This window comes from Candidatus Uabimicrobium helgolandensis (assembly GCF_041508025.1).
Classification (GTDB): domain Bacteria; phylum Planctomycetota; class Uabimicrobiia; order Uabimicrobiales; family Uabimicrobiaceae; genus Uabimicrobium; species Uabimicrobium helgolandensis.
The window spans coordinates 7,337,501-7,798,873 of the sequence record NZ_CP165719.1; the positions used below are offsets into that span (position 1 = coordinate 7,337,501).

General features: G+C 34.9%; 323 protein-coding genes, 1 tRNA gene, 1 rRNA gene and 5 pseudogenes (2 of these 330 only partly in view). 140 read left to right on the forward strand and 190 right to left on the reverse strand.

Going from position 1 to position 461,373, the window contains the following annotated elements; all coding sequences use genetic code 11:
• The 4 genes from UABHE_RS27150 to UABHE_RS27165 form a co-directional block, all read right to left on the reverse strand.
• Positions 1–661 (reverse strand): 16S ribosomal RNA (locus tag UABHE_RS27150) (it extends 897 nt beyond the left edge of the window).
• 462 nt (positions 662–1,123) lie between these two features.
• A complete protein-coding gene (locus tag UABHE_RS27155; protein ID WP_372366448.1) occupies positions 1,124–1,951 on the reverse strand; it encodes a cyclopropane-fatty-acyl-phospholipid synthase family protein in 828 nt (275 codons plus the stop codon).
• Complete coding sequence (locus UABHE_RS27160; protein ID WP_372366449.1) at positions 1,941–2,780, reverse strand: phosphatase PAP2 family protein; 840 nt, start codon at positions 2,778–2,780, stop codon at positions 1,941–1,943. The genes UABHE_RS27155 and UABHE_RS27160 overlap by 11 nt, the downstream gene beginning before the upstream one ends.
• Positions 2,777–4,174 carry a DEAD/DEAH box helicase gene (locus tag UABHE_RS27165; protein ID WP_372366450.1) on the reverse strand — a complete coding sequence of 466 codons (1,398 nt, stop codon included), beginning with the start codon at positions 4,172–4,174 and terminating at the stop codon, positions 2,777–2,779. The genes UABHE_RS27160 and UABHE_RS27165 overlap by 4 nt, the downstream gene beginning before the upstream one ends.
• Before the next feature lie 398 nt (positions 4,175–4,572).
• Between UABHE_RS27165 and metF the strand changes: the two genes are divergently transcribed.
• The gene (gene metF, locus UABHE_RS27170) at positions 4,573–5,532 is read left to right on the forward strand and encodes a methylenetetrahydrofolate reductase [NAD(P)H] (RefSeq protein WP_372366451.1); all 960 of its coding nucleotides are present in this window, start codon (positions 4,573–4,575) and stop codon (positions 5,530–5,532) included.
• 125 nt (positions 5,533–5,657) lie between these two features.
• Here the strand turns inward: metF and msrB are convergent, their stop codons facing one another.
• The 9 genes from msrB to UABHE_RS27215 form a co-directional block, all read right to left on the reverse strand.
• The gene (gene msrB / locus UABHE_RS27175) at positions 5,658–6,227 is read right to left on the reverse strand and encodes a peptide-methionine (R)-S-oxide reductase MsrB (protein WP_372366452.1); all 570 of its coding nucleotides are present in this window, start codon (positions 6,225–6,227) and stop codon (positions 5,658–5,660) included.
• An 82-nt stretch (positions 6,228–6,309) separates the two neighbouring features.
• Positions 6,310–7,416, reverse strand: a complete 1,107-nt coding sequence (locus UABHE_RS27180; protein ID WP_372366453.1) for a serine/threonine protein kinase — start codon at positions 7,414–7,416, stop codon at positions 6,310–6,312.
• A gap of 181 nt (positions 7,417–7,597) precedes the next feature.
• A complete protein-coding gene (locus UABHE_RS27185) occupies positions 7,598–8,146 on the reverse strand; it encodes a hypothetical protein (RefSeq protein WP_372366454.1) in 549 nt (182 codons plus the stop codon).
• 23 nt (positions 8,147–8,169) lie between these two features.
• The gene (gene menD, locus UABHE_RS27190) at positions 8,170–9,918 is read right to left on the reverse strand and encodes a 2-succinyl-5-enolpyruvyl-6-hydroxy-3-cyclohexene-1-carboxylic-acid synthase (protein ID WP_372366455.1); all 1,749 of its coding nucleotides are present in this window, start codon (positions 9,916–9,918) and stop codon (positions 8,170–8,172) included.
• Positions 9,915–11,288: an isochorismate synthase MenF gene (locus UABHE_RS27195; protein WP_372366456.1), complete on the reverse strand. Its 1,374-nt coding sequence runs from the start codon at positions 11,286–11,288 to the stop codon at positions 9,915–9,917. Before UABHE_RS27195 ends, menD begins: the two co-directional genes overlap by 4 nt.
• A 60-nt stretch (positions 11,289–11,348) precedes the next feature.
• Positions 11,349–12,209 carry a 3-deoxy-7-phosphoheptulonate synthase gene (gene aroF / locus UABHE_RS27200; protein ID WP_372366457.1) on the reverse strand — a complete coding sequence of 287 codons (861 nt, stop codon included), beginning with the start codon at positions 12,207–12,209 and terminating at the stop codon, positions 11,349–11,351.
• 1 nt (position 12,210) lies between these two features.
• Positions 12,211–12,762: a GbsR/MarR family transcriptional regulator gene (locus UABHE_RS27205; protein WP_372366459.1), complete on the reverse strand. Its 552-nt coding sequence runs from the start codon at positions 12,760–12,762 to the stop codon at positions 12,211–12,213.
• Between the two features lie 313 nt (positions 12,763–13,075).
• A complete protein-coding gene (locus UABHE_RS27210) occupies positions 13,076–14,098 on the reverse strand; it encodes a polyprenyl synthetase family protein (RefSeq protein WP_372366461.1) in 1,023 nt (340 codons plus the stop codon).
• Between the two features lie 139 nt (positions 14,099–14,237).
• Positions 14,238–15,806, reverse strand: coding sequence for an FAD-dependent oxidoreductase (locus UABHE_RS27215; protein WP_372366462.1), 1,569 nt, complete (start codon positions 15,804–15,806; stop codon positions 14,238–14,240).
• 395 nt (positions 15,807–16,201) lie between these two features.
• Between UABHE_RS27215 and UABHE_RS27220 the strand changes: the two genes are divergently transcribed.
• Positions 16,202–16,501 (forward strand): ATP-dependent Clp protease adaptor ClpS, encoded by a 300-nt coding sequence (locus tag UABHE_RS27220; protein WP_372366463.1) that lies wholly within the window; start codon positions 16,202–16,204, stop codon positions 16,499–16,501.
• A 91-nt stretch (positions 16,502–16,592) separates the two neighbouring features.
• On the opposite strand, the gene UABHE_RS27225 is transcribed toward UABHE_RS27220, so the two are convergent.
• From UABHE_RS27225 to UABHE_RS27255, 7 genes are all read right to left on the reverse strand, one after another.
• The gene (locus UABHE_RS27225) at positions 16,593–16,988 is read right to left on the reverse strand and encodes a DUF2203 family protein (protein ID WP_372366464.1); all 396 of its coding nucleotides are present in this window, start codon (positions 16,986–16,988) and stop codon (positions 16,593–16,595) included.
• 74 nt (positions 16,989–17,062) lie between these two features.
• Complete coding sequence (locus UABHE_RS27230; protein ID WP_372366465.1) at positions 17,063–17,914, reverse strand: nucleoside phosphorylase; 852 nt, start codon at positions 17,912–17,914, stop codon at positions 17,063–17,065.
• Positions 17,915–17,966: 52 nt separating this feature from the next.
• Positions 17,967–18,653: a deoxyribose-phosphate aldolase gene (gene deoC / locus UABHE_RS27235; protein ID WP_372371687.1), complete on the reverse strand. Its 687-nt coding sequence runs from the start codon at positions 18,651–18,653 to the stop codon at positions 17,967–17,969.
• 214 nt (positions 18,654–18,867) lie between these two features.
• A complete protein-coding gene (locus UABHE_RS27240; protein ID WP_372366466.1) occupies positions 18,868–19,170 on the reverse strand; it encodes a EutN/CcmL family microcompartment protein in 303 nt (100 codons plus the stop codon).
• Positions 19,167–19,451, reverse strand: coding sequence for a EutN/CcmL family microcompartment protein (locus UABHE_RS27245; RefSeq protein WP_372366467.1), 285 nt, complete (start codon positions 19,449–19,451; stop codon positions 19,167–19,169). The genes UABHE_RS27240 and UABHE_RS27245 overlap by 4 nt, the downstream gene beginning before the upstream one ends.
• A gap of 2 nt (positions 19,452–19,453) precedes the next feature.
• A complete protein-coding gene (rpiB, locus tag UABHE_RS27250) occupies positions 19,454–20,161 on the reverse strand; it encodes a ribose 5-phosphate isomerase B (protein ID WP_372366469.1) in 708 nt (235 codons plus the stop codon).
• Positions 20,162–20,168: 7 nt separating this feature from the next.
• Positions 20,169–20,513, reverse strand: a complete 345-nt coding sequence (locus tag UABHE_RS27255; protein WP_372366470.1) for a EutN/CcmL family microcompartment protein — start codon at positions 20,511–20,513, stop codon at positions 20,169–20,171.
• Positions 20,514–21,034: 521 nt separating this feature from the next.
• Here UABHE_RS27255 and UABHE_RS27260 point away from each other — a divergent pair.
• The 3 genes from UABHE_RS27260 to UABHE_RS27270 all read left to right on the forward strand — a co-directional run bounded on the left by UABHE_RS27260 (position 21,035) and on the right by UABHE_RS27270 (position 24,861).
• Positions 21,035–22,297 carry a M14 family metallopeptidase gene (locus UABHE_RS27260; protein WP_372366471.1) on the forward strand — a complete coding sequence of 421 codons (1,263 nt, stop codon included), beginning with the start codon at positions 21,035–21,037 and terminating at the stop codon, positions 22,295–22,297.
• A gap of 186 nt (positions 22,298–22,483) precedes the next feature.
• A complete protein-coding gene (locus UABHE_RS27265; RefSeq protein ID WP_372366473.1) occupies positions 22,484–23,446 on the forward strand; it encodes an ABC transporter permease in 963 nt (320 codons plus the stop codon).
• Between the two features lie 47 nt (positions 23,447–23,493).
• Complete coding sequence (locus tag UABHE_RS27270) at positions 23,494–24,861, forward strand: hypothetical protein (protein ID WP_372366474.1); 1,368 nt, start codon at positions 23,494–23,496, stop codon at positions 24,859–24,861.
• Positions 24,862–24,909: 48 nt separating this feature from the next.
• Here the strand turns inward: UABHE_RS27270 and UABHE_RS27275 are convergent, their stop codons facing one another.
• The 4 genes from UABHE_RS27275 to UABHE_RS27290 all read right to left on the reverse strand — a co-directional run bounded on the left by UABHE_RS27275 (position 24,910) and on the right by UABHE_RS27290 (position 30,687).
• Positions 24,910–26,994: a sodium-translocating pyrophosphatase gene (locus tag UABHE_RS27275; protein ID WP_372366475.1), complete on the reverse strand. Its 2,085-nt coding sequence runs from the start codon at positions 26,992–26,994 to the stop codon at positions 24,910–24,912.
• A 409-nt stretch (positions 26,995–27,403) separates the two neighbouring features.
• Complete coding sequence (locus UABHE_RS27280) at positions 27,404–28,336, reverse strand: CvpA family protein (RefSeq protein ID WP_372366476.1); 933 nt, start codon at positions 28,334–28,336, stop codon at positions 27,404–27,406.
• A 10-nt stretch (positions 28,337–28,346) separates the two neighbouring features.
• Positions 28,347–29,639 (reverse strand): GIY-YIG nuclease family protein, encoded by a 1,293-nt coding sequence (locus UABHE_RS27285; RefSeq protein WP_372366477.1) that lies wholly within the window; start codon positions 29,637–29,639, stop codon positions 28,347–28,349.
• A 10-nt stretch (positions 29,640–29,649) separates the two neighbouring features.
• Positions 29,650–30,687, reverse strand: a complete 1,038-nt coding sequence (locus UABHE_RS27290; RefSeq protein WP_372366478.1) for a branched-chain amino acid aminotransferase — start codon at positions 30,685–30,687, stop codon at positions 29,650–29,652.
• 217 nt (positions 30,688–30,904) lie between these two features.
• Between UABHE_RS27290 and UABHE_RS27295 the strand changes: the two genes are divergently transcribed.
• The gene (locus UABHE_RS27295; protein WP_372366479.1) at positions 30,905–31,735 is read left to right on the forward strand and encodes a hypothetical protein; all 831 of its coding nucleotides are present in this window, start codon (positions 30,905–30,907) and stop codon (positions 31,733–31,735) included.
• Positions 31,722–32,081, forward strand: coding sequence for a PilZ domain-containing protein (locus UABHE_RS27300; RefSeq protein ID WP_372366481.1), 360 nt, complete (start codon positions 31,722–31,724; stop codon positions 32,079–32,081). Before UABHE_RS27295 ends, UABHE_RS27300 begins: the two co-directional genes overlap by 14 nt.
• A gap of 26 nt (positions 32,082–32,107) precedes the next feature.
• On the opposite strand, the gene UABHE_RS27305 is transcribed toward UABHE_RS27300, so the two are convergent.
• Positions 32,108–32,932, reverse strand: coding sequence for a bifunctional transcriptional activator/DNA repair enzyme AdaA (locus tag UABHE_RS27305; protein WP_372366482.1), 825 nt, complete (start codon positions 32,930–32,932; stop codon positions 32,108–32,110).
• 134 nt (positions 32,933–33,066) lie between these two features.
• On the opposite strand from UABHE_RS27305, the gene UABHE_RS27310 reads away from it, so the two are divergent.
• Positions 33,067–36,090 carry a hypothetical protein gene (locus tag UABHE_RS27310; RefSeq protein WP_372366483.1) on the forward strand — a complete coding sequence of 1,008 codons (3,024 nt, stop codon included), beginning with the start codon at positions 33,067–33,069 and terminating at the stop codon, positions 36,088–36,090.
• A 560-nt stretch (positions 36,091–36,650) separates the two neighbouring features.
• On the opposite strand, the gene UABHE_RS27315 is transcribed toward UABHE_RS27310, so the two are convergent.
• The 5 genes from UABHE_RS27315 to UABHE_RS27335 form a co-directional block, all read right to left on the reverse strand.
• Positions 36,651–40,847: a protein kinase gene (locus UABHE_RS27315; RefSeq protein WP_372366484.1), complete on the reverse strand. Its 4,197-nt coding sequence runs from the start codon at positions 40,845–40,847 to the stop codon at positions 36,651–36,653.
• Positions 40,848–40,965: 118 nt separating this feature from the next.
• Positions 40,966–41,883, reverse strand: a complete 918-nt coding sequence (locus UABHE_RS27320; protein ID WP_372366486.1) for a WD40/YVTN/BNR-like repeat-containing protein — start codon at positions 41,881–41,883, stop codon at positions 40,966–40,968.
• A 107-nt stretch (positions 41,884–41,990) separates the two neighbouring features.
• Positions 41,991–43,304, reverse strand: coding sequence for an RNA polymerase sigma factor (locus tag UABHE_RS27325; RefSeq protein ID WP_372366487.1), 1,314 nt, complete (start codon positions 43,302–43,304; stop codon positions 41,991–41,993).
• A 179-nt stretch (positions 43,305–43,483) separates the two neighbouring features.
• Positions 43,484–44,395, reverse strand: coding sequence for a signal recognition particle-docking protein FtsY (gene ftsY, locus UABHE_RS27330; RefSeq protein ID WP_372366488.1), 912 nt, complete (start codon positions 44,393–44,395; stop codon positions 43,484–43,486).
• 23 nt (positions 44,396–44,418) lie between these two features.
• The gene (locus tag UABHE_RS27335) at positions 44,419–45,564 is read right to left on the reverse strand and encodes a leucine-rich repeat domain-containing protein (protein ID WP_372366489.1); all 1,146 of its coding nucleotides are present in this window, start codon (positions 45,562–45,564) and stop codon (positions 44,419–44,421) included.
• Between the two features lie 588 nt (positions 45,565–46,152).
• Here UABHE_RS27335 and UABHE_RS27340 point away from each other — a divergent pair.
• The 11 genes from UABHE_RS27340 to UABHE_RS27390 all read left to right on the forward strand — a co-directional run bounded on the left by UABHE_RS27340 (position 46,153) and on the right by UABHE_RS27390 (position 65,106).
• On the forward strand, positions 46,153–47,307 hold the full coding sequence (locus UABHE_RS27340) for a peptidylprolyl isomerase (RefSeq protein ID WP_372366490.1): 1,155 nt from the start codon (positions 46,153–46,155) through the stop codon (positions 47,305–47,307).
• 1,908 nt (positions 47,308–49,215) lie between these two features.
• Positions 49,216–50,370 carry a peptidylprolyl isomerase gene (locus UABHE_RS27345; RefSeq protein WP_372366491.1) on the forward strand — a complete coding sequence of 385 codons (1,155 nt, stop codon included), beginning with the start codon at positions 49,216–49,218 and terminating at the stop codon, positions 50,368–50,370.
• Positions 50,371–50,379: 9 nt separating this feature from the next.
• Positions 50,380–51,753 (forward strand): exodeoxyribonuclease VII large subunit, encoded by a 1,374-nt coding sequence (gene xseA, locus UABHE_RS27350; protein WP_372366492.1) that lies wholly within the window; start codon positions 50,380–50,382, stop codon positions 51,751–51,753.
• A gap of 6 nt (positions 51,754–51,759) precedes the next feature.
• On the forward strand, positions 51,760–54,423 hold the full coding sequence (gene polA, locus UABHE_RS27355) for a DNA polymerase I (RefSeq protein ID WP_372366493.1): 2,664 nt from the start codon (positions 51,760–51,762) through the stop codon (positions 54,421–54,423).
• A 5-nt stretch (positions 54,424–54,428) separates the two neighbouring features.
• A complete protein-coding gene (locus tag UABHE_RS27360; protein WP_372366494.1) occupies positions 54,429–56,771 on the forward strand; it encodes a serine/threonine-protein kinase in 2,343 nt (780 codons plus the stop codon).
• Positions 56,772–56,780: 9 nt separating this feature from the next.
• Positions 56,781–58,166: a protein kinase gene (locus tag UABHE_RS27365; protein WP_372366495.1), complete on the forward strand. Its 1,386-nt coding sequence runs from the start codon at positions 56,781–56,783 to the stop codon at positions 58,164–58,166.
• Positions 58,167–58,640: 474 nt separating this feature from the next.
• Positions 58,641–60,041 (forward strand): hypothetical protein, encoded by a 1,401-nt coding sequence (locus tag UABHE_RS27370; RefSeq protein ID WP_372366496.1) that lies wholly within the window; start codon positions 58,641–58,643, stop codon positions 60,039–60,041.
• 106 nt (positions 60,042–60,147) lie between these two features.
• Positions 60,148–60,654 (forward strand): protein kinase, encoded by a 507-nt coding sequence (locus UABHE_RS27375; protein ID WP_372366497.1) that lies wholly within the window; start codon positions 60,148–60,150, stop codon positions 60,652–60,654.
• A 26-nt stretch (positions 60,655–60,680) separates the two neighbouring features.
• The gene (locus UABHE_RS27380) at positions 60,681–61,136 is read left to right on the forward strand and encodes a hypothetical protein (protein ID WP_372366498.1); all 456 of its coding nucleotides are present in this window, start codon (positions 60,681–60,683) and stop codon (positions 61,134–61,136) included.
• A 147-nt stretch (positions 61,137–61,283) separates the two neighbouring features.
• A complete protein-coding gene (locus UABHE_RS27385; protein ID WP_372366499.1) occupies positions 61,284–61,778 on the forward strand; it encodes a hypothetical protein in 495 nt (164 codons plus the stop codon).
• Positions 61,779–62,058: 280 nt separating this feature from the next.
• Positions 62,059–65,106, forward strand: coding sequence for a HEAT repeat domain-containing protein (locus UABHE_RS27390; RefSeq protein ID WP_372366500.1), 3,048 nt, complete (start codon positions 62,059–62,061; stop codon positions 65,104–65,106).
• A 692-nt stretch (positions 65,107–65,798) separates the two neighbouring features.
• On the opposite strand, the gene UABHE_RS27395 is transcribed toward UABHE_RS27390, so the two are convergent.
• Both UABHE_RS27395 and UABHE_RS27400 read right to left on the reverse strand, forming a co-directional pair.
• A complete protein-coding gene (locus tag UABHE_RS27395) occupies positions 65,799–67,262 on the reverse strand; it encodes a glycogen synthase (RefSeq protein ID WP_372366501.1) in 1,464 nt (487 codons plus the stop codon).
• 14 nt (positions 67,263–67,276) lie between these two features.
• Positions 67,277–69,652 (reverse strand): SUMF1/EgtB/PvdO family nonheme iron enzyme, encoded by a 2,376-nt coding sequence (locus UABHE_RS27400; RefSeq protein WP_372366502.1) that lies wholly within the window; start codon positions 69,650–69,652, stop codon positions 67,277–67,279.
• A 283-nt stretch (positions 69,653–69,935) separates the two neighbouring features.
• Between UABHE_RS27400 and UABHE_RS27405 the strand changes: the two genes are divergently transcribed.
• Positions 69,936–71,051, forward strand: coding sequence for an aminotransferase class I/II-fold pyridoxal phosphate-dependent enzyme (locus tag UABHE_RS27405; protein ID WP_372366503.1), 1,116 nt, complete (start codon positions 69,936–69,938; stop codon positions 71,049–71,051).
• A 243-nt stretch (positions 71,052–71,294) separates the two neighbouring features.
• Here the strand turns inward: UABHE_RS27405 and UABHE_RS27410 are convergent, their stop codons facing one another.
• From UABHE_RS27410 to UABHE_RS27425, 4 genes are all read right to left on the reverse strand, one after another.
• On the reverse strand, positions 71,295–72,128 hold the full coding sequence (locus UABHE_RS27410; RefSeq protein WP_372366504.1) for a hypothetical protein: 834 nt from the start codon (positions 72,126–72,128) through the stop codon (positions 71,295–71,297).
• A 303-nt stretch (positions 72,129–72,431) separates the two neighbouring features.
• Entirely contained in the window at positions 72,432–73,799 is a 1,368-nt protein-coding gene (locus UABHE_RS27415) for an HlyD family secretion protein (RefSeq protein ID WP_372366505.1), read from the reverse strand.
• 119 nt (positions 73,800–73,918) lie between these two features.
• Positions 73,919–76,057, reverse strand: a complete 2,139-nt coding sequence (locus tag UABHE_RS27420; RefSeq protein ID WP_372366506.1) for a peptidase domain-containing ABC transporter — start codon at positions 76,055–76,057, stop codon at positions 73,919–73,921.
• Positions 76,054–77,559, reverse strand: a complete 1,506-nt coding sequence (locus UABHE_RS27425; protein WP_372366507.1) for a TolC family protein — start codon at positions 77,557–77,559, stop codon at positions 76,054–76,056. The genes UABHE_RS27420 and UABHE_RS27425 overlap by 4 nt, the downstream gene beginning before the upstream one ends.
• A gap of 318 nt (positions 77,560–77,877) precedes the next feature.
• On the opposite strand from UABHE_RS27425, the gene UABHE_RS27430 reads away from it, so the two are divergent.
• The 6 genes from UABHE_RS27430 to UABHE_RS27455 all read left to right on the forward strand — a co-directional run bounded on the left by UABHE_RS27430 (position 77,878) and on the right by UABHE_RS27455 (position 88,689).
• On the forward strand, positions 77,878–78,396 hold the full coding sequence (locus UABHE_RS27430; protein WP_372366508.1) for a hypothetical protein: 519 nt from the start codon (positions 77,878–77,880) through the stop codon (positions 78,394–78,396).
• 42 nt (positions 78,397–78,438) lie between these two features.
• A complete protein-coding gene (locus UABHE_RS27435) occupies positions 78,439–78,876 on the forward strand; it encodes a PaaI family thioesterase (RefSeq protein WP_372366509.1) in 438 nt (145 codons plus the stop codon).
• 401 nt (positions 78,877–79,277) lie between these two features.
• On the forward strand, positions 79,278–81,377 hold the full coding sequence (locus UABHE_RS27440) for a tetratricopeptide repeat protein (RefSeq protein ID WP_372366510.1): 2,100 nt from the start codon (positions 79,278–79,280) through the stop codon (positions 81,375–81,377).
• Positions 81,378–81,533: 156 nt separating this feature from the next.
• Entirely contained in the window at positions 81,534–83,630 is a 2,097-nt protein-coding gene (locus tag UABHE_RS27445; RefSeq protein ID WP_372366511.1) for a serine/threonine-protein kinase, read from the forward strand.
• A gap of 6 nt (positions 83,631–83,636) precedes the next feature.
• Positions 83,637–84,599 carry a fatty acid desaturase gene (locus UABHE_RS27450; protein ID WP_372366512.1) on the forward strand — a complete coding sequence of 321 codons (963 nt, stop codon included), beginning with the start codon at positions 83,637–83,639 and terminating at the stop codon, positions 84,597–84,599.
• On the forward strand, positions 84,592–88,689 hold the full coding sequence (locus UABHE_RS27455; protein WP_372366513.1) for an aminotransferase class III-fold pyridoxal phosphate-dependent enzyme: 4,098 nt from the start codon (positions 84,592–84,594) through the stop codon (positions 88,687–88,689). The genes UABHE_RS27450 and UABHE_RS27455 overlap by 8 nt, the downstream gene beginning before the upstream one ends.
• Positions 88,690–89,172: 483 nt before the next feature.
• Here the strand turns inward: UABHE_RS27455 and UABHE_RS27460 are convergent, their stop codons facing one another.
• The 3 genes from UABHE_RS27460 to UABHE_RS27470 form a co-directional block, all read right to left on the reverse strand.
• The gene (locus UABHE_RS27460; RefSeq protein ID WP_372366514.1) at positions 89,173–90,333 is read right to left on the reverse strand and encodes a hypothetical protein; all 1,161 of its coding nucleotides are present in this window, start codon (positions 90,331–90,333) and stop codon (positions 89,173–89,175) included.
• A 481-nt stretch (positions 90,334–90,814) separates the two neighbouring features.
• On the reverse strand, positions 90,815–92,008 hold the full coding sequence (locus UABHE_RS27465; RefSeq protein ID WP_372366515.1) for an MFS transporter: 1,194 nt from the start codon (positions 92,006–92,008) through the stop codon (positions 90,815–90,817).
• Between the two features lie 102 nt (positions 92,009–92,110).
• Positions 92,111–92,851 (reverse strand): methyltransferase domain-containing protein, encoded by a 741-nt coding sequence (locus UABHE_RS27470; protein WP_372366516.1) that lies wholly within the window; start codon positions 92,849–92,851, stop codon positions 92,111–92,113.
• A 195-nt stretch (positions 92,852–93,046) separates the two neighbouring features.
• Here UABHE_RS27470 and UABHE_RS27475 point away from each other — a divergent pair, with 195 nt between their 5' ends.
• The 5 genes from UABHE_RS27475 to UABHE_RS27495 all read left to right on the forward strand — a co-directional run bounded on the left by UABHE_RS27475 (position 93,047) and on the right by UABHE_RS27495 (position 107,802).
• Entirely contained in the window at positions 93,047–94,405 is a 1,359-nt protein-coding gene (locus UABHE_RS27475) for a 3' terminal RNA ribose 2'-O-methyltransferase Hen1 (protein ID WP_372366517.1), read from the forward strand.
• Positions 94,396–96,942, forward strand: coding sequence for a polynucleotide kinase-phosphatase (locus tag UABHE_RS27480; protein ID WP_372366518.1), 2,547 nt, complete (start codon positions 94,396–94,398; stop codon positions 96,940–96,942). Before UABHE_RS27475 ends, UABHE_RS27480 begins: the two co-directional genes overlap by 10 nt.
• Before the next feature lie 48 nt (positions 96,943–96,990).
• Entirely contained in the window at positions 96,991–97,275 is a 285-nt protein-coding gene (locus UABHE_RS27485) for a chorismate mutase (RefSeq protein ID WP_372366519.1), read from the forward strand.
• A 50-nt stretch (positions 97,276–97,325) separates the two neighbouring features.
• Positions 97,326–97,532, forward strand: coding sequence for an MbtH family protein (locus tag UABHE_RS27490; RefSeq protein ID WP_372366520.1), 207 nt, complete (start codon positions 97,326–97,328; stop codon positions 97,530–97,532).
• A 94-nt stretch (positions 97,533–97,626) separates the two neighbouring features.
• The gene (locus UABHE_RS27495) at positions 97,627–107,802 is read left to right on the forward strand and encodes an amino acid adenylation domain-containing protein (RefSeq protein WP_372366521.1); all 10,176 of its coding nucleotides are present in this window, start codon (positions 97,627–97,629) and stop codon (positions 107,800–107,802) included.
• A gap of 25 nt (positions 107,803–107,827) precedes the next feature.
• Here the strand turns inward: UABHE_RS27495 and UABHE_RS27500 are convergent, their stop codons facing one another.
• Entirely contained in the window at positions 107,828–109,048 is a 1,221-nt protein-coding gene (locus UABHE_RS27500; protein ID WP_372366522.1) for a cytochrome P450, read from the reverse strand.
• Between the two features lie 401 nt (positions 109,049–109,449).
• Here UABHE_RS27500 and UABHE_RS27505 point away from each other — a divergent pair, with 401 nt between their 5' ends.
• Positions 109,450–116,535 (forward strand): SDR family NAD(P)-dependent oxidoreductase, encoded by a 7,086-nt coding sequence (locus UABHE_RS27505; RefSeq protein ID WP_372366523.1) that lies wholly within the window; start codon positions 109,450–109,452, stop codon positions 116,533–116,535.
• Positions 116,536–116,614: 79 nt separating this feature from the next.
• On the opposite strand, the gene hslO is transcribed toward UABHE_RS27505, so the two are convergent.
• Positions 116,615–117,487 (reverse strand): Hsp33 family molecular chaperone HslO, encoded by an 873-nt coding sequence (gene hslO / locus UABHE_RS27510; protein ID WP_372366524.1) that lies wholly within the window; start codon positions 117,485–117,487, stop codon positions 116,615–116,617.
• Between the two features lie 10 nt (positions 117,488–117,497).
• Positions 117,498–118,274, reverse strand: coding sequence for a polysaccharide pyruvyl transferase family protein (locus tag UABHE_RS27515; RefSeq protein ID WP_372366525.1), 777 nt, complete (start codon positions 118,272–118,274; stop codon positions 117,498–117,500).
• 367 nt (positions 118,275–118,641) lie between these two features.
• Between UABHE_RS27515 and UABHE_RS27520 the strand changes: the two genes are divergently transcribed.
• A complete protein-coding gene (locus UABHE_RS27520; RefSeq protein WP_372366526.1) occupies positions 118,642–120,861 on the forward strand; it encodes an alpha-amylase family glycosyl hydrolase in 2,220 nt (739 codons plus the stop codon).
• A gap of 117 nt (positions 120,862–120,978) precedes the next feature.
• Here the strand turns inward: UABHE_RS27520 and UABHE_RS27525 are convergent, their stop codons facing one another.
• The 5 genes from UABHE_RS27525 to UABHE_RS27545 all read right to left on the reverse strand — a co-directional run bounded on the left by UABHE_RS27525 (position 120,979) and on the right by UABHE_RS27545 (position 124,775).
• Positions 120,979–121,851 (reverse strand): hypothetical protein, encoded by an 873-nt coding sequence (locus tag UABHE_RS27525; RefSeq protein WP_372366527.1) that lies wholly within the window; start codon positions 121,849–121,851, stop codon positions 120,979–120,981.
• A complete protein-coding gene (locus UABHE_RS27530; RefSeq protein ID WP_372366528.1) occupies positions 121,848–122,567 on the reverse strand; it encodes a hypothetical protein in 720 nt (239 codons plus the stop codon). The genes UABHE_RS27525 and UABHE_RS27530 overlap by 4 nt, the downstream gene beginning before the upstream one ends.
• A gap of 10 nt (positions 122,568–122,577) precedes the next feature.
• Entirely contained in the window at positions 122,578–123,336 is a 759-nt protein-coding gene (locus UABHE_RS27535) for a putative DNA-binding domain-containing protein (RefSeq protein WP_372366529.1), read from the reverse strand.
• Positions 123,337–124,194, reverse strand: coding sequence for a DUF692 domain-containing protein (locus UABHE_RS27540; RefSeq protein WP_372366530.1), 858 nt, complete (start codon positions 124,192–124,194; stop codon positions 123,337–123,339). It abuts the gene before it with no gap.
• Positions 124,195–124,475: 281 nt separating this feature from the next.
• Entirely contained in the window at positions 124,476–124,775 is a 300-nt protein-coding gene (locus UABHE_RS27545) for a hypothetical protein (RefSeq protein WP_372366531.1), read from the reverse strand.
• Between the two features lie 163 nt (positions 124,776–124,938).
• On the opposite strand from UABHE_RS27545, the gene UABHE_RS27550 reads away from it, so the two are divergent.
• Complete coding sequence (locus UABHE_RS27550; protein WP_372366532.1) at positions 124,939–125,355, forward strand: secondary thiamine-phosphate synthase enzyme YjbQ; 417 nt, start codon at positions 124,939–124,941, stop codon at positions 125,353–125,355.
• A 266-nt stretch (positions 125,356–125,621) separates the two neighbouring features.
• On the opposite strand, the gene UABHE_RS27555 is transcribed toward UABHE_RS27550, so the two are convergent.
• From UABHE_RS27555 to UABHE_RS27565, 3 genes are read right to left on the reverse strand one after another with little or no spacing between them, the layout of a single operon-like run.
• Entirely contained in the window at positions 125,622–128,711 is a 3,090-nt protein-coding gene (locus UABHE_RS27555) for an efflux RND transporter permease subunit (RefSeq protein WP_372366533.1), read from the reverse strand.
• A complete protein-coding gene (locus tag UABHE_RS27560; protein ID WP_372366534.1) occupies positions 128,708–130,081 on the reverse strand; it encodes an efflux RND transporter periplasmic adaptor subunit in 1,374 nt (457 codons plus the stop codon). The genes UABHE_RS27555 and UABHE_RS27560 overlap by 4 nt, the downstream gene beginning before the upstream one ends.
• Positions 130,082–130,096: 15 nt before the next feature.
• Complete coding sequence (locus UABHE_RS27565; protein WP_372366535.1) at positions 130,097–131,173, reverse strand: phosphotransferase; 1,077 nt, start codon at positions 131,171–131,173, stop codon at positions 130,097–130,099.
• Between the two features lie 252 nt (positions 131,174–131,425).
• Between UABHE_RS27565 and UABHE_RS27570 the strand changes: the two genes are divergently transcribed.
• Positions 131,426–132,544 carry a hypothetical protein gene (locus UABHE_RS27570; protein ID WP_372366536.1) on the forward strand — a complete coding sequence of 373 codons (1,119 nt, stop codon included), beginning with the start codon at positions 131,426–131,428 and terminating at the stop codon, positions 132,542–132,544.
• Positions 132,545–132,591: 47 nt separating this feature from the next.
• Here UABHE_RS27570 and metH read toward each other — a convergent pair whose 3' ends face one another.
• From metH to UABHE_RS27605, 7 genes are all read right to left on the reverse strand, one after another.
• Entirely contained in the window at positions 132,592–136,260 is a 3,669-nt protein-coding gene (metH, locus tag UABHE_RS27575) for a methionine synthase (protein ID WP_372366537.1), read from the reverse strand.
• Between the two features lie 571 nt (positions 136,261–136,831).
• On the reverse strand, positions 136,832–137,914 hold the full coding sequence (gene recA, locus UABHE_RS27580; RefSeq protein WP_372371688.1) for a recombinase RecA: 1,083 nt from the start codon (positions 137,912–137,914) through the stop codon (positions 136,832–136,834).
• 243 nt (positions 137,915–138,157) lie between these two features.
• Positions 138,158–138,538 carry a response regulator gene (locus UABHE_RS27585; protein WP_372366538.1) on the reverse strand — a complete coding sequence of 127 codons (381 nt, stop codon included), beginning with the start codon at positions 138,536–138,538 and terminating at the stop codon, positions 138,158–138,160.
• Entirely contained in the window at positions 138,538–138,852 is a 315-nt protein-coding gene (locus UABHE_RS27590; RefSeq protein WP_372371689.1) for a YraN family protein, read from the reverse strand. Before UABHE_RS27590 ends, UABHE_RS27585 begins: the two co-directional genes overlap by 1 nt.
• Before the next feature lie 167 nt (positions 138,853–139,019).
• Positions 139,020–139,439 carry a 50S ribosomal protein L19 gene (rplS, locus tag UABHE_RS27595; protein WP_372366539.1) on the reverse strand — a complete coding sequence of 140 codons (420 nt, stop codon included), beginning with the start codon at positions 139,437–139,439 and terminating at the stop codon, positions 139,020–139,022.
• Positions 139,426–140,163 (reverse strand): tRNA (guanosine(37)-N1)-methyltransferase TrmD, encoded by a 738-nt coding sequence (gene trmD, locus UABHE_RS27600; protein ID WP_372366541.1) that lies wholly within the window; start codon positions 140,161–140,163, stop codon positions 139,426–139,428. The genes rplS and trmD overlap by 14 nt, the downstream gene beginning before the upstream one ends.
• A gap of 184 nt (positions 140,164–140,347) precedes the next feature.
• Positions 140,348–141,643, reverse strand: a complete 1,296-nt coding sequence (locus UABHE_RS27605) for a TMEM143 family protein (protein ID WP_372366542.1) — start codon at positions 141,641–141,643, stop codon at positions 140,348–140,350.
• 674 nt (positions 141,644–142,317) lie between these two features.
• Here UABHE_RS27605 and UABHE_RS27610 point away from each other — a divergent pair.
• The 6 genes from UABHE_RS27610 (at position 142,318) to UABHE_RS27635 (ending at position 151,239) form a co-directional block, all read left to right on the forward strand.
• Positions 142,318–143,487, forward strand: a complete 1,170-nt coding sequence (locus tag UABHE_RS27610; protein WP_372366543.1) for a M24 family metallopeptidase — start codon at positions 142,318–142,320, stop codon at positions 143,485–143,487.
• A 140-nt stretch (positions 143,488–143,627) separates the two neighbouring features.
• A complete protein-coding gene (locus tag UABHE_RS27615; RefSeq protein WP_372366544.1) occupies positions 143,628–145,220 on the forward strand; it encodes a leucine-rich repeat domain-containing protein in 1,593 nt (530 codons plus the stop codon).
• A 4-nt stretch (positions 145,221–145,224) separates the two neighbouring features.
• The gene (locus tag UABHE_RS27620) at positions 145,225–148,140 is read left to right on the forward strand and encodes a PAS domain S-box protein (protein WP_372366545.1); all 2,916 of its coding nucleotides are present in this window, start codon (positions 145,225–145,227) and stop codon (positions 148,138–148,140) included.
• Between the two features lie 172 nt (positions 148,141–148,312).
• The gene (locus UABHE_RS27625; RefSeq protein ID WP_372366546.1) at positions 148,313–149,128 is read left to right on the forward strand and encodes a class I SAM-dependent methyltransferase; all 816 of its coding nucleotides are present in this window, start codon (positions 148,313–148,315) and stop codon (positions 149,126–149,128) included.
• Positions 149,129–149,286: 158 nt separating this feature from the next.
• Positions 149,287–149,883 (forward strand): TetR/AcrR family transcriptional regulator, encoded by a 597-nt coding sequence (locus tag UABHE_RS27630; RefSeq protein ID WP_372366547.1) that lies wholly within the window; start codon positions 149,287–149,289, stop codon positions 149,881–149,883.
• Between the two features lie 93 nt (positions 149,884–149,976).
• The gene (locus tag UABHE_RS27635; protein ID WP_372366548.1) at positions 149,977–151,239 is read left to right on the forward strand and encodes a hydroxymethylglutaryl-CoA reductase, degradative; all 1,263 of its coding nucleotides are present in this window, start codon (positions 149,977–149,979) and stop codon (positions 151,237–151,239) included.
• Between the two features lie 329 nt (positions 151,240–151,568).
• Here the strand turns inward: UABHE_RS27635 and UABHE_RS27640 are convergent, their stop codons facing one another.
• The 7 genes and pseudogenes from UABHE_RS27640 to rpsR all read right to left on the reverse strand — a co-directional run bounded on the left by UABHE_RS27640 (position 151,569) and on the right by rpsR (position 157,540).
• The gene (locus UABHE_RS27640; protein WP_372366549.1) at positions 151,569–152,354 is read right to left on the reverse strand and encodes a SagB/ThcOx family dehydrogenase; all 786 of its coding nucleotides are present in this window, start codon (positions 152,352–152,354) and stop codon (positions 151,569–151,571) included.
• Positions 152,333–153,579: pseudogene (locus UABHE_RS27645) on the reverse strand (YcaO-like family protein). Before UABHE_RS27645 ends, UABHE_RS27640 begins: the two are co-directional and overlap by 22 nt.
• Positions 153,558–154,268 (reverse strand): hypothetical protein, encoded by a 711-nt coding sequence (locus UABHE_RS27650; protein ID WP_372366550.1) that lies wholly within the window; start codon positions 154,266–154,268, stop codon positions 153,558–153,560. Before UABHE_RS27650 ends, UABHE_RS27645 begins: the two are co-directional and overlap by 22 nt.
• 139 nt (positions 154,269–154,407) lie before the next feature.
• The gene (locus tag UABHE_RS27655; protein WP_372366551.1) at positions 154,408–154,725 is read right to left on the reverse strand and encodes a hypothetical protein; all 318 of its coding nucleotides are present in this window, start codon (positions 154,723–154,725) and stop codon (positions 154,408–154,410) included.
• Positions 154,726–154,735: 10 nt separating this feature from the next.
• Entirely contained in the window at positions 154,736–155,380 is a 645-nt protein-coding gene (locus tag UABHE_RS27660) for an SRPBCC family protein (protein ID WP_372366552.1), read from the reverse strand.
• A 116-nt stretch (positions 155,381–155,496) separates the two neighbouring features.
• On the reverse strand, positions 155,497–156,699 hold the full coding sequence (locus UABHE_RS27665; protein ID WP_372366553.1) for a hypothetical protein: 1,203 nt from the start codon (positions 156,697–156,699) through the stop codon (positions 155,497–155,499).
• A gap of 616 nt (positions 156,700–157,315) precedes the next feature.
• A complete protein-coding gene (gene rpsR, locus UABHE_RS27670) occupies positions 157,316–157,540 on the reverse strand; it encodes a 30S ribosomal protein S18 (protein WP_151968157.1) in 225 nt (74 codons plus the stop codon).
• Positions 157,541–157,839: 299 nt separating this feature from the next.
• Between rpsR and UABHE_RS27675 the strand changes: the two genes are divergently transcribed.
• Complete coding sequence (locus UABHE_RS27675) at positions 157,840–159,165, forward strand: lyase family protein (RefSeq protein WP_372366554.1); 1,326 nt, start codon at positions 157,840–157,842, stop codon at positions 159,163–159,165.
• 36 nt (positions 159,166–159,201) lie between these two features.
• Entirely contained in the window at positions 159,202–160,023 is an 822-nt protein-coding gene (locus UABHE_RS27680) for an ion transporter (protein ID WP_372366555.1), read from the forward strand.
• A gap of 75 nt (positions 160,024–160,098) precedes the next feature.
• On the opposite strand, the gene UABHE_RS27685 is transcribed toward UABHE_RS27680, so the two are convergent.
• Together UABHE_RS27685 and UABHE_RS27690 are read right to left on the reverse strand one after the other, a co-directional pair.
• Positions 160,099–161,778: a DUF2330 domain-containing protein gene (locus UABHE_RS27685; RefSeq protein WP_372366557.1), complete on the reverse strand. Its 1,680-nt coding sequence runs from the start codon at positions 161,776–161,778 to the stop codon at positions 160,099–160,101.
• A 149-nt stretch (positions 161,779–161,927) separates the two neighbouring features.
• Positions 161,928–162,494, reverse strand: a complete 567-nt coding sequence (locus UABHE_RS27690; RefSeq protein WP_372366559.1) for a hypothetical protein — start codon at positions 162,492–162,494, stop codon at positions 161,928–161,930.
• Between the two features lie 248 nt (positions 162,495–162,742).
• Between UABHE_RS27690 and UABHE_RS27695 the strand changes: the two genes are divergently transcribed.
• The 4 genes from UABHE_RS27695 to UABHE_RS27710 all read left to right on the forward strand — a co-directional run bounded on the left by UABHE_RS27695 (position 162,743) and on the right by UABHE_RS27710 (position 166,476).
• Positions 162,743–163,072 carry a nucleotide pyrophosphohydrolase gene (locus UABHE_RS27695; RefSeq protein WP_372366560.1) on the forward strand — a complete coding sequence of 110 codons (330 nt, stop codon included), beginning with the start codon at positions 162,743–162,745 and terminating at the stop codon, positions 163,070–163,072.
• Positions 163,073–163,193: 121 nt separating this feature from the next.
• The gene (locus UABHE_RS27700; protein ID WP_372366561.1) at positions 163,194–164,039 is read left to right on the forward strand and encodes a hypothetical protein; all 846 of its coding nucleotides are present in this window, start codon (positions 163,194–163,196) and stop codon (positions 164,037–164,039) included.
• Positions 164,040–164,442: 403 nt separating this feature from the next.
• On the forward strand, positions 164,443–165,867 hold the full coding sequence (locus UABHE_RS27705) for a M14 family zinc carboxypeptidase (protein ID WP_372366562.1): 1,425 nt from the start codon (positions 164,443–164,445) through the stop codon (positions 165,865–165,867).
• A gap of 165 nt (positions 165,868–166,032) precedes the next feature.
• Complete coding sequence (locus UABHE_RS27710; RefSeq protein ID WP_372366563.1) at positions 166,033–166,476, forward strand: nuclear transport factor 2 family protein; 444 nt, start codon at positions 166,033–166,035, stop codon at positions 166,474–166,476.
• A gap of 6 nt (positions 166,477–166,482) precedes the next feature.
• On the opposite strand, the gene UABHE_RS27715 is transcribed toward UABHE_RS27710, so the two are convergent.
• Positions 166,483–167,169: an endonuclease V gene (locus tag UABHE_RS27715; protein WP_372366564.1), complete on the reverse strand. Its 687-nt coding sequence runs from the start codon at positions 167,167–167,169 to the stop codon at positions 166,483–166,485.
• A 134-nt stretch (positions 167,170–167,303) separates the two neighbouring features.
• Here UABHE_RS27715 and UABHE_RS27720 point away from each other — a divergent pair, with 134 nt between their 5' ends.
• Both UABHE_RS27720 and UABHE_RS27725 read left to right on the forward strand, forming a co-directional pair.
• Entirely contained in the window at positions 167,304–168,146 is an 843-nt protein-coding gene (locus UABHE_RS27720) for a peroxiredoxin family protein (protein ID WP_372366565.1), read from the forward strand.
• 416 nt (positions 168,147–168,562) lie between these two features.
• Positions 168,563–171,538 (forward strand): hypothetical protein, encoded by a 2,976-nt coding sequence (locus UABHE_RS27725; RefSeq protein ID WP_372366567.1) that lies wholly within the window; start codon positions 168,563–168,565, stop codon positions 171,536–171,538.
• Here UABHE_RS27725 and UABHE_RS27730 read toward each other — a convergent pair.
• Complete coding sequence (locus tag UABHE_RS27730) at positions 171,518–173,638, reverse strand: rhomboid family intramembrane serine protease (protein ID WP_372366568.1); 2,121 nt, start codon at positions 173,636–173,638, stop codon at positions 171,518–171,520. The genes UABHE_RS27725 and UABHE_RS27730 overlap by 21 nt on opposite strands.
• A gap of 170 nt (positions 173,639–173,808) precedes the next feature.
• Here UABHE_RS27730 and UABHE_RS27735 point away from each other — a divergent pair, with 170 nt between their 5' ends.
• From UABHE_RS27735 to UABHE_RS27760, 6 genes are all read left to right on the forward strand, one after another.
• Positions 173,809–174,933 carry a DUF3103 family protein gene (locus UABHE_RS27735; RefSeq protein WP_372366570.1) on the forward strand — a complete coding sequence of 375 codons (1,125 nt, stop codon included), beginning with the start codon at positions 173,809–173,811 and terminating at the stop codon, positions 174,931–174,933.
• A 70-nt stretch (positions 174,934–175,003) separates the two neighbouring features.
• Positions 175,004–175,507 (forward strand): MotA/TolQ/ExbB proton channel family protein, encoded by a 504-nt coding sequence (locus UABHE_RS27740; RefSeq protein WP_372366571.1) that lies wholly within the window; start codon positions 175,004–175,006, stop codon positions 175,505–175,507.
• Positions 175,494–175,961 carry a biopolymer transporter ExbD gene (locus tag UABHE_RS27745; RefSeq protein WP_372366572.1) on the forward strand — a complete coding sequence of 156 codons (468 nt, stop codon included), beginning with the start codon at positions 175,494–175,496 and terminating at the stop codon, positions 175,959–175,961. The genes UABHE_RS27740 and UABHE_RS27745 overlap by 14 nt, the downstream gene beginning before the upstream one ends.
• Before the next feature lie 12 nt (positions 175,962–175,973).
• Entirely contained in the window at positions 175,974–176,459 is a 486-nt protein-coding gene (locus UABHE_RS27750; RefSeq protein WP_372366573.1) for a hypothetical protein, read from the forward strand.
• On the forward strand, positions 176,456–178,012 hold the full coding sequence (locus UABHE_RS27755; protein WP_372366574.1) for a right-handed parallel beta-helix repeat-containing protein: 1,557 nt from the start codon (positions 176,456–176,458) through the stop codon (positions 178,010–178,012). Before UABHE_RS27750 ends, UABHE_RS27755 begins: the two co-directional genes overlap by 4 nt.
• Positions 178,013–178,048: 36 nt before the next feature.
• A complete protein-coding gene (locus tag UABHE_RS27760; protein ID WP_372366575.1) occupies positions 178,049–179,035 on the forward strand; it encodes an NAD-dependent epimerase/dehydratase family protein in 987 nt (328 codons plus the stop codon).
• Between the two features lie 180 nt (positions 179,036–179,215).
• Here UABHE_RS27760 and rfbB read toward each other — a convergent pair whose 3' ends face one another.
• Positions 179,216–180,211 carry a dTDP-glucose 4,6-dehydratase gene (rfbB, locus tag UABHE_RS27765; RefSeq protein ID WP_372366576.1) on the reverse strand — a complete coding sequence of 332 codons (996 nt, stop codon included), beginning with the start codon at positions 180,209–180,211 and terminating at the stop codon, positions 179,216–179,218.
• Positions 180,192–181,073, reverse strand: coding sequence for a glucose-1-phosphate thymidylyltransferase RfbA (gene rfbA, locus UABHE_RS27770; protein ID WP_372366577.1), 882 nt, complete (start codon positions 181,071–181,073; stop codon positions 180,192–180,194). Before rfbA ends, rfbB begins: the two co-directional genes overlap by 20 nt.
• Before the next feature lie 87 nt (positions 181,074–181,160).
• Between rfbA and UABHE_RS27775 the strand changes: the two genes are divergently transcribed.
• Complete coding sequence (locus UABHE_RS27775; protein WP_372366578.1) at positions 181,161–181,478, forward strand: TRL-like family protein; 318 nt, start codon at positions 181,161–181,163, stop codon at positions 181,476–181,478.
• 232 nt (positions 181,479–181,710) lie between these two features.
• On the opposite strand, the gene UABHE_RS27780 is transcribed toward UABHE_RS27775, so the two are convergent.
• Together UABHE_RS27780 and UABHE_RS27785 are read right to left on the reverse strand one after the other, a co-directional pair.
• The gene (locus tag UABHE_RS27780) at positions 181,711–183,012 is read right to left on the reverse strand and encodes an esterase/lipase family protein (protein ID WP_372366579.1); all 1,302 of its coding nucleotides are present in this window, start codon (positions 183,010–183,012) and stop codon (positions 181,711–181,713) included.
• Entirely contained in the window at positions 183,009–183,479 is a 471-nt protein-coding gene (locus UABHE_RS27785) for a polyhydroxyalkanoate synthesis regulator DNA-binding domain-containing protein (RefSeq protein ID WP_372366580.1), read from the reverse strand. Before UABHE_RS27785 ends, UABHE_RS27780 begins: the two co-directional genes overlap by 4 nt.
• 164 nt (positions 183,480–183,643) lie before the next feature.
• Between UABHE_RS27785 and UABHE_RS27790 the strand changes: the two genes are divergently transcribed.
• The 4 genes from UABHE_RS27790 (at position 183,644) to UABHE_RS27805 (ending at position 188,936) form a co-directional block, all read left to right on the forward strand.
• Positions 183,644–184,063, forward strand: coding sequence for a hypothetical protein (locus UABHE_RS27790; RefSeq protein WP_372366581.1), 420 nt, complete (start codon positions 183,644–183,646; stop codon positions 184,061–184,063).
• 446 nt (positions 184,064–184,509) lie between these two features.
• Positions 184,510–186,117 (forward strand): alpha/beta fold hydrolase, encoded by a 1,608-nt coding sequence (locus UABHE_RS27795; RefSeq protein WP_372366582.1) that lies wholly within the window; start codon positions 184,510–184,512, stop codon positions 186,115–186,117.
• A 256-nt stretch (positions 186,118–186,373) separates the two neighbouring features.
• Positions 186,374–187,138 carry a beta-ketoacyl-ACP reductase gene (locus tag UABHE_RS27800; protein WP_372366584.1) on the forward strand — a complete coding sequence of 255 codons (765 nt, stop codon included), beginning with the start codon at positions 186,374–186,376 and terminating at the stop codon, positions 187,136–187,138.
• A gap of 1 nt (position 187,139) precedes the next feature.
• The gene (locus UABHE_RS27805; protein ID WP_372366585.1) at positions 187,140–188,936 is read left to right on the forward strand and encodes a long-chain fatty acid--CoA ligase; all 1,797 of its coding nucleotides are present in this window, start codon (positions 187,140–187,142) and stop codon (positions 188,934–188,936) included.
• Here the strand turns inward: UABHE_RS27805 and UABHE_RS27810 are convergent.
• Both UABHE_RS27810 and UABHE_RS27815 read right to left on the reverse strand, forming a co-directional pair.
• Entirely contained in the window at positions 188,933–190,015 is a 1,083-nt protein-coding gene (locus UABHE_RS27810) for a hypothetical protein (RefSeq protein WP_372366586.1), read from the reverse strand. The two genes, UABHE_RS27805 and UABHE_RS27810, sit on opposite strands and share 4 nt — an antisense overlap.
• Before the next feature lie 22 nt (positions 190,016–190,037).
• Positions 190,038–190,370, reverse strand: coding sequence for a type II toxin-antitoxin system PemK/MazF family toxin (locus tag UABHE_RS27815; RefSeq protein ID WP_372366587.1), 333 nt, complete (start codon positions 190,368–190,370; stop codon positions 190,038–190,040).
• A gap of 752 nt (positions 190,371–191,122) precedes the next feature.
• Here UABHE_RS27815 and UABHE_RS27820 point away from each other — a divergent pair.
• Positions 191,123–193,987, forward strand: a complete 2,865-nt coding sequence (locus UABHE_RS27820; protein WP_372366588.1) for a DUF4157 domain-containing protein — start codon at positions 191,123–191,125, stop codon at positions 193,985–193,987.
• Positions 193,988–194,035: 48 nt separating this feature from the next.
• On the opposite strand, the gene UABHE_RS27825 is transcribed toward UABHE_RS27820, so the two are convergent.
• Positions 194,036–195,397: a hypothetical protein gene (locus tag UABHE_RS27825; RefSeq protein ID WP_372366589.1), complete on the reverse strand. Its 1,362-nt coding sequence runs from the start codon at positions 195,395–195,397 to the stop codon at positions 194,036–194,038.
• 40 nt (positions 195,398–195,437) lie between these two features.
• A complete protein-coding gene (locus tag UABHE_RS27830; RefSeq protein ID WP_372366590.1) occupies positions 195,438–196,409 on the reverse strand; it encodes a tRNA dihydrouridine synthase in 972 nt (323 codons plus the stop codon).
• 399 nt (positions 196,410–196,808) lie between these two features.
• On the opposite strand from UABHE_RS27830, the gene UABHE_RS27835 reads away from it, so the two are divergent.
• The 4 genes from UABHE_RS27835 (at position 196,809) to UABHE_RS27850 (ending at position 203,843) form a co-directional block, all read left to right on the forward strand.
• A complete protein-coding gene (locus UABHE_RS27835; RefSeq protein ID WP_372366591.1) occupies positions 196,809–197,129 on the forward strand; it encodes a hypothetical protein in 321 nt (106 codons plus the stop codon).
• Positions 197,130–197,196: 67 nt separating this feature from the next.
• Positions 197,197–201,300, forward strand: a complete 4,104-nt coding sequence (locus UABHE_RS27840; protein ID WP_372366592.1) for a tetratricopeptide repeat protein — start codon at positions 197,197–197,199, stop codon at positions 201,298–201,300.
• Position 201,301: 1 nt separating this feature from the next.
• Entirely contained in the window at positions 201,302–203,524 is a 2,223-nt protein-coding gene (locus UABHE_RS27845) for a GumC family protein (protein ID WP_372366593.1), read from the forward strand.
• A gap of 1 nt (position 203,525) precedes the next feature.
• Positions 203,526–203,843 carry a hypothetical protein gene (locus tag UABHE_RS27850; protein ID WP_372366594.1) on the forward strand — a complete coding sequence of 106 codons (318 nt, stop codon included), beginning with the start codon at positions 203,526–203,528 and terminating at the stop codon, positions 203,841–203,843.
• Positions 203,844–203,855: 12 nt separating this feature from the next.
• Here UABHE_RS27850 and UABHE_RS27855 read toward each other — a convergent pair whose 3' ends face one another.
• The 8 genes from UABHE_RS27855 to UABHE_RS27890 all read right to left on the reverse strand — a co-directional run bounded on the left by UABHE_RS27855 (position 203,856) and on the right by UABHE_RS27890 (position 212,347).
• The gene (locus UABHE_RS27855) at positions 203,856–205,010 is read right to left on the reverse strand and encodes a GNAT family N-acetyltransferase (protein WP_372366595.1); all 1,155 of its coding nucleotides are present in this window, start codon (positions 205,008–205,010) and stop codon (positions 203,856–203,858) included.
• 2 nt (positions 205,011–205,012) lie between these two features.
• Positions 205,013–206,605 (reverse strand): hypothetical protein, encoded by a 1,593-nt coding sequence (locus UABHE_RS27860; protein WP_372366596.1) that lies wholly within the window; start codon positions 206,603–206,605, stop codon positions 205,013–205,015.
• A 12-nt stretch (positions 206,606–206,617) separates the two neighbouring features.
• A complete protein-coding gene (locus UABHE_RS27865; protein ID WP_372366597.1) occupies positions 206,618–207,004 on the reverse strand; it encodes a biopolymer transporter ExbD in 387 nt (128 codons plus the stop codon).
• Positions 207,005–207,032: 28 nt separating this feature from the next.
• Positions 207,033–207,764, reverse strand: a complete 732-nt coding sequence (locus UABHE_RS27870) for a MotA/TolQ/ExbB proton channel family protein (protein WP_372366598.1) — start codon at positions 207,762–207,764, stop codon at positions 207,033–207,035.
• 271 nt (positions 207,765–208,035) lie between these two features.
• The gene (locus tag UABHE_RS27875; RefSeq protein WP_372366599.1) at positions 208,036–208,860 is read right to left on the reverse strand and encodes a hypothetical protein; all 825 of its coding nucleotides are present in this window, start codon (positions 208,858–208,860) and stop codon (positions 208,036–208,038) included.
• Entirely contained in the window at positions 208,860–209,957 is a 1,098-nt protein-coding gene (locus tag UABHE_RS27880; RefSeq protein WP_372366600.1) for a hypothetical protein, read from the reverse strand. Before UABHE_RS27880 ends, UABHE_RS27875 begins: the two co-directional genes overlap by 1 nt.
• Positions 209,958–210,163: 206 nt before the next feature.
• Complete coding sequence (locus UABHE_RS27885; RefSeq protein ID WP_372366601.1) at positions 210,164–210,994, reverse strand: tetratricopeptide repeat protein; 831 nt, start codon at positions 210,992–210,994, stop codon at positions 210,164–210,166.
• Positions 210,995–211,618: 624 nt separating this feature from the next.
• Positions 211,619–212,347 carry a TrmH family RNA methyltransferase gene (locus tag UABHE_RS27890; RefSeq protein WP_372366602.1) on the reverse strand — a complete coding sequence of 243 codons (729 nt, stop codon included), beginning with the start codon at positions 212,345–212,347 and terminating at the stop codon, positions 211,619–211,621.
• A 430-nt stretch (positions 212,348–212,777) separates the two neighbouring features.
• Between UABHE_RS27890 and UABHE_RS27895 the strand changes: the two genes are divergently transcribed.
• From UABHE_RS27895 to UABHE_RS27915, 5 genes are all read left to right on the forward strand, one after another.
• A complete protein-coding gene (locus tag UABHE_RS27895; RefSeq protein WP_372366603.1) occupies positions 212,778–213,137 on the forward strand; it encodes a hypothetical protein in 360 nt (119 codons plus the stop codon).
• Between the two features lie 41 nt (positions 213,138–213,178).
• A complete protein-coding gene (locus UABHE_RS27900) occupies positions 213,179–213,598 on the forward strand; it encodes a hypothetical protein (protein ID WP_372366604.1) in 420 nt (139 codons plus the stop codon).
• 353 nt (positions 213,599–213,951) lie between these two features.
• The gene (locus UABHE_RS27905; protein WP_372366605.1) at positions 213,952–215,877 is read left to right on the forward strand and encodes a CBS domain-containing protein; all 1,926 of its coding nucleotides are present in this window, start codon (positions 213,952–213,954) and stop codon (positions 215,875–215,877) included.
• 6 nt (positions 215,878–215,883) lie between these two features.
• On the forward strand, positions 215,884–216,822 hold the full coding sequence (locus UABHE_RS27910; protein WP_372366606.1) for a succinylglutamate desuccinylase/aspartoacylase family protein: 939 nt from the start codon (positions 215,884–215,886) through the stop codon (positions 216,820–216,822).
• Between the two features lie 108 nt (positions 216,823–216,930).
• Positions 216,931–217,929 carry an FHA domain-containing protein gene (locus tag UABHE_RS27915; protein ID WP_372366607.1) on the forward strand — a complete coding sequence of 333 codons (999 nt, stop codon included), beginning with the start codon at positions 216,931–216,933 and terminating at the stop codon, positions 217,927–217,929.
• A gap of 1 nt (position 217,930) precedes the next feature.
• Here UABHE_RS27915 and UABHE_RS27920 read toward each other — a convergent pair whose 3' ends face one another.
• The 12 genes from UABHE_RS27920 to UABHE_RS27975 all read right to left on the reverse strand — a co-directional run bounded on the left by UABHE_RS27920 (position 217,931) and on the right by UABHE_RS27975 (position 232,510).
• A complete protein-coding gene (locus UABHE_RS27920; protein WP_372366608.1) occupies positions 217,931–218,506 on the reverse strand; it encodes a hypothetical protein in 576 nt (191 codons plus the stop codon).
• A 496-nt stretch (positions 218,507–219,002) separates the two neighbouring features.
• A complete protein-coding gene (metK, locus tag UABHE_RS27925) occupies positions 219,003–220,151 on the reverse strand; it encodes a methionine adenosyltransferase (RefSeq protein WP_372366609.1) in 1,149 nt (382 codons plus the stop codon).
• 13 nt (positions 220,152–220,164) lie between these two features.
• Positions 220,165–221,433 carry a 3-deoxy-D-manno-octulosonic acid transferase gene (locus UABHE_RS27930; protein WP_372366610.1) on the reverse strand — a complete coding sequence of 423 codons (1,269 nt, stop codon included), beginning with the start codon at positions 221,431–221,433 and terminating at the stop codon, positions 220,165–220,167.
• 6 nt (positions 221,434–221,439) lie between these two features.
• Entirely contained in the window at positions 221,440–223,584 is a 2,145-nt protein-coding gene (locus tag UABHE_RS27935) for a hypothetical protein (RefSeq protein WP_372366611.1), read from the reverse strand.
• A gap of 416 nt (positions 223,585–224,000) precedes the next feature.
• Positions 224,001–225,497 (reverse strand): hypothetical protein, encoded by a 1,497-nt coding sequence (locus UABHE_RS27940; protein WP_372366612.1) that lies wholly within the window; start codon positions 225,495–225,497, stop codon positions 224,001–224,003.
• Between the two features lie 51 nt (positions 225,498–225,548).
• Positions 225,549–226,343 (reverse strand): hypothetical protein, encoded by a 795-nt coding sequence (locus UABHE_RS27945; RefSeq protein ID WP_372366613.1) that lies wholly within the window; start codon positions 226,341–226,343, stop codon positions 225,549–225,551.
• 232 nt (positions 226,344–226,575) lie between these two features.
• Positions 226,576–226,941, reverse strand: coding sequence for a 50S ribosomal protein L20 (gene rplT / locus UABHE_RS27950; protein ID WP_372366614.1), 366 nt, complete (start codon positions 226,939–226,941; stop codon positions 226,576–226,578).
• A 12-nt stretch (positions 226,942–226,953) separates the two neighbouring features.
• Positions 226,954–227,148, reverse strand: coding sequence for a 50S ribosomal protein L35 (gene rpmI / locus UABHE_RS27955; RefSeq protein ID WP_372366615.1), 195 nt, complete (start codon positions 227,146–227,148; stop codon positions 226,954–226,956).
• Between the two features lie 69 nt (positions 227,149–227,217).
• Positions 227,218–227,715, reverse strand: coding sequence for a translation initiation factor IF-3 (gene infC, locus UABHE_RS27960; protein ID WP_372371690.1), 498 nt, complete (start codon positions 227,713–227,715; stop codon positions 227,218–227,220).
• Positions 227,716–227,889: 174 nt separating this feature from the next.
• Positions 227,890–228,051 carry a hypothetical protein gene (locus tag UABHE_RS27965; protein ID WP_372366616.1) on the reverse strand — a complete coding sequence of 54 codons (162 nt, stop codon included), beginning with the start codon at positions 228,049–228,051 and terminating at the stop codon, positions 227,890–227,892.
• A 273-nt stretch (positions 228,052–228,324) separates the two neighbouring features.
• The gene (locus UABHE_RS27970) at positions 228,325–230,790 is read right to left on the reverse strand and encodes a DUF3182 family protein (protein ID WP_372366618.1); all 2,466 of its coding nucleotides are present in this window, start codon (positions 230,788–230,790) and stop codon (positions 228,325–228,327) included.
• Positions 230,791–230,806: 16 nt separating this feature from the next.
• Positions 230,807–232,510: an acyl-CoA carboxylase subunit beta gene (locus UABHE_RS27975; RefSeq protein WP_372366619.1), complete on the reverse strand. Its 1,704-nt coding sequence runs from the start codon at positions 232,508–232,510 to the stop codon at positions 230,807–230,809.
• A 511-nt stretch (positions 232,511–233,021) separates the two neighbouring features.
• On the opposite strand from UABHE_RS27975, the gene UABHE_RS27980 reads away from it, so the two are divergent.
• The 8 genes from UABHE_RS27980 (at position 233,022) to UABHE_RS28015 (ending at position 242,265) form a co-directional block, all read left to right on the forward strand.
• Positions 233,022–233,720 carry an MORN repeat-containing protein gene (locus UABHE_RS27980; RefSeq protein WP_372366620.1) on the forward strand — a complete coding sequence of 233 codons (699 nt, stop codon included), beginning with the start codon at positions 233,022–233,024 and terminating at the stop codon, positions 233,718–233,720.
• Positions 233,686–234,456: a selenium cofactor biosynthesis protein YqeC gene (gene yqeC / locus UABHE_RS27985; RefSeq protein WP_372366621.1), complete on the forward strand. Its 771-nt coding sequence runs from the start codon at positions 233,686–233,688 to the stop codon at positions 234,454–234,456. Before UABHE_RS27980 ends, yqeC begins: the two co-directional genes overlap by 35 nt.
• Complete coding sequence (serC, locus tag UABHE_RS27990) at positions 234,440–235,513, forward strand: 3-phosphoserine/phosphohydroxythreonine transaminase (protein WP_372366622.1); 1,074 nt, start codon at positions 234,440–234,442, stop codon at positions 235,511–235,513. The genes yqeC and serC overlap by 17 nt, the downstream gene beginning before the upstream one ends.
• A gap of 13 nt (positions 235,514–235,526) precedes the next feature.
• The gene (locus UABHE_RS27995) at positions 235,527–236,582 is read left to right on the forward strand and encodes an ABC transporter ATP-binding protein (RefSeq protein WP_372366623.1); all 1,056 of its coding nucleotides are present in this window, start codon (positions 235,527–235,529) and stop codon (positions 236,580–236,582) included.
• A gap of 51 nt (positions 236,583–236,633) precedes the next feature.
• Positions 236,634–237,932, forward strand: a complete 1,299-nt coding sequence (locus UABHE_RS28000; protein WP_372366624.1) for a hypothetical protein — start codon at positions 236,634–236,636, stop codon at positions 237,930–237,932.
• Between the two features lie 278 nt (positions 237,933–238,210).
• Positions 238,211–240,580 carry a protein kinase gene (locus UABHE_RS28005; RefSeq protein WP_372366625.1) on the forward strand — a complete coding sequence of 790 codons (2,370 nt, stop codon included), beginning with the start codon at positions 238,211–238,213 and terminating at the stop codon, positions 240,578–240,580.
• Between the two features lie 11 nt (positions 240,581–240,591).
• Positions 240,592–241,788, forward strand: a complete 1,197-nt coding sequence (locus UABHE_RS28010) for a serine/threonine-protein kinase (protein WP_372366626.1) — start codon at positions 240,592–240,594, stop codon at positions 241,786–241,788.
• 51 nt (positions 241,789–241,839) lie between these two features.
• On the forward strand, positions 241,840–242,265 hold the full coding sequence (locus tag UABHE_RS28015) for a hypothetical protein (protein ID WP_372366627.1): 426 nt from the start codon (positions 241,840–241,842) through the stop codon (positions 242,263–242,265).
• Positions 242,266–242,503: 238 nt separating this feature from the next.
• Here the strand turns inward: UABHE_RS28015 and UABHE_RS28020 are convergent, their stop codons facing one another.
• The 4 genes from UABHE_RS28020 to UABHE_RS28035 form a co-directional block, all read right to left on the reverse strand.
• The gene (locus tag UABHE_RS28020) at positions 242,504–244,537 is read right to left on the reverse strand and encodes a hypothetical protein (protein ID WP_372366628.1); all 2,034 of its coding nucleotides are present in this window, start codon (positions 244,535–244,537) and stop codon (positions 242,504–242,506) included.
• Between the two features lie 135 nt (positions 244,538–244,672).
• Entirely contained in the window at positions 244,673–246,085 is a 1,413-nt protein-coding gene (locus tag UABHE_RS28025) for a hypothetical protein (protein ID WP_372366629.1), read from the reverse strand.
• A gap of 2 nt (positions 246,086–246,087) precedes the next feature.
• Entirely contained in the window at positions 246,088–247,419 is a 1,332-nt protein-coding gene (locus UABHE_RS28030) for a hypothetical protein (RefSeq protein WP_372366630.1), read from the reverse strand.
• A gap of 403 nt (positions 247,420–247,822) precedes the next feature.
• On the reverse strand, positions 247,823–248,509 hold the full coding sequence (locus tag UABHE_RS28035; RefSeq protein WP_372366631.1) for a metal-dependent hydrolase: 687 nt from the start codon (positions 248,507–248,509) through the stop codon (positions 247,823–247,825).
• A gap of 216 nt (positions 248,510–248,725) precedes the next feature.
• On the opposite strand from UABHE_RS28035, the gene UABHE_RS28040 reads away from it, so the two are divergent.
• The 4 genes from UABHE_RS28040 to UABHE_RS28055 all read left to right on the forward strand — a co-directional run bounded on the left by UABHE_RS28040 (position 248,726) and on the right by UABHE_RS28055 (position 252,642).
• The gene (locus tag UABHE_RS28040; protein WP_372366632.1) at positions 248,726–249,604 is read left to right on the forward strand and encodes a 2-oxo acid dehydrogenase subunit E2; all 879 of its coding nucleotides are present in this window, start codon (positions 248,726–248,728) and stop codon (positions 249,602–249,604) included.
• Positions 249,601–250,542: a hypothetical protein gene (locus UABHE_RS28045; RefSeq protein WP_372366633.1), complete on the forward strand. Its 942-nt coding sequence runs from the start codon at positions 249,601–249,603 to the stop codon at positions 250,540–250,542. Before UABHE_RS28040 ends, UABHE_RS28045 begins: the two co-directional genes overlap by 4 nt.
• Complete coding sequence (locus UABHE_RS28050) at positions 250,539–251,294, forward strand: exodeoxyribonuclease III (RefSeq protein ID WP_372366634.1); 756 nt, start codon at positions 250,539–250,541, stop codon at positions 251,292–251,294. The genes UABHE_RS28045 and UABHE_RS28050 overlap by 4 nt, the downstream gene beginning before the upstream one ends.
• Positions 251,295–251,409: 115 nt before the next feature.
• Entirely contained in the window at positions 251,410–252,642 is a 1,233-nt protein-coding gene (locus UABHE_RS28055) for a WGR domain-containing protein (RefSeq protein ID WP_372366635.1), read from the forward strand.
• Between the two features lie 81 nt (positions 252,643–252,723).
• Here the strand turns inward: UABHE_RS28055 and UABHE_RS28060 are convergent, their stop codons facing one another.
• The 5 genes from UABHE_RS28060 to UABHE_RS28080 all read right to left on the reverse strand — a co-directional run bounded on the left by UABHE_RS28060 (position 252,724) and on the right by UABHE_RS28080 (position 258,328).
• Positions 252,724–253,062, reverse strand: coding sequence for a DUF971 domain-containing protein (locus UABHE_RS28060; protein WP_372366636.1), 339 nt, complete (start codon positions 253,060–253,062; stop codon positions 252,724–252,726).
• Positions 253,063–253,073: 11 nt separating this feature from the next.
• Complete coding sequence (locus UABHE_RS28065; RefSeq protein ID WP_372366637.1) at positions 253,074–254,141, reverse strand: Mrp/NBP35 family ATP-binding protein; 1,068 nt, start codon at positions 254,139–254,141, stop codon at positions 253,074–253,076.
• A 1-nt stretch (position 254,142) separates the two neighbouring features.
• The gene (locus UABHE_RS28070) at positions 254,143–255,390 is read right to left on the reverse strand and encodes a beta-ketoacyl synthase N-terminal-like domain-containing protein (RefSeq protein WP_372366638.1); all 1,248 of its coding nucleotides are present in this window, start codon (positions 255,388–255,390) and stop codon (positions 254,143–254,145) included.
• A gap of 13 nt (positions 255,391–255,403) precedes the next feature.
• On the reverse strand, positions 255,404–256,717 hold the full coding sequence (locus UABHE_RS28075; RefSeq protein ID WP_372366639.1) for a 3-hydroxyacyl-CoA dehydrogenase family protein: 1,314 nt from the start codon (positions 256,715–256,717) through the stop codon (positions 255,404–255,406).
• Positions 256,718–256,918: 201 nt separating this feature from the next.
• Positions 256,919–258,328, reverse strand: coding sequence for a protein kinase (locus tag UABHE_RS28080; protein WP_372366640.1), 1,410 nt, complete (start codon positions 258,326–258,328; stop codon positions 256,919–256,921).
• Between the two features lie 206 nt (positions 258,329–258,534).
• Between UABHE_RS28080 and UABHE_RS28085 the strand changes: the two genes are divergently transcribed.
• A tRNA-Ile gene (locus UABHE_RS28085) sits at positions 258,535–258,607 on the forward strand.
• On the opposite strand, the gene UABHE_RS28090 is transcribed toward UABHE_RS28085, so the two are convergent.
• The 5 genes from UABHE_RS28090 to UABHE_RS28110 all read right to left on the reverse strand — a co-directional run bounded on the left by UABHE_RS28090 (position 258,589) and on the right by UABHE_RS28110 (position 263,802).
• Entirely contained in the window at positions 258,589–258,810 is a 222-nt protein-coding gene (locus tag UABHE_RS28090; protein ID WP_372366641.1) for a twin-arginine translocase TatA/TatE family subunit, read from the reverse strand. The genes UABHE_RS28085 and UABHE_RS28090 overlap by 19 nt on opposite strands.
• A gap of 97 nt (positions 258,811–258,907) precedes the next feature.
• Positions 258,908–260,263 (reverse strand): hypothetical protein, encoded by a 1,356-nt coding sequence (locus UABHE_RS28095; protein WP_372366642.1) that lies wholly within the window; start codon positions 260,261–260,263, stop codon positions 258,908–258,910.
• Positions 260,264–260,404: 141 nt separating this feature from the next.
• Positions 260,405–261,637: a cation:proton antiporter gene (locus tag UABHE_RS28100; protein ID WP_372366643.1), complete on the reverse strand. Its 1,233-nt coding sequence runs from the start codon at positions 261,635–261,637 to the stop codon at positions 260,405–260,407.
• Positions 261,638–261,661: 24 nt separating this feature from the next.
• Complete coding sequence (locus tag UABHE_RS28105) at positions 261,662–262,513, reverse strand: PIG-L deacetylase family protein (RefSeq protein WP_372366644.1); 852 nt, start codon at positions 262,511–262,513, stop codon at positions 261,662–261,664.
• A gap of 5 nt (positions 262,514–262,518) precedes the next feature.
• Positions 262,519–263,802, reverse strand: a complete 1,284-nt coding sequence (locus tag UABHE_RS28110; RefSeq protein WP_372366645.1) for a hypothetical protein — start codon at positions 263,800–263,802, stop codon at positions 262,519–262,521.
• Positions 263,803–263,930: 128 nt separating this feature from the next.
• Between UABHE_RS28110 and UABHE_RS28115 the strand changes: the two genes are divergently transcribed.
• From UABHE_RS28115 to UABHE_RS28170, 12 genes are all read left to right on the forward strand, one after another.
• A complete protein-coding gene (locus UABHE_RS28115) occupies positions 263,931–264,542 on the forward strand; it encodes an isoprenylcysteine carboxylmethyltransferase family protein (RefSeq protein WP_372366646.1) in 612 nt (203 codons plus the stop codon).
• A 17-nt stretch (positions 264,543–264,559) separates the two neighbouring features.
• A complete protein-coding gene (locus UABHE_RS28120) occupies positions 264,560–266,704 on the forward strand; it encodes a GreA/GreB family elongation factor (RefSeq protein ID WP_372366647.1) in 2,145 nt (714 codons plus the stop codon).
• A gap of 8 nt (positions 266,705–266,712) precedes the next feature.
• Complete coding sequence (pncB, locus tag UABHE_RS28125) at positions 266,713–268,287, forward strand: nicotinate phosphoribosyltransferase (protein WP_372366648.1); 1,575 nt, start codon at positions 266,713–266,715, stop codon at positions 268,285–268,287.
• 93 nt (positions 268,288–268,380) lie between these two features.
• A complete protein-coding gene (locus tag UABHE_RS28130) occupies positions 268,381–269,433 on the forward strand; it encodes a general secretion pathway protein GspK (protein ID WP_372366649.1) in 1,053 nt (350 codons plus the stop codon).
• Positions 269,434–269,442: 9 nt separating this feature from the next.
• Positions 269,443–270,225 (forward strand): triose-phosphate isomerase, encoded by a 783-nt coding sequence (tpiA, locus tag UABHE_RS28135; protein WP_372366650.1) that lies wholly within the window; start codon positions 269,443–269,445, stop codon positions 270,223–270,225.
• A gap of 289 nt (positions 270,226–270,514) precedes the next feature.
• Positions 270,515–270,847, forward strand: coding sequence for a preprotein translocase subunit SecG (gene secG / locus UABHE_RS28140; RefSeq protein WP_372366651.1), 333 nt, complete (start codon positions 270,515–270,517; stop codon positions 270,845–270,847).
• Positions 270,848–271,173: 326 nt separating this feature from the next.
• Positions 271,174–272,046, forward strand: a complete 873-nt coding sequence (locus UABHE_RS28145) for a YicC/YloC family endoribonuclease (protein ID WP_372366652.1) — start codon at positions 271,174–271,176, stop codon at positions 272,044–272,046.
• A gap of 7 nt (positions 272,047–272,053) precedes the next feature.
• A complete protein-coding gene (gene gmk, locus UABHE_RS28150; protein WP_372366653.1) occupies positions 272,054–272,620 on the forward strand; it encodes a guanylate kinase in 567 nt (188 codons plus the stop codon).
• Between the two features lie 58 nt (positions 272,621–272,678).
• On the forward strand, positions 272,679–272,972 hold the full coding sequence (locus UABHE_RS28155) for a DNA-directed RNA polymerase subunit omega (protein WP_372366654.1): 294 nt from the start codon (positions 272,679–272,681) through the stop codon (positions 272,970–272,972).
• Between the two features lie 188 nt (positions 272,973–273,160).
• Positions 273,161–274,816, forward strand: coding sequence for a PP2C family protein-serine/threonine phosphatase (locus tag UABHE_RS28160; RefSeq protein WP_372366655.1), 1,656 nt, complete (start codon positions 273,161–273,163; stop codon positions 274,814–274,816).
• A gap of 282 nt (positions 274,817–275,098) precedes the next feature.
• The gene (locus UABHE_RS28165) at positions 275,099–275,461 is read left to right on the forward strand and encodes an STAS domain-containing protein (RefSeq protein WP_372366656.1); all 363 of its coding nucleotides are present in this window, start codon (positions 275,099–275,101) and stop codon (positions 275,459–275,461) included.
• A gap of 83 nt (positions 275,462–275,544) precedes the next feature.
• Complete coding sequence (locus tag UABHE_RS28170) at positions 275,545–276,378, forward strand: glycosyltransferase family 2 protein (protein WP_372366657.1); 834 nt, start codon at positions 275,545–275,547, stop codon at positions 276,376–276,378.
• 240 nt (positions 276,379–276,618) lie between these two features.
• Here UABHE_RS28170 and queG read toward each other — a convergent pair whose 3' ends face one another.
• The 5 genes from queG to rsgA form a co-directional block, all read right to left on the reverse strand.
• On the reverse strand, positions 276,619–277,563 hold the full coding sequence (queG, locus tag UABHE_RS28175; protein ID WP_372366659.1) for a tRNA epoxyqueuosine(34) reductase QueG: 945 nt from the start codon (positions 277,561–277,563) through the stop codon (positions 276,619–276,621).
• A 1-nt stretch (position 277,564) separates the two neighbouring features.
• On the reverse strand, positions 277,565–278,407 hold the full coding sequence (locus tag UABHE_RS28180; RefSeq protein WP_372371691.1) for a protein kinase: 843 nt from the start codon (positions 278,405–278,407) through the stop codon (positions 277,565–277,567).
• A 115-nt stretch (positions 278,408–278,522) separates the two neighbouring features.
• Complete coding sequence (locus UABHE_RS28185) at positions 278,523–281,363, reverse strand: valine--tRNA ligase (RefSeq protein ID WP_372366660.1); 2,841 nt, start codon at positions 281,361–281,363, stop codon at positions 278,523–278,525.
• Positions 281,364–281,538: 175 nt separating this feature from the next.
• On the reverse strand, positions 281,539–282,816 hold the full coding sequence (aroA, locus tag UABHE_RS28190; protein WP_372366661.1) for a 3-phosphoshikimate 1-carboxyvinyltransferase: 1,278 nt from the start codon (positions 282,814–282,816) through the stop codon (positions 281,539–281,541).
• A gap of 2 nt (positions 282,817–282,818) precedes the next feature.
• Positions 282,819–283,796: a ribosome small subunit-dependent GTPase A gene (gene rsgA, locus UABHE_RS28195; protein ID WP_372366662.1), complete on the reverse strand. Its 978-nt coding sequence runs from the start codon at positions 283,794–283,796 to the stop codon at positions 282,819–282,821.
• 173 nt (positions 283,797–283,969) lie between these two features.
• Between rsgA and UABHE_RS28200 the strand changes: the two genes are divergently transcribed.
• Together UABHE_RS28200 and UABHE_RS28205 are read left to right on the forward strand one after the other, a co-directional pair.
• The gene (locus tag UABHE_RS28200; protein ID WP_372366663.1) at positions 283,970–284,332 is read left to right on the forward strand and encodes a hypothetical protein; all 363 of its coding nucleotides are present in this window, start codon (positions 283,970–283,972) and stop codon (positions 284,330–284,332) included.
• 1,746 nt (positions 284,333–286,078) lie between these two features.
• On the forward strand, positions 286,079–287,551 hold the full coding sequence (locus UABHE_RS28205) for an alanine/glycine:cation symporter family protein (protein ID WP_372371692.1): 1,473 nt from the start codon (positions 286,079–286,081) through the stop codon (positions 287,549–287,551).
• Positions 287,552–287,594: 43 nt separating this feature from the next.
• Here the strand turns inward: UABHE_RS28205 and UABHE_RS28210 are convergent, their stop codons facing one another.
• The gene (locus UABHE_RS28210) at positions 287,595–289,277 is read right to left on the reverse strand and encodes an ABC1 kinase family protein (RefSeq protein WP_372366664.1); all 1,683 of its coding nucleotides are present in this window, start codon (positions 289,275–289,277) and stop codon (positions 287,595–287,597) included.
• Positions 289,278–289,829: 552 nt separating this feature from the next.
• Here UABHE_RS28210 and UABHE_RS28215 point away from each other — a divergent pair.
• Entirely contained in the window at positions 289,830–291,665 is a 1,836-nt protein-coding gene (locus UABHE_RS28215) for a mucoidy inhibitor MuiA family protein (RefSeq protein ID WP_372366665.1), read from the forward strand.
• Between the two features lie 28 nt (positions 291,666–291,693).
• Positions 291,694–292,497 carry a hypothetical protein gene (locus tag UABHE_RS28220; protein ID WP_372366666.1) on the forward strand — a complete coding sequence of 268 codons (804 nt, stop codon included), beginning with the start codon at positions 291,694–291,696 and terminating at the stop codon, positions 292,495–292,497.
• A gap of 64 nt (positions 292,498–292,561) precedes the next feature.
• Here the strand turns inward: UABHE_RS28220 and UABHE_RS28225 are convergent, their stop codons facing one another.
• Complete coding sequence (locus tag UABHE_RS28225; RefSeq protein WP_372366667.1) at positions 292,562–293,140, reverse strand: hypothetical protein; 579 nt, start codon at positions 293,138–293,140, stop codon at positions 292,562–292,564.
• A gap of 244 nt (positions 293,141–293,384) precedes the next feature.
• On the opposite strand from UABHE_RS28225, the gene UABHE_RS28230 reads away from it, so the two are divergent.
• The 3 genes from UABHE_RS28230 (at position 293,385) to UABHE_RS28240 (ending at position 296,077) form a co-directional block, all read left to right on the forward strand.
• A complete protein-coding gene (locus UABHE_RS28230; RefSeq protein ID WP_372366668.1) occupies positions 293,385–294,623 on the forward strand; it encodes a hypothetical protein in 1,239 nt (412 codons plus the stop codon).
• A gap of 298 nt (positions 294,624–294,921) precedes the next feature.
• Positions 294,922–295,161, forward strand: coding sequence for a hypothetical protein (locus UABHE_RS28235; RefSeq protein ID WP_372366669.1), 240 nt, complete (start codon positions 294,922–294,924; stop codon positions 295,159–295,161).
• A 52-nt stretch (positions 295,162–295,213) separates the two neighbouring features.
• Entirely contained in the window at positions 295,214–296,077 is an 864-nt protein-coding gene (locus UABHE_RS28240) for a formylglycine-generating enzyme family protein (protein ID WP_372366670.1), read from the forward strand.
• 278 nt (positions 296,078–296,355) lie between these two features.
• Here UABHE_RS28240 and UABHE_RS28245 read toward each other — a convergent pair whose 3' ends face one another.
• The 9 genes and pseudogenes from UABHE_RS28245 to UABHE_RS28285 form a co-directional block, all read right to left on the reverse strand.
• Entirely contained in the window at positions 296,356–296,667 is a 312-nt protein-coding gene (locus tag UABHE_RS28245; RefSeq protein ID WP_372366671.1) for a group II intron maturase-specific domain-containing protein, read from the reverse strand.
• 364 nt (positions 296,668–297,031) lie between these two features.
• Positions 297,032–297,163, reverse strand: a complete 132-nt coding sequence (locus UABHE_RS28250) for a type II secretion system protein GspG (RefSeq protein ID WP_372366672.1) — start codon at positions 297,161–297,163, stop codon at positions 297,032–297,034.
• Positions 297,115–297,405 carry a hypothetical protein gene (locus UABHE_RS28255; protein ID WP_372371722.1) on the reverse strand — a complete coding sequence of 97 codons (291 nt, stop codon included), beginning with the start codon at positions 297,403–297,405 and terminating at the stop codon, positions 297,115–297,117. The genes UABHE_RS28250 and UABHE_RS28255 overlap by 49 nt, the downstream gene beginning before the upstream one ends.
• The gene (locus tag UABHE_RS28260; RefSeq protein WP_372366673.1) at positions 297,402–297,677 is read right to left on the reverse strand and encodes a hypothetical protein; all 276 of its coding nucleotides are present in this window, start codon (positions 297,675–297,677) and stop codon (positions 297,402–297,404) included. Before UABHE_RS28260 ends, UABHE_RS28255 begins: the two co-directional genes overlap by 4 nt.
• A 160-nt stretch (positions 297,678–297,837) precedes the next feature.
• Positions 297,838–304,488 (reverse strand): HEAT repeat domain-containing protein, encoded by a 6,651-nt coding sequence (locus UABHE_RS28265; RefSeq protein ID WP_372366674.1) that lies wholly within the window; start codon positions 304,486–304,488, stop codon positions 297,838–297,840.
• Between the two features lie 405 nt (positions 304,489–304,893).
• Entirely contained in the window at positions 304,894–305,265 is a 372-nt protein-coding gene (locus UABHE_RS28270) for a hypothetical protein (RefSeq protein ID WP_372366675.1), read from the reverse strand.
• Positions 305,266–305,458: 193 nt separating this feature from the next.
• Positions 305,459–305,728 carry a hypothetical protein gene (locus UABHE_RS28275; protein ID WP_372366677.1) on the reverse strand — a complete coding sequence of 90 codons (270 nt, stop codon included), beginning with the start codon at positions 305,726–305,728 and terminating at the stop codon, positions 305,459–305,461.
• A 252-nt stretch (positions 305,729–305,980) separates the two neighbouring features.
• Positions 305,981–307,996 carry a hypothetical protein gene (locus tag UABHE_RS28280; protein WP_372366678.1) on the reverse strand — a complete coding sequence of 672 codons (2,016 nt, stop codon included), beginning with the start codon at positions 307,994–307,996 and terminating at the stop codon, positions 305,981–305,983.
• Positions 307,997–308,137: 141 nt separating this feature from the next.
• Positions 308,138–308,377 (reverse strand): annotated as a pseudogene (locus tag UABHE_RS28285) (leucine-rich repeat domain-containing protein); the annotation flags it as partial.
• A gap of 233 nt (positions 308,378–308,610) precedes the next feature.
• Here UABHE_RS28285 and UABHE_RS28290 point away from each other — a divergent pair.
• Positions 308,611–309,507 carry a hypothetical protein gene (locus UABHE_RS28290; protein ID WP_372366679.1) on the forward strand — a complete coding sequence of 299 codons (897 nt, stop codon included), beginning with the start codon at positions 308,611–308,613 and terminating at the stop codon, positions 309,505–309,507.
• Between the two features lie 570 nt (positions 309,508–310,077).
• On the opposite strand, the gene UABHE_RS28295 is transcribed toward UABHE_RS28290, so the two are convergent.
• Together UABHE_RS28295 and UABHE_RS28300 are read right to left on the reverse strand one after the other, a co-directional pair.
• Positions 310,078–310,671, reverse strand: coding sequence for a GNAT family N-acetyltransferase (locus UABHE_RS28295; RefSeq protein ID WP_372366680.1), 594 nt, complete (start codon positions 310,669–310,671; stop codon positions 310,078–310,080).
• A 544-nt stretch (positions 310,672–311,215) separates the two neighbouring features.
• On the reverse strand, positions 311,216–311,929 hold the full coding sequence (locus tag UABHE_RS28300; protein WP_372366681.1) for a hypothetical protein: 714 nt from the start codon (positions 311,927–311,929) through the stop codon (positions 311,216–311,218).
• Between the two features lie 525 nt (positions 311,930–312,454).
• Between UABHE_RS28300 and UABHE_RS28305 the strand changes: the two genes are divergently transcribed.
• The gene (locus tag UABHE_RS28305; RefSeq protein WP_372366682.1) at positions 312,455–313,048 is read left to right on the forward strand and encodes a sigma-70 family RNA polymerase sigma factor; all 594 of its coding nucleotides are present in this window, start codon (positions 312,455–312,457) and stop codon (positions 313,046–313,048) included.
• A gap of 640 nt (positions 313,049–313,688) precedes the next feature.
• On the forward strand, positions 313,689–315,638 hold the full coding sequence (locus tag UABHE_RS28310; RefSeq protein ID WP_372366683.1) for a protein kinase: 1,950 nt from the start codon (positions 313,689–313,691) through the stop codon (positions 315,636–315,638).
• 55 nt (positions 315,639–315,693) lie between these two features.
• Here the strand turns inward: UABHE_RS28310 and UABHE_RS28315 are convergent, their stop codons facing one another.
• On the reverse strand, positions 315,694–318,942 hold the full coding sequence (locus UABHE_RS28315; RefSeq protein WP_372366684.1) for a WD40 repeat domain-containing serine/threonine protein kinase: 3,249 nt from the start codon (positions 318,940–318,942) through the stop codon (positions 315,694–315,696).
• A 73-nt stretch (positions 318,943–319,015) separates the two neighbouring features.
• Complete coding sequence (locus tag UABHE_RS28320) at positions 319,016–322,093, reverse strand: NB-ARC domain-containing protein (protein ID WP_372366685.1); 3,078 nt, start codon at positions 322,091–322,093, stop codon at positions 319,016–319,018.
• Positions 322,094–322,481: 388 nt separating this feature from the next.
• Here UABHE_RS28320 and UABHE_RS28325 point away from each other — a divergent pair, with 388 nt between their 5' ends.
• The 5 genes from UABHE_RS28325 to UABHE_RS28345 all read left to right on the forward strand — a co-directional run bounded on the left by UABHE_RS28325 (position 322,482) and on the right by UABHE_RS28345 (position 326,907).
• Positions 322,482–323,090, forward strand: coding sequence for a sulfotransferase family protein (locus UABHE_RS28325; protein WP_372366686.1), 609 nt, complete (start codon positions 322,482–322,484; stop codon positions 323,088–323,090).
• A 114-nt stretch (positions 323,091–323,204) separates the two neighbouring features.
• Positions 323,205–323,393: a hypothetical protein gene (locus UABHE_RS28330; RefSeq protein ID WP_372366687.1), complete on the forward strand. Its 189-nt coding sequence runs from the start codon at positions 323,205–323,207 to the stop codon at positions 323,391–323,393.
• Between the two features lie 241 nt (positions 323,394–323,634).
• A complete protein-coding gene (locus UABHE_RS28335; RefSeq protein WP_372366688.1) occupies positions 323,635–324,336 on the forward strand; it encodes a hypothetical protein in 702 nt (233 codons plus the stop codon).
• Between the two features lie 20 nt (positions 324,337–324,356).
• Positions 324,357–325,094 (forward strand): metallophosphoesterase, encoded by a 738-nt coding sequence (locus UABHE_RS28340; protein ID WP_372366689.1) that lies wholly within the window; start codon positions 324,357–324,359, stop codon positions 325,092–325,094.
• A gap of 529 nt (positions 325,095–325,623) precedes the next feature.
• The gene (locus UABHE_RS28345) at positions 325,624–326,907 is read left to right on the forward strand and encodes a leucine-rich repeat domain-containing protein (protein WP_372366690.1); all 1,284 of its coding nucleotides are present in this window, start codon (positions 325,624–325,626) and stop codon (positions 326,905–326,907) included.
• A gap of 547 nt (positions 326,908–327,454) precedes the next feature.
• On the opposite strand, the gene UABHE_RS28350 is transcribed toward UABHE_RS28345, so the two are convergent.
• Both UABHE_RS28350 and UABHE_RS28355 read right to left on the reverse strand, forming a co-directional pair.
• Positions 327,455–329,812 carry a response regulator gene (locus UABHE_RS28350; protein ID WP_372366691.1) on the reverse strand — a complete coding sequence of 786 codons (2,358 nt, stop codon included), beginning with the start codon at positions 329,810–329,812 and terminating at the stop codon, positions 327,455–327,457.
• Positions 329,813–330,291: 479 nt separating this feature from the next.
• Entirely contained in the window at positions 330,292–330,816 is a 525-nt protein-coding gene (locus tag UABHE_RS28355) for a DNA-deoxyinosine glycosylase (RefSeq protein ID WP_372366692.1), read from the reverse strand.
• A gap of 166 nt (positions 330,817–330,982) precedes the next feature.
• On the opposite strand from UABHE_RS28355, the gene hflX reads away from it, so the two are divergent.
• Positions 330,983–332,269 carry a GTPase HflX gene (hflX, locus tag UABHE_RS28360; protein WP_372366693.1) on the forward strand — a complete coding sequence of 429 codons (1,287 nt, stop codon included), beginning with the start codon at positions 330,983–330,985 and terminating at the stop codon, positions 332,267–332,269.
• 116 nt (positions 332,270–332,385) lie between these two features.
• On the opposite strand, the gene UABHE_RS28365 is transcribed toward hflX, so the two are convergent.
• The 9 genes from UABHE_RS28365 to UABHE_RS28405 all read right to left on the reverse strand — a co-directional run bounded on the left by UABHE_RS28365 (position 332,386) and on the right by UABHE_RS28405 (position 343,861).
• Positions 332,386–333,234, reverse strand: a complete 849-nt coding sequence (locus UABHE_RS28365; protein ID WP_372366694.1) for a metal ABC transporter permease — start codon at positions 333,232–333,234, stop codon at positions 332,386–332,388.
• Complete coding sequence (locus UABHE_RS28370) at positions 333,227–333,952, reverse strand: metal ABC transporter ATP-binding protein (RefSeq protein ID WP_372366696.1); 726 nt, start codon at positions 333,950–333,952, stop codon at positions 333,227–333,229. The genes UABHE_RS28365 and UABHE_RS28370 overlap by 8 nt, the downstream gene beginning before the upstream one ends.
• A 2-nt stretch (positions 333,953–333,954) precedes the next feature.
• Positions 333,955–334,872, reverse strand: coding sequence for a metal ABC transporter solute-binding protein, Zn/Mn family (locus tag UABHE_RS28375; RefSeq protein ID WP_372366697.1), 918 nt, complete (start codon positions 334,870–334,872; stop codon positions 333,955–333,957).
• Positions 334,873–334,980: 108 nt separating this feature from the next.
• Positions 334,981–335,682, reverse strand: coding sequence for a tetratricopeptide repeat protein (locus UABHE_RS28380; RefSeq protein WP_372366698.1), 702 nt, complete (start codon positions 335,680–335,682; stop codon positions 334,981–334,983).
• A 98-nt stretch (positions 335,683–335,780) separates the two neighbouring features.
• Positions 335,781–337,361: a phosphoenolpyruvate carboxykinase (ATP) gene (gene pckA / locus UABHE_RS28385; RefSeq protein WP_372366699.1), complete on the reverse strand. Its 1,581-nt coding sequence runs from the start codon at positions 337,359–337,361 to the stop codon at positions 335,781–335,783.
• Positions 337,362–337,434: 73 nt separating this feature from the next.
• A complete protein-coding gene (locus UABHE_RS28390; protein ID WP_372366700.1) occupies positions 337,435–338,634 on the reverse strand; it encodes an McrC family protein in 1,200 nt (399 codons plus the stop codon).
• A complete protein-coding gene (locus UABHE_RS28395; RefSeq protein ID WP_372366701.1) occupies positions 338,610–340,019 on the reverse strand; it encodes an McrB family protein in 1,410 nt (469 codons plus the stop codon). The genes UABHE_RS28390 and UABHE_RS28395 overlap by 25 nt, the downstream gene beginning before the upstream one ends.
• A gap of 8 nt (positions 340,020–340,027) precedes the next feature.
• A complete protein-coding gene (locus UABHE_RS28400; protein ID WP_372366702.1) occupies positions 340,028–341,440 on the reverse strand; it encodes a TM2 domain-containing protein in 1,413 nt (470 codons plus the stop codon).
• A 153-nt stretch (positions 341,441–341,593) separates the two neighbouring features.
• The gene (locus UABHE_RS28405) at positions 341,594–343,861 is read right to left on the reverse strand and encodes a neutral/alkaline non-lysosomal ceramidase N-terminal domain-containing protein (protein ID WP_372366704.1); all 2,268 of its coding nucleotides are present in this window, start codon (positions 343,859–343,861) and stop codon (positions 341,594–341,596) included.
• A gap of 579 nt (positions 343,862–344,440) precedes the next feature.
• Here UABHE_RS28405 and UABHE_RS28410 point away from each other — a divergent pair.
• The 6 genes from UABHE_RS28410 to UABHE_RS28435 all read left to right on the forward strand — a co-directional run bounded on the left by UABHE_RS28410 (position 344,441) and on the right by UABHE_RS28435 (position 353,011).
• Positions 344,441–344,965: a hypothetical protein gene (locus UABHE_RS28410; RefSeq protein WP_372366705.1), complete on the forward strand. Its 525-nt coding sequence runs from the start codon at positions 344,441–344,443 to the stop codon at positions 344,963–344,965.
• Positions 344,966–345,016: 51 nt separating this feature from the next.
• Positions 345,017–346,339, forward strand: a complete 1,323-nt coding sequence (locus tag UABHE_RS28415; protein WP_372366706.1) for a S8 family serine peptidase — start codon at positions 345,017–345,019, stop codon at positions 346,337–346,339.
• A gap of 406 nt (positions 346,340–346,745) precedes the next feature.
• Positions 346,746–347,822, forward strand: coding sequence for a WD40/YVTN/BNR-like repeat-containing protein (locus UABHE_RS28420; protein ID WP_372366708.1), 1,077 nt, complete (start codon positions 346,746–346,748; stop codon positions 347,820–347,822).
• A 508-nt stretch (positions 347,823–348,330) separates the two neighbouring features.
• On the forward strand, positions 348,331–348,900 hold the full coding sequence (locus UABHE_RS28425) for a YceI family protein (RefSeq protein WP_372366709.1): 570 nt from the start codon (positions 348,331–348,333) through the stop codon (positions 348,898–348,900).
• Positions 348,901–348,903: 3 nt separating this feature from the next.
• A complete protein-coding gene (locus UABHE_RS28430; RefSeq protein ID WP_372366710.1) occupies positions 348,904–349,785 on the forward strand; it encodes a hypothetical protein in 882 nt (293 codons plus the stop codon).
• Positions 349,786–349,987: 202 nt separating this feature from the next.
• A complete protein-coding gene (locus UABHE_RS28435; protein ID WP_372366711.1) occupies positions 349,988–353,011 on the forward strand; it encodes a tetratricopeptide repeat protein in 3,024 nt (1,007 codons plus the stop codon).
• Between the two features lie 350 nt (positions 353,012–353,361).
• Here the strand turns inward: UABHE_RS28435 and UABHE_RS28440 are convergent, their stop codons facing one another.
• The 3 genes from UABHE_RS28440 to UABHE_RS28450 are packed head-to-tail and all read right to left on the reverse strand — an operon-like array spanning position 353,362 to position 355,930.
• Positions 353,362–354,168 (reverse strand): endonuclease/exonuclease/phosphatase family protein, encoded by an 807-nt coding sequence (locus tag UABHE_RS28440; protein ID WP_372366712.1) that lies wholly within the window; start codon positions 354,166–354,168, stop codon positions 353,362–353,364.
• Positions 354,165–355,001 (reverse strand): ABC transporter permease, encoded by an 837-nt coding sequence (locus UABHE_RS28445; protein ID WP_372366714.1) that lies wholly within the window; start codon positions 354,999–355,001, stop codon positions 354,165–354,167. Before UABHE_RS28445 ends, UABHE_RS28440 begins: the two co-directional genes overlap by 4 nt.
• A complete protein-coding gene (locus UABHE_RS28450; RefSeq protein ID WP_372366715.1) occupies positions 354,998–355,930 on the reverse strand; it encodes an ABC transporter ATP-binding protein in 933 nt (310 codons plus the stop codon). Before UABHE_RS28450 ends, UABHE_RS28445 begins: the two co-directional genes overlap by 4 nt.
• A gap of 103 nt (positions 355,931–356,033) precedes the next feature.
• Here UABHE_RS28450 and UABHE_RS28455 point away from each other — a divergent pair, with 103 nt between their 5' ends.
• Positions 356,034–357,827, forward strand: a complete 1,794-nt coding sequence (locus tag UABHE_RS28455; RefSeq protein ID WP_372366716.1) for a M14 family metallopeptidase — start codon at positions 356,034–356,036, stop codon at positions 357,825–357,827.
• Positions 357,828–358,000: 173 nt separating this feature from the next.
• Here UABHE_RS28455 and UABHE_RS28460 read toward each other — a convergent pair whose 3' ends face one another.
• The 3 genes from UABHE_RS28460 to UABHE_RS28470 form a co-directional block, all read right to left on the reverse strand.
• The gene (locus UABHE_RS28460) at positions 358,001–359,581 is read right to left on the reverse strand and encodes an FMN-binding glutamate synthase family protein (protein WP_372366717.1); all 1,581 of its coding nucleotides are present in this window, start codon (positions 359,579–359,581) and stop codon (positions 358,001–358,003) included.
• Positions 359,582–359,905: 324 nt separating this feature from the next.
• The gene (locus UABHE_RS28465) at positions 359,906–360,508 is read right to left on the reverse strand and encodes a hypothetical protein (RefSeq protein ID WP_372366718.1); all 603 of its coding nucleotides are present in this window, start codon (positions 360,506–360,508) and stop codon (positions 359,906–359,908) included.
• A gap of 219 nt (positions 360,509–360,727) precedes the next feature.
• Complete coding sequence (locus tag UABHE_RS28470) at positions 360,728–361,078, reverse strand: hypothetical protein (RefSeq protein WP_372366719.1); 351 nt, start codon at positions 361,076–361,078, stop codon at positions 360,728–360,730.
• A gap of 437 nt (positions 361,079–361,515) precedes the next feature.
• Here UABHE_RS28470 and UABHE_RS28475 point away from each other — a divergent pair.
• Positions 361,516–362,071: pseudogene (locus UABHE_RS28475) on the forward strand (IS5 family transposase); the annotation flags it as partial.
• A 67-nt stretch (positions 362,072–362,138) separates the two neighbouring features.
• Here UABHE_RS28475 and UABHE_RS28480 read toward each other — a convergent pair.
• Positions 362,139–362,996 (reverse strand): helix-turn-helix domain-containing protein, encoded by an 858-nt coding sequence (locus tag UABHE_RS28480; protein WP_372366720.1) that lies wholly within the window; start codon positions 362,994–362,996, stop codon positions 362,139–362,141.
• Positions 362,997–363,323: 327 nt separating this feature from the next.
• Between UABHE_RS28480 and UABHE_RS28485 the strand changes: the two genes are divergently transcribed.
• Positions 363,324–364,910, forward strand: coding sequence for an FG-GAP repeat domain-containing protein (locus tag UABHE_RS28485; protein ID WP_372366721.1), 1,587 nt, complete (start codon positions 363,324–363,326; stop codon positions 364,908–364,910).
• Positions 364,911–364,954: 44 nt separating this feature from the next.
• Here the strand turns inward: UABHE_RS28485 and UABHE_RS28490 are convergent, their stop codons facing one another.
• The 3 genes from UABHE_RS28490 to UABHE_RS28500 all read right to left on the reverse strand — a co-directional run bounded on the left by UABHE_RS28490 (position 364,955) and on the right by UABHE_RS28500 (position 366,847).
• Positions 364,955–365,689: a glutathione S-transferase family protein gene (locus tag UABHE_RS28490; RefSeq protein WP_372366722.1), complete on the reverse strand. Its 735-nt coding sequence runs from the start codon at positions 365,687–365,689 to the stop codon at positions 364,955–364,957.
• Positions 365,690–365,964: 275 nt separating this feature from the next.
• Positions 365,965–366,450 (reverse strand): hypothetical protein, encoded by a 486-nt coding sequence (locus tag UABHE_RS28495; protein ID WP_372366723.1) that lies wholly within the window; start codon positions 366,448–366,450, stop codon positions 365,965–365,967.
• Positions 366,451–366,574: 124 nt separating this feature from the next.
• Positions 366,575–366,847, reverse strand: a complete 273-nt coding sequence (locus UABHE_RS28500; protein WP_372366724.1) for a hypothetical protein — start codon at positions 366,845–366,847, stop codon at positions 366,575–366,577.
• Between the two features lie 177 nt (positions 366,848–367,024).
• Here UABHE_RS28500 and UABHE_RS28505 point away from each other — a divergent pair, with 177 nt between their 5' ends.
• Complete coding sequence (locus UABHE_RS28505) at positions 367,025–367,285, forward strand: hypothetical protein (RefSeq protein ID WP_372366725.1); 261 nt, start codon at positions 367,025–367,027, stop codon at positions 367,283–367,285.
• 110 nt (positions 367,286–367,395) lie between these two features.
• On the opposite strand, the gene UABHE_RS28510 is transcribed toward UABHE_RS28505, so the two are convergent.
• On the reverse strand, positions 367,396–368,166 hold the full coding sequence (locus tag UABHE_RS28510) for a metallophosphoesterase (protein ID WP_372366726.1): 771 nt from the start codon (positions 368,164–368,166) through the stop codon (positions 367,396–367,398).
• 268 nt (positions 368,167–368,434) lie between these two features.
• On the opposite strand from UABHE_RS28510, the gene UABHE_RS28515 reads away from it, so the two are divergent.
• Together UABHE_RS28515 and UABHE_RS28520 are read left to right on the forward strand one after the other, a co-directional pair.
• Positions 368,435–369,865 carry a sigma 54-interacting transcriptional regulator gene (locus tag UABHE_RS28515; RefSeq protein ID WP_372366728.1) on the forward strand — a complete coding sequence of 477 codons (1,431 nt, stop codon included), beginning with the start codon at positions 368,435–368,437 and terminating at the stop codon, positions 369,863–369,865.
• A gap of 21 nt (positions 369,866–369,886) precedes the next feature.
• Positions 369,887–371,065 carry a protein kinase gene (locus UABHE_RS28520; protein ID WP_372366729.1) on the forward strand — a complete coding sequence of 393 codons (1,179 nt, stop codon included), beginning with the start codon at positions 369,887–369,889 and terminating at the stop codon, positions 371,063–371,065.
• A 64-nt stretch (positions 371,066–371,129) separates the two neighbouring features.
• On the opposite strand, the gene UABHE_RS28525 is transcribed toward UABHE_RS28520, so the two are convergent.
• The 15 genes from UABHE_RS28525 to UABHE_RS28595 form a co-directional block, all read right to left on the reverse strand.
• Complete coding sequence (locus UABHE_RS28525) at positions 371,130–372,371, reverse strand: acetyl-CoA carboxylase biotin carboxylase subunit family protein (RefSeq protein WP_372366730.1); 1,242 nt, start codon at positions 372,369–372,371, stop codon at positions 371,130–371,132.
• 319 nt (positions 372,372–372,690) lie between these two features.
• Positions 372,691–373,281, reverse strand: a complete 591-nt coding sequence (locus UABHE_RS28530; RefSeq protein WP_372366732.1) for a hypothetical protein — start codon at positions 373,279–373,281, stop codon at positions 372,691–372,693.
• Positions 373,282–373,308: 27 nt separating this feature from the next.
• Positions 373,309–375,231: a homoaconitase gene (gene lysF, locus UABHE_RS28535; RefSeq protein ID WP_372366734.1), complete on the reverse strand. Its 1,923-nt coding sequence runs from the start codon at positions 375,229–375,231 to the stop codon at positions 373,309–373,311.
• Positions 375,232–375,242: 11 nt separating this feature from the next.
• Positions 375,243–377,441 (reverse strand): DUF4388 domain-containing protein, encoded by a 2,199-nt coding sequence (locus UABHE_RS28540; RefSeq protein WP_372366735.1) that lies wholly within the window; start codon positions 377,439–377,441, stop codon positions 375,243–375,245.
• Positions 377,442–377,597: 156 nt separating this feature from the next.
• Entirely contained in the window at positions 377,598–385,964 is an 8,367-nt protein-coding gene (locus tag UABHE_RS28545) for a tetratricopeptide repeat protein (RefSeq protein ID WP_372366736.1), read from the reverse strand.
• 18 nt (positions 385,965–385,982) lie between these two features.
• Positions 385,983–386,675: a bifunctional demethylmenaquinone methyltransferase/2-methoxy-6-polyprenyl-1,4-benzoquinol methylase UbiE gene (gene ubiE / locus UABHE_RS28550; RefSeq protein ID WP_372366737.1), complete on the reverse strand. Its 693-nt coding sequence runs from the start codon at positions 386,673–386,675 to the stop codon at positions 385,983–385,985.
• Positions 386,676–386,711: 36 nt separating this feature from the next.
• Positions 386,712–388,292 (reverse strand): efflux RND transporter periplasmic adaptor subunit, encoded by a 1,581-nt coding sequence (locus UABHE_RS28555; protein ID WP_372366738.1) that lies wholly within the window; start codon positions 388,290–388,292, stop codon positions 386,712–386,714.
• Between the two features lie 321 nt (positions 388,293–388,613).
• Positions 388,614–389,933 carry a sister chromatid cohesion protein PDS5 gene (locus UABHE_RS28560; RefSeq protein WP_372366739.1) on the reverse strand — a complete coding sequence of 440 codons (1,320 nt, stop codon included), beginning with the start codon at positions 389,931–389,933 and terminating at the stop codon, positions 388,614–388,616.
• Between the two features lie 381 nt (positions 389,934–390,314).
• A complete protein-coding gene (locus UABHE_RS28565) occupies positions 390,315–393,146 on the reverse strand; it encodes a M16 family metallopeptidase (protein ID WP_372366740.1) in 2,832 nt (943 codons plus the stop codon).
• 11 nt (positions 393,147–393,157) lie between these two features.
• The gene (locus UABHE_RS28570) at positions 393,158–394,612 is read right to left on the reverse strand and encodes a Na+/H+ antiporter NhaC family protein (protein WP_372366741.1); all 1,455 of its coding nucleotides are present in this window, start codon (positions 394,610–394,612) and stop codon (positions 393,158–393,160) included.
• Between the two features lie 276 nt (positions 394,613–394,888).
• Positions 394,889–396,073 (reverse strand): isocitrate/isopropylmalate dehydrogenase family protein, encoded by a 1,185-nt coding sequence (locus UABHE_RS28575; RefSeq protein ID WP_372366742.1) that lies wholly within the window; start codon positions 396,071–396,073, stop codon positions 394,889–394,891.
• Between the two features lie 41 nt (positions 396,074–396,114).
• The gene (locus tag UABHE_RS28580) at positions 396,115–398,013 is read right to left on the reverse strand and encodes a tetratricopeptide repeat protein (RefSeq protein ID WP_372366743.1); all 1,899 of its coding nucleotides are present in this window, start codon (positions 398,011–398,013) and stop codon (positions 396,115–396,117) included.
• A gap of 8 nt (positions 398,014–398,021) precedes the next feature.
• Positions 398,022–400,262 carry a serine/threonine protein kinase gene (locus tag UABHE_RS28585; protein WP_372366744.1) on the reverse strand — a complete coding sequence of 747 codons (2,241 nt, stop codon included), beginning with the start codon at positions 400,260–400,262 and terminating at the stop codon, positions 398,022–398,024.
• Between the two features lie 35 nt (positions 400,263–400,297).
• Positions 400,298–401,131, reverse strand: coding sequence for a hypothetical protein (locus tag UABHE_RS28590; protein ID WP_372366745.1), 834 nt, complete (start codon positions 401,129–401,131; stop codon positions 400,298–400,300).
• Positions 401,132–401,203: 72 nt separating this feature from the next.
• A complete protein-coding gene (locus UABHE_RS28595; protein ID WP_372366746.1) occupies positions 401,204–402,679 on the reverse strand; it encodes a sigma 54-interacting transcriptional regulator in 1,476 nt (491 codons plus the stop codon).
• 434 nt (positions 402,680–403,113) lie between these two features.
• Between UABHE_RS28595 and UABHE_RS28600 the strand changes: the two are divergent.
• Positions 403,114–404,070: pseudogene (locus tag UABHE_RS28600) on the forward strand (cytochrome-c peroxidase); the annotation flags it as partial.
• A gap of 47 nt (positions 404,071–404,117) precedes the next feature.
• Here UABHE_RS28600 and UABHE_RS28605 read toward each other — a convergent pair.
• Complete coding sequence (locus UABHE_RS28605; RefSeq protein WP_372366747.1) at positions 404,118–405,398, reverse strand: citrate synthase; 1,281 nt, start codon at positions 405,396–405,398, stop codon at positions 404,118–404,120.
• A gap of 499 nt (positions 405,399–405,897) precedes the next feature.
• Between UABHE_RS28605 and UABHE_RS28610 the strand changes: the two genes are divergently transcribed.
• Positions 405,898–407,496 carry a phospholipase D-like domain-containing protein gene (locus tag UABHE_RS28610; protein ID WP_372366748.1) on the forward strand — a complete coding sequence of 533 codons (1,599 nt, stop codon included), beginning with the start codon at positions 405,898–405,900 and terminating at the stop codon, positions 407,494–407,496.
• A gap of 125 nt (positions 407,497–407,621) precedes the next feature.
• On the opposite strand, the gene UABHE_RS28615 is transcribed toward UABHE_RS28610, so the two are convergent.
• The 6 genes from UABHE_RS28615 to UABHE_RS28640 all read right to left on the reverse strand — a co-directional run bounded on the left by UABHE_RS28615 (position 407,622) and on the right by UABHE_RS28640 (position 415,575).
• A complete protein-coding gene (locus UABHE_RS28615; protein ID WP_372366749.1) occupies positions 407,622–410,582 on the reverse strand; it encodes a HEAT repeat domain-containing protein in 2,961 nt (986 codons plus the stop codon).
• 131 nt (positions 410,583–410,713) lie between these two features.
• Entirely contained in the window at positions 410,714–411,535 is an 822-nt protein-coding gene (locus tag UABHE_RS28620; RefSeq protein WP_372366750.1) for an IS982 family transposase, read from the reverse strand.
• 122 nt (positions 411,536–411,657) lie between these two features.
• Entirely contained in the window at positions 411,658–411,852 is a 195-nt protein-coding gene (locus tag UABHE_RS28625) for a four helix bundle protein (protein WP_372371558.1), read from the reverse strand.
• A gap of 1 nt (position 411,853) precedes the next feature.
• Complete coding sequence (locus tag UABHE_RS28630) at positions 411,854–412,000, reverse strand: hypothetical protein (protein ID WP_372366751.1); 147 nt, start codon at positions 411,998–412,000, stop codon at positions 411,854–411,856.
• Positions 412,001–412,253: 253 nt separating this feature from the next.
• On the reverse strand, positions 412,254–413,636 hold the full coding sequence (locus UABHE_RS28635) for a serine/threonine-protein kinase (protein WP_372366752.1): 1,383 nt from the start codon (positions 413,634–413,636) through the stop codon (positions 412,254–412,256).
• Positions 413,623–415,575, reverse strand: coding sequence for a protein kinase (locus tag UABHE_RS28640; RefSeq protein ID WP_372366753.1), 1,953 nt, complete (start codon positions 415,573–415,575; stop codon positions 413,623–413,625). Before UABHE_RS28640 ends, UABHE_RS28635 begins: the two co-directional genes overlap by 14 nt.
• Positions 415,576–416,087: 512 nt before the next feature.
• On the opposite strand from UABHE_RS28640, the gene UABHE_RS28645 reads away from it, so the two are divergent.
• Both UABHE_RS28645 and UABHE_RS28650 read left to right on the forward strand, forming a co-directional pair.
• The gene (locus UABHE_RS28645; RefSeq protein ID WP_372366755.1) at positions 416,088–417,890 is read left to right on the forward strand and encodes a hypothetical protein; all 1,803 of its coding nucleotides are present in this window, start codon (positions 416,088–416,090) and stop codon (positions 417,888–417,890) included.
• Entirely contained in the window at positions 417,887–419,674 is a 1,788-nt protein-coding gene (locus UABHE_RS28650; protein ID WP_372366756.1) for a hypothetical protein, read from the forward strand. Before UABHE_RS28645 ends, UABHE_RS28650 begins: the two co-directional genes overlap by 4 nt.
• 79 nt (positions 419,675–419,753) lie before the next feature.
• On the opposite strand, the gene UABHE_RS28655 is transcribed toward UABHE_RS28650, so the two are convergent.
• Positions 419,754–423,980, reverse strand: a complete 4,227-nt coding sequence (locus UABHE_RS28655; protein ID WP_372366757.1) for a HEAT repeat domain-containing protein — start codon at positions 423,978–423,980, stop codon at positions 419,754–419,756.
• Positions 423,981–424,644: 664 nt separating this feature from the next.
• On the opposite strand from UABHE_RS28655, the gene UABHE_RS28660 reads away from it, so the two are divergent.
• The 10 genes from UABHE_RS28660 to UABHE_RS28705 all read left to right on the forward strand — a co-directional run bounded on the left by UABHE_RS28660 (position 424,645) and on the right by UABHE_RS28705 (position 435,972).
• Positions 424,645–425,535, forward strand: coding sequence for an SMP-30/gluconolactonase/LRE family protein (locus UABHE_RS28660; protein WP_372366758.1), 891 nt, complete (start codon positions 424,645–424,647; stop codon positions 425,533–425,535).
• Between the two features lie 148 nt (positions 425,536–425,683).
• On the forward strand, positions 425,684–427,318 hold the full coding sequence (locus UABHE_RS28665; protein ID WP_372366759.1) for a hypothetical protein: 1,635 nt from the start codon (positions 425,684–425,686) through the stop codon (positions 427,316–427,318).
• Positions 427,319–427,430: 112 nt separating this feature from the next.
• The gene (locus UABHE_RS28670) at positions 427,431–430,952 is read left to right on the forward strand and encodes a protein kinase (protein ID WP_372366760.1); all 3,522 of its coding nucleotides are present in this window, start codon (positions 427,431–427,433) and stop codon (positions 430,950–430,952) included.
• An 18-nt stretch (positions 430,953–430,970) separates the two neighbouring features.
• Positions 430,971–431,447 (forward strand): macro domain-containing protein, encoded by a 477-nt coding sequence (locus tag UABHE_RS28675; RefSeq protein ID WP_372366761.1) that lies wholly within the window; start codon positions 430,971–430,973, stop codon positions 431,445–431,447.
• 8 nt (positions 431,448–431,455) lie between these two features.
• Positions 431,456–431,854, forward strand: coding sequence for a hypothetical protein (locus tag UABHE_RS28680; RefSeq protein ID WP_372366762.1), 399 nt, complete (start codon positions 431,456–431,458; stop codon positions 431,852–431,854).
• A 374-nt stretch (positions 431,855–432,228) separates the two neighbouring features.
• Positions 432,229–432,681, forward strand: a complete 453-nt coding sequence (locus UABHE_RS28685) for an SRPBCC domain-containing protein (protein WP_372366763.1) — start codon at positions 432,229–432,231, stop codon at positions 432,679–432,681.
• A 182-nt stretch (positions 432,682–432,863) separates the two neighbouring features.
• Complete coding sequence (locus tag UABHE_RS28690) at positions 432,864–433,403, forward strand: hypothetical protein (RefSeq protein WP_372366765.1); 540 nt, start codon at positions 432,864–432,866, stop codon at positions 433,401–433,403.
• Between the two features lie 255 nt (positions 433,404–433,658).
• A complete protein-coding gene (locus UABHE_RS28695; protein ID WP_372366766.1) occupies positions 433,659–434,264 on the forward strand; it encodes an IS607 family transposase in 606 nt (201 codons plus the stop codon).
• Entirely contained in the window at positions 434,194–435,780 is a 1,587-nt protein-coding gene (locus UABHE_RS28700) for a zinc ribbon domain-containing protein (protein WP_372366767.1), read from the forward strand. The genes UABHE_RS28695 and UABHE_RS28700 overlap by 71 nt, the downstream gene beginning before the upstream one ends.
• 36 nt (positions 435,781–435,816) lie before the next feature.
• Positions 435,817–435,972, forward strand: a complete 156-nt coding sequence (locus tag UABHE_RS28705) for a hypothetical protein (protein WP_372366768.1) — start codon at positions 435,817–435,819, stop codon at positions 435,970–435,972.
• 332 nt (positions 435,973–436,304) lie between these two features.
• Here the strand turns inward: UABHE_RS28705 and UABHE_RS28710 are convergent, their stop codons facing one another.
• The 5 genes from UABHE_RS28710 to UABHE_RS28730 form a co-directional block, all read right to left on the reverse strand.
• On the reverse strand, positions 436,305–436,958 hold the full coding sequence (locus UABHE_RS28710; RefSeq protein ID WP_372366769.1) for a hypothetical protein: 654 nt from the start codon (positions 436,956–436,958) through the stop codon (positions 436,305–436,307).
• 51 nt (positions 436,959–437,009) lie between these two features.
• Positions 437,010–438,182, reverse strand: a complete 1,173-nt coding sequence (locus tag UABHE_RS28715; protein ID WP_372366770.1) for an oxygenase MpaB family protein — start codon at positions 438,180–438,182, stop codon at positions 437,010–437,012.
• Between the two features lie 446 nt (positions 438,183–438,628).
• Positions 438,629–443,170 carry an AAA family ATPase gene (locus UABHE_RS28720; protein ID WP_372366771.1) on the reverse strand — a complete coding sequence of 1,514 codons (4,542 nt, stop codon included), beginning with the start codon at positions 443,168–443,170 and terminating at the stop codon, positions 438,629–438,631.
• Between the two features lie 178 nt (positions 443,171–443,348).
• The gene (locus UABHE_RS28725; protein ID WP_372366772.1) at positions 443,349–443,885 is read right to left on the reverse strand and encodes an RNA polymerase sigma factor; all 537 of its coding nucleotides are present in this window, start codon (positions 443,883–443,885) and stop codon (positions 443,349–443,351) included.
• Positions 443,886–443,963: 78 nt separating this feature from the next.
• Positions 443,964–444,737: a hypothetical protein gene (locus UABHE_RS28730; RefSeq protein ID WP_372366773.1), complete on the reverse strand. Its 774-nt coding sequence runs from the start codon at positions 444,735–444,737 to the stop codon at positions 443,964–443,966.
• 410 nt (positions 444,738–445,147) lie between these two features.
• On the opposite strand from UABHE_RS28730, the gene UABHE_RS28735 reads away from it, so the two are divergent.
• Positions 445,148–445,543: a response regulator gene (locus UABHE_RS28735; protein WP_372366774.1), complete on the forward strand. Its 396-nt coding sequence runs from the start codon at positions 445,148–445,150 to the stop codon at positions 445,541–445,543.
• A 13-nt stretch (positions 445,544–445,556) separates the two neighbouring features.
• On the opposite strand, the gene UABHE_RS28740 is transcribed toward UABHE_RS28735, so the two are convergent.
• From UABHE_RS28740 to UABHE_RS28770, 7 genes are all read right to left on the reverse strand, one after another.
• A complete protein-coding gene (locus UABHE_RS28740) occupies positions 445,557–447,833 on the reverse strand; it encodes a serine/threonine-protein kinase (RefSeq protein ID WP_372366775.1) in 2,277 nt (758 codons plus the stop codon).
• 65 nt (positions 447,834–447,898) lie between these two features.
• A complete protein-coding gene (locus UABHE_RS28745) occupies positions 447,899–449,938 on the reverse strand; it encodes an FAD-dependent oxidoreductase (RefSeq protein ID WP_372366776.1) in 2,040 nt (679 codons plus the stop codon).
• On the reverse strand, positions 449,938–450,573 hold the full coding sequence (locus tag UABHE_RS28750) for a class I SAM-dependent methyltransferase (protein ID WP_372366777.1): 636 nt from the start codon (positions 450,571–450,573) through the stop codon (positions 449,938–449,940). The genes UABHE_RS28745 and UABHE_RS28750 overlap by 1 nt, the downstream gene beginning before the upstream one ends.
• Positions 450,574–450,809: 236 nt before the next feature.
• A complete protein-coding gene (locus tag UABHE_RS28755; protein ID WP_372366778.1) occupies positions 450,810–451,592 on the reverse strand; it encodes an ABC transporter permease in 783 nt (260 codons plus the stop codon).
• The gene (locus UABHE_RS28760) at positions 451,582–452,352 is read right to left on the reverse strand and encodes an ABC transporter ATP-binding protein (RefSeq protein ID WP_372366781.1); all 771 of its coding nucleotides are present in this window, start codon (positions 452,350–452,352) and stop codon (positions 451,582–451,584) included. The genes UABHE_RS28755 and UABHE_RS28760 overlap by 11 nt, the downstream gene beginning before the upstream one ends.
• Positions 452,353–452,387: 35 nt before the next feature.
• Positions 452,388–454,559: a Tex family protein gene (locus tag UABHE_RS28765; protein WP_372366783.1), complete on the reverse strand. Its 2,172-nt coding sequence runs from the start codon at positions 454,557–454,559 to the stop codon at positions 452,388–452,390.
• A 12-nt stretch (positions 454,560–454,571) separates the two neighbouring features.
• Positions 454,572–455,630 carry a prolyl oligopeptidase family serine peptidase gene (locus UABHE_RS28770; protein ID WP_372366785.1) on the reverse strand — a complete coding sequence of 353 codons (1,059 nt, stop codon included), beginning with the start codon at positions 455,628–455,630 and terminating at the stop codon, positions 454,572–454,574.
• 72 nt (positions 455,631–455,702) lie between these two features.
• Here UABHE_RS28770 and UABHE_RS28775 point away from each other — a divergent pair, with 72 nt between their 5' ends.
• Both UABHE_RS28775 and UABHE_RS28780 read left to right on the forward strand, forming a co-directional pair.
• Positions 455,703–456,551, forward strand: a complete 849-nt coding sequence (locus UABHE_RS28775; protein WP_372366787.1) for an MBL fold metallo-hydrolase — start codon at positions 455,703–455,705, stop codon at positions 456,549–456,551.
• A 9-nt stretch (positions 456,552–456,560) separates the two neighbouring features.
• On the forward strand, positions 456,561–457,280 hold the full coding sequence (locus tag UABHE_RS28780; protein WP_372366789.1) for a hypothetical protein: 720 nt from the start codon (positions 456,561–456,563) through the stop codon (positions 457,278–457,280).
• Positions 457,281–457,546: 266 nt separating this feature from the next.
• Here the strand turns inward: UABHE_RS28780 and UABHE_RS28785 are convergent, their stop codons facing one another.
• The 3 genes and pseudogenes from UABHE_RS28785 to UABHE_RS28795 form a co-directional block, all read right to left on the reverse strand.
• Positions 457,547–458,779 (reverse strand): ATP/GTP-binding protein, encoded by a 1,233-nt coding sequence (locus UABHE_RS28785; RefSeq protein WP_372366791.1) that lies wholly within the window; start codon positions 458,777–458,779, stop codon positions 457,547–457,549.
• A 965-nt stretch (positions 458,780–459,744) separates the two neighbouring features.
• A pseudogene (locus UABHE_RS28790) lies at positions 459,745–459,910 on the reverse strand (IS1 family transposase); the annotation flags it as partial.
• A gap of 26 nt (positions 459,911–459,936) precedes the next feature.
• Positions 459,937–461,373, reverse strand: the 3' portion of a protein-coding gene (locus UABHE_RS28795; protein ID WP_372366792.1) for a hypothetical protein. Its footprint extends 1,119 nt past the window's final position; the window shows 1,437 of its 2,556 coding nt (coding positions 1,120–2,556); its start codon lies off the right edge, out of view; its stop codon occupies positions 459,937–459,939.

The following is a 461,373-nucleotide window of genomic DNA, read 5'->3' on the forward strand; positions in this document are numbered from 1 at the left end:
AAGAAACACAGTTTTGAACGCTATTCCATGGGTAAGCCATGGGATTTCACATTCAACTTATGCCTCCGCCTACGTGCTCTTTAAGCCCAGTGATTCCGAACAACGGTTGCCATCTCCGTATTACCGCGGCTGCTGGCACGGAGTTAGCCATGACTTCATTTTGTGCCTTTTTCAATTACAGATAGTATTATTATCTGCACCTTACTAACACATGTTAGGAGTTTACAACCCGAAGGCCTTATTCCTCCACGCGGCGTCGCTGGGTCAGACTTGCGTCCATTGCCCAATATTCCTTCCTGCTGCCTCCCGTAGGAGTCGGGCCCGTGTCTCAGTGCCCGTGTGACCGTCCACCCTCTCAGGCCGGCTATCCATCAATGCCTTGGTAGGCTTTTACCCCACCAACTAGCTAATAGAATACAAACCCCTCTCTAAGCATGAGGCCCGAAGGTCCCCCACCTTTAATTACAACAACATGCATCGCTGTAACCTTATGCGGTATTAGCAGTCCTTTCGAACTGTTATCCCCCTCTTAGAGGTAGGTCATTTATACGTTACTCACCCTTTCGCCGCTCTCCATTCCCGAAGGAACTTCTCGCTCGACTTGCATGGAATAAGCACGCCGCCACCGTTCGTTCTGAGCCAGGATCAAACCCTTCAAATAAAAAGTTTCTCCTGTTTTGTTCTTCTCACAAAGTTCTTAAACTTAATGAGCTCACACACTCGTTCTTTCTCTTTCCCTTTTTTTCAAAGATCTAAAATCTCAATAAAACCAAATTTTTTTTCTTTGCCTTTATTGAGATCAACAACTTGTTCAAAGTCGTTTTTTTCGTTTCGTGCTCGACAAGTATATCACTTATCTTTTGTTTGTCAACTTCTTTTTAAAATCTTTTTCAAAGTTTCTTAAAAGTGCTGAACAAACTTGGTTCCTCTTTTTAAACAACCAGTTTTTTTTGGTTGCCCTTTCGTTCAAGGAGAAGGGATTATAGCACGGCTTCTTCAACAGTCAATGTCTTTTCTTTTTTTTTCTTCATCTTTTATTCGGTAAAAAACATAAAGTATTGTAAAAAAGTAGCTTACGTTTTAAAAAAATATTAAATTACTTACTAAGAAAACCTTTATAACATCATTTTTTCGTTATCTTTACAACATTATAACGTATAAAATCGTTAAGTAAACAATGGCGTAGAGCATTACCACCGACTAAACTTCGAAAATAATAGTCAGGATAAAACCTTAAGAGCAAACAACAAACACGAATTATATAGTCTCTAACTCTGTTCAACTCTAAATACGAAGTTAAATCAACAACATCTTCCACTACTAAACCAAAACGTGCCGCTTCTTTTTGTAAATAGTCAACAGTACAAATACCAGGTGCATACCAGTTCCTCTTAAAGATTTCGACATAACGGTTATTTGCCGCTTTATCATTTGCAAGAAAATCGTCGATGATAATACAAGTACTATCTTGTTTAGTGCAAAAAGCTATTTGTTCTATTAATTTTTGAGGTGAATGGCTATGAACAAACGATTCAATAGCAAAAACAAGATCTACTTTTGGTATTGAAGGTGGGACTAAATGGTAATCACCTAATGCGATATTGACATTACTTATTTGTAAACGTTCTTTTAACAAAAGTGAAAGTTCTTGCTGCTTGTCACTATTTGTCAAACCATACAAATCTATGTTAGGAAAACGTTTTGCTAAAAAAAACAACGACCCTCCGACTCCACATCCTAAATCAAGGACAGCCATTCTTTTATCATTGCCTACATTCAACAACTGCTCATAAATATATTCATTTTGATATAAAATAGCGCTGCTACGATCACTTATTCCTGGAAACCATACTGCACGATGTATAGCAAAATCTTTTTTCCCATGTCCCCAGCGCAAGAATTTAGAAGTGTTATTATTGTAGTAGTTAGCAATGTCTTTTTCAAAGTTCATAAGAGCTCCAACCATGACGTTTCTCAAACCAAAGCTTCAATAACAAAAACAAAATTATTCCAGCAATAAGATCAATGGCATAGTGGTAACGAAGATACAAAGTAGAAAACAAAATTCCAAAAGCAAACGGTAACATAAAATTAAACCGAAAGCGATGACAATGATAGTCATAATCCAACAGCACAAGTAAAACCATGGTATGCAAACTGGGAAAAACATCGTACCCTGGCGAAGCGTTTTCTATAAAGGAGCTAATCAACTGCGAAATAACCCCACCATTTATTTCAAAAGAATACAAATGAGTATAGGCATATCGCGGTCCAACTGCTGGAACCAAAATATATATAACAAAACCCAAAAAAAATGCATTAAAGAGGTAATGTGCTGCTAATTGCGCTTTGTTTAATTGCACAAATAAACAATGAGTAAGAAAAACGGCTAAATAAATATCATACAACACATATAATAAATTATTAATATCTGTTAACCACACGGAGTGAAACTGCTCCATATATATAGAAAGAGTTTTACCAAACAAAAATTCATCGCAACGCAACAAATAATGATCTTTTAATGCAATTGAAAACAAATCAACAATTTTATGTATAGACTGATATATATAAAATATGAACACAAATCCCAGTGCCAAACGCAATTTCGCTAAGAATTTGTTTTCTCGGTGACGTACAAGCCAAAAAAGAGATGCTATATATATAGTAGTGAATATCCCTAACTCTAGAGCAAAGTAACTCCTCAAAAACAAACCATAGCAGCTACTAATCAAACCTAAGACAATAAAAGCATACTCATATTTAAAAGTCTTTATCATAACTCTATTTCCAAAGCGTTACCTAACTCAACTCCCATAGTTTTATATGCTGACAAGCGACTTTTAAAAGAACTACGTAAGACCCCTAATTCATCTATGTAGTCAAAAATTTTAGGCTGGACTTTTCCTTCACAAGTACGTAAAATTCGTCCTAAATATTGAATAACACGTCCAGAAAATTTAACAGGTGTTGCTAAAAACAATGAACTAAGACTTTTACAATCAAACCCCTCTCCAACCAAACGACCACTAGCAACTAAAATATCAATTCGCTGTTCATCTAAATCGCGAACTATTTTTTTGCGAACGGATGATTTCGTGTCCCCTGTTAGAAGTTCTACCGACATACCACTTTTAGAAACAAGAATTTCATGTAGTGTTTCACAGTGATTTTTTCGATCAGAGAGAACTAGACAAATTCCTCTTCTTTGTTGAGCCTCTTCTATTACATCATCCACAATAAGTTCATTGCGCGCACGATTATTTACAAGTTCTTGTAGTAAAGCTTGATATTCACTAGAACCGTTAATTTCAGAGTAAAAATTTGTTTCACGTACTACTAGAGAAGCGACCATAATCTTGTTGTGTTTTTGCAATTCTTGGGGAGAAATACTGTAAACACTGTCTCCCATGTAAAAATAGATCACTTTGGTAAGTTTATCTCGACGATATGCAGTAGCACTCAACCCTAACATGTAACGACTATCAAAATGTTTAATCGCTTCTGTAAAAGTTCGACTTGGTACACGATGACACTCATCGACAATTAAATGTCCTATTTTATCAGCTAGTTCATCTACACATTTGTATAAAGAATTAACAATTGCAATTGTTAGTGGTTTTCCAATTACGCGATTACCATCACCAACTAAGCCAATTTCACTTTCCTTCATACCTAAGAATTCTACCGCTCGATCGCGCCACTGATACAAGAGCTCTTTAGTGTGACAAATAACAAGAGCAGGTTGTTTTCGTGCAGCAATCACTGCCAAAGCCATAACAGTCTTTCCGCTTCCCGTCGGACTATTTAGTACTCCAAATCTACGAGCAACAATACTTTCAACGGCTTTTTGTTGAAATGTATAAAGTTCTCGACAGAAATTTACATCAATTTCAGGAAGCAATCGCGTTTCTTCAGCAACATTATACTTCACTTCATGCATTCGTAATATTCCCAATGCTTGTGCAGAAAAACCTCGAGGGACAAAAATCTTATTTTTTTTCTTTTTAAAAAAGCTCAGTGTAGGTGAAATATTATATGTAGAACGATGCTGTCTCTCTGCAAGTACATACTCTGGATTAGTAAAAGTGAGTCTTTTTTTCAAATACGCTTCTGCTTCTTCCGGCAATTTTCCTTTAATTATCAGTTCGTTGTTCACCATTATATTAATCATAGGTCCGTTTTATCCTTATGGTAAAATATGCTCTAAAGGTACCAGTATCTTAGCAGTCCGACAAAAATAAAATAGCTAGGACGTCAACACAGCCTAACCAAATCCCAATAATTATCCATTTTATTAAACTAAAACTCAGTTTTACTGCAAGTGAAAATACACAATTTAGAGTACAAAAATATCGAGATTTATCATCTTATGGTAAAATTTCATCCTCATTTCAAAATCCAAATGGCCGCTCCAAAGTAATTGGCCTGTAATTTAAAGCTATAAAGCAATTTGCAAACACACACTAATATGGTAAAATAATAATTGACTTGACTGGTCACTTATTATTTTTTTAGGTGCAATTAAAACACAAACAGATCAATTCTTATAACTCAGATTAGATATTACAAATGAAAATAACAGATCATATAAAAAATGCGCAAGGTCTTCCGCTTTTCTCCTTTGAATTGCTACCACCAGTAAAAGGCGATGGTATAGGAAGTATTTTTAAGTTAATAGACGAACTAATGCCCTTTAATCCAGCTTTTGTCGATGTGACCTACCACAGGCAAGATTACACTTACGTCGAATCTTCCGATGGGAAAATAGAGAAACGTCCCTATCGTAAACGACCAGGAACTGTGGGGATTTCAGCTGCGATTATAAACCGTTACCAGGTAGATGTTGTACCTCATATGGTTTGCGGAGGCTTTACAAAACAAGTTACTGAAGACGCCCTAATAGATCTTCACTTTTTAGGTATCCATAATATTCTTGCTCTGCAAGGTGATAAACTATCACATGATAAAGAATTTATTGGAGAAAAAAATGGGCACAAGTATGCATCAGATTTACTAGAACAGATTATAGATATGAATAGTGAAAAGTACATTGATCCAGATTTAGTTGTAAAAGATGCAACTAATTTTTGCGTAGGAGTAGCTGGTTATCCAGAAAAGCACTACCAAGCAGCAAATATGGAAACAGATATGCATTACTTAAAGAAGAAAATCGATATGGGTGCTGAATTTGTTATAACACAAATGTTTTTCGATAACAAAAAGTACTTCAGTTTCGTCGAAAAATGTAGAGAAATGGGTATTAATGTGCCTATTATACCAGGAATTAAGCCTATCACTTCTATCAAGCAACTACAAATACTCCCAAGTACTTTCTACATAGATATTCCTGTTGAACTAACAAATCAATTGCAAGAAGCTCGGACAGGAAAAGAGGTGCGAAAAATAGGCAGAGAGTGGTGCACAAAACAATGTCAAGAATTAATAGAATACGGAGTTCCTTCACTTCATTTTTACACGATGGGAAAAATAAATCCCGTAAAGCAAATTGCCGCAGAACTTTTTAGTTAGCGTCATTTTCCGTGAACCTCTAGATGATATTATAAAAATGTCCTTACCAAAACATATCTAAAATTTTTAGTAAGGACATTTTTAGGTTGTACTATGTGAAAGTAAGAGCCAGTAACCTAAGTTGCTTATTTTTTAGAAGGCTCCATTTCTTCTACTTTCGCTTCTTTTTTTTCTACCTTAGCCTCTGTTTTTTTAGGCAATTGACTTACACCTTTTTGTAATTTTAATGAGATGGAGTTAATACAATATCTCATACCAGTCGGTCGTGGTCCATCGTTAAAAACGTGCCCAAGATGAGAATCACAAACATTACAAACCACTTCAACGCGAGTCATACCAAGAGAACGATCCTCTATTTCGCCAACATTTTTATCAACAATAGGTTGCCAAAAACTAGGCCAACCAGTACCTGATTTATATTTAGTCTCAGACGAAAATAATGGTGTGCTACAAGCAGCACATTGATAAATTCCTTTTTCTTTAGAATTCCAATACCCTTTGTAACGACTCTCGGTACCTTTTTCGCGTAATACATAATACTGATCTTTTGTTAAAATTTCTTTCCATTCTTTTTCTGTCTTGGTAATTTTTTTTACATCTGGATTATTTTTCTTTTTCTTATTATTAGCTGCTTGACTATTGCTGTGACTGCATGCTACAAAAAAAGCGAACATTAATATAATAATTCTCGACATTTAAGTCTCCTGTATATTCAATTTATGATTTTATTTAGGTACGTCGACATTTAGTCGTATAACTTGACCAAAACATACAAACTTAAATAAATTTCTCTAAGTCCCCAGCTAAGTCAACAGCTTTAAAATAACGTAGCTCTTTATTTTTAGCTATCGCTTTCAAGCATATATTTGAAATCTCTTGTGGTATTTTTGGGTTTATTATATTTGGCGCAACAGCTTCTTCGCTTACAATTTGGCGTAATAATTCATATGTTGATTTTGATTGAAAAGGAATTGTACTTGTTAACAGCGTGTATAAAATAATACCAAGCGCATATATATCAACGCGATGATCTATTTCAGATATTTTTCCCAATGCCTGTTCTGGCGGCATATGTGTAATTGTGCCCATGATCATTCCTGTTGCTGTCAACCTTTGACCATCATCAATCATTTTACTCAGTCCAAAATCCATAATTTTAGGCTCGCCGTTTTCTTGAATGATAATGTTATCAGGTTTTAAATCGCGGTGAATAATATTCTCTTCATGAGCATAATCAATAGCATAACAACATTGGACAAACATCTTAAGTATCTCACGACGAGTAAATTGATTCCCTTGCAAAATTTCCGTAAGTAAAATTCCGCGGACATACTCCATAGTAAAATAATATTGATCTTGAATTGCACCTAAATCATAAATCTCAACTATATTAGGATGAATTAACCGAGCAGTAAGTTTTGCTTCTCGTAGAAATCGAGTTCTTCCTTCAGCAGTAGGTTGCCTTGCTACTAACATTTTTAAAGCCACTTCTTTTTGAAGATGCTTATCAAAAACAGCATACACTCGACCCATTGCTCCAGAACCAAGAAAAGATTTTTTTTGATATCTGTCGTTAATGACAAGAGGAAGATTTTTACTAGAAACATCTTTCGAGTCATCCTTAAGTAAACTAAAAGTGTGTTCGCATTTTCGGCAAGTTATTTCACGCCCATAAATTTCTTCTTTTTCGATAATCTTAACGGCTTCATTACAGTTAGAACAATAAAAAGTGAGTACTTTTGGTGGATCACACAAATTATCAGAGCTTAAAAGAAAAACATTGTTACACCGAGAGCATTTGAGAGATTTACCTATCGGATCTACATTTTTTTGTACATTAGATAAGCGCGAACAGTAAGTGCATTGAAAAGTTAATAGCTCCAAAGATATTCTCCATACTTCATTTTATATCGGGCATCTCTACATTTAGATTTCTATTTACAATATTATTTTAGGAGTGGCTAAGTCCTTTGAAAAATAAATTTGCGTTATGCAAGGAGAAAGTCCCAACAAGATCTCTTGGGTAACTAAATGATAGATCATAAATCTCGGCGCGCCCTCTACTCTAGTTTACAATCAACTGATATGCAATTTCGGATGACGATGTTCGCACTCCAATAAAACATTCATTCTTTAACTTTATCGCACCTTCTTTGATACAATAATCAAAATACTCTACTCCTTGTAGATCATCTAAAACAGGTAAAATATCTTTGATTTTCTTGAATTCTCCTGCGCGAAAAAAGCCCAAATTATCCATGTTTTCTGCATCTATTAATTCATTGGCATTTTGGTCTTTTATAGCGAGGTTATTTATAGCAACGCCTGTTTTCATACTCAAAAGGGCATCAAGAGAACTTGCAACAATCGAATCTTTAGAACTAAAATCATAAACATTCGCATTATAAAGAATATTTTTGTTTCGCGAAGTTGAAAACAAATACAAACCTTTGTTTTCAGGATGTACAGCGATAAAGCAGTTGAAACGCGAAACCTCACTCGCAGCCAAGACTAAATCGTTTTCTTTTTTTCGTCCGATGAGAAAATAATCTTTATCCGAGCAAACACTATACGATTTACTAGATCCCTTAACTTCTTTTAAATACGCTGTCATATTTTCAATCCGTACTATAGTTACTAGGACACATCAACGCACCCTATAAGTCGATTTAATTCTTTTTGTATTTGTGTATTATAATCACGTTGCGTGTGAATTTCAATGAGGCATGTTTTTTTTTGCTGAATACAAGAGCGATAAATTTTAGTAAAATGCGTTTGATTCCGTGGCTGAAAATAACAAATAGAAAACATTTTAGCAACATTTTCAAAAGTAAATGAATGCGGTGTTACAAAATAATCTTCAAAAATATCTATAAAATTAGCAATCGGTAGCTTTTCAAAAATACTTCCTCCTTGGTTATTAAGAAGCACCACGCAAACAGGAAACTCAGTGTTTTTTAGTAAGGAAAGAGAATTTAAATCGTGGATAAGAGAGATATCCCCAAGAACAACGGTAACTGCTCCTTTTAATCCTTGGGCCATTCCAATTGCAGTGGCTAAGTTCCCATCAATACCGCTTGCACCGCGATTACTGGCCACAAAAATATTTTTATCCCCATAAGAATACATATCAAAATAACGAATAGCTAAACTATTGCCAATAAATAATCCTTTAGTCCCAATATTTAACATCTGAGCAATCGAAAAAACGGTACTTAATTCATTAAGGGAATCATTATTGGTAAGCAAGTCTCTTTGAATTCTTTGTACTTGTTGTTGATTGTTAAGTAAATCTTTTTTGAAATTTTCTTCTATATTAAATGGTATTTGATCTAACATCAAGCGACAAAATACTCCACAATTACTCTGTACGTGATGAGTAACCGCATGAAAAGGATCATAGCGTCTACTACTGCTTTTTACTACAATATAAGTTTCCGGTTTGCATTCACCAATAAACTGCAAGATACGCTTCGATACAATCTGTTCACCAAGATGAAGGATACAATCGGGTTCGTATTGCCTCCACTGTTCTTTTTGCAAAAGCATATTATCAAAATGTAAGAGAAAATTAGGATGCGGCTTAAACCGAAAGCCAGAACAAATATCAGGAACAACAGGCCAACCACACTTGTGCAAAAACTCTGCAATGAATAATATATCCTCGTTATTATTTAACCTTCCAACAATAATAATTCCGCGTTGTGCTTGCGAGAGACTCTTGGCAATATCAGAAATGTCTAAAGGACATTTCTTTGATTGTGTATAAAAAGTATAAGGTGCATTGTTGTTTGTCCAACGTTCAGGAAGAGCAGTATTATGATCAGATAAATTTTCAGGTATAGGGGCTAAAGGTTCGCGTAACATACAGTTAATATGTATAACTCCGGGAGAGTTAACTGCCTGATAGATTCCTTGATCAACTGTTGTTAGAAGATACGGTAGCGGAATTTTTTCTGTTGAGCACGGAAGATTTACCTGCCAAGAGCAATATTTTCCGTACATGTTTGGTTGGATGATAGTTTGATTTGCTCCCGTGTCTAAAAGTTCAGGAGGACGATCTGCTGATAAAACAATGAGTGGTATACCGTCAGTTGAAGCCTCTACAATTGCAGGCAAATAATTTGCAACTGCCGTTCCAGAAGTGCAAACAAGTACTGCAGGTTTTCCTGTTGCGCGAGCATAACCAAGGGCATAAAAAGCTGCTGCTCGTTCGTCATAGAAAATTTTTTTCTGGGCTTTTTCTGCACGAGCAATAGCGCAAGTAATAGGAGAAGAACGCGATCCTGGAGATATGCAGAATTGAGTTACTTTATTGCGTATGCATTCCTCAACAATAAGGCTCATCCAAAAAACATTCATATTTTCGTATTGTATGTTCATCATAATGGTGACTCTTTACCAAAAATACAATCAAAATTCCTCATCTTATCTTCAATTTCATTCCATTCTTTTTCAACAGACGAACTTTCAACTATCCCAGCTCCTGCAAAAAGATGTAGTATATTATTCTGTACTAAGCACGAACGTATTGCTACAGCAAATTCAGCGCTATCCTTTCCCAACCAACCAATAGGACCTGCAAACCAACCGCGATCAAAACTTTCTAGCTTTGCAATCAGGTCTATATTCTTTTCTTTAGGTAATCCACAAACAGCTGCAGTAGGGTGTAAAAGAGATAAGACATCACTATCGCGAATATCTTTCTTCAAGATTCCTTCGAAAGATGTATACAAATGCTGTAAGTTTTTTAATTTAAGTAATCGAGGAGATTCAACATTAATATATTTTTTACAAATATCATTAAAAACACGTTGAATATTTTCTACCACTAATCGGTGTTCCTTGACATCTTTACTACTTGAAAGCAAATCTTTTCCTAATTCGCTATCTTCTTCTAACGTTTTACCTCGAATTCTAGTTCCAGCAACCGCTTCACTATAAATACGATTATGAAAGCGCTGATATAAGCGTTCAGGAGTAGCTCCCACAAAAGCACAGTCTTTTTCCCATTGTATGTAAAAATTATATGTATTTTCTTGGGTATTGACAAAATGTTGCAATAAACAAAACCCATCTACACAAGAAGAAAAAACAAATGTACTTCGCCTCGCTAGTACTATTTTTTCTATCTCATTTGCACAAAATTGTTTTTGTACATCTTCGAATTGCTCTTTCCATTCATCAAAACTAGGTGAATTCACACGCTCGTTGTACAAGCCCTCAAAATCATACGTTGGCGATAGAAAAAATTCAACGCGTTCAAGTTCATTGACAATGATTTCAAACAATTCAGAATTAGTAGTTCCTTTTTTAAGCAGAATATTGGTAACAAAAAATACTTTATCTTCTCTTCTACAAATTTCAAATTGCGGAATAAAAAACGTAATATTCGCAAAACTTCTCCACAAAGCATCGCAAGTAGAACTATTATCAAAGCGCATGCCACCGTAAAACCGCATACCATTTGGCAATAAATTCAAATGTTTATCAAAATCATCAAAACAATCACTTTTGAAAATTCGAGCTGCACCAACTCCTGCAATAACGAATGTTTTGTCGCGGTTTTCCCAATATATTTTTTCGTCATAGTTTTGAATGCGCAACCAAGAAACAACATCAATATCTTCTATTTCTACTTCTAAACGACTATTTTGGATGCTTTCTTGGGTAAAAAAACTTTGCAACTGACGTAACATCATTTTTTTTACATAAGACATATCATTCAATTCACGAAGATTTTTTGCAACTCTCACAATTTATATTCCTAGAACTAAAATAAATGAATTCTTTCAGCAGTGTTCTAGAGCCAAGCTCTAAATAGTACGATTAACAGCATGTGCGATACTACCAATTTCTTCAACTAGTTTGCGAAATTCTTGCGGTGTAATACTTTGATCTCCGTCTGATAAAGCTTCTTCTGGAGACGCATGTACTTCTATAAGCAAGCCATCAGCTCCAGCAGCAACTGCTCCTCGTGATACCGCTAAAACGTATTTTGAATTTCCTGTTCCATGGCTAGGATCAGCTAATATAGGAAGATGAGTCTTTTCTCTTAGTACAGGAATAGCATTAATATCAAAAGTATTTCGCGTGGCATTTTCAAAAGTTCTTATACCTCGTTCACAAAGAATAACATTTGGATTTCCTTGCGACAGCACATACTCTGAAGCTAACAAAAACTCTTGAATAGTACTACTCATACCTCTTTTTAGAAGTACAGGGAGCTTACTTTTTCCTACAGATTTCAATAAAACAAAGTTTTGCATGTTACGCGAGCCAATTTGTAAGACATCAACATATTGTTCAAACAAAGGCACTAGATGAGGATCCATAATCTCAGTTACAATAGCAAGACCCGTTTTTTCTCTTACCTCTGCAAGCCACTCCAGCGCTTTTTCGCCGTGTCCTTGAAAACTATATGGAGAGGTTCTTGGTTTATAAGCTCCACCTCTAAGAGCTGTTACTCCCATTTCTTTAAGTTCGTAAGCAATATCAATCATTTGCTGCTTACTCTCTACCGAACAAGGTCCAGCTAAAAACAACACTTTTTCGCTTCCTAAAACCTTTGATCCTAGAGAAATAGTTGTTTGTTGATTATCACTTTTTCGGCTATATAAATAGGGAGATTGTGCCGTTGTTTTTTCGACATTATCTTGTGTTTCATAATTGTTCATTTTAATCTCGTTTAGCTTGCTCTTCTAGTGTATGTTTGAATTCTTCTACTTTTTCTAAAAAAAATAACATATCAAAATTGTCCGCTTTTAGAAACATATTTAACATTTCTCTAAATAAAAAAGACAAACGGCAAAGATGTTCCAAACGTTGCAAGGAATTCTCAGAGAAATCTACAGTGCTTTTTGCTTCTGCATTCGCATTTTCAAGTTGTTCACATATGTGTGAAATAACTCCTGTTTCTCTCTGATTAACAACGTGCGTTATCATTTGTAGTAAATTAGTCTCTGCAACAAAATGCCAGGCAGTATTATCATCTATTCGTAATCGATGAACTACCTTCCATGTCTCTAGTTCTCGAACAATCATAGAGACAGCTCCCTTAGAAAGTCTCAAATGTTCTTGTATCTCTATAGCTGAAAAAGGGCGATTTTTTATATACAACAAACACCAAACGCGACCATGATTGCGTTTAAAACCCCAAAATTCGATTGCGCCTCCAATCGCATCTGTCGCTGTTTTTTCCCAAGAAGCTATTTTATTTACAGAAGTCATACTACTTTCCTGTTTTGTGTGCCCGTTTTCTGAAACTACATAACTAAATAAAAACATTGGGTGTAAATTATTAATATTCAATAAATTAGATACCAATATTATTTATTTTCATTCGCCAAAAAAATGTAGTTTTACTCGAATAAAACAATTGTTATTACAATTGACCACTGGTTCTCTGAAACTAAAAATAGCAAAGATGTAAACTCCTCGACTATAAGCAGCTAAGGATCATTGCTCTGTAAGACATACTATTACCTTTTTACAAAGAAATTTTAGTTTTACCATAGTTAACAACAACTAGTTATTTCAGACCTTACTTTACACTACCAAGCAGTAATTTTGTCCAATTTACTATTTCCATTGTCCCTTGAGCATCTTGATATGGTCCAAGTGCATCAATCGCTTGTTTAATTTCTAACTCCAATGCCTCAATCGTAATATCAGCAACACCAGTACGAAGCACCGCTTCTCCAAGACGAGTAACTTCATCTTGCGAAAGCTCAGCACTTTTCCAACTTTGAGAAATTTCTTGGTGTAAGTCGCTATTTATACTTGCCGCTTTTAAAATAGGAAAACTAGGATTAAAGTTACGGATATCAGAAAATCTTTCTTTACCAGGATCACTTCCTTGTAGATCTCTCAAATCATCAGCCATTTGAAAAGCAATGCCTAAGTGTTTACCACATTTTTCAAACCGCGCTGCAATTTCCTCATCACCCACATAAAACCCTACCGCTTGCCCACACCACGAAAACAATTTAGCTGTTTTTCCTTCAGCAATGAAGTACCATCCATCTAACTTAAAATCTAGACACCCTCTAGCCTGAACTTCTAACATTGCCGCTCGTGTCATAGCATCCACAACTCTTACAGCAGTCCGGTGAATATTTGGAGTGTACTTATTCAAGAGGATAAATCCCAAAGACAAAACAAGGTCCCCAGCTAGCACAGCCACTTTGTTTCCCCATTTGCAATTCACTGTTTCCAACCCACGACGCAAACTACTTTCATCCACAACATCGTCGTGCAGTAAACTAGCAGCATGAATCATTTCTGCAGCCACAGATATATCAAGCAATTCAAGTGGGGAAATTTCCATTGCCTCTCCGTAAAGAGAAACTAAACGAGGACGTATTCTTTTTGCACCTTTTGCAAGGCATAAATGACGCGCAGCTTCTATTAGTACTTCTGGTTTTTCACATCCCGTAGGAAGCTCTTCTCCTAAAACGCGCGCAATTTTTTCTTCAACAGCACTCATAAACATACCTTGCGAAAAATTAGTTTGGTATGCTGGCGCTTCATTTTTTGTTGCGTCTTTATCCATATGAGTAGACATATCTCATCCTGAAAGCAATATTATCATTTAGCTACAATTATTTACTATCCACACACAAGTTCAAGAAGTTCAAAACCTCTTGAACTTACACTAGTTAGATTAATCTAAATTAACCAAAATTTCAATCAAAAAAGAAAATTTATTCGGTATTTGAGAAATATTCATCCCATTTTTCAGTAAAAAGCTCATCAAATAACAACTGAGCAACACTATATATCCCTTGATGATTAATTAAATTTTCTTTATTTATTACCATAGCTAAATTAGTACGTCGTCGTAAAAAATCACTAAGCTTAGTGATCATCTCATACTTTTTTACGAACTCTATTTCACAACGGTAGAAACCTATTTCTGGGATTAACAACTCCTGAGAAACATCACCTAAATTTTCTAACAACTCGAAAGCATCTTCATCAAAAAATCTCCACCAACGTTCGGCATGTTTCTGTGGAAGTTGCAAGGTATTTGCTCGATCAAGAAACTCAATGCGACGCTGTTGCGAGGATTCACCATACCAACAAGGTTTAGAACAACCAAAATCAATACCTAATTTTTTTACATGCTCGCAAATTTCATCTCCAACATTTACACAATCAGTAAGTTTTCCTCCAAAAATACTGATAAAACAATCGCTTACCTCAACAACATGCTTGCGAGATAGTTTAAGCCAATCTGCATTTTCATTTGAATTTTTCACCACTAAAGGTCGAACTCCACATCGCTCGGAAATAATATCTTTGTATGTAAGTGGTTCTTCCAAACTCAATAAAGAATTTATATTACTAAGTACAAAATCACGATCTTCTTGCGTCACTTTGGTTTTGGGATTATCAACACGTGTATCTGTCGTACCAATACACGACTTATCCCCCATTGGAACTACAAAAAACATTCTTCCGTCATCGGCAAAAAAAGTTAATACTTTTTCTTCAAATGTAATACGCTTTACAATTAAGTGAATACCTTTAGAAAAAATATGTTGATGAACAGTATTTTGTTTGCTTTTCTCATTATAAACGTCCACATAAGGTCCACACGCATTAATAATAATTTTGGAACGCGCAACAACAGATCGACCGCTTTCTAAATCAATTACTGATGTTGCCCATCCGTTTGTATCTCTAACTGATTCTTTTGCTTGTACATAATTGGCACAAACAGCACCTGCACGCATAGCACTACGCATAAAATTGAAAACAAACCTCGAGTCATTATCTACTAAGTAAGCATCAGAATACTCTATACCACCACTACATTTCTCCGTATTTATCATTGGCTGATGATTTTCAACAAATTTTCTATTAAAAATTTTTGGCTTTTTTGTAAATCCATTACCTATCACCCAGTAAAGCCATGTCCCTAAATAAAGAAAAAAACGTGGAAGGCGTGTATTGTGATTGTGAATAGTAAAAAAACGAATTTCTTTTACTGAAGAAGGAAAACTTCGGCATAATTTATTACGCGACAAACACAGTTTACGCACCAGTGAAAACTCAAATCCTTCTAAATATTTGATGCCTCCCCATACTAAATTAGAACTTGATTGGCTCGTTTCACTTGCAAAATCAGCTTGATCTATCAAAGCTACTTTTATACCCTTATTCGCTAATGCTGCTACACAAGAAGCTCCGTTAATCCCGCCTCCAATAACAAGAACATCGAAAAAATCTCGCTGTAATTTATCAATATTTGTATTTCTTAAAGACATATGATAATTCTTCTGTAAAATAGTATGAGAATACCCAGGTTGTTATACCAATTTGGGCGTCGACACTTATTTCATTACAAATCTAGGGCGTGTCATCATTCAAAATATTGTGTGTTTTTTCGAGCCCGAGCCCGTTTGCGAAACTTTCACTAACAATTTATCAAAGAAGCAAAGTTTCTTTTTCCATCGCAAAAAACTAGTATTGAACCAATAAATCACTTTCTGTCGCCCTCAAAAAGTTTTCGGGCGCGGGCTCGCAAACGGGCTCGGGCTCAATACTACTGGCGTATCATTAAATGAATCCGTTATATTTTTATCTGTATTGAATGATGACACGCCCTAGTTATTATTTTTATTCGCTACCAACAAGTGCACATATTTATAGGAACAACGAAATGGAAGAAATCAATTTACAAACAAAAATACAAACAAAACTGCAAAAACCACCAATGTACATGGTGCTATTTCACAATGATGATTATACAACAATGGAATTTGTTATTTTTGTTTTAATGGCTATTTTTCAAAAATCATTGTTAGAAGCAACAAGTATAATGATGGAGGTACATACAAAAGGAATCGCTCTTGTTGGAATATATACCTTCGAAATTGCGCAAACCTCTGTCGCTAAAGTTGAAGATCTAGCAGAACAGAATGATTACCCTTTCCTAGTTACTGTAGAAGAAACTACATAGTAAAAGGTACAAAGTTGCTCTTTGATTTTATAAAAATGGTCGCTAGATAGAAGCGTTTACTTCCTTGGAAAACCAAGGAAGTATAGATTATCTATTTAATGGAAGGCGTCTTTAATTTTTGAACGTTAAACTCAATTTTCTTAATTGCACTTGGTAAAAAATTCAAATTCTTTTTACTTATTTCTCGCCAATAATAAATATCTTCTTCTCCCAATTGCCAATATAATTCGGCAATATCTGATTTACCTTTCCAGTAAAAAGCAATCAAACCTCCTTTTTCACTTTTAACATGACATCCAACCGAACGTAGTTCTTCGCGACACACCTGCATTTGGCGTTTTATACGAAGGTATCTATCTGTTTTCTTATCTGTTGTACCTAAAAGCTGCTGGTGTAAACTTACCAAATCACTTGTAATACTCTTAATATACGGTAGGGCATTTTTAACTTCTTCTAAAGTAAAGATCTTGGGAGTTTTTCTTTTCATATTTTTGCCGAGTTTTTCTCGCTCCTAGTGTCCTATTATTAGAGCATGTCGACACGCTCTACTTTTAGCAACTATTAGTTCAACCACGGATACCACTTGTCATTGTTTTTTTCTTTGCGAATTTGATCTGTTTTACTAAGCTCAACTAAAGCGCCTAAACCTGCCATAATGCAATTCATCTCTGCCGATTCTTTTTGTTCAGGAGAAATAAAAGAGTTCTTGGTGCGATTTGCGTATGCAGCGCAAACTGTTCCAGCTCGTGCTCCACCAAGATGAGACAAGGTTAATAATACGCTTGTTTCCATTTCGAAATTTTTTACTCGCAATTTTGCTAATTCATCTAATAGATGAGGTTTACGAGGAGGAAACCCAGGTACATGCCGCCCCTGTCCACCATAAAACCCAGGTGAGCAAGCTGTGAGTCCCGTATGATAACGGAATTCTTGCTCTGCACACACTTTTTGCAAAGCCCAAATAGTATCAAAATGTGCCAAAGCAGGATAACCTTCAGGTACAAAATAAGTAGATACATTTTCCAAACGAACTGATCCAGTTGTAACAACCAAATCTCCAAGCTCAATATCTTCTTGTAGAGTACCACAACTTCCAACTCTTATTATAACAGGGTTTTCAATACATTGTAAAATCTCAATTACCGCGATTTCCATGTTACCACACCCAATACCTGTTCCCATAACAGTAACAGGCATTTCTTTATATTTTCCGGTAAAAGAAATGTACTCTCTATTTTGTCTTGTCAAGTCTACCTGATCAAAAAGTTGCGATACACGTTTTGCTCGCGCTGGATCACCACATAACATTATATATGGAGCTACTTCTCCTGGAGCCAAATTCACATGATACTGACGCCCAGACTCTGTTTTTACAATTTCAGCAGATTGTATTTGCCCTTTTTCGTTTTCCACACTTAATCTCTTTCTAGTTCACAGTTTAAAATGTTACTGTCGATAGGTTGCTCTAGTAACCACTTCCAGAAGCTTTAGTGCTATCATCTACAATTTTTACGCTCGCAGAAGCACCTATACGACTAGCTCCCATGCGTATCATCAAGCGTGCAGCTTGTTGATCACGCACTCCTCCGGAAGCCTTTACCCCCATCGAATCACCTACGACTCGACGCATCAATGCTATATCTGAAGCCGTTGCTCCGCCTTTGGAAAATCCAGTGGAAGTCTTTACAAAATCAGCTCCAGCTTTCTTGGCAAGTTCACACGCTTTTATTTTTTGATCGTCATTTAATAAGGCAGTTTCGATAATTACTTTGACCGTTGTTTTTTGAGAAACCGCTTTAACTACACTACGAATATCCTCTTCAACATAATCATAACCACCTGACTTCAGAGCTCCGATATGAATCACCATATCAATTTCATGCGCACCTTCTTTTTCAGCTAACTGCGCTTCATAAGCCTTTACAGAACTAGATGTAGATCCCAATGGAAAGCCAATAACAGTGCATACCATTACATTAGTTCCAACTAATAAATCAGTTGCTAACCCAACATACGAAGGCTGAATACAAACACTAGCAAAATTATATTGCCGCGCTTCATCGCATATTTTTTTTATTTCTTCAGGAGTAGCCTCTGGTTTTAGTAAAGTATGATCTATATAACGAGCTAAATTCCGTCCAACATCAGCAATACCTAAACCAGCTCCTACGCGCGCAGCGCCCACATTGATAAGATTCTGAACTTCTTCTGGTTTTTGCGAAGCACAATGAAATTCGCCAGCGCACCCACCGCATTTTTCTCCGATGGGACATTTAGTGTTTAGTGATTGAACAACTTCTTCCGTAATCACTTTAATTAACTCTTGTGTATCCAAGTGAACGCTTCCTAACTAATTTTATAATTCGCTATGAAATAGGCCAAGAACTTTGTAAAACGGTTTCATCGACATCAATATCATCTACAACTCCCACAATAAATGCTTGAAGAGGAAGCTTTTTATTATTAAATGCTAGTCTCGCTGAACCACCTTCTTTAACAACAATGACAATATCATCTTCTCCTGCATCAACGCGATCAAATGCAACAAGACTCGTACCAATTGCCTGTTGTTCTGTATTTATAGGCTGAACAAGTAATAAACGATTATTTTCTAATTGCTTATTTTTATGTGTGGCAACAACATTTCCCACAACTTTACATAAAATCACGATGTTGTATCCTTGACATAAGTACTCTCAACTATTCCAATCACAGCAGCATCTATAGGAACCATATCACGATGAAAAGGGATAACAGCTTCATAAGCAGTGATGTACAGAACTGTTTCTCCTGGGCCCGCACCTACAGTATCAACAACAGTAATGGGTTGTCCAATACGTTTACTTGTTGCTCCACAAATAGGTTGCATTAACTGCATCTTTGCATCTTCAAGACCAGGATATTTTTGTGTTCCCCATATAGTTCCAATAATAATTCCCATTTGCGGCATATCTAGCCCCTCAAGTATTTCTTTTCTGTCGCCATAATCTTATCAACACGACGCTGATGGCGTCCACCAGCAAAAGGTGTTTCTAACCAGGTTTTTACCATTTCAATAGCAAGACCTTCACCTATAACACGTGCCCCAAGACTCAAGACATTTGCGTTATTGTGCTCTTTTGAGTTTTTAATTTCAAATAAATTATGGCAATGTGCTGCTCTTATTCCTGGAACTTTATTTGCCGTTATAGCACTGCCAATTCCTGCACCATCAATAACAATGCCATTTGCACAGCTTTTTTGCGAAATCATTTTAGCTACTGCATATGCAAAATCGGGATAATCTACAGAATCTGCTGAATGCGTTCCTACATCACATACTTCATATCCCCACTTTCGCAACTCACTCACTAGTAGTTTCTTGAGAATAAGACCACCATGATCACAACCAATTGCTATGCATTTTGGGTTTTGTGGAGATGAATCAAGAGTCTGGCTTCCTGTTACTACGCGAAGTTCAACGTTATTTGCTTCTGCTAAATCGCGCGCCAGCGTAGTGATCACGGCGTTGTTTGTTACCGATATATATTTTGTTTTTGCATCCAGAGAACGTATATGTTGTTCATTCACAAAATCAAGTGGTTCATTATCTTCATGCGAATCCATATGAACAAGAAGTTTCTCTTTTACAAGCTGTTCTATTTTTAAACGATCTACCATAAGATTATTATGTCTCCGCTAATCGATTTAATTTTTCAGAGACCTCTTGCTCGCGACCTTGGTATTCTCTCATCAAGTTTTCAATTGTATCATAATTTAAATTTTCTACAATCGCCATAATCACAGCATCCACAGGCTTATTGTGTGTTTCCTGTGTTTGTCTTGCCGAACTTCCTTGGGCCACAAGAACAAGCTCTCCGACACCAGCTGATACAGTATCAACAGCGATAACAAAATTAGATAAAGGTTTTAACTCTAAATCTACTGCGCGAACAATTAACAAACGTAGACCTTCTAATTTTTCATCTTTTTGAGTCGCCCATACTGTCCCAATAACTCTTCCTAGGAGCATATTTTTTACCTCTGTTGAAATCAAAATTTTTTAGACATTATTAAGAACATTTATTTGTGATGTGTTGATATTTAGATTGTTGTATAAATATCAACACCCACAGACAACATCCCCTACAAAATGCTATCATTTTTCACCATTTATTGCAAGAATTTTATCCATGTATTGCAGCTCATTCACATTCATTGTAGCTTCATACGCTAACATCTTTACTTTTCAATTATTCAACCACACGATATACTTCCTACAGACCTGTCGTTATTTAAAATAATGCTTGCTGCACAAAACAGAAACGCAATTCTTCCCTAGAGCATGTCGAGATTTACCTTCCAAATAATTTCCTTCATTACTTTGAAAAATAACTCACATTATATAAAAACCTAAATGTCAACACATTTGAGATATGAAAAAGTATTTCACAAAATTTTTTTTTTGTGTATAATTTTACATAGGGTTTGGTTCTACAGCCAAATAATTATAAATTTACTCCGGTTTACGGAGAATCCGATGGAGGTCAATAGATGTTTCGTAATACATGTATTGTACTAATAACTCTTCTTGCTGTTTGTGTTTCAACAACCGCAGAAGAAACCAAGTACTCATTGGTTGAAATTAAAATAGATAAAAACAATGCCAATAGTATACATCAATTAGGTCTAGCGACTGATTGTTGTGGACGCACAGAAACTCGTGATGGCGAAGTAACTTTTCAAGTTCCAGTAAGCCAAGAAGAATTAAAAATGCTAAAGCAACAACGCTCTTCTTTCAAAGTAATTATTGATGACATGAGCAAGCATTATCAAAACAAATTCAAATCACTAACTCGTAAAGATATTGCAGATTCTCAGCCACGAAACACTAAGTGGAAACTTGGTTCTATGGCTGGTGCATATACACCACAAGAGTATTTGAATACACTTGATTACATTTTTAATGAATTCAAAAGCACTGGTCTTATTGCTGAAAAAAAATCTATTGGTAAAACTCATGAAGGCCGCGATATCTTCATGATTAAGATTTCCGATAATGTAAACCAAGAAGAAAACGAACCAGCAGTACTATACACAGGAGCACACCATGCTCGTGAATCTGCTAGTCCTATGACTGTAACTCGTTTCATGTTTTACTTACTTGAAAACTATGAAACAAGTGCACGTGTCAAAAACATTGTAAACAACCGCGAGCTATACTTTATTCCTATCATAAACTTTGATAGTTATGTAGCTAACCACCGCAGTTACCCAAATGGTGGTGGTATGGTTCGTAAAAATCAAAACGGTGTTGACTTAAATCGTAACTATGGCCCAATGAAATACTGGAACTATCCAAATAGTGGTTCAAGTACATCTCCTTGGAGTCAAACATACAGAGGTCCATCTCCGTTCTCTGAAGCAGAAACTAAAGTAGTTCGTGACTTTGTTCTTGATCACACAAACATTAGAACTTGCCTAAACTATCACTCATACAGTGATTTACTAATTTATCCTTTAGGTATCAAAGACCAAATTGCACATAACTATTACCGTGGTATGGCATCAAGAATGACTCAACAAAATGGCTACCGTATAGGTACAGCAGAGTACTTACTATACGCTGTTCGCGGAGTTTCAGATGACTGGTTTGACGAGGTAGGCGTTTTTGCAATGACACCTGAAGTTGGTGGTAGTTCAGACGGATTTTGGCCTGGCCCTAGCCGTATGGTAGAACTAACGGAAGAAAACATTGAAGCAAACCTACAAATTGCAGAAGAATCAGGTAAAGTACCTTCTCTAAGAGAAGAGTAAGCTTTATTATTCACATAACTAATCTACTGTAATTGAAAAGCATTGGTCTTAACGACCAATGCTTTTTTGTTGATTGGCAACAAATATAATTCATACAACAGGGCGCGTCGACACGTCCTATTAAAAAATCAGTTTACCCCAAAGGCGCGTCGACACGCCCTACATAAATTTACAAAAGGATTAATAGTGCTTCGCGTCCTATCAATTATCAAAAATACATTGTCTGAAGCGATAAGACAACCAATCTATCTAATCATTTTACTTTGCGGTATTTTTGCCGTACTTGCATCTCCCTACTATACCTTATTTGCACTACTCGAAAATGATAAATTAATAAAAGATATGGGAATGGCAACTTTATTAGTAATAGGTGTCCTCGTTTCGGCATTTACAGCATCCAGTGTTGTACATCGAGAAATAGAAAATAATACGCTAATTACAGTAATTTCTAAACCGATTTCGCGGCCCGAATTCTTAGTAGGTAAATTCATTGGCGTTTTATTGTGCGTTGTTATCATGGAATATTTACTAGGCTCGATGCTCCTTCATGTTGTACGTACAAAAATTACAGAAGCAGCATATTCACAAACAGATTACCCTGTACTTATAGGTTATTCGTCGGCAATTTTATTCTCTTTCTTCCTCTCAGCTTACGGAAATTTTTTTTATAACAAACCTTTTACTTCATCGGTTGTCAATAACTTGTTGGTTTCATTCACAGGTATATTCTTTCTACTGTGTTTTGTCAATAACAGGTGGGAAACACAACCTCTCACAACAAATTTAGACCTACAATTAATCATTGCAATTCTACTCGTAATAATGGCAACAGCTCTTATTTGTGCAACGGCTGTTACAGCTTCCACTAGATTATCAACTGGATCAACTTTCGCCGTGTGCATGGCTTTTTTCTTACTCGGATTGTTTTCCGATTATGTATTCGGCCAATATACCACAACATCCAAAATTAGTAGCATTATGTATAACATCATTCCCAATTTACAAATGTATTGGGTGATTGATATAATTTTAGATGAAAAAGATGTTCCTTTAAGTTATGTTTATCAAGTATTTGGCTATACACTGCTATTTTTAATGGCAATTCTTAGTCTAGCTATGGCATTATTCCAAAACCGTGAAACGAATTAGGCTAACACCCTTCTTCCATTACGATCAATTCAAACAGGAAAAAGTATATGAACGAAATTAATGCTATTGCGCACAAAGTTATTCAAGAAGCAATGCGCCTCAAAACCCCACTGCTTTCATTTATAGCGGTAGTAGCTTTGTTAATTTATTTTCCATTTTCCCTACGCGGAGATGGAACAGTATTAGGACACACTAAACTATTGCTTCTTTATAGTTCCATGTTACTTTTTGCTCTACTTGCAATACAAACAATGTATCTTTCAACGCTTTCTTTTTCGCAAGAAATTAAGCACAAACAATTCTTCCTTATCGATGTAAAACCAATTGCCCGCTGGAAATTTTTTGTAGGCAAACTTTGGGGGCTCGCTATACTCAATCTTTGTTTACTTGTCATTTTGGGACTAATAACCGTTACCACTATTCATTTTTTTGGTTACGGAAAAATAAATCCTAAACAAAAAAAGAAATTTCAAAATCAATTCTATACAGCCTCAGCAGCAGCCAAATTCTATTTTCCAGAAGAAGAGTTCGAAAAAGACGTAGAAAGCCGTTATAAACGTATGGCTGAAGAAGCAAAAATAGACCCTAATATGGCTAAAGACGAAGCAAAACAAAGAGTTCGCAACAAACTGCGACAAGCACTACAATACATTCCCGTTGGCCAAGGTAAGGTATTTATATTTAAGGATTTCCCAAAAGATTTGCGCAAAAAAGAAAATGCCGAAATACGCATTCGTTATAAAATATATAGCCCCAATGCTACATATGGATTTAGAATACGTACCAAGTGGATTGTAGGAGCATATGCGAAATATTCTGTTACTGGAGAAACAGAAGTGGGAGAGTTTGATGAAATATCTATCCCTGCTAATGCTATAGATGCAAATGGTAACTTAGAGGTTTTATACATAAATCAGCATAATGCAGCAGGAAGCCTTTTTTTTCCAATAGAGGATGGTATTGAAGTTCTTTATCCCCAAGGTTCTTTCATAGCTAACTACGCTAAGTTTCTATTTCTTATATTTATAGTCTTAAATCTTTTGTCTGCCATCTCATTATTTTTCGCCACTTTTCTATCTTTTCCCGTCGCAATTTTAACATCTTTATTTATTTTTAAATTAGGTATACTACTTGATTTTTTAAGAGAAATGGCCATTACCGGTGCAGATATATTAGTACAAGAAAGGCAGAGTTTCTTAAGTTTTTTATACGAACAATACTTTGTCGGACTAAATATGATTGTTCCAAATTTTTCGCAGTATCTTGCTTTTGAACATATAACAACAGGAAGATATATTGATTGGCTAACACTCGCACAAGCATTTATATTTTTAGTGATAATTGATTGTGGTTTATTAGTAGCTTTTGGAAGTTATATTTTTTATAGGCGGGAAGTGGCAAAACCACTTTTATAAAATAATTGTAGGACATATGTCCTACAATTATAAAATTTTCACATGATTCTAAGAAAATATTTTGGCTAAATATTCATCAATCAGAGGTTTAAGTACAGAAATAAGCGGTATAAAAACCAAACTTACTGTACACATCAATTTAATCAAAATATTCATTGATGGGCCAGAAGTATCTTTGAAAGGATCACCAACAGTATCGCCTACAACAGCTGCTTTATGCGGGCCACTGTTTTTTCCACCGAGAGCTCCACCTTCAATATACTTTTTAGCATTATCCCAAGCACCACCAGCGTTTGCCATAAAAATAGCTAATAAAACACCAGACAATAACGCTCCTGCAAGCATACCACCCAAAGCCTCAAAGCCTAAAAATGAGCCTACTAGTAAAGGAAACGATACAGCGAGAAGCCCAGGAAGTACCATTTCGCGAAGGGCACCGTTTGTTGCAATCTTAACACAACTAGCGTAATCAGCCTCTGCTTTACCTTCAAATAAACCATCGATCTCTTTGAACTGTCTGCGTACTTCGTTTACCATTGTATTTGCAGAACGACCAACAGCTTTCATTGTCATCGCACCAAAAAGATAAGTAACAGCTCCACCTAAAAGCAAACCGATCATTACAGTTGGGTTTAAAATGTCCAAAGTAAAACTTCCTGCACCACCAGAGCCTGTAATTTCAACTTCTTTAGCATATGTAGAGAAAAGTGCTAAAGCTGTCAAAGCAGCAGAACCAATAGCAAATCCTTTACCGATAGCCGCAGTTGTGTTACCAGCCGCATCTAGCTTATCCGTACGTTCACGTACACTAGGTTCGCATTCACTCATTTCAGCAATTCCACCTGCGTTGTCTGCAACAGGTCCGTATGCATCAACACCTAGAGAAATACCAAGAGTTGCTAGCATACCAACTGCACTAATTGCAATTCCGTAAAGACCAGCAAAGTGAAAAGCAAGAAAAGTAGCAATAGCGACGCAAAATATTGGAAGTGCTGTTGATTGTAATCCAACAGATAGACCAGCGATAATGTTTGTTGCTGCTCCAGTTTTAGACTGCTCAGCGATCCATTTTGCATGGCTTTTTTGCTCTGAAGTATAATGCTCAGTTAAAAGTCCGATGATAACACCCAACATAGAACCAGAAACAATTGCAATAAATACACCCCACGGATGCTTACCTGCAACCGAAACTCCAGTATGATGTATCAAAAATGCAGACGCACCAACAAGAAGGAGACTTGCAATTAAAAGACCTTTCGACAAAGCCCAATTTAGCTTTGCTTCGTTGTCTGTACGTACAAAAAATGTACCAATAATAGAACAAATAATACCTACTGCAGCAATTTCAAGAGGCAACATTGCTGCCTGAACACCCATATCACCAGAAAATGTCGCAGCTGCAAGTGCTATAGTTGCAACAATTGAGCCAACATAACTCTCGTAAAGATCTGCTCCCATACCAGCAACATCACCAACGTTGTCACCAACATTGTCTGCAATTACCGCAGGGTTACGTGGATCATCTTCAGGAATCCCTTGTTCCACTTTACCAACTAAATCAGCTCCAACATCGGCAGCTTTGGTAAAAATTCCACCACCAACTCTCGCAAATAAAGCAATTGCTGATGCTCCAAAAGAAAACCCAAAAACAGGTTTTGCATCTTGGAATACGTAGTATAGTGTTGAGACACCTAGAAGACCCAAGCCAACAACAACTAATCCCATTACAGTACCTGAAGAAAAAGAAACGCGCAAAGCAGAAGATAAACTTTCTTTTGCCGCTTCAGTAGTTCTTACAGCACTACGAGTCGCAATCCACATACCAATCCAACCGGCAAGTGCGGATGTTGAAGCACCAATAATAAAGGATAAGGCTGTTCCACCTGTACCAAGATTTCTGTCAAACATTAAATTTTGTTTATCGATAAAAACAAATATTGCCGCTGAGACTAAAATAGAGAATACAAATAAAATTGTGTACTCTGTTTTCAAAAATGCCTTTGCGCCTTCTTGAATGGCGCCAGCTATTTTTTGCATTTTCTCTGTACCTTGAGATTGCTTTAAAATATTCGAAGTTAAAAATATAGCAAACAATAAGGCTGCGACAGGAGAAGCAAAAACTAAAATATCCATATACTCAAAACTTTCCTGTACTAAAAGTATTAAAAAAACATATCGTATAGGGTCTACCCTATAAATTATTGCAAAATATAATTACGTGTAATAACTAGTACTCTGTAAAGTTAGCTTTGATTTTGTTTAGCATACATTTCGTTTTTTGAACTAGATGTGATGAGAGTGCATAGTTGTAATTCTGTAATAAAAGAACAATAACTTTCAAAACTAAAGGTCGTGCTAAAGAATCCACAATCAACTTTATGGAGTACTAGGCTTTGTAATAACTCTCTATTTTAGGTTTTCAAATGCAATAGACCCTAAATAGAAATACCTACAATGAAACTATGTGTCTCAATCCAGACACTTGTTATGATGTTGAATTATCCTAATTACTACTTTATAATCAAGAAAATTTTAAATTTTCCTATGGCATCTGCCGTAAAAATTTTTTCACATCCTCTGATTCAAATACTTCTTGAAGACGTTTCTGATAAAGCAATATAAGAATTTTTCGCGGAGAGTGAGTACGAGCTTTCAAAACTTTGATGTTATTAGTATTTTTTTTCCAAATTTTTCTCATATTTTTCAATTTGCTCAAGATCAAGATGAGTTCTTTTCCTTTTTTACTATCGCGAAACTCACTTATCGTTTTATTATTATAAATAACAGGTGTTAAAATATCTAAGGCTTTTCTTTGCAAAAAGTAATCTCCAGGATACAAACCTCCAATAACACCATAAAATTTCCAGCGACTTTCCATATCGATTATTGAATGATGAAGATTTAGAAAATCGGCACCTTCAGCAAGTTGGTATTGCTTTTCCATAGAAATAAACTTGTCAAGAACCATAGACTTCTTAACTTGTTCAGGAAAATTAGTAACGAGAAAACCACTAAAGTGAATAATAGCTAAATAAAGGTAACAAAGAAACACTCCTTTGGCAATACCTGTAGCTACCCCCAAGCGAAAAGAAATCTCGCGTAACCATTTTTGGTTATGGCATTTGCGAATCATAACTATTAAAACTTTTTTGCTTAAGTATAAAAATGCTATTGCCAGTATTACAAACCAAGAAATGTAAGCATAATGTAATTTCGAAAAGAAAAAACCAAAACCAATGGTGTGAGTCAACCACACAGCCAAAAGCCAAGCTACAACCAAAGAAAGTAAACCAACGAAAAGTCCTAATATTTCACGTACAGCTCCTTGCAGATAACCGGCAACCGTGGCAAAAACAAGTAAAATACCTACAGGAGCATCAAACCACGACAGAAAACCCATTGCCGCAGCCCAACAACATAAAAATGCAAATATATTTATTGCTAAATAAATAGCAGTAGTGTCTTTTTTGGCCATTTATTTTCCTTCACTTAAAATCTTTGCTTTTTAACAAATGATGATAACTTTGAGCAAATCTATGAGCCTCATCACGCACATGGCATAGTAAGTGATGTGCCAATGAACTTTTAGGTAATGGTAATGGTTGTTTTGCTCCAGGTAGAAAAATTTCTTCGTTCTTTTTTGCTAGAGAAATAACCATAGGAAGAGAAACTTCTAATTTCTGCATTTTGTGAATAATCGCAGAAAGTTGTCCCTTGCCACCATCAACGAGAAAAACATCAGGCAAATCGCGTTTTTGATCTTGCCCAGTAAACCGCCGCATAAAAACTTCCTGTAACATACGATAATCATCACAATGCGCATCTACTTTAATACGGTAGCGTCTATAACCTTCTTTAAAGGGAAATCCACCAACAAAAGTAACCAAACTTCCTACAGCTTCTTTGCCACCATGATGTGCTATATCAATTCCTTCTATCACATTTGGCAAATCATCTAACTCTAAAACATCTCGTAGCATTTTTAGAGCTGAGACAGGATTTACATCAAAATGTTCTCCAGGTAAATAATCTCCACCTTGAGTTCCTTTTTTATCCAAGCTCTCTATTGCAATAATTTGGTCGCGTATCTTACCTGCTTTTTCAAAATCCCAGCCCGCAGATGCTTCTTGCATTTCCTTGTTTAAATTTTTTACTACACGTCGACTTTTTCCCTGAAGAAAACGAGAGAATCCTTGGATATCTTTTTTATATAACTCACTACTAATACGTCCAACACAAGGAGCAGAACAATATTTGATAGATGCAAGTAAGCAAGCGCGATAATATTTATTCTTGGGATCATTCTCCTTGATAACAAGATCGCAAGTTCGAAATTTAAATATTTTTTGCAACAATTTAAAACTGATTTTTAAACCATAACCATCAACAAAAGGTCCGTACAATTTATATTTTTTAGAGCATAGCTCATGCTCACGCCCTACAACAACCATTGGAAAATCTTCCCTTTTAGAAATTCCAATAAACGGGTACGATTTGCTATCTTTTTGTCGCGTGTTATATTTAGGTTGCAAATCTTTAATGAGTTTTGATTCTAAAATAAGCGCGTCAACTTCAGAATCTGTTTCTAAAACCTCAATATCACGTACTTTTTTAACCATCAAAGCTATTTTAGGTGCATGCTCCGTTGACTTTTGAAAGTAGCTCGATACGCGACTTTTTAAACATTTTGCTTTGCCTATATATAAAATCTTTGCCTCTTCGTTCTTCATCAAATAAACACCTGGAACTTGAGGCAAATTCTTTGCTAATTCGAGCATATCCATCGCCCTACTCAACTACAGAGCGCCAGTTGTATTTATCATCTGTAATTCCATGCTGAATATCTAACAACATTTTATAAATTTTCTTGCTAACAGTTCCTGGTTCACTGTTATTAATAACAATTTCTTTTTGTTGATGTTGAACAGAACCAATTGGTGTAATTACTGCAGCAGTTCCACTAGCAAACGCTTCATCACAATCGAGAATATCTTCCACAGAAATTTTTTGTTCAAAAACTTCCATTCCAAACTCATGTTTTGCTAAATGTAGAATAGAGCTGCGTGTAACTCCTGGCAATATACAGCCATCCAAATTAGGAGTATAAAGTCTATTTCCTTTTATACAGAAAAAATTAGCTGCCCCCACTTCTTCGATATAACGATTATCTTTAGCATCTAAGTACAAAATTTCTTGAAAACCTTCATCTTTTGCTGCTTTAGCAGGCATCATACCAACACAATAATTACCAATAGCCTTAACTCCTCCTGTTCCTCCAGGAGCCGCACGATGGTGAGAATCAGAAATCTTTAACTTTATGCATTCAAAACCAGAACGAAAATAAGGTCCGACAGGACAAGCATAAGTGACAAAAGTGTATGACGGAGCTGGCGACACACCAAGAACAGGACCAGTTCCCCACACTACAGGTCGCAAGTATAAGGCTCCTTGAGCAATAGAATCTTCTTGATAAGGAGGCACATATTCTCGATTTGCTTTTGTCACTTCATTGACCGCTTGTACAAATATATCTAACGGTAAAGGGGGTATACACAATCTTTTACATCCATTGTGAATTCTTTCTGCATTTTTTTGAGGACGAAACAAATATACATTAGAATCGCGTCCACTATAAGCTTTTAAACCTTCAAAAAGTCCCTGCCCATAATTCAAAACACCCGCAGCAGGAGAAATTTCAATATTGCCAAATGGACGTAACCCTTCTACTTTCCAGCCTTCACTCGAACAAGTAGCAACAAACATGTGTTTTGTAGGAAAAAACTTAAACCCTAGTTTTTTCCATTCAATGTTATTCATTTCATTCATCTTAATTTCCCTTTCCCCAGGAAGTTTAAAACAGATTTTGGGGGTATCATTACAAAATGATAAATCATTACTTTGTGGTTATTATCACAAAGTATATAATCTACTACAGCAAAGATAAAAAGTCTGTTATAATTAGAATGTGTTCCGAAAACAGAGCACATTCAAAAATCACTTATTGTATTATTAGAAAATTGCATTTCCTTGTGGAATAAATATCATGCTATGTTCGCAGAATTTAAAACGTTATTATATCACAAAACTCATATTTTTGTTGATGTGTTTTTGCATTTCTTGTACCAACAAACCACAAACAATAATTACTAAATTTAATATTAGTTATTTTACTCCACAAATTCCATTCCTAAAACAAACAGAAAAATTTTATTTAGACCTTAAAAACAAAAGCTTAGTTTCCGATCAAAAAATTACAAATAGCGTACTATTATCTTTACAGGAAAATTTACCACATATGAAGCTTGTTGAAGAAAAAGATGCACAAGTCAGAATAACAATCGGCATTCAACCTCAACAAGACAAAACTATCCAGAAAAAAATAACTCAACATCGTTTTCACAACGGGTTTGCAAATTTACCAATAAAAAACACTGTTACGAAAAATGTTGTCCAAAAAATTATTCCTGTGAAAATCATTATTGCTGATGAAGAGATCAACTACAATTTCTATGAACACAAAACGACAGTTTTAGCAAACAATACACATCAACTACGTAACCTTTTTAAACAGCAAAAACAAACATCGCAAATTTTTTGGATGCAAAATGAATTAGATACAGAGGCCAAAACAATCCTTAAAAAAGGACAAATAGAAGAAGCGATTGCTATACTTAGCCGTCTCATAAGCGATAAAGAGAACTCATTCAACAAAAAAAAACAAATTTCATTGCAACAAATGCATGTTCTTGGTACTTTATATCATAATAGATCAAGTATCTTAAAAATTTTAAAACGAAACGACGCCACAACCAGAGATCAACAAAAAGCAAAAACAATTTTTTCTTTTATAGGTAATTATTATGACAGAAAGTGATCCAAAAGAAAGAAGATCGGTATCGAGAATAGATTCGATCAATTTTGTGTCGTATCAATATCAAGATGAAGACCAAAACGCTAAAGTGGAAGGTTTAGGAAGAACGCTAGATATCTCGCTAAAAGGGATTAAGCTTGAGGTACCTAACGACAAAATTCCTAAAGATGAATTATATCTATATATTGCTCTAGAAGAGGCTGTTATAGAAGTACGTGCAGCTATTGCGCATATAGCGCAACTAAAAGAAGGTTTTTCAGAAATAGGTATTCGTTTTGAAAATATGTCACGTGGCAATGAGCTTGTTTTAGAAAAGTTTTTACGTGAAACAACCTCTCAAGATTCATAATAAACGCTACATGAGTATTTTAGCCACTAATCTTGCACCATTTCCCAACCCAATATAGCTTTCTTTCTTACCTTTCCCCAACGATAATCATTAAAATGTCCTAATTTTCGGATTACACGATGACAAGGAATCAAGAAAGCTATTGGATTCTTTGCAATAGCACTTCCTACGGCGCGTACAGCTTTTTCATTTCCAATATACTTTGCAATGTCAGAGTAACAAACAACCTTTCCGCTTGGTATACGAAGAAGAGCTTCCCAAATCTTCACTTGAAAATTAGTACCACGCAATAATAAATGAATAGACCCTTCACCAGAAAATATCTTATCGATAACAAGTTTTACCTCGTCATTATTCTCAATAAGATTTGCTGCTGACCACCTGGCGTGTAGGTACTCTACAAAATTAGAACATTCAAAGTGTATTTCACACACTCCGCGGTCTGTCATTGCCAAATAGCACATCCCAAAAATAGTCAAGCATCGACCGTGAATTATATCTAGCCCTTTGCCTAAAGTCTTATACTCTCCAGGAGTCACCCCCTCATGAGTAACAAACAAATCATGAAGTCGACTTGACCCAGAAAGCCCTGTGTCATAAGCTGTATTAAGAATGCTTTCAGAGTCTTGTAAAAGTGATTTCGCATGCTCTTTTGACAAAAATTGTATAAATTTTTTAGGAGAAACCCCTGCCCAACGCTGAAATAAACGTTGAAAATGAAATTCACTTAAATGGACGTGCCTTGCAATTTCTTGTAAAGTTGGCTGCAGGCGAAAATTTTTTTCAAGAAATAATATAGCTCGCTCAACTATTTCGTAATCTCTGGCTTTTTCAGTATCATTTATTCTCATTGTTATCTCCCAATACTTATTCTTTGCTATGCACTTTACAGAAGTGTACTTTATGTTAAAGTATAAATAATAGCGACCCGATTCTTGCGGTTTTAAAAATCAACGGCAACCCCTAATCTTTAAGGATATGGTTTATGAAAAAAACATTTTTATTGCTCGCCATTTTTCTCATAAGTATCATGGCAGAAGACTTAACCCCTTCTCAAAAAAGTCAACTTAAAACAGCGACTGGTTACTTAAACAAAGCAGAAAAAGCCACCCATGTGTCCATTATGAAAAACTATCTGCGATACGCTAAAAGTACGGTAGAATCACTTACAAAAGCACATCCTAATCATAGCGATGTTCAACAACTTCAACAACGCTTCACAGCTCTCCAACAAAAAACAGTCATTGCTAGTCTTGAAAGCAAACTCAAATTTTCTTTGCAAGGTGTTAAAAGTCGTATTCGCCGTTATAAAAACCCACAACAAGTTCCTGATTGGGAAAAAAATTACCTAACATCTTCTCTTAAAACGATTCAACAGCAAGTCCAAGCCTTAGAAGGCAGTAATAGCCCTTACATCAAAGAAGGCAAAGAAACAATAAGTGCCATTCAGATTCTTCTTGGACAAAAAGACCAACCGCAACAACACACTCAACAACAAAAACAAACGCAAACATCGCAGCAACTAACAGCTATTCAAAAAAGCAATGTTAATAAAGTTGTATACTACTTAAAACGCGCTGGAAAATCAACATCAGTGTACGCGCGTCGCAATCAATTAAATCAGGTATTAAAATACCTTCAACCTCTGCAACAACAAATACCACAAAACGAAAATGTAAAAACATTAACCGAGTCTTACAATAAAATATTAGCCACAATAGAAAAACCTTCGAATGCAACAACCAACAAACAACAAAATGATTCTAAACAAAGCAATCAACTATCTCCTCAACAAAAAAGCGACCTACGGCAAGCAAATTATTATATAAATCGCGCACGCGGCTACTCAAATCCATCTTCGAGATTACGTGAGCTTAAAAAAGCCGACAGCTTTATAAAACGACTTCCCATTGGCGATTCGGGAGTCCAAAGTATGATTGTAAAATACAATGAACTAAAAAATGCAAATCAACCAACCCATAGTGACAAACAAACTCCGAACCAAGCGAATTCCCTAACAACTAATAGCACACAAGAAAAAAATGCCGCTTCGCGTCTACGTAGCATATTTAGCTTTTCGAGAAGACAGGTTACTCAAGGACAACAAATTCAAAAACAAATTCAAAGTGGGCAAAATGTATCTTCGCAACGCTTTTCACATTTAACCACACAACTTACAAAAAAAATACAAGAAGCAACTCCACATATACAAGTTCTAACCAAAAACCCAACTAACTACTCAGAACAAATAACAAAGTACAAGGAAATGGTTGAACTAGCTACTTTTCTACAAAACAAATTACAAGTAATAAAAGCCAAGGAACTTGCTAACTCCATACAAAATTCATTGTCTTGGTCAACAGGATACATGAACGAAATAGATCAAATGCTAAAGAGTACTCCAAACAAGATAACCACAAGCCGAGATCCACAAGTAACTCTTGACCTTACGATAAGACAAATAAATTTTCGTTTAAAAAAAATAAAAGAAAATCTGCAGCAAATAAAAAACACCTATGGAGATCATCCAAAAATAACAGAAACTAAAACGCGCTATACGCAAATATCCAAAAAATACATAGCCATTATTCCTCAGTTTAAAGTGGCTGTAATTTTACAAAAATCTGTTCTTTTAGAAAAAAGCGCTCAAGCTTCTACTGAATCAGCAAAACAATACACCAGTTTTACCGAAAATACATCATTTAATGACGCTATAAAAAAATATCAACAAGCAATCAATCTGCTGAAACCTTACGAAAAAGCTCCACTATTCAAAAAATTAATAGACCAACACACAGCAAGCGCACAACTAACAAAAAAACTAGCCACAGAACAATCAATGGCCGCTGCGAGCAAAGTCATTGATGACAACTACTTCAACTGGATTCTTCCTAATTTTAAATGGGCTGAACAGTATGCTTCAGGTGATTTCAAAGACTATATAAGCAAACAACAGCAAGAAATAACAGAAAAAGCGTGTCGCGCAGCTTTCGAGAGTACTAAAGACATCGACGGGAATTTTTCTTACTGGAAATCTAAAAAATGGAAACATCTCGTCGATTTAGCAAATCACAATATCAATAGTCGCAAAATAGTTATTGGCTACAGCACAAAAATGGGCAAGCAAAAACTAGACATGCTACTCAACGTGCTCAAAGCAAAAGATATGGACCCAGAAGAACAGCAAAAAATAGCGAAAAACACTTACGAAGCAATAAACAGTTTTGCTGAAATTGATCCGCAATTTGCCATTACCTTACAACAAAAAAAATCCCAAGTAGATAACCTTCTAGCTGAAAATGCAAAAGCACTAGAGCAAAAAAAACTAGAAGCAGAAAAACAAGCTCTCCTTGCTAAAGAAAAATTTGAAAATAGTTTAAGTGCTGAACAAAGTGTCATTTATAAAGAGTGGGAAAAAAAATACCCAAATGAGCAAGAACAAAAGCCTAAATACACAAGATGGTTATACACAAAGCCCAAAAACAAATACGTTGACGAACATCATATTTATTTTTTCGACGTCGCCGGAAAATTAACAAAAAAAATAAAAGAAGAACACGGTGGAGGCAACGCTCATGACTGGATCTATCATAAATTTCATAACAACACAACGTACACCTCGGTAGCAACCGTGTATAAAACAGGAAAAGTTTACGGTTATCACAAAGAATCGTGGACACAAATAGGCGAATTTAAAGAAAATGAAAAAGTTTATGGATACCATGACGATTCGTGGACACAAATAGGTGAATTTAAAGAAAACGGAAAAGTCTACGGATATAAAGGTGGTTCGTGGATGCAAGTGGCAGAGATAAAAGGCAATATAATCAAAGGATATAGTGGTAGTAGTTCGTGGGGAACGATTGCTGAATTTAAAAACGATAAAATTTTTGGTTACAACCGCCAAGGAGACTGGGGAAAGCTAAGTATAAAAATCGCCTCACGCAAATACGCAATTGGAGTAATAATATTTATCATTAACCGCGTAAATCCTCAGATGTATAAGTAAAACTGTTGCAATACAATATAAATTTATATCTTCTTTTGTGAGACGCAAAGCAAGCAAAGCGAAGCATCACACAAAGAAGATATATCGTATCCACTTCTAACGCGAAACTTGTACACCATTAAAAATGATTTAATTTAAACTAGTACTACAGTTGTAACTAAGTACAGTTCCTTATTTTTCGGTGTTCCTAGCTGTTTACAAATAACAGTATTTTTTGCTATTTGAGAAGAGCTATCGATAAAATAAGACCTACAGAGTGTCTAATTTTTATAGCTACCTATTTGTTATTTTAATTAACTGTAGTACTAAACTAACATTCTTTTAAGTGAGTTGCAAAAAGTTTTTGCGACTTGCTTAAATGTCGACACACCCCGACACGCCCTACTTAGAATACAACTTTTTTTATAAATTTTCATCTACTGCTTTGGGGAAATACTTTTGTAAGCATTTTACCACTGAAGTTCGACGATTTTTGTCATAGGTCACTTTTAACATGTTCTAAATCAAGACTTTATACTCGTCACAAGATTATTATCTCAACTGGAACAAGTCGTAATAATTTACTTAATAGGAAGAGAACTAAACCAAAGGTCTTTTTTGAGTGGGCGTAATTCTTTATATTGTAATAGTATATCTTGCTTAAGTAATTTGTCTTTCTCTAAATATTGTAAATATTTCACAGCGTTCTTTTGATCTTTTAAACGCATAAACATTCTTGCTAAAGTAACGAATGATTGCTTATCTTTAAAAAAAACATTTTTAACACTATTTTTAGGAATGTTTTTAGGTAAATTCAATTCAAAATTAGATTTAATGTTAATACAAAACTTTATTAAAATTTTTTGTATCTCCGGAAATTCACTCATAGCTAGTAATTTTTCGCGCATTATCCAAAGAGTGTTTTCATCAAAGTTAACTTTCGTAACTTGCCGTAAAATGTTTCTTATTTGTACTTGATCATTTTTTTTCCAAAGTACATATAATAAGTCGATAGTACACCTTGTAGAGTAAACAATATTAATAGAATTCGAAAAAAAACTCTTTTCAAAAGCCTGATGTAATGCGATTTCTGCTTTTTTATATTCTTTGTTAGATGTATAGAGAAGAAATTGCCAATAGTAATACTTCGATTTAGTGCTATCTAAAGTAATCACCCAAGAGATTAACTGTAAATTCTCCTCGCGATATTTTTTATTTAAAGCCTGAGTTAACAACCACTTTAACTCATTATTATCTTGGGCAAGTAAAATACTTTTGATGGATTTTGATCCATACGCAGAACTTTTAAGCAATTCAAAAAAACCACGTGCTGCTCCAATATGTTTTACTCCGAGTTCTTTTCTTTTTCCTGCTTTCAACAACTCATATATTTTTGTTCTTTTCTTTGGATTACTAAAAACAATATCCGCTGCAAAAACTGCTTTTTGTAAATTTTTATTTTTGGTTCCTCTGTTTTCTTCTATTAACTTTTGTATTAACTTCCTAGAAAATTTTTCTGTTTTTCGACCTCTTTGATGTTGTTGTACTAAAAAAAACAAAACAATTGATTTTACATTATCGCTTTCGTTTTCTAAATACTTAAGTGGAAAACCAATTGTTTTACAAAGCAAATCATAAACAAATATCTTTACCAAAAAATTAGCAGGTTTTTGTTTATCAACTGATTTCTTTAGCCACGTTTGAATGTAGTATATAGACTTCAATACCGACAAGATATAATCAGACTCCATTGTTAACGCCACCATTGAATACAGTAAAACATAAACACGGACCAAACTGCTAATCTGCTCATTTTCAAATATTTTTTTCAATTCAGGGTGCAAAGGCTGCCAGTAACAAATAGCCCCTACCGTTTGTAAAGCAAGCGTTAATGGCTTGGTCTTAATTATATTGATCATTTGAGGAACGTAGGGCGATATATCCATATGAGAAGAATATTGCAATACATTTCTTAGTATCCGTTCATCAGAGTTCTCTATTTCTTGTGCAAAAAGTTTTTCAGCTGCACTCGATTTCTTCTGCCAAAAGTAAAAATGGCTATATATGCGAAAATTATCATTTTTGTGGCGCATAAAAACTTGCAAAATTCTTACTGCATTATTAAAGAGTGTTTCATCTTCCAACTGTAGACAATTAGCTGCAGCAGTAATCTGAATGTGGGAGTCTTCTTGTTGAAGGATCCTTAGCAAAAATTTCTTGCTAGTAACATCTAAATTTTTAACTATGAGCGAACGAAAAAAAGTATTTTTTATATTTTTATACGCCTTTTGCAAAACGCGATCATTATTCTTACTAAATCCAGATTCTTGTAGAATGCAGGTGCAAATGCCACATAAAACTAAGTCTGTGGTAGAAGAACTGCCCTTCTCCAAAGAAGCAAGATCCCCTAGCTTCAAAAGAGTTTTTCCTGCCAAATACCTAAGCTCGATCTTCTCTCTATTATCAAAAAGTAAAGATTTTATATCTTGTTGCTCCTGCAAAAGTTTGTCAGCTAATTTATCATCGTTTTGCAAGTAAATTTTAGCAAGATAATAGTATCGTTTAAATTTAGCATCTCTTCGTTTTTGCTCGATAATATTTTGGTAAATTTTTTTAAATCGCTTTTGAATTTTAAATTTTGTGTTGTTAATAGCATCTAGTATTTTCTTTTCAACTCCAACATGATGGCGTAATTGAAAAAGCGCTTGCGTTGCTATTTTTTGAGAAACACTACTTGATGATCTACTTAAATTTTCAATAAAAACTTGAGTCCTAGTTTTTTTTTCATCAATAGAAACCATTATATTTTGATATTGCTTTTCTATTTTCCGAAAATCTTCAATAAACAAATCTGGTGGAACTTTACGAATATTTACAATATAATTTTTGAGTATGCTCTTCGCTGTAATACTTGTGTCTTGATAAGCAACTTTTAACAATCCTTCTAAAGCATAAACATTGTTAGAAATTTTTAATGCTTTTTTCAATGCCTCAATAGACTCCTTATACCTTTTTAAGGCATACAAAGCATTCCCTAACATTGTTTGGTATTCACCATTTAGTGGTTGCAATTTTTTGCACATCATTAAGTAGGGTAAAGCCTTCCGTGCGCGCTGTGATACGGATAAAGATTTGTCATCGAGATATGATTTAGCGAGATATTTATAAACTTCGTCCATTTGTGAAAAAATAATTTTTGCATGTTGTAGGTAAACACGAGCCTTAGAAAGATTTTGCAAGTGATAATAACATTCCCCTAGGTAAAAAATCGCAATAGAAAAATTAGACGGCACACTTAAATCTGCAATTGATATTTCTACTTGGTGTAATTTTTTTAGTGCTGCGGAATATTGTTTATTTTTATATTCTTGAACCCCGGAATAAAAAAAAACTTCTACACGTTGATCACTTGTTACTTTTTTATCTTTTAATATCTCAGCAATTAATTGATTAAATAAATCAAATTGTCCCTGATAAAACAATGCTTTTACCATCACCAAACGCAAAGTATTATCACTACGTAGTTCACTAGGCAATTTTTGATAATATTTTATTACTTTGTTGTACTGTTTAAGATTACTATAAACTAAGGTTAAATTTTTAAATATTTCAGTTTCTAGCCCCTGTTCATTACCTTTCAAAGCAAGGACCAATTGCTTTTTTGCTTCCTCAAATGAACCAACATCCATTAGATCTGTTGCATATTTTAAATAATTTTTACTGCTGAGTTGTGTTTTAATATTGAGCTCTTGAGTATGCTTTTCATTCTTTTTGTTCACAGCTACATAAATCCCCCAAACTATAAATAGTGAAAAGGTAATTAGATAGTATTTATAGTTTATTGTATTTTTAGCGCAGATAGGCTTTTTTCGTAAGAAATTTTTCAAGTCATTAGCAAACGTCTCAGCACTTTGATAGCGTTTTTTTTGTTTAATGGCCGTACTTTTACGCCAAATTGTCTCTAACTTTTGAGGAATTTCTGGATTAATTTTACTTATTTTAACAGGGGAAGGATGGGCAACCTCTTCCAAAGATTTTATCATCGATTGTCCAGTGAGTACTTCATATAAAACAACTCCCAAAGCATATACATCTGTTCTTGCATCGATTTGGCGAGGGTTAAGCATTTGCTCGGGGGCCATATAAGCATAAGTGCCAACAACTTTACCTGCCGAAGTAAGAGTATTACCTTTTTCTATAGTTTTTGCTATGCCAAAATCAACGACTAAAGCTCGCTTATTTTGGGTTATGAGGATATTGGACAATTTTATATCGCGATGAATAATACCTCTTTGATGCATGTAGTGAAGAGCTTGTGCTACCTGGATCAACAATTTAATTTTATCATTGAGAGAAACTCTCTGGCTCTCCAAAAATACACCGAAATCTACACCATTGATATAATCCATAGCAAAAAAAACTATACCATTGTCTACTTCACTACTATGTAGCTTCACTATACTAGGGTGATCGAGTTGAGCGGTAAGTTTCATTTCTCGATGAAATCTGGCCATTTGCATACTATTTTTTGAATTAATAGAGTGCAATGTCTTAATTGCTACAATCTTATTTCCATTTTTTTCTTTTGCTTTGTAAACAATTCCCATCCCCCCATGCCCAATTTTTTTCTTGATAATATATTTTCCCAAAACACTTCCAGGGCTTAGCTCACGTCGTAAAGCTAGCGTTTTTGCCTTGCAAACTTCTGAACCCGTATCTATTCCAGCCGCCAACATTTTCGCAAATCGTTCATTTTTATCAAAATTGTTTTTTTGCACAATAGTCTTTCTGTTTTACCTGCTACACAATGCAAAACAAATACGTTTTAAGATAGAAAAAGGTAACTTCTTTTAAAAAAGCCAAAAGCGGTGATCACCGTAATGCGAACAGGAAATTTTATTGATCACTCATCTTTAATTCCCAAATACCTCTATCTGTCCCTGCATACAAATGTCCCTTGTAATGTAGCAAACAATTTATTTTTGTTGCAGCTAAACCTCGGTTAAGATACTTCCAACTTTCACTACCATTTTCAAGTTGATATACACCAGAGTAATCTGTCCCTAAAAAAACATCATTTTTATGTGTTATCATTACATTTACTTTTGGTAGTTGTCCCGTAGGTGATTTTGGTAGTCCCTTGTTTCTTGTTACCCATGTATTTCCTTTATCAGAAGAAAGATGTAACGCATTTTCATAAAACGTATTAGGGGTAAAGACAATATTTCCATTTGCAGTTATATCAATTTCTTGTGCTGTTCCAGGAGATTCAATCTCTTTCCAACTTTTTGCACCATTTACAGATTTAAACCATGTATTCCAGTACGTAGTAAGTATAGTTTTAGTATTAGGGTCGATTGCCATTCTTCGAACAGGAGCAATATTTACTTGGTTCCATGTTTTTCCTTGATCTATAGATTCGTATAAATAATAAGAGTAGAAGAAAATTTTATTCTCTGAATCTATAGTAAAACATTTTTCTATTTGTGCTGGCATTGGTACTTGTTGACTACTAATAGATAATGTCCATTGAGCTCCATTATCTTCTGAACGAAAAACACCATACTTGGTCCTAGCAAAAATGCACTCTTTATTATCTATTACAACTTCATAAGAATCATACATTAATTCAGTGAATATTCCATCGCACAAAATACCTTTTTCTGTCACTGCTATAAACTTGCCATCTTTATTCATAGCAATACTTCGTATTTCCATATTTTCATACCCAAATATAGGAATCCATCTATTTTGAGCAAAAGCAATTGTCGTTAAGAATAGACAAATATTAACAAATAAAATAGTTCTTTTCATTGTAGGCTCCTGTTTTGTTTAGTTTTGTTTTTTATGTATTGGAAAAATAAACAACAGCGTCCTAAAAAAAATTTTTTTTGTACATTTTTCTAAAAAATACTCTAAACCTATTTTGCTGTAAATATTTGTAATAATTCCTGAATCTCTTCTTCTACCATACTTTCATCACAATAACGTTCTACCTCTACTAACAAAAGACGTCGATATCTTCGTATTGCCTTACCTTTGATAAATTCAACTCGGCTTTTATAGAGATCTAAAGCATTTGCTAACTGCGAATAAGACGGGGAAGCACAACAATAAATATTTTTTACTATAGTTTCACAATAGTGTTGCTGTAAAAAAACCTTATTAATACGCACAAAACACGGTTGAATAAGAGAAGGATACAAACTTTCTAATAATATTCTATTTACTATTAATTGTTCCTGTTTTGTCTGTGTTTCTGCTAAATGAGGGTATTTTGTAATAGTTTTTAATTGTTGATATAGGAATTCATAAAAGCTAGTTCTACCAAGAATTTGATTACATTCATTGAGAAGATTTTCTTGAATTGTCGGGGTAAGTGAACTTGATTTACTATATTTTTTAAATTTCTGAATGACCTCTCTAGAAAAGAAAGAAGCTATCGAATTATTCGTTAGTATTTCAAGAAAAGTTGAAACATTATTGATATCAACAGGGTATAAGAAATATTCTTTTGCATGTTGAAACGAAAAGGTTTGGTCATAAACTGCAGCTAAGCTAAAAATTTGATTGATTTCACCAATAATCATTTTTTGTTGATCAATAGCAGGCATTGTATTTTTTTTATAAGAACGAATAATTTCTAAGGCGCGACTAGAGAACTTTCTGGTGAAAATAGGCAAAGAACTACTTTGTAATTGTTCGAAAAATAACGAAGGGTTTTTGATGTCGCCAAAAAGTAAAAGCGGAGAACCAGAAAAAAACATAAGCCAAAGAATTTCGTATTCGACCATTTGTTTTTCACGTTGAACTTCTATACGAAATTCGTGGAGAACCATTTCGAGAAGAGACTCGGCCCATATTTTATGGAAATAATCTTCTGCCGACTCTCCATTTACTGGCTCTATGATGTAAGAAGCCGACTCTTTCGGTACAATAAAATTTTTTTCAAATTGATTCTGCTTCGAAAATTTTCGATCCTGTACAAATCGTTTGAGCAAAGTGAGAAGAAATGTACGAAATCGTCCTTTTTGTTGATCTACACGTTGTACCCAATCTTTTTCTAAAAAAACGAAAAAAAACGACTGAGCATAATCTTCAGCATCTTCTACACTGAAATTACTACAACGAAGAAAAGAATATACTGCTGGCCAATAATCTTCGCAAAGTTGTTTGATTGCCTGCTTATTTCCGCTTTGCGCAGCAAGAACTTGTGTCCATGATGTAGTTTTCATATAAGCCACTTTCCAAAATTATACAACAAGATGTAGCATAACATAGAATATCTAAATTTAAATCATGCACAAAATTGCAGATGCCAAAAAATAATTAAAGACATATATTGAAAAACTGGATTTATATCATGGCAACAAGTCAAAATTCCACCTGGCATCTTTTCGAACAAAAACGCACCTTAATCTTTAGACAACAAAGCATCAACAAATTGTTCACTATCAAACGCTTCCATGTCTTCGCATTTTTCACCTAAACCGATAAATTTTACCGGTATGTCTAGTTGATTCTGAATAGCTAAGACAACTCCACCTTTGGCCGTTCCATCTAATTTTGAAAGAAATATTCCTGTAATAGGGGTTGCAGCACTAAATAATTCGGCTTGAGTAATTGCATTTTGACCAATAGTTGCATCTAAAATTAACAACACTTCGTGTGGAGCACTTGGTATTTTTTTCTGAAGCACATCGTGTATTTTTTGTAATTCCTTCATCAAATTTTTCTGAGTATGCAAACGCCCAGCAGTATCAATGATAATAATTTCTGCGTCTCTTGCTAAAGCTGCCTGAACAGTATCAAATGCTACAGCAGCAGGATCTGCCCCCATTTTATGCTTTATAATATCGATTCCTATACGATTAGCCCATATTTCTAATTGATCAATAGCTGCGGCTCGAAAGGTATCGCCAGCTCCTAACAAAACTTTTTTTCCCTGTCCCACAAAATGATTCGCTAGCTTAGCAATCGATGTTGTTTTTCCACTACCGTTCACACCAATAACTAAAATAACGGTTGGTCCTTCTTCGCTTAATTTTATCTCATTGCCTTTTTGAGTTAATCGTTGTTTTAGGTTTTCTTTTAAAAAAGTCAATATTTGATCTTTCTCTTGTATTTCTTTATCTTTATAAGAACTCTTTAGTACATCAATCAAATATTTTGTGGTTTCTAGACCAACATCCGCCATAATAAGTCTTTCTTCTAAATCTTCTAAGAAAGCTTCGTCGATCTTGCGTCCAATCTGGAATAGTTCCGCGATTTTTTTAGTTTTTACAAGTGCAGCTTTAATTTTATCTATTGATTTTTTAAAAAACATGTTTACTCCATTTTTATATGTGACTACCAAAAAATATCGCACTCAGGAAGTTGTTTTTTTAGAGTTTGAATGTTTTGGTCACTAAAATATGTATTTACTAAATTAAGAGAGCGCAAATTACTAAGACAATGAAATTGTTGCGGAAAAGATTCGATAGGATTTCCCTCTAAGTTCAGAGAATGTAAATTTTCGAGGTAACAAATTTCAAAAGGAAGCTCTACAATTTTATTCTTATATAAATCTAGATATGTAATATCATGCCAACCTTTTATATTTCCTGGTAATGTAGTCAAACAATTTTCTCTAGCATACAGAGTTTGCAAATTCTCTAATTTGCCTATTTCGTCCGGGAGTTCAGCTATCTGATTTTCACTAATATCTAAAAATTTAAGTTGCCGAAGATTACCTATCTGCGGCGGTAGATATTCTAGTGTATTATAACGTAAATTAAAATTTTGCAAATTGTACAGAGAGCCTATAGACGGCGTCAAATCAAAAATTCGATTATTGTATAATGATAAAATATGCAAATTACTCAATTGCCCTATTTGTTCAGGAAGTTCTTGTAACAAATTAATCCCTGCTTCTATAACACTTAATTCTTGCAACTTCCCAATAGAATCGGAGAAACAAGAAATATGATTATTGCTCACATTCAAAAATAGTAGTTTTTGAAATTGCGAGATATTAGCAGGAAGATTTGGTAATTGATTACTACGTATATCAAGCGACTTTAAAGTTTGCGAGCTATTAATGTTTTCTATCAGATCTTTACTACTGTTAAAGATTTTTAATGTTTCTGTTTGAGGAAAATTTGGCAAAGAGGTAAGGGTAGAGTCAAAAACGCAAACATTTTTTATAGTCGCAGAAAGAAAATTTTTTCTCCCATCGAAGCTACATTCTATCAATTCAAGAGTATCAATATAACCATCTATAAATTCACAATCACTGATTTGACTTATTTTTAGATAAACAAAATTACATTGTTTAAAAGTACATTCTTCAAGACGGTTTAAAAAAATAGGTGTGCGAAAACTACAATTTTCAAATACACAATTTTGTAAAGAGATTTTTTCATCTTTTACATCAAAAACACAAGCGTTATATTGAGTGTCATCCATTATTTCTTGTAAACTTTTTCCCTTTATTTGTTTTTTTATATGTATCATTTTGTTTTTCCGTACTTTTGTATCATTTTCATAGTAGTAAGCAAACATCCAACAATAAGGTATATTGATATTTAGATTTTGTATAGGGCGTGTCATCATTCAAAATATTGTGTGTTTTTTCGAGCCCGAGCCCGTTTCCGAAACTTTCACTAACAATTTATCAAAGAAGCAAAGTTTCTTTTTCCATCGCAAAAAACTAGTATTAAACCAATAAATCACTTTCTGTCGCTCTCAAAAAGTTTTCGGGCGCGGGCTCGCAAACGGGCTCGGGCTCAATACTACTGGCGTATCATTAAATGAATCCGTTATATTTTTATCTGTATTGAATGATGACACGCCCTAATCTAAGTTATTTTAAGGAGCGGCAATTGCTCTAAAGGTGTAAAATTCCACTCTACAACTGAAAAATAACAAAGCTAATCTCTAAAAAAGCCAAATTATCAGGAGATAAATGTCTACATGTCCAAGTAAATCATAAAAATATTTACCTGCTCAAGTTACTCTTTTATGTTTGCTTTTCTTCTTCGCAAATTTTACAATAAAAACAACACAGATCCTAATTAAAATAGGATATAGGAGAAATTTATTATGTATAAAAAGTATGTTTTAGCGTTAATAATATTCATGTCGACTATTTGCGCTGATGATATTCCAAAAATTGTTGCCTCTATTGATTCTGTTCAGATATCGCGTTATCAACTTGCTTCACTACTCAACGATCGTTACAAAGTTCTAAACAAAAGATTCAGGCAGAATAAAGATTTAGAATGTAAAGTTATTAATAATTTACAAAAGCGAGTAGTATTTGCCGCGTTAGAAGAATTAATTACTCTAGAACTAACAAAATATAAACTAAAAAAACTCGGGATTAAAGGTACTCCAAAAGAATATGTAAAGGAAGCTAAACGCGCAGAAAAGCCGTTTTTTAACATGTACGCTAAATGGGGACTTAGTAGTCCAATTAGCTTTCTTGACTCTCTAACCAAACTTCTAATGATAGACAAGAATCTCCACGGAGAATACGGTAAAAAAGTAAAGGCAATGAGTTTAAAATTTAGATTGTCTGTTGAAGATCGCAAAGAAATGTTAAAGATTTGGAGCGCAATAGAAAAATCATCGTTACACAAAGAAGCGCGTGTATATGTGTTTAAACACCATAGCATTGTGATGAGAAACTTCAAAGAACGCGTCAAGGTAAATGCACTACTGCGTAAGTATATTTTACAAAATAAAAATACCAAAGAAATCCAGGGAATCATCGACAGAGATTCTTTCTCTCTTTCTGGAGGCATTATACGTTTAAGCCACATTTTATTTTTTAATATGGATCCTATTACTAAAAAAGAATTAAATGCTGCTAGTCAAAAGAAACTTTACCAAAAAATGATTAAGCTAAAGAAAAAAATCAAAAGTGGTAGCAATTTTGGAGACATGGCTGCGAAATACTCTGATGACCAAAAAACTCAATTCAATAATGGTGATTTAGGTTATGTACCTCGCTGGGGGCTTTTTGCAAAAGAAATAATTGAAGAAGGTTATAAATCAAAACAAGGCGACGTTAAAGGACCGATAAAAACTGACTTTGGATATCACTTGATTAAAATAACAGAAGTAAAAAAAGGCAAGAATTTTTCGGCAGCTCAGTTAAGAGAAAAAGCAGCAGAACGTTACGTTGCGATGAAAAAAGAAAAGATTTTGAAAAAATGGTATGAGAATGCAAAAATAAAAAGGTATTTTCGTTAGGATGACAGAAAGCGCACCGTAAGCATACTGTTATACAATTCAAATCAAAATTCAGCAAACAAAACGCACTCTAATGCTTAGAAATCAAAGCATTAGAAAATTGTTCGCTACCAAACGCTTCCTAGCAAATTTTTTTCCCTACTCTAATAACTCGCTAACTTAACAATAGATGTTGTTTACCATATTTACTCCATATTTTATATATAATTAACCCAAGTTGCGACCTATAAAAGTTATCGTACAGTCTGGTATAATTACTCTTACAAATTCGATGTGCGCAGTTCGAATCTCGTGAGACGCAGTCGTGGCACATGGCACGAAGTAAGGGTAATGCAATGAATTTTAATCATGAAAAATTAGATGTATATCAAGTATCACTAGAATATACAAAAGAAACATTTAATGTGATGGAGAAAATGCCATCAGGTTACAGTTAATATAGCAGAAGGCAATGCCAAATTTAGCAAAAAAGAGAAAGCAAGGTTTTTCTCTATAGAAGAGCATCAGCAAATGAATGTAGTGCAGTATTCGATATTGCTAAGATAGCCCAAATAATAGACTCAAAAGAAAAAGAGAAAATCAAAAAACTACTCTATAGAATAATTTGTATGCTTTCAAAGTTAATAGTCTAATTTTCGCACATGGAATATCGATCCACGACCACGAACCTCAAAAATCGAATTGCACACATCGTTTTTTTATACTGTTATAACGACTCTTCTCTTAAAGTAGGAAAAACAAGAAGGAGAAAGTCATGGAAAAAGAAATTATAATTGTTTTCTGTATATGTGATGAGATAACACAAGCACTCAAGATTGTAGAAGATCCTCAAGTTTAAATGACTAATTCAGAAATTATGACAACAGCATTAGTTTCTATGCTCTACTTTTCTGGCAACTTTGTGTTCTCAAACAATTTCAATTAGATATCCCTGAAAACTCTTTTGTTTTTGCTGATAAATCTTACAATGATTACTCTTTCGAAGATATTGTTTCTGAAGCTCTTAATGTCTCTATCTTACCTCAGAGAAAGAAAAATTCTAAAAGGGCTTTTTCCGGAGCTACTGAGTTTATTCAAAAGGTTACCCGTAAAAGGATTGAAACTACTTTTAGTCAGATCACTTCTTTTTTTCCAAAGAAAATTCATGCTGTTACCTCTTATGGATTTGAGTTAAAAGTTGTCCTTTTTGTTCTCGCTTTCACTTTTTCTTGTTATTTTTAGGTCGCAACTTAAGTTATAATTACTAAAAATATCGCACCCAAGAAAATTGTTTTGTAGAACTTAAACGTTTTGGTCACGAAAATATGTATTTACTAAATTAAGAAAGCGCAAATTACTAAGACAATGAAACTGTTGGACAAAATCAAATAGGATTTCCTTCTAAGTTCAGAGAATGTAAATTTTCGAAGTAACAAATTTCAAAAGAAAGTTATACAATTTGCTTCTTATACAAATCTAGAGATATAATCATAGTTGCAGTGATGACAGTCCTATACAATATTGTAAAAAGATAAAAATCTTTTACACCAAAAACGTTGTAAACTTTTTTCCTTTATTCATTTTTTTATTTGTATCATTTTGTTTTTTCGTGCTTTTGTATCATTTTCATAGTAAGCAAACATTCAACAATAAAACATATTGACATTTAAATTTTTATATACTCTAAAAGTTATTTCGAGAATTGACGAGTACTTTAAAGATGCAAACTACACTACACAAACTGAAAAATAACAAAACTAATCTCTAAAAAAGCCAAATTACCAGGAAGATAAATGTCTATACGTCCAAGTAAGTTACAAAGTATTTACCTGCTTAAGTTACTCTTTTATGTTTGCTTTTCTGCTTCGCAAATTTTACAATAAAAACAATACAGATCCTAATTAAAATAGGATATAGGAGAAATTTATTATGTATAAAAAGTATGTTTTAGCGTTAATAATATTCATGTCGACTATTTGCGCTGATGATATTCCAAAAGTTGTTGCCTCTATTGATTCTGTTCAAATATCGCGTTATCAACTTGCTTCGCTACTCAATGATCGTTACAAAGTTCTAAACAAAAGATTCAAGCCAAATGAAGATTTAGAATGTAAAGTTATTGATAATTTACAAAAACGAGTAATTTTTGCCGCGTTAGAAGAATTAATTACTCTAGAACTAACAAAATATAAACTAAAAAAACTCAACGTTAGTTGTACTGCAAAAGAATTTGTAAAAGAAGCTAAGCGCGCTGAAAAACCATTTTTTAATATGTATGCTAAATGGGGACTTAGTAGTCCAATAAGCTTTCTTGACTCTCTAACTAAAATTCTTGCTAGCGACAAAAATCTCAACGAAAAATACGGCCAAAAAGTAAAGGCAATGAGTTTAAAATTTCGATTGTCTGTTGAGGATCGCAAAGAAATATTAAAGATCTGGACCGCCATAGAGAAATCACCGCTACACAACAAAGCGCGTATGCATGTGTTTAAACATCACAGTATAACCATGAAAAATTTCAAAACGCGCGTCAAGGTAAATGCACTACTGCGTAAGTATATTTTACAAAATAAAAACACCAAAGAAATTCAAAGCATCATCAACAGCGATTCGTTTTCTCTTTCGGGAGGCATTATACGCCTAAGCCACATTTTATTTTTTACTATCGATCCTATTACTAAAAAAGAATTAAATGCTGCTAACCAAAAGAAACTTTACCAAAAGATGATTAAGTTAAAGAAAAAAATCAAAAGTGGTAGCAATTTTGGAGACATGGCTGCGAAATACTCTGATGACGAAACAACTAAATTCAAAAAAGGTGATTTAGGTTATGTACCTCGCTGGGGACTTTTTGCAAAAGAAATTATTGAAGAAGGCTATAAATCAAAACAAGGTGACATCAAAGGACCAATAAAAACAGAGTTTGGATATCACTTGATTAACATAACAGAAATAAAAAAAGGTAAGAATTTTTCAACAGCTCAGTTAAGAGAAAAAGCGACAGAACGTTACGTTGCGATGAAAAAAGAAAAGATTTTAAAAAAATGGTATGAGGATGCAAAAATAAAAAGACATTTTCGTTAGGATAACAAAATGACAGAAAGTGCACCGCAAGCATACACTGTTACACAATTAACTCAAAAAATCAAAGCGCGCATTGAACAAATGGGACGGGTGTGGCTCACAGGAGAAATTTCTGGCTACACATCCCATTCTTCTGGTCATGCTTATTTGACACTTAAAGACGAAGAAAATCAAATCAGTGCGCTTATTTGGCGCAATACAGCTAAAAATTTAGATTTTAATCTTCGCAATGGTCAACAAGTATTCGTCAGTGCTGAGATGGCAATTTACGGACCGCAAAGCAAATACCAAGTTATCATTCAAACTATAGAATTACGAGGTTCAGGAGCTTTACAAGTCGCTTTTGAAAAACTCAAACAACGACTAAAAAAAGAAGGTCTTTTTTCTATCGAGCGCAAACGAAAATTACCTTACTTGCCGCGGCGAATTGCTGTAGTTACTTCACCTACAGGGGCTGCGGTAAAAGATATTCTAAACGTAATCGATCGCCGTTTTCCTCTAGTAGAAATTTATGTTATTCCTGCTAGAGTACAAGGAGATGGATCTGCGCAACAAGTGGCTGCTGCCATTCGGTTTGTAAATTCAGAGCCGCAATTAAATATCGATGTCATGATTGTAGGCCGCGGAGGAGGAAGTCCTGAAGACTTGTGGGCGTTTAATGAAGAACCTGTGGCTTACGCAATTTTTGAGAGTAAAATCCCAATCATTTCTGCAGTAGGTCACGAGGTTGACTTCACCATTTCGGATCTTGTCGCTGACAAGAGAGCTTTAACCCCAACAGAAGCGGGTGAACTAGTTCTACCACGACTCGATCTACTAAAAGATCAACTGCGTTATTTAGAGAATCGTTTAAAAAAAGCGATGGACAACCGTTTAGAAATGGCAAAAGCAAAATTAATGCGACTAGGTAGTCACCGTGCTTTAACAAAGCCAATGGAACGCGTTCGCTATTCAGAACAACGTTTGCATATACTTTTCCAAAAAATGAAAAGTATGACAGATAGAAATATCAACCGTAAACAACATCAATTAACAAGAATGCATGGCCAACTCGTTGCCAAAGAGCCGACAAAAAAAATAGATTTTTATTCGCAACGTTTTAAGGAATTTTCTGGGCGCATGGAGCGAGCAATGGCCAAAAGATGCGAGTGGGAACAGCGGCGTGTAAAAAACATAGCAGCTCACCTTGAAGCTCTTTCTCCACTTGCTGTAATAAGTAGAGGCTACAGCATAACTTATAACCATGGAGGAAAAATAGTTCAGGATGCCGAAGATGTAAATGTCGGTGAACACATGTGGACAAGACTTGCAAATACCTGGATTCGTTCGCGCATTGAAAAAACAGGAACGAAGAGTATAACTAACACCACACCAAAGGAGTAACGGCACTTGGATAGCCTATATAAACGTTTTTTTATTATAGATGCTTTCGCATACATTTTCCGATCGTACTATGCTATAAAACACATTGATCACAATGCAGTATATGGTTTTACAAACACACTAAAAAAAATAATAGATAACGAAAAGCCTGAGTACATAGCCGTTTCTTTTGATTCGATAGAACCAACTTTCCGCAATGAAATCTACAAAGAGTACAAGGCGAATAGACAAGAGCCTCCCGAGGATCTGCGTCCACAAATTCCTTTAGTAAAAGAAGTTGTTTCTGCATTCAATATACCTCTTATAGAAGTAAGTGGCTACGAATCAGATGACATCATTGGTACATTGGCACATCACGCGCAAAAAGAAAATGTGCAAGTTGTTATTATCACTGGTGACAAAGACATGCTTCAGCTTGTAAAAGGTAACGATGTTGTTGTTTTTGATCCAGGTCGTACAGCACAATATCTTGAAGAAAAAGATATTCCGCAACATTTTGGATGTAGACCGGACCAAATCATCGACTTGCTAACAATCTGGGGAGATAGTTCTGACAATATTCCAGGTATTCCAGGTATTGGGGAAAAAGGAGCTAAAAAATTACTAGCAGAATATGACTCCCTAGATGGAATATATGAAAATCTTGACAAAATCACTCGTAAATCATACCGCGAAGGTCTTGAAAATAGCCGTGAAAAAATACCACTACTGCGCGAGCTAGTTACCATTTGTCGCGATGTTCCCATTGAGTATTCACTAGATCGTTTCAAATTCAAAGGCATCGATAATGCGCGCTGCCAAGAGTTATTTGCTAAACTAAATTTTAAGCGTCTATTGAATGAAATTCCTATAGAACTAGAAGAATGTAAGCAAGACTACCCGATTATCGACGATGAGAACAAACTACGCGCTCTTTGCGAAAAATTAGAACAACAAAAGCTCTTTGTTTTTGATGTTGAGACCGATTCACTCGAACCTCTTGACGCCAATATTGTAGGTATGTCATTTTGCACGGCAAAAAACGACGCCTGTTATGTTCCCATTGCCCACATTCATCAACAAAAATCTTGGCAAGAACTAGCCACAAAATATTTGCAACCTATTTTCGCTAACAAAAGCATTAAAAAAGGCGCACATAACATAAAATACGACTACTCTGTTTTGATAAACAACGGTTGGCAATGTGAAAATATTTACTTCGACACAATGATCCTCTCCTATCTTCTAGAGCCTAATGAAAATCGCCATGGATTAGATCATTTAGCAGAAAAAATGCTAAAATACCAAACAATCTCCTACGAAAGTATTTGCGGTAAAGGCAAAAAACAAATTAGTTTTGCCGAAGCGGACTTAGAAAAAGCCAAACAATATGCCAGTGAAGATGCCGACATATGCTGGCAACTTTACGAAATACTACGCGACCAAGTACAAGAAAAAAATGTACAAGAGGTATGCGAAAAAATTGAACTACCATTACTCAATGTTTTATCTGAAATGGAACAATGTGGTATTCGCGTTGATTGCGATTTATTAAAAAATATGTCGCAAAAAATGCAAAAACAAATAGAAACGTTAGAAAAGGAAATCTACGATCTTGCAGGGCAAGAATTTAACATTAAAAGCACCCAACAACTAGGTTACATTCTTTTCGAAAAGCTACAAATTCCGCCGTTAAAAAAGACATCAAAAACAAAATCTTATAGTACTGGTCATGATGTACTCGAAAAACTAGCAAATCAAGGGCACGCTTTGCCAGCAAAACTACTCAATTATCGCGAACTGACAAAATTAAAATCTACTTATGTAGATGCTTTACCAAAGTTAGTTCATCCAAAAACAAGTAGAGTTCACACAAGTTTCAATCAAGTTGTTGCAGCAACAGGCCGCTTGTCTTCTACAAACCCAAACCTGCAAAACATTCCCATTCGAACAGAGATGGGAAAAGAAATCCGTGCTGCTTTTATTCCAGCGGAAAACCAAATCCTTATTAGTGCCGACTACTCGCAAATAGAACTTCGTATTATGGCCCACTACTGTGAAGATGAGACACTTGTTAGTGCTTTTAAAAATGGTGAAGATATCCATTTACGTACGGCAAGTGAGGTTTTTGATATCCCTATTGAAACTGTTCCAGCAGAACTAAGACGTGCTGCAAAAAGTATTAACTTTGGTCTTCTTTATGGAATGGGAGATTTTCGTTTAGCACAAGAATTAAATATTTCCAGAAAAGAAGCTCGTAATTACATCGCGTCTTATTTTGAAAAAATGCCGCGCATACAAACTTTTTGTGATGAAATCATAGAGAAAGCAAAAGAAGCAGGACATGTACGCACCTACTTTGGTCGTTTACGGCAAATTCCAGAAATAAATTCGCGAAATAAAACGCGTCAAAAACAAGGAGAACGACTCGCAGTAAACACAATCATACAAGGTACAGCGGCAGACATCATTAAATTAGCAATGATCAAATTGCAACAAAATATACACACTAACAACTTAAAAGCTAATTTATTATTACAAGTGCATGATGAATTAGTGCTAGAGTGTCCAAAACAAGAACAAGAAAATATAATCAGCATACTTAAAGAAAGTATGGAAAATATAGTTTCATTAAAAGTTCCTCTTACTGTAGAGGCACATAGCGCTAATAACTGGAAAGATGCGAAGTAGACAAAATGGAAATTGAACAAAATGTTGTTTCTCATTCAAATTTAGAAAAACGCAATCGATTATTTGTTCGCCTGCTAATGAATGAAAAATTCGTTACCGAAGAAATGTTGAGTGAATGTCTGACCGATGTGACTGATCAAGATACATTTGCAGCCGATATTTTTGTGCATAAAAACTACTTAACTCACGAAATGGTAGCAGGAATTTATTTAAAAGCAGGGTTTCTACATTGTCCATACTGTCACAGCGAAAAACGCATGGAAAAAGTGGTGCTACATGCCACTTGTAGTTCTTGTGAAAAAAGTTATAGTTTTCCAACCCGCTATCCCTTTTTTAAACGCAAAAATTCCACAACAGCCTCAATGAAAAGTCTCACTGGTTCTGATTTAGATCACTATCGCATCCAATACTGCCTAGGAAGTGGTGGTATGGGAGAAGTATACCGTGCGTTACAAAAAGGTCTAAATCGTCCTGTGGCTATTAAAATTTTGTCTCCCCATCTAGCGAATAACCCTAAATTAGTTCAACGATTTCAACGCGAAGCTAAATTAGCAGCGCAACTTAATCACCCTAATTTAGTTCAAATACATGATGTAGGAACTTTTAAAGAATACCACTACATCGTAATGGAATATGTTGATGGTGTTCCTTTACAAAAAAAAGTACCTAAAAATGAGGGATTACCTTTAAAAACAGCGGTTTACTACCTGCGCGAAAGTATCAAAGGCTTAAAGAATTTACATGATAAAGAAATCATTCATCGCGACATTAAGCCTGATAATATAATGATAAACAGTAATGAACAAGTCAAATTGACAGATTTTGGACTGGCTAAATCTGAAGAAGGTAGTAACGATCATTTAACCCGTTGTGGAGCAATTATTGGTACACCCTATTATATGTCTCCAGAACAGTGTATTGGAAAATCAGCAACTAAACTAAGTGATATATACTCTCTTGGAATTACTTTCTACTATACACTTAAAGGAAGTATTCCTTACTTGGGAAATACAACACTTGAAATAATTACTCAACATATTAACAATCCATCTCCTGACTTACAAAATAACTTATCGCCAAAGCTAAACAAAATATACCAAAAGATGGTATCTGAAAATCAAGAAAAACGCTATCAATGTGTCGAAGATTTACAAGGCGATCTCGCAGCACTCACAGACAAGGATTATGTTGTACATCCCAAAAAATCTAAAAAATGGCGTTACATTATTATTATTGTAATATTTTTCATGTTAGTCGCTGGTATTAACAAAAAAAGACGCCAAAAACAACGTGCAAAAAACAAGCAACAACAAATGCAACAACATAAAGAAAAAAACCTTAACGATATCATTAAAATCGTTAGTCAAAAAAAACCCAAACAACAAGTTTCAAAAGAAAATAACACCAACATTACAACTACTAAGCTAAAAAAGATAAAAAAAGATGTTGACCTAAAAACAATTTCCTTGGAAAAAGGAATAAAATCACTTGAACAACTACTGAAAAAAAATAATACGCGTAAAAAAACGAAAACAATAATAAAAAACCTCGTTGCGAAGTGGAAGACAACACTAGAAAAGCGACGCAAACTCAAAGAAAATTCGCTATACTTCTTACAAGAAGCGCAAAGAAAACGCTGGCATTTACTAATAATAAATAATCCGCAAAAAGACGTTTTTATTCCTAGCCAAGACATCATCAAATATCTAAAAAAACATCATGTGAAAAAGTGGGACTCTTTACAAAACTCAGTAAATAAGTTAATTTCAATCAGAAATCACGAAAAAAACAACATTGACTTAGCAAAAAAAGTGGCCTCTTTACTTAGTAAAAAAGAAAAATCAGTGGAACTCGAAGCTTACATAAGTAGGCTAGACTCTGAAATACAACTACTAAAACTCTGGGAAAATCACTTCGCGATAATTCACCAGTTTATGGAAGATAAATACTACAAGAAAGCATATTTGTTTGTAAAAGATTTAGAAGAACAAATAAAAAATTTAGAACAAGCAAAGAGCTACAAAAATATAAGGAAAATGTGTACAACGGAAAAGGAAATAACCAAAAACGTTTGGGATCTATGGAGCATATTCAATAATAATATTTACGATTATATGGAATCTGGACAACAAATTAAAATAAAAGAAGTTTCAGCAACAAGCATAGTAAAACACATTGTGCAAAATAAGAAAAAATATAAATACAAAATTGATAAAGTACAAATAGGTTTTTTTTACTTGTTTGCCAAAGAATTTTCTTTGGCAAATAAAAGTCTACAAAAGGTTTTAAAAGGTAATAATGTGATATTGAAGTTATATACGAAGCATTTAGATTATCTTCAACGTTAGGACTACGGGATGGGTAATGAAATAAATAAAAATGAATTCAAAGGGTTCGACACGTTATATAGCATGGTAAAACCTAAAAAAATAGAAGGTACCACAATCCTTGATCGTTACCAAATACAGGAGAAAATAGGTCACGGAGGTATGAGTGAGGTATATAAAGCTTATGACACAGTGGATAATAAAATTGTAGCTGTTAAACGCTTAATTCCTCCCAATGCAAAAGATTTACGTAAAAAAGTAGAAAAGAGATTCCTGCAAGAAGCCGTTTTTCTACAAGCCATATACAGTCCTTATGTTGTAGAAGTAAGCAATGCATTCATATTAGATCATTTCTATTTTTTAATTATGGAACATCTTGACGGTCAAAACCTAAAAGAAATGACAAATGAAATTCACGGTACTCCACGCGCATTGTCACATATAGAACTAGTGTCTATTATGGCAAAAGTAGCACGAGGTTTAGAAGCGGTGCACGCTGTAGGAATCATTCATCGTGATTTAAAACCTGCCAATATAATGATAAATCGTGTAAATGACATAGTAAAAGTTCTCGATTTGGGACTAGCTTGTCATGCAGATGTCAATTCTACATCAGGGACGATTGCTGGGACAATCGAATTTATGAGTCCAGAACAAATCCAAGGGCGTTCAGACTTAACATTCCACTCTGATATCTACTCTTTTGGAATGACATTTTACTATATTTTGGTTGGTAAACTTCCCTTTGATGGTAGTGGCGTACAATTTATGGTTCAAGTTCAAGAGCAAACTCCTCCTCCTCCTCACGAGGTAGATAATCGTATTCCTGAGGAGATTTCGCAAATTGTACTAAAATGTTTGGCCAAAGAACGTAAAAAAAGATATGCGAATTCAGCAGTGCTTGCTACAGAACTAGAAAAACTACGTCAAAAACTAATAGCTCACTTATCTAACGTATCGTCATTTAATCCTTCATTTGGTCTTAGTATTACTAAACAGCTCTCTTTTGACGAACTATATTTTCTAAAAATATTATCTTTTCTCAACAAGCCAAATGTCGCACAGCGCTGTAGAGGAGTAATTCTTCTTGGCAGATTACGCGACACAAGAGCTTTGAAACCACTGCTTAAAATAATGCTTACACCCGAAGAACAAAACAATATAAAATTTATAAATGTAACAATTATAGCTTTGGGAAAATTAGGATCAATGGAAGCGGTCGAACCTATAAGACAAGTACTCAGTACAGCATCAGATTCTTTCATTCGTACAACTTGTCAAAAAAGTTTGCAATTACTTCTAGAAAAAAAAACTCAAAGTTCCTATCAAAATATGTACGACAATATTATCACAAAATGGAATAAATTTTATTTACTGCGCGTGGTAACCAGAATAAAGAAGTGGTTTTCATGGTAAGAGATAATCCATTGAATTTTATTTTGTTCATTGCCATAAATTTGTTATATTAATAGTTAATTAGGGACATCCCTATTTTTAGATACGAGAATAACAAGTTGTGACTCATCTACGAGTGAACTCTTCTCACTGAGACGCGTTCTCAAAAAAATTTCAAACTCACTCTACTGTCCAAGCTATTTCTCGACGTTATTGTAAGTTTTAAAGCCGCAACTAACTATTTATGTTGGGTAAGTGGCTTTAAGAAAAAAGTTGACGGTTAGGCCGCGTCGACATTTATTATCCTTGTAATTTGGTTGTTTTAGAGACTAGCATAGTTACTTTGTAATCCAAAATACCTCGCTACTCGCTAAAATATCTCTCATTATACAAAACCTAAATATCAATGCGCCCTATTTTACTCTCAGAAGGGAGATACGAGGGGGAATTTTCACCTATTTAAACCTAATCTCTTAGGTACCTCGTCACAACACGATGAAAATAAGCAAAAATCACTGCGCTCTAGCACTGTTTTTTTCAATAATACTGTTTAGTTTAGGTTGCGAAAACCAGCAACGACAATCAGCAAATACTGAAGAACAAAAAGTACAAATTGTAATACAAGAAGTGGACACAAGACCACCTTCACTAAATAACATTCAACCAGCTAATGGTTCTACTTTCGGTCATAACACCGAAAACATTATCGTATCTGGTGTAGTTACTGATGCTAGTGAAATCAGCGCGATGACCATAAACTCAAAAGAAGTGAATTTTGCACAAGTTGCGGAAGAAAATAGTTTAAAGGTATACGGATTTACAACAAGTATTGACTTAGAAACGGGATCAAATTCTTTTATTCTAGAAGCAACAGACCAAGACGGAAATAAATACGAGCAAAGTTTTGCATATGTTAGAAAAGAACCTGAATTTGTAAAAGAACTTATTGTAAAACCAGAAGTAAAAGAACTCTCTCTTGCTGGCACAACCTTCGTAGAAGTTTTCGCAATAGACGGAGAACAGGAACGCCCACTAACCGCATCAGAAGTCACACTAAAAGCACAGCAAGGTTATTTCTCGGGCTTTCAATACCATGCACCTGCTTACGGAGGCATGGATGTTATTACCGCTACATACTCAGAGCAAAAAGCCAAAGGAAAAGCGTATTTAGTTATTCACTCTCCAAAACTTAAACAAAACATTCAAGGGCCAAAAAATATACAAATTGGCAAAACAGGAAAATTTACGATCAAAGTAGAAAATCCTGGAGATCGCGACGCTGTTGATGCGCGTATTGCCGTCAAATTGCCAGATTTCCTTAAAGCGGAAAGTTTAGGTGGTGGAAAATTAATCGCAGCAGTAAACGAACTACATTGGAAATTAGATAACTTAAGCTCAGGTGCATCAAAAGAAATCAGCTTCTCTGTACGTGCTTTAGAAGCACAAAGAGGTAAAGTAGTTGTCTCAACTTTAAGTGCTAAAGAAGAAATTATAAAAGAAGCCCAATTTATAAAAGTAACTGGTGAAGTAGCTGTTGAGCATTTTTGTACACCAAGTATTGCCGAAATTGAAAAAGAAATCACTACTCAAGTACAGGTAGTTGCAAATGAAGATGTAAAAAACTTAAAATTAAATTATGAGTTCTCAGACGAATGCGTTTTTGTCGACGCGGAAGTTATTTTCGACGGCGCTAAAATTGGTTTTGCTAACTCAGGGAAAAACGTTCAATTCTCTACCGTATCTGGCCTAGACAAAGGTAAAACAGTTACTTATAAGCTTACCTTTTTAGTACGACGCTATGGACAAATGAACAACATCGCTAGAATCAATTTAGTTAGTGAACGCGATGAAGAAGTTGAAACATCTAACACTCTAACAATTCCAACTTTAGACTAAATTTTTGTAGATAATACGTAGCAAAAAAGGCTCACAATAATATTGTGGGTCTTTTTTTTTGATTTTATTTGTAGAGAACTCGATTTGTAGCGAGAGAGAAGAGCTAATGCGTATTGTAGACGAAATAAAAAATTACGAAATAGTCGAAAGATTAAATCGCGGAAGATTTTCCACTGTATACAAAGCAATTGAAAAATCGACGAAACAACAAGTAATTGTACGAGTAGTCCATGACAGTGTTTTTAAAACAAATTACGGATTAAAACGTTGGAAACAGTTTATTGAAAAAACAATATTGCTGGAAGCACCTTATTTTGTAAAGATGATTTCCTTGGGAGAAATAGAAAATCAAATTTATTATGTAACGGAATATTGCAAAGGACAGACTCTTTATGATATTTTACAAAAAAATATTAGCCTAGATGATTTTGGATTTGTGATGATAAGAAATCTAGTGTCTGTTCTATATCGAGTAAGAGTTATTTGGCGTGTATATAGGAAATATATATTTAAAACTATTAAAACAATTAGCAAAATCAAAAAGGAACAGATCGCTTCGAGAATATACCTTCTATTTTTCGCTTTTTTCACCAGGAAAGACTATTTTTGTTAGTACAACATCTTGTGATTGGGGAGTACATGGACAAAGCTTCGAGGCTTTATTGCCCTGGATGTAAAAAAAGATTCAAGTTAACAAAAGCCAAATTAATAAGACATTGCTATTTATGTGGAAAAGATTTTCCTTTACTAAAAGAGAAGTCACCAATATCACAAGAATCTGCAAAGCAAGAAAACGACAAGATAATCGCCAACAATTATAAATATGAAAATCAGTACCAACAAATCAGGAAATTAATATTTATTATAACAACTACTTTTTTTTTACTCGGCTTATTATTTTTATATTTCTCAACATCATTTGCTTTTCGATTAACGGGAATTTTTATAATAATGTTATCTGGTTTTTATTTGGTAATTAGTCGTTTGCTTGTATCCAACGTTCATCCAGATGATGTTTTACATGTAGTTCGCAAATATCTATACCCACGCTTTGTACCTAAAAATAAGAATGAATCTCATCGCGATAAACGATAGAAAATTACCAAATTCTTAGAGAGATACCAACAAAAACAACCTCATCATATTGATAAAAAATAACTTACAAAAACCTCTTATTCTCGTGTTATACTATATAAAGAAAACATTTTACAATTCATAAATCCTATTCATAGAGGAGAAAATATGCTCAAACCACAACCGCTCATCTCTTTCTGGAATGGTTCCTCACAAACACTTCGTTCTTATTTAAATATGGATAAACGCGTTTATGGTATGTTCGGTACCAATTACAAAGATGGTTTCGACACATACTTCATGCAGTTCAAAACTGGTAAAGATGGTGTGAATGATACTTCCATTTACCTTAGTTTAGATCAGTTACATGGACGAATTACACCTATTCTTGTTGAGAACAAAAAAATACTTCTTCTCGATTTTTGGGAATTTCGCGAAGAACAAGTCTTGCCATTTTTAAAATGCCTTGAAACCAGTATTGACTATCATTTATCACACACTCCTACTCATAATGAAAATAATCAAACTGCATTGATGTTAGTTGGTACAAAAGTGAGTATTGGTGGTAGTCTTTTATCAAAAGATGGACAAGATTATCAAATAGCCTACGATAAAATAGTAGCAAATATGCCACCACCACTTATGGAAATAAACTTAGACTAGAGTCAGGTTTACTACCATTAAAAAGTTGCGGCTCTTACTTCTCTGATTTATATATTAAGTGACCCGCCAAAAGTAATTACCTATTGGCATTTTGCTCTTTTATTTCCTAGCTTTGTTGCTCCTTAGTTACGCAGCTATAGCTGCGCGCCTTCGTCTCGCCGCGCTAGAAAATAAAATCCCTGCATTCAAATGGGTAACTACTTTTGTCAGGCCACTTAGTTCGAAAAGCAGAAACTATATTGGTTTGCGATACCAGCATCGACTCACTTAGGAATAAGATATGAAAAAAGCTATTTGGATTATATTTGTATTACATTTTATTTTTGCCGAGGAGAAAAGTGATATTAGGCGCTTAATCCAAGACTTATCTTCTGAGAAATGGCATGTACAGTATAATGCAGCTCGTACTCTAGGTTATTTAAACGTATCGAAAAAAGAAGTTGTTGTTTCTTTGACAAAAATGCTCGAACATGAAAATCAATATATCAGATATGCAGCAACTGTTGCGCTTGGCCAAATAGGTGAAAAAGCGCAACACGCCCTTGGTAAAGTGATACAAATGATAGAGTCCGATAAATGTGGTTATATACAAGAAGCAGCTATTGAAACCACAGCAAAAATCGGAAAAAAAACAGTTATTCCTATCCTCGAAGACAGGATATTCAATTCGCGATATAGTGCTGATGAAATAGCGGTTAGAGAATTATACAATATGTGCTTAGAAGCTAAATACTCCAAGTCCGATATAGTTAGAGAGCTAAAAGCATATTTTATTCGAAAACAAACAAAACAAGCGACTCCGCAAAACATGATCGCTGGATTGTTTGTACTTCTTGATAAAAGCGAAATACACTCAGGTTACAGAATACCCGAAGGAGAATTTGAGTCAATTAGCCAGGTCACTGGTCGCTTGCTAGATAAAATAGCAGTAGGCGTATTGCCAGGAATTATAGCTTCTTTACAGCAGTTACAAGAAAAAGACATTGTTGTTTTAGCTATGAAGATGCTGGTCAACTTAAGGTTTTGGGCAACGGTAAGCGACAAATCAAAAATACGCGATATTTTGTATTCATTAAAAGAGAACAATTACTACAAAATGACCGCAATCAATGCCATAGTAAAATTTGGCATGGCCTCTAAAAAAATTAAAAGCTTTTTATTCCAGGAATTAGAGAGCCAAGTAAGAGATCGTCGATATTTAACCCAAGAAATACTAAAGGATTTGCAGCCAAATGCAAATGATATTCCTCATTTAATACGTATACTTCAAGGCAAAAAAGAAATAGAAACCTCAGAGACAAAAAGAGTTGCAATGCAGTTATTAGCAAAACTAGGCCCGAAAGCAAGGCGTGCTATTCATCATTTAATTCCAATAATTATTCATGAAGACTCTTGGAACCAGAACTCCGCAATAGAAGCTCTTTCTAAAATCAATCCACAAATGCTAGCCAATATATTAGTCCACATTATTTTTAAAGATGATTCACCTAGACATGACATAGCAAGAGAAATAGGACGGTTAGGAAATGATTTTGCACTTCGCTCCTTAATACGCAAAAACAATGATGGCATAATGGGGTCAGCGTTAGCAGAAGTTGAGCCTGTTGATCTGTCAATTATTTCTACCGTAAATGACTCTCTTAAGATCAAATATGATCCTGAAGTTCCATGGATGGTAACGAGTCCTCTTATAAAACTGAAAAACAAAGCTGTTCATGCAGTTCCTTCTTTGATAGAACTATTAAACAATAAAAACAGAACAATAAGAAACAATGCTGTAGATGCGCTCGCTCATCTTGGCGGAGAAAAGTATTCCTCTGTAAATGAGCAATGGGATTATAATTTAATAAATGCTGTTGAAAAAGCCCTGAAAAAAGCTCTTCAAAGCGACAATAAGTATACAAAATTTTATGCCGCATATACTCTGGCGAAACTTGACAACGATGAATATCTAAGCACTATGATTGGCGATATATTTGTAAATCATAGTTCCGAAATAGCACAAGATGCAACGAGGATTTTTCGTTTTAAAAACCCAAATTACGTTTCTAATACGATGGTGCAGCAACTTGTTAACAATTTTGGCTATACAAATGAACAATCGCAGTACGATATAGTAAGCCTTTTACGAGTAAGAGAAAAACTTGTAAATATTCGATTCACAAAATTTACTCCCGCTTTGACAGCAGTTATTAAACAAACAACGGATCGCGATCTTATTTTAGAAATGCTAAGACTACTCTACAAAATAGGTCATAAAGATCATGGAATTCCATCAATGGTACCTGAACTTCTCGACCTCACTCAAAAATATATCTATCTGGATTCTGAAATTCCAATAGAAGCTGTACGAGCACTCACCTACATGGAACACAATCCTTTATCGATTGCTACTTTACGAAACATGCTCAAGAATTCAATTCTTATGATTGAAGCAGCAAAAGTATTAGAAAAAATAGACCTCCAAAATTTAATTCTAGATTGCGTAGATATAATAAATCAAAACCACCAAGCAAAAAATTTCCTAATAGAGCTCGCGAAAAAACATCCTTGGCTTGTTCTTCATCAATTATTACCGCAGAAGTATAAAAGTAAAATAACTTCTGTTGTAGAAGTCGCTAGACAGCAAATCAAATATAGCATTCCTTATTGTTGTGATAATGCTGAAAAAGAAATCAAAAACATTTCGCACGCGCAAAATAAACTTTTTACCGAAGAACATTTTGGTCTTAATTCTTCACTTAAAGCAATAGATAAAATATATGGAGATGAAGACATTCTCGAAGGTATATCATATTTAGCTAATGAAACAGCAAAAAAAATCGCGTTCTCTGCCGCAATTCGTAAAAACAATGAAGAATTATTCGCTATATTTATAACAGCAGCGGAAGTGAGTAATCGAAAATATTATGCGCTAAAAATTCTAGCAAAGCTCAAGTTAAAACCAGCGATTATGATTCCAGCAATGCAAAAACTAATTAACAAGCGCTATTTATACCTAGGAGATGGCTACGAAGTCGATAGAATGTGGGCCATAAAAATATTATCACAATTTTCTGCATATACGCGCCGCAATGTTCCTGCACTAAAAGATATAGCTATTAACTGCTATTCAAACAAAGCTAAATTAATAGATACCTCTTGCGGAACTGTTGCAATTCAGGCCCATAGTAATACAGGTTGGTATCAAGATGTTCGCAAAGAAGCGATTTTGGCACTAAATAAAATTAATTATATAGAGATTGAGATGATATTAGAAGATTTGCAAAAAGATCCCAATTTGGATATGCGAAAATTTGCAAAAGACATACTGATGAAAAGGAAGTAGATTTTTCTATTAGTACTACAGTTGTAATTAAAATAACAAATAGGTAGCTATAAAAATTAGACACTCTGTAGGTCTTATTTTATCGATAGCTCTTCTCAAATAGCAAAAAATACTGTTATTTGTAAACAGCTAGAAACACCGAAAAATAAGGAACTGTACTTAGTTACAACTGTAGTATTAGGGCGTGTCATCATTCAATACAGATAAAAATATAACGGATTCATTTAATGATACGCCAGTAGTAGCCCGAACCCGTTTGCGAGCCCGCGCCCGAAAACTTTTTGAGAGCAACAGAAAGTGATTTATTGGTTCAATACTAGTTTTTTGCGATGGAAAAAGAAACTTTGCTTCTTTGATAAATTGTTAGTGAAAGTTTCGCAAACGGGCTCGGGCTCGAAAAAACACACAATATTTTGAATGATGACACGCCCTAATTAAGCTTTTTTATTGAGTTTCTATTGGGCGAGAAGTCTATAGCAATTGCAAACTCTCGCCCAATAGACTGGTTACTTACTAAACATTCTCTGATTCAGTTTCGCTGTTTTCTAATGAGGAGTTTGCGCATGTTAGTGCAGAGACTGTAACGAGTTTAACATAATTATGATAAGTACTATAGTTACCAAGGCAAACATATGGCTATCCTAGTACAAAAATAATATAAACTCTACAGTTTAGGACCGCCGCATCTCTAACTACATCTGAGAATGCAAATACTTATAGATTTTCACGTATTTTTTGGCAGATGCTTCCCACGAGAAATCGCTTTTCATACCGTTTTTAATCAACTTGCGAAATTGTTTTGGCTCCTCGAACCAGTCGTGAATTGCTCGCCCTAATGCAAATTCGACACCTGGTTTCGTTGCGTCGATAAATGTATAACCGTTGCGTTTTGCTTCTGGAGCACGCCCGTATTCAACATCGTAAACAGTATCGGCAAGACCTCCTGTCAGCCGCGCGACGGGAACTGTTCCGTAGCGCATTCCAATTAGCTGTGTTAGTCCACAAGGCTCAAACAAACTTGGAATGAGTATGATATCTGCACCCGCATAAACTAGATGCGACAAGGCTTCGTTAAAGCCAAATTCTAAATGGCAATCAGGGTTGTCATTTAGTAACTCTTTTACCTCGGCAAATTCTTGGGATATTTGAGGGTTTGGACTGGAGCCTAATAACACAAATTGCGCGCCTTGTGATAACGAGTAAAAGATACCGTGCTTGATTAAATCCACCCCTTTTTGCTGAACTAAGCGCGAGACTACGGCTACAATCGGTTTGTATTCGTTGCGTAGCCAAAATTTTTCGCGTAGGGCTTCTTTGTTTTTGTATTTCTTATCTACACTATCAACATCGTAGTGATCAGATAGATACTTGTCGTCTTTTGGATTCCAATATTCGCTGTCTATGCCATTGATTATACCACTAAATTTATGGTGGTATTTGTTTAATAAATACTGTAGCCCCATACCTTTTTCTGTCAATTGCACTTCATTTGCGTAATTAGGAGACACTGTTGTTATGTAATCAGCATACACAACAGCTGTTTTCATGAAGTTGAAAATAGAATGGTCGTTTTCTCGGCACTCTTGGGGAATCAAATAACTACCTACTCCCAAATCATCAAGAACTGATTCGTGAGCGATTCCTTGGTGAGCGAAATTGTGAACAGTATAAACTAAACGCGGTTTATTCATACCTTCTTTATAATATATTTCGCGTTGTAAGATATTTACTAGAGCAGTGGTCCAATCATGGGAATGTATGATATCGGGTTCTATATTAACTTTAAACATAAACTCCATTGCTGCTTTGGAAAAAAATGCAAAGCGATCAATGTCGTCACTCTCTCCATATATTTTACCGCGATTAAAAAAGTGCTTATACCATTTGGCATCGATAAAATAACATTTAATACCTTCTACAACACCAGACATCACATCATTTACATGCCACTCTCCGCGGTACATTACCGGTAAATCGTAGTACACTGTTTGTAAATCAAAAATTTGATCGTACTGCATACAGTCATATTTAGGGAGTATGATGTTAACCTGATGTCCCTGTTCTTGCAAAGATTTACTCAATCCAATAACAACGTCTGCGAGACCACCAACTTTAGCAATAGGGGAACATTCTGACGATAACATTACAATATGCATATTCTTTTCCTTACTTACTTACAAAAACGAATACCTATAAATTCTGATTTTTGATTTACCAGTCCGTGATGACGCCTTGTTGTACGACACCCTTTTGAGTGATTGTACCAACTTCCGCCGCGAAGCGCATACTTAGCGTGAGACTTTTCGTGAGAGATTTTATCTTGTTGGTATTTATCTGTGTACAAATTTGCGCACCACTCCCAGACATTTCCTGATAAGTTGACACAACCATACGGTGATTTCCAACGTGAAAAAGCAAAAACAGGGGCTCCTCTTTTATAACCATCAAGATGCCTTTCGGTCCATTTGTTGTTTGATACATAATTACAACGATAAATTCCGTGCTCATTTGGCAACTGATCACCCCAAGGATAAGCTCTCCTTGGCCGAGGATTTAATAATAAAGGAATAATTTTTTGATCTGTTTTCCAATCAGGTATGTAAAAGCCACCTTTCGCTGATTTTTCCCACTGCTTTTCTGTTGGAAGTCTTTTTTGTGCCCACTTAGCATATTTTTGTGACGCTTGCCAAGAAATGTTAACAACGGGATGATCAGGAGAACTCCACTTAGGTTGTTTTGGAAAACGTTGTTTCGTTTTCTGGCAAAAATTCTTATATTGCTTTTGCGATAACTCGTATTTATCGATGTAAAAAGAATCTAGATATAACTGTTGAACAGGTCTTTCATTTTCTTGGAAATTACTTCCTAACCAAAATTTTCCTGCGGGAACAAATGCCATAACACTCTGGTCTTTTTCCCAAATATATTCTCCGCGAGTGCTAGCTTTTACCATTCCTTCTGGCATATGTTCTCCAAACCACCCGGTTCTTTTGTCAACAGCTTTCTTTATTATAATCTTAGCAGAATCTTCGACTCCGTGGTTAGGACACTTCACTGTTACCGAAAATATTCCTTCTTCTTCTCCTGCGCTAAAAATACCATCGTCGATAGTACCTCCAGTAGCAGCCCACTTAACCGATTTTGAGATATTCAACGTCTTGTTATTGTTATCGGAAAGTAAATAGTCAAATTTATGAGAACTATTTGGCACAAGTGTTATCTCTTTTGGTTCTATTTGGATGTGGTGTACTTGTTTTATTGGTGAAGGAATTGCAAATGAAACCTTTCTTTCATGAATAACACCGCCAACCATAAAACCTACGCGAACAGTATGAGCTCCGTATTTGAAATTATGTAAAGAAACGCAGTATTTGTGGTACTGTTGCCCAATTTGTGCAGCTCCAAGGTTTTGAGTAATAGGATTTAAGTTACGCTCTTCAAAAGCAATGGTAAATATCTTAGGTAACTGCTCTTTTGGAAGATAAGTTATCGTCCAGTAGATTTCTAGACACATCATACTATTTTTAGAAAACTTATTTGTGTTTTGTTCTAAACTGTTAGCTATTTCCAATTTATCAATCGTAAATTGAGTATCTTTTGCTTGTTGTTTATCACTCTTTACCATTTTCTTAGCCAAAGTAAAGCCAACAAAAAATAAAACTAAAAACACAAGAGTACTGACTACCCATGTTGGTAATACATTAAACGTTTCTTTGCGTTTAGTTATTTTTGTGTTGCAAACAGCGATTGCTTCTAAAACTTCATCCGAACTTTGGTAGCGATCTTCTCTTTTTTTTGCTGTTAATTTTGTAACTATCTTTTCCATCTCGAGTGGAATATCATGATGTAATTTATTCATTTTTGGAAGTGGAGAAGAAATATGTTGTTGCAGTACTTGTAAAGGCGTTCGTCCTGGATAAGGAATTTGACCAGTAAGAGCCTGATACAAAGTAATTCCCAAAGAATAAAAATCTGAACGGGAATCTATTTTTTTTACACCCATTGCTTGTTCAGGTGAAACATAAAACACAGTACTGATAATCTTATCTAGCTGCGATATATCCGAAACTGAATTAACTATTTTTGCCATTCCAAAATCGGTAATTTTAATTTTTTGGTCTTTGGTAATAATTATATTTGTGGGTTTTATGTCGCGATGCACAATTCCCTGCTTATGTGAATAAACAAGAGCCTTAGTAATTCCTTTGGCAATACTAAGCACGTGACGAGAACTTAAACGCTCTTTTTCCTCTATAAGAGAATACAAATTCTTGCCTTCAATATATTCCATTACCATATAAAATGTACTGTGATTTTCACCTCTTTCGTATATCTTTACTATGTTATCGTGTTGTAAAGTTTTCGCTTCATCTAAAAGGTGTAGTTTCTGTTTTAAAGAATGAGATAATCTTAAATCAAAAATTTTAATCGCAAAGATTTTCTTAGTTTCCAAGTGTTCTGCTTGATAAACAGAACCAATAGTTCCTTTACCAATAAATTTTTTAACCTGATATTTTCCAAAAGTTTTACCTAGCCAAACATCCATCGTGATTACTCTCGCAGCGCAATAGTTATTTAAATAATATATAATTACATTCTCAGCACTTTTCAGAATGCTGAAATGTATGAAAATCAGAGCTTAGTGTATGAGAATTTAGCTTTTTTGACAAGTAATTTTTGTTGTTGCCTCGATAAAAATGACCTCCACCTCTAGTATATCATCGCAAAGTATAGTGAAGCAATGTCACTCTATTGCAAAAGTAAATATTTCCTTTTACAATGATTAACGGGTCCTAAACCAAAAAGACAACGACGAAAGAGTCCAAGTTATGAAAATTGCCACATTTGAACTAGAACGTTATTTTGCAAAGTACGAATTTTCCACCAAGTATTTACTTTCTTCTTCCGATTGCGAATCTCTATCGATGTCAGAGTTGATAGAAATGGCAAGCCAAGAAACACTTAAGGCATGGCAAGAATTAAAGTTAGGTTATACTGAAATCTACGGACATCCCTTGCTAAGAGAATCTATTGCCGAGATCTACTCTTCTTTAAAAGCAGAAAATATTCTCACTGTTGTGCCATCAGAAGGTATTTTTTTACTGATGAATACTTTACTAAAACCAGGTGATCATATTGTCTGCACCTTCCCAGGTTATCAATCACTATATGAAATTGCACAATCTATTGGATGTGATATTTCTTTTTGGCAACCACAAGAAGAGCAAGGGTGGAAATTTTGCATTAATGATCTTCGCAAAAAATTACAAACAAATACGAAACTCGTGGTCGCTAATTTTCCTCATAACCCTACAGGCTATGTTCCACCGCTACAAGATTTCCACGACCTTATAGATATTGTTTATCAACAAGGAGCTTATTTATTCTCCGATGAGATGTATAGATTTCTTGAAACAGAAGAGACAAGTACATTGCCATCCGCGTCAGAAATATACGACAAAGCTTTTTCTCTATTCGGTTTATCTAAAACCTTTGGTTTACCAGGGTTACGACTGGGTTGGATGGCTTCCCAAAATAATGCTATCCTTGAAAAAATGTCACAACTAAAAGACTACACTACAATTTGCGGAAGCGCTCCTAGCGAAATACTTGCAGTGATGGCAATAAAAAATCGTCAACAAATTATTGAAAGTCAACGACAAAGAATACAGAGAAACCTAAAACATCTAAATGAATTCTGTCAAAAACACCAAGACTTTATTACTTGGAATAAACCAATTGGCGGTTCTATTTGTTTTCCAAGACTGTCAATCGCTGAAACTACATTGCAATTTTGTGAAAAATTAGTCACTGATACAGGCATCATGCTTCTTCCTTCGGAGGTATTCAATTTCGGTAATAAGCATGTTCGCATAGGATTTGGCCGCGAAAACTTTCCACAAGTTTTGCAAATACTTTCCGACTATCTAGAAAAACAAAAGTGAAATGAAATTTGAAGCAAGTATGTTTAACTGGGGAGTATCATCAATTGGATATCTATAACTATCGTAATCGTAACGGTAGTCGTGCTCCTAACTATAACCGAATATTTAACAGACTCTGATAAATATTTAATAGATGTGTTTGTACCAGTAAACAACCTCTGAAAACATTCATTTTCAGTTGTTATAAAAAAACGTAGGTCTAGTCAAGACCTGCGTTTTTATTATAAAAAGCCCAACTTCAATTTAAAATTCTTGTACTTTAATAACAACGTGATAACTTTTACCATCAAATTCAAAAGTAGGTGTTTCAATTTTTACACATTTTTCGATGAGAGGTAAATTATAATTTAAGGTTTTCTCTTCTCTTTGTGGTTCTTGAATAACAACTTCACCAAGCTGCGGAGATAAAAAAACTTTCTTGTCTTGTAAAGACATCAACTTGAGCCACTTAATTGAAAAGCTTATATGATTTATTTTGTTGCGCATATTGCGAAAAACCAAACTATCAAAAATAACAGCATTCTTAACAGTGGTAGCCATTTGTGGTGTTGCAGTTTCTTTCTCATCTTCTTTAGTAACCTGATAACTCTTAAGATAAGTAATTGTATCACCTACCTGTACAGAAGCTTGTTGTCCAAAGTGATATTTAACACGTTGAAAATGCGCATATTTTCCCGATACCTCAATATTTTGAGAAGGTGAAAATGGAATAACGGATACTTTACTATTCGTAGAAGAACTTTCTGCCAACAAAGCAGAAATCACATATGTTTTTGTCGATAAACTTACAAATTCCTTAAAAAACTCTTCTACATGTGGAACAGAAGCTTCTTCACAATGAACCGCTATTTCGATTTTTGGTGAAGAATTTACAATTTCTATTTTCTCGACGCCTGATATATGAGTAAGTAGGTTACGTAAACGGACAACTTTCCACTTTGTTTCTTCTGGGTACTTTGACTCTTTGATAATTTTTGTAACGTCGTAATTTTTGACTACGTTTTCAGCAAAACCCAAACTAGTTAGTACTAACAATAGAAAAAGAGTACTATTAGCGAAAAAAGTATTAAACGACATAAGCATTCCTCCGAAAAATAAAGATCTACTAAAATGCTCATTAATGTAGTTATTTAAATTTTATCTTTTAGTGTGGCAATGAGCCTACAACGCTGATTACATAAAAAGATACAGCAACGCTAAAAAATAAAACTATAGTAGAGTGCGTCAACATTTTACTAGATCACTTGACCTTTAAATTGTTTTATAAACCTGCGAATGTGTCAAGGATTATGTTATTTTTCTTTTCTGCATATATGGTAATTTACAACTACATTTCGCGAATATCATACATCCGACGTTCGTGAACTCCAAAGAACAGCTCTATTTCTTTTTTTTATATATTTCTGTTTTTAACTTGTCTGGTTCTTCAATACTCGGAGGAAAACCATTGAATTGACGCCAAAGCTCAAAACCAAGTGACACCTCATCGAGAAGTACCCATCCTACAACGCGTACTCCTTGGCGTAAATATTGGCTATCAGGCCAGGCAATGTCGTTTTTATCAGGGACAATAACAATACGAAACTTCCCTTTGCTACTATCTGTTGAATCAATTACTGCTACTTCCCCACCAAAAGTTCCAACAGCAGCCGATGGCCAACCCACAAATTGCAACGCAGGCCATCCTTCAAACTTAAGACGAACTTTGCGACCAACACTAACCAGAGGTATATCGTTACCGTCAATGTAAATTTCAACCGCTTTTTCTTGGGTGTATGGTAAAAATATAGCGACCGCATCGGCTTTCTTAACTTGCTCACTACCAGGAGCCTTTAGTATCTTAAATATATAACCTTTACGCGGCGCTTTAATTACTTGTGTTGATTGACGTGAAATTGATGTACTTAGTTTAGCAATTTCAGCCTGAATTTTAGCAATATCTGATTCACTAGATGCAATCAAGCTTTGTGTTGAACTCATTGAAGCATTCGCATCATGCTTTATTTTTTGCTTTTTTTCAAAACTTGCTTTTTCGTAGTTTTTTGCAACACGGAGTTCTTGGCGATATTTATTCACGTCGGCTCTAGATTTTTGATATTTTAGAGTGGCAACCTCCATGTCTCTCTGCGATGTTATTCCCTTGTCTTTTAAAACTAAAACTCGTTTATAATTTAGAGCACTAGTCGTAAAATTGGCTTTTTGGGCATCTAATTCTCTCTCTGTTCCTTTACGCTTTGCAATTGCTGCTTGTATTTCTGATTGCTGGATTGCCAAAGCACTTTCAAGAGAACTGTTAAGCGCAATATAGCGCGTACGATAAGACTCTAATTTACTTTTTGCTGCGACCAATTGATTTTTTAACGCTGTTTTTTGTTGCGCCAATCTATCCATCAATTGTGGATCATTATCGCTAATTTCAACAAGAAGTTGGTTTTTTTCGACAAGTTCTCCTTCTTCGGCATACCACTTAGTGACAACACCAAAAATAGGAGCAGCAATGGTTTGCCGTCTTTCTAAAGGGGCATATGCGATCACTTCACCTTTTCCCGTAACATTTTGTACCCATGGAGTAAATATCAGTGCAATGATCAAACTAATAAAACCAAAAAGAAACATTTTTGATAATATAGAAATAACCTTTGGAGTTTTTATGTAACGCAGTGCAGGAAGATCTTCTCCATTCTTATATGTATTATATCGCATCAAATCACTGTCAGATAGTGAACTGTAATACTCAAGATTATCCATTTTTACCTCGGTTCTAGAATGTCAATATCAATAAGTTTAAGAATCGAAAAACTAGTAAAATTCCTATGTAAAACAATATTAGGGACATGCCCTATATATCTCTCAACTTTCTAAGCCTTTTACAAAATATCTTTTACAAGTTCGATCTTGTGATTATTAAGTTCATAAACTAAATCACATTTGCTTAGAGAACTAGTATTATAAGAACTAATAAGCACACTAAACATTTTCGCTTGACAACAACGCTGCAAGTATGACAAAACCGTTTTACGAAGTTCATTATCAATACTATCAAGTATTTGATCTATAATCAGTAGTCTTGCACCAGAGAGTACAGCTCTTGTTACAATTACACAATATGCTAAGCCTTGAGAAAGAGGATTTCCTAAACTAGTTATTTTAGTATCTAAACCTTCTGGCAATTCCTTAATAAGCTCTAAAGCTCCTAAGTCATCTAACACTTCATGGATTTTAGATACTGGTATTGGGCGATCAAGACATATATTGTCACGTATGGTTCCTGAAAAGAGTTCAATTCCTCGAGAAAGCGAGATGTGTGCACGTAAGTTAGGAAGGAAAAAGTAACGTTTATCGACATTATTATAAAGAATTTGTCCCGAAGTGTAAGTACGGAGTCCATAAAGGACATCTAAAAATGTGCTCTTTCCGGAACCACTTTTTCCACTAATACCAACAATTTTACCTTCTGGTATATGCATACTAACATTCTGTAAGATACTTTTATTCTTATAAGAAAAATCTAAGTTTTTAATGTGGACTTCTATTGGCTTATCAATATTGATAAAGTCTCCATTGTTTCTTTCGACAGATAAATCAATGAGATATCCTAGCTTATCCGTTGCTGCAACTAAATCATAGTATACTGCTAAGTGCTTGCTGAATTTCGTTAAGTTTAAAGCAATAAGAGCAACAATAATTTCCGCTGCTACCAATTGCCCGAGGCTCAATTCACCTTGGATCACAAGATAACCACCAAAACCTAAGACTGCAGCATTAGCAAAGGCTTGTATAGAGAAAAAGCCAATAATTTGCCACAACAGTATACGAAAGTGTTGCTTGCGAGCTTTTAAATAATTGCGGGTGTGTGCGTCTGACTGTCTTGACAAATAGTTGAGCCCACTTTGTGATTTGAAAATGATACGATTTCGCACAATGTCTTGCAGCCAGCCAACAACATCATATTTTGCGTAAGACTCTTTAACACTACTACGAATAGCACCATAGCCCAACACAAAAAGTACATAACAAATTGCTGCGAGTAGTATCATATTAAAGACGAGTAGTATCGGATGGTACAACATCAAAAAAACCATGCCAATAATTGTTTGTAATACGATAGATAAACCGTCTATAACTAGGGATGAAGCACTTTTTTGTATCGTAACTATATCAAAAAAACGATTGACTAGTTCTGGTGGATTATGTCGATCAAAAGATGAAAATTTTACTCTTGGTAAGCGATACGAAAGGTCACAAGCCAATTTTGCGAACAACCGCTGCTGGATAATCTCAACAACATAAGAGTTTAATGTTCCGATAACAGCCGCAAAGCTTAAAATTAAAAATAATGCTATCGTTAAAATCACAAATGGTTGCAAAAGTGTTCCAAAGGCTATGCTATTTACTAATGTTTGTACAATAACTGGTGTAACTAAGTAAAAAAATCCAGCCACTAACGAATAAATAACAACAGCGTAAAGATCATTTTTTTCAATTTTTAGAAACTGGAATAGCCTTTTTTGTGGAGAAAGTGTTTTTTTGTGATAACGCGATTCTAATGGAGACAAAGGCAAGCCAGAACTAGCTGCTAACCACAATTTACCAACAGAATTATTCTCTTCACCGATAACTTTTTTTAGCTTCGAAATAGACAACCACTTACTAAAACCACTTGTTAAAGAGTAAACTTTTGCTTTTTTACTGCGAATCTCAGAAATTCCAATCCAACCATTAAATTTATTTTCGTTATTATTGAAGAATATCCATGGTTCGCTCTTGTTTTTAGTGGCAAATATTTGTTCTAAGGAAATAGGCATCTTGTATATTTGTACGCCAAGTATAGCACATACCTTGGTCAACTCAGAATAAAGAGTCTTTTGCGAATCAATGATCAAGTTTGCTTTTTCTATGGCCTTACGAAATTCTTGGTAGTCAATTTCGAGGTGCAAGGCATTATATAAAAATTCTAGTACACTACTAAATTGTTCGTAACAATCTTTTTGGGTATAACTTTTCATTGGATAATCTCTTTATTATTTATACGAATAAAAAATTGTTCAAGAACTTTCTCAACATTTCCTTCTGCAAAATCGAGCGCTGCAATAGCTTGCTCGTGAGCGGCAATCGCTTTTACTTCGTTTATACGGGCCTTTGTCAACTTTTGTTCTGTATCTTGTAACTGAAAAAGAGGTATCATTCCTTCTTCATATTTAATTTGTTGATTACGCAGTTGCTGTTCAGCGAGTACTTTATTCTTTTTTACTACTTTTACGCGCATTGCTTCCGCTTTTAGAGTTACTATTGATTGTTGAACATCATACATGATTTGATTTTGAATTTTGTTCAATTTTTCGCGAATCTGCTTTTGTTTTAAACGGGACTGTTGGTATTTGGATTTAGCAAGTCGGTTCCCCAGAGGTATTTCAAATGCCACTTCAAATTTCCAAGTAAGAAAGTCTCCTTGTGATACAGAATTGTACGCTTCAGACCACTCTTCATTAAGTCCTTGAATACCAACACCCGCAGAGATATCAAGCTTTGGTAGTAATTGATTTTGATAAAAATCGACTAATGTTTGTGCATTTTCCAGAGAAAGCCGACCACTAAACAAATCACGTCGATGTTTAAGAGCATTGGTTATATTTTTTGAAAAATCAACGTCAATATCAGTAAATTTGAGAGCATCACTTGGTAATAAAACCACGTCGCTATAAAAACTGCGATCAAGTGGCGAAATGAATTTTTTTATTTTATTACCAACAAGAAGAAGTTTTTGTTCTGCACTGATAAGTTCTTGTTGGCGATCAGCAACTATTCTTTGCGCTTCTACCATAGAAGCAGGAGCCATCATTCCTTCTTTGATACTTTGTTCTGTCATTTCTAAAAAGTTACCCGCAAATTTCAACGACATCTCTTGAAACTTCACTGACTCTCTCGCAACAATTAGCTCAAGGTATAAAAAGCGAATTTCGGTAACTACCTCTAATATTTTTTGTTGTAACTCATATTCTTGTATTTTAATATTACGCCTTGCGATACGTAAATCTGTAGTATTAACAAGTACTCCAAAATTGCGTAACAGAGGTTGAGTGACCTTAAGAGATAATTCTTGTGACCAAAAAGTATTCGTTCCCTCAAATCCGATAATATCATTTGAATCATAATATCTATCATAGCCATTTTCATATTGCAAGCGTACCGATGTTCCAGAGAAATATTTTTTATAGAGTCTTGCTGAAACATCCACATCAAAGCCATCCGCAGAACTTGTTTTATCGAATTTTTCTTTTTCAAAATTATCGTAACCAAAATTAAATGACAATAAAGTATCGAATTTACTCTCCTCTATGATAACGTCTTCACTCACTATACGCGGATTATATCTCTCTACTTTTAAATCGAGATTATTTTTTAGCGATTTTTGTATACTCTCTTGTAATGACAAACCAACTGGTTTATGTTCACCCATAAACAAAGATACATCAAATAAAACACCGAAGACGCACAGAAAGTAAAGCACTATAAACTCCTTCTTACTTATTTAAGTTATAAAATTATCAACTTGTTATTTAATTATATTATCATATTAACAATGCTTAACATAATAATGTAACACTTTCATAAATCAAGAGATATTTTAAATTTTTTTTTAATAAATTGACATTTCGTAGATAATAGCTGTAGATAGTTTTATTAGAGCAGGTTTAAATAATGCTGTTACTTTAGGAAATGACTTAACAAAACTAATTTCTAAAAGAACCAAGTTATCAGGAAGATAAATGCCGACGCTCTAAAACTACTTAACCTAAATAATTTAAAAACAATGAAGGAATTCGATATGCAAGATCAAGATTGGAATAGAGATTCAGTTGACATAACAACAGTAATAAATTACGTAATGAAAACCGTTGGTATAGTGATTGTTGTTATTGGAGTTGTATTTTTATTTTCTATTACGAAGCAAATATGGGAGCTATTCGAGAATCCTAATATTGTGAAAGACTTCGCAATGCAAATTGAAAAAGAAAGTAATGTTGATAAATTTACTTATGCTCTTATTATCGAATTATTAAACAAGCAAGAAAAAACTATAGCGCCCGACGAAAATCAACAGCCGAATAACCAACCGGTAGCAAACAATCTTATTCAAAGAGAACAGATAAAAATTTCGTATTTTGCTGCGTGGATTTTTAAGATACTTTTATTGTTAGTAATTACAAAAATAGCCCTCTGGATGATTCGTGAAGGTGGTATTATTGCAAGAAAAGAAAAAGAAAATAAGGCTTTAATTGCTAGTGTTGCCAAAGAAATGTGTAGTGATATTTTTAAGGAAATGGAAGCGCGAAGAAATCAGTAGTTAAAAATTCTAAGGCGTAAAATAGACAAGTTAGGAGCTTTTATGAAACCGCAAGATCCTCATTTTGAGAAGAAAATCAAAGAACTTTTTTCGAAAGCCAATTTTATTAGCGAGTTAGGTGTGCAACTTAAATCGATATCTCCTGGACAATGTAAAACAACATTGCAAGTTCAACCGCGACATATGCAACAAAACAAATTTGTACATGCTGGTGTACAAGCAACTATGGCTGATCACACTGCCGGAGCAGCAGCGGGAAGTCTAATAAAAGCAGATGAAATCATTCTCACTGTAGAATTCAAAATAAATTTTCTACGTCCAGCATTGGGAGAGAGTTTAAGATGTCAATCAGACGTTTTAAAAGCAGGAAAAAATATCTATGTCGCTGAATCAGAAGTTTTTTCAATAAGCAAAGGAGAAGAAAAGCTAACAGCTAAATCAATGATCACATTGTCTGTTGTCAAATGGCAGAATTGCTAAAGTAAAATTTGGAATATATACAAGTGCCTTTGATTCAAGAAGAATAAATGTATGTAAAAGAAAAGTCTTTAGACAAAACAAAGCTACACGCATTATGATGCCTGCACCAAATTCCTCCTCAAAACCATCGTCAAAATGAAAACATTTCAAAAACAAAGTGGTTTTTTTTTGTTTTTGGAGTTATTATCTATACAGTGCATAGTGCACCCTTAAGATTATTATACAAATCAAGCCCATTGATTTAGGTCTAAAAATCTAAAGATGAAAAGACTTACAAATCTTGGCATCAAGTGCGGGATTCTGGTCAAGGTCGAGAATAACACTAAGTTATTTATTTCAAAAGCTTTAAAACTTAAGCAAGTCAATGCGCTTGTATTATACAGATGAGGAGATACTTTACAATGAAATCTACAATAGAGTATCCTTTGGCAAAGATGCTACTAAATAGAGATGCAATTGTTTTTTGTGGAGCTGGTATCAGTATTGAGCCACCAGCAGGACTTCCTGATTGGAAAAAATTACGTGATTTTACTTTGGAAGCAATTGCGACAAAGCACTGGACAACGCAAAAATATTTATCATCGTTGTTAACAACACCAATGATTGCAGAACCAGGAGAACGCGGCTTAACTCCAGAAGTTGTTGCTTCTGAAGTTGTGGTCAATTGCCAAAAATACTTTGAATGCTTTCGCGCGTTAAATGATGGAGAACCAAATGCAAATCACCTTTATCTCGCAAGATTAGCACGTGAAGGTTTTTTATCATGTATTGTTACCACTAATTTTGATTTATTTATTGAAAAAGCTTTAAAACAAGAAGGAGTTAACTACAAAGTATATCGAACAGAAAAAGAATTTGAGTCTTATGGTAAAAGCGACAAAGTAGCGCTACTAAAGTTGCACGGGTGTATTAGTATTCCCCAAACAATTACTTCTACAGTAGAACAAGAAGCACGAGGACTTTCTGTTATTAAACAAAAACTATTAGCAGATTTACTCTGTCGTTATTATTTTATTTTTTGGGGATACAGTGGTGCTGACTTAAAAATCAATCTTAACTACTTACAAATGGTATCACAAAAAGAATGTGCACGCGGTTTCTTTTGGCATTTTTTTCAAAATAGTAGTTATACTGAAACTGTAAATATTAATGTAAAAAAGTTAGTTAATTTATACGAAAACAGAGGAAAAGTCATTCATGGTCAACTCCCTGGTATTTTCGATGAGCTAATATCTAATGATCCAATAAAACAACGAAACTACAGCGATTGTGAACGCATAGAGTGGCAGAAAAAAAAGAACAACAAACTAAAAATGTCTCTTTTTGAATGGGCAGAAAAAAAAATAACCGTATCTCATGCACTAACTATTTTTGGGAATCTTTTTTATCTTAACGGCCAGCTGAATTACGCCGGAAATTGTTACCTTGATTGTATAAACGTATCTCAGGAAGAAAAAAATTATAGTAATGAAGCTGCTACATGGAGTAATATTGGCGGTGTATATCGTACAATGGGTTATTATGAGGAAGCATTAGAATGCTATGCTGAAGCTGAAAAAATAGCTTATGAACAAAAGGATAAAGAAAATCTTGCTATTTTTATTAATAATATCGGTAGAGTACATCGTGCTCAAGGAAACTACCTCAAAGCAGCATCTTATTATGAAAAGTCCGTTTCTCTAAATAGCGAATTAAAAAACTACAAAGAATTAGCAATAGCTTTAAACAACACAGGGCTGGCTCACGCTTTTTTGAATCAACACAAACGAGCTTTAAATTGCTATTACCAAGCATTAAGTATATCGAAATATTTAGGTGATAAACGAACAATAAGTGCTCAGAGAAACAACCTAGGTAATATTTATCTAATATTAGGTAATCAGAACCAGGCATTAGCTCAATATATTGAAGTAGAGAATATCTGCCGCGCATTAGGAGATAAAAACAATTTAGCTGTTTCTCTAAATAACATCGGCACTATTTATAAACAAAAGAAACACAATCAAAAAGCTACTGAATATTTTGAGAATGCTCTTCTTCTAGCCGAAGAAATAGAAGATATACAAAACTGTGCCATATTTAGTAAAAATTTGGCTATTTTTTACGAACAATTTAGTTCTACCAAAGCGATGAAGTACTATGCTAAAAGTCAACGATATTATAGTAGCCTTCAAGAAACAGAACAAGCGAGATATATTGCACAGCTTTCCAAACATCTAGTTTACCTAAAAAAAGATATCGAAGACACCGACAATCAAATCATTATTCCTCCATTAGACGATGGTGATATTACGAATGACGTCATCAAAAAAATCATAGCAAAAGAAAATATTCGAAGAAACGCTAACAGGATACACCCTCATATGATGGCAAATGTAGCACCGAGACAATTAACATCACTCCCAATATCGCGAAAAACAAAAACAATAAATCCATTGCTGAAGAAAAATCCTCCAATTGCAACGCACAAAACCCCCATAGAGCTAGATACTATACACTAGCAATTCACTTGTCTGTTTAAAACAGACTATACATTCCATATGACAAATAAGCAAAAGTTTTGCAGCTCACTTATTTGCAATATCATCTTTTAATTTGTAAAATAAAAATCGACTTTTATGTCCACATTGTTAATTATAAGAACTGGACAAATTTACATGGAAAATAAAGATGATTTTTTGCTGGGAAAAACAGCGATTGCTTTTGGTTATATAAGTTCTTCGCAATTAGCTACTTGTATTCAGCAATTACAGCAGATTAAACAAAAGAATACTAATTATTCTTTGGACCAAATTTTTATCCGCGAAGGGTTGATTAGTCAAGCGCAATTGCAAGTTCTTCAAAAACAAAGTTTTGGACGTTATCGCATCGACAAAGAAATCGGACGCGGAGGAATGGGCCGTGTTTATCGTGCTTATGATCCGCAACTTGACCGCGTTGTTGCTCTTAAAACACTTCTCTCACAACAACAGCAAAACTCCATCGATCGTTTTTTACGCGAAGCAAAAACTACCGCGAAGCTAGAACATCCTAATATCGTCAAAGTTTTCGATATTGGTACGGAAAGCGGTATGAATTTTTTTGCTATGGAGTTTATCAATGGTGTATCCTTAAAAAAAGCGATACAAAATAAAATGTCTACACGTGCTTTGATTGAAATTATGATCAAAATTTGTCATGCAATGCACTATGCTCATTCTTGCAAAGTAATTCATCGCGATTTAAAATCAGTCAATATTATGCTTGATAAAAACAATGTTCCCTACGTTATGGACTTTGGCTTAGCGAAAATAACACAGGTAAGTAAGGAACTTTCTCGCAGTGGTATGATCGTAGGTACTTTAGAATATATGTCTCCCGAACAAGCATCCGGTTATACCCGCCAAGTAGATGCCAAAAGTGATATTTACTCATTAGGCGTCATTCTTTATGAAATTTGTACTGGACAAACACCTTTTCGCGGAAAATCATTTGCTAATTTAATTTTACAAATCAATGAAGAGCAGCCTCGTGCAATCAACGAAATAAAACCACGCTTATCCAAACACCTGGATGCTATTTGCCAAAAAGCTATGGCAAAAGAAAAAAAAAGGCGTTATAAATCAGCTCTTTTACTAGCACAAGACTTAGAGAAATATCTTAGCGGTGATAAAATTAAGATAAAAAAAGTCTCTCGGCTACATGTTCTTTTGCAAAAAACAAGGCGAAACAAATTAGCAGCAAGTATGTGTTTAATGTTCGTTCTATCATTTGTTTATATTGTAGTTTCGCACCGCCAACATAATAAGCAGCTATATAAAATGGATGGCTATTTACGTGAGCAAATTTCAATCCTTCAGGACTACAAAAGCAAGTATGATAAATTGCAAAAAAGTCGTTCGTCTATGAATTTAGAAGAAACCCAAAAAATTATAAACTCACTAAAATCTCTTTCTGATTTTGATAAAAATTTGTATAAGTGGCGTATAATTCGCGAATCTCATACTCAAGATGTGATAAGAATTTTGGAAAAAAAACCTGAGCAACAACTGTTAATTGCAGATATTTTAGCAAAAATGCAACCGCAAACGAAAGATGACATACTAATTCAAAAACTCCAATCAACTAATATTTATGAAAATCCAAAGTTTGCAGAAGCTCTCGTAACTACGTTGTCATATTGGCTGCACCCACAGGCTTACCCGGCTATAAATTCCATTCGCAACCGCTTTTCAAATGCACACCCTTTTCGTTGGCGAACAACTCAAGCATTTAACTATCTCGCAAAAAATTTTTCTCAATCACGAGATTCAACGTCTATAAACATAGTAAAGCTCCGCAAACCAAATGACAGTCACCTTCTTGCTGACAAATATCCAACAACAACAATTCGTATTGAAATGCTTGTAACTTATGAAGGAAATGGAACAATACTTGATACTATTGGCGTTGCTGCCGCTCCTGAAGGTGCGTGGAACCTCCGAGTCGATAATGAAAGTATTATTTTTTCTCTATATTTTGCGCAGGGGCAAAGACGCGACATTCAAGGGTGGGGAAACATTTCTGTTTATGGAAAAAAAAACCAAGAGCATCACATTGTAATTGAAGGGAAAGACGGAAACTACAAACTTACCGTTGATAAAAAACCAAGCGAAACTATTCAACGTGGGCCTCTTGCTCAAATACCAGTGTATATAGGTGATTATCCTCGCGATGTTAACAACAATTATGGGGCCATCACTGGCACAGTACAAATTCTATATATAGGACCGTAAATATTAATGGACACACCGCAAATTCTAACAAAAGAGCAAGTCGCTACTTTTCTTAAAGAAATAGAACAACAGCCATCATTATTTTTGACTTTAGCGCTGTGTAGTTTTTCTTTGATTATCTACCTATGTAGTTTATTTATGCCGCTTACCTTCTTTCCTATTACGGTTATTTGTCTATCGATAACAATGACAATGTTTGCAGTGATTACTCATGAATGCGCCCACCTTTCTTTATTTCCTAAACGCATAGTAAATATCTGGATTGGTTATATTGCCGGAGTGCTCTGTTTTACTCCTTTTTGTAGTTACCAACGAGGTCATCGTGCGCATCACAACTGGGTAGGTTCAAGTCTAAAAAAAGACCCTACTCCAAGTCCAAAGAAGCGCGTAACACCAAATCTATTCTTGGACATACTATTTAAATTACGCATACCTGTTTTTTATTGGTTCGGAGTCTATTTACCTTATTTATTCTATGATTTAAAACCAACTGCTCGTAAACACAGTGCAAAACATATTGTGCAATTTATTGTAAACATCGTTTTTATTATTGTCTTTCATTATTGTGCTGCTATTTACCTTGGAGCGAATAAATACTTACTACTAGTAGGCTGCGCATTTATTGGTAGCGGGATGATTTATGAACATCTTTTCACAATGACTCAACACGTTGGCCTACAATCAATCCCTGAAAAAAGAGAAAAGTATAGTTACCGTGAACAGATAAACTTCTCTCGTTCAGTGCATTTACCATTGTCTGTTCTTTTCTTTCATTTTAACCTTCATAAAGAGCATCATCTCATTCCTGGGCTAAACTACCAGTCTCTCCCTATTCTTCATGAAAAAATCAGTATACTACGTCCTGATATTTTTACTTTTACAAGTAGTGAGATACGCCCACTTTCTATCAGAAAACAACCTATACACGAAGTTTTATCTGCACGCAAGGGAGACCAAGAAAATGTTTGATGTTGTTCTCTCTTCGCCACCACATATAGAAGGAAAATATGACTCTATTCGCAGTATGATTTTTTCTACACAGTGCCACAACGAATTAGAAAAATCAATTATCGTTGGAGCAAACGCCTTAAATGATAAGCCAATCACTTTACGAAATATCCAAAATGCTGTTTATCAAACGCAAAAATGGTGCTGTAAACAAAAAATTGCTGTTGGCGATACAGTAGCTCTCTTACGTTTTCCACAAACATCTGAAGTACCATTAGCATTATCGCTTCTTGCTTTTTTAGCCTGCGGCATACGCGTATACTTGCCACAAGACAACGACCATTTAGATTTTTTAACTACGTCGACAAAAGCAATTGTTGGTTGTCTATATGAAAATGCACAAAGAGAACAAGATTATTCACTACCGTTGTACTGTGTACATAAAGACTTACAATTGTTTAATCGCGGAACAAAAACTGATATTCCAATCATCGACAAACAACGATCAGCTATTATATTTACAACATCGGGAAGCACTGGCTTACCTAAATTAGTTTTATATACTCATGAAGCTTTAATAAATTGTGGCAAGGCTTGGCAAAAAGCAGGCCTTTTCTCCGAAAAAACAACAGGTGGAACATCTCTCTGTCCTACCTTAAGTCATACAATGGGTGTCCGCAATTTGCTTGGCGCTCTGTGGACTAGACGCCATACTTTATTTATTTATCGCGAATGGCTTAACGAACCACAAAAAATAGAAAAATGGTTACTGAAATACCCACCGCAACATATTACCTGTGGCAGCGCTTTATTTTTTATGCTTCACAAGTTCAAAGCACAAAGTCCAGCACTGCGCAGCTCGCTAAAGTCTAATTTGCGCTGTATTGTGGCAAGTGGTTGTAAAGTTGCCGAAAATCTTCGCAAATTATTTCCCGATATTATTATTGCAAATGCTTTTGGAACAACCGAAACCCAACAAGTAATGAACTCAATACTTATTGAGCAAGAAACCGATAGTAATTGCTTGGGAAAACCTTTACCTGGCGTACAAATTGCAATTCGTTACACTCAAAAGCAACGCGGGCAATTGTTTGTAAATAGTCCATTTGCAGCGCAGCAATATTTAAATAACCAACCATTTTCTCCATGGATTGCAACTGGAGATATTGTAGAGTATCAAAATGACAAAGTTTACTTCGTTACTCGCGAAAATGAAAAAATCGCAAACAATGGTCTCGGCTTGAAAATTTCTATGTCTGAAGTAAAAGAGGCATACAGTACTCTTTTACCAGCATACTCTAAAATATTTGCTGTTCATCCTAAAAATCCAGGGATTATCGCCTTAGTTTTTATTCGCGATTTTAGCGGCGACATTCGTAGGCTAAAACAACAGACCCAAAGTGAATTAGAAGCTTTTTTCTGTACAAATAATTCGTGGCGCGATCGTGCACCACTCACTGCCATTGGAGTTATACCGCAAAATATTCCAATGTCTACTGTGGGAAAAGTAAATGCTACCCAAATCAAAGAACAACATTCAGATTTTATAGAAATTATTGCTGACGAACAATTAACAAATCCCTACAAGATTTTCCTAGATAGCAAAAAATCACCAGTCTATCATTACCATCAACCGAAGATAGGTCGTCTTTTAGAAACACTCGATCTAACGCGTAATTACATCCGCGGCGATGGCAATTATTTATACACAAAAGAAAACGAAAAAATTCTCGATGTAGTTGGTGGATTTTCCTGTAATTTATTGGGCTATAACAACAAAATTGTTCGTCATCAATTACAACAAAACGCGCAACATATTTTCTTAGACCAAGCCAACATACGCTGCAGTGCAACACTATTATCACAAGAAATTGCACAAATAATGGCTAAATACACAGGAAAATCATACGTTGCTTGTTGGGCATCAACAGGTTCAGAAGCAGTAGAAATAGCCATTAAACATGCGTGGTTTGCAAAACAAAAACGTAAAGATGCGCTTTACCAAAAAATGCGCCAAGCTTTTGTACCGCAACACATAAGCGATATGTGCGTAGATTCTTACCATAGAAACTGCAGTTCGCCAGTCATTATTGCACTACACAATGCTTTCCATGGACGAACCTTAGGGGCGATGAGTGTCTTAAGCAATAAACAACGCAAAGTCTTTTCCCCGCTTTTTAGTATACAAACTGTTTTTATTGATGAAGATTGCGATTTAATAAAACTCAAAAACCAGTATCAGGTAACCGTTCTCATTCCTAAGTTTTACGAAGGTGAATGGATTTTACAAAAAGTAACAATAAACAATATTTTTGCTATTATTGTAGAGCCAATACAGGGAGAGGGTGGAATCAGAGAGATTTCCTCTGAATTCTTGTGTAACTTACAACACCTTGATGCTCCTATTATTATGGATGAAATTCAAAGTGGGCTTGGCCGCAGTGGTAATTTTTTTGCTTCTAGTCCTGTTATCGGTGACTACTACGTTCTTGGCAAAGCACTAGGAGCATCTTTAGCAAAAATATCACTCACTCTTATTGAACAATCGCAATATATTGAAGATTTTGACGTGCAACGCACTTCGACATTTGCCGAAGACTCCTTTTCATGTCAAATCGCTTTAGATGTTCTAAGAACAATACAAAGTGACGATATTGCTAAACGCTGTACAGCGATTGGTCAAAAACTTAAAAATAAACTACAAGAAACGCAAAATAAATACCCCACAGTTCTCAACAAAATTAGTGGCCGCGGTTGTATGATCGGAATTGAACTATGTTATTCTGGGAAGAATTACCTATTACAACAACTCATTACACCACAAATCGGTTACTTTTGCGCATCGTACTTGTTAAACCACCACAGCATACGAATACTTCCGACATCATCTGCTCCTAATATGTTACGCATACAACCAAGTGCTTATACAACAGATGAAGAGATACAGATACTCATAAACGCGATTAAAGATTTATGTAAAACACTATGTAATAGCAGTATTACCAAGATAATTGGCCATCTTGTGCAACTACCAAAACAACTGGCAGCAAACACACCATTTTCTCTCTCGCTTAAAAATCCAACGACAAACAAACGTATAGCTTTTATTCATCACCCTTTGAATTTGGCAAGAGAATTACTAGCTTATTTTCCAGAATGCTCCAAACTTTCTGCACGTAATCGTCGAGATCTAAGCACTACTTTTTGCGAACTTTCTGAATTGCGACCAATAGTAACTTTTAACGATCATTTGCATCAAAATCAAATATGGTTAATGGGAATTGCTTTGCCTGCACCGCCGATTTTTTTTAAAGAGAGTTTACTACACAACGAATGCGAACTCATAGAGCAGCGTATCCAAGAAGCTATCGATTTAGCTATTGAGAACAGTTGTCAAACGATTGTTCTTGGAGGATATACCAGTATCATCGCTCAAAAAAGTACCCAAATCCATATCCCACAACACATTCAAATTTCTTCTGGAAATACTTATACAATTGCCATTGCATGGAATGAGTTGCAAAACAGTTTAGTAAAACATCAACGAACACTGAGTAATTGTCGCGTAGGAATCGTAGGTGCACTAGGTAATATTGGTCGTGGTTATTGTAGACTTTTAGCGCAACACAATTGCTTAGAATTGGTGATGATAGGGAGTCCATCTTCAATAGAACGTTTGCAAGATTTTGAGAAGGAAATAAGGGGCAGTGTCTCCACAAGTGATTTGCAAAAACTAGATTGTTGCGACATTGTCATCGTTGCGAGTAATCACTATGTACCGATAATATTCTCAGAACACATATCACAAACCAAACAAGTTTTGATTCAAGACCTATCGCAACCTGCCAATGTTGATTCAAGCGTACGTAAACAAAACAATGTCTCTTTTTTGTCTTCAGGCCTTGTGCGTTTACCACACGATAAAACATTTCGTTTAAATCCATCTTTACCGCGAGGTGCTTGTTTTGCTTGTACTGCGGAAGGAATAGTTCTTTCTCTATCAGAATACAAACCGCCATGTTCCTGGGAAATTTATCCTGAAAACATTTTAACTTTACTTGAAGAAGGTAAAAAGCAACAATTGATATCAACAATGCCTTCTATTTTTTAGACAAGTTACGACTTGTCCCAGTTGAAAAAGCTAAATTAGTATATAAATCCTTTAATACGAATAAAGGTTGATCTAACAAGAGATTAAGGAAGCTGGCCATATCAAAAGCAGTAATTTTATCAACAAAAGAAATTCTTCTTTGAATGACTTATCCACGGAGTTCTGTTTTTTGTGCTGAAAATTATGTGTACATAACCTTGGCTAGTGATTGCGACATGTTTTAGTCCTTCTATACCACCTTTGCACGGCTTAAATGCTTTATAATACAATTCTCAGGGCGTTGTCCTGAGCTGACATATTTTTCCCCTTTGGAAATACTTTTGTAGGTATTTTACCACTGAAGTTCGACAACTTTTGTCATAGGTCACTTTTAACATGTTCTAAATCAAGATTTTATAACCGTCGTAAGATTATTCTTTCAACTGGAACAAGTCGCGACAAGTTATAAAAGAGACGTGGCCAACATCACCACGCCTTTTAAAATTACTGAAGAAGCGCGCGAATTAAACCAGATAATTGTATACTTACACTAATTTCCCAACCATCTTGCCTAGCGTTACTTCCTCCACCTGTTTCATCAACGAAAGCCATGCGAACATTAAGGCCATCAAAAAGGCCTATTTGCGCTCCATATTTCCACTGAGCACCATGAAAATCTTCACCTAGAAGTTCAAAGGATGTGTACACCATTTGATTAAAGAAAGATACCGAAATACCGCGGTTTTCAGTCAAAGGTGTGTGTATGGTAAACAAACGCAGATAAAGTTGGTAAGCGACAAAACTTAGATTACTTTCATCTGTTAGCTGAGGATCTAAATCAAGCCCTAGTACTGGCTGTTCTAAATTTTGTTTTCCTAAATTATTGCCACCAGCTATAACGACTGCTGTTGAGTCACGTTGGTCAGTTACATCGCGATACGCACCATAAACAAAAAGGCGTATATAATCAAAATAAGGACGGTCAAAAGATTTTAAAAAGTTCACACCGGCAAAGAAACCACGGTCTCTTTGTTGGTATTGATATTCATCTAGTATCAAACCAGCGTCACTTGCGTCAATTGGGTCAATTGTTTGGCGCAAATTAGAATAACCATAACCAATGTCAAAAATAACTTGAAGGCCTGCTTCAGGAATACTTAAAAGAGCAGAAAAGTTGATTACTTGTTGATAGGCTTCTGTCTTGACCTGATTTGCAACAGCATCAATAACGACACCTCCGACCTCTGCTTGTACAGCTTTGGGGTCAAAGTCAGATATTTTAGTATAGCGAAGAATTGTTGAGACACCAAAAGCAATAGAAGCATTCCCAAAATCATAGACAAAAGGGCGAAAAGAAGCGTAACCAATAGCAAAATAATTGTCTTGATCATCGTGCTCGCGACGATGAGTAAACGATCCTGAAATTTCCCAAAGATTGGCAGCTTCCAACCATGGCTTGCCTTTGAGGCGTTCATAGTTTTCCGAATACCGCTGTGTTTCCCATGCCCATTTAAAACCGATTGCGTGGTCCACTCTTGAAACATCAGATTCAGAGAATGTTGGAGGCAGTGAATTATCTTCACCTATATCAGTAATTGCCTCATTCTCTATTCCGTCAGCGTACACACACAGCAGCAGTGTAATAAAAATACAAAATAACTTCATAAACAATTCCTTAATAATTTCTTAGAACCAACGTCACCTAACTGGTATATAACCCTCGTTTGTATAGCGTTGGGGTTTTATGAAAATAAAATTTGACCTATATATAAACATTCGTAACTTGTATGATGGAACTGTACACTTTCGTTTACGATGCAGATTAAAGTAGGTTGCAAAAGTTTTGCGATATCTTAAAACTTTTTGTAACTTACTTGAGTCACCAGTCGGCACCGAGTTTAGCAACAGCGAACTATTAGGTAAGGTCATTTGTGGATAAGAACTTAAAACAACAGCTCTTATAATCATAATTATAACAATAATTTCCACTATTATAAATGATTTTATTTATGGAGTAAATTCTATTAAGGCGTGTTATCATTCAGTGTGAGAATAACAAATGTCGTCAAAATATCATTGCCTTATACTATGATACTGCGAGTAGTATCGGGATCAAAAAAACATTTTGAATGATAGCTGGTCCTAGTTAATGGCGGTGAATACCAAAAATAAATCCCCATACACCCGCAGAAGCACATAAAATTCCCGAATAGAGAAAGATAGTATTCATTGCGACATATTCTGCTAGTAAACCAGTCAAAGAAACAGAAAGTGCAGTACTGCCAATAACACACATGTAAATAATACTGAAAATTCGTCCTGAGAGTTCGCGAGGAATGCTTTGTTGAATAAGTGTTGTACGTGATACGGTTACCATTGGGATAAAAATAGAATGAATAAAGAGAGTAATTGCCGTTTGTTTAAAAGTAGTGGCAAAATAAAGAGGGCAATGCGTTAGCCCATCAAATATAAGACCCCAAAGTAAAACTTTCCCCATGTGTTTCGTATTGCGACTAATCCATGCCATTATTGGAACTCCAATAATGATTCCTCCAGCTAAAGAAGCTTCAGCCCAAGCATAGTGCTCTACATTGAGGTGTAGTATTTCTTTTACAAAAATAGGAATCCCAACAATAGCTGGCCCCATAAGAAGTAAATTATTACCAACAGTGATAAGAACAATCGAGCGAATAAGTGGTGTTTTTAAAACATAGTCCATTCCTTCTTTCATATCCTGTAATGCTGAAGTATTTTTTTGCACAAAAGGTTTTTTAGGAACCGCTATGCATGATATCGCAACAAAAGAAACAAAAAAAGTAACAGCATTAGCAGTAAATAGATGAATTTGCCCGACATAATAAAGAAGAAGTGCTCCTAAAGCAGGGCCGAGCAAAACAGCTGACTGCCACGATGTTTGGATCAATGTATTTGCATAACCGAGTTCGTCATCATTTACAATCTCAGGAATAAGGGCATCGCGCGCAGGAAAAAACATCGTTGTTGCTGTTGCACTTAAAAAAGTAATTACAACTAACAAAAAGATATTCATTTGCCCTATAAAATAACAAATAGGTATCAGCAGCATCAGAAAGAAACGCAATAAATCCATTGTTTTCATAATGCGTAATTTGCAAAATCTATCAACAATTGCTCCTGCGGGAAGACTAAATAGTAATGATGGTAAAAAAGAAGCCATTGCCACAGCTCCAGTAATGGCTTTTGATGAGGTAAGTTCTAAAACCATCCATAATAAACCAATGCGAAAAATACTGTCTCCAGATTGCGAAATTACTTGTCCAAGAAATAAAGATCGTACATCACTGTTACTAAAAATTTTCATATAACTGCCTTGATTCAATGAAAGAAAGAACGAATTAGTCGTAACCAAAGAAAAGCAAACCATAAACAACAATAAAACTAAATGATTCACAGCTAATCACGGCTATTTATTCTGATACGGCCTGTATTTACGAAATAAAGACAAAAACCCAGTGTGCCCCAAACCACGATATTCAGGACGACATTTATTCTTATCAATACACCATTCGCGTTCTTGAATTTCGACAGTTTTTAAGTGCCATAAACAAGTAGAACGTGCACCAACTACCGTTTCTTGGCTTTGATGAGCAGAAGGACTATACGTAACGACATATCCTCCTATCTTTAATGCTTCGCTTGCTAAAGTGATTGCATCCCACGGTTGTGGTATATCCAGAACAATAACATCAACATCTTGTAGTGGTATACTTTGTGTAATATCATGGCATTTGAATGAGATATTATCTAACTCAAGTAAACGGGCATTTTTTTCACCTAAACGAATATGATCCTCGCGTAAATCATAAGAAAATACATGCTTAGCGTAGTGTGCTAAGAAACAGCAACACCCTCCACTCCCTGTTCCAGCATCAACAACTATCTTACTTTTGTCAAGACTTGTGTTACTTACAATCCACCCCAAATCTTTAGTAACCATAATTTGCGCTTGTCGTTTTATACATTCCCAAGTATCTAAAAAATTAGCGTCTAAAATATAGGCGGTATTTCCAGTTGAAGTAGTAACTTGAGAACCACTTTCTTTCTTAAGCTCTGCTGGAGAAAAAGTTCCTTCTGCACAATGAAAATGACTACTACAATCGCGGATAAGGTAACTACGTTTAGGAAAAAGAATGCGACGAATCAAATGAATGCCCCTAAAAAAAGTTATGTATACAAAGAATATGTTGAAAATTTTACAAATCACCTATAATATAGAAGCATTCGCCAAGAAGCGAATATCATACGTTACACTCAAATTAACCACCTTCTCTATTTTGAAGAACACTCTACGAAATAGTGCAGACAATTATACTTTTTATTGTTATTAGGAGCAATTACATTGCTGTTAACTTTATCAACAACACGACCATTAGCAACAGATATCGGATATCTTTTACACAAGCACCCTGATAAATTTCAAACGTTTGATTTTCCTTATGGAAAAATACACGTTTTTTATCCAGAAGCTACAAAAGAAAAGTGTACGATTGCTTTACTTTTAGATATCAATCCGATCGAATTAATTCGCACTAAAAAATCTTCACCGCAATTTGCTCTCAAACAATATGTCAACGATCGTCCGTATGTAGCTTCTTCCTTTATGAGTGTTGCGATTTCAAAAGTTCTTTCATCGGCTATGAACGGACGTTGTGACGCTAAACCAGAACTGGTTAACGAAAAAATTCCACTGTCTGTAACAATTCCAGTACTGCCTGCACGCGGAGCATCGGATTTAATCGAACAAATATTTGCACCTCTTGGTTATAAAATCAAAACACAACGTCATGCTCTTGATGAAAAATTTCCTGAATGGGGAGATAGCGACTACTACACCGCAACCTTAGAAGCAACAACAACATTACAGCTTCTTCTTACTCATTTATACGTTTTAATACCAGTGTTAGACAACGAAAAACACTACTGGGTAGATCAATCGGAGATTAAAAAATTGCTGCGCAAGGGCGGAACGTGGCTTGAAAAACATCCTGCACGCGAATTAATATTAAATCGTTATCTCAAATACCAAAAAAGTTTATATTCAAAAGCCATGCAAATTTTAACAGAGGAAGGTGTTTCTTACAAACAAAAGCCTGACACTCTTCATACTCTTCGTTTACAACAAGTTTTACAAGAATCCCAAAAAACAAACGCGTCTAGTGTTGTAGACCTTGGCTGTGGAGAAGGACGAATGTTAGAACTTTTATTGCAAGAAAAGCAATTTACAGATATATTAGGCATGGATGCCTCTTCGCGAGTTTTGGGCATAGTAGAAAAACGCTTGTATTTTGATGATATGGCTCCTAAGCAAAGAGAAAGAATCAATTTAATTCAAGGGGCACTTACTTACAATGACAATAGAATATACGGTTACGATCTAGCACTACTTATTGAAGTGATAGAACACTTGGATGAAGAGCGTCTACAAACCTTAGAACGTATTTTATTTGAATTCGCTCAACCTAAGGTTATTATTATCACAACTCCAAACAAAGAATACAACAACATGTATGAAAACTTACAAGATGGTTTTCGCCATAACGATCACCGTTTTGAATGGACACGTCAGCAATTTCAGGATTGGTGTGATAAAATCTCCGCTAAATATAATTATGCTGTACGTCATAAAACTGTTGGAGAAGAACACCCACAGTTTGGATCACCTGGCCAAATGGGAGTATTTACATTCAAATGGAAATAAAAATACCAGAACTATCTCTTGTTCTACTAATGGGGGCTTCTGGCTCGGGCAAGAGTACTTTTGCTAAACAACATTTTCTAGCCACTGAAATTGTGTCCTCTGACGCTTGTCGCGCTATGGTAAGTGACGATGAAGATAGCCAAGATGTTAACGAAGACGCTTTTGCCGTTGTTTACGAAATCATCAGTCGTCGACTAAAACGAGGAAAATTAACAGTTGTTGATGCCACTAACGTACAGCAAGAAGCCAGAGATAAGTTGCGCTCTTTGGCGAAAAAATACCATGTATTTCCAGTGGTCGTCGCACTCGATGTACCAGAAAAAATCTGCAACCAACAAAATGAAGGACGGCAGCGTAAAGTACCTTCAAGTGTAATAAACCGCCAAACTAAAGATTTTAGGGATTCAATCAAATTTTTAAAGTACGAAGGCTTTCGTTTTATTTTCAAAATAAAACCTGAGCAAATGCCTAAAGTAAAATTTGTGCGACAACCCTTATGGAACAACAGACGCGAAGAACATGGTCCTTTTGATATTATTGGTGATGTACATGGCTGCATTGATGAACTAATCACTCTATTAAAAAAGCTTGGTTATAAAATCAATCACAACCAAAAAGAATATTCAGTGATAGCGCCTGAATCTCGTAAAGCTGTTTTTGTCGGTGACTTAGTCGACCGCGGGCCAGACTCATCTGCGGTTCTGCGATTAGTAATGAATATGGTTGCTGACGGAGTTGCCTTATGTGTACCAGGAAATCACGATGCTAAACTAATGCGAAAACTCAAAGGAAACAATGTACAATTAAAACACGGTTTAGCAGAAACACTCGAACAACTAGAAAAAGAAACTCCACAATTTCGCGAGCAAGTAAAAGAATTTATTTTTAGTTTGGTCAGTCACTACGTTTTAGACAATGGAAATTTAGTCGTCGCCCATGCTGGTATAAAAGAGCATATGCAAGGACGAGGATCAAAAGCTATACGCGATTTTTGTTTATACGGCGAAACAACAGGAGAAACAGATGAATTTGGTCTGCCAATTCGTTATAACTGGGCCTCAGAATATAAAGGCAAAGCCACGGTTGTTTACGGGCACACTCCCATTCCACAAGCCGAGTGGTTTAATAATACAATGAATATAGATACTGGATGCGTGTTTGGTGGTAAATTAACGGCTTTACGCTATCCAGAAAAAGAAATCATTTCCATACCTGCTGCGCGCGAATACAGTCCTCCAATAAGGCCAATTGGCACTGGAATGGTAACCAAAAAACTATCCACTCAACAACAATACGACGATATACTAAATGTAGAAGACTATATCAATAAACAGTTTATAGAAACGTCTCTTCGAAACGTAACTATCCGCGAAGGTAATGCTGCGTCTGCGATAGAAGTAATGACCCGCTACGCACTACACCCTAAATGGCTCATTTATTTACCAGCAACAATGTCTCCTTGCGAAACAAGTAAAGATCCACAGTATTTAGAACACCCACATGAGGCTTTTGCATATTACAAAAAAAATGGCATTCATAAAGTAATTTGTGAAGAAAAGCACATGGGATCACGCGCTATTGTTGTGATTTGTAAAGATAAGAAAACGGTACTACAACGTTTTGGTATAGAGACCGATAAACTAGGTGTTTGCTATACGCGCAGTGGTAGAAATTTCTTCGAAAATCCAACCCTTGAAAGTCAGTTTTTTAAGCGATTGAGCGCAGCTCTTACCAAGTCTAATTTTTGGGAAAAGCACAGTAGTAACTGGGTATGTTTCGACTGCGAGCTGATGCCATGGTCTGTAAAAGCGCAACTATTACTTCAAGACCAATACGCTGCTGTTGCCACTGCTTCAAGAACAGCAACACCTCACATAATTGCAGCACTAGAACAAACCAAAAAGCGCGGCATTGAAGTAGATAATTACATTGAAAAATATCAGACGCGCCAAAAATTGTTAGACGCTTACACCGATGTATATCGCCGTTATTGCTGGCCAGTAGAATCGGTAACAGACCTACGTTTAGCACCTTTTCACATTTTGGCAACAGAAGGCTGTGTCCATAACAACAAAGATCATCTTTGGCATATGGAAAACATTGCCGAAGTTTGCGAAGCTGATCCGAAAATGTTGCTAGCTACGCAATCGCAAATTATTGACGTTACTGTAGAAGAAGACATAAACAAAGGAATAAATTGGTGGCTCGATTTAACAGCCACTGGTAAAGAAGGCATGGTAGTAAAATCGTTAGATTTTGTCTCTTATAATGGCAAAAAACTCCTTCAACCTGCTGTCAAGTGTCGTGGTCGCGAATATCTGCGTATAACTTATGGTCCTGAGTATACTCTTAGCGAAAATATAAAAAAGCTAAAAAATCGCGCATTAAAGCGTAAACAAAATTTAGCGCTTCAGGAATTTTCATTAGGCTTAGAAGCATTACAGCGCTTTGTTGATCGCAAACCTTTGCGTGAAATACACCAATGCGTTTTTGGTATTTTAGCACTTGAAAGCGAAGCTGTTGATCCACGTTTATAACGTGAATCATAAATAGGTCCACGACAATATAAAGCACAAGGTACATTAATGACCGACTCACTAGAATCTCTTCGACAAAAAATGGAAGAAATAAATACAGAAATGCTCAAGCTTCTTAATGCAAGAACCGCTATTAGCTTACAAATTAAAGAAATTAAACAGCAAAAAGGCGTACCTTTCTTTGATATGGAAAGAGAAAGACTTATGTTAGAAAACATAGCAAAAAATAACGACGGTCCAACTCCAGCACCAATGACAAAAAAGTTTTTTGAAGAAGTATTTAAAATCTCTAGAGCTTGTATGGAGCAAGAAACAGAAAATATAAAAAACTAAACATGTGAATTGAAAAGATTACGTCAAAACATCTATGAAGGAGAATATCAATGGATTATATCGATTGGCAAGACGGAGAAGTTAGAGTAGTGATGAATCACGAAGAAAGATATAGTATATGGCCAGTAGACAAAGAATTACCCGACGGTTGGGAAGACGTAGGAGTAAGTGGTAATAAAGAAAAATGTTTATCTCATATCGCAGAAGTTTGGACAGATATGCGTCCTTTAAGTTTGCGTAAACAAATGGATTCTTAAAAAATGTTAGATTCCTACTAAAAAAATAAGTAGAGTATGCCATAATTTAAAAATGATATAATTTAATTTAGATAACTCAATCGTGGAGAATAAAATGAATTCACGTAGCCCAATATCTTTTTTCACAAAAGGTATGCTTTTTTATACACTGACACAATCTGGAACATATATACAACAAACTATTTGTTGTATAGAAGAAACAATTAATTTAAAAAACTTCAAAAACGCTTGGGTAATATTAACACAACGACACGAAATTTTACGCAGTAGTTTTCTTTTTGAAAAAGAGATCTACCAAATTCACGACAATATTGATATCACATTCTCAATAAAAAGCTATCAAGAGTTATCTAAATTACAGCAACAAGAACTACTCGAAGATTTCTTAGAGAAAGATCGTCAAACCATTTTTGAATTTGATAAAACGCCACTTATGCGTTTCACAATTTTTCAATTTTCAGAAGATCAATATCATTTTATTTGGACGTTTCCACATATTTTGCTAGATGGACGTTCGCGCTTAATTGTAGTAAAAGAATTTTTTGAAATTTATAATTGTTTATGCCATCAGAAAAAACTTTCACTTCCTACTCCCCAAAGTTATCGTTTATATAGCGACTGGATAAAAAAAAATAATTTTTCCATTGCCAAACAATTTTTTCAAAAGCAAAATTTTATCGAGAGCAAAATCGTTGACAACTTGCAAGCAACCATTGCTGGCCAACATGCAACTCAAAAAGTGACCGTCGACAAACTGACCACACAACAATTACAACGAGTGGCCAAAAAGTATGATTTAACATTAAACACATTGTTTCAAGGAGCGTGGTCAATAATTTTAGCGCAATGTGTAGGAAAAAATAGAGTTACATTTGGTGCTACTCGCGCTTGCCGTCACATAGGACTAGAACAAAGTGAAGACATCGTTGGTCTTATGATCAACACTTTACCTGTCAATGTCGAAATAGCTTCTGGTTCGCAAAAAGCGTTTTTAAAAAAAATACGCGATTATTCGATAGATTTACGTATTTATGAACACACACCTCTTTCCAAAGTTTTTGAATGGTGCAATAATTCTCGGCCACTTTTCGATACAAGCCTCGTTTTCGAAAATTATGAATTCAATCAAGCTATCAAAAATAAATATCCGCAAGCAAAAAATTTTCACTTTTCATTACGGCAACAATCCCACTATCCATTTACATTAATCGCAACAAACAGTGGAAGTTTAACTATTGAAGCAGAATATGATTCGATGTATTTTGGTAGTGAATATGTAGAGTATATTTTGCAAAATATAAAAGACATTATGCAGCAATTTGCCAAGGACCAGTTAAATAATTCACTTTCAACATTAAAGATTTCTGTCCCTCAGCATTTCTCTGCACAACGAATGCAAGATAAAAAATATTGGTTTAAACAGATTGAAAAAATTTCAAAAGTAGATAAACAACTACTCAGAAATTTTAATAATACAGAGAAAAATTTTAACCTCACTCATACCTTTATTGATTTATGGAATGAACAAATAACAAAAGCACCGCAAAATATTGCTGTGATCATGAATAACCAAAAAATAACTTATCGGCGTCTTGACAAAATGGCTAACCAATTAGCTAATTTTCTGCAACAACAAAATGTTACGCCAGTAGTAGGCGTATATATGAAGCGCGGTATTGATATGATTGCTACTTTACTCGCTATATGGAAAAGTGGTCGCGCTTATTTACCTTTAGATCCCAATTATCCTAAAATTCGCTTAGAATACATGATAAAGAACACCCAAATAAACACTATTATTACCGAAGAAAAACTTGCAAAAAATTTGCACTGTACTAATAAAATATGCATAGACAGAGATCACCAAATTATCAGTGAATGCTCTGATTTTTTCACTCGTAAAACTTCAAATAACCCTCTTGCTTATATTATATATACCTCTGGATCTACAGGGCTCCCTAAAGGAGTAATGGTTTCTCATAAATCGATTGCGAATCTTCTACAATTTACCGCCAACAAATTCCTATTTACTTGCCAAGACTCCATTCTTGCTTTAACAACTATTTCTTTTGATATTTCTATTGTCGAAATTTTTCTGCCATTGTCGGTAGGAGGTAGTGTCGTCATAGCGAACGATCAAATGCGTTACGCTCCGAAAGAAATTATAAGTTGTGTTTTTCAACACAATATTACCTTTACTCAATTTACACCAGCAATGTTATCTGCGCTGCGGGAATGTAACTGGCATAACGAAAATGTCACTATAATAAGTACAGGAGAAGCTTTATCCTCTGACCTAGCGAAATTTTTTTTACCAAAGTGTAAAAAGTTATGGAATATGTACGGTCCAACAGAAACAACAGTTTGGGCTACCTATAGTGAAGTAATAAACTGTGAAAAAATTGTCATTGGAAAACCCATTGCTAATACAAAAATATATATTCTCGACGAGAAATTACATGAAGTTCCCATAGGTGCGCAAGGAGAAATTTATATTGCCGGAGAAAGTCTTGCTCAAGGCTACTTTAAGAACCGCACAATGACTGCGCAGCGATTTCTTCCCGATCTCATTTGCAAAAACTCAGGAAGAGTAATGTATCGTACAGGTGATATTGGCTATTATCTTCCTAATGGTGAAATTGTCTGCGTTGGGCGCAATGACAGTCAAGTCAAAATACGTGGCTTTCGTATTGAACTCGATGAAGTCAATAATTGTTTACGAGAATACATTTCCGTAAAAGAAAGTTGTGTTTTGGTAAAAGGTCTAGGTAAAAACAAACAACTCACTGCTTATATTTCACTCCGAAATCAAGAGCATGATCAACAAATTAAACAGCAAATAATTGCCTTTCTCAATCAAAAACTACCACGTTATATGGTTCCTCAAAAATTTATCTTTTTACAAGAACTTCCACATACTCCAAATGGAAAAGTAGATAGAAAAGCCCTACGAGAATCGCAATTTACAGACCTAGTAAAGAAAGATACATCTAAAGAACCTCGATCTTTACTGCAAGAAAAACTATGCCTTATATGGGAAAAGGTGCTGCAAACTTCACCGATTGGCATCACTGATAATTTCTTTGAGTTAGGAGGGCATTCTTTACTTGCGATCACACTCATTGGGCAAATAAAAGAGCAATTCAAAATAAACATACCTCTAGATAGTATTTTTAAAGCCCCTACAATTGATAAATTTACGCAGTTTTTTTGTGAAAAACATCAAACAGCAACACCTATAGTGGCCCTAGGTCTTTCAGAATACCCACTTTCATCCATGCAACGTCAAGTGTGGTTTTTGCAAAAATTACAACCACAAAACACTTCTTATAATATTTTGCGTATAAAAAAACTAGAAGGCGAACTAAACAAAGAATATTTACAACTTGCTTTAGATAAAGTTTTACGCAAACAACAAATTCTAAAATCCTCATTGAAAGAATATAGTGGTAACAAAATTACTCAAATTATCCACGAAAAAAACGTTACAATAGAATATGTTCATCTCTGTAAAAAGCAAAATATTCAAGAAGAAATAAACAAAATAATCAGAACCCCTTTTGATCTAACAGAATTCCCATTAATACGTCTAAAGTTAATTAAACTATCAAAAAAAGAACATATACTTTGTATTGTTATTCATCACATACTCGTAGATAATGTTTCTTTTCAAATCTTCTGGAAAGAACTTAGTTATACTTACAATAATTTACTTAGTGGACAAGAAATACAATTTCCAAAACTAAAAATTCAATATGGAGATTACTGTGTTTGGGAAAACCAAAAAAACTTTCAAAAACAAAAGAGATATTGGATAAAAAAACTGCAAGACTCACCATCTTTTTTAGAATTACCGACAGACAAACCGCGCCCAAAATACCAAAATTTTTCAGGAGATACTTTTAGTTCTACTGTTGATAAAAATTTAAAAGAAAAAATACAAAAGCTTGCAAAAGAAAACGGTTGTACCTTATTTATGGTATTACTCGCGACATACAAATTATTACTAAGTCGTTATAGTGGACAAAACAAAATTGTTGTTGGTTCTCCTGTAGCAAATCGTCACCATGGTAATATCGAAAATAATATTGGTTTTTTTGCAAATACTATAGTTTTTTACAATCAATTAAATCAAAAACAAAGTTTTCTCGAATATTTACAAAAGATAAGAACAACATGTTTAGAAGCATATACTCACCAAGACTATCCATTTGAAAAATTAGTTGCAGATATTTATCCTCAGAGAAATACAAGCTATAACCCTATTTTTCAAGTTTCTATTAACATGTTAGGAGAATATACTCCGCAGAATATACTACAAAATATCAAAGTTTCTCATGTTGAAAAACAGATTATAACATCAAACTTTGATCTCACTTTACTTATTCGTAGTGAGCAAACACTAAAGTTAAATTGGCGTTACAATACCGATTTATTTTTGCGAAATACTATTCAAAGAATGTCGCAACATTTTAATACATTACTTGAAAATATTGTAAGCAATCCTCATCAAAACCTTTTTCGAATAGAAATGTTAAACTCACAACAACAGCAATATATACTGGATGAATATGGTGGTAACGAAAAAAAATATGGAAAAGAAAAAACTCTTCATGAGCAATTTGAAGAACAAACTCAAAAAACACCAAATAATATAGCAGTGATATGCGAAAATAAACAAATCTCTTATCGCGATTTAAACATTAAAGCAAATAAGATTGCAAGAATTCTTCGCGAACAAGGAGCAAAGCCCGGAGAAACAGTTGCCATTATCATAGACAGATCTATTGATATGGTCGCTTGTATTCTAGGTGTATTAAAATCTGGTGCAGCTTATATGCCTGTCAATCCATCATACCCCAAAGATCATATTTCATATATGATACAAACTTGCAATGCCAGAATTTTACTCGCCGCAAATTACCAGAACCAAAACCTACATAAAGAAAAGATATTGATTAATATAGAAGATCCTTCTATTTTTGAAAATGTAAATAGCAACAATTTAACTAACATTAATTCTCTTAATGATACAGCCTATATACTTTATACTTCAGGATCTACAGGTCAACCAAAAGCTGTTGCCGTTAAACATTTTTCGATGTTTCACAATCGTCGGTCTTTGCAACAAAGAATTGGTGTACTTCCTAGTGATTGCTATTTACATACAGCCACCTTTACTTTTGCATCTTCTATTCGACAGTTCTTCTTAACTCTTTCCGTTGGTGCAACTGTTGTTGTTGCCACAACACCACAAATTCAAAATCCCAAAACACTCTTAAAAATTATTCGCAAAAATAATGTGTCCATTATCGATTTAGTACCATCTTACTACTTAAGTTTTTTGCAAACACTTACAAATTTAACATCTAATGACCAACAAGACTTACAAAATAGTAATATAAGACTTTTACTTTCAGCTAGTGAAATTCTAATTCCCGAAATACCCAAGAAATGGTACGCTCTTCTTCAGGATAAAGTCAAATTTATTAATATTTATGGCCAAACAGAAACTTCTGGACCAGTAGCTACTTACAATATACCACTAGCAAATATACCAGCAACTATTCCTGTTGGACGCCCAATTACTAACACAAATATATACATACTAGGGAATAATATGACCCCTGTTCCTGTAGGTATCACTGGAGAGATTTACATTCAAGGTTCTGGTGTTACCAAAGGATACTTAAATTCACATCAACAGACTAAAGAGAAATTTGTAAAAAATCCTTTTAGTAAAGTATATAGTTATCTATATAAAACAGGAGATCTCGCACGTTGGTTACCAAATAAAAATATCGAATTTTTTGGCCGTTCTGATCAACAAATCAAAATCCGCGGTTTTCGCGTTGAACCAGGTGAGGTTGAAACAGCACTTCTTAAACATCAAAATATTGAAAAGGCTATTGTTGTCTCAAGAATAGATAAAAGTAACAATAAACAACTTGTTGCCTATATTGTCACTGTAGTTAAGGATAGAATATCTATTTCTAGTTTACGTCAGTGGCTACAAGAGAAACTTTTGAGCTACATGATTCCTTCTCATTTTGTTGAATTGGATGAAATACCTGTAACATCTAGTGGTAAAGTCAATCGCAAAGCACTACCCGCACCTAGTTTTTCTCTACTTAAACGTAAATTAATTACTCCAAAAAATAAATGGGAAACAAGGCTAATTTCTGTGTGGAAGGAACTTCTTAGTATTGACAAGATTAGTATCGATGATGACTTTTTTCTTCTTGGAGGCCATTCTTTACTTGCTATTGCTTTAGTGGGACGTATTAAAGAAACCTTTCTAATTGACTTCCCTTTACATTCTGTTTTCGAAGCTTCTACTGTACAACACATGGCTCGGTTACTAGAAAAAAGCCAACAAGCTGAATTAATTCCACCTCTTTACTTAGAGAAATACCCTCTTTCCTCTGCCCAAAAACGTTTGTGGTTTTTAAACATGTTAGAACCAGAAAGTTCTGTTTACAATATGTCTTTTGTAAGAGAATTATGTGGAGAGCTTCATGAAAATTGCATTAAAAAAGCTTGGAATGCTGTAGTAAATCGACAAACAGCATTGCAAACGCACTTCCACTTTCAAAAAGATGGGCAAGTTGTACAAGAAATAGTAAATAAAAGCATTCCGTTAGAAATTGAAAATGTTTCTTCTCGCACGGAGGCCACGAAAAGAATAGAAACAACCAAAGAATTATTCATTGATCCTGAACAATTTCCACTTGTACGTTGTTATCTATTCAAGATAAACTCTCAACACTATTTTTTATGTATAATTATGCACCATATCATTAGTGATTTTTCGTCTTTAAATATTCTGTGGCGAGAATTGGTAACCCTATACAATTCTTATGTCAACAATACAAACGCACGACTTTCCAATATCGATATCAAATACGGAGATTTTTGTTCTTGGGAACAACAAAAAATAGAAAAGCAAAATGATCTTTTTATGAACCAACGCAAATATTGGCTGGAGAAATTCTCATCTTTACCACCCATACTACAATTGCCAACAGATCACCTTCGTCCCGCAAAGCAAAGTTTTGCAGGAGCGCGCTATCAATTCAAAATTGAAGAAGAAATATTACAGAAATTTGAATCCATTCTACATCAAAACCATTGTACTTTATTTATGGGGCTTTTAGCCGTTTACAGCATTTTGCTAAAACGCTACAGTGGTGAAAACGATATCACTGTTGGTACACCAATAGCTAGCCGCCACCATGGACAATTAGAAAATGTAATTGGTTTTTTGGCCAATACATTAGTGCTGCGCATTGCTTTCGAAGAAAGTTTAACTTTCGAAGATTTATTATCAAAGGTCAAAGAGGCATGTCTCGGCGCTTTCGAGAACCAAGATTATCCTTTCGAACAGTTAGTTGAAGATATTAACCCTGAAAGAAACTTAAGTTATAACCCTATTTTTCAAGTATGGATTAACCTAGCAGATCTTCGTCATGAAAAACAAGTCAATTTATTAGATATAGACGTTAGACCATATAAAAAGCCAAGTACTACCACCAAATTTGACTTGAGTTTACACATGTCAAGAATCAAAGATTTAAGTTGTATATTTGAGTACAGCACCGATCTCTTTCAAGAGAGAACGATAGTTCGCCTCGCGAATCATTTTTCAGAGCTCTTAAAAAATATAATTGCTAAGCCGTCGCAAAAAATAGTAAACCTCGACTTGTTAAGTAACGAAGAGCAGAACAAAATAGTTTGTGAATTTGGTGGACATGAAATTAACAGTAGAAGAGCAGATTTCAACTCATATAAAACGATAACGCAGCTCTTTGAAGAACAAGTAAAAAAAGAACCTAACAACACAGCACTACTAACTCAAAAGCAAAAAATTACATACCAAGAATTACACTATAGAGCAAACCAAATAGCTCAATTTTTAATGAATGAAGGTATTCATAAAGAACAAATTATTGGAGTTATGCTAGAACGTTCTATTGACTTTATCAGTGCTATGCTTGGCATACTAAAAGTAGGGGCTGCCTACCTTCCTATAGATCCGAGCTATCCAGAACAACATATTTCAAATATGATTGAAATATCGCAAACGAACATAATTTTGTCTACAAATAAAACATATAAAAATAGTAAAGTAAAAATACTTGATATTAATGGTGTAACTGCAAAGCACAACAAAAATATTTCTGTGGAAATAAACTCAAGTAATCTTGCATATGTTATGTTTACATCTGGTTCTACTGGCGTACCTAAAGGAGTAGCAGTAGAACATAAGAATGTAGTTCGTTTAGTAAAAGAAACTAACTATGTTAAAATTTCACCTAAAGACGTTATTTTGCACGCAAGCTCTCCGTCTTTTGATGCAGCTACTTTTGAAATATGGGGTGCATTGCTAAATGGGGCCAAACTATGTATTGTAGATAAAAAGGAATGTCAAGATATCGAAAAACTATCAAAATTTATAGTAACTAAAGATATTACTATTATGTTTTTAACAGCAAGATTGGGCGACTCATTAATAGATTATGCTATAGAAGCATTTGCTAAAATAAAAAATTTCTTGATAGGAGGAGAACGACTTTCACAGCAACATATAAATAAACTACATCGCAGCTACCCATATCTTATAATTAATAATGCTTATGGGCCAACAGAAAACACAACTTTTAGTACATACTACTGTATTAATGGCCTACATATACAAGATATCCCAATAGGCAAGGCTATTACTAATTCCACCGTATATATATTAAATGAAAATCTAAAACCTGTTCCTATTGGAATAAAGGGTGAAATTTATGTTGGTGGAGATGGAGTGGCACGCGGCTACTACAATAATCCTGAACTTTCTCAGCAAAAATTTATTAAAAATCCTTTTATACCTGAATCTAAAATGTATAAAACAGGGGATATCGGGCGTTGGTTACCTGATGGTAACATCGATTTTTTAGGACGTATAGATAATCAAATTAAAATACGCGGTTTTCGCATTGAGTTGAATCATATTGAGCATGAACTACATAAGCATCCTCAAATACACAGAGCAGTTGTCAGAGTAAGAGAATCCATTTCAAAACAAATAGTAGCATATGTTATCCTGAAAAATCAATTTGATATATCGCAGCTTCGTACGTGGCTATCATCATATTTACCACATTATATGATACCTCATTCTTTTATTGAATTGGAAGTTTTGCCTTTAACAATTAATGGTAAGATCGATTATGAATTGTTACCTACACAAAATAAACAAATATCCCACGTACATGTAGCCGCAAGCAATCACAACGAAAAACAATTAGAACTCATATGGAAAAAAATTCTAAATCGTGAAAAAATTAGCATTAAAGATAATTTCTTCGAGCTTGGGGGACACTCTCTCTTAGCAATTACATTAATCAGTGAAATAAAACAAAATTTTTCAATAGATTTACCTCTAAACTATTTGTACGAAAAGCCTACTATTCAAAAAATCGCCAAATATTTAGCAGAATCAGATTATCAACAACCATATAAATGGTCACCTGTTATATGTTTTTCTTCATCGCAAAAAAAACTTCCGTTCTTTTGTTTTCCAGGAATTGGAGGAGCCGCTTTATACTTGCGCAATTTTTTAAATAAATGGAGTGCTATTCAAACATGCTATGCCTTACAGCCATTAGGATTTGACGGAAAGGCGCAACCACATGAAAGTATCGAGGAGATGGCAGAGTATTATATTAGTCATATCCGAAAAATTCAACCTTGCGGTCCGTACATACTGGGAGGGCACTCCTTTGGAGGAAAAATCGCTTTTGAAATAGCACGACAACTGTGTTTACGCGGAGAAGTAATCAATAAATTAATTATTATTGACACACCACCTAAAATCCAAAAAGCAAATAAAAATGCATTCTCCCGTTTTGTATCTCTATATAAAGAAATGTACAGCGATTTACAAAATCTAACATACGAACAAATTACTTCAGACTCACCTACAAATGATGAAAATCTCAACTATCTTAAAACCCACTTTAAAATATACAAAACGCAAAGCGAAATTATCTATAAGCCAGAAGAAAAAAAGTATCCCATTCCAACAATTTTATACCGCGCAGAGGAAACGAATAGAGAATACAAAGTTACTTGGGGATGGGAAGAATATGTCGAAGTTGAAGTTGTTTGGACGCCGGGAGCACATATGTCAATGGTAACTGAAAAATATAATGGCTTCATTACCGATCATTGGAAAAAAATAATTTCTCAAAAAAACAATGATATTTCTAATCCAGGATAAATATTATTTACCTAAAAGAATTGTTCTATTCATATTTACAACTATGTAAGCATCCAGGTAATGAAGAAATGCCAGACAGAAAATTTGAGTATACAGGTTTAATTTCTCCTCGGATTTCAATTGTTTCTACTAAATCAATTAGGACAGTTATCATTTTTGTTATAATCGTTCTTGTCAAACTAGCGCCTAAACAATAATGATTACCATGTCCAAAACTTAAGTGCGCGTTATCTGAGCGATTTAACACTAGAGAATACGGATTAGAAAACACTTCTTCATCAAAGTTTGCTGAACTAATCCATAAGGAAACTATTTCACCTGATCTAAAGGTTTGGTTACCAATTGATACATCTTTTACGACAGTTCTACCTAAATGAGAAAGAGATGTTGTCCAACGTAAAATTTCTTCCACTGCTTCGTCAATATTTATTTCTTTATTTTTCAACTGGTGCCACTGAATAGAGTCTTCAGATAGTGCTTTTAACATTCCAACAACTGCATTTCTAGGCTCTTCGTTTCCGCCCAAAAAAAGCATATAACAGTTGTAAAGAATTTCTTCAAAAGAAATATTTATCTTTGTTTTTTCTATTTTTATAAGTGTACTAACTAGATCATCGCCCAGAGAAGATCTTCGTTTCTCAACAATATTTGCAAATAACATTAAAATTCCATTACGAGCAATTGCTGATTCTTCAACTGTAGCATTCCGGTTTACAGAAGAAAGAGCTTTGGCGGAAAGAGAGTGTAACTCATTTTTTTGTTGATTATTTTCAATTCCCATTAAGTTACAAATAGTTTCAAGGACAATATCTTTGGCAAAATCCTCAGCTAAATCACACTGGGTGTCCAAAATGTCAGTTACGCGTTTTCTGATATTATGTTCTATGTTTTTAGTTATTCTTTGCATTGTAAAGCGTTTTAAAGACTTTAAGATCTCAGATCTAATAGCTAGGTGTCGTTCTCCTTGGGAGAATGTCAGCATTTTTTCTGCAGCAGGGTTTCTACCAGCAAGCAGTGAATCTAAAGAGTTACCATGTTCAGAAGTAAAATGCTCGTTATCAGATAGTATCTTACGTATATCATGATATTTAGAAACTACCCAAAATCCACCTTGCTCCGTCGGATGCCATACTATAGGTTGCACAGATCTAATATATTTCCAAATTTTTTGTAAATTAATATCTGCATGGATTTTGGGATCTACTAAATTAATTCCTGAGAGGTACCCTTTACCAAATTCAATCAAAAAAATCTCCTTTGTACTTTATCTGTTTGACATGTCAATATTCTTTGTTATCGATACCTAAATTGTCGTTAGGGGCGGCGTCGCGCTCACAAATTTAGAACCCAAGACAAGTCCTAATCAAAACAGTAGCTTTTTACATCTGTAGCAAATTTTTTATACTTTTACAAGAGTATTTACAATTCATATATTGAACAACAACAAAAAGTTTAAAAATCGGATCTAATTTTTTGGATGTTATTAAAAAAAATTGCTTTAGCAAATTTTTTCATTTAAGATACTTTTGATGGTTAGACAAGCGGTTTTTATTTATTCTTCTTTACTCTATTTATTCGAAAAACATCTATAATTTGCGATCACATAAAATAGGTAATAAAAGATTAGAAATATCTAGGAGTTCCAAAATGGAAAAGAGATCCCAAGCGCTTATTCATGGAGAAAAAAGGGCACATAACTATAATACGTTTGCTACTTACCTAGAAAAAGCAGAGCAAATTTTTATTGATGGTAAATTTATTGTCGTCCAAATAAATGGTTTCGATAAAGTATATCCCTATAAAAAATTATTTGATTTTGCACGAAGAATACTGCATTTCTTTCGCCAGTCAGGTCACAAACCGCAGGATATCATATTAGTTGACACAAGTAATATCGCTGATTTTATCGCTGCCTTTTGGGCATGCGCTTGGGGTGGATTTATCATAGTTCCAGTGCCAGCAATAGATAATATTTACGATAAAAATGTTCAAGCAATTGACAATATATCTAAAATACTACAAAGCACAAAAATATATAGCGATAACAGTATTCTTAAAGAACTTTATCAAAAAAAAATCATTATCGAATCTCTGCAAAAAGCACAAGATTTTGAGCCACACACAGAGCTCTATTCATCGCAAGCAAGTGATCATTTGGTAATGTTAATGACATCTGGTACAACAGGGAAATCAAAGCTCGCGATACACACTCAACATACGCTCATTGTTCCACTTCTCGAAATAACAAATACCATAAAAACACAATCATTTGTATATTGGCATCAATTGCATCATATATCAGGAATGCGTTTAGCAATACCTAATTTACAAACTAAATTTTATATTCCAACTTATCTAATGATGCAAAAGCCTCTATTATGGTTTGAATGTATCAATCGCTACCGCATAACAAACGCAGTGGTATCTAATTCTTTTTTACGGCATTTTTTAGATTATATGAAGCAACAACCACAGCAAAAATGGGATCTATCGTGTGTCAAACATATAGGAATTAGTGGTGAGGCAATCAATAGCAAAACAGTTTCTGATTTTTATCAACAAATGAAACCTTATGGTTTAAAACTAAAAAACATCGCTATAAGTTATGGTATGACGGAAATGGGTAATATAAGTGGTCGCGCCACTTATAATGAAAAAGAGATTCTCAATCCTCCGAAGCTCAAAAGTGTTGGTATGCCTAGCAGAGGCGTATCCATTCGCATTGTTAACAAGCAAAATAAAATATTGTTAGAAAAACAAGAAGGTAAAATTCAAGTTCGAAGCCAAGGATGTATAGCAGGTTACTATGGAGAATGTTCTCATGATAAACTATTCAACGCGGACAACTGGATGGAAACAGGTGATATGGGATTCATTGATGCTAAGGCTTTGTATATTACTGGTCGCACAAAAGAAATTATTATCATCAATGCAAAAAACTATAACTGTAGCGAAATCGAAAGTTCTGTTAACGATGCAAGTATTATTGCCTGCGGAATACGTTTAGAAAATAGTGAAACAGACAGCCTCTTAGTTTTTTTTGAGACTGATTTAGAGAACAAAGATTATATACACAAAACCATAAAAACAATCCACAGTTCTATACAACAGCATTTTGGTTTCACTCCACAATACGTTATCCCTATTACAAGTCAAGAAATTCCACGTACAGTAACAGGTAAAGTACAGCGTTCTCAATTACAAAAACAATTTACAAAAGGTGATTTTAATTCGCGTATTTCAAGTCAAACTCCTAAGAAATTCCTGGCCCCCCAAAATACTACCCAAGAACTTGTAACAAGAGCTTTCGTAAAAAATCTCAAATGCAAAAAAATAAGTATACATGATAATTTTTTTGAACTAGGTGGACATTCACTAATCGCCATTACAATTATCAGTGATCTAAACGAAATGTTTAACCTAGAACTCCCTTTTCACATGATATTTCAGGCACCAACAGTAGAAAAAATTTCCCAAATAATTACCAATAATCATCAAAAATCAACATCCATTACCCCTTTGAATCTCACAGAGTATCCTCTTTCATCTATACAACGTCAATTGTGGTTTTCACAACAACTACAACCAAAAAGTTCTTTCTATAATATGAGTAAAAACTGGCTTCTCGAAGGTAAAATTGACAGAGAAATTTTGCAATTAACCTTAGAAAAATTAGTAGCACGGCAAACTACATTGAGAACAGCGCTACACAAAAAAACAGATGGCGATATTGTACAAATTATTCACAATAAAAAGATTCCTTTGGCTATTGTGAATATGGGGCAAGGAACTAGTGATCAACAAATACAAAATGAAATAGACAAAGTCGTAAAAAAACCTTTCACTCTAACAGAGTTTCCACTAGTACGTTTTAAACTAATTCACTTATCTCATAGTAAACATATATTATGTATAGTTACCCATCACATACTAAATGATTATTGGTCAATGAATATTATTTGGAACGAACTGGTAGAATTTTATAATAGTCTCAAGGCGCAAAAAGAGCATCAACTACCGCTGCTAAAATTATGTTATGGAGATTTTTGTGCATGGCAAGAACAGCAAAAAACAGATTACCTACAACAATATTGGCTACAAAAATGTTGCGACATTTCTATTTTAGAGTTGCCTACTGACAAACCACGTCCAAAAATGCAAAGTTTTTCAGGAGCAGCTTATAAAATAACGATAAATAAACAATTAGAAGAAAAAATAATCACCTTAGCTCAAGATAATAACTGTACGTTATTCATGACTCTTGTTACGGCGTTTAATATTCTACTTAGTCGTTATAGTGGTCAAAATGATATTGTTATAGGTTCTCCCATTGCCAATCGCGACCACCGTAATACTCAAAATATTGTAGGGTTTTTTGTCAATAATCTTGTTTTGCGCAACGATCTAAGTGGTAACCCGCGTTTTTTAGATTTTTTACAAAAAGTGAAGCAAGTCACAATAGAAGCATATCAATACCAAGACTATCCATTTGAAAAACTCGTCGAGGATCTTAATCCTATAAGGGATAACAGTCGCAATCCTATTTTTCAAGTACTTGTCAATATGTTTGATATAGATAATATACATACAATGAAAAATTTAGATGGGGTATCATCTGCGCTGTATCCAACAAAAACTTCGACTACGTTATTTGATATAACGATGTATATTCAACGGCGTGAGAATTTAAGTCTGACTTTTCGATATAGTACTGATTTATTTAATAGTAAAACGATAGAAGGTATGGCAAAAAATTTTATTCAATTATTAGAAAGCATTGCCAATACTCCCGATCGTACAATCCATCAACTTAAAATGTCACGTATAGAAAATTGCACGTTGCCGGCTTTACATAAAGACATGCAGTACAAAGAGAAGACTGTTATCGACCTAATTCAAGAAAGTGTATTGTCTGTTCCAGATAAAATAGCACTTTTTGGGAGTGGTAAAGAATACACATACACACAATTAGATGTGCTCTCTAACAATGTTTGTAATGCGCTACGAAACGCAGGAGTCAAAACTGAAAACTCGGTTGTTCTTTTAAGCAGTCCTTCCATTGATTCAATCGTAGCAATGCTTGGCATACTTAAAAGCGGTGGAACATGCATACCAGTTAATCCCGATTTTATAAGTACAAAAGAGCAAAGTATTATTGAAAAAGCCCAAGTTGTTCTTTGTAATAAACAAATACAAAAAAACATTGATTGTCAACAAGTAATAACAATTGAGAACTGTATAACATACCAACAAACGCAAATACCAAAGCAGGTACTCTACGATAATCAAGCAGCTTTTGTTATTTATACATCCGGTTCTACAGGATCAGCGAGTGGTGTTGTCATTACCCATCGCAATATAGCTTCCAAGGTTCAAACTATATCGAAATCATTGGCGATAACCCCTAACGATACATGTATTCTTACCGCTTCGATTTCATTTATCGCTGCCATTCGTCAAATATTTACACCACTTATCCAAAAAGCAAAACTTGTCATTGTTGAGGCAAATACAGTGCGTGATCCTCTAGAATTATTTTATAAAGTTGCCAAGCATAAAGTCACTGTTATCGACTTTGTACCTTCGTACTGTAAAACATGTGCTCAGGTATTACTTGCATCAGAAAAAACTTTCGACCTTCACAGCATCCGTCAAATAGCTACCTCTGGAGAAAAACTTTCCTTGGATATTGTTACTTCTTGGCGAAATTTAATTCCTCAGGTACGTTTTTTAAATATATACGGTCAAACAGAAACTACTGCGGGAGTAAGCCTTTACGAGGTCCCTCAACAAGCGGATAATCTTCCCAAAAACACTCCTGCTGGTCGCGCCGTAGGAAGTAACAAAATATATATTCTTAACCCATATTTGCAACCTGTTCCACAAGGAGCTATTGGTGACATTTATATTGAAGGCAATGAAATTGCACGCAATTACTACATGGCCCCCGTCAGTACCGCTTTAAAGTTTATCCCTAATCCTTTTGGTGATGGTATTCTTTACAAAACGGAAGATCGCGGTCGATATAATAGTCAACAGCAACTGGAAATTATTGCCCGAACAGATGCCATTATTAAAGTTCGAGGTTATCGTGTTGACAAACTAGAAATTGAAACTTCTCTACGTAAACACTCTTTGGTCAAAGATGCGGCCATTATATTTTGCGACGATATACTCAAAGCATATCTATTAGTTGATGATAAAATTAATAACAAAGATATTCAACAGTACCTACAAACTCAAATAGCAGAATATATGATTCCGCAAAAAATATTTACCATTTCCCAATTTCCTAGTACAAATAGTGGAAAAACCGACTTCCTTGCTCTTCAAGAACTGGATAAAGAACAACGATTTATCCACTCTTTGAAGTGGGTATCAACAGATAGTTTACCTGAGAAAAATATTGACCAAACTTACCTATTATTCGCTGACAACACAATTGCTTTTCAACATCCTAAAATAATTGCAATAACCCATGCCAAGCAATTTAGTGCAAATAAACACAACATCGTTATCGACTACAATAATCAACAACACTACCAACAACTTGTTTGTTATTTGCAACAAATTAATTTCAACTTCAAGAATATTATCTATGCTCATTCCAATGTTGAGTTTTTTGCAAAGTTTATCAATGCTTTCTCTACTTATTTACCACAAGCACAAATAATTACACTGTGTCGCAATGTTTTCCCAGTTAGCAATAAAAATTTAATCCCTGAAAATGCTCTTATTGTTGGTGCCTCGCGTGTTCTACCTCTTGAATATCCAGGACTTCGTTACGCCTGTGTAGATCTACAAGATCAACCTTTTTCTGAAAGCATATTTCGCGAACTACAACACCGTTTACCACAACAAAATGTCGTTTACGTTGGTAACCAGCGTTATAAATCGACTTATCAATATATTCAAACTAATGAAATATCCATACAAGACAACCAAGTTTATCTCATCACTGGTGGTTTTGGTAACATTGGCTCTCATATTGCTACTACCCTTGCAAAAAAAGCAAAGGTAAAGATCGCTATCACCACTAGATCTAAAGATAATATTTCCAAGCAGGCTCAGCAAACACTTGACAAAATTAAAGAATACGGAGCTGAAGTTGCTGTCTTCGAAACCTCTTTAGATAATGAAAATCAAGTACAACAAACTATAGATAAAATACAAAACCAATTAGGCAATATATATGGCGCTATGCACTGTGCAGGAGCTAGAGAACATTTTGGTCTATTAAATTCACAAAATATCATTGATAACAAAAGTCTCTTTAAAACTCAAAGCTCCCAACTCCTTGTAGATATTTTAAAGACAACGTCATCTTCTTTCCTTTTTTTGTTTTCTTCTCTTACTTCTCTCTTTGGTCGCTATGGTCAAGCTAGTTATGCTGCTACAAATGCCTATCTTGACACTTTTGCTCATAAACACTCTACTAATAATTTACGAATAACCTCTATCAATTGGGATGTTTGGCGAGATTTCCCTGTTTCTATAGCAGAGGAAATCCCCAAAGATGTTGCCGAACTCATCCGGCGCGACGCCCAAAATGGGCTTTCCACCGAGCAAGCAATAAAAGCTGTTTTAACTATACCTCGACTAAACTACCCGCAAATCATTGCCTCAAAAAGGCCAGAAATAACAGGCTATCATATTCACGAACTTATACATGAAGCAAATTTTATTCCCCCATCAACAGAAATGGAAAAGAAAATTTGCGCTATATGGAAAAAAGCTTTACAGATAGAAAGAATAAGCGTAGAAGATGATTTTTTTGCTTTAGGTGGACATTCATTACTAGTGATTGTAGTAATAACCGAAATTCGCAACCTTTTAGGAATAGACAAAGAGAACTATGAGAAATTGCCTCTAGCGACTATGTTAACATATCCAACCATAAAGCAATTCGCAAAAGCCATAAGTAACCTAGAAACAGCATCAAATCAAATAATTATTCAAATGAATACTAAAATAGAAAAAAACCCTCCTGTTTTTCTTCTCCATGCTGCCGGTGTAGACCCCATAGGCTATCATCACCTATGTAAATGTCTTGATGGTACGGCAACAACTTACACCATTCGAACCCACGAGCTAGATAAATTCGCTTCGATTGAGAAAACGGCGCGCTATCATATTGAGAAAATGAAAAGTATACAACCTAAAGGGCCATATTTTTTAGGAGGAATGTGTATGGGAGGACTTGTAGCTTACGAGGTAGCAAAAACACTTCGCGAACAAGGAAATGAAGTAAAACTTGTTTTTATTATGGATGCTATTAATATTCCTGGAATGAAAGAATACAAAACCCGTAGAAAACATAAACTCAAACGAATAGGCCGTAAGATTAAAAATCTATATAAAGCCGTAGAGTTTATTGGTCATCTACTAATACTTGATATTAATTTTATTCGCAGAAAAATACAACGTATAAAAGACAATCTCAAACGTAAAGCGAAAAAAGTATCAAACCCTCGAACGAAGCTACAGAAAAAAATGCGCGATAGGTTACGTATTATGCGCGATAGTTATCAACCTAAATCTCACGAAGGAGAAATTATTTATATTCGTTCTGAAAAAAAGACAGGCGCAAGAGCATTAGCACGTTTCCAAGAATTAGCAACAACCGTCACATGTCATAAAATAGAAGGAACGATCCATAATGACGTTTCTCGCCCACATTTTGCAGAAGTTACAAGTGATATAATAAAGAAATATTTAAATGAATCTACATAGAGCGCGTTAATTCGTTAAAGAGTGGTGGCCCGAATAATTGCTATTATAGTGATAATTCGGGCCACTACAACCGTATTACTTACATCTCGTCAATCATCTTTTGTAAATCTTCTTCGCTAAAAATATAATGTTGCCCACAGTATTCACAAGTAATATCGACCTCGCCATCTTCTTGCAAAATATTTTTCAACTCTTCTTTTCCCAGTGAAATCAGTGCTTTTTCTGAGCGCGATCTTTGGCAAAAACATTTGAACATCGGAACTTTAGAGTCCAGTCTTTTTAAATCAAATCCAGGAAGATAAGCTTGGACAATAGCGTCAGCATCAGCACCATCTAGCACTAAATCGGTTATTGAAGGTGATTTTGCGAAAATAGTTTCTAATTTGGAAAGAAATTTTTCTTGTTGTGGTGGTAAGGCTTGAACAAGAATTCCTCCTGCACCTTTTACACGTCCATCTTGCCCAAAATACACACCTAAACTAATGGCTGTAGGAATCTGCTCTGAAGAGAGAAAATAATAAGCTAAATCCTCACCTATCTCTCCTGTATACAAATTTACAATACCAGTGTAAGGGTCTGTTTCGTGATCTATGCGTTTAACAACTTTTAGTTGTCCTTTTCCAATATACGGAGCAATTTTACTGTTTTCAATGTGCTCAACATCAAAATGAGGAGACTGGCAATAACCACGTGCATGGCCATCGTAAGTAGCGTCAACATTTATAAAACCTAAAGGACCATCACCATCAACTTTCAAGCTCACCATTGCTCCGTCTTTCATCGTTGACGCGGTTAGTATACCAGCAATAAGCAAACGTCCAAGAGCAATAGCAGGAATAGGAAAAAGTCGGTGGCGTATACGCGCATCATCTACAGTAATCGATGCATCAATTGCAATAATGCGCAAGTTATTGGTATCATCAATATATTTGACAAGTGTATCATCTTTCATTTTTTTGTCCTTAGGCAAACGGAAACGATTGTAATAATTTTTGTTGTATGTTCTCGAGGTTAGTACGTTTGTAGTTTCGCGGTATTTGTTCTACATCTTCAAGTATTGTTTTATGATTAAAAGTAAAAGGTAATACGTTGTCTATCCCAAATGCGCTATAATAATCGCGAAACTTAAAACCTTCGCCACGAACCAAGTCAGATAAACAAATCCAAGCATTGGGAATCTTAAAAGTATCTGCAACAATCAAACCATGAAGGCTAGAAGATAGAACAATTTCGCATTCCTGAATCTGTTGAAGAAAGAGTTCTGTATTTGAAAGTATGTCTATAATAACTACATGATTATTATTTTTCGCAAATTCGTCTATAATAATATTGTCTTGGTCTTTATAGTGAGGAACAATACCTAAAGCATATTTTTTCACTGGTACGGAGTTCGCTAAAAGATAACACAATAGTCCTGGGTCACCAAGTATTTGAATATTTTTATTAGTAATAGTATTTGCACTATATTGGCCGCGTATCGCATGAAAAGTATGTTTGCTAGCAAAATTCGGTTTCTGCTCTAAAAAGCCAGAACCCCATATATTTGTAGGTTTACGTAACCAATTTTTGGTAAATTTTTGTAAAATACTCCCCACCGCAGCTAAATCACATTTATGTGGAGGCGCCCAAACAACTTTGCGATTAGATATTGCTTCGCATAATACAGGAGACAACCAATCTCCAAAATTTTTCTTACCATTTTTTAAACTTGTCGACCAATAAACTTTGAGAGGTTTCATTCCAAATGTACTCTATAAGAGGTACTTTTTAGTCACGTTGCTAAACATATTTTATAGATTGTCGTTAGTTCCTGGCATTAACACCATACTTGTGGTGCTATACTGCGACTCGTAGTTAAGGAGTCCTAGAAAAAATCAATTTTATGTGAAGCTCTCCTTTCGAGAATTATCGTTTTGTAAGCAGGAAAATCGCGTATTTCTTATATAAAACAATACAACACTCTTCCCAAACAATTTACCAAATTACTTTACAGTAGGTTAAGGGCTATTTCTTTCTACATCCTCTAGCAAATTTGTGTTATACTAATTCTAAAATATATTTAAATTTCTGTTAAATTTCCATTAAATTTTGAAATAGGAGACAAGAGTGATAAGAGTTTTATTTTTAACTCTATTTGTTATTGCAACTATTTATGCTGATTTTTCTGAGATACAAACAGCAACATCTCGCGAAGGAAAATATGGAGCACACATAGACGCAGCAAATTGGGTTCACTTTGTTGTATATTCTCCTCATGCTGAACAGATAAACTTACTATTGTTCGCTAACGAGCAAGATCGAACGCCCTCACAAGAAATTCCCATGGAAAAACACGGGGAAAACTGGAAAATAAAAGTCAAAGGTCAAAGAGTTGGTGAGGGACTACACTATATGTACAAGGCTAAAGGTCCTTATAATGTTAGACCTGGAGCCCCATATGGATTAAATTTTAACGACATCTACTATTTAAACGACCCTTATAGCTATTTAAATCAAAATGTAAGTTTTTCGCGCGTTTTTCTTTCGATTCCTTATGGTGATAATAAAGAATCTATTTACGCGGGTGGCGGTAAGAGTATTGTGTATAACCACGCTAAAGACACACATCCTGGGTATGTAAAAATTGCACGACGTGATCTTATTGTTTATGAACTTCATGTTCAGGACTACACCGCTCGTGTACGCAATTTAGATCCGAAGAAACGCGGAACATACCTTGGACTGGCAGCTTCTGGGCTAAAAACCCCTGGTGGACTAAGTGCAGGACTTGATCACTTGGTAGAACTAGGTGTTAACGCCGTAGAATTAATGCCTATCATGGAGTACGACGAAGAAACAGGTAATCTTCCAGATCGCTATAATCACTGGGGATATATGACCACAAATTTTTTCACTCCTGAAGCTAGATATGCAAGCCAAAAAGGTCAACAAGTTATCGAATTAAAAAAACTTGTTCGCGAACTACACAAAAGAAAAATAGCTGTTTTCCTCGATGTAGTATATAATCACACTGCAGAACAAAGTCCTTGGGAGCATGGTAATCGTCTTGCAGTAAAGTATTACAATTTCATGGGACTGTGCAATACGCAAATGTATAGATCAACAGCCAATGGAAAACACTACTTTAATAACACTGGCACAGGGAATGACGTCACATTTTTTGGTGGTAACCGCTTCACCAAAACCTGGACAAACGACTCGCTAGCTATGTGGTATAAAGTTTACGGTGTTGATGGTTTTCGCTTTGACTTAGCGCGTATTCTCGCTGATGGCTCCGCCAATGCTGCAGACTGGGTTGACAACGATCCACGATTTGCTGGAGCACATCTTCACGCCGAACCATGGGATTTAGGAGGTCAGTGGTGGAATTTTATGGACAATGGTACTTGGAATTATTCCAATAATCGTTGGACAAAGTGGCTTGGTAAATACCGCGATCATATTCGTCGTTTTTCTGCTTCTGGAATGAAAGACCGCGCTTTATTTAAAAGACTACTTGAAGGATATGGAACCACAGCAAACCCAAATGAAGTAGCTTCTTCCAAACCTTGGCGCTCCATAAACAAACTAACTTGCCACGATGGTTACACTTTGCGCGATGTTGTCTATTTCAATGACGCTGACGGTTCTCACAATTGCTGGGACAGCAATGGAAATGAAAATCTCAGACGTGAACGTGAAAAACTAATGATGGGTGTTTTATTAACTTCGCAAGGTGTTCCCCTGATACTTCAAGGAGATGAATTTGGCCGAACAAAATCATCTGCTCAAACACAAAGTGACGCACACAATACCTACAACTACGAATCAAATAATGGTGCAAACTACATCAACAATGTCAACTGGATAGACTGGAGTCTCAAAGACGGTAATAATAGTAAGTCTCCAAACGGTCCTCGTTACGGACACGAACTATTTCAGTGGACAAAAAAACTTATCTCGCTGCGTAAAAAATGGACACATTTTCGCCGCGATCATTTTCCTACCTACGCTGACTCTTCTCAAAAAGGCAACCAAAATAACGACAAATACACTTATAGTTGGGAAAACAAGGCTTTCAATACCCCAACACAGTTATCTGTTATTTGGTGGGGAAAAGAGGGAGAGCCCGATTTGATGTTGATTTATAACGAAAATTGGCAAGACTTTACCGTAAACAATCTAGGTGATTGGTCACAAGGAGATTGGAAAGTTTTAGCACGCTCTTGGCAAAAAGAAAATAGCGATTTTGCAAATCTTGAAAACTGGCAACAACTACCAAATACAAACGGTAGCTTCACAGTAAAATCGAGATCAATGGCTATTTTGATTAGCGATAACGACTAACAAATTTAAATATAAAAAAGCGGATAAAGTTTGCCATGAACTTTATCCGCTTTTTTAATAAATTCAATCAAAAATTAACACCATAACTACGATTGATTATCCCCTGTCTTGGCCGGATTATTTTTTTTGTATAGTAATTGTTTTGCTATTCTTATCTAAAGACAACTTCATGCGATAAAGCAAACGATCTTCTTTCAAAATTCCTTTAATCAATTTAGTAACAGACCCTTGCCAGTCCTGAGTAAGGATGTTCATTGTATTCTCACTCTCGCGATATTTAATATCCATATCATCAAAACGCGTAGACAAAGCCAGTTTAACTTCCCGCCACAAACTACCATCTTCTATTTTAAATAAAATAGTTGTTCCTTTTGGAAGCAGAACTATTTTATGTTTATTAGTACTTGTGCTCCAGTTTGGCAAAACTTTCTGTAACGCTTTTTTCACGTAAGAAACTTTCTTTTTACTCCATATAGCAATAGCCCCTTTATGAGTAAGTTCCCATTCACTAATTATACGCCACTTGGCACGGCGGCATAAACTAAGTACTGTTGTGTAATCACTAGAACTAGCTTTTCCAGAAAAGAACAACAATACATAGTTGTAATTGGGTAATTTACGCGGGCGAATGCTTATCTTATTAGCATTTACTGTTACTTCACCATAACGATCTAAACGACTTTCTAAGTTTTCCGTAAATTCAACTACTTTTTCTTCATGAATTTTAATGGTAATTGTATTACCACTGCGCAATGGTTTTGCTTTTTCGATTTCTAAATCAATAATATCTTCTACAAGAGCGAAAAAGGGTTTGTGTGAAGAATGAATATCAATAAGTAATTGTTGCAAATTTTCTTCAGGCAGCTCATCTTGCGCAACAGGTTCGGAAAAAGATCTTGCCTCAACTAACACTCCCTCAGGGGCACGTTTTTCATTGGTAGTACAAGAGATCAACAACGAAAAAAGCAAAAACCATACTATATTTTTCATCTTCTATGCCGTGCCTTTTTTACATTGACAATCTGCGCAATATGGCCAGATATACGTGCGTGGAGAAGATTTTTTTTCAGTGAGAGATATGCTTTTGCAGGAGGATTATCACTTTCGAGATTTAAGCGTTGTGGTTTTTGCAAAGCGAAGTACTCACCATTTTTTTCAATAACCATAGTATCTTCTACAGGCCAATTAGGGCTGTTCACTACTTCCGCAGATACTTTTTGGGCATAATTATAAAATTTTAAATTTTTCTCTGCAAGCTCCATGATTTGTTCCATTAACTCATCTTCAATGATTACAACAGAACGATTTAAAGTTAAACTCAGTGTTTTCGCACGATACTTAAAAGCAGATAACGGAATGCTGTCATAAGGATAGCCGTTGTATTCTTTTACAAGAATCAAGTCGCGTTTATTATTTTTATGAACAAGAACTGTACTTAACACCTTATTATCAGAAACACCTAAAAATCGAGGACCACGTACTCTTGAAGGTCGTTTTATTTTTTTATTAGTTAAAAATGCAATACGAGCATTACCAAAGCTAGAATTTGGTATCGCTGTATTTCCAGTTGGATCAGAAGTGTATTTTTCCTGTTCAATTAGAGATTGGCGACCACGATTACCTTCATCTGTGTTTTGTTGTTTGTTACTGCTGCAACTACATATAAAAAGCATTAGACCAAATAAAAATAAAATAATTTTATTCATGATAAACTCTCTAAAAATTTTCAGGTAGAATGATTATTCCGGCTTGGTGTGCTTCATTTAATATCATGCGAATCGTTTCTTCATTTTGTCCACTTAAACTTACTGCATTCTCAATATCTATTTCGTCATGGACAACTTTAAAGGCAAATAGTAGGCGATCGTTTGCTACATGAAAGTTAACTTTTTGATTTTGTGGGTGGCGTAAGAGAAAAACCATTTGCGGCTGCTTTTGGAGATATACTTTAGACGTTATCCAAGGCTCTTCTTTTCGTTTCCCACCCCGCCAATGCATAGTAAAAGTCCCAATGGGATACTCAAAATTCATAACGGATAAAGTAGGGTTAAGAACAGGATTAGCAATTTCTTGTGATTTTGGGATCACATTTTCGCTGCAATAAACAATAACCTCTTCCCATTCAAACTGGGCAAGCTCTATGTAAAACTCTTCTCCGCCCAACGCTTTTTCTTCGCGTACTTTTTTAGCAATAAAATCTACAAATAACTTGGTACAAGAGTTAAGCCGCCAACCAGTAGCAGGATAATCTCGAAAATACTGATCACTCAATATTCCCCACAATTCTTTTTTTACTAAACGGCGAAACATTATATAATTTTTACCAAGCGTTTTAACAACATGATTGCGTACAAACCTTTGGTAGATAGCTAAACGTTTTTCGTTAGTACCAAAAAATTCCGTCATTTCTTTCGCTGTTTTTTCTCCACGTAAAAGGGAGTGCATCATGCGCATTGTTTCTTCAAGTGAAGACATTTACACCTTTACCTCCAGGGCACGTGTTCCTGCTGCACGAACCTGCTTATTTTCAGCAATAAGAACATCAAGTGGAGGAATCTCGAAATCTCTCTCAATAATAGTTGTTACTGGTCCAGTATGTTTAATTGCATATTCATAAAGCTTAAAAACTTCATCAATAATTTCAGCGCCATGGGTATCAATAATAAATTCTCCTTCGTCAAAATGTCCTGCAATATGATACTGCAAAACTCTTTCACTAGGAATAGCATCAATATAAATTTTCGGATCGTAGCCATGGTTCATTGCATTGACAAAAACATTGTTTACATCAAGGAGTATACCACAATCAGCTTTTTCTGCTATTTCGATAAAAAACTCAATTTCCTTCATCTCAGCCCCAGGCATTTCTACATAGTAACTAGGATTTTCGATAAGAAATGGAATTCCGGCCATATCTTGCACTTGTTTAATTCGAGGCACAACATGGTCAATCGCTTCTTTACTAAAAGGAAGTGGTATAAGATCGTGATACTCGACACCAAACGCAGAAGAATAGCTCAAGTGATCAGAAAAATATGGAGTTTTAATAAACTCAACAAGCTTCATTAATTCTTCTAAGTATTCTTTATTAAGAGGATCAAGCCCGCCAATTGACATGCTGACCCCATGTGCTACTAAAGGAAAGTGCTCTTTGGCCTTAACCAAAACGTCGCGTTCCTTTCCACCCAATTTCATAAAATTTTCCGAAGTGATTTCTAAAACATCAATACCATCGTGATTATCGAATATTTCATTAAAATGACTACGGCGTAAACCTATACCAAATCCCATATTACGGATTTTTTTATCAATTGTGTGAAAGTAATTTGTCATAAAAACCTCGAGGAAATAAGGCGTACCGACATTTAGGTTTTGTATAACGTTGGATATTTTAGGAAATAGTAAAATACTTTGAGAGTACTAAATCTTGCTCTACAAAAGAAAAGTAGCGGAGCTAATGTCTAAAATAGCCCAAATCAAGTAATCCAGGTGATCACTTATAAAGAAGATAAATATCGATATACCTAACAAAACAGTTTCCAAAAAAAGATTTTTTGGAAACTGTTTGAAAAAAAGTATATACTAAAGTAGTGTTGTAGCACTTTTAGTGATTATTACTTGTCGCCACCGCAAGATGCGCCACCGTCTTTGTCGCCACCGCAAGATGCGCCGCCGTCTTTGTCGCCACCGCAAGATGCGCCGCCGTCTTTGTCGCCACCGCAAGATGCGCCGCCGTCTTTGTCGCCACCACAAGATGCTTCTTCGCCACCTTTGTCACCACCACAAGAGCTTTGTGTATGACCAGCATCGTCAGTAGAAGCACCAGAACAACAACCAGTAGCAGCTAAAGATAAACCAGCTAGAGAAAGACCAACAGCTAGAGTACCAACAGATAATTTTTTCTTGATATCCATAGTTTATATCCTATATATAAGTGAGTTAATTTGATGTAAAAAACAAAAGTCTCTATCTAGTCGTAGAGAATTTGTTAAACTTACAATAAAAACAAAAATAAAAGTATAAGATCATATTAACTTGCAAACACATTCGTGTCAATTTTTATTTAGGTATAAATAAATGAAACACTATAGCAAAAAAGTTACTGTAAAATCAGAGCAACCACGTGATTACTTTGCCATCACCCAACAAGTCTCTTTTGTTGTTGCAGAAAGCGAAATAAAAAACGGTATTGTTCTTTGTTACTCTGGCAGCAACACCTCTAGTATTTTTATTCATATTGAAGATAAAAACTTACTACAAGACATAGATCAGTGTCTACACAAATTTGCTCCAGAAAAACCATATTCTCAATACGCTTTTAATGTAAATCGCAACGATGCAGCGGCTCACATAAAAAGCGTCTTTCTAGGAAGACAAGTATCTGTATCTGTGAATGAAGGTGTCTTAGAGCTCGATGAAGATGACCATATTATATTCGCCGACTTTGATGGTGGGAGAGAAAAAACAATTTTGGTGAAGATCATTGGTGTTTAGCCTATAGAATCACATAAACAAAATACAATCTTATCAAAAAATTTGAGCGTGAGTTATGCTTTACATTTTTCCCAATGCAAAGTCTTTTAGTTCAAAGAAAATAAAAGACGAGCATTGGAAGATGAAAGCACAACAACACTCGAACTCATTTTTTTGAGAGAGTCAATATATTTTGTGCTAGGACCTTCGCTACTTTTTTCGATTATATTTATCAAACCAACTAATTTTGCAATCAGGAAAAAATTGTCGAAAGCTTTTGTAATTTTCTAGGCGATTCGCTGGCGCAAATCATAAATAATACTATAAAAACAAGGTACAAACAATAAAATCAAGAATGTCGTCGCCAATAAACCAAACACTAGACTAATCGCTAGAGGAATAAGAACCTGCGCTTGCAGACTTTTTTCTAAAAGTAAAGGAATCAGACCTGCAATGGTTGTCATTGACGTAAGTAATATTGCACGAAATCGCTCTTGGCTTGCTAAAACAGCGGCAGCCACAATATCTCCACTTTCTCGGTAGTTAACTTTAATAAATTCAACAAGTAAAATGGAATCATTTACTACAATACCAGCCAAAGAGACAAAGCCTATCATACTTGGCATGCTCAAATTATATCCCATGAAAAAATGCCCCCAAATAACACCGATAAGTGCCATCGGAATAGCAAGCATAACAATAATCGGTTCGCTATAGCTTTTGAACTGAAAACTTAATATTAAAAATACCCCAAGAAGACCAATCAATAAACCTCGTCCCAAACTACTTCCTGTTTGTGCACCTTCTTTTTCTTCTCCATCAAATTCAAGTTTTACTTCAGGAAATTTTTCAGATAATTGCGAAAGAAAATTACTGCGTATTTTCCTTGATAACTCTCCTGCTGTAAGAAATTTTGTATTCAAATCTCCTTGAATGTTTACAGTAAACAAACCATTGTACTTAGATAACTTGGCAAAACCTCTCGTATAATTTATCTTGGCGACAGTTTCTAACGGTATGCGTGTACCATCGTTATGAATAATATAAAAATTATCAATATCTGATAGACTCTGTTGTTTCGCAAGTCGCACATCTATTTCGTAAGAATTTCTATGTACAATAATTTCGTCAATTGTACTTCCTTGAAAAGCAGCACGTAATTGTTGCGCAACACTTTGCCCTTCAATACCTAACGATGTTGCACCTGGCTGAAGTTGAATTTGTATTTCGGGCTTTCCAGGGCGTAAATCATCGTTTAAATCTTGAACTCCCTTAAATTTATTCAACCACCTTTGTAGAAAAATAGATGCTTGCTTTAAAATAAGTAAATTATCTCCTTGCAAACGAATATCAATAGGTCGTCCCGCAGGTCCGATACTTGGTTCTGTAAACTTCAAGCTTGAAACGCCAGCAATTGTCCCCACTTCTTTTCGCCACAAGTTAAGTATATCATCTATTTTAGCGCTACGTATTTCAGCCCCTAAAAGGTCGACAACAACCGTAGCAATATTCGCTCCCTTTTCTTTAACATCAGCATTTTTGTTATACTGTATATTAATATTTTTAATCAGAGATTCGTCTGAAAACTCTTTTTCTATTTTAGACAAGGAGTCTACAATACGCTCAACCGCTTTTTCCGTCTGTTGCAATGAGCTTCCTTGTGGAAGCAAAATTCGCGCTTCGATAACATCACCATCGATTTCTGGAAAAGCCTGGAATTTTAAATGCCCACCGACAAGTAAACTTAGGGATAAAAAGAAAATCATGATTGTGCAACCAATAAAAAAATAATTACACTTAATTGCCCACTTAACTACTTTTCCAAGAATTTTTATTTTCAAAAAATCCAAAAATGAATCTAGTCGAACACGTAAACGATTTTTCTTTTTATTGTTGCTGTGTTGTAAAGCATGTGACAAGTGGTTTGGTAAAATCAAAAACGCCTCTATTAAACTCACGCTTAAAACGAGAATGAGAATGACAGGCATCACTCGCATTACTTTACCAATATTTCCTTCGATAAAACACATTGGTCCAAAGATGCACACTGTTGTTAAAAACGAAGAAAATACACCAACAGTAACTTGCTTAGACCCCTCAATTGTAGCATCTTCAGCGCTTTTCCCTTTTTGTAAATGCGAAGCCACATTCTCAGAAATAACAATCGCATCATCCATTAAAAGACCTAGTGCCAAGAGAAGCCCAACCATAGTAATCATATTGATAGAAAAATTAATAAATGGAAGGAAGAACAAAGCACCTAAAAAAGAGACAGGCAATCCCATAACTACCCAAAAAGAAAAGCGAAAATTAAAAAATAACCACATCGTAAAAAAAACAAGCAGCATCCCTTGCCAGCCATTTTTAACTAACATCTGTAATCGATCTTTTACAATAGAAGAAGTGTCTTGAGTAATAATAAACTTAATACCTTTAGGCACTCGTTTTTGTTCTTTTTCAATAAAGTCTTTTATCGTATCAACAACAACAAGTGAATCTTCCACCTTAGTTTTTTTTATCTGTAGTATACCTGCGCGTTGCCCTTCAAAATCATAATTTTTATTAAGGTTACCAAAAACCACTTTATCTTCTTCTAACTCAAAAGTACTAGTAATAGTTGCGATATCTCCCAAAAGAACTTCTCCGCCATTTTCTCCCAATACAACAATAGAAGAAAATTGCTGTGGAGTATAATTTTGTCCTTGAAAGCGAAGCAGAATATCACTACTTTTCGTTTCAATGGTTCCAGCGGGTAAGTTAATATTTTGCCTAGAAATAGTATCGCTTATATTTTTTAAACTTAATCCGTAACTAAGCAAAACATCATGACGTATCTCAATGCGAATTTGGTGGTCCGAAAATCCAAGAACAGCAACTTTTGATATTTTTGGTAGGCGTTTTATTTTATCTTTTAATATTTCGCAATAGTGTTTTAAGTCATTTGCTGACATAGGACCAACAACGGCTAAGGATAATACCTGATCATCTTTATTTAGTTCTTTTATAGTTGGTGCTTCGGCATCGCTTGGAAAACTGTTAATTGCTTCTACTTCATTTTTTATATCGTCAATAAAAACGCGAAAATCAGCTCCTTCGAGCATTTTAACCGTAATAGATGCTAGCCCTTCTAAGGCTTCTGATTTTATTTCTTCTGTGTAACTAATTCCATCTAGAGCATCTTCAATTTCGCGACATATAGATTCTTCCACTTCTTGTGGAGTTGCTCCAGGATAAATAACTTGGATCTGCACTTGATCAGCGGAAAAATCAGGAAATGTTTCTCTTCTAAGTTGTGGTAAAGCTGTGATACCAAGAACCAAAAGAAAAATCATCAACAAATTTGCTGCTGTGGGGTGTTTAGCAAAATAACCAATCATTTTTGCTCTCCTACATCACCACACTCGCGTAAAATCTTCATTTTTAACTCTTTATTTTCTTGCGCAGCAATTAGCATTCCGCTGATAGCGGGAATTATATCAGAGACTACAATGCGTTGTTGTTTTTCAAGACCACTTTTAACAATAGCGTAGTCTCCTTGGACAAAATCAATAACGACCTTGCGTTTTCGTAAACGATTTTCTTTGTCAACAAAATATATCTTTCCATCGTGAATTGCCATACGTGGTATTACTAAACAGTTTGGTTTCGATTGTCCACGGAGCTCAACTTCACAAAACATTCCTTTTGTAAGTGGTGGCCTTATACCTGGTTGCGCTAATGAGTACGGTTTATTTAACGCTACAACTATTCCTAACATACGACTTCTTTCATCGATCTCAGAGTTAATACGGCTAAAATACGCCTCGTTCCAAGAAATAGTATAATTGCCTGCTGTTAAACGAATGATCGGTTTAATTTTCACAATATTGCGTATCTTTTCAACATCCGGAACAGATTTTATTTTAGGGCGTACAGAAAGCATGTTGCGAAATTTTTCAAGAGAAAACATGGCAAGAACTTCGGAAACATCTGTACCATACGCTTCGATAAGAAGCGTCCCTGTTTGCACAAATTGTCCACGCTCTATTTCGACTTTGTCAATGCGACAATTAAAAGGGACGCGAATCACGCTATTTTTCAAATCTAGTTTTGCAGAAGAAAGTTTTGCTCTGTTTAAAGCAATTTGAGCTTTTAGTATCTCTTGTTGTGAGGGAATCGTATCTATAGAGTTTTGGGTATTCTGGACCTTTGACTGTTGAGCTAAAAATTCTCTTTCTGCCTTATCAAGACTTGATGCTGATTCTACGCGGTTTTCGAGAACTAATTTTCGAGAGCGTTCCCACTCTTTTTCGAGAATCCCCAAAGTTTTTTTCTCTATTTTCACAGAGAAAATTAAGTTTTTCTCTTCGATATCTAGTTTTTTTATTTCAGCTAAAGTACTGTTAATACTTGCCTGTATCTCCGCTATTTGTAATCGTATTTTTTGCTGGTCAATAAATATAACTTCTTCTCCACGCTTCAAGAAATTACCTTTTTTTAAATTTGGATACAACTTTATAACTTTACCACTTACTTCAGCGATTGCTTTCCAAACATTCTTTGGCTGAGCAGTTCCATAACCCGTTGCACGAGGAATAACATCAATAGGTGAAAGAGTGATCACCTCTGCAGGAGTCACAATCTCTTTATTTTCTACTTGCTCTAATTCATCAGCATTTTTCCCCATCCATATAAAAAATGCAACTCCAATGGCAATGGGTGGTATAATAAATAAACGCGGACTAATATGTTCTAGAATTTTTTTCACGCCCAATTTCCTTTACTATTTATATTTGCGAAACATCGCTTCGACCAACTGCCGTTGACTGTCGAGACTATTAATGAATTGAATTTGACGCTTAACTCGATCTAAATTATGAAAAGGATGACTAATTTTAAAATACTTATCACCTTCCAAATAGTCAGTTAAAAACCGAAAAGCCAATTCGCAAGCAATCACTTTACAAGAATCTATTAAATATTTTTTTTCTGCATTGTTCAAAAAATGCTGCGCTTCTTCCATATAACCATTAAGAAGAGCCTCGAAGTAGTCACTGCGAAAAATGAATTTACCGCGCTCTTTGTGACAAGTAGCACTGCGCGCAAGATCGCCAAAATCATAAATCGAAAATCCAGGCATAACAAGATCTAGGTCAACAACACAAATGGCTTCCTTAGATTTAACATCGAACAATATATTATTTACTTTAGTATCGTTGTGAACAACTTTAAGAGGGAGGTATGTTTCAAAGTTAGCAACCTCTTTACAGAAATCTTCGTGTTGTACAAGTTGTTTAGCAAGTTCTTTTATATCAGAGTAGCGTCCATAAGAATCTTTTTCTATAGCATTTTCTAAATCGCTAAAGCGCTTACAAATATTGTGAAATTGAGGAATTACTGGGTACAGTTTTTCAACAGGAAAATCCAATAATAGCTTTTGAAATAAAGCAAAAGCTCCAGCAATTTTCTTTCCTTGCAAGCTCTTGGTGATATTTTCATAACATACACTACGGCAAATAAAATGGTACATACGCCAACTATTACCACTAGTATCTTGGTAAAAATTTTTTCCTGTTATTGTTGGGATTATTTTTAATACACGACGATCAACATTTTGTGGTGAAATTTTTTGCCATTTCTTTTGTAGAAAAGACGTAACTAAAGAAATATTCTCCATTACTTTATCTGGGGCAGGAAAAACATGGAGATTTATCTTTTGTAGCAAATAACGTAGTGAACTATCACGTAACTTACAAACATAAGTATCGTGAATATTACCACTACCGTAAGGTAAAATTTCTTTGCACGAATCTTTAACTTCAAATTGATGGAATATTTTTTTTAGTAATACATTATTCATTGGACAAATTTGCAAGAAAGGGGTTTTTGTGTTATTATTAGAGCGTGTCTGAAAATCTAAGTGACTAACATAAATTGTTAATTAGGGATGTCCCTATTTGAAAAAGATTTTCTTTTTGTAGCGAAGCTCAACAAAACAGCTACGCAACTGAAAAGAGTAGTTTAGCTGGTCACTTATTATAATAAAAAAACATTGTAGACAGATAGGTAAAACTATCTTTTCTTTTTGAGAATTCTTTTTAAGGTACATACCTTGAGAAAATTTACTCTTTTGTTGTTTAGTATATCGATAATGATTTTTGTACCAATTATTATTGTATTTTTTGGCTTTATACTTACTCAAAAAAATAAAATAGTAATTGAAGAGCGTATCCTTGCTCCACAAGATTGGAGTATTGCAAAGATAGCCCATAGGCATGCCCCTATTTTACTACAAGAAGTGAATACACAAAATCCTAATTGGGACTTCATATGTAGGGTTAACTTTGATAATGACTGGGATCCTCTTAACAATAGTAATAATATACTAGCAAAAAATGCGCAGCTTGACCCTGCAATTTACTACTCTGTGATTGAAAGTAAAACACATTTTTACATAACTTACAGTATATTTCACGCATTAGATTGGGGACTTAGTAACGGAACTATCCGTAAATGGTATGAGAACGACGTCAAAAATTTACAAGTAGTTATTGAAAAACACAACCAAGATAGCATAGAAGGAAAGGTTATTTTTGTTACATTGCAAGATGGTGAAGATATCAAGATTTACAATGCATCACCGCTTAATTTTCGTCGCAAAAATAAAGATTTTGAAAAAGAAAAAGTTATTTTGTTAAATGAGTTTGGTGCACAGGAAAAAAATGCATCTCACCCGACTATTTTCATAGAAAAAGGTCGTCATAACCTGCAGGTTGCCGTGGCGGGAGATATTCGCTTAGTAAAAAAAGGCGGTCTATACAAAATAGGTAAAGGGATCACTTATTTACCATCAACAACAGCAAAAGGTGAAACACCAAATAACAACAATAAACTAAACTATGCTCTTCTCGATCTATCTAAATTACTGTGGGAAAGAAAAGCAGAAAATCCTGACGAGTTATATTCTTTTTTTAATAACGAACGACTTGATTACCATGATGATGTAATTCAAACAACAAGTATCCCAATATACTTTCACGGAAAACAACTAGATGGCTACGAAGCTAATACAATAAATCCAAATGTATTACCTTTTTTTATTGGTAAAGCACAGAAGGGCTTTAACCCTGGAGTGTTGTTTTTTAATCCAATCAAAGCATATAATCAACTTTATGATTTGCCAAATTGCTCTCTAATTTATACATACCATCCGTTTGCTAAAAGCAATTAAGCAAACGGTCTACAAATATAGTGGGATAAACTCCCACTATATCAACATTACGACATATAAGGCGCCAACCACTTACGCATCTCTTCAATATCTACGTTTTTGCGCTTCGCATAATCGCGTAATTGATCTTCTCCAATTGTTCCCACTGCAAAATAACGCGAATCAGGATGAGAAAAGTACAAACCGCTCACTGATGATGCTGGATACATCGCTAAATTTTCAGTAAGTGTTATCTGCGTTTCTTCTGTTGCACTAAGTAATTCAAACAACTTTGGTTTTTCAGTATGATCAGGACAAGCAGGGTAACCAGGAGCAGGACGAATTCCACGATATTTTTCTTTTATCAGCTCTTCGTTGCTTAAATTTTCTTGAGCGCTGTATCCCCAATATTCTTTGCGAACTAACTCATGCATTGTTTCGGCAAAAGCTTCTGCTAAGCGATCGGCAAGTGCCTTGACCATGATAGAATTATAGTCATCTTGATCTTTGTCAAACTTAGCAACTAATTTTTCGATTTCAATACCAGTTGTAACGGCAAATCCGCCAATATAATCTTTGACGCCACTACTTTGCGGAGCAACAAAATCAGCTAAAGCATAGTTTGATTTACCACTTGTTTTCTCCGCTTGTTGACGTAGAGAGTGAAAAGTGGTGATGATATTTGTACGTTCTTCATCACTATATACAACAATATCATCTCCCACACTATTCGCAGGATACAAACCAACAACTCCATTGGCAATAAGTAATTTTTCATCTATTATCTGTTGTAACAATTTCTGGGCATCATTAAACAGCTTTGTCGCTTCTTCACCCAATTTTGGGTCTTTTAAAATTCTTGGATAACGGCCTTTGAGTTGCCAAGTAATAAAAAATGGTGTCCAATCTATTTTGTCAGCTATTTGCTGCAAAGAAAACTCTTTAAAAGATCTATTGCCAATAAAACTTGGCTTATGAACACTGGTCCACTCACCCTTGAATTGATTTTTACGCGCATCTTCAATAGAAAGTAAATTCTTTTTAACTTTCTTGCTTAGATAATCTTCGCGCACTTCTTTATATTCTTTTCTAATACCGGCAACATAAGATTCTTTTAGCGTGTCACTCATTAAACGTCCAACAACATCAACACTACGCGAAGCATCATGTACATGTATTATTGATCCTGTGTATTCTGGGCAAATTTTTACAGCTGTGTGTTTTTTCGAAGTTGTCGCACCACCAATAAGAAGAGGGAGAGAAAATTTTTGGCGTTCCATTTCTTTAGCTACACTAACCATTTCATCTAAAGACGGCGTAATTAAACCACTTAGGCCGATAATATCAGCATTTTCTTTGCGTGCAGCCTCCAAGATTTTGTCGCTAGAAACCATCACTCCCAAATCGACAATCTCATAATTATTACAGCCAAGTACAACGCCTACAATATTTTTACCAATATCGTGAACATCACCTTTAACCGTCGCCATAATAATTTTTCCAGCCGAACTTCTTCCTGAACCAGAATCCTTTTCTTCTTCAATAAAAGGCGTCAAATAGGCCACAGCCTTTTTCATTACGCGCGCACTTTTTACCACTTGTGGTAAAAACATCTTACCTTCACCAAATAAATCTCCCACGATATTCATACCGTCCATCAAAGGTCCTTCGATCACCTTAATTGGACGTCCATATTTTTGGCGCGCTTCTTCTATATCTTTATCAATGTGGGTGACAATTCCCTTTACCAGTGCATGGCTCAATCGCTTTTCTACACTTAGCTCTCTCCACTCTTCTGTAGATTTTTCGATTTTTTTGTCCGACTTTACTGTTTGCGCAAAATCTAAAAGTCTTTCTGTGGCGTCATCACGACGATTGAGAAGAACATCTTCGATAAGCACAAGAAGCTCCTTGTCGATATCTTCATAAACAGTGATCATACCAGCATTGACAATTCCCATGTCTAAACCAGCGCGAATAGAGTGATACAAAAAAGCGGAATGCATGGCTTCGCGTACAGCATTGTTACCGCGAAACGAAAAAGAAACATTACTGATCCCACCACTCACCAGAGCAAGTGGTAAATTCTCCTTAATCCATTTGGTCGCTTCAATAAAAGTAACACCATAATTATTATGCTCTTCCATTCCTGTAGCAACAGTCAAAATATTTGGATCAAAAATGATATCTTGTGCTGGAAAATTAACGACTTCTGTTAATATTTTGTATGCGCGCGTACAAATCTCAATTTTACGCTCTGTAGTATCAGCCTGTCCATCTTCATCAAAAGCCATGACCACAACCGCAGCACCATATTTGCGTAAAGTCTTAGCTTGGCTTATAAAACTTTCTTCACCTTCTTTAAGACTAATCGAATTGACGATTGCTTTTCCTTGCAAACACTTGAGTCCTGCCTCTAGAATTTCCCAATTAGAAGAATCCACCATAACGGGAACTCTTGAAATTTCAGGTTCAGAACCAATCAAATTTAAAAATTGAGTCATAACACTTTTTGAATCGAGAAGACCTTCATCCATGTTAACATCAATAATTTGTGCGCCATTTTGTACTTGTTGCAAAGCAATAGCGACTGCCTTTTCATAGTTTTCGGAGAGAATTGCTTTAGAAAAACGACTAGAGCCGGTGATGTTTGTCCGTTCACCCACGTTAATAAAATTACTATCTTCGCGTACGATGAGTGCTTCTAAGCCGCTAAATGTTGGGCGTGGTGTTATAACTGGTATTTTCCGTGGAGGCATTTCTTGTGCCACAGCAGAAATATGCTTAATATGGCGATCTGTTGTGCCGCAACATCCACCAACAAGATTAATTAAACCACTCTCTGCATACTCATGTAAGACGCCGTGCATAAATTCTGGCTCTTCGTCATACTCTCCCATTTCATTTGGATAACCAGCATTAGGATAACAACTCACATAACAGTTTGCGATCTTTGCAAGTTCAGCAACATAAGGACGCATCGCTTCACTTCCCAAAGCACAGTTTAAACCAACAGCAAGAGGTTTTGCATGCGCAATAGAACTCCAAAATGCTTCGATAGTTTGGCCAGATAAAATTCGTCCACTTTTATCGATAATTGTTCCCGAAATCATAACAGGAATACGCACATCATGTTTCTCAAAGTAATCTTCAATAGCAAAGATAGCTGCTTTGCAATTTAAAGTATCAAATACTGTTTCGACAAGGAGCACATCAACCTTACCATCCATTAATCCCCTAGTTTGTTCGCCATATGCATAAACTAATTCATCAAATGTGACATTGCGTTTTCCAGGATCATTGACATCAGGAGAAAGAGAAGCAGTACGTGTAGTTGGGCCAAGTGCGCCAGCAACATAACGCGGCTTATTTGGATCTTTCTGCGAAAATTCATCCGCTACTTTTCGAGCAATTTGTGCTGATTTTAGATTGATATCATATACCGTCTCTTCTAAAGAGAAATCTGCTTGAGAAACAGTATTGCCGCTAAAAGTATTTGTTTCGATAATGTCTGCTCCTGCAAGTAAATACTTACGGTGAATTTCTTCGACAATATCAGGGCGTACAAGAGATAGTAAATCATTGTTATTCATTAAATCATGAGGGTGATCAGCAAATTGCTCTCCGCGGTAGTCTTTTTCGGTAAGCTTATAAGCTTGGATCATCGTTCCCATTGCACCATCAATAATTAAAATACGTTCTTTAAGTAGTTCTTCAATTGGAGGTTTAGAGTGCATAAAAATCCCCTTTTACAGGTTATAAATAGATTGAAAGTTATTAGGTTTTGTTTGTAAATTTTGAATAGGTGTAATACGTAGTTATATGGAGGAGGTTTATTTGTTGGAGGAGTTGTATTACTCTTTGGGTTGAGAATAAAGATGAAAATATTGAATTTTTTTATTCCTTATGGACAGGTTAATATAAGCCAACTGAAACTACTGAACTAATATTCAATTGTTACAATTTTTACACTAACGTAAATAACAGCATTTGTCAACTGAAACTTGCTATATTTTTTGCTCTGACACGAATATTGTATTCAACACGCAAAATAATTTGCTTATAGGTTTTCGCAAGAATTGTGGTCACTTGACGGCAAGTGCGATTTGGAATGAGAATGTGCATTTTTTGATGATAAATCAAGTTGTATGCCTCTTTGTTTCAGTCAGCATCCTTTCAGAATAAAAAATTTTAAAATTTCGCGAAGTGCAAAAATATTCTTTTGATCAACAAAAATAGAGTTGTTTCCTTATTGGAAACAACTCTATTTTTATTACAAATTATAACTAAATCAAATTTAGAGTCTCTTTATTTTTTGCTTTTCTCGTCTTTGGAATCTTTCTCGTCTTTGGAATCTTTCTCTTCTTCTTTTGGTTTTGGCGTTAAACTTTCCATAAGTGCTTCAGTTATTGTGTCCATGATATCTTGGTGATCTTCTAAATACGCTAAAACATTTTCTTTACCTTGGCCGAGCTTATCTCCTTTAAAGGAATACCAAGAACCACTTTTTGCAACTATCTTATGTTGAACAGAAAGCTCTAAAATATCGCTTTCCAGAGAAATCCCTTTTCCAAAATATATGTCAAATTCTGCTTCGCGAAAAGGAGGAGCAACTTTATTTTTAACTACTTTTGCTCTTGTACGGCAACCAATTACTTCGTCTGCCTTTTTTATACTGCCAATACGACGTATATCCATTCTTACAGAAGCATAGAATTTCAGCGCCTTTCCTCCTGTTGTTGTTTCTGGATTACCAAAAAAGACTCCTATTTTTTCTCGAAGCTGGTTAATGAAAATTACAGTAGTATTTGTTTTATTGATAACGCCTGTTAGTTTACGCAGCGCTTGGGACATCAGACGAGCTTGAAGCCCCATATGTGAATCCCCCATTTCTCCACTTAGTTCCGCTTTAGGAACAAGTGCAGCCACTGAATCTATAATAATCGCATCTAACGAGTTTGAAGATACGAGAAGTTCTGTAATTTCAAGTGCTTGTTCACCACTATCGGGTTGTGAAATGTATAAATTATCAAGGTCAACACCAAGACCTTTTGCGTAATTTGGATCTAAAGCATGCTCTGCGTCGATAAATGCTGCTCGCCCACCATTTTTTTGTGCATTTGCAACAATATGCAGTGCTAAAGTTGTTTTTCCTGAAGATTCAGGTCCGAAAATTTCGACTACTCTTCCTCGCGGAACCCCTTTGATTCCTAAAGCTAAATCCAAAGAAACAGATCCTGTTGAAATAGCATCAATAGGAGCTATTTCCATTGATCCTAAGCGCATAAGAGAGCCTTTACCATATTTTCTATGTATTTGATCGATAGTCAGTTTTAATGCTTCTTCTTTTGGGTCTCTTTTTGCAGATTTTGTTGATGCGCTCGGTGCTATGTCTTTCTTTTTTTTCTTTTTATCGTCGCTCACTTTTATGGCCTTTCTAAAAATCGTATGTTAACCGTAGTTACCGTAGGTAATAATACACTAAATTGTGAAAAAATCAAAGAAAATTTTATTTAAGGAGTGCTTTAGCTTTATAAATAAGTATTTATAGGGCATACGTGTGTTCGTAGTTTTACCGTAATAACAATACCATTGTTCAATAACAAAGTTAGGTAAAACTACATATGGGATTTATCAACCCCCAAGTATTTTGTCGATCATCTTAACTAATTCATTGGGATCAAAAGGCTTTTCTAACCAACCAACAACTAGTGGCTCGCTATTGAGTTCTTGAAGTGTTGCGGAATCTAAGTAGGCAGATATCACAATGATTTTCTGGATTTTTTGGACAAAATCCAATGAGCGAATGGCTGTCATTCCGTCCCACTCAGGCATCTTGATGTCCATAAGAATCAAATCATATGTATTTTTCATTACAAAACCGAAGGCTTCTTTACCTGTTTTGGCAATGTCAAAGTCCAGGTCTTCTAACTTCAAAATTTCCGAAAGCAATACCTGTAAACTAGGGTCATCATCGACAATTAATATATTGTTTTTTGTTTGTTCATCAGACATTAGAAATCAAAAAACTCTCTAGTAAAATGGTTTAGCTTTTTATTTTTTAAGTTTACACAAATTACTTCAAATGCAAACTTTTTATATTTATTTTTTTGATGATGTATAAATAGACGTGCTATTCTAAAAATTCGTTGGCATTTTTCTGGAGTAATTTTTTCTGCTGCTTTGAAGCAACTAAAATTACTACTTTTCACTTCGATAAATACCAACACTAATTTTTTGTATGCAATAATATCTATTTCACCAAAAAAATTACGGTAGTTTGTTTTTATTATTTTGTAGCCATTTGCTGCTAAGTGTTCTTGAGCGATTTTTTCAGCTAACTTGCCTTTTTCTGCTGAACTTGGATTTACGTTTTTTTTTCATAGTTTATCCTCATACTCGAATTTATTTATAATTCTATTATACACTGCACTTCGACAAGTTAGCTTACTTCAATATGAGAAATTTTATGGAGTGCTTTAACCACTCCATAAAACTATGCTTTATTCATTTCTTCAGCTTCTTTTTCAGCTTCCTTTGCTTCTTTTGCTGATTCTTTAGCTGCTTTTGCGCTCCAAATTCTTTCTTTCAATTTTGTTGCTTTACCTACACGGTCTCTTAGGTAATAAAGTTTAGCGCGACGCGCTTTCCCTTTTCTCTTCACCTTAATAGTAACAACTTTACTCGAATGAAGAGAAAAAGTTCTCTCGACACCTTCTCCTTGGACGATACGTCTTACTCTAAAAGTTTCGTTCAAACCACTTCCCTTGCGTCCAATTACTGTTCCTGTAAATGTTTGCTTACGTTCTTTCTCGCCTTCCATGATAAGAACGACAACATCTACAGTATCGCCTATTTCGAAATTTGGAATGCATTTTTTGGTAAATTTTTTACTGTATTCATCAAGACGGTTCATCGTGTTCCACTTTCTTATTTTGTTCCATTAAATCCGGACGACGTTTTCGCGTTCGTAGTTTTGCTTGTTGTAATTGCCACTTACAAATTTTTTCGTGATGTCCTGATTTTAGTATATCAGGAACTTTTATACCTCGCCATACTTCTGGTTTTGTATATTGAGGATATTCCAGCATATTGTTTTGAAACGACTCTAATTGGGTAGAATCTTTACAACCTAGTGCGCCAGGTAAAAGTCTAGTCACAGCATCAGTGATGATCATTGCTGGTAGTTCTCCTCCTGTTAAAACATAATCCCCTAAAGAAATCTCTTTGGGAGTTAGTCCTAAACGTACGCGTTCATCTACACCTTCGTAATGCCCACAAATCATAATTAAATGTTTTTCTTCGCTCAGTTTTTTTGCTAAGCGTTGGTTGAACACTTCGCCTTGAGGAGATAATAAAATTAGAAGGGGCTTAACATCTGGAGGATGCCAGATAGATTCTACTGCACGAAATATAGGCTCTGGCTTCATAAGCATGCCTGGCCCACCACCACACGGTCGATCATCAACCTTGTGATGTTTATCGTATGTGAAATTTCGTATGTTTGTTACTCTAATGTCCACAATGTTTTTTTGCTGGGCAATGTTCATCATACTGGAATTCATAACATTGTAAAACATCATGGGAAAGAGGGTTAGTATATCTATTCGCATTTTCCCGAGACAAGAAAGTATAGCCATTTATTGCGGATTGTCAAGATTTTTTTTACACTAGCAATTGTTTTTCGCGACAACAAATTCAAAGAGAAAATATTATTGTGTTTTTAGAAGAAATTTTGCATTGTAGTGCTCTAGAAATCTACTATTGTATTAATTTAAAAAAATATTAGGAACCACTATCTAAAGAAGTTCCTAATAATTCGAATTAATCATTATACTGGAAAATATTGTCCCAAACATAATCGATAATCGTTTTACTGTCATCAATGCCGCGAACTTTTAGTTTATTATCTTGACCTTTTTCAAGCATGTTAACATCTGGAGAATTGTCATCATCTTCCAGCTTGCCAACTAATTTCTCTAATTTCTTGACAGCTTTATCTACATCAAAATCGACTTGCGCTTGAAATTTCTTTTCTAACCATTCCTCAATTGTATTGTCAAGTTCTTCTTGGTCAAGCCCTTGAGGATTTGTTAGTAAATGATAATAGGCAAGAATAACTTCTTTGCTTTCTTCTTCTTCAGCAGCATCAATTAGCATGTTAAAAACACCACCGTTACAGTCGAGATTTTTGAAAAATAAAGTATCTGTAACGCTTTTTAAAAATTCAATGCGCTTATTTTTATATTTTACATATTGCTTGAATAAGAAACCACCCATAACAGCTAGTAAAGATAAAGCAGCGATTACACCTTGCATTACATCATTTTTGGCAAGTGCTTCTTTTCCAGTAATCATAGCAATAACTAAACCTGTTATGATAATAATTGTAGGAATTAGTTTCGGAATCATTGCAATACCAGCGCCAATGGCTGGAAGACCCAACATCAGTTTGTCTTTGAAGTTCATGCCTATTTGTACGTTAGGAAATAGTACTTCAATATCTGCCTTAGGAATACTTTTGTACATATAAACATATGTTTTTCCAGGAGTAAAATTCAACTTACTGATTTTTGCACCTTTTTGTTTGAAATACTCTTCATCTTTGAATTTGATAAGAAGGACAACTCTCTCATACATTTCCATTGTGAAGTCAATTTTCTTAAACATTTTTTTTATTTGTACAGTTTCTTCGCTATCGCCGCGATGAAAGAAAACCATCTGCTCGTAATCATCAAAATCTACATCCATTTTTAATGTGATTAGAGATTCTGCATCTAAGGCATGTTCAAGTGCTTCTTTGGTAAGCTCGCTATAGTTTGCTCTTTTTAGCACCTGACGTAAAACATCAACCAAATCATTTTCCATTGTTTTTAATTGTTGTGATGTTGGTGCAACTCTTGGTCTTGTATCTGCATCAGGGTTGAAAGGAGCAAAATTATTTTTGAGTTTTTCTAAGAGTTCGTGGAACTCAAAATGATAGTAAGCGCCAAGTATTTCGCAAAATTCTCTAAATTTCTTTTGCTGTACTTCATCTAACTTACCATCTTCCACGCATAATTCAATAACATCAGCTTTACGATAAGGAATAAATGCTTCCCGATCTTGATATTCCGCCATGTTTGTGCCTTTCTTAACAACACTAAGTACCGATATAGTTTGCAAAAAACATTAGTATTATCCTCTTTGGGAATACTACTATACCCTTTATCCCGTTAACAAAACGTTCGGGATTACTGTAGTTCTGTAGTTTGATTTACTTGCTTTTACATTAATTTAAATAACCAGTCAAAAATTTTAAGGAAATTTTTGCTAAGTCGCTTATTTACTCCTCATTTTTCTTGATTAAGAAAGTGAGGAAACGGACACATCTATGAATTTAAGTCTTAAGGTAAAAGGTCGTTGTCTAGAGAATTTTTACATTATCTTATACGTTGAAATCAAAATCAACATTTTTATCTTTTGAAACGTGAATTATACGAGCTTACGGTGTATTTGCCAGTAAATTTTTTGCTTTTTATAGATATTTTAGTTTGTCTTTTTTAAGACATGTCGACATTTGTTATCCTTACAATTTGGTTCTTTTAGAAATTAGGAGGTATCATCAATTAGAAAATTTCGTGAGCATGACCTTGATCATCCGTAATCATAGTCATAATTCGCAGCCTTAGAGACAAATACAAAAAACTTTCTTCTATGCATAAAACTTGATAAACTATTGCCTACCGTTCTGTATGTGCTACTACAAAGATAAATTCTGAAAATAAGAGATAGATGAAAGATAGGCAAGAGCTATGATAGAAAAAATACAAAAAGCTATTCGCGAAGAAGGCTTTGATGGGTGGTTATTCTATAACTTTCGAAACATTGATCCTTCTGCTAACGCTATTTTGCAAATGCCCGAGGATACATTTGCTTCGCGGCGCTGGTTTTATTTTGTTCCTAGTTCTGGTACTCCCATTAAATTGGTTCATAAAATAGAACCTCACACCTTAAATCATTTACCCGGAAAAAACTTACTCTATGCAAGCTGGCAAATGATGGAAGATAAGCTATCTACGATGTTTACGAGCAATAGCAATATATGTATGCAATACTCTCCGAAAGCGGCTGTACCATATGTAGCATATGTAGATGCTGGGACATGCGAATTAGTAAAAGAGTGTGGTGCACTCATACACTCATCTGCTAATTTAATCCAATTATTTGAAGCAGTATGGTCAGAAGAAGCCGTTGATTCTCACAAACGCGCAGCACAATTTTTGCGCAAATTAGTTCATGATGCTTTTCAACATGTACGTGAGTGTATTAATTCGGAGGTCGCAATTACCGAATATCAATTACAACAATTTATTCTACAACGCATTGTTGATAACAATCTAGAATACCATCATCCCCCTATCGTTGCTGTAAACGAACATTCTGGTGATCCTCATTATTCTCCTGATAAAGAAAACAAACGAAGCATCAAAGAAGGTGATATCTTACTTGTTGACTTATGGGGTAAAGAAAAAACAAATCAAGCCGTATATGGTGATATGACATGGATGGCATATGTTGGAAGCAAACCTCCGGTAAAATACCAACAAGTTTTTCTAGCTGTTAAAAATGCGCGGGACGCAGCGATTGATCTCATTCACAATCGATTCTCTAAAAGAGAAAAAGTATGTGGCTATGAAGTAGATGATGCTGCTCGTAATGTAATTATAGAAGCTGGTTACGGTGAATATTTCGTCCACAGAACTGGGCATAGCATTGGACGCGACTTGCACTGGAAAGGTGTCAATATTGACAACTTAGAAACAAAAGATGAGCGACAACTGATAGAAGGAATTGGGTTTTCTATTGAACCAGGAATTTACTTGAGTGATTTTGGTGTTCGTTTAGAAGTCAATGGTTATATTCTTAATGGCAAACTACATGTTTCAGGACAACCAATTCAAGAAGATATTATCTCTATTTAGAGCTCGAAGCGGGCTCGAGCTCTAAAAAATAAACAATATTTTTGAATAATAACAGGCCCTAGATCCAATTTGTAATATACACTCTAAAATGCATATTTGTGAATCTCAGCAGTTACTATAAGTTAAAACAGGAGAATGTTATGAAAAAAATAATCGTTGTTTTCGCTATTATTTTATCTACCTTTGCTATTCTTGCAACTACGATTATTTCCTCTAGCAATGCAGTTGAAATTTCGTCCCAAATTTTAAAATCAGATGTTTATGTTAATTTTTTCTACGTGGGAGAAACTCCTTGTAACGTAGACCTAAAACGTGGTGATATTGTTCATGTAGTAAATGAAAAATTTGTTGAAGGTAAATCTTATTATTTATACGAAGGCAAAGAAAAAAAAATATATTTTTCGTATAAAAATAAAACTTTCTTCGTAAATAATAAACCATACGGAATAAAATTTAAGCCAGGCAAAGATAAGATAGATATTTCAATAAAGAAACAAGATCTACAATATGTCGAACTTGATGGAGATTTAACCTCTACACTTGCTGAAATTTTAGCAAATAGAACCAATTTAAAAATTTTATATTGCCGGAAAATGACAGACAAGGGGTTAGAGTATGTAAAGGCACTTCCTCACTGTACTGTTTTAGACATCTCTGAGTCAAAAATCAACGGCGAAGGAGTTGGACATCTAAACAAACGCCTAACTCATCTACGTTTGTGGGGTGTTTCTTTAAAAAACAAAGAATTACAGTTACTACAAAAATTGCCTAATCTACAATGTTTAGATTTGTGGAATGTTAACGTTGATGATGAGACTATAAAATACATCCAAAATATATCTGGTTTACGTTCTTTATCTTTGGCTTACACTAATGTAGGAAACAAAGGATTAGAAGTCATTACTTCTTTAAAAAACTTGCAATACTTGAATTTATGGCGCACTCAGATTGATGATAATGGTTTATCCAAAATTGTTGCGTTAACAAATCTTACGCATTTAAATTTAAGTAACACAAAAACAACAGAAAAATCAATGTCCTCGTTAAACAAATTACAAAAACTAAAATACCTGTGTTTGACACGCTCAAACTCAAACAACAAGGCAATAGCTAGTATTTCAAAATTATCCAAGCTACAAACTTTGAAAATTTGGTATTCAGATATCGATGATAGTGGGATAAAAGAAGTATCCAAACTTAAAACACTAAAAAAACTTTATTTAGTTGGTTGTAAAATTACAAATTCTGGGATTGAAGAAGTTGCAAAACTTAAAAATTTACAATTTTTATCTTTAACCAACAATCCACAAATTGGCAATAAGTCCATTGAGTATTTGCAACACCTCCCTAAATTAAAACACTTAGAAATCGACGGTACTTCTTTTAACAACGACGGAATAAAAGCTTTACGATTATTAAAAAAACTAAATCATTTGAATTTATATAATACAGGTACAACAAACGAAGGACTTTTTGAATTGCAAAATATACTGAATCTAAAATTCTTAATTTTAACGAGTTGCAATATCGATAATACTGGGATGGGGTATTTGGCTGCACATAAAAATTTAGAGTACTTAGCTTTAGGAGGTACTAAAGTGTCATACAAAGGACTTATGAAACTTAAACCCTTGAATAAATTGCGTATGCTTCTAATTTCAGGCTTGGATATCAATGCTGATGGTGTAAATTCAATCGAAAAAATTTTACCTGACTGTTTAGTGAAAAAGTAATATCATGTTTCTTCTAAATATATACGATTTCTTCCATATTTCCGTAGCGATTTGTAGTAGCGTTATTTTTATAATTGCTTCTTATGTTTTTTACAAAAACGGAAAAAAAACAAGTACAAGTATCTACATTCCCGTGATACTTCTGCTCACATTAATGATGTTAAATACATTAACTAGTATCTATTTCCCTAACGATACTTACAACTATTTGTGGATTATCGATGGTGTGAGTGGTTTTTGCGTAATAGGTATTCTTGCGATTTTGTTGAAAGATAATAACACGCGATTTGACCAAGACTTAATGGAAGAATATAACATATTCTTTAACTCCTCTGTCGATTTATTTTGTATTGCAACGTTTGATGGCTACTTCCAAAAAGTAAATAGTAGTTGGGAAAAAATGCTTGGTTATACAAAGCAAGAACTTTATAGTAGCCGTTTCATCGAATTTGTTCACCCTGATGATCGCGAAGCAACGATGAACGAACTTGCTAAAATAAGAAAAGGTTACGATGTGTTGTCTTTTGAAAATCGTTATTTGAGTAAAAATGGCGAATACCGACATTTGCATTGGAATAGCAGAGCTAACATACAAAGACAACTTTGCTATGCCACAGCTCGCGACATTACACAAGAAAGAAAAGACGTAGCTAGTCTTGATCGTGCAAAATCGCAAATAAAAACTATTTTCCAGGCTTTTCCTGATGCGATGATTTTACAAGGTGTGAACCGAGAAATTGTAATGTTTAACGATAAATTTTCGCAAATGTTTGGTTACAAAGGAGAGGAAGCTTTGGGAAAAACTCTCTCATTTTTATACGCAGAAGACTATATCAACCAAAGCAAAATTTTCGAACCACTAAACAACATACAACCTCACGAAGTCAAATATAGTAGCAAAGATGGATCTGTTTTTACCTGCGAAATTGTATCTACAAAAGTGACTAATTCAACAGGAGAATTACTGGGATATTTAACTTTTTTGCGTGATATTAGCAAACGTAAGAAAACCCAAGAAGAGCTAAAAAGAGCAAAAGAAATAGCGGAAAAAGCCAACTCTGCCAAAAGCGACTTCCTGGCTAATATGAGTCACGAAATTCGTACTCCAATGAATGGTATTATGGGAACAACAGGTCTTTTACTTGAAACATCTCTCAGTCATGAGCAAAAAGAGTGTGTTGACATTATACGTATTAGCAGCGAAAATCTATTGACCATTATTAATGATATTCTTGATTTTTCGAAAATAGAAGCTGGTAAAATGCATTTGGAAATTCACGATTTTGATTTACTTTGTTGTATCGAGGACGCTATCGATTTATTTTCCTCGAAGGTAATTGAGCGTAATTTGCAATTTATTTACAACATTGATATTGATATTCCTTATTACCTCCGCGGAGATATTACTCGTATTCGACAAATACTAGTTAATTTACTAAGTAACGCTGCAAAGTTTACTCAAAATGGCTCGATAACTACTTCTGTAAAACTGCAAAATCAAACAGACTCTTCCATTGAACTTTTATTTTCTGTAAAAGACCAAGGTCTTGGCATCGATGAAGAAAAAATAGCATATATATTTAGTCCTTTTTTACAAGCTCATGTAGGAGAATATCAAAGTGGCACAGGCCTTGGACTTAGTATTTGTAAACGCTTAGTCGAGATGATGCATGGAAAAATTTGGTGCGAAAATAACAAAGATTATGGTTGTACTTTCTTCTTTACTATTCGTATAGAAAATGCACAATCCAGCAATAACGATACTTGGCATCTACGCAAAGAATTGCCACAAACACTCTGTTCAAAAATTTTGTTTTTCGATGAAAGACAAGAATGTTCTAACATTAGTAAACGCTTGAAAAATTGGGGTTTTTCCGTTTGTTACACATCTAGATTCTCTGAGATTTGTGAAGCGATATCTGATCAAGTTGAAGTAAATATTTGTATAGTTGCATCTGATAATATCGAAGCTATTAAAAAACTACAAACCAAAAATTGTCCAATAATTTGGATAGCAAATATAAAAAACAAACACAATGAAAATATCTATACCACACATTCACCTGTAAAACATTCTAATTTTTTTAAGCTTTTTTTCGAACTATGCCTAAATACAAAAGGCAAACCTTCGCTATTTACAACCAAAACTCAAGAGATCAACAAAAAACTAGCTAAACAACTACCTCTACGCATTCTTATCGCAGAAGATAATTCGGTAAATCAGGTGATTGCAACGCGTATACTTCAAAAAATGGGCTACATTCCTGATGTAGTTGGTAATGGTCTAGAAGTTTTGTCTGCTTTGGATAAAAAAGAATATGACATTGTTTTCATGGATATTCGTATGCCTGAAATGGACGGTCTGGAAACAACAAGAAGGCTAGCAAAGAAAAAAGGACGTCCAACAATTATTGCAATGACTGCAAATGCAATGAGTGGCGATCGCGAATATTATTTAGAAATAGGTATGGACGACTATATAAGTAAACCTATTACCTTGGAATCTATTGAAGAAATATTATGCCGTTGGGGTAGAAAGACCAGGCGTTGGAGAAAAATGAGATATCAAAAAGAAAGTAACACTTCACTTGAAAAAGATAAGTTAACCACTTTAAAACAGATCAGCACAGCAGCTGTTGAAGAAGTTATAGATTTGTACTTAAATGACAGTAGCGAATACATACAAAAATTGCACATCGCCTTAAAGGGAACTAACAACAATGAAATAGAACATATTTCTCACAGTTTAAAAGGAGCAAGCGCTAGTGTTGGAGCAATAAAAATGCAGAAAATTTCAGACATAATAGAAAAAAGTGCTCAAAAGAATGACCTGTTACCGATGGAATCTTTATTACAAGATTTACAGCAAGAATACAACAAGGTTTATCATGAAATGAATAGGTTCAAAGAAGAAACATAAGTCGACATTTATCTTCCTTGTATTACGGCATGTCATCATTCAGTGCGTAAGAATAACAGATATCGTTTAAATCTCATTTCTAAAGGGGTGGTCATGGTGACCATCATAACAACGATTACGATACTTATCGTAATTAATGATAGTAAAGTTTTAAAGTATAAAGGAATAGTACATGCTAGGTAATTACTTGCGTAACCTACTACTTTTATTCAAAATGATGATAAAAAAACCCCAAAATTTTTTACAGGTGCTAAAAAATGTTTCTTCTAGTTGCCAAGCTCACGAATTTACAGAGCTTTACAGTTGTAAAAATTTAAAGGATCATTCTCTTAGTGAAATGAATAAAGATAACCCACTATGGGAATATTTTCAGAATAAATCTGGAAATGGGATCTGGAAATGGGAGCACTATTTTGATATTTATCATAAACATTTTCAACATTTTATAGGCAAGAAGGTTTCCATTTTAGAAATAGGAGTGTATAGTGGAGGAAGCTTAGAAATGTGGCGCTCTTATTTCGGTGATAATTGCCAGGTTTATGGTGTAGATATTGAACCGGCCTGCAAAAACTATGAAAATAGTTATACAAATGTTTTTATTGGCGACCAAGAAGATAGGTCTTTTTGGAAACAAATCAAACAAGATATTCCGGAAGTGGATATTGTCATTGACGATGGTGGTCATATGACAGAACAACAACGAATTACTTTAGAAGAAATGTTACCGTTCATAAATCCTGGCGGAGTATTTCTTTGCGAAGATGTGCATGGACGTTTTCATCGTTTTGCTTCATTTGCCGCGAGTTTAACAAGCGACTTACACTTAAAAACAAGTACATCTGCATTTACCGCCAATACATCTTCATTTCAAGAGTCAATAAAAGGAATTTTTTTCTACCCTTATGTTGTCGTGATAGAAAAAAATTTATTTCGCCAAAAGACATTTAATTCTCATAAACACGGTGAAAAATGGCAACCATTTTTATAAAAAAAAAATGGATTAACTCCAAAAAGCAACGAACTTTAAAGGAATTTAAGAGAATATAACTATTTTTATCTATGCAATTTTTTCTTGACACATAATTATTGATTTTGCTACAAATGCTAGGGAACCCTAAATAGCCAAATCTATCTATCGGACCTCATATGAAAGAAAATGAAGAAACACGTTCTCATATATTAGATTCTGCAATTCATTCTTTTGCAGATACCGGATACAAAGCAACTTCAATGTCCAAAATTGCTAAAAAAGCAGGTGTTAGTAAATCTCTTATTTTTTGGTATTTTGAAAGCAAAGGTAAACTCTTTGAATCTTTGGTAGATCGATTTGTTGCTCAGTGCGCTATTAGCTTTGTTCGTTTAGATGCAAAGAAAAAAGCCCAAGAAAAAATGAATGAAATCATTGACATGTATTGGGTTTTTGTGAAAAATAATTTAGAATTTATTCGCATTTTTATGAACTGGTTTTTGCAAGCTGAAACAAAAGAAAAGACAAAAACAGAACGTCTACGTAAAATCCATCGTAGTTTTGAAGAAATATTTGTACAATGTCTTCTTCTAGGCATAGAAGAAGGTGTATTTGATGAAAATCTAAATATTCAAAACACGGCTGTACTAATTGTATCAAGCTTAGAAGGGCTCTTAGTTCAAGTTATCATGCTGGGGCAATCTCCGAAAGAATTTGACGGAGTTTTTTTTGAAAATCTAAAGAATAGCATTATACACGGTATCATAAAAAGGTAACTTTTTTTTTATTTTGCCCATCGTTGACCGTTCGGTCAGTGACACGATGTGTCATTTTTACTACTTGTTTTTCGATATTTTAAGACTAAAATAATGAAAAGTTTAAATACCAAACAATTCTATAAACTTTCTTTACAAGAACGTTTAGCAAGAATTAAAGAAGCGAAAGATTTAAGTGAAGGTGAGCTATCAGCTCTAAAAGAATCAGGCTTATCGTTAGATCAAGCAAACAAAATGATTGAAAATGTAATTGGAACGCTTGAAATTCCAATAGGCGTTGCTCTCAATTTTTTAATAAACAATCGAGAATATACGATTCCTATGGCAATAGAAGAAGCTTCTGTTGTTGCTGCATCTTGTAAAATGGCTAAAGTGGCTCTTATTAAAGGCGGTTTTCATACAAATCATACAACACCTACAATGATTGGCCAAATACAAATTACCAATGTCGCTGACCCATTTGCGGCCAAAATGCGTATTTTACAAGAAAGAAAAAAATTACTGCAACTTGCCAATGAACAAGATCCTATTCTAGTCAAGTTAGGCGGAGGCGCGAAAGATATAGAAGTAAGAGTTATTGATACCGCTTCTGGACCAATGGTAGTATGTCATCTTCTTGTCGATTGTAAAGATGCAATGGGAGCAAATGCAGTCAATACAATGGCCGAAGCTCTTGCTCCTGAAATAGAAAAGATATCAAAAGGTAAAGTGTATCTCCGCATTATTTCTAATCTTGCCACAAAAAGACTTGCACGAGCCTATGCTATTTTTGATGCTGATGCCTTAGGTGGAGAAGAGGTTGTAGATGGTATGGTTCTTGCTTATCAATTTGCGGATGCAGACCCCTATCGCGCAGCTACTCATAACAAAGGGATTATGAACGGTATATCTGCTGTAGCCTTAGCTTTAGGACAAGATACAAGAGCAATAGAAGCAGGAGCTCACGCTTATGCTTCTTTACGAGGACACTATCGTTCACTAACTATTTGGGAAAAGAACGTCCAAGGTGACTTAGTCGGCTCTATAGAACTTCCTATGGCAGTTGGACTAGTTGGAGGTGCAGTCAACGTTCACCCAACAGTAAAAACTAACTTAAAAATACTTGGCATTAAAAGCGCTAATGAGCTAGGTAGTGTAATTGCAGCTGTAGGTCTAGCCCAAAATGCTGGTGCACTTCGCGCTTTAGCAAGCGAAGGAATTCAAAAAGGACACATGTCTCTACATGCTAGAAATATTGCGGTCATGGCAGGTGCTACGGCAGATATGGTTGATACAGTTGTCGAAAAATTAGTTGCAACAGGTAAAGTTAGAGTTGATGTTGCCGAACAAATTATTAAAGAACTAGCTTCTATGTAACACATTCTATTTTTTGCAATACACAATATTCTAAAAATTTTTATAAATAAAAATTTGGCTCAGCAGAAGCTTCGCCCAACTACTGTTGACTTAAGAAATCACCTATTGCACTGTCATTACTGCGAAAGCAGGATCCAAACGGGCGAAAACAATACAAATCAACGAAAAATATTTTCGAAAACAGCTCATAACTTGGTTTATAACCTAGCTGATCTTAAACACTTGTCATTCCTGCGGAAGCAGAAATGACAAGTGGAGAAAAAACAATGCTTTCAATAACATTTAGGTTTCCTTAAGTCAACAGTAGTCGAGTTTTCGCCTAGTGCTCCCTATTTACCAATTGCCAAAGCATAAATAACCCACTCTCGCTTATGATCTATGTCCAAAAAATCAACAATATTGTCTTCTACAAAACCTCCTATTGGGCAAGCCTTAAGACCAATAGCTGACGCGAGAAGTAATATATTTTGCGCAATATGTCCAGCTTCTAAAAAAAGAAAACGGTAGCCTCTTTCACCATACTTAACATAAGTTCGTTCCTTTATCGCTGTGAATACTAAAATCGTTGCGCATTCTTGTTGTGGAATCCCAACGAACATCTGATCTACTTCGTTCATCGTTTTTTGATTGACTTTTTCAATGACTTTATCTTTAACATGATAGTGGTAGCAACCCCGAGGAATCGATTTTATATTCAAGCATAGTGGGTACACTTCAATAGGATATAGTGCTCCTCCTGATGGAGCTGAACGAAGACTGTGTTCTACCTCTGGAAAACGTTCATCGTAAATAGTAGTTGTTTTCCCGTACCCTTGTAATAAGATAGTTGACAACGACTTTAGCGATATTGGTTTGCCTGTAAAATTCGTTGACGAACGGCGTTTTTGCAATACAGATTGCAGTCTTTTCCACCAAATGTATTGCGACTTTAAAGGATATCTTGTAGCTCCAGGATACGTTTTATAAGGATAACATGAATCTTGTATTGCTTCGCGGTTTTGACTAAATTCTGCAATATTTTGTGCAAGATACATACGATTTGCAACTGTAATTTTCGAATTGAGATAGTGAAGTTCAGAAGGAGATATTGTTTCTATGGCATGGGATGAGGCCATGGATTGTATCCTTTTTTATATAAAAATTGATGAGAAAAAACGTTTGTTGTAGAATGCAAACGCTCATGACCTAGAAACGGTAGCAAATGATGTCCATGAAGCGGCATTAATTTCGGTACCCAGGTTTTAATAACATATAATCCTAATTTATTAATTTCTGGTGTTGTCAAATCACAAGTATAGGTAGGAAATTTTACACTAACATCTACATGGGAAGTTGTATAAGAAATACTCTTTCCCAATTTGAGAAAAGTTAGTTTATCATAGTATTTGGGATGAGAACTATAAAAACAAGCATGACGATCAAATGTGTCTACATTTTGAAATCGATAACCAACCTTCCAGGGCGGACTACTTTTGAGTAAGCGTTTTACATAAATACGTCCGAGAGATGCTTCGCGAACTGCGCGATATAGAGCATTGTCAGAGTTGCCATCGCAAGCAGCTCCAAAAGAAATAATATTACCGCAAGGAGAGTTTCCCTCCATCAGACAAAAATAAGTAGGTACGCCTTGATCAGAGGTTAAATCACCTACTGTTACTTCACCACCAAAGTTTTTTAATATTTGGGCAACGCGATTTTCTCTTGTGATATTAACCACTTTAGGCGAAATAACACCGCGTAACCACATTAGACTTACAGCATCGCGTTCAATACATTCGCATAATCCACGTCTATAAGCCTCCTCAAAAGAACCATGACAAGCCAAACCTGTTGAGATAGGTGGAGCTATTTGGTTTTTATGTTGCGGACTTGGCAATAAAAAAAAACAGCTGGTGCCCACAAGGGTTTTTGATCGTGGTGACGAACCACTTCAATCCAAGGAATTTTAATTGTTGAGGATGGAGAGAGATAAGGAAAATTGTACTGATTATATTGTTTACCAGAAAATAATGTGAGTTCCTCTAACGAAAAAACATCTTTTTGTAGCTCTTTTGCTGTAGCCCACACAATATCCTTTGCATTCCACGTGCCAGCACAATAGCGCTCTACAGCTTCACCTAAACAACAGTTTTTGGCTTCTTGTTCTTCAATACCACCACCACCACATTTTTTCGAAGCTGTTACCGCAGAAAATGCGGCTGTATCACATATTTTTGCTCCGTAAGCATGTATTGGCGGGTCGTCAAAGTCAATCGCAGCTTTTCCTAACGTTTGGACGATACCGCAGCGCCGTCCAACTAGGTATTTTTCGAGATCTTTCACGAGCAATTTCCTGAACATCCAGGAACCTGCAATACTTGTTCTAAGAATTGTTCTGAAGAATCCCTATATAGTAAACGTCCACACAGTTGTGGAGGAGTGTAATTTGTAGTGTAGCTCGCCACTTCTAGTAAAATATGTGACAGGCACCATAGAAAACTAGGAGCAAATAAATTAAGAGGAATTCCTCGTTTTTCTATTATTTCACTATAATTTTGATAAGAATCGCGAAAGCGTCTGTTTGAAAGTAGACGTTTTTGAAAACATTGATAACATGCGGTTTGCTTTGGAATGAATAACGGACCGACTTCTCCATAACTTGTTGTCCAAGACATGCGCAACCAAGGCACTACATTTTCTCTATCCCACTTTTCAATAAAAGAAGGTTTTAAGCCTGGCTCGCATAGAATAGTCAAATTGGCATCGGCAGGCTCAGTTACAAAATTAGTAATTCCAATAAGTTGTAAATGATCAAAAACAAGAGATAAGTACGAGTCTTTTCCGATAACACAGATAGAATACTTACTAAGATCTTTGCCTACAACAGCATGGGCGGTTTGATGCCAAAGACATGTTTTCTGTGTGTTTTCAATAACGATACCATGCTGTTTTAATTCTTGAAGCAAGCTTTGAATGGATTTCTGATCGTGCTGTGGTAAAGAACAGCATATAGATTCTACACTTTTTTTGCCATCGAGTAAGGGCAACAAATCGAGAAGTAATGTTTTATCTCCCGTAATGAAAATAGCCTGGTGATCATCGCGGCGAAATTGAATTTGCGTTTGCTCATCAACATAAATATATAAAGGAGAAAGAGTAGGAAATTGAAAAATTTGTAGCCCTTCCTATTTATAAATTACCCATAATAAGATCAATACTAATGCCAATGCCAGCACCTATAAGAAGTCCAACAATGGCAAATCCAATGCCTAGAGTAATCATTGCAAATGTATAGATAGAAAACGTCTTTATACCTGAGGATTCTTCCGACCATTTACTTCCTTTTGCGAAACCTCGGACAAGCCCATAAATAAAGCCAATTATTCCCCCAAGGCCACCACCTAGAAACACCATACAACAGCATGTTGATGAGCTACCGCAGGCAAGAGTAACTCCTTTTTCACTACCAAAATCTCCTGGCGTGCTTTTTATCGAAGTTTTTTTCATTAGAATTCCTTTATTTAGTTTTAAAGTACTCAGGGTTTGTTTGTTCAAGATTCTTGATGCGCTCGCGTAATTTTTTAACGATTACTTTTAAACGTTGTTTCATATAAGCATTGCTGAACCATACAGGAACCCACTGTGTTTCAAAACGTATCCGATACTCTAATAGAGTTTTATTTTCTGATTTATGGACAATCCATGCACCGCGATTAACTGCGATAACACCTTCTTCTTGTTGCCAATTTGATACATAAGTATTTGGTTCTTCTTCAAACCACACTTTATGCTTAAATTCATAAGTACCAAAAGGAAGTTCAAAAACTTGTTGCTGTTGGTATTTGTTGTCATCTAATTTTGTCACGACACTTTTTTTCACGTAAGGTAAATACTTTTCAAAATTCTTCTTGTCGCGAATAACTTTCCATACATGTTCTGCAGGAGCGTCTATAACTCCCCAAATAGCAATAGCATTACCATCAAAGGCACTGATAATATGCCCTTTAACTTTATTTCCAAGTTGAGAAACGGTATAATTAACTTCTTCAACCTTGTTTCCACTGTAGTAAGCCCAAATTACCATTGAGAAAACAAAAATCATCAAAATAATAATAATTTTTTTCAGACGTTTTTTCAATGAAGACTTTTCTTTTTCAGCCATTTTTTGCCCTTAACAAAATAATACCAACTCATTAATTCGAATAATAGTGTAGTAGACTATACTGTGTAGTATTCAAACTGTGTAAACGTTTAGTATCACAAAATTTTCTATAAAATTTAGTCTTCAGAAACGATTACAGTAACTTCATATTCCACAAAAGCATTGAAGCTTTTTGCATTAAATTGCGTAACATAAATTTCTATTGATGAGAAGCCCTTGCTTTCACTAGCCACAATTTTTGAAACTTTATGGTTTTTGACTTTTTTAAATTCATCTACTGCCAAGATTTCTTTTCCAAAATCAACACCAAAACGACCCGCACCAGTAGCTCGAAATCTCTTTGTCATTTTGCTAATTTTGATAGACGGATCAGGAACATAAGATAAAAGAACTTCTACATCTGTTTTTGATTTTGGGATACTTTCTGTTTCTACAATGATAATTCTTTTCCCTAAATGCGTTCCTAAATTTACATTTTTAATCTTATTTTTTCCTTTAACAACACTAGCTTCTATTTTATTAGAAGCCATGAAGTCAACCGGTAAAGCAAGACCAAAAATATTAGACTTTTGAACTTCTAGATTAAAAGTTTTTTTGTAAATCTTTGCACTAGAAGTATGAAGATGTAGAATACCAGCTTCAACTGTTTCCGAAGAAGGTTTTTCACTGTAAGTAAATCGTATTGTCACTTTTTGGCCTGACAATGACATTGGAAGAGGATAAATTTTACCCTTTGCCATTTGTTGTTTAAGTACAGTTTTTCTACCTAGAATCACAGTTGCTAATCCATCTTCTAAAGAAGAAATACCAACAATAGGTCTTTCTTTATTCGAAGCCAAGTTTTCTGGATTTACTACTGTTTGCTTTTTAGTAGTCTTGATTTTTTTAGGCACGATTTTGATAACAGAGACTTGCGCTTCTTTACCTTGCTTTGGTTGTTTTAAACTAACATGTGTCACCGCACCTAGGTCAACAGTTATATTTCGAAGACCAAAATCTTGAGGAGACAAGCACATCGATAAATGTGTACCATCTTTATTATCTTTAATCTTTAAAAACAATACATCTTCTATAATGAATGCGCTAAGAACATCATTTCCTTGGTCATTTGTCCATTGGCTATTTGCATTCTTAAAATCTTCTACAGAAAAATTTCCTGATAATTCCCACAAGCTACTTAAAACAGAACCGCTATCTCTATGAGAAAATAAAACATCTTCATTTGTTGATAATTCATTGATTTTCGAGTACACAGACTCTATTGATGTGTTTGCAAAAACACATCCAATAAATATCAAAAAACATAATAAACTCTTCATTTTTTAAACTTTCTAATAAAACATGTTAGAAATGTGGGCTAGACAAAAAACTAACCTTCCAAAATATTTAGTATAGTCTACAATAAATATTGTAACAAAAAGTACTGATATTGTATACACCAAACCAAGAACAACAAAGACTCCTGTCCCATTGATATATTGGAATTACAAAGGATTTTCAACCATCCAACGACTAATCTTCTATCGCTTAGAATCCTATAATAATGATTTGACAAGAAGCTTTAAAGCACTGAGTAACGAAGAGAAAAAGGAGGAAAGTAACAAAGAGAAAAAAAAATCCGGACTCTTTGATCTAAGTGACCCGCCAAAAGTATTTACCCATTGACATTTTGTTCTTTTAATTTCTAGCTTTGTTGCTCCTTAGTTACGCAGCTACAGCTGCGCGCCCTCGTCGCGCCTCGCTAGAAAATAAAAGCCCTGCACTCAACGGGTAACTACTTTTGTCAGATCACTTAGAATTGTTGTTTTGCGAGCAGAAATAATTTTTTGAATGTGGTTTTGAATTTTGCTAATTTTAAAATCGCAAAAAAAAAGATGTAATGAAATAATTCACTACATCTCTTTTAGCGTATTTTAAACATAGGTTTTACCAAACTTACTTATATGGTAGTAGTCCCATAAAACGAGCGCGTTTAATAGCTGATTTTACCATGCGTTGGTGTTTTGCTGAGTTACCAGATCTCTTACGAGAAAAAATCTTGCCTTGAGTTGTGCATAATTTTTGCAAAGTGGCAATATCTTTGTAATCTATAAAATCAATACCTTCTCTGGTAAAGCGGCAACGACTTTTTAATATTTTCTTTCTTGATTTCTTCGGCATGTTATAATCAAACCTTTCTAACTGATGGATTTGGGCCAAAATAAAATGTTCCAATTATACTGAAATTTTGTATTTTAGCTAGGCATTATAAATGTGGCATAGCCGTAGTTTTGTTAGCTTATAATAACAAGGCTATAATACAAAAGAGCAAGTAAGTGGGATAATTTACTTTGACCAATCCCTAAAAACATAATTGCTCTGATTGTCGAGCTACATATTCTATATTATTTCTCTGTAATATATAAGTTCTTTTTTGATTTTTCTAGCATATTTTTTTTTTTCTGAAAAAAGAGTTCAACATGTATTCAGCTATCTCCCCTTTAGAATTTCGCTATTTAAACTTTCCTGAGGCTAAAGAACTGCAAAAATATCTCTCAGAAGAAGGTTTTATATATCATCTAGCATTTGTCGAATCAAAATTAGTAGATACATATTCTCATTATGATTATTGTAAACCTGAAATTGCTGACGAAGTTCAAAAGTCTACGCATAAAATTACCGCAAAAGAGGTTTACGAAGAAGAGAAACGCATCCATCATCAATTACGAGCGGTGGTTAATTGTATGGGACAACACGTTTCCTCACAAGCTAAACCTTGGATTCATCTTGGCGCTACTAGCCACGACATAGTTTGCACGACAGATGCTTATCGTTTTAAGAAGTGCTCGCAGAACGTTTTACTTCCTCTTTTAATCGAACTACAAACAATTCTTATTTCACTAGCCGAACGCGAAAAAAATACAGTACAAATAGGAAGAACTCATGGACAACATGCAGTTCCTATTACTTTTGGTTTTACTATAGCCGAATATATTTCGCGCTTAGGAAATCGTATTGTTAAACTACAAGAAAGCACAAACGATTTACGTGGGCAATTTTCTGGCGCGGTAGGCGCATATAATGCTCAAAGCCTTCTTGTCAAAAACCCTATCGAGTTCGAAAAAACTTTTTTACAAAAATTAGATCTATCTCCTGCAACACACTCTACGCAGATAGTAGAACCAGAGTTTATGCTTGACTACTTACACGCTTGTATTTCAACTCTTGGAGTACTTGCAAATCTTAGTGATGATATGCGTCATTTGCAAAGAACAGAAATTGCGGAAGTAATGGAGAAAGTTTCACAAAAACAAGTTGGTTCATCTACAATGCCTCACAAACGCAATCCAATTCATTTTGAACATGTGAAATCTTTGTGGAAATCTTTTATGCCAAGAGTCACAACTGCTTATATGGATCAAATATCCGAACACCAACGCGATTTAACCAATTCAGCATCCGCACGTTTTTATGGTGAAATAGTTGCCGCACTTTATCTAGCGACAAGAAGGCTAAAACGAGTGATGAATAGTCTTATTGTCGATAAAGATTCACTAAAGCGTAACCTACAAATGGCAAAAGATAAAATCATTGCTGAGCCTCTGTATATTATATTGGCAAAAGATGGTCATCCTGATGCTCATGAAGCTGTTCGTCGTTGTTTTATTGAAAATGATGCGATCGAGAATTTAAATTTGAATGAGGAACAACGAGAAATTATCGCTAACCCTCAAAAATATATAGGATTTTCTGTAGAAAAAACCCAAAATGTTTGCAATTACTGGCGAGAAAAATTGGATATTTGAGTGAATAGAGCGTCAACACATACAGAAAGGTAAAAAATGGCAGAACCAACAAAAAACTCTTGGCGTTTCAAAATGCATGAAATTATTTACGAAGCAGATACTCCATCAGGAAAACTATTTGATGTTGTTTTACTTTGGGCGATAGCAGCAAGTGTTATTGTTGTTATGTTAGAAAGCATAAAAAGCGTTGAGGTTAATTATGGTGAAATTCTTCGCCAACTAGAATGGACCTTTACTATATTATTTACCATCGAGTATATCATGCGTATTATTTGCGTTGGTAAACCTTTTCGTTATGTTTTTAGTTTTATGGGAATTGTTGATCTATTGTCTATTGCGCCTACTTATATTAGTCTTTTTATCGCCGGAACTCAATCTTTATTAGTCATTCGCACAATTCGTTTGTTGCGTATCTTTCGTATATTTAAAATTGCTCGTTATCTTTCTGAAGCTCAAACTTTAGCTAGAGCTCTAAAAGCAAGTCGTCCAAAGATCACTGTTTTTCTAGGAAGTGTTGTTTCGCTTGTTATTATAGCAGGAACATTCATGTACTTGATTGAAGGTGAGGATAGTGGTTTTACAAGTATACCCAAGAGCGTATACTGGGCTATAGTAACACTAACAACTGTAGGTTACGGTGACATTGCCCCACAAACCCCCTTAGGACAAATGCTTGCCTCTATTATCATGATAATGGGTTATGCAATTATTGCTGTGCCAACAGGAATTGTATCTGTGGAATTGTCAAATGCTCAAAACAAGCCCGAATTAGTAACTACACAAGCGTGTCCTGAATGTTCTAAAGAAGGGCATGATGAAAATGCAGTTTTTTGTAAATTTTGTGGAGCTAAACTTTAGCAACAGTAGTGTCGTCGTGATTAGTGTTGCGGTCACGATTACACTACTGCGTAAAATAATTAAATTAAAAACCGTTTAAGTTTGTTCAGAATTTTTACAGTTCGCTACATTATATTTCTTCCAATTACGCACAATCATCCATAAACCAACTATAATATCTAGCCAACAGACAGAAGCCACACAAACGGCTGCTGTGTTAGATGAATAGTAAGAAAGGTTATCGCCATGTTTTTTTTTATTAAAGTGAATAGATATAACTACCGCGCTCAAGAGAATAGGTATGATATAAAAATTGACAACCAAAGTAAGAGCACTGTAGAGTATCACTAAACAACTCGCGATAATTGTAAAACGTACATGTGTGGAAAAAAACGCTAAAAATGCAAAAATAAAAAGTGTCCAAATGTAAATAGGACTCCAAATAGCATACAGAACTTCTGTTACCATTCCGTCGTATAACCTTCCACCGAAAGCTAAGTAGCCAGAAATTCCATCAGTCAATAGATTAAATTTTTGTTGATTATTTAATTCCTCAGGCATCGAGTACGGATTAAAACGTAGGTTTGTTTGAACTAGAATATCTCGTGGAAAATATCCAGAGATAACACTCATTGTCATATTGTGAATTTCTTCCAAGCCTTCCTTCACAATATCCTCATCGTTAATCGTGTATTCAGGATTTTGTTTCTGTCGTTCTTTTTCCTTTTGCTCTTTATCTAAAATAAGAGTATTGCGCTTTGCTGCCAAAACATCAAGAGCAAAAAGCTTGCGCGCAATTCCATTGACACTACGAATATCCGTTTGCTTCCAGGTATTATATGCTCTGCTTCTACAATCGTATAAACTACCTTTCATTATACGTAAAGGAATTTTTTCTGTAACATTTTTAAGTAGTTTTTCTCCAGAAATTTGCCTTACCACATATCCACTATCTAAACAATCAATTTTGACAGCCACATCCGTAAGCGCATATACTATATTTTCTACAGATTTACCATCATCTTGCACTCGCCTCTTAGAAAAGCTACTATTGAAAGTTGAAAGGCGCATCGGTACGATCATTTCTTCGCTGTAAAAACGAAAAGCCATTCCTTGCATGTATCCAAAAAAAGACTGACCACTCTGCAACCCAAATTGCGCTTGATTCATCCCTGGCTGCGGATCAATATTTCCTTTTGCACCAATACGAGCTTTTACAACAACAAAGCACCATTTCATACCAATATACTCGTTACATGTATTGTCCATACCTTTTGGATATTTGTAATTATTTTGTTCCATCCAATTCCTTAAAGCTTTAGCACTTCCAGCTTCTAATACTGCAACTTGGTACATGCCAATGCCTTCTTCTGACAACACATTAATATAATTTGAACTACGTCCTTTTTCTGAAACCTGGCTTAAAGCTGGAATCAAATTACTAAGAATAGAAGGTATGTACCTCTCAAGAGGCATCGATGGAAAAATTCTATATTCGGGCGGATCTAATGCAGCTGCAATATGAGAAAATACATCGTCTTCTACTTTGCGAATAGCAGGAGGAGATGGAAAAGGAATAATCATTCCGAAATCATTGAGTTTTCCGGAGAAACCTGGGCGTAAAACGATAGATTCTATTTTGTTTTTATAAAATACATATGTTCGTTGTATGCCCATACGTTCTATACCAGGTCCACTTGTAACCATTCCGCATGGATCTGCTCGTAAAGATACGAACAAAAAAAATAATAATATTGCTATGGTTTGTTTATACATATACTATTCTCCAACACAATGCGAAATTCTATAGTTCTCATAGAATTACTTTTGCCATTACTGATAAAAACGTCATCAAATTTTTGCCAAGTACTGTTATTGGTGTGAACCGCGAACCACGGTCCAGCGACAAAATAGTCGCTCTCTACTCACATTCGCAACCAAAAACGATCGTGACTTACACGTTTTATCGTTCCATTAAACTCTGCTTTAACGCCGTCTTTATCACTAAAAGCAACATGATGTTGTTTGTGGTTTAGAAAGATATTACCAAAGGTTTTGGAAAAAACAGGCTGTTTTTTTTCGTCGAGCATTCGCAACGAAAAACTAACCTTGTTTTTTTGCAATTCGTTTAACCCGCTTTTAGTCATGTGTATTTGTGGATGAGCTTTTAGATATAGAAGAGTTTGTTCACGGTGAAACAAAAGATAAGAAAAAGAAGCGTGGTTCGTAAAATTTGATAAACTTTGCAACTGAGTAATATGATAATGCAAGTCTTTATCAGTGGTTTGCGTAGCTACAGGATTAGCACATCCGGTACCACAGGATTTTGTTTGCATTGTAGAAGAAAGTATGTTGTTTTCAGGTTTTTGCGAATATATTCGAAACGGTTTTTCAATAAAAACAGAGTACTCGCTGTTTTGTTCACTATAACGAATATTCACAGTAAGTTGAAAGATTGAAATAGTAATAAATATAAGTGCAAGAAATTTCATAACAACTCCTACAAATAAAAAGTAAGCGATTTAACAAAGTTATAGATAAGAGGTGTTAACATTTACTTCTTTATGGTTTGTTTTCAGAGCTTCTTTTCTTTTTGAAAAAATACAACTTTGGCCTTTCAATGTATTTCACCACTCTCTAAAATAACCCAGATTGTATAACCCCAAATGTCAACACGCCCTACTTTTGTTGATCGTTTAAACATTTTAGTATTAATTCAATTTTAGTAAAAGGGAAAAACATGGAGCAAATCAAAAAAATCACACAAGGAATTATCGATTTTCGCAACGAACGAGACTGGGAACAGTTTCATAATTCAAAAGACCTTGCTATTTCTATTAATGTAGAAGCTAGCGAACTTCTCGAATTATTTTTATGGAAAAAACACAATGAAGTTGATATTGATAAACTAAAAGAGGAGCTGGCTGACGTATTTATTTGCTCTTTGATGCTGGCGGACAAACATGATTTAGATGTAGAGTCTATTATTGAAGAAAAAATGCAAAAAAACGCAAAAAAATACCCTACAGAAAAAGCAAAAGGAAATTGTAAAAAATATACCGAATTTTGATGCATAATAAAGGTATTACAGCCATGTTTTTCTCGGATCAAGTCATATTTATGTTATAATATAATAAGTAGTTAGAAAATCTAAAGAGCACTCTAAAAAAACTAGAGTAGGAGATTATACAATGATAAGAACATATTCTTTTTTGATATTTTCTTTTTTGCTATCTGTAGTATATAGCAGTGAGCACAAGGTAAATGTTTACTTACACAACGGTCAAATGTTTAGTGGTACAATAAAGGAAGATAAATTTGTAGAAGTATTTCGTTCTGGCTACGAAACCGCTTCGCAACAAAACTCTGAAATAAAACAACTTCTTCTTAAACAAAAAAAGTATGTTACTCAACAGCAAAAACTTCCGAGATCTTCGGGATTGCGTTTATGGTATGTAAACCACTCAAATGGTTATGTATTTCTTCCATATAAAAACATTCACGAAATAGTATGGATTAGTAAAGCCCAAAATGTAAAAGAAAAAGTAGAGAACAAAACACAAAAATTAAAAGAGCAATTTAACGCACGTTTAAAAAAGAAAATTATAGAAGAAAAACGTTTAGAAAAAGAGCGCCAAAAGAAAATAGCAACCCAAGAACCAGACAAAAAAGAAAAAGAACTTTTGCGATTGAGCAAAGAAGAAAAAGAAATACTAGAAGAATTTCCTCCAGGACCCGAATGGAACTTCGAAGAAAGAGCAAAAATCCACAAGCAGCTCAACTTTACACGAAATAATTTTACTGTGAGAAATATTAATGGTCGTAGAGTGATTCAAAAAAATCGGTTTGCCGGAGTGAATAAAAAAGAGCGAACATTTTACAAAAAATACGATTTGTGGACGAAGGCTTTAGAGAAAAAAACGAAAATAGAACAACAAAAGAAAAAACAGCAACAGTTAGAATTACCGTTAGAAAAAGAAAAGGCCGCACCACGCGAACAACAAGACGAAGTAGATCTAAGCAAACAAAAATATTAGAGTTGATAAATCATTGTTACTTAAGTGACCTGGCAAAAATAGTTGCTCAAGAGAATAAACTTTAATGGTAAATGTTTTTGGCGTGTCACTTAATTTTTTGTACGATCAATTTATACAATAATTCCAATTTCGATCGTTGGTATCGCGATGCTTGTTAGATTAGCCTTGCTGTCTAAAATACTTAAATTTGCTCAATTCTTGACAATGACACTAAAAAAAGTTAGTTTAAAACAAGGCTTGTGTTCTAAAAACTTTATCAAGTTACTTCGTTATTGTATTTTTCAGTATCAGTTTTACTTTTCTTGACAACTATGTTGTAGGTATTTAAAGCCCTACCAAAATAACTTCCGAGCAACGTAGAAACCAAGTAACAGATAAAAATTTTCATATCAGGGGAGTATATATGAGTAAATATATTCACATTTTGCTGGCAGCAATTTTGTTTGTTACCATTTCTGCTGAGCAATATTATTTAGTAACTGTAAAAGTGGATGATAGTAGTGTACAGGAGATTAGAGACCATCTTGAATCTAAAGGGTTTGATATCTCTGGTTACAACAAAGAAACGAATAGGTTAGAAATCATTACTGATACTCCACGTTTCTTAGAAAAAGAATGCTCTATTTTACAAAAGCGTAACATATTGTTTGAAATAGATGAAATTGTCAGTTCAGAATCTTATGAAAGCTACAGCAATAAACGTGATAATGCTGAAGATTATTATGGTCCTGAGCAAACATTAAATGAATTACAACAACTAGAAAAAACTTATCCTAAATGGGCGAAGTTGTTTAATTTAAATGAATGGTTAGGTCTTGGCTCCACTGTAGAAGGACGTTCTCTCTATGCACTTCAAGTAAGTTTAAACCCTGATTTAGTTGAAGATGAAGCAAAAATCGTCATTATTGGGCAGCACCATGCTAGAGAGTTAATGACCCATCATGCTGTTTTAGATTCAGCGAAAGACTATTTGAAGCGCGCACAACAAGGTGATGCAAAATTTCTTTCTGCTTTAGAAAACAGTGCTGTATGGTTTGTTCCCGTCGTCAATCCTGATGGATTAGCGTATGTATTTAGCAACAACAGAATGTGGAGAAAAAATCGCGCGCGTAATAATGATGGCTCTCAAGGAGTAGATTTAAATCGTAATTACAGCTTTAAATGGGGAGCTTGCGGTTCTAACTCAAGCAATGGTAGTAGCGATATATTTAAAGGCCCTTCTCCTCAATCGGAGTCTGAAGTAAAAGTAATGGATCGCTTAAACGCAAAACTACAAGCGCAGTACATTATATCTTACCACAGTTCAGGCGACGAAGTTCTATATCCATATCGTTGCGGTTTTATGGCAGAAGCAAATGTTTACAACGACATTCGCGATCGTTTAGCAAATCATGTTGGATTTGGTAAACGAGTAGCTTCTTCTTCTGGAGAAGACTTTGAGCATCACTACGGCTTGTACGGATCTATTTCCTTTTTACTAGAAATTGGTAGTTCTTTTCAACCATCTTTTTCTACATATGAAAATAGAGTGTGGCCATCTGTACAAAAAGTACTTCCTTTTATGCTAGATGAACTAACCAAACCACATGTACATATTAAAGTACTCGACAAGGATACAGGAAAACCATTAGCAGCTTCTTTAAGTATTACAGAAATTAATTTTAAAGAGCAAGAACAAAGAATAGCTGATGAACATGGAAGTTATCGTTGGCGATTAGTTCCTGGTAAGTATAACTTATCAATCAAAATGGCGAAATATAAAGAACACAAAATTATTATTCAAGCTGGTGGACAAAAATCTAACTATTTTGTTGAGTTAGAAAAATAAAATAATTTTGCCATAAGATTAATTACTATTGCTGATTATATTAGGAGGGCGAGATTTGCCCTCCTAATATTTACTCATTAACACTTTGTTCTTTTAATTTTTAGTTTTATCAGGTCACTAGTACAAGAATTCAGGTTAGGGCGTACCACTACTTTGGAGGCTTTTGTGAAAAAAGCACATTATATATTGGTTATGTGTTTATTACTCTGTGCTTGCAGTGTAAAAAAAGAGAATGTTAGTCACGACATAGAACCATTCTTGAACAAATATTTTACTTCTTGGTCGAATAATAACATGCAGGTATATAGCTCTTTGTTTCACGAAAAAGCAGTTATTATCTATATAAAGAACGGTACTATAAACAAAAAACAAAATCTCAACACTTTTGTAAAAGGTCAAAGTACGTATTTAGCTAAAGAAGTTGGAAACGTACGTGAAACAATGACTTCTTTCACAGCAAAGGAAGACAAAAAAAGCGCATCTGTTGTCGTTAAGTGGCTTTTTGAAGAGAAAGGGCATCCACCTGAAACAGGTATTGACCACTTCCTACTTATACGTAACAAAGAAAAACAGTGGAAAATAGCTTCATTAGTTTGGTATAAAGATTAGATGCTGTTAGTTGTCCTTTTTTTTGCGCAACTTAGAACACAAATGGTGTGCATAAAACACTGGTAATGGTAATCGATTATTACGCGAAGAAAGTTCAAAAATGATTTTTTGGGCTGTATCTAGGTCGCATAAATTTCCGACGGAGGCATAAACAGGGGGAGCTTTCTTTTGTGTTCGTAGAGCTAGACCCATAACACGCCCGTTATCGTCAGTTACGTTAGAAAAAGCCCCTCGCTCTTCATCGAGTTCACCTTGATTACCAATAAAAAATGTTTTTGCACAGCCAATTGTTGGACGCTCAAAGCACAATCCCATATGGCACGCTAAACCAAAACCACGAGGATGTATTTGGCCATGACCATCTACAATAATTAAGTCTGGCTCAATACTTAGTTTTTTAAACAATTCAATAAGACATGGGGCTTCTCGTAGCGCCAATAGACCACTTCGGTAAGGAAATTGGGTATAACCACTCCAAGTAGCTTCTTCAATAATTTCTTTCGTTTCGCGATCAATTACCACAACAGAAGCGTAGGCTTCATTTGTTTTACCAACATAAGATACATCGGCTCCAGCAATAGTTTTAATTTTGTTTTGTGGAGGAGACATTTGTACTTGCGAAGCATATTTTTCCTGCATGGAAAATGCAATCTCAGGCTCGTAAGGTATTTCTAATATATTGGGAATATTCATACAAATCTTTCTATTCTTAGGACATCCTAAAATTATTATTCACTTAGTAATAAAAAAAACTTATAATTTTAATAAATAGTCTGTTTCTAGAACAGACTTGGGTTCTAAAATACAATTTATATCGAGGAAATAAAATGAAATATTTCGTTATTTTAACTTGTTTGTGCCTCACTAGTTGCACTTTAAATGTGCCTCCAAAATCGTCAGGTATTCCAAAAGATGCATTTTTAAAACATTCAGAAGTACTGCAACAAACACAAGTAAGAGTTGCTAACTTAACACGAAGAGTCGACGTTTTAGAAAAAAGTAATTCAGATTTACAATCGAAAGTAAATTCATTTAGGCAACAAATGGGTAGCGTACAACAAGAAACTCAAGTACGTCCTATACAATATACCATTCCAAGTGCTCAACCTCCACAAACTTGGACGAGTAACCAAAAAAAGATGATTACCAATTTAGTAAAAAAATTCGAAAATAGTGATGAGAAAAAAACCCCAAACAATGAGCTTATTGGCAATAAATTTCCTTTTTTGCGTTTTGTAAATTCGAATGGTGAAGTTATTGACCTTAGCGAATTTACTCCTAACAAAAAATTAGTGCTTGTCGTTTTACGCGGATTTGCTGGCAGTGTATGTTTAGTTTGCTCATCGCAAACAATTGCGCTTAGTAAGCATATCAAAAAATTTCATGAAAAAAATGCTGAAGTTATTCTTGTTTATCCTGGAGAAATAGATACAATTCCACATTTTATTGCTTCAGTTCAAAATGTTGAAGAAGGTTTCGACTTACCTTTCCCTGTCGTTTTGGACGCTGATTTAAATCTAGTAAACGAATTCAAAATAAACGGTAGCTTAGCAAAGCCATCAACTCTTATCATTGATGAAGACGGAATTGTACGTTACGCATACGTAGGTAAACATCCCGGTGATCGACCAGCAATACCTAGTTTACTAAAAGTAATTGATGAATTTTAAAGTTGTAGAAGCTTCTTGATAAATGTAAAGTACAAGGATGAGAGTATTCAAATTTGTAAGATTTGGACAAATGACTTTCAGTTACAAAATTGTAACTGAAAGTCTCAGTATTACTCTACCTTTAAACAGTAAGTTATATATTTTAAAGCCATACCTATTTATAAAAAATAAAAAATATTGCTATTTTCAACATACTTCTTTTATACTTTTAAGTAGCTAACAAAAACACTCGCACATCGAAACTTACTCTTCTTTTTTTAGTAAGTTGTAGTCATGACGTATCTTGCTAAAAAGAATCCTACGTTTCGGTGGGTATGCCAGCACGTCCTAAGTAACCTAGTAATGAAAAGAAATACAAGGTAAGATAAAGAAAACCAAAAAAATCCCAATAACAAGAAAGTTAAGGTTCTGTAAATATGAAAGCCCTCAGGTGGATTATTATATTAATACATGGTTTAGATGTTGACGGTACAGAAGAAATTGGTTTTATAGGGAAACTAATCGAGGATAAAAACCCTGATATAAATTTTGAAGACTTATCTTATATTTCCTACTACGAACTCAACAACAACGACAATATATTTAATGTTGAAGTGGTCTCTGGCATTCTAACAACCACAATTCCTACGCCAATTAATGCAGTAGAAAACGAAGAAAATGCACTAACATTTATCGAAGACTACTACAGTTTATTGTTAGAAAATAAAGAATACGAAATAGGGTTTGATCCATTTATAGAAGGAGAAATCCGCGGGTTTCTTTTTTATCTTTCTCCTTATGAACCAAGTGTTACAACAAGAAATATGGTTCAGAAAGTGAAGGGAAGCAATAAGACTAAACTTCCCCCTATTGGCAGAAACCAAGCAGATGTTACCAGTCGTATAGCAACGGATACGGAGAATACTAATTCACAAAATGAATGGACATCTTTTGTTGAAGAAATTGGTGTTGAACAACCAGTTGACGAAAATAATCTAACTGCAAATTTGCCAACAAGTAATGCGGGCCTCGATAGTGATACTACCAAAACTAATGATGAACACAGTGAATGGAATTCTTTTGTAGAAGATGTTGCTCCTCAAGAAGACGAAGTAGTACCAGAGCATCCCACTGTCGATTCACAAAGTCAAGATGAACATAGTGAGTGGAACTCTTTTATGCAAGATGTTGCTCCTCAAACAGAGGAAATAGAAACAACGCCTCCTGTTGTAAACACTGCACCCCAAGATCAACATAGCGAATGGAATTCTTTTGTGCAAGATGTTGCCCCTCAGGAGGAAGAAGTAGAAGCAGCACCTCCTGTTGTACATTCAACAGCCGAAACAGAGCATAGCGAGTGGAATTCTTTCGTACAAGATGTCGCCCCTCAAGAAGACAAAGTAGAACCAGTAGTTTCAGAGGAACCTGCTTCAACTCAAGCAGTAGAGCATAGTGAATGGAATTCTTTTGTGCAAGATGTTACTCCTCAAACCGAAGAAGTAAAACCCGTGGTTTCAGAAAAACCTCCTGCAACCGAAGCAGTAGAACATTCAGAGTGGAACTCTTTTGTACAAGATGTAGCAGAAGAACCACAAAAAACAGTTACAGATAACTATGCAACTCCTATTGTTTCAGAAACATCACGCGACAACGTTAAAGAAGAGCCACAACGTACTGTTTATAAAAATCCTCCGACAAGACGATTGCAAATACCAAATATACCAGCTGTTGAAAAAAAGCCAGAAAAAAAAGAAGATTGGGATGAATTTTTGGGAGCTTTATCTAGTGAAGCCCAAAAAGGCGAAGCTCAAAAAGCCGAAACCACAGATAAATCAAGACAAACGCAACAAAAAGTATTTCCAAGTAGAATACAACAAACTCAGCAAAGACCTTTTACACCAAACAAAGAAAAAAAACAATCTCTATCACCTACACCAGTACCTTTTGCAACAAAAGATAAAAATACCAACACCACAAAAACATATACTGGCAATGTAGAACCACGTAGAGCTTCTCGTATACATGTTCCCCCTATTCCCAAGGTTACGCCACATAAAAAAGCACCAAAGAAAGTAGATGTCATGTTCGACGATGACATCAAAAGCAAAAAAAAGAAAATACCCCGCCCAAAGAAAAAATCATTTTTCCGAAAAATGGTGAATTTTTTAATCTTTGTGATATTTCTTTCTGGAGGTTCTTTTGCCTATTTATGGTTCCAACACCCTATCATCGCTCAAGATGTATTAAAGCAATCGCAAAAGTATATTGATATTGCATATGCTAAAATTTTAGAACTAAGAAGTGGCGAAAAACCTATATCTAAACAAGAACAACAAGCTTTTCTAGTTCTAGAACGAAAGATTAATAGCCAACAACAAAATTACTTTGACAACCTCAATGAAATTGCTAAATTTTCTCAAAAATATAGTAACTCTATAGAATTACAAAAATTAAGAGGTAAACAAATAAAAGAAGTTACTCAAAAACTAACAAACAAAGTAAATGAACTTAAAAGTATTAATCATTTCAAGCAAACAAAAACTCTACTGGATAAATACCAAAAGTCACCTGGTTTAGAAACAATTTGCATTAATCTTAACAAAAAACTAATGTTTTACGCTCAAGATACAACAAAAAAATTAATACATATTTCACAAAAAGATGCAGAAAAAGCAGAGTTTAAGAAAGCACTTTCTTGGCTAAAAAACAAAAATAATAATATGTTACCGCAAATGCTTACTACACTGAATAAATCAAAGAAAAACATGCTACTTTTATTTCTAACAAAACATATCAAACAAAAAAGCTTCGCAGAAGGAGTTGCGAAACTTCGAACGTTTTTAAAGAAAAAAGTGGATCATAAAGCAATCAAAACTGAAGTGTTTATATTGCGATTAATACACGCAGAAGCTATTTTATACATGGACAAAGCTGATCGTGACCAAGAAAATTACCAAAATGTCCGTAAAGCAACGACAAAATATAAAAACATTTCACCTTATGTAGCCAAAAATATAATTGCCCTTCAACGAGATATTCAACTACATTACGAAGGACGTGATCTTCTAATGAACGGGTTACAAAAAGCAAATAAAAAGGGTAATTACTCTTTAAGTGTTAGAAAAAAAGGTAAAGTATATAATCTCAATGGAAAATTGTTCTATAAAAAAGGACGAGTTGTTATAATTAACAACAAAAAAAGAAGATCTTTTCCTTTGCAAATACTTACTCTCAAGTCCTTAATGCAAGTTTTTGATGATGGAGTAAGAATAAACGTTTCTCTCAATAAACGTTACTACGAAATAGGTCTATTTTTACTACGTTACAAAGAATTTAATGAAGCACAAAAAGCATTCGATGCTTGTAATAAAAAAGACCTTGGTAAACAAAAATCAGAATTTTATCGATTCTAAAATATTCATCTTCATCGATTGGTATTTTTGGTACGAATTGTTTGCAAAAATAAAAGTAACAAAATATGCTTTTTTTCCATTCGAATAAAAATACCAATCTTCGCGCAAGTTAACTTGCTTCTTTCTTATATTTTCGCTGTAAGATATTTCGTATAATTGCCACATATTATTATTGATGTTTTGTTTTGTTATTTCACTTACTTTTATATTTTTGTAATACTGAAGTCTAAGTAGTTTTTTCGCAACGAGAATATTCTTTTGCGCTTCATCACACACTACAAAATGAATAAAAGCTTGTGCATATTTTAATTCACTATCAATAGAATAACGATCAAAGTACTGATACTCTTGGGAAGATTTTTTATTTTTTTGTGCGTATGATTTCCAGCTAAATGGTAAGTCTAGTTGCATACCTTGTATCTTTTTGGGAACCGTTTTTAGATGATAGGGATATGTAGAATATTTATTGTAAATATTAAAATATGTTGTAAATAGTGCCATACCAACAATAACAAGAAGAGCATTTTGTAGATAGTGTCCAAATTGAATAGATTTTTTTTTGTCTAAAAGAAATGCTAATACAAAACCTGCCACTATACCAGCAAAATGGGCAGCATTATCAATAAAATCGAAGAAAAAACTCATTCCAATCATCGCAGAAATCATGAACAAAAATGAAAAAATATAATGCTTACGTATAGCAGGGTGCATTTTTCCGCAAAACAAAAAATAATAGGTATTCACTCCCAATAAACCACAAACAGCTCCAGATGCACCAACAGACATTGATATCACTTCGTGCGTTGCAAAACTAATTACCGCTGCAAAAATCCCCGTCGCAAAGTAAATCAACGTAAATTTTTTCCAACCATATAGACCTTCTACTAGCTTACCAAATAAATGCAGCCCTAGCATATTGAGTGCAATGTGCAAGTAACCATAGTGTAAAAATAAAGATGAAATAAAACGCCAATATTCTTGTTGATGTTCTACGATAAGAAAATCGTTACTCCCCAAACGTGTTAACGTTAAAATATCGGTGCTTCCACCCAAAATCTCGCTTAACAAAAATATGATGCTATTTGTAGCTATTATCATCCACGTAACAACTGGTACAGTATGAACAATTTCAAATGGTTCTTTTTTATTCATTTTCATATATGTTTTGGGTTGTAACATAAGATTCTCTAGTTTTTTTAACAAGTCTTCGTTAGGAGAATCAATGTTTTTTTGTTCTGTTAAATACTGTATTTGTAAATTAATCTTTGGAATAGCTCTAGTATCGCAGTGTGACAAAGAATTATCCCAGCATTCTTTTGCTTTCTGTGGTTGATTTTGAAAACGGTAGAAAATACCTTCCGCATACTGCCATTTCCATAAAGGCAAAAACTCTTTACATTTCTCTAATTCTTTTATATTGCCTGTGTAGGCACAAAAAAGGCTTCGCGCTTCATATAACTCTTCTTTTAAGGTTTCAGGAGAAGACTCTAGAACGATAAGGAACTGTGCTGCTTTATCAAGCCGATTTTCCTCTGCATACACTTCGACCATATGACGCAACGAAATATGAACTGCTCCTTGTAATTCATCTTCAAAAACACTAATAGCTTTTTTGTTTAACCCTTTATAGCTAAAACATAAGAGAAGGAATGTATGGAAAAACGAATGAAATTGTTGTGGTGCTTGTGACAATTGCTCTTGGGTGTATGTAATACATTCCTCTAATTTATTTTGGGAAAGTAAGCGCAAAGACTTGAAAACATTTCGTTCATATTTATGGATAGGAGCCCAAGTGATCATGTAACGAAGAGAGCTATAAAAATAAATCTTGTTCGAAGGCTTTCGATGATTTTGCATACCGCGATAAATCATTTTAGCTAGAATACCAGGAACAACGCCAAGAATAACAAAGACAAAACCATTAAGAATGGTCAGATAAAAATTATATTTATGAGGAAAAACTAAAGGTATTACACTTAGAGTAGTTGCAACAACAATAAAAACAAGATAATAGCGATAAGACTTTACGTTCTTAATTAGATAAGATAACAAGTAAAGATAATTGAGCAAAAATATTGTATTAGTAAATTCAAAATCCACAATTGACTTCCTACATTTTGTAAAGGACATTTGTTATTGGAGTTATAAAATAACAATTTTTGTTGATAAGTTTAACCAAAAAAAATAGAATAATGTATAGAGGAATCCTCTAAACAAAGATAACTTTATATCTATAAGATATGTAAAACCTCACTAGAGAAGGGGAGAATATGAGATTTTTTTCAATACTGTTAATTTTTGTGTTGGCTATTTCTTCTATATCTGCTGATATGGAAACGCTTAATACTGATGTAAATCTTAACGATATGTCACAACAAAAAAGAGTGATTGCAAAGCAATTTGCACAACAGTTAAACAAGGTTGCTTTCTGTGCTTTCCTTGAAAGTCGTCTTTCTGGACACGACAGTAATCATTCTTTAGTTTCGCTACTAAACGATTATACAGAAGTTTTTGGTGATAGCCGTTGTGGCGATTTGGGACAAGGATGTGCTAATTTCGACCGTAATATTCGCGAACAAAAAGGGATCACAAATCGTCTAGACGAAATTTTGCAAGTGCGTCTACATGCAGATAACACACGTGCTACTGAAACAATGGATTTTTCTCAAATGCTAGTAACTTTTGCGCCAAAAGGCGAAGAAAAAGACTGGAAACAAATTGAAGCATTTGATTCTGATGGGAATGTTCATCAACTTTCTGTAGAGAAAGCTCCTTCGCGTCCAGTTTTGATTATTGAGTTAAACTCAAAAGCAGACATGCGCGCAGGTCTTAGTTTACTAAACGACGAATTGAGAAAAGCTGGCCTTCAGCCACAACAAGCTCTACAACGTCGTGCAGGTTTGGCAACAGGAAAACTAGACTACATTCGCGTCAATGACGATAAAGAACCTTGGATTTTAGGTGATGCAGAAATGTATCTACTTGTAAATGGAATTGATATAGAAGGCGATAGAGCAAATATCATTTCTCAAGAGATGCCTTACCTTGACAAAGACGATAAAGATTATTTTCCGAATCAAATAATTGTTGTTTGGGGTAACTACCGTTACCAAGCATGCAACATCAATGTATTTGAACATGATGATAATACCAATTACAAAGATATTGCATTAAAACTTATTGATGTTCTTGGTAGTATATCTACTGAGTACAAAGCTCTATTTGATTTAGCCTCAGAAATAATCAAAGTAATGCCTGCAAATTGGTTTACAAATGACGATGATTACGTAGATGTTTTTTATACTATGGAAAATAAAGAGTACAAAAATTATCCAGGCGCTTCACGTAATGCCAAAATAACATTAAAACCGTACATCATTCCTGAAGTTAAGTAATTAATTAGCTGCATGACCAAATGGCGAGTACAAAACGTACTCGCCATTTGTATTTAAAGAAAGAAATGCCATGCTCTCTGAATACTTAGAATCTCAAGCTTTTCAACAATCCATAGAATTTTTTCAAAATCGCCTCACACTATTAGACTTTATTATCATCGGTCTTGGATGTTTCATCCTTCTATATCAAACTTGGAAACGTTTTACAACTTTTAGCAACTCCTTCTATAAAAAAGCTCAAAATGATCCACTATTTATAACACGTGAGCAATTAAAAATTCGTTATATTTCGTCCTTAATAGAAATGCTGCCAATGATGGGAATTATGGGAACAGTATGGGGATTAATGGGCGCATTATATGTGATTTCTTCGCAAGATATGCCAACAGTAAAAGACATTGCAACACACATAGCTCCCGCATTATCAACAACGTTATTTGGATTATTTTTTGCTGTACTTAATCTATTTATGTTTAATTTCTTATCGACGTATTACCTTGAATTAATTGCTTGGTGTCAGACAAACAATCCAAAACTTGTTTCCTTAAAAGAAGGCACAGATGAAGAAGCCTGATATTGGAAAACGCATACTACCTCTACTAGACATTGTATTTATTTTACTTGCATTTTTTATCGTACTACCTCATGGAGTAAAGTCTAATGAGATTGTCAAAATTGGTATGCTCGAAAAGCAAAAAAATGAGTTACAGCAAGAATTAGAATATTTTCGTTGGAAACATGGAACGAATAAAGCATTATCAAATAAAATCCACCGTATTTTGAATTTAGTCTTTAAAAATAACAAAATATTCATAGGAAAAGATAACATATTGTTATCGAAAGATAACTGGACTGATTTGCTTGCTAAAAAAATAGAAGTGTCTGAAGCAACATTTATCATTTTTCGCGTAGAAAAAGATGATGATGGTTCAACTACACGAACTAAATCCATAGACGGTTTGAAAAAATTTCTTCAACAACAAAATATTATTTATATTGAAGAAGATAGTGGCAACGATGATTGGTAGAAAGGGAAACCAATGCCTAAAAAGAAAAAGAAGAAATTTCTAACAAAAAAGAAACTAGCAGCAGGAGCTGTTATTGCTGGACTCATATATCTAGCCCCTCAAGGAGGAGATTTTCTAAAGTTTTTACCTGTAATAAATCAAACAGGAGAAACGGGAACAACAGGAGACAAACCTGAAAAAACAAAAAACACCCCAGAAAAGGTAGATCCTAAAGACAAGGAAACAAACAAAGAGCCTGAGAAAAACGTACAAGTAGAAGAAGTCACTTTACGTATGCGCTTTATTGACGGCACTTTATATGTAGGGAACTGGCCATGTCCAGATAAGAAAACGTTAGAAAAAACCATCGAAAAATTATTAACAAAATATGCAAATAAAGAAGTTCGGATCAAATACTATAAAGATGGAAAAGATCCTTATAAAGCAAGTTATTCAGCAAAGAAACTGTTGGAAAAAGCAGGTTTTCAAATCACAACTCACGGAGGAAACTCTGAATGAGTAATCGCATTCCTATGCCTGTAACAACTGCATCATTCAAGCTATTTTTTTCAACTGTAATATTTATTGCCCTCACCAATGTTGCTTATTTTACATGGTATTCACCATCAAAAGATATACCTGACGAAGCTAAAGGTAAAACGATTATAGTAGTAGCAGCGGAAGATAACTTAAATCATAAAATCAAAAACGCACCTGAAAATAGCATACTGCTAATTACTCCTTCTAAACGCGAAGAAAATATCGTAATGGAAAATAAATCAGGTATCACTTTAAAAGCAGAAGGTCAGGTATTTGTATGGGCAAACAAAGGAACTGCTATTACAATTAAGGGATGCAATAATTGTGAAATTGAAAATATAAACTTTTCAGGACAAGATGAAACAGCACCACTATTTTTAATCTCACACTCAGCGAAAATCATTTTTCGTAGCAATAAAATAAAAAGTACAGCAACATCCTTCGACATACAAGCAAAAAGCTCTGACATATATATTGAAAATAATGATATCAAAACCAAGAAAAGCGCAATTTATGTAGAAACAGGCAAAAATATATATATTAAAAACAACAAAATGTTAAGTGGTAGTGAACAACACGATATTATTCATTTCAAAGATGTTGAACAATTTTTATTTGAAAAAAATATCATTAGCGGTAGCAAAGGGATTGTATTACGTCACGCTTATGCTAAACAAAAATCTGCTATTTTTCGCAATGAAATAAAAACAGATTTACAGGCACTAGAAATGTATAATTGCCGCGATATACTCTTAACAGCCAACATAATAGAAAGCTATAAAAAAGATGCTGTCTTTTTTAAAGATTGTAGTAGTATAAAATTTGGTCGATCTCAAGTTGTAAAAAACAAAGTAAAAACAGAAAATGGCTGTTGTTTAGCTCTCATAAATGGACAAAAGATAGAAGTTTTTTATAACTCATTCACTAATAGTAGTCGTCAAAGATCAGCCATCGAGGTCGAATCGGGAAAAACGGTATTCTTGCGTGGAAATGATATTACTGGCAAAGCAATAGTTGAAGAGGGCAAAGGGGTTATTGTTGAATCCCAAGGTGGTGGAATCTATATCAAAGATTCTGAAAATACCATTTGTAAAGAGAATACAATAAAGCACAGTGAAAAGGGTATTTTTGTTGATATTTGCCCCAGTGTTATCATAGATGGAAATAAAATCCATGGTAATCAAGGACGTGGAATTGAAGCCGAGAGTTCTACAATTGAAGTTAGCAACAACTCGGTTAAACATAACTCTGTTGGTTTATGGATTAACCAAAGTAAAGGGTTTATATCACAAAATACCATTGCCAACAATAAAGGTTATGGTGTATATCTTGATGATTCATCACCAAAAATAACCAAAAACCACGTTGTTAATAACGAAGAAGATGGTTTATATTGTAATAATAAAAGTACTCCTAGTGAGATTATTGGCAATAGATTTATCCGTAATAAAGGTTTTGGAATTAAATTCGAAAAAAAAGTAAAGTACGGAGATAATTTTTTTGAAGGTAACCAAAAAGGCAATTCCAACTAGAGTGCATTACTATTTTTGTAGAGACAGGAAAAAACGATGGCAAAAATTTTAGCATTAGGAGGAGCCGGTTTTATCGGTTCGTATATTGTTCGTAAACTTTTAGAGAATGGTCATCAAGTAACCGTTGTCGATAATTTTTCAAAATATGGTTATATCGAACACGATTTTTACAAAAATCCCAATTTCTCTCTGCATAATAAAGATGTTAGAAATATGTATCCCAAAGAATATATAGGATACGATTATGTATTTTGCTTAGCAGCACTTATTGGTGGCATCAAGTATTTTCACCGTATTCCTTATCAAATTGCTCGCGACAATACCGAAATTTTATCACGAGCAATAGACCACACACTCGCTGCATGTCCACAAGCAATATTTGTTTACTTTTCGTCTTCGATGGTTTTTGAACGAGTGGATCATCCTGTCAGCGAAGAACATGCTTTAGCGCAACCTATTCCAATCACAAACTATGGAATGCAAAAACTTTTTGGTGAATTTTTAACAACAGGTGCACATCGTGAATATGATCTCCGTTATTTAATTGTACGGCCATTTAATGCTGTTGGAAGTGGTGAATTGCCCGATGTTTCGGGTGATGGAAAAGCAAAATTTGGAATGGCTCATGTTATACCTGACTTTATTTATAAATCAATGATAAAACAAACGCCTTTCGAAATATTTGGTGAGGGTGACCAAGTTCGCACTTTTACTCACGCAAAAGACATTGCTGAAGCTATGTCAAAAATGATTGACAAACAAGTGGTTAATCGCGATTTCAATATATGTGGTGAAAACACTTTTGATATGTTAGAGTTAGCAAAACGCATATGGCAACACGTCAATCCGCAATTGCCTTTTCCCGAATTAAAAAAGATAGAAGCGCCACTCGCTGACGTCAAATTTCGCGTAGGTATTGCCAAGAGGGCAATGCAAGAACTCGACTGGCAACCACAACACGACATAAACCATATAATTAAAGACTCTACTGATTACATAAAGAAGCACTTTGAAAGCAAGTAGAAAAATAGATTTTCTTTATGGCAGTGCGATGTAAGGGCGGTCTCGTGCCGCCCGGCCTTCGCAAATAATTGTAAAAACTCACTTAAACAATGGCAAACGTTATTCATTTGTACAGGTACAAAACTACCGACATAGCACTATGAATTTACTGTTCGAACCACCAATATTTCTTTCTCGTAATTACAAATACCAACGTACTGTATTTTCAAGAGCTTTTTTGAAATTGTATTGCTGCGACCAACCAAGATCATTTTTAATTTTATCACAATTCACGGCATAACGTAAATCATGTCCCTTGCGATCTGTCACAAACGTAATTAACGATTTGTAATGGTCTTTTTCTTTTTGGTTTATTTTTGCCAAAATCTCACATAAAAGTTTGACTAAATCTATATTCGTCCACTCATTTTCGCCACCGATATTGTAAGTATCCCCTGTCTTACCGCTATTGATAATTTTCCAAATAGCACTGCAATGGTCTTCAACATACAACCAATCTCTAACATTTTTGCCTTCGCCATAAACAGGTATCTTTTCTCCTTTTTTCATTTTAGAAATAACAACTGGTATTAATTTTTCCAGATGCTGATATGCCCCAAAATTATTCGAACAATTGGACATAGTGATTGGCATTTTATAAGTATGAAAATAAGCTTTGACTAAGTGATCAGCTGCTGCTTTTGATGCCGAATATGGATTGCGAGGATTATAAGGTGTTGTTTCGTAAAAATAACCTTCATCATCTAAACTACCGTACACTTCATCAGTACTTATATGATGAAAGAGAACATCATCGCGGTCCAACCATGATTCTCTTGCAACTTCGAGAAGTACAGAAGTACCAACAATATTAGTATCTACGAAATTTTTAGGTCCATAAATAGAATTATCAACGTGGGATTCTGCAGCAAAATGAATAATCGTATCAATATTGTACTCGTTCAAAATGCGCTTTATTGATACATAATCGCAAATATCGCATTTCTCAAAAATATAACGCTTATTGTAAGTCTTGCGAATATCATGCAAATAACTTTCATTACCTGCGTAAGTTATTTTATCTACATTAACTATTTGCCCTTCAAAAGAAGTTTTAGTAAACAAATAACGTATAAAATTACAACCAATAAATCCAGCACCACCAGTGACTAAAATGTTATTTAAAACGCGTTTCATTTTTTATAACCTTCAATAAATACTTACCATAACCACTTGCAATTAGAGGCTCTGCAACGCGCTCTATATCTTGTTCAGAAATCCAACCGTTCGTGTAGGCAATTTCTTCAATACACGCTATTTTTAACCCTTGGCGTTCTTCAATAGTTCGAATAAAATTAGAGGCATCGAACATCGTTTGAAAACTTCCAGTATCAAGCCATGCGAAACCACGCCCAAGTATTTCGACATTTAATTTTTCATTGCGCAAATAAATATCATTGATTTCTGAAATTTCAAGTTCTCCTCGTGAGGAAGGAGATAAATTTTTTGCAATATCGATTACATTGTTGTCATAAAAGTATAAACCAACGACAACTGTATTTGATTTTGGTTGTTTTGGCTTTTCAACAATACTTTGCGGCTTACCTTGCTCATCAAAATTAATAACACCATAACGTTCTGGATTAGGAACGTTGTATCCAAAGATTGTGGCTCCTTGATGATTTTCACACACGTTACCAAGTGTTTTACTCAAGCTTTCTCCATAAAAAATATTATCTCCGAGAATAAGAGATACATCGTCATCACCAATAAATTTTTCCCCGATAATAAACGCCTCTGCAATACCGTTTGGTTCGGGTTGTTCAGCATAACTAATATTTATTCCTAAAGAACTACCGTCCCCAAACAAATTTCTAAATACGGGTATATCATCAGGATTACCAATAATTAAAATATCGCGTATTTTTGCAAGCATATGAATAGAAAGAGGATAATAAATCATCGGTTTGTCGTAAATCGGCATGAGTTGTTTACATATAGCTTTTGTGGCAGGATAGAGCCTTGTACCTTTGCCTCCTGCGAGAATAATGCCTTTCATATATGACCTTTTTTTTGTTGAACCATAAATTTATATCGTTACAATAGAATAATCGAATACAATGACCATTTTATAAAGGAAAGTTAAATGAAAAAATTTACAAATGTCTTACTACTTGTTGCCATAGCGCTAATCATCTCAGGGTGCGCTCTTTCTGTTAATCCATTAGTTGGAGCTTTATACGCAGATGTTGAAGGTCCTCTTGCTGTTACAGGAAATAGCCCTGGCGCATTAGTAGGAGAATCTAAGGCTAGTTTGATTTTTGGTGTAAGTTTTGGGGATGCGAGTGTTAAGTCTGCCGCAGCAAATGGCGGTATTACCAAAATTAAAACAGTCGACCAAAAAGTCCGCAATGTACTAGGTGTATTTATGGAAGTTACTACTATTGTTACTGGTGACGACTAGATTATAGAGAGAATTGCTTGTGTCAGAATTAGAACCTTCTTTTATACAACAACATTTCATTACAATCATTGTTGGTATTTCCACTTTTGTTCTTGGTTATATCGTAGGGTTTATCTCTAACTCTAACGGTTCAGAATAAAATTCACAAGTAATATTTGTAATGTTTAATGCTGCGCCTATTTATTCAGGCACAGCATTAAAACTTACACATTCCATCAGTTTTATTCTGGTACTAATACCAAAGACTAACAATCCAATCCAAAACTTCAGAATCATAAGCTATTCTCAAGTGATTTTTATCAAAGCCTCTTTGCCCAATAAGTCTAGCGCCGCGCTTTGTAATACCTTCTGTATAAGAAGAACTGTATTTATACACCACTCCATCACTAGAATAGTCTTGCACACCAACAGGTACTTTTATTACTCCCAAATCAATCTCGTTTATAGCAGAATTTGTACCATAAACATTAATAATATTAATTGCTGGATCAATCCCGTGCCTATTGATTTTATATATAGTATTTTGCCCTTCAGCAATAGCATGTTCAATACCATAAGATGAAACAAAAGCAGTAGTTCCTCCATAATAGCAAGCTTTCATTGTCATGTTAAAATCTCCTGGTGTATAACTAAAGGCAGAGAAATCTAAACCATCTTTTACTAAATTATACAACAACTGGTTTTGTCCAGGAAAATAGTTTCCTTGATATTTACCAGGATTTTGAGAGTATATATCAAGTTTGTATAAATCAGTCCAAAGTCCATATACTAAACCTTGGTAAAAACAAATAGGCGAAGATATATTATTTGCTATCGAATATACATTACCCAAATAATAGCGAAAAACCAAATCAATCCCTTTATTTGCTGCACCAATTTGCACATAAGTATCTATATCATTTGTATATTTACTAAGAAAAGATTTATATGCCTTATCTACCTCTCCAAAATTACTCATATAGATAGTTGCTGCGCAGTTTCCTTTTGAGTGAGCAATAATGTTAACTTTGGGTTTTTGCGTTTTTTTCTTAATAATACGTACCGCATTTCGAATTTGTTCTGCTTGTAAATAGTTACAGCCATGACTATGTGAAAAATTAATTGCAAATACTGGATAGCCTTTGCTCACAAGTTGCTGCATGTACCCTTGCTCTTCTAATGGAATTTTAGAAGGAGTGGATTTTGTTAATGGGTGTACCCATGCGCGATAAGCATCATCTCCTGCACCATGAATGAGGAGTACAGGTGTTTTTTGCGATTTATTCCATTTCGGAGCTGAAAATAAAACCATAAGTGAAGAATCAGCTCCTTCACTATTGTATAAACTCTGCGGAAAACACTCTAGCACACTTGAATTTTCAAAACGAGTAATGTCTAGTATTCTTTCTCTGACAAACTTTGGGTGTGCATCGCGATACACTTCACTTTTCGCCCAATGCATAACATTGTTATTTATTTTTATAGGCACTTCATTTAAATATTGAGTTGCAAATAAGCTACTAATTGTCATTACAAACATGAACAAGCATTTCATTCATGACCTCCCTTTAACTTTTCTTCAAGATCAGTTATCTTTTTTTCATACTGCTTTAGAGTATTTTGCAACTGTTCCCAAGCATTATTCGTAAAATGATTTGGCATTTGTGCTAAATTCATCCAGCCACTTAACATATTAAATTGCTGCTGCATGTTTTCTTTAAGCTTGATATAAGAGTCAAGACTTGCGTTTAAATAAAATTGCAAAAACTCTTGGTTATCATCTTTTTGTAGTTTTATAAGTTGATGCAATAGTTTTGTAGAAAATATAGAATCTTTTTTCTCATTAAGAATAATTTGCAGTAAGGTATCTTGAGTAATATCTTTTTTACTTTGATTATCAATAACCTCTACAAAATTACCAGCTTGTATAACCTGAGCTAATTCTTCTAAGGTAATATATTTCTTCTCTATTGTGTGATACAGTCTGCGATTTACATACTTTTTTATTATGATTTTTTTCACTATTGTTTAAGCTTTTTTGTTATTATTCATATTTTTATGTTGCAATGCAACATAAAAGATGATTTTATATTTATTCAGTATTTACGAGTTAGAATAACACAATATATTTAATTAAATATATAATTCGGCATATTTATTTTGCATTGCAAAAAAAGGAGAATACCATGTTCGCCACTTTACCACAAAGCACCATTGATTTCTGGAAAAAATTCCCCTTGATGGAGTCTCATCATGAGTATATGGAAAAACTGCAAAATATCCACTCATCGTGGGCAAATTTTTTGCAAAGCAACATGGAGTATAACAAATTATCACAAGTTTTTTGGGAAAATTTTGTTAAAGATTTCCCCGATTATATGAAAAAAAACTACGAAAACTTGAACTTTCAAGAGTTTGATACTTCGAAAAAAAATGGATTAAAATTTTTCGAGGAGTGCTGGGAGAAAACAATAGAAGGATACAATACAACAAGTAACGATGTTATCGACAACTTAGGTACATTTAGAGATCAGTTATTTGATTTCTTTTCACCTATTTTAAATAACCCAAACCTCACTTCACAAACTAACAAAGCAAGTAAATGAACTACGCCAGGTAAATAAACAAATATTTAATTGAGAGCGTCATTAATTAAAACATTATGTTAAAAAATACGTAACTGCGATCCTAGCCGTGATTGCAGTCGTAACCGAAAACAGTATGCCTTTAATACACAAAGCAAAAATATCTATATTTTGTACACATATTTGTAAAAGACTATATTTTCGGTCAGGGTCACGGTGACCATCACGACTACGATTATGGCTACGAACCTTAGAATAAATTAACTTTAGGTTGTATATAGTTTTTTGACCAATTGATAACACACCTTGCATAGCACCAGTACAAGTTGAAACTTCATTCATACAGACGCATTATCGAATTGCGCCTGGGACAAATCTAAACTTATCACAAAAGCAGTAAGGCATAGACAGGCCCCCTCCTAAGAGTTATAATCTCCCTAAAACACTAAGATTACAGGAGAAGCACAATGCACGATGAATTCTTTAAATTTTGGGAAAATACCGCGAAAAATTACCAAAAATCTTTTGAGACATATAAAGATTTTACCCCGCAATCTATGGCAAATGCTAGTCCTGAAAATATGCTAAGTGGATTTATACAAGCAGGAAAACCATTTTTAGACAATTTGCAAAAATGGTACGAACAAATGAATAAAATTCACATGACCCAAGGATCAGAAGAGTACGCCAAACACAAAAATCAACAAATTTTCGGTGCTATGCAAAATCTTGACAAAAAAATGATCGATACTCTTTCAAAAATGACGGCAACTAACATCGCAGAAAGTTATCAAAAAACTTTTGATAAAAATAGTCAAAATACTCAAAAGCATAACGCCCAATCAATGATGGACTACTTCCAAACAATAACCACTGAGTATCTTCGCGATATAGAAGCAATTCCGGAAAATGCTAAAAAAATTAACGCGCAACACTTATGGGAAATCTGGTCAAAAATGCTAACAAACCCAACTGACACAAGCATAGAAACTTATAGCAAAAGACTGAAAGAAAGCCTCGCTGTAAAACTTAAATACGGAATGGAATACTATGCTGATCCAGAAACAACAAAAGTAGGGTGCACGTCTCGCAATCTAGTTTGGCAAAAAGACAAGTATCAACTTTTTCACTATCCAGCCAAAACACCGAAGAAAAATGTAGCGCCTATTCTCATTGTTTATTCGCTTATTAACAAACCTTATATTTTAGATTTGCTACCTGGATCTAGCGTTATTGAGTACTTAACCCAAAAAGGACTGGATGTTTACCTTATCGATTGGGGAGAGCCTGATTATGAAGATCGCAACACAACTCTTGATCATCTTATTTCGCCTATTATTTCGAATGTTGTTGATTTTGTAATTGAGTATAGTAATTTTCCCAAAGTTTCTTTATTAGGTCACTGTTTAGGGGGAGTGCTTGCAACTCTCTATAGCGCCTATGAACCCGCAAAAGTAGAAAAACTTGTTACCTTAACAACGCCTGTTAGTGGTAGTGATGGAGGAATTGTTGGTTTATGGGCAAATTTGTTACCGACAGAACAAGTGTTACAAACATTTGGTAACATGCCTGCCAAATTGATACGCTATACTTTTATAGGATTAAAACCTTATTACGAAGTGATTCGTTGGAAAAAATTTTATGAAAACTTAGACAAAATGAATGACCAAGCAATGAACGCATTTTGCGCCGTAGACAAATGGATCAACGATAACATTGATGTTCCTGGAGAAGTTTTCCGCAAATTAATAGAAGAAATATACCAGGAAGATAGGTTAAAAAAAGGACTTACGACGATTAATAACCAAAAGATTTCTCTTACAAATATAACATCTCCTCTACTCAACATTATCGCTGAAGACGACTGGATCGTAACCCCAAATTCAGCCAAAACGCTCAACGAGCAAGTTTCCAGCGAAATCAACTTGCAAAAAATAATTCCTGGTCAACATTTAAGTATTATCTTTCATCCTAAGAATCGTCCAGTGTGGAAAGAAATGGTTGATTTTTTCAGCGGCGAAGAGACTCAAAAGCCAAATCGCGAAAATGAAGATCCGGGAACGGCTTTACAGTAAGATTTGTAAGCAGGTTAACTTTAATTTGTACAGGTAGAAAAATGATTAATATTCACAAGTTTAGATTCAAACTACAAGGCATTTCCATCTTTGAGGATTGGAATCCATACATATTAATATGGAATTATGGAACCGGTACTCTAAAAAAATAGATGTCTTAAAAGAAAACGTAAAAATAGAAGAATTGAGAACAGCGATTCGAGAACTAAAAAAACACAAATAAGAATCCAAACAAATTTAAATAAGGAAAATTATTATGCGCATGCAAAGCAAAATAGTAATGATCACAGGTGGTGCTAGAGGAATTGGACGTGCTACTGTATTAAGATTTATTGAAGAAGGAGCAACAGTTTGCTGGTGTGACCTTGATCAGGATGCTAACAAAGCGCTTCTTTCTGAAGTAGGAGGTAACCATAGTTATCACCATGTGAACGTAACAGACCGTAGCGCTGTACGCGAATGGGTGCAAGTTATTGTCGAAAAACACGGACGCATCGATGTACTTGTTAACAATGCAGGAATTACACGCGACAATTTCTTGGTGAAGGTAAAAAACGGTGAGCTTGTCAAAGAAATGCCAGAGGAAGATTTTGATCAAGTGGTAGATATTAATCTAAAAGGTGTTTTTAATTGTACACAAGCCGTTGCACCAACAATGATAAAGCAACAGTCAGGTGTTATTCTTAATGCTTCGTCTGTAGTTGGTTTGTACGGAAATCTTGGGCAAACCAATTATGTTGCAACGAAAGCAGGAGTCATTGGTATGACGCAAGTATGGGCGCGTGAACTTGGAAGATACAACATCAGAGTAAATGCAATTTCTCCTGGTTTTATCGCCACAGAAATGGTAAAAAAGATACCCGAAAAAATTATTGCTGGGATTTCAGGGAAAACACCTTTAAATCGTTTAGGTGAGCCTAAAGAGCTGGCAAATGTTTATTTATGGTTAGCTTCGAGTGAGGCCAGTTTTGTTAGCGGAGCAAATATTTCTGTCGATGGTGGACTTGTATGGGGAACATAAAATGCAATATCAAAATATCTATCAAATGTTGTGTGCAACAACCGAAAAGTTTGCTGAACAAGCGGCCTATTTCCACAAAGTAGATGATAATTGGCAAAAAGTTACATGGCAGGAACTTAAAGAGCTCGCAGATAATTTTGCACTTGCTCTTCTTGAAAAAGGTCTCAAACCTGGAGACACGGTAAGTATTCTTGCTGGAAATGATCTAGCATGGCCTGTTGCAGACATAGGAACTATTGCTGCTGGAGGAATTGGAGTAGGTCTTTACCCAAGTAGTTCCCCTGAACAGTGTGCTTATATTCTAAAACATTCCAATTCTAAATTTGTAGTTGTCGATAGTAATGAGCAGTTGCAAAAGATTTTGCAAATTCGCGAGCAAATTCCACAATTAACTATTATATCAAAAGTATCGCATCCAGATGTTATTTCCTGGGAAGATTTTTTAAGGCAAGGTAGCAGCGATATGTGGGACACATATCAAGATGTTGCGAACAATCGCTCTTACGAAGATACTGTCGTAATCGTATATACATCAGGAACAACTGGACATCCAAAAGGAGCTTGCTTAAGTAATCGCTATATAATTTCAAGTTGCATAGCACTCGACAAAGTTTTTGAGGTTGTGAGATCGGACACTTTACTTGATAACGAGGAAGAACTATTTGTCTCCTTGTCTTTTTTGCCTTTCTGCCACGTGGCCGAGAGAATTAGTGGAATGTACGCCCGTATGTACTCTGGATTTTCCGCGTATTTGATAGACAATATTGCAAAGCTTTTTTCTTATATCGAAGAACTTAGTCCTCATATTTTTGGTGGATTACCACGTTTCTACGAAAAAATATATGCCAAAATACTCAATGATGTCGAACAGGGAAAAATCAACAAAGACGACTTTGATAAAGCCATCGCTATTAATAAAAAAGTAGTTGATTTACGTAATGATAACCAAACATTGGCTGCAAATCTCTATAAAGATTGGAAATGGGCAGAAGCTAACATTTACTCTAAGGTCCGTAGTAATTTTGGATCTCGCATCGTGTCATGCAGTTCTGGTGCCGCCCCTATTCCAAAAGAAGTATTAGACTTTTTTTTATACGCCAGTAATCTCAATATACTAGAGGCTTATGGTCTAACAGAATTTGTTTGTTGTGCATTTAGTACTCCGCGTGCACATCGTGCGAACTCTGTAGGAAAACCGATGTACGGTTGTGAAATTAAAATAGCTGAAGATGGAGAAATTCTTCTCAAAGGCCCGCAGATGTTCAGCGGCTATTACAACGATGAAAAGGCCACAAAGGAAGTCATAAGCGAAGATGGTTGGCTACACACCGGTGACATCGGAAAACTAGACGAAGATAGTTTTCTATACATCACAGGACGTAAAAAAGAATTCATCAAAACATCCACAGGAAAAAAAATTGCACCACTTTATATTGAAAACTTGTGCAAACGCAACCATCTACTCAGCAATATTATGGTGTATGGAGACAATAAAAAGTATCTAACTGCGATCATTACTTTAAACGAATTAGAACTTAAAAGCTACGCACAAATACACAATATTGTATTTGATAATTACAGTGATTTGACAAAAAAACCTCAGATCCAAGAGATAGTTGCCAAAGTGATATCTGAAGTTAATGAGCAAATTTCACGCACAGAACAAATAAAAAAGTACACCATTCTCGACAAAGACTTTACTATTGAAGGCGATGAAATTACCCCTACAGGTAAAGTAAAGCGACGCATAATCAATAAAAAATATCATGATGTTATTGAAAGTATGTACAGCGATTAGTTGCTACGTCTCTCTTGATAAGAAGTACTAAAATCACGATGACGCAAATCTACAACCTCAATAAAAGGTGCGAAAACTTGAGAGATATAGAGTTTGTTATTGTGTAGAATTGCTGTAGAACCACCATTAATAGAATCTCCGCCCTTATTATAGTATATTGGGTCAATGCGTTTTTCACGCCAGTGAATACGCCATACAATTGTAGGTGAACTAACACGTGGAGATATCGCATGCAACGTAAATTTTGTACCGTTTGCATGCGATGTCAATAACAAAGTATCTTTATCATAGTAGCTAAAATTATCACCAGAGTTTATGTTATCAAAAAGTAAACGTTTTTCAGACAGACCTCCTGTTTTTACATTTCTTTTATACGACCATACATTACCACTAACAGAAGTACTAATTAGTATTTCTTTGCTTTGTGGTAAGTAGTGAACTCCATTTGCATATTCTAAACCTTCTGCAACCTTAGACCACTTTTCGTTGTTAAAATACACGACAGTCGAACGCTCGCAAATTCCTAGAAGTTGACAAAATCCTACAGGCGGATTGAAATAAGCGTTCGTAACATAAAAACTACCATTTTCTAAAACAAATAAATCATTCGGATTTACCAATAACGAATCGTAATATGCACGTTTATAGTGTAAAAATCCATCTTTCCACTCATACACAAGAATAGCGTGACCGTAAATTCCTTCACCAACATTGCCATCTCCGTGCTGTCCGTGGTGTATAACATAAACGTCAAAAGAGCCAGTGTCATTTTTGATAGTTGAAAGACCATGGGGTCGAAAAATAAGCCCCATCGGCTCGCCACGACGCTCTACACGCCGAGGCTTATCAGTTGCAAGATCAATCAGCCAGAAGTCTCCTTCGTATCCTTTTGACCTACGCTCTAAGCACGAAACCAAAAGGTGTGATTGTTCGTTTACTGTAACAAGCTCCATATCTTCTGGGCCTGCTCCCACAACAATCTGGTTACGATGCGCTGTGTGATTTACGAGTTTAGGTGTAGAACAAGCAACCCATAACAAAGAACTTAAAATTATCCATAGCAATTGCCGGTAAAACATAACCATTCCTTAAAATTTTCTTCTATAGCAGAAGAGTTCGCGCAACCCCTCTTTCAACAGATTGTAGCAAAGAATGCGTTAATTTTCCTCTTTTATTGTAAAGAGTATCTTTGTCGACAGTTAAAATTTGCGATACTTTTACAACCGAGTCTTTTTCAAGTAAAAAGTTTTTGGATTTTATTAGGACATTGTCAGGAGAGTTTAATAGCTTTAAATCGGAGGAGATTACAGCAACGATGGTTGTTTCAATTGCAGATTTATTCAAACGGTCAGATTGTAAAACAAGAACAGGACGATCTCCAAAAGGCGCTGGTAAATCACACCACCAAATATCGCCGCGATAAATATATTGCATATTTTTCTTTTTTCGTAGTAGTATAACATACAGAATAATCATATCAACAACATGATATCTTAAGTGAGTCGCAAAAAATTTTTGCGACTTGCTTAGTATTAACTTTGCTAAAGTTATATACGATAATTTTTATTAGTTGTTTGATCTAAATTTATAAATTCTACTCCAAAAGGAGGCTGCAATATTATGAAAGATAAATTTCAAATTTGGTTTGCAAGAACTATGGTTGTATAGTAAAGCATTAATGTGTTTGATGTTTTTGGGAAATGGCTATTTTAATTGGAGCGTGTCATCAATTAGAAAATTCGCGGCGCAACCTATTCATGATCGTAGCCAAAATAATTATAGAATTTTACAAAGCATAGAAACAACGCGAACTGATAATTTTTTCCATTTTGCAAAGTTCATGGTCTTATTGAAAATTTTTTCCAAAAATTAAAGCAATACTGAGCTGACAGGCCCTAATTAAATGTAACAGGCTCTAATTAAATGTAGACTTCAATCCCACTCCTACTCCTAAAAGATTTTTTTTGGTAACATAGTAAGAGTAAAAGCTTTATAATCAAAATAATAATCTTTTCCTAAAATAAATAACAACAAGACAATTTTGGAAAAACAGAGAATGTCTTTTATTTGCAGAATCGGGAAAGGAAACGATCTAAAACTTTAAATGTCGACACTCCCTAAACTAAAATATTTTTACACGGTTTTTTAGGTTCGCAAATCTCTTAATAAAATTTAGGATGGTATATATGGGAAATCAATACAAGGAAAGTAACAAAAAAATAAAACAACAAACTTCTCTGCAAAAAAAAACAACTCATACAACACATAAGGCTCATTCCGTAGATATTATTGAACAAGCTCACTTTTCTCCCCATTCGTTAGACCATCAAGATACCATGCAGTTACAAAAAACTATGGGTAACCAATTTGTATCGCAAATTTTTAGCCAGGGCTCTTATTCACAATCGAAAGTAGATAGAGTTGTACAAAGAACTATTCAAAAAACTCAAAGCAACTTAAACTCAGAAGTGCAAACTATTCAAAAGAAAGATAGTTTACCTGAAAAACTCCAGGGTGGCTTAGAGCAATTATCAGGGATAAGTCTTTCCGATGTAAAAGTTCACTACAACTCCCCTAAACCGCAGTCGGTTGGGGCACTTGCGTATGCACAGGGTAATGAGATTTTTTTAGGCCGAGGGCAAGAAAAGCATTTAGCGCATGAAGGTTGGCATGTTGTACAACAAAAACAAGGACGTGTTAAACCTACCCTTCAATTTAAAAAAAATATATACATAAATGATGACCATCGATTAGAAAAAGAAGCAGATGTGATGGGAGCAAAGGCACTAAGTAATCATGTGCAAAACCAGGTACAATCGAAAAAGCAACCAGTAAGCATACTGCAAAAATTTAAAAACCTTAAATCAAAGCTAACAAACTCTACATCAATCCAACATAAGGTAGAATACAAAAATCCAGATGAGTGGATGATTCACAAGGTAAAAGATGCGTTAAAAGAAAAAATATATGAGCGACGTGAAATATTATTTAACAAAGAAGAGCAAGAAATAGTTACTAACATTTTTGAGAAAGAATTCTTCGGAAAATTATTCAATGCACTCTCGCGATTAAGTTATAGTAAAATTGATTATGGAACTTTCGACTTAAACAGCGATCAACATTTATTATTACTATATTACGAGATAAAAAAACATCTAAATAAGCCTTTGTTAGTAGAAACAGAAGTTGAAGATTCCCAAAAAGAATTGAAAGAACAGGATACAAAGCGAAATGAATACTTTTCTAAATCACCGAATCCTGGTCTTACCTTCGAACTCGCTATACTAGGAGCTGGAGCTGCAGCTGCTTACTACCTTGCGAGCAACAATAATATAGATAAATACAGTACTATTGTTATTGGTGAAACGCAGCCGTGGAAAGAAGAACGTGGTCCAGGAGTAATCAATCATCCAATGCATATGATTACGGCCTTACGTGAAGAGGTTGGTTTAGGAAAAGAAGAGTTGGCTCCGCGTGGTGATTTCTCTGAGGTGGTTGAAGAAGTCATTAATAAATATGTTATTCATCGCAAAAATACAAAAATCAAAAATGTAGCGAAAATAGAGGGCGATGACAACGAAAAATTTTATGAAGTTGAAATAGCCAGTGGGGTTAAATTTTATGCGCAAAAAGTGGTGGTTGGTTTAGGAATTGGCCCTCATAAAAAACCAGCCAAACAAGAAGAAGGTCAGGCAGTAGGGCGTGTAATTAGTATGGATGAATTCCAGAAAAAAGCCAAGCAAATAAAAGAAGGTGTAGATGACCCTAAAGAGATAACAATTGTTGTTGGTGGTGGAAATGCTGGAATTGATTCAGTAATGACGTCTATGAGACAAGGCTTTACAATCATTTGGGTAACAGGTAGTCAACGTCCAGCCTTGTTACCTGGTACAGATAACGAATACGTGGAATATGAATACGACGAAGTTATTAAAGGAAATAAATCCAAAATTTCAGAAGTTATTAAGAAGTATGCCGATAAAGCTATTGATAATCCTAACGCAGGAGAAGAAGGGCAAAAACCAATTATTGTACAAACAGGTGGTGGTAGTAGGTTTGCAGATTATTTCGTTTACGCCTTAGGACCTGATATAGACAAAATTTCAGGTTTACTTGACGAAGAAAGTATCCGCAATAACTTAGTACCAACATACGACAAAAATAGACAATTTGGCGGCGATGGACTAGGTACAGTTACTGGCTTAGAAGTAGAAAATCAGGATGACAAAACTTCATTAGAAATTATAGGTGGAACAGCTTTTCGTATGGCAAACAATATTAAATATGATTATATGAGCAAATTAAATAATAATCAGTTAAAAGAAGCTATTGATAAAATGACTTCTTTGGGCATTTTAGATAAAACAACCAAGGATTTTGCTACGGAGATTGCGAAATACAAAAATACATCAGGAAATAATATTTTAAGTATAGCATCAGCGAAAAAACAGAGCGAATTACCAGTTTTAGCTGTAGTTCCAAGTTACTCAAGCGCTGAAAGCTGGTTACAACAAAATCCAAGTGAAGATGCTAGCCGCTACCTAAGTTGTTTGCGTTTTATTAATACTTACGCAACATTAATGACTGAATTTAGAGAAAAGGTTCGAAGTTACTTAGAAGAATTTGAAAAAAATCCGAGAACTAGAACGGCAGATCCGCGTAAAGCGCTCATTCATTTTGAAAATGTTGTCGAAACGCTACCTCTAAATATTGCAGTAAACGATCAATTAACAACTGTGCGTAGCCAAATAGAAGCCAATTTTGGTTTTGTGCCAAACTATGTAATTGATGATGTTAACTTTGCCACTGATACTATGACTGTGTTATCTATCTATATTGCCGCAAACTATCCCAGCCTACCTGACAAAGAAGTAGATATGTGGGTAGATCGTGTTATTCGTTGGCGTAGACCTAGTGAACAAGAACAAAAACTGTATACCAGCCTCCATGGACCTCTCCCCAATCCACAGAATAAACCGCGCGAAAATGCAAAAAGCTTTTCTGCATGGTTTAAAAAACGTTTACGAGAAGAAAATTTAAAATATAGCTAGATACCAATGTACTAGGGCGTACGGATACGCCCTAGTTAAAGGGAATAACTATTCGGAAATACTTCCCATGAGAAATATATTGCTAATATCATCCCAACGGCATATTGTAATATTACTCTGTTCGTGTCCGTTTATTCCCAACTCTAAATAAATAAACAAATCCGTATTTTGCCAAAAATTACCACTTTCAGCTTCCACTCCATCCTCACCAACATCATTTAGTAGTCCACTCTTTTTTAGCTGCTCAAGGTCAACGACTTGTTGTTTTAGTAAATTTTCTAGCTCTTCATAAGTATTTTCTTCTGCCTCTGGCAAGTCTTTCCAGTCTTTACTATATGCTAGAGGTGCACAAGAAAAAGAGTCCTGTAAAATGCGTGCAGCATCACAAATTCGCAATTCTTTACCTTTGTAGTTACTCAAGGTAGAAAGTACTGATTTTAGATAATCAACTAACGATTTTTTATATATATCACGACGATCTTTCAATATTTTTTGTACAAAATCGCGAAATTCGCCCCAAGTCTTTACCTCTTCACAGTGCTTTTTATGTGGATTTTTTCCCTGCGCATCTAAAATTTTATCTGCATATTTGATGACTTGTTCGTGAGTATCGTTTATTGAGTAGAGTAAAATCGATTCATGAATTGGAAGAAAAGAAGAGACGTCTTGCAGTTGTCTTAAAATTTTTGCTTTATTATTTCCCGAAACTTTTTTGAAGCGATCAAATAATTGTGGGTGATCTTCTTCTATGAGCATGACTGTTGCCATCAGTAAATTAGCATGAGTTTTTCCGCTGGTAATATCAAGATTATCTGTTATTTTTTGTAATAGTTTCGCGCGATCTTCGGAAGAGTAAGAAGGAGCATTACGCGCTGCGGTAATGGCTGCATTGTCCATAATTTCAGCTATTTCAAGAGCATTTAAAAACGACTGTGGAAGAGAATACGCTGTTAAACTTCCAAGTAATTCAATTGCAGCCAAACTAACTTCATCTTCATAGAAGACTTCACTATCAATTATTTCCAATAAAATAGGTATAATTTTATCTGCTATGATTGTAGCTTCAGCAATCAAATTGTCAGCCCCATTGATAACTTCAAGTATGGTAAACTGCGTTTGTTTATTTTGAGATTTTAATTGCTCAATAACAACAATAATATTTGTAACAGGAATCGTATAATCTACATTTTTAGACATTTGTCTAATGACAGTAACAAGAAGTTCTGTATGACTCTTGTTTTCTTCTTTTAGTTTAGTAACAATTACCTGTAAAACATTTTGTACATCTTCTTGTGAAATATTTTCAAAACTTGTCTTCGACAAAATCGTCAACGTTTGAACTAAATCAGAAGAAAGTGCCTCATCGATTTGATTAGTTTCGATAAGTTCTAGTATAGTATTCTGATCCATAAAATCATCCTCGTAATTCTATCATCCACGTTTAATACATTCAACGCTGTACCAAAGTGTCCCCAGTGTTTTCTTTTATTATATCATATACCAAATCGGCCTCGCGTATAATTTTTATATTTTCAAATAGTTCTTGGGCTTCTTTGTATGTACGTGAAAGCATTTTTAGCCACTGTTTAGTACGACATACAGGATATTTACCGCGATGATCATGTTCCCAACAATTTTCAAACATCTTCATCACTGTTTTACAAACCCTTGGCCATAAATAGCTATAAAATTCTTCGTTTGCGCGTATTGACTTAATCTGTAAAGCTAAATCAGGCATAGAAAGAGCTCCGCGCCCTATCATAACATCAGTGCACTGCGTAACATCAAGACAACGAAGGTAATCTTCAATATTCCAAATATCGCCATTGGCAACCACTGGAATATTTACAGCTTCTTTGATTTTGCGTATCCAATCCCAATGAGCAGGTGGTTTATAACCTTCCTTTTTTGTTCGAGCGTGTACAATTAACATCGATGCTCCGCCTTCTTCTGTTGCGATTGCATTTTCTATTGCCAAGGTTTTATCTTCAAATCCCAAGCGAATTTTTGCACTTACATTGATGTTATCAGGTACTGCTTTTCGAACCCCGTAAACCACATCAAAAACGCGGCTGGGACTCTTTAACAATGTAGCCCCTCCATCGTGACGATTTACTGTTTTTGCAGGGCATCCAAAGTTTAAATCAATACCAAACGCTCCGAGATTTACAGCGCGAACAGCATTATCACTTAGGCAAGCAATATCACTTCCTAATAGTTGAAATAATACTGGAGTTCCAGAAGGAGTTTTACTTTGGGTTCGCAGCTCTGGACAATGACGAAAAAAAACATGATTTGGATACAGTGTATTTGTAATTCGCAAGAACTCAGTAACACAATAATCAAATCCCCCTATGGATGTGAGCAAGTCTCTCATGATTGAGTCAACAACACCTTCCATGGGAGCTAAATAAATTTTCATCTAAATTTCCATTCTGCTTTTCAACATACTCTAAAGAATGTGACCAAATTTTGGGATTCTATTGTAGATTTTAATAAGGTATCAACATTTATGTTTTTATATAATATGAGATATTTTAAGGAGTAGCAAGACACTTTGAAAGAGCAGAGTTACGCTCTGTAATTGAAAAGTAACGAAGTTACTCCCTCAAAGAGCCAAATTATAAGGAAGACAAATGTCGTACGCCCAAATAATAAAAAAGAAAAATTTGTGGTTTTTTTTCAAATTTTGGTATTATTAACAAAATCAAGCTTTTAATGTGGCACACAACAATCTATTTTTCAAATAAAATTCGCAAAACAATTTTGAGTAAAATTTTTCCGCTATGTCCCTTAAACTCTAGAATAGTACGGTGAACAGATGATACTTTTAGCATGTCTACTATATTTTTGTATTACCTTAGCAATGCTTCCTATACTTTATAACGGTTATCGACGTGTTTTTGGCGATAACTATTCTGGAGCGAAGTGGGGAGTGTGGTGTTTGGCATTTGGTGTTCTAACGTGTTTTATTTTCCACTGGATTGCTAACAATGTCATTACACAAGAATTAGCTCGCCAATATCTATTTTTATTCATCATTGTAATATTCATAGCGATCATGGTATATAATAATTTTGCCAATCCAGATATGAGCGATGAAAATCAAAGTGGTGATGATAAGGAATGTGACGTAAAATAATACCAAAAGGTAAATTATTTTTAGCCGCTTCCTAACAACAACCACGAAGAGTAAGTTGGAGTTATACATGATCAATAATTTTGACGGTGAATACAAAGAAAACCTCTTACATGCAGAAGAACTAGAATACAGCGGTGATTACAAAAGCGCAGCAGAGCTGTACAGCCATTTAGCAACCGTTGCTAGGCTACAAAAAGAACCGCAGTGGGATCTCATTATCGCACTACTTACGCATTCTGGTTACTGTTTTCAAAAAAGTAACCAACAAGAACGCTTAAATAAATGCCTTGATAGAATACAAAAGCTACAAAGTCAACATAATGTAGAAACCGATTTCCACATAGGTCAGACACTGCATAATACAGATCATTACGAACTAATACGAGGTTTTGATAAGGACTTTATCGATAAAAGTGATATGCAACTTATTTCATTTTTAAACACTCTCCACATTAAAGCGCGAGAAGCAGAATCGGAGAAAAATTTCCGTGCTGCTGCTGCGCGTTATGCGCGTATAGCAGAGCTACATAAAAGAATTCAACCTATAGACTACAATTCTCTTCGAGAAAGTTTAGAAAAAACAGGGCACTATCTCAATATAATAAAGTCATATCGTCAGTCTTTGTTTTTTTACGAAGAAGCGATGAAAATCAATGTACGTCTCGATGAGAATGAACAACATATTGCAGTAAACTACAACAATATAAGTTTTATTTACACACAATTAAATGATCACGAGCAAGCCTTACACTACTGTCAAAAAGCTTTGGTAATGAACGAAAGGCTACAGAACCGCGAACAAATAGCGGTCAATGTAAGTAACTTAGGTCAAATATATCTTAAAAGTCAAAATTACGACAAAGCCTTGAAAAACTTTGCACACGCCATTGAATTAAAAACACGTTTAGGTAAACGAAAAGATATTGCACAAGAAATGTATAATCTCGGTATGGTTTATGCTGCAACTGAAAAATATAAAGCTGCGATTGCTCGTATTGAAAATGCAGTGAACATGATGTCGCAATTAAACAATAAAGAAGAGGTTGCTCGTTATAGTGCTTCACTAGGGGATCTTTATAAGAAGTTTGGTCAGCAAGATATGGCAATCCAATATTTCGAAAAATCTTTCTCTACTTATTACTTAGTCAGTAAAAAAGCGCGTGCATCAGAAATATTGCAAACCCTAACTTCATTATATCAAGAACAAGATAATCACGAACAAGCTGTAAAATGCATTCGCCAAAACATTGCAATTCAAGAAGCAATAGGAAATACCAAGATGGTAGAGTCGCATTTGAAAAAAGTAGCGCACATATACTATCAATTAGAAGATTTTAAAGAAGCGATAGGCTATTATTTGAAAGCTATCGAAATAAAAAAAGACTCTTATACTCCAGAGCTTCGCTATCGAGATCTTTTTACTGTTGGTCTATGGTACAACAAATCACAACAGTACAACAAGTCTGTTGAGTATTTACAAAAAGCAGCTTCTGTTTTGGATGAAAATACTCAAATACCTCAAGATGAGGTCTATTTTTTTCTGGGAGAAAATTTTACACAATTAAAAAAATGGCCAGAAGCTCTTGATTGTTTGTACCATGCTTGTAATACCACAGATCATTGGTATCGCAAAAACATCCATCTTCTAAAAATAGCCTATATATATATTGCGACCGATAAGTATCCCGACGCTAAAAAATGCTACAATTCTATCACTCAATTTTGTCAAACAAGCCGCCAAACAAAAAACGTGCTGCTTATTCCGATCACCAAATGGCAAAATTCTGCTCGTGAACACGAAGAAGTACATAGTTATTATTTAGAAATTTTTACACTGTGTTCTATGTCTAAATTTTATTGGCAGCTAGAAAAATATACTATTGCTCTAGAGTACTTATTATTTGCGACTAATCTTCTCAAAGATATTATTGCTATTGACGCAAAAGGCATATACCAAGAAAAATATAACGAAAATCTATATGAATTTAGCGCTGAGCCTTATTTTAATCGTCACGAAAGATTTACGGAACACATAAGTAAGATAGAAGAACTATTTGTCACTATCCTCCAACAAAGCAAAAAAGATATTCCTGCTTTACGATCTACTGTTTTTCAATTGTTTAATGCAAACGATAGTTTATATGGGATAGAATTCTGTGAGCAGCTTCTTCTTACATCCGAACCTTATATCTCAAAAAAGAATATGGCGTATTTCCTATCACAAATGGCTTTGCGTTTTAAGCAATTAGAATCTCATGGAAAATCCTTATTCTATTATTCCTGGTCTTGTAGCGTTTATATTGCAGCACACGCAGGAGAATCATTTCTTTCTACTTTAGAAAAATTAAACACTGTATGGAAACTACTTTTAGAAAATCCAAACAATTTTGAATTCGAAAGTTGTGATTATATAGAAGAAATTATGAAAGTAGCTTACAGTCTCGCAAGTAAAAATTTATATCTACAGCTAGCAGAAAATCTGTGGGGAGCCTATAGTTCTCTAGAATTAGAAGACATGGCGGAGCTTCACCTTAAAAAGAGTTCCGAGATGTGCGCCAAAATGGATGATTTTGAAAAGCATATTGCTTTTCTTGAAATGCTAAGTGAATGTTATCGAGCCCAAGGTAAAGATGAACATGTTATCTCTACTCAAGTAAGTATTTGTGATTTGCGTGATCAACACGAGCGCGAGGAACAACTTGCCGACCAGCAAACAGTAAATAATGATTCTCAATATCAACCACTACAGATTGACGAGCAAGATAAAAAAGAAGACCAAAGTAAAACAGAACAAAAAATTTCAAAACAACCAGAAAAAGATGCTTTTTCAGATACATATTTGCCATTAGATATACCAGAAAAAGACAGCACTCCTGTACGAGAAAATCCTAATACGCTTCAAAAAATGGGAGAAACGTACATGAGTTTAAAAAGATATGAAGACGCATTATTAAACTTAAATGCTTTACTTGTACTATATGAAGAAGCAGAGGACGTTTCCAAAATCGCCAATACTTTAATACGTATATCTGGAATACACTTTGCACAAAACGAATTTTCAGAAGCATTAAAATCTTTAGAAAAAACAATGAGTATTGCGCGCTCTATTCCAGATTTTGACTTATTGCGTAAATCTCTTATTAAATTTCATGAAGCTTACAGTAACCCAGAGTTGTTTTCAAAAGGTATTGATTTTTTTCAAAAAATGCTAGAAATAGACAAAGATCGCGATGAATTTTTTGCTTTAGAAACCTATTTCTTAGCAAATCTACTAGAGAAAAATAACCAAACTGTTAAAGCCATAACTTTTTATGAAAGAGCTTTAGAACTTTACGAAACAGCACAAGAGAAAAATGAAAATATCGATCATATTTTTTGCCTACAACAGCTAATTAACCTCTATAAAAAACAAAATTCTTTTTCGAAAATAATAAGTACATATCAAAAACTTTTTGATGCTTGCGAACAGCTTAACTTAAATGATACTCTCACTATTTGTGAAAAAGAACTTTACAATACTTGTTGGGATCACTATCAAAATTTTCTTAGCGCAAAAGATAAAACTTCTTTTTCTGAAAATATTTTTGACGTACTGCACTTCCTAGCGCAAAATAAATGGCAAGAAGGAAAAATCGAAGACATTTCATACGAAGATTCTATTGCAAGTTTACGACAAGCTTGTTATCTATATGACAAAATCAAAGAATTTTGCGCGGATCAATTAGAGAACATTGAAGAAGAAAACAATAAATGCATTTTATCTTTAAGTGAATCGTTACAAGCGCTTGGTGATTACCACATGAACTTCGATAACTATGAGCGCGCCATCACCTACTATGAAGAAGATATTGAACTGCGTGAAACTATCACGGCATCTAGAGAAACAATAGAAATATTTCGCAAACTAAGTACTGCATATCAAAAAAGTGAAGATTGCGAAAATGCGATTTCGGTAATGGAAAAAACAATAGTCTGCGCAAATAAAATTTGTAGCCCTGAAGAAAAAGTTTCTTTATTATTTGATACAGCGAAATTACACTTTGAACTAGAAAACTTTAATGAAGTTAGAAACTATTGTGAAAAAGCCATCGATACAATTGAAAAGAATGAAGTTATCGATGACAATTTAAAAAATGAAATTCAAAAATTAATCATGTCTTCGGATGTATAAAATGAGTAAATCGGAAACAAATCTATCAGTACCATATATGAATTCAAATCCTATGCTACCAGCAATCACTGAAGAATTTCGTCCTGAAATGGACACCGAAATGAACCTGCTGGGCTACTGGGCTATTTTAAGGAAACATTTGTTTCTTGTGATTATTTGTAGCGCTGTAGGGCTTATTATTTCCATATTTTATACTACTCGTTTACCAAATATGTATCAATCAGGAGCTTCAGTAGCGGTGATTACACCAAAGAAGAATTCTCAGGGACTTCCTATTGAACAAACATCTTATTATACAACTCATTTGTCTACGCAGGTTGCTATCTTACGAAGTCGCTCTATGGCTAAAAAAGTTCTTGAGCGCATACCAGAAGCAATATGCTTATCATTTTTTGGAAAAAATAGAAAAGAAGTAGCTGCAGGCCAACTCCTAGCAACAATTAGTGTTTTAACGGGCGACAAATCCGATATATTGTATATTCGCTGTGCAGGAAAAAATCCCGAAAACGTAGCATACATCGCAAATTTATATATAGACGTTTTTATAAAAGAAAACGAACAGCAGATTCAAAATACTAAGGATGGTGTTCTAGATTGGCTCAAAAAAGAAGTTCCGATACTACAAAAAAAAATACGGGAAAAACGCGATATATTAGTAAAATTACAACAAGAAAATCCTGAAATTCGAACATATACCCAAGAACAAGGTGGAAGAGCGCTTTCTCGTGTTGACTCCGTAAAAAATGCTTTACAAAATTTGAATATGTCTATGATAGATGTAGAGTTTATGTACCAAAAATGTTTAAAAGTTAAAAAATCCAAGAGCTTAAACACAATTCTTACTTTTGATCTTTTTATGAAAAATGAAATTATTAACGACCTACAAAAGAAAAAATTTACCTACGAAAATTTACTCCGCGACTTAAGAATTCGCTACAAAGAAGCGCACCCATTAGTTAAAAAAGCAAAAAAGAACGTCAAACAGGTCGAAAAACAAATATTTCAACATGTAAAACTTATCATCGTGCGCCAAGAACAACAATATATAGATTTCCAAAATAAAAAAAGACGTTTAACCAAAATGCTCAGTCAACTAGAAGAACAGAATTTATCATTTCACCAAAAATTCGTAGCTTACGAAGATATTATTGCTGATCTTTCACTACTACGTGAGCAATTTAGTTACTACCAAAAAAAGATGAAGAAATACGATAGTCAACGTTCATATCAATTTGATATTTTACGCCCAATTGACAGTGCAGGAATTCCAACAACTCCTTTTAGCCCTAACAGGACTCAAAACTATCTTATCGGTATCTTCCTCGGATTCATTTCGGGAGCTGTATGTATTTTTCTAATTGAATTTTTAGATCAAAGTATTAAAACAGTCGAAGAAATACAACAGATTACTCCAGCACGTATCATGGGATTTATTCCATTTATCTCCCCAAAGGTATTCTTAGGTAAAACAACGCATGCAGTAGAAGAAGTACAAAACACCAATGTTTCAGAAGCCTTTCGTGCAGTGAGTACCTCAATTTTTCACATTGAAGAACAACTAAATACCAAAACATTTGTCATTAGTAGTGCGCTGGCACAAGATGGTAAAACAACCATTTTTTGTAATCTTGCTTTGACACTTGCGGCATCAAACAAAAAAGTACTACTTATCGATTGCGATTTACGTAGACCTAGATTAAGACGTCTTTTTAATTTAAAGCAAGGAAAAGGATTCTCTGAGTTATTAAGAAGAGAAGTTAGCTCTAAAGAAGTAATTCATCACATCAATCAAAACCTCTCTTGTATCACTTCAGGAAAAATTCCTGCTAACCCTTACGAAACAATCCATAATAGTAATATCAAGGAACTAATAGTAGAACTAGAATATGATTATGACTACATACTTATTGACGCACCACCAATAGGAATTACCACTGATGGATTTATTCTAGGGCAAAAATTAAGTGGATTACTATTCGTCGTTACCGTACACCGTACACCTAAACGAATGGTAAGGCAACTTATTCAACGTTTGCATTCGCTAGAAATTAATTTACAAGGTATTATTCTGAATGATGTAAAAGGGTCTTATTCTTCACAACTTAGTTATTATAACTATTATGGAATGTACTACACAAAATCGTATTATGCACACGGGGTAAACCGCAATTCTCTTACAAACCCCGGATTAAACCCTCTTGTAGAAGAAAAAAAGGAAATTTAATATGGATTCTAACAACGGGGATAAGATATTTTACGTTGTTGTTTTATTAATTGTGGGTTTAATTGCTGTATTTTGGGCAGGCCCGATATTGAAAGATCGATATGCAGCAAGAAAAATCGACCAGCAAATAAAGAATTTCGTTGAGAATGACCTATCTTTACAAGAAAAAATAACCTTAATAAGTTCACCTACAAGCCCAACATCTTATGTTGTTATACACACAAAAGATGGCCGTGAATTTAATAAAATAAAACGGCAAATTAAGTCTATTGTTTCTGATACTTCTTCGCTTCAGTTTAAACACGAAAAGCAAAAATAGTCATTATTGAGATTACTTTCTAACAAAGCTAGTATTATTCGTACTTTCATTTCGAAAAGGCGACATTTTGGCTAATTCCGCAATATCATCCTTGGCAATTTTGTTTTCTTCTAGCACCAAAGTAGAAATAACTTGGGAGAATGCAGGATCTTTGATCCAGTGAGCGCTATATGTATAGTGTGGTAAATATCCGCGGCAAATTTTATGTTGTCCTTGTGCACCAGCTTCATGAAGTATAATATTATTACGAATACAGTAGTCTATGGATTGATAATAACACAGTTCAAAATGTAAATCATAATGTTTTTCAGTGCATCCCCAGTAACGCCCGTACATCTGTTGGCCAGAACGAAAGTTAAGAGATCCTGCCACATAACTTCCATTTTTCTTAGCAAGTATCATCACCACTTGATCACAGAAATTTTTGGCAATATAATCAAAAAATTCAACTGTTAGATATGGATACGCCCATTTTTTTCCTATCGTCATGAGATAAAACTCATACATATTTTCCCAATGCTCTTGGTCTAAATCCTTACCGCTGCGAATTTCAATATCTACTTCGTTTGCCACACGTCGTTCTCTTTTTATTTGATTGCGTTTTTTGGCTTTGAATTTTTGGAGGAAGTGATCAAAGTTTTGGTAGTTTTCATTGTGCCAATGATATTGATAGGTAGAACGAGGAATGAAATTATGTTTTTCTAAAAACGAGCGTTCAAATTCCGTGATAAAGAGCCAATGAATAGAACTTACTTTTTTCTGCGCTTCTTCCATTAGTAGATGAAGCATAGTTCCTGCAACATCCTCAAATATTTGTTCCGAATCTACAAGGATTCGTTTCCCTGTAGCAGGAGTAAACGGCACTGCAATCACAAATTTGGGAAAATAGTTAATACCAAATTGTTCATATAGTCCTAACCATCGCCAATCAAAAATATACTCTCCAAGCGAGTTATATTTTAAATACAAAGGAATAGCACCTACGAGCTTGTCATCTTGTTCTGCAATTATATAGTGAGGAATCCAACCACTCTTTTCGCCAACGCTACCAGATACTTCTAGTGCTTTTAGAAACTCATAACGTGTAAAAGGGTTATCTTTTTCTACTAAATTATTCCATTGTTGTTTTCTAACAAGGGTAATTGATTTAATTACCCTTGTTTTCATCTTTACCATCGTTCCTCAAAATCTTCCACACTAACTGTTTTGCCTCCTTTTAGCACCAGACTGCGAACAATAAGACTCCAATGACCATGGCGCGTTTTACTAAAATAACTATTACAAACGCGTACATTTTTCGGATCATAGCCATATTTTTTGCAAACAGTAGTTTCTTTCCAGGCCAAGTATTTTGCTGTGTTATGCGGTAACAACATAAAGAAATTTAGTTTACCATCACGATAACTATAGATACCACCTTCTTTAATTTCGCGAGAAATTTGCGGCAGAACTTCAGAAGAAACATCAATTGTTCTTTCATTAAATCTGCGAAAATACGATTCATCGGACTTTTTAATATAGCGTCTTGAGGTACTTCGCTCGTTTAGATTTACTTTGATGAAATAAGACATGCTTGAAGGATAGGCAATAAGCTCCATCTTGTGAAAGCCAGTGGCACTCTCCATCACTGCTGAAAAACGACTATCAAAAAAATTGAGTGCTGGAACTACCGTATCACCCTTTGAAGTTGTTGAAAAATTGCGAATATATTTTTGGTGTTCTTCAAGAGAATCAACACGTACTTTTTCTAGAAATTTCCACTGCTTGTTAATAATTTCACGTTCTTTTTTGCGACGGCTTTTTTTAGATAAACGTTGTGCATTTTCCAATGCGCGCTTTTGTATTAATATGTCGTTCTCTAATCTCTTTTTTTCTAAAGCTAATTTTTTGCGTTCTTCGTCCAATGTTTTTTGAATTTTAGCACGATTTACCTTTTGCTGTTGGCGCATTTTTTTACTGACAGCAGTTGCTAACTTACGTTTGTAAAGAGCGAGCTCTTTACGGTTTTTTTCTTCTTGTTGTTTAAGTTTTTCTCGTTCTTCTCTTGTCTTTATAATCTCTTGCTTTTGCTTTTTGGCTAGCATATCCATTTGAGTTTTTCGCTTTTGCAGCTTTTGTTGCTCTTCTTTTACTTTTTGCTGTATTGACTGCATTTCTTTGCGATTGTCTTTCTCAATCTTAGCAAGTTTTTCTTGCAATTTTTCTTCGTTTTTTTGTTCTACTTCTTGCATTTTTTCAGTAAATTGTTGTTGTTGTTTTTGCTCTTGTTTTTTTAATTCATTCATTTTCTGATTAATTTGCGCTAGCTTTTTAAACATTTCTTGACTGAGTTTTTGCTGCTGTAATTTTTCTTGTTCGAGAATTTTTTTCTTCTGCTGTTGATCTTTAACCAACTCTTCTTTTAGTTCTTTTACTTCTTTTTTCTTTTCAGATTCTATCTTTTTTAATTTTTCTAGTAATTCATTACGCAATTTTTTTTCTAAATTTTCACGGTAACGAATGAGCTCTTCTTTGTCTTTTTTCTTCTTGAGATCAACAGTCTTTTCCGGCTTTTTTTCCGGTTTTTTTTCAGCTTTCTTTTTCTTTGCTGGCTGTTTTGTGTCTTTTTTCTTAATTGCTGCTTTAATAGCGGCTGCTACATTAACTTTTACTTTTACTTTTTTTTTGTCGACGGGCCAAAAACATAAGACGTAGTGAATAACACCTGAAACTACTAAAAAAATAGCATAGTGTTTTATGTTAGGTTGATGTAAGAATTTCATATTTTTTTCTCACTATGGGTTATTATCTACTTCACATTGAACATTATCTGACAAACCAGCTTGATTAAGATGAAGAAAGACTTCTAATAATTTTCCGCTTGATGAATTAGCATCCGTACGTAACATGATGACTGGAACAAACTCTTTAGGCGTTTCTTTCTTAGCCTTTTTCAAAGAAGTAAGTAACTTTTTCATTGATATTTTTTTACCATTGAAATAAATGATATTTTTTTTATCAATTGTCAAAACATGCTCTTTGGTTTTTTTATCAGAGCCAGCAGATTTTTGTTTGTCAACTTTCGCTGTTTTAATTTTGACACTGTCTTTCTTTATATTCGAAATCAAAATAAAAAATATTAGCAATATAAAAAGTACATCCACCATCATCTCTGTAGACATACCTGATTGCTGTTCTCGACGTCTGCGTCTACGCTTCCTTTTCATACATTCCCACTTTTTCTTCTATCTCTGGAGAGGAAATATTTTGAGGTGTAGGTTCTTCTAATGTAGCGGCAATCGGTTCTTTTTCTTGGAAAATAATTGGTTGAGATTTTTCTCCGTCTTCCAAGCAATCCTTAATTCTCTGAATATTTTCATCAATGCTATCTTCAAAATGATTAGCTATTTTTTCGAAGAAAAATAAAAATAAGTACGACATTAAAAATAAAATAATTCCGCCAATTGTTGTATACATAGCTGTTGACAAGGAAGCTGCTAACCCTTTTGGATCTTCACGTGCTAATGTTTTGAAACTTTGAGAAATCCCTACTACTGTTCCCATAAGTCCTAAGGTTCCAGCAATACTTGCAATAAGAGAAAGTATATCTAAAAACTGCCGGCTCTCACTTACTTTTTTGTCAGCAAACAACAAAGTTTTTCTTTCTGCAAGTTCTAATGTCATAGCATTGTAGTTTACAACAAAATACCCAATAACTTGCAAAAGATTATCTTGGGTATTGCGGCATATTTTTATTACCGTATCCGCGGAAAATGGTTCTGCATAAATCTTTTGTAATTTCTGTTTTCTTCCCTTTGATTTATGTTTCTGTGTAATCCAATAACAAATTCTTTCAATATTGATTGACAAACCGATAAAAGAAAGAAATATAATCGGTAACATCCACGGTAGACCAGCTTCTTGAATGTATGGGTATAACATAGAAAAACCATTCTAAAAAAACACTATGTTAGGGCGTGTCCTTATTTAGATTTTACAAAATTCGAGCTATTTTAAACAGTAACGAGATACTTTGAAAACAAATAATACCGCTATGTGTTGAAAAAGTAACAAAGCTTGTGTTTAAAAGTACTGAATTATGGGAAATACGATTAGGGCATGCCCTAAAGCGTACTGTTCTATACCAGTTTTGGTAAGATACAGTACGCTCTAATTTCCGAAATAAGGAGCTACAATAGTTTAAACTACTATATTAATTACGATCTGGGGCATCCCATACATCTTTTACATCATACCAATCGCCTGTAGATTGAACTTTTTTCATCATTTTTTCAAGCTCAGTAAGTGGCTTTTTGTTTTTCTTTTTTTGACTTTTTGCTGCTTTTTTAGGGTTCATAATGCGATTAATGCGATTTAGTTCGTCAAGAGCCTTTACTCTTTCTTTAGTTTGTTTTGTTTCACCTTTGTAGAAGGTAGTATCATCAATTAAAGAGCGAACTTTAAATTCATATGATTTTGCTAATTTAGCTAGCTCTAAATCATAAGTTGCCTTAGTAAACGCACCTCTTTTATATGAATTTTTTAGTATTAAGAATCGCTTGATATAAGCCAACTTTACACGGCGAAGATCACTTTGGCTTGTCGCAAGTTTATCGCGATTTTGTTTTAGCAGTCCTTTGTTTGCATTTAAACGTTTTTCGTTAGTTCGCATCTCTGCTTCAGGGCGATTGTCTAAAATATCATTATAGTTTTTCGCTGCTTTTTCAAAAAGACGGCTAATTTCTTTACTTTCCTCTTCATTAACCTGAGGTAAAGAATCAAGAGCTGACTTTTTAGGGGTGTCTAGCGTTTCTGCAAATTCACGGATGTTTTTTTGTTCTTCAAAATGCTTCTCGTCCATTACTTCGCGTTTTTCTTCCATCATTTCTGGCTCGTCAAGATCTAGACTTTCTTCCATTTCGACTGTGCCTTCTTCAGAACCTACTTCTTCAAAAACATCGGAAAGATCTTCTTCTTGCGCCCATGAACTAGTACTTACAAAGAAAACTAGCAACATCATTAAAAAATAATTTTTCATTATTCATTCTCCTCATCATCATCATCATCGTCTTCTTCTTGTTCTGCAAAATGATCAATTGCATCAACTAAAGGTTGATTGGCTTGAAAAGGAGCTCTCTCAAGTTCATCAACAACAACATTTAATATTCTGCTAGTGTCAGAAAATCTTGACATATCGCGATTAATCTTTTCGTGTACTTTAGCAAATCCTTCGACTTGAGCATACAAAGTCGCTAGTTTTCTTGTCACATTTACAACAGCGCGACTACCATCGGTAATTCCTTCGTGTACCAATCTTTGCACGTGTAAAGAATCTGCTTGCAAACGTATATTATCTAACAAATAATTTTTTTCTGCCTCTAGGTTCTCAATCAACGAGCTAAAGGATTGATGAAGAATAGAAAACATCTTCACTAAAGACCCAAGATTTTTTGTTAAAGCTTCGTAGTTTTCCTGATTGCGAGAAAGTCCTTGTTTGTAACGAGCATTTATATTGAATTTACGATAAGTGCTGCGAAATTTACGAGTGAGTTTATCTTTTTCGGCAGGATCATCCGTAGATTTGATTTTTTTACTTAGACGAATGAGTTGGTTGTTTAACTTCTTTTCTTCACTCTTATGACGCTTTACTTGATCTTTTAAATCGTTGTTTTTATATAACAATTCGCGATTAAATTTATTGAGCTTGCGATTTAATTCCGTAAAAACAGATAGTAAAACGTCTTGAGAACTTGTTATTTTATCAACGTTCCACACTATTTTTTTCGCATATTTTGACATTTTATGAGTAATTTTGGCTGCAAGAACTTTATTGTTTGGATTTTTTAGATAGTTCGCCAAATCATTTTTAAGATCACTATTTGCTTCTTCAAGAGATTCGATAAGTGGATCATAGCTATCTAAAGATTTCTCAATAGTTTCCACTTCTTTTTTGATAGACCATTTTTTAGGAATTACCCCAGATCGGACCTTACCCAACTCTCCTAGGGCTTTATCTTTCTCAAAATTTCTTTTCTTACGTTCCAATCTTTCTTGGATCGTATCTTCTTGAGCAAATGCAGGGATAAAGCAGAGGCATAGAAGAATAAGCGCACATACATTCAACAAATACCGCATTTTAAACTCCTTAGTTTCGTAGTTAACTTAATTCAATTTGCAAATATTCAGGGCGTGTCCCTAATTTAGATTTTTGTAAAATTCAAATTGTTTTAGGCAATAGCTTTGAAAGTATAACATTGTTATGAACTTCAAAAGTAACAAAGCTAATGCTTAAAGTACCGAATTACGGGAAATGTTTCATTCCCAATTTCAATATAAAAATCCTACTTGCTTTCTAAAAACATATCATCTTCTAAAGTGTTGTATAACATTTCTCTGTCTTGAGGCGAAACATACTTTAGAATAGTTCTACACTTATCGTATTCTTCTGCTAAATAGTAAGCAATAGCAAGACGAGCATAATCTTTTGAGCCAAGTCGCAGATTTGCCTTCTGGCTTATTCTTACAAATGACTCCATATCGTTAGCAGCTTGGGCGTAATCTCCCATTTTGTTATATACGACAGCGCGATTATACACAACTAAGCGATTTATAAAGGGGCTGTTCTTAGCAACAAATACATGAGCATTGCTATTAAAGGTTCTTATAGCATTATTCAAAGATGGCAAAGCCTCACCGTGTGTACCAGCTTTTATCTTAAATTGTCCATCCAAAGAATACGCTAAAAATTTTTCGTATGGCGAAATTCTTGAAAAATTGGCATCAGCCATAATCTCTTCTAACTTACTCCGCGATTCGCTTCCTCTTCCTACTTTAGAGAGTTCAGCACATTCATAGATACGAGGTTTTAAAGCATTAGGCAGTAATTCTGCTGCCTTGGCAAAATCAGAAATTGCTGATTCGCTCTTATCTAATTTACTATATACCAACCCTCTTTCAACATAAGCATGTGCATCGTCAGGGTATTTGATAAGCCACTGAGTTTGATACTGTACAGCGCGCGAATAATCGCGTTTTGCGTACGATATTTTGCCCAATTCGTGTTCATTTACTCTTGACATATTTTTTTGCGTTGTTGCTGCGTTGTTAGTAGAGTTGAGATAGCAACCTGTCAATACGAATGTTGCAACGATTGCAATTACCAGGTGCTTCATATTACATCCTTTCATCGTGTTGTAACAAGGATACCCCATGTTTAATAGCGGGGGAGGTTGCCACATAATATCTGTGAACTTAACCTGTTTTACCTCGAATCTATCTTGAGCGGCGCGCTTTTAAGAATATGGCGGAAAATAATGCTAGTCTATTTTAATATAGGTTGAGTATTCTTTTAGATACATAAAGTTATTGAGAAATAACACTGATCGCTAAAAGAATTCATTATTTTCGCCGTCCTCAATAGAACCTAACAAAATCAAGACATTGATTAGATTCTAACACTACAATTGGTTATCTAACTACAGCTAAGCTAAAATTTCTACTGTAATTTCCAAAAGTAATTCGTCCGACAACCTTGTTACAGCAAAAATAGTTCCAAATTTTAAGAAAAATTCAAGATTATATTTAAAAATCTCAAAACATTTCCTGTTTATATCCCTATAAATAAGAGTCTACAGATACCAAGTTGTTGTTTTAAAAATAGTCTAATAAAATCGCACATTTTCAAAACTTTGTCACTATTTGAAGTACCTGAATTTTGTAAAACCTAAATAGGAGCACACTCTATTTAAGACTGTAAATAATTTATATTTGTTTGAAAATTCTTTTTACCTCAAAAACTAACAATACAAGTATAACAGTATTCCTCCTGCAATAGCAATGTTTAGAGACTCGACGTTTTGCGTTGGTATTTTCACTTTGTGGTGAGCTCTTTTCTCGATAATAGAACTAACCCCATGCGCTTCGCTTCCTAAAAATACAGCTCGTTTGCAAGGAACATTTATAGAGCGAGGATTTAAGCCATTATCAACACAGGTGACTATATAGGATACACCTATGTCCTCAAAACAGGACAAAACATCAGCCGTAGATGAATAAAAAACCGATTGGCGAAATAATGACCCCATAGTTGAACGAACAGTTTTAGGATTATAGACTTCAACGCTTTCTCCGATAAGAATAACGGCGTCCCAGTTAAAGGCCTCTGCTGTTCTAATAATTGTACCTACATTTCCTGGATCTGCGACATTTTCTAACACAACAAATTTACTTCCACATAAAGAATCAAGTGCATGCTTTTTTTGCTTAGCACGTATGATAATAGGTGATGGTGTCTTTGTTGTACATAGTTTGGATATTTTATTCTGTGCAAGAGTAATAGTAGGGATACCTTCTTCTATTATTTTGCTTGCTAGTTTTTTTCCACGAGTGTTTTTTAAAAGCTCGTCTGAAAAATAAGCTTGTTCTATTTTGTAATTTGAAGTAATAACTTCTTCACAAATTCTTATACCTTCAACAAGAAATTCTTGAGAAATTTTGCGGTATTTTTTTTGGTGTAGTTGCTTCAAATATTTTTCGTGTGTTTTTGTCAACATTATGTATAATAAGTACTAAAATATATTGTGAGTTTTATCTAAAAAAATATTGCAATATTTTTAAATTTAGAGATGATTGTTCATCAAATTTCAAAATCTTTTCTGTATTATCCTAAATGCCTAGCTCAATTAAAAAAATAGATACAAAACAAAACAAACATAATTTTATGTTTTAAAAATATTTTGCCTTATTGTCTAGATTGATGCATTCTATAGATTGTATACGTTTGATGAATTTTTTTGACTAATACAGTACATTTTCGTTTAAATTTATTAAGATTATAATAAACGATATGTTGTAGTGAAATTCTATAACAATGCGCTAGCAAAAGTCAAGTTATGATTCCCATAATTTTGTGTTGGAGTAAGATTAACATAATTTGTGTACTGGAGTAAATTTATAGTGAGCCAACTACTTCTTTATAGTTCAGATAAAGGTTCTGGAAATGCACTACACAGACTTTTAAACAACCACAACTTTAATCTCACTCTACTGCAAAAAACAGAAGAATTAGTTGAGAAGATAAGGTTTGGGCAAGCGGATGTTGTGGTTTTAGATTTGAATTCTATTAGCTGTTTATACAGCGAACTCCGCATTTTTTTTGAAATGGCAGAAGATATTCCAGTCGTCATTCTTACTCCATACGATTTATGCGCACAAGAAATTAAGAATATTCCACAAAACGAATTATGTCACTTTTTGTCAAAACCAATATCAACAACACAACTAGAAAAACTGTTAACGGAACTTATTTCCTTGTAAAATTTGGTAAATTCCTAAGATATGGAGCGTCTTAGTTTGTTATGATTACAAAAAATTTATACATACTTTTTTTTATACTTACTTTTGCAACTAGCTGTCTTGCACCAAAAAAAGACATCCAGGTAGCCGGAGTATATGCATATCCAGAAAAAGAGGATAATAAAGAAATATACGAACTTATTATTTCATTAACATCATCTAATTTTTTTGAATATACTCAAGCGGCAAGAAAACTAATAAAAAAAGGTGAAGACGCTTTAGCAATGTTAGTAAAATATAAGCATTTAACAAGAGAAGTAGATGGAATCAATCTAGTTGTTTGTACCTCAACAATAAAAATTATACTAAAACAACAAAAAACTTCATGGCTAGAGCAACGCCAAAAAACAGCAATACCAGAACTGCAAAAGTTTATCCAACAAGAATTTAAAAAGAGAGTCAACCCTTCTGCTAAAAACTAAGTACATTGGTTCATAAACTATTTCTCATTATGACACAGATAATTTGAGTGTTCAGTTGTAGTACTATAACTAAAAAGTAACGACACAAACATTCAAAAGTACAAGTTAGAATGTGTAAAACTTTTGATTTGTATGTACTAAGGTGTGTGGAAATAAATAATATACTTAATTTTACGCTGGTACTTTATCCATCAGTTAGGCATTTTGAATGCGCATAGTCTATTTCTATAAATAAGAAATAACACTGATGCATAAAGGTCAAGTAAAAGGAACATATTCCATATACCTAAAAAGCAACCAGTTGTTTCTCATTCTCCTTTTACAAATTTTATAAAAAATAGGTGAGGTAAAAAATGGGTGAGCAAAATGTTCGCAACGAAAACGATCCCAAACAATTGCGCCATTTTATGAAGCATGTGTTAGAAGACCTTAGAGCATTAGAAGAAATGCTAAGTACTCCTGATTTTTTTGAGACCAATATTCGTAGAATTGGTGCTGAGCAAGAACTTTTTTTAGTTGATAACGCTTGGCGGCCAGCACCTGTAGCAGAAAAAATACTACAAGCAGTAGAAGATGAGCATTTCACAACCGAGCTCGCGAAATTTAACATAGAAGCAAACTTAGATCCTGTTGTATTTGGTGGCGATTGCCTGCGAAAAATGGAACAGCAACTTAACGGTCTTCTTGATCATCTTAGGGGAGTGACAAGCGCAATAGACACGGAATTTATTATGACGGGTATATTGCCTACACTAAGAAAATCAGACCTTGGTCTAGAAAATATGACGCAAAATCCGCGATATTTTGCACTAAACGACGCAATGAATCGTTTGCGTAAAAGTGAATATCAATTCCAAATGCGAGGAAAAGACGAATTAATTGTTCGCCATGATTCTATCATGCTTGAAGCATGCAACACTAGTTTTCAAGTCCACTTTCAGGTAAGCCCTAATGAATTTGCAAAACTATACAATTTCGCTCAAACCATTACCGCACCAGTCCTAGCAGCAGCAACAAATTCTCCGATGTTATTCGGACGTAGACTGTGGAAAGAAACAAGAATTGCTGTTTTCCAACAAGCTGTAGACACAAGGAACCCTGGATTAGAATTAAATAATCGCACATCGCGCGTTAGTTTTGGCGACAATTGGCTCCAATCATCAATACTCGAAATATTTAAAGATAATATAGCCCGTTTTAGGGTACTTCTAGGCGCAGAAGATATAGGGAAAGAGAAACCTTTTGAAAAACTAGCACAAGGTATTCCACCGCGCTTGAAAGCACTTATGTTACACAATGGTACAATCTATCGTTGGAATCGTCCTTGTTATGGTATTAGTGACAGCGGAAAACCTCATCTTCGTATAGAAAACAGAGTAATTCCTTCAGGGCCAACTGTTTTAGATGAAATGGCTAACTCCGCATTGTTTTTCGGTTTGATGAGTGGCCTGAGTGATATTTACGATGACATTACAGAAGTAATGGATTTTGATGATGCGAAAGCAAATTTCCTTGCTGCCTCGCGCTTAGGGCTAGATGCTCAATTCACTTGGATCGAAGGAAAAGTCATTCCTGCTCAAAAACTCATATGCGATCAACTTATACCTCTTGCAAAGCGCGGTTTAGAAAAATATGGGATAGACGCTAGTGATATAGATCGCTATCTCGGAGTTATAGAAAAAAGAGTAACAAAAGGAACAAACGGCGCAGAATGGCTACTTGCTTCGCGAAATAAACTTCAAAGTCAGGGGACTCCCGACCAAGTACTTGCAGCAGTAACTTCTGCAACGGTTAAAAACCAAAAAACGGGACAACCTGTTCATGAATGGCCTTTAGCAAGTATCGAAGATGCTGGTAAATGGAAAAATAACTATATGACTGTTGGGCAATTTATGACAACTAACATATTTACTGTACACGAAGATGAACTCATTGAGCTGGTTGCAAATCTAATGGATTGGAACCATATTAGACACGTCATTGTAGAAAACGACGAAGGCAATGTAGTTGGAATTGTTTCATACAGAAGAATACTTCGTTTGTTTGGACGTCATGAAAGTAAAATAGACATATATTCTTCCGCTGTCAGTTCCATCATGCAAAAAAGTCTTATCACTGTTTCACCTGAAACTTCAACTCTAAAGGCAATTGAATTACTTCGAAAAAATCGAATTTCATTTTTGCCTGTTGTTAAGGGAAAACAACCACTTGGTGTAGTAACAGAAAGAGATTTTGTAAACGTAGCTGGTCAACTTTTAGAACAAATATTACGGGATTAAGTTTTAATGAACAAGAAAATAGAATACGACGCTTCAAAAAAATTCGATAGAGTATTAGTTCACGTCAAAGGAAAAAAAGAAGGCCCAGTGGTTATTGCAATGTCGGGTCTTCATGGCAATGAACCAGCAGGTGTTCTTGCTTTAGAAAAATTTGCTAAGCAGTTAAAAGAGACAGATTTTAACGGGGAGTTTATCGCCATAGCTGGACATTTACAAGCTCTCTCATTAAAAAAAAGATATATAAATAAAGACCTAAACCGTATATGGTATATGGACAATGTAAAAAAAACCAGAGAAACAGCTTTCGAAGATATAGTCTGTCCAGAAGAAAAAGAACAAAAAGAAATAATTGAGATATTAGACGAGTTTCTTAAAGATAAAAACCGCCAAATAATATTTTTTGATTTACATACCACTTCAGCCGAAGGAGCTCCATTTACATTAATAGCTGATGAACCAAAGAGCAAACAACTTGTGTCCAATTTACACGTGCCGAATATTCTTGGTTTAGCTAAAAAACTTCAAGGTACTTTTATTTATTATGTGTATTCTCTTGGCCATACAATTATTGCTTATGAAGCAGGGCAGAACCGAGCTTTTGACTCTATTGATAACTCCTCTGCGTTTTTGTGGATTATGCTCAACAATCTAGGTTTAATTCAAAAAGACAACTCTGAGTTAGAAAAATGGCAAAAAATACTCATGAAATCTTGTAATGGTCTTCCGAAATACCTCACTGTACATTATCATCATCACATAGAAGAAGATGACAAATTTACAATGCTTCCAGGGTACCGAACCTTTCAAGAAATCGAAAAAGGTGAAACACTAGCGAATGATATTAACGGTTCTATAAAAGCCCCTCTTTCAGGTAGAATCTTATTTCCTTTATATCAAGGACAAGGAAATGACGGTTTTTTTATCGTCAAAGAAGCAGCCCCTTAATAAATATCCACAACTTACAAAACAGTAAAGCAAAAGTAAATAAAACCGTAACCTGATTAGTTTGGTAGCGAAACTTTTCAGAATAATAATTTCGAATTGGAACGCAAAATGGCTATATTTTTCGTAGAAAAGCAAGACAACTATGAACCACTATTCAAAAACACACAAGTAATTGACATAAAAATAGCCATTGTTTTTGCAAAAAGATTAAGTGAGAGTGTAGAGGCTCTTCCAGGCAAGGACTATAAAAATATACCTCATGCTATATCTTGCATATACTTTGAAGATACTGATTTTTTTATCGATACGCAACATCAAACAATAGATGAGGAAGAAGAAAAATTATCTCCACCAGAGAAGGATGAAGATGGTTGGCGAAGTTCTTCGCAGCGATTAATTTATTTAATTGTGCAAATTTTTTATAGTCTAGCAGTTGGAAGATTACCTTCATCAGAAATAAAGTTCTTACCTTCAAAAATGTTGTGTAACTTATCTGAAAGTAATATGATTCTTATAAAAGAATTTCTTACATATGGTTTAGCTTTAGACAAAAAAAAACGCTACCAAACATTTAAAGAATTTTCAGAAGTTATTGATATTATTATAAAAAGACTGGCAACACAAAACACAACACGTATAGTGACAACAAAAGTCAAAAATCGTTTTAGTTATGCAAGTCAATTAAAATTATACAACTTCAAATCATCCTTAACAACTATGGTAAACATTTATGCGCCTTGCCGAGTTTTGATCGGAAGAATACTAGATATTGAAGATAAGAAATTTATCAAGAAAACTGATGTGGCAACAATTTACCAGAATTTTTTTTCTGAAGAACAAATACCAGAATATTATATAGTTATAGAAAACGACAATTGTATTTCTAGAAAACATTTACAAGTTTATATGGACAAAGAGCTAAAGAAGTCTTTTATACAAGACTTAGGAAGCACTCATGGGACAATAATATTTGCAGATAGCTCATGCGAAATAACAAGTGGTATGGCAATACAAGGTTCGAAAATGTCGTTTATCATTCCTTTTGATCAATATTTCCAAATTGGTAATACACAAATAAACATATCTACATCAAAAAAATTACATTAAGTTATAGTAGAGATATAACAGCAAAAGCTAAACCTACTGTTGCTCCAACACCTGAAACTAAAATACACAAATCCCAAAAAACACTTGTTTCAACAGTAACTTTTCCATCATCCTCATTCTTGTTTACAAGTAAGCTACGTGCTATCTTCTCTGTTAATCCTAGTTCTTCACCTGATTCCCACTTTTTGGCTAAATTTTTCTTTATCTGAGCTGTTGGGCTAATATAATTAGTCCAAACGCTACGAGAATCTCTAGATGAATCGTTCTTATCTTCTTCATATCCATAGCTATATTTATCTGCTATGTTTTCTTCTTCGTCTTCTTGCGCTCCCTCAATCCCCATCCTGATTTTTGCCGTCAAACCAATATCATTTGTCTCGCACATTTGTTTAATTTTATTGCGACGTAATCTTGTATCCTCAAGTTCTCTTTTAATTTCAGTGGTTAAACTAGCTTCCTGCGACAGTTCCTGAAATTTTTCGCGTTGCTTTTGTATATTTTCGTTTGACTTTTCTTTCACGGGAGTGATGGATTGATCATCAAAAAATTGAAAAGGATCTTTTTCTTTTGATTTCATTTTTTCCCCATCTAAAATCACACAACAAACTTTCTAGGTGTGTGGTGACTACACTGAGCCACCACATAGTAAGCTTACAAGTACTCTATAAATTTGGTTTTAATTTGTTTAGCGTTATGTATTAAGTTTTTGAGCTACATGCTTCGAGAGCTTAAAAAATGAAAACTAAGCTAAACATTTATAACTTACTCTATGGAATACTAGCTTCCTTTTTTGCCTGCACCGCGTAGTCTCTTTTTACCACTACCACAACCAGGTCTCGCGCCATGGTTTGCTTTGCTAATACGCTTGCGACGTCTACTTGTTTTAGGCATTACGATTTCCTTTCTACAAAACATATCTGTCATAAAATTGGCTATAAATTTGTATTTCCTATAATCTGTCACTCAAAGTATCAAAATATTCTCAGTTCAGTTATAACTAAACCTGCGAGGATTTTGTTACTTTTTTCTAGACCAAAGTACCTACAAATTTTTGTACAACTCTACACAAACTTCTAACCATTTTTTAAACTATCAACTTTATCGGTTCTTTCCCAAGGTAGCTTTTCAGAATCGCCACCAAAATGTCCATATTTCGCTGTATGCAAAAATATAGGACTACGTAAACCAAGATTTTCAACAATATCTTTTGGTTTGAGAGAAAAATTTTGTTCGATAAGAGATGTCAATTTTTCTTCTGCTACTTTACCTGTGCCAAAAGTATCTACTTTAATGGAAACAGGAGCTGCAACTCCAATTGCATACGCTAACTGTACTTCACAGCGATCTGCAAGGTCTGCTGCAACAATATTCTTTGCAACATATCTTGCCATGTAAGCCGCCGAACGATCTACTTTAGATGCGTCTTTTCCTGAAAAAGCTCCACCGCCATGACGCCCCATCCCACCGTACGTATCCACAATAATTTTGCGCCCTGTAAGACCACAATCACCGTGAGGACCACCTACTTCAAAAATTCCTGTAGGATTAATGTGATAAACCGTTTTATCTGTTAACAACTCGCTCGGAATTGTTGGTTGAATTACCTTTTCAATCATATCTTTGCGTAACTGTTCTTGTGACACCCCTTTTGCATGTTGCGTAGAAATTACAATTGTGGCAACGGAAATAGGTTTACCATCTTCGTAATTAATAGTTACCTGAGTTTTACCGTCTGGTCTCAAATAAGATAATTCATCGCTTTGTCTTACAGCTGCTAGTTTATTTGCTAGTTTACGCGACAAACTAATAGGTAACGGCATAAGCTCGGCTGTTTCTTTACACGCGTAACCAAACATCATACCTTGGTCACCAGCACCTTGCTCTTTGTCGCTACTTTCGTCTACACCAGCTGCAATGTCAGGAGATTGCTTATCAAGCGTTACCATTACTCCACAGCCTTTGTAATCGAAACCAATATTAGGATCGGTATAACCAATATCTTGAATTGTTTTGCGTACAACCTCTTGATAATTGATTTGCGCTTTAGTAGTAATTTCTCCAGCGATTACTACTAAACCTGTAGTAACCATTGTTTCACAAGCAACACGTGAATTTGGATCTTGTTCTAAAAGAGCATCTAATATGGCATCTGATACTTGGTCTGCGACTTTATCAGGATGTCCCATAGTTACACACTCGGATGTAAAAAGATATTTAGTCATTCCTTTAGCTTTCTTACAAATCTAACAATTTTCTACAAAAAACCAAGTTTTTCTCTACACTACCTTGCAGTTGTTCTACTTGTAGAGCAGCTTGATTTCCTATATCTGTAATTCTTGAAGGAGATTTTAGCAAATCCCACAGGGCTTTGTATAGTTCTTCTTCACATTTTATCTGCAATATAATTTTTTTTTCTACAAATAACTTGACATCAGGAAAATTTTGCATGTTGGGTCCACAAATAACCGCTTTTTTTTGAACCGCAGGTTCTATAAAATTTTGTCCCCCATGCTGAATTAAACTTCCACCGACAAATACTACATTGGCTAATCCATATAAACTAACTAATTGCCCCATAGTGTCACCAACAATCACTTCGTTTATAGTTAACTCACTCTTTTGATTAAGGTCACTTAAAAGATACGGATCAAAACCAAATTCTTTTGCATATGTTCTAACTCGTTCTTTTCTTTCTGGGTGACGTGGTACAATAAGTAAGCGAACATCAGTAAAATCGTTTGTCAGTTTTTTATATGTACTTAAAAGAGCTTTTTCTTCTGGATCATGAGTGCTTCCACAAACGATGAGTAAGTGGTGCTCCTTTATACCACACTGAGCTTTTATAGTTTCTAATTCTTCGCTTTTAGGAATCTGCAATGAAATAGCATCGTATTTTAAATTTCCAGTAATTGAAATGCGTTCTTTTTCAATACCTAGTTTTTGTAAACGTGAGGAATACAGAGAACTTTGTACCGAAAAATAATCAATACTACCGGTCATTTTATGAAATAGCTTACCTAAATAGGCGTAACGATTGCAAGACCTTTCAGAAAAACGACCGTTTACTAGGAGCACTCGACTATTATATTTTTTAGCATAGTATAAAAAATTAGGCCAAATCTCAAGTTCTACTAATACTATCAGTTTAGGAGAAAGTTTTCGTAAATAGCTCTTTACAGACCATGAAAAATCAAGAGGAAAAGAAGAAACAGTGTCCTCAGGGTAAAGAGTTTTTGCAATTTTTAAACCGTTACTTGATGTAGAAGAAATAAAAAAGCGCTTTCCAGGATATATACTTTTTAAAGAAGCTATCAGACTCTGCGCCGCTTTTATTTCTCCTACAGATACTCCATGAATCCAGATATCAATCTCTGGATATTTTGAAAAACCTAATCTCGCTAAAAGTGTTCGCCAATCTTTACCTTGTACAAATATTCGATACAAAATAAAAGGAAAAGCAAATATCAAACCTATAAAATAAACAACATTTAAAATATATGGCATTTACAACTACTTAAATGATTCCAAAAACATTTTGAAGTTATTTAGTTCTTTATCAATAATTTTGTTGGGTGCTACTAAACGAAAAAAGTACGGCCCTTCTTTGGTGTCAACTACACCATTAAGCGCTGCGTAGTTTGGTGTAGGTTCACCACCTTGAGCCATAGGAGATGATTTGACAACAAAAGTACCGCTTAGATAAAGTAGAGCAGCCTTTGTACTACTTAACTTTATCATTTCTTTTTTGTCTACCTTCTCAAACTGCCCTTCCCAACGGCGTACATTTTGTTGCACTCTTTCTTCAAAAGAAGAAAATTGATCTGCACCAAAATGGAAAACAGGTATAGAGTATTCGTTATGCGCGCGCAATCGAAATTCGGCTTTACGCATATTGGATTTTGGAGAAACTTGTTCCCAAGCACCCGGAACCGTAACGGAATACCCACTAATTTTTACTGTGGAGCTTGATCCAGCTACTACTTGCTCATCTTTTTGCTCGCGTTCATCTGCTTGCTCGCGCACATCGGCAAAATCAGCATCATCTTCTTTTAAAAGATGCTCATCATCATGGTCACCATGAGAATGCTGGTGATATGAATTTAGGAACACTTTAAAGTCTTCAAGATTATTATCAGCAATCTTTTTTGGAGCAGATAGTCGGAAAAAATATGGCCCATTTACTGTATCAATAAGAGCATTTAATACTACATATCCAGGAGTCTTTTTTCCATCGGCCTTAGGGAACGGTTTCACAAAAAAAGTACCTTCTAAATACAAAAGCGCAGATTTCGGCGCAGTTAATTCGATTTCTTTTTCTGCGTCTATTTTGTCAAACTGCTTTTTCCAACGAGAAAAGTTTTCTTTTGTACGTTGGTCCAAAGAAGTAAACTGATCTTTCCCAAAATGAAACACAACGACTGTGTGGTCAGGATGATCACGCAAACGAAGCTCTGCTTTGCGCATATTTGATGAAGGAGCTATCTTTTCCCACGAAGATGGAACACTTAAAGCAAACTCTCCAAAGTCAATTTCTTCTGAACTACCAACTTCTTTTTTGGCGCGATGAGAATTAAGAAAAGAAACCATATTTGTCAATTGCTTGTCAATTACTGACTGAGGCGCTTCTAACCTAAAGTAAAAAGGACCTTCTCTAGAGGGAATGACGGCATTTAAAACACAAAAGTTCTCAATTTCTTTGCCTTCTTCCGAAAACATACTTTCTTTTTTGAAAAAAGTACCACGAAAATACCTTAGAGCTAAATTAGATTGCTCTAAGGAGATGCGTTTTTCTTCTTTTAATTCAACAAATTGGCTACGCCAGCGATCAATATTTTTTTGTACAATTTCCTCTGTATTGAAATCTACTTGGCCAAAGTTAAATGCAATTACAGTATACTCACTATTATCTTTAAGAGAAAATTCTGCCACACGCATTTCTTTTTGCGGCGCAATCTCAAGCCATTCTTTCGGAACCGCTAAAGAAAAAGGACCAAAATCAAAGCGATTGCCAACAGCATCATTATCGCCTTCAACTATAGTAGTTGACGTTTTCATTCCCTTCAAAGCTGCTTCAACAAGTTCGTCCTGATTTGTAGCTTCTAAATGCAAGTTAGTCTTTTCTGAAACTTCACGATAGGAATTTAAAAATGCCATGAAATTTGCTCGTTCTTGCTCTATTTCTTTTTGTGGTCCGTCGATCCAAAAATTTAATGTTTCTCCTGATGTAGAAACTACAGCACTTAAAACAGCATAGTTATAAAACTTATTAAAACTTTTAGATTTTGCATACGGTCTTTTTAAGAGAGTTCCCTTAAGAGAAAATAACTTTATTTTTCCATCACACAAATCCATTTGTTTTTCTTCGGTCATAGAAGTAAAGCGCTTTTTTAATTTTGCGAAGTATACTTTTTGTAACTGTTCAGAATCAACAACTCTACCAAATGAATGACCTACAATTTCTACTTTACTTTGTGGATTTACAAACTCCAAGATGTGAAGCGTTGTCATTTCCTGCCATTCACGAGGAATATCCATCACGATGTTTGCGTATTCGAAGATAGACACTGTCTTCGCTGTTTTTTCTGAAGTTTCCTCCTGTTGCTTTACGCAAGAAGAAACGAAAAGTAATACGAAACATAGTATCACTAGACGCATATAAATCCTTTCTTTGTTTTATTTTGCTGTTGTGTAAGTGGCTGATAAGCAGTCACCTAAGTGAGTGATAAAAAAACTTTAAATATATTTAAAATCAGCGTAGAATTAGAGTATTAGAGTAAGGATTACCTGGTGGGTACGTAACTACATATCCAGGTTTGATACTAATATTATTCTCAAAGACAGCTGAATACCTCAAAAAACTTCATAGCTCACTTATAAAAAAATAGTTTTCTATTCTAGCATATAAATATTCATAATCAAAGTGTCCATATATTTTTATTTCTCGCTCAACAATAGGAAAGGAAATAGTGGATTTGTGGTATAATTTGTGTAGGAAACGAAGAATCACAAAATCAAGACTAAAAAGCTCAAAGTCAGAAGTAATCGAGAAATCAATAGAGTCTATTAGCTAGTTACTTCTTTTCTTTCCACCACAAAAAGATCAAAAGAACACAACAACAGTACACTAGAAAACGTCTCATTTCCCATAAAGATTTACTAGAAAAAGAAAGTGAATAATCGTTTTCGATGGTGGTTGATAAACCAATATTATTTGATTCTTGTTCGGAGATATGATTATAGACATCACTACCACTATGACGTATTTCTTGTTGAAATTCATTTGTTAACTCATAGTGAAAGTTATTGCGGTATGGAAAAAAAAAATCGAAGTAGTTTACCCAAAAGATAGCAAAAGATGGCAATTCAGGCCAGTTACTGTTATGTAAATCAAAGCCAATGTACAAGAAACTTTTGTTCCACACAATAATTGGACCATCTTGCGTATGTAATAATGCATTTCCAGAAAATTTTTGCAGTGAATTTGCTTTTGAAATCGACATATTTGGCTGAACCCATTCTGACAACGGGTGAGCAATAAAGTAAAAATCGCTTGGTTGTTGAATAAATTTTTGCTTTGTTTTTGGTGGAGGAATATTTAGAAATATAGTTCTTTGTTGATTGTTATATTTGCTTGTTAAAACGTACGACAAACTCTCTTTTTCTATTGTTTTTACTCCTGGAATTTTCGAAAACAAAGGCGCGAAAAGAGAATAGTGTGTTGTAGGAACACTCACAACAACAAAATCTTGTTTAGAAGCACAAACTATATTATCTAAGAAAAAATTATCTTTTTCTTCTATAGCTAGAAATAATCTATCGATACTGGTATCTTCAACGATAAAAGAATGAGAAAATGTACCTCTTCCATCAATAAATATTTTTTTATTCCAAATCGCGTTTTTTTTGTTTGTAACGACAATCGAAACTTTTGATTTGTTAATAGAAAAATTTTTTAGCAAGAAAAAAATCTGCCATTTTCCAGGAGCTACCTGCTGTGAATTAAATTTTATAATTCCAACATTATCTGTCGTAGCATTGCCAATTAGTAATTTTTTACCTGGCCAATGCTCTAAATTCTCTGTGCCATCTGCAATGATAAAGGTGTCATCAAATCCAGTAAAGTTAATATTGGTAAGAATAGATGCTATATTGCTAGATAAGTGTGTACAAGAACGACTTCCTAAGGCAAACTCAATATCTTGACGTGTGCCAATGATATGCTCTTTTTTGGGAAATAATATCAACTCAACATGATCAGAATCAGAAAAATTTTTTAGCAACTCTCTAATGCGTTTTTTACCTTTATCAAACAAAGTTATTTTTTTGTCTAAAGTCATCATACTTGATGAACGGTCAAGTATAATTAAAAATTTGTTATTTTCTGTAAACCAGGCGGGTCGCGCCAAGGCAGTAACAAGTAATAAATATATAAATAGAGCTAGCCATGTAAAATTTGTTTTCAAGTACCAAGTATCTTTTGTTGTTAGTGCAAAATTCCACAATTCGAGACTTGAAACCTTACTCTGCGGTATATTTTTCCAGTGCCGTATAAAAAAAATAAGCCCCAAAAAAAACCATAAACCTGGAGCAAATAAAAATTCAAACAGATATTTTCCCTTTTAAAAACTTTCTAATTCGATCAAGATATTTTCTAACTGCATACTACTTCTAGTCGATAAGTCAAAAGAAAGCAAATACTCAATCAATGCTTCAATATCTTGAGAGCGACTTCTTTTCAAATAACTTTGATGAGAACGAACAAACCTTGATACTTTGTTAATTATATAAAAAGCACCGCGATTTTCTAAACTTTTCAAATGAGCAATAAACTTTATAACATTTATATTTTTTATTTTGTACACATTTCTAGTACGACTTGTCGTATGATATCGCTCAAAATAAAAACCACTACTAATTTTTATCTTACTAGCAAAACGCGAAACAGATAAAGTGTAAAGTGTACCTTTTTTAGTTTTTTTCTTTGAAATCAAATGTTTTTCTAATATTTGTTTCTCTACAAAAAATTCATATGGGTATTTTACCCCATCAACAATATGGTAATCCTTCGCGATTAAGAAATGTTGTTTTCGCAATCGAGTTAATTTATCACATTGTATTAACATCGGACCAATTCCTGGTTGAACAACAATATTAGAATTAACAGTTTCGTATTTGGTAAATCTTATTTTTAAGTCAAGCTCAACTCCAATAGAAAACAAAGTTTTTCCCGTGATATTTTTCTTGAGATTCTCGTCTATGATCTCAAAAGCATCAGCTTTATTTCCTAATGAATCAATAATAGAGAAACTAAGTGACCTAAATGGTTTATGCGGATGAATAACATATTGCATTTCCGAAACTTCGTCAGCTATCACACTACTAATTATTACAAATAGAATTATAAAGTATCTCATTATCATCTCCTTTTAAGTAAAGTCACTGCTGAAACACATTTTGTGTTTAAAGCTTATTTGACTTGCAATTAGATCAATTGCCTTATTGCTATACCAATATTAGAAGACAATAGGAGAGTATCTTTATTCAAAAAAATTTAAAATTTTATCGAGAGATAGTGGTGGTGCGTGCAACAATCGGAAGATAGAGGAGTGAAGTTAACAAGCATTGAATAACAATGCTTGTTAAGATTTAACTTGCGGCTTTAAGATTTTCTTTTGCTAATTCGATTAGGCTATCAAAACCTTTAGGATCATTGATCGCCATTTCTGACAATACTTTTCTGTTGAGTTCAACATTAGCATTTTTTAAAGCATACATAAATTGACTGTAGCTTAAGCCTTTTTCTCTTACAGCTGCATTAATGCGAATAATCCACAACTTACGAAAATCTCTTTTTTTCACTTTGCGGTCTCTGTACGCATAATTTTGAGAACGAATATAAGATTCCTTAGCTGTACGCAGAAGTTTACTACGACCACCTCGGTATCCTTTTACTTTCTTCATTAATCTTTTTTTGCGTTTATGTCTTGCAACACTACATGTAACTCTAGGCATTCTATTCTTCCTTTACTTAGCGATACAATCGAGGAATTTCTTCGTCATTCCATCACTTACTAATCGTTGTTTTCTCAATTGCCTTCTTGTTTTTGATGTTTTTGCAGCCTGTAAGTGACGTCTTCCAGGTCTGTTACGGACTAATTTTCCTTTAGCCGTTATCTTGACTCTTTTGGCAACTGATTTATTTGTTTTTTGCTTTGGCATAGTTTCTCACAGTACTCTTAAGTACTGTGCCTCCATAATCTACATCATAAGTTATTTTGTTAGAATTTATTATTTAGGAGCTACTAACATCGTCATGCGTCGGCCTTCTAACTTGGGCATTTTTTCCACTTTGGCTATTTCTAATAACTCTTCAACCCAGCCTTGCAGTAATGATTCAGCCATACTCACATGCGCCATTTCTCGTCCGCGAAAATTCATGCTGATAAGAACTTTATCACCTTGAGCAATAAATTGCTTTATTTTTTTTAATTTTACTAACTTGTCATGCTCACCGATTTTGGGCCGTAAACGAATTTCTTTTTGCTGAGGATTTTTCTTTTTCTTGTCTTTCTTTTTTTGGTGATATTTCAATTTACCGTAGTCTAAAATCCGGCATACAGGAGGCGAAGCATCTGGCGATACTTCAACTAAATCTGTACCAGTCTCTTCTGCTATTTTTAAACCTTCCTCAGCAGTCATAACTCCCAAATTTTTTCCATCACCATCAATCACTAAAATCTGAGGAGCGCGAATCTTGTCGTTAATTCTATAATTTTGTTGGCTAATAAATCAATCTCCTAAATACACAAAAATAACTTATATCTAGCCATAGTGGGAGTAAAAGCATACTCTTAACAAAAAATATACAACACTCATAAAGTAAACACTAAAAAGCTACTATATACAAAAAATTTCCCAAAAAGTCAATATGCGACCTCAAAAAAATCCATAAACAATAAATTATTCCTCTTTTTTGCTAGCTTCTTGAATTTGTTTTACTTCATCATTTGAAAAGATCTTAGTGTCAGAAGTTTTACTAGCTTCTTTAATTTCTTTAACTTCTTCATTGGAAAAAACATGTGTGCTGTGCCGCTCTTTATTTTCTTCTGAATCTTCAGGCATATTTTATTCCTTTAGTTATAGTGATTAAATATTTTTAGAGAGGTTAGGCATGTTCTACGAATATTTTGAGAAATATCAACAAATAGAGACGCCCTGGAGTACGGTTTATATACAAATGGAAAATTCTATTTTAAATATAGGTACCATCTATATTAATGTATAATTCCTTAGCACCTAGGTTCATAATTATACATTATATATAGTACATTGTGAAATTGTTAATTGTCAAAACAAATTTTGAACAGTTTTAGAGTTTCAGTTCTGTTTCATTCCCTAATCAATAACCATTATAACATCACCTTGTTTTACTAATGCACCATCTTCCACTCTTATTTCTTTTATGATTCCATTACGCGGAGACTGTACTTCAGTATAAACTTTCATAGCTCCAACAAGAAACATTGTTTGTCCAACTTTAACAGAATCACCTTGTTTAACAAAACAAGGTTCACCTGGTTTTGGTCGTGCATAAAATATACCAAGAGTTGGTGAAATTATTTCATTTGTATCCTTTTTTTGTTGCTTTGCTGCTTGTAAAATGTGCCGCCTATTTTCTTTATTTTGAACATCCGCTGGTATACAAATAGTAGTTTCGCCTAGCTCTTTGTATAGTTCTTTGTGCGGAATGTTTGTCAAAGTATCTTGTAGTTTCTCTAGCAACTGAAACGCTTCACTACTAGAAATCTCTTTATGCCGCTGTTGTAATTTTTTCCAAACGTCGTTCTCTGGTTTGTCCTCGCACTGCGCAATAATACTTACTACCTCTTGCCACTCATTAGAAACATGTTCTTCAAGTAACCCCACTATAGGTAATTTTTTATTAGAAGCTAATGAAAAAAGCGTTTTATAAAAAGAATAGCCTTCTTCAATATAGTTTTGATCTTCCGCCCATATTGAAATGTTTAACCACCGACAAGTTATATTTATAAAATCAAAAACATTGACAAATTTACTCTTTGTTAAATACAAAGCAACGGCATATGATGGATTCCCCGCAACTTCACCAACGATTTGTTTTGCAAGCGATAACAGTGGAAAAGGATTACGTCGATTTTTCTTGGCCAATAAATCAATTTCGTTTTTAAATTCCTGTAACTGCTCAATAAAAAGACGCAGTAATGATAAATGAATTTCTACAAACTCAGTAGTCACTTGTGGTAAAGGTTGGTTTTCTTTCAACCAAGTTAATATAACAATGTGAAAGGGAATCGTAGTTTGTAGATTTTCACCAACAACCTCTGCTTGCTGTAAGTTGTGAATTGCATTTTCTAACATCGCGACATAGCTTTTGTCTCGATAAATATTCAAACTAATATTTGCATCATACTGCGCAGGAGAAACAACAGTACGATATTGCTCTAAGCTACGAGCAATTCCACTATCTTCAATACGAATGCCTTCGCCATGATCAAAAAAGAACTTTTCAATAACAGCTCCTGGAGCTGGCTGTAGGGAAACGCTATCTAGTAAACTAATTCTCAACTCCAAAGCATAATCAGAAAAAGTAATGTCTTCTTGAGAGTAACCAAGTTTTTCACCTGAAGCTATGCGTATTTGCTCAGAAATCAAACGCAATTTTTCTCTTTTAACTTGCGAAATTTCTTCGCTAACTCCATGCTCTACTTGGATACGAGCATTCACTTCCATAAAATAATAGTTACGTTGTGAATCAACAAGAAACTCAACAGTGCCAGCATTTTGATAATTAATGTGTTTACATATATTGACAGCTGCATCTTGTAAACTGACAATAAGTTCTTTTTCTGCTTGTAATTCCTTATAGAATTTATCTTCTTTATCTGTAGATGCTAATAAATTATCTATTTGGTCTTCGTGAACGCCTATTTCAATTAGCTTTTGGTAGAACATTGTTTGTAGCGAACAATCGCGTATTGCAAAGTGAACAACATTTTCTCCATCGCCAAGTATCTGTACTTCCATATGGCGTGGCTTCTCGATATTAGCTTCCAAAATAACAGACTTGGAATCACCTATTTCATTCCAAACCTCGCGCATTGCTTTCGCAATATCATCGTTTTGAGATACAACTCGCTGCCCTTTACCACCACCACCTGCACTAGCCTTAATGCGAATGGGCATACCATTATGCTTCTGCCACAACTCTTTTATAGCAGTATTTGCAGCCAAGATAAGTTGCTCTTCACTAAAAAGCTCGATATTATTCTCAGCAGCTTCGTTATAAGCTTGATCTATCGCCTGTGAAAAATCAGAGGGAAGTTCACAAGAAATATCTTTTTGCTGTAACAATTTTGCTAGACTATCTTGCCATGATACACCACCATCTTCTAATATTAATCTTTCTAAAGAATCAATGCCTGGCGTTACCGGAATCCCTATTTCTTTACATATGCCTCGCGCGCGATCTTTTAATCCCATAAGTTCCAATGTACGACTACTAGGTCCAATAAAACAGATGTTTGCATTCTCACATTTTTTAGCAAATATAGAATTTTCTGCTAAAAATCCATAACCTGGATAAACGGCATCTAGACGATTTTGATGCGCAATTTTAATAATAGCATCCATATCGGAATATTCATCAACAAGATGTATCTGCTCAAATCGCGCCCAATTGTGTAGCCATGGTGCTTGCGTTTCCATTTGATCTAGCCATTCACGCCGCGAAATAAGAATATGCGGTTTTGGTAGACTATTTTCTTGAATAACTCTTAGAGCTTCATCTGCAATAGGACCTCTGCAAATAATTAGTATTTTCATTTTATTATTCTCACCACTACAAGGGAATATTCGGAAACTTGCGATCAACAATAGGAGGTTCATAACTTGCGAATAAAGATGGTAATTCGCGGCTCAAGACGCGTCGTAAATTTTTCACTTCTATAACATCATCAACCTTACCATACTGTGCAGCTTCCCAAGGATTTAAGTGCTCTTCATTATACTGATCGATAAGTTGTTGACGTTTCTCTTGCCTTTGCTTTTCATCAGCAATTGACATCAACATCTTACGATGAATAACATCTACTGCGCCTTCTGCTCCCATTACTGCTAAAGTTGCATTTGGTAAAGAGTAAACGCGATCTGTATGAATATCTTTACTCAACATAACACAGTACGCTCCTCCAAATGATTTACGAATAATTAGTGAAATTTTTGGAACTGTCGCAACACACTGTGCAAAAAGAAGTTTTGCTCCATGACGAATAATACCTCCGCGCTCCTGTTCTAAAGCAGCTAGGAATCCAGGTACATCAACAAAGTTTACAATAGGAATATTGAATAGATTGCACAAGTTTACAAACTTTGCCGCTTTGCACGAACTATCAATGTCTAAACATCCTGCCTTGTAACGGCTATTGTTGGCAATAATACCAATGGGTACTCCCGCTACACGTGCAAATCCAACAGAAACATTAGGTGCGAATTTTTTTTGTATTTCAAAAAAATAACCATCGTCTACAACATCTTTGATCACAACTCTCATATCAAACGCATTGTCACCAACTTCTTTTAACAACTCGTAAGTAATTTTTGTTTCGCGATCATAAGCATCCTCTGTTGCTTTTATATCAGGTTTTTGACTGTAATTTTGCGGAAGAAAGCTCAGGAATTCTTGCGCTAAATGTAAAGCATGATCATCATCTTTAGCGACAAGATGGACAACACCAGCACTTTCTTCTTGAATATGAGCTCCTCCTAAATCAGAGGCCTTCACTTCTACACCTGTTGCTGCTTTTAATACTACAGGACCGGTAATCGCCATGAATGATTTTTCAGTCATGATAATCAAATCGGTCATTGCAGGTGAGTACACTGCTCCTCCTGCGCAATTTCCCATAATCAAAGAAATTTGAGGTACACGTCCAGAAAGTTTACTTGAGTTACCATAAAAAATACGTGAATATGCAGCAAGAGAAAGCATTCCTTCCTGAATACGAGCTCCTCCCGAATCATTTAAAACAATAAGTGGGCATTTTTCTTTTAAAGCCATTTCCTGAATTTTTACTACTTTATTTGCATTGTCATGCCCACATGTACCAGCAATAACTGTAAAATCCCAACTAACTAAAAAAGTCTTGCGTCCTTTGACAAATCCCCAGCCGGTAATAACGCCATCGCCTAATATAGTTTTACCAACAAACTTGTCAATCTCGTAAAAAGCTTCTCCATCAACACAAGACTGTATTCTCTCTCGCGCTGTTTTTTTTCCCGAACTGTGGTATACACGCACAGCTTTTTTGCCACCTCCTTGTTGTGCAAGACTCTGCTTTTCAGCAAAGAGACGCTCCTTTAGAGCAAAGATGCTACTAGTAGTTTCTTCTTCTTTGCAAAAAAGTTGTAATTTTTTTACTAAGTGCTGTTTTGCGGGAGTAATTTTTTCATCAGACATCATATACTTACCTATTTGTAGTAGAAATTTATCAGTGACCAACAAAATAAGTAACCTTGGTAGGTTATCACCTTCAAGATAGAACATTCTCAACTACGACGTATCGACATTTAGGTTGAAATTGAATAATTTGGGACACATAGTACAGCTTTACATGAAAACAACGAAGCTAGTGTTCCAAAATATCGAATTTGTTGGAAAGATAAACGTTGACACGTCCTAACATATCGCTAGAGTTTACAAAATTCTAAATAGCGGAACTAGAAAAAAGTTATAAGTAATCCACATAAGCACTTTCATTAGCCAGATTATCAGAAATCACAACACTCGGCTGGCTAAGGTGCCAAACACATTAAAACCCAGAAAATAAAACGAATTAGAGCCCTTAGTAATCTTCTTTTTCGGAACAAAATTCTTAATTCAACACTTACCACAATCACAACAAAGATTACAAGATGTTACACTACAGTACAGAGAAAAGTGCACTTTTTTAAATCACTGACACACCTTATTAAAATATTTTAAGTAAGTCATAACATTCATGTTGTTTTGACAAAAAAAAAATTGTAAGTTATAATTTTAAGATTTGGAGATTTGTATGAACGAAGAACAAACTATCCATTTTGCAGATGGCTCGAAATACACCGGCAACGTACAAAACAAAAAAATGCACGGTGAAGGAGTTTTACAATATAAAAATGGCGATGAATATCAAGGAAAATTTTACAATGGTAAACGCCATGGCCGAGGAAACACGATGTTTGCAAATGGCGATACCTACTGTGGTGACTTCATCGAAGATTTCATGTCAGGAATAGGTATATACACTTGGAAAAATGGCGAAACTTACGAAGGTGAGTATCAGGAAAGTATTCGCTGTGGACAAGGTAAATATATTTGGCCAAATGGTAACTTTTATGAAGGCCAATTCTCTGACGGCAAGTTTCACGGAGACGGTCTATTTTCAGGCTCTGATGGCGAGGTATACGAGGGCGCTTTTGATAATGATCTATATCATGGGCAAGGACAACTACAACTAGCAACAGGTGAAACTTACAAAGGCGAGTTTTGCGAGAATACGTATAGCGGTCAAGGCGAACTAGTTCTCCCTAGTGGTGAAAAATATATTGGTAATTTTAGCGAAGATAAGTTTAACGGAGAAGGTTTATACTACTGGCCTGATGGTCGTAAATTTGAAGGGATTTTTAAAAACGGTCACCCTAATGACACAGGTACAATGACATTTCCTAGTGGAGAAAGTATTGAGTACCAACATAAATTGGAAACAACTTCTTAATTTACAATCAAAAGAAGTAATAAGTATCGTAGGGGCCGGTGGAAAAACTACTCTGATGTTTACCTTAGCAAGACAACTATCAGAATATAATTTAAACGTAATCTCTACAACTACGACTAAAATTTTCTACCCATCGCCACAAGAAACATCTATAATAATACAAGGTTACCACAGCAACAAACCAATATCATTTGAACAAAACAAACATATTACGATTATTAATGAAATTCTACCCAATAATAAAGTCAAAGGATTTCCCGCAAATACAATTGACGCATGGTTAGAAATACCGAACATAAACTATATTATAGTGGAAGCTGATGGCGCTCGTAGATGCGATATAAAATGGCCTGATATTACAAAAGAGCCGGTTATTCCCAAAAGCACAACTACAACAATTGCTGTTATTGGTGGAGACTGTTTTTCTAAAGTCTTATCTGAAAGCCATGTGTTTCGAGCACAATTATTTGCGCAAAAAACTCAGAGTAAGCTAGGTGAAAATTTGAGCCTAGAAGCAATATCTCGTTTATTTGTGAATTCTGATGGTTTGTTTGCCAATAGTCCGCCAAATGCAAAAAAAATAGTGTTTATTAATAAAATTCACAGCGATCGTACAAAATTAGCAATATCATTGGCGAAGATCATAACTAAAAGTTGTCAAAGTATAAAAATTTTTTATGGACATCTACATCCATATATCTCAATAAAGGAATTTCAGGATGAATCGCAAGTATAATTTTAGCGCTGGCCCAGCAACATTACCGCTACCGGTACTTGAGGAAGCAAAACAACAATTACTCAACTACAAAAACGCTGGTATGTCTGTTTTAGAAATGAGTCACAGATCTAAAGATTTCATTACTATTCTAGAAGAAACAAAAACAGCACTAACAAAAGTACTTAGTATACCGGATAACTACGATGTGATGTTCCTAACAGGAGGCGCAAGTACACAATTTGCTACTCTACCAATGAATTTTTTAAAAAATAGTGCTGGCTATATCAATACTGGTAGCTGGTCAAAAAAAGCAATTAAAGAAGCAAAACTTTTTGGAAATGTAAATGTTGTCGCTAGCTCGGAAGAACAAAACTTTAACTATATCCCCCAAGATATTAGTTTACCTGGGGATGTTGATTACAACCACATCACTTCCAACAACACTATTTTTGGAACACAGTGGTTACAATTTCCCCAAAGAGGAGAAAGTCCTTTATTTGTAGATATGTCATCAGACATTCTCTCGCGGAAATTTGACATTCAAAATTTTGATGTAGTATATGCAGGTGCTCAGAAAAATGCTGGACCAGCAGGAGTAACTATTGTAATTATGCGCAAAGACCTAACAGAGAAAAGTAACACTTCGTTACCTTCTATGTTTCAATATAAGATACATGCTGATAAAGACTCCTGTTACAATACACCACCAGTATTTCAAATATACTTAGTAGGTTTAATTGCTAAATGGATTGAGAGTGAAGGTGGTCTAGAAACAATTGAAAAACGCAATAGACAAAAAGGCGAACTGCTTTATCAAACAATGGACGAACGATCCTCTTTTTATACAGGAACAGCCAAAAAAGACAGCCGCTCATTTATGAATGTTACTTTCCGATTACCTTCTGAAGAACTAGAGAAAAAATTTCTGCAAGAAACAGAAACAAAAAGTTTTTCGGGTTTAAAAGGGCATCGTTCTGTTGGAGGCATAAGAGTTTCTATGTACAATGCCATGTCGCTTGAAGGAATAGAAAAATTAACCGAATTCATGAAAGATTTTGCTCAGCAAAATAGCTAAGGATATATTTTTTATGGCTCAAGTAAAATTTGAAAATGTTTCAAAAAAATACGATAATACCACAATTCTAGAAAACTTTAATTTAGAAATTCGCGACAAAGAATTCCTAGTACTTGTTGGTCCTAGTGGTTGTGGTAAGTCAACAACTTTGCGTATGATTGCAGGACTCGAAACTGTAACTTCTGGTCAATTGTTTATTGGCAACAAAATAGTAAATAAAGTAGCACCTCGTGATCGTAACATTGCAATGGTATTTCAAGACTATGCTCTATATCCTCATTTAACAGTTGCAGAGAATATGGGATTTGGCTTAAAAATGCAAAAGCTTCCCAAAAAAGAAATACAAGACAAAGTAAACCTAGTGTCTAAGACTCTAGGGCTCGAAGATCTTTTACAGAGAAAACCAAAGCAACTCTCCGGTGGGCAGCGACAGCGTGTAGCTATTGGGCGTGCAATTGTTCGCAATCCAAAAGTTTTTTTGTTTGACGAGCCACTTTCTAATTTGGACGCTAAATTACGCGTGCAAATGCGTGTAGAACTTTCACGGTTACACAAAACTCTAAATACTACAATTGTCTACGTAACCCACGATCAAATAGAAGCGATGACACTTGCTGATAGAATTGTGGTAATGAAAGATGGGTTTATACAACAAATAGGTACACCTATAGAGCTCTATGAAAAACCAAGAAATGCGTTTGTTGGAAGCTTTATCGGTAGCCCAGTTATGAACCAAGTAGAAGCAAAAGTAGATAAAAACCAAATTACTGGAAAAGGTTTTACTCTTGATATTGATAATGAGTTTAGTGCGCAGCAAGTTATATTAGGTGTTCGCCCTCAAGATTTACAAATAACCATGAAAAAAGAACAAACATTTGTGGAATCACAAATAGACATTATTGAGCCTATAGGTAGTGAAACATATATATATTTTACAGTGCAAGGAAAACAATGGGTCGCAAAATGCGATGGACTTCCAAAAGTAAAAGAAGGAGAAAGTATAGCCTTCTCTGTAAAGAAACAAAACATTCATTTATTCAGTAGCAACGGAAAACAAAGACTAAACTAAACTTAGGGTGTGTTGTGCGCCCTAAACCTTATATCCCTTAAAGGATTTTTTATGAAACATCAAAACGCACTAATCGGCGTAATGGACCCTAATAGTTACTCCTTTCGAGTGGCTTTTGAAAAACTACTTGCATTCGCAAATCCTAAAATAAAATATAAAAAAAAGTCATATAACGTAACAAGTCGTCGTATAACCACACGGCCTTACGATATTCTACATGCAGAATGTCCTTATAAAGCAATTATTAATCGTGGTGCTCACTGGAATCCTCATCACAATAGTTTTTTCATGACAATTGGTTACCAAACTTATCTACTCAACGACATGATTACCTTTGAAGCGATCAACAAAAATACGAGCTATGGTCATATGTACAAATTGGGATTAAATATACCAAAAACGATAGCTCTTCCTCAACAAAGTTACGATAAACTAAAAAAAGATAACAAAGCAATTCCTGAACTAATTTTTTCAGAACACGAATTCTTTTCCATAGAAGAAATTGGCGAAGAGGTAGGATACCCAGCTTTTCTTAAGCCTCAATCTGGCGGAGGTTGGGTTGGTGTTGTAAAAGTAGATAATCCAGAAGAGCTCCTAACTGCTTATAACAAATCTGGTAGCAAACCGATGAACTTGCAAAAAGCTATCGACTACCGAGAATTTGTAAGAACTGTAGGTGTAGGACCACAAATGATGCCTATGCATTATAATGCTAGTGCAGAGCATTCTCATGATCGCTATATGCGCAATGAATTCGAATCAGTAGAGCTAAATTTTCTAACTGCCGAAGAAGAAGATGAAATCAAGAAAATATGTAAGATAATCAATTCTTTTTACGGTTGGGATCATAATTCTTGTGAATCGCTTATTGGTCACGATAATATTATTTATCCTATCGATTTTGCTAATGCTTATCCTGATAGTACCTTAACATCTCTACATTTTCATTTTCCAGATTTGGTAAAAAATATGGCGAAGTGGCTTATTTTCTGCGCGGTAACAGAAAAAAAACGTTCTTATAATTTTGCACGGAATTGGCCAAGATACTTTGCTATTGCAGAAGATGGTAGTTTATCGTATAAGGAAAAACTAGATAAATATACTGAAATAGCTGATGAATATTTCGAAACAAAAAAATTCGAAGAATTTTGCAGTAAATATCTAACATCTTTTGATGAAAAAGCCTACGAATTCTTTGCAAGTGAAGAATTCTTTAATATTATTGATAGAGAAGTAGACTACTACTTTAGTATTCCAAGTGAGCGACCAGAAAAGAAACAACATTATCGAGGAATACATCATTACTGGTTGAGCTTAGAAGAAAAAAAATTAGGGCGCGAAACAAATTAGTAGGTGACCAAAATAAAATCGGGAAAAGATATTGAGCTATCTTGGTATTATTAACAATGTGTCGGCACTTTACTAATACAATGTATTTTCTCTAAATTACAACATATGTAATCGGTGTGCCGATGCCATTCATTCAAGAAAAAAACGAGATTTATTAAGTAATAGATATCTATATTCAGCAAGTAAATTTGTTATAAAGTGAGTACACGGGCCCACCGATTACACTCCATTATAACAAAGCTAAGATACTACAACTATTTGATATAGAAAGTATAATTATGGATGCTGCCATAAGTAAGAAAAAAGCACTAGAAAGAATATTTGTTTATCAAGCGGTAGAGTTAGGTTATTTAACACAAGATCACTTAATATCGTGTATCGATGAACTAGAGAATCAAGAAATCCCTATTCCGCTCCTTACTATTTGCAAGCAAAAGGGTTATTTGAAACCATCTCAAGTAAACCACTTGATGAGTAAGCGTATGGATAAGTCTATAGCGAAAGCTTTTGGAGAAGGCCTCGCTGCTAAACGCGCTACTTTACAACCCCAAGAAAACGCGCCACAAAGAACATCGGTACAACCTCCACCAGTTCTAATCACTACTTCGGAAAAAGAAGAGTACGAACGTCTTATTGCTGCAAAAGATCGTTTGCTGGAACGTTTACAACAAAAACTAAATGAAAGAAATCAACTTCTTACTAATTTCGAGCAAAAGAAAAAGCAAACCATTCAAGAAGTTTTAGGACGTAAACAGTCGCAGATAGAAAGCTTAGAATCTGAACTGGCATGTTATCGTGGTCTTTATGAAAAATCAAAAGGTTATGAAGATAAGTTAAAGGACTATGCTGAAAATCTTCGCAAAGAGAAAGAGTCTAAAGGTGGCCTAAAGAAATTAATGGCAAAATTACAAGAAGACTTACAACTTACAGAAGAAAAATTTCTTGCATTAGAATCTGAACTAGAGAAATATAGAAACTCAGCCGATTTTATTAAAAACAAAGCAGAAAAAGAAGTAGAAGAGCGCAAAAAACTCAAAGAAAAATATCAGAACGCAGAAGACATGTACATCAAACTACAAAATAGATTAGCCCAAACTCAAAACGAACTTGATGTGCTGAAGAAATACTATGAAGAATCACAAAAAACCTGCCTGGATATGGAAGCTGAAATAAAAAACCTAAAAGGCGAAAAACAAGACTTATCAAACAAGGCTGTAAAACTCGAAGAAGAAATCCAAAAGAGCTCTAAAAATAAAGAAGAATACCAAGAGTTTTTTGGTGTTGCTGATGAACTAAAACAAGAACATGAAGAAGAAAATGCTAAGCTAAAAGAAGAACTTGAACGCAAACAAAGACTAGAAGAAGAACATGAAGAACTTCAGAAGAAATACAACGAAGAAGTGAATCGCTTCAAAGCTCAACTTGAAACAGAACAAAACGCAAAACAAGAACACTTAAAAAATAGTGAAGACTTACGTAAACAAATGCGTAGTTTAGAAGATAAATTCGAAGCAGAAAAAACACAAGTAGAAGAATCTATCTATCAACAAAAATCGACCTACGAAAGTGAAATTTCGCAATACAAACAAAAAAATGAGAATCTTCAAGTAAAACTTGATCAATACCAACAATCCCTCGCAGATTGGGATGACAAAGACAAGGAAATTGATCAAATTAAACAACGACTAGAAATAGCGCAAGAAAATGCCAAGAAGGTAGAAGCAAGTAAACTTGCCTTACAGGAAGAGCTAGACCAACTGCAAAAACAAATGCAGCGAGTGCAACAACTTTATATTGATGGCGAACTTGAGACAGGTGCAGTACTACCAGGTAGTAACGGCATGACTTACGAAGTTCAAAAATTACTCGGCGCTGGTGGAATGGGAATGGTCTACTCTGCTACTCGCAGTACAGACCAAGAAATTGTTGTTATTAAAACATTATTACCTGAAGCTATGTCTGACTTGAAAGTTCTTATGCGTTTTGTTCAAGAAGCACGCACTATTATTTCTTTTGATCACGAAAACCTAATTACAGGAAATGACTTACAACAGAGTAAAGATTTATCTTTCTTTGTAATGGAGTATTTAGATGGTGAATCTTTAGAAGAAATGCTCGATGATCTAGGTATTCTCGATGTAATAGAAGCAACAGAAATTATATGGGGAATCGCAAAAGCGCTACAGTATCTTGAAGAAAATTGTCTAGTTCACCGCGATGTGAAACCTGCAAATATTATTATTACAACAGATAGTGTACCAAAGCTAGTTGACTTTGGTATTGTGAAAATGACAGACCGTACTTGTTCACTTACCACTGAAGGTATCATCTTAGGAACTCCTTACTATCTTTCTCCTGAACAAACATATCAAACAAACGTAGATATTCGTAGTGATATTTATAGTTTAGGCGCAACTTATTACCATATGGTCGTAGGTGAAGTACCATTTCCTGGAGACAACCCTATTGATGTAATTCAGAAACGATTAGAACGTTCACCAAGACCTGGAAAAGTCAAGCCTGATCTCCCAAAACCAGTTTGTAGTGTGATTGAAAAAATGATGAACAAAAATGTTAAAAAACGACACAGCAGTGCTTCTGAGCTTGTTAGTGATTTACAAAATGTTTTGAAGAAAATACGCCGTTAAAGGAATAAGACTTGGCTGCAGACCCTTTTGTAGGAAAAAATTTCGGCAAATGCCTCTTGAAGAAAAAGATAGGTAAAGGCGCTATTGGTATTGTATATCGTGCTCGTCATAAAACACTAAATATTGATGTAGCCGTAAAACTACTTAAGCCACAAACTTCTTTTTTCAGCGATTCAGCAACACAGAGGTTTCAGCGAGAAGCAAGAACTGCTGGTTGTTTAGAGCATCGCAATGTATTAAAGATATTTGATATTGGTCAAGAAGAAGATATTCACTATCTTGTGATGGAGTATATAGATGGAAAAAGCGTTGATGATTATTTGACAAAACAAGGTCAACTTCCTATTAAAACATCTATTAAAATAATAAAACAAGCAGCGGAAGGTCTAGCAGCTGCTCATGCAGCCAACATTCTTCATCGCGATGTAAAACCAGCAAATATATTAATTAGTCGCAAAGATGAAGTTGTAAAACTTGCAGATTTCGGATTAGCGCGATTAAATTCGCAAAACAACATAAAGTTAACAGATACAGGTTCAATTGTGGGAACAATGGGCTATACTGCTCCAGAACAAATGAAGGGAAACCCTACTACTTTTTCTGATCTATACTCTTTGGGAATAACATTTTTTGAAATGTTGACTGGAGAGCTTCCTTACCGAGGAGACAGTGCTTATGCCATGATCAATAAACATGCCAAAGCACCTATTCCTTCGGTAAAAAGTATACGTTCAGAAGTTCCTCAAGTTTTAGACGACCTAATTCGACAGTTAATGGCAAAAAAACCACAAGAACGTCCACAAAGCGCAACGTTTATTGCTGATTTTTTAGACACGTATTTACAAAAATTACGTAAAGGCCAAGGAGAAAAAACAGGGTCAACTAGACGTAGACCAATGCAAACAATTAATAATATTACGAAGCCAATGCCTATCATGCAGAAGAGAGACCGCGGTGCTTACAACACCAAAGTTCGCAATACGTCGCAAAAAACAGTAATAACAACACCGCAGATTGCAACAAGCTCTCCTATCTCTCCGACAGAAGAAATAGATAATATTTCTGGGACCTTTGAATATCAACTTCCTATAAATAAAACTGTTGATAAACTTTGGCTTATTATAATCACAATATTCTTTATAATAACTGCAATTCTTACTTCTTCTTTAGCTATTCTTATTGCAGTTAAAAAAGCGAATGGAGATTAGGGGCGTTATTATTATATAAACCATTGAACATTTTAAGAAGCGAAAGAAATCATGAATAAGATAAGTTATTTAATATTGGCCATTTTTTTATGTAGTTGCGCCAGTCCTGGCGGTTTTTTTTCTGCGAGATTTGTCTTAAAAGTCGGAGATCTTAACTTTACCGATAGTAATGGGCAAAGTATTTCTCAAGAGAAAGCCAAATATGAATGGATTTTTTCATATGACAAAAATGTGGCCTCTGAACAGCAACAAATCGCAAAAAAAGTAGAAAAAAAAGTTGTTACACTTCGCCAAGATTTGCGAGGAAACAAACTTAGTGTCGGTGACTATAAAACTAAAAATGGTAAGTTGTCTACCGCAATGAAAAACTTGGAAGACAAAGGGCGTGAAAAACTAAATGACGATGGATTTAATTCTTTATCGGTGGAAAAAGATTTCATTGATGCGTGGTATGAATTAAAAAACCTTCTCAAGTAAATATCGGCTCTCTAATAAGGGATGTGGAAAGAAATAATCTACCCCATTTTGTGCAGAATTTTTATTTACTAGCTAGGCATTTTGAATGCGTATAGCCTTGTTCTATAAATGAAAAATAACGACGCTAGTAGATAAAAAAGCAAGCAAAATAGGGTAGATTATTTCTTTCCGCGTCCCTAAACCGTCAATTGTATGATCATACAATTGACGGTTTTTGCGTTGTTATGATTGGTTGAAATTAGTGCAAATCATCATACCAAGCTTCAAGCATCTGAAAAGGCTTACTAAAACGTCGTGTATAGCACCTTGGACAGCGCAATTTTTTCCTACCATTACAAGTAGGGCAGCGTCTTTTCTTCTCAACAGTATTTTCTTTAAGTTGTATTTTTCTGATAATTGATCCAACACCAAAACAAGTATAGCACTCAATATGCCCTTCCTCGCACGTAGCACAACTATTTAATGCTAAATTCGCAAATTTTTGTAAAGTAAATCCTTCTTCAGAACCAAGTTTTTTACTCATTTTAACTACTTCATCTTTTGGCAAAATATCTTTGATTATTTGCAAGTAATCAAGTACTTTCTCAAAATGTCCACCATTATATTCTTCAACTATACTTTGTGCATGGCGCCATGCACGCTGTTTATCTTTTTTAAGAGCTTCTTCTTCGCGCTTAAGATTTTTTTCTGTGTTTGCTTCTTCTGTACGTTGCGCAATTTGATCTTGCACTGCTTTTCGTCTATCGATTTCTGCTTGTGCTCTAGCCAATAAGTTATTGTGCGATTCGTCTGGTTTTTTTATTTTTTGAAATGTATCACGCACGTCAAAAGGCATATTGTTAGAAGCATAAAAGAACATTGCTAAACTGTATATATATTCTTTGGGAAAATCACTCTCCAAAGCAAATTTATTAACAATTTCATCTGCGCGAATATCCTTTAGTGAAAGAACTTTAGTCTTCTTTTCACGTGTTAATATCTGAATTTTTCCGTCTTTGTATTTCAACACAGTACCATTTACATATGCTTTATCATTAGCTCGCAAAAATAACTGCTTCTTTTTGCCTACTGAAAACTCAGCACCTTGCTCTGCTGCACCCCATAACTTGCTTAAGCGAATAAGAACTTCATGAACGCCAAGAATCACTGCGACATTTTGAGATTCTGTTTCACGGTATTTTTCTGCCTCTATGGCCAGTGGCTCTACAAGATCTAAAGCTTTCTTGTATTCCCAATTTGTATTCATCACTTGTACTTTTTGAATAATGCTGGCAATTCTAGTTTCTAATTGTTGAAGTTCTTCTTGCTGAGAATTATCTTCTGGCGAAACTTCTTGAATATTTTCTTCTTGCTTTGTATGCAAATTAGATAACGCTTCTTGGTAAAGATTATCAATTTGCGACAACATTGGCTTTATTTCTGCATTACTTTTTAGAGAAAATGGTATTTGATTTGAAAATTGAAAAGATTCCATCAAAACTCTCTGGTATTGTTTTGCTTCCATATAACCTTGCAATTTTTGTTGCTCGGCGTTAACAGTGGTTTTGATTTTTTCCATTTGTTCATGTTGATCAGACTTAATATTTTTGGCAGTGTATACTGTTCCACGAAATTGATTAGTTAGTTGCTCTAAAGAATACCAACGGCTAACTGGATCCATGTCTTTTTCTAAACTTTCGTGTGCCTCTTTTGCCATCAACTCAAATTTTTTATTCTCTAAATCTTCCATCGTTTTTGTAACATCAGCCCCTAAAATCTTTTTAGCAAAGGCTTCCATTTTTTTATTAATCGCTTGAGAATTGTCTTCTGGCATATTATTGAGGTTTGACCAAGCCGCAGCTAAATCCATATTATCTTTATCAGGATTCATGACTGTATTGTCTTGATTAGAAGGAGGCGGTGTTTTGTCTGACATAACCCATATACCAGCCATCACAATAACAATGACTATTGCTGCTGTAGCAATATATTCAAATTTACTGCTTTTTGGTTTTGTATATGTTGCGGGAGGAGCACTGTTGTCCCACTCACCGGTTTGTAAGTTCATTCTACATGCTACACATATGACATCATCTTTGTTCAAGAAGGCACCGCAAGTTGGACAATTGCGAAGGTCTTCTTTGTCATCACCTATTTTCTTTTTAATTTCTTGAATAGTTGGAATTAATATTTTTCTTTCGCAGGGGCATTTCACTCTTTTCCCAGCGTATTTTTCTGGAACTTTTAGTATCTTGCCACATGAGCAATTTACCTTTATTGAATATGTAGACATAAATAATTGCCTTTCTAACTTATAATACAGAGTAGTGAAAATTCTGTAGGCTTCAAGTATATCTTATGAAGACATACTCATAATTATATAATAAATCTCGTTAAGATTACCACTTTAAACTAAGTAACTGACCACTTACTTAGTCTCCTTGCTCATTTCTTGCAGCCAATCGTAGTACACTTTAATTTCTTGAAAACTAGCACCTTCACTCTGAGCTCTTTTCAACATTCTAACAGCCATATGGTAATTTTTTTCATAACCTAAAAAAATAGCAGCGTTCAAGAAAGTGTCATCATTTTTGTCTTCACGTAAAGCAAAAAAGATAATATCTTTATCTGATAAATTAACGAGATGTACATAGTGTTCTTTGTTACCGTTTACAATATAAAAAGTATTTTCGTTGTACTTTTCTATACGTCCAATAATTTTTTTATGATTGCGTAAAGAAAGGTTTCTCTTTAGGCCTTTACTATATTTCGCACCTTTTTGTGCTGTATCAATTAATCTTTGAATAGCTTGCACATCTTTAAGTTTTTGTCGAATCTCTTGAACAAATTTATTTTCGGGCTCAAAATAACTCAAAGCATTTATATCATTCCAAAATTTTTCCAATTCTGCTTGCGCTTTTACATATTGCCTTTCATGCATAGTAATATAAAATTTTCGCAAATAGTGCTTGAATTTTTTTTGATAACTGCGAAACTGCTTTTTCTCTTTAGTTATATCATTTTTTGACGCATTGTGAGCAGCCGCATTGTGAGTAGCCCCTTTATACTGTTCAACTAATTTTGTCACACTTTTTTTGAGGCTGTCTGAAGAATTATGCAAAAGTAGCACAGTAAATATTTCATCTAATAATGTTGGAGTAACTCGTGTAACTACTTCACGATAACGTTGCTCGTGGAGAAGCTGCTCTACCTTTGTTTGGTATAAATGAAAATGTCCTAACAACTCTTTTTCTTTTTTGTGTAAAAATTTTTGGTCGTTGAGTTGTAAAGCAACGATCCATTTTTGTAGCACCGTTTGCTTTTTTGATGCATCTTGGTGTAGTTCTTTCCATAAAGATGCGCGATAGTTGAGTAATTGTGGCAAATGAATACCTTTTTGGAAATTTTGCAAACGCTGCCATTTATCTGAAAGTGCCTTTTTGTCCAGGTTACTTATATTATTTTCTTTTTCCAAAAATGACGATATTTGTTGATCTTTTTGCCAAAGACGGATAGCCAAAAAAGCAATTGTGATTAACAAAACGGTGAATGTTGTACCTTGCCAGTGTTTTTGAAACAAATTTTTGCGTTTGATTTTACTCGCATCCCACTCACCGGTTTTTAAATTCGTACAACAAGAAATGCAGATTTCATCCACTTCACTTAAATAAGAACCACAAGTTGGACAAGAACGAACTTCTATTTGGCTAGCATTTTCTTCTTCGCTGAGTTTGGGAACAACATTCAATTTACTGCACTGTGGACATTTAGCATGTCGCCCAGCATACTCCATTGGTAAGCGCAAAATTTTTCCGCAAGAACATTTTACAACTATTTTCACGTTTACTCCTCGTCAAACAAAAAGTAAATTTCGTCTTTTAGCTTTTTGAATTCCTTCAATAATAAGTCTTGGCGGTCAACAATATACTGCAACGTTTTGTTATTTTGCTGCGATTGTTGTTGCCAGTACTTTTTGTAAAGATCCATGTATTTTTTGCGGAGAACATTGGCGTTTTCCTGCATATGTCTTACTCGCTTAGTTATCTGGGCAAGTTGTTCTTTATTTGTATTGAGCTCTATTTTTTTCTGAGCAATATTTTTTTGCAAAGATTGATTTTGGATTGTCATTTTTTTGAATTGATTATTGGTAGAAAACAGTACCTGCAAAATTTTGTCATTTTGCTCTCGTAAAAACTTCACTTCTTTTTGATGCTTGTCACTTTGCATTTTCTTTTTTAGTTCATTATGAGAAAGAACAAGAAGATCTATTTTCTTTTGTGTTTGGGCATTTCTTTTAGATAAATACTCTATCTTTGCTAGATGTTGCTTTGTATGAATTATTTTTTGTGAAAACTCATATAGTGCTTTCTGCTGTTTTTTGTAGCGACTTGACCAAGACTGAACTTGTTCCTGCAAAGATTCTATTTTCTTTTGCGCTTTAATAAGTTGCAACTCTTTTGTTTTAACTAAATCGATACCATTTTTTTCTTCTAGTATCTTTATATTAGCTTTATTACTTTTGAGTTTCTTTTCTAATTCTTCTATTTTTTTGTTTTTGTCTGTATCTAATTTATTGATAGTTACAATTTGCTTTTGTAATTGTGCTATTTGTTCTTTATGAGCAAGCAGTTCATTATGTTTGTTTTTAATGATTTCAGCCGACGAAGCCATGATTTCATCACACTTTGTCTCTGACATCGACAATAAATCATTTTTTTGGAGTACAAGTTTTTGTTGACTCTCTAACTGTTTTTGCAGTTCTTTTGTAGTAACTCGCTCTTTTACAAGACTTTTCTCATGCTCACTTACTAGTTGCTCTTGAACACTCGCTTCTTTTTTCAAAAGCTCCTTCGCTTTTACTACTTCAGCTATTTTATTCTGTAAAGCAAATGATTCGTTATAAAGTGTATTAAAATTCTCAAATAGCACTTTGTATGTAATTTCAGCCGTTACAGTGTTATCCGAATTGTTGGTATAGGTTGCTAACGAAGCAAGATTTCGTAGCCAAGGAATTTTCTGCCCTTGAGTGACCTTTAAGTACTTTGCTAAATGTGCAACCATTTTTTCACGCACTTGTGTATCTTCTGGGGCAACTTTATAACGGATACTTATTTTTTCGCTATCCTGCGCATAAACAAGCATTATACAAAAAAAACTAGCCACTAAAAATCTCATGTCACTTTCCTTTATTAAAATACAAATGCTAGGGCCTATTCCTATTCATCACAATTCAATACTTTTAAACACATAACAATACCCGCATTTACAGTGTACTAATTGTTCTCTAAAATAACTCGGATTTTGCAAAAATCTAAATAGGTATGTACTATTCTAATAAAATTTTTAGTTTTTTTTAATCATTTTTGAAATTTTCTGTTTTTTTTATTGGGATATGAGAAAATTTTTCCTCTTCAATTCTGCTATACTAGGTACTATTTTCATTAATTATAGAGCAACACTAGTACTCTGTAAAGCTAGTTTTGATTTGTTTAGGACCACGTGTTCTCTTTTAAACCAGAGAGAAAGAAGTTACAATAACATTCGAAAACAAAAGATTAATAATCAGCTCTACAGAGCACTAGCTTTTCATATAAACAGAAAAATAATTCTTCATTTCTTCAAAAATAGGTATTGCTGTACTATCTTCAAAAACTAAAAGCCCAAGAATAATTACCAAGAAATAAGTAACCCACGTTGAATAATCTCGAAGACTTCCTAGATCTAAAGCAGAACCAGACGATTTTTTTAAACGAAGTGAGCGCCCTTGCCAATCAACAGAATAAATTTCATCAGCAACTAAATGAGTTAAATAACCCAGCATACCAATGATCGCAATAACAAATCTTTTTTCTATTTCAATATGTGCAAACAATAAGAAAATACACTCGCCACATAAAATGATAGCCGGTATACTATGAAACATTCCCCTATGAACAGTAATTTTATCGAAAATAGTTCTTAGAACATATTTGACAAATAAGTAACCAATGGCCATAAATGAAACCCACATTTCTAAAGGTAAAGTATTTGTCTTTAAAAAACGATCAATAATCGCAAGAGGCAAAATAATTGACAAACAGTTAAACAAAAAATCTCCAGGGGTACTTGTAGGATGATCGAAATCTGGGGCAATACTGGCAATAATACCAATAATAAACGCAGCGCAACTTTGCACAGGATCTAATCCAAATTGAGCATACGCAACTCCCGAAGAAATAGAACTTGTTGCTATACCGTATTCCAAATGTTGTTTAAAATTAGCCATGCTGTTCTCCTTTTATTTTATGTTGTACTCTTAACGCGTATCAAAAATCAAAACATACTTATTTTATACCATTTTGTTACGGAAAGAAAGAGTATTGTAGGTGGAACTTATTGTTTATTAAGGCGAGTCAAATTCAAGATTCACTACACAATAATATAATAACATCAAAAACAACAACAAAATGATAAATTGATCTAAATCCTAGAAAGGTAATATATGGTTTTAAAAAACGTGCAAATGCAACCTCTCAAAAACCCTTCTAATTTCAGAAAACTATCGATGGGAAATTGGGGAAAAGTAGGAGATCCGCAAGTTTACGCAGTCCTCGAACTCGACTGCGAAAACGCACTTTGTTATATAGACGAGTTGCGTACAAAGTTAGATTTAAAAGTTACAATTAATCATCTTGTTGGACGAATTATCGCCTTAACTCTTGATCGTTACCCTCAACTAAACGGAATGATTGCAAGACGCAAGATATATTTACGTGAAAATGTTGATATCTTCTTTCAAGTCGCCATGGAGGGAGCTGAAACAGAGCTAGTTGGTATTTGTATCAAAAATGCACATAACAAGGGAATCGCGGAGTTTGCAGAAAACGTAATTCGCAAAACAAGCAAAGTACGTTCCTCTAAGAATCATCCAATGCGTAAAAGTCAATCGCGTTTTAGTATAATTCCGTGGCGCGCGATGCCAACACTTGTAAAATTTCTTAACTGGTTGCAATACGACTGGAATATCAGTTTGGCTTGGCTCGGTATACCTAAAGATGCCATGGGAAGTCTTATGGTCACATCCGTAGGAACTCTGGGAATGGAGTTAGTATTTGTACCTCTTACTCATATAGGACGTACCCCAGGACAAATAGCAGTTGGAGGCATCTATAAAAAGCCGGTAGTCAATGACGCTGATCAAATTGAGATACGTAAACGCCTTAATTTGTGTTGTACTTTTGATCACCGATTTATGGATGGACTACTAGCCTCTAAAATGGCTAAAATGCTAACCGCAATTTTCGAAAATCCACAATCGTATTGTGAATATATAGAAGGCAAAACAGCAGGTAAAGAATTTGTTTTTGAGGCGAAAAAATGATATTTTTCCACGGTACAATAGAAGAGCATGTTAAAAACATAAAAAAAAGCGGAATCAAAGCAGTAACCACTGATCCGTGGATTTTAGAGATAACCCAGGAGCAAGTATGTTGTCTTTCTAAAGAACCCGCTTCAGGCGAAGGTGGAAACGCTGCATATTTCGCTGGAAGAACAAAAAATCAACAACAAAATGGTCATTTAGTTGCTGTGCGAATCCATCGCAATGAAATCATGTCCAAAAAACTCATTGCTATCGTTGACAACAAACAATTAGATGACTATGTACGTCATCATTTTTTTATACGTCAAGAATTTCGTGAAATAGGCTTCCTTCTGTATAAAAAACTAAATCTATATAGAGTACGCGATGGACGTTTTAAACGAATTACTCCTACAAAACACAACGTTGATAACTTTGAACAAAAATTTTCTTTTTCTGCGAAGGAATCGCGTAGTTATTACTGTGATATCTTACCATCTAATCACAGTAAATACGACATTGAAGGCATTAGTGTCAGCGATGAAATGTATACATTTATTTGCTCTTTAGGGTGGGAAGCCTTTTTTGATTTTTTACAACTCCATTTCGCTAATATAGATGAAAGTAAATGGAATGACTTTGTCAAAGATGCGCCTTACAAAGATGATCTATTTTGGAAAAAATTTTATCGCAATTATCCCTTAAAAATAGAAGATTCTCGTTACAACTACTTCACAAATTGGTTTTCTCCTGATTGGCTACAACAACGTTTTCTAAATGATATAGAAGAGAACTGTCAAATATGGGTAAAATCTATTGAATCTTCTTATATTTTGACGACAATTCACATAACAACTCCTTCAGGTGTCGTCGCAAAATTTAGGTCTTGTAAAACACGGCAAGGATTTTCACGAATGATTTGGAAAGAAGTAAACAAAATTTTGGAGAAAAAAGCATGAAAATATTATCATGGAATGTCAATGGGTTACGAGCAGCGATCAAAAATGGGTTTTACTCAGTGATTACTCAACAAAGCCCTGATGTCATTTGTTTACAAGAAATCAAGTTAAGTTCTATTGATCAAGTCACTCTTGAATTGGATGATTATCCGCATCGTTATTGGAATCTAGCGCAAAAAAAGGGCTATTCTGGAACGGCTATTTTTAGCAAAAAAAAGCCTATATCTATCATAAATGATATAGGGATAGAGGAGCACGACCAAGAAGGCAGGGTAATTACCTGTGAATTTGAAGACTATTACCTAGTTACCGTGTATACACCAAACGCACAGCGAAAATTAACGCGTTTGGATTATCGCCAAACTTGGGACGCTGACTTTCTCAAATACCTAAAAACCTTAGAGAAGAAAAAACCAGTAGTGTTTTGCGGTGATTTAAACGTAGCTCATAAAGAGATAGATCTAGCACGACCAAAAACCAATACCAAAAATGCAGGTTTTACACCTGAAGAACGCAGTGGCATTAATAATATCCTCGAAGCAGGATTTGTAGACACTTTCCGACTATTCACAGAGGAAGGTGATCATTACACGTGGTGGAGTTACCAGAGCCAAGCGCGCGAAAGAAATGTAGGCTGGCGCATTGATTATTTTCTCGCCTCTCAAAGCCTTACCCCTCGAATCAAAGAAGCCAAAATATGGCAACAAGCGATGGGATCGGATCATTGCCCTGTTTCTTTGATCATTGAATAAGTAAAAAAATCATCATAAATTAAGCTCTAAATTAAATCCTAACGAAGTTATACAAGTAACCGAAATTTTTTATTAACCCAATAAACTTTATGTATGACAAGACTTAAGGAAAACAATGGAAAAGTATCTCGAATGCAAAGACAATAAAACACGCAAATTTTGGGAAATCAAAGTAACTGGGTCCCTTTACACTATTCGTTATGGACGCATTGGTACTCATGGCAGAACCGTTACCAAAGAATGCACTAGTGACACACAGGCATTAGCAGAAGCAAAAAAAAAACTTGCTAGTAAAATAAACAAACAATATTATGAAGTACCTGTACAAGTAAGCCCAACAAAGGCTCAAAAAAGTTTAGCCAAAAAAAAACAGAAAAACTCATCGGTAATAGAATCCCAGAAGATTGTATTTAGAGAGTTTCGTTGCGAGACAAAAACAAGAGAGTATAAATTTTGGAATATTGCAGTAAACAACACATCGCAAATAGTCCACTATGGAAGTGTCGGAAAAAAAGGGCAAAAAAAAGAGAAACAATTTACAAGCAGTGAACAAGTAGTTACTTCCATTGAAAAATTAATCCAACAAAAAATAGCCAAAGGCTATATTGAAATTCCTTCGCAACTTTTGAAACACAAGCGTTCTTGCTGGTTCCCTATTACCAAAAAAAAGAAAGACTCTTGTACTGCTTCTAAATTTGGTGGTACTCCTTGGCTCAGTCGTGATGAAAAATGGCCAAGATGTGGTGAATGTTATCATCTTCTACATTTTTTTATGCAAATTAATTTAGCTAAATTACCTCCAAAATTACAAAGACAATATGGAGATGGTCTATTACAGCTGTTCTGCTGCACTAATGAAAACAACGAAGATCCCTGCGAAAGTTGGGAACCATTTTCTACTGCTCATTTAGTCCGAGTCATTACTCCTACAGGTGAAACGTGGAATAATATCGATGATGCAAAAAAAATAGAGGATATGGAAGATTGGGAATTTGAAGAAGAAGACTCTATAGGTGAATTTCCTACACGTACAATTGTCGATTGGGAAAAACTAACTGAATTCCCAAGTGAAGAAGATATTATCTGTGAGTTGAATTTAAAATTAATTACCGATGCAAGTAAAATGGGAGCTTTTCCCTTTGGATCGGACAAATTAGGAGGATGGCCACACTGGACTCAAAACGGAGAATACACTGATTGCTCTAAATGCGATAAACAAATGCAATTACTTTTCCAACTTGACTCGCACGATAATATTCCGTATTCGTTTGGTGACAGGGGTTGCGGACATATCACTCAATGTCCTGAGCATAAAGAGATGGTTGCTTTTGGTTGGGCATCCCATTAATAGATTAAAAAAACTCTGTACGAGAATAAGTGGTAGTGCTATACAAATATAGCACTACCAAAATCGAAATATCAATACACTCTAAATTTCAAATTTTTTAGCCGCTAGTTCTTTCATTTGTTCATCTAGATTACGTAAAAAAACAAATGGAAAAATTCCACTTCCGTGCCCATCACTCCACCAAATCTGAATAGCGTAACGCCCAACTAACTTAATTTCGTTAGGTTTAACATCAAGAGGTACAGTGATTGGATCTAATAGTTTCCGGCCTGTCATTTCCTCAACACATTGTGCACATTGACAGCGTAAGCGTAAGTCGCGAGCAACAAAAATACTTTCGCAATCATCACTCCATATAATTTTTATATCGTGGTCGTTAGCTCGTGTTACTTCTTTTGGAATTGCCGCTTTTTCATTCACAACATAATTCCTTAAAAAGTAAGTTTAATTTCCTGAGGAACATCACCAGAGGAATGCATTGCATTTATCTGAGACGCAAGTTTTTCTGCCACAGCAATAAATGCTTTTGCATAAGAACTTTCAGGTTCTGATTCTACAATAGGAATACCTATATCCGATTGCTTGCGAATACTAGTAGCAATAGGAATTTCACCCAAAAATGGAAGATCCAACTCTTCAGCAAATTTCTTTGCTCCGCCTTCACCAAAGATATAGTCTTTTTCTCCATCAGGTATTTGATAGTAACTCATGTTTTCAATTATACCAATCAGTGGACAATTAAGTTGCTGGAACATTGCCATACCCTTTTTAGCAATGTTGAGCGCTACTATTTGTGGAGTCGACACTATAACTGCACCAGTTAAAGGAACTTGTTGACAAAGAGTTAGCTGCACATCTCCTGTTCCTGGAGGAAGGTCTATTAGTAGGTAATCCAATTCACCCCAATCAACACCTTTGAGAAATTGGGTAATCATTTTGTTAAGCATTGGTCCGCGCCAAATTACCGCTTTATCTTTTGGTAGAAAAAATCCCATAGACATAACTTTTATACCGTATTTCTCTACGGGAATAATAACATTATTATCTTTAGGAGTAGGGCTTTCTGTTACATTAAGAAGCGTCGGAATACTCGGCCCATAAATATCTGCGTCCATGAGCCCTACTTTTGCACCTGTTTTAGATAGAGCCATGGCCAAGTTAGCACTGACTGTTGATTTTCCAACGCCACCTTTAGCACTTGATATTGGAATAATATTTTTTATTCCTGGAATCGGAGAGTTACCTGAAACTGAATTTCCTTTAACAATAACAATTTCGACATTTGCTTCTTTTACCCCAGGAATTTCTAATATTCTGTCAATAGCCTGTTTCTTGAGGTGATTTTTGCCCTGCATTGCTAATTGTATTTCACATGAGACTCTTGCATCTTCAATCTGCAAATTTTTTACAACCCCAAGAGATACAATATCTTTACCTAAAGACGGATCTACTATATCCGCCAGAGCTTTTAGTACTATTTCGTTTGTTAAATCGCTCATATTAGTCTGCTTTCTTCACTATCATTGATACCACCGTACGGTCGTTTCCTCCCATATTGATTGTGAGGCCATATGGTCTTTCATTTCCTATATTAATTTGAGAATTTCCTGCTTGATTCGTCACTTGATTACAAACATCTATCATTTGACGAATTCCTGTTGCGCCTGTTGGATGCCCATAACCAACAAGTCCACCCGTTGTGTTCACAGGAATCCGACCATCTCGTTTGGTATCTCCATTTACTACTATTTCTCCACCTTTTCCGTGAGGTGCAAATCCTGCGGCTTCTAATGCAAGTAAACCAGTAATAGAGAAACAGTCATGAAGCTCAACTACACCTATTTGCTCCCTTGAGACATTTGCCATTTCATAGGCCTTTTCGACAGCGTTTTGAGTTGTTGTTAAGCGTGTTAAATCTTCTGGCGCTTTTGTTAAATCATCTTCCGATTGTCCAACACCCATAACTTGCACAGCTTTATCTTTAGCTATACCTAATCTTTCTAAACCTTCTTCTGATGCACAAATAATAGCAGATGCACCATCTGAAACCTTAGAACAATCAAATAGGTTAAGATGATCAACAAAACCTTTCGGGTTTGGAGATTTTCTACCTAGAGATAAAAGATCGGATGCTTTATTTTCATATTCTTGGGCTTTTTCACACGTTCTTGCATTTTCGATTGATTGAGCATACCAGTGTGCCATCGCCTCTCGCGTAGATTCAGCACCAAATTTTTCGTAGTATGCTCCTGCACGATCAGAAAATTTTCCAGGAAAAAAATAAGCATGGCCATTTTTTCGCTCAGCTTTATAATGCCCTGCAGCAGCTAAATAATCAGCCCCGTAAATTGCCTTTACGGTATTTTGAACTTCCACACCTAATACCAAAACAACATCCGATGTTTCAGCAAGAACAGAACGAACAGCGTTTGCTAAAGCAAGACCCCCTGATGCGCAAGCCCCTTCAACTCGAGAACAAGGTTTATGCACCAGGGCGCTATCAATCATTGGAATCATTGCAGCAAGGTGCGCTTGGCGATTGAAACGCGCAGCAATAAAGTTACTAATGATTCCTTCATCAATATACTTTGCATCACTGATTTGAGAAATCACTCCTTGTCCAGCTTCTTTTATGTACTCTTCCAAACCTGGACGCGGTTTTTTAGGATGAAATTCACTGCGACCTGTACCTAGTGATATAGTGTTATAACCACACGCAAAATAAACAGGTTTTCTTAACTTTCTCATTTTTTTCTCCTAGCTAAATAGTTGTAATCCCATATGCGTGATAAAAACCGGTTAGCAACACATTGTCTACATCAGCATTAGATTTTGCAACGCCTGCTTTCACTAAATTTTCAGCAATTTCTTTAGAGGCTTGCGCGTAAGCAAATGCCAATTTACAACCCAGTGAGTTTCCTTCACTTAATTCAGAAAAAATTTGCGCAACCACTTCATGCTTTTGCTTCAACATTTTTTTCCATGGCTTCCAAGAACTAGGGTAGTTTCCTAATGTTTTATCCCACTCCTCAGTTGAATCAAGTGGAACATACCCTTTCTTTTCCATGCAGTATACACCAATCATTTTTCCTTTACTATATTGAAAGAAACCATCTTTTTGACTGCCATCGCCTCTTTGCCCACCAAGAACATTGTTACTAATCATTGTGTCAATAATTTGGTGATTAAAGTTTTCATCTTCAATATATTTATCCATAATTTTTAAAATAAAATTATAAACATCAATGCCTACATAATCTAAAAGTTGAAAAATTCCCATAGGACGCATTAAAAAATCTTGCGTTGTTTTATTTACTAAGTAAACAGCACCAGCGAAAGAATGTGGTTCTTGCAATTCTTTTGTTTTGTTTAATGCATACAAACCTTCGCGGATAAAATGTCCATTTCCTATGAATCCCGCTACATCATTTGACTCTACAACAATTTTTCTTAGAAGACCTGCTATTTCAGCAGCAACACTTTGTAAATCTTGATTGGTATTTTCCCAACTAATTATCTCCAGTAATTTTTGAATTGCTGGCGGATTATAAAAATGGTAACCAATGATTTTGCCATCGAGTTCAGCACCTTGGTCTACTATTTTTATAGGAATCGATGAAGTGTTTGTAAAAAAGTATGTATCTGGCTTACAACATGCCTTGAGCTTTTTAAAAATGTCAATTTTAAGCTGCTCACTTTCAATAACAGCCTCAAAAACCACTGAGCTATCTTTAGCGGATGTAAGTTCTTTCGTTGGCCGTAAGATACTGATCGTTGTATTAACTAGCTCCTCTATCATCTCTGCATTTTCAACGAGATCATTACGCTCTTTATAAAGAACGCGTAATTTTAATATTTGTTTTTCTGCCATCTTTGCTACTTGAGCGCGAATATATTGTACTAAGTCATGCAAGCCTTGATCTCTTGTATCTATAAGATGTAAAACGATATCCTGTGTAGGGTTTTTAGCTTTTGCTAAACCCATTTGTTGAGCAAGTAGTAAAGATATACCGCTACCCATTTTTCCTGCAGCACCTACTATTGCAACATTAGACAATCGTTCATCTAAATTCATAAACCGCTCCTAAATGTACCATCAAATAAGCTTTGGAATAAATCATCTAGGATATCCCTAATTTTCCATTATTATTTGAGAATGATTTTGTTAATAAAATATAGGTTTGTTTTAGGGCGTGGACACGCCCTAGTACACTGTAGCTTGTTTTATTGTGAAATGTCGTGGATGTCAAATAGAAATTATAAAATAATAAAAATTCTACAATTCTTCCTTAACATATTGCTTAATCACCTTGATCATTTCTCCCGAAGTTTGATAACGATCCTCGGGCTCTTTTGACATAGATTTAGCAATTATATGACACACATTATCCGGAATGTTGGGAATGATTTCTTGTATAGGACGAGGTTCTGAATATCTAATTTTATTGACAAGAGGCATCATTTGTGTTGCGAAAAAAGGCTTTTCATTAGTCATCATTTCGTACATGCTTATGCCAAGTGAGTATACATCAGCTCTTTGGTCAGCAAAACGAGCATCTGCTATTTGCTCAGGAGACATGTAAAAAAGAGTCCCTACTCCTGTTTGCGATTTCGTAATTCCCGATAAGCCTGCTTCTTCTAAGTTTTTAGCCAAACCAAAGTCTGTTAGTTTAACCACATTGTCTGTGTCAATAAGAATGTTTTCAGGTTTAACATCGCGGTGAACAACCGTAAATTTACTGTAAGCGTAGTCGAGAGCTTTTCCAACATAATAAGCAATACGCATAACTTCGCGATAGTGAATAGGTCCTTTGCGTTCTAAAACATTGCGTACGTCTGTACCTGATATTAGTTCCATGGCAATGTAACAAGCTTTTTCCATTTTCCCTGCGTCAATAAAACTAACTATGTTAGGGTGATGCAATTTTCCTCCTGTACGCGCTTCACGAAAGAAACGAAGCACTTGTTGCTCACTTGCGTTCTCTAAGCCTCTCATTAGCTTAAAAGCTACAGGACGCTGCATTGATAACTGAATAGCCTCATAGACATCTCCCATTCCTCCACTACCTAATTTTTTTACAATGCGAAACCCTGCAATAGTAGGAAAATTACCCGCTCCTTTACTGAAACAACTGATGCAGTATATTTCATTTTCTTTGAAAACACCCATTTGTGATCTGATATCCTTCACTGAAACATCGCATTTACAAGTTAGGCATTTTCCAGAAGGAATTTTTGGGTTTAGTGGTGAAAAGTCAGGCATATGTTGTGTTGGTTGTGCTTGGTCATCTGCAAACGAAGGAGAAAAAGGATTTTCGTTAGGATTTGTTGGTGGAATTGTTGGAGATTTTATTGTTGTACTTGGAGGTTTTGCAGAAATAAGAATTTCTATGTGGAAAGTAATTGGGCCTAATTGAATTTGGTCATTTGTTTGCAATGGAGTAGGTTTTTTTATTTGTGCAAAATTTACATAAGTACCATTCAAACTCCCGCAATCGTTTACGAAAATACCTTGTGGTGTCGAAAGAATTTGACAATGACGTCGAGAAAGAGCGCTTGACTTTATCTGATATGTCGCTTCGTTACCACGACCTATAACCACTGATGTATTTTCTGCTAATTGAAAACAAGATATCTTTTTTTTATTGACAAAGACTGTAAATTTGGCAACGACTTTATTTTCCATATTTCGCACCCATAAATCGTTTTGGCGATTGTTAGTTTCATGACATTGCAAACAATAATTAAATTTGGTCAATCCAAAAAAATATACATATTTCGGACATTTTATATTGTAAGTTTTTTTATATCAAGCACTTAATCAAAACAGCTTTTTTTTTATTTTTTAGTTGCTTCCTGTTTTGATTATTATTATAATACTTCGCATAAATGGGATCCATAGCTCAATCGGCAGAGCACTCGGCTCATAACCGATAGGTTCCAGGTTCAAGTCCTGGTGGATCCATTTACCTCCTCTTTTACTTCATCAATCGCACTCTTAATTTCATTATCGGGATCTGCTCCCTTTATTCCCTTTTTAAATTCTGTAATACTTTGTCCCATAGATCTTGCAACTTCAGGTAGTCTTTTTCCAAACAACAAAAGCGCTACCAATAAAATAACAAACCATTCATATCCACCTGGGATGCCCATAAATAAAATATTCATTATCTGTTTACGAGGTTTTGATCCTCGTCTCCTTTTCAATAAAAAATACAAATTCCAAATGTTTTTAGGGCGCGTTTATTTCAGGCGTGGATACGCCCTACTCTTTAATTGCGAAATTTGAAACTGCACTGTCGAAAGTTTGGTATTCTTCTTCCCATTTACGATTAATCGTTTGTAGAGCTCTTAGTATGCTTCTTAGAGTTGTTTCTGCTAATAAGCGTGTTTCATTTTGCTTATGAATGCTCTGTGTCGCCTGTCTCAATTCTTTATATTCTGATGTGATATCAACTTCAAACTTCTTATTATTTTTTAAAAAAGTCTCTAATGCATCAGCTTGCTTTTTTTGAGGTATACTTCGAGCACTTTGCCTTCTATTTTCAATCCACGAAAAAGGTTCTTTTCCTGAATCTATTCTCTGCATTAGTATTTTTGTAGCTTTTTTCACATCTTTACCATAATTTTTTATGCGCTTTATTTCATTTTGTATCGCTCTATATTTAACAGAGGCAGAGTGAGTAGTTATGTTTATTCTACCATATATCACATCTACCTTCTTGGTGCTTTTGAGTAGCTTAATATACCATTTTCCCATGTATTTACTAGAAATTTTCCCATTTTTCCGCGAAGAACTTTTATTGTACTGCGATAATTGCTTTTTTAATGCTATATCTTTTTGTTTTACTTTTTCGCGAAGTTGTTCATTGCGATATATTGTATCTTGTAACTGTGAATTGATTTGGGATAATTTTTCTGCTTCTTTTTTTTCTAGCACTCTACTTGCATTTTCACAAATACTACGTCCTAGTTTTAATTCTTTATTGCTACTTTCAATATAATTATATGTATCTTCTCCAACATTAATATTATAACGCGCAAAAAGTTGGTTAGCATTTTTATCCAAAGATTTGACGACTATCTCTAATTCATCAATACTGACTTTTGTTTTTTCTAGTATATCTTGTGTTTTAGACACATCGACGGGATTTTTTTCCGCGATATTTAAATCTACTATTTCTGGAGAAGTTGAGTTCGACACAGTCTTTTTAGGAGTTACGTGCACTATTGAGTTATTAGTATTACTAACATCTGAAGATGCTCCAAAGAATCGATCTATGTGCTCTGAAAACATATAACCAGTTGTATTTCCCACAACAAATGTTACTAAACACCACAGAGTAACATTTGTTGTGGTATTTTTCCGTTTTTTATATTTTGGCGGTTGATAACTTGCAGAAGAGCGTGCTTTTGGAAGAGCGTACTCATTTTGTTGTTTTTCTTGGGATTCGTGTTGTGGACTAACCATTTTGGTCATTGTGCTTGTTACTTCTTCTTCGTACGGGATGAATACACTGTCTCCGCAGTAAGCACATTTGCCATTTTGCCCTGATCGAGCTTTGGGAACTTTTAGCGTTTTACTACAGTTACTACAAGTAATTTCAATCAGACCTGACATATTTTCCTCATCGAAGTGTGGGTAATTTGTTGTGATTTTAGCTTCCTACTATAGCAAAAATTTTTTTTAACGTCAAATTTGTACTTGGAATGTATCACCAATTAGGGCGCATTGCTGCGCCCTAAACAACCTAACATGTTATTATGCTTCTTTATTTTGAATCGCTACAATTAGCTTTTTAACTGTTAAACCTTGAACAACTATTGAAAACAGTACAACAACATAGGTCATGACTGTAATGCTATCTTGTTGGGATAATGACAGGGCTAAAGCTACTGAGATTCCTCCACGTAATCCTCCCCATGTCATAATACGAATTACTCCTGGTGAGAATGTACGATAACGTTTTAAAAACATTACTGGAATTGCCACTGTTATAAAACGACTAAGTAGTACTATTGGAATTGCAATACAGCCCGCAGTAACGTAACTCATGCTAAAGTTTAATGCTAAAATTTGTAAGCCTATTAGCACAAATAATATAGCATTGAGTATTTCGTCGATGAGCTCCCAAAATGTATCTAAATGCTCACACGTTTCTTCTGACATAGCTAGTTTACGGCCTTTATTACCAATCATAAGACCTGCAATAACAACAGCAATAGGACCTGATACATGTAGCGCCATAGCAAGAGAGTACCCACCAGAAACTAAAGCAAGAGTTATAAGCACCTCTGTTTGATAATTTTCGATGCTCTTTAGCATAAAATAGGCGCCATATCCGAGAATAAATCCCAGGATTCCTCCGCCAACAGCCTCTACGGTAAACAGTTTTACAATTCCCATAAACGTGGCTTGCTGTTCTCCACTGGCAACTCCTGCAACGACAAGAAAAACAACAACAGCAACACCATCATTAAACAATGATTCCCCTGTAATCTTTGTTTCTACAGTTTTAGGGGCATTTGCTTCTTTCAAAATCGCCAGGACTGCAATAGGGTCGGTAGGTGAAATTAGTGCTCCAAAAACTAAACAATACATATAAGTAAGAGGAATACCCATAACATGTAATACGTAATACATCACTGTTCCAATAAAAAAAGTCGATAAAATAACACCGACAGTAGCAGTGATTCCTATGATCCATTTTTGCTCCGCTAAATTCTCAAGCTTTACGTGCAAAGCCCCAGCAAAAAGTAGAAAGCTAAGCATACCATGTAACAAAGTCGTGTCAAAATCAATAGAGTTGACAATATTTTGGGCTTGCTCTTTAATTCCGCCGCCAAGCGCATCTCCTGTTACTAAAAATAGTGACATTACTATAGATATTAGCATGACACCGATAGTTGTAGGAAGACGTAAGTAGCGATAATTGATATAACTAAATACTGCTGATAATGATAACAAAATTGCGATTATATTAAATAGTTCCATTTTTAGTTCCTATATCATTTGAATTCAACTAAGTCTGTCAAAACGTTTAGAGACATCGTTTTGTAAACGTTGTAAATAACCAATAGTGTAGTCTTTAATACAAAGTGTTTCGTTTTGAACAAGAGGAGTTAGATCCATCGCATATGTAATTGCCTTTGCTTTATCTACTTCGTGCGGAAAAAGATATGTGGCATTTGCAAGTCTGCGACCAGCAGTCGCTAAATCGTAGCGTTTACCACCACTAATTTGTGAATCAAAAACTCCCACCAGTGCTTGTGCAATATTGGGAGACTCACCAACAGCCAGAATTTTTTTATCACTATCAACTAACCAATCCAAACCTCTCCAGACCTCACAACCATAAACTTGTTTTGGACGCTTATTTTGCGGCAATTGACGCAATGCTTCGAGTGAACGAAGTAAAACCGCGATGTGAGTATCGTGTTTATCCGCAGGATTATGTAAATAAATAGTGTGTGGTTGCGCTACTTTGATAATTTCATGTATATCCTCTACAACCTTGTGTTCTTTTGCATCTTTAATATTTGTACTTGGGTAACCTAACTGAATTTGAACAGCATATTCGCCAACAAATGCCGCTTTTTTTTGTTCTTTGATTCTGATACGTTGCATTTCTTCGTCAGATGTATCAGCGTAAATGCCCGCTCTAGGGCTACCGCTCCCGTTAGAAACAATCACACTCGTAAACCAATGGTCTTTTTTTTGGAAACAATTAACAATACCATGATAAGCAAGTATCTCATTATCATCTTGGTGAGCAGATATACACAAATGTGTTGTACGTTCCAGAGCTTGTTGTACAGGTATTCCATCTGGAACAAAAATATCATTTTTAGAATTATGTAGTTTTATCATTTGTATTATTTGAATACTTCTCTTAATATTGCTGAGAGTTGGACAACTAGAGTAAACTGGTAGCCATCTTCCTGCTCATTTCCCTCTTCAAAAATGGCCGATACGCGAAAAGTTACAGCATCAAAAATTCCAACCTCTCCTCCTAATTGACTTTGTAAACCGTGAAAATCCTCAATAAGCAGCTGCCCACTAACATGTCGAAATCCACCAGCAACACTTAAAGAAATACCGCGATTCTTCATAAGAGGTGTGTAAAAAGTATATAATCGGGCAATAAAGTCAACGCCAAAATAGCTAAGATTAAATTCATCTGGAAAAGCTGGATCGGGAAAAAAGTTTCCAGTATTTGCGAGGTCATCAAATGCTAGATCTTGTTTGCCAAATTGTCCATCTTCTCCTTCAAGAAGGTCTGTTAATATAGCGCTGGAATCTCTCGTTTTAGTGTTAATGCGGTAAACACCGTATATAAAAAGTTTGAAAAAATTTAGATACGGGCGATCAAAGGATTTCAAAATATTAATTCCACCGAAAAGGGCTTCATCATTTTGTTTGTATTGATACTCTTCATACAAAGCATCGACAATTGGTACTCCTCCTACCTGTATCTCTCCTTCTATGGTATTAATTAGCTGCCGTAGATTTGAACGTCCAAAACCAGCGTCAAAAATAACTTGTAAGCCTATTTCTGGAAAACTGGCCAATACAGAAAAGTTAATAAATATTTGATTGACGTGATTTTGTCCTCCATCAGCAACAACATCAACAGCTAAAAATTCGTCAAATGCTTCTGCTTCAACTTCTTTTGTTATATCCTCGACACGCCCAATTCGACCAACAAGAGAAACCCCAAATGCAAATGAATGAGTTCCGAAATCTAAAGCAAAAGGGCGAAAAGAAGCATACGTGGCTAATCCGTACGAGTCAGAATTATCTTTTTCGCGCTTACGTTGACCAATTACAGTCATATCAACTACATTATTGGCCTCCAACCAAGGAATTTTGGCTAAATGAGGATATAAATCTGAATATGTAGGAAGCTCCCAAGCCCATTTTCGTATAGGTTGCTGTTCTTCAAAAGAAGCTTCACTGTATGTGTCATCCTCTACATCGTCAAGCCACAATTCAATGCTTCCATTATTTGCATTGTTGTATGTTTCTGTAGAGTTTTGGGATGAAATAGATTTTTCTTGCTCTAAATTATCTAGCCACTTGTCAATATCTTGGGAATTATCAGCGTAAACCACACAACAAATAGTGCAGACAAGTACTAGTAAACCCTTATACCTCATAAAGACCTCCTCTAGTTTTTATAAAATTTTGTGAATTGTTATTGCTATCTGAACCCAAATGTTTTATGTTAATAACGTGATCTTACTAACCCCGTTAACACATTCCTCTCACTCAAAAAAAACACATTATGAATGTTGGTTTCTATCGTTTTGATCTAGTAATTATATATACCGTTTTTATTTTAATTTTGCTTTACGGCATACTACGCCCGCGGCAAAAAAGAGAATGGCGCTCAGCTGGTATAACCAGTGCATGGGCGATAGCTTTGTATAGTGAAATGTATGGTTTTCCTTTGACCCTTTACATTTTGTCTAGTATTTTTGGCCCTCACTTGTCACCAGATCAATTTCAAAATGGGCATGTATGGGCTCCGCTTTTTCGATTAGATGTTCATTGGAACTTAGCCTTCACTATAGCAGGTCAAATATTTATATTTATCGGCACTTTACTTGCGATTGTAGGCTGGCGACATCTTTGGCCACATCGCGATAAAATTGCAAGACAGGGGATTTATCGTTATATACGCCATCCCCAATATTCGGGATTTATCTTATTTATTTTTGGTAGTATGTTAAATTGGCCTACAATTATTACATTTTTTTCAGCGCCACTGCTGATAACTGTTTATTATAGATTAGCTTTACAAGAAGAAAAAGAAAATTTGGAAAAATTTGGCAACAATTACGCTTCATATATGAAACAAAGTGGTAGATTTTTTCCAAAGTTCTCACACAAATAAGAAAGGTTGTACTGCGCATGACGACAATAGACGAAAACAAGCAACAAGAATTTAAGGAAAAAAGTTTTTCCCTTGTTCAGACTTTAAAAGAAGGAAAGTGGGAAGAAGGAGAAAATCTGTGGTTAGATATACTTGAACTTGGAGCGATCGACATATCACCTTTGCGCGAGGCTATGCAAGAACTGTGGAGACGTGGACAAAGAGAAAGAGCACAACTTCTTCTGGAACAAACCGTTGAAACTTGTCGAAACAATGATCGCGCTGAGTTATGGCTTCATGCGTTGCAACTTGCTTTAAAATACGGAATCAACTTCAAAAATTTTAAAAATCAGTATGCTGAAGCTTTTATTAAGACTTACACCAAGTGCGATTATTTAGAAAATTGGATTGAGCGAGTACAACAAGAAAGTTTATCGCGCGATGATTTCTGTAAAACACTGAACAAGCTAGTGCTATTCCAGGAAGGTACCATCGTCAAACACAGAAGTGGGTGGGGAATAGGCAAAGTTACTGGAATAGGCGAAGAAGAAATGGCAATTTATATGGATTTGCAACACAAGCCAAATCACCGTATGGATGCTTATGCTGCTGCCGAGTGCTTAAAAACTATAGAGCCTGAAAATTTTGAAGCAATGGTTTTTTTCAGCACAGATAAACTAAAAGAAGAGGCTGAAGGAAATCCTATGAGTTTAGTGTATCGTCTTTTGCGTTTTGTCGATCGCCCTCTTGGAGCTAAAGACCTCAAAAAACATTTATGCCCAGCTGTAATAGATGACAAACAATGGAGCAAGTGGTGGCCAAAGACACGCAAAAAAATGATCACCGACGCTTATGTTGAAATTATTGGTAGTGGGCAAGGTAAATACATATTGCGAGAAACACCTCTTGATTGGGAAGAAGAAATTCAGAAAGAATTTGTTGAGCAGGAAAAAGAAGAACAAGCTATTTTTATTCTTGAGTATTTAAAAAATTCTTCGCAAAAACAACGCGTATCTTTCTTTGCTGAAGAATTAGCCAAAAACTGCCGCGAATTTTTAGAAAAAAATCGCCTTATTAGCCTGGAAAATTATATGGTCATAGGCGAACTTGTTAAAGAAGGTGCTACGCAACCAGAAGATTTACCGACTATTGAAGCTATATTTAGTGTCGACTCTCATATCACTTTTTCACAAATACGCATTGCTATTTTAGCTCAAGACATTCTCAATCATTTTATTGAGCAAACTTCTAATTGGGAAGAGCATGTAGGGAAAATCTTTCAAATAGGACAAGATTTAGCCCGCGATACCATGCTTAAACACCTAAAAAAGATAAAAAAATTGCCTGACTACGTCGATACAATTACCACGAGCATCATGAACTACCGTTTATCTTATCCTGATGCTTTGTTGTGGTTTATGAAACAAATAGCAAGTAAACGCTTTCCAAAAGGAAAAAAAGTACCAACAATGATCGATATATACAATATATTGGTACAAACAACAACTTCTTTGCAGTTTATGGGAGAATGGGATATTGAAAAAGTAGCGAAATTTTTTACTTTGACCATGGCAAACAAGATTTCAAAAGCTGTAGAGGAAAACGAGGCCGTTGATACCTTAAATAATACAGATAGTGCTTCATGGCTAACTAATAATTTTCGCGAAACAATACGTCTAACATTAAAAGAACGTTTTCCTAAACTGTTTAGCGACATCGATCCTATCTACACAACGAAGATTGGTCTTCAGAAATACGAAGATGAATATCGCGACCTTATGGAAAATAAAATACCAGAAAATGCAAAAGCTATTGGTGAAGCATTGTCCTTCGGAGACCTTAGTGAAAATGCAGAACTTGATGCAGCACGTGAGTTACAACTGCAATTGACAAACAAAGCTACTGATATGAAAAACAATATGAAACGCGTTCAGTTTATTGACTACAGCGTAATAGTAAAAAATGAAGTAGCGATTGGCTCTGTTGTGACAATAGAAGGCAATAAGAAAAAACTTATCTATACTATTCTCGGTCCATGGGATGTTGCTGTTGACCAAGGAGTTATTTCTTATATGAGTCCTATTGCTGAGACACTTATTGGTTGTCCGGTTGGAGAAGAGATTGAATTACCTTCTGGAAAATATACCATAAAGTCTACCACTGCTTACAAAGAAGTAAACTAGGAGCCCTAATGAAAAATACCAATACAATTGTTGGACCTCTTCTTACTGATCTTTACCAACTAACAATGGTTTATGGGTATTGGTGTCATGATAAATGGAATTTGCCTGCTGTTTTCGATTTGCATTTTCGTAAAAATCCATTCAAGGGCGAATTTACAATTTTCGCTGGTTTAGCTGAGGTTTTGCGTTTCGCTGATAATTTTCAGTTTACAGAAAATGACATACAGTATTTGAAAGATCAGAATTTCTTTGGAAGTGATCCTAGTCCAGATTTTTTTGATTGGCTAAAAACTATTGATTGCTCAGATGTTAAAATTTACGCTTTACCTGAGGGAACTCTTGCTTTTCCGCGAGAGCCTCTCCTCAGAGTGGAGGGACCTTTAGCTGTTATACAATTAATGGAAACAACACTTCTAAATTTAGTAAATTATGCAAGTTTAATGGCAACAAATGCTGCGCGATTCCGACTTGCAGCAGGCTACGATAAAGGTCTACTTGAGTTTGGTCTTCGCCGAGCACAAGGCCCTGATGGAGGGGTATCTGCTTCAAGATATGCCTACCTAGGTGGATTTGACGGAACAAGTAATGTTCTTGCTGGTAAATTGTTTGGTATACCGGTCAAAGGTACCAATGCTCATTCGTTTATTTCATCATTTACTAGTATCGATGATTTAAAAACGCGCTGCATCCTAGGTAAACCAGATATTGATTTTGTTGAAAAAGTATTGTCGATAAAAAAACGTCTGCAGTATAAAACTCATGAAGGAGAACTTGCTGCGTTTATTGCATACGCAATTAGTTATCCACACAATTTTTTAGCTCTAGTTGATACTTACGATACATTGCAATCAGGTGTGCCTAATTTTTTAATAGTGGCACTAGCCCTTGTCGAGTTGGGATTTGCACCAATTGGAATTCGTTTAGATTCTGGCGACCTAGCTTATCTTTCGCAACAAGCACGAGAAATGTTTTTACAACACCAAGACATTTTGCCCAAATTAACGATCATTGCTAGCAATGATATCAATGAGAATACACTTGTTTCTCTGCAACAACAAAAACACCAGATAGATGCTTTTGGTATTGGAACTCATTTAGTCACTTGTCAAGCACAACCTGCTTTAGGCGGTGTTTATAAATTAGTTGAGTTATCTGGTATGCCACGTATGAAACTGTCGCAGGATGTAGAAAAGATAACTTTACCTGGTAGGAAAAATGTATACCGCATTATTGGAAAAGAAGGTTATCCCTTACTTGATTTAATGACTAAAGAAGGCGATCCTTCTCCAAAACCTGGAGAAAAAATGCTTTGCCGTCACCCTTTTAAATCAGCTAATCGCGTTTATGTAACGCCGAAGGAAGTTATTTCATTACAGAAATGCTACTGGAATGGTGCTCTGATGGAAGAGTTACCATCGATTCATGATGCAAGAGAGTATGTCTTACAACAACTAAGTAATTTTCGCTCAGATCACTTGCGTCAATTAAATCCTACTCCTTACAAGATATCTTTAAGTGATGATTTATATGTATTTTTCCATAATCTGTGGGAAGTAGAAGCTCCGATTCTCGAAATTACATAAGGAGAGTAACACTATTCTCTGGCGTGTCAATACGTCTTAAAGTGATTGTTAACGCGTCCTAATTAAATTGAATAGTTGTTATTTTGAATATCTATGATAAAAAAAAATAGAGGTATTGCGCTTGTTATGGTTTTAATGCTTTCTACAATACTCGTTGTTGTAGTAAGTGAATTTGCTTACTCGTGCAAGGTTGATGCTTATATTGCATATAATCAAGCTCATGATTTACAAAATCGCTATGCACTTATTTCATTTTTGAATAGGGCAATCGCTCGTATACAACTTGACGCTCTTTCTGATCAAGATAATCAAGACAAGAACTCTCAAAAAGAAAAAACCTACGATTCTATTTTTGACCCTTGGGCTCTACAAGGAAAGAAATGGGGACTCGAGCTACAAGATACTAAAGTTGAAGGTAAGATAGTAGACGAAGAACGCAAATTTCCCTTGTTACAATTAGTTGAAAAAAAGAAAAAAAGCAAAAAAAACAGCGGCAAGAACCAAGATAAAGAAAAAGAGGAAGAAAAAGACAAGGATAAAGACAAAAAGTCTAAAAAGGTAAGCTATAAGGACGTTTTTGTAAATTTGCTAAAAGTAGTATCAAAGCAAGAGGGAAAAGTCGCGCAAACTACTCATGACAATATTGTTGCATGGCTAAAAGAAAAAAGCGGTAAAATGAAAGATAAGTATCCTACTAAAGTAGCTATTTATTCTTTAAAAGAATTACTTCTTGCAAAAGGCATCAATAACTTGATTTTACTAGGAGGCAGAGATAAAAAAGACAGAAAGGTACGCGGATTAAGTGAGCATGTCACTATTTGGTCAAAAGGAAAAGTAAACATCAACACTGCCTCTCCTGAAGTTTTGTTATCTCTGTCTAGCAAAATGACTCCCGAAATAGTAGGAGCCATCATTTCAAAAAGAAGTAATAAAAGCGACATTTTGAAAAAAACTTCAGAGTTACCGCAAAAAGTTTCAGAAGTCACAAAGAGTATTTTTGCTGAGATAAAAGAAAAAATTGGTGTGGAATCGCAGTATTTCCGAATTACAGCGATAGCAACTACTGAAAACGTAAAGAAAAAAATGGTTGCAGTTGTACATCGCCAAGAAAAAAAAGTATTTACTATATATTGTGAAATAAAGTAAGGGAAAAAAATGCGCCGAATATTTATCGCTGGAAATTGGAAAATGAATACTAATTTTCAAGAAGCCAAAGAACTTATAGATGCAATTTATCAGCAGACAAATTCTCATGATATAGATGTGGCTGTTTGTCCTCCTATGCCATATTTATCTTCAGTGTCTAACTACATAAAAGAAAATGAACACCAAAAAAGTTTACAAATCAAAGTTGGAGCTCAGAATATGCACTGGGAAGAAAAAGGTGCGTATACTGGAGAGGTTTCAGGAACGATGCTACAAGACGTTGGTTGTACATATGTAGTGTTAGGTCACTCAGAAAGACGTGCTTTATTTTCCGAAACAAACAACGGCATAAATAAGAAAATACACAAAGCTTTAGCGCTTGGTTTACTTCCTATACTTTGTATTGGAGAAACACTAGAAGAGCGGGAAAAAGGCAAAGAAAAAGAGATCATAGAGAAACAGTTACTTGAAGGACTTACTGACTTACTACCTTCACAAATAGAAACTTGTACTCTTGCCTATGAACCTGTTTGGGCTATTGGAACAGGTAAGACAGCAAGCCCTGAAATAGCACAGGATATGCATGCCTTTATTCGAAAAACACTCACCGAAAAATACGGGAAAAACGTATCAGACAGCGTGAGAATTCAATATGGTGGAAGTGTTAAACCTCAAAATATACAAGAGTTAATAGCACAAAACGATATCGATGGCGCGCTTATTGGAGGTGCTAGTCTAAAGGCTGATTCATTTTCCAAAATTATAGAAATTTGTTCGTTAAGCGGCAAGTAAACACAAAAGCAAAGCCGAAATAAATAATCTGTATTAAGAGATCTGACAAAAATAAATTTCTTACTGGAAAAATCCAATAAAAAACTATAAGATTATAGGCTTATCTTAAATTACTTGTTCCAAATTTATGAATATAAAATATTGATAGGAATGAGTGATTCTGTTGTTAATGTTTATATTATGTTAGTAGGGGTGTCAATATTTAGGTTTTATATTATAAGATATAAATATCGACACACCCTAATAAAAATGGACCGTACGGAGGATTGCAGATACTGCAATAACACTTATGGGTATGATACAAACTCTTTCATCAATAGTGTTCAATGGTGGTGGAATTATACTAATTCTTTTGATATTAATTCGCAAAGGTGAATCTGGTGGATTATCTAGCGCTTTTGGTGGCGCAGGTGGAGCTGATTTACTAGGAGTTCGCGCGCAAAAGCAACTTGATAAATTAATTACTTACATTGCAGCTTTCTTTATTGGATCAGCTATTTTATTAAACACACCTGCTGTGCGTCATCACGGCAAGCAAATGATAGATAACAATGAAGTAAAAGAAAGTACTCAGCAAGGAACAGAAGAGAAAACGAATAACGAATCATCAAAAGAAAAATAAATTGTATAGGATGCCTACTGCTTTCGATTGTGGTATTGTCTATTTTAAGAATATCTCTACTCTTAAAATACCACTGTTATAAAATTCAAACATAGGTTTGCCTAATATCTAGGTGTATTCTTAATTGCACTAAGGGACCTAATGTAAAATAACGTACCAAAATTTACGTTAGTATTTATTTGCTAGTAAGATGCGACGACAGGTCTAAAGTTTTAGCTTACAAATGAAACTATGCAAACAAAATAAGTAAAATAATGAATTATTCTTAGTCACTTCTCTTAGAATATACCTAGATACTGTAAAAAATAAAACTAAAGAGTACAATTATGAAAAGCATGACTGGTTACGGACGAGCTAGTTGGAGTGACAGCGAGTGTAATCTGGAAATAGAAATTCGCAGTGTAAATAGTCGCTTTTTTAAATTTTCTTCGCGTATTCCACAAGAATATGCACCATATGAAATTGAAATTAAAAACATGGTAACTAAGAAAATTTCTAGAGGTTCAGTAAACTTAGCTATTGATTTTGCAAATGTAAAAAATCCTTCTGTTAAAATTAATACAGAAGTTCTAAAAAAACACTACTTAGTCCTCAGCGACACATGTAAAGAATTAGATATTGCTATTCCTAAAATAGAGTCACTCTTAAACCTACCGGAAGTTGTTGTCCCTCAGATAGAAAAAAGTATTCCTGAACCGTTATGGTTAAAAACACAGGAATTGCTGAACAGTGCCTTAAACCAGTTAATGTCGATGCGTAAAGACGAAGGACAGTCATTGGTAAAAGAGTTACAACATTTTTGTCAAGAAATTCGCCATGTAATCAAAAAAATAGAAATAACAGCACCTAGAGTTATTGACAATTTTAAAGAAAGAGTTCAGCAGCGTGTACAACAGTTCTTAGATAACGAAAATCTAGTAATCTCTGACCAAGATATATTAAAAGAACTAGCTATTTTTTCTGAAAAAGTCGATATAAATGAAGAGCTGTCACGCCTTGATAGTCATTTGCGACAATTTGAACAAAAAATTTCGATTGAAGAGCCAGTAGGAAAAACTCTAGAATTTTTGACACAAGAGATGTTGAGAGAAACAAATACAATTGCTTCAAAAGCAAACGATGCCAGTTGTTCGCAAGATGTAGTACAAATAAAAACATATTTAGAAAAAATACGCGAACAAATTCATAATATTGAATGAGCACTTAATGTCAAAATTTACACCAAAAATTATTATAGTTTCTGGTCCTTCGGGAGTAGGAAAAACTAGTATATGTGAAACTATTCTTTCTGAGAATGCAAATATTCATCGTTCAGTTTCTGCTACTACAAGAAACAAGCGAATAGGGGAAATTGATGGTCACCACTACTACTTTATTCAGCGCAATAGTTTTGTAGAAAAAATAAAAAATAACGACTTTTTAGAATACGCATTAGTTCACAATAACTACTATGGTACACTAAAACAAAGTATTGAAAATGCCTTTAGTCAGGGACAGCACTGTTTAGTAGAAATAGATGTTCAAGGCGCTGAACAAATAAAAAAGAACAAAGATTTCGAAATCGTCTCTATTTTTATTGGTTTGTCAGACATAGACCAAATTAAAAAACGTTTAGTTCTTCGCGGTAGTGAAACGCAAAGATCTATACAAACACGAATGAATAATATGTTAGCTGAGTTAGAAAAAAAGAATCAATATGACTTTTATATAGAGAATATTTGTTTACAAAACAGTATAAAATCTATTAATAAAATCATTTTCGATATCTCATAACAGAAATGCGTTGTTACAAATGAGACGTATTATCTGAATTTCAATTGAAAGGAACAATATGGAACGTTTCGATATGGAAGAGTTATATCAAAAAGTAGGTGGAATATTTCGTTTAACAGTTCTCGTTCAAAAAAGACTAAAGCAATTGAATAGCGGCGCAAGACCACTTGTAAAAGCAGAATCCAAAAATTTAAAAGATACTGTATATAAAGAAATTTTAGAAGGTAAAATTCAACTAGTTGCAGATGAGTCCGATGTAGTTGAAGTGCAAGAAAGAAAAGCAACTGACGCTGTAAAAGATATGTTTAGCAAAGCTAAGTCAAATAATTTTAAACTACCATCTTTAAAATAGTATTAACCTGTCACTACTAAGTAACCGCTGTTAATCGAAGACTTAATCTATCTTGAAAAGAATATCTTACCTCCATTGCCACCCTAAGTAAAATTAAGGATGACAATGGAGGTTAATTGTAACTACAATTGTTTTATCTGAAATGGTATACCATTTCAAAAGACATATAAACATGAAAGGTGCTGTTCATGCGAACAAGAAAAGCGTCTCGTAAAAAAAGCTTATCTCGAAGCAAAATAAAGCCTCCGGAAAATCGTCCTAGTACAGTAATACTTGAAAAGGTAAAAGAAACCGGAAAAACAGCAAAACATTTAAAGGGATATTCTCTTAATACCAAATTTGCTATCGCTATTAGTACACTTTCCGTTTTTATATGTGCTTTTTCTGGTTTTATTGTTTATTTTAAAACCAAAACCTCCCTCATTGAAGAAATCAATCGTAAAGGTGCAGCTCTAGTTAAAGCTGTTGAGAATATAGCGCTCGAATATGCAAGCGAAGTACAAAAACACCCTGAAGAAGAAGAAGCCACTAGAGCAAGATTCGAAAAATATTTAGAAAATATGTCTTTAGCAAACGATGGTTCTCAATCATCAGAAATTTTCGGTATACTTCTTAAAAGTAACTCCTCTGACATTAGAAGTTTAGCAGACTATGGTATTTCAGGAGGCTCAAATGAAACTTACTACGAAAAACGCGGTGATAATCTTTACGAAACAAACATCACTATCGTAAAAAGTTATATGACAAAACCAGATAAAAAAACCTATCCTACTAGATCTTATAAAAAAGATGTTCTAAATGGAAAAATGACGGTTTATGTTACTCTATCTGAGTATGAAATCAATAACACTGCACAAACCATATTTGTCAGTATTCTTTTTGCTTCCGTTTTGGCTATTGTTGTTGGAATAGCTATTTCATTTTTTTTAACTTCACGCATTACAAATCCTATTCGAAAATTAATGAAAGACATAGAAATTGTTGCTCGTGGTAAGTTAGAACATCGTACTCACGCAACCTCTAAAGATGAAATTGGTGTTTTAGCACATACATTTAATGTTATGACGCAAAATTTGCGAATGGCACATAATACCGAGTTAGAAAATCAAGCACGAGAACATGAACTGCAAATAGCCAATGAAATACAATCGAATCTTTTACCTAAAACGATTCCCGATATACCAGGATACGATATTGGTGCTTTTTATCATCCATCAAAAGAGGTAGGTGGGGATTACTATGATTTTATCGACATTGATGAAAAACATCTAGCGATTACAATTGCTGATGTATCAGGAAAAGGGGTTCCAGGATCAATGGTGATGACCATGACTAGATCTTTAATTCGTATGCAAGCAAAGCGCAGTTTATCACCTTCAGATGTTTTGACAGAGGTAAATCGTGTAATAGCACAAGATATAAAACGTGGCATGTTTGTTACTGCTATGTACTGCATTCTAAACAAAGAAACTGGCGAACTGAAGTTATCATCAGCAGGACATAATCCTGCTATCTTAATTAAAAGTAATGGAGCATACGAACTACTCAATACTAAAGGGCTGGCTTTAGGACTAGATAAAGGAAAGATTTTTGCTAGACAAACACAAACGATTACGACTAGATTGAACCGTGGAGATCGACTCGTACTTTTCACCGACGGAATACCAGAAGCAATGAGTCCTCGAAACGAAGAGTTTGGTGATGATAAATTTTATCAGTTGGTTAGTAAAAGCTGCAATTTAGAATCTAAGAAATTCGTATCTAACATTGTAAATAGCATTGCAAAATGGCGAAGAAATGCTCCTCAGAGTGATGATATTACAATTGTCACACTAAAGCATTAAATATTATTAAACGGTAAAACGCTACTTTTGATCAATTAAGGCGCCCTACTCAAAGAAATTTCCTGAAAAAAATAGAAAAGTGTATTGTTTATTTGGGTAAATTATTATATATTCTTTCTAGAGCATATCCTAATTCAAAATTACTCAAATTCTGAAAAAACCTGAAGAGGGATCCTCTAAAAATTTACCACAAGTGCAGTCTTTAAAATCATTGCGGGTTAGCTTAACAATTGTACTAGTATGTGCAGAAAATAAATACAATTTTTTAGAAGGCAGGCTAAAATGGGCGAGTTACGCATCGAGGCAAAACAAGTCGGGGAAGGAATAGCTCACGTAAAAGCTATGGGAACTCTCGATGCCGAAACATATGAAAAAATGGATAAGACAATAAAAAGTCTTTTTACTAGAGGATTCTATAAATTAATTGTTAATTTAGAACAAGTATCTTACATCTCAAGTGCTGGCGCTGGTGTATTTATTGGAGTTGTAGGTACTGCACAAGAAAATAATGGTCACATACTTCTTTTACGCCCAAGCACTATGGTTCACGATGTATTTGATGTACTTGGACTTCTTGAAATATTTCCATCTGCACAATCACTAGATGAAGCGACAAATTTTTTCCGTAATAACCTCACTCACTAACTAAATCAATTTTAAATTTTCTTATTTAGTGGTGTATCTAAACTTTACTGTACTACTTATAAGAAACCGAGATCTGGTTTTCTATGTCTAAAAATTTAGTAACTGTAATTATTCCAACATTTAACCGCGAGTTATTTATTGGAAAATGTATTGATGCTGTACAAAAACAATCACATAAAAATATAGAGCTTATAGTCGTTGATGATGGTTCTACAGACAACACACCACAAATACTATCCCAATACAAACAACAAATAAAAGTAATTACCCAAAAAAACATGGGCGTTTCTAGCGCTCGGAATATAGGCATCGCAAATGCAAATGGGAACTTTATTGCTTTTTGTGATTCTGACGACTACTGGCTACCTAAAAAAATACAACTGCAACTTTCTCTATTCAACCAAAATCCAAATGCCATGCTTTGCTATACAAATGAAATTTGGATCAAAAATGGCCAGCGAATTAATCCCAAAAAAAAACACCAAAAATTTTCTGGCCATATTCTCAGTAAATGCCTAGAAATGTGCATTGTTAGTCCATCTTCTATTATTATGCGCAGAGAATTCTTTAATGAAATAGGTAATTTTGACGAAACTCTACCTGCTTGTGAAGACTATGATCTTTGGGTAAGGGCTGCATTAAAATACCCTTTCTTTTACATAGAAAAACCTCTTATTATCAAGAATGGTGGTCATACAGACCAATTATCTCGAAAATATTGGGGAATGGATCGTTTTCGTATTCAATCTTTGTATAAGTGCTTAAAGAATGAAGATTTAAACAATGATCAACGAGATTCAATAGTGACTATCCTTACGCGAAAATGTGAAATTTTTATTCAAGGGGCCAAAAAAAGAGGCAAGAGCGTACCAGAATACGAAAAAATTTTACAAGATATTGTAATAAAGGATGGATAATGTTATTGATCGCTACAAATTTGCTCATTTTTTTGGAGGAAATATCATGCCCATCGAGAAAAAAACCACAGCGAAAAACAACTCCATAATTGCCTTTACTTTACTTACACTGAAACTGATCAGAACTTTTTAGAGACTCGTTTACCTTGTGTTATCTTACTTCATTGAATGAGGACAGGCCCTAGATAAAAAAATATATTATTGGTTTTGGAATGGTAGAATTTTAACTTAAGACACTTACTAACTTTTTTCATTACCAGTAACAGCATCAATATTACGCAGTAATCCAGCGCGTTTGGTTCTTTTTATAGGGCTTTTACGATGGTTTTTGCTAAATTCTTCTTGGGTGATGGTCGAAAGTTCTTCTAGATTTGGGTTAATGTTGTGTGGGCGAGGCATGAAGCGCTCTTCCTCTGTTTCTTGTGAGAATTTATTGTTCCATGGACAGACGTCTTGGCAGATATCGCAACCAAAAATCCAGTTGTCCATTTTTGAAGCTAGGTCTTTGGGGATATCAAATTGAGGTTTGAGTTCTATCGTTAGGTAAGCAATGCATTTATTAGCATCTATTATGTAAGGATCAACTATTGCATCCGTTGGGCAAGCATCTATACATCTCGTACATGTTCCACAGTGGTCACCTATTGGTTCGTCATAATCAAGTTCACAGTTTACAACTACTTCGCCCAAAAACATCCATGAGCCGTGGTCGCGACTTATTACGGTATTATGTTTACCCAGCCAGCCAATTCCACTACGCACCGCCCATACTTTATCCATGATAGGCGCGGAATCTACAAATACGCGCCCAGAAATGTCTTCGTTTAGTGTGCAGATAAACGCGAGGAATTCTTTTAAGCGTTCTTTCATTACATCGTGATAGTCATCTCCCCACGCATAGCGAGATATTTTTCCTTGTGCTTTGTCTGCTGAGTGCTGCTCTTTTGTGTAATAATTCATTGCCACAGATACAATAGATTTTGCTCCAGGAACTAATTCGCGCGGATCCACTCTTTTTTCAAAATGATTTTCCATATACTGCATTTTTCCGTGGAAACCATTTTTTAACCATTTTTTGAGTAATTGTTGTTCTTTTTCTAAAAAATCCGCCTTGGCGATTCCGACATGACAAAAACCTAGTTCTAGAGCTTTCTCTTTGATCTTTTTACTATAGTGTTTTTCCATATTAAAATTTAACAGATAGTAAATCTTTTTCTTGTAGTTCGCTACAAATTTCCTGGCAATTACTATAACTACTCAGCATTTTTTGCAAAACTTCTTTCGCACCTTCTGAAGCATCTACTCCACCCACATCTATCTTTTCTTCTGCGATTTCACCCGTAAGCATTTCGTAGAAAACAATAGCTAAATCGCGGATATCTTTTATAATCGGGCTGCGATTCGCTTCGTCTTTTATTCCCCAACGATCGCGAAAAGCCGCGCGATGGAGTTTAGTATGCAGTTTAGGTTTATTATTATTGGAAAGTATAATACTTCCCGAATGCACGCCACAATGAACAATATTTCTCTCATGCAGGTAATCTAGAGCTTGTGATGTTTGATAAACTATGCGGCAAGCAGTGGGTTCGAAATAAGCGCCACAAGTAGAGATTTCTTTTTGAATAGAAACACCATTTACATATTCCATAACATAGTAAGTTTTGCCATCTATAAATCCAACATGGTGAACATCAATAATGTTATCATGATTAAAATCTACTGCTTTAGCAAAATACTGTTGAAAATTTTCAACAAAATCTTCAGGAAAAGGAGTCTCAGACTCTAAGACCTTTAATGTAAGAGGAATACGCCCGCGTTCTCCACGAAGCTGTTCACCTTGGCGGAGTGTATCACTTCCCCAAAAGTGCTTGTATATCACATTTTGAAACAACTCATTATTCTGTAACTGATTCATCAGTGGTGAAATAAGGCTAGGAATTTCCTCTGCAACATTTTGCACTTTGTAAATGATGCCATATTCTCCGCTGGTTATTTGTTCTATTACTTTATAGTTATCAACTGTGTTCATCACTTGTAATTCCTGCTATCTTCATGGAAAAACTGGTGGACAAGACTCATTATATTGTTCTGTCCACCAATTATTTTAACTTAGGAGTATTTTCTCTATTCAATAGAGAAATATCCTAAAAATCGGCAAATTGTTCCTGCAAATGTTTTAGCTTATCCAATTTTTCCTTACTTTCTTGTGCCTTAGCGCGTTCAGCAGCAACGATTTCAGGCTTGGCTCGCTCAATAAAATTACGATTATCTAATTTTTTAGTAACACTTGCAATATATTTCTCAACTTGTTCTATTTCTTTTTGTAAACGTTCAAGTTCTTTTTTTACATCGACAAACTCATGAATATCAACATAAATTTCACAACTAGAATCGAGCAAGGTTACCATTTTCGAGGGTTTTTCCTCTTCGTTTTCTATTATCTCTAAACTCTCTAAGTTAGCAAGTCGTATAATACTACGATGACTTTCTTTATCCGATAATAAAGACTTAGCTAATTCGTTTTTAGCAATAATATATCCACGAATTTTTTGACCAGGTTTAATAGAATAATCTGCTCGTAGAGTTCGAACAAGGGTCACAATATCTTGTAATTTATTAAATTTTGCAATAATTTTCTGTAAAGAAGAGCCAGGCTCTTTACTTTCTGGAAATTTTTCAGTAATCAATAGCTCTGATTGTGGACGTCTTTCACCCCATAATTTGCTTTCGGTTCCAACACCAAGAAGTTTATTCCACAATTCTTCGGTAATAAATGGTGCTATAGGATGAAACAAGCGTAAAATATCAGCAAAAGCGGTGATCAAACAATGCTGTGCTGTTTTTCTTTGTACGGCATCTTCTGATGTTAATCTTGCCTTACAAAGTTCAACATACCAATCGCAAAAGTCATTCCAAATAAGTTGATAGTATATTTCGCCCAAATGAGAAAAATCATATTTTTCCATATTCTCGCGTAGCTTATTTGTAGCGAGTTGGATCTTGCCTTGCATCCATAGATCTTCATCGCTTATGTGAGCTGAAAAATCAACGTTATCGGTACTTTGTTCTTGGTCAATATACATAAAAATAAATCGAGCCGCATTCCACAACTTCGTCATAAAGCGACGACCAATATCGTAAAATACATCGAGCGATAGGCGAATTTCTTGGCCTGTCGAACATTGATGCAGTAGTGTATAACGCATAGCATCGGCGCCAGCAGCCTCAAAACCATCCGGAAATGTCTTCTCAATTTGTTTTAAGCGCTGCTTTATATCGGTAGGGCGCGCTTCCATTACCGGTTTTTTCAAATCGTCAAGTTCAGCACCGCCAATAACAACAAGAGGATCAATTCCATTTCCTTTTGATTTACTCATCGTCTCACCTCTACCATCGAGAATTGTCGGATGAATATATACATTTTCATATGGAAATGTATCTTCAAATTTGAGAGCACTAAAATTCATACGCGCAACCCAAAAGAAAATAATATCTTTTGCTGTTGAAAGTGTTGTAGTTGGAAAATAACGCTTAAAATCAGAAGAGTGATCAGGCCATCCTAATGTAGACATTGGCCACAATGCAGATGAAAACCAAGTATCAAGTACATCATCTTCTTGTCGCCACTCATCCGGTTTATCCATTACTTGTTGTGGAGTTTCTTCACTAACAAGTACTTCACCTGTTTCCTTGTGATACCAAGCCGGTATACGATGTCCCCACCAAATTTGTCGCGAGATACACCAATCACGTATATTATTAAGCCAGTGAAAATATACCTTATTCCAACGTTCTGGTTGTATATTTAGTTCACTATGGCGTTCTAATGCCAGCTTAGCAAGAGATTCCATCTTAACAAACCACTGCTTTGATAAGCGGTATTCAATAACTGCTTTAGAACGATAAGACCGACCTAAAGGTACTTTATATTTTTGCTCTTTGTCTAAAAGCTCTTGTTCTTTTAGATTTTTTACTGCTTCGCGACGGCATTTATAACGATCTAAACCTCGGTAAGCTTCAGGAACGAAATCATTCATTGTTGCATCTTCGTTCATTATGTTGATAGGTTCAAAACCATGACGATTTCCCAACTCAAAGTCGTTTGGGTCGTGGGCAGGAGTAATTTTTAAACAACCTGTTCCAAATGCTTTATCAACATAATCATCAGCAATAATAGGGATTTCTCTCTCTGTTAGCGGTAAACGCACTTTTTTCCCTATATATTTTTGATAGCGCTCATCTTCAGGATGAACAGCAATAGCAACATCACCAAACAGAGTTTCTGGCCTCGTTGTAGCCACTATCAAAAATTCATCTTCGGTGCCAATAACTGGATATTTTATATGCCATAAATGTCCAGACTCACCACCTTCTTTTGTTTCCACTTCATCATCAGATAAAGCTGTACGATCAACCGGACACCAGTTTACAATACGTGTTCCTTGGTATATAAGGCCCTCATCATACAATTTTTTAAACGAACGATTTACCGCACGCGACAAACCTTCATCCATTGTAAAACGAGTGCGTTCCCAGTTACAACTACAACCCATTTTTCGCAACTGATCGAGAATAACATTTCCGTACTTCTCTTTCCATTCCCACACATATTCTACAAATTTCTCGCGCCCAATTTCGCGATAATCAATTCCTTGTTGATCGAGCATTTTTTTCACAACTGTTTGCGTCGCAATTCCAGCATGATCTGTTCCTGGAATCCACAGTACATCAAAACCGCACATTCTTTTATAACGAATGAGCATATCCTGAATCGTATTGTTTAGCGCATGTCCCATATGTAGACGTCCAGTAACATTGGGAGGCGGAATAGCAATAGTATAGGTCTCGGCTTTTGCTCTTTCTTCATCTAAAACTGTACCATCTGGAGCAAACGCCGCGTCAAAACAACCTTCGTCCAACCACTTCTTATAAATCTGCTCTTCAACTTCTGAAAAATTATATCTTGGAGGTATAACTTCGCTCATAACTTTATTCCTTATAGGCTCTCATAACTTTACAATAAATTTCAGTATATCATGTACACTGGCCGACTTTAATTAAAGTCGTAGGAGCCTTATCATTTCTTGCTTTATTTCTGAAATTAATTTATTAGGGCGTGTCGACACGCCCTATTGTACAGTGTCAAAAACCGATAATCTACTAATTTTGTTGTAAGCTACTCAACTTTTCCCAAAAATCAGGGAAGGATTTTGCAACAACGCTAGGATTCTCAATATATATACTGGCAACACATCCAAGAAGTGAAAATGACATAGCCATACGATGATCATCATAAGTACTTATTTTCACTTCATTCAAATGAGAACCACCAGTAATACTCATAGAATCATCATCGTAGGAACATTCAATACCTAATTTTTGCAATTCATGACACACAGCTTTACAACGATCTGTTTCTTTGTGTTTGAGAGTACTAAGCCCTGATATTTTAGTTGTTCCGTGTGCAACAGATGCTAATACTGCTAGGGTTTGTGCACTATCGGGCATTAAAGTCATGTCGCAACAAATGCTTTGTAAATCATTATTATTTGCCACTTCAATCCAGTTCTCTCCATAACATATATCGCAACCCATTTCCTCAAGTAAACTTACAAAACCAATATCACCCTGAGCGCTGTTTTTCGAAACATTAAAAACGCGAATTCTACCGCGAGACAGCGCCGCTAATCCCCAAAAATAAGTAGCTCCTGTAGCATCTCCTTCGATATTGATTTGTTGTGCTAATACTTGCTGTCGAGAAATTTTATAAATGCTTTTATTTGGCTTGTCTACATTTACACAGAACATTTTCAAATATGACAATGTCATATCAATATACGATTGAGAAATTTCTTTTCCGCAGATTGTTAGATGCAAACCATGAGGAAACGCAGCTCCACAAAGAAGTAAAGCACTAACAAATTGGCTACTCATTGTATTATCAACGGAAACTTGTGTATTTACCTTATCACTACTAAAGCCACGAACAATAATAGGCGCACATCCATCCTTATCACCATACTCGATTACCGCTCCTAAACTACGCATTGCATTAACCAAGTCGCCTATTGGGCGCTCATGAAGACGAGGTGTTCCTGAAATAAAAATTTCTCCACCAGCGATACAACAGAGCGGAATTAAAAATCGTAAAGTAGTGCCTGCCATTCCAACATTAATTTTACCAAAGTAAGGAGCTATATCACCATTTGTTCCGAAAATACGTAATTTTTCATTGTCTGAAGTTATACCAACGCCTAAGTTTCGCAGTGCTGCAATCAATAGATAGCTATCATTGCTTTGAGAGTAATTGTGTAATATTGTTTCTCCTTGCGCTAGTGCTGCAAGGATGAGTCCACGATTAGTATAGCTTTTTGAACCACTAAGATATATTTCTCCTGCAATATTTTTCGATAGATTTACTTGTTTTGAATTATCCATAGTTAAAATGGCTTTTCGCGATGAGGAAACGCCACGGGCCGCGAAGACATACTAGAATTTTCAATAGAATCAATGACATTATAGTAACTATCAAACCGAAATTCTTCTATTTTTCCTTGCTGTACAGCCTCTTTTACAGCACATGAAGGTTCGTGCGTATGTGTACAACCACGATAGCGACAATTCTCAGAAAATTCTAATATTTCGGGGTAATACCCGGTTATTTCAGCAACCGACGTTTCCCATAGATTTAGTTCGCGAATTCCTGGGGTATCAACAACATATCCGCCAATACACAAAGGATTCAAAGTCACACTCGTCGTAGCGTGACGACCGCGACGGCTTTTACGCCCGATATTTTTTGTTACCAAGGTTAGCGTCAAATCTGGGTCTATAGTAAGAAGTAAAGAAGACTTCCCAACACCCGAATGACCAGCTAGAGCAGTAGTTTTATCTTTTAAAACGTCTTTTAATTCATCCAAACCTTGGCCAGTTTTTGTGCTCGTACAAACGACCTTATACTCTAAATCTCGGTATGTAGCAATCACCTTTTTTATACGCTCTTTGTTTTTATCTTTTTCTAACAGATCCTGTTTATTAATACAAATAACCGGTTCTAAATCACCTTTGATAGCGGCAATAATAAAACGATCAACTATTCCAGGATGAAAAGGGGGGTTGTGTGCTGCAGCAACAATAAGTAACTGATCGACATTACTAGCAACAATTTGCTCTTTTTTGACCGCCCCAATTGCGCGACGAGATAACTTAGTATTTCTAGGTAACAGCTCTTTTACGATGATTTCTTCGACTTTGTCTTCCATAAAAAGAACGCGATCACCAACGCAAAGGGGCTTTGAAGTTTTCGGGTCAACTCCAACAACTTTATAGGGAATATGTGCATGATATGTATTTTCATTACTGTGAATCTGGCATCTTTTTCCATCCACTCTCGTAACAACACCTTTTTTCAAATCCATATTTATCCTTATTTATTGTATAATGTACTATCAACAATACTCAATATTTTACAGTGCGTTGGCATTTAGGTTTTGTATAATGTCAACACGCCTTAAATGAAATACAAAATTTTAAGTATAACATTACTTTCATATGTTTAAAAGTAATCTCTCAACGAAAGGAAGCTATCGTAATGCGCCAAGGACTCTTACTTGTTTTTATTCTTATGTCGTTAGTGTCTTGTGATAAAAGTAATCCATCGCAGAATATTGAACCACCCAAAAATACATCGCAAAATTCTAATTCACAACAAAATATAGATGCTGTTGCTCCAAAAAATACAGACGCAGAAACCACATCTGAAAAATGGAGAAAATTAGGCATTTGCCAAACACCTAATCAAATCAAAGGCCACGGGGGGAACAATTGTATCGTTGTAAAATGGAAATGTCCAAGGTGCAAGAGCAATATAGAAGACCTCCTCTGGACAATTTGTAAAAATTGTTGCCAGGAGTTAGAGGTGTGCATCGTGTGTAATAAAAAAGCAAAGAATTAGAATCAACGTTTACTTAACCACAACTTCAAATCGGTTTTCAAATCTGCACGTAACAATTTACACGCCGCTCTTCAATATATTTGATAACCAAAAAGAACATATCCTACTAGCTATTATATTCATGAACATGCACAATGTTCTGATGATTTAATTTAGCCAGTAGGTTAGACTTTCTTTCAAAGCGAAAGTCTTGGCCGTCATAATCACTATTCATAACTTTAATAGTTACTGTTCTTTGCAACTTGTTATCATATGCCTTATAAACCCAGCTCTTCTTAAACTTGATAGTGATCCAATTCTATGTGCTTATTTTCAAAAATACTAATCCGCTGGATTCACGACTAGAAGTATTTGTATTACTCGTTATTGTTTCTTGCTATGGTGAAGTTTTTGTTGCTCCTGGGAAGATAAATCATCAAAAAGACTGTCGTGAAAAGGATCATAATCTGTCATTTAATTACCTCAACAACATAGTAACCACAGTTATTACTCTACTTAAAATCATTATTTATAACATTTACAAATCGCTTAAAAAATAAAAAAACAAATTACAACTACTTATTTGGCGATGTTGACACATCGTTCGATGATAGAAAAATCTTTTCCATTAAAAACGAATCTGTTATGATACATAATTAAGTGGCCTGACAAAAATAGTTACCCAACCAAACGCAGGAGTTTTATTTTCTGGCGCAACAAAGGCACCCAGCTCTAGCTGAGTAACTCAAGTGCAGCAAAGCGAGAAAATAAAAGAATAAATTTCAATGGGTAAATACTTTTCGCAAGTCTCTTAGGTGGCCTGGCAAAAGTAAGCATTTAGCAACTAATATTTTTCCTACCTCACAAATTACTTACTTTCGTCAGGTCTCTTATCAAGTGTAAATAATAAAAATATTTGGAGTTTTATTAATGAAGCAATTTCTCGCAATTCTTTTCATCTCGCTTATTACTTTTGGCCTTGTCTGGGAACCACAAACAGACGAAGTACCAGCAAGCGATGTGAAAAAAGAGAAAAAAGAAGTAGATAAAGAAGTAGATAAAAAAGAAGAGAAAAAAGAAGAGAAAAAAGAAGCAGATAAAAAACCTGCTAAGGATGCAAAAGGCAACCCTCTGTATGTACAAAAAAAAGATGCAGATGGTAATATCGTATATGCTCGCCAAATGGTCGACAAAATTATTGACGACGTTGTCAACGAGACAATAGCCCCTTACACCGGAAAAGTTGTAAGTGTTATATTCTATGCCGTGTCTATTAGCACATCGCAGCAACAAGAAGTAAAAGACGAACTCATCACCGATAAAGATGGTAATCCTGTTTATTTAGAAAAAAGAGATGCTAAAGGTAAGCTAGAAAAAGATGAGAGTGGTAATCAAATTTATGTTCAAGAAACCAAAACGGTTGTTGAAGTTGACGAAAACGGCAACCCGATTTTTGAACCTAAAAAAGATTCTGATGGCGAACCTGTAAAAGACACAGAAGACAACATTATTTATATTCAAAAGAAAAAAGAAGTCCTTGTAACAGATACTGATGGTAATCCTGTTTACGTCCAAAAAACAAAATCTGTTCTTGTAACAGATGCTGATGGCAAGCCTGTTTACGTCAAAAAAACAACATCTAAACCTGTTGTAGATGAGAATGATAAGCCTGTTTACGTAGAAATGATAGACTCAGAGGGTAACATAGTAAAAGATGCACAAGGCAATCCTCGTTATGTCTGGAAAAAAGAAAAGGATGACTTTGCGATTGACGAAGACGGTAATCCTATTTATGTACAAAAAGTAGATACTGAATTTGTAAAAGACGCTGAAGGCAACCCTGTATACGCTACAACATCAAAAAAAGTGCCTCTTGTTTTGATCTGGCTAGTAGTTGCTGCTTTAGTCTTCACTGGATATATGGGATTCGTCAATATTCGCGGATTTGCAACATCTATAAACATCGTACGTGGTGTATATAGTAATCCAGACGACAAAGGAGAAGTATCCCACTTCCAAGCGCTCACTGCCGCACTGTCGGGAACAGTAGGACTTGGTAATATCGCTGGAGTAGCTATTGCTGTTTCTGTTGGTGGTCCTGGAGCAACTTTTTGGATGATCGTTGCTGGTCTTATTGGTATGTCCTCTAAGTTTGTAGAATGTACCCTTGGGGTGAAATACCGCGAAGTAAACGAAGATGGTAGCGTTTCTGGTGGTCCAATGTATTACTTAAGTAAAGGTTTACAAAATAAAGGCTTAGGCTATATTGGAGTTCCACTGGCTGTCTTTTTTGCGCTAATGTGTGTTGGTGGTTCTTTGGGCGGTGGTAATATGTTCCAAGTAAACCAAGCATTCCAACAATTTCAAACAGCCACAGGTGGACAAGATAGTTTTATTGCTGGCTACGGGTGGGTTTTTGGCTTAGCGATGGCTGGTCTAGTTGCGATTGTAATCATTGGTGGTATCAAAAGTATTGCCGGAGTAACTGACAAAATAGTTCCATTTATGTGTGGTATTTATGTCATTGCTGCTCTATCAATTCTTTTCCAGAGATCTAGCGAAGTGCCTGCGGCATTTAGCCTTATTTTAACAAGTGCCTTTTCTGCCCAAGCAGCATTTGGTGGTTTTATTGGCGTTCTCATTCAAGGGTTCAAACGTGCTGCATTCTCTAACGAAGCTGGTATCGGTTCTGCATCGATTGCGCACTCCGCTGTAAAAACAAGCGAACCTGTTACTGAAGGACTTGTCGCTCTATTAGAACCATTTATTGACACCGTTATTGTTTGTACAATGACAGCTTTAGTTATTGTAATTACAGGTTCTGTTGATGCTCACACTGGTTTGTGGTCGCCTCTACACAGTGGAAGCAATGGTATAGAAGTTACTTCCGCCGCTTTTGCTAGTGCTTACACCTGGTTTCCAATAGTTCTTTGTTGTGCCGTTATTCTCTTTGCATTCTCAACAATGATTACCTGGTCTTATTACGGTTTACAAGCTTGGGAATACATTTTTGGTAGAAGCAAAGCCGCGAATGTCAGTTACAAAGTACTATTCTGTGTATTCGTTGTTATTGGGGCTTCAATGACCCTAGGCAATGTTGTTGATTTCTCTGATTCGATGATTTTTGCGATGTGTTTTCCAAACATTATCGGATTGTATCTGTTATCTCCAGAAATCAAAAAAGACTTAGCATCGTTTATGAGTCGCGTACAAAGTGGCGAAATTAAAAGATATAAGTAATGCAAAACAGAGTGCTTTAGAGCACTCTGTTTTCTCCATCTTGTTATCTCATCGGTTTAGGTCCAGCAAACATTGCCATAGTAATAAACAATCCTCCTGCCACATATCCAATTATAGAGTAAATTGAAATATCTTTAAATTTAGGCTCTATCCCTGCGGTAGCCATAATAGAAGCTCCAATAATAAACGCCGCACCAATAATACTATAGGCAATTCGTTGAAATATTTTATCCAACTCAATTAAATCGCGGTGGGTCGCCTCGTGCTTAATTGTTAATTGCAATTTTCCTTTTTTTAAACGACGCATCAATTCTTTTAAATCAGAAGGAAGTGCTTGCAAAAGATTGTAAAGTGTCCATAAATTAAAAAATACTTGGTTAAAGATATGTTTTGGAGAAATTTTTTGGCGAATAATTTTTTGTAAATGAGGACTTGCCGCTTGAATAAGGTTAAATTGCGGATCAAGATCGCGACCAATGGCCACGATTGTCGCCATTGACTTAACAAGTAACATAAAGTCTTGAGGTAAAATAGCTTTGTGTTCACGAGCAAGACCAAACACATCTAAAAAAACTTTCCCCATATCTAAATGCACTAGTGGTACACCCAAATAGCGATCAAGCAGCTCGAGAATATCTGTTGTTACTTTTTGTTTATCAGGCATTTCAGTAAAAACGCCTATATCAGAATATACCTCGACAATGAGCCTAATATCTTTTTTTACAATGGCAATAATAACTGTTGATAATTGATTTTTCAAATCATGAGTTAAATGACCAACAGAACCAAAATCAATTAGGTTTATCTTACCTGTAGAAGTAACTAATATATTACCAGGGTGAGGATCACCATGAAACAATCCCTCTACAAAATACTGCTGCATAAATGAAGAAGACAAAACCCGCGCAAGTTTTGGTAGATCAACACCTTGTTGTCTTAGTGTTTCTATTTCACCAATATTTACCCCTGCTAAGCGCTCTAATACAATAATATTTGTAGATGTATAATCCCAATAAACTTTCGGACAGCTTATGAGAGGGTCATCAGAAAGGAGAGTACCAAATTTTTCGCAATAAGAGGCCTCTAAGGTAAAGTCTAATTCTTTACGCATATTTTTCGCAAATTCTTTGACGATGCGCGTTGGCTGTAAAATGCGTAGTTCTTCAATATAATACTCGATGAGCTCCGCAAAAAATTGCAATATATCAATATCAGTGGCAATAGTTTTTTCAATACCTGGTCGACGAACTTTAACAATTACAGGTGAACCATCTGGCAGTTCTGCAGTATGCGCCTGCCCCATAGAGCCGGAAGCAAGTGCTTTATCTGAAAAGTGCCTAAAAATATTCTTTACAGGTCGATCAAACTCATCTTCTATTGCTAAAAATACTTGATCTACGGGAAAAGGAGGTACTCTATCCTGCAATAGTTTAAATTGTTGAACATATTCATCTGGAATGATATCAGGTCTTCCGGAAAGAATTTGTCCAAGTTTTACAAACGTAGGGCCTAGTTCTTGTAATACAGTGCGAACACGTACAGGCATCGAAGCTTCGGTTAGCAGTGTTTTTTTTCGGAATAACCGCAATTTTCCCAAGCCAGGAACATACCTTATCAGGTTCAAACGTGCTACAAAATGTCCAAAACCATGCTTTGTTAGAACTTGAATAATTTCTTTGAGACGCATTAAATTGCGATATGTGCGTTTGAAATTGAGTATTCCCATATTTTCTCTTATTCGGTAACATTGAACGATGAATTAACTTTTACTAATACTTTTCTCTAATTGATGACGTACCCTAAATAACTTACTTTACAACCACTATACCAGCTTTTCTATTATTACTTTAGTAAAGTTATTTATTTTTCTAGGACCAACAAATATTACACTGTTATTAGTCGAAATAGCAAATAACTTATTTCGAAACACAGTAAGCGCCAATTAATTAGCACCTATAACTTTAAAAACATCTATTGTAACAGATTTATTAGTATAAGAGTAAACAACAGCAAACAACTTCTTATCAAACACAACAAACCGGGGACCTAGAACTGCGACAATGTAACATATTTGCAAAATTCTATTGTAAAAAATACAATGACACGAAAGTTATATAAATAAGGTACTGCGCGCGTTCTAAAAAATTATTTCCGGTAAATAGGAACTTATTTTACTAGTTTACATCTAATTCAACGGCATAATGCCGTTAAGTTAGCAACCAAACATACAGTAGTCATTCGAACCCCAAATTATACACATCCAAATGGAGAAAATTTCATGAATAAGAGTATATGTATATTTCTATCACTTTTGTGTATTCTTCACAGTGAAACATTTGAACAACATGGAAAGATAGAAAAAGTTACTTTGTATAGAGGACAAGCATTAGTAAAACGTACAGTAACTGTTAGTACTACTCCTGGTCAGCACCAGCTTATCATCAATGATTTACCAGCGACAATACAATCCAAAAGTTTATTTGCAAACGCTAGCAATGACATAAATATTCGATCGGTGCGTTATACAACAGCTATAACAGCAGACTTCCCTCAAGAAACATTCCGCCAACTTAGTAACGAACAACAAGAGCTAGAAAAAAAAGTACGTCTACATCAACATCAGCAAAACTTTATCCGTACACAAGAGCAATATCTAGCGGGCTTAAAAAATTATACCATTACAGCTACTAAGGGAGATATACAAAAAGGTTCGCTAAATCCTACTTCGATGGCTGAAATGTTAAACTATATTTTTAAAGAAAGCAAACGATTAAACGATGAAAAGCTTGCTATTAGCGAACAAATGATTTCATTGAAAAAGCAAATTGCTTTTATCAAAAATAAAATGCGTCAGGTCTCAGGACAAAACTCAAAAGAAGTAAAAAAAGCGGTTATTTTCTTTGAAAAGAAAAACAACGGCAGCAACTCACAAATACACTTGAATTATCTAGTAAACAATGCTACTTGGTCGCCGGCATACAACGTACGTACTCGAAGCAGTGAAAAAACAATTAATATCGAATACAATGCACTTGTTCAGCAAACAAGCGGAGAAAACTGGGATAATGTAGAGCTTACTTTATCCACAGCTTCCGTAGAAATGTCTGCCGACGCACCAGCTTTGTCTATTATGTCTCTTGAATTGCAAAACAATACATCAGCATGGACCAACGACCAAGTGATCTCCAACTACACACAATTCAAAAATGAACAAGCCAAAATACTAAAATCGCGAAGTAAACTTACACGTAGTCAACAACAACAAAGTAATAACAATTTGAATGCGACTAGTAACAATATTCAAGTCTTAGAATTGTTGGGTTCAAATCAATTCCGTCGCCAAAAAATGCGCACAGAATCGGTATTAACAGTACACTATAGTATACTGGGCAAGGTAAGTATTGCCAGTCGTAGCGATCAACAAATGGTGGAAATCAAAAACCTAACGCTAGGCAAAGAACAATATAATATCACCATACCACTGCTCTCAGAATACGTCTACCGCAAAGCCAAAATCACCAACTCTTACGAAAGTGCCTTGTTAGAAGGAAAAGCAAATATTTATTTGAATAGCCAATTTGTAGGGCATTCCTTTGTACCAATGACTGCTAAAGGACAAAAATTCACCATTGGTTTAGGAATAGATACGCAGCTTCGCGCAAGTAGAGAGCTCTTATCTAAAAAAGAATATGTACAACGTGGAAACAAAGTTATTACAGTATCTTACCGTCTTTCATTTGAAAACTTCAAAGAAAACGTAGTTCCTGTTAGAATATACGATCGTATACCAAAAAGTAACGAAAACTTGAATGTCGTTTTTAAATCAGCTACTGAACTAAGCAAAGAAACACGGTACCAAAAAATATCCAAAGGTCACGGTATACTCCGCTGGGACGTCAATATTCCCGAAGGCAAAAAACTGCAAACACCGTACAATATTGACTATACTTTACAACTAGAATTTGAAAAAGGAATGGCAGTAGTAGCGCCTTTCTTACAAAACCAAAACAAGTACCAACAAAAACAACGTCGTAAAAAATACAACAAGAGCATGCTTGAACAAAACATGTTAGAAGAAGACTTTCTAGAAACAGAGATATTTGAACAACATTAATCCAATTCAAATACTTACGGAGAATCTAATGAAAAAGAAAAATATCGCGTTAAAATCACTAGCAACAATTGTATCGCTGCAAGCATTAGTTGTTTTTCCTGTATGTGAGCAAACAAACGACACAAAGCAAGCAAAAGTAAAAATCAAATTTACTCCTAATTCTGAAGGAGCTAGAAAATTTGTTAAAGCTCTTATCCAGTCTATTGAGCAAAAAAATACAGAGCAACTTTTAAGCTACATTCATCCTTTACATGTACAAAAAGTAAAGGGATTTAAATCTTGGGATGATCTGCTACTACGCTTATCAAAACTGGAGAATTTTAGCCTCAATTCAAACAAGGCTATTTCGCCTACTTTCTTTCAAAAAGCCAAACTCTCACTAGGAGAAAATGTTTATAAACAAGAAATAGCAAAAGCTTCTCCTAAAGACATAAAAAAAGCACAAAGTCACGAGCTACTCAAATATGAAAAAGTGAGCATCGAAAAATTCATAAAAAGCACTTATCGTTTTTCAGATAGTACCTCGTCTGTAGATCTGTACTGGAACCAAGAAAAATTTCTAGTGCTAAATCTCTTATCTCGTCGACCACTCAAAACAGTAAAAGAGACAAACGACAAGAGTTGTGCTAATGATGCTTCTTGCGCAGATGATAAAGCTTGTGGTAGTGATGCTTCTTGCGCTGGAGATCAAGCTTGTGGTAGTGATGCTTCTTGCGGAGACCAAGCTTGCGGTAGTAACGATAAGGCTTGTGGTAGTAAAGACGATAGTGATAAAAAATGTGGTGGTGACAAAGCTTGTAGTGATAAACCCTGTGGTAATATTTCTAGTTAAAGTTAATTTTGTCAACCTCTAAAACTGGGCAGCTAAAACTGGGAGTAGGATTTACTCCCTAGTGTTAGCTGTTCAAACTCATTAACATTCGCTCATTTATAAAAATTGCTGTATTTATAAGTTCTTCAAAATCTTCTTCTTTTGTCAATATGTTATGTATAGACAACAAAAACAGAAACCTCTTCTTTTGTGAACAATCAATTTCCAACTGGTGCTTTTCACTCATGTTAATCAATTTTTGCTGGAGAGTCTTATTAAACAAGCGTAGAGCAAAAAGATCATTTTCAGAGTACAGATGAAAACAACAATCAAAATCTTTAGTAAGGTTGATTTTCCTACGAAGATGTAAAAGTTTTGTTGCTACATTTTTACCTTCGACTCTATAAGTATGATCCTTGTTAAAATTATCATCATAAAACTGGATATAAGTAAAAGGTCCACGATCTCCATTTAACGCTGAAACAAAGAACTCAATATTGTTATGTTGAAAACTCCACTGAGGATAAGAAATAAAACCGCAAGTCACTGTTCCTCCTTTTTTTTCTGCAAGCCTTCGAAAAATATTTTCAATTTTTTTATTCTCTTGATAAAACAAATAGAGACCAAAAAAAGAAGCACAAACAATCACCCAAAAAATAGTCATAACTTTCTTCTATTCAAAGCCGTTTTAACAAAAAATACTGTATTGCAATTTATTTAAATTGCTTGCTTGTTCTCATATATTCTTTTGTAGGGCTATATAAATTCCTATAAAAATAGAGAATGTTGCAAGAATCCAGTTCTTTGTGGTAAAACGTTTTATGTGTTGTTTTGTCATAATCTTCTCTTTAAAAAATCGAGTCAGAGCAAAAATCGAAACTATTTCCATAGCAAGAAAGGAAAACAAATTGAAATTAGTATTTATATTTACAATCCTAATTGTTATAGCAAAAGCCGATTTCGACGATACATTAATTCAACATTTAGAACTAGGCGGAGAATACAGAGTTGAAGCTCTAGAAATAATTGCAGGAACAGACCACAATTATGATTTTGTTGCTCCTCACTTAGTTAAAATTATAGAAAATGACAAAAGCCATTATAATATTTTGAGAATATTTAGGATCATTAAAAAGCCTGCACACGATAATCTAAAGTGGAAAAGAACATTTTTGCAAGTCATTGAAAATCCATTTTTAGACGAAGAACTGAGAACAAATATTCTTGGTGTTATTACTGAGTCGAGAACAAATCACGCAGAGTTTATAACTTTATACTTATTAAAAATTTTAGAAGATGATCTTGATTTTAATACTGATTCGTGGATTCAACAACAAATAATGTATTCAATTATAAAATTGATTATCAATTACAGACAGAGTTTAGAGTGCTATCAAAAAATAGCAAAAGTAATGTACTTATCTTTGATATCAGAGTCGTGTCAAGATGTTGTAAAATCAACAGCGGCAAGATGCTTAGCCACAACAGGTATTCAAGGAGAAGTATATCGCAAAAAGTTCTTTAAATTGAGTTTGCAACAAAGAAAATTAGCTCCTTTTGCGATTCATATTCTTTCGAGTACAGATTTAGAAAAAAAACAAAAGATAAAATATTTTAAGTTAATTTTTTCTAAATCAGAAAAGAAAATATTACTACAAACCTTATCTTCTTATAAAAATGACAACGACACCTATTTTCCACTTATTGCGAAGCTATTAGATAGAACCGATAATGAAGTAAGAGGCCAAGCATTCAGAACTTTATATTTAAATTACATTAAATATTCTGAAGAGAAGTACATTGATTTTATCAAAAAATATCAAGATGACTATTGTCTAAAACAGATAATTATTGAACTGTTTGCAAAAAACGGGCGAATTCCAAAGGAATTGTTACCTTTTGTACAAAAATGTTTGTACTCAAAAAGCAAAAAAACAAGATTTTTTGCATTAGAGTCTTTGAGAGAACAAACAAACGAAAATGGACTTAGAATAATAAAAAATTTTACAAAAGTGTATTCTGATCAGCAAAGTTTAACCAAGGTTGTAAAATTACTAAAAAATATGAAAATTGCATCTCCGAAGAAGGGGTTTGTACTAAAAATAGAAAAAGTACTTGAAAGAGTAAAGTCCAAGTTAAAAAAGTAATGTTCAATAACGGTGACAGACTCATTGATGAAAAAATTAGAATTTGAATGTATTAGAGTAAAAATTGTCTAATTATTTATTGCTTTTTTACTTCGAAGAGTATCTATTTATAGATACTCATTCTACAAAATGTTTTTATTACTAATTTAGTATCAGTGGTATGGAAAACGAGAACAAAAATTTATGAAAATTACTTCTTATAACTCTTTTATTTATCTGTAGTAGTTCTAACAACTATTCAACAATTATTGACTCGGAGGCTCAGCTACTTAATTGCATATTTTACATTGAACTTAACATGACAAGGAACAACGTTACCAAACATCCAAAAGAGTGGAAATGGAGTAGCTACAGTCGGCACACAACAGGTGAAGGGCTTATCGATGTTGACTATCATGAAATTTATATGAACCTTGGTAAAACCATGAAGCAAAGGCAAAAAAAGTACATTGAAATGATGGAGGAAAGAATGAAAGAGAGAGGGTTACTTACCAAAAAACCTCAAATGACATATGTGCTCAAGAAAAGAAAGAATTGAATACTGAGAAGACCTAAAACTACAATTTTGTGAATGAATTTTGGAGTTTGCGATGAAAAAACGTGTAAAAGGCAAGTCGTTAAAGGAAATACAGCCCAATACGACGTACATGGGTTGTACGTTTTATTTAGATTGTGTCGATGGCGAAGACTTTGTGGGAACAGAGTTTGACAACTGCTCTTTTCGCGGAAGTTTTTGCGATTGGGGTCGAGATGAATGTGGCTTGTGGATGGGTTTTACTTATAAAGATGTGCATCAAGTAATGAGGTGGATCAGACCAGGAACGTTTATGATGGGCTCCCCAGAAACGGAAGAAGATAGATACGCAAATGAAGTTCAGCATCAAGTAACGATTAGCAAAGGGTTTTGGTTCGCAGAAACAGCATGTAGTCAAGCATTGTGGGAAGCAGTGATTGGGACTAACCCAAGTCAATTTAAGGGGAAAAAGTTTCCGGTAGAGACGGTAAGCTGGGATGATTGCAACGCGTTTACTGAGAAACTAAACGAGCAAATGAAAGAATGGCAATGTTGTTTGCCAACAGAAGCGCAGTGGGAATATGCATGTCGCGCAGGAACAACAACAGCGTTTAGTTTTGGCGACAGTATTACTAGAGATCAAGTGAACTATAGTGATACTGAGTATGGGACAGTAGAAATAAAATCGCTACCTTTTAATAATTGGGGACTATATGAGATGCATGGCAACGTAAGTGAGTGGTGTAGTAATTGGTATGACGAATATGATATTTCCATAACAGTAGATCCTGTTGGTCCTAATGATGGCACTGGCCGGGTCATACGTGGTGGTAGTTGGGACTGCCCGCCCTGGTACGTGCGTTCTGCATACCGCTTCAGCGTCGAGCCTTGCGGCCACGACCGCGATATTGGCTTTCGTTTTTGCCTGAGGTCACAGTAGAGAGCGGAACTCTGCAAGAAAAATGTATAGGAGATGGTGGAACCGTCGACAAAACATTTCGAAAATGAATGAATATTCTTTATTTGCTGAGGTAGGGTCGAAGGCTGGCGCATTATCTTTAGGTAAAAGGTTTTTCCGTTATTGCTCTTTCGATTGCAAAAAGAGTTCACATATTTTACCATTGTTATGTTTCCAGCAGCCGCTCGGTCAAACGCAGCGGATGGATTTCCCGTGCTGCGCTTTCCTAATAGATTTTGTATCAAAATTTATGTAGCTTATCAAACTGTATGGCTTTCAAGATATACAAACTTTGTAATTGGAGAATAATCCAAGTTTTGTATAAAATCCTTACTCCACCTTTTCCAGCCAATTCCTTTTCTTTTACTTGCACGTTGCATATGTTTACGGACTTTGGTGTTAATCCAGTCTTTTACATATGAGAAGCATCTAGTAGAGTTTCCAAAGCGAAAATAGTTTACCCATCCTTGGATAATAGGATTTATCTGATCAATAACATCCAGTATATTTCGTGAACAGTTTATTTTGAAAACGTTTTTCATTTTCCTAATCACTTTTGTTCTTGCACTCATTTTCGGCGTTGTCAGAGGAAACCATTTACCTTTCTTCTTTTATATCGAAGCCTAGAAAAGTTATTTTATCACCTTTTCTCAAGTCTGTTATATTGGTCTTATCTTCGTTCACCTCTACTTCGATTTTGTGCAATTCTTCTTTTAGTCTTTTTTGTTATTGCGTTGATTATTCATCTTTGACTCGGATGAGAACTGATCAATATCTTTATATCGTCGGCGAATCTCGCGTATTCGATATTCGAATATTGGCCATTTGTTGTTACTGTTTTTTACTACCTCTTAGGTCGACTAGTTATTGTATTTCCTGTTTTTCCTATATCTAAGTACCGTTTACTGGCCCAGGCCTGACACTTTTTTAACCGTTTTAGTCTGTGAATTTTTCGTAACTGCATACTATATCTTTTGCTCTACCTTTACCTCCATTTTTGCCATCGCTGCCTAATGATGTTATTTGAAAATTTTTTCCTTGATAAGTATAACGATAACTATTTCCCACCGGTCGTTTCTTCGAAGTAGTTTTTTTACATCATGATATTCCTGATCAAATAAATCATTTATTGTTCTAGGCATCGTTCGAAATTTTATGTAATAGGTAACAATGGCAATGTCATAAATTCCACTATCAGTTCTAACACTAGCTACTTTGGAATAATATAAACGATTATTCCAAATATACTTAGTAAACCAAAGGAGAAATATCGTTAAAATAATTACTGTTCCAATTATGAAGTTTTTCATTCATTTTTCCCATTACAACATTTACCTTTTATAGAATTATCCATGGCACTAATAATTTTTTTCATCTCTGCTGTATTATTCAGCGTTGCAGAAAACGATGCCCAATAAATAGAATCTATCTCTGGTAAAGAAACTTCTGCTCCTAGGGCCTTTTTCTCACCTTGAGAAATGAAAAAAGCTTTTTCTAAAATATCAGCTTCATGAGCATTTTTACCTAATTTTTTACTTGCTCGGTACAGCAGATCTCCAATAATATGCCATTTTCTTATCAAAAGAATCGCGTAAGCTTTTATTAAAAAATCGAGTCAGAGCAAAAATCGAAACTCAATTTAACATTTTTGACCTATTTCCGAAAAACATACCTTCACCTAAATCGAGAAAAACAGACAGGTTGAAATCTTCGTGGTAATCCATTTTTTTGTCTAGTACAAATCATTTTACTAATTCTTCAAGTTGTTTTGGCGTTTTTCTTTCAAGTAATAATTTAACTTTTCCCGGAGTATATTTAAGCGCTTTTTTGGCATATTTTTTTGCTCTTTTTGTATTCCTTTGCCATGCGTAAATCATGGCAACAGTGTGAAGGTGTTCTTCATGTGGTGATTGAGATAGGAACTCTATATCTTGTTGTAATATTAAACTTTTGTTCTCTTTGATATATGCCTGTTGTAGATATGAATGAAAAAAATAGTATCCTGTTTCAATTGCTGGTAGACTAGCTTCTTTTTGTAAGAAATCTCTAATTTCCACAGCAGCCTTTTCTCCTATTTTCCCTAGTGCATTTGTTACAGATTTTCTAACAGCTAGATTTTTCTTTAAAAGACCAATAAGTTCAGCATTTTCATCCTTTAAAAGACCAATAGGTGCAGCGTTTTTGTCCTTTAAAATACCAATAAGTTTAGGAATAACTCTTGCTCCTAAGTTTCCCAGTGCTTTTGTTGTAGCTGTTCTAATTATTTCATCTTCATATTCATCTTCTAGAAAAAGCATAAAATCCTCCACTACAAAATATGCTCTTTCTCCTATTCCTCCAAGAGCTTCTATTACATGCAATTTCATATTTTTTTCTTTGAGAAGAGGGGTAAGATGTTTCACCGCAGGATATGCTTTTTTGCCTATGACTCCTAACGTTTCGACTACAGACTTTCGAATGATTTCATTCTCACCTACACGAAGAAGAGGTATGAGATGCCCCACAGCAGAAGAAGCTTTTTCTCCTATAGCTCCTAATGCCTTTATCGCCGATCTCTTAATCATCTCGTTCTCATTTTTAAGAAGAGGAATGAGATGTTCTGCAGCAGGATATGCTTTTTCTCCTATTTTTCCCAGCGTTTCTACTACAGACTTTCGAATTACCTGCTTTTCACTTGTATTAAGAAGGGGAATAAGATGTTCTACAGCAGAATATGCTTTTTCTCCTATAGCACCAAGAGCTTCTATCGCAAATTTCTTAATATTTTGATCTTTATCACTAAGAAGAGGAAGAAGATGTTTCACCGCAGGATATGCTTTTTCTCCTATTTTTCCTAACGTCTTTACCGTAGACTTCCTAGTTATCTGCTTTACATCTTTACTAAGAAAAGGTATGAGATGTTCTACAGCAGGAAATGCTTTCTCTCCTATAATTCCAAGAGTTTCTATGGCAAACATCTTCACATTTTGATTTTTATCGCTAAGAAGAGAAATAAGACTAGAAACAATTAAACCTAACTTTTCTTCTTTTTTTAGAGCTTCTAGTACATAAATTCTAGAATATTTATCTTTTAGAAGGGAAAGAACAAGAGGAATTGCTTTTTTTCCTATTCTTATCAGAGCTTTTGCGGCAGATTGTTTGACAACTTCATCTTCATCTTCGAAAACAGAGGAAAAATGTTGCACAGCAGAAGATGCCTTTTCTCCTATAGCTCCGAGCGTTTCAATTGCAGTTTGTTTAACAGTCTCGTCCTCATCATTAAGAAGAGGTATAAGTTGTTCCACAGCTAGATGGGCCTTTTCTCCTATTTTTCCTAACGTTTTGGCAACATATTTTTTGACGTATTGGTTTTTATCTTTAAGAAGTAGCGTAAGTTCCTCTACAGCAAGAAATGATTTTTCTCCTATTTCGCCCAACGCTTCTGCTGAAGCTATTTTAGTATTCACGTTTTTATCATTGAGAAGAGCGATAAGAGAAGGGATTGCTTTTTCCCCTATATTTCCAAAAGTTTTTGCGGCATGTTGTCGCACATATCCATTTTCATGCTTTAAAAGAGGAATAAGAAAATTAATTGCGAGATCTGTTTTTTTTCCTATTCCCCACAGTGTTTCTTTTGCAAAAAATCTAACATCTCTATTTTTATTTTCTAAAAGAGGAATAAGATCGGGAATTATTTCTGCTCCTATTTTTCTAATCACTTCTTTTGCATAAAGTCTCACACTTTCATCTTTATCTTCTAGAAAAAAATATAGAAAAGAAATCGTTGAAGTTAAAAAATCGTTTCGTCCTCTAATTAACCACTTGTCCTTTGAAAGAGAAATTAAATATGGAACAGTTCCCCTCCATATTCTTCCTAAAGCATCCGCTGCACGTTGTCTAATTTCTTCATCTTTATCTTTCAAAAGAGGAACGAGATGCTCTATCGATGAGTGTGCTTTTTCCCCAATGTTTCTTAATACTACTATTGTTGATATTCTAATTTCTTTATTTTTATTTTTTAAAAGAGGAATAAGATATTCCACTGTAGGATATGCTTTCTTTCCTATCCTTCCTAAAACTTTTAATACGTAATATTTCACCAAAATATCTTGGTTTTCAAAAAGAAAACCAAGATCATCAATTTCTTTTTCCACTATTTTTTGTAGAACTTCAACCGCATAGTGTCTTACAAAACTATTTTTACTTTTGAGAAGAGGGAGAACACTTGGAATTACTCTTTTTCCTATTTCTCCCAAAGCTCTCATAGCATTAAGTCTTACTAACTCATCTTTATCTTTTAGAAGGGAAATAAGAGAGTTTGTTGCCAAATGAGCTTTTTCACCTATTTCTCCCAAAGCTCTCGCGGCACCAAGTCTTACTGACTCATCTTTATCTTTTAGAAGGGAAATAAGAGAGTTTGTTGCCAAATGAGCTTTTTCACCTATTTCTCCCAAAGCTCTCGCGGCACCAAGTCTTACTGACTCATCTTTATCTTTTAGAAGGGAAATAAGAGAGTTTGTTGCCAAATGAGCTTTTTCACCTATTTCTCCCAAAGCTCTCGCGGCACCAAGTCTTACTGACTCATCTTTATCTTTTAGAAGGGAAATAAGAGAGTTTGTTGCCAAATAAGCTTTTTCACCTATTTCTCCCAAAGCTCTCGCGGCACCAAGTCTTACTGACTCACCTTTATCTTTTAGAAGAGAAATCAAGTATTCCACTGTTAAATGTTCTTTTTTTCCTATTTTCGTGAATGCTATTGTTGCCAACCTTCTTATATATATATTCTTATCTTCTAAAAGAGGAATCAAATGTTCTACTGCTAAATGCGCTTTTTTTCCTATTTTTCCCAATGCTCTTATAGCAAATATTCGAATAGTCTCATTTTCATCTTTAAGAAAAGGTATGAGGTGCTCTACTGCCATATATCCTTTTTCTCCTACCTCTCCCAAAGCCCTTATGGCAGATTCTCTAATATCTTTATCTCTGAGAAGAAGGATAAGACTAGGTACAGCTCTTTCACCAATTTTTCCTAAAATCTCTTCCGCATAATACCTTGTCATCGTGTCTTTATCTTTAAGGAGAATAATAAGACTAGGCATTGCTTTTTTTCCTATTTTTCCTAAAATTTTTACCGCATAATACCTTGCCATAGGATCCTCATCCTTCAAAAGAGGGATCAGGTATTTCACCGCTAAAGGTGCTTCTTTTCCTATTTCTTCTAATGTCTCTGCCGCCCAATAACTTGTCATAGTATCCTCATCCTTTAAAAGAGGGATCAGGTGTTTCACTGCTGAATGTGCTTCTTTCCCTATTTCTCCTAATGTCTTTGCAGCAGATACCCTAATACTTGCATCTTTTTCTTTAAGAAGAGAAATAAGATAAGGTACAGCTTTTTTCCCTATTTTTTCCAGCGCTTCAGTAACAAGTCCTTTATATTTCCCCTCTAAAAGAGGCAAGAAATGTTCTATTGCAATATGTGCATTCTCTCCTATCTCTCCTAAAGCGTGTATAGTATTACACCTTACTTTAATATCTTTATCTTTGAGAAGGGGAATAAGATGCTCTATTGCTATATATGCTGTCGGTCCTATTTGTCCTAAAGCTCTTGTCGTAGCTCTTCTGATATCTAAGTCCTTATCTCTAAGAAGAGGAATCAAATACTCTGCTGCGGAGTGTGCTTTTTCACCAATTTTTCCCAAAGTGCCTATAGCAGACTTTCTAACAACATATTCATTTTTGCTTTTCAAAAGACCAATGAGAGTAGGTACTGCTCTTTCTCCAAGTATCTCTGCCGCATAAAACCTAGTACTTTCATCTTTTAAAAGAGAAGTAAGATGTTCTACTACTGGATACACCTTTTTCCTTATTTTTTCCTTTAATACTGATGTTGCAAATCCCTGGCAATATCTATTTTTACTTTGCAAAAGAGAAATCAAAATATAGATAATTAAATCATCTTTGTGCCACACCTTGCTTAACATAGAAATCACAATTTCTTTTGTTACCTTATCCCTTTCGGAAATAGAATAAAATATCTTAGCAATAAAAGGCTCGATTAACTCTGTTTGCTCTATAAACAAAGCCACTTTTTTTCTTACAATAGGCGCTTCTTCTTCGTTAATTAACGTACCATAGAGATCCTCAAAGTTTTCCATTATTAAAATAGGTAAGAAAAAATTTCGTTCTTCTTCCTTCAATCTATGGATAAGCACGCATAGCGATTCTTTTTTCCAAATGCGAAATGGGAATAGGAGATGTTTTTTTTGGTTTATTTTTTTTTCTTTTTGTGCTCGTTTTAATCTACTTATAATTTCTTTCCAGGCGATGTTTTTTATACATTCAAGATCTTGTGACGCGAGTTCTTTTGCATTTTGATTTTCTTCTTTAAGTAGCTCTAACAGATTTTCTAATTTTGCACTCCCGAAAAACTCTAAAATAACTTTTCTAATCTCACCATCGCCTTTATATCCAGCTTTTAAGTATCCCATAAAATGATTTATAGTGCTTTGTTGATTAAGCTCAATAAGTTTTTTTACCGCTCGCTTTCTCTCAAACTTAGTTACAGTAGTAGGAGACATTAGATGAGTTGTCCACAAATTTATCTGCGCTTCTATTGTTGCTTTTTTTTGTTTTTCTGTTGCTTTATTCGCTTTTTTTGTAGCCTTATTAGCATTAATCCACCCAACTATAGCAATAAAGGCAACGACTATAACTGCTGTACTTCCAAATAATAGCAAAGACTGGAGCCTCTTACTTTGTACCTCTCGTTCCCTTTGCTCTAAATCTCGTTGTCCTTTACTTTTTTCAATAAAATTCTGTTGAGATTTGCTTAGGTCATCGTTTCTTAGATTCAAATAACTCAAAGCATCTTCGAGAAGGCTCCCTCGTAAAAGTATTTGCGGATCTTGTTCTTTTTGTTTCCATTGAGCAGCGGCATCATCCAGTCTTTCTCTCCAAGATAGAAAATCAAAATCTAATGAAATCCATTCTTTGAGCCGTGGCCAACTGTTGATTAGAGATTCGTGGGCAACTTCGATCACTTCTGTTGCTTCTTCGAAAGCATTTGCTGTATTCAACTTATTTGTGACAACTAAGCGCGCTTCTTTAGAAGCGAATTTCAATAGTAAATTCCAATTGTCATCCCCAATATCTTGTTTTGTAACAAGACGGCGTGTGTACTTTTCATTCTCTTTCACATGCACTAGTTGATTAAATGCTTTAAAAAGCTGTTTTTTTTCTTTTTCTTGTAATTGAGAATATATTTTTTCCGCACGCGAAACTAAAAACCCCTCTATTCCCCTAATATTTTCATTTTTTCCCAGTTTTTCCATAGAAGAAAACTGTAGTTGGTTATTCTTCCTATTTCTCCACAGAACATATAACGCAAATTCGAGCAAAGGTAAATTATTTGCCTCTGTTGTTATTCGGGTAATTAGGTACTTTTTTAGTGCTTCTTCGATAGTAACATTGCTCTTTTGTAAGGGACCTTCGATCGCAGCAACAATGTCCTTCTTTTCCATAGGAGAAATCACCCTGATTTTTTGCTCTATTGCTTTGGCAAATGGTTTATAACAAGATGCTTGGTACAAAAAATCTGCTCGCATTGTAATTACAATCGAAAGATTTTTTACTGGGGAATCCTCATAACGAATCATGTCTAAAAATTTATTGCGTATAATACTATCTGTCGTTTGTGTGTAAATTTCCTCGAATTGATCGATAAAAATGAAAAGTTTTTGGTAGGAGTGAGGATATTCTTCAAGGATCAGCTGGGTCACCTCCCTCTTAAGAGAAAAAGGATCGTCGGCCAAACTTTTTGCTAATGATTTAGCGCGTTCGCGATGGTGTTCTCTATCTTGAACATTTACATAAAGGGGGATTAAATTCGAAGCTAAATTAAAAAAAGGAGATTCACCTGGACGGCAGGAGGTAATAATGTATCTTTCTGTTTGGCGTAATTTGGGAATCAGACCTGCATAGACGATTGAGGATTTTCCACTACCAGAGGCTCCGACAACAACGACCAAAGGTTTTTGATTTTTGTCGATATCAGCAAAAAGATTTTGTTCATACTCTTCACGCCCAAAGAAATATTCAGCGTCTTGTTCAGTAAAATGTTCAAGACCTTTATAAGGGCAAATTTCGTCCGAAGAATTGGATATATGAACTTTATTAAACCAGCTTTTTGTAAAACTAAGATCCTGCAATTGCCAAAGCCAATTATCGAGCTTTCCACGTTGATCTACATACTTTATCAAGTTGATAAAATATGCGCAATTTGTCGTTGCAGAAGGGATTTGTTCGCAGTACAAATTGATTTGTGTAATAGCTACTTGAGCCGCTTCTTTTCCTAGATAATTCTCGACGCAATCCTTGGCTAACCTAGCTATTTGTTCTGGTGTAAGTGTAGGCATTCTTTATACCTATTCATAAAACAGACCTTTAATGTTGTCCTTTGTTTTCTGACAAATGTACATTTTTTGCTGTGGCAATAACTATCTTTCTTTTCTGTAACAAATATGTCGCGTACAGTTCAGATTATCCCAATAATTTTATTCTGCAAAGCAGCTTAGTATTGCAATTATTATGAGTAAAAAGTACTGTATTTTGAGTTTGTGATAAAAATTAGATGTCAGAATATATCCATTCAAAGCTTATTGGTTATAAATTTGCATTTCGCGAATAACTACATCACCAATCATTTCTGTGCCATGAAAACTGAATATTTTTTTAAGTTGATAAATTTTGCTACATGAAAGATTTGATTAGAATACTCTAATTCTTACTATAAGAATCAGAGTATTCTCAATCTATAACAACTAGTCTTGCAATCCATTATGAAAATTAACCATAGAGAATTTATTGAATGATATATTTTCTATAACTTTGCTACGACTATTATAACGAACATATTTTACATCATGTAATGGAACGTAAAACAGTTGACCATCTAAGCCCCTCTGAAAAATAACTGTTGGGCTCACCGTTGGATAACTCACATCAGTAACTTGTTTTATTGTACAAGATCCTGTACTCGGTACATTATATACTTCTTGACCTACACAGGCCTGTAAAAGACCAGCCACATCGTAAGGTACTTCTTGGTCATTTGCTTGCGCTTTTCCGTCCATAAAAAACGAAAAAGTAGTGATCACAGCAACAAAAATTATAAATGCGGAAACTTTTTTCATTAGAACCTCCACCTTGTGCACAAAACACAATATTAAACAAAATAGCTATGCGATTGAAAAATATAAAAGAATAAGCAAAGTTTGGTTGCGACGTAGCAAGTCAAACCTTACTATTTACACATAATGATACAATTTATTATACAAATTTTTCTATACAAGTACAGTTTTTCTAAACCTCAAAAACCCACAATACTTAATCTTTAGAGTTATTCTGTGGTAAAGACTTATATAACGAGGAAAGATCTTTAATTTCAGACAAATCCTTATGTGACACGTCCAAAATCAAAGAATGTTGCTGATAATAGTGTACAGTATTATTCTTTACTCGCGCGTTTAGATAGGTATCTTCTGCACCACCTAAATCGAGAAAAATAGACAAACTGGAACCTCCGTGGTAATGGTTACCTCCGCTTGCTCCTGGCCCTCTTTTGGTTAGATATTCATCTTTACCACCACCTTCCACAAAAATACAAATAGCGTTGTGGGCTGTTGCTCCTTGGGAAAAGCCGCGGGTACCGGTATAGCGATCATTTCCGCTACGATCGACGAAAAGAGTAATGCATTCATCCCATGCTAATCCTGCGTGTACAGCGTTGCGGGTAATGTAGGTATCGTTTCCACCTTCTTCAATGAACGTACCTAGAGCTTGGTGGGCACAAAAACCTTGGGCATAACGGCTTCCTATGTAGATGTCATCGTCACTTCCTTTGTCATTTTAAATGCCCCAGCCATAATAGTAACCACCGCCTTGCGAAAAGTTTCCGGCTTCGTATTTGTCTTTTCCTTGGGTGTCTTGCAAAATGCCAACACCACCACTGGCATATCTTCTAAAACCAATGCCAAATCCTTGGGAGTAACCGTCAAAAATTCCGCGATTACCATAACCAGAAGGCTTTGTGCCTTTGCAATAGTAATGGTCGTTCCCTTGTTCGTTGAATAAAATACCTACGCCAAAAGGCATACCTACTCCTTGCGAAAGCAAGTGAGATTCATAGCGATCATCTCCTCGTAGATCTACGTTCAGAGCAATTCCCCACAAAGCTGTACCTTGGGCATGGCTATGTGCTCGGTAAATATCCTTTCCTTGCATATCTAAAAGTACTCCTATGCCAACTAACGAAGTACCTTGGCACCAGCGTAGCCCAACATAGGAGTCATCTCCTTCTAAGTCTCCTAAAATACCTATTCCTAGATAACCTGTTCCTTGTGCGTAATCAACCGTTGATTCGTATGCGTCATCTCCAGCGAGGTCAATTAAAATCGAACAGCCTATTTCGGATGTAGAAGAACCAGAATTATTGCTGTAAAAATCGTTACCACCTAAGTCAATGAGTACCGCTACATTTTCATCCTTATACCAATGATCTTTTATACCCCCAATTACAATACTTCCATATTTTGTTTGTCGCTCTATTATTATTTCTTGATCGATATCAACATCTGATTTTATGAAGTCTTGGCGAAGGTAATTTGTGTAATTTGATGAAAGTAACTGTTGAAGATGTACAGCTGCTAAATATAAATAATGATAATCGACTTTTTTTACTAGTTGCAAGACTTGCGCATGCTCATCGTGTACAGCCGGTTCAAAACTATCCATTTCTAGGCTAGGTAATTGGGTATAGAGTACCGTCATTTCTTGTTGCGACAGGGCAGAAAATGCTTTATTTCTATATTGATTAGCTGTCGTTAAAACATCTTCTATTTGATCTAGATGCTGTTCAACAGAAATACCGACAGAAAGTTTTTGTACTGAGGTCAATGGAGGTTTTACACACAAGAGTTTGATCGCTGCATTGAGTTGCGGCATAAATGTCGATTGTTCTTTTTTCTTTATTACTGTACTCGCCAAAATATCTGTGGAAACTTTCTCCATCTGGAAAGGGTTACGATGCAGGTAGTCAATCTCTGGAATGCGAAAAATATCTGTATATTTGTGGTTGATAAATTTTAAGCGTTTTCTTAGGTCTTTATAATCTGTATTAATAGAGTAATCAGTTATCAACTTGTTTGCTATTTTTTCTAACAAAGTAGTGGAATCTGCTAATTGCGGGTGAATATCTTTATCAGTAACTAATTTTTCCTCCCCCAACCACTTTACTGTTCGTATTGGAGATTTGAATTTACCTATCACTGCCGAAATATAAATTGTCGCGGGAGATTTCCCAGCTTTGCCAAGATACAAAGGAAAATAACTCCAGTTTTTTTTATAACTCGTGTGAGTAGTACCCTGGTACTCCATTTTATCCTTTTCTTGACCAGCGTAAATATCTACCTTTGTTCCGCGTGGAAACCCTGCCGACCCTCCTTCAATATGAATGCCTCGTTTATAAAAAAGTGTGTGCTCAAATGGTAAACGAATATTTACCCACTTTTGCGACGTTAGTCTATGAATCGAAATAACATTTGATTTGTAGGCATCAATCTTAGCATACACTTTGGCGTGAAGATCTCGTGGAGGATTCGCTCTGCCGATAAATGCGGGAAAAAACGTCCACTTCCCAGCTGCATCTATTTTCGTTATTCCTTGAAAATATTCTTTTTTTTTAACCTCAACATATACCTTTATTGCCGTTCCTTCAGTAAACCCCTGTGATGTACCAGTGACACTAATTTTATGTTGTTCAATTGTTTGATTCGCAGGAATAGTTATATTGATTTTTTTTTCTAATGCTCCTAGTTTTCCCAGTAGTAATATTCCAATCGCAACGATCATCACTTTCGTATTCATTTTTCTACTTTCTACTTTAAACTTAGTTTTTATCTAAACAAAATTTCAAATTTCCTGCTAGCTGAATAACAACTAAACCCATTCTACATCTATCCGACGACAAATCTCTTGCTTTTGTTTTTCATTTAAAGAGTCACAACCTCATTCTTTTAATCGAGTGAGTTCAAATAGTTGTTTGGAAAAACTTTTGATATTGTTGTAATTCAAGTTGAGTTCGACTAACTCTGCGAGTTGTCCAATCTCTTTAGGAATTTCTTTTACCTTATTGTTTGCTAAATACAAAGTGGCAAGATTTTCTAATTGGCAAATTTCCAAAGAAATTTCACACAGATTGTTACCTGAAAGATCTAAGTACTTCAGCTTTTTAAGCTTAGTGATAGTATCTTGTGTTACTTTGTAATTTTTCTAATTATCAGATTCACAACTTAAGTAAATAATTCACTAGTTCCTCTGTGTATCTGGTATCCAAATATTAATCCGTTTCACTTTTGATAATTTTTATTTAGAAATTTTCAACTTTCTTGAAACTTTTTTGTAGGTATCTACGAATATGACATAAAGATATTTTTAATACCCAAATCACTCTAAACAATAAACTCTCAGGAGAAAAATTCATGAAACTTATACTTTTCGAAAAAAGAAACACTCCCCCTAGATTTCCAAAACCTTTCATTTGTATAGCTCTTTCTCTCCTTCCTCTAATTTTAATCGGCCAGATAATGGAATATCCTCTAAATTACTCTATTCTTAGTGTTGTTGGAATAACTTCTGGTTCGAGTTTATGTTGTATTTTTACTATTAATTGGCTTGCTCACATATTTACTAGACATAAATTAGTTTCAACCGGCAGAGCGATCGTTTTTATTATAGTTATCATAGTAACTCTAGCTACATTTATCCAAGTTCGTCAATTTTTTCATATCGAAGCCAAAAACTATTTAAACAAAACTTCACAAAATGCTTCAGATATGGTATTTGTTGCTAGTTTAAAAAAAGCAATTGATGACTTAAAATATTCCAACTTTTCACATATATCTTTTGATGTTAACTGTATAAGTGAGATTGAAGGCATAAAACCATACTGGAATAACAATGAATTTGAAGACAGCTTCAATAGAAGAATTAAAATCAATAGCCCAAAAAGCCAAATAGTAAAAGGATTTTTTCAACTGCTTAAACAGAAAAAATCTTTTTTTAACACTACCTTGGAGTTAACAGCGATAGTAAAAACTTCAGGGAAAGGAATATTCCAAATCTCCAAACACACAACATTTGGGAACAAAAGTTTTTCACTTCAAGAAAAAGAGCTGCACAAACTTTTTATTGATTGGAAAGTAAGAATTATCAGCTGTAGAGGAAAAGAACTCTATTCAAGTAAATGGATAACTTTTCCAGATAATAATTTCAACATTGAGTTCGGTTCGGAATATGACTCAATGCAAAGGTCAGCCATAGCAAACTTCACTCAACAATTTTGCCAAAAATTAGGTATCAAAGCCAAAAAACTTTAACGTTTCATTTCAAGTCTGACGCCAAATCTTCAAGATATTTAGGTGAGATTGAAGGCATAAAACCATACTAGAATAATAATGATTTTGAAGACAGCCTCAGTAGAAGAATTAAAATCAATAGTCCAAAAAGCCAAATAGTAAAACGATTTTTTCAACTGCTTAGACGCATCCTCATTCAAATAAAAAGACGCGACTGTGGCCTTGACTAATAGGGCCTGTCATCATTCAAAGTGTTTTTTCGAGCCCGAGCCCATTTCCGAGCCCGAGCCCGAGCCCGATTTAAAAGCTTTTAATCAAAGAAAGTAAGCATTGTTACAATTCGTAAAAAGTTCTGTTTTTTTACCATCTTTAGAAAGTTTTCGGAAACGGACTCGGGCTCGGAAACGGGCTCGATACTTTTTGTAGTATTAACACAAGGCAATGGCACCTGTTTATTCTCACCGGCCGAATGATGACACGCCTTAATAAAGTGGCAAATGATACCTGCTAATTTCTTTTTCATTATGATCAGTCCGATCATCGGTGGTGGGCTTAAAAAATTATAGATATTCAGTTACTGGATCGCCTGTCCTAGACAGGCACTTTTCTTATCATGAGTTGATATTCTAAGTTGGTTATTGGCTCGCGAAAACATCCTGCAATTTGATAATTTAGTCTTTTGTAAAAACTTATATTGCGGCTGGTAAAAGTTTCAAGATAAGTTGCGATTCCCAAACTGTCAGTTTTTTGCAATATACTTTTAACTAAATTAACTCCAAGGCCTTGTCCTTGAAACTGAGGATGCACACCAACGATAGAAAGATACCAAGATTTTTTATCAAGTAACTGTTGCGATTTATCATCCATAAATCCACTGATACTTTTATAAATTTCCCAGCTTTTTTTCCCCATTTGACCAAGAATAAACTGTTTCCTTTCATCATTTTTTTGTATTTCTAATTCTTTTCCCAGAGGTTTTCCCCAAGTAGATGCTCCATAATATTCATTTTCTGGAAGATATAATTCCCCATATTTTTTAGCTTCTACCATTGAGAAGTCCATATATCTAATAACGGCTTCTTTTTGATTACCAACATCTACAGATTCTTCTAAAATTTGGAAATAAGAATTACTGCAAAGAGAGTAATATAAAGATTCTGCGTGTTTTCTATATGTAAATTCCATCGATAACCCCATAAACGAAAGAAAATATTCATTTTCTTATAAAACCTTAAAATTATACCTACATTTCAACCGCAATCCCAACTATAATATTTACAAAATCTTCCTGTTAACAGAAAACTTTTATACATTATATTTATGCGACTTGCTCCAGTTGAAATAATAATCTTGCGACGGGTATTAAAGGATTTGTATACTAATTTAGCTTTTTCAACTGGAACAATTATATTGTAAAGTAAACCACCTTATCTGAGTGATTTAATCACTTCTTACGAGTCTGGCTATGTTTCTTGATAAAATCTCTGCTTCTTTTTGCTGTTTATCGATATTTATTTCACGAAGACGTTCAATTAACCAACTGTAATGAATTAATCCATCCCCAAATAATAGCTAATTGCCCAACTTGTAGGTCCTTTTCTTTAGTCATAATTTTACCTTTCTGTTGGTAAAAATTTCCGTGCTCGGCCTTGATAAGTGCAGCTTTAGTTTTGATGTTGGGACTTTTCGCGAAATTTGTAGCGGTGTTAAACTCCTAACAGGTTACGAGCTAACAATCCCGTAAAAACTTACTTCCTTCTGGAGTAATTTCATGACACTGTTCCGAACCCCCCCAGACGCGACACCAACTCTTCGCGATCAATTTTGTATTGGAACCTTCCCCCTCAAACCAATAATAAAATCCTCCATACATACCTGGAATAGGGAACCATACTCTTATCTCTTCTTTTTCAAGTAGATGAGCTAATTTGGGGAATATAACCTCTTGTTCAATAGTTTTAATAGCATCAAGAGAAATGATTTCAATAATTCTGGAGCGAATAAGTTTGTAAAAATTTTCTTGAATTCGTTCCAAAATTTCAAAAGGTATATCTCTTTGGTACATCGGCTCTAATATTTCCAGCAGATGATTATGTCCATTTTTTTTGGCGATATCAATTGCTCTTTCACCGTACTTGTTTTCCAATGTGCGCAGCGCTCCTTTTTCCAACATTTTTTGAAAAAATTCGATCGGTGCTCCTTTGTAAGCAGCATAGTGTAGTGGACTATAATCCATACTTTCATCTACAAGCATGGTTACAAATTCAAACCATTCATCATCAAGAATTTCTGCTGCTGGTTGCCAGTTTTCTGACTTTATGTAATCGATAAAATCATCTTGCATAACATTAACACTACTGACATATCCTCGTGTAGTAGTACCATCCCATGTAATGCATAAAGGCATTTCTTGTGGATCGAATTTACGTTTTTTATTCCGCATAATTTTTTATCTCATATCACGTTGTATTTTACAATATTAGCAAATTTAATATTACTACCACTTTTTAGATTTATAATAATATAGTGTGGCAAAAAACTACTTTCCGCACTATATTATTATAACCCAACCTCTTTTTTTTTCCTGTAAACCAATACCCAAATCTTCCTCCTCTTTTATAATACAAAATTCAAAAAATATACAAAAAAAACGGACAACTGTAACTCCAATCCACACTAGTTATTTAAATGGACTTCATTTACTTTTGCTTCATCATATTTATTTCACTTCTATTTACTTTTTGAAAAAAATTATACAAAATAGAGATTCTAGATTTAGATTTCTTTTTACTTCGACCTACAAAATAGTTTTGATAGATTGCAAATATAAATAAACATTTATGATTCCAAGCAAATTTAAGACTCGGGCTCCAAAAAATAGGCAATATTTTTGAATGATGATAGGCTCTAATACCACTTAAGAGAAATCTGTACTCAAAAATTTTACAACTTTTACAAGGAGAAGAAAATGGATCTCCAAAGGCCATGCTCCACACTTACTATAGAGCTAATAAAATACATACAACAAAACCCTGAGACCATAAGTCACATGAATAAATTTTTATTAAAATACCAGGACGCTATTTTTAACTTTGTTTTATTTACAATTGGAAATTATCACGACAGCCTAGATCTTACCAACAAAGTTCTATTAACTCTTTCACGCAAAGTAAAAGAAATGAAAAAAAAAGAGTCTTTTAATTTTTTGGTAATCAAAGTTATTAAAGGAGAAGTAAGAAACTATTGGCAAAAACAACACACTCACAAAATGAAAATGCTAAAGCGAGCAATACTACACAATAATGAAAAAATTTCCTTTTTAGAAACACTAGAAAGTAACGAAGCCAAAGCCGGAGAAATACTCGATTTTTTTGTTATTCGCGATATTATCGAAAATTCTCATGATTCATATATTAAAGATATATTTGCGCTGAAATACCGCGATGGAAAAAGCCTATTAGATATCGCTCAGAATCTTGGTATTAGTAAACATCAAGTAATAAAATCTTTAGATTGTTTATACAAAGAAGTAACAACAATTCTAGGAAATGTAGATAACTAAACCCAGAAGAAACGAGGATAAAATCTTGAAAAATAGAGTTATTTTTTATTCTACGATGTAAAATTATCAAAAAAAAATAGTCCTCTTCCATAAAACATTCTCTTGGGAAAACAACAATATACAAATAGATGTTATACAAATCTTTCAAAGGTATTGTTACTTTTTTGTATTTGAACAGATTCTTGCTTGCTTCCAATAAGTCTTGCTTTCTTTAGCAAGCTACAACTCTATTACTGTTATTTAACCACAGAATTTTCGCAATTTCTCATACCATCCATTGTAAACATATCTGAATTACTGAGATACTTCCTTCAGAGAAATTCCCATTAATGATAAAATTAGAATCACAATTTCTTCTATTTTCGTTAACAAGCACATTTTTTTTATAAAAAGCAGACAATCCCAACTCCTACCCACACTTTATTACTAGAGGTGAATATTAAATGCGAATCTCGGAAGTTCTACCAAACTGGAATTCATCTCGAATGTTGCCAATATTTGCGATATATACGATGATGTTTTTGCACTATTGACAGTTTACCTAAATTATCTTGTATTTTTACGGAACGGACTCCGGCACAAGTCGCTAGAATAATGTACACAGCAAAATTCTGGTTGTTGCTATTTTAAGGAGATATAGATGAGTAATTCTAAAAAAGATGCCGACAAAATATTACAAAATTGCGCTAACTTCTTTTATTCTATGAAGCCAAACGAAAATGACAGCCAACAAAAAATTTCTACTCAACTAAAGACTAACGAAAAAAACAAAACACTTTCTGTTGCAACAGACCCTTTAAAATCAAACCAGGGCAGACCAATACAACGTATAGGTCGTTATCAGATTATTCGCAAGTTAGGGGAAGGAAATTATGGCCAAGTATTTTTAGTTAAAGACCTAGAGTGGAAACGAGAGCTGGCACTCAAAGTTCTTACTGGAGGCGCTATGGCTAATGAGATATCGGTTAAGCGTTTTTACCGCGAAGCGCAAGCTATTTCGCAATTAAAACATCCTAACATTGTTGGGGTATACGAAGTTGGAAGGGATAAAAGTAATCATTTTTATACAATGGATTATATTTGCGGACAATCCTTAGCAGATGTGCTACATAAGGAAAAGCGTCTAAGTGCACACAGAGCAACTCGCCTTATGATTAAAGTCACTAAAGCCGTCCACTACGCGCACCAACAAAATATTATTCATCGCGATATAAAACCAGATAATATTATGATCAATAATTCATCTGAACCATTTCTTGCGGATTTTGGACTAGCTAAAGCAACCCAAGGAGGTACACGACTGTCTAAAACGGGCGACATTAGCGGAACACCAGCATATATGGCTCCTGAACAAATTTCAGGTAAAAGCCGCCATATTGCTGAAGCTGCTGATATTTATAGTTTAGGTGCGACTCTATACGAAATGATTACTGGGCAATTACCTTTTCCTGGCAAAAACACTATGGGAGTCTTATATCGCGTTGCTAATGAAGCTCCACTACCACCTAGAGAAATCAACAAGAGTATTCCTCAAAATTTAGAATCCGTTTGTTTAAAGTGTTTAGAAAAAGATCCTAAAAAACGTTATTCTACAGCTTTAGAAATGTGTGAGGATTTAGGAAGATATTTAAATGGACAATCCATTAGAGCTACTCGTTCTAAAACCCCCAAAAAATGGCTACTACCATATAGAATTATCGAAAAAATTTTATTTGCTATTGTTATTTTAGGTTTTATTGTTTTTATACAACACCAAAGTGCAGAACTTACAGATAAGCGTACGCGAGTCAAAAACATCGAACAAGAGAGAGACAATACTTTAGGTCAAATCAAAAACATCGAACAAGAAAGAGACAATGCTTTAGGTCAAATCAAAAACATCGAACAAGAAAGAGACAATGCTTTAGGTCAAATCAAAAACATCGAACGAGAAAGAGACAATGCTTTAGATCAAATCAAAAACATCGAACAAAAAATCAAAAAAAGTATGGCGCAACAAATCAAAAACCAGTCGGAACATATGGAAAATTTTATTCCAATGGTAAAAGGATTAACAGGCATAACCCCCAGAGATATGTTTCTATTACCATACTTTGTAGAAGTAGGGAATCTTCCTAAAAGATTAAAGACAATAGATCACTTTAATTATGCCTTAGGCTTCGCAGCTATGGGGGCAATATCTAAAGAGGATAAAAGCTTTACTTCTCTCATACGAGGAAAAGCATATTTTCTATTCTACAAAAAAGAAAAAAAACAAGAATATCTAGAAAAAGCTATTAACGAATTTGATAATGCTATAAAAATAAACAACAAAGAATACGAAGCAGCAGTATTCGGATATAAATGCGCAGAGATTATAGAGAAATCAAAGAAAGCATCAAGTTTTATTGAATGTTTACCACCGAAAGGAAAAAGTGTATATTTTTATTTTCGCGAAGCTATAAAATATAAAAAATTAGCACTCACCGAGAAAAACAAGAAGCACTATCAAACTAGCATTAAATATCTCGACAAAGCGCTCAAGAAAAACCCTGACATGAAAATAGCACTTCTTGAAAAAAAAAGCATCTTGCAACTTACCAGAAACTAGATCGCTCCAGCTCGAATATATTTTAAAAGTAAATCGTCTTATAGTAGTTGTAAAACTACTTTCTACGTAGAGTATTTCGATAGCCCCAAACGATCAGGTTCTTATCCGTACTACCAGATAAAATATATTGATCATCGCCAAAAAATTGTACAGTGTTTACGTCGGAGGTGTGGTTTTTAAGTACGAGTAACTGTATCCCTGTTGGCAAGCTCCATATACGAACGGTATTGTCCTTAGAGCAAGAAACTAGCCTATCACCGCTTTTATTAAATCCTAAACTTTTCACTAAGGTTTTATGCCCTCGGATATCGAGAATTTTTTCTCCTGACACAAAATTATACACAGCGATGTGACTTCCCGTAGCAATAGCGATTTGTTTTTTAAAAGGACGAAACATCGTACTGCAAATTGTATCTTTCGCAATAGAGAATTTGTGCTTTTCTTTTTGTGTTGTTGTATCATAGACAACACAAACCCTATGGCCCACTACCGCAAAGTATTTTCCGTCTTTAGAAAAAGTCACTTGTTTCGGAGTATATTCAAACTTAGATTCGCATAACATTTTACGAGAGTTCAAGTCAAAAAGACGCACAGAACGATCTCCTTCAGAGATCATCAAATTGCCATAAATATCAAAAGAGCGTACATCACTGCGAAACGCTTGAAATTTTTCGTTTTTGTGTGAATCGATATCTGTCAACTTAATATAACCGTTGCTGTGATTGGAGACAATGTATGTCCTATTTTCTATATCGACAAATTTACACGCGCGCGCATCACTATAACAAGGATAACGTTGAAGTAACTTATGTTGCGACAAACTATACAAGTAAATGAAATGCTGCGCAGCAATTGCAATCAGGTTTTTCTCCGGATGAATGTCACAATAAAAAATAGATGTATTCATCGTAATAGTGCGCTCGCCGTTAATAAACGGATCCCATATTTTCATACTACCATCGCGCGAAGTTGAAATAATATGATTTGTACCGCGTATATAGGAACAAGAAGTAACGGCGTCGGCATGTCCACGGAAAGTTCTCACCAAAGTTTTATTTTCGATATCCCAGACTTTCACTACATTATCTTCTCCGCCGGAAAGAATATATTTATTATCCGCGGAAAAATCCAAGCCGTAAATAATTTTAGTTACGCGTTTAGTTGAACTGTCATGTTCTTGCAATGTTTTCAAACAGCGACCATCTTTCATGTCCCAAATTTTAATTTGAGAATCGTTCCCTGCTGTTGCCAAGTACTTGCCATCATCACTAAACCTACAAATGCGCGTCATTCCTGGATGTGTGAGTTTATATACATTTGTTCGCGTTGTAATGTCGAGTATATGTACTTTGTCAAATGCTCCGGTATACGCAAGCCAGTTTTGTCGCCGTGGGTGAAAATTTCCATAACGTATATTTTCGTTTTCTTCGTGCTCAAAAATCTTTTGCTTGGTAACTAATGAGAAAAAAATGATTCTTTTTTCACACACTATCGCCAGAATATCCTCGCTATTTATAGCTAAATGCCGAATGCGACTTTTAAACTCCCAACGTTTCTCTTTACGTTTTGTCAGCATATTCCACAGGGTAACAACCTCATCATCAGCGACAACTAAATACTTTCCCTCATTGGTAAATGCACCATACAATGCATCATCATCCTCCATTTCTAAAGTGAACATTTCTTCTTCCAAAGACAGTGGCCAAATTTTTAAACGATTTTTTTCCAAAGAGGCAATCATTTTTTGCGAATAATTTATGGCAATCTGCCCTGACTCGTGATGTTTGCGACTTCGCACTTCGTTGTGACTTTTTTCGCGCAAATAATACCATTCCCAATTGCGCAAATATTTTGGACAGTATTCTGTCGAGGTGAGTAGTTTCTCTGCTAGCGCAATATTGTTATTACTCAAATAACTATCACTCATCGCTATAACATACGGATAAAGACTTTCGCGTGAATTTTTACGTTCTTGTTGTAGTTCTTGTTGCTTTTTGCCCAATAATTCTTCTTTTTTAGATATCTCACCTTCTTTTTCGTTTAGTTTTCGCATTAGTTGTTCTTCGCGCTGCGAAAGCTCAATTTGTTTGCGCGTTAATTGTACACTAAAAAAGATAAGAAGCAGAACTATTGCCGCGGTAAAAAGAGTCACTATTGTTGCAACAACAAGGTTACGTCGCCACCACTTGGCGAAGTTACTATACATATTCGGTGGTTTAGCGGTGATAGGGCGATGATCTAAAATGTTTTGTAAATCTTGGGCAAAAGCATGTACGCTTAGATAGCGTTTTTGAGGCCTTTTCTCTAAACACTTTAAACAAACAGCTTCCAATTCAGGAGAAATTTCAGGATTCAGAACTCTTGGGGCTACGGGCTCAGCATTCATTACTTGGTATAAAATATTTACCGGCGTTTTTCCTTGGAAAACACGCCTCTTAGTCAAAGCCTCGTATAAAGTAGCTCCTAAAGAATAAACATCTGTACACACATCGAGCTTTTGCTCATGGACTTGTTCAGGCGAAGCATATGCTGGTGTTCCCACAAAATTACGCGATAGAGACAAATCACTGTCAATAATCTTTGCCAGACCAAAATCCATTACTTTAGGTATATTATTCTTCGAAAGCATTATATTTTCAGGTTTTAAGTCGCGATGAATGATCTTATTATCATGTGCAACTTGTAACGCTGTTGCTGCTTTTATAAAAATAGTGATAATTTCTTTTTCGTTTAACTCAAAATTTTTAATGTAGTGGTCTAACGAATATCCATTAACATACTCCATCGTAAAATAATTCGCCGGACTTTCACCAATTTCAAATATTTTTACTATGCCAGGATGATCGAGTATCGCAATTGCTTTGGCTTCTTGTTGAAAGCGCTTAATTAGGTTAGAACTGACCCCTTGTATAATTTTCAGAGCTGCATGGCGATTCAGCTTGTGGTCAAAAATTTTAAAAACAATCCCCATACCACCGCGACCTAGCTCTTGCTCTATTTTGTAATGTTTGAAAAACGACCCAACACTAAATGTTTTATCACGTTCACTTTGCGAAAATAGATCAACAGTCTCTTGCTCTACAAACTCCAAAGAAACAGCATTGTTTTGTATTACTACTTTGTATTCATTTTCTAAGGCCGAGTATTGCTGTGGATTGATAAATTTTCCATATAGAAGTACTTGTGCTAAAGAAATTTTTTGTTCGCCTTGTAAATGGCTTTTCTGATAATCAAGGCATTTTTTTAAATCTTGCTGTTGTAATCGCGGACCAAGTTTTTGCCTCACAAAATGGTCAAAATTCATAAAAACCTCTACTTTATACTTTTAGCTAACGTAAATCAGACCAAAATAACAGTGACAATCGCACAGGTGTCGTCTAGTCATCTTGCGACGAATAAATCCACGGAAACGTTTCTCCGTTATTCAAACTATCCATTTCAAGGTACAATGCCTCACCTAAAGAACCAGGGCAATTATTCTCTTTTTCTTTCATTTGTTTCGCTATAAATTTAGCCATATTTAGCAGTTCAGGATGCCTCATTGCCTTTACAATATGATGAGTGTAAATAGGCAGTCGTTTTTTAATACAGTAACTAATGTCTTTTTCCCACCTACTCATTATATGTTTGCAGTATCTTTTAGCTTCTTTCGGATGTTCATCAAACGCCATTAAAGCAGCAGTTACTACAACTCGACTATGTAAACGCCACTCATCTAACACTTCAAAGGCTCTTTGTCGTCTGATTTTCGTATTAATACGAACTCTTAACACAGCCGCCCTTTCTCTACTACTTACACGAGGCCAATCTTTCGTCAATTTCTTCATGACGTAGTCTTTTGCCTCTTCTCCCAGTACATTAAGGCAACTACAAATAACTTGAGGTTCTCGACGTTCTTTAATTAAGCGCCGCGCATCATCCTTTGCTTCTTCTCCTAGCAACTTAAGACAACTACAAATAACATCAAAAGATTGATGTTCTTTAATCAAGCGTCGCGCTTCATCCTTTGCCTCTTCTCCTAGTAACTTAAGACAGCTACAAATAACCTCTTTGTCTTGATGTTCCTTAATCAAGCGCTGTGCATCATCCTTTGCCTCTTCTCCTAGCAATTTAAGACAACTACAAATAACTTGGTATTCTTTATGTTCTTTAATTAAGCGCCGTGCATCATCCTTTGCTTCTTCTCCTAGTAACTTAATACAGTTACAAATAACTTCTTTGTCTTGATGTTCTTTAATTAAGCGCCGTGCATCATCCTTTGCTTCTTCTCCTAGCAACTTAAGACAACTACAAATAACATCAAAAGATTGATGTTCTTTAATTAAGCGCCGTGCATCATCCTTTGCTTCTTCTCCTAGTAACTTAATACAGTTACAAATAACTTCTTTGTCTTGATGTTCTTTAATTAAGCGCCGTGCATCATTCTTTGCTTCTTCTCCTAGCAACTTAAGACAACTACAAATAACTTGATGCTCTTGATGTTCTTTAATTAAGTGCCGCGCATCATCCTTTGCTTCTTCTCTTAACAAATTAAGGCAGCTACAAATAACATCAAAAGATTGGTGTTCTTTAATCAAGCGCCGTGCATCATCCTTTACTTCTTCACCTAGTAACTTAATACAACTACAAATAACTTGAGGTTCTTGATGTTCTTTAATTAAGCGCCGTGCATCATCCTTTGCTTCTTCTCCTAGCAACTTAATACAACTACAAATAACTTCTTTGTCTTGATGTTCTTTAATTAAGAGCCGTGCATCATCCTTTGCTTCTTCCCCTAGTAGCTTAATACAAATGCAAACAATATGAAAATCGTTATGCTCTTTAATCAAGCGCCGCGCATCCTCCTTAGCTTCTTTTCTTAACAACTTAAGACAATTAACTAATGTCATTTTAGCTTTGTTTGTTTTGATTAATTGAAAAGCTATTTCTTTTGGTTTTTTATCTAATAACTTGGCACAAATGAGTGCGCTACTCCAAGGTAAAAAGGATTGTTTGTAAAGAACATCCTTCGCTATTTCTTCTGCTTGTTTTTTATTATCGGCATGTTCTAAATGAAAGGAAAAATATCTATAAAAATAGTACGGCGAATTAGCAGGTATTGTGTTCCAGCCGCTTGGATATTCCTTTTTGTAGGCATCAATAAGTTTTTGATGTGATTTTTTTTGATCGCGTTGTTCTAAATGGACATTTCGATAATGCAAATAATCGCGTTGTAAGTCGTGTAAGATTACACTATTTTCATCGTGACGAAAAATTAAAGAAGAATCAAGTAATTCATCGACAACCTCCAGTGCATCTCTACCATCAAGTTCTTCTTGGCGCCAGTAAATAGCTAGTACAGACTCAGGTATAGGGGTTTCTTCGGGAAAAATCAGAAGTTCTAAATAACATCGTTGGGTTGATAATGGTAGAAATTCGACACTAACATGCAACGCTTTAAAAAGATTGGGGTATGGATAGTTTGTAAATTGATTGCTAATTTTTTGCAATTCAGCATTTTGTAAACGTTGTAAAATTAACCGCCAACGACTGCTAGGCTTTCCTTTTAACATTGCGCCAACGATACTGATAGCTAGTGGTAGACCACCACACTCTTCTAAAATTTCCGAGGCTTCAGCTGGTATAGTATCACTTGTTTTATCTGATTGACAGCATAGCAATTCTAAGGATTGTTGCTCTGACAATAGACCAACCTCGCATTCTTTTGCTCCCACGGCTTTTGCTATTTGCAAGTGACGCGTGGTAATTAGTAGTGAACTAAAAACATCGAAATACGATAAATCTTCTATTCTCCAAACATCATCCACAATAAGTAAAATTTTCTTATTGGCTAAATTTTTATTTAACAGTTTCTTGCCGCGCTTGGGGTTTTGCAAAGCGATATCTGGTATGCCAAAATACTCTAGGATATCACTCTGAATTTCATGAATATTTGGTTCTTGCCCCAATGAGATCCAAACAATTCCATGTTTGAAAACACTACGCACTTCATCGGATCTTGCTAATGCTATTGCCAGAATGGATTTACCTATTCCTCCCATACCTTGAATACCAATAGGGTTAGCGACTCCTGTGATACTTACTTTTTCGGCCCCTTGTAGTATTGAATCTAAAATAGGAGTTAAATATTCGCTGCGTTCTATGTATTTAGGAGGAAGATATGGTACATTGTACAAACGTGCTTTTATTTGTTCTAACTTATCATTATCAGTATCTATGAAATTTTTCTCTAATTCTAATCCTTCGCCAAGCGCTACTTGATAAAATTCATTTATTTTTCGATGATTTACTAGATACTCTACGACATTTTTACAATAAGTAACTGAAAGGTTTGATTCGGGTATATTTTTTGGGTTAATGTTGATTTTCATCAACAAAGAATGTAATTCCTCTTTAGATATATCATTTATTTTTTCTGCCCGTGAAATTACTTCATTAGGCTTCATGGGCTCCATACGCTTCTCCTAGGTTAATATATAACTTTTTCTGATGCACTTTAGAATACACTCAAGATCCATTTTGTGAGGCTATGATATCAGAAAACAGCCTTGTTATATAATATAGAATTCAAACATTACAGGCAAGAATATGTTTTGACAACAAGTTAGGAACAGCCAAAATCAAATTTTCGATCACGACAAAAAATAACAATAAAATCTCTCGATAATCTTATATTTATTGGGCTATTTAAGATAAAAATATTTTGCTAAGATCACAAAAAAGTATAAAATAAGGGACATAACTTGCGTTTGGAGTAAACAACAAACAAAACGACATAAAATAGATCATTACATTAAGAAATAAAAGTGGGCTTATACCACAATACCTGAAAGTATAAACAACATGCTTAAAATTATTGGGGCTGCTTTACCAAGAACAGGAACAATGTCTGTTAAGAAAGCATTTGAAATTCTCGGAGTAGGCCAAAGTTATCACATGCACGAAGTGTTCTTACACACAGATCACGCTGCCATTTGGAATAATATTCATAACTCAACTGTAGACTGGCCAAGTTTACTTAGTGGATACTCTGTCACCCTCGATACTCCAGCCTGTCTTTACTGGAGAGAACTTTATTCTGTTTTTCCTCAAGCAAAAATTCTCTTGTTACAACGCGATCCTGAAAAGTGGTACGATAGTGTCTACACAACAATTTATCAAGTCATCCAAAAAAAAGATATAGAGACAAACCTGCCTTTACAAATGGTAAAAAATTTATTTTTCCTACAATTCATGGAAGGGTGTTTTGAAGATAAGGCATTCGCTATTGACAAATACCATCACTATTGTCAGGAAGTAAAAGATATAATACCAAAAGAAAAGTTACTCATTTATGAAGTATCACAAGGATGGCAGCCTCTTTGTCAATTTTTAGGATGTAATATACCTAACGAAATATTTCCTCAAAAAAACATTCGCAAAGAATTCCAGCGGCAAAATAATATAAAATGATAAATAAGTAACGCGAAAAGCTCTTTTACAATACCAAGATCGAAATAGAATCAGGTTTTGAGATAGTTAGTAATACATAGAATTTGAGAATTACAAAATTTGTGGAGTTTAAAAATGAAAGACAAAAACCTTATGGGCTGGACTAAAATCATTGCGATCACAATTATAACAACAATTATAATGGGCATTACCGTAGGAGTTTTAGGAGATACACTCAATCTAGCCTCAAGTATACGTACAGCAATTATTGGTGGTACAGCAGGACTTACCGCAGCATCTTTAATCACTTATCGCAACAAGTAACATATGGCAAAAATTGTCATTACCAAAAACTTATACAGATCAGGATAGTAATGACAAAATCACCCAAAATTAAACTTTCGATCATGACAAAGAAACAAATTCCCTCTTAACTTGTCGTTGGCACAAATATCACCTTAATATAATACCCAAAATTATTTTAAATTGATGACAAACCTTAAACAATCGGATAGTTTGTACAAAATTAAAAATTATTTTACATTTCAAATACATGGAGATAGAAATGAAAAAAATACTAACCGTTATTTGTGCTCTAGCTATCATTGCTACTGCCGTTATTGCAGGTTTTGTGATGACTGGTGGCGATATTGGCTTTTTAATCAAGCAAGGTATTCAGGACAAAGGCTCCGAGGTCATGGGCGTACCTGTTACTGTTGAAAACGTAGATATGCCAATACTAACTGGTATAGGAAAAATAGAAAATCTCATTATTACCAATCCACAAGGTGAAGAGTCAGACTACACTTTTAAGATGGGTATTTTAAATATAGAAATCGATCCAGAAACCATAAAAACAGAAAAAGTACGCATAAAAAAATTAATTATCGACTCTCCTGAAATTTCATTTGAAGGAGACATCAAAAATAATAATATCATGCAACTGCAAAAAAACATACAGGCAAACAAAAAAGACGAGAAAAAGAAAGAAAAGAAAGTACAACTAGATTATTTGAAAATCCAAAATGGCAAATTGAAATTACAATTTAAAGGTCTGAAGTCAAAAACGATTACATTAGCTGATCTAGAATTAGAAAATATTGGTAGTGGTGGAGATACTTCGATCTCCGAGATGGGTCAACAAATTATGCGACAATTTCTAAAAATTATTACCGCTACCTTAAAAAAAGAGATGGGTGGCAACATTAAAAAAATAAAAGACAAGATAAAGCCTCCATTCAAAAGACCAGGCCCTTTTGGTAAATAATCTCTATTTAAAGGACTTATATGGATTTACACATTGAAAACATGTACGACATTGACATTCAAACTCCTTTGGATCGTCAGGGAAAACCCCTTGACTACCAAGCAACAATCAAAATAATAGAGGGAAAAATAGATACACAATGTCCAATGATAATTACTAGTGATCTTCATAGTAATACAAAACTTGTGCTTGATTATCTCGAAAAAAAATTAGAAAAAACCAAAGAGTGGACTTTTATCAGTGCAGGAGACATGGCTGGCAATGGTAAAAAAGGTAGTAATGGCGATGCTACTCCAAATTTACAGTGGGCGCAAGGATTATTCCGTCGCATTTATTTTGTTCAAGGAAATCATGATTTAGAATCATCTATCACAAAAAGTATGAAAAACTCGGATGGTACATACTGCCATATTTCGCGAAGAATTCAAGAGATTGAAGAATTAGGATATATCGCTGGCATAGACGGCATTATGTCGACAAAAAAAAAGCTGCACCGTATTTCCCCTAAAGAATACTTTAGAGAAATAAAGCGTCTAACAAAAGAAAAACTAGAATGGTTAATAACCCACGAAGTTCCTTGTATTCCCTCTATTTCAAAACAAAAAAAAGGTAGCAGTGAGTTAGCTAAAATAGTTATAGAAAATAATGTCAAACATCATGTTTTTGGACATTGCTACTTTCCTCATTGGCACGGGACTATTAAGAATAGTCGGTTTTTGGCGGTAGATGGTCGGGTTTTATTATTACGTCCCATTTAACAAATTCGAATTTCGTAAAAAACTTTACTAAAAATCAAAACACAATATTACTTTCTACAAACAAAATTTTTTTATTCACAAGGTAATTTCCTACTCTTAAATAAACAAGCATAGATACGTCCCCACACAGTTTTAGTAAAAAAGATTAGGCGTGTCGCAATTTGACAAAATTTGAAATCGATCCTGGTCCTGTTCCCGAAAATAAAGCTCGCGAGCTGTTTCACTAAAATTGATACTGTAATTTCTATTTATTTCAGGAAGCTATTTGCACAATTTCTCTATACTTTAAAAAAAATGAACGAACTTTTCAGGAACAGGATCAGGATCGAAAAGCCCATAAAAACAGATTCAGCTTTATTATTTCAATTATTCTTCTAAATGTCGGCACCCTAGTTTTAGTCTCGCAATTTGAAAAAAATTTGGAACTTTTTGTTTAGATAAACGACAAACACTTTACCTAGAATTTATTTTAGTGTTATTTGTTAGTAATGCCAATACATAAACATCAAAACACTTCAGGAGCAATAAAGTGAAACAAGTTGAATTGCAGAATTTAAATTATGTAGAGAACAACACAGTATATCGAAACTGCACTTTTGGCTATCTCTATGCCTCAATCGAAAACATCTCTTTCATTGACTGTAACTTCGAAGACTATGTGGAATTCACAGGTTTACTTGGTTGTGAATTCAAAGGTTGTGATTTTCTAAATAAAGTTGTTTTTCGTATTCATCAAGAAATTCCGGAGCACCTAGCAGATTGGTTTTTTATCACTAACTTAGTATGTGAATATCTAAAAAAACTCCCAAAGAATCTTAGTAAACTAAGCTCTTTGAAGAATTTCACTTTGCATATGTGTTCATTTGAATCTCCTCCAAAGCAAATAGGTGATTTAACTTCTCTGCAATCTTTGTATTTTTGTGAGAGTGATATTAAAGAGTTGCCAAAAGAAATCGTCAACCTACAGTCTTTGGTAACTCTCGAAATTTGTAACGAGACCGAAAATTACCCTGGGCTGACTAATTTACCACCAGAGATTGGTAAATTGGCATCCTTAAAGAGATTAGTATTAGGGGATCTATTTTTAGAAAATATACCAAAAGAAATAGGTGAAATTACATCACTTAATACTCTTATAATAGATGTTTGCCCCAATGTAAAAAAACTACCTGGAATAGATAAACTTAAATCTCTAAAACACTTGACAATTAATATCGCTTATTTAAAAGAATTACCACAATGTTTAGATAATTTAAAATCTCTTGAGGGACTTCACTTAACCAAATTATATGGCCAAAATGAAGAACATAAAATTCCAGAAGTATTAATTCGGAGCCTGGACAACCTTACACTTTTAGAATTAAGCTGTCTCAATAAACCACAAGAGTTCTTAAATGAAATAATAAAAGAACTAAGTCATATCAAACACCTAAATTTTTATGGTTGTATAATACCTGAGAAGTTCGATGCATTAGAAAAATTTTCTGTTACAACCTTAGAGTTTTGCGAATGTCAAATAAACGAAGTACTGCCAAGTGCAGTAGGCAATGTCACTTCTCTTACCTATCTAAATTTACACGAGTGTTACAACATTCAACAACTTCCCGAAGAAATTGGAAATTTAAATTCTCTAACTCGCCTTGATTTTACTAACAACTCATATAATGATCCACAAGAAGAGCTACAAGAATTACCAAAAGAAATTGGAAATTTAAACTCTCTCACTCATTTGTCTTTGACAGGATGCTCTCAATTAAAAAAATTACCTAAAGAGATAGACAATCTGCATGCTCTTACAGTTATCAAAAATTAGATAAACCACCTAAAGAAATTAAAAATCTAAGTTCTCTAGTTCATTTAAATTTATTACAAAAATATTAATTGTTAGTGGCTAAGGTTTACAACTTATACCTATAATGAGAAATAAATATTTTGCGTTTAGGTCTGTCCCAAACGTCATTTATATTTAGGTCTGTTCCGAATATCATTCAATTGGGCGTGTCCAAAATGAGTGATGTAAGTTAGTTTAACTCTCAATTACTAAAAATGAAGAACTAAGCTAAATTTAAATAGACCTTTTTATTTGTATATACGCCTGTCTTCATAATAAAGGCCTGTCATTTTTTTAAGGTCTGCCCCAGGTCTGTCCTTCTTTTATCTCTTTTTCAAACAGCGTAAGTGGTGCTTTTTTTAAAAACTGTCTTTCGATGCGATATATCTGTTCAAAAATTCAAAAATTGTAGTTTTCAGGTAAAGTTAAATTTTGTAGTAACTCCAAACTTCCAAAGTATGTTTTCTATTTTTATTTTTAACCTAAATAGGTTGAAAGACATAATTAAAGAAAGACTTTTGTTTTCTGTTTACATTTTTAAAATTTCCCGAATAGTTTTACCAAGCTCATCAATAGTGTAAGGTTTTTTTACATAAGCTTTCGCACCTAATTTTAGAGCTTCGTTAAACCTATCGTTTTTACAAAAGCCACTTACAATAATCACTTTTTGTTGTGGTACAATTTTGAGTATTTCTTGGTATGTTTCTAAGCCATCTATACTATTTTCCATAATCATATCTAGAAGTACGATGTCAAAAGTGTGCTGCGACAAACACTCCAAAGCTTCTTCTCCACAAGAAACTGTTTGTACTGTATGTCCCAAAGAAGTGAGAATATTACTGGCCAACTCCCTTTGTTCCTTAACATCATCGACCACTAGAATATTTTCTGTACCTTGTAAATCCACATCTACAACAACAACTTCCTTTTCAACATTTTTGTGTAATGGAAAGTAAACCGTAAAACAAGTTCCTTTGCCAACAACACTATCAACATCTATGTAACCGGCATGGTCTCGAATAATACCGTAAACAATAGCCAGCCCAAGGCCCGTTCCTCCATTATTTAATTTTTGGCTATAAAAAGGTTCAAAAATTCGATCTAAATTTTCTTTTGCAATTCCAATACCTGTATCATCTACCTGCAGTACGATATATTTACCTGATAACATATTATTACTTTTCGCGGTGATTTCATCTAAGTCAATCTGTGCCGTCGTTACCTTTAAAACTCCCTTTTCAGCCATAGCATGAAATGCATTACTCACTAAATTCATAATAATCTTAGAAATATGTGTTTTAGAACCAAGTATATACAATTCGTCTATAAAAAGTTCCAATTTTACTTCAATCTCAGGATGTGTTTTTTCCAGATGCTTCAATGTTGAAGAACCGAAATAATCTAATACTATTTGGTTTAGATTGAGCGATTCCATTTTATAATTTTCTTCTCTAGCCATTGTCAGCAAATCTTCAACAATCCGCGCGGCTAACATACCGGAATTTTTCATATCTATCAAGTACTGTCTAACCGGACTATCTTCCGGAATTTTTCGTAATATTAAATCGGGATAGCCAACAATTCCTCCAAGAATGTTATTTAAATCGTGCGCCACTCCTCCTGCTAAAACTCCTAGCCATTCCACTTTTTGTGCTCGGTTTAATTTTTCCTCCAACAGCTTGTTCTTTGTAATATCTTTTACAACCCCCTGAATACTTGCAATGCTACCGTCTTTATTCTTAATGCCATAACAAGATTCTTCTACCCAAATTAATTCCTGTTCAGGATTTCTTATACGATACTTCAAAGTACATTCTTTCCCTTGCAATACATCTGAACGCATTTGTTTAAAGGCATCTTTATCATCTTTGTAGACGCTATTTTCCCAAATTTCTGGAGATTGTAATAGGTGATGTTTAGATATACCCAAAATATTATGAATAGAGGGACTGACAATGGTAAAATGAAAATTTAAGTTACAACGATATATCACATCTCGCGAATGTTCAATAATCGAATTTTGCTGCGAAGTAACCAACTTTTGCTCCAATAGAAACCGTTCTATAGCAAAAGCAAGTTGCCTGCCAACAGCTGTCATTAAGTCTAGGTCAGCGCCATCAAAATTTCCTGGATTTCGAGAATCTAAATAAATAACTCCAAAAATTTCATTTTGTCCTTCAATACAAGAACACAAAACACTGCGTAGTTCTAAATTTTGAATGGAAGAACGCCCGAAAAATTGCGCATCTGTTTGTGCATCGGCAGAAACAGTGCCTATTCCTTTTTCTATCGTTGTTTCTAATATAAAATTACTCAGCGAAAACTCCGTTTCGTCAAATGCATAATCTTTGTAGTTGCAATATATGTATTGATGTGTTTTTTGCTTACCATATGGTTTAAGAACAATACAACCTCTATCGCAATTTAACATAGCCAAAGAACTTTCAAGAACATTTTTACAAAGCAATACGATGTTTTGCGAATTTAAAATCTTTTTACCTACTTCATGTAAAACTAAGAGATGCTTACTTGCTTTTTTCGAGTCTAAGGTAAACGTTGGCTCATTTTTCTCTTTCAAATACATAATCTGAGAATTGTGTACTTTCAATTTCAATTCAACTATACCAATCGTTACAATATCTCCTACTTGTAGTATAGTTTTAGTAGATATTTTTTTTGCATTTACCTTTGTGCCATTACTACTACCGTTATCCTTTATCCATACTTGATTTTTATCTAACCAAATATTACAATGTTCTCTCGAAATTCCATCATAATCAAGCTGGAAATCACACCGAGAAGATCTTCCTAGTACATGAGTTGTACCCTTTTCTAAAGAAAAGGATTTTGTATAAACTTCATCGACGAAAGTTAGTTTAAAATTCATAGCTGTTATTTTCCTTTGTAAATCTGAGAATACCAAACACAAACTTTCAGTTATGGTCATCTACTAGCTCTGGTACGAAAACGATAGGGCTATAAATGCCCCCATCAAAGCAAAAACTCTTTTTACAAAAAAACTATTGTTTCCTCAATAAATCATTAGCTAGAGAAAGTTCATATCCATAAATTAAATTTTCTATAGCCGAAACATTGTAAACGGTTATGCTTTTGTTGTAATAAGTCTAAACACGAATGTCCATTTTACCTTGTAAAGTTTTTAATATTGACAACTTGTAAATCTACCTTCACTCTCATGGTATTAAAACGATAGAAAAAAGCCAGAGTATTTTAAATAAGCCAAGTTTCTCAGTCAAAACCTCTAACGAAATCTGCGTGGGATTTACTGAAATAACATAAAAACTCTTATTAGAATGTGTCGTAAGCCTAATTGATTCGTATACTTTTTGCGTTGCAAAATTTCGCTTACCTTGCAATATTATTTGGTTTTAGATTACAATTCCGTAACCTTTCCAATATATTCTCCGCATATATCGCAAGCTTCTCATTATACTTCATCGCAGCGTAAGCCGAGGATGTAGAAGGTAGTGCTTTGGTGTATATATCGATATCGCTATTTGATTTGAGATACACTTGTTGTGATTTTTTGCCATTGAAGAAAATAGTATTTATCTTTGGGTATTTAGTTAGTAATCCTTTAATGTCGTTACTTTTCATTACTTGCAATTGACTATCTGCTGAATTCTCGCGCTCACAGATATGCACTGAATCCCATAGGGCAATTTGTTTTTGCAAGACAAGTTGTTTTCTTTCTTCGTTTTTTTGAGCGTCCGCTGTAAAAATTTCATTTATAATTGGCCAAAATTGATTGCGTTTATTTGCGTAATAAAAATCGTATTTGATTGATAATACACTTGGAAAAGAGCCTAGTATAAGAATACGACTGTTATTGTTTACTATAGGAAGAAAGGAGCTTTCTTTTTTTAGCATGTGATTTACATCCACAGAAAAAATATTGGGTTTTTAGAAAAAATTGAACCACATTCGATTTTATTGGTTTTATCAAATATACTTTGCTACCAAGCTATAATAGCTTATTATAAAGTAGTCGCATTGTACTTGAACATAACTTAATTCTATTATTTTGGAAAAATATATGAAATCTTTTGAACAAAAAACCCATTCGACTCCTCAAGAAAAAGCAATCTTGATGGGCGTACAACGACCAAAGGAATTGCATTCCTATCAGGCGCCGCTTACAGAATTAGCTAGTCTTGCCGACACTGTAGGTGCTGAAGTTGTTGGTAAAATTACTCAGCGTCGTCATAAGTTTCATCCAGGAACTTATATGGGCAAAGGTAAAATTTATCAAATGAAAGAGCTTGCAGAGGCAAATGATGCAACACTGATTATCTGCGACCATGACCTTTCTCCTGGTCAATCTCGTAATATAGAAGAGATGACCGATATTAGAGTTATTGACCGCACAGAACTTATTCTCGATATATTTGCACAACATGCAAAAACCAAAGAGGCTACTCTACAAGTGGATTTGGCGCAACTGGAATATGTTATGCCGCGCTTAAAACGTATGTGGACTCACCTTGAAGGTTCGCAAGGTGGTATTGGTTTTCGTGGTCCTGGGGAAAAGCAACTGGAAACAGATAGACAAATTATTAAGAAAAAGATTGTTGATTGTAAGAGCGCCATCAAAAAAATCCAAGAACGAAAAAACCGCGAGGTAAATGCGCGCAATCAAAAGTTTTTTACTGTTGGCTTAGTTGGCTATACAAATGCTGGTAAATCTTCGTTAATGAACGTCTTAACTGATGCAGATGTTTTAGTAGAAGATAGATTGTTCGCCACTCTCGATACTAGAACGCGTTACTGGGATTTGGCTCAGGCACGGAAAGTACTTTTATCAGACACTGTCGGTTTTATCGACAAACTTCCTCACCACCTTGTTGCATCGTTCCGCGCGACACTAGAAGAAGCAGCGCAATCAGACATACTACTACACGTTGTAGATGCTTCGCACCCCGATGCTGAAAAACAGATTATTGTCGTAGAAAGTGTACTGCGTAAGATGAAGCTTCACGATAAAAATGCATTGATCGTTTTTAACAAGATAGATTTAGTCGAAGATCCTGTCGATTTAGAAAATCTAAAACGTTTACATCCAAACCACGTATGTATTTCAGCCAAAACCAGGCAGAATATAGATTTGTTTTCCACACGTGTGCTCGAAATATTTGAATCAAATATGATTGAAGTCAAAGCTGTTCTACCAGTACAAAACGGAAAGCTTTTGGCATGGATTGGTGAATATGGAAGAATCATAGAGCGCGAAATTAAAGAACAAAGTATTCACATGCGAGTTTCACTGTCGCAAGCAAATTTTGAGTGGTTTAGTAAACAATATGGCGTAGAGATTCTCGCTTAGGTAAATTATTTTGAACGGAATTAGGAATGATAAATTAAAATGATTGGCGGGAAAAAAATAGGAAGAAGAACAATCCAAATTGTTCCTCCTTTAGGTTGAGGGCGTGTGGTAACGCCCTAACTTTTAAAACGGAATTTTTGCCGTATAAAAAAAGCAGACAATATATACATTATTCCAGAAATAATGATTATCGTAGCACCAGAAGGAACATCATATTCATAACTTACACCCAAACCACTAATAACAAATACAATGCTAAGAAATGTCGCAAGTAACATCATTTGTCCTAAAGACTTTGAAAATTGCGAAGCTATTCCTGCCGGTATGGTAAGGAGAGCTATTACCATCACAATCCCAACAACTGTAACAAGAAGCACAACAGTCATCGCTGTAAGACATAGTAGTAATACATAAAGTCGCCGCACTTTTATCCCGCGCAACTTTGCAAAATGTTCATCGAAGCAAATAGCAACAAGACTTTGGTAAAACCAAAGGCATAGGACAACGATTATAATATCTAGTACGGCAATAATTTGTAAATCTTCATAGGTTACGAGCAAAATATTTCCAAATAAATATGTCATTAGGTCTTCATTGTATCCCGGTGTTTGCGAAATAAACATAACACCAACAGCCATACCAACAGCCCACATAACGCCAATAATAGTGTCTTCTTTTTGCTTATGCCAAAAACGCACATAGCCTATAAAAATAGCTGCGAGAAGTGCGAAGACAACAGCACCGTACATCGGATCTAAAAACTTCCACCCATGAACGATATTCAAATAGCGGGCAATACCTATTCCTCCAAGTACAAAATGCGATATTGCACCTGCAAGATATGAAATACGCTTTGTGACAACAAACGCTCCAACAACGCCACACGAAATACTTGCAAGTATCCCTGCTATAAGCGCATAACGAAGAAAAGCAAATTCTTGTAAAGCTTGGATAAACTCAAACATTTATTTTCTCTTGATACCAATTTAAAAAACGTTGTTCTTCGCAATTGTGCAGCGAAAAAAAATCTACACTTTTATTTACAAATAAAACAGACTTAGCAAATTTAGGAACGTTAGAAATGTTATGTGTAACGATGAGTACGGTGTAATCCTTATTTAAATCATGCAGTAAATCGTAAAACAATTTTTGCGAGTGCACATCCAAATTTGAGGTTGGTTCATCAAAGACAAGAATCTTGGTTTCTGTTGTCAAAGCACGTGCAATAAGAACACGTTGTTTTTGACCTCCAGAAAGAGAAGGAAAAAACCGCTCCACAAAACTATCCATGTGCATTTTTCGTAAATTCTCTATCGCAATTTGCTTATCTTTTTTAGAAAACCATGGCCATTTACTTACCCCAAGCCTTCCAAGTAAAACAACTTGCAACACTTTTATTGGAAATTGTTCATCGTAATAATTTTTTTGAGGTATGTAACCAATATGTTTTTTTACCCGAACTGGTAGATCATTACAAATTTTTACGATACCCTTAGTGGTGAATAGTTCACCACACAAGATATTTAGCAAAGTACTTTTGCCACCACCATTTGGACCAACAATTGCCACACAATCTTGATTATGTACATCGAAGCTCACATCTTGTAGTACGTTTTCTTTGTCATAAGAAAAAGAGAGGTCTTTTACGCTTATTAAGCATTCGCTATTTTTGGATTGTGTCATGATTATTTCAAATACTCAGCTATATTACTTGCCATAGACAGTAAATTTTCAGCATAGTTGTAGGCTAAAGGATCAAGAGTTATTGTTTTACATAAAGACACTCTTTTTTGCGATTTGTAGTACTCTTCTAAAGCTAAGAGAATAGCATTGGGTGACTTGCCCATAAACTGTTTTTGCACAAAAATAGCACGTATATTTTGTTGTTTAGCTCTAGAAATTAATTTGGCAAGATGTTTCGCCCCAGGACTTTTCCCTTCTGTTTCTATCGCCATTTGTTCAAGACCATAACGATCGCAAAAATAACCATACGAAGGATGATAAACCCACATTATTTTTTGAGAAGTTTCTTTAAACAATTGTTTAATTTTTTTATCTAGTAAGGATAAATCCTCATTAAAGATAATAAGGTTTTGTGCAAAATAGTCTTTTTGTTGCGGGAGCAAATCCGATAAACTGTCCGCTATTTTTTGAGCTTGTTTTTTTACCAATAAGGGATCTAACCAAATATGTGGATCTTTACCACCATCGTGGTGATGGTGATGATCATGATCGTGATGATGATTTTGCAAGTTTCGTAGTTTGATACCTGAATGTGTCTTAATAATCGGCATTTTATAGATTCGCGAAAGACGCGGTATAAAAGACTTTTCAAAAGGAACACCAATAGTGAAAAAGCAGCTTGCTTTACTAAGTAAAGTCAACTGTTTTTGCGTCGGTTCATATGTTGCTGGAGATTGTCCTGGTCCAACAAGCACTTTAACATCGACAAAATCACCACCAATCTTTTTCACAAAATACGATTGAGGTAAGATACTAACAAAACAGACGATCTTTTTCTTACTATTTATATCGGTAGGTTTATCGCAGGATGCTAAAATAAAAGAAACAAATATTATTAGCAAAACTTGTAATCGCATCATAAATATCCAGATTAAAATAAGTTTTTAAGTGACCCGGCAACTACTTAGTAGCCTTACGGTAATTTTGCTGTATTCTATAACAAAAGAACCAATGATGCAAAAAATATCTCAAGTAACAGTTGTATTTGCCCATATTTGTAAATAGTCTCTGATTTGCGGCGCATTGGTATTTACAAAAGGAGTGTCAGAATACTCTTTTGCAAGGTAAGCTTTTATTTTTCTGTATTGAGGTGATTTTATTTTTTTATAAATAAGTTGTTGAATGTACAACAATCGTGCATATTCATTGCGTTTTTTGCCAACATCTCCCTTGGCGTTTATAGCCATTAGATGTTTTTTCGCATCTTCTAAGAATTGTAAGCTCTCATCATATTTTTGCATTTTAAAATAACAGCGTCCTATTCTTTCTAATGGAATGTAGTCATTTTTATCAGAAAAATAATTCTTATATTCCGCAATTGCTCGTTCAAAATTACCATCAATTTCAAAAGAACGCGCTTTTGAGTATTCTTTCTGAATTTCCCCACTAGGAGGAGAAATTAAAAACTCTATTGGCTTAAACATAGCTTCCCCAATAAAGTGGATGAAAAAAAACCACCATGGCGCCGAAATCACGGCAATGAAAACTACATTTATAATAAGCTGCGCCGGATGCGATAATTGCATACTACTAACAAATATAATATTTAATGTTATAAAAATGATTGTACCTATAAGACCCAGAAAATGCTTATTACTAGTCGATACTTTAAACATATACGAAAAAGCGATACCCATTAATATTTGCAAAATACCAATAATATACTGCATGAAAGTTCCATTCTTATTCAAAAGCGATCTATACAAGACCTGCTCAATTAAATGAGTGCGATATAGGAATAGCCCTTCTACCGCACTCTACAAAGCTATTACACCTGCGGTTCTGCGTTTTTCACTGCTTCGCTAACACCACTTTCGTATGCTGTAAAATTTTTGCGAAATAGATGTGCTAGTTCTTTGGCTTTTTGGTCATAATTACTTGGATTAGACCAAGTTTTTCTTGGCTGTAAAAGAGCTTCGGGAACATCAGGGCAAGAAACAGGTGTAGAAAATCCAAAAATAGGGTCAGTAACCGTTTCTATATCATTTAATTCACCATTATTGATAGCGTTTATAATCGCTCGCGTTGCGCGCAAACTAATACGAGCCCCTTCTCCATAAGGTCCACCAGACCACCCCGTATTCACCAACCATGCTTTAGCACCATGCTTTTTCATTTTATCAGCTAACATTTCGGCATATTTCCCTGGATGCCAAACCAAAAATGCTGCTCCAAAACAAGCAGAAAAAGTAGCTTCTGGCTCAGTAACTCCCATTTCTGTGCCAGCCACTTTAGCAGTATAACCACTAATAAAGTGATACATCGCTTGCTCAGGACTAAGCTTACTTACAGGAGGTAAAACTCCAAAAGCATCGCATGTTAAAAATATGATGTTTTTTGGATGGCCACCAACACATGGAATTTTTGCATTTTTTATATACTCTATTGGATAAGAAGCACGAGTATTTTGAGTCAATTCACTGCTTGTAAAATCTACTTTGCGATCACTTTCAGAAAAAACGACGTTTTCAAGAACCGTACCAAAACGTATAGCTTGATGTATTTCAGGCTCTTTTTCTGCTGTTAGATCAATACATTTCGCGTAACATCCGCCCTCGATATTAAAAACACCATCATCAGACCAACAATGCTCATCATCACCGATTAGCTGACGTTCAGGATCGGCAGACAAAGTTGTTTTTCCCGTTCCCGATAGCCCAAAAAACAGTGACACATTCCCGTTGTCACTTTCATTCGCAGAACAATGCATTGAAAGAACATTTGTTTTTGGCATGATGTAGTTCATAATTGTAAACACACCTTTTTTCATTTCACCAGCATACTCAGTTCCAAGAATGACAAACTCTTTACGATTAAAGCAGAGTGTAACACTCGTTTTAGAGGTCATTTTTGAAGTGTAGCGATTTGCAGGAAATTTTCCAGAATTAAAAACAATGTAATCCGGCTCACCAAAATCACTAAGTTCTTCTTGTGGAACGCGAATAAGCATATTATGCATAAATAGTGCATGATATGCCCTAGTACATATAATGCGTACTTTTATGCGATATTTAGGGTCCCAACCTGCGTAGCCGTCTACTACATAAATTTTGGCGCACGTATTCAGATAATCAATAGCTCGTTCGCGGTTTACTAAAAAAATTTGATCGTCCAATTTTACATTTATGTCACCCCACCACACATCATCACGAACCTCTGCATCATCAACAATACGTTTGTCTTTTGGGCTTCTTCCTGTTTTTATTCCTGATGTCACAGCTAATGCGCCACTATTAACTATCGCAGACCCTTTTTCTTGAGAAAGAGCTTCTTCATATAAACGTGCTGGAGATGCATTACGAATAATATCGGTAACAACGATACCATACTTTTCTAGACTAAAACTCATTTTAAATTTCCTTTTACTAAACATTTTTCAAATTTAGGGCTACGAACACGGTTTTCTCCAGTTAAAGAAACAATCACGATCCAACTAAAGCTTGTAAGAAACTCTTTCCGCTTATATCTAGTTTTTTATCTAAAACAAAAGAGATACTGCGTATACGGATATTTCCTATTTGCTGATCAATAGGATTTTCTAAAATACAAGGATATACCAAAACCGCTTGCGAACATTTACATAATTTTGCGTAAGAAATCAACTGAAAAATATCTGAGTGAGGAGGTTTTTTTACATTTTTATACTTAGTATCGATAACACAGAAGGGCATATTTTTTTTGTACAAAACCATATCGATAACAAACAAAAAGCATTGTTCACCTAGTAAAATTTTTTCTTTTGTTGCTAACCTTAAGCCACATTGTAAATTGCGTCTCAACCAATTAGCGACAAATTTTTCGTATAGGTAAGGCATGTTCACTAAAAAAGAGGTAATTGAGCTTGTGCCTTTTCCTTTGTAAGGAGCTGTGTGTGATAAAAAGAAACGACATAAAGCGTGAATTGGTTCGTAATGCGCATTTAAACGATTATAGTGATAATCTAGTTGTAAGTGCGAAAGAATCTTTTCTGTTGCAATAGACACATTTTTTACGTGCTTACATAACCAGTAATACATTTCGCGAGCCTGTTGCTGTACTTGAGCAAAACAATTAGCATTACACAAAATAACTCTCAAGGTAGCTATTAAAACTTGATTATCAAAATTATCAACAGTGGAATCGTAGAAACGCACTCGCGAACAGTGTTTTTTTTTCCAGTCTTCATTCAATAATATTTTTCCACGAACATGTGGCAACCATTCTTCTTTTTCTTTTATAGATCTTGCAAGGCCAAGATGCTTTATCTTGCGAATTTTTACAATGAGCATTTGTGCTAAAAAATTATAAAATGCTTTTACTGAATTACACTCTACTAAGTGATCAAAAACACGTAAACGAATATCAAAAGCACACTCTACCATTTCGAAAAATTGCTCAATATCAACTTTAGGTTCAATAATAATGCTTCTATCAGAAACAGCAAGATAACCGACCCAACCTCTAGCAGTTATTTTCCAACGTTCTTCGTTTTTTATGCTAGGAAAATCGACATTTAAATAACTAGAGTATTTACTCCATATGGTTTCAGCTAAATGCGGAGCTAAAAGATTTTTCGCAAGAAAAACGGTTTCATATTCACGCATTACAATATCCGTTGTCAAATCTGCATAATTTTTTTGCAAATTTTGCTCCACCTATACTTTTCCACTCGATGCAATTCATTAAAAAAATACTCTTCTGTATATGGTTCTATTTGGAAACGCCAAATGTTTTCAATGTGATCGAGTAAATCATTTATCAAAAAAAATGAAGTACCAATTTGAAAATTCTGATCGGAAATCTCTTCATTTAAACTTTGTAATGTCTCAATCAAGACTTTTAGGTTACATTTTTTACGATACTTAAATTTACGTATTAAATTATAATCAGGATAAAGAGGTATAAACGCAAAACGACGACGCAACGCATAATCTAAAATAGCAATAGATTTATCTGCGGTATTCATTGTACCAATAATATATATTTGCTCAGGGATTGTAAATTTTTGCCCTGAAAGTAATGTAACACTGCGATTACGATATTCTAATAGGTACATTAGCTCACCAAATACGCGATCAATTGCACAACGATTGATTTCATCTATAATTAAAACACTTGCACAGTTATTCCTTTTAGCTTCGTCGCAAAAATTTATAAAAGTGCCATTCGTTACACTATAAGAACCGTTTTCTTGAGGGCGTAGTCCCTGAATAAAATCTTCATAACTGTAACTACTATGAAATTGAACTGTTGTACACACACCTGTAGCGTTACTTAGAATAGTTCGCGCAAGACGCTCTGCTAAGTACGTTTTTCCTGTTCCTGGAGGGCCATAAATAATCGCTTGTTTTTTGTGTTTTATTGCTTTTAACCACGTTGATATTTTTTTAACACTAATATGTGTGTCAGCAGCGCACTGTTTGATTGTATAATTAGGTTGCGTTTCGTTAATTTCAAAAGAATCATCAAAAGAAATTAAGTACTCATAAATATTACTAAACGTAGATAATATGCGTAAAATAAACTGCTCCCTGTCGGTAGAGAGAACTTCCTTTTTCTCCAATACAGTAGAAAGCTCTAGGTTATTACCAGGGTTTTGTAACCATGATTTGCATTTTTGTTCTAGTTTTGTTTGCGCCTTAGAATTTATTTTTTTAGGTAAAGCCCATGGCTTCTCCTTATTATAATTTCCTGAGCACAAACCAAACTGTATCATTTCGTGATTAATCCACATAAACAGTCTGACACTGCAATTGTCGCCACTGAAATTAAACGCTCCCCAATAAAAATCGAGATTGCGATTATCCTCTCCTGAACGACAAAAAACATCTTTATCTGTAACTAATAAATTCCTTAGTGCTAGAGGTAACCGCATAGCTACCTCCGAGAAAATGCTTTGAAAAGGATCCTGTACTGCATTACTAAAAATTTCGCTATTTGCTAAATAAAAATCTACACTATTTTCTTCATGTAGAGTTTTTAGTAGTGTAAAAGTTTCTACGCTAAAATAATCATTCGCAGAAATCATAATACTCCTCAATATAAATCGGTAATCAAACCTTTTTTTACCACGCAGCGATATTTTTCGTCACCTAAAGGCATAAGAATTTTTTCTTCAAACATATCCTGTATAACTTGTGGTACACGGCGCCAATTTTTATATACTTCACCACTGTGATCAACTAAAAACAAGATTCTATTGTTATAACGAATACCAAAGACAAGATGTTCACCTGGTTGTTCAATAACAAAAACGTGTACCAAGGCAGTTTCATTCCCAGCAACAAACCCTTCTAAATTACGTCGATACAGCTCTGTCATACTTTCATCAACATGTATATTTACAGATGCGACTTGTTTAATCTTAGACTTTTGCCCGTAATAAGAGAGAAACATTTCGCTACTAGTAGTAATATCTGTGCGAAAATCTTTGTTTTTCATGCGCGCTTCAAAATTCATTGTATCTGCCATTGATGCCGATTCACTTAAATCGCCTTTTGTGTAAGCAAAAACAGCTAATAATATACTAAATCCGATACCAATAAATGTTAAAAACCGTAGCATATTGTGTTTGCCAGATAAACTTAATGAAAAAGAAGTTGTGACCATCGGCATCATAAAACTAATGATCATGAAGAACAAAAGAAAGAACTCCGCAAGAAGTACTCCTAATGCTTCTTGTACATTTAGATACGGAGGGTAAACAGAATTATAAGAAAGTACTGTTTCCAAAATTAAAAGAGCAAATATACCAAAAATAATACTCTTATATAAACTAAACTCCTCACGCGTTTTCTTCGAGAAAGGCATAGATAAAAAGCCAAAAACAAAGTAACCCACATAAAATAAAAAATTGCGCGGTTTATTTTCCATGTAATAAGCATGTAGTTTTTTAAATGTACTAAGAGCATCACTAAGTAAAGGAATTTTTTCTATCTCAGGGTGAAAGTGTATTATTCTTTGCACAGAATAAATAAAACTAGTTGCAATTAAAATAACAGCCATAACCAAAATCAGTTCCCAGTTCCCTTGAGCAAGGGCAATGTAAGTGAACAACATTGGCGCAAAAAAGAAAAACATGAGGCGAAAAGGAAATTCAAGATATGACTTCCAATCCGACTTTCCAGCCCACGGAGCTAGTTTTTCTTCGAATACAATAGCCTCATCTCCACTCGCTTCAGCAATTTTTTTAGCCCACTCCGCCTGTACACGTAACTTTTCAGCTAACTTCTCACGCTGCTTTTTCACCATAAAAGGGATCAAGAAAAAATCTATTCCCCAACCCATAAAAAAGAAACCAAAAGACACCATATATACACCACCGCTAAACCACTTCCCTAGATAAAAGCGATGCATTCCCATCCACCCACCAAATAACCACGCTAAGTACGCTTTTACATATGTTATTTTTTGGTGAGCTTTTTCTTCAAAATCAACATTAGAATCCATATACTCTCCTACTCGACCAATCACAGTAAGAATTACAAATAACTACAAACTGGTAAAACATTAAGGTGCGTAAATTTTGTCTCACTCTGTGTTTTACACTCCCTAAAAAATAAACCGCAAACAAGTAAACTTGTTTGCGGTTTGATAAAAATTTTACTTCAGACGACCAGTAGAAAATTCAGAATTACCATTGCCTTCTTCATCTTGGGCGTAGCCTTCAGGTACAACTATACTTGTTGGTTTTTCATCTACATGACCAACAAAATACCCCATACCTTTGCTTTTATTTGGCGCCGCTTCATAGACTTTGTTGCGTTTACCATTGATAGTAAATTTAACTTTACCACTGGTAACAAACTTCTCACTGTGCCCTAGGTCATATTGTGTAGCACCTGGATACTCCAAACGAAAATGAATTTGGTTACCTTGTGCATAACAATGAGAAATCCACAAGCTTTTTGATGGAATAACTTCAAACTCATTAGAATAACCAGAGTAATCAGTATAATTGCCCCATGCTCCTTTTGCGCGCCCACTATGGTGTATGCGGTAAACACCAGGAACTGTGTCGCCAGGAATATCCCACATAATACGAATATGTGATTGATGTCCTCCGGCTTTTTGCCAGAAAAATGCTGTATCTAAGTCGTAGTCATACTTTACAGCTTCCCAACCACTTTCTGTTTTGCGTTCAATTGTAAAAAATGTATCATTGGTTTTGAACGTATTACGAGGATTTGCTCCCCAAAATACCATTTCTGCAACGCTAAGTCTTTCTACTTGTTGCGGCATCTTTTCAGCAACATCTCCATAATTTCCCCAGGTAGGAGGCATGTCATATGTTGATTCACCAAGTAAGAGTTGTTGTCCAGTTAAATCTTCAGGAGTCGGCCCATCAGGAACTTCGCTATTATTAGCAAGTCCTACAGCTAGTTCGTTAAACAACTGTTGATAAGCTCCACAGGTCCATTGACCGAAAAGAGTAGAGCCACCTTCATAATGTTGTTGATTATATTCTTCGCGAGTAGATACGTAACTTGCAAAAGCATTGGTTGGGGAAGTGAGTACCAAAGTGTCTACTCCCACTTTAGCCAATTCATCTGCAGCTGCTAAACGAATACGACGCCCAGCATGAGTAGTTGTTTCAGCTGGTAGACCAAAAACCGCCACTTTTCCAATAGTAAAAAGTTGTACAGAAAGAACATTTGGTGTCCATGGAGCAGGTAATTTTCCTGTTTCTAGAAAAATAATTTTGGTACCGTGTGTTGGATCATATTTACCTTTGTATAGACCTTCTTTTATGTAAGGAAGATCACTAGGTCCATCACGTTCAACACCAGCAGTAAAACTAATTCCCATTGCGCCAAAAGTGGTTTTGTAATCGCGTAGTCCATCAGTATACTTTGCTTTTATTGTCATCTTTGAAAAATCAGAGTATCTGTGGCGATAATCTACACGTGGTTGTAGTTCTGTCATTGCGCTGTTGTACAACTCCCACGCTTTACTGAATTGTTTTTTACCAGAAATAGCACAACTTGCATAATCGTTAATTCCACCACCATCCATGTTTCCAACAATATTTGGGCTTACATCACCAAGAGCACCATTTGCAAAAGCAGCAACAAAAGTATCTTTTTTCTTATAGTCTGTGCCTTTTTTCATTTCGAAATAGCGCTCAGCCCAACCTTTATTATCACTACTTATTAATCTATTAGTATAGCGATCTCCTTCGTCATTTCCATAGTCAGGATGTGAATAATAAACAGAAGTAGTGTGCACCCCAAACCACGAAATAACACCTATTTCAGTACCATCCATACGCTGGAATTTCAATACAGTCATTGTTTTGTCAACAGAATCATGTTGATTCGCATCTATATTTGCCTCATACGCTTCTAAAGAGCGATTGATAGATGCATTTTCAAGTTTACCTTGCGCCATAAAAATACGGCCTGGTGCCACATTGTCATGCGCGCGGGTAATCGCTTCGCAAATCCCATCAACAATTGTATCAAAGTTCTTTTGGCTAAAACCTAAAATATAAGTATAATAAAGTGTATACCACGCATAACCACCTGGTCCACTGTGAGTATGATTTGCATTTAGCATTACATTTTTTGCTGAATATAAATCACCATATTTTTTCTGTAATTTTTCAATAACTTTCAGCTTTACACCCTGTTGAATAGCCAATAAGTCAGCACATACAAAAACAACGCGTTTTCCTGACGCTTCAACAACAAACGCACGCGCACGCAAACGAGTATGAATACCACCCGTTAGCATATCTGTACGTGCAAAACCTGCCATGGTCACATCACCTGCAGGTCCTGTAACATCATATACTCCTGTACCAACCTTAAAATTTTCAGCAGAAATACAGGTAATAATTGCGACTAGAATAACTAAAAATTTTTTCACTATAATCTCCATGTAAAGGTTCAAAATTGTTTGTCTTCGAAATGTATCGTAAAGAAAATATAAGATACGCCCCAAACAAATGAACGTTTGCAACAACTTGTTGTTGTCCTGCTCTGCGTAATTTAACCTTACCAAGTTATTATTTAATATAATCTATTGCCTATAACAGACGACGGTTTTCATATAAAATAAACGACGACTATCACACAACAATATTTTTTTATTATTAGCAAGTAACTTGCTAATATAAAATATACTCTAATTTAAAGTAAAACTTTTGTCAAGTTACCTGAACGCGTCTCTATTTAGGTTTTTGTAACATAATTGAATTATATCTATATAAATAGGGACACTCCTTAAGTAGGAGAAACAAAAGCCTACAAATTTTTAACAACATCTACTCGCGAAAAAAGTAGATGAATTTCTAGCAACGGTAATGTATTTTTGCTATATTTCTAAGATAGAGAGTGTCAATATCTAAAATAACTCAAGTTATTCAATTTAGAAGTTCTTGCTAATCCGAAGTAACCGACAGAAATATTTTTACTGGTCACTTAAAACAATAACAAGGAGAAAATCATGACTGAAGGAGCTTCTTATTTTGATCAAACATTTGAAGCTGATCAGATGTTTTTTGAAGCCGATCAAAAAATCAAAGATGGCCACTTTACAGATGCTCTAAAATTGTTATATGAAATAACAGATCGTTTCCCTGAATATGGTAGAGCTTACAATCACCTAGGCTATCTGTTTGAAACAAAATACCAAAATTATAATAAAGCCGAATTTTATTATCGCACAGCTATCGATTATGCTCCAGAGTATCCAGCAACATACTTAAACTACGCTGTTTTATTATCTACATGTCAAAAATTCGCAGAACTAGAAGAGCTACTCAACAAAGCACTAGAAGTGCCTGGTATTAACAGAGAAAAAATCTACTGTGAAATGGGTATTATGAAAGAGCTTCAAAAGAAATATGACGAGGCCATTAAATGCTTCAAGCAAGTAATTGTTTATTGTTTAAGCAGTAAATCAATTGATTTATATCAAAAAAATATAGAACGATGCTTAACGAAAAAAGATATTTGCACAAAATATTAAAACATACTATAGAAACCACTTTAAATAGGTCAGAGAAAAGAAAGCGAAAATATGAAAAAACTAATGGTTATTTTTGCAATTACAACATCTGTGGTATTTGCAAACGTTATTGATCAAACCCTAGAACAAAAAATAGAACGTGATCCACAACAATCTGTCGCAGTCATTATTGTCTTGAAAGATCGTCTCCAGTGCTCTGAAATCGTTAGCGAAATGGCGATATCTAGTTCCGCTGTAAACTTTCACTCCACAGTTGTACAAACAATGAAAAACCGCGCACAACAAACACAACATTGGCTACATTCACTTTGTGCTACGCGTAAATTTCCAGTGCAAAACTACAAATCGTACTGGATCAGTAACATGGTAACAATGACAACTTCTCCTGCGGCTATTCGCGAAATAGCTCTGCAACCTGAGGTAAAGCATATTTTCTTCGATAAAGAACATAAGTTCGTTCAGTATTTTGAAGGCACACCACAGCGCAGCACATGGGGATTAGAAAAAATTGGTTCAAAAAAAGTAAATGAAAGTGGTAATACTGGTAAAGGTGTTCTTGTTGCAGTCATCGATACTGGAGTAAATTACTTGCACAATGACCTAAAGGACCGTGTTATCAATGGTCGCGATTTTGCCAACAATGACGACGACTCCATGGACGACAATGGTCATGGAACGCACTGTGCTGGAACTGTAGCAGGAACAACATTCGGCGTTGCTCCACAAGCAACAATTCTTGCCGTAAAAGTTATGGCTAAAAATGGTGGGGGTACTTGGGGAAATATCGCTAGCGGTGTTCAATATGTCGCAGAATTTAATCAAAACGGCCAAACTGTTGATATTGTAAGTATGAGCTTAGGAGGACCGTCTCCAATAAAGCAAGTTTTACGCGACGCTTTTGACAATGCTCTTGTTCTCGGAATTCGTTTTGCTGTTGCAGCAGGTAACAGTGGGCACTTTAAAAGTACGATTGACGCTCCCGGAGATCAAAAAGATGTCGTCACTGTAGGCGCAACTAATTTTCGCAATTGGATTGCTCCTTTTAGTAGCCGTGGTCCAGTAATTAAGTATGGAGAACCATACATAAAGCCTGATATCGTAGCTCCAGGAGTAGATGTGACATCTTGTTGGATCGGTGGCACTGATAACACCCGCACAATCTCAGGGACATCAATGGCAACTCCTCACGTTGCTGGTGCAATGGCATTACTACTATATTATCAACCTAAAACAAAGCAAAGTGTTTTACTCAAGGCACTAGAAGTCACAGCGCAAGATTTAGGAGACAGTGGTAAGGACAATAATTTTGGAAGTGGCCTAATTAATCTACCTCGTGCTATTGCAAAACTCCCTACACTACAACAAAATCCATAAAACTCTTGTAGCTTAGAGGTTATAACCTCTAAGCTACATAGGTACAATCACTCCTTCACTTTTCAACAAAAAAGTCCATCCTCAGTAACAACACTAGCCAAGAAGTCAAAATATCATTCTATAAAATATAACTATAACAACCATTTGAATTATTGTGTTTTACAATATTTAAAAGTTAGTACAATAAAAAAATGAGGTATTTAAGTGACTTGCTTGACAAAAGTAATACTCGCTCTCTGCAAAGCATTATTTTCTAGTACAATAGGTGCACAATTATAACTGTGTAGCTAAAGAATAACAAAAGCCAATGGGTGAATATACTTTTAACAAATCATTCACATATTTAACAACGCTACGACGAAATAACCATTTTGATTGTTTCGTTATTTATACTGAAGAGGCTTATATGAAAACTTTTATAACAATAAGTGTAATCCTTGTATTATCACTAAATATTTTTGCAAACAACTGGCAAAAAATCTCACTTCCTGATGATACTATTTCATTTGCTAAAGAAAAAGAAGGATTTCCTGCGAAAAAAATTTGGGCCGGAACAAAAAGTGGTCAATTATTTTCATCTTTAAAGGGAAAAAATTCTTGGGAAACAGTTAATGTAAAAATGGAAAATGGTATTGATGAAATTGCCATTTTCAATCAAATGATTATTCTCGGTTCACATCATAAGAGTAACAACAATTCAACATTATTACTTCTTTCTAGTGATCGCGGCAGAAGCTGGTCGCGAATAGATCAGGGCATTACTTCAGACTGGCCCGACTTTGCAAGAGGAACAGTGCAAAGTATATCTATCGATGCAAGCAGAATATTTATTGTCCTTAGTGATTTTCGACCTCAGCATCCATCATCAAAATGCTATCGTTCCGATAATGGCGGCACAAGCTGGTCATTAGTTCATCAAACATTTGATGACCACAGTATTAACGTAGTTACCACCGACCAAAATGGGGATGTCTTACTCGGAACAAGTAAAGGAGTTTTGCGCTCTAAAACAGGATATGGCGACTGGAAAAACTTAAATGTCGGTTTTTCTAACGTACCACAAATACGCTTACTCAGTAACAACAATATTACTGGTGAACGTTTTACAGGAACTTCAAGTGGTATATTTAAATCGTACCAAGAAACACCACAATTTCCTAAAGGTAGTGACTGGAAATCTGTATCTTCTCATAAATCACAACGTTCTATCGTAGGGTTACACTTAATTCACAATTTCTCTACTTCTACGGCAGTAATGGGCACTCACGAAAGATCAGGAATGGGTGGTACATTCTTTTCCGATAGTCACGTATTTGTAACTATGGATTCACATAATCCTAAATGGGTAGAGGTTGCTCTTGGTAGCTTAGCTAAAAAACCTTTAAATAACATAATCACTGATGGTCGCCATGTTATAATTGCAACTTCAGAGGGAGTATTTAAAAGCACAAAATCTATCTTTGAATTTTGGCATAACCCATAAGTACAAGAAAAAGAAAAAGTAAAAGACACAAAACCGTGCTATTCTATTTTTGAGATTGTGGCTATAAACCAGATCTCTACAAAATTAAATATGATAATACCTCATTAACTTCATGCTGTGTACATTGAATAATCATAAAGGTCAGAGAATAATAGCAGGTAATAACTTGAATTATCATAATCAAGCGTACACAACCACAATTTTCAACTGTTTAAATTACAATAATTTTTTATATTGCGAAACACATAATTTTGTACAATAATTATTGAGTAAGTAGGACGTGTCATCAATTAGAAAAAAGTGCATTTTCATTTGTATTCTATAATTGATACAACCTCTCGTAATCGTTGTAATAATTGTCATTGTTACCGTGACCATGGCCATTTTTTGCTCTCTTATAAAGGAGCTACAGATATTTTTCTTTAAACGCGATTACGACTACAACTACGGCTAGGGTCAAAGTAAAAAATAATCCGAACCAAACAAAAAAATTATACAGGAGATTTTAATGAAACTTTTAACATGTTTTGCCTTTGTTGCGATAATGTTCGCTACAACTATTTCAGCAGATGAGTACAAAGTTGACGCATCGCATTCGATGATGGCTTTTAAAGTAAAACACCTTGGCGTAAGCTATACCCACGGTCGTTTTAACGACTTCAAGGGTAACTTTACTTTTGACGCAAATGACACAAGTAAAAACTCTATTTCTATAAAAATAGCTGCAAAAAGCATCGATTCTAATAGCGCAAAACGCGATGACCATTTACGTGGAAAAGATTTCTTCTTTGTGAAAAAGTACAAAACTCTAAGTTTTGAAAGTACTTCTTTCAAGAAAAAAGAAGGTTCAAAAAATGAGTTTATCGTTGAAGGCACTATGAAAATGCACGGCAAGAAAAAGACAATAACTGTTGACGCAAAACTTGTTGGTGAAGGCAAAGACCCTTGGGGTGGTTACCGTTGCGGATTTTCTTGCTCTTTTACCATTAAAAGAAGCGATTTTGGTATGAAATATATGATAGGTGGTATTTCCGACGAAGTGCATATTACGGCTGACGTTGAAGGAATCCGCAAATAAATTATGAATCCTGAGTTTTTAAAAATGCAACTATTCGGGGCTATAATTCCAGCGACAATTTGCGCTGTGGTTGTGCTTATTTGCGCACGGCCTTGGCGCGAAAATATCCATAGTTTGCAAAAAAACGCTTATTGGAGTATTGCTTTAGGATTGGCTGGAGGATATGCTTTTGCCTATTGGGCAATCGTCGGAGATATTCCCAGTTTCCCCGTTAACTTAGAAGACTATGAGTCGGATAGTTGGTTAATCTACATCTCATTTATACTTGCGCTGCCGGCATTCACCCATAACTTTGTAAACAATAATACTTCCAAATTTACCTTCATCGCTATCAGTGCATTAGTGACAGGGTGGCTCATTGTTCCAGAATGGATTGTCGACGAGGGAGAAAGTAGTGCACTGCTATGGTATTGGCGTATAGGATATGCCGCTACAGCGATAGCTCTCTTTGCTATTTTAGAAAGTTTGACCAAAGTAGTAAAAGGGAAAACATTTTCATTAATTTGCTTTTTTCTTGCTGTTGCGTGTAGTGTCGTCTTAGTTCTGTCGGCAAACGCCAAAATGGCGCAATTGTGTGGAGCAATTTCAGCCATGTCAATGGCGATGTTTGTAGTAGGAATAGTTTTTCGTGAGATTTCGTGGTCAAGTAGTGGTGTTTATTTCTTGGCTATTTTACTTCCCGGCCTACTTGTAAATGGTTATTTAGCAGCAGATACGCCTTTGACTCCATTTACATTAGTAATTTTTGCCCCTATATTTGCGTGGGGAGCACAACTAAAAGCAATTCAAAAATATCCTCCTCTGGTGATTTCACTAGTAAGTATATTTTTTGTATTCATACCAATTTCCATCGCGCTACTCATCGCTTATCAATATTATGTTTAGATTTTAAACGTAATATACATGATCTGCTAAACTATGTTTAGCAGATTACTTCCAAAACAATTTGTAGTTTGTTCTTAAAAGCCTTATAATAAATACAATGCTGATTTAAAGTGAGCCACAAAAGTTTTACATACCGAGACAATATCTCATTTTTAATCCTTCACAAATAAGTTACTTACAAGCATCAAGATTTAGAGGCTATATGGATATTTCTACGCAAATTTTGCAAAAAATACAAAATAAAAAAGCCGTATTTTTTTGCGGTGCGGGCATTAGTTTAGAACCTCCCGCTGGACTACCTAATTGGAAAAAGCTACGTGATTTCACCCTTGAATCTATAGCCGCAAAAAATGAATTACTTTCGCTATACTTACCACCATTACTATCTACACCTACAATTGCGGAACCAGGAGAAAAAGGAATTACGCCGGAGGTGGTTGCTTCAGAAATATCGGCGAATTGCAAAGGGTATTTTGAATCATTTCGCGCTTTAAAAGACGGCAAGCCCAATATCAATCATATGTATTTAGCGAAAATGGCAAGTGAGGGTCTTATACGTCATATCATTACTACAAATTTTGATACATTTATCGAAGAAGCTCTAAGCAAAGAGAATGTGCCTTTTTACGTTTGCCGTACAGAAGAAGAGTTCTCTCTATTTGATGAAAAACAAGAAGTCATCGTTCTAAAGCTTCACGGATGTATAACATTACCTGAAACCATTACATCGACAGTTGAACAGGAAGCAAAAGGTCTATCGTTTATAAAAAGCCAAGCAATTCGTACTCTCATAGGACATTATAGCTTTATCTTTTGGGGGTATAGTGGCGCAGACTTAAAAATAGATCTCGACTACTTACAGTTAATTTCATGTAAAGAGAGAGCACAAGGTTTTTATTGGCATTTTGTCGAAAAAGACGATTTTGTCGAAGAAGTGAATTCTAATGTCCAAAAATTAGTAGATATGTACGGGGCAAGAGGAGAAGCGATTCATGGTATTTTCCCTCAAATATTCAAGGGGCTTTTTCCAGAAGAATCGCTTGTAAATATTGACTGTACTTACGAAGAACAGCAAGAATGGCAAAAACAAAAAAACCAAAAGCTCAAAAAAGAGCTCAAGGACTGGGCTGAAATAAACGTACAAGAATCAGAAGCTTGCACAATTATAGGTAATTTACTCTACCATAACGGTCAACTACAAGAAGCGCATGATTGTTATGCGCGTGCAATTGATGTGTGTAAAGAACGCGGAAATAAAAGTGGGCTAGCAGCATCTTTAAGCAACTGTGGTGGTATTTATCGTATATGGGGACAATACGATAAAGCACTAAGTCATTATCAACTAGCCGAGAATATTGCTCGCGAACAAAACGATTACGAAAATTTGTGTGTGTACTTGAATAACATAGGTAAAGTGCACCGTGTTAAAGGCGACTACCTTAATGCAGCATCTTACTACAAAGACTCAGCCAAATTAAACAAACAAATTAACAACGGAAAAGGCGAAGGCATTGCTTTAAACAACTTAGGCATGGCACATTTTTACATGGAGGATTACGATAAAGCCCAGCTGTGCTACGAAAGTGCCTTACAAATTTCCCAAAAAGTCGGAGACAAACAAACCGTTTGCGCGCAACTAAACAACATTGGAAACATACACGGGCGCTTAAAGGACAGTAATAAATCTTTGCACTATTACTCCAAAGCTCTAGACATTGCATTAGCGTTAGGAGATAAAAATAGTCTTATTGTCTGTTGGAATAACCTAGGAGTTACTAGCAGGTTACTCGAAAACTACTCACAGGCAAAAGAGTATTTCTTAAAGTCATTACAAGCTTCTCAATTTACAGGAGACTTAGTTAACGCAGCGACCACAAGTAAAAATCTTGCCATTGTATGCGAAATGGAAGAGCAATATACACAAGCAATAGATTTTTATGAAATGAGCATTGGTTATTTTCGTAGTTTACAAGATAACGAACAAGTAAACAAAATACAAAATCGTATATCCAAACTACGCATGAAAGAAGATGTAGATGATCTACAAATGCCTAGCAGCATTTTACATGTAGAAGAACCTCTTTCGAGAGATGAGATTTTATCAAAATTACAAGTTAGTGAAACTGATCTCGATGAACTGATGCAACAAGGAAAAATATCTGAGTATCCTACGCCGCAAGAAATCGAAGCTTTATGTGAACAACTCATGATGGAACAAACAATTGTAGTTCCGGTTTTTAATGTAAGTCCAAATGTAAATACTTACACGGAAAATCCTCAACAAATAGAAAAAGCTCGTGACAGAGCAATGAGCGATTTGCAAATAGAACCTCAAGAACTTTTAGTGCTTATTCAACAAGGTAAATTATCTAGTTGCCCAACAACACAAGAAATTGAGGACATAAAAAACGAGCGCATGATGCAAGCGACAATGGTCATGAGTTCACAATTACCAACTACAATAAGCTCACTCGGCGATGCTAAAAAAATAGAAACGACAACAACCAAAAGTCCATCATTACCAACTGCAACAAATTCATTAGGTGATACTGAAAAAGCGCGCGAAAAGGCAATGAGCAAACTACAAATAGATCCTCGTGATCTAAGCCATCTCATCCAAACGGGAAAATTATCGACCTCACCAACGGACGAAGAAATAGAAAATGTAAAATCCGAACGAATGATGCAACAAACAGTTGTTATGAACAATTTTAGTATATCAAAAGAACGCGAAGCCTTAAATAATCTAATGAACTCTGAATTGTTTATTAGTACTCCTGAGAACATTCTACCTTTTGACACAATTGAAGATACTGAAGAAAATATAGAGCCGATTTTTATTATTAATCCTTCTGACTCAGACGAAAAATCCGCAGAAAAATTAAGACAAAGAGCAATGAACGAGCTACAGGTAAATGAAGAAGAATTAGAACAAATGATCGTGCGCGGTGATATATCAGCTATTCCAACTATGCAAGAAATCCAAAATTTAAAAAACAATATGATGATGCAAGAAACTATGCACGTAGCATCTTCTCATATGTCAGATAGCATAAACCTTCAAATGCCTACTTCGTCAGAAAAACCTCATATGGTTAGCCAAATGAGATCAATGAGTTTAGAGTTTCCCAAAAAATCAAATGAAAATCCGATGATGGAAATACAAAGGCGGCTAGACGAAATCCCTCTACCATCTTTAGATGATCTTGACAACGATGAAGACTAATCCTCTGGAACATTGATTTTCAACCGAAGCTCAAACGTAGAAACTTTACTGATTTGCGATGCCCGCATCGGCTAAAGCCGATTACTCCCCCACGGGGGAGTTTACATATATCAAAAAGAACTGAAAAAACACAACCTCCGTTTGAAGTACTTAAGAGCCTGTTATAAAATTATTTTAAGGCGCTAAATTGCTCCTTTTAACTTCCAATTTCGTTATTTTTTCAAAGAAACATACGTAGGTTTTTCGTGGGAGGACAGTTGGCCTAGCCAAGCAGGAGGGTATCGCAAACCTTTGTAAATTCTACCTCTAATATAATGTTTGCCATTTTTGTAAAATGAATTACAAGCAGTTTACTCAAAATTCAAATCGACAACAACAGGATGGTGGTCCATGTCACCGGTTTTTACATTTAAAATAGGGCCACCTCGTTTTACTACAAAACCACTAGCAAAAATATAATCTAAACGCCTATCTGGTTCAGCGGTATTTCCGGTTAAAAGAGTTGTGTCCTTAAAAAACTTTGCAGCATAATTATAAGTCTCCACATCGAGCTGTTCATTATCTGAAAACAGATCATGGCGCTTATCAAGACCGATATCAACATTTAAATCGCCTGCAAGAATTTTATACTTGGTTTTCTTTTGGCGTAATGTATCAGTAGCATAACCAATAACTGTATTACGACGTTTTGCAGAATAAGCGCTAGCGTGTAAACCAAGTAAAGAGACAACGCGCTTCTTATGATAGTAATCACAGATAACAAAATGTCTAGGTTCAGCAGGAATAGATTGCGCATTGCGAATAAATCCGTTTTTAAAAAAGATAGCCGTTTGGCGATTAGAACCTTTGGCTACAATAAAACGCCAACCGCGAAGTTGATAAGATATGCTTTCTGCTTGGTGGCGACCTACTAATTCTTGTAAAAATATAATATCAGGCTGTAAACTTTTGATTGTATTAACAATGCGCGGAATGAACTCATAACGAAGTGCATTACCTTTCTCACCGGAGCTTCCTCCAACATTCCAAGTAATAACTCGCAAATCTTGTTTATTCATCTTCGAAAATCTATAATGCTTTTCAGTGATTTGCGAACTTGTGTAAGAATAAAAACCCATAAAAATAGCGAGGGACCACAAAACTATTTCGGCTTTCATATTTCTTCCCTTAAACGAAAACGACGATAAGCCAAGGCAAGGAAAACAAAAGTAAAAGCTAATATTTTAGCCCCATCTTGGAAGATCTGACCCCACAATATTTCTTCCCGAAAAGCCTCCCGCCAAAATCCCATATAGGAAGTAAAAAAATAAGGGCGTAATTTTACAAAAAAATGAATTTCACTCATCACATAAAGAATTAAGTACAAAGCAATAGAGGTTGATACTGCATTTAGAGGATTGCGAATCCAAGTAGACAAAAGAAAGCTAAGAGCTAAAGGAGCACTAAGTGCGACACTCGCCAAAACCCAAGCGCAAGCAAAAGAATTCAACGCTTCGCTTTGCGAAAGACTTTGATGAACATGACTCATCTGCAACACACCGGGATAGAGATTTAAAGTTCCCCAACCAACAAACACTAAACCTGTGAGTAAGGCAAACGCCAATAGATAACCAACTAAAAAAAACAAATATGAAAACGAAACAAATAACTTACTAAAAAATATCTGCGAACGCGACAAAGGGCGGGCAAGCATTAAATACAAAGTGCGATTATGAGTTTCTCCCGCAACCTGTGCTCCTCCTTCGGTGGCAGCAAAAATGGGGAGAACCATCATTACTGCAAAGTAAAAAGCATACAATGCAAAAGTAAGTCCATTAAAGTAGCTTCTATTTTCAAAAGTATAGCGAAAATTTACCTGTCCACCTGTTTGGGTTTGAGCGTATGTATAAAAACCAAACAAAATAAAAAACAGATACAGAATAATCGATAACATTGAATAAAAAGGGCGATGAGAGCGTTTTAGTTTGTGATATTCAAATTTGCAGATCATGTTTTTTCCTTTTGCGACATCGCGCGTAGTTCTTTCAAAAAAGCGTCTTCCAACGAAATTTTACGGTGATGAAATTCGCACAATTTTATATTGTATTCCTGTAGTTTAACACGCATTTCTTCTAGGCTAATCGTTTCAGCAGGCAATAGAAATGTATCACTACTTGCGATTTCCATTTGAGGAAACATTTGGGCAATGCTTGTCGTGTCACCTTCTATTTTTATTTCGAGCGTCGACTTTTTCTTCATTAACTTTGTTATTTCACCATAAAAAATAGTTTTGCCTTCATGAATAAATAAAACGCGATCAGCTATTTTTTCAATTTCTGACAACAAATGACTAGAAAGGAGAATCGTCACTCCATGCTCATCGCGCAATCTACAGAGTAGATCGCGAAGTTCTCTTATAGCAAGAGGATCTAATCCATCTGTTGGTTCATCTAAGACGAGAAGTTTGGGCATAGGGAGAAGTGCCTGAGCCAAAATAAGGCGCTGACGCATACCAAAAGAAAAACCAGAAACGCGATCATCCAAACGATCTCTAAGGCCTACAAGTTTGAGTACTTTAAGCATATCTTCGCAGCTAGGGTGTTCTTGTTTTGGCAATCCTAAGCGCACTAAGAATTGAATATTATCCCAAGCAGTTAAGTTATCATACAGTGGTGGAGGTGCAAAAGCAAAACGCACCTTGCGCATTACAATTTCACGTTGAGAATAAGGATTACAATCAAAGACTGTTATTTTACCCTGCGTTGGTCGCAAAAAACCGGCAAGAATTTTAAGCAAAGTACTTTTTCCCGCACCGTTTGCTCCAACAAGGGCAAGTATTTCACCTTTATAGATATCAAAATCTACACCCGCTAACGCTTGGCGTTTACCATATACATGATGTATTTTTTTTGCCGTCACTAGAATATCCGTGGATTCCATTCTCATACCTTTATAAATATTTTTTATGTTTTATGCTGTTTTTACCATACAATTGTTATCAGTAATTTGCAAAACGATTCCCGAAATAGTCAAAGGATAAAATATGAAATGGTTACTTTTACTGTGCGCTTTTATAATGCCAATTATTGCCCAGATCGAATCTCTTCCTCTCCCTCCGGAAATTCCGTGGCAAGGAAATAGCGAAAAATTAGTTGTAGCAAATGACCACTCTGAAATTACCCCTATAGAAAAATCTAAATTTGCAGTAACCCCACGTTACGAAGAAACAATAGCGTGGATGCACAACCTAGCAAATAGGATTCCGCAATTCCATATGTACTCTATTGGCAAAAGCGATGAAGGAAGAGAAATTTGGATGCTAGTTGCTTCTAAAGAGCAACTATTCACTCCGCAAAAAATAACCAAAAGTGACAAAGCAATTTTTCTCGCACAAGCAGGTATTCACTCAGGTGAGATTGATGGGAAAGATGCAGGAATGATGCTTCTACGCGATATGGCTTTTCGCAATAAAATGGATCTCTTAGACCACTGTCATCTACTATTTATCCCAATATTAAGTGTCGATGGTCACGAAAATTTTTCTCTATTTAATCGCGTAAATCAACGTGGTCCACACAAATGTGGCTGGCGTACTAATGCCAAAAATCTCAATTTAAACAGAGACTACGCAAAGCTAGATACTCCAGAGTTACAATCTCTGATAAAAGTGATCAACAACTGGAAACCAGATCTCTATTTCGATATTCATGTAACTGATGGCGCAGATTATCAATACGACATTACTTTTGGTTACAATGGTGGAGGCTTTATCTCAACCGAGTGCTACGCCACCAATATAGCGCAGTGGCTAAACAAAAAATTTACCCCTCATGTCTCTACCGATCTCTCAGCGTCAGGGCATATTCCTGGCCCACTGGTATTTGCAATGAACGGTAGCAATATATACGACGGGGTCCAAGATTGGACCGCCTTACAACGTTTTTCTAATGGTTACGGAGATGTACGTGACCTTCCGACAATTCTTGTTGAAAATCATTCACTTAAGCCATACAAACAACGCGTATTAGGAACTTATATTCTTTTAGAAAGCACAATGAAACTTCTAGGAAAAGAAAGTACTTCTCTACGCACAGCAATAAACAAAGACAAAAAACAACGTCCACAACAAGTAGTCATAGATTGGCTTCCTGATGTTAAAAGCGAAAACACTGACTTTCGTGGCGTCTCTTTTACCCATAAGCAAAGTGCAATTACCGGCAGCAAGATAGTCCAGTGGACAGGTAAAGCAGAAGAAATGAACATTCCTGTATATCGTACACCAGGAGCAAAACACAAAGTAGATCGTCCAAAAGCATATTGGATTTCACCAAGCTGGAAAGAAGTCATCCATCGCCTGAAAATTCATGGAGTAAAAATGGAAACCATTTCGCAAGCCAAGAAAGTGGAAGTAGATATGTATAGTATTACAAATCATAAACTGGGAACACCATTTGAGGGACATATTCAGGTAAAAAATGTAGAAGTGAAAATGCAAACAACTCAAAAACTTTTTCCAAAAGGTTCGGTAAGAATTTCAACGGACCAAGATCTCGGAGATTTAGTCATACTACTCTTAGAACCAAAAAGTCCCGACTCGTTCTTCCAATGGGGGTTTTTCTTGGAAATCTTTCAACGCACAGAATATATCGAAGCGTATGTAATGGAACCACTAGCACAAAAAATGCTAGATAAAGATCCACAACTAGTGAAAAAGTTTAAAGAATACTGCGCCGAAAATCCCAAAGCAGGCGCACATCAAAAACTACAATGGTTTTATCAACAAACGCCATATTTCGACACGCGTTGGCAAATGTATCCTGTAGGAATTGAAAAGTAAGATTTAGCTTGTTTGACACCATAGAACAATAAATATAGTTAAATACTCATGTATAGCGTTCCATCATTATTATTTTGCGGTAATAATGCTCTTTAGTTGTTACCGCAAAACATATACGTGTCGAACACTATAACTAATTGTGCAATCGTATAATTGCTCCCGTCTTACTTTACTCATACAGAAAATGATTGTGGATTTGCTTTTTGGTAAAGATGCTTATATTCTTCTGCTATTTCATCTTTTAGAAAATCCCCATCTTTTAAATAATCATAAAGTTCACCATAATGACGTACTTCATTAAAATTCAAACGACGCATTAAATGATGAGGCTTTAATTCATTTGGAGAACTCAATCCCATTGCTCCTAGAATTTCACCAACACCATGCACAGTACCTTTATGGTAGTTTGCAACACGTTGTTTCTTATCTTCAACAACAATTCCTTTATAAAAGCGTGCTTTTTGCGTAGCAACTCCACTTGGACAATCATTACTATTGCAACGTAATGCTTGAATACAACCTAAAGACAACATCATACCCCGTGCGGAATAACAAAGATCAGCCCCCAAAGCAATACGTGAGACAATATCAAATCCAGAAATTATCTTTCCACTAACAATTAACTTGATTTTGTCTCGTAGAGAAAAACCAACAAGAGCATTATGCACAAAAATTTGAGCTTCGCGAAGTGGAGAACCAATATGGTTAGAAAATTCAAGAGGAGCTGCTCCTGTTCCACCTTCACCACCATCTACAGTGATAAAATCTGGAACAATTTTGCTTTCTATCATTGCCTTACATATAGCCAGAAATTCAGACTTTCTACCAATACATAGTTTAAAACCGACAGGTTTTCCATCTGATAGATCGCGTAACTTCTGTACAAATTGTAAAAGTTGTATTGGAGTAGAAAAAGCTTTGTGCCCAGGAGGTGAAAGAACATCTGTTCCCATAGGTACATTACGAATTTTAGATATTTCTTCCGTAACTTTTGCTGCTGGAAGAATTCCTCCGTGCCCTGGTTTTGCTCCCTGAGAAAGTTTAATTTCTATCATTTTCACACTATGCTGCTGAGAATTTTTTTGAAACAACTCTGCACAAAAATTACCATCTTGAGTGCGACAACCGAAATAACCGGTTCCAATCTGCCAGATCAAGTCTCCGCCATACTCAGAGTGATATGGACTAATTCCACCTTCTCCTGTATTATGGGCAAAATTTCCGATCTTGGCGCCCGCATTCAACGATAATACCGCAGTCTTACTGAGAGCACCATAGCTCATCGCCCCAATATTAAAAATACTTGCACTATAAGGCTTGGAACAATTTCCTTCTCCAATGACAACTCTAAAATCTTCTCCATTATATTCTTTTGCCATAATCGAATGATTTACCCATTCATAACCAACTTCATAAACATCAGATTGTGTACCAAAAGGAAGAGTATCTAGTTGCTTTTTTGCTCTTTGATAAACAAGAGAACGTTGCTCACGGCTAAAAGGAACGCCATCCTTATTAGATTCAATGAAATATTGATTTATTTCTGGTCGAACCATTTCCAGCCAATAACGGAAATGTCCAGCAATAGGAAAGTTTTTCAAGATCGCATGTTTAGTTTGCAACATGTCTTTTACACCTACGGCAATAACTGGCAAAAGCACAACAAGAGACCACAAAAACCATGGAAAGAAAAAATAAGAGACCCCACTTAACACTAAAAACAATGTACTTACGATCACAAACTCTTTTCTCATTTTTTTCTCCTCAAAAGCTGTTTTTGTCCTGTTCTCAGATAAATGCAAAAATCCAATCTCAGCAAATAATTCTGCTATCCAGGTGTTCTATCTAACACCAACTAATCAATTATTTGTATACACTGGTTAATTCATGTAAGAATAACTAAATTTCATTTCTGTTATAACATATTTTTTGGCAAATAATTAAGAATATTTACTAAATCAAAACTCGCATATTTAACTACAAAACACTCTATTATTAGAGTAATCAACGAAAATTTAATATCTATATTTTGTGATAACCACAGCAATTCTAGATGAAACCTCAATATATTCTTTTATTCATTTTGCCTTTTGTACTTTGATCAAATTCCTTTCCCAGTGGCCAATAACTTCATGCATTTTCTCTTTGAATTTTCCTGCGAGTTTTGTCCTCATAATTGATGTTGGTACAATCCATGGTTTTTCCGCTTTACAATAGTGCCACACTGATATTTCATAATTATTTTGTTTTCGAACAATGTAATACCTAGTTTTTATTGACTTTATTCTTGTACCGTTTTCAATAGTATTAGCAGACACAGAAAGTAAAATAAAGTTTTTGTATCGCCCTAAATGGTTTTCTAGCTTTATTTTGTCTTTTTTGTCATACGATTCTTTTGTAATCGCACCAATAACCATTCCATTTCTTTTAAAATATTTAGGCACTTGCTTCCATTTTGAATTACTAACTGCACTTTTTTCTAATTGCTTCTTCAAAGCAAAATAAAATTCCGTTATGCTGGTTGCATGCCTGTTTATTTTACATCTTCCTACAATATACGCGTGGTAATTAGACTTTTGTAAATAAGAGTTATCGGTAACCTCAAGCCCTTTGTCTAGCCACTTTAGTTCTGCTTTACATGAAAATAAAGAAAATACTATAACAAAAAAGAATATTCTCATTACTGGATTCCTTATAAAAAATGGTTTATCCAATCAAATGTAGTAACAATTTATTGAATAGCAAACTGTATTCAACAAAGCGAAAAATTATCGGAAACTTGCGTATCAAAGAAAAGAAGGCTGAAAATATCGGATTCATGTAAAATCACTACTAAACATTTCATCGCAACACCTTCAGCTATTTGTCACATAACAATCTTCTTTTTACGATTTTGTAATTTATTCTGGTTTGTGAAGATTAACAACACATAACACAGTAGCACCAATAATCCAATAAAATAAAGAGTCTACACCACTAAACCCAAGCAGAAATGGCGCAACAACAAATACAACTCCAACTATAAAGTCTACAGCGAGATGAAATTTGTATGGCAAAACACGAAATACACCTAAGAAATGATCTGTAAATATTGTTAAAATAAGTGCCGCAACTCCTGTGCAAACCGAAAGCCAGAGAGCCAAATCATGAGAGCCGCCAAGTTTAAATAAAAATGGTGCACCCATAAGAACAACAGCAACAGGATAATCTAACACTGCATGAATCTCTTTTGTAATAAACCGTATACTCATAACATAACTTTCTTAAAAAATAAAAAATCTTATTTTAAAAACACTACACAAAGTAGACAGATCTGTCTACTAAGCATATGTTACAATTTTTCTCTTGTCAAGCGTCATCAAAAAATAAAAAAGAAAAACCACAAAAACGATTTAGGCAAATGGGATTTAGATACATGCTAATCAAGGGATTGATTTAATTTTTATTATCGCAAAATTTTATCCACATACTTTGCAAGAGGACACTGTGATAACAAAAATTCAATCAATAAATCACTTAAATGTAACAAGCGATAAAAAAATATGAAGCGGTGAGGTGCTCCCAAATATGATCTGGGATATGCAGTTAATAATTAAGAAGACTATCGAAGCAGCTCTATCAATGGACCAAAAAACACAAGGCAAATTAGAAAGATAAAATCTAGCCAAAGAAATATAAAACTATCTGCCGGTGGACAAAAAAGGGAGTATGGGCAAAAATATTCAAAGCATTATCAGAAGATTCGGATAACGAGTATGCGATGATTGATTCAACTGTAATCAGGGCACATCAACATAGTGCAGGTGCAATAAAAAAAAGATCAAAGCCAAGCAATAGGAAAAAGTAGCGGAGGATTTAGCACAAAAATACATGCTATATGTGATGTGTTAGGGAACTCTACAGATTTCTCTTTGACAGCAGGGCAAGTACATGATTTAGTGGGAGCAGATATTCTATTACCTTCTATCAAAGCTAAAGCGCTACTTGCTGACAAAGCTTACTATGCAGAAGAACGCGTTATTCAAAAATTAGAACAAAGAGATATTATTGTTGTGATTCCTCCGAAATCTAATATTCAAAAGCCAAAAGAATGCGATAGCCACCTTTATAAATCTCGCCTTCTGATAGAAAATCTATTCTGCAAACTCAAGCAACATCGAGCTATTGCTACGCGGTACGACAAAACTGCTCAGAATTTTTTAGCGGCTGTATACTTAGTTTCTTGCATTATTTGGCTTCATTAGCTTGAATGATGACAGGCCCTATTTAAAAAAATCTAGCCAAAGAAATATAAAACTCTCTCTTTAAACTCTAACGTTTTCTAACATCACTAGGTAAAATACCAAAAAAGCTCTTAAATTTTTTGCTAAAACTAGAAATTGTCTGGAAACCAACTTTTTTACAAATTACCTTGGTTGGGAGATCGGTTATTTCAAGTAACACCATCGCTTTTTTCATTCGAATACTCGTAACATAATTATTAGGCGTTGTTCCTGTTAATTCTTTAAATATTTTATAAAAAGTAGGTTTTGACGTGTCGAAATTTTCTATATAACGATTCCAATCTATTGCTGAATCGTAATTTTCTTCAATATCTTTGATTACCTGTAAATATTTCTTTTTCGATCGCGAAACTTTTCGTCGATCTAAAATTGTGCCTAACGCAGAGATAAACAAGCTTTCTGCAATTCTAGCTGACAAAATCTCATTCATCGGCTCCTCTTTACTTACTTCGATCAAACTACTTCTTAAATGTTTTTGCGCATTATTCATATTTTTCTTTTTTAAACAAATAATCGGGGGTAACTGAGAAAAAATTTCTTTTACTATCTCACCATAAAGAGAAATTTGTCCACAAAGAAGAAACGCATCTGCTTTCCCTTTTCTATTTTTTATGCTCAAATAATGTTGTGAACAAAAAACAGCATCGTACTTATTTTGTGGCTCTAACGAATCTCTAATACCATGGTTTCCTTTTGTCACAAACACAATATCTCCAGGTTCTCCTAAAACGAGCTCATCTGAATCTTCATCAAAAATATAACAACGCCCTTTTTTGATAAAATGAAACCGCACCGTCTTTTTGTTACCAGGAACAGCTATATTCCAAGGACTAACAAGACCAATCGTGTAGTAAATTAAACTTTCAAATCTAATCAAATGAAACAAATTTTTTTCCTTTAGAAAAAGACAATTGATTTAACAATTTAGTTCTCGAATCTGGCTCTTTATTTTCAATAAAGATCACTTATAAAAGTTGATACGTTTAGCGTCAATCATATCAAACCTATAACTTATAAATCCAACATTTTCGTTTCAAAAATCAGACGACAAAATTCTTTTAGATTCCCCAAGATATCTCCTTTACAAATGAACAACTAATTTTACAAAATAACAACAATTAACGTTTGTTTGCATCTAATAAATCGATTATAAATCATGTTGTTAATATGCATCTCAATAAAAATTTTCGTTATTAAGAATCAAGGAAAAAAAATGAAAAAAACAATAAAAACAATACTCTTATTCATAACAATAATTGCGCTTTGCATAGCAGCTTACATTTGGCTTTCATTATCATATGAAGAGAACATTCGATATCCACAAACGTTTCCAACAGTGAGCTCTTTTTCAGAAATCAGTGTAAATTACAAGCATATCTGGGACAAAAACTCAAAATCACATGCATTTACAGGCGCAGCGGTTATAGATATAAACAACGATGGAAAAATGGAAATATTTATCGCTGGGGGTGAAAACCAAGATGATGCTCTACTTAGCTATCAAGATAAAGAGCTACGAAATATAATCGAAAAAACAGGCCTTTCAAATAAAAAAAATGCCACATATGGAGCCACATCTTTTGATATGGATAATGACGGAGATGTCGATCTACTTATAGCTCGTAATAACGGCATTTGGCTTTGTCAAAATAATAATGGTTTCTTTACAAGTAATGTTCTCGATATTTCTTTACCACAAAAGACCATACCTGTAAATATAGCTGTTACAGACTTAAATAAAGATAATTTTCCCGACATTTATGTAAGTACATTTGTTTCTGCATCTGCTTTTGTGGCTGCAACTTTTAACAAACCACAACACGCCAAAAAAAATATAATGCTCCTTAATAACGGCGATTTAACATTCACTGATGTAACAAAACGAACAAAAACCGCGGGTTCTCAAAATACATTTCATTCCAGCTTCATTGATCTCAATAGCGATGGGCATCAAGAATTAATTGTGGCAAACAATACAGGTCAGATAGAAATATTCATTAATAATGGCAATCTAAATTTCAAAAAATTAAAATACAATTCAGGATTAGGTTTCTGGATGGGACTTGGATGTGGAGACATTGATGCAGATGGAGATCAAGACTTATTCTTTAGTAATATTGGTTCTTCTATTCCTACCAATTTAGTAAGAGGAGACTTACTTCCACGACAAAGCGTTGAGCTAGAGTGGACAATTTTACGCAATGAAGGCGACTTCAAGTTTTCAAATGCGACAAAAGACTATAAGCTAGACGGCTACGGTTTTGCTTGGGGAGGGGTTTTCGAAGACATAAACTTAGACGGCAAGCTGGATCTTTTAGTTGCACAAAACTATATAAAATGGCCTGGACATAAGGTAAAAAAACTACCGGGAAAAGCATTTCTACAAATAGAAGAAAAGACCGCAGCATTCTACCATTCTAATGATCTCAACCTTAATAATCCATTCTATGGTCAATCACCTGTTATTGTTGATTTAAACAATGACGGTAAAATGGACATTATCTGGATTAATATGAACGGGCCTGTTCGTGCTTTTATCAATAAAAGTACTGATAATTTCTTGAAAGTTATTGTGCCTGATAATTTAAAATATTTGGGTGCAACATTATATGTCGAATTCGAAAATGGAAAAAGTTACAGTAAACAAGTTGTTGTTAGTACTGGTTTATTAACAGATCAATCACCAAATATATTTTTTGGACTCGGAAACAAAAAACCGAAAAAGCTTATTGTACAAATGCCAAATCAACAAACAGTTGAGCTTACGACTTCAATGAATAACACAGTAAAACTCCCTTAAGGTCTATCATAGTTTGAGCATCATAGTCATGTAGAGAACAGTGGTTATACAATATTCTGTGATTTAGGCATAGTATTTTCGACTAAAAGTCGCTCCATTTTTTGATACCAATCTCGTATTTTAGGTCTATTTAGGAAATAGTTAGAATCTAGAAGACCTAATTTACGTGGTAATGCGAATTGTGAATAAACAAAAATGTCGACAATGGTTATGTGTTCGTTTTTTATTAAAAATGGACCTAAACTTTTTTCTAAGTGATCCAGGCATATTTCTCTTACTTTTGAAATTGACCCGCGTTTCTTTATATTTTTATATATTTTCTTTATAAAAGGAGCATATCGCAACACTAATGGCCATAACAAAACAACTGTAGAAGAAAATTCTCCTTGAGTTGTTTTCTTCACCGTTCTTCCTAACTTCCAAGCATTGTATACACCTGTTAGATTTCTGGTAGTGGGATATACACTATAAAAGCTTAGCGGAATAAGAGTTTCTGAAATCCAGTGGTCGAAATCAGCGACTTGCTTTTTTAGATTTGCTGGAACTAGAGGTTTATCTGGAAATTCTTCATCTAACCATAGACAAATATCTGTCGAATTAGCAAACGATTTATCATCAATTGTCAACACTGGCACTTGTTTTCCAAATGGTAATTGTTGTTTCATTTTAAAAGGATTTACATAAACGGTCTCAAAAATAAGCTGTTTGTATATTAAGCAGTAGTATACTTTTGCTGCATAAGGACTAGTTTCCATAGTATAAAATGTTATTTTTTTCATAGTTACTTTTCCATAGAATATAGAAAGCTTTTCGTAAGGAAAAAGATCAAGGAACTGTATATCACACATCTTATTAATCTGATCTATTCTATTTCCAAACTCATGCCTCAAACAACAACTGGTTTCTCACTATTATATCGTCTTCTGACAGACATATGACGTTTATTTTACAATAATTTAATTGATAACAGACTCTAATGGCAACTAAATCAAAATGCGTGACTTTATTCCGTATTGATAAGTATCAATTTTCAAAGTTATAATTAGCCATTTGTTTAATTCCCTTTGTCATTATCATAATCAACAATAACCAAACTTGTATCTTGTTTTGTAATTGCGATAATCCCTAGAAGTCTTAAATTATGAGAAACTAGTCTTACCGCAATCCAATCGCTTTTTGGTATATTAAATTTGTTAGTTATTTCGGTCATCAAGCCATCTCGTTTATCAATAAACTTGAATATTTTTTTCATCATCGAATTTACAGGCGAAAATGTGCGATCTATGCGAAAGATACCATCGTTACCACCTCGACTTCGCGACGCTTTTATATCAAAGCCGTATTGAGCGTTTTTCAGTGTCGACAACATTTCTCGCGATTTCCAAATCTTGCCTTTCTTACAAGATTTCATTAACCTTGCAGTAATAAAAACTTGTAATTCTCCGTGAGGAGTTACAAATTTTTCAAAAAAAGCTATTGATTCTTTTTCTAAATTGGTCTCCAAAATTTGAAGTTTTTTCTTTATTTCATCTAAACTCATAACTACTCCAAATAAAAATTATTTTACCCAACACCCCCAGACTTGTGATGAGTAATCATATTGTAAACGCATAATATCTAAAAAATGACTATTTCAATATCAGTAAAACTCGGCGCTTTTCCTGTTAAAAGCGACAAAAATTCTTTCGTATCCCATAACTATATCTCACCCATTTTTGCTGTTTTTTAACAAAAAGCATCTGTGATCGTTTTTTGAAAATACTTTGGTTTTGAATAAAACCTTCTTCTAAAACTTCACTATGCGCCATTATTGGCGCTATTTTTTTATAAACTCTTGTTTGCGCATTTTTTAACTCTTTGTCTACATCAGCGAATTGTAAAATAACGTCCGCACATAAAATTCCGTATATACAGAACAAGAAAATAAATTTTTTCATAAAATTCTCCCTAAAATAAATGTTCAATTCATCATAGCATAGAAAAATTTTACGGCAATAATTTATCAAAACCTAAGGGAGTTCGAGGTTGCCTGTCAAGTAAATATATGTTATCTTTCGTTGTGTAAAGACTAACTGCATACTAAGAAAAAATACAATTTCATCAAGACTAACAAATTGAGATTAAGACTGATAACATACCTATTTAAATTGATGATTTTACAAACAAAGAAACATACAATAGTTGGCTTACAGGAAAAATCTTACCCCCATTTAGTTATTTTATATAAAAATCCTAAATGGCAAAAAATCGTTATGAGTATTTTTTATCACTGGAAAAAACAAGCTATTCCTGGTTTAGAAATTTTAGCCAAACAAAATCCCACGTATGCTATCACAATACAGAAAATAATTACCAAAATACAAAACAAGAAATAATCATTTTAGAGCGCACCGCCTCTTAATTCTAAAGAATTAAGAGGCGGTCACCAATCAAATTGACTTGTAAAAATTCCAAACGCCTAAAACTTCCTTCCGCACCTTTTAGATCATTTCCCATACTCTAATCTTTCCGCTAAATAATTATTCAAAGCAGGTAGCACTTCTATTTTTTGTTGCGTTACTTTTATGTCATAAGGGATGCGGTGGTATGCGATTTTTTTACCATCGTATGTAGCATAACATGCGCGACAATCTCGATCTCGTGGTTGTCCTACTGAACCCACATTACATACTATTTTTTGATGCGGATCCACTTCCCATTCATAGTCAAAATTTTGAATAGAAAACCATTCACTTCCTTCTGTAATTATTCCTGGAAAATGAGTATGTCCAATAAAGCAAATTTGTTCCACTAACTCAAAAGCTTCGCGAATTTTTTGCGGTATTTCACCAAAAATATCCTCCGTATCACGCTCCATCAAATACTCCATAGGATCTTGAGGACACCCATGAATAAAAAGTAATTTGTCTTCTGTGTGAGAAATAGGTAAATTTTGTAAATACTCCCATGCTCTTCTTTTGCGCAAAGAACTACAAAAAGAAGGGCGCATTATTTTCTTAGTCCACAACATAGCTTCTCTTGCAATCGTAGTTACACCAAAAGGTCCATCAATTACACCTTCTTCATGATTTCCTTTGATAATGACTTCGCAATATTTCATTGCCTTGTTAAAGCATTCGATAGGCTGAGGACCGTAGCCTATAACATCTCCTAAGCAGTATATCGCATCTACATTTCGTCTGTGAATATCTTCTAGCACTGCATCAAATGCACAAAGATTACTGTGAATATCTGAAATAACAGCTATTTTCTTCATAAAATCATCCTTAATCTGAGGTTAAGTAACAAACTAAGTGAGCACAGATAAATACTTTTGGCAAATCGCTTATTGTGCTAATCGATTGAAGAGCGCAATAAACTCTGATAAGGCAATAACAATGCCAATAAGAAAAAGTGTTAGACAAATTTGTTCCTAAGTTGCTATAAACAAAGAACTAAGAAAATAAAAGTTTTCAAGATTTGTGGGAAATGCTAAAATCGAATCACAGTTTTTGTGATACTTACTCATAGAAATGAGGACGATAATGCTAAAAATGTTTGATGAATTTTCTCAGCGAAAAAATATTTCCGCGATTTTGTGTGTCTCTACAGAAAACGACGTTATTTACAATTTCAACTTACCACAGCAAAATTCTCTACACAAACAAGTACTACACTTATTAAAAAGAGTAACAAAGTTAAAACAACCAGAGCACTGCGAGAATGTGAGTGCTGATCGTTTGTTCAAAAGTATGAATTTTTGTGGAGCCTTTACTTGCCTACCTCTTATTGCAGAAGAGGATATTGTAGTTGGGGCAATTTATATTGCATCTTCGCAAACACTCCCTACCGAAGAAGTTTCTCGTTTTGTTACTGTTGTTACCAGTAGTTACTACGAAATATTACGCCAACAAACCAAAAGTGAGATAGAGTCGCAAACCACAGGACTTTCACAGCGTCTACAGCGCTTTCTAAGTATGGGAATGAGTTGCGAGGGGAAAAAAATAGTAGGCATTGATCCTATTATGGAAGAGCAAGTATTCAGTGCTATCGAAATGTTTAAAACCCAAAACTGCTCTCCTGTTCTCATTTACGGCGAAAGTGGTACAGGGAAAGAGCTCGTTGCCAGTGCCTTGCACTATCGCAGCGAGCGCGCAAAACAGACTTATCTTCCCTTCAACTGTGCAGAACTAGCAAGTAGTGATCCACAAATGCAGCGTATTGAGCTGTTTGGTTGCGTCACAGGGATTGCAACAGGAGTAACAGCAAGGCAAGGATTATTTACGCTTGCCAACAAAGGAACTCTATTTCTCGATGAAATTGGTATGCTCAGTAACGAGGCGCAAGGCCAACTACTTCGCATACTTGAAGATGGAAAATTGCAACCACTTGGAAGTAAACAAACTTGTCAAGTAAACGTACGTCTTATTTGCGCCAACAACAAACCTCTCCAACAGCTTGTAGCCGAAAATACATTTCGCGCCGATTTATTCTACAGATTATGCTCATTCATGATCAACATACCACCGCTACGCCACCGCGGAATACACGATCACAATTTACTGATGGATTACTTCATCGACGAAGAAAATCAAACCAATAGTGCACACAAGTCTATTTGCAATTCTGCGCGCCGTTTGTTTTATACTCATCACTGGCCTGGTAATGTCAGAGAATTGCGCTCTACAATTCGTAGAGCTTACTACAAAGTAAACAAACCAAATGGCATCATAAAACCACAACACATTGAATTCGTTACACATGAAAATCATAATGAAAAAACTTTGCCTGTTCTCTTTCCCCAAGGTGGCACACTTAAAGACATCGAAAAGCAAGTCTTTCTTCAAGCAAAACAGTGGGCACAACGAAACCCAAAACAACATACACAAAACAAAGCAGCACAAATACTTGGAATACATGCAAACACAATGACCAAAAAGTTACGTGATTATGATATTAATTGGCCTCGGAGTTAATACTATGTTAGGGGAAACAATATGCTTTTTGGTGAAATCGCTATTAGTAAAAAATGGATTACTCAAGGTAAACTAGAAGAAGCTTTGGAAATTCAGAAGCAAAAAAATAGTTGGCTAATCGGTGAAATTTTATGCTTTTTGAACTATCTAAAGGAAGAACAGGTAGAAGAGCTACTCAAAATACAAAATAATTCTCATCGTAAAACGAATGCAAATGTTTATTTTGGACGGTATAAAATTTTACACGAAATAGGACGCGGAGGAATGGGGCGCGTTTTTAAAGCACACGATCCACATTTAGATAGAGAAGTTGCGCTCAAGGTTTTAAAATATGGAGAAGGCGCTAGTGAAATAGAAATAGAACGCTTTATTCGCGAAGCAAGAGCAACTGCTAAACTACGCCACCCTCATATAGTTACTTTATACGACATTGGCCACGAAAATGAACAGAATTTTTTTACAATGGATTTTATTTCTGGAGTTTCATTGAGAGATTCTTTACGCAGTAATCCTCTTACGATAGAGCAAATCATTGTAATTATGATTAAAGTTACTCAGGCAGTAGGGTATGCTCATAGCTGTGGAATTGTACACCGCGATATAAAACCTTCAAATATAATGCTTGACGAAAATAAGGAACCCAAAGTAATGGACTTTGGTTTGGCAAAGATGAATTCCCATGACAGTATATCTAAAACAGGAGATGTTCTTGGAACTCCAGCATACATGTCGCCAGAACAGGCTAAAAGCGATATTGTTGACAAGAGAAGTGACATTTATTCTCTAGGTGTTACCCTGCATGAACTCCTCACAGGGCGTCCACCTTTTATTGGCACATCTTATCTCGATGTGCTATATCAAGTAGTCCATCGTGAACCTTTATCTCTGCGCAGTTTTTCGCCGCAAACCCCTATAGCTGTAGACGCTATTTGCTTCAAATGTCTAGAGAAAAATCCGCGCAAACGCTATCAAAACACCGCTGAATTTATCAAAGATTTGCAACATTTTTTGCATGATAAGCCTGTATCAGCCAAGTGGAACAAGTGGCGCAAGATCAAAAATTTTCTACACTATAGAAAAACTTTAGTATTCATAATCATTGTTTTGGCACTTGTTATTGTTGCACTTACCACAGTTGTTATTTATCAACACAAACAAATTCTACAATACAAAAACCTCAAACATAAAACAAAAGACTAGAACTATTATTATTTGAAGTATTACCTATTTTTTCGAGCGCTTTACATTATAAGAACACGGAACATTACTCCAATGGTCCAAATTCAAAATCAAGCATATTCATAATTTCTTGAAAACGTTGGTATAAATCTCCCCAACTATTTCCTCCCAAATTCAGTACTGCGTATTTATAGCTGCCTGTACTTTGTACTGTATCTGAAAGTTTCTGTCCGACTTTATGCTCAATTTTCAAAATCATATCTGGAAATTGCCGCTTGATCTTTTTTATGTTTTCCGAAGAAGGTATACGACGCACCAGTTTATCTTCAAACAAACGTGGAGTAAATGTTGCCGCCACTTTAAATTTCCCTATCGTACTTGGAATATTAGGCTCGCGGCCCACAGCAATATCCAAACACATGTTATAAGTATTAAGTCCATCTACTTTTTCAAAATAATCCGCTGCAGCGAAAAACATTCTTGGATTTACTTCAATTATATCTATTTTATCCCGATCTTTGTCATAAAACATCTCAATGTTAAACATGCCCTGTTGATACTTAGTGTGCAACATAAAAGTTTTTGCCATGTGGATCATTCTATCTTGGACCTGTTTCGGAAGTTTTGAAGGATATTCAAAGCTATGAAAACTTTCTTTGCCAGGGTATGTTACCGAATCAACAATTCCGGTAATAGAAACATCACCATTCCATGAAAATCCATCTAATGTTACTTGTAGACCACCTAATACTTCCTCAACAATAAAGTGGTTAGCATCGATACAAAATTGAGGATAATGCTTTAATGCATCATTAAAAGGTTTCGAAAAAGATCTCAATTGTTCTTTGCTTTTATCAACAAAATTATGTAACTGTTCTTTGTTCTCTATCCTTGACGCTAAAAAGGAAAAAACCGATTTCACAGGTTTAATAAAGCAAGGAAAACCAAAATCCCAATCATCGAAATTTTGTTCTAAAGAAAGAGGCATAAAACGAGGGGTGTTATCAGGTAAGCATTCCTGTTGTAGTAATCGACTGTAGTATTTATGTTGTAAAACTATTGTAGTTTCTGGTCGGCATGTCGGTAATTGCCACTTAAAAGCAAGAATAGCTGCTACTAACATCCCAGGATAATCTTGGGTACAAATGACACCATCAATATCTTGATATTTATTTGTCGTTTTTTCGATAAAGTGATCAATAGAGAATTGCTCTAAATGAGCAACAATATCACCACTACCTTCAAAAAAGAAATTGCAATCAGGAAACCTTTGTTGGGTCAGAAAAAAAATATCATAATCGTTGGGAAATAAAACAAGTATATTCAAATTTGACTGTCCCCTACAAATATTATAAAAGAGAGACGACACAGTAAAGATTATGTAAGAATATGGATTGTATCTAAGTGATGGTACGGGGTTTTAATTTCGAGCAGTTGCAAGTTAAGAGCGATAAACTATACGAATAAAGAAATTATTCAAGGACACAATAAACAACCTGTTACAAAATTGGGCTTAAGCAAAAAATAATAGAATTTTTATGATTGCATCAGAGTCTAAAAAAATTCTGTCACAAGCACAAAATACATAAACTTGCAATAAATAACCATTTTGTAACAAGCTCTTAATTCAAAATATCATTTAGATGTTATTTCTTTTCTGCGTTTTTAAACTCAGTTTTCTGATCTATTTTTGGCAACTCAATTGATGACTTCCCATCAACTACTTTAACAAAACCAGGGAATAAAAAGTCTAAAAGTTGTTGCGCTTGGGCTTTATTCGAACCACCATTACACAAATACCATTTGTTCTTATTCTTTGAAGTTGCGATCATATAACCTTCAACCGATATTTTCATATCAGCATTCTCAGTAGTCATATGTGTAGGAATAAAAACAATGTACTCTACAACTTCTTTTTCTACCTTGTCTACAGTTTCTTTACTCATATGAGTATAAATACTTGTTGGTTCATGAAAAACATAAGCAAGAGAAAAACCAGATGCCGCTTGTTGCTCCATTGCTTGCTTTGTCATCGTAATTACATTCTCCACACCACCAATAACTTTGATGATTTTAGGGTGTGTAACTTCTCCAATATATTTATAATTTTTTTTGTCTAACTCATCCTTCATTTTAACAGCTTCATTTTTTACTTGTTCTGCTAATTTTTTATCTATATCTTCTGCGAAAACAAAGTTTACAGCAAAAGCCACAAGAAGTATGGCTAATTTTTTCATAAAAAATCCTTCCAGTATAGTGAAATTTTAGCGACATATCCAGTTTTGGATACCATCGTCAACAATTAATTCTTGAATTATTTTTGGCAAATATTCTAGTAAATATTTTTTATTATTTACAACAATACTTGATTTTGCAAAATCGATTTCAACATTTGTTTCCAAACGAATAGTTGTTTCTGTGTGTTTTTCCTGCAAATCACGTACTAGTTGCGGAGCTTCTACAACTAAAAATCCATTATTAATAGCATTGCGTTTGAAAGTTTGACTAAAAGAGCCTGCAATAAGCATTTGTATACCAAAATACTTTAAGGCTGTCGCTGCCTGTTCTCGCGAACTACCTGTTCCAAAATTAAATCCACAAATAAGAATATCACCTCTGCGCGCAATTTTTGTAAATCGCACATCATAATTTTCCATCGCAACTTCTGCTTGTTGTTGTGGAGAAAAATGATCTATATAAGTATATTTCCCAGGATAAATTCCGTCTGTATTTATGTTATTTTGAAGACATAAAACACTTTTACCTTGGTACTTTTTAGGAAAGCGATCAATAAATTCGCGATTCTCAACGATGTTCGTTGTCGTAATTGTTTCTGAGAAAGCCTGAATTACCGGACGTGCCTTTATTTTTTGCGGAGAAACAATTTTTCCTGCTACAGCAGATGCTGCAACAACAGCAGGAGAAGATAAATAGACGTTTGCTGATTTTGCCCCCATACGCCCTTTGAAATTTCGATTCGTGGCAGAAATAGCAACCTCATTTTCTTCAAGAATACCTTCACCAAGACCAATACATGGTCCGCACCCTGGGGGTAAGATATAAGCTCCAGCATCTAGAAATACTTGCCAATCTCCGCAGCGAATGCTTTCCTGTTGTACTTCCTCTGAAGCAGCAGACACATAAAATTTCACATCGCTATGTATTTTTTGTTTTTGTAAAAGGTGCGCTGCCTGTGCAAGATCTTCTACCCGACTGTTTACACAAGAAACTAAATATGCTTTGTTAATTTGAATATTGCGCTTCTCAAGATCAGCAACAGAGGTCATTACTTTTACTGAATTTGGCCCACTCACATGGGGAGTGATTGTACTTAAGTCTATTTGCAAGTATTTATGATAAATAGCTTTGGAATCTGAAGTTAACGGTTTTTTTAGTAATTCATTTATACGCTCAGGAGAAATGCGCGAGTGTAATTTTCCATTTAGTTTTTTTTGTAAAAAATCAGCTCTTTTGCACAACCAAGAAATTGTATTACTGTCTATTGGAAATAATCCAACAAGAGCACCCCACTCAGTCGTCATGTTGGCAATTGTCATTCGATCGTGAATAGCTAATTCACTAATTCCTTCTCCGCAAAATTCAATAGCGTAATTAAGCACTTCATCTTGATTAAAATAACCGCAAAGAGCAATAATTACATCTTTTCCAGTAACACCTGGTAAAAGTTTTCCAATAAATTCAACTTTTGCCACAGGAGGAATTTGCCACCATGTGTGTCCCGTTCCCCAAATCACTGCGGCATCAGTCCGAACTACCGGTGTTCCCAAGCATCCTAAACCACCATACATGTTAGTATGACTATCAGATGCAACCACAAAAGTATTTGGCCAAGCATACCCTTCTTCGCACATGATTTGATGACCAATTCCCGTTCCTGCGCGATAAAAATCGATATTGTGTAGGTCACAAAATTTTTCAATATTCTGATATTTCTGTTTATTACCGATACTCTTATCTTGAATATTATGGTCTAAAGCGCACACTACTTGGTCTTTTTGAGCTATTTTTGTAAAGCCCATGTTCTTAAATTTAGGTATAATGGCACCAGTATTATCATGTGTCATTATATAATGTGGTTGTACTTGAACATAATCACCACTATAAACTTTTTCATTTTTATTAGTGGTGAAATTTTGGGTAATTTTTTCAATTAAATTTTGAGACATATAATTCTTACCTAGATTAGTCGTGGCATAAGTTCCAGCTTGGTCTCAGCTTGTTCTTTCAAACTTTTCGCACCATCGTGTTGCGGTTTCAATTCTTGTATGCGCGAACATATATGTCTTACTTCGCCATAATTTCCATGAGTAAGACTTTTCTTTGCATAAGTAAAATAATAATTTACCGCCTCTTCATATTCACCTAAACATTCGTATAAGTGAGCTATTTCCATATACTGAGCGCGTTCTGTTCCAGGAGCTAGTTCGATTACTTTTGAAAAAGCTTCTATCGCTTCCTTGTGCATACCAAGAGATTTAGCCAAATATCCTACTAAACGATATTCTTCTACCGCGCGCGCATGTCGGTGTAATTGACGCAGTATATTTGCATGACAATGCCGTGCATGTAAATTAAATGGATCTATTGACAATAGTGATTCAAATGCTTCGCGCGCTTTACGTAAATCACTTCTATCGTAAAAATGGGTCCCCAAATCAATTAATTCCGCAATAGACTCCGAACGCCTCTCCATCTGAAACAGTATACTGGAAAGAAGCTTACGGTTATTAAAGTCATCTGGATCCAACTTAATTAACTTACGTAAGCGCGTTACTAAAGAATCCTTATTGTCAGATTTTTTTAATAATTCAATATTTTCTTTTAATGATTTAATCGCTTCTTCTATTTTCTTCTTATGAACATAAGCTTCGCACAGCCAATCGCGAGCAATAATTGATTCTGGCTCGTATTTTATAATCCACTTACAAACTTCGATCAGCGCATCTTCAGAACCGCGTTCATTGCCTTTTGCATCTTTCATTTCGCTAAAAATCGATTTCCCTAAGTTTTTATATTGATCAACAGCCTCATTGTGTTTATTTAGTTTAATTAAACCATCGCCTAATTCTATTTGCGCATGGAAATCATTGGGATTAATAGCAAGTATTTTACGGTACGCGCTAAGTGCCAGTTCTGGCTTTTTTTGCTTATTCATTAACATCGCAAGAATATAATACACGGAAATAGCATTTTCTTTGTCGCCCATCTCGATATACAAAGACGCCATCAATTCTAAGTTACTAGAGCTCGAAGGATAATTTTTATTCGCTTCGTCTAGTACCATAATCGCCTTGCGTTTATCTTTAACAGAGATCTTACGCGCATAAACAGCCGAAACTTCAGCGGCTTTTTCTAACAAACTAGATTTGTAGTAACAGTGAATTAGTTTTTCGTATGCCTCAAGGTTGTCGGGAGAGAAATCAACAACTTTGTTATATGCTTTTGTTGCTTCCTCGTATTTATCTTCATCGAACGCAATTTGGCCTTGTTCATTGTATTTAACAGCCGCTTTCGCAGTTAAGCCTTTTTTGTCGTAAGCACGCGCAAGCCAACTGATGGTTTCGTAATCTTTGTAACCTTTACTTTCCAAAAGTTCATAAATAGAAATACACTTTTCGCCATCGTTTCTAATTGAATCTAAACGCGTCATTTTCGCTATTTCATCTACAGTTTTAAGTCGCACTTTTTCGGTTTTGATTAAATCAGACATTATTTTCATACCCTGAAAGTTCGATAAACGAACCAGAGTAAGAATTTCGTCAATATTGAGTTTGCCGTCTATTTTGTCAAAAATTCTTTTATCATCTTCACTTTTACTCTCACTTTGCGCAACTACTTTTGCAGGAATGTCTTTTGTTGTTGGTATGATTTCTTTGATCACTTCCCACTCATCTGCGCGCCGAGCTGCTTCCATTAACAAGGCTTCAAATTTAATATTAATCGGTAAGTTGACAAGGTCGAGATCAAAAACCTCTTCACTAAGCTCATTTTGCATAAATTCGCACTTGATACCTTCCCAATTTAGAGCATCGTACAATTCTTCTTCTATTTGGTTGCGACAAATATTGGCTAGAAAATTTTCATCTTTAAATTCATCAGGAACACTTTCGCAATTGCGTAAAGCATCAAGTAACGAAGTAATCATTTCTCGTTGTTTAAAGAAAATAGCGCGCAAAGTTTCTTTGTTGATTTTGTCGAAATTTCTTAGGCTTTCAGCCAGAATAGATTTTCCGTGAGCGAAAGCTAAAGAACGGATCATACCTTCTTTTAAGTAAATAAATATTTCTTCTTCATCGTTTTCAACCATCAATGTCCCAGTTTGGGATGTTTCGTGGATCTGTTTTAGTACAACAGGAAGTATCTCTAATTCACTCATTGGTTATTCTCCTTGGTACATATCCTCACAGCATCGTAGGTGTTCAGTTAATACATTTTATATTAATATTAGGTTCCTACCGAGCCTTTTGTTTACCGACATTTTTCTTTATAGATGACCACGACAACTTGCAGCGAAATAAAAATTTGTCGCATTCTATTTTAACCACTTAACTTCAAGACCTAGTTCTCTACGCAATATACTGTGTTCTTCTGATATGTTGAAACAAAACAACTCTTTTATCATATCTATGTATTTTGCATCTTGAAACTGGCTTACATCAATATTTTTTATTGCACAGTATCCTTCCATTGAAGACTTTAAAGAGTCTGACATTAAAAGTCCACAGTTATTTGCTGCTTTTTCTAAATTCAAACGGAAGATATTTGTGTCTGCTTGAAATACTTCAGTTAGAACGTCCATGCGTTCTTCTAGTTGTTTTTTTATTTTTCTTGGCAAAGAATTTCTCAATTTGCGCATAATAGTTTCTTGGTTTTCAGAAACAGGCTTCCCCGTATCAGCAAAAGACTCAACGACAACAGATATATAATTAGCGTATTCTTTATTAGTCAATTTATACGCCATAACCTGTTTGCGAGCAGCATAAAATAAGGTACGAGTTAACACAAACTTTTGCGCTTTTTTGGTTAACTTTCTCCACAAAGATAGTCCTATAACAATACTCACCGGGTTTGTATTTTCTAAATAAATATCGCTGCCTTCATATGTATACACACTCACTTGATCAAGAGATAAAAATTTTATTATACGATGTATACAATCCTGTATTTCAATTTCTTCGTTACTTTTGAAACTCTCTTTTTTTTCTAGTGAAGGGTATTTGTCCCAAAGAGGAGCAAAAGCTTTGTCTGTGTACATATCAATAGAAGACATCACATCATAAAGTGTTCCGCGTGATGCCTGAGGAATAAATTTATCTTGAGTGACTGTCTCTAACCAACCAGAAGCTACTCGGGGAGTAACGCTTTCAAAAAAGAGTTTTTCTTTTGGAAGCAATTTTCCCAGTAAAGAAGCAGCTTGACAACACAAATACATCCTATCAAATAAGTTGTCTTTTTTATACAGGTCAAATAACTTGTTATATGAATCACGACGAAAAGGATCTTTCAAAATTAAATAAAAATGTTCAGTAGCAGCATTTTCCATCTGCTTTTTATCTTTTGCCCAGATATTCGCTAGTGCGGCATGTGCTTCAGTATGATCAGGATCAATTTCGCATATCTTTTCATAAATTTTTGCTGCTTTTTGTGGCTCTTCTAAATATTTTAAATAGCAGAGGGCTTGTATACTAAGTATTGACTTATACTCTTCATCATCTTCTGTAAAATTTTGTAAGTATTTATTACATGAGTCAATAGCTTGTTGATATTTTTCTTCGTGAATAGAAATTTTTGCTATTTCATGAATTGCTTGGAAATTTTGCGGCATAATCTGCAAGGCTTTTTCATAAAAAGGAGTCGCTTTTTCTGGATCACGTCCTCCTTTCCAGTGTATTTTTGCCAAAGACATAATACATGAAACTTTTTGAAAATTATTTTCACACATATCCATTTGTTTTTCAACATATGATTGAGCATTTTTCCAATCTTGCAGTTCACAGCTTACAGCGATATATTTCTCTAAAAAATCAATATTATCTGGGGATTGTTCGCAAAGTTTTCCATATAAATTTTGAGCAGCAGACCAATTATCTTTTCTTTCGTGAATAACAGCTATTTTTTCTATTGTATCTTTATCGTCTTGCTCTTTTAAGCTCAGTAATTTTTCGTAATGTTCAAGAGCAAGATCCCATTCACATTTTTCAACATTTAATCTTGCAAGGCCTTCAAGCACTACTATTTCATCGGCATTATCTTTTAGATGTTGAATATAACCATCAATAGCTCCTTCCGTCATCCCCATCTTATCTTTTATAATCGCTAAACGTAACGAAACTTTAACCATATCAATTTCATTGTCACGAACAGGAGAATTTTCTAGTTTCATATAATATAACAATGCTTCATCCCACTGAGAATTATCATAATATAAATTTGCTAAGCGATCTAAAGATAATGGATAGTCAGGAGTATTTTCTAATGATTTTTGGTAACATAAAATAGCTGCTTCGGTATCTTGCAGTTTATCTGCAATATTTCCTAAAGTATAGTATATTTCATGCATTTTGTAGTGGTCAGAAGAAAGATGAGTTAATTGTTGATATAGATTTCGGGCAGCCATCCATAGTTTACAATCGTAGAAAATATCAGCGAGGTTGTAAATAGCAAGTGTATTTTGGCGATCATACTCTATCGATTTTTGGTAGTAGTTTTTCGCTTGATCCACGTCCTTTAATTCATCAAAATATACTTTGCCTATTTGGAAAAACAGTTGACTAATAAGTTTACGATTGCTTTCTTCTGCAATTTGTCTTTCTATTGCTACTATGAATTCTGACCAGTTTTGTAGTTTATACCAACACTCTGCCAATTTTTTAAAATTTTCCTTATAGGAAGGCAAAAGCTCTGATGTTTTTTGGAATTCTTCTATCGCTTTTTCTATCGATTTTTCTTGTAAAATACATCCTATTTCAAAATGTAAATCAGCTTGCTCTTTATTCGTTAAATCTATTTGCAACAATCTGCGATTTGTTCCTATCAACAGCTCGTTGTTGTGTAAGTCTCTATACAATTTTTGTAAAGTAAAAAGGGTTTTGCTATTTTCTGTAATTTCAAAAACTTTTTCATAAGCGTCTATCGCTCTTTCTTGAAATCGATCATCGCTTTGATAAATTTCACCTAATTGTTCATATAATTCTGCTTGTTTTTGGCGGTCTTTTTCAAGAAGTATAGCCTTTTCAATAACATTTCCTTGCCCCTCGATATCATTCTTTCTTTTGTATAGCTTCTGTAAAGCTTCAAGGGCCTGCTCATTTTCCGATGAAACTTGCAGTACTTTTTTAAATACATCTTCTGCTTCGTCAAGTTTATTTAGTTGATGATACAAAATATTTGCTGTTGTCAGTTGCAAAGGAATAACTTCTTCTGCAATATTTGCTTTTGTTGCTAATGTGATTTGTAACTTATAAATATCAACTAAGTTTTCATAGTCTTCGATATAATTGTACAGGCGTATAAGAGCAACGATTGCATTATTATGGTGCGAATCTATTTTGATAATTTCTTTATAGCAAACAATTGCTGCATTATTTTCAAATAGACGATTTTCCCACACAGTGGCCATTTCACTCCACAAATATATTTTGCGATTGTGGTCACCGATAATTGAGATTTCTTGGTGGCATAAATCAATATACGGTTCAAAATATCCCCAATTCTTATAAAGATGCTGTAGGGTATGAAGTAAATTCACATCTCGCGGATGAAGTAAGAGAGCTTCTTTATAATGGTAAATAGCATCTTTCTCTAAGAATATGTAATGTTCATATGTACGGCCTAAATCTATATGAAGATTACATCTATCATTTTTATCTTTTGCAGAGAGTAGTCTTTGTTGTTTTACTTCAACTAAATTTTCCCAGTCTCGTTGCTGTTCGTAAATCGTTTCGAGAGCACCAAGAGCTTCAATATTATCTTTATCTAATATCAAGATTTCACGATAAATAGCAATCGCTTTGTCCGGATCTTTTTCTTCTAGGAATAATATATTTCCCAACTCACATAATAAGTATGTTTTCTTATTATCAGCGCAACGCTGTATCATTTTCTCTAGTAATTGACACAACGACGTATAGTCTTTAATCCCTTTAAGCAAGCCAATTGCATGTTTTGCTGTTGGTTCGTGGTAATGATCATCAAGCACTTTTAAATAATACTTTACAGCTTGATGAGGATGCGCTAGTTTTTGCTCCCAGATACGCGCTAATTTATAGTAAAGTGTTGCACGTTCTTTTGAAACCTTTACAAGCGCAATCTCACGCATTAAATATTCTACAACACTCGTCCAATCTCTTTTCGCCTCACATAATTTCCGAATACTACGTAGCGGAGCTGTCGGTAAATCGCTATCTACATCGTCTTCATTTGTTAGAGCTAATTCATAATATTTGATTGCTTCAGTTGTGTTTTTTAATTTCTTTTCGAATATAGTACCCATTTTGTAAAAGAATTCACGTTCTTTTTGAGGCTTCTTGACATAGCGAACTCGCAGTGAATACAGTTCTATTAACTTTTGCCATTCTTTTTGTTTCGTATACAACTTTGCAAGAACATTAAAGATCTTTTTACTTTGAGGTTTTAACTCCAATGCTTTTTGAAAATGAACAACAGCTTCGTCAAAGTTCTTTATTTTGTTTAATTTTAAACTACCAATTTCAAAATGCAAATCAACTAAACTGTCTATTTCGAGAGTAAAATCTAACTTCTGATTTAATAAATTGATATATTTAACAACATCATAATCATTTCCGTAAAGTTCCTGCAATTTCTCTAATAGGGAAAGATCTGTACCAAATTCATCAATCATATTTTCTAAAAGAAAAATAGCCCGATCTTTTTTCTCTAGATGTGTTTGATAAATTTCAATTAAATCTAGATACATTTTTCTTTTTTTCTGTGGCGCAAGATGTTCTAGTTCTTTTTCTACATACTTAGCGTATTCTTCCCAGCGTTCTTGGTTGCGAAGTAATGTTTTTAATCGATCAAATATTTCGCGTTTTTCAGGAAGCGTTTCATGTGCTTTTATGTAATATGTAGTAGCTTCAGCAAAATCTTCAAACTGTAATAGTGCAATTTCTGCAAGCTCTTTTTCTACAAGAAATAAACGTCTCACATTTTTTTCAATAGAAAGTTCGGCAAAAAGAACATGTTTTAACTTATCATATTGTTTTCTTTCGCGGTATAAATTTTGCAAACCTCTTATTGCAACTAAGTTGTTAGCGTCTATTTTTAGAACTTGCAAATAATGAGTAACAGCCCAATCTTTTTGGTCGAGGTTTTTTTCAAAGAGCTCAGCGCAAAAAATGTGTAGTGCTTCTTTTCTTTTACGCGAAATACCACCGATGGCTAATTCAGCCAAATACGATTCAGTAAGCGCTTCAATGTTACTTTCTTTTTGGTATACGCGTTGCAAAGATTTGATTGCTGGAAGATGATCTGGAATAACGGTTAATGTTTTCACATATATTTTTGCTGCCGTTTTTTGATCAAACAATTCTTCTTCGTATATTTTACCTTGTAAAAACAAAAAATGAGCGCGATCAAGATTTATTTTTGCGAGTTTCTCGCGTTTGCCATACAGATTTATTAGCTTTTCCCAATTTTCTTTTTCTCTGTATATAGAACATAGCTTTTCTTTTATTTGGATATTATTACTATACTTTTCTGATGCATCTTCTAGTATCGCAATGGCCTTCTCTGGTTTCTCTAAAAAAGATTGGTAAATATTCGCTATTTGCAAATCAATTTCTGCATCCCCCAGAAGTTTTTGTTTTTTAGTTAGAACATCAATAAGCAGTTCATATTTTTTACTACTCAAACTTACCAGTTCTAAATTTTTAAGAGCAAGCAAAGAGTTACAATCTAGATCTAGAGCTTTTTGATAGTATTTAACGGCGTGATTGTAATCATGTAAATGGTGAAAATAAAGAAGACCTAACTCTATATATAGATCATGCTGATCGTGCACTTCCGCTAATCCAATTTGTTTCTTAATAATATCAACAATTTTACTATAATCTAACTTAATTTTGTGTAGCGATTTTAGTTTTTCAAAAATCTCCATTTGTGTATTTATTTTCAGAGCTTCATTGTAAGAGTCAATTGCTTTATCAATGTCGGGAATATAGTTAGCATATATATCTCCCATTTGCTCGTAAATTTTTTGCTGCTTTCCTTTGGCTAGCTTAAGCGCACAAATTTCAAGGATTTTACTCCAATCACTTATTTTATAACTTACTTTTTCCAATTTATCGATTAAAGATGCATCATTTGAATGTTTCAACATTGCAATATACAATTTTTGCAATTTATAATTATCATCAATGTATTGTTCATAAATATTTGTTGCTTTTCGCAATACATCTAACTGTTCTTCTTGGGCTAATTTTTTCGCGTATAAGTCGCACAGTTCTCGCCACATCTCTTTTTGCGCATAACAAGATTCTAAATCATCGTATGCTGCTGCAAAATCTAGGTTTTGCCATTTTTGTAAATATGAAATCTTAACATCAATATCTTCATTCAACTCAGTTAAACGCTTATATAAAACTCGACGTTTTACATCATCAACTAAAAAGGTCTGTTTATCTAAATTGGCAATTAATTTTTTCTCTATTTTATTTGAGTTGTACAATTCTTCCAAAAGAAGAAGCACTTCTATATTATTTGGCGACCTTGTCAATGACTTTTCGTAAAAAGAAATTGCTTGTATACTTTTGTTTTCAGCAATATATATGTCACCAATAGAACGTTCTATTTGTGCTGCAACATCTTGATCTTCAAGAAGAGTCACTTCTTTTTGCAAATAACTAATTTGTTCTGTCGTTTGTTGTAAATCTTTACAAATTTCACTTAGTTTGCGTATAGTTTCAAGTTCTGTTGGCTGTAGGTAGTGCATTTTAATATAGTATTTTTTTGCAGATACAAGATCAGATAACTTTTCTTCATATACAGAAGCTACTTGTTTGTAAAGATCAACAATTTCTTCTGCGTAAGGCTGAAAAGCTGCTTTGTTTAGCAATAAGTCAATATAGTTTTGCCAATCACTGTTTCCAGCATATTTTTGCAACAAAAGATCACTTGCAGTCGCTTCGTCAGGTTCGTAACATAAAATTTTTTGCAAATGATACTCTTGTTTTTCATCGTTATGCCCATCATATGCTTTTGCTAATAGGAAATGTAACTCAATACTTTCTTGCTTGTTTTCATTAACAGCAATTTCTTTCTCACCAACAGAAATCACTTGTTCTGTATTTCCCATTTTTTGATACAAATTACGAAGAGATACGTAAGAAGGTAAAAAAAGAGTATTTGCAGCGATTGCTTTCTTAAAGTAAACAATCGCATCTTCATACTGTTGTAGATGCTCTTCGTATATTTTACCGATTTCGTGATAACGAATTTCTGGATCTATTGCTGTTAAGCGAATCTCATCTTCAATTACCTTGATTAACTCGCCATAGTCTTTACTTTCCGTATATTTATTACGCAATTGCAACAGAGCTTCATTATGATCTCCTTGAATAGCCATTACTTTTTGATAATAGCTACTTGCTTCTTCTTGCTGGTTTAGTGATTCTGATAACAATTTAGCAATTTGTATATAAATAGAGACTCTTTCGGCTAATGAGCTGTATTTCGATTTGTGAACAAGAATTTTAACTAGCTGTTCGTAATTATGCAGAGTTTGATAGGTTTTTGTCAAATAATCAATGGCTATACTATCTTGAGGTGATAATTCTAAAATGTTTTTATAAATTTCGATTAAACGATCAATATTCTCTTCACTTTGCTTACTACTTTTCAAATCTACAGCACAGCTATGTAATGCATACGCTTTTTCTTGTTTACTACTCAACATCACAATTTTTTGTTTTTTGTATAGATACCATGCGTGAGTATTATCTTTTCGCCATAAAACGTCGCAAATTTTTTCAATTGTATCGAGATCAGGTTTTAGCAACAGTGCTTTTTCATAAAATAAAAGTGCTGTGTCTAATTCTGAAAAGTGCTGATCCTTTAAAGATGCAAGTTGTAAGTAAGTCTTCGTTTTTTCATCTTTATGTTTTAATATATTCAATTTTTGGTTCAAAACAATGACAAGATTTTCAGGATCATCCTTGTATATATTTTGTAAACGTTCAACAATTTTTTCTTGGTAGTGCATTCCAACAATTTTCCGATAAGATGCCGCTGCCTTATGATAAAACTGTTGCTCAAATTGTAATTCAGCCAACTGAAAATAGTAACGATCTTTTTCTTCTGGTAGCTCACCGAGTTCGATGAGTGATTGCAAAATATCGCCATGTTTTTCATGTTGTTGTTGCTTTTCATATATATCTAAAAGTCGGAATAAAGTAATCTTATTTTGCGAATTTACTTTCGCGGCATTTTCGTAAATATTTGCTGCAGATTGCAAATCTTTCAATTCAAGAAAGTAAATATTTGCTATGTTTAACAATAGTTCTTCTTGGGTAGCAACAGACGATGTGTGTTCAAGTTTTTTAGAGTAAATATCAATGAGTTTTGACCAGTTTTTTTTATTTTGATAGTGCATTTCCATTTCGAGAAATGCTTCATCCCTTTCCGGTAATAAACTCATACATACTTGTAATACCTCAAGTGTCTGTTCGGAGAATTCCTGATGCAATTTTTGCAATCTTACGGCCTGGATGTAATAACGATATGCCTCACCTTTAGTCTCTGTTTTAATAGCATTTGCATGATCTATATGCAAATGAATTAGTTCTTCCCAACATTCTTCTCTTGTATATTTGTGTACCAGCTTGTCAAATATCTGCGTATCATGCGGAGCTTTTGAAAATTTTTGTTCTAAATCATCCATAGCCATTGTCCCAAAAAATTACGAAGCAACTATTCCCACATAAATATAACAAACACCTGAAGTCAAAGATTTATACTTCACTTCAGAAAAAGCTTGCGTTTTTTCCATAAGAGCCACAAAGTTTTTTCCTGTAGGAAACTGAGCCGATGATGTATTTAAATATTTGTATGCTGTTTTCTCTCCACTAATCATACCACCAATGAAAGGAAGTATATATCCGCTATACAAATTAAAAAAAGGCTTAATTGGCCAATGTGGTTGACCAAATTCTAAGATGAGAACTCGTCCTCCAGGTTTTACAACGCGCGCCATACTTTTTAGGCACTCTTCTGTGCAATCAACATTACGTATACCAAATGAAATTGTTGCTATATCAAAAGAATCATCTGCAAAAGATAGGTTTTGTGCATCTTCTATTTGCCATTCAATTTCAGGGTACTTTTCTTTAGATTTTTTTTCCGCAAGCTCAAGCATTGGAGCGCAGAAATCAGAACCAACTATTCGTCCATCATTACCATTTTTCTTATAAAAAGCAATGGCAACATCGCCTGTCCCTGTTGCACAATCAAGAATAGCATTACCTTTTTTTACTTGACTCATCTTGATAAGTGTACGTCGCCACAAATGATGAATACCTAGAGAAAGAACGCTATTTGTTCTGTCGTACGTACCTGCGATTTTTGAAAACATATCGTGTATTGTTTTACTCATAATCAGAAATTCCTAGGATGTATTATTTATTTTGGCCTACTTTTGTACTTCTTGTCCTGATTTTAAAGCAGCAAGAGGAATTGTCTTACTTATCGCAATTGTCTCTCCTGAATCAACTCCTGAGAGTATTTGAATATATTCTTCGTCGTAATATCCAGTAGCAACACTCACGGGATATACAAAAATTTTCTCTTTTTTATACAAGACTTTGCAAAGCATTGCTTGGTTTTTTCCGCGAATGTCTTTTTCAAAAAAAAGAGCACGACGCTCAACCAAAATACATTCAGGTATTTTAGTTAGTGAAAATATTGCGCGTAATTTCATTCCAAGATTAAGAGGTGTCTTTATTGATATTCCCAGCTTTACAATCTCACCGTTAACAACAACACTGCGGATTTTTCCTTTTTCCTCTTCGTCGTTAGGTAAAATAACAGTCACTGTAGTTTCAAGATTTATTTGTTGGTATTCTTTTTTACTTATCTCTACTTGAAGTTCATTTACTGTTGAATAATACTCACCTAAAACTTGTCCAACTTCTACATTTGCGCCTGCTTTTACATAAGAACTATGTAAAATTCCTACAAAAGGTGCATTTATAGACATATTTCCTGCATTTTGATTGCTCTGTGCAATAATATAATTCTGTTGTGCTTTTTGTAATTCTAACCATACACTAAAAGCATTATACTTAACATTTTTGGCAAAATTCCCGATATCTTTTTGCCAAGCATTTCGATTATTTTCCAACTTGCGATTACTTTTGCGATACATCTCCGAAATCTGAGAAATTTCCTTTTGGGCTTTTGCTGGCAAGTTTTTTATTTTCTTTTTTTGTAACTCCCAGGCTAATAAAGCCTGTTGTAAATTGATTGATTCTTTTTCACTTATTTTCCGAGCACTAATGTGCATAATTTGCTGGTCTTTATTTAGCTTTTTATTTGTAAGTAACTTATCTATTTTTCCGTTTATCGGACTGATAATTGTTTGAATTTTTGCCGGAGAAACATCTCCCATAATCGAAAGAGTTGGTAGGAGTTCATCGCTAACTGTTTTTGTTGTTTTTATCTGTGGTAAGTCAGAAGGAGTATTTACTTGTAGTAATAAAAAGCTGTTGATAGATACAAGCATAATAATCACTATAAACAAGCCATAAGAAACGATACCTGTCGTGCTTTTTTCGCGACTACGTATGTTTTGAATTGCCTTTACTGGCGAAACAGGTTCCGGTTTTTTCTTGTTTAAAAAGTCTTTGATATTTTGTTTGGGGGCTGTTGATGGGCCAAATAAAATATCTGGTTCCTGCGGAATTTCTTCTGTCAATGATGCTGCAGAACGTCCTTGGGATTGACTAACAAAGAGACTATCAAAAGAAACATCAGCCGACTCGTATAAACTCTCATCGGCAATTTTAGGGTCTTGTTCTTTACTTTGTACGCGCGAAGTTCGATACTTTTCAATTTCATCTGCGTCGAATTTTACATTGTTTTTTTCAGAAGGATAAGCTTTAATTCCGCCATCTTCAATGATTTTTTTAAGCTCACCTTCGTCAACTCTTAGCTCTCTTAAAGCTTTGCGCACTGAAACGTATTTTTTTTGCTTGTTTTTATCTGTACCCATACTAATTCCTATAGAAACTATTGATGGCAATCCGTAATTGTCTCACAGATAGCGTTCCTTATCGCCTACATTAAACACTTTAGAGCCTACCCGCCAAATAGCTTTGTTATACAAAAGTTATTTCTACAGCGACTCTTCGAGACATAATTAAATTATATCTCCAAGAGCCTATTACAAAATTAGTTGAAAGTGAAAAATTCTAGCATTTTAGCTTCTATAGGTATTTTTTAGCGCAAAGTAACAATTTTGTAATAAAAAAATAACTAAATTAGAAGTTAAAAGGAACAATTATGTGCCTTAAAATAATTTTATAACAAGCTCTTAAACCTCCTCGCGATTGAGTATTTCTTGAATAGCAGTATTCGCTCTTTCACGAATAAGAGGTTCTGGATCTTTCAAAGCCTTGTTTAATAAATGAATTGTCGATCGCGATCCTACTTCTATTAAAACTTGAATAGCAGCAAAACGTACTAGTGGAGCTTTATCTTCAAATGCAAACATCAAGGTAACAATTGAATTTTCTCCTTGTATACGTCCTAATGCAATTACCGCTCTTTCTCGTACGCTAATATCAGTGTCATATATAGCTTTCATAAGTGCAGGAACAGCTTCTCCTGTTCCTAAATGAGAAAGAATACGCGAAGCTATTTTTTTTACGACTAAACTATCATTTTCAAGAGCTTTCGCTAAATATCCGGAAGCTTTTTGGCCATATAAAGCCATAGATTCAACCGCTTCACGACGAACTTCCCAATCTTTGTCTTCTAGCATATCAAGTAGTGAATTTAAAGCTTTGTTACTACGTATTTTCCCTAGAGCTTTTACGCTTTCTAAGCGTACAGATGATTCTTTATCTTTTAGCGCTTCAATTAAGATTGCCGTTGTACGATGATCTTGTATTTCCCCAAAGGCTTCCACCACTTTTTGTCGTACCTGCGTAGAAGGGTCATTCTTTGCATTAGTAAGAGCTCGCAGAGCTTCTTCTGATTCAATATTCTTTATTACTTCAACAGCATTATAACGAATTTTCTCATCAGGATAATACAAAGCTATACATAAAGCAGGCATTGCTAAGCTTCCCAAATGTAAAAAAAGATCTGGCAATTCGTATTCTTCTTTATCGTTTTGCAATAAAAAGATAAGAGCCAATATTACAGGATTACCAATCTCGCGTAATGTTGATATTGTTAGATTTTTGAACTCATCAGGTTGCGTTTGATAACTTTTAACTAAACCATAAACAATACGTAGTATATCATCATTATTAGTTCCAAGTTGAATAATCTGCATAATTTCAAGTTGATCATGTATAACATTTAGATCATTTTGCGAAGCATTGCCAGTATTTTTAAGATTTGCAACATAATGTTGGAAAACAGGTAAGCATTGTTCCATATATATAGATAAAATCTTGGAACAATCAACAGAATGATATTCGTATGAATTGTCTTTACGTAAAATATCAACAAGTAACTTCACATCACGAAGTCCTAAACCTGCTAAAATATTAGCAAAGTCTTTATTCGGCGTCTGCGATGATAGCAATTGTCTAAGCCGGTATGCAGCTTCTTTGTCTTTATTTTCGTCTCGCAATATTTGCAAGATCTTTTTATAGAAATTTTTAAGTAATTTTTCTGACATAATAGTCTGGTAGGATAGGAATTCAAATTAGATATATACAACGTGGTAGGTTTAGGCACTAAGTGTCTAAAAGAACCAAATTACAAGAATGAACGACGATATGCTTTAGGGACACACCCTATTTTATTCTAAGGTTATTTTCGTTGAATGTCAAAGGAAAACTGCGTTGTTTGCGGTAGCGAAGAACAAGAAGATTTGAAAAACAAGCGATTTATTCAGTCAAAGATCTAAGTCCTCTCACAAAAGAATAAATAACATTTACAATTGTTATATTTATAGCACATCTTAAATAAGTTTTACAATTATTTGCGAAGATAGAGACGGTCTCACACCGCCCCGATCTTCACTTCATTTTAGTATATTTTGTTTACGCTAAAAATTTTACTTTTCTTTACTTTCCTTTTCTTTATTCTCAGGATAGAGAACTAGCTCAATGTAATTATCCTCTGTAAAGTATTTTTGAGCTACTTTTTGTAAATCCTCTGCCTTTAATGACTCGATTGTACTTCTAGCTTGCGCTGGATCTTGTAATTCAAGCCCTAAAAAGTCAGAGATATATAAATGAGAAAGCCAATATTCATTTCGCTTGAGATTTACTTCAAGTTCACGTAATTGTCCTTTGATCACTTTGTCTACATTTTTCTGCAAGGGTCCATTATCGCGCACATCCTTCAATAAATTTTGGAATGTTTTGATTAGCATTTCCGCATTTTCTGGAGCACATGGAAAAGAAACTGACATAAAATAGCGCTCACTAGGGTATTTTTTTACACGGGAACGCACGCCACCAGAGTAAACACCTCCTTTTTCTTCGCGCAAGCTTTCGATCAATCTAATCCCAAGTACTTGAGCAAGAGATTGCATTTGATGGCGAACTTCGGATGTGTACTTTTCTAGTTTTCCACTATAAAATAAATTTACAAAACTCCGTGGAGCAGAACCACGATAAAAAGATTTCTTTAATACACCTTCAGGAGGATAAGCTCCTAAATCTTTAAAATTCTCGTGCGTAGCATTTCCAGAGAGGCTACCTAAGTATTTTTCAATAAGTGGCTTCATCGAAACCACATCAAAACTTCCCACAAAGAAAAATACAAAATCTCCAGCGTTCGAGAAACGCTCTTTGTACACGCGTAACATTTTTTCGTGGTCTAATTTTCCCCAGTGCTCTTCTGTAGGCAATAAATAACTGCGTGGATGGTTACTTCCAAGAACTTTGACCACTTGGTCATTAAAATAACTATTTGGATCTACAGCCATATTTTTATACACAGCTTTTTCTTTATCGATAGTGGCCTTGAAAATATCTTTGTCCATTCGCGGTTGGGTAAACCACAAATGTGTCAATTGCATAAGAGTTTCAAAGCTATCAGGGCTAGCGTTTCCTCTTAGTCCTTCAGTAATACTATCGATAAATGGAGTAACAGACACTGATTTTCCTGCCAAAGCCTTACTAAGTTGGCCTCTACTAAAATTTCCCAAACCACTTTCAGAGAGTACGTTCATCATTCCAGTTGTCGCGAAATAATCTTTATCGTCTAGTAAAGATGTTCCACCTGGACTTTGAGCATACATTAAAATCTCATCATTTTTAAATTCTGTAGGCTTGAGCACTACGCGAATGCCATTTGCAAGAAGCAAATGCGTTGTTTCTGTTTCACCGTTTTTTGACTCTTCAATTATTTTCCCAGAGATAAGTTCTTTTTTAAGAAGTTCGGTGTCTATTTTTTCTTCTTTATAAGCTTCTAATTCTTCTTTTTGTGTGGCCGTAATTGTATCGAGAATTTGCTTAGATGAAGGAAGTTCTAAGCCTGGTTTTTCAGGCGCCATAACCGCAACAACATTATCATCTTCTTTGATCCATTTTTCAGCTAAAGCATTTACTTCTTCTAACTTGATCTCAGCAATATAACGCTTATGTAGTTCATATTCATATTCAATACCAGGGCAAGGAGCTCCATTAAGAAAATGATCGACATACTCCGAAGCAAAACGTTTTGAAGAAGTTTTACTTCGTTCGTTGTACGCCACGCTGTATTGCTTGAGCAAATTTTTAGAAGCAATAATTAATTCGCTTTTGGTAAATCCATGTTTTTTTACACGCATGTTTTCGGTAACCATAACTTGCGTTGCCCGTAAAATATTTTGTTCCGACGCCGCGGCAAAAACTTGATAAGCATCTTTACCTCGTACACCAAACATATTACCATAGGTAACACCCGAAAAAATAAAAGGCGGATTATTTTGACGCGTAATTTCACGAAGACGCACATTCATCATCATTGTAAACAGAGAGTGCTTAATACGTTCACGATAGTCTTTTTCTGTCACAAACGGTGTGGTTTCATGATTGAAAAGCAAAACAATTTGTGTATACGGCATCTCTTTATCTGTGACTACAGCAACACGCGTTCCTTTATGTTTCGGAATCGAAAAATTAGTTCTTTCTTTTACTTTCTCAGGCATCTTAATACGTGAGAAATGATGCTTAATTTTTTTCTCAATTTCATCAACATCCATGTCGCCCACAGCAACAACAGCCATTAGGTCTGGACGATACCAATTGCGATAAAAACGAAGAAAGTGTTCGCGAGTAAATTTAGAAAACACATCTTTTTTCCCTATGGGAAGACGATGTTCATAACGAGATCCAGCTAAAAGAGTAGGCAAAAGTTTTTTAAGTATACGCATTTGCGCTCCTTGCCCTAAACGCCACTCTTCAGTAATAACTCCCACTTCTTTTTCGATTTCTTCTTTCTCAAAAGAAATATTATGAGCCCAGTCCTCTAAAATCTGAAAACCCTTATCAACAATTTCCTCACTATCACTTGGGATAGGTAAAATATAAACTGTTTGATCAAAGCCAGTATAAGCATTAAGGTGACTACCAAATTTTACTCCAACGCTTTGTAAATAATCAACAAGTTCATTTTTCGCAAAATTCTTTGAACCATTGAATGCCATATGTTCTGTATAGTGTGCTATCCCTAATTGATCATCATCTTCAAGAATAGAACCAGCATCTACAACAAGCCTAAGGGTAAGTCGTTTTTCTGGCATAGTATTTTTTTGGATATAATACGTCATTCCATTTTCGAGTTTACCCATTCGTACTGCAGAGTTAAAGGGTAGTTTGGCATCTGCCGTTTCCTTTTGTGCGTAAAGCAAACAAAAGCAACTAGACAGTGCAAGTATGCTTAGAATATATTTCATAAAATTCAACCTTAAAAGATAAGACCTAATACTAAATAAATAACGCTTGCAATAGCACCAGTTAAAAGAGCATAAGGCAATTGTGTTTTTACATGATCAATATGATCACACCCACTTGCCATAGAAGAAATAATCGTAGTATCAGATATCGGAGAACAATGATCACCAAAAATTCCACCACTAAGAATAGCTCCTACAACTAGATGAATGTTCGCATCCATTGTCCCAACAAGTGGAATTCCAATAGGAATCATAATGGCGAATGTTCCCCAAGATGTACCTGTTGAAAAAGCAATGAATGCAGAAACGCCAAACAATAAAAGAGGTATTAGTTTAGGGCTCAACCACTGTTTCGCTACTTCAGAAACATACAACCCTGTCTGAAGTTCTTTACACGTTGCTCCTATAGCAAAAGCAAGAACCATGAGCATTGCCAAAGGCATTAATCCTCCCATACCTTTCACAACCAAGTTCATAATTTCATCTATTTTCATTATCCCTTGTATTCGGTACATAAAAGCAGCAACAGTGATCGCTGTCAATACTGCCCAAAATACAGAAGTCGAACCAGAACCGCTTGACAATATATCGAAAAAAGATGCCTGAGTAAGAGCATTTTTCGCTTGCAGTGCAGAACTTCCGGTAATCCATAATCCCATGGGCATCATAATTACCATTGTTGCAATTGGAATTAGCATGTTTCTAGCGCGCGAGGTAATGCCTTCTTTTGCCTCTAACGACATAACATCATCGCTAACTAAAGGTTCAGAATTATCATTAAGAACTTTTCCTTCTTGGGCGCGCTTTTCAGCAGCCGCCATGGGGCCAATATGAAAGTCAAAAAGAATTACAATGAGAACCATCGCAAGTGCTAAGATAGCGTACCAGTTAAATAAAATAGATTTAAGAAGAACAACAAAAGCCCCCTCCACTCCTTGTTTAGAAAGAAGCCCCATGATATAAGCTCCCCAACCATTTATGGGAATGAGTATACATACAGGAGCTGATGTAGAATCACAAAAGTATGCTAGTTTTTCGCGAGACATTTTTAAACGATCGAATATTGGACGAAAAATAGATCCAACAACTAAACATGTAATAGAGGACTCAACAAAGACGATAATTCCTGTGAACCATGTTCCAAGTCCCGCACTTCTTTTACCACGCACAAGATTGTTATTGAAAATCCAATCAATAAATCCACTTACACCGCCAGAACGTTGGGTTAGAGCAATGAGCGCACCCACCATTGCCGAAAAAATAATTACTTTTGTATTTCCACCATCTTTAAAAACAGCAACACAAGCTTCTAAAGCATCGTGTAAGCCCAGAAGAAAATTGCCTTTTGCTAATATAGTCCATCCCATCCAAATTCCAGCAAAAAGAGATATCAGTACTTGGCGCGACCAAATCGCCAATATAATAGCCGTAATTGGGGGCAGTATTGAGAGCCAATGTGGTTCCATGTAACTTCCTTTTTTTATAATTCCACAAAGAATTTCACTGTAAGAATAACTATTAATACTGCTCTGTCATCCTTTTCGAAATCAAAGATTCAATCACAAAGACCTTCAAAATAGGTTTCATAATTGTTGGTTATAACCTAAATGTTCAAACTCGTCTTACACCAGGATTCCGGCTTCACTATCATTAAGTTAAGAAAAATTTCTTTGCCAAAAATTATTGAGCTTTCACTCGCCAAGAGCCAATAACGTGAAGTATTATCGTCTCAAATTTTTTATTTATAAATTTGCGATAATTGCATCGACCATTTGTATTGTACTTGCAGCGCCATTCTTTACAACATCTTCACGACCGCGCATTTTTTTCATGTCATAAGTTTGTACTTCACAAGTAGAAATTGTTTTTGCAATCGCATCCTCTATTTGTTGTGCTTTTTCTCGTTCATCAAGATAGTCAAGCATCATCTTTGCACTCATTATCATAGCAATAGGATTAACAATAGATACACCATAGGCTTCATATTTAGGAGCGGAACCATGGGTTGGTTCAAAAACAGCACAGTCATCACCAATATTAGCGCTACATGCAAATCCAAGCCCACCAACAAGCCCAGCAAAACCATCGGAAATAATATCACCAAACATATTACCTGCAACAATCACCTCTGTATCTTCTGGGTTTTTTGTGAGCCACATCATTTGTGCATCAATATTGTTTGAATAGAGTGATATTTCAGGGAATTGCTTCGCAATTTTTATAGCCTCTTCTTCTAGCATTCCAGAAGTCTCGCGCAAAACATTTGGTTTCTCACAAACAGTCACCGATTTGTGTCCATATTTCTGCGCATATTCAAATGCTTGTTTTATGATACGTCGGCAAGCATTGCGACTAAAAACCCGTGTAGATATAGCCAAATCCTCCGCTGGTACCTTATTAAAAAAAGACATTCGCGGATGCCTTTCTAATTCATTTCGCAATGAAAGAGGAGGATTTGTCCATTCTACTCCAGCATAAAGCCCTTCTGTATTTTGACGGAAAATTACAGCATCAACTCTTGGTTCATCAACCCCTCCTTCTTTGCTGCGGCGTATAAAATTAAGAGGGTTGCCTCTAAAAGATTTACAGGGACGAATACAAATATCTAAACCAAAATGTTGACGAAGTTTTACAATCGGGCTAAAATAAGTTAACTCTTCTGTTTGCAAATGAGGTGCGAGTTCTTTTTGTGCTTCATTATTTGGTTTTGATGTTATTGCTCCAAACAATCCAACGCGATGTTTTTCAATAAGATCAATGGTTCTTTGCGGTAAAGGATTTCCTTCTTGGCACCAAAAATCCCACCCAATATCCGCGTGAACATAATCAGCCTCAAACTCAACGGCTTTCAAAACACGTATTGTCTCTGACAAAACAACTTTACCAATACCATCTCCTGGCATAGTGACAATAGTTCTCTTTTGCACAAAAATTTCCTTTCTTTTCGTTAAAAGTATAGAAACGCATCCTAGTAATTACTTTTACTATTCAAACGTTTTCCCATCGCGCGATTTACAGCGGCATCTTCCTCATTTCCTAATAGTTCATGAATCTTAGCGCGCAAAAAATAATAATCCGCCACATCAGGATTTGCAGTAATAGATTGATTACATTCTCGAAGCGCTTCTAAGAATTTTTTCATATCATAGAGAATTATCGCTTTTTCGTAATAAAATTCAGCTTCGGATCTAATTTCAATGGCTTTATCGAAATCAATGAGCGCTTCTTTAAGCATTTTTAACTCGCTATGCACAAGACCACGATGAAAATAAAACATAGCTTCTGGCGAAATAGCAATAGCTTTATCAAAATCTCGCATGGCTTTTTGCAAATGATTCTCATAAAAGAACGTACGTCCTCTACTATGGTATGCTTGGGCATTCCGTTCGTTGAGGCTAATTACTGTAGTAAAATCATCTATTGCTTCTTGCCATTTTTTTTGGGCGCGATAAATCATTCCTCTGTTATAAAAATACTTATCCTTACCATCAAGTTTGATGGCCTTGCTGATGTCACTAAGTGCTTCGGCTTCATTTCCTACTCGGTATTTTAGCATAGCGCGCTTGTTAAAATAGCTAGATTCGTTAGGTGCTAACTCTATTGCTTTTTCTATATCGGAAAGCGCCCCTTTGATATCATTTTTTAAACGCAAAATTAAAAGGCTTCGTGCTGCGTATGCTGGAGGATAATTGTTTTTTATTCCTAAACATCTATTAAAGTCGCGTAAAGCCTCTTTATCTTTACTTGTTTTTACATACACTTCACCCCGGTAAAAATAAGATAAATAATCGACATTGCCAGAATCGATAAGTACATCGTAGTCTTGTAGTGCTTGAAAGTACTTCCCTATTTGACTAAATGAATGGCCGCGTTCGCGATAAGCCTTCCATAACCGAGGATTTAAACGGATTGATCTTGTATAATAAAATGACGCTTGCTCAAAGTTTTTCTGTTCTTTGTAGCAAAGTCCTAAATAATAAAAAGTTTTTGCCGATTCTCTTTGTTGCAAAGATTGTTTGAATGTTGTCATTGCTTCTTGGTATCTATTCAAATAATATAGACAAATACCTTTTTGTAGAAGTAAACCTTTGCTATTGATAGAATTCTCTGCTCGCATAAAACCTTGTAACGCTTTAGTATACTTCTGTTCTTTTAGATATATTTTTGCTAACTCGTACCAAGATTTTTGATCTTGTTCATTATACTTAATAGCTTTTTTGAAAGAGAAAGAAGCATCTACCGTTTTGTTATTGTGGAGTGCAATTATTCCCAAATAATAGTGAGTTTCATTATTCTCGGCGGGAAAACTCTTCGTAAGTTGCTCTACTGCTAAACGCAATTTACCTTTGGAATACGAAATCTTCGCTAAGCCAATCCATCCTTGATAAAAATGCGGAGATAATTCTAGAAGTCTCTCATAATCGCTTTGAGCTAGTGCTTGTTTGTTAGCTAAAAAATAACTATTCGCACGATAATAAAGTGCCCAAACACTATTAGGAAATAGCGTAATTACTTTTGTAAATTCGTCTATTGCCAAATCGTAATTTTCTAAAAAAAAGTAACATTTACCACGATTATAGAATATATCTACATCATCTTTACCAAATGTCATTGCCGCATTAAATTGGCTAATAGCGGAGCGATATAATTTTCGGTAAAAGAAACATTTACCACGAAAGAACAGTGTTTTATAACGCATATTTTGTTGTTTATGAAGAGACAATAAGATCGTTCGAAATATCTCGTTAGCTTCTACAAATTTTTTCTGTCTGTATAATTTATAAGCATATTGATATTGTGTATTATAATCTTGAGCTACTACAAAATATACTAACGCACTCAATAAAATTAGATATCTCTTTATCATAAAAACCTCTACTTTTTGCGCGACTGAATTTTAACTAAATAGCGGTCGAGTAAAAAAATATATTTTTCTATCTCCAACGCTTCTTTCTCTAAACCACACTTCTTATATGTTTTTTCTTTTATGTGTTGTAAACGCTTTTTAGATTGAGCACAAACATCTTTTACATAAGGCATAATTCTTTGTATATGCTGATATTGACGGACATTTGTTATATAACGGTGATACGGATATACGTATTCTGGCGTTTTTAGTAAAAGTGAAGCAAATGTATAATTGTAAGTGACATTTTTATGTAAATCTTTAGTATATAAAATACTAGGTACATAAATTTCACAATATAAAAAATGTAACCTTGATATAAACCTTGGAGCAAAGTCAGAGTAGCCACTGAATAAATAGCACAGCTCAGCTATTTTTCGCAAGTGCTCTTTTTTTTCTTCAATAGTAAACAATGACTTTATCTTTTTTATACGCTCTTTATAAGAAACAAAACTCGTGGGATCAAGTAGCTTTTTCAAAGTAAAGCCAATAATCTTTTCATAAAACAGACATGTCACAAAATCATCTTCTAAACGATTATTACTACTATTTACTTTGCGATATAAACTGTCTAAAATTTGAAAAAATTGTTTTGCCTCACTTTGAACATTGCGATTAAAAAATTGTTTACAACGGATAATTCCAAATAAATACAAACCACAACGACGCGTAGCATCTCCAGGTACATTTTGCTTATTAATTTTTTCCGCGTCTTGCTTAGCTAGAACAATCAACGTGTCTAACAACTCTTGGTAAGCCTGATCATTATTACTAGTTTCTCTTGTAGAAAGAAGAGACACTTTGTAGCTTGCTTTTTCTTGTAAAACAAGTAAACGATGTTGCTCTAGACTCCACAAAGCCATGGTTGCGTGAATGTCCTCAGTAATGAAAAAAAATTGATTGACATTTTTCTGAATCCAAAAAAAGTCAATAGTATCAAGTACCTGTCTTCGAAATTTTATAGATATACTAGGGTGAGAAAATAAGCGATCAAGATATTTTTTAGATTCTACATTGAAACGCTTTTCTAAAAACCACTGCTTAATAGCATTGAGAACTTTTTGTTGATTAATATTAATTTGTTTCGCATTTTGTTTTCTGGCGCTTGAAATTAAATCGAAAATTGCCGTAGATAATAGATGAGAATGTTGATCATTTTTTTGAGCAGAAAGTTCTGTAGCCACAGAATCTTGTTCTGGTGATGGTTCTTTAGGAGTTTCTTGGGCTATTTGCCAAATTATAAAAAACAACAACATACAAACGGCTCCACACAATACCAAGAGAAAATTCTTAATTACACTTTTATTGCGTGCTATTTTGTGAGAAATGCTTTGACTCATCAATTGACTTTGAGAAAGCTTACCACGACGTGAACTATAAACTTTTCCTAAATCAATAGCCATGCGTTTTGTTGAAGAGTAACGATTTTCTTTGTTTTTAGCAATTGCTTTTAAACAGACATAGTCTAAATCATTAGGAATACTTTTGTTTATTTCGCGAGTACTAACAGGCGTTTCATGAACAATTTGATATAACATATCTACAGATTCGCCCTCAAAAGGGTTACGACCTGTAATCATTTCATAAAGAATAACCCCCAAAGAATAAGTATCAGAACGAGCATCAATTTCCTTTGTTCTACCTGTTGCTTGTTCTGGAGCCATATAACTTATCGTTCCAAGTATTGTACCAGTTTTAGATAATTCTCTTTGAGTATCGAGTATTTTAGCGATACCAAAATCCATAATTTGCGGCTCGCCATCATTATCGATGAAGATATTACTTGGTTTTAAATCGCGGTGAACAACATTACGTGCGTGTGCAAAATGAATTGCTCGACATATTTTCTCCATTATTTTTACAATAACTCGCAAAGAAGGTTCAGTTTCTTTTCGCCAGACATTAAGAGACTTTCCTTTTAATACAGGCATTGTGTAATAGATAAAACGATTTGTTTGCCCTGCATCGTAAAGTTCTACGATGTTTTTATGCTTTAAACGATATGTGGTTTTAATTTCTCTTATAAAACGTTGAATTTCAATATCAGAAGAAGTACCTTTTACTATACATTTAAGAGCAACAGCTTTTCCTTCCTTGTTAACCGCGCGAAAAACTTGTCCCATTCCTCCTTGGCCAACAATTCCTTCTATACGATATGGTCCGATATAATCACTAAAGTTTTGTTGTGTAGGCCGGTTTGAGTAATCCATTTCATTCTCCTAAATGGTATTTCTTACCATGTTCCTTAAACATAGTTTTCATCGTTGAGGTATAACAAAAGATACCCACGCGACACATATTTCTTGCAAGGATTAATAGGATGTCCGCTACGAGTAAGTAGTGTAACTGTTTTTTTAAAAAGCTGACGCTGCCCCCAATTTTTTAAATATAAACTTTGATGATAAGCAGATTTCCAAGCAACAAAAAAGTCGTATATCTTTTCCCCTTTAACCATGCACTCTATATAGTTTTTTGGTAACACAGTTTGAAAAGTTTCAGGATGGAACTCACAGTGAAAATTTGTTGAAAACACAATAGCTTCTTGGCGTAAACATCCTGATATCTTACGAAATATATTCGCTACCCAAATGCGTCCAAGAGGATCAGAGGTTCCTTCTATAACGAGGCCACCACTTGTAATATATGGCAACATTGCACTATACGCCTCTTTGAATTGTTCTTTTTTGTACTGCCTCAAGACATTGAATGCACGTAAAACACTAACTTGTTCTTTATCTTTTTCAATAGGTAGATTAAATCCACCATGACGAAAATCTATTCTTTTATTTTTAAATGTAGAGGCATTTGCAACACGCTTTTTGTCAATTTCAACACCGACAACAAACAATTTATCATTGACGATATGAAAACGCATAGCACTTTCTACTGTAGTAAATGGATATTCTCCGTATCCTAAATCAACAAAAACATTGCAACCACCAGAAAATTGCTTTTGTAGTAAGTTTTTTGCGTATATAAGAACAAAATTATCAACGCGACGCAAACGATTCCTTGTGGTCTTTCCCCGTGTTTCGTGGCCTTGGGGACGCACAGACTGATAATGTTTTTTATCTACCATATTGTAATAATTCGCTTCCGATGTGCAAACATTTTATACTTTTTGAGACTTGCGGCATGAATACGTGTTACTTTAATTTACCTTTAGCCGCAAGCGCTTTATTGTACTGTGAAGAGTTGTTGGAGGTACACCAAGAAGTTCAGCTGCTCCATTTTTTCCTGAGATTTTTTCATTACTTTCTACTAACGCCGACATTATTTCTCGCGCCATTGCTTTTTCTAAACGGTTGAGATCTTCTGGCATACAAAATCCTTTAAGTTTAAAAACGCGTGGACTCTTAGAAAAATCTTTTTTATTCGTAAGTGGTAAATACTGCGGAGTAATGCGTTTTCCGCGAGCTAAAATAGCCGCACGCTCTAGAACATTACTCAATTCGCGTACATTTCCAGGCCAAGAGTATTTTTCTAAAACATGAAGAGCTGCTGTTGATAACTGTAAATTAGGCATAGACCAACTAGACTTTAGTCTTGTTAAAAAATATTCGGCTAACAAAGCAATATCTTCTCGACGTTCATTTAGACTAGGCAAACAAATAGGAAAAGTATTTAAACGATAAAATAGATCTTCGCGAAATCTACCTGCTGCGACTTCTAGTTGCAAATTCTTATGCGAAGCAGCAACTAACCTTACATCTGTTTTTAAAGTAGTGTTACCGCCAACGCGTTCAAAAGTTTTTTCCTGAATCACTCGCAGTAACTGTGCTTGAGCTTGGGCGGGAAGATCAGCAATTTCATCAAGAAATAGTGTTCCACCATGCGCCAACTCAAATCGACCTTCTCTTTTACGATTTGCTCCCGTAAAAGCGCCTTTTTCGTGGCCAAAAAGTTCACTTAAAGCCAGTTCTGGAACAATAGCAGAACAATTAAGCGCGATAAATGATTTCTGAGAGCGCATTGACCATTGGTGAATTGCATGAGCAACTTGTTCTTTTCCCGTACCTGTTTCCCCAGAAATTAAAACTGTTGCAGGAGTCGGAGCTACTAAACGTACTTGATTTACTACGTTGAGCCAAGGAGTAGATTGTCCAACAAGCGCAACTCCCTTAAGTGTACTTCGCAAATTGGCATTTTCTACGGCAAATTTTTCAAGATTACGCGATAGATCATTTGCTCGTTCTTCTTCGTACATGACCTTAGCTGCAAGATGAGCAAAGCCACTAATGGATTTAATAAGATCCTCGCTAAAAGCATCACAAGTTACCACATCGATAGTTAAAGCACCTAACAACTTTTGATCTATTCTCAAAGGTGCCACCATACACGAATGATCAATTGGTAAATCAAGTACATCAGAGTAGGTATCTTTATCGTGTTCTTCGTGATCTTTATGGATAAGAACACTTGGTTCCTTGAGTTGTAAAGCTTCACTGAGACTTATGCGATCATGTAGGGACACCCGTTTATTTTTCAATTTAGGAACATTTAGAGGACCAGATGATGCCAAAACGACAAGCGTATCATCATTTTCAAATTTAAGTATCGCTGATAAATCGGCTCGTAGCACTTTGTTTAGAGCCTCTAAGATCTCGTGCAGTGTTGCAATATTCACATCCACCCTCTCTTTACACAATTTACGATATATAGTGATGTACGATATGCAGCTAATTATATTACGATATATCGTAAAGGATCAAGTAAAATAATGGAAGGCATGACTTATAAATAGAAGAAAAAATAAAGTTTAAAGTAATTATGATACGACAGTGGTCGAACCAAACTTCTGCTGAGCTAAATTCTTTATAGGAAAAGTTTACAAAAGCAAATATATTCTATTGCTAAAATCGATTGTAAAAATTATGATTACGGTGAGGACGTATGTTTGGCATGAGATATGCATAGTAGCTACTAAAACAACCATATTAAAAAGGAACAACTACAATGAACAGATTCTTTCTTTTACTTACCATTTTGTTTTTACTAATTGCTTGCGGAGAGCAAAAACCAGCACAAGATGATACAAGTAAAACAAATAAAAAACTCCAAGAAAAAGCGCAAAAATTACAAAAGTCAGCCTTAGAAGTTTTTGGTGTAATACCAGACAAGATGCCTGGCAGTGAAAATGACACCCAAGAATTAATTTCACTTGGTGAAAAACTTTACCATGATACAAGACTATCAGAAAACGATACAATTTCTTGCAATTCGTGCCACCGTGTAGATAATAATCTTGCAGGTGTAGACAATCTTCCTACTTCTCCAGGAACAAAAGGACAAAATGGAGATCGTAACTCGCCAACAGTATACAATGCAGGTTTTCACTTTACTCAATTTTGGGATGGCCGTGCAAAGGATCTAGTAGAGCAAGCCAAAGGTCCTATTTTAAATCCTGTTGAAATGGCAATGCCAAGTGAGACGCATGTAATTGAAAAGTTGGATGGTATAAAAGAATACGAAGATTTATTTAAAAAAGCATTTCCTAAATCAGAAAAACCTGTCACTTATGACAATGTTGCTATTGCAATCGCAGCCTTCGAAAGAACATTAATTTCGAAAGACCGTTTTGACGATTTTCAAAGAGGTGATTTAACAGCTCTAGACGAAGATGAACTAATCGGCTTAGATAAGTTCATAAAAACAGGATGTATAACTTGTCATAAAGGTCCACTTATGGGAGGCGATTCTTACAATAAAACTGGTTTGCTTAATCCATATGAAAATACGAAGGATCTTGGACGTTTCCAAGAAACGAAAAAAGAAGCAGACAAATTTTTGTTTAAGGTTCCTTCCATGCGAAATGTTGCTCTTACAGCACCCTATTTTCATAATGGTCAAATCGAAACATTGGAAGAAGCTGTCGAAAAAATTGCCTATTTGCAATTAAATAAAAAACTAAACAAGCTCGATATCAATTATATCGTAAAGTTTTTAAAAGCTTTATCAGGTAAAAATTTAGAGGCAGGACCTGCATCAGAAGAAGGCGAAAAAAAGAAGTCTAAATAATATAAATAATACAGGTTCTAAATATTTTAGAACCTGTATATTACAATCTATGTTGTACTATCCAAATCTCTCAAATTTTGACCTGTGTATATTTGACGAGGTCTCGCAATTTTTCGGCCTGGATTCTTTAACATTTCGCGCCACTGTGCAATCCAACCAGGTAAACGTCCAATTGCAAATAAAACAGTAAACATGTTAGTAGGAAAACCAATAGCTCGGTAAATAATACCACTGTAGAAATCAACATTAGGATACAATTTACGACTTGCGAAGTATTCATCGTTTAATGCTGACTCCTCTAATTCTTTTGCGATTCTAAGTAGAGGATCGTTCACACCGATATTATTTAGAATTTCGTCGCAACTTGTTTTGATGATTTTAGCACGTGGATCAAAGTTTTTGTAAACGCGATGCCCAAAACCCATCAAACGGAAAGGATCATTTTTGTCTTTTGCTTTGGCTAAGTATTTTTGAGAATCTCCACCGTTGCGCTGAATGTTCATTAGCATTTCGATTACTTTTTGGTTAGCTCCACCGTGTAGCGGTCCCCAAAGAGCGCAAATTCCAGCGGCAATACAAGCAAATAAATTCGCTTCGCTACTTCCTACAACACGTACTGTGGTAGCTGAACAGTTTTGTTCGTGATCTGCGTGTAAGATAAAAAGTTGATCAAGGGCCTTAGCAATCGCAGGTTGTACTTGGTAAGATTCACAAGGAACTGAAAAAAGCATATGCATAAAATTCGAAGCATAGTCGAGATTATTATTAGGGTAAACTAAAGGTTGACCAATAGATTTTTTATACGCATAAGCCGCCAAAGTAGTAATTTTGGCAATTAAACGTACAATTGTCATATATACAGCATCTTCATCATTGATATCGAGTTCATCTTGGTAGTATGTAGATAGAGAACATATTACTGATGATAAAAGAGCCATAGGGTGTGCAGTGCGAGGAAAAGCTTCATAAAATTTACGAATATCTTCGTCTACCATCGAATGTCTCATAATGTCAGAAACAAATTTTTCGTGCTGTTGTTTTGAAGGTAGTTCGCCATATATTAATAAATATGATACTTCTAAAAAGCTAGATTTTTGGCAAAGTTGCTCGATGGAATAACCACGATAGCGTAAAATACCTTCTTCACCGTTAATAAAAGTAACTGAGCTTTGGCATCCTCCAGTATTTGCAAATCCTTCATCTAAAGCAATAATATTAGAAGTAGCACGTAACTTTCTTATATCAACGGCAACTTCTCCTTCGCTTCCCTTTATAACAGGAAGTTCGTAAACTTTATCACCAACTTTTAACTCGGCGTTGTCTGACATACTTATTGCCTTCCGTAAATGCTTTTGTATTTCCCATTAGAACATATCATTTTTACAGATAGTTAAAATATCTGGTTATTCTATTTTTTCTATATCAAAATTATTGCAATAGAATAGTATCCATTTTACTACTTCATTGATGACACCTAAGACAAATACAAAATAACCGTGTTTTATTTAAGGGGTTTGAAAAAAATCATACACAAAATGATATGCGATTTTTTTTCAAACCCCTTAAGCGAACGCTTGTGCAATAGCTATACAAGCTCGCAAAATTAATATGATATCTTTTTATTACAGTAGTGTCAAGCAAGGTTATTTGCCTAGGGCATGTCCATAAAGAAATTATTAGGAAATGGAATACAAAATCATTTATAATAGATGTGCTCTACGAATTCTAAGTGGTCTAATTATAAGTTGTCATCAGATCACTTAAGTAAGTCACAAGAAATTTTGCAGACTTGCTTAAATTTAAACTTAAAATTTAACAAAGGACAGCATGATGAATTTCAAACGTATTTTGTGCTACATTGCTTTTGTTGTTTGTAGTACCTTTCTCTTTTCTGATGTAGAAATTTATTTCGCACCTAACGGTGGGTTTGCAGAAAAGAACAACAAACGTACAATTACTATGGTAGATGGTAAAGAAGTTACCGCTGATTTAAATAGTGCTTTAATCGACATGATTCAACGCGCTCCCAAAAATGGTCAAATAAAAATAGCAATGTATGCTTTTAGTCATAAAGAGACCCTAGATGCTCTTATTGCTGCTGCACGCGATCGCGGTATTAAGGTAAAGCTTATCGTAGATGCTTGTGCCTCTTGGACAACAGAAATTCGCGATAATCTTAAAAAAGCTATTTTTGCCGAAAAAGAAACCGCAGAAAAAGAAAAGCGTAGTTTTGATTTTCAATTGAAAGAGATATTTCCAGAGGTAATGAAACAGCGCGAAAGAACGCGTGTTCTCGACGATGGTAAGGTTATTTTTGGGACTATGCACGAGAAATTCGGTATCATATATAAACCGGGCAGCAAACTACCTCTACATGCTTTTTGTGGTAGCGCTAATGTCTCGTGGGGAGCTGGTCATCTATTTGCTGAAAACCGCGTTTTTTTTCGCAACGAACCGTATATTGGCTTACAATTAGCAGAAGAATTTTCACGTTTGTGGAATGAATATGGTACTGAAACCACAAAAAACACAGAAAGTGAAAGACATTTACCTGTTGATTCTCAGTGGAGTGGAGTACAAATTGTTTCTAACTCAAAACCAATCGACATCGAACACTACCAAAGAATAGACGATACTTTAACGAATATTTTACGTAAAGTAAGTGCTGAAGGTGGAACTATTGATGTAGCAATGTTTAGCTTTACACATTATAACTTAGCCAATACTCTACTTTATTTGGCACAACGCAATCCAAAAGCAAAAGTACGCATTCTCTTAGACCAAACTCAAATAGAAAGCGACGAAAATCACCGTGGGGTCATGGGGCAATTTATGGAAAACAATGCTTTCTCACGCAAGCTAAAGAACTTTGAGATTCGTTACAAGTGGCGTTCTAACGCTTTCGGATGGGACAGAGAAAGTAAATCGGCAATGTTAATGCACCAACGCAATTTATTACTGCATCACAAATGCGTAGTAGTTAATGGAAAGATAATGGGGCTAGGAAGTTACAACTGGTCTGAGTCTGCCGAAGTGCGCAACTTCGAAAACATAATGGTCTTTGACGGCTCAATTCCCAAAGCTCAAAATGTAATAGATCGTTTTATGGCAGAATTTAATTTCATGTGGGATCGTGTACGTCCAAAAGAACCTGGAAAACAAAAATTAACCAACCCTCAAGTAATTGAAGGCTATCGCGGACGTTACCTAAAAGGACGTATAAAGAAAGCATATAGCAGTGTTATTTGTCGGATAATAATGGACAAAATGCATAAGAATCGCAATGGCTGTGATCTCGAAAAACTAATTGCTGAAACAAAAATGGATGAAGAAAAACTACTTCCTAAATTAAAATGGTTAGAAGATGTAACTCTGATTTACGAAGTAGAGAAAGACGGAAAAAAGACGTACCATCTTTCTGATTAATACACCAACTTAGGGAGGTGGTTGAAAATAATATACCGCAACTAAGTAACCTAGCAAAAGTAGTTATGATAATTAAAACACCTGAAAGATAAAACTTTCAGGCGTTTTCTTCTAAACAAAATAAATTAGCGATTTTTATTTCTAGAGTTTTGGTACCACTCTTTCCATCCATCTACCACTTTTCGCCTCTCCTCAACTCCTACATAAAACTGTATATCACCAAAATTTTGTCCTGTTAAATCCTCAAGTATAAAACAAGCTCCTGACTGTAAATACCAATCTTCTTTCTCTAAAACTTTAAGTAGTAGAGGAAATGCTTGCGGAACATTTTTGTTTCCAATTAAGTAATCTAGAAGTGGCACAACATTATATTTTTTCTTACGCAGAGCACTAAAAAGCCAGTGTTTTATTGGTAGCTTTTTATTTTGCTCCCACCATTCATTGTATTTTCTTTTGATATTACCTAGTTCATAACGAACAAAAGTAAGCTTAACAATATACTTTCTAGCTGAAAATTTATGACGTGGGTGGTCTAAAGCCTCTATAATAATTGGAATTGCCTTTTTTTCCCAAAATTTAGTGAGTAAAAATGCGGTTTCAATACGAACTTCTTCTTCTTTGCTTTTTAACAGCTTACGTAAAGATTTAGATAGTCTTTTTGTTTGGTAACGTTGTAACGTTTGTAAAGCTAAAACGCGCGAAGTGGTACGTGTTGTATCGTTATGTGCTAGTTTTAATAAAGCCTTAGTTACTTTATTATTACCTATTTGCGATAAACTCACCGCAGCAACACGGCAAACTTCTCGAGAGGAATCGCCATTCATAAGTGCCACTAAACTCTTGATAGCAAGATCGCTTTTTATATTTCCTAGAGCTTGAGCAACGGAAATCCGTAAGCTTTCATTGTTAGCTTGCAATTGTCCAAGTAATATTGGCAGAGATTTTTCTTCTTGTATTTTTGCCAGTGCTTTTAAAATAATAGCGTTAACAATTGCAGTTTCTCGGTTATTTTGTAATGTATCGGTAAGAGGTTCAACAGCTTTTTTCACTTTGAGTTCACCAAGAGAAAAAATCACAGACTGTTTCACTTCGCGACTTTCATCATTTAACATACCAAGAAGATACAAATTTGTAAGTTCGTTTTTCGGTAATTTTGCTAAAGCTTCTACAGCCACACTTCGCAATGTAGGGTTACCATGTTTTAAATAGCGCGTCGCTATTCTTCGTGACCCGTTGGTAAGTAAAAATTTAATCAATGTTCTAGCGCGAGCGGAATAATTTTCAATTAGATACTCTACTAGTTTTGTAATTGCAAATTCTTTACGTGAAAGAGCAATTCCTTTAATAAGAGCAACACTTCTATCATTGAGTTCTAGTTCTGTACGAATATGAAGTAAAGTTAAATCAGCAGCACCGTTAGGAAGATTTTGGTCTTTTTCCATCAGTTCATGAAACAACCTCGCCGCCGCAAGTCGATCCTTTGGTTTTAACCACCCATAAGAATTGACAATCATTTCTTTGAGCTTTAAATTTTTGTCTTCTTCATCATCTAAACGACGAAAAATGCTTTTATGAAGTCTGTACCACGATAACCATTGTGGGTAACTATGGTTATCCCAGTAGAGTTGCCACACATTATTTCTTTCGAGGGATTTTATTTTTGATATAAGGGGTTCAACAACTCCGCCTTCTTTGTCATATGAAGTAATTTCTTTTACCAGATTTTTGACTTTTACAGTAATAACGTGATAATTTACATTCGCAGTGCGAGTTCCGTATACAGTCTCTAACTTAAAGAAATCCTCTTCTTTGAGATGGTTCAAATAACCAATCATATCCTCTTCATCGAGAACAATAACGCGATCGTAACCATCACGTTTGCGAACACTCTGAGTACTAGCAACAAAAAGCACACTTTCGTTTTCAGGTCCACCAGTTTTACGATAAGAAATAGATGCCCCATCGATATCGCTTACAGAAAAACCCTTCAGAAGACGTATAGCTTCGAAACGGCCATTATTCTGGTGCCACCAACCCCACCAATCTTTATCTGAGTATCCAAAATCTTGTCCAGTGAGTTGTTTGAGCTTTGTATAAGCTATCTTACGTAAAGCAGCATAATCTTGATAGTAAACGCGCCCCATAACACTTTCTATGAGTACTGGTGCCAACTGTTTATTCATTAATTCGATAATTTCGCGATTATCTGTTTGAAAACCAATATTAACAAGTCCAACAGCAGCGGCACCTCGAACGAATTTTTGATCATAACGAACAAGGAGTAAAAGCCGTGGTATCCAAAAGTCACTAAATAATTTAAGATTGAATGTATCTTCTTGCATCGTAACAGCAACAGTAACGTAACCCATTAGACGCTTATTTTTAGAATTCACCATGTCGAGTAGGCGATTGCGTATAACATCGCTATCTTTGGTGCCTAAAATTTCTGCGGCCTTGTAAGCCACTTGCACTGCCGGATCTTCTAAAGCCTCTATAACAAAATCAATTCCCTCTTTGTGTTCTATACGCGACGCTAAATCAACAATATACTTTCTTGTTCCGGCATATTTAGAAGCAAAAACTTCTTTTAATAAAGGTAAATGCTCTTTTTTTGTAATCGCTGCAAGCGCAAGAAAAGCAGGGTAACGACTTGTCTGAGTAGATGCTTTTAGAAAATCTAAAATCACTGGATACGCGCGCGTTTTATCAATAAGGATCAAAGCACGAAACAAAGTGGAAATTCGCGAACGCATTTCTCTTTCTAACGCCGTAGACGATATCAAAGAAAAAGCTTCTTTTGCTTCCATTTTTCCTAAACATTCAGCACAAGCTTCTTTAGTATTTGGCTTACTCTCTTTCAAAGCGACAAGCAAAAAAGGTATCGCAAATTCACCTTCATTATACAATCTTCTTAAAGACCTTTTCGCAGCTTGCGACGGCCATTTTTCCAAATCTGATATCCATGCCTCTACTTGCTGAATTTTTCTCTCATTGAGATTTTTTTTCTCCTCGGGCTTTTTATCTTCCTGAGAATACAGATAAGTACAGAGCAGTAGGCAAGTTAACATTATTAGTTTGATTTTCATCTACATTCTCCATGCAAATTCTTCATAAATACAAATTACACAAGCATTTAAAATTTTCGACATTATAGCACACGTCTAAAACTCATCCAAATGTTTTCATTACTATTATGATAAATAACTTAAGTTGCGACCTAAAAATAACAAGAAAAAGTGAAAGCGAGAACAAAAAGGACAACTTTTAACTCAAATCCATAAGAGGTAACAGCATGAATTTTCTTTGGAAAAAAAGAAGTGATCTGACTAAAAGTATTTTCAATCCTTTTACGGGTAACCTTTTGAATAAACTCAGTAGCTCCGGAAAAAGCCCTTTTAGAATTTTTCTTTCTCTGAGGTAAGATAGAGACATTAAGAGCATCAGAAACAATATCTTCGAAAGAGTAATCATTGTAAGATTTATCAGCAAAAACAAAAGAGTTTTCAGGGATATCTAATTGAAATTGTTTGAGAACACGACAATCATTGCAGCCACCAGGAGCAAGCAAAAACTCAACTGGTAAACCAGTTTTGGTGACGAGCATATGAACCCGCAAACCGAAAAAATAACGACGTTTGCTTGCAACACAACTCCGATGATCTTGTGTATTGTATATTTTGCAACGACTAATGCGAATATTGTCACAGACCGGAATAGGGAAACTATCTATGATATAATCTCGCAGATTGTTTCGCTTACTAATTTCAGCAAACAAATGAAAAAGAGAAAGCCATACACTTTCACCAATAGCACGTATGCGGCGATTGAAACGACTTTTACTTAGCATTTTTTTGATGTAGCCATGTTCAGCTAAAAAATTTCGTCCTTTTTCAAAGTTGCCAGAAAAGTAGAGCATAGAAACTAATGCTGTTGTCATAATTTCTGAATTAGTCATTTTAACTTGAGAATCTTCTACAATCTTGAGTGCTTGTGTTATCTCATCACATATACAGAAAACAATTATAATTTCTTTTTCCATGACTTTCTCCTTCTTGTTTTTCCTACTTTAAGAGAAGAGTCGTTATAACAGTATAAAAAAACGATGTGTGCAATTCGATTTTTGAGGTTCGTGGTCGTGGATCGATATTCCATGTGCGAAAATTAGACTATTAACTTTGAAAGCATACAAATTATTCTATAGAGTAGTTTTTTGATTTTCTCTTTTTCTTTTGAGTCTATTATTTGGGCTATCTTAGCAACATCGAATACTGCACTACATTCATTTGCTGATGCTCTTGCTATAGAGAAAAACCTTGCTTTCTCTTTTTTGCTAAATTTGGCATTGCCTTCTGCTATATTAAGAGGGACTCAAGGCGATGCTCTTTTTAGCTGATCCTTTAAATAGCTGTAAACCTGATGGCATTTTCTCCATCACATTAAATGTTTCTTTTGTATATTCTAGTGATTCTTGATATACATCTAATTTTTCATGATTAAAATTCATTGCATTACCCTTACTTCGTGCCATGTGCCACGACTGCGTCTCACGAGATTCGAACCGCGCACATCGAATTTGTAAAAGTAATTATACCAGACTATACGATAACTTTTATAGGTCGCAACTTGGGTTAAATAATAGACAAGATCAATGGAAAAAAATATTTAATTAGGGCATATCGACATTTTAAATCGATCTCAAACCCAAAATAAATGTTTTTGGAATCAGGATAGAGAACGTATTAAAATCACAATTAAAATCAGTCTAGTCGCCATTCGTATAAAAACGCTTTGCACTTAATTACGGCAAGATCACCGCCGTAAGAATCGTCTTGTTTATCACCATCTATTAAGCGCGGTTTTTCTGCGTTATTTAGGACAAGGCATGATGTTATCTTATGTTTTGCTAGTAATTCGCGAATGAAAGGCATTACATCTTTACCTAGTTTCGCTAGGCGTGCATTTTGATAGCTATTGGCAATATTTCTTATTTCAAATCGCGATGCAGGAGTGGCACTCAAAAAATAATAACAGTTCTTGAATTTTACTACATCAATAATCTCTTTGTCGTAATTTGAAAAATCGTAGAATATATTTTTTAAAGCGTTAAATTCGGAGGTATTTGCAAATAGTTGCAGCAATGAATTTTTGCTTTTTTCTTTTGGTATTTTTTTGATTTTGGAGTCTGCGATTTTAGTGTTTATTGATTTTTTTTTTGCGGTAGGAAAGATTAAGAATACTAAAAAAAACGCAATACTCAGGTAAATAGTGCTAAGAATTATCTTTGAAAATCTAACTCCTAGATAACTAGACGACAAAGAACGCTTTGCTTTTATTGGTTTCCCAAGTGAAAATTTTTTGAGATCTGCGACAAGCAATTTGGCATTAGCATAACGATTTGCCACCTTTTTTTCCAAGCACTTTAAACAAATTGTCTCTAAATCGATAGGGATTTTCTTGCTGTGTTTTCTTGGCGAAAGAGGCTCTTTCTCTATAATTTGTTGCATCATTTTGGAAGCTTTACCGTAGAATGGGCGTTTCTTTGTCAATAATTCATACAATATTACCCCTAGAGCATAAACATCACTGCGTTTGTCCACTTTGTTTGCAAGTACTTGTTCGGGAGACATGTAAGCTATCGTTCCAAAAATTTCCCCACTACGCGATAGTTGTTTTGCGCCTTCCACTTTCGCCAAACCAAAGTCCATCACTTTAGGTTCTCGTCCGTTCATCATAATATTCTCTGGTTTTAAATCGCGATGAATAATCCCATTTTCATGTGCATAATGTACGGCTTGCGCAACTTTTTGCAAAATGCTCACTATTTCTACTAATTTAAGACGTTTATTCTCAACATAATCTTTCAAATTTGTGCCTGGAATGAGTTCCATAGTAAAGAATGGATATCCTTGGTGTTGTCCAAAGTTATACAACTGAACAATATTAGGATGATTTAGTTTGGCCATAGCATTAGCTTCTCGATAAAAACGAGCAACATCTTTATCAGTAATTTGTTCACCACTCATCACTTTTAGCGCAACATCACGTTGTAGTTTTTTGTCAAAGGCTTGGTACACTTTCCCCATCGCACCTTGCCCAATCATTTTTTGTATATCAAAAAATTGAAAATCACTTTGACTCATGCTTTTTCCTCAAAGATGTGGTATATATAACTATTTCCTTTATGAAATATATTGTACGGCTATCGCGGTGCATCGATATACTTAATTTATTTTTACCCTTTTTTATATAATCACTAACGTTTAAATATTCTGCATGTGCATTTTGATATATAACGGCATATTTTTTACGAAGGACTCGCCCGTTCAGGTTGATATCAATATAAGTTTTGCTTTTACCATTAGACATACCGGAGAAATTTCTAAGCATAAAAATTACGTTATCATTAATGTCAGAGTTTGCTTCAAAAACAAAATGATGCTGCTTTCCAATACTACGAATTCTAATAAAATGCTTGTTCCAAAACTCAAGATTTCTTGGGTACTCCATGTTTATAGCTTTAATTTTATTAGACGAAGCGCTAAATCTGGCAATAACATTACGTCCATGCCCAGTTACTGCTTTGCGGTTTTTTCCCCACTCGCATATAAAAAATGGTTGTGTATTTGTTGTTTTTTGGTACAACCATGAACAAGAATTATCTAATTCAATAGTCATTTTTACAAAATTCACTTTTTTGCTTCTTGTTTCTTTAGGTTTTCGATGAATAATTGACCAATTTTTGAATAGCAGCTCTTCTTTTGTTACCCATTTGAATGTCGATTCGTTTATTTCACGTTTTAAGCCAATCCAGTACTCTTTTCCCCTATTTACAATAGACATAACAAAATTGCTTTCCTCAAGATCAGTAATAGTTGTTAGGTATCCACCAAGAGAACGACAAATTATGTCTGCTTTTTCCCACGAAGTAGGAGTCTTTATTATCATATAGTGATGCTTTTGATAAGTATAGAAATCACTATGCTCTAACTTTTGTTTTTTTAGCTTTTGTAAAATGTCGTTTTTCCAATTTAATAGTATTTGGTTTTTATCTACACTATGACTCGAAGTAGACCCGCTCCAAAAAATTACCAATACTCCAAGAAGAATCGTTATGAAAATAAAATGTTTGTAGCTCTTTATCTTTCTTTTTATACGCATCCACTTAGGAGAATATCCAATGATTGATGGCGGAGTTTCTTTATTTGCAAAATTGCGCAAATCAATGGCAAAATCACTAGCATTTTTATAGCGATCTTTAGGTTTTTTTTCTAATGCCTTGAGGCATATATATTCTAACTCTTTTGGAATCTTTCTTTTGATACGTGAAGGCGGAACTACTTCTTCATGAGTTATTTGAAACATCAAACTAATAGCGGTTGACGCAGTAAAAGGAAGACGCCCTGTCAAAAGTTCGTATAAAATACAGCCAATAGCATATATGTCTGCTCGTTTGTCAACTTTTGATCCATGTGCCTGTTCTGGAGGCATATACTGCAAAGTTCCAGCAACTTTACCGCTGCGAGACACATCTGTTGGCACATTGTTCATCTTTGCTAAACCAAAGTCAGTAATTTTTGGAACATCGCCATCCATTAAAATATTAGAGGGCTTTAAATCGCGATGTATAATTTTATTGTTGTGAGCGCATGCCATGCCTTCCGCTACCTGGGCAATGATAAGTGCTATTTTACTCAACGACAATTTTTTGTTACTGACATAGTTTTTTAAATCTCCACCACTAACGACTTCCATCGCCAAAAATGGTATTTCTTCAAAGACATTAGCTTCATAAATCTGCGCAATATTTTTATGTGCAACCTTTGCCATAGAGACAGCTTCTTGATAAAAGCGCTTGTACTTACGTTTATTATTTTTTGCTTCATCTTGAGTAAGCAGTACCTTGAGAGCTACAGAACGATTTAAATTTACATCTACTGCCTTGTAAACCTTTCCTTCTCCTCCTTGTCCAAGCGTTCCTAAAATTTTGTACTGAGCAAAACGTGACCCCATAAAATTAAGATCAATAGCCGTTTTGCCAAAAATATTCGGATCAACATTTTCTTCAAAGTCATTCGTCATTAGTGTGCCCCTTGAACATGCAGTATTTTTCAATTGTAATATAAAGTGGTCTGCTTGTTTATTACACTCTTTAATTGAAGTGACACTTTGATTTCATAGACATCACTAAGGCCTGTCATTATTCAAAATATTTTTTCAAGCCGATTTCAAAGCTTTTGATCAAATAAAGAAGCATTTCACCTTTAGAAAGTTTCGGAAGCGGGCTCGATACTACTCGCAGTATATATAATATAAGACAACGACATCTGTTACTCATCTGAGTAATCACACGTTTAACAACAGAGTGTTATCACTAGGTCACTTTGGGCACCGCAATAAGCACCACATCCTGATATTTCTATTATAAAATGTAAAATTTAAAAAGTCGAATAATCAATTAGGTTGTCTTGTTAGAGGTTATTACAAAATTATTATTTGTTTAAATTTTTAAAAAAATCAAAATAAAAGATTACACAATTCATAGTAAATAACTTAATATCTGTAATATCTTTTTATTTACTTAGGAGTTTTCTATGAAGAATATTGCTATGTGGCCAATTTTATTATACCTTTTGGTTGGTGTATGTCTAAGTGCAGACGATTGGTCAGTAGAAGAACGCTTACCTGAAAATACGCTTTTTTTGGTAACGTTCCCTGATTTACAGCAAAGTCAAACAGCTTTAGAAGAAACTAGCATTGCCAAGTTACTTCACGATCCACAATTACAAAGAGTAGCGACAGAGCTCATTACACCCTACCAAGAACTCATTGCACCTTACATGATGCAGTATAATCAAGCAGTGGATCAAGTGCAGCAAATCGCATTAGGAGAAGTCACTATTGCGATTACAGGGATGAATCGCGGCGGTCAGATACCAGTGGAAGCTGTGATTTGCGTAGAAATAAAAAGCGGCATGGAAATGGCGCAACAAGGATTGGCGATGCTCGAAGGTAAGGTTCAACAAGATGAACAGGGTTATCATGTTGATGGAATGGCTCATTTTAAGTTTATCGGTAATCACCTGGTTGCAGCTACAAGCATGGAGCTCTTGCAACAAATAGAAGTTGGTAGTGGTGCTAATTTAAAAAATAATGCCTCATACCAAAACACCAAGAGTAAAGTCCAAAAAAACCATATTCCTGGTGTTTTTATCTTCATAAATACACATCAACTCTATCAAACATTTTCTCCAATGATACCTAAGAGAGAAGTGGGCTTAGTTAAAAATTTAGGAATAGATAAACTAAATGGCATTGCTATGGCAGTTAACATTGCAGGAGATCATCTTCACGATGCTATATTTATAGATTATCCGGGTAATACTGTTATAAAAGACCTTGCAACAATGCTGCCTGTGTCTCAAGAACTTCTACAAAACATTCCGCAAAATGCTAGCTTAGTTTTAGGTTTAAATTTTAACCTAAAAGATTTTCTCAATAAATTTGAAAAATTAATTATAGCAGTTGATCCTTCAGGAAGAGAAATCAAAGGGTTTCGTCGAGAGCTTGAAAGTGGCAAACGCGAACTAGGCATAGATATAAAAAACGACTTAGGCACACTTTTTGGTGAAATAGGCTTATTTCAATATACAAACAATACAACAGGCCTCTTTCCTCACACAATTCTTTCAGCCAAATGCAGTGATCCTATTACTCTGGGGAAATTGCTTGGACTTCTTGGAAAAGAAGCAAATATCAGTTCGCACAAAACCAGTTATCGTGGTAATACACTTTACTATTTCTCTGTCAACGCAAAACGCCGTTGGGGAGGATACGCACGTGAAGACGAACTAATAGCAATGAGTCTATTCTTTGCAAGCATGGGTTTTTACTTCGACAATGGCTATATCTATATTGGAGAAGTGCACAGCCTAAAAGATTACATTCAACAACGTGAACAATCTCAAGATGGCATCACAAGCAGCAAGAATTTTAAAAATGCTATGGATAGATTATCAGTAAAAAATCCTTCTTTTCTCATGTACCAAGATGTGAGATCTTCTTTAGCAGCTTATTGGAATCTATTTCTTCCTATGCTTCGCAGTCTGGAAGGTTATGCACGCGCTGCCGGGATTCCTCTTGATACAGCCTTATTACCAGATGGCGAAACACTTGCAAACTATTTTTCACCTACAGGCATGGGTTTTACCACAACAAATGAAGGCCTTATGCTGGAATCCTATACTCATATGGGTGGGTTAAAACTTGCTGCTCTTCCTATTTTTGCTGTTTTTCTTATTGAAGAAGGGCTACCATATCGTCAACGTCGTCAAATTAAACGCAGTATTGGCCAGCTTGTAGAAACTCTTGAGGATATGATTAGGAGAATAAAGTGAAACACATATTGATTATTTTATCCACTGTTTGTCTATTTTTACAAGCCCAGACGCAAAAAGAATTTCATTTGTTAGACTCTCTTCCGCAAAAAACTCTTGCGGCTATTTGGTGCCCTGATGCCAAAGAAATGAAAGACGCTTTTTTAAAATCTGATCTCTACTTGTTATATACAGAGCAAGAAGTACAAGAATTTCTTGCACCAATGCGCGAAGTATTTGAACATCAAATTCGCAAAGAAATGAACCGTGAATTTCGCAAAATAAAAGAACAATCGGGTGTTGACGCCAACTTAGATACGTTTCTAAACGCTATAGTTGGGGAAGCGGTAGTTGCTGTAGTAGATCTCGATTTAAATAATCGTAGAATGCCTGTGCGTTTCGCATTTTCAGTAGAAGTTTCCGATGAAATACGCCAAATTATCGACAAACTGATTGCTCCTCAAACTCAGACCCAAAAATTAGGTGAACTTGAGATTCACACTGGACGTTTTCCTGGTTGTTACACATGGAAAAATAATACATTGTTGTATGCCAGTACTCCAGAGTTGATGTCAGAAATCAATAACAATAACGAAGGCCTTAGTTCTAGTACACAATTTCAAAGTGTAATGGAAAAAATCGCTCCTGAAGGAGAAGTTACCTCAATCGCTGGTTATATCAACAGCAAAGATGGTTGGGCTTTGGGAAAAAACTTTATTCCTCCTTTTGTTGATGGCATGTTGGGTCGCTCTGCTATCTACGATTTAGAAAATATTGGCTTTAGTAGCAATTTTTCTGGACGCGATATTCATTCGCATTTTTTCATGCATCTTCCCAATGGTAAAAATGGTTTGTTTAAATTAACTCCGACAACTCCGGTAGATGTAAAGACAAGTGCCAAAAAATTTCCTAAGGATACAATGGCATTTACTGTTGGCAATATGGATTTGACAACGGTCATGAACGAAATAGAAAAGATTCTTCGCGATGTTGATCCTGAAGGACAAATGGGACTAATGCAGCAATATGAAGGTGGTTTGCAATTTTTAAAGCAAAATGCCAACATTGATATGAATCAACTCGCTGATGCTCTTGAAGGTACTGTTACCCAAGGAGGTCTTTTACACAAGAGAGGAATGCTTCCTTCTTCTGTTGCAGTATACACAATTAAAAATCGCCAAAGTTTAGAAAGCTTTTTACAGTCACTGGCAAACACTATGGAACTAGATATAAAAAGCACTGAACAAAACGGACGCACCATTCACTATTTTAGTTCAAAACTTGGCCAATTAGGGAATAATCCTTTCGATCCTAGGCAGTCAATGAGAAATCCAGTGCAATACATTATAAGCAGTATTTCTTATTCTTTTTCAGGCATGTCTTATGCTATTGAAAATGATTCTTTTTACCTGAGTGATAGTGCGCAAGCACTCGGCCGTTATTTAAAATGGTCAGAAACAGACGGTCCTTCTCTCGCTGATAGCGACGAATTTGTTAAAAGCACAGAAAATCTAGATTCAAGTTGTACAATGATAATGTACTTTAATCAAAAATTACTTTTGGCGCGTTGGTGGAATACTGCACTACACTTTATTCGTTTAGGTGAAGGAATTTTGAAAAAACAAAAAATTCCTTTTCACAGCGCACTTCTTCCTTCTCACGATGTTATAACAAAGCACATTGGACGCGCAACTCTAGAATTTAATAATCCAGAAAATGGAATTTATTTTACTTATAAAGGGCAAGCCGAACTTGTAATTACTGGCTCTGTTGTAATTGGTGCAGCAATACTCATGTTGTTTTAGCACAATTAGAGTAGAGATATTTTATTAAGAAAAGTTTGTAGGACGTCCTTTATAAAAAGGACGTCCTTATTCATTTTAGTTACTTCTCTAATAAACTATAAGCAGTATTTATAACAGCCAACTGCAATTCCATATTATTTTCGATATCGAGTTTTTCAAGAACTCTAATGATTTGTGGTATTTGGATAGTTGCATTTGTAAGCATTTCTACAGCCAGTTTTTGCATGTGTTTGTCTTCTACTTGGCAATACTCCTGCAAAGCTTTAACAGCTTGTGAATTTTTCCCCATAAAACCAAATATTTGTAATAAAATTGCCGTAGCGTCTCGATCTCTCTTAAGTTGCGTTTGCAAAAAATCCATATCATTTTCTCTTGCAAAGCGCTTCATGCATTCGAGGCGTGCTTGCGGGCTGCCCGTTTTTGTTACAGTAAAAAGTTGGGCGCGAAGAGATCTCCAAAAAGAGTATGACATGCGTACTGCGTACAAAGCACCTTTTTTTGTTGCCAGTAAATCCTTAACAATACTAACGCTACCGCGATTTTGGTGATAATCGAGGGTGCGACCTGCAAAATGGCTGAGCGTAGGATTTGGGTCATCTACCGCTTCAACCAAGAAATCGACAGTAGAATAATCTATCCATGCTAAAGCGCGCAAAGCATAAAACTGAACTTTTTTTTCCATTAACCGCGGAATTAAAGCACGAATAATCGGTCCGTAATAATATCCACTGTCATCAAAGCCGTGAGAACCACTAATTCTGCTAATTGCAATGGCGATAAATGCTTTTATTTGCCAATTTACATCGCTATTTAATGCTTCGATAATACTTTGCGGATCTTCCTTTAAATATTTAGTTAATTTGCTAACAATAACAAAACTCATCTTAGTTGAGCTGCCTTGCAAAGTTTTTAATAAAAAAGGCACAGCTTCTTCACCTGACACCTTGTTTAAATAGTCCATCACATAATCAGGTATTTCTTTTTCGTAAATTACTTCACCGTTCAAAATTTTATCGATGGCAACTTTTAGTTCATGCCGCTTATGCATATGATCATCTTTATCGTGACGTATAAGCTCCAAAGAATCAATTGCTTCCGTGGCAAGTTCTCCTAGGTTTCCTAAAGCCACTACCGCTAATAAACGAATATCAAAATGGTCATCATATATTGCCTGCATCAAAGGTTCTAACATTGAAGGATCGCTTTTTACCTTTGTTAATGTTTTTATAGCAACTAAACGAATATTGGCATCTAGATCACTTAGTGCCTCCAACATTGTTTGCCACGATTCCTCTGGCATAAAACTAAGAAATGTAATAGCCCATAAACGTACTTGTGGATCGCGGCTAGTGCTCTTTTCTTTTAAAAAATCTAGAGTGACTTGTTCCTTTGCTGCGGCAAGTATTTCTACGGTCGCTTTTTTTACTTTATCATTTGTTATTTGAGGATAGGTTTTGACTAGTAGTTTACGGCCTACTTCGGATAACGGTGTTTTTTTGCGTAGCATGTGTATTACTTGCATTTGTTGCACATCATTTTTTTCTACGAAATTATGTAATAGATCTTTTTCCAAACTAAGTTTAGCAAACGTTTTCATCGCAAGATAACGCACCTTGAGTGATTTGTGCTCTAAAGCATTTTTTGCAATAGGCAAGACTTTAGGAGACGGAGATTTTTCATTTGCAGAAAACAGAGCAACAAGCAATTTAGAAGATATTTTCGGTAAAGACACAATATAATCAATTGTTTTTTTGCCTATATTACCTAAAGCTAAAGCAATTTGGTGTTGTACTTTTTCATTCTCGTGCTCTAATAACGAAACCATTTCCTCTAGGTGTTGCTCGTCTACAATATTAGTCATGATTTTGGCGGCATTTTCTTGTACGCTTTCATCATCGTACTCTAATAGAAACAATAAAGTCTCTATGTAAGAGTTATCGGCGATTTGCGACCAAGTATAGGCAGAAAAATCGCGGATAAGCGGATCTTTATCGGTTAACAAACTTACGATAATACCATTGTCTTCTATCTTTTGATTAAATATAGTAAGGGCATTAATACAGACAAGCTTCTGAAGCCTATTACCATCTTCTAGCATCTCAATCAGCACTGGAATTGATGCGGCTCCCATATCTTCAATAATACACAAAATTCGTACAAATATTTCCGAATTGTCATAACTCCAGGTTTTGTCTTGCAGTTCTTTAAAAAGACGAGGAAGCTCCTTGATACCCTTTTCAACTATAGCTGTTGACGCTTTTTCGTAGTTAAAATCATGATATAACTCTTTGTACGAATGCCCAACGATTTTTGAGGAATTTTCTCCTAAGCGATTTTTAACATACACACTTGCTGGAAACGGTATTTTTCCTTTTTCAAGTAATTCATCTAGGACCTTTCGTTCTATTCTCATTAAAGAACTAGTAGAAACATATCGTAAATCGGCGCTCTCACAAAATGCGATAATCTGTGCATGCATTCCAAACTTAGATAACTGTGCGATGATGTCGATACTTGTTAAAACACTTTTTTTATTATTCTCTAAAGCAGTTAATAACAGCTCTTTTGACCACTCACTGTGGATATCTCCGAGGACTTCAACCACTTCATTTTCGCATTCTGTTTGATCTTCAATCGCGCGACGAAATAGCTCCTGAGTATCTTTAGATTTCGGAGAAATATAAGCAAGAGCCGCGATAGAGCTGCAATGTTTTTGTTCAATATTTGCATTCACTTTTTCAGCAATTAAGTGCTGTTTCTTCATTTTAGATAATGCTTTTGCACTATCAGCAGCAATGGTTTTTTTATCAACACAATAAATACAAAAATCAATTACAGTTTGTTGTGGGGAATGTTTCTGCAAAAATCGCAAAACTCTAGACAAACGATACCGAGAAGTTTCGCCTTTGGCAAAAGCTAGTACACTAGGGGTCGCCTCACCAACGTTTTCCATGTCTTCTAACATTCCAAAAGCCGCCAATGCTACTCTTTTTTCGCTCAAGAGAGCACTCAACATTGCAATGTCAAGTTCACCAACTTTATCTAAAAACTTAACCGCTTCTAGCCGCACTTCTGGCGAAGCTTTTTTAGCTAAAATTCGCATTTTTTCGACAGCACTAGGTTTTTTTACTTCGAGATCTCTCAGTAAAATGATTACTTGTGTGAGCATTTCTTCATCATTACTGTCTAAAATTTCGCACAAAAAATCCACTGCATGTTGTTTTGCGTCACCAGACGCTTTCTTAACAATTTCTCCGACAACATCGATTGTGTTTTTGTTTTTGTGTCTTCTCGCAAAGGCCACAGTATGCTCTTCTAAAGCAACAAGACCATGGAAACAAGCATATCCCTTTCCATATCTCCTACCGTCAAGTCCTTTATATAATGTATCGAGATATTGAGGATCTTTTGCCGCGCCGATTAAATACAACGCAACAATCTGCTCTCTTTCTTTCGAAGAACGAAGCATAGCCAAAGCCCTATCTTTAAGCTCAGGCCAAAAAAGAGCGGTATTTGCAATGGAATAATTGTAAATATCTTTTTCAATACTCCAAGTTAAAATGGCATCAATAATTGCATCATCTTGTAAATTAGTTTGCATGATGATTTCACTATATGTTTGTAAAAAACGGTTGTCTATCTCTGGAAAACGAAAACTATTCCACGAACACAACACCCGGCGACTCATCTGCGAAATTTGTGGAGATTTTTTACTGAGTGTATTTATAGCAGTGTATTTATAAGAACCTATACACAGTAATGTCTTTATCACTTCGCGATCGAGATCTTTACCTTCACCAATAAGAGCTTCGACATCAACAATCAATTCGCGCGCTTTTTTCCCCATAGCGCGAGCTGTTTTAAGCGCATAGTCGCGATGAGGGCTATTTTTACTTTGCAACATTTTTTTCAAATAAGGAACAGATGAACCATATCTTGCAACAGCCGGCATCGCGTATTTGTAAAGCATATCATTTTTTAAAGCCTCAATGAGAACAGGAATAATATCCTTATCTTTGACTGGTGAACATGCCAAAGTCATAACTGCAGCACGCACTTTTTTGTATAAAATATCATCTTCAATACCAAGTTTTTGTTTTGGATTAAAATCGATAAAACGAAGATTCTTTTTTAATATTTTAGCAGCATAAGTCACTGCACGCGGACCTAAAAAGCTAACTCGCCGCGCACTATTGTTTGTTCCCCAATTTGTAAAATCATTCAGTTCTTCTGTTAAATGTTCGTCTAAAGTAGTTTGTGAAAAAACACTTGTGTATAAAAATAAAAAATACCAAAAGTATCTCATGTAACTTCCTTAAAAGAAAAAATAGTAGTGCGCATCAATTTGATGCGGTATTTTACTAAGTAAACGCGTGTATCCTCTCCCTGTGGGAGAGGAAAGCTTGCGTAGCAAGCGAGGTGAGGGCATCGCATAAAAAAGTATTCTTAGCTTTACAACTATGACGTTTGTAAAATACACAAACACGAGGTGTTCAAATTTATGAAAGAAAAGATAGTCAAAATCTCAACACAAGTTTTAACTCGAAAACCACACAGTCGATTTTCTGTAACCATAGTATACACCCAAAAAGTAAATATTTATGCATAAGCTATTTTTTGTTTAAATATTATAGCGATAGACTTTGTGAAAAATTATCAAAATTGGAACAAATAGCATTTTTCCTAAATAAGCTGAATGTGCAAGAAGGGTTTATCTCTCAGGGGACCTTTGAAGCTAAATCTATACTAAACGTGTTAAAACATTTATCTGATAATGGAAAACTTATTCGATTTTTATTGATATTACAAGAACAAGAAATTCACTTTGTTAATCGCTGGCTTGACAACGGCTCCTAGTAGCATGTTATAAAAAATAAAAATATTGTAGTGCGTATTTTCTTCCTTGTGGCATAATAAATAATGATTACTTAAATCATTATTTATTGATTGGTTTTGAAAGGAAAAAAATTATGCGTTTTATGTTTGCTCTTGCAATTCTTTGCAGTATGTGTATATTTGCTGATGAGGGAATCCGAATAGATGATAGCCCTATTAGTAAAGATAAGTATGGACATAGCTGGCACGTAGCTTCTAATTTTGATACGCCAGAAAGTACATACTATGATAAAGCTACCAATACCATTTATGTGTCAAACGTTGCAGGAAGCCCAACTGACAAGGATGGCAAAGGCTTTATCCAAAAATTAGATATTAATGGTTCAATGATTGATGCTTCCTTTGTATCTGGGCTTAATGCTCCTAAAGGAATGCGTATCCATAAAGGAACTTTGTGGGTAAGTGATATTGATCGCGTGATCTCCATAAATGTTAAAGATGGTAGTATCACTCAAATCATAGAAATATCAGGTTCGGCATTTTTAAATGATATTGCTGTCGATGACAATGGAGTTGTTTACGTTTCGGATATGATGGCAAATAAGATATTTAAAATTGAAAACAACAAACCTACCGTTTTCACTGCTGGTCCGGAAGTAGAATACCCAAATGGTTTACTTATCGAAAATGGTAATTTAGTTGTTGCTGCTTGGGGAAACCGCGGACGTAAAGGACGTTTATATTCAGTAAATTTAAAGACAAAAAATAAAAAGCTTATTACTGAAGAACCTTTGGGAAATTTAGATGGACTAGAACTAGATGTAGATGGCAATTACCTTGTGTCAGACTGGATTGCGGGTAAGGTATTTCGTATTCAAAAAGATGGCAAAGTAAAGGTTCTTCTATACGGCTTTAAAGGTAGTGCTGATCTTGGGTATATACCAGAAAAGCAATTATTAATATTGCCTAGAATGAAAGAAAACGCTGTAACGGCTTACGATCTTAGCAAATATCCTAAAGATTAATAACAATACTCAGGTTGCGAATTTCTGCCAACAATTTAGTGGTAAAGTTTAGTGGTCCGTTTGCAGAATTTGTTAGGATATAGAGCTATATCTTTTCCATTATACTCTTCAACAATCGCAACTTGAGTAAAATTACGAAAGGATATGTATGTCGATACAAATCAAATTATTGCTCAATGAAATTCCACATCATACATTGACAAGCCTAAGTTTAAATCGTGCGGTGCTGATGACTTCAGAAAATGGAAAAGTAATGATCAGCACAGATCTAAATCCCGAAACTCTGCGCGAAATTAATGGCCTAGAAGTACTTTCCGAAACGCGCCAAGAAGAGGAAGTGCATTCAATTACATTGACTGTGTTAAAATTAGATGAACAGTTGATGCAAGAAGCAACAGAACACCTACCTAATCGTTATCGACTCATTTCAGAATTAGATACTATTCTCAAACACAATAAACATGTTTATGCTGTATATGTAATTACTCATTATAATCCTCAACAAAAACCATGTGGTCCTCTAACTGTTAATATTGGAGGAGACTGCTATCGCAATGATGATGCTATTAAAGATTTGACTTCTATTTTGCGTCGTACAAAAGACCTTGCCAAAGCAATGCTAAAAAAAGCAGTGATGATTTTTCCTGATATTCCGGCACTTCACGGGGGCAAAAAAGGTGAATGGATTATACTAAACAGCGACGGTGAAAAAATTGATGGTATTTCCGACGAAGCAATTATTGCATTAGGATCGGCAATTATTCCTAAAGGAATACATTTCTTAAATAAATATAAAGAACTACAAGCCAAAAAACTTGGAATTTATGACGAATTTCCGAATAAAAACTATATGAGACCAGACTCTGGTTCTCCTGATGTGCTTTCTGGTATTTTTTGGCGCGGAGATCGCAAGGACAAAGATATCAATCTGTGCTCTGCCTGGGCAAAACGTAGCGTTGATCTACACGGAATTACATGCTTACCTCACAATCTAGGAGGAACCCTTGACCCTTCGGCGCGCCCAACAGGTTACGGTGTAGCAACAACAGCTATTGAATTAGCGAAAAATTATTACACCGAGCGTAAGGTAAGTGATTTAAAATTCTTGATAGAAGCCGCAGGAGGTGTAGGACGCAATGCTATTGAATCGTTAACCCAAATTCACGGTGTTCCTACAGAAAACATCACTGTTTTTGATCGCGCAGACGCAGCATGTAAATTTATGCAGGAGCGTTTTCCTGGAATCCATACCATTACTCTTGGACACAAAGATTTTTACCTATGGCGTCTTACAAATGATAACATCAACTATGATGTGTGGATTAATAATGGTGAAGGTGACAATACAACTCCACTATATATCGAGCAACTAATAGCACGAGGAGTGCGCATTTTTTGTGGTGGCGCAAACAACTTTTTAGAGGTCGCAACAGAGACCGAGAACTTACAAAAAATATTCTCTGCTGGCGGATGGGCATGGCCTGATTCTGCTACAAGTGCCGGAGGATGGACTCTTGCTGTTATTGACGTTATGACACGTTGCCAAGGCGAAAAATCTAATACCACTGACAAACAAACACAAATTTTAGACACCATTAACTCACGTAATAGTAAATTAATCCAAGATGTACTGGCTACATTTCCAGAAAAACCTTTGGGATCGGAACTTTGGGATCGCGTTGAAAAACTTATCCAAGAACGTGTCGTAAAAACATTGGGCATGGAATTTAGCCCTCAAGAAATCTTCGACCTAGCAGACACTTCAAAATGGAAGCTAACATAAACCGCCAAAATAAAATTTCAACTGACCGGCAAAATATTTACATCTAGTCCTAATTTAGAAGTTTATATCCCTAAACTTCTAAATTAGGCTTGTAGAGGACGGTGAAATTACCATGTTATCAGAACAAGAAAAAAAACTTGCAGATATACTTGTGCGAGGAGGCTTGATTTCTCGCTCGCAAATGCAAATGATTGTAGATGATATTTATCACAAACGTCAAAGTGGCAATGATACCCATTTAGCGCAAATGCTTTTGCAAAACAAACATCTTTCCCAAAATAAAATAAAGCTGGCTTTACGTATGGCTAGTGAAGAGCATATTCAAACAAAAGTTCAACCTCCACCTCTGAGAGATCTATCGCAGTCACAAATCATCAAAGCCACTATCTGCGAACAACAGGTTTTTGCAAATCGTTATTTCATAGAAAAAGAACTAGGCCGCGGAGGTATGGGAGTTGTTTTCAAAGCAAAAGACAATCGTTTAGAGCGAACTGTTGCCCTTAAGGTTATTTTAAGCAATCCTATTCTCAACGACAAAAGTGTTAAACGTTTTATTGAGGAAAGTAAAGCAACTGCTCAATTGAAACATCCTTATATTGTCAGTTTATACGGGGTGAACGATACACCAATGAACTATTTCACCATGGAGTTTGTTGATGGTGAACCACTGGAAACCGTGTTCAAAAGATTTGATATTCGTGGTTTGGCAGAAATCATGCACAAATGTGCAGAGGCTATTCATTACGCACACAACCACGGAATTATTCATCGCGATATTAAGCCTGCGAACATTATGATAGATAAAAAAAATAATCCACGTATTATGGACTTTGGCCTAGCAAAAAATCTAGAAAACGACGATCAACTTTCTCGTGAAGGAGATGTTCTTGGCACACCAGCTTATATGCCACCAGAACAAGCAAATGGAGAAAAAGTACAACCACGTTCTGATGTATATGCTCTTGGGGCTACACTTTATAAAATACTTACTGGACATGCTCCTTTCGAAGCGAACAGTTATTTCAATATTTTAAAAAAAATCATCAATGAAGAACCAGTTTCGACAAAAACTCACAAACCAAGCATTCCATCTGATTTAGACGCTATTTGTCTAAAGTGTTTAGAAAAAAGACCGCGAAAACGTTATCATAGTGCGCAAGAATTGGCAAACGACTTACAACGATTTTTACAGAATAAACCAGTCATTGCAAAATCTGTTTCGTGGTGGGGAAAATCACAGAAGTGGTTAATGCGTAATAAACTGTTTGCATCAATGCTTGCTATTATTTTTATCACAAATGTCGCATTTACTATTGGCTTATTTTTTGCAAATCGCAGCTTACAAGAAAAAACTGAACTTGCTTTAAAAAAAGAACGCGAGGCTCTTGAAATTGCAAAAATAGCAGAAGAAAACGCCCAAACAGCAAAAAAGAATTTACAACTAGCAAAAAAACACGAAACAGAAGCTAAAAAAAGTACCTTCGAAGCAAAGAAAAAAAATAGAGAAATGATCTATCTCTTGGCTGAACAGTACATAAAAGACGGCCATGGAGGAAAAGCCAACAACACTCTTATTGCACTTGAAAGAGAACATTCAAAACTAAATTGGGAGCATTACTGGCTGAAAAGCAAATCCGATGAATCTCATCTACATCTAAACCATAAAGTGCGCACTGCGGTTATTCATCCACAAGGAAACAAAATTATTACAGCCTACAAAAACACTTTAACAATTTATGATTTCGAGTTATATAAAAATAGTGTAGCAATGAAACGACAAAAGACCATTCATTTAGATCATCGTATAAAACATATGAATTTCCACCCCTACAAAAATTTACTAGCTATAGTGGCCGGTAGAGCTGTTTTTGTTTATGACACTGTAACATGGAAAAAAACACTGCAATTCCAAGTAAAAAGTAAGGTCTCAAGTTCTGCTAATCGTAGCTATTTTACAAAAGATGGTAAATATATAGTTGTTTGTTACAATGCCAAAAATTTTATACAGTCTCAAACACTCAGTCAAAGAAAAAAAGAAACTGTTGCAGAAGAATTGCGCAATAATATTATTATGTGGGATTTGTCGACACAAAAAGTTATATGGAAACTAAAAGCAAAAGTAGGTACAGCCAACAATATCAATGACATCGCTTTTATTCGCAACGAAAAACTAATTATTGCTGTTGGTGAAGTAGACATTAATGGCATTACTTATTGGAGAACTAAAAATGGTAAGGAATACTCTAACTCTGTGCAGAAAAAACATAGAGGTACCATCTCAAGAGTAGTTGTTCATCCTTCCGGCAAATGGTTTATCACGGCAAGCCGCGATCATACCCTTAATATTTATGGCGTTGAAAAAAATAATTGGATCACACAGTTGCGAGGACACAAGAGTGTTGTTCAAGATTGCCAATTTAGTCCTGATGGGAAATTTATTGCTTCTGTGGAAATAGATGGCCGTGTGATTATATGGGATTTTGCAAAACAGACAAAAAAGGAGATCCTCAATGGCCATTATGGAGCAATCTATCAATGTTTTTTCCATCCCAAGAAAAATTACCTTTTTACAATTGGCTCCGACGGTCTCCGCATGTGGAAAATTTTCAATGACAACTTATCGAAAAGAAACCCTTACCTACTAAAGCAAGATGACAAAATCATTTTTGATTGCCAAGTATCGTCAAAAAACAATTTAGTTGCCATTACCAGCGAATTAACAATGCAGTTACAGCTTTATGATTTTTCTGGAAAATCACAAATGCCAGAAAATAGCGGCATTCAAAAAGCTTTTTGGGGATTAGGCGTAACAAAAAAGTGTGCTTTTCATCCTACTAAAAACATTATTGCCAGTACAAGTAGTGTTGGAATTCCTTATCTATGGAATATAACTACGGGAAAAAAACTAGTCACTTTTTTAGGACATGGAAGTCTCAAGTCAGCAAGAACCTGTGTTTTTAATCGCGATGGTTCGCGTTTAGCTTCTGCGACAAATGATGGAACTTTAAGAGTTTGGAATACTGAAATTGAAGACATAAATAGCAAAGAACAAACACGAGGATCTATTTTTACCTTACAAGGACATCGAAATCGTTACAAAGTAGCCTGTTGTGCATTTCATCCGCATAAACCTATTTTGGTCTCTGGAGGTGGAGATGGGCTAAAAATATGGGATATTGACGAAAGCAGGATTCCAAACCACCAACAAAAATCTTATATCATTAACCCCATAAATTTAACATATAAAACTATTAGTAAAAAAGATATATATTCTTGTACATACAGTGAAGACGGTAAATATATAATTACTGGAAGTAGTGGTGAAAATGAAAACTTAGTATTGTGGAATGCTGATACTCTTGAAAAAATCACCGTATTTAAAGGCCACCAAGGTACGGTAAATGCATGTCTATTTATGCCTGGTTATCCAGAACGAATTATTTCAGGAAGTGAGGATCATACAATTAAAATTTGGGATATATCCGGTTTTCCGGCAGTAGTTGATAGAGCATTAGTAACTCTCGAAGCACATGAAAGAGGTATCACAACGCTTGCGATTACCAAAAACGGTAAACGTTTATTTTCAGGAGCAAGAGACGGTAAAGTTTATATCTGGGAAATACAGAAAGATTAAGTTAGAAAGTAAAATAATATGAATAAAATTAACTATTTAAAAGGAGATGCCACATCTCCACAAAGTACAGGAAACAAAATAATATGTCATATTTGCAACGACGTAGGAGGATGGGGAAAAGGTTTTGTTCTTGCCATTTCAAAAAAGTGGCCTCTACCTGAAAAAGACTATCGTGAGTGGCACAGTAAAAAAGAGAATAATGATTTTTCTCTAGGTAGCGTGCGTTTTGTCACCGTAGAAAAAGATATTCATATTGCAAATATGATTGGACAGCAAGGAAATCGTCCGTCTAAAGACAATCCTCCTATCCGCTATGAAGCTGTAGATATGGCGATAAGCAAAGTCGCGATCAAAGCTAAAGAGTTAAATGCATCAGTACACATGCCGCGAATTGGTTGTGGTTTAGCAGGAGGAAAGTGGGAAAACATAGAGCCTATCCTCAATAAACACCTTACAAATAATGGCATACCAACATATGTCTATGATTTTTCTTAGAGACTATTATGCATAAAATAACCATCTATGCTTTTTGTTTGTTACCCATTTTAGCAGGGATTTGTATATTTTTTCAAGACCACAAACTAGCAGAGATTTTAGGATCTATATCTCTTATTACGTGGTTACTACTAGTAATTCCCATCGGTATACTACAATCCTTAGAGTTTCTACAAAAACCCGAAAGCTACGATAGAAAATGGGTAAGACGTTTTATGTTTATGCCACTACTTGGATTATCACTGTTTAGTATTTTTGTTGGATGCGCTTTATTTATATGGATTTTGTATAACCTAATCAGTGGAAAACAACAAGGTTTCAGAGCTGTAGGTAGTGCCGCTCTTCCTTTTGCAATGGTTGTATTTGGAGCTTCTGTTTGGAAGACAATTACTAAAAAACCTAAGTAAATGACAAAACATCGAGCCCTGTAATCTTTATAACACCGATTCCAAAGCTTAAAACAAGGACAGAAACTAGTGAAACAAATGTTTTTTGAACCTGAACCCAAATTCAAAGCTTTTAATCAAACAAAGAATTGTTACAACTTACCATGAAATGTAAGCATATCAAAAGTCAAATGTTTAAAACCTAAAATGAAAATTCAAGAAAATTAATTTCGGCTTGAAAAACAAACATACGGATTTTATACTACACACCTCTACAACCATAATCTAGTAGCAAGATAGGGCCTGTCATCATTCAAAAATATTGTTTATTTTTGGAGCCCGATCCCAAGTTTTTACTTGAGCTTTGTAAAAAAAATTAAAAGGAGAACAACTCGATGAAATCAAAATGCCCCCCAAATCTTTCTTGTCGGCCATTAAAAATGACTTGGGAAGGTTTCTTAAACGCTTCACCTGAAAAAGTTTACGAATCATGGACATCAAAATTTGATCTGTGGTTCGCACATCCAGGCGAAATGTTTATGATTCCAGAAGTCGATAGACCATATTTTTTCTATAATAAAAATGAGTGGGGGCGACACCCTCACTATGGAAGATTTCTAGAATTAAAAGAAAACCAAATCGTTGAAATGACGTGGATAACAGGAAATGGTTCTGATGTCGGCACTGAAGGAGCAGAAACAGTAATTTGTATCGAACTGGTCCCAAAAAATAACGGGACAATAGTTCATTTCACTCATTCAGGTTTTGTAAATGAAAGATCTCGAGATGGCCACAAAGAAAATTGGCCTTTAGCATTTGAAGATCTTGAGAAAGCTATACATAATTAATTAGATAAGTCTATCACGTGATCTCTATCGATTTCTAACTTTCACATCAATCCAAAACGATCAACTAAAAAAAAGTTGTTAAGCGAACAAGAGGTATTTCTGAAATGAAGATTTTTGGCCACCTGTTCTAAGTGGTAGTAGTGGCCACACCCTTACAAATAACATACAGAAGGAACTATATTATGCGTACAAGTCAATTTTTTCTAACAAGTATTCTTCTAACTACCTTGGTAATTCAAGCTGAAGAAGTATCAGGCTACACACCAGAATGGTTAGCACATAAATCTTCAGTTATTGTTATTGCGAAACAGGTGGAAGTAAAACATACTAAGGGACCAGGTCAAGTATGGTTCATTAAGACAAAATTTGAGATTCAGGAAACAATCAAAGGACCAAATAGCAAAGGTGATCGTATAACTATATACGATTACATATATAACAAAAATAACAAAAATAACAAAAACAACAAAACACGAAACAAGTCGCCAAAACTTGTCTTTGCTACTGTTGCAGTAAATCGATTTAAATCAATAAATGGCAAACACATACTGACAGAGAGACATACATTCAAATCGTTGTATCCTACTGATAAACCTATTAGCAAGTTATTCACAAGAGGTTTCAAATCTCTAACTAAGTACAAAGACTTGTTAAGTCACACCCGAAAACAAGTCGAGTTTGAGAGGGAATTATATAAAAATTACTGGGGCACACTGCAGTAACGATTTAACTTGTAAAAATCTAAAGTAAGCAGCCATGCAAAAGTTTTCGGATATCATCCGAAAAAGTAATAGAATAGGTGGAGACGGTATTCTTTATCATAAATTTTATTTTTATACCCGAAAATTTATACTGGAGTACTTAGTAATGCTGAAAACCTAACTTACGGAAAACATACTTTTTTTATTTGAACTTTGTTTTATTATACGTTATAATAGTGTAAAACAAATAAAATTACTGTGTCAGGAAGAAATAAAATGACATGGATAAGTATTGGAAAAGTAGCAGAGTTTTTTGGTGTAACAACACAGTCAATTCGCGATTGGACAAAACAGGGGAGATTAGAAGCAATACGGACATTAGGCATAGAAAAAAAGCTTGGTATTGAAAACGAAAATAAAAAAACGATACTATATTCAAGAGTAAGTGCGCATGATCAAAAAGAAGACTTAGTGAGGCAAAAACAAGAGCTAAAGAATTATAGTGAAAAACACAAAACATCAAATGTAGTAGAAATATCAGAAATAGGATCTGGATTAAATTACGAAAAACGAGGTCTAAAAAAGTTACTAAGTTTAATACTAAATGATAATGTAAAGCAAGTGGTGGTATCTTATAAAGATAGGTTAATGCGCTTTGCAACACAAATATTAGAACAAGTTTGTACAGCGAAAAATGTAGAACTAGTAGTGCTAAATGAAAGACCAGAGAAAAAATTTGAAGAGGTAGTTGTAGAAGATGTTTTAATGGTGCTAACAGTTTATTGTGCAAAAATCTATGGACGGCGTTCACATGAACGAAGAAAAAAAAGACAAAATAAAAAACGGACAAGTACTGGCGTTCCCGATTCCAATAAAGAATAAGGAAGTAGCCGAAAAATTACGCGAAACATTGGCTTATGTACAAGAAAAAGCGAATGAGTACTTGGAGTTTGCGCACAAAAACAAGTTGTATAGTGTATTTGATGGAAATAACAGCAAGTATTCATACAAGGTGTTAGAGCCGATATTTGTAAAGTTATACAAAAAAAGTAAAATGTCAAGTCGGATCAATCGTGGAGTACTGGAGATTGTTGGGCGAACGATGCGCCAAGTACGAGATCGCATGCGAGTATTTGATTTACTGATGAAGGAAACAAATGATCCGAAAAAGTGGACAAACAAACTACTCATTAAAAATGAAATATTCGAAAAAGCAGATTATGTCAAAAACATCAGAGAGCAAGTAATCAATTATAAACGTAAACATCGAGATGTTCCTGAAGATTTTTACGCTTTACAGAAACCACCGAAAGTAAAGAAGAAAATACTGACTTACGCGCCTGATGATGGACAAGCGATAAAACTAACGAAAGATAAAGACAAAATAAAACTCAGTTTCAAAGTGATAGATCGCTGTGGTAAACAAATAAAATGGCGTTGGTTAGAAACAAATATAAAACTTCCCTCTTTTCTCGAAGAGAAACAAATAACATCTCCTGATCTTCGCTTTGATTGTGTTCATGGTGATTATTTGCCAATTCTTGACTTTAAAATCACTGTCGAAAAACCTAAAAAACAAAAAAGCGAAAATTTTATTACCATTGATTGGGGAGTACGTAAACTTCTTACTCTTTGTGTTTTTAATAACAAAGGCGAACAACTTTCGCAGCCATATTTTGCTAATTTTTGTGGGATACAAAGTAAATTACAACGAATTTACAAAGATATTGATCACTGGAAAAGCAAGCGCGATAAGCTTCTCCACAAAGATTCGTTATTCAAAAAATGTAATAGAGAAATTGCCAAAAGATGGAATAAAATTTCATTGATTAACAAAGAAATCTCACACACAGCCGCGAACATCATTGTCTTTTTTGCCAAACACTACAATTGCTCAAAAATCTATTATGAAAACCTAAAATCACTTAAATCTCGTGGTTACTCTCGTAATAAAAATCATCAAATAAACACCACTGTCCGCCAAAAAATTATTGCTCTGACTGATTATAAAGTCAGTCTGTGTGGTTATTCTTTACAAAAGCCTATTCATCCAGCAGGTACCAGCTCCATTTGCCCAAAATGTTCGCACAAAGGGCAACACTTTTCATCTTCTGATAACCACAAAAAACAACACAAATCTCTTCCTTGGTTTTATTGTCCAAATTGCACATTCTCCGCTGATCGCGATTATGTCGCGTGCTTGAATATTGCTCGGAAAGCCATTTTTAAAAAGAATCTCAAAAAATGTACAAAAACAGTCGTCTATAAGAAGACTCGTTTGCCTGATTCACTGTCAGGACGCCTTTGCTACAACCCATTGCAAAGGTCACATTTATTGTTTGTTGGGCTGGATACATTCTGTTTCCCTCTCTTCCAAAGTCGTACAAAAGAGTTTTAATTCTTTTAAAGGTACTATCTTTGGAATCCTTCGCGTATGAATGTTATCCACTACTTTGGATTTTTTAGTTTAAAGAGGAACGGTGGAAAAATTAGTAAGAGGTTGCTTGACGTTCCTTTTGGTTCTGAAGCGTTTAAAGAACTCTATTCTGGTAGCGGTTGTTATCTAAAAGTTCCCGAATATAAAAAGTAATATCTAGCCATCCAGCATTTGTATTGTTGCAAAAATAATCTCAAGGCGTTTTTGCCCTGACCATTCATTCTGCAAAAAGTGTATCGCGAGACATCGTCGCTAATAACCGTTTCTTCCGTTGAATAATTCAGAAATTAGCTTGCTCTTTCGGGCTTGAAAGATACTCTCTTTCTCCTCCAGTTGTAAATTTAATGTCGTCAACTGAAATATCCCAAAAATTAGGAACGGCATGTTGTCAATTTAAAAAGATAAATACAATAGAACGTTTGAGAGAGGATTTGTGAAGGCGAGAGATACTCGCCTTCTTTTATATATTTACAGTGTTACAATGCTTAAGCAAGCTCTTTGCGTTTTTGTACGAATAAATAAATGTAAATAATGTCAAAAATAAACACTAAAACGCCCATAAAATGCAAATATGGATCATTTGGATAGTGAATAAACATAAATATGGTATTTAGTCCTGTTCCTATCATCTTTAGCCACGCAACACTTAACGAAAATCCCACTAAGCTTTTTACTCGCAAGATAAGAGTTATATAACATCCTGAAATAAAAACGTTTACTGTATACGCCGATATCGCACCAATCACATGTTCATAGCCTGATCTTTGCATACAGTAAGTAGCTATGCCCCACGCAAGTGTTAGGAAAATACACATCGGTTTGAAGTATTTTTTCATTTCTGGTGAGGATACTTGCTTACTTCCGTATTTAAGTAAGTTATAAAAAATATATATATCTAAAAAGAACCATGCGCGGTAAGCGTAAACACATACAAGGCCCATATTGGTTTGGAAAACAAATGACCATACAAATTCCCAACCAAAATTTCCGCAGCCAGCAAGAAATGGCATTTCAACCACTTTGTGGCGTATGATATTTTTGATGATAATTGCATAGGCAATCACCCACAAAAAACACCCAGTAATAAATAACGTAAGTTCTGTGGGGGTATAGTCTGTTAAGTTTAACCACGAATCCATATCGTAAATCCTTTCTGTACTAACTTATCAATTAATGTTACAAAGCACTAATTAGCCCATATCTACCCATGATTTCAAATCTTCGGGAATTGTAAATGTTACTCTTTCTCCATATTCGACATTGATCATCCTTTGAAAGAGCGACATACTAAACGCATGATGATGGCCACGGAAAATAAGGTGGCGAAAGAAACGTATAGGCGTAAAGGCTACCGATAGTAACCATGGTAAACGAAGTACAACACCTTCAATGATTTTTCCACCCACAAAAAGTGGTAAAGCGAGGTTCTTGCAAGCCTCTTGTCCCATGAGTTTTTCCATATAAATTCGCGGTAGTGATTTCAAGCCAAAAATACTCAAATACCATGGAATCATATCTTCAAGCATCGCCAAATTTGCAGCGGCAAGGGATTTACCTTGAGGATTTTGTTCTACACCAACATAATGACGTTCTTGGTATAAGTCATAAAATCGTCCTGCATCTTCTATATCATCGGGAACATAAGCAAAGCTATGCGGTTCTCCTGGTGGGTGGATACCCATCATCACCGCAAAAACGCGCCAAGTATAAAAATAATCATTTTCTTGTTCCTTGCTAAGTTTATATCCTAATTTACGTAAACCTATAATAAGTAAGTAAGAAAAAGCGGTTATTGTACCAAGCATATCTTCATGGTTAATAAATTCTCCATACTTCGCGCGATATTCTGGCAAGTACTGAGGACAAATATGGCGTATACCAGCATGTAGTAAGCGTAATTTTTGAGCATCGATAACAGCCTTACCGCCTGCTTCAAAACCGTCAGCAGAGTTGACATTGATGAGCATTTGTAGAACCGCAAGCAAACGATGATACGGGTGTCTTTCTAGGTTACCTGAAAGATGTAGTATATGTGTAAGATTTGGGGCTTGATAACCTTCAGGTAGACTTTTTGTTAAAAGAACTAAAGCTCCGGGAAAAGCATGGTCAATAAAAACGGCTTCGCCGCGCTTTATTCTTTCTCTATCAATATTTTCTGGTAATTGGTTTGTCGCTTCGAAAAAAGCTTCCAACTCAGGAAAAACTTCTTTAGGAGGAAGATCATTATTTTGGTCTAACTTTTTAAAAACTTCTGTAGCATGCTTTATTTCGCCATCTTCTAAAATTTTTGCGATACTTTCGTCAGCCAAAGGATCGCCTTGGGTACGAAGATGATCTAAAAATTCATTAGTCCAACGTGACATATTATTCTCCTTTTGTTGAAGTTAACGAGTGTGCCCTAGCTTAAGATTTATATTTTATTTTGCAATGTAAGTGGCTTCACAGAATAGCTACACGAACACAGGGATCTTTTTTAGCGCGAAAACACGCGCTATAGCTATAATGAAAATCGAACAAAACTAGGGCGTGTCATCATTCAAAATATTGTGTGTTTTTTCGAGCCCGAGCCCGTTTGCAAGCCGTTTCCGAAACTTTCACTAACAATTTATCAAAGAAGCAAAGTTTCTTTTTCCATCGCAAAAAACTAGTATTGAACCAATAAATCACTTTCTGTCGCTCTCAAAAAGTTTTCGGGCGCGGGCTCGCAAACGGGCTCGGGCTCAATACTACTGGCGTATCATTAAATGAATCCGTTATATTTTTATCTGTATTGAATGATGACACGCCCTAGAAAACAAAAGAATAAACTTCAATGGCGAACCACTAAATCTATTGATTCAGAAAAATTCTCACTTAATTGACGCACTTTTGCTGTAGCTCCCCATTTCTTATAGCAACTTATACATTGCTGTAAATACATTTGAGCAACATCCTCAATACCAAGTTGTAAATACATATACGCTGCTAATTCGTTAGCTAGTGCTTGTTGATGTGTAAAGCCTGTTTTCTCCGTCTCAGCGATAGCTTGCTGATAAAACTTCATTGCTGCTAGAAAATCATGGCGTACTCTAAATATCTCACTTTTCACAATGAAATACTTATGAGCAAAATTTTGAGGACAGTTATTCTTCCATGTATTAAGTTTACCCAAGTTTTTTTTAATTTTTTTACTTACTTCAAATTTTTTATCTCGTGGGTAAAGAGCTAATAAAGTAAGAGTATAATAGTAATAGTACTCCGGCTCCATTATTTGACCAAACGCTCCGTCAATATATCGCTGCGCTTCCTTAGCAATTTTAAGCGCCTCATCGTAATTATTCTGTAAATATAATCTCTTCAGTTCTAATATCTGTAACCAAATAATTCCCGTTAGATTTTTTATATCTTGTTCATCGTCCTTGTACTGATTGATGCTTATTTGTTTTGTCATTTTATCTAGAGGAATATCACTAATTTGGGTAATAAATTTCTGTAACCCTAATGGAAAAAACTCCTGGGAGTTAAACCTCACATCTTCTAAAAAATCTAAGGCTTGTTGTCCTTTGGAAAAAAGAGAGTCTAGATTTTCACCTGAAAAAAAACATATAGGTAGTGGATGTACCGTGGCATATGAAGCAAATATTATATCTCCACTTTGCAAACTATATTCTTTTGCTTTTTGTAAGTATTGTAAATTTAAATTTAACTCTTTTGTCCAGTGGTTAACAACAGAACCAAAAGCAAAATAGACGCGGCCTTGGTATAGAGGATTATTATGAATTTCACTAAGTTCAATTGCCCACTCCATAAATTGCCGCCCTAGACCGTAATCACCTAAAATTTTAACATGACCAAGTAACATGGCTAAATAACCGTAGCCGTTAGGAGAATCAACAGAAACCCCTTTTTTCAGAGTAATGTTGACCATTTTTAACGCTGTTAACAAAGCATAAATTTTTCCACCATAGTATGTAGTATTCATGAAAATAGAAAGTAACTGCAATGCAATTCTTTGTTCTTCATCGTCAATTTTAGGTAAATCAACAAAGCAATGAGGATTATTTTTTAGTTTGCGTAATTTAGCTTTTATAGTGAAAAACTCTTTTGCAATAGTTTTCACGGGAAGTTTTTTTGACCAATCAATTCCCAAATAACTCAATCCTTTTTTACCAATTAAAAATGATTGATCCCAATTTCCCATGTGAGTATAAAGAATAACAAGGTAAACATGTACTTTAGCAATTTCTATATTGTCATTTGATTCATCAATCATTTGCAGCAATTGTTTTTCTGCTTGTTCAAAATCTTTGTTTAAATATGCAATTTCTGCTTCTTGTTGCTGTACTTTTCGTAGAAATTTAGGTTCTAATTGAATTTTATTTGCAAGCATTTTTATTGTACTTATATAGGACATAGCATTGTCGTAAGATGCAGAGTTTTTGGCACCAATTACCGCTTTAAAATTAAGTTCTGCTAGATCAAATTTTTGTATATTTTCGAGTACTTCAGTACAACGATTCCAGTAGTGAACTATACTAGACAAAGGGTAATTATCTCTATTTTTTGAATAATACAAACCAATCTTATAATTGATTTTTTGTTTAGTATCTTTATCTATAGTTTGATGGATACTTTCACGTACTAAATCGTGAGAAAAATGATATTTTTGTTCCTCAAAAGATGCGACCCAATGCGCTTGCGTTGCAACAAAATAATTATTTTGTAAAGAACTATTGATAAAATTGACAATATTATTGCGATACTCAGGAATTATCGACCCAAGCATTTCTGCTGAAAAATCATCACTAAAACACGCACATATTTGCAAAAACCGTTGTTCTTCTTTAGGTAATTGTGACGTTTTGATTCGCAAAGATTCTAAAACATCGCAGCTAAAATCTACTCGCTTAATATTCGCTATTTTCCAATTCCAAGAACGATTTTCTTTATCAAAAGAAAGTAATTTTTTTTGCCAAAGAACTTGTAGGAATTGCTTAGAAAACAGTGGATTCCCCATCGTTTTTTTAAATATTAATCTACTCAAACCATCTATGTCACTTTGGGTAGGAGATAATAAATGGCAAACAACGTTTTTTGTAAATTCTTCAGAAAGAGTATTTAGGGATATTTCGCAAAAGCCATGCTTTTTTTCTGATATAATTTCTCTAAGTTGCTTTGTTTTTTTACAATTACTATTTCTCGATGCAAGGATATAAAAAATTGCCTGAGGGTATCTCCCTAATATTTTTTCTAGCAAAGGTATAGATGCGTCGTCCATCCACTGAATATCATCTAAAAAAATAACTGTTTTTTGATTATTTGTAACTATGATATAAAACAGTCGTTCCATTGTAAGATAAAAACGGTTTCTTGATTCCTCTGGTGGTAATTTTGATGAAGGAGGCTGTTCGCCGACTAGATTCTCAAACCCTGGAACAGTCTCTACAACAACACTAATGTTTCCGCCTAATTGTTTTTTTATCTTTTCTCGCCATTTAGCTATATTTCCTGGGGAATTTGACAAAATTTGCGTACAAAACTTCTGGGCAATCTGAATCAAAGCATTTTGAGAACGCTCTTTATTGTCTTTTTGATATTTGCCAGATAAAAAGAATGCATCTTTTAAAAGAATTTGCGGTAATAAACTATTAACTAAAGTTGTTTTACCAATCCCTGGCATGCCGTGAATCATAACAATTTCATTATTACCTTCTAAAAAATTTAGCCAACACTGATGTAGTGTATTATACTCAGAATCTCTCCCATACAGCTTCTTTGAAAGGACAAGAGTTTCATACACATCAGGTCTATTATTTTCTGTGGCATTTTTACAAACCTCTAAATCATCTACTATTCCTTGGGCACTTTTGTAACGATCGTCAGGGTTTTTAGCAATCATTTTCATAATAATATCGGAAAGTACTGCAGGAATTTGCGGAGTTAGGTCGCAAGGCGGAATTACTTTTTGAGCAATATGGCTAATGATAAGATCGCGAACATTTTTAGAATTAAAAGGTAGTTTTGTCGTTAACATTTGATAAAAAACGATACCTAACGAATAAAAATCGGTACGATGATCTATAATTGAATCATAGTAATCACTTTGTTCAGGAGCAATATAGGCAACTGTTTTTTCGGAATTTGCTAAGGCAATAGAATTTGCTTCACCAGGATCTATTAATTTTATTTGTCCTATCAAAGATGTAACACAATCAATAGTTAAATACTTGTAAATTCGATTTTGTCTATGAATTTTTCTTAATTGCTTTGTTAGTAACAGCGCTTGCTCTATAAAATTTTTAACATCAACGCGAGTTTTTTGCTTAGGAAGTTCTTTACTTCCAACTACTAGCCAATCTGGAAAAAATTTTGTTATCAAATCATCTAAATTTTCAATAGGAACAACGGCTATATCTTGGCTTTGGTTTTGTATTTCAAAATAGTTATCTTTTGGTATCAAGAAATATTCAATAAACGATTCTTCACACACCAAATTAACATCATATAAAACATCTAGTTTGATTTGAACATCGGCAACCTTTTGCGTAGAGATTGTTTTGTAAGTTTTGGGCGTTAGGGATTCGTCGGGAATTTGATTGCGTAAAAAAGCACCACTTGCAACAATATTTGTTGGAAGAATAAGCTGATGAGGTTCTATTTTATCATTATTTTTATAATTTCGAACGGTAAGTGATTCCTGTTCGGCAAGTTGTCGAAGAGAAGAAAGAAAGAAAAGTATTGTAAAAGCAAAAGTAAAACTTTCACCAATAATTGGTTTATCGCGAAATTGCGCGAGAAGGGAACTACCCCATTCGATTGCCCATACTTGTAAACTTTTATCGACCTCTGTAGCAGATAGTTTGTATTTAGCTTGCCAATAGTATTTTACTATTTTTCGCGCATCATCAAGGCTACGAGAAATGGAATTATCATAATCGCTACCTTGAATACGTTGGTATGGTAATGGGTTATATGAAGACATACGCAGAGAACTTAACAATCCTGTTTTGTTAAAAGCCACTACGAAATATAAACGAAGCTGAGCATTTAATATGTGGGATCTCCAATGATGATAGGTAATGCTCAATCTTCGCAAGTAGTCACTGCGCCACTTTTCTAAATTCTCAGGAACTCCTTGTAAGCATGGTTCATCACTCTCTAGAAGAGTAATTAAATTATGAGGCTTATTGTCAGTTATAAGGTCAATATAGGCGTAAGTATAAGGAGATTCAGTTTCCATTGAAAGAGTATGAAGAAGACTAAAACTCGTATCTAATTCGTCAACAAGACGATCCTTGATATGCACATCTTCTGTTTCCATATACCGCAAGGCATCTGTTACTATGTTGAGAAAAATTTCTGCTAGTTTCAAAATAACCTATTTTCCAAATCAAATAATCTAAGGATTGATATGCTTAAAACTTTTTTGCATTTAAGAATTTTTTTGTGTAAAATCAAAAAAAAGATTAACATTGCTATTTATTTTCTTTTAATTTTGTAGGGTATTATCGAATCTCTATAATATATCCAAAGAGAATGGCGCATTACAGTTATTCATTCTGAAGGTTACTTTCAATGCAAGTCTTTAATTGTTCTTTTGTTTTTGCACGCCATAATCTCTGTGTTCTTTCTGAAACACCAGACAAAAGTAAAATTTCATTCGCAGATTTACCATCCACCTCTTTCCAAATTAAAATATCACACCAGTTTTCGTTCACTTTTCCCATACAACTATACAATATCTGGCGTAACTCTTTTTCGAGAATGATTCCATCAGGTGTTTCTATACTAATTTCTTCGAGAACTTCTGAATTTAAGTGTTTTTTTTCTTTATCGATATAATCTAATAAAATATTTTTAGCAAGTTTATAAATATAATTTTTAAAATGATCGACATTTTGGCATTTGCTAAGTATTTTCTCAATATTTTGCATAACTTTTACACAAACATCTTGTGTTAAATCTTCAGCAGTTTCAGGAGACATTTTTTTCTTGGAAAAATTATATAAAATTTTTTTATGTAGAAATGCAAAACATTGAGACTTTTGTTCTTTCGTTTCAAGTTCGAAAAATATTTGCCAGGACATAAAGTATCTTTCTTTTATTCATTCATCTAAAATTATACGGCAAATGAGCACCAAATTTTGATGTACAATTCCAAATGTTTAGGCATGAAGTTTCAAGGTGCAGTGAAGGTTTTTGCTATTGAGAAATTCCTTAATCGTAGTTATTTTGTTATCATCATTTGAAACAAAAAACTTTCCATAAGCGTTAACAATCAAGTTCTCTTCTATACGACTATTTGAATTTATCAAATCTACACGAAATAACGTCAAAAAATATCTTTGATTCTTAGATAGAATTTTTTCACTATTTACGCGAATATTAATTTCACCCCACATTTTTTCATCAGTCCACCGAAAAGCAATGGACAATATTAAAGGAACACTAACTTCAATTTCTGCTTTAGAAACAGGTATAGGAAGTAAGACTTCAGCATAACTACTTCCCATTTGGTATAAACTTGTAGCTGTAGCTTGTTTCACAGGATATAAAGAAACAATTCCTGTAGAATACGTACGAAAAAAACTAGTAGTGATATAATCATTTTGCTGCATCAACCATCGCCAATTTTTATCCACTGTTAAGTCTGTCTCTATTTTAGGACGATAATAACGATTAAGATAATAAGTAGCTTTTTGCTTTGTTTCTTCTAGGTAAAAAATTTCCTCTTCTTGCAACATACTTATTGCACAGTCAAACCAATCGATATGTAGACGTAATAGCAAAATTTCTTCATGTTCCTGCCAAGAAATTACATCTAAGTATTGTTGCACTAGCGAGGCATTTTGCAAAATTTCAATGGCACGTCGATAACTATTGATAACCTCATCGTAGTAAGGGCTCTCATCAATATTTTGTGTATTAAATTTTTTCATATTCATATTAATCCTCTGAAATTTTTGAAGTATCGCTATAGATAGAACATGTCGACATTTGTCTTTTTTATAATTAGACTGTTTTAAAGATCTCCATCATTATCTTTCTTTTTACAGAGCACATTTCCGATTTCAAAATGTCTCGCTACCCCTAAAACAATTCGTATTATATAAAAATCATCGATACGCCCTAATAAAATCTATGTAAGGTACAAAGACTACTTGTATAATTCTTCAAGAACAATCATGCATACTAAGTGATGTAGTAGCTTTTATCCAGCTCTCGCATCCTTCGTTTTATATTTATACTCCAAAAATAAAAAAAACGGCAAAAATTTTTGCCGTTTTTTTTATTCCTCCTGTATATAAGTGTAATAGATGCTACAAAGCTCAATATAAGGGAGAAAAATGTGAAGAATACATACGAGACAAAAATACCATCAATATTAATTGTAGATGACGACAAGTATATCCGAATTCTTTTAGAAGCTATTTTTGAAGAAGAGGGTTTTACTGTCAATACAGCTTCAAATGGCAAAGAAGCGGTTGAAAAAGTTGGGGTTCTTCAACCAATGATTGTCATCATGGATTTTGATATGCCAATAATGAATGGCGTTGAGGCGACGAAGAGCATATGCGAGAAACATCCACTTATTCCTATTGTAATGTTAACAGCAAATCGAACGCCTGAATTACTTAGGAATGCGCAAATAGCGGGCGCTACAAAGCTTTTTCATAAACCAATAAAAAATGAACACCTTGTAACGCACATACGTAAACTTATATATTGCGCTGAAACAGCATAACTCTTCGATAAAATTATTTATCAATAAGTGCATACCAAACATTTTGGTCTATAGCTTTATTGTTATTCGCAAAAAAACCTTCTATATTTTTAGCATTTTTGCTTACCGCCAAAAAAGCTGCCTGTGCATGTGGAATTTTATATTGAGTATAATTGTGTTGCTCCGCTGTATAAATTTTTCCTGCTGGTCCTATAACAAATGCACGTTTACCTGTTTGAGAATCTTTTGGCCAAGCATATATCAAGTAATATTTTTCTTGCATGTTTGTTTGTTGTGGAGTCCGCATTTCAAAATAAGAATCGTTTTCTCCAATAGCATAGACGTTTCCAGGAAGATAACAATAATAGTAATAGCCATGCGCAGTAAGCAAATTATTATGCTTTTCAAAAGAAGTGAGTAATGATTGTTCAATTAATTCGCGAAGAAATCCATATTCTCCTTTACCATCAATATCTTGATCAATAAAATTATTATCGCGAAACGCTACTTGATTATTTGAAATATTATACAAGGTCTCAATTGTTAATCGTTCATTGCGTTCAATTTTCGTTTCCAGAAGTGGAACTACAAAAAAAGCATAGATCTCTATTAGTGCAAGATAAAAAACTATCGCCATAATCACTTTACTAAGCCACAAAACAACTGCGTCGCTTTTAAGTTCTATTTTTGCTTGTCTTAATTGACTGTGGACCTTCTGTACTTTTGGATTTTCACAATCTAGTTGATCAAGATACATTTCGGCAAGTCCAACATCTCGATTATGTATTGTTACTTGCGCAAACAACAAATTGGCGCTTTGTTTTTGTTGTGTTGCTTGCTCATTTTCAGGCCACAGTTCTATGGCTCTTTCATATAAAGTTATAGCCCGAATAAAATTTGAATATATGCGATTGCGATCAGAAATTTCTAGGTGGTATTGGTGGCGTTTACCTATTTGCGTACGAAAAATAAAATATTGTAAATATTGACGCGCAATATAAAAAATATTGAAACTTAAAAGCCCAAAAAGAACTATCTCTGTAAGTTCATAAAGAGTCTCTGCAATAAAAATCAAACAAATAAAGATAACTCCATATACAACTCGACCTTTTTTAGATGAGCTGTACCACCAATACGGAAAAATAATTTTACCAGGTATATTAAAAAACAAGTGAGTAAAATTTGCAAAAAAAGCTCTCCACGAAAAATCTTTAAAAGACTTTATTGTGACATTATATATTTCACTAGCTTTCTTAGTAAGTTCTAAACTCTCGCGATGGCGTAAGAAAACTTCAATTGCTTTTTTAAATTCTTGTGCGCTTTGATAACGATCTTGCGGACGAAGAGCCATGGCTCTATTTACAATAGATTGTAGTTCTCTAGGTATAGAGTCATCAAAAACTAACTCTTTTCCAAGAATACTCGACATAATAGCTTCAAGTGGCGATCCTTTGTGCGGTGGGTTTTTCATCAAAATTTCATAAAGGGTGCTTCCTAAAAGATAAACATCTGTCCATGGACCAATATTTTCACCTTTTCCTTCAGCAAGTTCAGAAGGGATGTAACAAGGAGTTCCCATAGGAGTATTTATCATCGATTTATGAAAAATACCTGAGTCTTCACTGCGTTCTTTATTTATATCGAGCGCAATTCCCCAATCCATCACTAAGACTTCTCCAAATTCTCCCACCATGATATTTGAGAGCTTAATATCATTGTGAACAATCTCTTTACTGTGTGCAAAAGAAATGGCGTTACACACATCGAGAAGAACCTCAAGATACTTTTCAAGAGTATACTTTTTTGATATTTCTTTTTGTTCTGTCGTCTCGGGGTACAAAATAGATTTCCAGGAAACACCACGAACCATTTTCATCGATAAAAATAATTCGCCTCCATTGCCTTGCACTAGATCGTAAACCGGAACTATATTCGGGTGGTCAAGGTATGCTGTAACTAACGATTCAGCAATAAATTTACTTACCATCTCTTTTCTAGTGGTATTAATGAGTTTTTTTACCGCTACTTCGCGCTGTAAACTGTACTGGGTTCCCGAGTATACAATTCCCATTCCTCCGCGCGCAATTTCTTCCATGATATTGTACTGTTCACTTTGATATTGAGGACTTGGAGTAATGCCACTCTCAACTTCTGTGCAAGTAATTGGCTCATCAAACATCGTTTCTTCTATGTTAGATTTAGTGATAGCAGTGATAGATTCTTGAGATTTTTTATACGTTTGGCCAGGATCCCCCTGATCAAGAGTGGCATCACCTATCACTCTATTCCACTTTTTACGGATATCGTCCATACCTTTACCTCTACCTACTAAATTAATCCAAGTCTAGATCCCTATTACTTGCTAACTAATAAAACTCAAATACGAAGAGCTAATTTAGTTCCCTCAGAAATAGCTCTCTTAGCATCGAGTTCTTTCGCCTCTTGAGCACCACCAATAAGGTGGGTTACTATATTTGCTACAAGTAAATCTTTTTGTAGGTCTACAAGTGGCTCTTGGCCAGCGCATATGATGATATGTTCCACATCTAGCGTTTGCTGTTTACCTTCAATTGTTATATGCAGCCCGCTATCATCTATTTTACTATAGCTAACTCCAGTCAACATTTTTACTTGTTTGTCTTTCAAATTCATACGATGCGTCCAGCCAGTTGTTTTTCCAAGATTTGCCCCCATTTTATTTTGCTTTCTTTGCAGCAAATATATTTCCCTCGGAGAACCTTCTATCGTTTTTTTAACCCCTTCTGTACCTGCACGCTTTAAATACTCTCGATCAATTCCCCAACGCAATAAATATGTATCAACATCTTTACTTGGTGATTTTTCAGTATGAGCATGACTAAGATACTCTGCCACATCAAATCCAATTCCTCCAGCTCCAATAATTGCAACAGACTTTCCTACATTCTTTTCCAGTTTCAGAACATCGATGTAAGAAAGCACTTTCGAGTGATCAATTCCTGGAATGTTTAAAACACGTGGAACAACTCCTGTTGCAAGTATTACTTCTTCATATTTTTCATCAATAAGCTGTTTGGCTGTTACCTTTTTATTTAACTGCAAATTTACATTACTGAGCTTAAGTTGTTTATCAAAGTAACGAATTGTTTCGTAGAACTCTTCTTTACCCGGTATCCTTTTAGCCATATTAAACTGCCCACCAATTTCGCTACTTGCCTCATATAAGGTAACTTGGTGACCACGTTTACTAGCTTCGGTAGCGGAAGCTAGTCCTGCCGGACCAGCCCCAACAACAGCTATTTTTTTACTTTTTGACAATTTTTTTTCCACAAACTCAGTTTCGTAGCAAGCACGTGGATTTACTAAACAAGAAGCCATTTTTCCTTTAAAAATATGATCAAGACAAGCTTGATTACAAGCAATGCAAGTATTGATTTCATCAGCCTTATCCTCCATTGCTTTTTTTACAAAATGTGGATCTGCCAAAAAAGGACGCGCCATAGAAATCATATCAGCATCACCATCCTGTAAAATTTGCTCTGCTACCTCAGGAGTATTAATGCGATTAGTCGTAATCACTGGTACAGACAAATGTTCCTTAACTATACGCGTCACCCATGTAAATGCTCCACGCGGTACCATTGTTGCAATTGTTGGAATGCGCGCTTCGTGCCAACCAATTCCTGTATTTATAATAGTAGCTCCTGCTTTTTCAATAAGTTTACCAAGTGTAATAACTTCATCTTTTGTACTACCACCTTCTACTAAATCAAGCATCGACAAACGATAAATAATAATGAATTCTTTACCTACCTCTTCGCGTACTCTTTTAATAATCTCAAGCGGTAAACGCATGCGATTTTCATAACTACCACCCCACTCATCTTTGCGCTTATTTGTTCTTAGAGCAATAAATTGATTAATAAAATAGCCTTCTGAACCCATAATTTCGACGCCATCATATCCTGCCATTTGTGCAAGGCGCGCACAACGCACGAATGCGCGAATATTTTTCTCAATGCCTCTTTTACTTAAAGCGCGTGGCTTAAATCGAGAAATAGGGGATTTTATTTTTGAGGGCGCAACAATAAATGGATGAAATCCGTAGCGACCTGCATGCAGTATTTGCATAGCGATTTTGCCACCCGCTTCATGGACAGCCTGGGTCACGATTCTATGTTTCTTTGCATGGCCTTTACTACTCATTTGACAAGAAAAAGGCGCGACTCTTCCAGCAAGATTTGGAGAAACACCTCCAGTCACAATAAGCCCCACTTCACCTTTAGCGCGCTCTGCAAAATAGGAGGCCATACGTTCAAATCCATTTTTCGTCTCTTCAAGACCTGTGTGCATAGATCCCATTAATACGCGGTTTTTTAAAGTTGTAAAACCCAAATCTAACGGAGACAATAAATGTGGATACTTAGAATTTGTCATTATTCTGTCCTTTTCTTACGGGCAATTAATCTTGCAACAGCTTTGCTTGAAGTAATAATTTCTTTATACTCGATAATTTCAAATCCAATAAAAGCTTCTTTCAGTTCACCTTTTTCAAGACAATACTCACGTTTCATTTTACTAATTTGTAAATGATCAGTAGTAAATGTCTCAAAAATAACAACACCATCTACTTTTAAAGCCTTGCGTATTTGTGGAAATAAATCTCTTTGTAAATAATAAAAATTCACAATAACGTCGTAAGTATTCTCGGCTATTTTATATTTTGTTAGGTCTGCAACAACAGTATTTATCGTACTACTTCTCTCTGCCGCCAACTGTTGTGCTTTTTCTAGCCCTACAGCAGAAATATCTACAGCATCAACTTCCCAACCTTTTTCAGCTAGAAATACAGCATTACGCCCTTCTCCGGCGGCAATATCTAAAGCTTTCCCTTTTGGCAAATGCGAAATACTCTCTTTGAGGTAAAACGCAGGCTCTTTACCATAGATAAACTTATTATTTTTATATTTGCTATCCCATTTTTTGCGATCTTCATTAGGCGAATCCATTGAATCTCCCGAACAACTAATAACAAAAACACCAATAACAATAATTACTATTTTTTGCCACATGTATTATTCCCATCTTTGTAAAGTGCGTCTCAAATAAATTACAACTTCTAGAATTTTTTTTGAAAGGTGGAATGCAAAACTGATCGTAACCACGGCATATTAAATTGCTTTAGCTAACAGATCTTTTTAATAAGCTATTCAATGTCTATAAAGATTGTGGATTATTATATCGATTCCCATAGACAGCTACAAGGGACATCCCATATCTTTACGAAGGCGGATTCTACTTTTGTGGACTATGAGGGCTCATTTGCAACACCCCTTCTTTGCAAAACATAACTAGATAACAAAGAAACACCTCCAAAGAACACTAATCCAAGTACTGTCGACATAAACACTGCAGCAAAAAGATAGTCTGTTTTCATTTGTCCAGATGTAAATGTAATTAAATAACCTAAACCGTGGTATTTAGCGCCATAACCGGCAAAAAATTCACCAACAATGGCTCCAATCACTGACAAACCACTAGATATTTTTGCTCCTGTAAATAAATAAGGTACAGCATTAGGAAAACGAAGTTTAAATAATATTTGCGATGCTGAAGCATTATTTATTAAGAATAAATCAAGCCACTCTTTTTTTACTGCCAAAAGCCCCATTGTTCCATTGGTAATAATAGGGAAAAGACTTATAATGAACGACACTAAAATAACACTAAAAAAACCATTACCAAACCACACAACAATTAGCGGAGCTATAGCTACGATAGGAACCGTTTGTAAAAAAATAGCGTATGGATAAAAGCTTTGGCGTACTATTTTTGATTGTGAAAAAATGAGGGCAACACTAGTTCCTACTGCAAAACTAAGTAAAAATCCTCCGACAGCAGCAGCAGCAGTCAACAAAGTAGCTATTAATAAAGTAGAATAATTTTCGCTAGCAATTTTTAAAACGCGGTATGGACTCGGAACAAGATAAGGTGGAAGGGAAAACAGTTCCACACAACCTTGCCATAAAAATAAAAATAGCGCAAAAACAATAAGCGGGGGTAAAATAAGCGATGTATAATTACTTTTCATTAGTTCCCCCTCGAAGTAGAGAACTAATTTGCTGCATATAACGAACGAATTCAATACTAGAACGAAGCTGTGAAGAGCGCGGATAATCAAAGTGAATCTTCACATCAGCAATAATTTCGCCAGGGCGACTGCTCATAACAATAACACGGCTACTCAAAAAAATAGCTTCTGCAATATTGTGAGTAATGAATACAGTCGTCCAGTTGTGTTGTTGCCAAAATTTTAATAGATCTTCGTTTAATTGTTGCCGCGTAATTTCATCTAATGCAGAAAATGGTTCATCGAGTAACATTAAATTCGGTTCAGTAACAAGGGCACGCGCTATAGAAACGCGCATTTTCATACCCCCTGAGAGTTGACCTGGATACGCCATAGCAAAGTCTTCTAAGTCTACAACATTTAACGCTTCATAACTTCTTGCCATTTGCTCTTTTATTGGAATGGATGCGAGTTCTAAAGGAAGTCGAACATTGTCTACGACCCTTCTCCAAGGCAACAAATTAGCTTCTTGAAAGACAAGTGCTAGTTGTTGTTGGCGTTTGCGCGCCACAACGGCTGAATCTCCTGCAACGCTAATGCTGCCAATGTCAGTCTCAATAAGTCCTGCAATGAGACGAACTAAGGTAGATTTACCGCACCCTGAAGGTCCTACAATGGCAACAAACTCACCATTTGCAATGCTCAATCGAATATTCTTTAAAGCTTGAATGTTACTACTGTAATACATATCAAGATCAGAAATGGCAATCATTTGTTGCATATAAATACTTTCTGAGAAATTATTCTCCTTTTAGTCTAATCTTCAAGAATCATACTCAATGAAATGCGTTTTCGGTGCTTATCAACCGAAATCACTTTCACATCAATATTATCACCTATTTTGCATATATCCATAGGGTTTTTTACATAACTACGCGACATTTTTGATACATGGACTAAACCATCCACTTTTACTCCGATATCAATAAAAGCGCCAAAATCAATAACATTGCGCACAGTTCCTTGTAACTGCATATCTGGTTCTAAATCTTCCAAAGAAAGTACACCACTGCGAAATATAGGCTTTGGAAGTTCTTCTCGTGGATCACGGCCTGGACGCATAAGATTTTCAAAAATATCTTGCATTGTTGGAACACCAACATCAAGAGTTGTAGCAACATCTTCAACTTTTAATTGCTGTAATTTTACATTTATTGAATCACTATTAGTATGCAACTGATCTTTTTTAGACTCAACAACTTTTAATAATTTTTCACAAACCTTATAACTTTCAGGATGAATAGCTGTATCATCTAATGGTTCGCGTCCATTTTGAATTCTCAAAAAACCAGCACATTGAGTAAAAGTACTATTACCAAGACCAGAAACATCTTTTAGATCTTTACGCGATTGAAAACGTCCTAATTCTTTACGTTTTTGGATTATATTTTTTGCGATGCGGCTATTTATTCCAGCTACATGACTAAGAAGCTCTGCAGAAGCGCGATTCAAATCAACTCCTACGTAGTTCACACAAGAAGCAACAATCCGCTCTAATGCCTGATCTAACTGTTTTGCATTTACATCGTGTTGATATAAGCCAACTCCAAGACTCTTAGGATCTATTTTTACTAATTCTGCTAGAGGATCAAGAACTCTTCTTCCTATAGATATTGTTCCACGATAGCTTGCATCTAAATCTGGAAATTCATCGCGCGCTTCTTTCGAAGCCGAATAAACCGAAGCTCCTGCTTCACTTACTATAGCATAAACCAACTTTTGCTCAGATTCTGCTATAATATCAGCAGCAAGCTCTTCTGTTTCGCGGCATGCTGTTCCATTACCAATAACAATCGCATTTACTTGATGTTTTTTACACAACCGTTTTATTACTTGTTGCGCTTTATCTCTTTGGCGTTGTGGCTGATGCGGAAATACCGCGTCGTATTCTAGTAAATCACCTGTTGCAGAAATAACAGCAAGCTTACATCCACTTACATAACCTGGATCTATTGCTAAGAGACACATATCTTGGAGAGGCGCTTGCATTAATAAATTCCGAACATTTTGCGCAAATATATCTATCGCGTGCTGATGTGCTTTTAGAGTTAAATCACTACGAATTTCACGAGATATTGCAGGTGCAATAAGTCGTTTGTAGCTGTCTATTATTGCATCTGCGAGATACTCTGTACATTTATTATTAGTGTTATTCATTTGAGTATAGGTATAGCGCTTTGAAATCCGCTGACATATAACTTCATCATCAACTTCTATTTTTATTCGCAGCACTTTCGCATTTTCTCCACGGTCAATTGCAAGAATTCTATGTGCTGGAATTGTAGAAATCTTTTCTTGGTATTCATAGTAATCTTTATAAATTTCTTCTGAATCTTCTCCCTTTGTTGTTTTTGTAACATTAACAACACCGCTGCTTTGCGTATAGTTACGAACAATTGCTCTTATTTCACTATTTTCAGCAACTACTTCGGCGATAATATCCATTGCTCCGTCTAAAACATCTTCAATATTTGCGAGTTCATGTTCTTCATTTATGTATTTTTTAGCATCCTGTCGCGGGTCTATGGTACTATAGTTTAATATCTGTAATGCAAAAGGTTCCAACCCTTTTTCTTTAGCAATAAGCGCTCGTGTCCGTCTTTTAGGACGAAATGGCAAGTATATATCCTCTAGTGTTTTTAACTGAGAAGCTGCCGATATTTTTCGTTCTAATTCACTTGTCCATTTATCTTGTTCTTTAATTTTCTCTACAATTTCTTGCTTTCTTTTTTCTAAGCTACGTTGATAATCAAGCTGATCACTAATCTCCTGTATTTGTTCTTCATTAAGTCCTCCCGTAGCTTCTTTACGGTAACGAGTAATAAAAGGAATGGTATTCCCTTCATCCAATAACTTTACTGTACCTTCTACTTTTGTAGTAGATAATGTCAAATCCTTAGAGATTCTTTTTAAAATAGTTTCTTGCACAGTTCAATTCCTCTACTTATCTAATTCATAATGTCTTACAGCCATTTCTTTCAAGAACGATTTTACTTGAAAATAGGCAAATGCCAAAGTAAAGTGCCCCGTATTTACAAAGAGAGTTTCTGGACGACCTAGTTTTTTCCACAACTGTTTTTGATTTACTGTTGGCACATGATAGTCGCATAAGGTAACGATCATGGCCGTTTTCTCAGGAATAGTATATTGCGCAAGATAAAGAGGATCCCATTTTTCTATTTGTTTGAGTCCTTGTTGCAATTGACTATTAGCATCGTCCAAGATTTTTTTTTCATGAACATCTATATTGTTATAATAATCTTCTTTTAGCACTGGTGTACGCTGAGAACGTATTTGTTGTGCAATATGTTCCAACATCTTTTTACGCCAACGAACAACACGTATTTCTACGCTTTCGTTGAGAATATTAGGTATGCCTCCCGCTCCCATAACAATCTTGTAAGACGCAAAACCACGAGTAAAAGGAATACAGACTGCTGTAAGAATACCACCGTAGCTCGTACCTGTAATTCCAAATCGATTTTGATCAAAAAGCTTCTTTTGCTCTGCCCAATGTTTAGCGCGAAGTAAGTGGCGTACTGTTTCTTGATTAAAATCAATAAAATCTTTCGGTGGGCGCGGTGGATTTGTCTTGAAAAGTTTTTGATTTTGACGGATGATGATGGAATCTACACCAATAGGTGCGAAAATATTCGCGGCGTATAAGTTTGCAACAATCATTCTTTTTCCTGCAAGAATTGGCCATATAAAATCAACAGGCCGCGGGTTTTTTTTAGCTCTTTTCGAACGATACCATCTTAGATTCGTAATGACTTCATCATTTTTAGAAATGAAGACATCATAGAGATCGTAGTCACATTCACTAGCTATTTTTTTTTCTTCAAAGGTTAACGTTTGTTTTTCTATGCGAATCGAATTAGTTAGCTCCTTTGGTACTGGCTGCACAGAAATAGTGTTCTCTGGATCGAAATGATAGCGAGAAGTGCACCCTGCAAATGGTATGAATAATATTAAGAAAATACATTTCACGTTAAACACTTTGAACCCCTTATTAAATTTTTTTGGAAGCAACGTCCCTGTACACAAAATAATAACACAGAAAGGAAAGATATGCAAATAGCCAATTACAAGTTACACATGGTAGAAACAGGACGATTTGGTCTTGATGGAGGAGCAATGTTTGGAGTGGTTCCAAAAGTGCTATGGAATCGAACAAATCCTGCTGACGACAAAAACAGAATTTCTTTGGCTATGCGTTCTTTGCTACTCGTGGGAGAAGGTCGCGTCATTTTAATTGATACTGGAGTAGGCGATTATTGGCCGCAGAAATTTTGTGGTATATATGCTATTAATCATGAGCACTCTTCTTTAGTAAAATCATTAAAATCGCTTGGATATGAACCTAAAGATATTACTGATGTCATCATTACGCATTTACATTTTGATCACGTTGGTGGTGCTGTACGATTAGATGGAAATACTCATGTTCCTTTATTTATAAATGCTAAGTATCACGTGCAAAAAAATAATTTCCAGCATGCTAAAAATCCTTTAGAAAAAGACCGGGCCAGCTATTTACCACAAACATTTATGCCTCTAGTTGAAGACAACTTGTTATCTGTTATTGACGGAGAAAAAGAACTTTTACCAAATATTTATGTTTTACCTATTGATGGACATACCATCGCTCAACAAATGGTCAAGATTTCAGATAATAATGATACAATCCTATACTGCGCTGACTTAATACCAACAACATCGCACATTCCAACGCCATACGTAATGGCTTATGATTTATCACCTGTTAAGACAATTGAAGAAAAGAAAAAATACTTGCAGTTAGCTTGTGAAAAAAATTGGTGGCTATATTTTGAACACGATCCGAAAATTGCAATGACTACTGTGGTAAAAAATGATAAGGGTTTTGCTGTAGATAAAACGATGAATAATTTTTCGTAAGGGGAAAATATGCCGCTAGTAGTTTCCATACTTTGTTGCCTGCAAATTATCGGAGGTCTTTCCTTGATTATAGTAGCAGCGTATTCACATAAAACTTTACAGTTCAGCGTAGAAAAAATAAATATTATTGCGCAAAAACTCTCAAAAAAAATGAATGAGAAGTATGATAAGAAAAAAGTTGTCGCCGACAAAGATGTTCTATCGAAAGAAGAGATTGATAAAATCAACAATTACTTAGAGTATTTAGGTGACAACGTCAAATTGCAAATTACTATGTCATTTTTATCTCTTTACTTTATTGGTTCAAAAATCACAAGCCGCCCAATTATTCCTTTGTTCCCAACATTTGTTTTTGCAATGGTGAACGTACACGGTGGTTTTTCATTGTTGTTTGGGGGAAAAGAAGGCTGGTATTTTGGAATTTGTGCTTGTATTTATGCTCTATTACGAAATGTTCACGCTTTGGTATTGTTACCCAAATTAGCCAAGACACTTTCGCAAACGGTGTTTAAAGTCAATCAATTTTATATCAAATATACAATTCGTAGTTGTGTATTAATCCTACTCATTTATTACTTTTTCAGTCCAGAAGTTATGGACTACTTTTCTGTTGAGCAAGCCACAGTAGATATACTAATTATCATAGAAATAGCTGCAGTTAGTTTCGTACTATTAGACTTTGTTTGCTACAAAATACAGGAATGGACAACCTCGAACAATGAATCATGATAGCAATTTGATTATAAAATACCTAAACATTCAAATTTATAAGTGGATGATGTGAGTGGTGTTTATGCGGATGGGTTGTTTTGTTAAATCAGAGAAAAATTCTAATTCAAGTTAATGGTATTGACGTTTACAATTCTGATTATTGTGAACATCAATACCGCTAATTCAAAGTCTAAATTGTTTACAAGTTACTCTTTTAAAGAGTCAAAATTATAAGAAATAAAAATGTGAATACGCCTTAGGCGTACAGAAAAAAAACATTGTTTCTATTCTTCAATTTTTTTAATTTTGTCAAATCCAATACTTTTCAAGCGGTCTTTTAAACCACCATCATTTGAAGAATCAGATTTGTTTTTAGAGCTAAGATTTAAATGACTACTTTTAGTAAGAGATCCGCGAAATAACGTTGTTGTCTGTTTAAATTTATTTTTTTTGTTTTGTGCATCCGTTGCTGCACTTGAAAATAATTGATCAGCTTCGCTTTTTTCTTCAACAGCATTGTTAGTCTCAGTTTTATTGTCTAGAGGAGCTTGAAGAATTTGTTCCGCTTGATCTGTTTGATTATTTAAAGCTACGTTATCAATACTTTCTGTTTCACTAGCCATATCACTACCTCTACGTAAACTAATTTTATCAGTAGAAGTTATATATTTAGTTTCAGAAACATTATCGGCTTCTTGTTTTACGGTAAATGGCAAATTGTTTTGTCCAGATTTCTTTTCGCCAAATGTAGTTTGAAATTTCGGTTTTGTTGACGCTCCATCACCTTCTTTTTTGAATGACAATTGAAATTTTGTTTTTCCAGGCATTTGAATACCAGAAGGTGTTGTTCCTGCCATTTTTCGTGTTTTATCATTTGATTGGTTAATAGCACTTGGCGTAGTATTGTTTCGTGGACGTTTTCTTTTACTCTTGATATTTTCTTCCGCTTTTTTTAGTGTTTTAGAGGCAATACATTTTAGTGTTTGAAAAACACCATGTCCTTCAACAGCAATTGCTTCAAAAATATCAGCTTTTAATTCATAATTAATTGTTTGATTCATATAATCAACAGACATGATATCTGAAAGATCCCTTTTGTTATATTGCATAACAATCGGTAGATTTTCGACATCAATTTCAAGCTCACGCAAATTTTCAAATAAATTTTGCAGAGACTCCATATTCTCTTGATTTTTTCCAACTTGACTATCTGCGACAAAGACTATACCGTCGACGCAGCGAAGTACTAATTTTCGAGTTGAATTATAGTATACCTGTCCTGGAACAGTGAAAAGGCGTAAACGTATTTTTAGTCCAGAGATTTCACCTAGTTCTAATGGCATGTAATCAAAAAACAAAGTTCGATCTTGGTCTGTAGCCAAGGAACTCAGTCGCCCTTTATTCGTATTGGGTGTTTTTTCGTGTATAATTTCTAGGTTAGTTGTTTTACCAGATACCCCTGGACCATAGTATACAACTTTTATACTAACTTCTCGACTCTTGAGGTTAATTTCCATACTTTTCTCACCAAAGAAAGATTTGATTGCGATTATACACGCTATTTACAGTTTAGCGAAAAAGCAACAAAATTTCAATTTTATTTTATGAATAACCTCAAAGGTAAAGATAATCTCCTGCGCCAACACCCTCAAAATAAGTAAAATAGTCTATATTTTTTAAGGCGTCTGTTTATAATTCAAATTGCATTAAAACAAATATTCTTTTTTAAGTGAGTCGCAAAAAGTTTTGGTAGTCCATATCATGTAGTGATTAGGTCCTATTGACGAATTGCTGTTATTAAGATAAAGTGTATCTTCCAAAGAGTGTATTGAGGGAGATATAGAAATGTCAAAGGCAAAAGCGAAAAGAAAGACAAGAAGAAGTAAGCTGGTACTAACAGAACAGGCATGGAAAGAAATAGAGTATAAGTGAGTAATCTGTAGGTTCAAGAAATCTTAATCTTAATTCTTAATCCTAATATCCTAATCTTAATCTTTAAAAAACACGGTCTTTGATCAAAAGAACCAGCATTGAGACAATTGACCGCAGCATATTTTTTCCCAAATTAATTTGCTCTTTAGGGCAGCCCAGAGTATTGAAGTTCTTATTCAAGAAGAAAGTTACACTTCTAAATGTTCTTTCTTAGACAGTGAACCGATTAAGAAACATCAAAATTATTTGGGACGCCGTGTTAAACGAGGTCTATTTAGGTCTAAACAAAATATTTTGCTTAATGCTGATATCAACGGGGCAGCAAACATTATTCGAAAAGCAATCCCGAATGCTTTTGCTAACGGGATAGAGGGCATAGTAGTATTCCCCAAAAGGATCACTCCTTTTTAAATGAAAATTCATTAAATGTAATATTTGATAATGTTTTCGTGAACTATTAAGATACAGCGCATTGCCTGTATACCGCTGGTAAAGAATTCCAAAGACCTTGCGCTCCTTCTTTATCACGCTTTGCAATGTGAGCTCCAACAATTTCTTTAGTGTTGGCATCTATAGCTAACCAAATCTTATTGCTTTTCTTAGCAACAAAAGACCACATTTCATCACACTGAATTTTTAGAGGTCCTTTGCTTTTTTTTTACTTCTACCCTACGTGATACTGTCGCGTATTTTTTGTTCACATATTTTTGTAACCAAAAACTTTTATAACAAATTAGAAACGTTATTTGTTAATATTCTCTTCTAATATTTCATAAACTGTGCCAACACTGTAGTAACGCAACTCGCTCCATGAACCATCGCTTTGTTTTGTTCTACGGAACATCATGTTATAAACGAGAAATTTACCGCTCTCTGTTTTTTTGCACACCCATGCACCAATGTATTTGTAGGTGTTCCATTCCCAGATATTACCTCGCCATTTACCTTGCCTTTTCTCATTCCATGGAGAATTCACACTTATTTTTTTTATTACACTACTAGCAAACTCTTCTTTGCATATCAATGTTATAGTTTGTGTCACATTTTCCCACTTACTACCAGTGTACTTGGTTTTAGGAAAACGTGCACGCTCCAATTTTAACTTTTCGTCGGAGATCACTTTGTTTACCAACTTAGCTGCGTATTTTTCTAACGCAAAAATTTGCTCTTCTAGTTTTGAGGTCTCTAATAAAACGTCTTTTTTCGTTTGTGGTTCTACTCCCGAGACCAATATTTTAATCGCATCAATACAAGTATTTCCCCATTGTGCGTATTGTTTTATTTGGCCGGCCCATACCCTTGCGGTCATCGGGTTTTTGTTTTTCTCCGCTTCTTGCTTGAGAGAATCAGCAGAAGCTAAATATTCCTTTACCTGTTCATTGTAGTCATTTGTTCGCGAGTTAATTAGAGCTTGCCAATCTTTGTTCATCTTCTCTATATCTTCACATCCTGAAATAATTTTCCACCCCAAGTCTGTTTCTTTAAAAGCTTTCTGGTCTGGATAATTTTTATAAATATCTGCTACAATACTTAATGCTGGTGGTAGATCTGCATTTAGTTTAATGACAACATCGCGTATTTTGTCTATATCTGGTTCTCTCACATCAATTTCAACGTTTGTCGTTCTTAAAGATTTGTAAATTCGCTGTTGGTTCTCTTCTATGATTTTTGCAAGAGTAGGTTGTACTTTATGTAGGGCATCTTCTTTTTCTCGAAGAGCATTAAGTAATCCTTGTATTTTATTTAAACGATTGATAACTGCGACAAAGTCAGGGTGTTGTTTATCAAACTCTCCCTTGTAGTCTCGACCTATTTGCTCAAAATTTGTTTTTGCAGAATCTATAGATCGTTGAGCATTTTCTCTCGCGTTAGCCCAATTTCTAGCAAGAGTTTCTTCTGCACTATCAAGGTTTTTTTTAACTGCATCTAACTTGTATCGCACTTTAGAATTAAGTTTTCCGTAATTTTTTTTATCGCTTTGTGGTTGCAATGTCTCATTGGTGCTGTCTTGCGGTTTTTTACCAAAAACATCCAGTCTAGCTTGCATCTTTTTGATATTGTTTACGACAGCTACAAAGTCAGGATGGTTCTCATCAAATTTACCACTATAATCTTTTTTGATATGCTCTAAGTTTTGTTTTGTTGAATCTAAAGATCGTTGAGCATGTTGTTTTGCACC

What these genes read in the sequence shown, in the direction of transcription:
- serC (WP_372366622.1), top strand. Translation starts at nt 234,440, where the DNA reads ATGAATCGCAAGTATAATTTTAGCGCTGGCCCAGCAACATTACCGCTA.
- UABHE_RS28580 (WP_372366743.1), bottom strand. Translation starts at nt 398,013, where the DNA reads ATGATAAAGAGATATCTAATTTTATTGAGTGCGTTAGTATATTTTGTA.
- UABHE_RS27360 (WP_372366494.1), top strand. Translation starts at nt 54,429, where the DNA reads ATGGAAATTGAACAAAATGTTGTTTCTCATTCAAATTTAGAAAAACGC.
- msrB (WP_372366452.1), bottom strand. Translation starts at nt 6,227, where the DNA reads ATGTCGAGAATTATTATATTAATGTTCGCTTTTTTTGTAGCATGCAGT.
- UABHE_RS28165 (WP_372366656.1), top strand. Translation starts at nt 275,099, where the DNA reads ATGGGCGAGTTACGCATCGAGGCAAAACAAGTCGGGGAAGGAATAGCT.
- UABHE_RS27365 (WP_372366495.1), top strand. Translation starts at nt 56,781, where the DNA reads ATGGGTAATGAAATAAATAAAAATGAATTCAAAGGGTTCGACACGTTA.
- UABHE_RS28295 (WP_372366680.1), bottom strand. Translation starts at nt 310,671, where the DNA reads ATGGAATTTACATATAGAAAACACGCAGAATCTTTATATTACTCTCTT.
- UABHE_RS27540 (WP_372366530.1), bottom strand. Translation starts at nt 124,194, where the DNA reads ATGACAAATTACTTTCACACAATTGATAAAAAAATCCGTAATATGGGA.
- UABHE_RS28495 (WP_372366723.1), bottom strand. Translation starts at nt 366,450, where the DNA reads ATGAGTTTAGATGAAATAAAGAAAAAACTTCAAATTTTGGAGACCAAT.
- UABHE_RS28635 (WP_372366752.1), bottom strand. Translation starts at nt 413,636, where the DNA reads ATGAGTCAAAGTGATTTTCAATTTTTTGATATACAAAAAATGATTGGG.
- UABHE_RS27220 (WP_372366463.1), top strand. Translation starts at nt 16,202, where the DNA reads ATGGAAGAAATCAATTTACAAACAAAAATACAAACAAAACTGCAAAAA.
- metK (WP_372366609.1), bottom strand. Translation starts at nt 220,151, where the DNA reads ATGACTAAATATCTTTTTACATCCGAGTGTGTAACTATGGGACATCCT.
- UABHE_RS27280 (WP_372366476.1), bottom strand. Translation starts at nt 28,336, where the DNA reads ATGGCCAAAAAAGACACTACTGCTATTTATTTAGCAATAAATATATTT.
- UABHE_RS27845 (WP_372366593.1), top strand. Translation starts at nt 201,302, where the DNA reads ATGAGTAAATCGGAAACAAATCTATCAGTACCATATATGAATTCAAAT.
- UABHE_RS27340 (WP_372366490.1), top strand. Translation starts at nt 46,153, where the DNA reads ATGTATAAAAAGTATGTTTTAGCGTTAATAATATTCATGTCGACTATT.
- UABHE_RS28530 (WP_372366732.1), bottom strand. Translation starts at nt 373,281, where the DNA reads ATGAAAAAATTAGCCATACTTCTTGTGGCTTTTGCTGTAAACTTTGTT.
- UABHE_RS28040 (WP_372366632.1), top strand. Translation starts at nt 248,726, where the DNA reads ATGGTTTTAAAAAACGTGCAAATGCAACCTCTCAAAAACCCTTCTAAT.
- UABHE_RS28775 (WP_372366787.1), top strand. Translation starts at nt 455,703, where the DNA reads ATGCAAATAGCCAATTACAAGTTACACATGGTAGAAACAGGACGATTT.
- UABHE_RS27665 (WP_372366553.1), bottom strand. Translation starts at nt 156,699, where the DNA reads ATGAAGAGTTTATTATGTTTTTTGATATTTATTGGATGTGTTTTTGCA.
- UABHE_RS28705 (WP_372366768.1), top strand. Translation starts at nt 435,817, where the DNA reads ATGAATGTTATCCACTACTTTGGATTTTTTAGTTTAAAGAGGAACGGT.
- UABHE_RS28245 (WP_372366671.1), bottom strand. Translation starts at nt 296,667, where the DNA reads ATGAGTGCAAGAACAAAAGTGATTAGGAAAATGAAAAACGTTTTCAAA.
- UABHE_RS27335 (WP_372366489.1), bottom strand. Translation starts at nt 45,564, where the DNA reads ATGATACATATAAAAAAACAAATAAAGGGAAAAAGTTTACAAGAAATA.
- UABHE_RS28095 (WP_372366642.1), bottom strand. Translation starts at nt 260,263, where the DNA reads ATGTCAGGTCTGATTGAAATTACTTGTAGTAACTGTAGTAAAACGCTA.
- UABHE_RS28325 (WP_372366686.1), top strand. Translation starts at nt 322,482, where the DNA reads ATGCTTAAAATTATTGGGGCTGCTTTACCAAGAACAGGAACAATGTCT.
- UABHE_RS27325 (WP_372366487.1), bottom strand. Translation starts at nt 43,304, where the DNA reads ATGAAAACTACATCATGGACACAAGTTCTTGCTGCGCAAAGCGGAAAT.
- UABHE_RS27740 (WP_372366571.1), top strand. Translation starts at nt 175,004, where the DNA reads ATGCTCTCTGAATACTTAGAATCTCAAGCTTTTCAACAATCCATAGAA.
- UABHE_RS27385 (WP_372366499.1), top strand. Translation starts at nt 61,284, where the DNA reads ATGCTCAAACCACAACCGCTCATCTCTTTCTGGAATGGTTCCTCACAA.
- UABHE_RS27820 (WP_372366588.1), top strand. Translation starts at nt 191,123, where the DNA reads ATGGGAAATCAATACAAGGAAAGTAACAAAAAAATAAAACAACAAACT.
- UABHE_RS28045 (WP_372366633.1), top strand. Translation starts at nt 249,601, where the DNA reads ATGATATTTTTCCACGGTACAATAGAAGAGCATGTTAAAAACATAAAA.
- UABHE_RS28490 (WP_372366722.1), bottom strand. Translation starts at nt 365,689, where the DNA reads ATGAAAAAAATAACATTTTATACTATGGAAACTAGTCCTTATGCAGCA.
- metF (WP_372366451.1), top strand. Translation starts at nt 4,573, where the DNA reads ATGAAAATAACAGATCATATAAAAAATGCGCAAGGTCTTCCGCTTTTC.
- UABHE_RS27585 (WP_372366538.1), bottom strand. Translation starts at nt 138,538, where the DNA reads ATGTCTGATGAACAAACAAAAAACAATATATTAATTGTCGATGATGAC.
- UABHE_RS27550 (WP_372366532.1), top strand. Translation starts at nt 124,939, where the DNA reads ATGAAACACTATAGCAAAAAAGTTACTGTAAAATCAGAGCAACCACGT.
- UABHE_RS27865 (WP_372366597.1), bottom strand. Translation starts at nt 207,004, where the DNA reads ATGTCTACAGAGATGATGGTGGATGTACTTTTTATATTGCTAATATTT.
- UABHE_RS27300 (WP_372366481.1), top strand. Translation starts at nt 31,722, where the DNA reads ATGACAGAAAGTGATCCAAAAGAAAGAAGATCGGTATCGAGAATAGAT.
- UABHE_RS28005 (WP_372366625.1), top strand. Translation starts at nt 238,211, where the DNA reads ATGGATGCTGCCATAAGTAAGAAAAAAGCACTAGAAAGAATATTTGTT.
- UABHE_RS28120 (WP_372366647.1), top strand. Translation starts at nt 264,560, where the DNA reads ATGACGACAATAGACGAAAACAAGCAACAAGAATTTAAGGAAAAAAGT.
- UABHE_RS28565 (WP_372366740.1), bottom strand. Translation starts at nt 393,146, where the DNA reads ATGAAATATATTCTAAGCATACTTGCACTGTCTAGTTGCTTTTGTTTG.
- UABHE_RS28485 (WP_372366721.1), top strand. Translation starts at nt 363,324, where the DNA reads ATGAAAAAAACAATAAAAACAATACTCTTATTCATAACAATAATTGCG.
- UABHE_RS27535 (WP_372366529.1), bottom strand. Translation starts at nt 123,336, where the DNA reads ATGTCTTCACTTGAAGAAACAATGCGCATGATGCACTCCCTTTTACGT.
- UABHE_RS28760 (WP_372366781.1), bottom strand. Translation starts at nt 452,352, where the DNA reads ATGCAACAAATGATTGCCATTTCTGATCTTGATATGTATTACAGTAGT.
- UABHE_RS28655 (WP_372366757.1), bottom strand. Translation starts at nt 423,980, where the DNA reads ATGAGATACTTTTGGTATTTTTTATTTTTATACACAAGTGTTTTTTCA.
- UABHE_RS28700 (WP_372366767.1), top strand. Translation starts at nt 434,194, where the DNA reads ATGAACGAAGAAAAAAAAGACAAAATAAAAAACGGACAAGTACTGGCG.
- UABHE_RS28320 (WP_372366685.1), bottom strand. Translation starts at nt 322,093, where the DNA reads ATGGAGCCCATGAAGCCTAATGAAGTAATTTCACGGGCAGAAAAAATA.
- rpiB (WP_372366469.1), bottom strand. Translation starts at nt 20,161, where the DNA reads ATGGTAGATCGTTTAAAAATAGAACAGCTTGTAAAAGAGAAACTTCTT.
- secG (WP_372366651.1), top strand. Translation starts at nt 270,515, where the DNA reads ATGGGTATGATACAAACTCTTTCATCAATAGTGTTCAATGGTGGTGGA.
- rsgA (WP_372366662.1), bottom strand. Translation starts at nt 283,796, where the DNA reads ATGGATTTGAAAAAAGGTGTTGTTACGAGAGTGGATGGAAAAAGATGC.
- UABHE_RS27185 (WP_372366454.1), bottom strand. Translation starts at nt 8,146, where the DNA reads ATGACAGCGTATTTAAAAGAAGTTAAGGGATCTAGTAAATCGTATAGT.
- UABHE_RS27685 (WP_372366557.1), bottom strand. Translation starts at nt 161,778, where the DNA reads ATGTATAAACAAACCATAGCAATATTATTATTTTTTTTGTTCGTATCT.
- UABHE_RS27320 (WP_372366486.1), bottom strand. Translation starts at nt 41,883, where the DNA reads ATGAAAAGAACTATTTTATTTGTTAATATTTGTCTATTCTTAACGACA.
- UABHE_RS28440 (WP_372366712.1), bottom strand. Translation starts at nt 354,168, where the DNA reads ATGAAAGCCGAAATAGTTTTGTGGTCCCTCGCTATTTTTATGGGTTTT.
- UABHE_RS28560 (WP_372366739.1), bottom strand. Translation starts at nt 389,933, where the DNA reads ATGTCAGAAAAATTACTTAAAAATTTCTATAAAAAGATCTTGCAAATA.
- rfbA (WP_372366577.1), bottom strand. Translation starts at nt 181,073, where the DNA reads ATGAAAGGCATTATTCTCGCAGGAGGCAAAGGTACAAGGCTCTATCCT.
- UABHE_RS28000 (WP_372366624.1), top strand. Translation starts at nt 236,634, where the DNA reads ATGAAACATCAAAACGCACTAATCGGCGTAATGGACCCTAATAGTTAC.
- UABHE_RS28220 (WP_372366666.1), top strand. Translation starts at nt 291,694, where the DNA reads ATGAAAAAGAAAAATATCGCGTTAAAATCACTAGCAACAATTGTATCG.
- UABHE_RS27875 (WP_372366599.1), bottom strand. Translation starts at nt 208,860, where the DNA reads ATGAAAAATTATTTTTTAATGATGTTGCTAGTTTTCTTTGTAAGTACT.
- UABHE_RS28065 (WP_372366637.1), bottom strand. Translation starts at nt 254,141, where the DNA reads ATGAGCGATTTAACAAACGAAATAGTACTAAAAGCTCTGGCGGATATA.
- UABHE_RS28745 (WP_372366776.1), bottom strand. Translation starts at nt 449,938, where the DNA reads ATGACAAATTCTAAGTATCCACATTTATTGTCTCCGTTAGATTTGGGT.
- UABHE_RS27690 (WP_372366559.1), bottom strand. Translation starts at nt 162,494, where the DNA reads ATGAAATTTCTTGCACTTATATTTATTACTATTTCAATCTTTCAACTT.
- UABHE_RS27155 (WP_372366448.1), bottom strand. Translation starts at nt 1,951, where the DNA reads ATGAACTTTGAAAAAGACATTGCTAACTACTACAATAATAACACTTCT.
- UABHE_RS27910 (WP_372366606.1), top strand. Translation starts at nt 215,884, where the DNA reads ATGAACAAGAAAATAGAATACGACGCTTCAAAAAAATTCGATAGAGTA.
- UABHE_RS28750 (WP_372366777.1), bottom strand. Translation starts at nt 450,573, where the DNA reads ATGTGGCAAAAAATAGTAATTATTGTTATTGGTGTTTTTGTTATTAGT.
- UABHE_RS28610 (WP_372366748.1), top strand. Translation starts at nt 405,898, where the DNA reads ATGATGAATTTCAAACGTATTTTGTGCTACATTGCTTTTGTTGTTTGT.
- UABHE_RS28340 (WP_372366689.1), top strand. Translation starts at nt 324,357, where the DNA reads ATGGATTTACACATTGAAAACATGTACGACATTGACATTCAAACTCCT.
- UABHE_RS27505 (WP_372366523.1), top strand. Translation starts at nt 109,450, where the DNA reads ATGGAAAAGAGATCCCAAGCGCTTATTCATGGAGAAAAAAGGGCACAT.
- UABHE_RS27225 (WP_372366464.1), bottom strand. Translation starts at nt 16,988, where the DNA reads ATGAAAAGAAAAACTCCCAAGATCTTTACTTTAGAAGAAGTTAAAAAT.
- UABHE_RS27290 (WP_372366478.1), bottom strand. Translation starts at nt 30,687, where the DNA reads ATGAATGAAATGAATAACATTGAATGGAAAAAACTAGGGTTTAAGTTT.
- UABHE_RS28395 (WP_372366701.1), bottom strand. Translation starts at nt 340,019, where the DNA reads ATGATTTCTGCGAATGATTATTTTAGCGTAGAAACTTTTACACTACTA.
- UABHE_RS27760 (WP_372366575.1), top strand. Translation starts at nt 178,049, where the DNA reads ATGGCAAAAATTTTAGCATTAGGAGGAGCCGGTTTTATCGGTTCGTAT.
- UABHE_RS27395 (WP_372366501.1), bottom strand. Translation starts at nt 67,262, where the DNA reads ATGCATATTGTAATGTTATCGTCAGAATGTTCCCCTATTGCTAAAGTT.
- UABHE_RS28675 (WP_372366761.1), top strand. Translation starts at nt 430,971, where the DNA reads ATGAATAAAATTAACTATTTAAAAGGAGATGCCACATCTCCACAAAGT.
- UABHE_RS27825 (WP_372366589.1), bottom strand. Translation starts at nt 195,397, where the DNA reads ATGGATCAGAATACTATACTAGAACTTATCGAAACTAATCAAATCGAT.
- UABHE_RS27800 (WP_372366584.1), top strand. Translation starts at nt 186,374, where the DNA reads ATGCGCATGCAAAGCAAAATAGTAATGATCACAGGTGGTGCTAGAGGA.
- UABHE_RS27160 (WP_372366449.1), bottom strand. Translation starts at nt 2,780, where the DNA reads ATGATAAAGACTTTTAAATATGAGTATGCTTTTATTGTCTTAGGTTTG.
- UABHE_RS28415 (WP_372366706.1), top strand. Translation starts at nt 345,017, where the DNA reads ATGAAAAAACTAATGGTTATTTTTGCAATTACAACATCTGTGGTATTT.
- UABHE_RS28035 (WP_372366631.1), bottom strand. Translation starts at nt 248,509, where the DNA reads ATGGCTAATTTTAAACAACATTTGGAATACGGTATAGCAACAAGTTCT.
- UABHE_RS27450 (WP_372366512.1), top strand. Translation starts at nt 83,637, where the DNA reads ATGGACACACCGCAAATTCTAACAAAAGAGCAAGTCGCTACTTTTCTT.
- UABHE_RS27705 (WP_372366562.1), top strand. Translation starts at nt 164,443, where the DNA reads ATGAGTAAATATATTCACATTTTGCTGGCAGCAATTTTGTTTGTTACC.
- UABHE_RS27620 (WP_372366545.1), top strand. Translation starts at nt 145,225, where the DNA reads ATGTTTCTTCTAAATATATACGATTTCTTCCATATTTCCGTAGCGATT.
- UABHE_RS28585 (WP_372366744.1), bottom strand. Translation starts at nt 400,262, where the DNA reads ATGGATTACTCAAACCGGCCTACACAACAAAACTTTAGTGATTATATC.
- lysF (WP_372366734.1), bottom strand. Translation starts at nt 375,231, where the DNA reads ATGTCTCAAAATTTAATTGAAAAAATTACCCAAAATTTCACCACTAAT.
- UABHE_RS27880 (WP_372366600.1), bottom strand. Translation starts at nt 209,957, where the DNA reads ATGCGGTATTTGTTGAATGTATGTGCGCTTATTCTTCTATGCCTCTGC.
- UABHE_RS27400 (WP_372366502.1), bottom strand. Translation starts at nt 69,652, where the DNA reads ATGGATGTTTGGCTAGGTAAAACTTTTGGAAAATATCAGGTTAAAAAA.
- UABHE_RS27630 (WP_372366547.1), top strand. Translation starts at nt 149,287, where the DNA reads ATGAAAGAAAATGAAGAAACACGTTCTCATATATTAGATTCTGCAATT.
- UABHE_RS28645 (WP_372366755.1), top strand. Translation starts at nt 416,088, where the DNA reads ATGAAGAATATTGCTATGTGGCCAATTTTATTATACCTTTTGGTTGGT.
- UABHE_RS28185 (WP_372366660.1), bottom strand. Translation starts at nt 281,363, where the DNA reads ATGAGCGAAGTTATACCTCCAAGATATAATTTTTCAGAAGTTGAAGAG.
- UABHE_RS28710 (WP_372366769.1), bottom strand. Translation starts at nt 436,958, where the DNA reads ATGGATTCGTGGTTAAACTTAACAGACTATACCCCCACAGAACTTACG.
- UABHE_RS28215 (WP_372366665.1), top strand. Translation starts at nt 289,830, where the DNA reads ATGAATAAGAGTATATGTATATTTCTATCACTTTTGTGTATTCTTCAC.
- UABHE_RS28290 (WP_372366679.1), top strand. Translation starts at nt 308,611, where the DNA reads ATGAAACTTATACTTTTCGAAAAAAGAAACACTCCCCCTAGATTTCCA.
- UABHE_RS28500 (WP_372366724.1), bottom strand. Translation starts at nt 366,847, where the DNA reads ATGAAAAAATTTATTTTCTTGTTCTGTATATACGGAATTTTATGTGCG.
- UABHE_RS27945 (WP_372366613.1), bottom strand. Translation starts at nt 226,343, where the DNA reads ATGAGATACTTTATAATTCTATTTGTAATAATTAGTAGTGTGATAGCT.
- UABHE_RS28130 (WP_372366649.1), top strand. Translation starts at nt 268,381, where the DNA reads ATGATAAAAAAAAATAGAGGTATTGCGCTTGTTATGGTTTTAATGCTT.
- UABHE_RS28640 (WP_372366753.1), bottom strand. Translation starts at nt 415,575, where the DNA reads ATGACGAATGACTTTGAAGAAAATGTTGATCCGAATATTTTTGGCAAA.
- UABHE_RS28725 (WP_372366772.1), bottom strand. Translation starts at nt 443,885, where the DNA reads ATGTCCTGGCAAATATTTTTCGAACTTGAAACGAAAGAACAAAAGTCT.
- UABHE_RS27380 (WP_372366498.1), top strand. Translation starts at nt 60,681, where the DNA reads ATGGACAAAGCTTCGAGGCTTTATTGCCCTGGATGTAAAAAAAGATTC.
- hslO (WP_372366524.1), bottom strand. Translation starts at nt 117,487, where the DNA reads ATGAAAGATGATACACTTGTCAAATATATTGATGATACCAATAACTTG.
- menD (WP_372366455.1), bottom strand. Translation starts at nt 9,918, where the DNA reads ATGATGAACATACAATACGAAAATATGAATGTTTTTTGGATGAGCCTT.
- UABHE_RS27255 (WP_372366470.1), bottom strand. Translation starts at nt 20,513, where the DNA reads ATGCTCCTAGGAAGAGTTATTGGGACAGTATGGGCGACTCAAAAAGAT.
- UABHE_RS28070 (WP_372366638.1), bottom strand. Translation starts at nt 255,390, where the DNA reads ATGAGAAAGTTAAGAAAACCTGTTTATTTTGCGTGTGGTTATAACACT.
- UABHE_RS27995 (WP_372366623.1), top strand. Translation starts at nt 235,527, where the DNA reads ATGGCTCAAGTAAAATTTGAAAATGTTTCAAAAAAATACGATAATACC.
- pckA (WP_372366699.1), bottom strand. Translation starts at nt 337,361, where the DNA reads ATGAGTTTTAGTCTAGAAAAGTATGGTATCGTTGTTACCGATATTATT.
- UABHE_RS27900 (WP_372366604.1), top strand. Translation starts at nt 213,179, where the DNA reads ATGATTACAAAAAATTTATACATACTTTTTTTTATACTTACTTTTGCA.
- UABHE_RS27295 (WP_372366479.1), top strand. Translation starts at nt 30,905, where the DNA reads ATGCTATGTTCGCAGAATTTAAAACGTTATTATATCACAAAACTCATA.
- xseA (WP_372366492.1), top strand. Translation starts at nt 50,380, where the DNA reads ATGACAGAAAGTGCACCGCAAGCATACACTGTTACACAATTAACTCAA.
- UABHE_RS28365 (WP_372366694.1), bottom strand. Translation starts at nt 333,234, where the DNA reads ATGTTTGAGTTTATCCAAGCTTTACAAGAATTTGCTTTTCTTCGTTAT.
- UABHE_RS27750 (WP_372366573.1), top strand. Translation starts at nt 175,974, where the DNA reads ATGCCTAAAAAGAAAAAGAAGAAATTTCTAACAAAAAAGAAACTAGCA.
- UABHE_RS28615 (WP_372366749.1), bottom strand. Translation starts at nt 410,582, where the DNA reads ATGAAAATCAAACTAATAATGTTAACTTGCCTACTGCTCTGTACTTAT.
- UABHE_RS28115 (WP_372366646.1), top strand. Translation starts at nt 263,931, where the DNA reads ATGAATGTTGGTTTCTATCGTTTTGATCTAGTAATTATATATACCGTT.
- UABHE_RS28630 (WP_372366751.1), bottom strand. Translation starts at nt 412,000, where the DNA reads ATGAATTTTAATCATGAAAAATTAGATGTATATCAAGAATCACTAGAA.
- UABHE_RS28695 (WP_372366766.1), top strand. Translation starts at nt 433,659, where the DNA reads ATGACATGGATAAGTATTGGAAAAGTAGCAGAGTTTTTTGGTGTAACA.
- UABHE_RS28435 (WP_372366711.1), top strand. Translation starts at nt 349,988, where the DNA reads ATGGATATTTCTACGCAAATTTTGCAAAAAATACAAAATAAAAAAGCC.
- UABHE_RS27625 (WP_372366546.1), top strand. Translation starts at nt 148,313, where the DNA reads ATGCTAGGTAATTACTTGCGTAACCTACTACTTTTATTCAAAATGATG.
- UABHE_RS27275 (WP_372366475.1), bottom strand. Translation starts at nt 26,994, where the DNA reads ATGGATATTTTAGTTTTTGCTTCTCCTGTCGCAGCCTTATTGTTTGCT.
- UABHE_RS28145 (WP_372366652.1), top strand. Translation starts at nt 271,174, where the DNA reads ATGAAAAGCATGACTGGTTACGGACGAGCTAGTTGGAGTGACAGCGAG.
- rplT (WP_372366614.1), bottom strand. Translation starts at nt 226,941, where the DNA reads ATGCCTAGAGTTACATGTAGTGTTGCAAGACATAAACGCAAAAAAAGA.
- UABHE_RS28755 (WP_372366778.1), bottom strand. Translation starts at nt 451,592, where the DNA reads ATGAAAAGTAATTATACATCGCTTATTTTACCCCCGCTTATTGTTTTT.
- UABHE_RS28210 (WP_372366664.1), bottom strand. Translation starts at nt 289,277, where the DNA reads ATGGGAATACTCAATTTCAAACGCACATATCGCAATTTAATGCGTCTC.
- UABHE_RS27655 (WP_372366551.1), bottom strand. Translation starts at nt 154,725, where the DNA reads ATGAAAAAAACTTCGATAAAAAGCACGCCAGGAGATTTTGGTAGTGAA.
- UABHE_RS27430 (WP_372366508.1), top strand. Translation starts at nt 77,878, where the DNA reads ATGCAAGATCAAGATTGGAATAGAGATTCAGTTGACATAACAACAGTA.
- UABHE_RS28450 (WP_372366715.1), bottom strand. Translation starts at nt 355,930, where the DNA reads ATGGAATCCACGGATATTCTAGTGACGGCAAAAAAAATACATCATGTA.
- UABHE_RS27310 (WP_372366483.1), top strand. Translation starts at nt 33,067, where the DNA reads ATGAAAAAAACATTTTTATTGCTCGCCATTTTTCTCATAAGTATCATG.
- UABHE_RS27465 (WP_372366515.1), bottom strand. Translation starts at nt 92,008, where the DNA reads ATGAAAATTTTTAGTAACAGTGATGTACGATCTTTATTTCTTGGACAA.
- UABHE_RS27495 (WP_372366521.1), top strand. Translation starts at nt 97,627, where the DNA reads ATGAATTCACGTAGCCCAATATCTTTTTTCACAAAAGGTATGCTTTTT.
- UABHE_RS27435 (WP_372366509.1), top strand. Translation starts at nt 78,439, where the DNA reads ATGAAACCGCAAGATCCTCATTTTGAGAAGAAAATCAAAGAACTTTTT.
- UABHE_RS27695 (WP_372366560.1), top strand. Translation starts at nt 162,743, where the DNA reads ATGGAGCAAATCAAAAAAATCACACAAGGAATTATCGATTTTCGCAAC.
- UABHE_RS27815 (WP_372366587.1), bottom strand. Translation starts at nt 190,370, where the DNA reads ATGCAATATATTTATCGCGGCGATATTTGGTGGTGTGATTTACCAGCG.
- UABHE_RS27405 (WP_372366503.1), top strand. Translation starts at nt 69,936, where the DNA reads ATGAAAATTGCCACATTTGAACTAGAACGTTATTTTGCAAAGTACGAA.
- UABHE_RS28255 (WP_372371722.1), bottom strand. Translation starts at nt 297,405, where the DNA reads ATGAAAAACTTCATAATTGGAACAGTAATTATTTTAACGATATTTCTC.
- tpiA (WP_372366650.1), top strand. Translation starts at nt 269,443, where the DNA reads ATGCGCCGAATATTTATCGCTGGAAATTGGAAAATGAATACTAATTTT.
- UABHE_RS27915 (WP_372366607.1), top strand. Translation starts at nt 216,931, where the DNA reads ATGGCTATATTTTTCGTAGAAAAGCAAGACAACTATGAACCACTATTC.
- ubiE (WP_372366737.1), bottom strand. Translation starts at nt 386,675, where the DNA reads ATGAGTAAAACAATACACGATATGTTTTCAAAAATCGCAGGTACGTAC.
- UABHE_RS27345 (WP_372366491.1), top strand. Translation starts at nt 49,216, where the DNA reads ATGTATAAAAAGTATGTTTTAGCGTTAATAATATTCATGTCGACTATT.
- UABHE_RS27735 (WP_372366570.1), top strand. Translation starts at nt 173,809, where the DNA reads ATGAGATTTTTTTCAATACTGTTAATTTTTGTGTTGGCTATTTCTTCT.
- UABHE_RS27635 (WP_372366548.1), top strand. Translation starts at nt 149,977, where the DNA reads ATGAAAAGTTTAAATACCAAACAATTCTATAAACTTTCTTTACAAGAA.
- UABHE_RS28375 (WP_372366697.1), bottom strand. Translation starts at nt 334,872, where the DNA reads ATGATGCGATTACAAGTTTTGCTAATAATATTTGTTTCTTTTATTTTA.
- UABHE_RS27835 (WP_372366591.1), top strand. Translation starts at nt 196,809, where the DNA reads ATGATACTTTTAGCATGTCTACTATATTTTTGTATTACCTTAGCAATG.
- rfbB (WP_372366576.1), bottom strand. Translation starts at nt 180,211, where the DNA reads ATGAAACGCGTTTTAAATAACATTTTAGTCACTGGTGGTGCTGGATTT.
- UABHE_RS27555 (WP_372366533.1), bottom strand. Translation starts at nt 128,711, where the DNA reads ATGATTGGTTATTTTGCTAAACACCCCACAGCAGCAAATTTGTTGATG.
- UABHE_RS27245 (WP_372366467.1), bottom strand. Translation starts at nt 19,451, where the DNA reads ATGCCGCAAATGGGAATTATTATTGGAACTATATGGGGAACACAAAAA.
- UABHE_RS28105 (WP_372366644.1), bottom strand. Translation starts at nt 262,513, where the DNA reads ATGATAAAACTACATAATTCTAAAAATGATATTTTTGTTCCAGATGGA.
- UABHE_RS27205 (WP_372366459.1), bottom strand. Translation starts at nt 12,762, where the DNA reads ATGACTTCTGTAAATAAAATAGCTTCTTGGGAAAAAACAGCGACAGAT.
- UABHE_RS27305 (WP_372366482.1), bottom strand. Translation starts at nt 32,932, where the DNA reads ATGAGAATAAATGATACTGAAAAAGCCAGAGATTACGAAATAGTTGAG.
- UABHE_RS27515 (WP_372366525.1), bottom strand. Translation starts at nt 118,274, where the DNA reads ATGAAACCTCTCAAAGTTTATTGGTCGACAAGTTTAAAAAATGGTAAG.
- UABHE_RS28445 (WP_372366714.1), bottom strand. Translation starts at nt 355,001, where the DNA reads ATGATCTGCAAATTTGAATATCACAAACTAAAACGCTCTCATCGCCCT.
- UABHE_RS28200 (WP_372366663.1), top strand. Translation starts at nt 283,970, where the DNA reads ATGCGCCAAGGACTCTTACTTGTTTTTATTCTTATGTCGTTAGTGTCT.
- UABHE_RS28685 (WP_372366763.1), top strand. Translation starts at nt 432,229, where the DNA reads ATGAAATCAAAATGCCCCCCAAATCTTTCTTGTCGGCCATTAAAAATG.
- UABHE_RS28510 (WP_372366726.1), bottom strand. Translation starts at nt 368,166, where the DNA reads ATGAAGAAAATAGCTGTTATTTCAGATATTCACAGTAATCTTTGTGCA.
- UABHE_RS28465 (WP_372366718.1), bottom strand. Translation starts at nt 360,508, where the DNA reads ATGAGAATATTCTTTTTTGTTATAGTATTTTCTTTATTTTCATGTAAA.
- UABHE_RS28110 (WP_372366645.1), bottom strand. Translation starts at nt 263,802, where the DNA reads ATGAGGTATAAGGGTTTACTAGTACTTGTCTGCACTATTTGTTGTGTG.
- rpmI (WP_372366615.1), bottom strand. Translation starts at nt 227,148, where the DNA reads ATGCCAAAGCAAAAAACAAATAAATCAGTTGCCAAAAGAGTCAAGATA.
- UABHE_RS28280 (WP_372366678.1), bottom strand. Translation starts at nt 307,996, where the DNA reads ATGAATACGAAAGTGATGATCGTTGCGATTGGAATATTACTACTGGGA.
- UABHE_RS28310 (WP_372366683.1), top strand. Translation starts at nt 313,689, where the DNA reads ATGAGTAATTCTAAAAAAGATGCCGACAAAATATTACAAAATTGCGCT.
- UABHE_RS28180 (WP_372371691.1), bottom strand. Translation starts at nt 278,407, where the DNA reads ATGAACACAGTTGATAACTATAAAGTAATAGAACAAATAACCAGCGGA.
- UABHE_RS28665 (WP_372366759.1), top strand. Translation starts at nt 425,684, where the DNA reads ATGTCGATACAAATCAAATTATTGCTCAATGAAATTCCACATCATACA.
- UABHE_RS28590 (WP_372366745.1), bottom strand. Translation starts at nt 401,131, where the DNA reads ATGGTAGATAAAAAACATTATCAGTCTGTGCGTCCCCAAGGCCACGAA.
- UABHE_RS28425 (WP_372366709.1), top strand. Translation starts at nt 348,331, where the DNA reads ATGAAACTTTTAACATGTTTTGCCTTTGTTGCGATAATGTTCGCTACA.
- UABHE_RS27375 (WP_372366497.1), top strand. Translation starts at nt 60,148, where the DNA reads ATGCGTATTGTAGACGAAATAAAAAATTACGAAATAGTCGAAAGATTA.
- UABHE_RS28020 (WP_372366628.1), bottom strand. Translation starts at nt 244,537, where the DNA reads ATGTCTACATATTCAATAAAGGTAAATTGCTCATGTGGCAAGATACTA.
- UABHE_RS28570 (WP_372366741.1), bottom strand. Translation starts at nt 394,612, where the DNA reads ATGGAACCACATTGGCTCTCAATACTGCCCCCAATTACGGCTATTATA.
- UABHE_RS28050 (WP_372366634.1), top strand. Translation starts at nt 250,539, where the DNA reads ATGAAAATATTATCATGGAATGTCAATGGGTTACGAGCAGCGATCAAA.
- UABHE_RS28240 (WP_372366670.1), top strand. Translation starts at nt 295,214, where the DNA reads ATGAAAAAACGTGTAAAAGGCAAGTCGTTAAAGGAAATACAGCCCAAT.
- UABHE_RS27605 (WP_372366542.1), bottom strand. Translation starts at nt 141,643, where the DNA reads ATGGCGGAATATCAAGATCGGGAAGCATTTATTCCTTATCGTAAAGCT.
- UABHE_RS28055 (WP_372366635.1), top strand. Translation starts at nt 251,410, where the DNA reads ATGGAAAAGTATCTCGAATGCAAAGACAATAAAACACGCAAATTTTGG.
- UABHE_RS27680 (WP_372366555.1), top strand. Translation starts at nt 159,202, where the DNA reads ATGGCAGAACCAACAAAAAACTCTTGGCGTTTCAAAATGCATGAAATT.
- UABHE_RS28270 (WP_372366675.1), bottom strand. Translation starts at nt 305,265, where the DNA reads ATGAAAAAAGTTTCCGCATTTATAATTTTTGTTGCTGTGATCACTACT.
- UABHE_RS27775 (WP_372366578.1), top strand. Translation starts at nt 181,161, where the DNA reads ATGAAAAAATTTACAAATGTCTTACTACTTGTTGCCATAGCGCTAATC.
- UABHE_RS28370 (WP_372366696.1), bottom strand. Translation starts at nt 333,952, where the DNA reads ATGACACAATCCAAAAATAGCGAATGCTTAATAAGCGTAAAAGACCTC.
- UABHE_RS27390 (WP_372366500.1), top strand. Translation starts at nt 62,059, where the DNA reads ATGAAAAAAGCTATTTGGATTATATTTGTATTACATTTTATTTTTGCC.
- UABHE_RS27805 (WP_372366585.1), top strand. Translation starts at nt 187,140, where the DNA reads ATGCAATATCAAAATATCTATCAAATGTTGTGTGCAACAACCGAAAAG.
- UABHE_RS27455 (WP_372366513.1), top strand. Translation starts at nt 84,592, where the DNA reads ATGTTTGATGTTGTTCTCTCTTCGCCACCACATATAGAAGGAAAATAT.
- UABHE_RS28715 (WP_372366770.1), bottom strand. Translation starts at nt 438,182, where the DNA reads ATGTCACGTTGGACTAATGAATTTTTAGATCATCTTCGTACCCAAGGC.
- UABHE_RS28460 (WP_372366717.1), bottom strand. Translation starts at nt 359,581, where the DNA reads ATGAGAAAAGAGTTTGTGATCGTAAGTACATTGTTTTTAGTGTTAAGT.
- UABHE_RS28030 (WP_372366630.1), bottom strand. Translation starts at nt 247,419, where the DNA reads ATGAGATTTTTAGTGGCTAGTTTTTTTTGTATAATGCTTGTTTATGCG.
- UABHE_RS27855 (WP_372366595.1), bottom strand. Translation starts at nt 205,010, where the DNA reads ATGAAAACAAGGGTAATTAAATCAATTACCCTTGTTAGAAAACAACAA.
- UABHE_RS28300 (WP_372366681.1), bottom strand. Translation starts at nt 311,929, where the DNA reads ATGCGGAATAAAAAACGTAAATTCGATCCACAAGAAATGCCTTTATGC.
- UABHE_RS27870 (WP_372366598.1), bottom strand. Translation starts at nt 207,764, where the DNA reads ATGTTATACCCATACATTCAAGAAGCTGGTCTACCGTGGATGTTACCG.
- UABHE_RS27840 (WP_372366592.1), top strand. Translation starts at nt 197,197, where the DNA reads ATGATCAATAATTTTGACGGTGAATACAAAGAAAACCTCTTACATGCA.
- UABHE_RS27640 (WP_372366549.1), bottom strand. Translation starts at nt 152,354, where the DNA reads ATGGCCTCATCCCATGCCATAGAAACAATATCTCCTTCTGAACTTCAC.
- UABHE_RS27410 (WP_372366504.1), bottom strand. Translation starts at nt 72,128, where the DNA reads ATGTCGTTTAATACTTTTTTCGCTAATAGTACTCTTTTTCTATTGTTA.
- UABHE_RS28605 (WP_372366747.1), bottom strand. Translation starts at nt 405,398, where the DNA reads ATGTCAGACAACGCCGAGTTAAAAGTTGGTGATAAAGTTTACGAACTT.
- UABHE_RS28670 (WP_372366760.1), top strand. Translation starts at nt 427,431, where the DNA reads ATGTTATCAGAACAAGAAAAAAAACTTGCAGATATACTTGTGCGAGGA.
- UABHE_RS27810 (WP_372366586.1), bottom strand. Translation starts at nt 190,015, where the DNA reads ATGTTTTACCGGCAATTGCTATGGATAATTTTAAGTTCTTTGTTATGG.
- UABHE_RS28330 (WP_372366687.1), top strand. Translation starts at nt 323,205, where the DNA reads ATGAAAGACAAAAACCTTATGGGCTGGACTAAAATCATTGCGATCACA.
- UABHE_RS27545 (WP_372366531.1), bottom strand. Translation starts at nt 124,775, where the DNA reads ATGGATATCAAGAAAAAATTATCTGTTGGTACTCTAGCTGTTGGTCTT.
- UABHE_RS27795 (WP_372366582.1), top strand. Translation starts at nt 184,510, where the DNA reads ATGCACGATGAATTCTTTAAATTTTGGGAAAATACCGCGAAAAATTAC.
- UABHE_RS27285 (WP_372366477.1), bottom strand. Translation starts at nt 29,639, where the DNA reads ATGCTCGAATTAGCAAAGAATTTGCCTCAAGTTCCAGGTGTTTATTTG.
- UABHE_RS27965 (WP_372366616.1), bottom strand. Translation starts at nt 228,051, where the DNA reads ATGCCTGAAGATTCAGAAGAAAATAAAGAGCGGCACAGCACACATGTT.
- UABHE_RS27490 (WP_372366520.1), top strand. Translation starts at nt 97,326, where the DNA reads ATGGATTATATCGATTGGCAAGACGGAGAAGTTAGAGTAGTGATGAAT.
- UABHE_RS27615 (WP_372366544.1), top strand. Translation starts at nt 143,628, where the DNA reads ATGAAAAAAATAATCGTTGTTTTCGCTATTATTTTATCTACCTTTGCT.
- UABHE_RS27930 (WP_372366610.1), bottom strand. Translation starts at nt 221,433, where the DNA reads ATGCCATATATTTTAAATGTTGTTTATTTTATAGGTTTGATATTTGCT.
- UABHE_RS28090 (WP_372366641.1), bottom strand. Translation starts at nt 258,810, where the DNA reads ATGAATATTTTATTTATGGGCATCCCAGGTGGATATGAATGGTTTGTT.
- UABHE_RS27415 (WP_372366505.1), bottom strand. Translation starts at nt 73,799, where the DNA reads ATGGATAATCTTGAGTATTACAGTTCACTATCTGACAGTGATTTGATG.
- UABHE_RS28520 (WP_372366729.1), top strand. Translation starts at nt 369,887, where the DNA reads ATGCTTTTTGGTGAAATCGCTATTAGTAAAAAATGGATTACTCAAGGT.
- UABHE_RS28410 (WP_372366705.1), top strand. Translation starts at nt 344,441, where the DNA reads ATGACTGAAGGAGCTTCTTATTTTGATCAAACATTTGAAGCTGATCAG.
- UABHE_RS28430 (WP_372366710.1), top strand. Translation starts at nt 348,904, where the DNA reads ATGAATCCTGAGTTTTTAAAAATGCAACTATTCGGGGCTATAATTCCA.
- UABHE_RS27660 (WP_372366552.1), bottom strand. Translation starts at nt 155,380, where the DNA reads ATGGCTGAAAAAGAAAAGTCTTCATTGAAAAAACGTCTGAAAAAAATT.
- UABHE_RS27530 (WP_372366528.1), bottom strand. Translation starts at nt 122,567, where the DNA reads ATGAATAAAATTATTTTATTTTTATTTGGTCTAATGCTTTTTATATGT.
- UABHE_RS27715 (WP_372366564.1), bottom strand. Translation starts at nt 167,169, where the DNA reads ATGAATATTCCCAATATATTAGAAATACCTTACGAGCCTGAGATTGCA.
- UABHE_RS28160 (WP_372366655.1), top strand. Translation starts at nt 273,161, where the DNA reads ATGCGAACAAGAAAAGCGTCTCGTAAAAAAAGCTTATCTCGAAGCAAA.
- UABHE_RS27270 (WP_372366474.1), top strand. Translation starts at nt 23,494, where the DNA reads ATGAACGAAATTAATGCTATTGCGCACAAAGTTATTCAAGAAGCAATG.
- UABHE_RS28455 (WP_372366716.1), top strand. Translation starts at nt 356,034, where the DNA reads ATGAAATGGTTACTTTTACTGTGCGCTTTTATAATGCCAATTATTGCC.
- aroF (WP_372366457.1), bottom strand. Translation starts at nt 12,209, where the DNA reads ATGAACAATTATGAAACACAAGATAATGTCGAAAAAACAACGGCACAA.
- UABHE_RS27725 (WP_372366567.1), top strand. Translation starts at nt 168,563, where the DNA reads ATGAAAGCCCTCAGGTGGATTATTATATTAATACATGGTTTAGATGTT.
- UABHE_RS27700 (WP_372366561.1), top strand. Translation starts at nt 163,194, where the DNA reads ATGATAAGAACATATTCTTTTTTGATATTTTCTTTTTTGCTATCTGTA.
- UABHE_RS27830 (WP_372366590.1), bottom strand. Translation starts at nt 196,409, where the DNA reads ATGAAAATTTATTTAGCTCCCATGGAAGGTGTTGTTGACTCAATCATG.
- UABHE_RS27610 (WP_372366543.1), top strand. Translation starts at nt 142,318, where the DNA reads ATGATAGAAAAAATACAAAAAGCTATTCGCGAAGAAGGCTTTGATGGG.
- UABHE_RS27445 (WP_372366511.1), top strand. Translation starts at nt 81,534, where the DNA reads ATGGAAAATAAAGATGATTTTTTGCTGGGAAAAACAGCGATTGCTTTT.
- UABHE_RS28015 (WP_372366627.1), top strand. Translation starts at nt 241,840, where the DNA reads ATGAATAAGATAAGTTATTTAATATTGGCCATTTTTTTATGTAGTTGC.
- UABHE_RS27260 (WP_372366471.1), top strand. Translation starts at nt 21,035, where the DNA reads ATGTTTCGTAATACATGTATTGTACTAATAACTCTTCTTGCTGTTTGT.
- pncB (WP_372366648.1), top strand. Translation starts at nt 266,713, where the DNA reads ATGAAAAATACCAATACAATTGTTGGACCTCTTCTTACTGATCTTTAC.
- metH (WP_372366537.1), bottom strand. Translation starts at nt 136,260, where the DNA reads ATGCACTCTAAACCTCCAATTGAAGAACTACTTAAAGAACGTATTTTA.
- UABHE_RS27210 (WP_372366461.1), bottom strand. Translation starts at nt 14,098, where the DNA reads ATGTCTACTCATATGGATAAAGACGCAACAAAAAATGAAGCGCCAGCA.
- UABHE_RS27970 (WP_372366618.1), bottom strand. Translation starts at nt 230,790, where the DNA reads ATGAAAATACTAATTATTTGCAGAGGTCCTATTGCAGATGAAGCTCTA.
- UABHE_RS27420 (WP_372366506.1), bottom strand. Translation starts at nt 76,057, where the DNA reads ATGAAAAGTTATACCCAAAAAGATTGTTACGAACAATTTAGTAGTGTA.
- UABHE_RS28780 (WP_372366789.1), top strand. Translation starts at nt 456,561, where the DNA reads ATGCCGCTAGTAGTTTCCATACTTTGTTGCCTGCAAATTATCGGAGGT.
- UABHE_RS28470 (WP_372366719.1), bottom strand. Translation starts at nt 361,078, where the DNA reads ATGAGTATACGGTTTATTACAAAAGAGATTCATGCAGTGTTAGATTAT.
- UABHE_RS27905 (WP_372366605.1), top strand. Translation starts at nt 213,952, where the DNA reads ATGGGTGAGCAAAATGTTCGCAACGAAAACGATCCCAAACAATTGCGC.
- rpsR (WP_151968157.1), bottom strand. Translation starts at nt 157,540, where the DNA reads ATGCCGAAGAAATCAAGAAAGAAAATATTAAAAAGTCGTTGCCGCTTT.
- UABHE_RS28420 (WP_372366708.1), top strand. Translation starts at nt 346,746, where the DNA reads ATGAAAACTTTTATAACAATAAGTGTAATCCTTGTATTATCACTAAAT.
- UABHE_RS27480 (WP_372366518.1), top strand. Translation starts at nt 94,396, where the DNA reads ATGGAAATAAAAATACCAGAACTATCTCTTGTTCTACTAATGGGGGCT.
- UABHE_RS28265 (WP_372366674.1), bottom strand. Translation starts at nt 304,488, where the DNA reads ATGCCTACACTTACACCAGAACAAATAGCTAGGTTAGCCAAGGATTGC.
- UABHE_RS27215 (WP_372366462.1), bottom strand. Translation starts at nt 15,806, where the DNA reads ATGTCTTTAAGAAATACAAATATTGATAAATTACAGCGAGATTTTTTC.
- UABHE_RS27370 (WP_372366496.1), top strand. Translation starts at nt 58,641, where the DNA reads ATGAAAATAAGCAAAAATCACTGCGCTCTAGCACTGTTTTTTTCAATA.
- UABHE_RS28170 (WP_372366657.1), top strand. Translation starts at nt 275,545, where the DNA reads ATGTCTAAAAATTTAGTAACTGTAATTATTCCAACATTTAACCGCGAG.
- UABHE_RS27525 (WP_372366527.1), bottom strand. Translation starts at nt 121,851, where the DNA reads ATGAAAAATATAGTATGGTTTTTGCTTTTTTCGTTGTTGATCTCTTGT.
- queG (WP_372366659.1), bottom strand. Translation starts at nt 277,563, where the DNA reads ATGGAAAAACACTATAGTAAAAAGATCAAAGAGAAAGCTCTAGAACTA.
- UABHE_RS28080 (WP_372366640.1), bottom strand. Translation starts at nt 258,328, where the DNA reads ATGGAAAATAAAGTCGTTGCCAAATTTACAGTCTTTGTCAATAAAAAA.
- trmD (WP_372366541.1), bottom strand. Translation starts at nt 140,163, where the DNA reads ATGGCTATACTTTCTTGTCTCGGGAAAATGCGAATAGATATACTAACC.
- UABHE_RS28100 (WP_372366643.1), bottom strand. Translation starts at nt 261,637, where the DNA reads ATGGAACTATTTAATATAATCGCAATTTTGTTATCATTATCAGCAGTA.
- UABHE_RS28380 (WP_372366698.1), bottom strand. Translation starts at nt 335,682, where the DNA reads ATGCAGTATATTATTGGTATTTTGCAAATATTAATGGGTATCGCTTTT.
- UABHE_RS27975 (WP_372366619.1), bottom strand. Translation starts at nt 232,510, where the DNA reads ATGTTCTATCTTGAAGGTGATAACCTACCAAGGTTACTTATTTTGTTG.
- rplS (WP_372366539.1), bottom strand. Translation starts at nt 139,439, where the DNA reads ATGAACCGTCTTGATGAATACAGTAAAAAATTTACCAAAAAATGCATT.
- UABHE_RS28350 (WP_372366691.1), bottom strand. Translation starts at nt 329,812, where the DNA reads ATGAATTTTAAACTAACTTTCGTCGATGAAGTTTATACAAAATCCTTT.
- UABHE_RS27745 (WP_372366572.1), top strand. Translation starts at nt 175,494, where the DNA reads ATGAAGAAGCCTGATATTGGAAAACGCATACTACCTCTACTAGACATT.
- UABHE_RS28235 (WP_372366669.1), top strand. Translation starts at nt 294,922, where the DNA reads ATGACAAGGAACAACGTTACCAAACATCCAAAAGAGTGGAAATGGAGT.
- UABHE_RS28335 (WP_372366688.1), top strand. Translation starts at nt 323,635, where the DNA reads ATGAAAAAAATACTAACCGTTATTTGTGCTCTAGCTATCATTGCTACT.
- ftsY (WP_372366488.1), bottom strand. Translation starts at nt 44,395, where the DNA reads ATGTTTTTTAAAAAATCAATAGATAAAATTAAAGCTGCACTTGTAAAA.
- UABHE_RS28785 (WP_372366791.1), bottom strand. Translation starts at nt 458,779, where the DNA reads ATGGAAATTAACCTCAAGAGTCGAGAAGTTAGTATAAAAGTTGTATAC.
- UABHE_RS28690 (WP_372366765.1), top strand. Translation starts at nt 432,864, where the DNA reads ATGCGTACAAGTCAATTTTTTCTAACAAGTATTCTTCTAACTACCTTG.
- UABHE_RS28680 (WP_372366762.1), top strand. Translation starts at nt 431,456, where the DNA reads ATGCATAAAATAACCATCTATGCTTTTTGTTTGTTACCCATTTTAGCA.
- UABHE_RS27720 (WP_372366565.1), top strand. Translation starts at nt 167,304, where the DNA reads ATGAAATATTTCGTTATTTTAACTTGTTTGTGCCTCACTAGTTGCACT.
- UABHE_RS28545 (WP_372366736.1), bottom strand. Translation starts at nt 385,964, where the DNA reads ATGGATGATTTAGAACAAAAATTTTCAAAAGCTCCGCATGATACGCAG.
- UABHE_RS28540 (WP_372366735.1), bottom strand. Translation starts at nt 377,441, where the DNA reads ATGAGTGAATTAGAGATACTTCCTGTTGTACTAAAACAGATCCACGAA.
- UABHE_RS27860 (WP_372366596.1), bottom strand. Translation starts at nt 206,605, where the DNA reads ATGAAATTCTTACATCAACCTAACATAAAACACTATGCTATTTTTTTA.
- UABHE_RS28155 (WP_372366654.1), top strand. Translation starts at nt 272,679, where the DNA reads ATGGAACGTTTCGATATGGAAGAGTTATATCAAAAAGTAGGTGGAATA.
- UABHE_RS27440 (WP_372366510.1), top strand. Translation starts at nt 79,278, where the DNA reads ATGAAATCTACAATAGAGTATCCTTTGGCAAAGATGCTACTAAATAGA.
- UABHE_RS27460 (WP_372366514.1), bottom strand. Translation starts at nt 90,333, where the DNA reads ATGAAGTTATTTTGTATTTTTATTACACTGCTGCTGTGTGTGTACGCT.
- UABHE_RS27850 (WP_372366594.1), top strand. Translation starts at nt 203,526, where the DNA reads ATGGATTCTAACAACGGGGATAAGATATTTTACGTTGTTGTTTTATTA.
- UABHE_RS27885 (WP_372366601.1), bottom strand. Translation starts at nt 210,994, where the DNA reads ATGAAGCACCTGGTAATTGCAATCGTTGCAACATTCGTATTGACAGGT.
- UABHE_RS28315 (WP_372366684.1), bottom strand. Translation starts at nt 318,942, where the DNA reads ATGAATTTTGACCATTTTGTGAGGCAAAAACTTGGTCCGCGATTACAA.
- UABHE_RS27780 (WP_372366579.1), bottom strand. Translation starts at nt 183,012, where the DNA reads ATGAAATGCTTGTTCATGTTTGTAATGACAATTAGTAGCTTATTTGCA.
- UABHE_RS28400 (WP_372366702.1), bottom strand. Translation starts at nt 341,440, where the DNA reads ATGGATTCTAATGTTGATTTTGAAGAAAAAGCTCACCAAAAAATAACA.
- UABHE_RS28660 (WP_372366758.1), top strand. Translation starts at nt 424,645, where the DNA reads ATGCGTTTTATGTTTGCTCTTGCAATTCTTTGCAGTATGTGTATATTT.
- UABHE_RS27165 (WP_372366450.1), bottom strand. Translation starts at nt 4,174, where the DNA reads ATGATTAATATAATGGTGAACAACGAACTGATAATTAAAGGAAAATTG.
- UABHE_RS28305 (WP_372366682.1), top strand. Translation starts at nt 312,455, where the DNA reads ATGGATCTCCAAAGGCCATGCTCCACACTTACTATAGAGCTAATAAAA.
- UABHE_RS28355 (WP_372366692.1), bottom strand. Translation starts at nt 330,816, where the DNA reads ATGCTAAAAAAAGAAAGCTCCTTTCTTCCTATAGTAAACAATAACAGT.
- UABHE_RS27790 (WP_372366581.1), top strand. Translation starts at nt 183,644, where the DNA reads ATGTTCGCCACTTTACCACAAAGCACCATTGATTTCTGGAAAAAATTC.
- UABHE_RS27565 (WP_372366535.1), bottom strand. Translation starts at nt 131,173, where the DNA reads ATGAATAATGTATTACTAAAAAAAATATTCCATCAATTTGAAGTTAAA.
- UABHE_RS27485 (WP_372366519.1), top strand. Translation starts at nt 96,991, where the DNA reads ATGACCGACTCACTAGAATCTCTTCGACAAAAAATGGAAGAAATAAAT.
- UABHE_RS27980 (WP_372366620.1), top strand. Translation starts at nt 233,022, where the DNA reads ATGAACGAAGAACAAACTATCCATTTTGCAGATGGCTCGAAATACACC.
- hflX (WP_372366693.1), top strand. Translation starts at nt 330,983, where the DNA reads ATGAAATCTTTTGAACAAAAAACCCATTCGACTCCTCAAGAAAAAGCA.
- UABHE_RS27675 (WP_372366554.1), top strand. Translation starts at nt 157,840, where the DNA reads ATGTATTCAGCTATCTCCCCTTTAGAATTTCGCTATTTAAACTTTCCT.
- UABHE_RS28740 (WP_372366775.1), bottom strand. Translation starts at nt 447,833, where the DNA reads ATGGACGATATCCGTAAAAAGTGGAATAGAGTGATAGGTGATGCCACT.
- UABHE_RS28730 (WP_372366773.1), bottom strand. Translation starts at nt 444,737, where the DNA reads ATGAAAAAATTTAATACACAAAATATTGATGAGAGCCCTTACTACGAT.
- UABHE_RS27935 (WP_372366611.1), bottom strand. Translation starts at nt 223,584, where the DNA reads ATGCGTCTAGTGATACTATGTTTCGTATTACTTTTCGTTTCTTCTTGC.
- UABHE_RS27755 (WP_372366574.1), top strand. Translation starts at nt 176,456, where the DNA reads ATGAGTAATCGCATTCCTATGCCTGTAACAACTGCATCATTCAAGCTA.
- gmk (WP_372366653.1), top strand. Translation starts at nt 272,054, where the DNA reads ATGTCAAAATTTACACCAAAAATTATTATAGTTTCTGGTCCTTCGGGA.
- aroA (WP_372366661.1), bottom strand. Translation starts at nt 282,816, where the DNA reads ATGGATAATTCAAAACAAGTAAATCTATCGAAAAATATTGCAGGAGAA.
- UABHE_RS28075 (WP_372366639.1), bottom strand. Translation starts at nt 256,717, where the DNA reads ATGAATTTAGATGAACGATTGTCTAATGTTGCAATAGTAGGTGCTGCA.
- UABHE_RS28515 (WP_372366728.1), top strand. Translation starts at nt 368,435, where the DNA reads ATGCTAAAAATGTTTGATGAATTTTCTCAGCGAAAAAATATTTCCGCG.
- UABHE_RS28225 (WP_372366667.1), bottom strand. Translation starts at nt 293,140, where the DNA reads ATGACTATTTTTTGGGTGATTGTTTGTGCTTCTTTTTTTGGTCTCTAT.
- UABHE_RS27920 (WP_372366608.1), bottom strand. Translation starts at nt 218,506, where the DNA reads ATGAAATCAAAAGAAAAAGATCCTTTTCAATTTTTTGATGATCAATCC.
- UABHE_RS28620 (WP_372366750.1), bottom strand. Translation starts at nt 411,535, where the DNA reads ATGGAAAAAGAAATTATAATTGTTTTCTGTATATGTGATGAGATAACA.
- UABHE_RS28555 (WP_372366738.1), bottom strand. Translation starts at nt 388,292, where the DNA reads ATGGGTACAGATAAAAACAAGCAAAAAAAATACGTTTCAGTGCGCAAA.